The sequence below is a fragment of the Acidovorax sp. 62 genome (assembly GCF_002754495.1).
In the GTDB taxonomy this organism is placed as follows: domain Bacteria; phylum Pseudomonadota; class Gammaproteobacteria; order Burkholderiales; family Burkholderiaceae_C; genus Acidovorax.
Map to the genome: position 1 here is coordinate 1,985,533 of NZ_PEFJ01000001.1, position 458,545 is coordinate 2,444,077.

Sequence of the window (458,545 nt, forward strand, 5' to 3'; positions counted from 1 at the left end):
ATTGGCCGACAACTTGACGCGTGGCAGCTCGATGGGTGCAGCCAACAAGTTGGTGATGGCTTCGGCCACGGCCATGCGGCCCGATGCGGGGGCGTTGATGGCGGCCAGCGGCGTGCGCTCGCCCATGCTCATCGCCTCGCCCGCAAAGCCCTTGTAATCGGCCAGGGTCACAGCACAGTCGGCCACGGGCACCTGCCAGGGGCCGACCATCTGGTCGCGGTGGCTCAGGCCACCCACGGTGCGGTCGCCAATGGTGATGAGGAAGCGCTTGGACGCCACCGTGGGGTGGGCCAGCACGTCGATGACGGCCTTTTGCAAGGGCACGCCGGTCAAGTCCATCGGCGCAAATTCACGCACCACGGTCTTCACGTCACGGTGCATCTTGGGCGGCTTGCCCAGCAGCACGTTCATCGGCATGTCCACGGGCAGCTTCTGGTCTTCGGCCGTGGCAGCGGGGTCGTGCAACACCAGTTGGCGCTCCTCTGTAGCGGTGCCGATCACGGCAAACGGGCAGCGCTCGCGCTCGCAGAAAGCCTGGAACAGGGGCAGCGACTCGGGCGCAATAGCCAGCACGTAACGCTCTTGCGATTCGTTGGACCAGATTTCCTTGGGCGCCATGCCCGACTCTTCGAGCTGCACGGCACGCAGGTCAAAACGTGCGCCACGGCCTGCGTCGTTGGTCAGCTCGGGGAAGGCGTTGGACAAGCCGCCTGCACCCACGTCGTGGATCGCCAGGATGGGGTTGTCGCTGCCCTGCGCCCAGCAATGGTTGATGACCTCTTGCGCACGGCGCTCGATCTCGGGGTTGCCACGCTGCACCGAGTCAAAGTCCAGCTCGGCCGCGTTGGTGCCCGTGGCCATGGAACTGGCCGCGCTGCCGCCCATGCCGATGCGCATGCCGGGACCGCCCAGCTGGATCAGCAGCGAACCGGCGGGAAACTCAATCTTCTTCGTCAGCTCGGCATCGATCACGCCCACACCGCCCGCGATCATGATGGGCTTGTGGTAGCCGCGCTGCACGCCGCCCACGTTCTGCTCGTACTCGCGGAAGTAGCCGTTGAGGTTGGGCCGGCCGAATTCGTTGTTGAACGCCGCGCCGCCCAGGGGCCCTTCGACCATGATCTGCAGCGGGCTGGCAATGTGCTCAGGCTTGCCCACGGTGCTGCCCCAGAGCTTGGACACCGTGAAGCCCGTGAGGCCCGCCTTGGGCTTGGAGCCGCGGCCGGTGGCGCCCTCGTCACGGATCTCGCCGCCCGCGCCGGTGGACGCACCTGGGAATGGCGAGATCGCTGTGGGGTGGTTGTGGGTCTCCACCTTCATCAGCACATGCTGGGTGACGCTACTTTTTTGATAGCTGCTAGCGCTTGATGAATCAGCGCTAGAGGCCATTTTCGCTACAAACCGCTCGACCTGATGGCCTTCCATGACCGAGGCGTTATCCGAATACGCGATCACCGTGTGCTGGGGCGCCAGCTGGTGCGTGTTGCGGATCATGCCGAACAGGCTCTTGTCCTGCGCCACGCCGTCGATGGTGAACTCGGCGTTGAAGATTTTGTGGCGGCAGTGTTCGCTGTTGGCCTGCGCGAACATCATCAGTTCCACATCAGTGGGGTTGCGCGCGAGGCCCGTGAACGCGGTCACGAGGTAGTCGATTTCATCGTCGGCGAGGGCCAGGCCGAAGCGGGTATTGGCGGCCTCCAGGGCAGCACGGCCACCGGCCAGCACGTCCACATACTCCATGGGCGCGGGCTGCAGTTCGGTGAACAAGGCGGCAGCGGCGCTGCGGTCGGCCACCACCGATTCGGTCATGCGGTCGTGCAGCAAGGCGGCCACCTGGGCCCATTGCTCGGCCGTCAGCTCAGGCGTCTTGCCCAGCAGGCCGGTTTTGAGGCTGATGCGGTACTCGGTGATGCGCTCCACCCGGCGGATGACAATGCCGCAGTTGCGGGCAATGTCGGTGGCCTTGGAGGCCCAAGGCGACAACGTGCCCAGGCGCGGCGTGACGACCAGTGCAGCGCCTTCTTGTGGCCCCGTGTAAGGGTCGCCATACGTTAGCAACGCGGCCAGGCGCTCTTGCTCTGCGGCCGTGGGAGCCGCATCGGTGGCAACCAGGTGCACAAACCGTGCGGCAATGCCACTGATCTTGGGGTGGATGGCCTCGAGGGCGGGCTGAAGTTGCTGAGCGCGGAAGTTGCTGAGGGCGTTGCCGCCCGCCAGCGTGGTCATGTGCAAGGTCACGGTAGCGGCCTGTTGGGGTGTGAGGGGGGTCAAATGGATCACGGGCCTGCCGGGTGCAGCAGCCGTGAAGCCCGCCATTTTACCGGGCATGTGCCCCCACCCAGCGCCACGCGGGCCCCAATGGGATAATTGCCCCATGAGCATCACCATCAAAAGCGCCGAAGACATTGAGGGCATGCGGCTGGCTTGCCGCTTGGCTTCGGAAGTGCTGGACTACATCGCCCCCCACATCAAGCCCGGCATCACCACCAAAGAGATTGACCGCCTGGGCGCCGAATGCATGGCCCAGCAGGGCACCATCTCGGCCACTGTGGGCTACCAGCCCCCTGGCTACCCACCCTACCCCGCTTCGCTGTGCACCTCGGTCAACCACGTGGTGTGCCATGGCATTCCTAACGACAAGCCACTGAAAAAAGGCGACATCGTGAATGTGGACGTGACCGTGATCACCAAAGACGGCTGGTACGGCGACAACAGTCGCATGTACCTGATTGGCGAGTGCTCGATTGCCGCCAAACGCCTGTCGGCCATCACCTTTGACGCCATGTGGCACGGCATTTTGCAAGTCAAGCCCGGCGCACGTTTGGGCGACATTGGGCATGCCATCCAGAAATTTGCCGAAGGCCAGGGCTTCTCGATCGTCCGCGAGTTCTGCGGCCACGGCATTGGCCAAAAGTTCCACGAAGAACCCCAGGTGCTGCACTACGGAAAACCCGGCACATTGGAAGAACTGCAGCCCGGCATGGTCTTCACCATCGAGCCCATGATCAACGCGGGCAAGCGCGACGTTAAAAACCATGGCAACGACGGCTGGACCATTGTGACGAAAGACCACAGCCTGTCGGCCCAGTGGGAGCACACGGTGCTGGTCACCGAAACTGGTTATGAAGTCATGACGCTGTCGGCAGGCTCACCCACCCTGCCCGCGTTTGTGACGGCAACCCGCACCTGAGCACCCGGCCCAGTAGGGCCTGCATGACTCTTGCTTGGGGTGGGTGCCTGAAAATGGCTCAAGGTGCGCAACCCCTCGTTAGAACCTGTTCAAAGTCTTTTTGGAGTTGCACAAGTGCCTTGCCGGGATGGGCTGCTAGGCGCAGCGCGCGGCCAATAGCCCGTGCTATTGGCAAGCGGTGCAACAACGCAGACCGCCCGGCAAGCCACTTGCCCGAAGGGTTGGAGTGAAATCGGGCGATTGAACGCCCCGGCTGCTTGCATGGGCACAAGCCCATGCGGCGCATCCAAGGCATCCACTCATCCCGATTGCACTCCAATGCAATCTCCAAAAAGACTTTGAACAGGTTCTTAGGGTGGCGCACTAGACTCTACTGCCACCCCCTTCCAATTTTCATGACCGACATCCAGGCCCTGCGTGCCAACTACCGCAGCAACAAAGCCAGCGTCCTTGGCGCCATGGCGGCTACCGTAGCCTCCACACGAGGCATCCATGCGGCACTGCGCAAGCTATCTTCGTTCACGGATGATCTGCTGCAGTCGCTCTGGCTGCGTGCGGATTTTCCTGCAGGCTGTGCCCTCGTTGCGGTGGGGGGCTACGGGCGAGCACAGCTGTTTCCCTATTCCGACGTCGATGTTTTGCTGCTGCTGCCGGAGGGCGCTACCCCACAAGCCGACAGCCCGCTGAGCGCCCGCATTGAAGGGTTCATCGGCAGTTGCTGGGACGCAGGCCTGGAGATCGGATCGAGCGTTCGCACCATTGCCGAGTGCCTGGCAGAAAGCGCCGCCGATGTCACGGTGCAAACCTCTTTGCTGGAGTCTCGCCTGATTTGCGGAGACCGGGTCCTGTTTGCCCAGTTTCAGCAACAGTACCAAGCACAGATGGACCCACAGGCGTTTTTGGTGGCCAAAACCCTGGAGATGCGCCAGCGCCACACCAAGTACGAAAACACGCCCTACTCCCTGGAGCCAAACTGCAAAGAGTCCCCAGGGGGGCTGCGTGACCTGCAATTGATCTTGTGGGTGGCCAAGGCCGCAGGCCTGGGGGGCAGTTGGAAGGAGCTGGCCAAAAGCGGCATTGCCACAGCCTTCGAGGTGCGTCAGATCGAGCGCAATGAAGCCGTGCTGTGCCTGATTCGGGCCCGCCTGCACGCGGCCTCAGGGCGGCATGAAGACCGGTTGGTCTTCGATTTGCAGACCGCTGTGGCCGAGTCGTTTGGCTACCGCTCGCAAGCCCCCGATGGGTCACGCCTGCCCATGCGCGCCAGCGAAACCCTGATGCGCCGCTATTACTGGGCGGCCAAGGCGGTCTCCCAGTTGTGCCAGATTTTGCTGCTCAACATTGAAGAGCGACTGAACCCCACAGCGCATGAACCCCGCCCCATCAACGACCGCTTTTTTGAAAAAGCCGGGCTGATTGAAGTGGCCGGCGACGATCTCTACCAGCGCGACCCCCATGCGATCCTGGAGACCTTTCTGCTCTACCAAACCACGGTGGGGCTGAAGAATCTGTCTGCACGCACCCTGCGGGCGCTCTATAACGCACGCGGCGTAATGGACGCCGCGTTCAGGCGCGACCCGGCCAACCGCCAGGCCTTCATGCGCATCCTGCAGCAACCTGCAGGCATCACGCATGCCATGCGCCTGATGAACCAGACTTCGGTGCTAGGACGCTACCTCTGGGCATTTCGCGGCATCGTCGGGCAAATGCAGCATGACCTGTTCCATGTCTACACCGTGGACCAGCACATCCTGATGGTGCTGCGCAACATGCGCCGCTTCTTCATGGCTGAGCATGCCCACGAGTACCCCTTTTGCTCGCAGCTGGCGGGCGGCTGGGACAAACCGTGGATTCTTTATGTGGCCGCACTCTTCCACGATATCGGCAAGGGACGCGGTGGCGACCATTCCCAGATTGGTGCGCAGGAGGTCCGGCGCTTTTGCCGACAGCACGGCGTAGAGCAAGAAGATGCGCGCTTGATCGAGTTTCTGGTCAGTGAGCATTTGACGATGAGCCGCATCGCTCAAAAGCAGGACTTGAGCGACCCCGATGTGATTGCTGCCTTTGCCAAACGGGTGCACAACGAGCGCTATCTGACGGCAATGTACTTGTTGACCGTGGCCGACATCCGGGGCACCAGCCCCAAGGTCTGGAATGCGTGGAAGGGCAAGTTGCTGGAGGATTTGTACCGCGCCACTCTGAGGACACTGGGGGGTCGTGCGCCCGATGCGGCTGCAGAAATCGAGGCCCGCAAGCGGGAAGCGCTGGTGCAACTGGCCCTGAGCGCGCAGCCGTTTGAAGCGCACAAGGCGCTGTGGGCCACGCTGGACGTGAGCTACTTCATGCGCCATGAAGCCGCAGACATTGCATGGCACACCCGCCACCTGTCTCGCCACGTTGGTACAGCCAAGCCCGTTGTTCGGGCCCGCCAATCGCTGGCGGGCGAGGGCCTGCAGGTGCTGGTCTATGCGCCTGATCAAGCCGACTTGTTTGCCCGGATTTGCGGCTACTTTGACCGCGCAGGCTTCAGCATCCTGGATGCGAGGGTGCACACAGCCAACAACCATTACGCGCTGGACTCGTTTCAGGTCGTGGCGTCATCGCAGGCCGGTCATTACCGCGAGCTAACGCACATGGTGGAGAGTGACCTCGTGCGCACAATTGAGGCTGGAGGCCCACTGCCTGAGCCTGCGCGCAAACGGGTGTCCCGCAGGGTCAAGAGCTTTCCAATCGCCCCACGTGTCACCCTGCAGCCTGACGAGAAGGCCCAACGTTGGCTTTTGGGCATCTCTGCCAGCGACCGCGCTGGCTTGCTCTATTTGGTGGCCCGGATCCTGGCGCAACACCATCTCAGCGTACAACTGGCCAAGGTCAGCACGTTAGGCGAGCGGGTGGAAGATACCTTCTTGCTGCAAGGCTCTGAGCTGCAAAACAATGCACGGCAAATCCAGATTGAGACGGAGTTGCTGCAAGCACTGTCCGAGTGATGGACGAGCGCATTTGCGATGGCTATGCCTCAGTCATCAGCGTCTGCGGCCCCCAGTTCGGGAAAGAGCACCTCGGTGTAGCCAAACTGTGTGAAATCCCGCACCCGCATGGGGTAGAGCTTCCCCCACAAGTGATCGCACTCGTGTTGCACCACCCTGGCGTGAAATCCCTCCACCTCTCGATCAATCGGATCACCATAGGGATCAAAGCCTGTGTAGCGTACGCGCTGCCAACGCGGAACCTTGCCCCGCAAACCAGGCACCGATAGGCAGCCTTCCCAGTCTTCTTCCTCGGCGTCCCCAACAGGCGTGATCACCGGATTCACCAATACGGTGAGAGGAACCAATGGCCTGTCTGGATAACGGGGATTGCGTTGCTCAGAGCCAAAAACAACGACTTGAAGATCCACACCAATTTGAGGCGCAGCCAACCCAGCTCCATTCACGGAGCGCATCGTTTCCCATAAATCGCGTACCAGCAGGTGAAGCCCATCGGTATCGAATTGGGACACAGGGCTTGCGATCTTTAGAAGTCGCGGGTCTCCCATTTTGAGAATAGTGTGGATGCTCATAAAAACCTGATTTGGAGATAAAACGGCACGAGGGGAAGCAGGGTTGCAGCATGTCACAGGGCCAGCCCTAACCCAGGTGCATGCGGCTACCAGCCACGTGGAAAGCCACAGTCGGGGCCTTGGGGTCTGCAAATGAAACGCCGAGGGATATTTCGCCCGTGCCGTGCAAGATGCAAGCATCACGGCGAAGTCGCACATGCGAGTCACTGCCATCAAACCGCACCCAGGTACCAAAGCTGCTCAAATCCGTCAGCAAAAAGCCGCTGTTGCGCCAGTCAATGCGTGCATGCAACCTTGAAACCCGCAAATCATTGATGCACAACTGCGCATGAGTGGCTCGGCCGATATGCACAGGGGCTTCATTTGAAGCGAAAGTGGCATCCAAACCATGCCAGCTGAACTGTATGGACCCCAAAATGGAATCCACCGGGGACAGCTGACTGACCAGCCCAGCCTGCATGGTCAGCGAGTCTGGCTCCTGGTCTTGGCGCCACTCGACTTGGTAAAGCATGGCGGGTTCCGCTTTGCCGCGAATGTCCATCATGCCAAGTTTGCGAAACCAAACGGCAGGTGCGGCGCCAGCCAGCAACACAGCCATTTCTGTTGCCCAAATCTCCCCTGGTCCAGAGCGCTCGCACAGTCTGGCAGCCACATTGACCGCATCACCATAACAGTCGCCGTCGACCTCGACGATCTCACCCGTAGCCACCCCGACACGAATATCCATCCGCAGCGGATAAGGCCAACGTGCAAGCCTTTGGTCGTGGGCTTGGAGCATGTCTGCAGTCGCTGCAACAGCGCCTGCGGCATCCCCGAACACCCCCAGAACACCGTCACCCAGCTTTTTCACCACCCTGCCTGAATGAGATTGAATCGAAACACTGATCCACTGAGTCAACTGGGCAACCGCAGCGGCAGCGCGCTCGTTACCCAGTGTCTCGTACAGCGCCACACTGCCGGAGATATCGGCAAACACAACCGTTGTCAAAACGGTCATGGCCGCAGGTTCACACAAATCGTCATGCAGCCCAGTTTAGTACATGGACCGTAGACTGAAGTGGTCGCATCCGCGAGAAACGGCAAAGTCAGGGATTAGAAAACCACAAAACGGCTAAGCGTACTTCAGAAAAAGCCCAAGGGCCCGGGGCCCAAAACAAAGCAAGAGATCTTTGCAAGCAAAGATGAGATTGCAAACAATTGCAAAGCAATGGTCATCCTTAACTAGTGGGTGTGGCCCCAATACAAAAGGGCGTCACGCCCTTCAACGGACAAGGAAACCTTCGCGCCAACAGGTAAAAGCACTTTGGTTGGCACATGACCAAATGGCAAATTAGTCAGTACAGGCACAGAAACTTTGGTGCGCAGCCAGTCGACTACCGATTGAAATTTAAAGCCCTTATCATGAGGGGCAAGCTTGTATCCATTGAACTGCCCCAACACCAGTGCCTTTTGCTTTGCAAGCACGCCTGAATGCAGCAACTGGGTCAACATACGCTCAATCCGATAAGGATGCTCTCCAATATCTTCCATGAAAAGGATCCCGCCCTTTATGGATGGGAAATAAGGCGTTCCAATCAATCCAGTCAGCACCGCCAAGTTCCCACCCCAAAGGGTAGCTTTCTTGATATAAAAATCGCTTGATTCAACTTCAGCCAAAGATTTTTCACGAGGAAGACGCCACCCAGCCCCCTCGCCATGGCCAGTCAACAGATCATCAAAGCAAGCCTCCATGATGTCATCTGGAGTTCCTTCCACACCGAAATCGGTGATCAAAGACGGTCCAGCCCACGTCACATCACCTGTTTTCGTAAGCACCGCCGACTGAAAGGCAGTGAAATCACTGAGACCGACGAATTTTGTGCCTGTGCCGATAGCTTTACCCACTGCCTTGTAGTCAATCTCTGAAAGCAAACGAGTCAGCCCATAAGCGCCACGGGTAATCAGGGCTACGTCTGCGCCACTGGCTGCAGCTCTATGAATCGCAGCCAAGCGCGTCTGGTCATCTCCAGCAAAGCGGGTGTACACAGCACGCGCATCTTGATCAATCTCTACCTCGTGGCCCAAAGCTTCCAGACGAGCGACCCCCCTCTTAAAAGCCAACTTGTCACGAATGGCTCCAGCGGGGGAGTAGATATAAATATGCTTCGGCCCATGATCATGATGACAACACAGTTGATTATGGCTATTTTGCTTCACAAAATTTAGATCAAAAGATCTACTCCGTTTATTTTAATATACCGAATTATCAAGCTTAAAGTGAAACGAAATAATTCTTCACTTTAATTAAAAATTTACCAAAACTGGATTCATCTATTTTATCAAATGATTCGAAATCAATATTTTTTTGAAAGAAATTCAAATTCAAATCGGAATCATCGCCAACGCAAAAAAGCTTTTTTACATTAAAAAAATCAGGCCTTAACGGTTTAAAGAATGGCTGACTCTCAATTTCCTTCTGTATCTTAAAAAATACGCGAGGAGCAGCCCGATGCCCTCTATCGGGAAATGGGGCATCGTTTATAAGTATCGACTCTGGAGAGCGACCGTACTCAATTCCATCAGTAAAAACAAGGATGCCTTCAACATAAGAGGCAATTTCTGCACAGAGCAAGAGCCCTACCCCCTCATCCCAGCCATCCAAAACAAGGACCAAACGCTTTAGCTGCAATCGCTCCACGAAGTCTAGCAACACCTGCTGGTGGCGCTCAATCTGATGGAACGATTCTTTTTTAGGCTTGTCACTGCGCCCAAATCCTATCAAATCGGGGGCAACAACGTGGACCGAGGACGATAACTCGGATAGCAATCCATTGAAAACATAGCTCCAGCGCAGAGAGGAATGCAAACAAAGCCACGTGATTGGGGCGTCCGATGGCCCTTGGTCAACGTAGTGCATACGTAAACCAGATAAGCAGGGCAAATCGTTTAGATAAGCAGAGGCGTGCGGGGGATAGGAGGCAAACCCTGCAAATGCAGAATCCGGAGTTCGGAGGGCATCGTCTCGCAAAACGGGGCGCTGAGACTCTTTTGCGCGAGCCTGCTGGCGTCGCTTAGTGAAAAAATCAACAAGCAATGTGCTGCAGCGATCCGCCAGAACACCCCCACAGATTTTGGTTTGGTGATTCAGAGCAGACAGCGAAAAGAGATTAATCACAGAGCCCGCAGCACCAGTTTTCGGCTCCGTAGCACCAAAAACGACTCTACTGATCCGTCCATTGAAAATGGCGCCAGAGCACATGACACACGGCTCAAGCGTCACATACAAAGTACATCCCTCAAGACGGTAGTTACCTAAAATTTGTGCCGCAGCCCGCAATGCAAGCACTTCGGCATGCGCTGTTGGATCAGCTAGCGCAACAGGAGCATTACGTCCTTTGGCAATGAGTTGACCATCTTTGACCACAACTGCACCTACAGGAATCTCCCCATCCCTGGCGGCTAACTCTGCCTCCTGCAGCGCCATATTCATCCAAAACTCATCCGAATAATTTGGAGCAGTCATTTAGATAAATAGCAATAATTGCAAATTCAATACCCATAACGCAAAACCCCCCAATCCGTTGGGACTGGGGGGTATTGGGGCTATAAGAGCCTGACGATGACCTACTTTCACACGGGAACCCGCACTATCATCGGCGCAAAGTCGTTTCACTGTCCTGTTCGGGATGGGAAGGAGTGGTACCAACTTGCTATGGTCATCAGGCATAACTTGGTGCTGGGCTGTTCGTGGAACAGCCTGGCGAATTCATAGAGTTTGGAATCAGATTTTATGTGTTTTGACTGCGTCAACTTGGCATAACAATCTTTGAGCTTTTCACACAAGCATGACTGCTTGAGCGTTGGCTATCAAAGTTATAGGGTCAAGCCTCACGAGCAATTAGTATCAGTTAGCTTAACGCATTACTGCGCTTCCACACCTGACCTATCAACGTCCTGGTCTTGAACGACTCTTTAGGGGGCTCAAGGCCCCGGCAGATCTCATCTTGAAACGAGTTTCCCGCTTAGATGCTTTCAGCGGTTATCTCTTCCACACTTAGCTACTCGGCAATGCCACTGGCGTGACAACCGATACACCAGAGGTGTGTCCACTCCGGTCCTCTCGTACTAGGAGCAGGCTTCCTCAAATCTGCAGCGCCCACGGAAGATAGGGACCAAACTGTCTCACGACGTTTTAAACCCAGCTCACGTACCTCTTTAAATGGCGAACAGCCATACCCTTGGGACCGGCTACAGCCCCAGGATGAGATGAGCCGACATCGAGGTGCCAAACACCGCCGTCGATATGAACTCTTGGGCGGTATCAGCCTGTTATCCCCAGAGTACCTTTTATCCGTTGAGCGATGGCCCTTCCATACAGAACCACCGGATCACTATGTCCTGCTTTCGCATCTGCTCGACTTGTCAGTCTCGCAGTTAAGCACGCTTATGCCATTGCACTATCGTCACGATGTCCGACCGTAACTAGCGTACCTTCGAACTCCTCCGTTACGCTTTGGGAGGAGACCGCCCCAGTCAAACTGCCTACCATGCACTGTCCCCGATCCAGATAATGGACCTAGGTTAGAACCTCAAACACACCAGGGTGGTATTTCAACGTTGGCTCCATGAGAACTAGCGTCCTCACTTCAAAGCCTCCCACCTATCCTACACAGATCTGTTCAAAGTCCAATACAAAGCTACAGTAAAGGTTCATGGGGTCTTTCCGTCTTTCCGCGGGGAGATTGCATCATCACAAACATTTCAACTTCGCTGAGTCTCAGGAGGAGACAGTGTGGCCATCGTTACGCCATTCGTGCAGGTCGGAACTTACCCGACAAGGAATTTCGCTACCTTAGGACCGTTATAGTTACGGCCGCCGTTTACTGGGACTTCAATCAAGAGCTTGCACCCCATCATTTAATCTTCCAGCACCGGGCAGGCGTCACACCCTATACGTCCACTTTCGTGTTTGCAGAGTGCTGTGTTTTTATTAAACAGTCGCAGCCACCGATTTTTTGCAACCCCTTTGGGCTCCCTCTGTACGAGTTCACCTACTTGGGGCATACCTTCTCCCGAAGTTACGGTATCAATTTGCCGAGTTCCTTCTCCTGAGTTCTCTCAAGCGCCTTAGAATACTCATCTCGCGCACCAGTGTCGGTTTGCGGTACGGTCGTCAATAGCTGAAGCTTAGTGGCTTTTCCTGGAAGCAGGGTATCACTCACTTCGTCTGCAAGCAGACTCGTTATCACCCCTCATCTAAGCCCGGCGGATTTGCCTACCAGGCACGACTACAGGCTTGAACCAACATATCCAACAGTTGGCTGAGCTAACCTTCTCCGTCCCCACATCGCACTATTGATCGGTACAGGAATATTGACCTGTTTCCCATCAGCTACGCATCTCTGCCTCGCCTTAGGGGCCGACTCACTCTACGCCGATGAACGTTGCGTAGAAAACCTTGCGCTTACGGCGAGGGGGCTTTTCACCCCCTTTAACGCTACTCATGTCAGCATTCGCACTTCTGATACCTCCAGCATCCGTTACCAGACACCTTCACAGGCCTACAGAACGCTCTCCTACCACGTGCAATAAATTGCACATCCGCAGCTTCGGTAACTGGCTTAGCCCCGTTACATCTTCCGCGCAGGACGACTCGATCAGTGAGCTATTACGCTTTCTTTAAATGATGGCTGCTTCTAAGCCAACATCCTGACTGTTTTAGCCTTCCCACTTCGTTTCCCACTTAGCCAATTTTAGGGACCTTAGCTGGCGGTCTGGGTTGTTTCCCTCTTGAGTCCGGACGTTAGCACCCGGTGCTCTGTCTCCCAAGCTGTACTCGTCGGTATTCGGAGTTTGCATAGGTTTGGTAAGTCGCCATGACCCCCTAGCCTAAACAGTGCTCTACCCCCGACGGTAATACTTGAGGCACTACCTAAATAGTTTTCGGAGAGAACCAGCTATTTCCAAGTTTGTTTAGCCTTTCACCCCTATCCACAGCTCATCCCCTAGTTTTGCAACACTAGTGGGTTCGGACCTCCAGTACCTGTTACGGCACCTTCATCCTGGCCATGGATAGATCACTTGGTTTCGGGTCTACACCCAGCGACTGATTCGCCCTATTCGGACTCGATTTCTCTACGGCTTCCCTATTCGGTTAACCTTGCCACTGAATGTAAGTCGCTGACCCATTATACAAAAGGTACGCAGTCACCCTTGCGGGCTCCTACTTTTTGTAAGCATGCGGTTTCAGGATCTATTTCACTCCCCTCCCGGGGTTCTTTTCGCCTTTCCCTCACGGTACTGGTTCACTATCGGTCGATTACGAGTATTTAGCCTTGGAGGATGGTCCCCCCATATTCAGACAGGATTTCTCGTGTCCCGCCCTACTTTTCTCTAACTTAGTACCACACGTCTGTTTTCGCATACAGGGCTATCACCTGCTATGGCCGAACTTTCCATTTCGTTTTGCTAACAGTCGTGCTATCACTAGAAGGCTCTTCCGATTTCGCTCGCCACTACTTTCGGAATCTCGGTTGATGTCTTTTCCTCGAGCTACTGAGATGTTTCAGTTCACCCGGTTCGCTTCGCATACCTATGTATTCAGTATGCGATACCTCTTGCGAGGTGGGTTTCCCCATTCAGAAATCTCCGGATCAAAGCTTATTTGCCAGCTCCCCGAAGCTTATCGCAGGCTATCACGTCTTTCGTCGCCTGTAATCGCCAAGGCATCCACCACATGCTCTTAGTCACTTGACCCTATAACTTTGACATCTCTTTCAAGATATCGCCATTATTTTCAAGGACTTGCCAGGTCTTTCACCTGACGCGTTATGCCGTAATGTGAATAATTCCTCGACTCCAGGTATTTCTACCTTTCATCTGAGAACATTCGTCATTACTGAATTTCAATCAGCTTTCGCTTATTGAATATTCGTTTTGACGCAATCAAAAAATTGTCATCAGAGGCACGGTCTGCACTAAACCTTTACGAATGTGCAGTTTCCTCTGACAACTCTGATTCGACTCTATGAATTTTTAAAGAACAGCCGATTGATCAATCGATATTGATCAACAACAAAGTGGCCTTTTGCAAAGCCGCTTTGGTGTTGAAGTCCGATGCTTGTTGGTGGTGGAGGATGACGGGATCGAACCGACGACCCCCTGCTTGCAAAGCAGGTGCTCTCCCAGCTGAGCTAATCCCCCAGTTTCCTCTCACGTATCCGTCTATTGGAATATGGTGGGTCTAGTTGGGCTCGAACCAACGACCCCTGCGTTATCAACACAGTGCTCTAACCAGCTGAGCTACAGACCCATTCCGCCTTCTTGCGAATGACTTCGCAAGTCAGCAGCTTGTTCCAACAACCGATAAGTGTGGGCGTTCAATATTGAATGCAGTTTTCCAGAAAGGAGGTGATCCAGCCGCACCTTCCGATACGGCTACCTTGTTACGACTTCACCCCAGTCACGAACCCTGCCGTGGTAAGCGCCCTCCTTACGGTTAGGCTACCTACTTCTGGCAGAACCCGCTCCCATGGTGTGACGGGCGGTGTGTACAAGACCCGGGAACGTATTCACCGCGACATTCTGATCCGCGATTACTAGCGATTCCGACTTCACGCAGTCGAGTTGCAGACTGCGATCCGGACTACGACTGGCTTTATGGGATTAGCTCCCCCTCGCGGGTTGGCAACCCTCTGTACCAGCCATTGTATGACGTGTGTAGCCCCACCTATAAGGGCCATGAGGACTTGACGTCATCCCCACCTTCCTCCGGTTTGTCACCGGCAGTCCCATTAGAGTGCCCTTTCGTAGCAACTAATGGCAAGGGTTGCGCTCGTTGCGGGACTTAACCCAACATCTCACGACACGAGCTGACGACAGCCATGCAGCACCTGTGTTATGGCTCTCTTTCGAGCACTCCTCTATCTCTAAAGGATTCCATACATGTCAAAGGTGGGTAAGGTTTTTCGCGTTGCATCGAATTAAACCACATCATCCACCGCTTGTGCGGGTCCCCGTCAATTCCTTTGAGTTTCAACCTTGCGGCCGTACTCCCCAGGCGGTCAACTTCACGCGTTAGCTTCGTTACTGAGTCAGTGAAGACCCAACAACCAGTTGACATCGTTTAGGGCGTGGACTACCAGGGTATCTAATCCTGTTTGCTCCCCACGCTTTCGTGCATGAGCGTCAGTACAGGTCCAGGGGATTGCCTTCGCCATCGGTGTTCCTCCGCATATCTACGCATTTCACTGCTACACGCGGAATTCCATCCCCCTCTACCGTACTCTAGCTATACAGTCACAAATGCAGTTCCCAGGTTGAGCCCGGGGATTTCACATCTGTCTTATATAACCGCCTGCGCACGCTTTACGCCCAGTAATTCCGATTAACGCTTGCACCCTACGTATTACCGCGGCTGCTGGCACGTAGTTAGCCGGTGCTTATTCTTACGGTACCGTCATGGACCCCAGGTATTAACCAGAGTCTTTTCGTTCCGTACAAAAGCAGTTTACAACCCGAAGGCCTTCATCCTGCACGCGGCATGGCTGGATCAGGCTTTCGCCCATTGTCCAAAATTCCCCACTGCTGCCTCCCGTAGGAGTCTGGGCCGTGTCTCAGTCCCAGTGTGGCTGGTCGTCCTCTCAGACCAGCTACAGATCGTCGGCTTGGTAAGCTTTTATCCCACCAACTACCTAATCTGCCATCGGCCGCTCCGTTCGCGCAAGGCCTTGCGGTCCCCTGCTTTCATCCTTAGATCTTATGCGGTATTAGCAAAGCTTTCGCTTCGTTATCCCCCACGATCGGGCACGTTCCGATGTATTACTCACCCGTTCGCCACTCGTCAGCATCCGAAGACCTGTTACCGTTCGACTTGCATGTGTAAGGCATGCCGCCAGCGTTCAATCTGAGCCAGGATCAAACTCTACAGTTCGATCTTGATAAATTTAAAGTCTTTCGACTTAACTCATAAAAACGGAATTGAAGTGAACTTCACTTCTATTCTCATGAGCGTTTGTAGTGCTAAGCACTAGTTCCAAAGAACTTGGCACTCGCCATCAAACGCCCACGCTTATCGGCTGTATATTTTTAATGAACCGGATCACAAAGCAACCGAAGTTTTCTTTATTTTCCCGACTTAGCTGCAATCAGCTGAGCCTTGAATTCTAGCACAGGTTTTAAAGTCCTGTCAAACTTTAGGGTCTTTGCAGTTTGCAGCAATCACTCTTTTCAGAACAACCACCGCATTTAGCGCAGCCTTAGATTGTACAACAGCTTTTAACCCGCCGACAACAAAAACCTAACTTTCTGCAACCCCCTTCGCTACCTCAACAATCTAAACCGTCTCAGTAGCGAAGCCCTCTATCATAGCACCGTTTTAGAGCACAAATCAAGCAAACGAAGGTTTTTGGACAAAACATCAATCCTCTGCATCCCACATCTTCACTCAAACCGTTGCTCATCCGGCGGCAGCCACCGACTACAAGAAAACAAGCATCGCTTCAGGGACCTCCGCCAATAGTGACCAGAAACAGAAACGACCGCCGAGGCGGTCGTTCGTAGCGGAATGTACTTCAATCAGTTAAGAGCAACGCGACTTCCATCTTTGTATGTGTAAAGCGTCACAGCAGGGGTAGTCAACTCGCCCTTGGCTGTGAAAGCAATGTTCGCAGTGACGCCCTTGTACTCTGCCTTGGAAATCAGCGGGACAAACACTTTGGGGTCCACCGAGTTAGCGCGCTTCATGGCATCCGCCAACACCATGGCTGCGTCATACGCGTAAGGGCTGTATATCTGGAACTGGTCAGGGAACTTAGCGTCATAACGCTTCTTCCACTCGGCGCCACCCTGCATCTTTCCAATCGAAGCCCCACCCGTGGCGCAAGTCACGTTCTTGAGCGCAGGGGTCTTGCCCGACAACTCTGGCAGCTTTTCGGTGCACAGTGCGTCACCACCAAAGAACTTTACGTCCCCAAGACCCAACTGCTCCATCTGACGCAACATGGGCCCAGCTTGGGCATCCAGCCCTCCATAAAAAATGGCATCAGGCTTCTTGTTCTTAATGGACGTCAAGATGGCCATGAAATCCGTCGCCTTGTCGTTTGTGAACTCTTCGCTCACAACTTTCAGCCCCTTTTGCAGCGCCGTGGCCTTGAAAACCGAAGCGACACCTTGGCCATAGGCCGTGCGGTCATCAATGATCGCCACTGATTTGATTTTCAAATGGTCTGCACCAAACAATCCCAAGGCGGCACCCAGCGCATTGTCATTGGCAATCAGACGGAAGGTGGTCTTGTGCCCAGGCTTCGTCAGATCGGGGTTTGACGCAGAGGCCGTGATGTGGGGCAAGTCGCACTTGGCATAAATGGCCGAGGCTGGAATGGACGTTCCTGACTGCAGATGACCGACCACACCGGCTACACGCTGATCACACAGCTTTTGAGCCACGGCGGTAGCTTGACGCGGGTCCCCTGCATCGTCCTCGGCAGCAATCTCGAACTTGATCTTCTTGCCACCAATCACGAGGTTTTGGGCATTCAAATCATCAATCGCAAGACGAACACCGTTTTCTGTGTCTTTGCCAATGTGGGCAATGCCACCAGAGACGGGCCCCGCATGGGCAATCTTGACCACCTGCACATCCTGGGCCATAGCCCCCGCAGAAATCAACGAGCCCACAGCAACAGCAGCCAGGGCGGAGAGGGAGAAAAGAGGCAGAGAAGAGCGCGACACAGTGAGAATCTCCAGAGTCAGTGAAACAGCCGAACGCACTGGTTTGGGGCGCACAGCGCGCCGAGCATAACAGCCGCTGTATTCATACAGCCCAAGTTGAGGCCACGCTAACGCAGCATTCCTGCACCATTAAAGTGCCTGATAGTAGAGGCGACCCAAGGGCATGCAAAAGGGCATTGAGTCTCCTCAGACACTCCCTGGGATAATCGCTACCTATGTCCCTCCTGCCCCACCAGCTTGAACTGCTGTCGCCCGCGCGCGACGCCGACATCGGCATCGAAGCCATCAACCACGGCGCCGATGCCGTCTACATCGGCGGCCCCGCCTTCGGCGCACGGGCCGGCGCGGGCAACGACATCCGGGACATCGAGCGCCTCGTGAAGCACGCGCACCGGTTCAATAGCCGCATCTTCATCACCCTGAACACCATCTTGCGCGACGACGAACTCGAAGCCGCGCGCCGCATGGCCTGGCAGGTGTACGAGGCCGGAGCCGATGCGCTCATCATCCAGGACATGGGCCTGCTGGCGCTTGCCGACATGCCGCCCATCCAGCTGCACGCCAGCACCCAGACGGACATCCGCACGCCCGAGAAGGCGCGCTTCCTGCAGGACGCGGGCCTGTCGCAGATCGTGCTGGCGCGCGAGCTCACGGTGCAGCAGATCGCCGCGGTGCACAAGGCGCTGGGGCCGGTGGATGCGCCGGGGCGGGCCAACATCGAGTTCTTCATCCACGGCGCGCTGTGCGTAGCCTACAGCGGCCAATGCAACATCAGCCATGCGCAGACCGGCCGCAGCGCCAATCGGGGCGACTGCAGCCAGGCCTGCCGCCTGCCCTACCAGGTGACGGACGCGCAGGGCCGCTTCATCGCGCACGACAAGCACGTGCTCTCCATGAAGGACAACAACCAGAGCGACAACCTGCGCGCTCTCATCGACGCCGGGGTGCGCAGCTTCAAGATCGAAGGGCGCTACAAGGACATGGGCTACGTGAAGAACATCACCGCCCACTACCGCACGCTGATCGACGAGATTCTGGAAGAGCGCGAGAGTGCAGGCCGGCCGCTGTCGCGCTCGTCCAGCGGCGCCACCACCTTCACCTTCACGCCCGACCCGCTGCAGAACTTCAACCGCGAGTTCACCGACTACTTCGTGACCGGCCGCAAGGAAGACATCGGCGCGTTCGACACCCCCAAGAACCCGGGCCAGGCCATCGGCTGGGTGACCAAGGTGGGCCCGGACTTTGTCGAGCTGGAGGTGAGCGACCCCGCCACCGTGCTGCACAACGGCGACGGCCTGTGCTACTACGACCTGCACAAGGAACTGGTGGGCATGGCCATCAACGTGGCCGAGCCCGTGTTCGCGCGCAGCGTGGGCCAGTGGCGCGTGTACCCCAAGGACCCGATGGACGGCTTCAAAGACCTGCGCAAGGGCACTGAGGTCAACCGCAACCGCGACATGGACTGGGTGCGCACGCTGGAGAAAAAGTCCAGCGACCGCCGCATCGGCCTGTGGGCGCACCTGAGCGAGAGGGCTGCCGGCTTCAGCCTGATGCTGACGGACGAAGACGGCAACGTGGGCTGTGCCGACGTGCAACATGCTCACCAGAGCGCCACCGATGCAGCCAAAGCCGAAGCCAGCCTGCGCGAACAGCTGGGCCGCTTCGGCGCCACCATCTTTGCAGTGCACGACATCGTGCTGCAGCTGTCCGAGCCCTGGTTCGTACCCGCGTCGGTGCTCAACGCGCTGCGCCGCGACGCGCTGGCCGACCTTGAAGACTGCCGCGCGCGCAACTTTGCACGCCTGCAGCGCGCGGTGCCGGTGGAGCCGCCCGTGCCCTACCCCGAAGACACGCTCTCGTTCCTGGGCAACGTGTTCAACCAGAAGGCGCACGACTTCTATGTGCGCCACGGCGTGAAGGTGATAGCTGCGGCGTATGAAGCGCACGAGGAGGAAGGCGAAGTCAGCCTCATGATCACCAAGCACTGCGTGCGCTTTTCGATGAGCCTGTGCCCCAAGCAGGCCAAGGGCGTGACGGGCGTGCAGGGCACCATCAAGGCCGAGCCGCTGATGCTGATCAACGGCAAGGAAAAACTCACCCTGCGCTTTGACTGCAAGCCGTGCGAGATGCACGTGGTGGGCAAGATGAAGAAGTCGGTGCTCAACCAGCACGCCAAGGAGACAGAGGCGCTGGCCGTGCCGCTGCAGTTCTACCGCGCGCGGCCTACGGGCAATTCGCTATCGAAATAGTAGCTGCTGGCGCTTATCTATCAAACGGTACAGGCATTTTTTATTCAATATTCGCAGGCCGTAACGCGCCTGCGGTCAGCCTGCGCTGAGCGCATAAGCTCATAGCCAACGATTCGACCCATGCGCACCGTCCCGGTGCAAGAATGGCCGCTGCCGCCTGCGTGCACACCGTGCCGCAGGCGCCCGTGTCAGCTTTCTCATTCCACCCAACGGGAGACCCCTCCGCATGAAGATCGAAACCCTTGCCGTCCACGCAGGCTACTCGCCCGACCCCACCACCAAGGCCGTGGCCGTGCCCATCTACCAAACGGTGGCCTACGCCTTCGACAGCGCGCAGCACGGCGCGGACCTGTTCGATTTGAAGGTGCCGGGCAACATCTACACCCGCATCATGAACCCCACGACCGACGTGCTGGAAAAGCGCGTCGCGGCGCTCGAAGGCGGCATTGCGGCGCTGGCCGTGGCCTCTGGCATGGCGGCCATCACCTACGCCATCCAGACCATTGCCGAGGCGGGCGACAACATCGTGTCGGCCAGCACGCTCTACGGCGGCACCTACAACCTCTTTGCGCACACGCTGCCCCAGCAGGGCATCACCACGCGCTTTGCCGACCCACGCGACCCGGCCAGCTTTGCGCAGCACATCGACGCGCGCACCAAGGCGATCTTCATCGAGTCCATCGGCAACCCGCTGGGCAACGTGACCGACATCCGCGCGCTGGCCGATGTGGCCCATGCGCACGGCATCCCGCTGATCGTGGACAACACGGTGCCCAGCCCCTACCTGCTGCGCCCCATCGAGCACGGCGCCGACATCGTGGTGCACTCGCTCACCAAGTACCTGGGCGGCCATGGCAACAGCGTGGGCGGCGCCATCGTGGACAGCGGCAAGTTCCCATGGGCCGAACACAAGGCCCGCTTTCCGCGCCTGAACGAGCCCGACGTGAGCTACCACGGCGTGGTCTACACCGAAGCCCTGGGCCCCGCCGCCTTCATCGGCCGCGCGCGCGTGGTGCCGCTGCGCAATACCGGTGCGGCGCTGGCACCGCTCAATGCCTTCTTGATCCTGCAAGGCATCGAGACCCTGGCCCTGCGCATGGACCGCATCTGCGACAACACACTGGCGCTGGCCCAATACCTGCAAAGCCACCCCAAGGTGGAATGGGTGCGCTACGCGGGCCTGCCGGACCACCCGGACCACGCGTTGGTGCAGCGGCAATCCGGCGGCAAGGCATCCGGCATCCTGAGCTTCGGGCTCAGGAGCACCGACGCCGACCCACGGGCGGCCGGTGCGCGCTTCCTGGATGCGCTGCAACTCTTCACCCGCCTGGTGAACATCGGCGACGCGAAATCGCTGGCCACACACCCCGCATCGACCACGCACCGCCAGCTCAACCCCGAAGAGCTGGCCAAGGCGGGCGTGAGCGAGAGCATGGTGCGGCTGTCGGTGGGCATCGAGCACATCGACGACCTGCAGGCGGACTTGGTGCAGGCGCTGGACAAGGTTTAGCACCCTCACAGCGACTCAACTCGCACGAAAGCATCACAACCGCGGCCTGCGACCAAGGGCCTTGAGCAGGGGCTGTGTGTCAACGCAGCCCGTGCTGTGCAGGCATGCACAATGCGCCAATGGAGCCTCAAAGAAAAAGCGAAGCAGTTCCGGTCCAACCAAGGCCCTTGCCTCTCGTCGTCCGGTGGCTACTTCTGCTTTTTGCTTTGGCCAATTTGGGGCTGGGCATTCTGGGTATCTTTATTCCCGGCTTGCCCACGACGGTGTTCATTTTGATGGCGGCCTGGGCCGCAGGCAAAAGCTCGCCGCGCCTGTATCGGTGGCTGTGGAATCACCGCCTGTTTGGCCCCATGCTGCGCAACTGGGCCAATGGAGGTTGTGTCAGCCGCCACGCCAAATGGGCTGCGACCGCAGTGATGTCATCCAGCACCGTGATCCTGCTACTCAGCCACACAGCACGCTGGGCTGCGGCCACAGCCATCACATGCATGGTGGTGGTACTCGTTTGGCTGTGGAGAAGGCCTGAGCCCTGAGCCTGGCCTGCACCTTGTTTTTGCACAAAGTGCTCGACGTGTTGAAATAGCGATATTTTTATGTATATAATCTAAGTCTTGTTCCTCGATAGCTCAGTCGGTAGAGCGCCGGACTGTTAATCCGTAGGTCCCTGGTTCGAGCCCAGGTCGAGGAGCCAAGAATTCAAATGCTTTACACATCTAAGTAAAGCAATACATACCGATTATTCCTCGATAGCTCAGTCGGTAGAGCGCCGGACTGTTAATCCGTAGGTCCCTGGTTCGAGCCCAGGTCGAGGAGCCAATATAAACCCTGCACCCCACGGTGCAGGGTTTTTTTTTGCCCCATCGCTGCTGCACGCATTCCATTATTCTTCGATCATCCGGCAATACTTCCCGCATTCCCGCACAAACCCCCTTCGCCCGATGGAATCACACCTACCCTGGCTAGAACCCAATGATCCCATGCCCACTCCGGATTGCGCATGGGGAATGGGCACCCCAGCCCCCGGACTACTCGCTGCAGGTGGCGCACTGAACACATCCACCCTTCGCAAGGCCTATGCGCAAGGCACCTTCCCCTGGTTCAGCGAAGGGCAGCCGATTCTCTGGTGGGCTCCCGACCCACGCATGGTTTTGAATACAAGCGACTTCAAACTGCACCCCTCTCTGCGCAAGACATTGCGCAAATTTCGCGATGCCCCCCACTGCTCCATTCGAGTCGATAGCGCCTTCTCCTCCGTCATCCATGCCTGCGCCACCCGCGAACGCACCGGCCAAAGCGGCACATGGATCTTGCCATCCATGGTGCAAGCGTACGAACAACTCCACAACGAAGGCATCGCCCACAGTGTAGAAACCTGGATCGACGGAAAACTGGTGGGCGGCCTTTATTGCATCGCCTTGGGCAAGGCTGTGTTTGGAGAGTCAATGTTTGCCTATGCCACCGATGCCTCAAAAATTGCGCTGGCGGCACTGGTCTGCATTGCGCGCGAGCATGGAATTCCGTGGATTGACTGCCAGCAAAACACCCGCCACTTGGCATCGCTTGGTGCCAAGGAGATGCCCCGAGACCTGTTCCTTACGGGCATTCAAAAGCTGCACAGACAGCCAGAGATCCCATGGGAGTTCAAGTCCGTATACTGGTCACAGTTGTTGCCCAACTGACCATCCCGGCATGACGCACCTGAACGAACTCCCACTGCAAGCCCTGCAGTACTACGCGACAGCGCCCTACCCTTGCAGCTATCTCCCAGATCGACTGGCACGCTCTCAGGTCGCAACCCCCAGCCACCTGATTCAGAACACGCTGTACTCCGACTTGGTGGCCAAAGGGTTTCGGCGCAGCGGTATGTTCACCTATCGACCGTATTGCGATGGCTGCCATGCATGCAAGCCCCTGCGGGTTTTGGCAGCAGAGTTCAAGCCCGACAGAAGCCAAAAACGTGCTCACGCTCGCCACATAGCGCTTCAGGCCCAAGTGCTTCGGCTTTGCTTTGTGCCAGAGCACTACCAGCTGTACCAACGCTACCAAAAAGGAAGACATGCGGGTGGCGGCATGGACCAGGACAATATTGACCAATACACCCAATTCCTGCTGCAAAGCAGGGTGAACTCCCGCCTCGTAGAGTTCAGAGAACCCATGCCGGATGGCAATCCAGGGGCCCTCAAAATGGTGTCCATACTGGACGTGCTAGACGACGGAATCTCTGCCGTTTACACGTTTTATGAGCCAGAGCCCAACTGCAGCTATGGCACCTACAACGTCTTGTGGCAAATAGAGCAAGCCCGGGCACTCCACTTGCCCTACGTGTATCTCGGGTATTGGATCGAGCAAAGCCAAAAAATGAACTACAAGGCTCGCTTCATGCCCCACGAAACCCTGGAAGACCAAGGCTGGCAACGCACAGGCAGCCTCTGAAGCCTATGGGCGGCCTCGCAAGAGGACGCGCTGAAACGCAATCGGCAGGAATGGGTGAAATGCCTCTTTGAAGCGCCTGCCCGTTCAAGCCTTAGGAGCCCCCAGGTTTGAATCCCATGCACCATTTCAGCCCAAGCTATTCGCCGTGTATTCACTGCACATCGCACTTTGCCCCCGTACCGCAAAGACTGCAGCGCGCCCCTTGAGAAATTGCCAACAAATGCCCAGCCAAACAGGGCCTTCGCTTCGCATTTCACAAGGTAAGATGCCACGGCATATGCTGCATTACCGCCCATGAAAAAATCAGACCCCGACGTCCCAGCAAAGCCCAGCGTTCAGGTGCTCGAACGCATGTTCACGTTGATTGATGTCCTGGCCTCACGAGAGGACGCGATCTCTCTTAAAGAGATCAGCGAGAAGACAGGGTTGCACCCATCCACCACCCATCGCATCTTGAATGACCTGACCATCGGCAGGTTTGTAGACAGACCAGAGTCTGGCAGCTACCGGTTGGGCATGCGCCTGCTAGAGCTCGGTAACCTGGTCAAAGCCAGGTTGAGTGTGCGCGATGCGGCGCTGGCCCCTATGCGCAATTTGCACAAACTGATCCAGCAACCCGTGAACCTGAGCATGCGGCAGGGCGACGAGATTGTTTATATCGAGCGAGCCTACAGCGAGCGCTCAGGCATGCAGGTGGTCCGGGCCATTGGCGGCAGAGCCCCTCTGCATCTGACATCTACCGGCAAACTGTTCCTTGCGCTGGACGACCCACAGCGTGTACGAGCATACGCCACCCGCACAGGTCTGGCAGGCCACACCCGCAACAGCATTACCCAGTTGCCCATCCTTGAGAGAGAACTCGCGAAGGCGCGCCAATATGGGATTGCCCGGGACAATGAGGAGCTGGAACTGGGGGTGAGGTGCATGGCCGCTGGGGTCTACGATGACCAGGGCAAGCTGGTGGCAGGCCTCTCGATCTCCGCCCCCGCAGACCGACTGGATGAGGGCTGGCTTGCCAAACTTCAATCGACGGCCCAAGAAATCTCGTTGGCTCTGGGCTACTCACCAGAGCGCAACCAATCACTGGCAACACCACAACAGACCATCGTCCGCACCAAAGGCTGAGCGCGCGCCCCACATCCATGGGCATCATCAGTGCGCAGTGGCAAGGAATGCAAAGCAAAAATGGTCGATAACAAATGAATTGAGCCTGCCGCTCTCAGCGCACAGGCTCAACTCAATGAATCCCAAGTCGGGGAAGACTCCCCCTCGCAACGCTCAGCCGTGCTCACCCTTCGCCACGACTTTAGAGCCACTGCCACCAAACGATGAAGCGGACTCCACCCAGTGCCTCACACGCTCTGCGTCACCCAGGCGGCTGAACTTACCCGCAGAATCCAAAAACACCATGATCAACTTGCGACCTGCTATTTCGGCCTGCATGACCAGGCAGCGCCCAGCTTCAGAGATATAACCCGTCTTCTGCAGCCCGATATCCCATGTGGGATTTTTCACCAGACCATTGGTGTTGTTGTACTGAAGCGTCTTGCGCCCCACCGCCACTTCGTAGCTGGGTGATGTGGAAAGCTCGCGCAGCATAGGGTCGCCATGGGCCACATTGACCAAGGTGGCCAAATCACGGGCACTGGATTGGTTTTGGCTGGACAGCCCCGTAGGCTCAACGTAACGCGTATCGGCCATGCCAATAGCGCGCGCCTTGGCATTCATCAGGCCCACAAAGGCACTCAGCCCACCAGGGTAGGTACGCCCTAAGGCATGTGCAGCGCGGTTCTCGCTAGACATCAAGGCCAGATGCATCATCTCGCCACGGGTCAGCGTGGTGCCAACGCTCAGACGGGAGCGGCTGCCCTTTTCAGTGTCCACATCATCTTGCGTGATGGTGATGGGCTCATCCATGGGCAGGTGCGCCTGGCTGATGATCAAGCCAGTCATCAGCTTGGTCAGCGAGGCAATGGGCAACACGGCATGGTCATTTTTGCTGATCAGGACCTCATGGGTGTCCTGATCAATCACCAGAGCCACGCTGGACTTGAGGTCCAGAGGATCGGAGACCTCGTGCAGTCCGGCCATTTGGCCAAACGACAACTTGGCAGGCACGATAGCGGCGCGCGATGCGGCCTGCGCCTTGGAAGAACGCTCGGCAGCTAGCGCAGCAACGCGGGTTCGCCCCTTGGCGGGACGGTCGGCAGTGCGCGACACAGCCGCAACACGGCGAGTGTCTGCCGTCTTTTTGGTAGCAGCCGTCGCGGAAGGGGCCGCTTTTTTGACGGTCACACGCTTGCGCTCAGCGGCATCGGCTGCCGGAGCCACCAACGCAGAACTGATGACAACAAGGCTGATTACAGAGAGAGCCCGGCTCACTGCGGTGCGAAGGCGATGGTGCATCCAAGTGCTCCAAACGTTAGTAAATGTGTTGCAGTGTACAGAATCAAAAAAAGTCGCGCAAGATCAATACCTTGCACGACTTTTAATGAAATTGGTTGAATTATAAATTGCTTACTCAACCCTGCGCTGCCACCCTGTCCGCTTTACTTTGTAACTTGTTCAGAGCGCTCAGGTACGCCTTGGCGGAAGCCACCACGATGTCCGGGTCCGCCCCCACCCCATTCACAACCCGGCCGCTGTTCTGCAATCGCACCGTCACTTCGCCTTGGCTCTCTGTCGATCCACTGATAGCGTTGACCGAATACAGCACCATCTCTGCGCCACTCTTGACGTGGGACTCAATGGCTTTCAACGAGGCGTCCACAGGGCCATTGCCGACCGACTCGCCATGCACTTCGGTGCCGTCGACAGTGAAAACGACGCGCGCCCTGGGCTGTTCACCCGTCTCGCTTTGCTGGAACAGTGATACAAACCCGTACTGCTCGCGCTCGCTGGTCACGCTTTCATCGCTTACCAGGGCCAGAATGTCCTCGTCAAAAATCTCGCTCTTGCGATCGGCAAGCTCCTTGAAGCGCGTGAAGGCCGTGTTGATTTCTGTCTCACTGTCCAGACTCACGCCCAGCTCTTGAAGCCGCTGCTTGAATGCATTGCGGCCGCTGAGCTTGCCCAGCACAATCTTGTTGGCACTCCAGCCCACATCTTCCGCGCGCATGATTTCGTAGGTGTCACGGGCCTTGAGCACGCCATCCTGGTGAATGCCCGATGCGTGCGCAAAGGCATTCGCGCCCACCACAGCCTTGTTGGGCTGCACCACAAAACCCGTGGTTTGGCTCACCATGCGGCTGGCCGCCACAATGTGCTGGGTGTCGATGCCAAGATCCAGGTTGAAATAGTCGCGGCGCGTCTTGATCGCCATGACCACTTCTTCCAACGAGCAATTGCCTGCGCGCTCACCCAGGCCATTGATCGTGCACTCCACTTGGCGCGCACCGCCAATCTTCACACCGGCAAGCGAGTTGGCCACCGCCATGCCCAAGTCGTTGTGGCAATGCACCGACCAGACGGCTTTGTCGCTGTTCGGGATGCGTTCACGCAACGTCTTGATGAAGTTACCGTACAACTCTGGAATGGCATAACCCACGGTGTCCGGGACATTGATGGTGGTGGCGCCCTCGGCAATCACGGCCTCCAGCACACGGCACAAAAAGTCGGGTTCGCTGCGATAGCCGTCTTCGGGGCTGAATTCAATGTCGGCCACCAGGTTGCGTGCGAATCGCACAGACTGCTTGGCCTGTTCCAGCACTTGCTCGGGTGTCATGCGCAGCTTCTTCTCCATGTGCAATGGAGACGTTGCGATGAAGGTGTGAATGCGAGCGGAGTTGGCCCCTTTGAGCGCCTCTGCAGCGCGCGCGATGTCGCGGTCGTTGGCACGCGACAACGAGCAAATCGTGGAGTCCTTGATGGCATTGGCAATCGCCTGCACCGCCTCAAAGTCGCCGTTGGAGCTGGCAGCAAATCCGGCTTCGATCACATCCACCTTCAGGCGCTCCAGCTGGCGCGCAATGCGCAGCTTCTCGTCCTTGGTCATGGACGCGCCGGGGGATTGCTCGCCATCGCGCAAGGTGGTGTCAAAAATGATGAGTTTGTCTGCCATGTCGTTTCTCCTGGTACTGGTGGGGTTAGCCCGCAACGCTCAAAAACTGTCGCCCAATGAAAAAGGCCCGCTGCGGGTGCATACGGGCCTTTGTGGAAAAGTGTGCGCGTGCGCCTACTGTCTCCGCCCGTGGGGAGGTAGCAGTAGAGCCAGAGCGAACATATTCATGCGTTGCAATGTAGCACAAGTCCACAACCACGGGCACTTTCACTTGTGAAGTCCACGCTCGTCCGGCTCATCGGTAGAGGTGCTGATCACACTGCTGTGCTGCCCTTTGGCTTTGCGCCATGCGTAGACGCCATAGCCACTCACGCCGTACAACACAAACACGCCAAACAGCACAATCGGTGGGTGGATGTTGATGATGGCAATACCCAGCGCAATCAACACGATGGCGGCAAAGGGCACGCTCTTTTTCATCTGGATATCTTTGAAGCTGTAAAACGGCACATTGGTCACCATGGTGAGGCCTGAGTACAGGGTGAACGCAAACATCACCCAGGTGATCTGCGACCAACTCAGCCATGCATCTTCGCCTGGATGCACGCCCAACTCGGTCATCAGCCAGATAAAGCCAGCCACCAAGGCCGCCGCAGCGGGTGAAGGCAGCCCCTGAAAATAGCGCTTGTCCACCACGCCGGTGTTCACGTTGAAGCGCGCCAAGCGCAGCGCGGCGCAGGCGCAGTACACAAACGCTGCAATCCAACCCCAACGTCCCAGGCCTTGCAGCGACCACTCATAGGCAATCAAAGCCGGTGCGGCACCAAACGACACCATGTCAGACAGCGAGTCCATCTGCTCGCCAAACGCGCTCTGGGTGTTGGTCATCCGAGCGACCCGCCCATCCAGACTGTCCAGCACCATCGCACAAAAAACACCCACGGCAGCCATATCGAAGCGGCCATTCATTGCCATGACGATGGAATAAAAGCCACCGAACAACGCCGCCAGCGTGAACAGATTGGGCAGGATGTAAATGCCCTTGCGACGCTTGCGAACCATGACACCGGCGTTGTCGCTGGGCTTATTGCCATCATGCATCAAACAGACCTCCAGCGCTTTATAGGCAAGCGCAAACAGCTATTATATTTATAGCAAATCAATCCAAGGACGCGAAAGCGCCACACCTATCGCCAGACCACCTCCGCCAGCCAGACGAAAGAGGCAGTGTAGCCTCTGCCAACCCTGCCGACGGCGCCAATGAAAAAGGCCACCGAGGTGGCCTTTGGATGCTTCACACCGGAAGAATCAGTTGCGGGTCTGGTCGACCAGCTTGTTCTTGGCGATCCAGGGCATCATGGCGCGCAGTTGACCGCCCACCTTTTCGATGCTGTGCTCGGCCGTGTTGCGACGGCGGGCTGTCATCGATGGGTAGTTCAGGCGGCCTTCCTGGATGAACATCTTGGCGTAGTCGCCATTCTGGATGCGCTTGAGCGCATTGCGCATAGCGGCGCGCGATTGCTCGTTGATCACTTCAGGACCAGTCACGTACTCGCCGTATTCGGCGTTGTTCGAGATCGAGTAGTTCATGTTGGCAATGCCGCCTTCGTAGATCAGGTCCACGATCAGCTTGAGCTCGTGCAGGCACTCGAAGTAGGCCATTTCAGGAGCGTAGCCGGCTTCGACCAGGGTTTCGTAACCCATCTTGATCAGCTCCACCGCACCGCCGCACAGCACGGCTTGTTCGCCGAACAGGTCGGTCTCGGTTTCTTCCTTGAAGTTGGTCTCGATGATGCCAGCCTTGCCACCGCCGTTGGCAGCAGCGTAGCTCAAGGCCAGGTCACGGGCCTTGCCGGACTTGTCTTGGTGCACTGCGACCAGGTGGGGCACGCCGCCGCCTTGGGTGTAAGTGTTGCGCACAGTGTGGCCTGGGGCCTTGGGGGCGACCATCCACACGTCCAGGTCGGCACGGGGCACAACTTGGTTGTAGTGGACGTTGAAACCGTGGGCAAAGGCCAGCGAAGCGCCTTGCTTGATGTTGGGTTCGACGTTGTTCTTGTACACGGCTGCGATGTCTTCATCGGGCAGCAAGATCATGACCACGTCGGCCGCCTTCACCGCATCGTTGACTTCCAGCACGTTCAGGCCAGCCTTGCCAACCTTGTCCCACGAGGCACCGCCCTTGCGCAGGCCGACCACGACCTTCACGCCGCTGTCGTTCAGGTTTTGTGCATGGGCATGACCTTGCGAGCCGTAACCAATGATGGCCACGGTCTTGCCCTTGATCAGGCTCAGGTCGGTGTCTTTGTCGTAGAAAACTTTCATGGGTCGCTCCGGTTGAAATACGTTGTAGGGGTTGAAAACTAAACAGTCGATTGTCTTACATCGGATTTGAATTCGGCCGGCTGGCTAGGCGGGGAGTCGCAGACGGTGCTTTGGCACAGCACGCTACCCCACGATGCAAACCGGTCGAAGGCCAATCCGTCACACGCGCAGAATGCGCTCGCCGCGGCCAATGCCACTGGCACCAGTGCGGACAGTTTCGAGAATGGCGGTGCGGTCAATGGCCTGCAGGAACGCATCGTTCTTGGACTGGTCGCCCGTCAGCTCGATGGTGTAGCTTTTCTCGGTCACATCAATGATGCGGCCACGGAAAATGTCGGCCATGCGCTTCATCTCCTCGCGCTCCTTGCCCACCGCACGCACCTTCACCATCATGAGCTCGCGCTCGGTGTAGGCGCCTTCGGTGAGATCGACCACCTTGACCACTTCGATGAGGCGGTTCAGGTGCTTGGTGATCTGCTCGATCACGTCGTCGGAACCCGTGGTCTGGATCGTCATGCGCGAAAGCGATGGATCCTCTGTGGGGGCCACGGTGAGAGATTCAATGTTGTAGCCACGGGCAGAGAAAAGACCCACGACGCGCGACAGCGCACCGGGTTCGTTTTCCAGCAAAACGGCAATGATGTGTTTCATGGTGATGGATTCCTCTTTTCGCTGCCCTCCCCTGCGCACGGTAATGCGCAGACTTGGCAGGCAATAGATTCGTCAAGAAATGCTATCCATTAGATAGCTGCTAGCGCTTGTCAAATAAGCGCTGGAGGCCGATTTGGCTTAAAGGTCTTCCGACCCCAGCAACATTTCGGTAATGCCCTTACCGGCTTGCACCATGGGGAACACGTTCTCCGTGGGATCGGTACGGAAGTCCAGGAACACCGTGCGGTCCTTGAGCCTGCGGGCTTCGCGCAAGGCGGGCTCCACATCCTGAGGGCGCTCGATGAGCAAGCCCACGTGACCATAGGCCTCTGCCAGTTTCACAAAGTTAGGCAGCGCATCCATGTAGCTGTGGCTGTAGCGGCCCGAGTATTCGATCTCTTGCCACTGGCGCACCATGCCCAGGTACCGATTGTTCAACGCGCAGATCTTGATCGGCGTGTTGTACTGCAGGCAGGTAGACAACTCCTGGATATTCATCTGCACCGAGCCTTCACCCGTGATACAGAACACCTCAGAATCCGGCTTGGCCAGCTTGATGCCCATAGCGTAAGGAATGCCCACACCCATGGTGCCCAGGCCACCGGAGTTGATCCAACGGCGTGGCTCGTCAAACCGGTAGTACTGCGCCGCCCACATCTGGTGCTGCCCCACATCGGACGTGACGTAGGCATCCGCATCCTTGGTCATGTTCCAGAGCGTTTCCACCACGTACTGCGGCTTGATCACCTCGGGCGAGCCCATGTCGTACTTGAGGCAGTTGCGGCTGCGCCAGGCCTCGATCGTGTCCCACCATGCAGACAGGGCACCTGCGTCGGGACGCGTGCTGCTCTCGCGGATCATGGAGATCAACTCGGTCAGCACATCCTTCACATCGCCCACGATGGGCACATCCACTTTCACGCGCTTGGAGATGCTGGAGGGGTCGATATCGATGTGGATGATCTTGCGGTCGTTCTGGGCAAAGTGTTTGGGGTTGCCGATCACTCGGTCATCAAAGCGCGCCCCCACCGCCAGCAACACATCGCAGTTCTGCATGGCGTTGTTGGCTTCGATGGTGCCGTGCATGCCCAGCATGCCCAGGAATTTGCGGTCTGAAGCAGGATAGGCACCCAAGCCCATCAGCGTGTTGGTGACGGGGTAACCCAGCATGTCCACCAGCGTGCGCAACTCGTTGGTGGCGTTGCCCAAAAGCACACCGCCGCCTGTGTAGATGTAGGGGCGCTTGGCCGCCAGCAGCAGTTGCAAGGCTTTGCGGATCTGACCACTGTGGCCCTTGCGCACAGGGTTGTAAGAGCGCATTTCCACGCTCTGCGGGTAGCCCGTGTAAGGCACCTTCTTGAAGGAAACGTCCTTGGGGATGTCCACCACCACAGGCCCCGGACGGCCTGTGCGTGCGATGTGGAACGCTTTTTTGAGCGTCATGGCCAGATCGCGGGGATCTTTGACCAGAAAATTGTGTTTGACGATGGGGCGGGTAATACCCACCGTGTCGCATTCTTGGAAGGCATCCAGTCCGATCGCCGCTGTGGGCACCTGACCAGAGATGATGACCATGGGGATGCTGTCCATGTACGCCGTGGCAATGCCAGTCACGGCATTCGTCAAACCAGGACCCGAAGTCACCAGCGCCACGCCCACTTCCCCAGTGGCACGGGCGTAGCCATCAGCGGCATGCACAGCAGCCTGCTCATGGCGCACCAGAACGTGCTGAATGGTGTCTTGCTTGTAGAGGGCGTCGTAGATGTAGAGAACAGCACCACCGGGGTAGCCCCAGATGTATTGCACATTCTCTGCTTGCAGCGATTTGACGAGAATCTCGGAACCCATCAGCTCCAGCGAGCCAGCGGTGGAGGCTTGCGCGGCGGCAGCGGCCACGTTGAGTTCTGCTTTGGAAATTTCCATGATCAACCTTTGTGAATTTCTCTGACGAAAAACCTTGGGTGCTCCTTGCGAGTGCTCTTGTGAAGCCAGCTTGGAACTTGAGGCCAAGGACATGGGCGGGATGATTACCGCGCCGGACCGTGACCCGTTTGCCTTTTGAATTGCTTTCAGATTATCGCACTGCAACACACATACACACGATGCATTTCAAAAAAAACATCAAAAATGCGATAATCGAAAGCTGCGCAGCTTCGTAGACCCTCCTTTTGGTCGCAGATCGCGCACCATTCCCGGGCCCATTTGTCTTGGCAACTGAACAAGAACTCTCCGATTTCCTCAAAAGTGTAGAAAAGCGCGCTTTCAAGCGTTCGCTTTACCACGTTCGCAATGAGGAAGCGGCCCTGGACATCGTGCAGGACAGCATGCTCAAGCTGTCGGAGCACTATGGGGACAAGCCCGCCGCAGAGTTGCCCATGCTTTTTCAGCGCATCCTGTCCAATTGCACCCTGGACTGGTTCCGACGCCAAAAAACGCGCAACGCACTGTTTTCGAACATGAGCGACTTCGAAGGCCCCGGCGAAGATGGCATGGATTTTGATCTGCTAGAGGCATACTCAGGCCCCGACAACGGTGAGCGTGCCGCAAGTGCAGAAGACGAGACCACCAGAGCACAGACCTTTCGGGAAATTGAGGCAGAGATCCAAGAATTGCCAGCACGTCAACGGGAAGCATTCCTCATGCGTTACTGGGAAGAAATGGATGTTGCAGAAACAGCTGCCGCAATGGGTTGCTCAGAAGGCAGCGTGAAAACGCACTGCTTCAGAGCCATCCAGACCCTGAGCAAGGCACTGAAGGCCAAAGGAATCGAGTTATGAACACCGCACCAAACCACGCTACCGAAGCAGCTGCAGACCAATTTGCGCGCCGCATTGCGGCCAGAATGGCGCAGGGCACCGATGACTTGCCTTACGACATTACCGAACGCCTGCGCGCGGCACGCGTGCAAGCCCTGGCCAAGCGCAAGGTGGTTGCGCCTGTCCGCAAGGCAGCGCCTGCGCCGGTCGTTCTGCGATCTGGCTCTAGCGCGATTTTGGGTCGCGGCGGCGATGGCGGCTGGTGGAATGCCATGGTGTCGGCCATTCCCCTGATGGCACTGGTGATTGGACTTTTCGCTATCAACATCGCGCAAGATGAAAATGGCCTGAATGAAGTGGCCGAAGTGGATGCCGCCCTTTTGACGGATGACTTGCCGCCAGAGGCCTATACCGATCCTGGTTTCATGCAATTCCTCAAAACTTCGGCCACCGCGCGCAACTGACCCTGCCGGATACCCCACACTACGCGCCCTGCATGCACACAGACAAGACCGTTGCGCCCACCAACATGCCAGCCATCGTGCTGGCTTTGGTGCTTTTGGGCGCCGTGGCGGCAGGCAGCTTTCCAGTGGCGCAATATGTGCTGATGGCGCCCAGTACGCTGCTGCCCGCTCCCAATCCCAAGCCCATCAATGCACGCCCGGCGAACATGGCAAACGCGGACCGCACCCCGGACACGCTTTCTGAAATTGCCTCCGGACCCGGCTGGGAAACCCTGACCACACCGCAAAAATTGGCCCTCTACCCATTGGCAGAGCGCTGGGCGGTATTGAGCGAGAGCCAAAAACGCCGCTGGCTGGCTCTGTCCCAAACCTTTGCAGCCCTTCCGACCGAAGAGCAGGAAAAACTCCACAACCGGATGACCGAGTGGGCCAATTTGAGTGGACGCCAGCGCAGCCAGGCGCGATTGAACTACGCCGATGCGCAACGCCTGGACCCCAGCGAAAAACGGGCACAGTGGGAGGCCTACCAGGCCCTGAGCGAAGAAGAAAAACGACTCTTGGCGGCAGATGCGCCCGCCAAACCCGCAGGTGCGGCCACCGCCTTGCGGCCGGTGGCCCCGCAAAAGCTGGCCAAGGTTCCAGCCGCAACGCAGGCAGGCCCGGCACGCGCCAACCCGCCCAAAATCACGCCGGTGGACCCGCACACGCCCCGCCCCATGGTTACACCTGCAGCCGTGGCGACACCCTCGGATGCCGCCTCCAGCCCTTCAGCACCGGTGGTCGTTGAGACAAATCCCGTCACCATTCCTTCGGCAACGGGCTCGTCCCTGCCACCGCTGGCCCCCACATCCAGTGCACCAGAGCCTGCCACCGCGCCCGCTCGCCCCGAAGATCTGGGCTACCAACCGCAGTGATACGCTTGCGGCATGTCCGCCCGTCCTGATTTCACTGTGCCCCAGCCTTCGTCTCCGTTCGCCTCCGCCTCACAGCAAGCCCCCAGCCTGAAGCGGCGCATGGCCTGCTGGCTGTACGAGGGCATCTTGATGTTTGGTGTTGTATTCATTGCGTCGTATCTGTTTGATACGCTCAGCCAATCTCGCCATGCACTGGACAATCGCTACCTGCGCATGGGCTTTCTGTTCATCGTGTTTGGGATCTACTTCGCATGGTTCTGGGCCAAAGGGCAAACGCTGGCGCAAAAAACCTGGCACATCCGCGTGGTGAGCCCCTCTGGCCAAGCCATCACACAAACACGCGCCCTGCTGCGGTACGTGCTCTGTTGGGTGTGGTTTTTGCCTCCGTTGGCGGCTTACTCCACCGGCATTCCAGTGCTGGAAGTGCTGGTGCTGCTGGCAGGCTGGGTGGCCGTGTGGGCCATTTTGAGCCGATTCCACCCCACCCAGCAGTTCTGGCACGATGCATTGGCAGGCACCCGTCTGGTGCATTTTGTCCAAGCGAAAAAATAAAAACCCAGCTGCGCGCATCCATGCGCGCCTGGTTAACACATCCCTGCGCATGCCATCCACGCCACCCCACTCCTCCAACCCCGCCAACCTCCAAAAAAGCCGCACGGGCCTGAACCGGGTATGGCACGCCGCAGGCTATTCCATCGAAGGCCTGAAGGCCGGTTGGCAGGAAACCGCCTTCCGCCAAGAAGCCCTCGCGGCCATTGTGCTGCTGCCAGTGGCCTGCTGGCTGGGCAAGTCATGGGTAGAGGTAGCCCTGCTGGCGGGGTCGGTCATCATTGTGATGATCGTGGAGTTACTCAACACAGGCATTGAAACAGCCATCGACCGCATTGGCCCCGAGTGGCACGATTTGTCCAAACGCGCCAAGGACATGGGCAGCGCTGCGGTGCTGTTGGCGCTCTTGCTCTGTGGTGGCATCTGGGCCGCCGCCCTCTTTCAAAGGTTCTTCCATGGCTAGCCCCGCTTTTTCCATTTGTGTGTATTGCGGCTCCCGTCCCGGCGAGAACCCCGCATTTGCCCAAGCCGCCCAAGCAGTAGGGCAATGGATTGGCGAGCATGGAGGGCAGTTGGTTTATGGCGGCGGGCGCGGCGGACTCATGGGTGTGGTGGCCGAGGCCACACGCTTGGCAGGGGGCCGTGTGGTCGGGGTTATCCCGCAAGCCTTGGTGGACAAGGAACTGGCCAATCGCCAGTGCGATGAACTGCACATTGTGCAAACCATGCACGAGCGCAAGGCCATGATGGCCGAACGCAGTGATGCCTTTATTGCGCTGCCGGGTGGCATTGGCACGTTTGAAGAGCTGTTTGAGGTGTGGACTTGGCGCCAGCTTGGCTACCACGGCAAGCCCCTGGGCCTGCTCAACGTGGCGGGCTACTACGACGGTTTGCTGGCCTTTTTGCGCACCAGCGTGGCCAGTGGCTTTATGGGGGACTGGCAGATGGCACTGCTGCAGGCCGACACATCGGCAGAGCCCCTGCTGTGCAATCTCGTGCAGGCATCGGGACCCGACCAGGCCCCCACCCCGCTGCGCTCGGTCATCTGAGCTTGTTGAGCAGCGCCCTAGGGCAAAGCACGCCGCACGGAGGGCTCTGCCATTGAGCAGGCTCCGCTGAGCACCCCCTCTGCAGCAGCAGAGAGGGCCAGTGCATCAAATCGCGGAGTCGTCCAGATCCCCCGTGCGAATGCGCACCACGCGTTCCACGGGCGTGACGAAGATCTTGCCGTCACCGATCTTGCCTGTGCGGGCCACATTCACGATGGCGTCCACGCAGCGGTCCACATCTTCGGTCTTCACAGCCACTTCCACCTTCACCTTGGGCAAGAAGTCGACGACATACTCGGCACCGCGGTACAGCTCGGTGTGTCCTTTTTGACGGCCAAAACCTTTGACTTCGGTCACCGTCAAGCCCGTCACGCCGCATTCGGCCAGGGCCTCGCGGACTTCTTCCAGCTTGAACGGCTTGATAACTGCGGTGATCATTTTCATGGGTGGGTCTCCTGGGAATGTCAAAAAGGCTTTGGGCCTGGGGATTGAAAAACGAACCAGACAGAGCCCGTCAGGCCCTGAACTGGCTGGTGATAGGGTAACGCCAGTCTTTGCCAAAGCTGCGGCGCGTGACGCGAACCCCTACAGGGGCCTGGCGGCGTTTGTACTCGTTGAGCTTGATGAGGCGGGTGACGCGCTCGACATCGGCGCGGGCAAAGCCAGCGGCGATGATGGACTCGATGGGTTCGTCATTCTCCATGTACCGGGCCACGATGGAGTCCAGCACCTCGTAGGGCGGCAAGCTGTCCTGGTCTTTCTGGTCGGGACGCAGCTCGGCACTGGGCGGGCGGGTGATGATGCGATCAGGGATGGGGTTGGTGCCCGTTCCATACGGGTCGTTGGCATTGCGCCAGCGCGCCAGGTCAAACACCCGCGTCTTGGCCACATCCTTGATGACGGCAAAGCCCCCAGCCATGTCGCCGTACAGCGTGCAGTAGCCCGTGGCCATCTCGCTCTTGTTGCCCGTGGTCAGCACCACCGCACCAAACTTGTTGGACAGCGCCATGAGCAAAGTGCCGCGAATGCGCGCCTGCAGGTTCTCTTCGGTCGTGTCTTCAGGCAAGCCCGCAAACTCGGTGGCCAGGGCCGCCTTGAAGGCCTCAAACTGGGGCTTGATCGAAATTTCGTCGTAACGCACGTTCAACCGTTCGGCCATGTCGCGCGCGTCAATCCAGCTGATGTCGGCCGTGTAGGGCGACGGCATCATCACCGCACGCACCTTGTCAGCGCCCAGCGCGTCCACGGCAATGGCCAGCACCAGCGCGGAATCAATGCCACCCGACAAGCCGAGCAAAGCCCCCGGAAAGCGGTTTTTGCCCACATAGTCACGCACGCCCAAGACCAGGGCATCCCACAGATCGGCCTCAGCGCTGGGCACGGGGGCCACATCCGCTACCAATTCAATAGCGCCTTGCGCTGATTGGGCGCGCGCTACAAACAGATTTTCTTTAAAACCCTGGGCCCGGCCCGCCACCGCGCCGTTGGCGTTGAGGGCGAACGAGCGCCCCTCAAACACCACCTCATCTTGCCCACCCACCAGATGCGCGTAGATGAGGGGCAGGCCCGTTTCGGCCACGCGCTCGCGCATGGTCTGCTCGCGCTCGGCGCTTTTGCCCAGGTGAAAAGGCGATGCGTTGATCACCGCCAGCAGCTGCGCTCCGGCCGCTGCAGCATCGCGTGCCGCCGCAGGAAACCAAGCGTCCTCGCAGATCAGCACCCCTACGCGCACGCCGGCCACGTCCACCACGCAAGGCGTTTGCTCCGCCACAAAGTAGCGGCGCTCATCAAACACTTGGTAGTTGGGCAGCTCGCGCTTGAAATAGGTTTGCTCGACCTGCCCATGGCGCAGCACGCTGGCCGCGTTGTGGCAAGGGCTGAAGGCCGGGGCGCCCGCTGCCACGGCTTGCGGATGGCCCAGCACGATGACCAAGCCCTGTAACCCTGCGGTCTCGCGGGCAACGGTTTTCACGGCATCATCACAGGCTGCCAAAAAGGCGGGCCGCAGAAACAAGTCTTCTGCGGCATAGCCGCACACCGCCAGCTCGGGGGTCAACAACAACTGCGCCCCCTGGGCATGGGCCTCGCGCGCGGCGGCAATGATTTTTTGCGCATTGCCGGGCATATCGCCCACCACAAAATTGAGCTGTGCAGTGCAAATGGAGAGCGTCATGGAACTGAAGAAGGCCCCGCAGGCCTGGTTGGACAACGCCCACGCAGGCCCTGTAAAGCAGAGGCAAGCACCCTGTGTGGGTCCCTGCTCCCCCAAGGCACGCCGTGGCTGAGTCGCACATTATCGCCCGCGTACACCCCAGCGTGCTCGACCTGCCCGCAGAGCCCTGGAATGCGCTGCTGGCCCAGCAAACCCATGCCACGCCGTTCATGCGCTACGAATACCTTGCGGGCCTGGAGCGCAGCGGAAGCGCCACCCCGCGCACGGGCTGGACGCCGCGCTTCATCTCGCTGTGGGACAACGACGTGCTGATGGCCGCCTGCCCGCTGTACCTGAAAGACCACTCGTACGGCGAGTACGTGTTTGACTGGGCCTGGGCCAATGCCTACGAGCAGCACGGCGTGCCTTACTACCCCAAGGCCGTGGTGGCCGTGCCCTTCACCCCCGTACCCGGAAGCCGCTTGCTGGCGCGCGACGACGCCGCCCGGGCGCTGCTGGTGCAAGCAGCGCGGCAATGGTGCATGGACGAAGGCATCTCCTCGCTGCATGTGCTGTTCGCCAGCGAACAAGACACCGCAATCTGCGCTGAACAAGGCCTGATGCTGCGCCACACCGTGCAATTCCACTGGCAGAACGCACGCCCTGAGCCCGCCAATGCAGCAGGCCCCGGCACCCCCTTGCCACCCGCCCACAGCCCCTTCACCAGTTTTGATGACTTCCTGGCCCACCTCAGCCAAGACAAGCGCAAAAAGATCCGCCAGGAGCGCCGCCGTGTGGCCGATGCGGGCGTGCAGTTCCGCAGCTCGCAAGGCCGCGCCATCAGCCAGGCAGATTGGGATTTTTTCTACCGCTGCTACGAGCGCACCTACCTGGAGCATGGCAACCCGCCCTACCTCAGCCGCGCCTTCTTTGCCGAGATGGCGCAGCACCTGCCCGACGCCTGGCTGCTGTTCATCGCCGAGCGAGACGGCGCCCCCATTGCTAGCAGTTTGATAGCTATCAGCGCTTATGAATCAAGCGCCAGCGGCCAAAATGACCAAGAACTTGTGGCCTATGGCCGCTATTGGGGTGCACTGGAGCGCGTGGACTGCCTGCACTTTGAGGCCTGCTACTACCAGCCCTTGCAGTGGTGCATTGAGCAGGGCACGCACCGCTTTGAAGGCGGTGCCCAGGGCGAGCACAAAATGGCCCGGGCCTTGCTGCCGGTGCAAACCCACAGCGCCCACTGGTTGGCGCACCCCGCCTTTGCCGATGCAGTCGAGCGCTTTTTGGAGCGTGAGGGCGAAGGCATTGGCGAATACCTGGAGTCACTGCAAGAGCGAACGCCCTTTCGCCAAGCGACCGGACCGGCACCCGGGTAACGTCCCATTCAACCCATCGCACAGAAAAAAAGGCCGGGGCATCATGCACCGGCCTTACAACCTTCAACGCTGGCGAATACAGCCTCCAGCAAAACCCCAAGGGTCTGAGCCCTCAGGGCTAAGTGCTGTCAGAACGACTCCCAATCCCCATCGTCGCCCCCAGCCGCTTTGGGCTTGGCCGCACTGCTGAAGGGCACTTGGCGCACAGGCGCAGCCGCCTTGGGAGCGGACGCAGCAGCCATCTTGACCTTCAACTCCTTGGCCAGCTGGATCACGGCAGTACCCACTTTTTGCGACGCATTGGAAAAGCCTGTGTTGTTCTCCAACTGTTTTTCGGCTTCTTCGTAAGCCCCCTGATTGATCAGGCGCGCCACCTTGCCAGCTTCTTGGTGGAACTGGCGGTGCGACTCCAACAAATTCACAAACGAAGGCTTGCCGCCATATTGGGAGCCGCCAGCGCCATGCAGCCACTTGCCCAGCTCGCAGCAATCGTCGCGCGACACGGTGTCGGCGTCCAGGCTCTCGCGCTGCGTCACAGCCGTGCGCAGCTTGGCGCGCCAATTGGCATGGGCTTGAATGGCGTTGTCAAGATTCACGCCCAAAGAGGCGCCGCCATGCCCGCCACCACCTGTGCTGCGACCCAAGGCCTTGGCCACAGGTGCAGCCACCCGGGCCGGAGCAAAGTGCGCGCGTGGTGCCACAGCCTGCGCACGGTGGGCCTGGGCGCTTTGCTCATCGGCGGGCGAGAGCTTGAAAAACGCCACCGTGCTCACCAGGTCTTGCGCCTGGCTGTTCAGGCTGCTGGCCGCAGCGGCCATCTCTTCCACCAAGGCCGCATTCTGCTGCGTGACTTGGTCCATCTGCGTCACAGCTTCGCCCACCTGGCTCACGCCCTGGCTTTGTTCGTTGCTGGCCGCACTGATCTCGCCCATCAGGTCGGTCACGCGCTTGATGGCGCCCACCACCTCGGTCATGGTGTTGCCAGCCTGATCGACCAGTGAAGTGCCCTGCTCCACCCGCTCCACGCTGTCATTGATCAGTGTCTTGATCTGCTTGGCCGCCTCGGCCGAACGACCGGCCAGGCTGCGCACCTCGCTGGCCACCACGGCAAAGCCACGGCCTTGCTCACCCGCGCGGGCGGCTTCCACAGCGGCGTTCAGGGCCAGGATGTTGGTCTGGAAGGCGATGCCATCGATCACACCAATGATGTCGCTGATCTTGCGCGAGCTGTCGTTGATGCCCTTCATGGTCTCAACCACCTGACTAACCACATCGCCACCTTGCACAGCCACGGTGGACGCACTCATGGCCAACTGGTTGGCTTGGCGGGCGTTGTCCGCGTTCTGGCGCACGGTGGAATTGAGTTGCTCCATCGATGCGGCAGTCTGCTGCAAGGCACTGGCTTGCTGCTCGGTGCGCGCACTCAGGTCGTTGTTGCCCTGGGCAATTTCGGACGAGGCCGTCGCCACATTCTCAGACCCTTCACGCACATGGCCCACGATGCGCGAGAGGCTTTGCTGCATCTCCGCCAGGGCGTGCAGCAGGCGGGCAGGCTCGTCCTTGCCCTGGGCGTCGATGTCGATCGACAAATTGCCCCGGCTGATTTCCTCTGCGGCCTCTACCGCACGCTGCACCGGAGTGGTGATAGAACGCGTAGCCCACACGGCAAACAGCAGTCCAAGGAGCAGCGAAACACCCGCCGACACGCTAAGCACCCACTGGCTGGCGACAGCTGCGCTCAAGACAGATGCCTCAAACGCCCGCAGCTCATCATGGGTGTACTGTGTGACGTCTTCCAGCGATTTGATGTAGTTTTGCGCCAAAGGACGCAACTCACTGTCCACCAGCGCAAAAACCTCTTCTCCAGCCTTCTTGCGCTCCAGCAGCTTGGCCCGGGCATCCACATAGACCTTGCGTTCTGCAGCCACCTTGGCCAGCAACTCCTTGCTCTTGGCACTTTGCATCAGGGCCTCCAGCTTCTTTTGCCCTTCGGTCACTTCCTTGGTGGTGGCGGCCATTTCGGCGCCCAAGGAAGCGATGTAGCCCGCATCGGATGTCTTGAGCGCCGCAGAGGCACGCACCCAGTTCAGATCAATGGCTGCCTTCCAATCCATGGCCAGCTCATTGCGTTCAATCTCCACGGACGAAATACGCACGGTGGCTTCTTTGAGGGTCGAAAGACGCCAAACGCCGACAGTGGCAATCAAGGCCGTGATCAAGAGGATGAGGCCAAATGCCAATCCCAAGCGGGTACCGATTTTGAGGTGGTTCATAGTGGTGCTCCACAAAAGGCTTATCTACGTAGCTACGCGGCCTCCCTCACGGCACCGCAAGCATCTTTTTTGTTGTCTTCAATCGAGTGCGTCACACAGAGGCCACAGTGCACAGGCAGAGCACTATCACGGCACCGCATCAGCACAAGTTGACACATGCAATTGTGAATTATGCTCCAAATTTATATCATTTGCATCAAATTTACTGAATTAACTATTTTTTAACAATATTAATTCTCTAAAGAAGTGCAATGTCGCAGCCGCACGACGGATAAATTTGTTAAAAATAGCGATTCGCATTTATCAATATACGCTACCCATCGTACGCCCCAACCCGGTGCTTGGGTAGTGCTTCACCCAGAGCAACTCTCACCAAGTTGGGGCGCTAGCACCCCAATCCCTGGAGTCCTCAGGTTTCGCAAAACTGGCTGTCTAAAACAAAAAAGCACGCCCTCAGGCGTGCTTTGGTAGCGGCTGGCATGGTTGCGGTAGGAAGGCAATGCCCTCTCCCACGCCCTTTCACGTCCAACTCAGCTCAGCTTAGAAGCTCTCCCACTCATCGTCATTGCCCCCGGCCTTCGCAGCTTTGGGTGCTGGCGCTGCTGCCTGGGGCGCCGCCAGGCTCGCCGCTGGCTTGCTTTGGGCTGGTGCCTTGGCCGTTGTCGTCTTGGGCTTGCTCAGTGCAGGCCGGGCGCTGGGGCTTTTGCCCAGGCTGCTGGCACCGGGGCTGCTGGTTCGGGCGCTGTAGCTGCTGCTGGGGGCGCTGTAGCTTGTGCCGCTGGCATCGTGGGCCAGTTTGAACACTGCCACGGCGTTGACCAGCTCGCCCGCCTGGCTGTTGAGGCTGCTGGCCGCTGCCGCCATTTCTTCCACCAGCGCCGCGTTTTGCTGGGTCGCCTGGTCCATTTGCGTCACGGCTTCGCCCACTTGGCCTACCCCTGCGCTTTGTTCGCTGCTGGCCGCGCTGATCTCTCCCATGATGTCGGTCACGCGCCGGATGGCCGTCACGACTTCGGTCATGGTGCTGCCGGCTTTGTCTACCAGCAGGGTGCCTTGTTCTACCCGCTCTACGCTGGCCATGATCAGGCTCTTGATTTCTTTGGCCGCTTCTGCGCTGCGTCCTGCCAGGTTGCGTACTTCGGTGGCTACCACCGCAAAGCCCCGGCCTTGCTCGCCTGCCCGGGCGGCTTCCACGGCGGCGTTCAGCGCCAGGATGTTGGTCTGGAAGGCGATGCCGTCGATCACGCTGATGATGTCTGCAATCTTGTTGCTGCTGGCGTTGATGCCTTTCATGGTCTCCACCACTTCGGCAACCACTTCTCCGCCTTGCGTGGCAACGGTCGATGCGCTCATGGCCAGTTGGTTGGCGGTGCGGGCGTTGTCTGCGTTTTGGCGCACGGTGGAGCCGAGCTCTTCCATGGAGGCTGCGGTTTCTTCCAGGGCGCTGGCTTGTTGTTCGGTGCGGGCGCTCAGGTCGTTGTTGCCGGAGGCAATCTCGGCGCTGGCCGAGGCCACGCCTTCGGCATTGGTGCGCACACCCGTGACCACCTTGGCAAGGTTGGCCCGCATTGCCTCCAGGGCCTGCAAAAGCAAGCCCATTTCATCCTTGCCATGCGCAGGAATCTGCACCGCCAGGTCTCCCTGAGCAATCGCACTGGCCACGGCAACAGCCTGCGCAGCAGGCCGCGTGACAGCACGGGTGATGGCCGCGCCAAGGAAGACGGCCAAAGCCACAACGGCAGCCATGCTCAACAACACCGAGATACGCGCCCCTTGGAAAATGGATTTCGCGTCACTGTCCGCCTGAATGGCAGCCTGGGCGTTGAGCTTTTGCAATTCGCCCAGTGTCTCGACCACCGCAACGAACGATGCCTCGGACTCTCCTGCAAACATCAAGCTGAGCGCGTCGCCCGTGAGCTCCAGCGTCTCTGCCGTGCTGTAGTCCACACCTTTGGCAATCTCCATCAGGTTCGCCTGCAGCTTGACGTAGTCGGCCTTGCGCTGTTTGTAGCCTTGGTAAATCTTGCGCTCTTCGTCGCTGCTGAGCAGCGGCTCATAGATGGCCTCGACCGTGCCCAGGTCTTTGTGGCGCGCATCGACCTGCTGGGCAAACGCGGCCACCTCGGCAGTGCTGCGCGCTGTGACGATCCCTGCCTCTGAGCGGCGCATGCGGTTGAGCAGCACCCGCAATTCCCCAGTCTGCACCACACTGGGCAACAGATTGGTGGCAACGTCCTGGGCGTTGGCGTGGATGCGAGACATCTGCACCAACGCGACGACCCCGAGCACCGTGGTGAGCAAGACCACAGCCAAAAACCCCAGGGCCAGCTTGACGCCAATGCGCAGGTCAGAAATTTTCATCAACAACGTCCCCATGTTCAGCAACGCAGCCCAAGCAAGACACCAGAGCGCGACTTTGTAACAAAATGCTAAAAACCAGTCTAACAGCGCTCCTGAGAAAACACTGTGGCATTAGGGACGAAAAAAAGCGCCTTGGTGTTTTCACCAAGGCGCTTTTAAGGAAGAGAAATCTGCGCGGTGCAGATTCAATCGGTCAGGCTTGTGCCTTTTGGTAGTTGGCCACGCCATCGGTGATTTCCTTCTTGGCAGAGTCAATGCCTTCCCAGCCCAGCACCTTGACCCACTTGCCCTTTTCCAGGTCCTTGTAGTGCTCGAAGAAGTGGGCGATGGCGTTGCGGCGCATGGCGTTCACGTCGTCAATGGTCTTCCAGTGGTCGTACATGGGCAGGATCTTGGAGGTGGGCACAGCGATGACCTTGCCATCCACACCCGCCTCGTCTTCCATCATCAAGATGCCCAGGGGGCGGCAGGTCACCACCACGCCAGGGTGCAGGGGGTAAGGCGTGATCACCAGCACGTCCACGGGGTCGCCGTCGCCCGACAGGGTCTGGGGCACGTAGCCGTAGTTGGTGGGGTAGTGCATGGCCGTGGTCATGAAACGGTCCACAAAAATGGCGCCCGACTCCTTGTCCACTTCGTACTTGATCGGGTCTGCATTCATCGGGATTTCGATGACCACGTTGAATGCATCGGGGAGGTTCTTGCCAGGAGTGACGTTGTTGAGGGACATGTCTTTAAAAATAGTGGTTAGCAACGGTAACCCGCGAAGCATGGCATGCCAATTTGCGTCGGGATTAACCCTGATTTTAGGGGCAGGCCCCTTTCTACCGACTTGCATTTGGGGCTTTGGCTGTAAATTGGGCCCGTTGGCCAATCGGCCCTGCTGCGCGGGGCCCGAGGAAGCAACGCAGCGGAAGCACCACCGATGCGTCGTGTTTCCATCCGTGCAACTGCCTTCATAGGAGCACCGAATGGCTGAAAACACAGCAATGACCCCTCCCCTTCTTCTCGCCCTGGTCTGTGGACTGGTGGCCGTGGCCTATGGCATCTGGGCCAGGGGCTGGATCTTGGCCAAAGACCCTGGCAACGCCCGCATGCAAGAGATCGCCGCTGCCATCCAGGCGGGCGCTGCGGCCTACCTCGCACGCCAGTACAAGACCATTGCCATCGTGGGCGTGGTGTTGGCAGTTCTGATCGGCATCTTTCTGGATGCCACCACGGCCGTGGGCTTTGTGGTGGGCGCGGTGCTCTCGGGGGCCTGCGGGTTCATCGGCATGAACGTGTCAGTGCGCGCCAATGTGCGCACCGCACAGGCGGCCACACAGGGCATTGGCCCGGCGCTGGACGTGGCGTTTCGCGGCGGGGCCATCACCGGCATGTTGGTTGTGGGGCTGGGCCTCTTGGGAGTCACCGGTTTCTTCTGGTTCCTGGCGGGCAATGGCAACCTCACGCCCACCACCCATCTGGCCACGCTGCTCAACCCGCTGATCGGGTTTGCATTTGGCTCGTCGCTGATCTCGATCTTTGCGCGCCTGGGTGGCGGCATCTTCACTAAAGGCGCCGACGTGGGCGCCGACCTGGTGGGCAAGGTCGAAGCGGGCATCCCCGAAGACGATCCGCGCAACCCCGCCGTGATTGCCGACAACGTGGGCGACAACGTGGGCGACTGTGCCGGCATGGCGGCCGACCTGTTCGAGACATATGCCGTGACGCTGATCGCCACCATGGTGCTGGGCGCCCTGCTGGTGGGCTCTGCCGCCATGAGCGCCGTGGTCTACCCCCTGGCGCTGGGGGCCGTGTCAATCATTGCGTCCATCATTGGCTGCTTTTTTGTGAAGGCCACGCCGGGCATGAAGAACGTGATGCCCGCGCTGTACAAAGGGCTGGCGATTGCGGGGGTGCTGTCGCTCATTGCCTTCTACTTCGTCACGGTGTGGATCATTCCGGACAACGCCATCGCCGCCAACGGCAGCCAGATGAAGCTGTTCGGCGCCTGCGCCACCGGGCTGGTGCTGACGGCCGCGCTGGTGTGGATCACCGAGTTCTACACCGGCACGCAATATTCGCCCGTGCAGCACATCGCCCAGGCATCGACCACCGGGCACGGCACCAACATCATCGCGGGCCTGGGCGTGTCGATGCGGTCCACCGCCTGGCCGGTGATCTTTGTGTGTCTGGCAATCCTCTCGGCCTACCAGTTGGCTGGCCTGTACGGCATTGCGGTGGCCGCCATGTCCATGCTGAGCATGGCGGGCATCGTGGTGGCGCTGGATGCCTATGGCCCCATCACCGACAACGCGGGCGGCATTGCCGAGATGGCCGAGCTGCCCAGCAGCGTGCGCGACATCACCGACCCGCTGGACGCCGTGGGCAACACTACCAAGGCCGTGACCAAGGGCTACGCCATCGGCTCGGCCGGGCTGGCCGCGCTGGTGCTGTTTGCAGACTACACGCACAAGCTCGAAAGCTATGGCCGGGCCATCAAGTTTGATCTGTCAGACCCGCTGGTCATCATCGGCCTGTTCATCGGTGGCCTCATCCCCTACCTGTTTGGCGCCATGGCGATGGAGGCTGTGGGCCGCGCGGCCGGGGCCGTGGTGGTGGAGGTGCGCCGACAGTTCAGCACCATCCCCGGCATCATGGACGGCACTGGCAAGCCCGAGTACGGCAAAGCGGTGGACATGCTCACCACCGCCGCCATCAAGGAGATGGTGGTCCCCAGCCTGTTGCCTGTGGTGGTGCCCGTGGTGGTGGGCCTGCTGCTGGGACCCAAGGCGCTGGGCGGGCTGCTGATGGGCACCATCGTCACGGGGCTGTTTGTGGCCATCAGCATGTGCACGGGCGGCGGCGCCTGGGACAACGCCAAGAAGTACATCGAAGACGGCCACCACGGCGGCAAGGGGTCCGAAGCACACAAGGCCGCTGTGACGGGCGACACGGTGGGCGACCCCTACAAGGACACCGCAGGCCCGGCCATCAACCCACTGATCAAGATCATCAACATCGTGGCGCTGCTGATCGTGCCGCTGGTGGTCAAGTTCCACGGGGGGTGACGATTCACAGGGCCAAGAGCCAAGGTAATTGATTGATCCGCATCAAGCCGCGGCGGCAGGCGCTGCGGCTTACGCAAACAATGTTTGACGCCTGCGCCCTCCCTCTTCACCATGGGGGCCAATGCGTTTTTGTTTGAAGGAGACACCGCCATGACCGAACTGGTCGTTCGCCGCCTGTTGATTGACCTGGCCCAGCCCATGGCGCAGCACTGGTGCGGGGGCGATGCGTTTCGCACGGCGCTGTTCAACGCGTTGTCGATGAGCTTTCCGATGGGGGAGCAGTTCTTCATCGATTCCGTGCGAGATGGCCACAAATCCATGCCCCCCGAGCAGCACGCCCGCTATGCCAGCGAGGTGCGCGGCTTTATCGGGCAAGAGGCCACGCACCGGCGCATCCATGGCCTGTTCAACAGCCACCTGGAGCAGCGCGGGCTGCGCAACCTGTGGGCCCAGTCCATCGAAAAGCAGCGCAAACAATTTGAAGGCCTGGACCCGCGCCACGCCCTGGCCGTCACAGCGGCCAATGAGCACTTCACGGCCGTGCTGGCCGAATGGCTGCTGGGCCACCCCGACATGCTCGAAGGCAGCGAAGAGCGCCTGCAAACCCTGTGGCTGTGGCACAGCGCCGAAGAGGCCGAGCACAAGAACACCGCGTTTGACATCTACCAAGCGCTGGGCGGCGACCACCGCTGGCGCATCGTCTGGTTTCGGCGCACCACGCTCATGTTTGTGCTGGATGTGACGCGCCAAACCGTGCACAACCTGCACCGCGATGGCAGCCTGTACCGGCCCAGCACCTGGGCCAGCGCATGGCGCACGCTGATGGGCCCCGCCGGGCTGGTGCGCCACACCTGGCGCCCCTGGAAGGCCTACCTGCGCCGCGACTTTCACCCCAGCCAGCAGGCCAGCGCTTTGTCTGGCGAATGGCTGCAGCGCAACCGCAGCCACTTCACGCTGGTGGGCGAGCGGGGCTGACGCTGTCTGCATCCAGACGCATACCTACCGCTACCAAATTCATAGCTGCTAGCGCTTGACCATTGAGCGCTAGCGGGCATTTTCATCCACACTCCGTCTTCGAAGGGAGAAGGCTGCAGCCCATCAAGCCGCCCGGCCCAGGTCACGCAGGCGCACCGGGCCGCTGCGCTGTTCAATGGCTGCCTGCACCTCTTTGCGCAGGCCCAGTGCAAAGCCCCACTCGGCCACCACAAACAGCGGCCCCACCAGCAAGCCCATGATGTCGTCCACAAACGCGGGTTTGCGCCCTTCGTAGTAGTGCCCCACAAACTGGATCACCCAGCCCACGGCAAACAGGCCCACGCCCCACAGCAGCCACGCTGTAGTCGCCAGCGGCGCCATGGCCTGGGCCAGCGCCAGCATGGCGGCCAGCAGGGCCGCCATCACCAGCCCCAGGCGCAAGTCCAGCCGCAGGTAAAAGGCGCCCGCCGCCACCGCACACACCAGCGCAGGGCTGGCGGGCACTCCCGCCACCCACCACACGGGGCGCGAGAGCAGCAACACCACCGCAAACATGATCATGGGCACGCCCACAAAATGGGTATGGATGTTGCGGGGGTCGCGGTGGTAGGCGGCGTACTGGGCCAGGTGGTCGATCAGGGTTTTCATGGGTGTCTCCGTTCGTTGTTTTGCGCAGGATCGAATGTCTGGCGTGAAAGGCGCTAACGTCTGTCGTGCAGCCGACAAAAATCGGCGCCCGCCCTGCTCCTGACCTCCTCACCGCCATCACCTCTGCCCCCACGACACCACGGCCTTACCCGCCATTTTTAGCCTTAACGGCCTGAACGGCCTCATCGGCCCCGCCAAAGCCCGCTGCTTTTCTTGACCTGCATGACGACCGAAGTCTCCGACCACCTTTTGGCACTCCAATCGGGCCGCTGGTTTGCCCAGCTGCCCGCTGATTTTTCTGACGCCCTGATCCGCATGGGCCGCATCCGCCAGCTGGCCGTAGGCCAGGCGCTGTTTTTGCGGGGCGATGCGCCCTGTGGGCTGTATGCCGTGCTGCGCGGTGCGCTCAGCGTGTCAGGCACCGGCGGGCGGGCCGACGACGCGCGCTCGGCCCTGCTCACCCGGCTGGAGCCGCCCCAGTGGTTTGGCGAAATATCGGTGTTTGACGGCAACGCCCGCAGCCACGACGCCGTGGCGGCCGAGCCCTGCACCCTGCTGCACGTGCCCCACGACGCCCTGCAAGACTGGCTGCGCACCCACCCCGAGCACTGGCACGCCCTGGCCCTGCTGGTGACCGACAAGCTGCGCACCGCCTTCATCGCACTGGAAGACGCCGCCCTGCTGCCAGCACCGCAGCGCCTGGCCCGCAGGCTGGTGATGATGGCCGAGGGCTACGGCCAGTGGAACGCCGGGGGCCTGACCCGCCGGGTGATTGCGCTGTCGCAAGAGCAGCTGTCGCAAATGCTGTCGATCTCGCGCCAGACCACCAACCAGATCCTCAAAGACCTGGAAGCGCGCCAGCTGGTGCGCGTGCAGCGCGGCGAGGTGGAGATCATGGACCTGGCCGGGCTGCGGCGCATCTACGCCTGAGACCTCACCCACCCTCACTATCAAAACAATAGCTGCTGTCGCTTGCTTTACAAGCGCTAGCGGCCATTTTGTTTAATAGTAAGCACGCATTCGATTTCTATGCAGAATGGCACCATGCAACTGAACTACATCGCCAACGCCTCCGTTCCGTCTGCCTCCGGCCGCACGCTTGCGGTGGTGGATCCTTCTGACGGCCAGCCCTTTGACGACATTCAGCGCAGCAATGCCGCCGACATCGACACGGCCGTGCACGCTGCGCGCCAGTGCTACCACGCGGTGTGGCAACGCATGGCCCCGGCAGACCGGGGGCGGCTGCTGCAAAAGCTCTCGGCCAAGGTGCTGGAACATGCCGACGAGCTGACGGCGTTGGAGCAGCGCGACTGCGGTAAGCCCACCAAGCAGGCGCGGGCCGATGCCCTGGCGCTGGCGCGCTACTTTGAGTTCTACGCCGGTGCCTGCGACAAGCTGCATGGCGAAACCATTCCCTACCTGGACGGCTACAGCGTGCTCACCTGGCGCGAGCCGCATGGCGTCACCGGCCACATCATCCCGTGGAACTACCCCATGCAGATCTTTGGCCGCAGCGTGGGCGGCGCGCTGGCGGCGGGCAATGTGTGCGTGGTCAAACCTGCCGAAGACGCCTGCCTGTCGCTGATCCGCGTGGCGCAACTGGCGGCCGAGGTAGGCTTTCCGCCCGGCGCCATCAACATCGTCACCGGCTATGGGCACGAGGTGGGCGATGCGCTGGCACGCCACCCGGGCATCGACCACATCAGCTTCACCGGCAGCCCCAAGGTGGGCACGCTCATCCAGCAGGTGGCCGCCGAGCGCCACTGCCCCGTGACGCTGGAGCTGGGCGGCAAAAGCCCGCAAATCATCTTTGCCGATGCCGACCTCGACGCCGCTGTGCCGGTGGTGCTCAACGCCATCGTGCAAAACGCCGGGCAGACCTGCTCGGCCGGATCGCGCGTGCTGATCGACTCGCTCATCTACGAGCCCCTGCTGGAGCGCCTGGGCCACGCCTTTGAAAAGCTGCGCGTAGGCCCCGCCGCCATGGACCTGGACGTGGGCCCGCTCATCCGCCAAAGCCAGCAGCAGCGCGTGTGGGACTTTTTATCGGACGCACAAGTCGCAGGCATCCCCATGGTGGCGCAAGGCGTGGTGGTGGACGAGGCCCCTGAGGGCGGCTTCTACCAAGCCCCCACGCTGCTGCGCGATGTGCCCGTGGGCCACCGCTTGGCGCAGGAAGAAGTGTTTGGCCCCGTGCTCTGCGCCATGGCCTTTCAGGACGAAGACCACGCGGTGGAACTGGCCAACGCCACGCAGTTTGGGCTGGTGGCAGGCATCTGGACGCGCGACGGTGCCCGCCAGTTCCGCATGGCCAAGCGGGTGCACAGCGGGCAGGTGTTCATCAACAACTATGGCGCGGGCGGCGGTGTGGAGCTGCCGTTTGGCGGCGTCAAATCCAGCGGCTACGGGCGCGAGAAGGGGTTTGAGGCGCTGTATGGCTTCACCACCCTGAAGACCGTCGCCATCAAGCACGGCTGAGCCGAACTGCACTGCGCCAGAACCGACTGAACACGGCCTTGCCATGCCCCTGCCCTCCCCCGCCCCCCGCAAAGCCAGCCATATCCGCCGCGTGACCTACCAGGGCTACGAACGCGAAGACGGGCTATGGGACATCGAGGCCGAGCTGCACGACAGCAAGGCGCACGACATGCCCTCCTTCCGGCGCGAGGGCGTCCGCCTGGCGGGCGACCCCATCCATCACATGTGGCTGCGCGTCACCATTGACCGGCAACTGGTGGTGCACACCATCGAAGCCGCCATGGATGCCCACCCGCTGCAAGACTGCCCCCAGGCCCGCCCCGCACTGCAAGGCATGGTGGGCACCTGCATGGCGCGCGGCTGGCGGCAGGCCATTGCGCAGCACCTGGGCGGCGTGGCCAGCTGCACCCACCTGCGCGAGCTGCTGTTCAACATGGCCACCGCCGCCTTCCAGACCCTGCCCGCAGCCTTTGGCGGCGGTGACCCGGACACCCCGCCCCGCCATCTGGGCCAGTGCACAGGGTGGGACTTTGAGGGCAACGGGGTCAAAGAGTACTTCCCGCAGTTCTACGGGCGCGGGGCGGCCAATGTGCGGCCCTCCAGCCCATCGCACCCTTCAAGCAAAAAGAGCCTCTAGCGCTTACCAATCAAGCGCAAGAAGCTATCAAAAGCAGAGCAAACCACCCTTTACCAGGAGACCCCGCATGCGCGTGCAGAACAAATCCATCATCGTCACCGGCGCTGGCAATGGCATTGGCGAAGGCATTGCCAAGCGCCTAGCCGAAGAAGGCGCCAACGTGCTGGTCAACGACATCAACACCGCAGGCGGCCAACGTGTGGTGGCCGAGATCACGGCGGCAGGCGGCAAGGCTGCGTTCTTCCAGGCCGATGTCACGCAATCTTCCCAAGTCCAGGCCTTGGTGGCAGAGGCCGAGCGCCTGTTCGGCAAGCTGGATGCCATGGTGAACAACGCAGGCTGGACGCACCGCAACCGCCCCATGCTGGAGGTGAGCGAAGAAGAGTTCGACAAGGTCTTCGCCATCAATGTCAAAAGCATCTACCTCAGCGCCATCCACGCCGTGCCCGCACTGCGCCGCGCGGGCGGGGGCAGCCTCATCAACATTGCCTCCACCGCCGGGCTGCGCCCCCGCCCGGGGCTGACCTGGTACAACGGCTCCAAGGGCGCGGTCATCACCATCAGCAAATCGATGGCGGCCGAGCTGGGGCCCGACAACATCCGCGTCAACTGCCTGAACCCCGTCTTCAACCCCGACACCGGCCTGGCAGCAGAGTTTGCAGGCGGCCCGGTAGACGAAGCCCGCCGCGCAAAGTTCCTGGCCACCATCCCGCTGGGGCGTTTCTCCACCGCACAAGACGTGGCGAATGCAGCGCTGTACCTGGCCAGCGATGAGGCCGCCTTCATCAGCGGCGTATGCATTGAGGTGGACGGAGCGCGCTGCGTGTAACCCCCCAAATGACCATGCAGGACTACTACGCCGCCCGCGCCAAGGAATACGACCAGATCTACGCCAAGCCCACGCGGCAGGCCGATCTGCGCCAGATGGAAGCCTGGCTGCCCACCGTATTGGCCGGGCGCAACGTGTTGGAGATTGCCTGCGGCACCGGCTACTGGACGCAGTTTTCAGAACCTGTTCAAAGTCTTTTTGGAGATTGCATTGGAGTGCAATCGGGATGAGTGGATGCCTTGGATGCGCCGCATGGGCTCATGCCCATGCAAGCAGCCGGGGCGTCCAATCGCCCGATTTCACTCCAACCCTTCGGGCAAGTGGCTTGCCGGGCGGTCTGCGTTGTTGCACCGCTTGCCAATAGCACGGGCTATTGGCTGCGCGCTGCGCCTAGCAGCCCATCCCGGCATGACACTTGTGCAACTCCAAAAAGACTTTGAACAGGTTCTCAGACCCCCAGGTGCACGCCGTGCTGGCCATGGACGGGGCCCCGCAAACGCTGGAGATCGCCCGCACACGGGTGCCCGCCAATGTCACGCTGGTGCAGGGCGATGCCTACCAACTGGCCGCGCTGGAGCCGCGCCCCTGGGATGCGGCTTTTGCGGGGTTCTGGTGGTCTCACATTCCACGCCAGCGCATTGCGGCGTTTCTGCAGGGGCTGCACGGCGTGCTGCAGCCAGGGGCCAAGGTCGTTTTCATGGACAACCGGTATGTGCCGGGCAGCAGCACCCCGATTTCAGAGCGTGATGCCGATGGCGACACCTATCAGCAACGCCCGCTGCGCGATGGCTCTGCGCACCGGGTGCTGAAGAACTTCCCTGAGCGCGAAGAGCTTCTGGCTTGCGTGGCACATGGCACAGCCGACGCGCAGGTCCATGAATGGCAGCACTTCTGGGCGCTGGAATACACGCTGCTGCCGCGGTAAAACCACCAGGCGCCCCTCTCGGTCTCAGCCCAGCACTTCGCGCAGGGCCGCGTCGTACAACGAGGTCAGCCGGTCCGTCACCTCCAGCAAGCGCTCGCTGGTGGTGGCCACAGCAGACATGCCCTGGGCATCGGGGTTGCGGCGCATGGCGGTTTCAAAAAACAGCCACTGGGCCTGGCCCAGGTCCAGCTCGGTGCGGATGGCGGCGGTGGACACTGGCGCTGCCGCCAGGGCTTGCAGCGCCTGTTTGAACTCGGCGGCGTCGGCATTCATTTGGGTTTGCGATGCCTTGGGCTCCACGCCCGCAGCCATCAAGAAATAGTGCTTGGCCATGCGCTGCGACAGCATGCGCTGGCGCCCTGCCAAACCCACGAGCTTGGCGCTGGGTGCGCGGGCCAGCTTTTCCAGCGCCTCGGTGGCGGTCTGCGCCGCAGCCATCATGCGGTCGGCCTGCTCGGCCACCGCCACGGCCGATGCCTTGGAAGGCGCCACCGCCGTGAGCGTGTTCAAGATGTTGTACTGCTTTTGCACTTCTTCCAGCTGCCGGCTCAGCTCGGCAGGCCAGGCCCCCGCAGTAGACCCTTTGGCCAGGTCCGCAGCCCCGGCCTGCGCCTGCTTGCGCGCCTTGGCCAACGCTTCCAGGGCGACATCGGGCATCACGCCCAAATGCTGCTGGCAATAGGCCTTGGCCATGCGCTGCGACATCGCCCGGAACGAGCCCGACACGTTGATGGCCGCAGACAGCGCCATCTGCGCCTGCACGGTGGCCGCCCAGGTAGGCAACACCACGCCCGCCGTCACCCATTGCACAAGGCGCCGACGTTGGCGCGACCACGGAACCACGGTTGGATTGCTGCATGTCATGACGGAGCCTGCTTTCTGTCAAAGTAACTGGGGTAAACCCTTGAAGGTCATGAGATTGTCATGACAATGTCAACCCGCTCCGTTGCGCCAGATCAATATGCCGCCAGCAGCCCAAGGCGAAGATCCAGCCAAGTGCACAACCCACCCGCATCTTGACACGGATCAAGACAATGAAGGACTTGCCTGGTGTGGGAAACAGGCCTTCGGGCACAATTCGGCCATGGCTGAACGTGTCATTCCCCTGGTGGACCTGCGCCGCGCTGACTTGGCAGCCCTGGTTCCTTTGCACCCCTCGCAAGCCACTGGCTTGCTAGTGGACACCCTGGGGCGCCCGCTGCGCGACCTGCGCATCAGCGTGACGGACCGCTGCAACTTCCGCTGCAACTACTGCATGCCCAAGGAAGTGTTCGACAAGGACTACCCCTACCTGCCCCACAGCGCGCTGCTGAGCTTTGAAGAAATCACGCGGCTGGCGTCGCTGTTTCTGGCGCACGGGGTGCGCAAGATTCGCCTCACGGGCGGCGAGCCGCTGCTGCGCAAGAACATCGAAGACCTCATCGCCCAACTGGCGCAGCTGCGCACGGTGGACGGCAAGGCGCCGGACCTCACGCTCACCACCAACGGATCGCTGCTGGCACGCAAGGCCAAGGCGTTGAAGGAGGCGGGCTTGAACCGCGTGACGGTGAGCCTGGACGGGCTGGACGACGCAGTCTTCCGCCGCATGAACGATGTGGACTTTCCGGTGGCCGATGTGCTGGCAGGCATCGATGCCGCACAGGCGGCGGGGCTGTCGCAGATCAAGGTGAACATGGTGGTCAAGCGTGGCACCAATGACCACGAAATTTTGCCCATGGCCCGCCACTTTCGCGGCACGGGCACCACGCTGCGCTTCATCGAATACATGGACGTGGGCGCCACCAACGGCTGGCGCATGGACGAGGTGCTGCCTTCGGCCGAGCTGATCGCGCGCCTGCGCGCCGAGCTGCCGCTGGTGCCCCTGTCGCCCAGCAGCCCCGGCGAGACCGCCGAGCGCTGGGGCTATGCCGATGCCAGCGGGCAGTACGACCGCGCGCTGGGCGAGGTGGGCGTCATCAGCAGCGTGACGCAGGCGTTTTGCCACGACTGCAACCGCGCCCGCCTGTCCACCGAGGGCAAGCTGTACCTGTGCCTGTTTGCATCCCAAGGGCATGACCTGCGCAGCCTGCTGCGCAGCGGCGCCAGCGATGCCGACATTGCCGCTGCCATCGCCCCCATCTGGCAGCAGCGCAGCGACCGGTACTCCGAATTGCGCAGCAGCCTGCCCGCCGATGCCAGCACGGGCACGCGGCGGGTGGAGATGAGCTATATCGGGGGATGAGGTGAAGCACCCCCTGAGTCGCCTTCGGCGCCTTCCCCCTCTCTCGCTGCGCGGGAGGGGGACGCAGCCCTCGCTGCGGGGCGGCCCTTGCTTGGCGGCCCTGGCCTGCACAGTTCTGGCGCCAAGGCCACGGGAAGCAGCAGCCTGGGTCCTTTGAAGAACTAAAGAGCAATTCATGATTGACACCCAAAACATCACCGGCCTGGTTCTCGCCGGGGGCCGAGGCACCCGCATGGGCGGGGTGGACAAAGGCCTGCAGAACTTTCGCGGCCTGCCGCTGGCGTTGCACACCTTGATGCGGCTGCAGATGCAGGTGGGCGCCTCATTGGTCAATGCCAACCGCAATCTGGCGGCCTATGAGTCGTTTGGCGCCCCTGTGTGGCCCGATGCCAGCAACGACTACGCAGGCCCGCTGGCTGGTTTTTTGACCGGGCTGGAGCACTGCGAAACGCCCTGGCTGCTGACGGTGCCGTGCGATACCCCGCTGTTTCCGCTGGACTTGGCCGCCCGCATGGCGCAGGCGGCTGACGAGCAACAAGCAGACATCGCCATGGCGGCGGCCCCTGAGGACAACGGCACGGGCCACACCACCGTGCGCACGCAGCCGGTGTTTTGCCTGCTGCGGGTGGACCTGCTGGAAAGCCTGGTGCGCTTCACCCAGGCCGGGGGCCGCAAGATTGACGCCTGGACGGCCCTGCACCTCTGTGCCGTGGTGCCGTTTGACCAACCCGGTGACGACCCCAAGGCGTTCTTCAACGCCAACACGCTGGCCGAGCTGCAGGCGCTGGAACGCGCCAGCTGACCATGCCACACCCAGGTGCCACCTTGGAGCGCACTGCCGTGCAGATACGCCCCCTGCAGGCCAGCGATGCCGTGGCCTACAAGGCCTTGCGCGACGAAGCCCTGCGCAGCGCGCCCGATGCGTTCACCTCCGACTACGAATCCTCGGTGGGTCGGTCTGCCGAAAGCTATGTGGAGCGGTTTGGCAACCCCCCGTCGGGCCAGTTCTTTCTGGGTGCGTTTGACGACAGCGGCGCCCTGCTGGGCTGTGTGGGCTGCGAACGCGAGCAGCGCACCAAACAGCAGCACTGCGCCGTGGTGGTGGGCATGATGGTGTCGCCCCAGGCCCAGCGCCGTGGCATTGGGCAGCAACTGGTGGCAGCCTGCATCCAGTTGGCACGGCAAGTGCCGGGGCTGACGCAACTGGTGCTCACCGTCACGGCCAGCAACACCCATGTGGTGCGGCTGTACGAGCAGGCGGGCTTTCGCGCCTGGGGCCTGCTGCCGGGCGCGATCGTGGTGAACGGCGTGCCTTACGACAAACTGCACATGCTGCTTTTGCTACCCTCGGCGCCCACCCCATCGGTCACCATCGCCACCGCAACGCCCGCAACCTAGAGCACGGCCCGCACAAGGGGCAACGCGCCGTTTTGACTCCCCGACCCAACCACCGTTTTCGCATGAAATCCATCGCCCAGATTGCCGCCGAACTGGCAGGCTACGACCCCCAGGCCCTGCACGCAGACCAGGTCAACGCGTTTTTGCAGGCCCTGGTGCAGCCCGTGGAGGGCACGCAAGAAGTCGGCATCTTCGAGGCCCTGGGCCGCGTGCTGGCGTGCGATGTGATCTCGCCCATCAGCGTGCCGCCCCACGACAACTCGGCCATGGACGGCTATGCCTTTGCGGGCAACCAACTGGTGGCAGGCCAGCCGCTGACGCTGCGCAACGTGGGCACGGCCCTAGCGGGCAAGGCCTGGGCAGGCGCAGTGCAGCCGGGCGAATGCGTGAAGATCATGACCGGCGCCATCATGCCCGCCGGGCTGGACACGGTGGTGCCGCAAGAGTTCACCACCGCCCAGGGCGAGCAGATCACCATCGCAGCCGATGTGCTGCGCCTGGGCGATAACCGCCGCTTCAAGGGCGAGGACCTGATGGAAGGCGGCGTGGCCCTGGCGCGGGGCGAGCTGCTCACCCCCGCCGCACTGGGCCTGGTGGCCAGCCTGGGGCTGAAGACGGTGACCGTGTCGCGCCGCCTGCGGGTGGCTTACTTCTCGACCGGCGACGAAATCCTGAGCCTGGGCGAGCCCCCGCGCGAAGGCGCCGTGTACGACAGCAACCGCTACACGGTGTTTGGCCTGCTTTGCCGCCTGGGCGTCGAGGTGATCGACATGGGCGTGGTGCGCGACGACCCGGCCCTGCTCGAAGCCGCCTTCACCGAGGCGGCACAGCGCGCCGACGCCATCATCACCAGCGGCGGCGTGAGCGTGGGCGAGGCCGACCACACCCGCGCCATGATGAAAAAGCTGGGCGACGTGGCCTTCTGGCGCATCGCCATGCGCCCCGGCCGCCCCATGGCCGTGGGGCGCATTGCAGCACAAAATCTTGAGGCCAAATCAGCCTCTAGCGCACCATTGGCAAGCGCTGGCAGCTATCAAAATGATATCGACGCCAACCCTGGTGGCGCCATTCTGTTTGGCCTGCCGGGCAACCCGGTGGCGGTGATGGTGACCTTCTTGGCCTTTGTGCGCCCGGCCCTGCTGCGCATGATGGGCAGCACCCGCCCTGCCCCGCCCCTGCTGCGCGCCATCAGTACCGAAGCCATGCGCAAAAAGCCCGGCCGCACCGAATACCAGCGCGGCACCGTCACCACCGCCCCCGACGGCAGCCTGCAGGTGCGCACCACCGGCAACCAGGGCTCGGGCGTGCTCAGCTCCATGGTGCAGGCCAATGGGCTCATCGTGCTGCACCACCAGCAGGGCAATGTGGCGGTGGGGGATGCGGTGGATGTGATGGTGTTTGACGGCGTCATTTAACCGAGGACCCGCCATGCCCTATACCGCCCAACACTTGACCACCCCGCCCACCCGCGCAGAGGTGGACGCACTGCCGGGCACCACGGTGCTCGAATTCGGCACCCCCTGGTGCCCGCACTGCACCGGCGCCCAGTCGCTGATCGAACAGGCCCTGCAAGGCCTGCCCCAAGTGCAGCACATCAAGGTGGAAGACGGGCCCGGCCAGCGCCTGGGCCGCAGCTACAAGGTCAAGCTGTGGCCGACGCTCATCGTGTTGAAAGAGGGGCAAGAACGGGCCCGCGCCGTGCGCCCCACCACCCGGGCCGAGGTGGACGAGGCGCTGCGCGCAGCTTTGGACTGAGCCGCGCGGGCCAACGTCCCGGTCAGCGCATCTGCACCGTGCCCGACACGCTGATGCTGACCTGCTCGCGCCCTGGCTGCACGGGCACAGGGGCATCCGCAGAGAACGACGCCATTTTCTCGCGCGACAGTCGCATGCCCATCGGCGCCACGCTCATGCCTTGGCCCGACACGCTCACCTCGCGCAGCCCATAGCCCGCAAAGCCAAAGGCTTTCGACAACTCCCCTGCACGGCTCTTGAATTGCTCAATGGCCTGGGATTGGGCCTCGCTCTCGGCCTTGGCACGGGACTCCCGCGATAGGGTGAACATCACGTTGCTCACCGCCATGGTCTGGAGCTTGCCTGCAACGGTAGTGATGCGAGCGAAATCACGCCCCTGTAGCGTCAACTCGGCCTGCCCCTGCCAACCGACGATCTTCTGGTCCTTGCTATAGCGCGGCGACAGGCTGAACGAGCCCGTGGTCACGTCCATCTGCCCGGCCTGCGCGCTGGCCTTGGCTTCCGTCAGGGCCGCATCCAGCGCCTGCTTAAGCTGCGTCTGGGCCACAGCCAGCGTGGGGGCGTCCTTGCTGGCCGTGAGGGTGATCACCAGCACATCCTGCTGCACCTCCACCAGCCCTGCGGCAGACAACTGCACCACATTGCGCGGCTCAGCGGCAACTGCCACGGCCGCTCCATTTTGAGCAAAAACAGCCCCAGCGCTTGCCAGCAAAGCGCTGGCAGCTACCAAACGAATAGCATTTTTCATCGACCCATGACCTTTCAGGTGCGGTGAACAGCACGCTTGGGCACCATGCCCAAAACGCCTATCCGCACGCCAACCCCCAGTGTGTAGGCGCGCGCCGCAAAGCTGTGTCAGACAGGGTTGACGCTGGGGCAAAACTTGTAACAGTTGGTCAAACCCGGGGGTAAAAGCCGAACTTCGGCGCCCAACTTGGTCAGAATCGGCTCTGTTACAAATTGGACTTGAGAGCAATATGGCCACTACAACCAATCGCACCGACAAAGTTTTGGTGGTGGATGACGATGCACGCATCCGCGACCTGCTGCGCCGCTACCTGACGCAAGAAGGCTTTGAAGTCATGGTGGCAGAAGACGGCAAGGCGCTGAACCGCCTGCTGCTGCGCGAAACCGTAGACATCATCGTGCTGGACCTGATGATGCCTGGCGAAGACGGCCTGTCCATCTGCCGCCGCCTGCGCGCCGCCAACGACCGCACCCCCATCATCATGCTCACCGCCAAGGGCGAGGACGTGGACCGCATCGTGGGCCTGGAAGTGGGTGCCGACGACTACCTGGGCAAGCCCTTCAACCCCCGCGAGCTGCTGGCCCGCATCCACGCCGTGCTGCGCCGCCGCCCCGCGCAAGAAGCCCCCGGCGCCCCATCGGGCGACAACGAAGTGGTCACCTTCGGCCCCTTCACGTTTGACCTGGGCACCCGCGCCTTGCAGCGCAACGGCGAAGAGTTGCCGTTGACCACCGGTGAATTCGCTATGCTCAAGGCCCTGGTGCGCCACCCGCGCCAGCCGCTGTCGCGCGAAAAGCTGGCTTTGCTGGCACGCGGGCGCGAGTTTGAGCCCTTTGACCGCAGCCTGGACGTCCAGGTGTCGCGCCTGCGCAAGCTGGTGGAAGTGGACGCTGCGGCGCCCCGCTACATCCAGACCGTGTGGGGTGTGGGCTATGTTTTTGTACCGGACGGAACGAGCTAATTCACGATGAACAAGCCTGAAGGCAAGCCCAGGCCCCGCAGGCGCACACACGAAGGACCGCCCGCCGACGCCACCAGCCCTGCACCGCTGGAGTCGTCGCTGCGCATCGCACGCGAGCAACGCGCTCGCGTGGGTCTGAATCTGTTTTGGCGCACTTTCTTTTTGCTGGCGCTCTTGCTGGTGGGCAGCATCCTGGCATGGCTGCAAACCTTGCGTGCGCTGGAGTTTGAACCCCGCACCCTGCACACGGCCCAGCAAATCGCTTCGCTGGTCAACCTGAGCCGGGCCGCCCTGGTGCACTCGGACGCCATCGCGCGCGTCTCGCTCATCAAGACCATGGCCGACCAGGAAGGCGTGCGCATCCTGCCCCGCGAGCCGGGCGACAAATTCACGCTGCTCGATGGCAACGCCCTGGGCAACCGCCTGACCGAAGAACTCACCGCCCGCCTGGGCCCCGACACCATCGTGGCCCAGAACGTGAATGGCGAGAACGGCCTGTGGGTGGGCTTCAACATCAATGGCGACCCCAACTGGCTGCTGATGGACCGCTCGCGCTTCAGCCCTGCAGGCGGGCGCACCTGGCTCATCTGGCTCATCACCGCCGGAGCCCTGTCTCTGGCCGGGGCAGCTGCCATTGCGCGGCTGATCAACCGCCCGCTCAAGCAACTGTCGTATGCCGCCAACCGCGTGCGCGACGGCGACTTTGCCGCCAGCCACCTCGATGAGGAGGTGGTGACCAGCGAGATCCGCGAGGTGAACATCGGCTTTAACCGCATGGCGCAAAAGCTGGCCAAGCTGGAGCAAGACCGCGCCGTGATGCTGGCCGGCATCTCGCACGACCTGCGCACGCCCCTGGCCCGCCTGCGGCTGGAAACCGAGATGAGCGTGACGGACGACATTGCCCGCGAGCACATGGTGGCCGACATCGTTCAGCTCGACGCCACCATTGACAAGTTTCTGGACTACGCCCGCCCCGACCATGTGACGCTGACCCCGGTGAATCTGCACGCGGTGGTGTCATCGTGCGTCTATGCCGTACAAGACCACCGGGAGCTGCAAATCACCATGCAGGTGCCCGAAGACCTGAACGTGCTGGCCGACGAAGTGGAATTGGCACGGGTGATCTCGAACCTGCTAGAAAACGCCCGCCGCTACGGCAAAGCTGCCGACACCGGCGTGACCAGCGTGGACATTGCCGCCAAGGGCCGCGAGAGCTGGGTGCTGCTCAAGCTGCGCGACCACGGCGCGGGCGTGCCACCTGAGCAGTTGTCCAACCTCACCAAGCCGTTTTTCCGGGGCGACTCGGCCCGCACGGCGGCAGCAGGCGCGGGCTTGGGCTTGTCGATTGTGGACAAGACCGTGCAGCGCATGGGTGGCATTTTTGCGCTGGCCAACTCCAGCACCGGCGGGCTGGTAGCACACATCCAGCTGCAGCGGGCCACCGAGTTGCCCGCAGGCGTGGACCCCAAGCAGCGCCTGCAGCGCCCTGCCATCAAGCGCCAATTGCCCCGCAAACGGGCGCAAGACCAAGCCTGACCACGTCAACCACGGCAGCGCAGCGGGCGATCCTCATGAGGGATCGCCCAAGGGTTCACGGGCAATAGAGTCTGAGACACATGGCCCAGTGGTAGCGATCACTATGCAGCGGTTGCCGTCATCCACTAATCTACGGCGAATGCGTACTGTCGGCCAGAGGCAGACACTAAAGGAAGCAAATCAATGAGCCTGGATTTCATTCTCATCAAGACCCATGGCCGCCCTAGTTCCGTGGATGAAATTGAAGCAGACGAAGAGTTCGATGGAGCCGCCTATGCACGGCTTGCGGAACGACTTTTCGGTCCACTTGAATGGGCTGGGAGTAGTTCCATCGCGGCCCAAGAAGAGATGAGCTTTGAGCTGACTGCCAATGACACGTCACTCCCCGTGACTGCACGCGGACCAGGCGACACCGTGGCTTATATGGAAAACATTGCGACTCAGGCCCTCGATGAGAAGGTCGTGACTGTCGAACTCGTGGGCTCAGAAATCCTCGTGCCTTTAAGTATCCGTTAGATCTCACCCAACACCATGCACCGACTGCTTGCCCTCGCCCTTGGAATAGCAATGTCTTTGCCCGTATCCGCCGCTATCAATGATGGGATTGCCGCCTACAACTCCGGCAACTACGCAGTAGCTCTCAAAGAGTTCTCGGCTGCCGCCAACCAAGGAAACGCGGTCGGCAAGCACCTATTGGCAAGTCTTTATTACCAAGGCCACGGGGTGGAACGCGATCTGAAGAAGGCGGTCTCTCTCTTCAAGGAAGCAGCGGCAGCAAACTATCCGCCATCGCTGGCAAACCTAGCCCTCATGTATTCAGATGGGGATGGCGTTCCTGCAGATCAGAAGGTCGCATTCCAGTACGGCCAAAAGGCCGCAGAAGCGGGTGATGTTCAATCTCAGTTCAATCTTGCGCAGGCGTATCGAAAGGGCAGCGCTGTGCCGCAAGACTACGAGAAGGCCGCGTCCTGGTATCGAAGAGCTGCGGAGGCAGGCTTGCCGCAAGCACAGAACGAATACGGGCTACTTTTTGCTCAAGGCCAAGGCGTACCGTTGGACTATGTTCAGGCCTTTGCCTGGATCGACATGCCGGCTTCCGCTGGAAATCCTCAGTCCGTCAAGAACCGCGCTCAGCTGCTCACAATCCTCGACACGGCGCAACAAAAAAAAGCTCGTCAGCTGGCCGCTGAATACGCAAAACTATACGGACAGAAGCGGTGAGTCAGTGAGGTCAAACCTTCATCGAGGGGCTTTCTAGAGCTATCGCTCTTGGACGCCCATAATGTCAAACGTTATGCAAACGAGGCTGCCGTGATCCCCGTAAGTACAGCGAAACTAACGCCAGGTGATTTTTGCTTTATCCCGCGTAGCGACGGAAAGTTCGTGCCTTTTGCCTTTCTTTGCGGCGCACAAGGAAAGAGGAGCTACTTCTATGGCGGGCTTCTTGATGCAGTTGTGGAGCACGCAAGCACTGATGAGTTGCCGCCCTCGTTGGCCGTCAAGCAGTTCGCGTTGCTACACATTGGCTGCTTCAAAGAGAACAACACTCCAATTGTTGGTAATGTCGCCGCTCATATCGGCTCTTCCGCCTTGCAAGAACTCGAAAGTAAAACCAAAGACTTTAGTGTTGGTGCCATATCAAGTGTATGGGGCCACCGAACCATAGTTAAGTACGCAGAGGGCGTGGGCACATGAGGCACTTGCCTAACACTGCAGTCGCGCGGGATGGTCACAAGCTGCGCTTGTGATTCCCTTCGCTTCGCTCTGGCGCCCATCACCTCGACGTTGAACGTCCGCTTTCATTTGCAGTGACCGGCTGCTCCTGGCCGATAGTACTCACTCGCGGCCCCGTCGCTTATGAGCCTGAAACGGACCTTCGCGCTGTCTCAGACATAGATGCCGCGACTGCTTATAGGTGAGTCCCCAAGGAGCACCTGTTTCAGACGTTTGCAGCGAAAGATCGTCCTGCAACGCCTCACCGCGCCCGTATGACTGTCTCAGACTTTGTTGGCAAGGAGCACACCAAGCGCTCTCGCCCCATCTACTCAGCGGCGGTACACCAAGGTGGCCGCACGCGCCTCCATCGCCAGGCCCTGGCCCACCGGCCCCAGGCGCTCGGCCGTCTTGGCCTTCACGTTGACCTGATCGGGTGCCAGGCCCAGCGCCTGCGCAATACAGGCGCGCATGCCGGGGATATGGGCTGCCAGGCGTGGAGCCTGGGCCACCACGGTGCTGTCCACATTGGCAATCTCAAACCCTGCAGCCCGCACGCGGCGGCCTGCTTCGGCCAGCAGCACCGACGAGTCAGCCCCACGGAATGCAGGGTCGGTGTCTGGGAAGTGCGTGCCAATGTCGCCCAGCGCAGCGGCGCCCAAGATGGCGTCGGTGATGGCGTGCAGCAGCACATCGGCGTCCGAGTGGCCCAGCAAGCCCATGCTGTGCTCAATCGTCACCCCGCCAATGACCAAGGGGCGGCCAGGCACCAAGGCATGCACATCCCAACCCTCACCAATCCTGAAATTCATCACATCGCTCTCTGCCCGTTGCAGGGCCAATCAAAAGGAAAACAGCAACCTGCCGCCACAGCGCCGACAGCGCCCCTCAGGCCCCCGTGGGGGGCAACCCACGCAGGCCGCCAAAGCGCTCCAGCGTGGTGCCGTGGCCGCGCTGGGCCAAAACGGCACCTGCCAGTGCAAAGTCATCCGGGTAGGTCACCTTGAAGTTCTGCGCGCCACCAGGCACCAGCCGGGGGTGCAGGCCCATGGCCTCCATGGCGCTGGCCTCATCGGTCACGCTGGGGCCAATGCGCTCGATGGCGGCCATCAGCGGGCCGATGCGGAACATCTGCGGCGTTTGCGCCAGCCACTTGTCGCTGCGGTCCACCGTGGTGGCCACCCGCACGCCACCGGGGCCGTCGATGGAGGTCTTGAGGGTGTCGGCCAGCTTGTGCGCCAAAAGCCCTCCCACCCCATCGTTGGCACAGGTATCGATCAGGGTGTCGATCAGGGCGGTGGTGACGAGGCAGCGGGCTGCGTCGTGCACCAGCACCCAGTCTTCAGGCTGCGCGCCCCGCTCCCGCAATGCCCTGAGCCCGCCCAGCACCGTATCGGCCCGCGTGGGGCCCCCACACTCCACCTTAAAGAAAGAGGGGTGTGCATAAACGTCCAGAAAATGGTCGCCCGCCGCCACAGCCACCAGGGTGCCCAGCAGGCGCCCTACCCCGGCAAACGCGGCCAAGGTGTGCAGCACCATGGGCTGCCCTGCCACCAGGTGGTACTGCTTGGGCAGCGCCTGTGCTGCGGGCACTGCCCCTGCAGAGCCCCCTGCAGGCACCGCACGCAGCCCCATGCCCGCACAGGGCACCAGGCCCCAAAAGCGGCCGTGGGCAGACAAAGGAACAGGGGCTGTGGGCAGGAGCGGTGCAGTCATGAGGGGCTCATTCTAGAATCTCCACTCCCCGATCCACCCGGCCCGTGCGCGCACCGCGCCCCAGGGGGTGCCCCGGGGCTGCAGACACCGTCCCGCATGGAACTCCCCAAACTCACTCCCGGTAAACGTTTCTCCTTGCCCCGCCCCGTGGGCAGCGCCGACTCTCTGCTGCTGGCCCGCCTGGCCGAACGCGACAAGGCGGCAGGGCGCACCACCGCCATCGTGGCGGCCGATGCCACCGATGCGCAGCGCCTCATCGAGGAAATGGCGTTCTTCGCCCCCGGGCTGCGCTGCGCCCTGTTCCCCGACTGGGAGACGCTGCCCTACGACACCTTCTCGCCGCACCAGGACCTGATCAGCGAGCGCTTGGCCACGCTGTGGCGCATCAGCCAGAAGGACAAGGACACCGGGGCCGACGTGGTGCTGGTGCCCGCCACCACCGCGCTGTACCGGCTGGCGCCGCCGTCCTTTTTGGCGGGGTACACCTTCCACTTCAAAGTCAAGCAAAAGCTCGACGAGGCGAAGTTCAAAGCGCAGCTCACGCTGGCGGGCTACAGCCATGTCTCGCAGGTGGTGAGCCCGGGCGAATACGCGGTGCGCGGCGGGCTGATCGACCTGTTTCCCATGGGCTCGCTGGTTCCGTACCGGGTGGACCTGTTCGACAACGAGATCGACAGCATCCGCACCTTCGACCCCGACAGCCAGCGCAGCCTGTACCCCGTGCCCGAGGTGCGCCTGCTGCCCGGCCGCGAATTTCCCATGGACGACGAGGCGCGCGCCAAATTCCGCAGCCGCTGGCGCGAGATGCTGGAGGGCGACCCGACCAAGAGCCGCATTTACAAGGACATGGGCGCGGGCGTGGCCACGGCCGGCATTGAGTACTACCTGCCGCTGTTCTTCGACGAAACAGCGACGGTGTTCGACTACCTCGGGTCAGAAGCCACCGTGGTGCTGCACGGCGACCTGGAGCCGGCGTTCCAGCGCTTCTGGCAGGACACGAAAGACCGCTTCCGCCTGGTACAGGGCGACCCCGAGCGCCCGGCGCTGCCGCCTGAGGCGCTGTTTCTCTCGGCCGACCAGTTCTACACCCGCGCCAATGAGCACGCCCAACTGTCACTGCGCCCCGGCGTGCAGGACGTGGATGACAACCCGCACTTCCACAAGCTGGGCGACCTGTCGGTGGTGCGCGGCGCCGAAGACCCGCTGGCCCGCCTGCACGCCCACATCCGCAACACCCAGCACCGCGTGCTGCTGCTGGCCGAAAGCGATGGCCGGCGCGAGAGCCTGCTCGACTTTCTGCGCGCCAGCGGCGTGAACCCGCCGGCCTTCGACTCGCTGGCCGAGTTCCAGGGCACGGCCGACGAAAAGGTGGGCATCGCCACCGCCGGCCTCACGGTGGGCTTCAGCTGGGTCGAGGACGGCATCGACTTCGTCACTGAGACCGAGCTCTTCGCCGCCGGCCCCACCACGCGCCGGCGCAAGAAGCAGGAGCAGGTGAGTGACGTCGAGGCGCTGATCAAGGACTTGGCCGAGCTGAACGTGGGCGACCCCGTGGTGCACAGCGCCCACGGCATCGGCCGCTACCGGGGCCTGGTCAACATGGACGTGGGCAACAAGAACCCCGACGGCACGCTCGCCATGCAGGAGTTCTTGCACCTCGAATACGCCGACAAGGCCGTGCTCTATGTGCCTGTGAGCCAGCTGCAGCTGATCAGCCGCTACACCGGTGTCAGCGCTGACGAGGCGCCGCTGCACAAGCTGGGCAGCGGCCAGTGGGAAAAGGCCAAGCGCAAGGCAGCCGAGCAGGTGCGCGACAGCGCGGCCGAGCTGCTCAACATCTACGCCCGCCGCGCACTGCGCCAGGGCCATGCCTTCCGCTACAGCCCGCAAGACTACGAGACCTTTGCCAACGATTTCGGCTTTCAGGAGACCGCCGACCAGAACGCCGCCATCCATGCGGTGATCCAGGACATGATCAGCCCCCGCCCCATGGACCGCCTGGTCTGCGGCGATGTGGGCTTCGGCAAGACCGAGGTGGCGCTGCGCGCGGCCTTCGTGGCCGTCACGGGCGGCAAGCAGGTGGCCTTCCTCGCGCCCACCACGCTCTTGGCCGAGCAGCACTACCAGACGCTGGTGGACCGCTTCAGCAAATGGCCGGTGAAGGTGGCCGAGGTCTCGCGCTTTCGCTCGGGCAAGGAGATCACCGCCGCCATCAAGGGCATCGGCGACGGCACGGTGGACATCGTGGTGGGCACGCACAAGCTGCTCAGTGAATCCACCAAGTTCCACAACCTGGGTCTCTTGATCATCGACGAGGAGCACCGCTTTGGCGTGCGCCACAAGGAGCAGATGAAGGCCCTGCGCGCCGAGGTGGACGTGCTCACCCTCACTGCCACGCCCATCCCGCGCACGCTGGGCATGGCACTCGAAGGCCTGCGCGACCTGTCGGTCATCGCCACCGCGCCGCAGCGGCGCCTGGCGATCAAGACCTTTGTGCGCAACGAGGGCACGGGCGTGATCCGCGAGGCCGTGCTGCGCGAACTCAAGCGCGGCGGCCAGGTCTACTTCCTGCACAACGAGGTGGAGACCATCGAGAACCGCCGCCAGAAGCTCGAAGAGATACTGCCCGAGGCCCGCATCGCCGTGGCCCACGGCCAGATGCCCGAGCGCGAACTGGAGCGCGTGATGCGCGACTTCGTGGCCCAGCGCTACAACATCCTCCTGTGCTCGACCATCATCGAGACCGGGATCGACGTGCCCACGGCCAACACCATCATCATGAGCCGCGCCGACAAGTTCGGCCTGGCACAGCTGCACCAGCTGCGCGGCCGCGTGGGCCGCAGCCACCACCAGGCGTACGCCTACCTCATGGTGCCCGACACCGAGGGCCTGACCAAGCACGCCGCGCAGCGCCTCGATGCCATCCAGCAGATGGAGGAACTGGGCAGCGGCTTCTACCTGGCCATGCACGACCTGGAGATCCGCGGCGCCGGCGAGGTGCTGGGCGAGAACCAGAGCGGCAACATGCTGGAGGTGGGCTTTCAGCTGTACAACGAGATGCTCAATGAAGCCGTCAAGGCGCTCAAGGCCGGCAAGGAGCCGGACCTGCTCAGCCCTCTGTCCGTCACCACCGACATCAACCTGCACGCCCCCGCCCTGCTGCCCGACGACTACTGCGGCGACGTGCACCTGCGCCTGTCGTTCTACAAGAAGCTGGCCACGGCCAAGAACCCCGACCAGATCGACGGCCTGCTCGAAGAGATCGTGGACCGCTTCGGCAAGCTGCCGCCGCAGGCCCAGACCCTCATCGACGTGCACCGCCTGCGCGTGCTGAGCCAGCCCTACGGCGTGGTCAAGGTGGATGCGGCCCCTGGCGTCATCAACATCACCTTCAAGCCCCAGCCGCCCATCGACCCGATGCGCATCATCGAGCTGATCCAGAAAAACAAGCACATCAAGCTGGCGGGCAACGAAAAGCTGCGCATTGAGCGCGAGCTCAAAGACCCCAAGGACCGCGCGCAGATGGTGCGGGACATCCTGCGCTCGCTGGGGCAGCCGGTGGCGGCGTAGCGCCTCAAAAATATGAATAAAAATAGCCCCTAGCGCTTATCCATCAAGCGCTACAAGCTATCAAAATCATAGTACTCAAATGGAAGCTGCTCTGGCCCTGATCGCCCTGGCTGCCGCGCTGCTGGCCCGCCCCTGGCGGCTGCTGGTCAGCCGCCAACCCTTGGCGCACGAGGCGCAGGGCGTGCCTGCCACGCTGTGGACGCCGCTGCTCGCCACCCTTGTCTTGCTGCCCTGGGCCTGGGCCCTGCCCACGCTGCACCACATGCCGCTGCAACTGCAGTGGTCCGGCGCGTGCCTGGTGCTGCTCATGCTGGGCTGGCCGCTGGCGGTGCCTACGCTGCTCGCGGTGGGCGCCACCGCGGCGTTGCTTTCGCCCGGCTTGGCGTGGGACGACGCTCTGGGCATGGCCGTGTGGCAGGGCGTGGTGCCTGCCACGCTGGCGCTGCTGCTGGGCGTGGTGCTGCGCCGCTTGGCGGGGGCACGGCCGCTCGCGGGCGTGCGCGCCTTCGTGTATGTGCTGGGCCGGGGTTTTTTGGGCACGGCGCTGTGCCTGTTTGTGGCGGGAACCTTGTCGCAATGGGCAGGCCATACGCTGCCGGGTGTGGGCGATCAGCTCTCGCTGGTCGCCCGCTGGCTGATGGCCTGGGGGGATGCGGTGGTCACCGGCATGCTGTGTGCGGTGTTCGTGACCTTCAAGCCCGGGTGGTTGGCCACCTGGTCGGATGATCTCTACCTGCACGCAAAAAATGGCTGAAGCGCTTATTCAATAAGCGCTAGCAGCTATCAAAAGAGAAGCACGCAAAGACACGCCAAGGGCACCACCCAGCAGGCGAAACCTGTCTGGTGCAGGAATTGCTTGAGAGTGGAACACGCGGTTTCTCCGCGACGGGGGACGCCAGCCATCCCATCAGCGGGCGCACCCGGCTTGTGTGTTCGTCTACCTTTGGGAGTTGTTCCATGCCCTTTCTGCGTCTTATCCCGGCCCTGGCCTGCACCTTGGTGGCACTGTGCTCGGGAGCCACTGCCTCGGCCCAAGGCAACTACCCCGATCGCCCCGTCAAAGTCATCGTGGCCCTGCCAGCAGGCGGCAGTGCCGACATGATTGCGCGCGTGGTCACACAGAAGATGGCGGCCGAACTGGGCCAGGCCTTTGTGGTGGACAACAAGGCGGGGGCCTCAGGCCAGATCGGTACGCCGCTCGTATCGCGCGCGGCGCCGGACGGCTACACGCTCATGGTCTCGCCCGCGTCGTTCCTCACCACGAACAAGAGCATCTTCAAGACCCTGCCCTACGACCCCGAGGCCGACTTCGTGCCCATCACCAAGTTCGTGAACCAGCCCATGGTACTGGTGGTCAAGGACAAGCAGAAGTTTCCCACCGTGGCCGCCGTGATCGCCGCCGCCAAGGCGGCACCGGGCAAGCTGACCTATGCCTCATCAGGCGACGGCAGCCCGCAACACCTGGCGGGGCTGATGTTCACCACCCGCACCCAGACCGATCTGCTGCACGTGCCCTACAAGGGTGGCGCCCCGGCCATCAACGACGCCCTGGCGGGCACGGTGGACATGCTGTTTGCCGTGCTGCCCGAGGCGCTGCCGCACATCCAGTCGGGCAAGCTGCACGCGCTGGGGCTGATGGCCGCGCAACGCACCGGCACCCTGGCGCAAACGCCCACCATGGCCGAAGCGGGTGCGCCAGAGATGAACCTCTCCGCCTGGGTGGGCCTGCTCGCCCCGGCCAAGACGCCCCAGCCCATCATCGACAAGTTGCAGCGCGCAGCGCACGCCGCCCTGGCCGACCCGGACACCCGGGCGAAGCTCGCCGCCAGCGGCATGGAGGTGGCGCCAGGCACCAGCCAGCAGCTCAAGGACGCCATCGCGCAGGAGATCAAGGTCCACGCCGAGCTGGTGAAGGCGGCGGGGCTGGTGCCGCAGTAAAGCGCCCTTGCGTGGCAAGCGGGCAGGCCCGCATGGCTTCGGCGCAAGGGGCAAAGACTGGCGCAGCCTGCGCAGGGCGGCGCCCCCTACCCCTTCTGTGCCACAGCGATAGCCCGCCAACCCCCACTGACCTGGGAAAAGCGGCACCCCGCCCCATGGCGTCGCTGCCCCGGTTTGCCCTTGGGCTTGCAATGCGTTGACAGGCTGCGATGGGCCGAGGGGTCAGGGCTGGTGCGCTGATTTGGGTAAGGCGCTCAAAGAGCCTGTTCAAAGGGCTTGACTTAGAGTGCACTCCAACTTCGAGAATTCCTCCCATGGCATCCCTCCTCACCATTACCGACGTCGCTCAACGCACTGGCTTGTCCGTCCACACGCTGCGCTACTACGAGCGCGCGGGCTTGATTGCCCCCGTGGCACGTGCGCCCGGCGGCCAGCGGCGCTATGCGGCGTCGGACATGGAATGGATCGGATTCCTGCTGCGCCTGCGCGAGACCCGCATGCCCATCGGGCAGATGCAGGCCTTCGCACGGCTGCGCAGCGAGGGGAATGCAACCGCCTCGCAGCGGCGCGAACTGCTGGAGCAGCATCTTGCGCAGGTGCTGGCAACGATCACTGCGATGCAGCAAGCCGCGCAGGTGCTGCAAGACAAGATCGGGCACTACCAGGGCCTGGAAGCTTCCCTTCGCCACACACCATCGTCCACCCGCCAAGGAAGCCCCCATGTCTCCACACACCAACCCCCGCTACCTCCAGGGCCTCGCCAAGCTGCGCGAAATCGACGGCCAAGCCGGTGAGCACGTCGTGGCAAGCCTCGCCGACATTGCGCCAGACTTCGCCCGCTATCTGATCGAGTTCCCGTTTGGCGACATTTATTCGCGCCCCGGCCTGGACCTGCGCAGCCGCGAGATCGCCGTGGTGGCCGCGCTCACGGCACTAGGCAACGCCACACCCCAACTCAAAGTGCATTTGCAGGCAGCACTGAACGTCGGCGTCACCCGCGAAGAGATTGTCGAAGTCCTCATGCAGATGGCCGTCTACGCGGGCTTTCCGGCCGCGCTGAACGGGCTGGCCGCAGCGCGTGAAGTGTTTGCGGGGGCGGAGGCCAGCGCAGCTGCCGCATAAGAACCTGCTCAAAGGCGCAGACCGCTGCGGCCAGGGCGCATCAGCCGGGCGCCAGCGCGCCATAGTCGAGCGCTGGCGGGCGCAGCAGGTCCTCATCGATGCCCATCACCTTGCTGGCACGCTCGACGGCCTGCCACAGCGGGGCGGGCATCTGCAAAATCTCATCGGGTGAAGCAGCGCGTGCAATCCACGCGCTGATTTCAGCATGCTGCTCAGGGGTGAGCAGGTCCAGGTTCAACATCTCGTCAATGGTTTTCATCTAAGGGGCGGATCGGTAAAGGCTCTCGCGGGCTCTTGAGGATGGATGTGCGGATGGCCAAGGCTACCCCACAAACATGCCGCCAAATCGGTCAATATCAACCTGGACCGGGTCACGGCCGCCTTACTCCTTTGCACGCTGGGCTGTGAAGCCCGCCCGCACTCCACGGCCCACGCTCTGGCTTCCTCGCCGCAGCCCAGCCGCATTCCATGGGCGATACCATTACGGGTTCTGATTCCAGCATTTGCCTCAAGCGCCCTGCCATGAAAAACACCACCGAATTCGCCCCCGGCCTTGTTGTCCAGGGCATTGACCCGCTCCTGTCCCTGTCCAGCTACAAGCTGATCGCGTTCGACATGGACTCCACCCTCATCAACATCGAGTGCGTGGACGAGATCGCCGACGCAGCAGGCCGCAAGGCCGAAGTGGCGGCCATCACCGAAGCGGCCATGCAAGGCCTGATCACCGATTACAAGGAAAGCCTGCGCCAGCGCGTAGCCCTGCTCAAAGGCGTGACGGTGCAACACATGGAGCAGGTGTTCGCAGAGCGCCTGCGCTTTAACCCAGGCGCCCAAGAACTCATCACCGCCGCCAAGGCCGCTGGCCTGACCACGCTGCTGGTCTCGGGTGGTTTCACCTTCTTTGCCGACCGCGTGAAGGCGGGCCTTGGCATCGACTTTGCCCGCGCCAACATGCTGGAGGTGGACAACGGCTTGCTCACCGGCCGCATGGTGGACCAGCCCTGGGGCGACATCTGCGACGGTGCCGAAAAGCGCCGCACCTTGCTGGAGCTGGCCTCGCTCATGGGCATCTCGCCATCGCAGGCGATTGCGGTGGGCGATGGAGCCAACGACCTGCCCATGATGGGCGTTGCGGGCCTGTCTGTGGCCTACCACGCCAAGCCCGCCGTGCGCGCACAGGCCAAAGTGGCCATCAACCAAGGCGGCCTGGACAGGTTGCTGGAAGTCTTCAGCCGCTAAGGATGTCCTGCATCACCCTCGCGAGGCGGTGGTAGTGGGATCGGGAGGGGCCGCAAGGCGTCTTTTGGCAGCCAATAGCTGGGCTATTGGCAAGAAAAGCAACGCAGCGAACCGCCCGAGGCCGCGCTATCACAGACCGCAGGGAGTTATGCAGGACATCCCTCAGGCGGAGTACAGGGTGTGCCGCCTTAGCGCGGGCGTTTGAGGAAAAGTGCACAGCTTGTTGCACTTCAGAGGGAAGCAATGCCCTTGGCAAGGCAAAGGCGTCGGCACAATCCGCCCGCACGGGGCCACATCGCCCCACTTTGCCACCCTCATTTGCGCTTTTGCGCCCTGCCCTTATGACCTCTTTCGCTTGCGCCACCCGTGCGCTGTTGGCAGCACCGCTGCTGCTGGCTTTGCTTGCCTGTAACTCCAAATCTGAAGACACCGCCAAGGCCCCTGCGGCGCCCAGCATCTCCGTCAACGAAGCGCCAGCCAGCGGCAAACCCACCGCGGCAACACCCCCCGCCAAGGCCCCCGTGGAGGAACCCAGTGCCGCCGCCAAGCTGCAGGACTACATCGGCTGCTACAACAGGCTGGATGGCAGAGCCCACAAGTCCATCGAGCGCTACGCCACCTGGGTGAAAAACATGAAGACCGGCCCCACAGGCCGCGAAAGCGTGGTGTACGGCCTGTACGAAACCGACCCCGAAAGCACTGCAAAGTGCAAAACCAGCTTTGCAACGTCCGCCGCACAAAAGCCCGCCATGCCCGCGCTGGATGCAGCGGGCGCCGCCTACATTCAGGCGCTTGACGCCATGGACACCCAGGTGACCGAGGCCAACAACTACTACAGCCGCGACAACTACAAAGACGACAAGTTCGCCAAAGGCAAGGCCATGCATGCCCCGCTGGTGGCCAGCTTTGAGGCGTTCCAAAAAGCCAGCAGCGCTTTCTCTGACCAGTTGGATGTAGAAAACGACAAGGTGCTGGCAGCCAAACTGGCCGACGTGGAAAAGACCGAAGGCAAGCAGTACACCTACTACCGCATGGCCCTGATGGCGCGCGCCAAGGCCCTGGTCAACTTGCTGGGCGAAGAGAAGTTTGATGTGGCCATGGCCGAGACACGCCTGTCAGCCTATGAAGCCCTTGCCGACGAATCGTTGGCATATGCCAAAGCGCACAAAGACGGCCGCGATATCCACTGGAGCTTTTTCGAGAGCAGCACCGAGCAGTTCCGCCAGACAGCCAAAGAGCGCTTTCGCCGCGTGCGCGACAAAGTGCCCTACAACGAGGGGGACCGCATGATCATGCAAACAGGCTCTGGCTGGATGGTGGAAGGCAGCCCCCAAAAGTTGCTGAAGACCTACAACGAGCTGGTCGACAAAAGCAACGATTTCTGACGGGAGCGAGGGCGCCTGGGCAGGCCCCTCACAGCCCCCTCACACGCGACCGGCCTTGAGCCTACAGGCAGCGTGCCTGCAGGCATCCTCAGTCCTTGAGCGGCAGACCCGTCACCGGTTTCGCATCCCGCATGCTGCGCCGAATCAAGGGCTGCGCCAGCATCTTGGGGTTGGGTGCATCCACCAAGTCGGCCAACGTGACGCCATCGAGCACCGCCAAATAGGCATTGATGGCGCTGCCCAGCACCCCTTTGAGCCTGCAGTTGCCGCTCAGCCGGCACTGGTTCACATTGGGGTCAAAACACTCCACAAGGTGAAAGTCCGTCTCCGTCTGGCGCACGACGGCGCCCAGGTTGATCTCGGCAGGGGCTTTCATCAGGCGCATGCCGCCCCCACGCCCGCGCGTGGTCTCCAGCAGGCCTTGTGCTGCCAGCTCTTGCACGATCTTCATCAAATGGCTGCGCGATATGCCGTAGCCCTCGGCCACCTCGGTGATGGTCACGGGCTGCTCGCGGCCCTGGGTGGCCGCGCAATACATCAGCACACGCAGGGTGTAGTCCGTCCATTGGGTAAGGCGCATGGAATTTGTCCTGGCTCAATTTAAAAGATGCTTGTTATCTGAATTTTATTGAATAAAATATTCACATCAAATGAATCTTTAAAGGAATCCCCCATGAATGCTCGACTTCAAGAAACCCAACCTGCCCTGAACGCAGAGCAAGCCATTGGCCAGATCGCCGTGCAACTGCCGGGATCGACCGCGATTTTTCGCCGCTTGAAGTTGGACTTTTGCTGCGGCGGCCAGGTCAGCCTGCGCGAAGCGGCCACCCAAAAGTCGCTGGATGTGGATGCCGTGCTGGCAGAGTTGTCGCAACTGCAGCGCAGCAGCAGCCTGCCTGGGGTGACATCGCCCACAGAGCTGATCGACCACATTCTGGAGCGCTACCACGAAGTGCATCGCGTGCAACTGCCCGAGCTGATTCGCATGGCACGCCGCGTGGAAGCCGTGCACCGCGACCACCCGCTGGTGCCTGCAGGCCTGGCCGACACCCTGGAGGCCATGCACGAAGAACTGCTCTCGCACATGCAAAAGGAAGAGGTCGTGTTGTTCCCCATGCTCAAGGCGGGCGGCAATCCGTTTGTGGGCCAGCCCATTGGCATGATGCGCGCCGAGCATGTGGACCACGGGGCATCGCTGGACAAGCTCAATGCCCTGACCAACGACGCCACCCCACCCCAAGGCGCCTGCAACACCTGGCGCGCCCTGTATGCGGGCATTGCCCAGTTGGGAGAAGACCTGATCAACCACATTCACCTGGAGAACAACGTTTTGTTCCCACAGTTTGAAGCAGCGGCCACCACGCAAGGTTGCGGTACATCAGCTTGTAGCTGCAACTGATCGTGCACACTGCGCCCATGCCAGTCACTACCGCACACCGCACCCCCGACAAGGAAAGCATCACCGAGCTGGTGCATGCGTTTTATGCGGATGTGCGCAAGGACGACTTGCTGGGCCCGGTGTTTGACAAGGCGCTGCATGGGCAGTGGGATGCCCACTTGCACCGCTTGGTCGATTTTTGGAGCACCGTGCTGTTGGGCACCCGCAGCTTCAAAGGCAATGTGCTGGACAAGCACCTGTCGCTGCAGGACGTGACCCCCGCCCATTTTGCAGCGTGGGTGCATCTGTGGAACGGGCACACCGCGCGCTTGTTTGCCCCCGAGGTGGCCCACGGCTTGCAAGCGGCAGCCCATGGTGTGGCCCGCAATTTGTTCAGAGGGTATTTTGGGAGCCTGCCTGCGTTTGCCGCGTCAGAGCCACAGGAGCCCCACGCGCAAGGCTAAGAAGCTGTTCACAGGGCCGCTTGCCACTGAGGGGGCTTCGTGGCGGTCAGCGCTCCCACATGCCCAGCACTGCGTGCAATGGCCTTGGATCAAGGCCTCTGCTCAGGTTTATCGGCCTTTGCCGCCAGGGGTAAAGAACAGTGCCAAGCCCACCGCGATGAGCGCCACCGGCCACCACACGCGCAACAACTCACGCAGGCTGATGCTGATCAGCCCCAGGTTGGTCAGCAAGAAAAACACGCCCAAAACGACCAGCACAATCGCTGCGATGTTGCCTTTCATTGGCACTCCCTCAAGTTGATAAACAGATGCCGAATAGATGCTGCCGCGATTATGGCGCTGGCCAACGCATAAGGCCTGACTGACCGCAAACCCTATCGCAATGGCGCCAGCAGGTCGGTCAGCCCGTTGTGGTCGATTTCGTGCATCAGGGCCAACAGGCGCCCCAGGTCGTTGTGGGGGAAGCCTTCCCTCGCAAACCAGTTCAGGTAATTGCCAGGCAAATCGGCAATCACACAACCCTTGTGCTTGCCATACGGCATTTGCACAGTCACCAGCCGCTGCAGTGTGGCGGGGTCCATGCCCGCAATGTCCATGGATCAGCCCCCCGCGCGCTTGACCTTGTGGCCCAGCTTTTGCAGCGCAGCCATCACGCGGTCAATGTGGTCGCCCTGTACCTCAATCACCCCGTCCTTGACGGTACCGCCCGTGCCACACGCGGTTTTGAGCTGTTTGCCCAACTGCTCCAACGCCGTGGCATCCAGCAACACGCCTTTGACCAGGGTAACGGCCTTGCCTCCCCGGCCTTTGGTTTCTCGCGATACCCGCACGATGCCATCCCCCGTGGGCAAGGGCTTGTTTTGCTTGCACACACACTGTGCCTGGGGCTGGCTGCAGTCCGGGCACATGCGGCCGTGGTCGGTGGAATAGACCAGGCCGCCCAGGCTTTTGAGATCACGCAACGAGGCCATGGTCACTTCCCCTGCGCACTCAGCAGTTGAAAGTTCAGCAGGCGCGTGGCCATCACTGTCTCGGTGAAAAACAGCACCAGCGCCATCAAAAACGAAATCACCCCGCTCAAGAAGCTCGCCACAGCCCAGCTGTGCCCCCGGAAATCCATGGTTTCCCCCAAAAACAGCAAGACGATGGTGACCCCGATCAGGAAGCCGCACAGCGTCAGCAGCCCAATGCAGGCATTGGCCAGGCGCCCCCGGGTGCGCAGGTAGCCTAGCTCCAGCATGGCACGGTCGTGGTGCTCTGTGTCGCTGGAGTTGCGCGCGCGGTCCTCGACCACCCGGGCCCGGTCAATGATGCGCGCCAGGCGCCCCGCCACGGCACCAATCATGCCGGCCACGGCGGTCAGCAAAAACACCGGGGCTACGGCCAGCTGGATGCCGTGGGTGATGGTGCCGGGTTCTATGGCGAAGCTCATTTTGTGTGTGCGTATGCGGTGGGGAAGCGATTATCGGTGTGATCCCGCACCGCAGGCCCGGGCACAGGACCCAATGCGTGAAAACCCCGAGGGCATGGCGCGACCCGTTACCCTGTGCCTCACAATCGGGGGATCAGCGCCTACTCCGCGCCCCGCCGCAGTCTCCCGACAACCCAGCCGCACGGCATGGTGGGAGCCTGCGTCGCCCAGCCCTTGATGGGTGGTGCCAACCACCCCAGTGCTTCTTTTGTCCTATCGCGCATTGCGCGCCACCTTGCTGCCGCCCCAGCGCTACACGCCATGCCTTTTGCTTCTCTCGGTCTCTCCCCTGCCCTCGTCGACGCGGCAGCAGCCAGCGGCTTCACGGCCCCCACGCCGGTACAGGTGGCGGCCATTCCCGTCGTTTTGAAGGGGCAAGACCTGCTGGCATGCGCCCAGACAGGTTCTGGCAAGACCGCCGCTTTTGCCCTGCCCCTGCTGCAGATGCTGCAAACCGAAGCGCAGCAACGCAACACCCAGGTGCTGGTACTGGTGCCCACGCGCGAGTTGGCCTCGCAGGTCGGTGAAGTGATCATCCTGCTGGCGCAACGCATGGCCCATCCCATCAAGGTGGCCGTGGTGTACGGCGGCGTTTCCATCAACCCGCAGATGATGCGCCTGCGCGGCGGGGCTGATGTGGTGGTGGCCACGCCGGGGCGCCTGCTGGACCTGGTGCAGCACAACGCACTGCGGCTGGGCCAGGTGCAGCATCTGGTTCTGGACGAAGCAGACCGCCTGCTGGACCTGGGCTTTGCCGAGGAGCTGCAAGCGGTGCTGGACTTGCTGCCCGAGCGCAGGCAAAACCTGTTCTTCTCAGCCACCTTCGCCCCGCCGGTGCAGGCACTGGCCCACAGCCTGCTGCGCGAGCCCGTGCGCGTGGACATTGCCCCCACCGAGCAAACACAGCCAGACATCGCCCAGCGTGCGATTGCTGTGGATGCGCCCCGGCGCACCCAGTTGCTCAAGCACCTGGTCGAACAACACCAATGGTCGCGCGTGCTGGTGTTTGTGGCCACCCAATATGCGGCAGAGCACATTGCCGAAAAGCTCTACAAAGCGGGCATCTACGCATCACCGTTCCATGGCGGATTGAGCCAAGGCGCGCGCACCCAGGTGCTGCAGGAGTTCAAGGATGAACGCTGGCAGGTGGTGGTCACCACCGACCTCGCCGCCCGGGGCATTGACATTGCGCAACTGCCTGCCGTGGTGAACTACGACCTGCCCCGCTCGACCGACGACTACACCCACCGCATTGGCCGCACCGGTCGCGCAGGCGAAAGCGGCGTGGCCGTGAGCTTTGTCACCGCAGAGTCAGAGGCCCATTTCCGGTTGATTGAAAAGCGGCAAAACCTGAGCCTGCCGCGCGAAACGGTGGCGGGCTTCGAGCCGACCGAGCCCCCCGTACAAGACAAGGGTGAGGGCAACGGCGGCATCAAGGGCAAACGGCCCAGCAAAAAAGACAAACTGCGCGCCGCTGCCGCCCTGGCAGCAGGCACAACGGGTACGGCAGGTACACCAAAAGACTGACCGCCGCCCAGGCTGCTTCCTGCTTTCGCAGAAAAAACGGCCAAACACCAAATGCAATCAGGGGGCCTTCGGCCCCCTGGTACTCACTCAGCGTCGAAATCGTCTGGCTCGGCGTCACCTGTTTCGCCAGGCGCACGCGGTTTGCGCACTCCGGGCTTGGCCAGGATTTCCACGTAAAACTGCGCCCCACCCTCTGCCGCCACAGCGTTGATGCGCTCCGTCAGCGCCGACAGGTGCACTGCTTCAGCAGCGTCCTTGCTCAGCCCAAAGCGGCAATCAAAGTCCCAAAAATGGGCGCCCTCGGGCACATCACGGCGGCGCTCACGCTTGATGTATTTGCGGATTTCATGCTTGACGGCGTCCAGAACGCGGTCGCGGTTCTTGCCTTCAACGTGGAGTTGGAAAGTTTTTCTCATGGGCGATGGTACCGCTTGTGGTCACCCTGGGCGCCTCAGTTTGACCATTTCATGCACCCAAGCGGGATAAGCCGAGTGACGCGCACAGGACTTGCACCGGGCCTGAATGCACCAAAATGAATTCCATCCGGGCAATTCGGGTGCCAAAATGTTGCAACACTTTGGATTGTTCCAAACCAATGTCGCACAACGTCGATCTGTTGCAGGTGCTACCCGGGGCCGTGATCATCACGCAGGAGGGCAAAATCTGCTTTGCCAATGCCGCCGCCGTGGCGTTGCTACAGGCGGGCAGCGCAGCAGATCTTGTGGGCCGCCAGTCCGGCGAATTTGTGCACCCCATGGACCAGGTGCGCTCCACCAACCGCATCCAGCAAGTGGCCGAGCCCGACCAGGAGGGCCGCCCCAACAAATCCTCCGAATTCCGCATCCGCACTGCCAAAGGCCAGCTGCGGATGGTGCTGATCTCCAGCGTGGCCATTGAGTGGCAAGGAGCCCCCGCCGTGTTGATGTGCGGACTGGACATGACCCACCAAAGCGAGATCCAGGCGCAACTGCGCGAGAGCGAGCAAAACTTCCGTCGCCTGTTTGAGAACATGCAGGACGTCTACTACCGCACCGACAGCCAGGGTGTGGTGCTGCATGTAGGCCCGGGGGTGCGGCGGGTGCTGGGCTACGAGCCCCACGAGATCGAGGGACGCACGGCAGAGTCGTACTACCCCCAAAGCTCCGACCGAGACGCCTTCAAGGCCGCCATCATGGAAAAGGGTGAGGTCTCAGACTTCCCGGGGCAGATGGTGCGGCGCGACGGCTCCATCATCGACATTTCCATCAGCAGCCACCTGCTGTACGACCACGCTGGCAATTTTGCGGGGGTGGAAGGGATCTACCGCGACGTCACCCAGCGCAAAAACCTGGAGCGCGAATTGCACCGCCTGGCCACCACCGACATGCTGACCGGCATGGCCAATCGGCGGGCTTTTTTGGAGACCGCCACGGCCATCTACGAGCGCGCCCGCACGCATGCCGAGCCGCTCACCCTGCTGATGCTGGACCTGGACCACTTCAAGGCCATCAACGACCGCCTGGGCCACCTCGAGGGCGACAGGGCCTTGGTGGAGTTCGCCCACGCCGTCAGGGCGCACCTGCGCACTTCGGACATCGTGGGGCGGCTGGGCGGCGAGGAATTTGGCGTGCTGTTGCCGCTGACCTCCGCGACCGAGGCCGCGGAAGTTGCCACCCGCATTCTGCAAGGGGTAGCAGACCTGCAGTTGCAAGATGAAACCGGCCACCCGTACCACATCACCGCCAGCCTGGGGATGGGCGCCATCCGCGCCACAGACCGCAGCCTGCGCGACATGCTGGACCGCGCCGACCAGGCGCTGTACCTGGCCAAGAACCGGGGACGCAACCAGATTGCGTCGGCTGAGCACGAAGTGGGCTGAGGCTACGGCCCCCTCCCTCTGAGAATCAGCCCAGCATCCCGCGACCAACCAGGCAACCTGCCAGCGTGAATCCACCCAGCGCGCCCAAGGGCACGCGGTGGATGCCTTCATCGCGCTTCAGTAATGCGGCGGCAGCTCGTCGCGCAGATTGCGAACGCTGCCACTTCCCCCATCAGGCACCTGCTGGCGCAGGGTTTTGATCTCCTCCACCAGCCGCTCTATCAACTGCTGCTGTTGGTAGATCGTCATGTTGAGCTGGTCCAGCAAGTCCTCGGTGTAGCTGGCCTTGATCTCCAGGCTCTCCAGGCGCTGGTGCACCTGCTCCAGGTCGTTGGCGTGCGGCATGCTTTAAATGGCCTGGCCCAGGCGCGCCACGCCTTCGCGGATCTTGTCCACATCGGCCGTGGCGAACGACAGGCGGAAGGTGGCGTGGTCCGGGTTGGCGCAGAAGAACGGCGTGCCAGGCACAAAGGCCACACCCTTTTCAATCGCACGCTTGGCCAGCACGTTGCCGTCGGCCACCTTGCCGCCTGCCCCCGTGAGGCGCGCCCACACGAACAGGCCGCCCTGGGGCTGCACAAACTCGATGGCGTCACCCAGCTCCTTGCGCAGCGCATCGCCCATGGCCTGGGCGCGCTCGGCATACACCTTGCGCACGTTGGCCAGCGTGGCGGGCATGCGGCCAGCCTTGAGGTACTGCGCGGCCGTGGCCTGCGCAAAGGTGCTGGTGTGCGCGTCGCTGAACTGCTTGCACATGGTGGCCTTGCCCAGCAGCTCGGCCGGGGCAATCATCCAGCCCACGCGCAGGCCGGGCGACAGCACCTTGCTCAAGCTGCCACAGTGCACCAGCAGCTCGCGGCTGCCGGGCACGGTGGCCGACAGGTTGAGCAGGCTGGGCGGTGGGGCTTCGCCGAAGTACAGATCGCCGTAGGGGTCGTCTTCGACGATCAGCGTGTTGTGCTTCACCGCCATCTCCAGCACGGCCTTGCGGCGCTCCAGGCTCAGCATGGCGCCGCTGGGGTTGCCAAAGGTGGGGATCAGGTAGACGAACTTGGGCTTGTGTTCGGCAATGAGCTTTTCCAGCTCGTCGGTCTTCACGCCGTTGCCATCGATGGGCGCACTGATGAGTTCAGCGCCGTACAGGCGGAAGCACTGGATGGTGGCCAAAAAGGTGGGGCCTTCCACAATCACCTTGTCGCCGGGACTGATCAGCGTCTTGCCCAGCAGGTCCAGCGCCTGCTGGCTGCCGGTGGTGACGATGAGGTTATCGGCCGCCACCTCCTTGGCGCCCTTGCTGGCCATGAAGGCGGCCAGCTGTTCGCGCAGCGGGTTGTAGCCTTCGGTCGCACCGTACTGCAGCGCGGCGCCAGGTTCTTCGGCCAGGGCGGCGTTGCTCGCGGCCCGAATGCCTTCCACGTCAAACATCGCGCTGTCCGGGAAGCCGCCCGCAAAGCTGATGATGCCGGGCTTGCCCAGCAGCTTGAAAAGTTCGCGGATGGCGGAGGTTTCTACGTTGTTCAGGCGGTCGGCAAATTGCATGGCGTGTGCTGAAGAAAAATGGCTATGGACCCTGCATTGTCGCCAATTGGCACGCAGGTTTCCTGCTTGGCAGCGCCCTGCACGCAAACAGGCGCTAGCCCCTACACTGCGCGGCATGAAAACCACGATGATCGAACCGTTTTTTGCCACGCTGAAGGCGGCCAACCCCATGCCCAACACGGAGCTGGAATACACCACCGTGTTCGAGCTGCTGGCCGCCGTGCTGCTGTCGGCCCAGGCCACCGATGTGGGCGTGAACAAGGCCACGCGCAAGCTGTTTCCGGTGGCGGGCACGCCGCAGGCCATTCTGGACTTGGGGCTGGAAGGGCTGGAGGGCTATATCAAGACCATTGGCCTGTACAAAAGCAAGGCCAAGCACCTGATGGAAACCTGCCGCATCCTGGTAGAGCGCCACGGCAGCGTCGTGCCACGCACCCGCGAAGAGCTGGAGGCCCTGCCTGGCGTGGGCCGCAAGACGGCCAATGTGGTGCTGAACGTGGCCTTTGGCCAGCCCACGATGGCGGTGGACACGCATATCTTTCGGGTGAGCAACCGCACAGGCCTCGCGCCGGGTAAAAACCCGCTGGCGGTGGAGCTGCAGCTGATGAAGCGCGTGCCCGCCGCCTATGCGGTGGACTCGCACCACTGGCTCATCTTGCATGGCCGCTATGTGTGCCAGGCACGCAAGCCGCGGTGTTGGGAGTGTGCGGTGAGCCAGTATTGCGACTACCAGCCGAAGACGCTGGCTGCTTAGTGAGAAGACAGGAAGCGGGAGAATTGCTTCTATTTTTATAGCTGCTAGCGCTTACTAAATAAGCGCCAGAACCTAAAAACACTTCAAATTTGCATCAACGAGCGACGGTGTGGTCCCGCAGCCATGCAGCGAAGGCCTCTTCGGTGATGTCGCCTGCGGCGACAGCGAGCATGGTCAACGTGGCGTCCGTCTGGTTGGCCTGCAAACGCAAGCCATTGAGGTAAAGGAACAGGCCTACTGCCAAAAAGGCTGCCCGCTTGTTGCCATCCACGAAGGGATGGTTCTTGGCCAAGCCCACGCCATAGCTCGCTGCCAAGGCGGCCACGTCTGGGGGATTGTCGGCATCCGCATAAGCCACGATGTTCTGCGGCCGCATCAGGGCGGACTCCAGCAAACCTTCATCCCGCATGCCTTCGCGCCCACCATGAGTGGCTAGGCTCTCGCCGTGAAGCAGAACCAGCGCCTGCTTGCTAACCCAGCGCCAGCTCATTTGGCCAACTGATGAAAGGTGTCCCGAAAGTCGTGCATGAACTCACGGCCAGCCTTGATCTCTTCCTCAAGGGTGGGGTCGTACGGCGTCAGGGCATAGCCATCGGGCGTTTCCGTGAGAAAGATCGATTCACCTTTGCTTAGCTTCAGGCGCGCCAGGGCTTCTTTGGGCAGGACAACACCCACAGAATTTCCGATCTGGGTCAGTTTGAGCATGTGCATGGGAAATCTCCAAGTAATTACAAACGTAATACTAGGCTTTCCTCTCGGCAACGTCAAACCACTCCAGCCACACCCAGCGCAGCCATCTCCCCCGAAACCCCCGCCCAAGCCACATCAAACCCCGCCGCCTTGCGCTCAGGCGGCACAGGATGGGCACGCAGCGCCCAGGTAGCCCCGGCCACCACGCTGTCGATCACTGGCACTGACACCTGCTGCTGCACGGCGGCGGCCATGCCGGCGAGCCCTGCCCCGCCCAATATCACGGCCTGCACGCCCATCTGGCGCACCACGTCGCGGCAGGCCTGGGCCAGCAAGGCGCGGGCGGCCACGGGGTCGGCAGCCAGTTGGGCGCCGGTGGGGGCCACGGTGTGGATGCCTGCCAGCCCATGCGCATGGCCCAGCGCTTGCGCCAGGCGCTGCAGCATGGGGCCCCAGCGCTCGCCGCCCGTCACGATGGCAAAGCGGCCATGGCGCGCGGCTTCGATGAACGACGCTTCGGCCAGGCCAGTGACGGGCACCGGGCTGCTTTCGCGCAGCGCCATCAGGCCGGGGTCACCAAAGCAGCCGATCAGCACCGCGTCGGGCGCGATCTGGGGCTGTGCGATCTCATGCGCCCACACGTCGAGCGCGGCGTGGGCCGCCACGGCGTAGCTGGCTTCACACGCGATGTAAGGGGCGCCAAAGCGCGCAGTGGCCGTGCGCACTGCCACGTGCGAACCCGCAGCGGCCTGCACATGCTGCTGCAGCAGCGCACTGACATGGGCCGAGGTGTTGGGGTTGATGACGAGCAGTTGGCGCATGGAACACAGGGCGTAAAAATCAGACCCCGCCCAGCAGCTGGGTCAGGTCGGGGGCATCCGCCGCTGGGGGCGTGAATTCAAGCTGCGACTCAATGCGCACCAAATGGTCCAGCATGCGCCGGGCCGCCTCCTTGGCGTCGCGCAGGCGAATAGCGTCGATCAGCGCCCGGTGTTCGCGGCAGCCGCAGGCCGTGGCCTCTTCGCGGGTTTGGGCGTGGCTGGGGCTGTAGGTCATCAGGATGAGCGAGGTGCGCGAGACCAGCTCGCGCAGGATGCGCCCCAGCGTCTGGTGCCCGGCCGCCTGCGCGATGTGCAGGTGAAAGTCGCCCGAGAGGCGGATGGCGCGGCGCATGTCGCCACTGGCGCGGGCCGCCTCTTCGTCGTCGATGCAGGTGCGCAGCGCGGCGATGTCAGCATCGGTGGCGTTGGCGATGAAAAGCTCGACCAGGCGCGGCTCCAGCAGGCGGCGGGCCTCGAACACTTCCAGCGCCTCTTGCGGCGTGGGCTGGGCAATGGATGCGCCCCGGTTGGGTGTGAGCGTGACGACCTGCTCGTTGGCCAGCCGCACCAGCACAGGCCGCACCCGTGTGCGGGAGACCCCGAAGGCAGCCGCCAACTTATCCTCTACCAGCTTGGTGCCGGGGGGCAGGCGGTGGTCGAGGATGGCTGACACCATGCGGTCGTACATGTCGTTGTCGCTGAGCTGGCCTGGGGCCTCAGGCTGAGCGGTCGGTTCGGCGGCTGCAGCGCGTGCGCGCCGGGGCCTGGGAATAGTGGTCGTCATAAAGGTGCCGTTTTTAACCCGGGCGGCCCTGGCCCCGGCGCCCCAAGGCCCACACCAGCGCCAGCGTGATACCCATGACGACGAACGACACCACCGTGGTCAGCGTGCCCAACGCGTAGATCGATGGCGTGGTCACCGTGCTGGTCAGGCCCTGCAGCTCCAGCGGCAGCGTGTTCACGTCGCCGATGGCCTGCGAGGTGCGGGCGATCTCGTCCCAACTCAACGTGAAGCCGAACATGCCAATGCCCACGACCGAGGGCGCAATCAGCGGCAGCACCACATGCGCAAAGCCCTGCCAGGGCGTGGCCCCCAGGTCGCGTGCGGCTTCTTCGTACGCAGGGTTGAAACGGTTGAACACCGCAAACATGATGAGCAGGCCGAACGGCAGCGTCCAGGTCAGGTGGGCGCCCAGGGCCGAGGTGAAAAGGCCCAGCGACGTGCCATAGCCCTCCAGCGCACTCTCCATGCCCAGCCATTCCAGCGCGGCCTTGATGCCGTTGTCGATGAGCCGGAACTCCAGCCCGATGCCCAACGACACGATGATGGACGGCATGATGAGGCTGGCCACGACGATGAAGAACAGCGTGTTGCCGCCCGCCAGCCGCTTGCGAAACGCCAGGCCCGCCAGCACCGACAGCACCACCGTGCACAGCATCACCGCCACCCCCAGGCCCAGCGAGCGCCACAGCGCCGCGCCAATGTCCACCACGCCCAGGCCTTCCGCCAGTTTGGCGAACCAGTGCAACGACACGCCGCGCATGGGAAAGGTGAGCCCACCCTCGGGGCCCTGGAAGCTCAGGATGAAGATGACGAACATGGGCCCGTACATGAACAGCACGAACAGCGCAAAGAAGATGGCCAGGGGCCAGAAGCTGGCGGGACGAGATTCACGGACTTTCATCTCACAGCTCCTTGCGAATGTCGACGAGGCGTGTGAGGCCCCAGATGATCATCAGCACCACGGCCAGCAGGATCACGGCATTGGCCGCCGCCAGCGGGAACTGCAGGTAGGACGTCTGCACCTGGATGATCTTGCCAATCGATGCGATCTGCTGCCCGCCCATCACGCCGATGGTCACGAAGTCGCCCATGACGATGGTGATCACAAAGATCGAGCCGATGATGATGCCGGTGCGCGACAGCGGCACTATCACGTTCCACAGCGTCTGCCAGCCACTGGCACCGCTGTCGCTGGCCGCCTCGATGAGGCTGCGGTCGATGCGCATCATGCTGTTGAAGATGGGCACGATCATGAACATGGTGTACAGGTGCACAAAGGCCAGCACCACCGAGAAGTCAGAGAACAGCAGCCACTCCACAGGCGTCTCGATCAGGTTCATGCCCATCAGCGTCTGGTTGACCAGCCCATTGCGCCCCAGCAGCGGCACCCACGAGATCATGCGGATCACGTTCGACGTCCAGAACGGGATGGTGCACAGCACGAACAGCAGGGTCTGCATGCCCGATGAGCGCACATGGAAGGCCAGGAAATAGGCCACGGTGAAGCCGATCACCAGCGTGATCAGCCACACCAAAAAACTGAACTTGAGCGTGGAGTAATACGTCTTGAGCGTGACACACAGGCCCTCCGACGCATCGCCACAGCCCGCAAAGATCGAGATGTAGTTCTTGAACGTGAAGCCTGGCAGCAGCTCGTACTCGTTGAAGTCCCAGAAGCTGACCATCACGATCAGCGCCAGCGGAATCAGAAAAAACAGCGCGAACACCAGCGTGAACGGCGCAGCCTGCCACCAGGCGGCAATGCTGCGGCCGGGGACAGCTGCAGCGGGCAAGGTCGGTGTGTTGGTCGTGCTCATGGTGTTTGCATTCAGATATCAGCAGCGCTGCACGCTGCCCTTGAAACCGGCGCGGCCAGAGGCCAGTGCTCCCGCGCAAGGGCCGCCCCGCAGCGCTGGGAGCGTCCCCCTCCCGAACCGCGCAGCGGGTCGAGAGAGGGGTGAAGGCGCGCAGCGCCTCAGGGGGTGCCTACCTCATGCCGCCACGAATTCATTCCATTTTTGGACCATGTAGTTGTTCTCATCCATCAGCGCATTCCAGCAAGCGATGCCGCCCATGCGCGACTCATAACTGCCGCCGTCGCGCACCGCACCGGCCTTGGCCAGCACGTCGCCATTGGGGCTCTTGATGTCTTGCGTGGCAGGCTTGCCTTCCATCCAGTAGGCCCACTCGTAGGCTTCCATCTTGGACTTGGCGGTCTCCAGCACAGCGCTGTAGTAGCCCTGGCGGTTCAGGTAGGCACCGGCCCAGCCGTCGAGGAACCAGTTGATGAACTCGTAGGCGCCATCGAGCTTGCGGCCGCTCAGCGTGGCGGGCAGGCCAAAGCCGGCGGCCCAGGCGCGGTAGCCTTCCTTCAGGGGCTGGAAGTTGCAGGCGATGCCCTTGGTGCGCACGGCCGTCACAGCCGGGCTCCACATCGACTGGATCACCACCTCGCCCGACGCCATCAGGTTCACCGACTCGTTGAAGTCCTTCCACAGCGCGCGGAACTGGCCCTGCTTCTTGGCTTCGATCAGGGTCTTGATCGTGAGATCAATCTCCTTCTTGGTCATGTTGCCCTTGTCGGGGTACTTGTAGAGGCCCATGGCCTCGACCACCATGGCGGCGTCCATGATGCCGATGGAGGGGATGTTCAGGATCGCGGTCTTGCCCTTGAACTCGGGGTTGAGCAGCTCGGCCCAGGAGTTGATGGGGCGCTTGATCAGGTCGGGGCGGATGCCCAGCGTGTCGGCGTTGTACACGGTGGGGATCAGGCTCATGAACTGCGTGGGCGCGGTCGCAAACTTCTTGGACTTTTCGCCTTCCAGGTAGATCACCTTCTTGGGCGCCGTGCCCTGGTCGCCCACAGCCTTGCCGGCCACCTGGCCGGTGGTGAACAGCGTGGTGATCTTGTCGGCGTTCTTGATGCGCTTGGTGTCGATGCCCTTGAGGTTGCCCGTGGGCACGATCTTCTTGAGCGAGAAGTATTCGGTGTCGATCAGGTCAAAGCTGTTGGGTGCAGTAACGGCGCGCTTGGTGACGTCGTCCGTGGTCACGGCCACGTACTGGATCTCGATGCCGGTGTCGGCCTTGAACTTCTCGGCAATCGCCTTGTCCTGGTTCACCGCCGTGCCCAGGTAGCGCAGCACGATCTTTTCCTGCGAATGCACGGCCGGGAACATGCCAGCGGCCAGGATGCCCGCCGTGCCCTTGAGCAACGAGCGGCGCGCCACTCCAGTGGCATCGGAGACAACAACAGGGGAATCAGCACGGGAAGCATCGGACATGGGAAAACTCCTTGGGTTGCGGAAGGGGACGGGTGAAAAATGAGGGGACGTGGCGACGCGGTCAGGCGGCGACGGCCATTGCGGGAGCAGGCACAGACAGCGGGTGCGCCTGGTCGGGCGTCCAGTGCAGTTGCACGCCCTGCCCCACCTGGTAGGGCTGCGCAGCAAAGGCGGCTTCAGACACCATCACCGAATAGGCCGCCGTGGCGTTGGCCGACAAGGCCACGCCCTGCTTTTGCAGGCCGAGCAGCACGTAAGTGCCCTGGTACTCCACATCGGTCACCACGGCCTGCATGCGCTGGGCACCCCAGGGCAATTCGGCACTGGCGGGGGCAATCTGCAAGTGGTCGGTGCGCACGCCCACCTTGCCTTCGGGCGTGTCGATCACGTTGTGCCCGCCCATGAAGCGCGCCACGAATTCGCTGGCGGGCCGGTTGTAAACCTCGTGCGGGCTGCCCACCTGCTCGATCACGCCATGGTTCATCACCACCATGGTGTCGGCCAGGGCCATGGCTTCTTCCTGGCTGTGGGTCACATGGATGAAGGTCAGGCCCAGCTCTTTTTGCCAGCGGCGCAGCTCGGCACGCATCTGGATGCGCAGGAAGGGGTCGAGGGCAGACAGCGGCTCGTCGAGCAGCAGCACGCGCGGCTGGGTGATGAGGGCCCGCGCCAGTGCCACACGCTGCTGCTGCCCACCCGAGAGTTCTGCGGGCTTGCGCTCGGCCAGGTGCCCCAGGGCCACACGCTCTAGCAGGTCGCGCGCCTTGGCCTGGCGTTCGGCCTTGGCCACGCCTTTCATCTTCAGGCTGAAGGCCACGTTATCGAGCGCCGAGAGGTGCGGGAACAGCGCAAAGCTCTGAAACATCATGGCCGTGCCGCGTGCAGCGGCGGGCAAGTCGGTGATGTTGCGGTTCTCCAGCAGGATGTCGCCGCTGGTCACCGACTCGTGCCCGGCAATCATGCGCAGCGTGGTGCTCTTGCCGCAGCCCGAAGGCCCCAGCAGGCAGCAGTAGCTGCCGCTGGCAATGCGCAGGTTGATGGCATCCACGGCGGGCTTGCCGCTGGCGTAGCGCTTGGTCAGCGCGACGACTTCAATGGCGGCAGGAGCAGCAGCGGAAGTGGCCGAGGATGGTGCGGGTGCAGAGGTGTGGGCTTGCATGCCAACGCAGTACGCAAGCGCCATGCCAGCTTTGCACACAATGTTTGCACCATTTTGTATACAAAATGCACCTCAACGGGGAGTGCTGTTCTGGCACCCATTGGCCCCCATTTGGCCCGCACCGACAGCAAGCCTGCGGGAGCGGCCTGATACCGCAATGCGTTCAAAAAATAGAAAACCGTTCACGCTGAGCCTGTCGAAGCGCCGCACAAGGCTTCGACAGGCCTGTCCTGAGCATGTCGAAGGGCTCCGCCCGAACGGTTTAGGTTGTGATGAAAAGAAAGCGAATCCGTCTAAGAACCTGTTCAAAGGAAGCGCTACGGCGGCCCCTGCTCAGGGCCCAGGCGGTGCCCCACGCAAGTGCACGGCCAAAAACGCCAGCACCCGCTGTTGGTACTGTGTGGGCGCAAAGGCATGCAAATCCACATGCGCAGCGCCCTCCACCTTCCACAGCGCCTTGGGCGCCTGCGCGGCAGCAAACAGGTGCTCGGTCTCATGCCAGGGCGTGTGGCGGTCTTCGGAGCCCGAAGCGATGAGCACGGGTGCATGCCATTGCGCCAGCCGCTCCACGGGGCGCAGATCAGTGGTGTGCACACCCAGGCGCAACGGCAATTGCCACAGCAGCAACGGGGCAAGGTAGCGCCCCGCAGGCCCCAGCCTGCCCACCAGCCGGTTGCCAACCGCATCGTCAATGGTGGAGAACATCGACTCCAGCACCAGCGCATCCGGCTCGGGCTGGGGCAGCGCGAGCACGGTGGACGCGGCCCCCAGCGATGCCCCGATGACCGCAACCCGCTCACTCGGTAGCTCGGTTCGCAAAAACGCCAGCGCGGCTTTCACCCCCTCGCCCTCGCGGGCGCCAAAGGTGATGTGGTCGCCACTGCTCTCGCCATGGGCGGGCAAGTCAATCAGCAGCGTGGTGTAGCCCGCAGCGGCCAGAAACCGCGCCCGCGCCAGCATCTGGGTGCGGTCTGCGCGCACACCGTGCAGCAGCAGCACAGCGCCCCCATGGGGCTGCCCGGGCTTGAACCACCCCGCCAAAAACTGGCCTGCAGACGCGGGGATGGGGATGCGCACCGCCTGCGCCGCAAAGTCTGCGGGGGCCGCGCCAATAGGCCGGGCGGCGGGCTGGCTCAGCCATTCGCCCGCGCCCCACAGCACGCCAGCTGCGCCGATGCACGCGGCCAAAGCGATGGCGGCACAACGGCGAATGTTCATGGCCCGCCCCACGCAGCATCGGCGCGGCACAGCGGGCGGCACGCACCGCCCTGGCTGCGCCCAACCGCCTTGCCAATCTTCTCTTTTACTATCATTTCAATAGCTTCCAGCGCTTATTAGATAAGCGCTACAGGCCAAAATCATCAAAATCCAGCACCACACGCCACTCACGTCACCTGCCCATCCACCCCGGCAGATTCAAAGCTCGCCATCTCGCGAAGCACCGCGCAGGCCGATTGCAGCAGGGGCCAGGCCAGGGCGGCGCCCGAGCCTTCGCCCAGGCGCAGGCCCAGCTCCAGCAAGGGCTCGGCCTGCATCTGCGCCAGCATCAAGCTGTGGCCGCGCTCGCCCGAACGGTGGGCAAACACGCAGCGCTGCAGCACCGCTGGCGCGATACGGCTGGCCACCAGCACGGCAGCGCTGGTGATGAAGCCATCGACCACGATGACGCGGCGCTCGGCAGCGGCCTGCAGCACCGCGCCGGTGAGGGTGGCCACTTCAAACCCGCCCAGCGCGGCCAAGGCGGCCAGAGGTGTGGTGGCTTGCGCATTCACATCCAGTGCCTGCTGCAGCACGGCGCGCTTGCGCTCGATGCCAGCGGCGTCCAGCCCCGTGCCCGCGCCTACACATTCAGCCAGCGGCAGGCCACCCAAACGGGCCAGCAGCAGCGATGCGACCGAGGTGTTGCCAATGCCCATTTCACCCAGCAGCAGCGCATTGCCGGGCAGGCTGCGCACCACCTCGGCCCCATTCGCCAGGGCCTGTTGGCACTGGGCTTCGGTCATGGCGGGGCCTGCCGATGCGTCTTGCGTGCCGGGGGCCACCTTGCGCAGCAGCAGGCGGGGCTGGCCGGGGGCAGATTCACGCGGGGCAATGTCTTTGGCCACGCCACAGTCCACCACCGTGAGGCCCAGGCCGTGCTGGCGGGCCAGCACGCTCACGGCGGCGCCACCGGCCAGAAAGTTCTCGACCATCTGCCAGGTCACGTCGCTGGGGAAGGCCGAGACGCCTTTGGCCGCAAAGCCGTGGTCACCCGCGCACACCAGCATCTGCGGCTGCTGCAGCACAGGCGCCTCTGTGCCCAGTACCTGGCCGATGCGCAGGGCCAGTGCTTCTAGCTGGCCCAGCGAGCCCAGCGGCTTGGTCTTGTGGTCCAGCACATGCTGCAGGCGGGCTGTGAGGGCGGTGTCGTGAAGGTCAGAGATGGTGGGTAGGGTGAAGCTCGTCATGGTGTGCGGCAATGCTGTCAGTTCAAAAACAAGGGGCCGATGCTGCGCTGGGCAGCGCCCCCACGCAAGCACGGATGTCAACAAATGCGGGGATCAGTCGGGCTGCGCAACGAGGCCTTGCAAGAAGCCCGGGGCAAAGTGCGCCTCGGCCATGGCGGCCAGGCCGTCAAACACGGCGTCCAGCGTGGGCACGGGGGCTGCGCCCTCGCGGCCAAACAGGGCTTGCAAGGCGGCAGGGTCTTCCAGCAGGCCGTGCAGGTACAGGCCCAGCACGTTGCCCTGCGCGTTTTGCCAGCACATGCCAGGGATCACCTCGCGGGCCACGTCGCCTTTGGCCGCCATGGCGGGGTGCTGGGCCGTCTGGCCGTGGTGGATCTCGTAACCCTGCACAGCCACACCAGCCAGCGGCGACCAAGGCCCCTGCACCGCACCAAATTGCGCCCGGGTGCGCTGCACGGTTTTGGCCACTTCAAAGGTGGTGACCAAAGGCAGCAGGCCCAGGCCAGGCGCGTTGCCGTCAATGCCTGCGGTGTCGATCAATGCCTCGCCCAGCATCTGCAGGCCACCGCACACGCCTAGCACCGTACCGCCCTGCCCTGCATGCTGGGCAATGGCCTGGTCCAGCCCCTGCGCGCGCAGCCAGGCCAGATCGGCCGCCGTGGCCTTGGAGCCGGGCAACACCACCCAGTCGGTGGGCTTCAAGCCGCCCAGGTCTGCGGGGCTGCGCGCCCACAGCAGGCGCACGCCGGGCACGTTTTTCAGGGGCTGGAACTCGTCCAGGTTGCTGATGCGCGGGTAGGCCACCACGGCCACGGTGGTGTGCACCGTGCCTGCAGCCAGGGTGCGGTCGTCAAACACGCCGTCTTCCTCGGGCAGGCCGTGGCGCCAGTTCATGGGGATGGTGGCCACGGTGGGCACGCCGGTCAGCTCTTGCAGCATTTGCGGGGCTGGGGCCAGCAGGCTGGCGTCGCCGCGAAACTTGTTGAGCACAAAGCCGTGGATCAGTGCGCGCTCGTCCTCGGGCAGCAGCGCCCAGGTGCCGTACAGGTGGGCAAAGGCGCCGCCCCGGTCAATGTCGGTCACCAGCAGGCAGGCGGCACCCACATGCCGCGCCACGCGCATGTTGACGATGTCGTTGGCGTGCAGGTTGATCTCGGCGGGCGAGCCAGCGCCTTCGATGACGACCACATCGTTCTCGGCCCGCAGCGCATCGAGCGCGGCCGCAATGTGCGGCCACACCAGGGCGCTGCGGCCGCGCCAGGGCAAGGCCGTGAGCTCGGCGCTCACCTGCCCCATCAGCACGACCTGGCTGTGGGTGTCGGCCTCGGGCTTGAGCAGCAGCGGGTTCATGCGCACCTCGGGCTCGGCGCGGGCAGCCAGGGCCTGGAAGTATTGGGCAGAGCCGATTTCTCCTTGCCCGGTGGCGCTGCTCACCACACGTGCGTTGTTGCTCATGTTCTGCGCCTTAAAGGGCGCGACCTTGAGGCCCAGGTTGCTGTAGTAGCGGCACAGCGCGGTGGTGAGCCAGCTTTTGCCGGCGCCGCTGGTGGTGCCCAGCACCATCACGCAGCGGGCCAGTTTGGAAGAAGTGGTGGAAGTCAAGGCAGTGGGCGGACCATGCGGTCCATGATGTGATCGAGTGCAGCCGCTGCATCCGTGCAGCGGCCGGTGTGCACGGGCGAGGTCTGGATGATGGCGCTGCGTTTGGCGGTGAGCCAGTGAAAGCGCTGGCGGTACGGCAGGCGGGCAATGGGGCCGCAGCCTTCGTCGCCCGCGCAGATGGCCACGATGGCGGACAGGTGGCGGCGCACAGTGTCGATGTCGGCGTGCGGGTCCATGGCCAACAGGCGGGCCTCATCGAGCGCAATGGCGGCCTGCAGAAAGCCGGTGCGCTGGCACGACAGGATCGCGCCCGCGTTGATAAATTCCTCGCGCTCCACGCGCGGCACCACGCGCACGATGGCGTAGTCATACACCTCAGGCGCGTGCATCAATGGCCTCCTTCAATGCATTCACCCAAGTGGCGCGCCCGGCCAGGCGAGCGCAGAAGTAGTCCACATAGGCCTGGCGGTGGGTGGCGGCAGCCGTCAGCAAGCCTTCTTCATGGTCGGCGCCGGCCAGCAACAGGAACTCGTCGGACACCTCGGCCAGGATGCCGACCACCACCGCAGGCGTGAGGCGGGCAGCCAGCTCGGCATCCACCTGCGCGAGCAGCGTGGCCCGGGCCAGCAGCACATGGTCGGCAATGGGCGCAAAGGGTTTGGCGGGCTGGGCTACCGTGCCGTTCCACGCATGGTGAAAGGTCAGCGCCGCACCGTGGTCGATGAGCCAGGGCTGGCGGTGCCACATCAGCAGATTGGTGTTGCGCGCGGTGCGGTCCACATTGCCGACCAGCGTGTCGAACCACACGAGGCGCGAGGCAAAGTCGTCCGACACCGCATCCACCGCCGGGTCGAAATTGAGCGCGCCCGACAGGTAGTCCAGCCCCACGTTCAGGCCGCCGCTGGCGCGCACCAGGTCCTGGATCTCGGGGTCGGGCTCGGTCTGCGCCAGGGCGGGGTCGAGCTGGGCCAGCACGATCTCTGGCACGGGCAGGCCCAGCGCACGGGCGATGCCGCCCGCGATCATCTCGGCCAGCAGTGCGCGCACGCCCTGCCCTGCGCCGCGAAACTTGAGCACGTAGGTGCCCAGGTCATCGCCCTCGACAATGGCGGGCATGGAGCCACCTTCGCGCAGTGGCGTGACGTAGCGGTTGACGGTGATGGTTCTCAAAAGGTCTCCCTGGAACCGGTTGAATGCGGGATGGTACGGCCCGCAGGGCCCAAGATGGCCTGCCATGCGGCCCGCAGCGCATCTTGCGCGGCGGGCGCCAACACCCCCAGGCGCACCATGCCCGGCAGGCCGAACGATGTGGCGTCGCGCAGCTTGATGCCGCTGGCACGCAGCATCGCCAGGTCGCGTTGCAACGCAGCAGTGTGCGGTAGCGCGCAGAAGTAGTTGGCCAAACTGCCCGGTACCACGGCCCAGCCCAGCGCAGAGCACAGGGCCTGCTGGCGCGCCTTCCATTCGCGCAAGGTGGACAGGCAGGCTGCCACCCATTGCTGCACGGCGGGCGTGGCCCAGGCGTGAAGCAATGCCACGCCATGTGCGCCCACGGGCCAGGACGAAGCCAGGCCTTGCAGCGCCAGCACCGTGCCCTCGGCCCCCGCTGGGGCCACGGCGTAGGCGGCGCGCACGCCCGTCAGGCCCAGGGCTTTGTTGGGTGACCACAGCTGCCAGGCCGATGCGGGGAGTGCGGGGGCGGGGTCTGCAGGCTCCAGCACCAAAGGGCGGTAGGCGCAGTCCAGCACGCGCAGGCTGCCGGGAGTTTCCAGTGTCGGGTCGGCATGCCACGCGGCCAGTACGGCATCGACCGTGCCCAGCGGGCTGGCGGGTTCGCAGGCCCAGTGCAAGGTGGTGAACGCATCATGAGCATCATGAGCGCCATCCACGCCCCCTGCCCCGCGCCGCCGCACGGCCAACCCATGGGCCTGGGCGGCCTGGGCATAGTCGCCATAGCTGTGCGGGGGCAGCAGCACCTGCGCCGCGCCTTGCAGCCGCGCCCAGGTGGTGATGCGGTGAATGAATTCAGACGCGCTGCCCGCCACCACGATGCGCCCAGGTGCCACGCCGTGCAGCGCCGCCAGCGCGGCGCGCAGCGCGGTGTAGGCCGGGTCGGGGTAGCGGGTGGGGTCGGCCTGCTGCACACAAGCCAGCGCCTCAGGGCATGGGCCGCAGGCGTTGCTGTTGGTCGAGAAGTCGTGCACGGGCACGCCCTGCGCATCGGGGCCGCCATGCACGCCGACCAGGCGGTGGGAGCCATCGGCTGCGTTGTCGCCCGGCAGGGGCTGCGGGATTGGCAAGGGTTGCTGCATGCTTCAGCCCCCGGCAATTGCTATAAAAAAGAGAGCTGCTACCGCTGTAGGGACAAGCGCTAGAACCACTTTTTGTGCATAACCCGCAGCCCGGTGCGTGTCCAGCGGGCCGGGCTCATGCCCGTCGGGGTGCAAGGTGTACACGCCGGGCTTGGCCAGCCGCACGCCCAGCGCCAGGGCCATGGCGGCCATGGGCCAGCCGCTGTTGGGCGATGGGGTTTTGCGGGCCTCTTGCGCCAGCAGGCGGGCGGGCAGGCCGCCGTGCAGCGCAGCCAGCAGCAGTGCAGTGATGCGCGCGGGCAGCCACGACAGCACATCGTCGGCCCGCGCGGCCCACTTGCCCGCCCATTGCCAGTAGCGGGCGCCCCGGCTGCCGGGGTAGCCCCACATGGCATCGGCCGTGTTGGCAAAGCGGTAGATGGCCGCGCCCGGCAGGCCCAGCAGCACAAACCAGAACACCGGCGCCACCACCGAATCGTTGAGGTTTTCGGCCAGCGATTCGATGGCCGATTCGCGCACCTCGCTGGGCGTGAGCTGGCTCACGTCGCGGCTGACCAGGCGGGCCAGTTGCTCACGCCCCTCGGGCAGCGAGCGGGCCAGTGCCCGCTCTACCGCCATGACTTCATCGCGCAGCATGCGCCACGCCAGCAGCGGCTTGAGCAGCACGGCCAGCACCGGCGCAGCCAGCCACCAAGGGCCTTGCTGCAAGTGGCTTTGCAGCCACCAGGCCAGCGCCCCTGCCCCGCCCGCCCCCACGCACCAGGCCAGCGCGCCCAGCCAGAAGGAGCGGCGCTTTTGCACATGGGGCGGTGGGTCTGCCGTGGTCAGCGGGGCGACGCGGCGCCCGGCCCAGCCCAGGTAGCGCCCCATCCACACCACGGGGTGCAGGGGCAAGGGTGGCTCGCCAAAGCGCCAGTCCAGCAGCAGCGCCAGCCCCAGGGCCAGCGCGCTGACGAGCGCCCACTCCGTCTCCGGCACACCGGCCCCGCCCAATAAGCTGTGCCAGGTGTGCACCAGGCTATCGGGCGCGCCTGCGGACGCACTCACACCGGCCTCGCTCATGCGTGTGGCCCCTGGGTGCCGCCGTGGGCTGCACCCGCATCGGTGTTCATGCGCCAGGCGGTGCGCGCGCAGGCCCCCACCGTGGCGCCCACCACCCAGAACACACCCGCCACGCCGATGACGGCCCCGGCCGTGCCAAACAGCATGGGCATGAGCACGCTGGAGGCGTTGATGGCCATGAGCCGCAGGCCCAGGGCCTCGCCATGGCGGTGCTCGGGCGTGATCTGGTGCAGCAGGCTCATCACCATGGGCTGCACCGACCCGAGGGTGAAGCCCAGCAGCACCGAGCACACACCCATGGCCAGGGCCGACGCCAGCAGCGGGTACACCCCAAACAGCACCGCCGTGATCACCATGGCACCGGCCACCACGGCATGCTCGCGCACATGCTTGGCCACCAGCGGCAGCAGCAGCCGCACCACGGCCGCAGCCACGGCAAATGCGCCCAGGATGGAGCCGATGACCGAGGCAGACAGCCCCCGCTCGTGCCCGATGAGTGGCACGACGAAGGTGTGCACGTCCCAGCACGACGAAAGCACCCAGTTCACGATGATGAGGCGGCGAAAGGCGGGTTCGTTGAGCAGATCCCACGAGCCCCGGGGCGGCCCCCCCTCAGCGGCGATCACGGGCGGCAGCTCTTCGGTGTGGCGCACCCAGAACCAGGTGGCAAGCGGCAACAGGGCCAGCAGCGCAAATGCGGCGCGGTAGCCCTCGGTGCTGCCCGCAGCACTGCCTGCGTGGTCAATCATCAGCCCCGCAAAAAACGGCCCGATGAAGTTGGACACCGCAGGCCCGATGGCCAGCCAGCTGAACACCTGGCGCAGCTGGGTGGTGTCATGCGCAGCGCGGCCCACATGGCGCTGCAGCGCAATGATGGCCAGGCCCGTGGCCCCGCCCGTGAGCAGGGCCGAAAAGCACATCACCGCAAACACCGGGTAGACCAGCGACGCCCCGGCCCCCACACAGGCCATGGCCACCGCAATGCCCACGGGGCGCTTGAGGCCGTGCCGGTCAGCGTAGCGCCCTGCGGGCAGCGCCAGAAACACCTGCGTGAGCGCGAACAGCGCCAGCAGCACCCCCACGGCGGCGGCGCTGTAGCCCTCGCGCAGTGCCAGCAGCGGCGTGGCCATGCGCATGCCGGTCATGCAGGCGTGCAAAAAGATTTGCCCGGCAATCAGCCGGGCCAGCGCCATGTTCATGGGGTGTCGTCCTCCAGGCCCAGCAGCGATGCATTGGCGCCGGGCAAGGCGCCATCGCCCCCGCCGGGCAAGACGCCATCGCCCCCGCCGGGCAAGACGCCATCGCCCCCGCCGGGCAAGACGCCATCGCCCCCGCCGAGCAAGGCGCCATCGTCCTCTGGCGCAGGCAGGTCCTGCACATCGCGCAGCTTGCGCTGGATGGCGCGGGTGCGCACGCCCACCTCGTCAAACTTTTTGGCGGCGGCGTCGATGGATTTTTTGGTGGCTTCCACCACATCGCCAAACTTGGCGAACTCGGTCTTGACCATGCCCAACAGGCTCCACACCTCGGACGAGCGCTTTTCAATCGCCAGCGTCTTGAAGCCCATTTGCAGGCTGTTGAGCATGGCGGCCAGGTTGGCCGGGCCGGTGATCATCACGCGGCACTCGTTCTGCACCGCTTCGACCAGGCCGGGGCGGCGCATCACCTCAGCAAACAGGCCCTCGGTGGGCAGGTAGAGCACGGCAAAGTCGGTGGTGTGCGGGGGCGAGACGTACTTGGCGAAGATCTTCTTGGCTTCGAGCCGGATGGACGTTTCAAACGCATTGCCTGCCGACAGTGTGGCGACCTTGTCGGCAGCGTCCTGCGCGTCCATCAGGCGCTGGTATTGCTCGACCGGGTATTTGGAGTCGATGGGCAGCCACACCGGGTGCTCATCGCTCTTGCCCGGCAGGCGGATGGCAAATTCCACCAGCTCGTCGCTGCCCGGCACGGTCTTGACGTTGCGCGCGAACTGCTCGGGCGTGAGCACGTTGTCGATGATGGCGCCCAGCTGCATTTCGCCCCAGGTGCCGCGCGACTTCACGTTGGTCATCACACGCTTCAAGTCGCCCACGCTGCCCGCCAGGGTCTGCATCTCGCCCAGGCCCTTGTGCACTTGCTCGAGCCTGTCACTCACCAGCTTGAAGGATTCGCCCAGGCGCTGCTCCAGCGTGGCGTGGAGCTTTTCGTCCACCGTGCGGCGCATTTCTTCGAGCTTGGTGGCGTTGTCGGCCTGGATGGCAGCCAGGCGTTCATTGAGCGCGGTGCGCAGTTGCTCGGCGTTGTGCTGGCTGCCCTGCACCAGCCCGGTGAGCTGCTGCGACACCGCGTCTTGCAGCACCGCAAACTGGTTCTTGATCTGAAAGCTGTTGGCTTCGAGCTGGTCTTTGAGCGCCTGCGACATCACCCCCAGCTGCAACTGGGTGTCGCCCTTGAGCGCATCGAGCGTGAGGCGCGTGGCCGCGTCCAGGGCCATGAGGCGCTGCTCCAGCCGCGCCTCAAACACGCCAAAGGCGGCCAGCAGCTCGGCACGGCCGTTGCGCGATTCAGCCACCGCTTGCGTCAAGCGCTCATCGACCGCGTGGCGCAGCCCCTCCAGCGTGGTCTGCGTGGTTTGGGTGAAGCCGCGCAGCTGCTGGCCCATGCCGTCCAGCGCCCCATCGTTCTTGGCCACGGCCAGTTGGGTGGCCTGGGTGGTGCGCTCCAGCGTCTGCAGGCGGGCCAGCCATTCGGGCGGCAAATCCACACGGGGGCGGCGCAGCGCCAGCAGCGCGAGCGCGATGAACACCAGGGCCAGTGCGGCCAGCAGAACGAGGGTATCGGTAGTCAAGGCAGGTTTACTATTATTTTGATAGCTGCTAGCGCTTATCCATAAAGCGCTAGAGGCCTATTTCACTTGAAGGAGCGGTGTTACTGCGCCCGCAGGCCAGGCACGGGCTGGTTCACCGGGGTGAGGGGGCCACGCCCGCCTAAAAAGGCGATCAGGTTGTCTGCCGCCAGATTGGCCATGGCCCGGCGCGTGGGCACCGTGGCGCTGGCGATGTGGGGCGTGAGCACCACGTTGGGCACGGTGAGCAGATCGGGGTGCACGCTGGGCTCGCCCTCAAACACATCCAGCCCCGCTGCGGCAATGCGCCCTTCGCGCAGCGCCACGGCCAGCGCCGCATCATCCACAATGCCGCCGCGCGCAATGTTGATGAGCGTGGCCGTGGGCTTCATCAGCGCCAGCTCGGCAGCGCCAATGGTGTGGTGCGATGCCGCGCTGTACGGCACCACCAGCACCACATGGTCGGCTGTGCGCAGCAACTCTTCCTTGCCCACATAGGTGGCCTTGCATTCGGCCTCCAGCTCGGCGGGCAGCCGCGAGCGGTTGTGGTAGACCACCTTCATGCCAAAGCCGTGCGCGCCGCGCTTGGCAATGCCCTGCCCGATGCGGCCCATGCCGATGATGCCCAGCGTGCTGCCGTGGATGTCACTGCCCGCAAACATGTCGTAGCTCCACTTGGTCCACTTCCCGGCGCGCAGGTAATGCTCGCTCTCGGTCATGCGGCGGGCGGTGGCCATCAGCAAGGCAAAGCCAAAGTCGGCCGTGGTCTCGGTCAGCACATCGGGCGTGTTGGTGCCCTGCACGCCCGCGGCGGTCATGGCGTCCACGTCAAAGTTGTTGTAGCCCACAGCCATGTTGGCGCAGATTTTGAGGCGCGGCGCGGCGGCCAGCAGCGCGGCATCCACGCGCTGGCTGCCCGTGGTCAGCACGCCGTCCTTGTCGGCCAGGCGCTCGGCCAGTTCTTGCTGCGTCCAGATCACGTCATCTGGGTTGTCCTGCACGTCGAAATGCGCGCGCAGGCGGTCCACGATGTCGGGGAAGATCGCACGGGCGACCAGGATGCGGGGTTTGCTCATGGGGTTACCTAAACCAGATGAAAGTCATGACGATAAAGAGCGGCACCAGGATGCCGCCCGACCACAGCATGTAGCCAAAGAAGCTGGGCATCTTCACGCCACGGTCTTCGGCAATGGCCTTGACCATCATGTTGGGGGCGTTGCCGATGTAGCTGTTGGCCCCCATGAAGACCGAGCCCGCCGAGATGGCTGCCAGCGTGGGGGCCAGGGTGGTCATCAGCACGGCAGGGTCGCCACCGGCGGTGTTAAAGAAAACCAGATAGGTCGGCGCGTTGTCGAGGAAGGAGCTGAGCGCGCCGGAGGCCCAGAAGTACATGGCCGGGTCGGGCGTGCCATCAGGCCGGGTGACGGCGGCCACCACAGCGCCAAACGGGCCGTTGACACCGGCCTTGAGCATGGCGATGACGGGGATGATGGTGAGGAAGATGCCTGCGAACAGCTTGGCCACCTCTTGCATGGGCCCCCAGCTGAACTGGTTGTCCTCGTGCACCTGCTTGGGGGTGACATACAAAGATGCCAGAGTGACCAAGATCAGCCCCACATCGCGCACGAGGCCAGGCAGGCCCACGTCGGCCCCGGCCAGGGCGAACGATATGGGGGACTTCCACAGCCCGCTCATCAGCACCAGCGCCACCACCACGCCCAGCAGGGCAAAGTTGGCCTTGCCGTCAAAGCCGATGGCCTGGGTGTCAGGGGTCGGATCGGTCTTGAGCACTTCTTCGCGGCGGTGGTAGTACCAGGAGTCCATCGCAAAAAAGAGGGCCAGCAGCGCGCCGACCAGGAACAGGGTCTCCGGAAAGATATGGCCCACGGTCCAGAAAAAGTCCACGCCCTTCAAGAAGCCCAGGAACAGCGGCGGGTCGCCCAGCGGGGTGAGCGAGCCCCCGGCGTTGGAGACGATGAAGATGAAGAACACCACCACATGCGCCGTGTGCTTGCGGTTGTCGTTGGCGCGGATCAGCGGGCGGATCATGAGCATGGACGCGCCCGTGGTGCCCATGACGCTGGCCAGCACCGCACCAATGGCCAGGATGGCGGTGTTGAGCGCCGGGCTGCCGTGCAGGTTGCCCCGGATGTAGATGCCCCCCGCCACGGTAAACAGCGCGGTGAGCAGGATGACGAAGGGAATGTATTCGGCCACCAGCGCGTGCACAAAACTCGCGCCCGCTGCACCCGGGCCAAAGGCCACCGCAAACGGCAGCAAGAACGCCAGCGCCCAGCCCGCCGCCACCTTGCCAAAGTGGTGGTGCCAGAAGATGGGCGCCAGCAGGGGCATGAGCGCAATCGACAGCAGCAGGCCCGCAAACGGCACACCCCACAGCGCGGACAGCGCACTGCCGTCCAGTTCAGCCGCCTGGCTCAGGCTGGGCAACAGGGCTGCAGCCGCCGCCATCCACGGGGCCGCTCGGCGAGAAAGGGTCATTGTTCTTGTCTCCATCATTGCGGTTCTTTTTGAAAAATAGACGGGTGCGGTGGTTGGCTCAGTCAATGCATTCACAGCGCTGACTGCGCTGGCTGCGGTGCAGGGATCTCAAACACCTGCCGCAGGTAGGCCAGGTAGGCCTCGTCATCGCACATGCCCTTGCCGGGCGTGTCCGACAGTTTGGCCACGGGCTGGCCGTTGCAGCGGGTCATCTTGATGACGACCTGCAGCGGCTCGTGCGCGGGCGCGTCGCCCAGGTCGTTGGTGAGGTTGGTGCCAATGCCAAAGGCCAGCTGGCAGCGCCCCCGGAACTGCTGGTACAGCTCGATGGTGCGCGGAATGGTGAGGCCGTCGCTGAAGATCAGCGTCTTGGTCAATGGGTCGACGCGGTTCTTGCGGTAATGCTCGAGCAGGCGCTCGCCCCAGGCAAAGGGGTCGCCGCTGTCGTGCCGCGCACCGTCAAACAGCTTGCAAAAGTACAGGTCGAAGTCGCGCAGGAAGGCGCTCATGCCGTACACATCCGACAGCGCAATGCCCAGGTCGCCCCGGTATTCCTTGGCCCACATTTCAAAGCCAAACACCTGGCTGTCGCGCAGGCGCGGGCCCAGGGCCTGGCAGGCCTGCAGGTATTCGTGTGCCATGGTGCCCAGTGGGGTCAGGCCCAGCTTCATGGCAAACAGCACGTTGCTGGTGCCTGCAAACTGGCCCGGCCCCGTGGGTGCGCCGGGGCGGCGGTCGCCCGTGCCTAGGCGGGCCACCAGCACGCGCAGCACTTCTTCGTGCCAGGCGCGGCTAAAGCGCCGGCGCGTGCCGTAGTCGGCAATCTTGAGGTCGCCCAGCCCATCGGCCTGCAGCGCTGCGATCTTGGCGTCCAGGCGGCGGCGGCCTTCGGGGAAGTCGGGCACCTTTTGCGTGTTGCGAAAGTACACCTCGTTGACGATGGCCAGCACCGGGATCTCAAACAAGATGGTGTGCAGCCAGGGGCCTCGGATGGTGATCTCGATCTCGCCCGTGGGCAGGGGCGTGATGGTGATGTACTTCTCGTTCAGGCGGAACAGCCCGAGAAAATCCACAAAATCGCTCTTGATGAAGCGCATCGACCGCAGGTAGGCCAGCTCGGCATCCTGAAACTGCAGGCCGCACAGCGAACGAATCTCGTCACGGATCTCGTTGGCAAAGGGCGCCAGTTGCACGCCGGGGTTGCGGCACTTGAAGCGGTATTCGACCTGGGCACTGGGAAACTGGTGCAGCACCACCTGCATCATGGTGAACTTGTACAGGTCGGTGTCGAGCAAGCTGGTGATGATCATGGACTGGGCGACGCCCTCGCAAAAGACCGGGAAGGCTCGGGGAGGCCATAGGGTCAGGGATCTGGTTTCACAACACGCCGTGCGCGCCAAGGGCTGCCGACACCCCACAAAGCGGCCCGGGCCGGGGGCCCTGCCGCAGGCGATGCAGGCAGTGCGACACGGCGGAACCAAGGTGCCAGGGGATGGTTTGAGCGCTCTCAGGAGCAAGGCGCCAAAGTGTAGCCCTTGCAGGGTGCCCAGCGCTGCAGCAGGGCCACGGCCTACGGGGGCCGCCCCCGCGCCGGGATTGAAGAAAAATCAGCCTCTATCGCCTACCAACAAAGCGCGAGCAGCTATATTTTTAATAGCAAACCAATCGCACGCACATTGCACGGAGATCGCACTTCAATCGCGATGGGGCACCAGCTTTTCCAGCACGGCGCGCAGCGGGGCTGGCACAGGCACGGGGCGGCGGGTTTCGCGGTCGACGTAGACATGCACAAAGTGGCCTGCGGCGGCGGTCAGGGGCTCGCCCTGGGCGAACAACCCCACCTCGTAGCGCACGCTGGAGCCGCCCAGACGCGCCACCCGGATGCCCGCCTCCACCGTCTGCGGAAAGGCCAGCGGCGCAAAGTAGTTGCACTGGGTCTCGATGACCAGCCCGATGGTGGTGCCCGCGTGGATGTCGAGCACGCCCTGCTCGATCAGGTGCGCGTTCACCGCAGTGTCAAACCAGCTGTAGTAAACGACGTTGTTCACGTGGCCATACACATCGTTGTCGGCCCAGCGGGTGCTGATGGAGCGAAACGCCTGGTACGCACTGCGGGGCTGCGGCGCGGGGCGGGCGGGTGTCTGCACGGTGGGTGCAGCGGCTGCGGTGGGTGCGGAGGTGGGCGTGCTCATGCAGCCGCATTTTGCCAGCGGGCGTGGTACTGCAGTGCCACCTGCCAGGTGTTGAGCTGGGCCTGCACGGTGCTGGCAATGTCGCGCCCATAACCCCCGGCCATGGAGAAAGCCAGCGGCACGCGGCGCTGCCAGGCCCAGTCGAACACGGCGTGGTCGCGGGCCTGCAGCCCGTCGTAGCTCAGCGCCAGGCGGCCCAGCCGGTCGCCCTCGTGCGGATCAGCCCCTGCCAGGTACAACACCAGGTCGGGGCGAAAGCGCTGCGCCAGCACCTCCAGCGCTTGGTCCAGTGCCTGCAAATAATCCGCGTCGCCGCAACCATCGGGCAGCGGCACATCCAGGTCACTGGCCTCTTTGCGGAACGGAAAGTTGCGCTCGCCGTGCAGCGACAGCGTGAACACGCTGGCATCGCCTTGAAAGATGTGGGCCGTGCCGTTGCCCTGGTGCACGTCCAGATCAATCACGGCCACCTGCAGGGACTTGAGGGGTTCAAGGCCAGCCTCCGGGGCTGCGTCTTGGGCCATCGGGTGCTGGCTTTGCATCAGGCGTGCGGCAACGGCCACATCGTTGAAAACACAAAAGCCACTGCCCTTGTCGGCATAGGCGTGGTGCGTGCCACCTGCCAGGTTGCCTGCAATCCCGTCGCGCAGCGCTGCGCGGCAAGCCCCCAGCGTGGCTCCCACGGAGCGACGCGCCCGCTCGGCCATGGCCTCGCTCCAGGGAAAGCCAATCTCCCGCTGCTCGGCGGGCGTGAGCGTGCCCGTGGCCACCGCCTGCACGTAGGCGGGTGCGTGGGCCAGCACCAGCTCGGCATCCGTCGCAGTGGGGGCCACATGCAAGGCCACGCCGGGCAGCTCCTGCGCAATGCGGTCGCGCAGCATGCGGTACTTGGCCATGGGAAAGCGGTGCCCCTCGGGCAAAGGCAAAACGAACTGGTCGGCGTAATAAGCGTGCATGACGCCATTGTGGCAAGCCACCCCATTCCTGGAGCCTTGCCTCTAATTTGCTGCACTGCAACAAAAAACACTTGCAATAGCCGAGCAGCGGCCTAAAATTCAACCCATGCTGCACTGCAACATGATTCATCCGAATCACAACGTCAGAGCAGATGTCTGTAAGTACCCGGCCACCTTCGGCCCCCTTTTTTAGGAGATATGACATGACGTTGACCGCAGAACAAATCCTGGCCTCCCACAAAGCCAACATCGAAACCCTGTTTGGCCTGACCACCAAAGCCTTTGAAGGCGTGGAAAAGCTGGTCGAGCTGAACGTGACGGCCTCGCGCGCTGCCCTGTCGGAAGCCGCAACCCACACCCAAGCCGTGCTGGGCGTGAAGGACGCGCAAGAGCTGCTGGCCCTGCAAGCTGGCCTGTTCCAGCCCCTGGCTGAAAAGACCGCTGCCTACAGCCGCCACCTGTACGACATCGCCTCGGGCACCGGCGCTGAATTTGGCAAGGCTTTTGAAAGCCAAGCCACCGACGCACAGAAGGCCTTCACCAACTTGGTGGACAGCGCTGCAAAGAACGCCCCTGCTGGCTCTGAAACCGCAGTGGCCGTGATGAAGAGCGCTGTGTCTGCCGCCAACAATGCTTTTGAATCGGTGCAAAAGGCCGTGAAGCAAGCCAGCGACGTGGCCGAAGCCAACTTCAACGCCGTGGCCAACACTGCCGCCACCGCTGCCAAGACGGCCGCCCCACGCAAGCGCTAAGCGCTGCGCACACACCGGTTGCAAGGAACGCTGTTCCTGACTCCAGTTGTCTCCTTGGATCCTCTCGAAACCTGGGTTTCAGGGATCCATTTCAAGCCCGGCACCTGCCGGGCTTTTTTTTGCCTATTGGCCTCACCTGATAGATACCTCGTCGTTGCCCTGGCTTTGCGGACTAGCTATCCGCAGCGCCGCCTGGCACGATCACCCACACACAGGTGCCCCCACCCTGGCGCGGCAGAAAGCTGAACTGCCCCCCAGCCAGTTCCGCCCGCCTGCGCATGCCTGCAATGCCTGATCCGGCGTGCACCTGGGCGCCGTCATGTTGTGTATCCATGCCAATGCCGTTATCGCTGACCTCGGCGTACCAAGAGCCCGACGCAGCAAGGTAGTGCACGCTGACAGCCACTTCGGTAGCCCTGGCATGCTGCAGCACATTGCTCAATGCCTCCTGGACAATTGCCACCAAGTGGGTAGCACAGTGCCCATGCAACTGCATGGCTCCATCAAAGACTTGCACGTCCCAGGTCATCTGGATGTCGCGGCGCTCCAGCACGGGCTGCATGCGGTGGCGCAGCCGTGCCAGACGCTCGGTCACCGACTCGCCCTCCCCGCCCATGGAGTCCACGATCAAGCGCAGATCGAGCATGCAGCGCTCCAGAACATTGAGCACCTCGCTGTCGCTGGAAGGTTTGGAGTCAAGAAGCGCCATGGCACACACGAGCTGAGAGCCCAGGCTGTCGTGCAGGTCACGGGCAATGCGCCGCCGTTCGGCATGCAGTTCCGGGCTCGGTCGTGGACTCAGGCGGGGTCGCCACTGTAAGGCCCTGGGCAACTGAATGAGCAGCAGCCCCCCCAACGCCAAGCAGACGAGCAGCGTCACACCTCGCAGCCAAAGTTGCACACCACCACCGACACCCCCAAGCCAGCCAAACGCCAGCACCGTCAACACCAACTGCAGCAACCAAAAGGAAATGCAGGTGATCGCAAACCAGGCAGGACGGGTGCGAAACATAGCGCGGGCAGCAAGCCTTCGGTGATGGCAACCCTGGCTAGAACAATCCCCTCAAGGAGGCGAATCGCACGGCTTGTGCACGGGTCCTGACCTGTAGCTTGCGGTATATGTTCCGCAGATGGGTGTTGACCGTCATGCTGCTGATGAACAGGCGCGACCCGACTTCCACGCTGGTGTACCCACTGGCGACCAGGCGCAAAATCTCTTTCTCACGGGCTGAAAGGCGATCAGCATCATCGGGCTGGCGCCGCTTAGATTCTGCTGCGTTAGTGCGGTCAAACCGCTGTAGCAGGCGCCGCGCTAGGTTGGGGGTGATAGACGCGCCACCATTGGCCACCTGCAGCACCGATTGCGCATAGTTGCCAAACCAGGAATTCTTGCCCACAAAGCCCGCAGCCCCCAACTCAAAGGCTCGCATCACCTGCTCGTCGTTTTCCATCACGGAAATGACGACCGCCTGTGCCGAGGGGCGAAAAGACCTGAAAAACTCCAGCAGCTCAAAGGCCTCGCCATCGCCCAAGTTCAGGTCTACCAGCAGCACATCAAACTCATGCTGCTTGATGGCCTTGCGCCCCTCCCTGACGCTGGCGGCCTGGCCTACCAGCAAAGTGCGCGGATCTGACATCAACTCCTGCGCAATCACCATCCGAATGTGCGCATCGTCATCCACGAGCAGCACCCTGATGGGGCTGGACTCTTGACCGACCAGGAAAGCGGGCCACACCGATGGTGGATTGGAGTAGGTGGAAAACTGGCCTGAAGGCACAGAGGGATGCACGCTTGGCGCAGCTGAAGATTCGACTTGCCCATGATTGCTCACGATAAACACTCCTAGGGAACTTGAATTGCATTGAAAGCCGCGCAGAACCCTGGATGCTGCAGTGAGAGGCAAAGCCACCGTGCAGCCGGCTTAGATGAAGGCAGTCGGCAACCACACCGCTGGTGCTTCGTGCGGTCACTGCGCATCCCTTACGTTTGCGCACAGGTTTTGAGCTGACTGCATCGTGACCGCAGCGTGCTCTCCACTCCGTTCGGTAGCGAACACAATGCAACAAAATTTCCTCACGTTGTTTGGAATTGCTAAATGATTGCAAATTTCACAAACAGTTACTACCTAGGTTTTCACTGGCCATCAGGCCAAGGGGCTGATTCATCCCCGCGACGCACTAGGCTTCCAAGCGTTTTGCGTGAGAGCGCGCTCCACCGTATGGGGTAGCCAGTCCACCGTATTTGTATCAGCGAGGGGGCCGCAGACACTGACTCCAGGCAGCGAGGAAGCGCCATCACTCCTCAAAGGAAGTGAGCGCCAGACCGAGCTGTCCATTCCACTGCACCGCAGATTCGCTGCGATGCAGACAGTGTCGACACCCATCATCGAAGGATCTGTCATGAAAACCCTTGCTTTCATTGCTTTGAGCGCCATTGCCTCCTCTGCCATGGCCACAGGCCCCGTGTCTTCCAGTCCCGATATTTCGATCACTGGCACTTCGGTGCAATTCGCTTCGCTGGCCAATGTTTCTGCCAGCAATAACTCCACAGGCTCCAAGAGCGAGGCGTTCCAAAACCTGGCCTCCAACACAGGCAATGTCACTGTGGGCGGCAACTCCATCCAGGGGGTGCTGGGGGTTGGCGGCAGTGTGACCAACACCGCCAGCGGCAGCGACGCTTACGCCAGCCAGAACCTGTCCTCCAACGTTGGCGAAGTGACCATTTCGGGCAACTCGCTCCAGTTCACCGCTCTGACTGGCGCCACCATCGCCAACCTGTCCAGCGGCAGCAACAGCAAAGCGGTGCAAAACATCGCCACCAACAACGCCTGCTTCACCTGCCAGCCCACCAAGACCAGCAACTGGCCTAACTAAGGCCCCTGGCCACTGTGCTGCCTGACGGCGGCCATCACCACCTGAAGGCCTGCGGAAACAGTGCGGGGTAGCCCGTAGTGTTTCCGCAGGCCGATGACTCGGATCGCACACCCTTGAAGGCTGCTCCTTCATTCAAATCTGGAGGTGTTCCATGGGCACTCGTTACACCTGGCCCAGGCTCGCAGCCTGGAGTCTTTGTCTCAATCTCTGCGGTGTCGCCTGGGCACAGGCGCCTGGCGAAGACCCGGTCATCCTGACCAAAAAGCTCACCGTGCAAATGCAGCCCACCGGCGCTGCAACACCCTCCTCCAACCTGGATGGCAACACCAGCATGCCCGCATGGCTGCGCGCCCGCATCGCACGCTATGAGGCCAAGGCGTTTTCGGAAGACACCTCTGGTGTGCTGACCAACAACGATGTGGTCACAACGGCCAATGCACAGGGCATGCAAAAAACCTGCGTGCAGGAGGTGGGTAGCAATACGGTTTCCAGCGGTACAGCCAACACCGCCAGGTACGGCACCACGGCCGCCCCGCAAGTGGTGGTGCTGCGCGGCGATCTGGTCAACATCTGCAAGTAGCCAGGCAGCCCATTGGGCGCGGCACCCGAGGTAGGAGCACACACATGCCATCCCCCCACCTGGCCCCGGCCGGGCCCTTGCACCGCCCTTTGCGTTGGGGCATCTTGGTGGCTATCTTTGGCAGCCTGTGGCTGAGTGGCTGCACCATCCCCATGGACCCCAGGAAGGATCAGCCCTTTCAGGAGCGCGCCTCCATCACCGATCGCCCCGCCACCCGCCCCACCCGCTCGATCTCCAGCTTCTCTGATTCGCTGGTGTGCATGGACCACATGCTGCGCGACGCCCAGCAGCCCACCACACTCATCACCAGCAAACAGATTCCGGATTACTCTGGCCGCGTGGCAGTGGCCAGCAAAGACATGGTGATCACGGCACTGTCGCAAATGTCGCGCTTGAGCAATGCCTTCCGGTTTGTGGACTACGAGGTGGACATTGCACGGCAAGACACGGTGCAGAACCTGACCACCATCTTGCTGAACAACAACCAGATCCAGCTGCAAAGGCCTGCGTTGTATATCTCTGGCGCCGTATCGTTTGCGGACCAAAACGTCATCAACAACCGCTTTGACACGGGGCTGTCTGGCCCCCGCATCGATCTCGGCTACAGCCAAAGCCGCAACGCCACCATCATCGGGCTGGAAATGCACCTGGGCGACTTCCGCACCCGCACATTGATACCCGGACTGGATTCGGCCAACGAGGTCATTGTGGGCAGCGGCGGCCAGGGCGTGGACTTGGCGGGCCGCATTGGCACCTATGGGGTGCAATTCAATGTCGGGCGCGACTACACCCAAGGCGCTGGCAGCGCCATGCGGACGCTGGTCGATTTGGCCACGATTGAGCTGGTCGGCAAATGGGCACGCGTGCCCTATTGGCAATGCCTCACTTTGGAGCAAAACCACCCCGACTTTCAGCGACAGTTGCGCGACTGGTATGACGAGGGCTCGGCATCGGTGCGCATCCAGCTGGTCACGCGCTCATTGATCAGCCGGGGGTACCTCGCGGCAGGTGCTAGCCCAGCCAGCCCTCCCAGCAGCAGTTCGCTGTCAGAACCCAACCCCCAGCTTCGGGCCGCATTGGCGCGCTTTCAGGCCGACAACGGGATGGTGGTGACCGGCGTGGTGGACTTCCCGACCTACGAACGGGCTTTGCGCCACTTTGTGGACTTGGCTGCGGACGGCACATTGGCGCGCATCGGTTGGAGTTCTACCCATGCCGAGCCGGTGCAGCCCAAGCCAGAGGCCACAGACCAGCCCACAAAGCCCGTGGCGACCAGTGCGCTGATGTATGGAGCGCCCGCCGCCGAGCGCACCTTGAACATGCAAATTGAGAACGTGCTGCTGGACCGCACAGCCTTTGAAGTCGGCGAACAGATATTCTTGTCTGCCACGGTGTCACGCGCATCTTTTCTGCAGTGTTATCTGGCCGATGCCACCGGCACCGTCATGCGCTTGTTGCCCAACCAGGCCAATACGGTGGGCTGGGTGTCTGCCAACCAGGCTGTCCGCATCCCGGACTGGATGAGCCCCAACCCGGGGTTTGTGATGGACGCCGCCAGCCCGGGCCGCGAGGGAGTTGCCTGCTTTGCCACAGACGAAGACAGCACCGCCAAGCTGCCCGACGATTTGCGTGGCCCGGCCCTTAAGGCCATCCAGGGTATCCGCACGTTGGAGAAGATCAACGAAGCCTTTGCCAAGGCATGGGGCAGCACCGGCTACACAGGCAACGCGGTGTACTGGAATGTGGTGCCCCGGCGAACCCCTACCGCCACCTCTGCAGCACCAGCTCCCCGCAAATAAGACCATTGCGGCAGCTCCATGTCCAAGCCACATCGCCTGTCATTGGCCTCACCCACGAAGCTGCTGTGGATAGCGGCACTTGGACTGGGTTTGTGCTACCCCGTTGTGGCCCTGGCTGCAGCCAGGGGCTTGTCCGAATCCGCGGACCAAGGCGTGGATCCTGAAGCGCTCCATGCGCCTTCACCATCTGCGGCAACAAATAGACCCCTCCGCACTGAACAAGCAGTGCAGGCGCTGCGCGCAGCAGCGCTGGGCGGCGCGCCTGCGCCCGCTGCATCAAAGCGCCCATCCACAAACTCGTCCCCCAAACCAACCACGAGCCCAGCCGAAGCCGCTTGGCTGCTGGGTCTGCTAAGCCTGCATGGTGTGGGCACGCCCACAGACACAGCCCAAGCACAACATTGGTTTGAACAAGCCCAAGCACTGCGACACCCTCTGGCACCCGCAGGTTTGGCATGGTGTCAAATCATGGGGTGCCTGAGCCCCCCGAATCCTGCAGCAGCCATCCCCTGGATCCAGCAGTTGACCAAAGGCACGCCAGGTCTGGCCAAATATCTCGAATGGCTGGTCAGCCAGGCGATCGCTCCCATACCATCGCCCACGTCAGAGCCAGCCCAAGCCCCACACCCACTTTTGCTGGCCGCGGCCAATGCAGGCAATGCCCAGGCGACGAATGAACTAGGGCTGGAATACCTGGCGACCGGCCAACTCGAAAAAGCACTCGCGCAATTCCAGTCCGCAGCCACCAGGTCTGCCGCCGCAGCAGCCAACGCCCATCTGCTTCGCAAGCGCATTCAGCCAGGCCCATCCAAGCAGCCCCACCAACCCATCCGCAACAACGCACAGGCTTGGTATACCGAAGCGCAACGCTACCACCGTGGCGACGGTGTGCCAGCCAACTACGCAGAGGCAGTGCGCCTGTACCAAATTGCAGCCAGCAGCGGCGATGAGAAGGCTCGCAGAATGCTGGAGTTGATCTTCTCGCGCCCCACGCCCACTGGGACGGTGGACTTGGCATGGATGCAGCAGCTTGCGGCGCTGAATCCCGACTCCAACGGTTCCACGCAAAATGCCACGACCCCGCTGTCTCCCCACTCATGGCAAAGAGATCCAAGCCCCCTGTATGGACTGATCCCAGCGCAGTGGCTTGCCACGAGAACCACATCCACGCCCTGATGAATTGACGGGGGACAATGATCGCGTCGGCGACGACGCCAAACCCTTGTGACGACTGAATCAAAGACCACACCGGTGGCCCTGGGGCTCAAATGGAGAATCGGCTACCAGTGTGCGCTGGCTGCCATCGAAATCTACGCGGCCATCCCTCGACTCTGTAGGCTCTACCTCGCAGGTAGCATCGCTGTTCTGGCGGCACTGGCGGTGGGTAGAAATTAGCCACTCCGGCGAAGACGGGAATCAGGCATTGCTGTTGATGCAGCGCATGGCTTTGTTTTCTGAATCGCCGCCGTTGCACCCCTCGCGAAATGGCTTCCATACGGCGTCAATCACTCCAACGCTTCGCAGACAACAAACTGCGCAATCCCTGAAAACACAACCAAGTACCGTTGTCATCTATGAAAAACCTGCACAGATCTTTGGCCAAGGCGGCACTGGTGGCCGCTTTGCTCGGCACCGCATCCATCGCGTCGCATGCTGAAATGTCGTTCATCGCACCTGATCAGCAATCCTCTCGGCTGGGCAGCAACGACGCTGCCTTGGCCGCCAACAAGCGGCTGGTGTTTGATTTCTGGCGGGAAGTGTTTGAGGGTGGGCACATGGAGCTTGCCGACAAGTACCTGTCAGACGAATACGTGCAGCACAACCCCAATGTGCAAAGCGGCCGCGCAGCCTTTGTTGATTTCTTCTCCAAAATCAAAAAGCCCCAAACCATCGCCCCACACATCCAAGCCCCGCTGGTCTCCATCGTTGCAGAACGTGATTTGGTCATCCTGAGCTTTGGCCGCGAGTACACCGACCCCAAGGACCCGACCAAACGCTACGTTACTACGTGGTTTGACATGTTCCGGATAGCGAATGGGAAGATTGTGGAACACTGGGACCCTGCGCTCCGCCGCTGAGTCGCAGGAGTGCGCTGATGCGCGCGAATCCGCGCCTGCAACGACAGCAACCAAACTAGCGCGTGTGCCTCCTGAGATTTTCAGAGCACTCAAAATGCATTAACCTGGGGGTACAAAACACCGATCACACCAAATTGGGATGGTTGTACCCCCGGCTGTACCCCCAATTTCTCCAGGCTGGATGGGAGCCTGTATACATGCCATAGGCCATCAGTCGTTGATTTACCAAAGAAAAAGGGCGTTCGCCGAATTTCGGCGAACGCCCTTGGACGTTATGGTGGTGGAGCTGGCGGGAATTGAACCCGCGTCCGCAAGCCTTCATCGAGCAGATCTACATGTTTAGCGGTCTGTTTTGAATCTCGCCACGGTCATCGCGCAGTCGCACGCTATAACAGCAGCCAGCACCCTATTTTCTTACCCCAATCCAAGGTACCCGGATCAGGGCCAGCCCATGTAATTATCCTTGCAGCCGGGAGGCCCTGATTGCTCAGAACCCCCTTGCCCAGCCCATCGGCCAACTGTTGCAAGGCTCACTGGCAATTAAGCAGCGAGTGCGAAACGTTCGTCGTTTGCAGTTAGTTTTTTAAATCGAGATTTACGAGCGTGACTCAAGCTCGACATGCACCACACCGATTCCGAACCCACGTCGAAACCAGGACAGCCCCAGGCTTTCTATTTTAGGCCACTGCGATCCGTTGCAAGAGCTCCAGCGGAGAATTAATTGAGGCGTGGGCATTCCAACGCGTGATGTCGGTTTGCGCACCAAGATAGCCATAGGTTGCAGCCACCGTCGCCATACCAGCGGCATGTCCGGCAACGATATCCCTCTCGTCATCGCCCACATAGATGCAGCGACCAGGGTCCACCCCTAAACGCCTAGCGGCCTCCAGCAAAGGAGCGGGATGGGGCTTGGCATGGGGTGTGGTGTCACCACTGATAACGACCTCAGCGGCCGCCAGCAAAGGCATGGAGCGCGTCAAAGGGTCTGTAAAGCGCATCGATTTGTTTGTCACGATGCCCCAGCGCAGCTGGCGCAACTGCAAGGCTTCCAGCATCTCTGCAACTCCATCAAAGATGGACGTGGACACCGTCATGCGAAGTTCATAGTTCACGAAGAACTCCTCCCGCATCGCCGGAAAGTCGGGGTGTTCGGGAGTCATCCCAAACGCTTGCGCCAACATGCCACGCGCGCCAGCGCCAGCCATTGGGCGGTACAGGTCGAGAGAATAGGAGGAGAGGCCACGGTCTGTGCGCATCTGGTCGGCAGCCGCACCGAGGTCTGGGGCACTGTCAATCAAGGTGCCATCCAGGTCAAACAGCACAGCCTCAATGTTGTTGAACATACGGGGCAATCAAGAAAACTTTTGGGTTGCCAGCATGTAATTGACACTGGTGTTCGAGCTGAGCCAGTACCGGCGCGTGACCGGGTTGTATTCAAGCCCCTTGGTGTGAAGCACATCCAGGCCTGCCGCTCTGCAACTGGATGCCAGTTCGCTGGGCCTGATCATCTTGGCGTACTCGTGCGTACCTCGGGGCAACATATTCAGCAGGTACTCCGCACCCACAATGGCCAGCATGAAAGCCTTGGCGCTGCGGTGCAAGGTGGAGAAAAAAACCCACCCACCGGGCTTCACCAGTTGGGCGCAGGCTTGCACCACAGAGTGAGGATCCGGCACATGCTCCAGCATTTCCATGCAGGTCACCACATCAAAACTGGAGGGTTGTTCTTCAGCCAGAGCCTCTACGCTGATTTCTCGGTATTGAATGTGGGGGGTGCCAGTTTCCAATGCATGCAGTTGGGCTGCACGCAACGATTTGGTGGCCAGGTCGATCCCTGTCACATCGGCCCCTTTGCGGGCCATGGAGTCGGCCAAAATCCCTCCTCCACAACCAACATCCAAAACCCTGCACCGGTCCAAACCTGCGTGGGAGTTGATCCAGTCCAAACGAAGCGGGTTGATTTGGTGTAGCGGACGGAACTCGCTTTCTGGATCCCACCAACGGTGCGCTAAATCAGAGAATTTCGCCAGCTCAGCAGGGTCTGCGTTGATTGATTCGATCATTTCGCCATTTTCCTCTATTCCATAACCTAAATGGTTTTTGGCGATTGCCATGGGCCAGTCATTACCTCGCCATCAAAATTGAAAAAGCCCGAGATTCGCCACAATGATGCAAATCGCTCAGGCATAAAAAAAGCCCCTGACGGGGCTTTTTTTAGAGTAATCGAAGATTACTTGGTAGCACGGGTGCCAACCACTTCGATTTCCACGCGGCGGTTCTTTGCGCGGCCTTCGGCAGTCTTGTTGTCGGCCACAGGTTGCTTTTCGCCCTTGCCTTCAGTGTAGACGCGGTTCTTTTCGATGCCCTTGGACACCAAGTAAGCCTTCACGGCTTCGGAACGACGCACAGACAGCTTTTGGTTGTAAGCATCGGAGCCCACGGAGTCAGTGTGACCCACGGCGATGATGACTTCCAGGTTGATGTCCTTGACCTTGGAGACCAGGTCGTCGAGCTTTGCCTTGCCTTCAGCCTTCAGAACCGACTTGTCGAAGTCGAAGAAAGCGTCAGCAGCGTAGGTCACCTTTTGGGCGGCCACGACTGGAGCTGCAGCAGCTGGAGCGGCGGCAGCTGGAGCAGCTGGAGCGGCAGAAGCTGGGGCAGCAGCAGCTGGAGCAGCTGCGGCGATAGCGCCGTCGCAACCGGCGGCTGCAGTAGCAGGCGTCCAGTTGGCATCGCGCCAGCAGTATTCATTGGTGCCGTTCTTCCAGACCAGGTCGCCGGAACCGTTCTTCCAGTTGTCCACGGATTGTGCGCCAGCGGCGGTTGCGAGCGCTGCAGAGGCAAACAACATCGCCACTTTGTTCAGTTTCTTCATGGTTCTCCTCTTGGGGAAAAAGCCGCAGCCTCGCTGCGAATCAGGACGTTTAGGGTGACCACCACCAAAAACGTTAAAACGATTGTGCCATACGTAACAGGCTAAAAGCGGCTCTAGCGCATAAGGCACCGTAGGACAAAACCGCAATAGCCCGCATATGTTGCATAGGCGCTACAAGCATCTCAGCCTAAAATGGCTCTCCTTTGCTGCCACCGCCGTCCAAATGACCCAGTTTGCCAAAGAAACCCTGCCGATCAGTCTTGAAGAAGAAATGCGGCGCAGTTACCTAGATTACGCAATGAGCGTGATCGTGGGCCGGGCCTTGCCTGACGCTCGTGACGGCCTCAAGCCGGTCCATCGCCGCGTGCTGTTTGCCATGCACGAACTCAACAACGACTGGAATCGACCCTACAAAAAGTCGGCCCGTATTGTGGGCGATGTGATCGGTAAGTACCACCCCCACGGCGACTCGGCGGTGTATGACACGATCGTTCGCATGGCGCAGGATTTTTCGCTGCGCCACATGCTGGTGGACGGACAAGGTAACTTCGGATCGGTAGACGGCGACAACGCTGCGGCGATGCGTTACACCGAAATCCGTTTGGCAAAAATCGCCCACGAAATGTTGGGCGATATCGACAAAGAAACTGTCGATTTCGGCCCCAACTATGACGGCAGTGAAAAAGAGCCGCTGGTCCTGCCCAGCAAGCTCCCCAACCTGCTGGTCAACGGCTCGGCAGGTATTGCGGTGGGTATGGCAACCAACATCCCGCCGCACAACCTCAATGAGGTGGTGGATGCGTGCTTGCACATGCTGCGCAACCCCGAGACCACCATCGATGAACTGATGGAGATCATTCCGGCCCCTGACTTCCCAACGGCCGGGATCATCTACGGCATCAATGGCGTCAAAGACGGCTACCGCACGGGCCGTGGCAAGGTCGTCATGCGCGCCCGCTGCCACTTCGAGGACATCGACCGAGGTCAGCGCCAGGCCATCATCGTGGACGAGCTGCCCTACCAGGTCAACAAGAAGACGCTGCAGGAGCGCATGGCCGAACTGGTGCATGAGAAGAAGATCGAAGGCATCAGCCACATCCAGGACGAGTCGGACAAGTCCGGCATGCGCCTGGTGATCGAGCTCAAGCGTGGCGAAGTGCCCGAAGTGGTGCTGAACAACCTGTACAAGCAAACGCAGTTGCAAGACACGTTTGGCATGAACATGGTGGCGCTGATCGATGGTCAGCCGCGCCTGTGCAATCTCAAGGACCTGATCAGCGTCTTCCTGCAACACCGCCGCGAAGTGGTGACACGCCGCACGGTGTTCGAGCTGCGCAAAGCCCGCGATCGCGGGCACGTGCTCGAAGGCTTGGCCGTTGCACTGGCCAACATCGATGATTTCATCGCCATCATCCGCAACGCCCCCACCCCACCGGTGGCCAAAGCCGAGCTGATGACCCGCTCATGGGACAGCAAGCTCGTGCGCGAAATGCTGACGCGCACCCGCGCCGATGGCGGCGTGATCAATGCCGACGACTACCGCCCCGAAGGCCTGGAAAAGGAATTCGGCATGGGCCAGGATGGCCTTTACCGTTTGTCTGAAACCCAGGCCCAGGAAATCCTGCAGATGCGCCTGCAGCGCCTGACAGGCCTGGAGCAAGACAAGATCGTGGCCGAGTACAAGGAAGTCATGGCGGTCATTGAAGACCTGCTGGACATCCTGGCCAAGCCAGAGCGGGTATCCACCATCATTGGCGACGAACTCACATCCATCAAGACAGAGTTTGGCCAGCACAAGCTGGGCGCACGCCGCTCGGTGGTCGAATACAGCGCCCAAGACCTCTCGACCGAAGACCTGATCACCCCAACCGACATGGTGGTGACGCTCAGCCACACCGGCTACATCAAGAGCCAGCCACTATCCGAATACCGCGCCCAAAAGCGCGGCGGGCGTGGAAAGCAGGCCACGGCGACCAAGGAAGACGACTGGATCGACCAGCTCTTCATTGCCAACACGCACGACTACATCCTGTGCTTCTCCAACCGTGGCCGCCTGTACTGGCTCAAGGTGTGGGAGGTGCCTGCAGGTTCGCGCGGTTCACGTGGCCGCCCCATCGTCAACATGTTCCCGCTGCAGGAAGGCGAGAAGATCAACGTGGTGCTAGCCCTCACCGGCGACATGCGCACCTTCCCGGCCGATCGTTATGTGTTCATGGCTACCAGCATGGGCACCGTCAAGAAGACCGCGCTGGACGAGTTCAGCAATCCCCGCAAGGGCGGCATCATCGCCGTCAACCTGGACGATGGCGACTACCTGATCGGCGCGGCACTGACTGATGGAAAGCACGACGTGATGCTGTTCAGCGATGGCGGCAAGGCGGTGCGCTTTGATGAAAACGATGTGCGCCCACTGGGCCGTGCAGCGCGCGGCGTGCGCGGCATGATGCTGGAGGAAAGCCAGAGCGTGATCGCCATGCTGGTGGCCGAAGACGAGACCCAAAGCGTACTCACCGCCACCGAAAACGGCTACGGCAAGCGCACCAGCATCGTCGAGTACACACGCCACGGCCGAGGCACTAAGGGGATGATCGCCATCCAGCAAAGCGAGCGCAACGGCAAGGTGGTTGCCGCCACGCTGGTGCACGCTGACGACGAGATCATGCTGATCACCGACAAGGGCGTTCTGGTGCGCACCCGGGTCTCCGAGATTCGCGAACTGGGCCGTGCCACGCAGGGCGTGACGCTGATTGCCCTGGACGAAGGCTCCAAGCTCAGCGGGCTGCAACGCATTGTGGAAAACGACGCCAATGTGGCGGACCCTGCGGCCGAAGGTGGCGATAACGCCGAAGGCAACTCCACCCCCGAGGGCGGTGAAGCACCAGAGGCTTAAACACCACAAGGCCGCAGCCACGCCACAAGGCCCAAGCTGCAATTGCTATCAAAATCAGAGCTTCTACCGCTTACTCAGCAAGCGCTGGAAGCTCTTTTTATCACTATCAGATGAACCGCCCATACAACTTCTCCGCCGGCCCGGCCGCGATTCCCGCCGAAGTCCTTGAACAAGCCGCCAGCGAAATGCTCGACTGGCACGGTAGTGGCATGGGCGTGATGGAGATGAGCCACCGGGGCAAAGAATTCATCTCGATTTACGAGCAAGCCGAAGCAGACCTGCGCGAGCTGCTGGCAGTGCCCGCCCAATTCAAGATCCTGTTCATGCAAGGCGGCGGCTTGGCAGAGAACGCCATCGTTCCCATGAACCTGTCGCGCGCTGGCACGGTGGACTTTGTGGTGACTGGCAGCTGGAGCCAAAAGTCGCAAAAAGAGGCGCTCAAATACGCCGCCGAATCGCGTGTGGTGGCATCAGGGCAAGAGTCCAACTTCACCACCCTGCCCGCCCCAGCCACATGGCAGCTCAGCAAGGGCGCCAGCTACGTGCACTTGTGCAGCAACGAAACCATCCATGGCGTCGAATTTCAAGAGCTGCCCGATTTGCAAGCCCTGGGCAGCGATGCACCTTTGGTGATTGATTTCTCCTCCCATGTCGCTTCGCGCAGCGTGGACTGGTCACGCGTGGGCGTGGCCTTTGGCGGCGCGCAAAAGAACCTGGGGCCTGCAGGCCTGACGCTGGTGGTGGTGCGCGAAGACCTGCTGGGCCACGCACTGCCCATTTGCCCTAGCGCATTCGACTACAAAGTGGTGGCCGAAAACCAGTCGATGTACAACACCCCGCCAACCTGGGGCATCTACATGGCTGGCCTGACCTTCCAATGGCTCAAGCGCCAGACAGAAGGTGGACTGAGCGGCATTGCTGCCATGGAGCAACGCAACACCGCCAAAGCCGAGTTGTTGTACAGCGCCATCGACAACTCCCAGTTCTACGTGAACAAGGTGGCAGCCAACTGCCGCTCGCGCATGAACATCCCCTTCTTCCTTCGTGACGAAAGCCGCAACGAGGCCTTCCTGACCGGCGCCCGTGAGCGCGGTCTGCTGCAACTCAAGGGCCACAAGTCCGTGGGCGGCATGCGTGCCAGCATCTACAACGCCATGCCCATCGAGGGCGTACAGGCGCTGGTGACCTACCTGCGAGAATTTGAACAAAAGCACGCCTGAGTGCACGCCACCGACGCCCACCCATGAATACTCCGCAAGCATCCCCCGATCTCGCCAGTCTGCGCGTTCAGATCGACAACATCGACCAGCAACTGCTCACGCTGCTGAACCAGCGTGCGCTGGTGGCCGAGCGGGTGGGCGAAGTCAAAAAGCGCGAAGGCACGCCCTTTTTCCGGCCAGACCGCGTAGCGCAGGTCATTGACAAGATCCAGACCGCCAACCCCGGCCCCCTCAAAGGCGCGCATGTGGCCGCCATCTGGCGCGAAATCATGTCGGCCTGCCTGGCGCTCGAATCGCCCCAGCGGGTGGCCGTGCTCGGCCCTGAAGGCACGTTCTGCGAGCAAGCGGCCATCGAGTTTTTCGGCGGTGCCGCCGACTTGATGTACTGCGCCAACTTCGACGAAGTCTTCCACGCCACGGCCGCTGGCAGCGCGCAATATGGCGTGGTGGGGGTAGAAAATTCCACCGAAGGCGTGGTCACCCGTTCGCTCGACCTGTTCCTGCACACCCCCACGCATGTGGTGGGCGAAGTGAGCCTGCTGGTGCGGCACAACCTGCTGCGCACCAGCAATTCGCTGGACGACATTGAAGTGGTGCTGGCCCACCCCCAGGCGCTGGCGCAATGCCAGTCGTGGCTGACCAAGCACCTGCCGCACGCCGAGCGCCGCCCGGTGTCCAGCAACGCCGAAGGCGCGCGCCTGGCGACGACCAACCCCGCATGGGCAGCCCTGTCAAGCGAGCGGGCGGCCACACAGTTTGGCCTGCACATCGTGGCCCACGCCATCCAGGACGATGCGTACAACCGCACGCGTTTCGCCATCATCTGCCTGCCCCACACCCTGCAGACGCCACCGCCCTCGAGCAAGGACTGCACCAGCCTGATCGTCTCGGTGCCCAACCAGCCCGGTGCAGTGCATGACCTGTTGGTGCCGCTCAAAAAGCACGGCGTGTCCATGACCCGCTTCGAGTCCCGCCCCGCACGCACAGGCCAGTGGGAATACTATTTCTACATTGACCTGGACGGCCACCCAGCCCAGCCCCATGTGGCACGGGCGCTGGAAGAGCTGCGAGGCCTCTGCGCGTTCTACAAAGTGCTGGGGACCTACCCCGTGGCCTCGTGAAGGGCGCTCGCGATGTTTGAACAACTTGGACTGATTGGCTGTGGCCTCATGGGCGGGTCCTTTGCGCTGGCGCTGAAAAAGGCGGGTCTGGTCAAAAGGGTCGTGGGCTACAGCAAGTCCCCCTCCACCACCGATCGCGCACGCCAGATGGGCGTTATCGATGTCGAAGCGCCCTCGGCCTTGCTGGCAGTGGCCGGGGCAGACATTGTTTTGGTGGCGGTTCCCGTGTCTGCCACCGAAGCCACCCTCAAGGCCATCAAGCACTTGGTCACCCCCCAAATGCTGGTGATGGATGTGGGCTCCACCAAGGCCGATGTGGTGCAGGCCGCGCGCCGTGCGCTGCGTGACCAGGTGGGCTCTTTCGTGCCCGCGCACCCCATCACCGGGCGCGAAGTGGCCGGCGTAGAGCATGCAGATGCAGAGCTGTACTACGGCCGCCAGGTCATTTTGACCCCCACGGAGCGCACCCTCACAGCGCAACTGCTGCAAGCGCAAGAGGTATGGCAAGCCATTGGCTGCCGCGTGAGCAGCATGTCGCCCGAATCGCATGACACCGCCTTCGCCGCCGTCAGCCATCTGCCCCATCTACTGGCGTTTGCCATGATGAACAGCCTGACCGGGCAGCCCGAAGGCGACGAGTTTTTGTCACTGGCAGGCCCTGGGTTCCGCGACTTCACCCGCATCGCCGCTGGCGAGCCCAAGATGTGGCGCGACATCATGCTGGCCAATCGTGAAGAGTTGCTGGCGCAATCCAAGGTCTTTCAACAAGCCCTGGCGCAGCTTGAGCAAGCCATTGCCAACGGCAACTCGCAGGCCCTGGAAGACATGCTGACCCTTGCCAGCGAAACCCGCGCCCACTGGCGCATGGGCGCCCAACGCACCTCCAAACCACGCTAAATGTTCACTACCGCCTTCCTGGACCTCCCCGCTCTCGACGCTGCTGGGGGTGAAGTTCTCTTGCCGGGCTCCAAAAGCATCTCCAACCGGGTGCTGCTGCTGGCGGCCTTGAGCCTGGGCACCACCACCGTGCATGACCTGCTGGCGTCAGACGACACACGCGTGATGCTCGACGGCCTGCGCAAGATTGGCTGCGAGGTGGTGGAAGCAGGAAGCACCGTGCACATCACGGGCTTGGGCGGCCGCAAGCCAGTTTCGCCCACAGCCCTGTTCATGGGCAATGCAGGCACGGCCATGCGCCCGCTCACCGCAGCCTTGGCCCTGCTGGGCGGCGAGTTTGAACTCTCGGGCGTGCCCCGCATGCACGAGCGCCCCATTGGCGACCTGGTGGACGCCTTGCGCCAGCTCGGCTGCCAGATCGATTACCTCGGCAACCCGGGCTACCCTCCGCTGCGCATCGCCCACGCCCAAGGGGTGCCAGCCCTGGCGCTGCACCACCCCATCCAGGTGCGCGGCGATGTCTCCAGCCAGTTCCTCACGGCGCTGCTCATGGCACTGCCCCTGGTGGCCACCACCCAGGCGGTGCACATCGAGGTTGTGGGGGAGCTGATCTCCAAGCCCTACATCGCCATCACCCTGCAGTTGCTGGCGCAGTTTGGCATCCACGTCAGCCACGACAACTGGCAGCGTTTCACCATTCCAGCGGGTAGCCAATACCAATCGCCCGGCAGCATCCACGTCGAGGCGGACGCATCTTCCGCTAGCTATTTCATAGCACTTGGCGCTATTGCATCCAGCGCTGAAGCCGGAAACAGCATCAAGATCATGGGCGTGGGCCTGCACTCCATCCAGGGCGACATCCGCTTTGTGGAAGCGGCCCAGGCCATGGGTGCACAGGTCACCGGCGGCCCCAACTGGCTGCAAGTGCAGCGCGGCACCTGGCCCCTCAAAGCCATTGACCTGGACTGCAACCACATCCCCGACGCGGCCATGACACTGGCCGTGATGGCCCTCTATGCCGAAGGCACCACCACCCTGCGCAACATTGCCAGCTGGCGCGTGAAGGAAACCGACCGCATCGCCGCCATGGCCAAAGAGCTGCGCAAGCTCGGCGCCACGGTAGAGGAAGGGGCGGACTACATTCAGGTCACCCCGCCCGCCCGCGTGCAAGACTGGAAGGCCGCCAACATCCACACCTACGACGACCACCGCGTAGCCATGTGCTTCTCGCTGGCCGCCTTCAATCCAGCCAAGTTGCCAGTGCGCATTGAAGACCCCAAGTGCGTGGCCAAGACCTTCCCGGAGTATTTCGAGGCCTTCCTGGGCACCACCGCGCTGCCCACGGCGCGCATCCCGGTCATTTGCATCGACGGCCCCACGGCCTCTGGCAAAGGCACCGTGGCCGCCGAACTGGCCCGCCGCCTGGGCTACGGCTTCCTCGACTCCGGCGCCATGTACCGCATCACGGCCTATGCCGCGTTGAAAGCGGGCCTGCACATTGATGCTGTGCATGAAGCGCAGATTGCCCAACTGGCCCAAACCCTGCCAGTGCGCTTTGACAACGGCCATGTGCTGCTGGGCACCGAAGATGTCACCGAAGCCATTCGCACCGAAGAAGCGGGCATGAACGCATCCCGCGTGTCCGCCTTGCCTGCGGTGCGCGCAGCCTTGGTTGACCTGCAGCACAGTTTTCAGCGCCTGCCCGGCCTGGTGGCCGATGGGCGCGACATGGGCACCGTGATCTTCCCAGGCGCCCCTTTGAAGGTGTTTTTGACGGCCAGCGCGGCCTGCCGCGCAGAGCGCCGCCATAAACAGTTGATTTCAAAGGGTTTTCAGGCTAATATCGACGACCTCCGTGCAGATTTGGAAGCGCGCGACGCCCGGGACAGCTCCCGCAGCGTGGCGCCTCTCAAGCCCGCACAGGATGCTCTGGTGCTGGACAACTCCTCTTTGACGATTGAACAAGCCGTCGAACAGGTACTTGCCTGGTGGCTAGAGCGTCAACCTTTTGCAGCCTCTGCACAGGGTTGATTCGGCAAAGCCGCAAGGCGTTGCCACAGGCCCATGCCGCCCCTCTCGCGCGCCAGCGCACCGGTGGCCTGGATCTTTAACCTAACCGCGGTCACACCGCAAAAAACCACCGCAAGCAGCTATAAAAACAGTAGCAATGGTGCTACTGGAATCCTGTTTGTGGCAAGGAAACACATGTCCGAATCTTTTGCCGCCCTTTTTGAAGAATCCTTGCAGCGTACGGAAATGCGCCCAGGCGAAGTCATCACCGCTGAAGTCGTGCGCGTTGAGCACAACTTTGTGGTCGTGAACGCTGGCCTCAAGTCCGAAGCCTACGTGCCGCTGGAAGAGTTCAAGAACGACAAGGGCGAAGTTGAAGTCCAAGTCGGTGACTTCGTTTCGGTGGCCATCGGCTCCATCGAAAACGGTTACGGCGACACCATCCTGTCGCGTGACACCGCCAAGCGTCTGGCTTCCTGGATGAGCCTGGAAAAGGCCCTGGAATCCGGCGAATTCGTCACTGGCACGACCAGCGGCAAGGTCAAGGGCGGCCTGACTGTCCTGGTCAACGGCATCCGCGCATTCCTGCCCGGTTCGCTGATCGATACACGTCCGATCAAGGATCTGACGCCGTACGAAAACAAGACCATGGAATTCAAGGTCATCAAGCTGGACCGCAAGCGCAACAACGTGGTGCTGAGCCGCCGCGCTGTGGTGGAAGCCTCCATGGGCGAAGAGCGCGCCAAGCTGATGGAAACCCTGAAGGAAGGCTCCATCGTTCAAGGCGTGGTCAAGAACATCACCGAATACGGTGCGTTCGTGGACCTGGGCGGTATCGACGGCCTGCTGCACATCACCGACATGGCATGGCGCCGTGTGCGTCACCCATCCGAAGTGGTGACCGCTGGCCAAGAAATCACCGCCAAGATCCTGAAGTTCGACACCGAAAAGAACCGTGTCTCGCTGGGTCTGAAGCAAATGGGCGACGACCCATGGATGGGCGTGAACCGCCGCTACCCACAATCGACCCGCCTGTTCGGCAAGATCACGAACATTGCCGACTACGGCGCGTTCGTCGAACTCGAACCCGGCATCGAAGGCCTGGTGCACGTGTCTGAAATGGACTGGACCAACAAGAACATCGCTCCCGCCAAGCTGGTTTCGCTGGGCGACGAAGTCGAAGTCATGGTTCTGGAAATCGACGAAGACAAGCGCCGTATCAGCCTGGGCATGAAGCAATGCAAGGCCAACCCATGGCAAGAATTCGCCCAGGACACCAAGCGCGGCGACCGCGTCAAGGGTCCTATCAAGTCGATCACCGACTTCGGCGTGTTCGTGGGCCTGGCTGCCGGCATCGACGGCCTGGTGCACCTGTCCGACCTGTCGTGGAACGAAACCGGCGAAGCCGCTGTTCGCAACTACAAGAAGGGCCAAGAAGTCGAAGCCATCGTGTTGGCTGTGGACGTGGACCGCGAACGCATCTCCCTGGGCATCAAGCAGCTCGACGGCGACCCATTCACGACCTTCGTGACCGTGAACGACAAGGGCCAGACCGTGACCGGCAAGGTCAAGACCGTGGACGCCCGTGGCGCTGAAATCGACCTCGGCGAAGACATCGTGGGCTACCTGCGCGCTTCGGAAATCTCCCGCGACCGCGTGGAAGATGCCCGCAACGTGCTCAAGGAAGGCGACGAAGTCACCGCTGTGGTGGTCAATGTGGATCGCAAGACCCGCAACATCCAGCTGTCGATCAAGCAAAAGGACATGGTTGACCAACAAGAAGCCATGCAAAGCCTGTCGCAGCAATCGGCCCGCGAAAGCGCCGGCACGACCAGCCTGGGCGCCCTGCTGCGCGCCAAGCTGGACAACTCGGAAAAGTAAAACTGCGCTGACCGGGTAACCGGTCGGATGGCACCGGGCGCATGAGCGCCCGTTGCACAGGAGATTGTTGAATGTCTCTGTGCAGCGGGTCACTTATGCGCCCGTTCTTATTCCACCAGCACTTGTTTCACACGCACTTGCACTACGCACATGCCACAAGACTCCATGACCCGATCTGACCTTGTTGAAGAACTGGCCGCCCGCTTTGGCCAGCTCACCCACAAGGACGCCGAATACGCCGTCAAAACCATTCTGGACGCGGTGGGCGATGCCTTGGTCAAAGGACACCGCATTGAGATTCGGGGTTTTGGCAGTTTCTCGGTCAACCACCGCCCCCCGCGCATGGGCCGCAACCCGCGCAGCGGCGAAGCCGTTCACATTCCTGAAAAGCGCGTGCCCCATTTCAAGCCGGGCAAGGCACTGAGAGAAGCGGTAGACCAACGCACAGAGGCCGCAGAAGCATTGCCCGAAGCACCTGTACGCCGAGTCGGCTAAGCCCGAACGGCACACCGTGCCCACACCCGGCACAGGCTACAGCGCCTCAGGTACATCAAAATTAATAGCTGCTTGCGCTTATATATCAAGCGCTAGAGCCTATTTTTTCTGAATATTCAGCGCCCAACGTGCCCGACTGCGCACCGTTGCCCAAACAGACACACCACAGAGCACCCGGCGAAAACCCCTCGGGCAAGCTCTTAGAATCGCCCCACCACCGGGGACACCATGAAATACCTCCTGTGGCTGCTCAAGGCAGCCATTTTCTTTACCCTGTTTGCGTTTGCGCTGAACAACCAGCAAGACGCCACGGTCCATTTCTTTTTTGGCACGCAGTGGCGTGCCCCACTGGTGCTGGTGGTGCTCACGGCCTTTGCCGCAGGCTTGGCGACCGGCGTGCTGGGCATGGTGCCGCGCTGGTGGCGGCACCGCAACATCGCCTTGAAGGCCCAGGCCCAGCAGGCAGCGGCAACCCCGTCACCCACACAAGCCACGGCCCCTGCGGCCACTGCACCCGCCTCCACCCCTAACGACTACCCGCCTGTCCATGGAATTTGATGTCACCTGGATGCTGCTGGGCCTGCCAGTGGCCTTTGTCTTGGGCTGGCTGGCATCGCGCTTTGACTTGCGCCAGCTGCGCGCCGAAAACCGCCGCGCCCCCAAGGCTTACTTCAAGGGACTGAACTTTCTGCTCAACGAGCAGCAAGACCAGGCCATCGACGCCTTCATCGAGGCCGTGCAGAACGACCCCGACACCTCGGAGCTGCACTTTGCCCTGGGCAACCTGTTTCGCCGCCGGGGCGAGTACGACCGCGCCGTGCGCGTGCACGAGCACCTGCTCTCGCGCGGCGACTTGATTGCCGCCGACCGTGAACGGGCCCAACACGCCCTGGCGCTCGACTTTTTGAAAGCCGGGCTACTGGACCGCGCCGAAGACGCACTGAACCGGCTGGAAGGCACACCGTTTGAAGCCCAGGCCCGTCTGGCGCTGCTGGCCATTTACGAGCGCTCACGCGACTGGCCACATGCCGCCAGCATTGCCCGCAAGATGCACGAAGCCGACCAGGGCGACTTCAGCACGCGCCAAGCCCACTACCTGTGCGAACAGGCCTTGGCCCTGAGTGCCCAAGGTGACCGCCCCGGCGCCCAGGCGCTGCTGGAGCAAGCCATTGCCGCTGCCCCCGATGCCGCCCGCCCCCGCGTGGAAATGGCCCGCCTGTTGCAGCTCATGGGCCAGCCCCATGCCGTGCTCGACACCTTGCAAACGCTGGGCGAGCGCACACCGGCCGCCCTGCCCCTGGCCGCCCCGCTGATGGTGGAAGCAGGCAACGCCACCGAACGCCAGGCCGAGGTGCACCAGCGCCTGCTGGCGCACTACGCGCAAGCCCCCAGCCTGGACGTGCTCGAAAGCATCGTGGCCATGGAAACGGCCGACGAGGCCACCCAAAGCACGGCACGCCAACGCTACGTGCAGCACCTGGACAAAGAGCGATCGCTGGTGGCTGCCGCCAAGTGGCTGGCCGGTGAAAAGCTGGAGCATGACGAGTTCCACCCCCAGATCCAGCGTGCGCTGGACCACGCAGTGAAGCCCCTCACGCGCTACCGCTGCGCGGCCTGTGGCTTTGAAGCGCGCCAGCATTTTTGGCAATGCCCCGGCTGCCAGACCTGGGACAGTTACCCAGCGCGGCGCGTGGAAGAACTCTGAACGCCCAGCAACCTGCCCTCAAGCTGAGCCAAGCCATCCAGGAGCCACCATGCTGAAGAAATTGCTGATCTCCATCGCCCTGCTTTTTGCATCGGCAGCGTTTGCGGCGGTCGATGTGAACCAGGCCTCCGAGGCCGAGCTCAACGGCATCCACGGCATTGGCCCCGGGTTGTCAGAGCGCATCCTGGCAGAGCGCGACAAGGGCGAGTTCAAAGACTGGGCCGATCTGATTGAGCGTGTGAAAGGCATTGGAGAGAAAACCGCCACCAAGTTCTCTTCGGGCGGCATGACGGTGCAGGGCAAGCGATTCAATGCCGCAGCGTGGGCCAGAGCACAGGCCAAGGCAAAAGCCAAAGCAGACGGCAGCAGCCATGGTGCCGCCCGTTCCAAACAGGCAGAAGGCACCCCTCCCAGCCAGCCACCAAGCCCCAGCGTGCCGCCCAAGCCTTGACCCAGGCGGCGGCCCGCACGCCGAGAAGGCAGAGTGGGGCTCGCCCCATATTCGCCCATGGATGGGCGCTGGCAGGTGTGCCAGGCGCTGTTCCGCCTCCCCAAAAAGCCCAAGCCCACACCGCCCTTTTGCGCAGGTGCGCCCATGCACCTCCTAGAATGGGCCGGGCATGCCCCTGATCACACTCTTACTCCTTCCCTTTCTGGGTAGCCTGCTGGCGGCAGTGCTGCCCACCAACGCACGCAACACCGAATCCACCCTGGCAGGCCTGATCGCCGTGTTTTGCACCGTGCAGGCCGCACTGTATTTCCCGGACATCGCCCATGGCGGCGTGCTGCACCAAAGCATCGAATGGATACCGCAGCTGGGGCTGAACCTGGTGCTGCGCATGGACGGCTTTGCGTGGATGTTCTGCATGCTGGTGCTGGGCGTGGGCAGCCTGGTGGTGCTGTATGCGCGCTACTACATGTCAGCGGCCGACCCGGTACCACGCTTCTTCTCGTTCTTTCTCGCCTTCATGGGGGCCATGGTGGGCGTGGTGCTGTCGGGCAACCTCGTCCAGATCGCCCTGTTCTGGGAGCTGACCAGCCTGTTCTCGTTTTTGCTGATTGGCTACTGGCACCACCGCAAAGATGCGCGGCGCGGAGCGCGCATGGCGCTCACGGTGACGGGCACCGGCGGGCTGTGCATGCTGGCAGGCATGCTGGTGCTGGGGCACATCGTGGGCAGCTACGAGCTGGACCAGGTGCTGGCCTCGGCCGCTCAAGTCCAGGCGCACCCGCTGTACCTCACGGCGCTGGTGCTGATTCTCTTGGGCGCCCTCACCAAGAGTGCGCAGTTCCCCTTTCACTTCTGGCTGCCGCACGCCATGGCGGCCCCCACGCCGGTGTCGGCCTACCTGCACTCGGCCACCATGGTGAAGGCCGGGGTGTTCCTGCTGGCCCGGCTGTGGCCCGTGCTCAGCGGCACCGAGCCCTGGTTCTGGCTGGTGGGCGGGGCCGGGCTGTGCACGCTGCTGGTGGGGGGCTATGCCGCCATGTTCCAGCACGATCTCAAGGGGCTGCTGGCTTACTCGACCATCTCGCACCTGGGCCTCATCACGCTGTTGCTGGGCCTCAACAGCCCGCTGGCCGCCGTGGCCGCCGTGTTCCACATCATGAACCACGCCACCTTCAAGGCATCGCTCTTCATGGCGGCCGGCATTGTGGACCATGAAAGCGGCACGCGCGACATCCGCCGCCTGTCGGGCCTGCGGCGCATGATGCCCATCACCGCCACGCTGGCCATGGTGGCCAGTGCGGCCATGGCCGGTGTGCCGCTGCTCAATGGTTTCCTGTCCAAGGAAATGTTCTTTGCCGAAGCCGTGCTGGTCGACGCCACCCCCTGGCTGCAGTGGCTGCTGCCCATCGCTGCCACCGTGGCGGGCATGTTCAGCGTGGCGTACTCCCTGCGCTTCACGGTGGATGTGTTCTGGGGTCCTCGCGCCACCGACCTGCCCCTGGCCCCGCACGAGCCTCCGCACTGGATGCGCGTGCCGGTGGAGCTGCTGGTGCTGGCCTGCGTGTTGGTGGGCACCCTCCCCGCCTGGTCGGTGGGCGCCTATCTGGCGGCTGCAGCCCGGCCCGTGGTGGGCGGTGAGCTGCCCGAGTACAGCCTGGCCATCTGGCACGGGATCAACATGCCGCTCATCATGAGCCTGGTGGCCCTGGGCGGGGGCATCGCGCTGTACCTGCTGCTGCGCCAGCAGCGCACGCGCGGCACCATCGACGCGCCACCGCTGATGCACCGACTGAACGGCCAACGCCTGTTTGAAGCCGCCCTGGCCCGCGCCAGCATGGCGGGCCGCGCAGGCAAGCGCCTGCTGGGCACGCGCAGGCTGCAATGGCAAATGCTGTGGCTGGTGTTGGCCGCCCTGGTGGCCAGCACCTGGCCCCTGTGGCTGCGCGGCTTGCACATTGGCGAACGTGCGGGCCTGCCCCTGTCGCCCATTTTTGCCCTGCTGTGGGCCATCGGCGGAGTGTGCGCCCTGGCGGCCGCCTGGCAGGCCAAATACCACCGCCTGGCCGCACTCACGCTGCTGGGCGCTGCAGGGCTGTGCGTGTGCATCACCTTCCTGTGGTTCTCTGCGCCCGACCTCGCCCTCACCCAGATCGTGGTGGAGGTGGTGACCACCATCCTCATCCTGCTGGGCCTGCGCTGGCTGCCCAAGCGGGACGAGAGCCTGCGCGTGCCCACCCTGGCGCAAGAGCGCCGCACCCAGCTGCGCCGCTGGCGCGACCTGAGCGTGGCACTGATCGCCGGGGGCGGCATGGCCGTGCTGTCTCTGGCCATGATGAGCCGCCCCTTCCCCGAAAGTACCTCGACCTTCTTCCTGGAACGCGCACTGACCGAAGGCGGCGGCACCAACGTGGTCAACGTGATGCTGGTGGACTTCCGAGGCTTTGACACCTTTGGCGAAATTGTGGTGCTGGGCATCGTGGCCCTCACGGTGTATGCGCTGCTGCGGCGCTTTCGCCCTGCGCGCGAGGTGATGGACCTGCCCCCGCAGCAACGCGCGCTGCCCCCCGACGTGGCCACCGACCTGGCCAACCCACGCCAGACGGTGGACACCGCCATCGGCTACCTCACCGTGCCCGCCGTGCTGGTGCGGCTGCTGCTGCCATTTGCCACCATGGTGGCCGTGTACCTCTTCATGCGTGGGCACAACGAGCCCGGCGGCGGCTTTGTGGCGGGGCTGGTGTTCTCGGTGGCACTGCTGCTGCAGTACATCGTCTCGGGCACCACCTGGGTCGAGGCGCACTTGCCCCTGTACCCGCGCCGCTGGATCGGCCTGGGCATGCTGGCCGCGCTGGCCACCGGCCTGGGTTCGCTGTGGCTTGGCTACCCCTTCCTCACCAGCCACACAGCGCATTTGCACCTGCCGGTGGTGGGTGAGCTGCACATCGCCAGCGCCCTGTTTTTCGACATCGGCGTATTCACCCTGGTCGTCGGCTCCACCTTGCTGATCCTCACGGCCATTGCCCACCAGTCGGTGCGCAGCCACCGCTTTCATGCCCGCGCAGCCGACGACGATGCTGCGCAGCCCCCCACCCCATCCCCCACAACCCACCAAGGAGACCGCTGATGGAAATGGTTCTGGCCTTGGCCATCGGCGTGCTCACCGGCTCAGGCGTGTGGCTGCTGCTGCGCCCGCGCACCTTCCAGGTCATCATGGGCCTGTCGCTGCTGTCGTACGCCGTCAATCTGTTCATCTTCAGCATGGGCCGCCTGGGCCTGTCGATCGACAAGGAACCCGTGCTGCAACCCGGCCTGCCACAAGACCTGGCCCACTATGCCGACCCCATGCCCCAGGCGCTCACCCTCACGGCGATTGTCATCGGCTTTGCCATGACGGCGCTGTTCCTGGTGGTGCTACTGGCATCGCGCGGCATGGCGGGCACCGACCATGTGGACGGCGCCCACGCCAAGGACGCGCCTGACTGGCAAGACTCGCACCAGGAGCTGCCATGAACGCCATCACCACCTGGGTGGCGGCGCAGTGGATGCCGCACCTCATCCTCGCCCCCATCGTGCTGCCCCTGCTCACCGCCGGGCTCATGCTGCTGCTGCGCGAAGAGCAGCAGCGCACCAAGATTCTGCTGAACGTGGGCTCCACCCTGCTGGGCCTGGTCATTGCCATCTTGCTGCTGTCACAAGCCAAGCAGCCCGGCATGCCAGGCACCCTGGGCATCTACCTGCCCGGCAACTGGCCCGCGCCCTTTGGCATCGTGCTGGCGCTCGACAGGCTCTCGGCCATGATGCTGGTGCTGTGCAGCACCGTGGGCCTGGCTGCGGCGCTGTACGCCAGTGCCCGCTGGCACCGGGCCGGGGTGCACTTTCACCCGCTGTTTCAGTTCCAGCTCATGGGGCTGGCCGGGGCCTTCCTCACGGCCGATCTGTTCAACCTGTTTGTGTTCTTCGAGATCATGCTGGCCGCCTCCTACGGGCTGCTGCTGCACGGCTCGGGGCGCCCGCGCGTGGCCTCCGGTCTGCACTACATCGCCATCAACCTGGCCGCGTCGTCGCTGTTCCTGATTGGCGTGTCCATGCTCTACGGCATCACCGGCACGCTCAACATGGCCGACCTGGCGCGCAGCATGGCCGGTGTGGCCGACAGCGACCGCGGTCTGCTGCACGCGGCCTGCGCTATCCTGGGCGTGGCCTTCCTTATCAAGGCCGCCGTGTGGCCGCTCAATTTCTGGCTGGTGCCCGCCTACAGTGCCGCCACGGCCCCGGTGGGCGCTCTGTTTGCGCTCATGACCAAAGTGGGGGTGTACGTGATCTTGCGGCTGTGGACCCTGCTGTTCAGCCCGGACGCAGGGGCCTCGGCCCAGTTTGGCAGCGCCTGGCTGGTGGGCGGCGGCATGGTCACGCTGGTGTTTGGCGCCATCGGCATGCTGGGCTCACAGCGCCTTGGGCACCTGGCGGGCTTCAGCGCCATCGTGTCATCGGGCACGCTGCTGGCGGCGGTGGGCCTGGGCCAAAGCCCCCTCACCGGCGGCTTGCTGTATTACCTGCTCAGCTCCACCCTGGCCGTGAGTGCCCTGTTCTTGCTGACCGACCTGATCGACCGCTGGCGCAACGACGGCTACAGCCTCGCCCCCTACGAGCGCACGGACGATGCCCCCTTCCTCTCGGCCGACCTTGTGCCCAGTGAGGGGCTGAACCTGGACGACAAGGAGGAAGCCCTGATCGGCGAGGTGATTCCCGCAGCGGCCGCGTTCTTGGGGCTGGCGTTCATCGCCTGCACCCTGGTCATTGCGGGCCTGCCCCCCCTGCCCGGGTTTGTGGGCAAATTCGCCATGATCCATGCGCTGCTGAACCCCCTGGGGCTGGGGGCAGGCTTACCCACATCGGCGGGGGCGCTCACCTGGGTCATCGTGGCGTTGATGGTGGGCTCGGGCCTGCTGGCGCTGGTGGCGCTGACGCGGGTCGGCATCTTGCATTTCTGGGCCGCCCATGACCGCGCCGCCCCCAAGCTGCTGGTGCTAGAGGGCCTGCCCGTGGCCGCGCTGCTGGTGGTGTGCGGTGCACTGGCCTGGCAGGCGGGTGCCGTGCTGCGCTACACCCAGGCCACGGCCGACGCCCTGCACACCCCTGCGGGCTACATCCAGGCTGTCATGTCGGCCCAACCCAAGCCCAACCCGGCCCCTGCCCAAAAAGCCGCACCGGCCAGCGCTGGGCGCCAAGGTTCAGTGCCAGGGGGCCAGCCATGAAGCACTGGCTCCACAAACTGCTCCCCGCCCCGCTGCTGTCCCTGGCGCTGCTGGGCATGTGGTTGCTGCTCAACCGCTCGCTCAGCGCCGGGCACGTGTTGCTGGGCGGCCTGCTGGCGCTGGCCATCCCGGTGCTCACCGCAGGCCTGCGGCCCACCCCCGTGCGCATTCGCCGCCCTGGGGCCGTGCTGCGGCTCATGCTCACGGTGATGGCCGACACCGTGCAATCCAACCTGGCCGTCGCCCGGCTGCTGCTGGCGCCCGGGCGGCGTCGCCACCCGGCCGGGTTTGTGCGCATTCCACTGGAGCTGCACGACCCCAACGCCCTGGCCGCCCTGGCCATGATCGTGTGCATCACCCCTGGCACTGCCTGGGCCGAGCTGGCGCTGGACCGCAGCGCCCTGCTGCTGCATGTGCTGGAGCTGGACGACGCCGCTGCCATCACCGCCCACATCCAACAGCGCTACGAACGCCCCCTGATGGAGATTTTTGAATGAACCCCGTGCTGCAATGGGCCCTGCCAGTGGCCCTCATCATGCTGGTGCTGGCCATGGGCTGCGCACTGGCCCGCGTGCTCAAAGGCCCCTCGGCGCAGGACCGGGTGCTGGCGCTCGATTGCATGGCGCTGAACGGCATGCTGCTGATGCTGGTGCTGGGCCTGCACTACAGCAGCAAAAACTACTTTGAAGCCGCCCTGCTGCTGGCGGTGTTGAGCTTTGTGGGCGCCATGGCCATGGCCAAGTTTCTGCTGCGCGGCGAGGTGATCGAATGAACGCCCACGCCCTGCCACTGTGGCTGGAGGTGCTGGTGGCCGCGCTGGTGCTGCTGGGCGCGGGGCTGGCCTTGCTGGGCTCGCTGGGGCTGCTGCGGCTGCCCACGTTTTTTGAGCGCGTGCACACGCCCTCCATCATTGCCACCATGGGCTGCTGGTGCATCGTGCACGGCACGGTGCTGTACTTCTCGGTGGACGATGGCGAGCTGGCCCTGCACGCCATCCTGATCGCCGTGTTTGTGGCCATCACCGTGCCGGTGACCACCATCTTCCTGATGCGCGCGGCCCTGTTCAGGGCGCGCCAGGCTGGCAAGAACGTGCCCCCCAGCCTGAGCGCCCCGCCTGGCAGCCCCAAGAAAAGCGCTTGAGGCCGAGGCCCTCTGGCAATTGCTATCAATTCAATAGCTGCTAGCGCTTTATTGGCAAGCGCTAGCAGCCATTTTCATCAAGAGCGGCTAACACAACTCAGCGAAGCGGCCCTGGCTAGGCGTTCCGTCGCAGGCAGTACAAGGGTACGACCAGACGGGACAACGACGCCAGGGGCGTTGTGTGAGCCGCTCCAAAATCACCGAGGCGTGCCAAAGCCGCCGCCACCCGGCGTGTGGACTTCAAACACATCGCCCGGCTGCATCTGCACCTGGCCAATGTGGTCGAGCAGCTCCACCCGGCCATCGCTGCGCACCACCTTGTTGATGCCCACCGCCCCCGGCTGGCCGCCCGCCATCCCAAACGCGCCATGGTGGCGGCCGTTGGACAGAATGCTGGCTGTCATCGGTTCCAGAAAGCGCACGCGGCGGATGCCGCCATCGCCGCCCTTGTACTGCCCGGCGCCGCCCGATCCCTTGCGGATTTCGTAGCCTTCCAGCCGCACGGGGAAGCGGAACTCCAGCACCTCGGGGTCCGTCAGGCGCGAGTTGGTCATGTGGCATTGCACGACGCTGGTGCCTGCAAAGCCACCGGTGAGCTGCCCGTTGGTATCCCACACGCCGCCCGCGCCGCTGCCCCCCGAGATGGTTTCGTAGTACTGGTAGCGCGTGCTGCCAAACGTGAAGTTGTTCATCGTGCACTGCCCCGCCGCCATCAGGCCCAAAGCGCCATACAGCGCATTGGTGATGCAGGTGGACGTTTCCACATTGCCCGCCACCACCGAGGCCGGCGGGTTGGGGTTGAGCATGCTGCCAGACGGGATGATCACGTTGAGCGGCTTGAGGCACCCGGCGTTGAGCGGAATGTCATCATCCACCAGCGTGCGGAACACATACAGCACCGCCGCCATGCACACCGCCGTGGGCGCGTTGAAGTTGTTCGTCTGCTGCGCGCTGGTGCCGGTGAAATCGATGGTGGCGCTGCGGCTCTTGGCATCCACCTTCACCGCCACGCTGATCTGCGCGCCGTTGTCCAGCGGCAGCGTGAACGCGCCATCCTTCAGGCGCGTGATAACACGGCGCACGGACTCTTCGGCGTTGTCCTGCACATGGCGCATGTAGGCCTGCACGACATCGAGGCCAAACTCGGCCACCATGCGGCGCAGCTCCTGCTGGCCTTTTTCGTTGGCGGCGATCTGCGCCCGCAGGTCGGCCATGTTCTGCTGGGGGTTGCGGCTCGGGTACTCGCCGCTTTGCAGCAGCGCAATCATCTCCGTCTCGCGCAGCACGCCGCGCTCGACCAGCTTCACGTTGTTGATCTGCACGCCCTCTTCCTCGATGCGCGTGGAGAACGGAGGCATGGATCCCGGCGTAACTCCCCCCACATCCGCATGGTGCCCTCGGCTGCCCACATAGAACGTGGGCGCGGCCTCGTCGGCAAGGTAGACCGGCGTGATCACCGTGATGTCTGGCAGGTGCGTGCCACCGTGGTACGGATCGTTGAGCACGTACACATCACCCGGCTGCATCTTGCCGGTGTTCTCGCGGATCACGGTCTTGATGCTCTCGCCCATGCTGCCCAGGTGCACGGGCATGTGGGGCGCGTTGGCGATCAGGTTGCCCGCGGTGTCAAACAGCGCGCAGCTGAAGTCCAGCCGCTCCTTGATGTTCACCGAGTACGCCGTGTTCTGCAGCTGCAGCCCCATCTGCTCGGCAATGTTCATGAACAGGTTGTTGAACACCTCCAGCAGCACCGGGTCCACCGTGGTGCCCACGGCATGCTGCACAGCGCGCGCCACACGGCGGTTGAGCAGCAGGTGGTCCAGGTCTGTCAACGCGGCCTCCCAGCCAGGCTCGACGATGGTGGTGGCGTTCTTCTCGGCAATGATGGCCGGGCCGGGGATCACATCGCCGGGGCGCAAATCCTCGCGCACCACCAGGGCGGCGTCGTGCCACGCGGGCACGCCGTCCACACCGCCGGTGTACATGCGCACGGTGCTGCGGCGCGGTACGTCGCGTGCAGGCTGCAGCGCGTGGCGCGGCTCCACGGGCGCATCGCCGGGCACTACGGCCTCGACCGATACGGCCTCCACCACCAGACCCTTGCCCTGCATGAGGAACGCAAAACGCTGGCGGTAGGCGTTCTCGAACCCTGCGGTGATCTCGGCCAGCGAGCCAAACGGCACGATGAGCGCCGAGTCGCTGCCCTCGTAGCGCACATGCACGCGGCGGTGCACCACGGCTGTGCCCGCACCCACCTGCTGGCGCTCCAGCTCGGTGCGTGCGGTGGTGGCCAGTTGGTCCAGCGTGGCTTCGATGCCGGCGAGCGCGTTTGGCACGAGCCTGGTTTCCACCGCCTGTTCGCGGATCACATTCTGGTCGGCCAGGCCCATGCCGTAAGCACTGAGCACGCCCGCCAGCGGATGCACGAACACGCGCGTCATGCCCAGTGCATCGGCCACCAGGCACGCATGCTGGCCGCCCGCGCCGCCAAAGCACTGCAGCGTGTAGCGCGTCACGTCATAGCCGCGCGCCACGCTGATCTTCTTGATCGCATTGGCCATCTGCTGCACGGCGATCTGGATAAAGCCGTGGGCCACGTCCTCGGCGCTGCGCCCGGTTTGGGTAGCGAGATCGCCAAACTTCTGCGCCACCGCGTCACCGTCCAACGCCTCGTTGGCGGCGTGGCCAAACCCCTTGGGGAAGTGCGCGGGCTGGATCTTGCCCACCATCACGTTCGCATCCGTCACAGCCAGCGGGCCGCCGCGGCGGTAGCTGGCGGGGCCGGGGTTGGCGCCCGCGCTTTCGGGGCCGACGCGGAAGCGTGCGCCGTCAAAACCCAAGATAGAGCCGCCACCAGCCGCGACGGTGTGGATGCTCATCATCGGCGCACGCATGCGCACGCCCGCCACCTGGGTCTCGAACTCGCGCTCAAACTCGCCCGCGTAGTGGCTCACATCAGTGCTGGTGCCGCCCATGTCAAAGCCGATGACCTTGTCGTGGCCCGCAAGGCCCGCAGTGCGCGCCATACCGACGATGCCGCCTGCGGGGCCGCTCAAGATCGCGTCCTTGCCCTGGAATACCTGGGCGTCCGTGAGGCCGCCCGAAGACTGCATGAAGAACAGCTTCACACCCGGCATTTCGCTCGCCACCTGATCCACATAGCGGCGCAGGATGGGCGACAGGTACGCATCCACCACCGTGGTGTCGCCCCGGCTCACCAGCTTCATCATGGGGCTGGTGGCGTGCGATGCGCTCACCTGCGTGAAGCCCGCTGCGCGCGCAAGGCGGGCCGCAGCCTCTTCGTGTGCGGTGTAGCGATAACCGTGCATGAACACGATGGCCGCACTGCGCAGGCCCGCGTCGTAGGCGGCCCACAGGCGTTCCTTGAGGTGGTCTTCATCCAGCGGCTCGATCACCTCGCCCTGCGCGCCCACACGCTCCTGCGCCTCGATCACGCGCTCGTACAACAGCTCGGGCAGCACGATGCGCCGGTCAAACAAACGCGGGCGGTTCTGGTAGGCAATGCGCAGCGCATCCTTGAATCCCTTGGTGGTGATGAGCAGCGTGGGCTCGCCCTTGCGCTCCAGCAGCGCGTTGGTGGCCACCGTGGTGCCCATCTTCACGCACTCCACCAGCTCGGGGGTTACCGCCTCGCCGGGCTTCAAACCCAGCAGGTGGCGAATGCCCGCCACAGCGGCGTCCCTGTACTGCTCAGGGTTCTCGGACAGCAGCTTGTGCGTGACCAGCGTGAACGATCCATCCGGGTTGGGGCGTCGGCCCACCACGTCGGTGAAGGTGCCGCCACGGTCGATCCAGAACTGCCAGCGCAAAGGCATCAAGGGTGCAGAAGACGACATGCTCAGGGTGCCTGTGTGTAGAAGGGAACAAACAAGCGCGTGGCGTCGTTGCCCACGGTGCGCACCCACTCACGCGAAAACTTTTCACCAAAGCGGTTGATGTCTTTGCTCAGCTCGGGCGAGATGCGGTCAATCGTCATGCCATGGCTGCGCAACTCGTTCACCGACGCCCGCAACGCCGCCTCGCTCAAACCCCAGCCTCGCTCTTCAGCGGCCTTGGCGGCCTGCAGCACGGCCTTGCGCGTGGCGGGCGACAGGGCGTCCAGCGCCTTCTTCTGTACAAACACCAAGTTCTTAGGAATCCAGGCGTTGAGCTCGTAGTAGTACTTGGTGTGCGTCCAGATCTGGCTTTCCACGCCCGTGAGCGACGAGGTGATCATGGAATCAATCTGCCCGGACGCCAGGGCCTTGGGGATGTCTGCCGTGGGCACATCCACAGCTTGCGCCCCCAGCAACTCGGCAATGCGCACCGTGGTGGCGTTGTAGGTGCGCATTTTCAGGCCCTGAAAATCTGCCTTGGTGCGCACGGGCTTCACGGTAAAAAGGCCCTGTGGAGGCCAAGGCACGGCATACAGCGGCACCACGCCCTTTTCATCGATCAGGTGCTTTTCAAGCAAGGGCGACTGGTACTGCCACAGGCGATGGGCGTCTTTGTAGGAAGACACGATGAAAGGCACCGAGTCAGCCCCCGCCAACGGCACATCCTTGACCATGGCCGACATCAGCATCTCACCCGCCTCGGCCTTGCCCGACTGCACCGCACCCAGGATTTCCGGCAGCTTGACCAAACTGTTGTTGGGATGCACTGTGATCTTCAGGTCACCCGCCGTTGCCTTCTCGACCTCTCGCGCAAACTGCTCAATGTTCTGCGTGTGCAGCGTCTCTGGCTTGTAGCCCGTGGCCAGCTTCCACTGGGTCGCAGCCCTCGCATCCCCCACACCCGCGCCCATCACACCCACGGCCCCCAGGGCGCCCATCACCGTACCCAGCATCTCACGTCGTTGCATCCCATAGCTCCCAATTAACGAATCAAAATCGAACCTGCCTCGCTTCGGCCCCATCTCACAAAGACGCGGCCGAGCGTGCGGCCTGGTCGTACATGCCCGAGAGCACACGCAGCAATCGGGCCAGCTCCCCAATGTCTTTGTTCAGTGCGTCGTCGGCCTTGAGCGCATCGATCAAGCACGACTCGCGGATATCACGGTAGCGCTGCACATGCGAGCGCCCCAGGTCGGTGGCAGCATAGGTCACTTCTTTGCCGCTTTTGTGCGAGGCCACCACGCCCAGTCCTTGCAGTTTTTTGAGGGCGTAATTCACCAAGTGCGTGTCTTCCACATTCATGATGAAACAGATGTCTGCCAGACGCTTGTCGCGCGCGCGGTGCGTCACGTGGTGCAGCACCAACACATCCAGAGGTGTCAGGTCCTTGAGACCAGCGGCCGCCATGCAATGCACCACCCAGCGGTGAAAGGCATTGCCCGAAACAATCAGCCCGAACTCAAACTCGCTCATCTCTGCGCTGCGGGCCGACACCAGGTGGGCCGAAGAGACGATGGGGCCAGACTCGGCCCGGCGTTGGGTCTTGAGGGCTTGCTGCGTCTTGGATTTGGCAACGGCGGCTGGCTTGGCTGGCATGAAAACCCTCTCAAACTTCATCTGGCACAAGATGTGCATGCCGTTTCATTGTAGGCACGTTGACAATAATTTGATGCCATTTTGTTGACGTTCAGGCAAACACCTAGCACGCCACCACAGGCATCCGATACAGTGGCACGTCACTTTTCCTTGACCTCAACCTCGCGGAGATCTCCCATGAAGCGTCGAACCTTTTCTGTCACCACCGTGGGCCTGGCCCTGGCTTGCGGCATGTCGGCCACCTCGGCCTTTGCCCAGACCAAGTGGGATCTCGCGACGGCTTACCCCGCCACCAATTTCCACACAGAAAACCTAGCCCAGCTGGTCAGCGATGTCGACAAGGCAACCGGGGGCAAGTTCAAGATCACGCTGCATGCCAACGCAGCACTGTTCAAGGCCCCTGAAATCAAGCGTGCCGTGCAAGGCGGACAAGCGCAGATGGGCGAAATACTGCTGGCCAACTTCCAGAACGAATGGCAACTTTTTGGCGCCGATGGCCTGCCCTTCCTGGCCGACAGCTACGACGCCTCCAAGAAGCTCTACAACGCGCAAAAGCCCTTCCTCGACAAGAAGCTGGGTGAGCAAGGCATGAAGCTGCTGTACTCGGTGCCATGGCCACCCCAGGGCATCTTCACCAAGAAGCCGCTGGCCAGCGCGGCAGACCTCAAGGGCATCAAGTGGCGTGCCTACAGCCCTGCCACAGCGCGCATTGCTGAGCTGGTGGGCGCTCAACCCGTCACGGTGCAGCAAGCCGAGCTGTCGCAAGCCCTGGCCACCGGCGTGGTGGAAGCCACCATGACCTCTGGTGCCACTGGCGTGGACAGCAAGCTGTACGAAAGCCTCAAGTACTACTACGACACGCAGGCCTGGCTCCCCAAGAACGCGGTGATGGTGAACAAGAAGGCCTTTGATGCGCTGGACAAGGCATCGCAGGATGCATTGCTCAAGGCCGCAGCGGACGCCGAAACCCGTGGCTGGGCCCAAAGCGCCAAAGTCAACACCGACACCATTGCCAAGCTCAAGGCCAACGGCATGAGCATTGAAGCGCCCCCCGCCGCGCTGAAAGCCGACATGGCCAAGGTGGGCGATGCCATGCTCAAGGAATGGCTGGAAAAAGCCGGGCCGGATGGCAAGGCCCTGGTGGACGCGTACCGCAAATAAGTCTGCACCATGCGCCGCTTACTGGATTTCATCTACAACAGCGCCGCCGCCCTGGCGGCGCTTTTCATGGTGGGCTTGCTGGGCATGGTCTTGCTGTCCATCATCAGCCGGCAAATGCACTTCCATGTGCCAGGCACCGACGCCTATGCGGGCTACCTGATGGCCGCCACAGGCTTTCTGGCCCTGGCGCACACACTCAAGCGCGGCGAACACATCCGCGTCACGCTGCTGCTCAATGCCCTCAAGGGCAAGGCCAAGAAGGCGTTTGAGGTCTGGGCTTTGGCCATTGCCACGCTGCTGGCCATGCTGTTTGCGGTGTACAGCTGCAAGCTCGCCTGGCAGTCGTATGAGTTCAACGACATCTCCACCGGCAGCGATGCCACGCCACTGTGGATTCCGCAGATCGCCATGGGCCTGGGCACCGTGGTACTGGCCATCGCCTTCCTGGACGAGCTGGTGCTGGAAATTTTGGGCCGACGCGCAGACACCTCGTCTGGCGAAGCCCTGCGCAACGAATAACCCCGGGACACACCATGAGTGATATCGCCATTACCGGCCTGCTGGTGCTCTCGTTGTTTCTGATTTTGGGCAGCGGTGTCTGGATCGGGCTGACCTTGTCAGGCGTTGCCTGGATTGGCATGCAGCTCTTCTCCGCCCGCCCTGCGGGCGATGCCATGGCCGTCACCATTTGGGGCAGCGCCTCCAGCTGGACGCTCACAGCCCTGCCCTTGTTCATCTGGATGGGGGAAATTCTGTTTCGCACCCGCCTGTCGCAAGACATGTTCAAGGGCCTGGCCCCCTGGGTGCAGGCCCTGCCGGGCCGCCTGCTGCACACCAACGTGGTGGGCTGCACCATCTTTGCGGCCGTGTCAGGCTCTAGCGCCGCCACCTGCGCCACCATCGGCAAGATGACGCTGCCCGAGCTGACACGCCGTGGCTACCCCGAGCACATGGTGGTGGGCACACTGGCGGGGGCCAGCACGCTGGGGCTGTTGATACCTCCCTCCATCATCATGATCGTGTACGGCGTATCGGCCGAGGTGTCGATCTCACAGTTGTTCATCGCAGGCGTGCTGCCGGGCATCCTGCTGGCGGCGCTGTTCTCAGGCTACATCATCGTGTGGGCGCTGCGCCACCCCGAGCAGGTACCCGCTGCCGATGTGCGCATGACCTTCATGCAAAAGCTCTCTGAGTCGCGCAGCCTGATCCCGGTGGTGCTGCTGATTGCCGCTGTGCTGGGCAGCATCTACACCGGCTTTGCCACGGCCACCGAGGCGGCCGCCGTAGGGGTGGTCGGCTCGCTGGTGCTGTCTGCGGTGCAGGGCTCGATGAGCTGGGGCACGTTCAAGGAATCGCTGATGGGCGCCACGCGCCTGTACTGCATGATCGCGCTCATCCTGGCGGGGGCCGCCTTCCTGACCCTGGCCATGGGCTACATCGGACTGCCCCGCCACTTGGCCGAGTGGATTGCATCGCTGGGGCTGAACCAAGCCCAGCTCATCGTGGCTCTGGCCATTTTCTACATCATCCTGGGGTGCTTCCTGGACGGTATCTCGATGGTCGTGCTGACCATGGGCGTGCTGATGCCCACGGTACAAGCGGCGGGCATCGACACCATCTGGTTCGGCATCTTCATCGTGTTGGTGGTCGAAATGGCACAGATCACACCGCCCGTTGGCTTCAACCTGTTTGTGCTGCAAGGCATGACGGGCCGCCAGCTGCCGTGGATCGCCAAGGTAGCACTGCCCATGTTCTTGCTCATGTGCGGCGCTGTGACCTTGATCTACGTTTTCCCCGGCATCGTGACCTGGCTTCCGCAGCAGATGTCCGTGCGCTGAGGCAGTACGCAAGAACGCTTCTGGCGCATGCAATGGGTGACATGCCGCGCTGCTACAGTCGCGGCATGTTGCAAGTTTTCTCGATCTGCGTGGGTGCCTGCCTGGGGGCCCTGGCCCGTTGGGGCCTGGGGTTGTGGCTGAACCCGGGGGGGTTGATTCCCTGGGGCACGCTGGCCGCCAACCTGGTCGGCGGCTACCTCATCGGTGTGTGCGTGGCGGTGTTCCAGGCCCTGCCCCAACTGGACCCAGCCTGGCGCCTGGCCTTGGTCACTGGCTTTTTAGGGGCGCTCACCACTTTTTCCAGCTTCTCTGCTGAGGTGGTCGGCATGCTGCAACAACAGCGCTACCTGCTGGCCCTGGGCACCACTACAGTGCACCTGCTGGGCTCACTGTTGCTCACAGTGCTGGGCATGCAAAGCGCTACATTTTTTATAGCTTCTCGCGCTTGATATTTGTGCGCTAGAGCCCCATTTAACTGAAACCTTCTCATACTCCCTACTGCATGCGGCCGCGCCCGCAAGACCGATCACCTTGACGACACAGACCATGGAAGCCAACACCCAACTCAACGAACGCCGCCTGGCTGATGCCTGGGCTGAACTGCACACGCACGCCACCAACGGCAACCCTCTGCACTCTGACGCGTACCGCATGGCTTTTGCCGATCCTGAGTTCCTCTTCCGCCGCGAAACGCGCGGCATCCGCTTTCAGCTTGAAATGCTCAAGCCCGACCTGGGCCAGGCCGACCAGGGCATTGAAAACACTGTGGTGGTGTTTGGCAGCGCCCGCTTTGTCGACCCCGAAGCCGCGCAAAAACAACTGGCCGATGCCCAGGCCAATGGCGACACCGCGCTGATTGCCCGCGCCAAGCAGGCCGTGCGCAACGCCCAGCACTACGACCTGGCCCGCCAGTTCTCGCGCCTGGTCGCGCAGTACAGCAATGGCAAGCCCGAGTCCGAGCGCCTGTACATCTGCACCGGCGGCGGCCCCGGCATCATGGAAGCCGCCAACCGTGGCGCGCACGACGAAGGCGCGCTGAACGTAGGCCTGAACATTGCCCTGCCCCACGAGCAAAGCGGCAACCCCTACATCACGCCCTCGCTGTGCTTCAAGTTCCACTACTTCGCGCTGCGCAAGATGCACTTCATGATGCGCGCCAAGGCCCTGGTGGCCTTCCCCGGCGGCTTTGGCACGCTGGACGAGTTGTTTGAAGTGATGACGCTGGTGCAAACCGGCAAGGCCAAGCCTGTGCCCATCGTGCTGTGCGGCACCGCGTTCTGGAAGAAGCTCATCAACTTCGAGGCGCTGGTCGAAGAAGGCACCATCTCGGCGCAAGACCTCAAGCTCTTCCACTACACCGACGACCCGCAGGAAGCGTGGGACTACATCAAGGCGTTCTACCAGCTCTGAGCTCCACCGCTGCCCAGCCCCGAGACAGGGCGGGGCTCCAAGGGCCCGTCCTATTCTGGCGAAACCACGGACGACGCAACGCCCCACGCATCGTCAAACACCACGCTGGCCAGTGGTGCACGCTGGGCCCAGCGCTCTTGCTGCAGCATGGGCTCTTCGTAAAAGCCATGCACCGGCCCCAGGCACAGCAGCGCAATGGGCTCGGCCCCTGCTGGCATGCCCACCAGGGCGGCCACGGCAGCAGGGTCAAAAATCGACACCCAGCCCATGCCCAACCCTTCGGCGCGGGCGGCGAGCCACAGGTTCTGGATGGCGCAGGCAGCAGACGCCAAGTCCATGCGCGGCAGCGTGCGACGGCCAAAGATGTGGGCCTCGCGCCCATCGGCCAAAGCCACTACCAGCAGCTCGGCAGCGTCGAGCACCCCTTGTACTTTGAGCCGCATGAACTCCTCGCGCCGCACACCCAGCGCATCGGCGGTGAGCAGGCGTTCGGCCTCTACCACCTCGTGCAATTGCTGGCGCAACGCAGGGCGTGTGATGCGGATGAAGCGCCACGGCTGCATGAAGCCCACGCTGGGCGCGTGGTGTGCCGCCCGCAGCAGCCGTTGCAGCACCTCAGGCGCCACCGTACCGCCCGCAAAGTGACGCATATCGCGCCGCTCGTCAATGGCGCGGTACACCGCCCGGCGCTCGGCCTCGGTGTAGGGCTGGGCGGGAACAGTGGGTGTGGTGGGCTCGGTCGCTGACATGGATTGAGCCAGGGCGTTCAATCCTCAATGCCACGCTGCGCAGGCACCCCGGCCTGGAAGGCATGCTTGATGAGCTTCATCTCGGTCACCGTGTCGGCCAGCTCGATGATCTCTTCAGGGCAGCGACGGCCCGTGAGCACCACGTGCACGTCCTTGGGCCGGTCGCGCAGGGTTTGCAGCACGCCTTCCAGCGGCAGCCAGCCGTAAATCAGCGGGTAGGTGATCTCATCGAGCACCACCAGAAAATGCTCGCCCGCCATGATGGTGGCGCGGGCTTTTTCCCAGCCATCGCGGGCCAGTTGGGCGGAATGTTCCAGGTCCTGGCTCTTCCAGCTGAAGCCGTCGCCCAGGCCTTCGATGGGGATGCCGATCTGCTCGAACATGCGGTGCTCGCCAAAGCGGGCCGTGGGCACTTTCATGAACTGGTAGATCTTTACGGCCTTGCCCCGGCCATGGGCGCGCAGGGCCAGGCCAAAGGCGGCCGTGCTTTTGCCCTTGCCGTCGCCGGTGTTGACGATGATGAGGCCACGGCGCTCGCCCTCGGGTTTTTCGTAACGCTTTTCGGTGGGGGCAGCTTCAATTTGCATGGGGTAGGTTCTCGTTCAAATCATTGGAAGGTGGCGCCGCCGTAGCGTGCAACTGCGGCAGCGCCATCCATTGCCCGGCCACGCTGTGGATGGCAATGCGGCGGTCAAACACGCGCTCTACGGCGCGGTGGGTGGCAGGGTCGGCCGCTGCGCCGTGGTGCACCACACGGCCACGCGCCAGCACAGCCACGTGGTCGGCCTGCAGCGCCATCGATACCTCGTGCAGCACGCTGACCACGGTCTTGCCTTGGGCCACCAGCGCTCGCACCAGCAGCAGCCAGTCGGCCTGGTGCGGGGGGTCGAGGTTGGCCAGGGGTTCGTCCATCAGCAGCACCTGAGCCTGCACAGCCAAGGCACGGGCCAGCAGCACGCGCTGGCGCTCGCCGCCCGACAAGCCCCCCAGCGTGCGCTGGCGCCAGTCCCACGCGTGGGTGGCGCGCAGGGCTTGCTCTACCGCTGCGTGGTCGGCCACGCTGGGCGGGGCCAGCCAGGGCTGGTGCGGCAGGCGGCCCAGCATGGCCACGTCGTACACCGTGAGGTCGTCGGCTGCGGCTTCGTTCTGCCCCAGCCACGACAGCGCCCGCGCCTTGTCGCGCCGAGGCCAGTCGGCCAGCGCGCGGCCCAGCAGGTGCACCGTGCCGGTGTGCGGCATCAGTCCCGCCAGTGCGCGCAGCAAGGTGGATTTGCCTGCGCCGTTGGGGCCGACGATGCTCGTCCAGCACCCGGCCAGCAGCGGCAGGTGAATGTCTTGCAATATGGGGCATTTACCCACGCTAGCGCCCATCTGGTGAGCGTGGATAGCTATTATTTCAGGAGCATGCAATGTGGTCACAGCACGCCCCCTTGTCCGGTACGCCGGTGCATCAGCCACAGCAGGTAGCCACCGCCAAGCACGGCCGTGAGCACGCCCACCGGCAGCTCTTGCGGGGCAATCACCCAGCGGGCCAGCACATCGGCGCCCATCAGCAGCACGCCGCCCATCAGGCTGGCCAGCAGCACTAGCCAGGCGTGGGTGACCTTGGCCATGGAGCGCACCAGGTGCGGCGCAGCCAGCCCCACAAAGGCGATGAGCCCCGTCTGCGCCACGGCGGTGCCGGTGGCCAGGGCCAGCACTGCCACCAGCGCCAGGCGCATGGGGGCCAGCGGCAGGCCCAGGCTGGTGGCCGTGGCCTCGCCCAGGCTCAACCCATCGAGTGCGCGGCTGAACACCCAGGCCGCTGCGGCGCACACGCACCAAGCCGCGGCCATCAGCACGCAAGACGCCCAGCCGATGAAGCCCGCACTGCCCAGGTTAAAGCCCTGCATGGACGGAATGATGTCGGGCGCGGCCAGCGTGATGAGGTCTTTGACAGCACCCAGCACCACGCCCACGATCACCCCGGCCAGCAGCAGGCGCAGGGTGTGCTGCACGCCACGCGCCAGCTGCAGCGTGAGCAGCACGGCCAGCACAGCGCCCACAAAGGCCGCCCCCGTGAGGCCCAGCTTGGCCAGCCACACGGTGGCAGGCGCCACGCCAAACAGCGCCATGGCCAATGCCACGCCCAGCGATGCGCCCGAGGCACTGCCCAGCAAGAACGGGTCGGCCAATGGGTTGCGAAACAGCCCCTGCGCCACGGCGCCCGCCAGGCCCAGCAGCGCACCTGCCAGCCACGCGCCCAGGCTGCGCGGCAGGCGAATGTCCCACACGATGCGGGCAGCCAGGGGGTCGTCGGCCAGGCGCAGCACGCTGTCAAACCCGGTGCTGCCCACGCTGGCCCCCAGGCCGGTGAGCAGCACCGACAGCGCGGCCAGCGCCAGCAGCAGCCACACAGCCCGTTGGCGCGATGGGGTCACGCCCGCATGGGGCGCAGTGCTGCGGACAGCGGCGGGAGGCAGAGTGGAATCGCTCATGGCCGGGTGGCTGGGGAGTTGGCCGCCTGGGGTTTGCGGGCCATTTTGTCGTTGATGCACTGGGCCATCAGCCGGGCGGCCTCGGCCATGCGGGGGCCGGGGCGCACCACGGTGTCCGAATCGTCGGGCCCATACACGCACAGGCGCTGCTCGCGCACGGCCTTGATGGTGTCCCACCCTGGGTACGGCACCATGTTTTGCATGCTGCGGTTGCCCATCATGATGAGGTCGGGGTTGGCGCGCACCACAAACTCGGGGTTCAGGCGCGGAAAGGGCCCCAGCGAGGCGGGCACGATGTTCTTCACGCCCAGGCGCGTGAGCGTCTCGCCAATGAACGACGACTCGCCCGCGCCGTAGGGGCCGCGGCTCACTTCAAAGTACACGCGGGTGTTGCGGGCCTCGGGCGCCAGGCTCTGGGCGGCGGCAGACACAGCGGCATCAATCACGCGCCATACCTTGCGCGCGGCATCGTCGGGTTGGCCCAGCAGGCGGGCCATGGTGCCCAGCACGCGCTGCACGTCGGCATGGGTTTTGGGCTCCAGCGTGACGACCTTGACGCCCAGCGCCTCCAGCCGCTCGCCCGCGCGGGATGAGACGGACATCACCACCACATCGGGGCGCAGGGCCACGATGGCCTCGATGTTGGGGTCCAGCCCACCGCCCACCTTGGGCAGCTTTTGCACGCTGGCGGGGTAGTTGGAATAGCGGTCCACGCCCACCAGGCGGTGGCATTGGTCGAGCGCGCAGATGGTTTCGGTGAGCGAAGGCAGCAGGCTCACGATGCGCTGGGGCGGGCGCGGCAGCGTCACCGCACGACCCCGGTCGTCGGTGACCTGCACGGGCTGCGCCCGCGCCAGTCCGGCCATGAGCAGGCCCAGAACGATGAGAATGGCGATCACCCAGAGGATGCGGCGCACGGGGGTGGGTTTCATAGTTCTATCTCAGTGAATTCGTTGCTGTACAAAGCAACCCACCGCGCTCGAAACTGGCGCGATCCAGACCAGGGCCGTCGTGCAAGGGCCGCCAAGCCGCAGATGCGGCGCTTCGCTTGTGTGCACGGACGGCGTTCCCCTCCCGCGAAGCGAGAGAGGGGGAAGGCGCGACGCGACTCAGGGGGTGATTCATTTCAGTTTCAGCGGCAAGCCTGCCGCCATCAGCGTGACGCGTTCGCACACCTGCGCTACTTGCTGGTTGAGCACGCCCAGCGCATCCACAAAGGCCCGCACTTCGCGGCCCATGGGGATCACGCCCAGGCCGATCTCATTGCCCACCAGCACCACGGGGCCGGGGGCTTTTTCAATTGCTATCAAAAAATGAGCTGCTTGCGCTTTCCAGTCAAGCGCCAGAGCCTGTTTTTGTTTCAAATCCAGAGCTTCGTCCCCAGCGGGCATGAGCCAGTTGGTCAGCCACAGCGTGAGGCAGTCCACCACCACCAGCGTGTGCGCGGTGCTGTGCGTTGCCAGGGCAGCCGCCAGGTCGCGGGGTTCTTCCAGCGTTTGCAGGCCGGGCACGCGCTCGGCCCGGTCGCGCTGGTGGCGGGCAATGCGCTCGCGCATCTCACCGTCCCACGGCTGGGCGGTGGCGATCAGCACGGCGTTGTGCGCGGGCGACTGGGCCAGCCAGTCGCCCGCCAGCAGCTCGGCACGGCGGGACTTGCCGCTTTTCTGGCCGCCGAGGATCAGCTCGGAGCGGCTGTTTAGCATGGCTTGGCTCACGCAGTCACTCCACCCAGCAGGTGCGCCACGGCCACAGGGCTGGACGGGAACCACGCGTGGAAGTAGCTGGCGTGGATGCTGCCCAGGCGGTACAGCGCCTCGCCCGCATCGGCCGCCACCGGCTCATCGGGCCGCGAGGTGCGCGACACCACCGGTGCATCGCTTTGCGCGGTGGAGTAGTGGAAGGTGTGCCCACGCAGCGTGTGCCCATCCACCACCAGTTGCTGCGGGCCCAGCGCAGCCAGGCGCTTTTGCATGCGGACATGTCCGGGCAGCAGGCCCCAAGCGGGGTGCGTGATTCCGTCGGTGTGGGTGATGGATTCAAACAGCGCCATCATGCCGCCGCACTCGGCCCACAGGGGCTTGCGCTGCAGCACATGGGCCATCAGGCTGGCCTTCATGCCAGTGTTGGCGGCGATGCGGTCGGTGTGCAGCTCGGGGTAGCCACCGGGCAGCCATACAGCGTCGCATTCGGGCAAAGCGGCGTCGTCCAGCGGCGAGAAGCACACCACGCGCGCGCCCAGTTGCTCCAGCGTTTGCAGGTTGGCGGCATAGGTAAAGCAAAACGCCGCATCGCGCCCCACGGCCACGGTGCGGCCCGCCAGCAAGGGCGGCACAGGCCGGAGATCGTCCGGTGCGGGGAAATCCACCGCCCAGCGCTGCAGGTCTTGCGGGCCCATCTGGCCCAGCGGGGTGGCGGCCAGTGCGTCGGCCGCAGCGTCCAGGCGCTGGGCGCTGTCGGCCAGCTCGTGCGCAGCCACCAGGCCCAGGTGGCGCTCAGGCAGCAAGGCCGCGCCTTTTTTGCTGGCGCCAGCTGGCTCTTCGCCATGGCTCACGCGCATCAGCGCGCCCATCCAATCGGCGCTGTCACGCAGGCCGTCGCGCAGCATCTGCGCGTGCCGCTCACTGCCCACACGGTTGGCCAGCACGCCGGCCCAGGGCATGTCTGCGCGGTAATGTTGCAGGCCAAAGGCCAGCGCGCCAAAGGTGCCCGCCATGGCCGATGCATCGACCACGGCCAGCACGGGCACGCCAAAGTGCTGGGCCAGATCGGCCGCGCTGGGCATGCCGTCGAACAGGCCCATCACGCCCTCGACGAGGATGAGGTCGTTGCTTTGCGCCGCTGCATGCAGGCGCTGGCGGCAGTCCGCCTCGCCGTTCATCCACAGGTCCAGCTGGTGCACCGGCTGGCCGCTGGCGAGCTGGTGCCAGTGCGGGTCCAGAAAATCCGGCCCGCACTTGAACACCTGCACGCGCAAGCCCCGGCGCGTGTGCAGCCGCGCCAGCGCCGCCACCGTCGTGGTCTTGCCCTGCCCCGAGGCCGGGGCGGCAATCAACAAGGCGGGGCAGCGGGCAGCGGCTTGCGCCATGGCCTGCAAGGGGGCCGATGGGGTCACTGCGGAGCCCACTTCAGGCCCACAAACAGCGTGCGGCCTGGGGTGGCATAGGTGCGGGCCAACTGGTAGTCCTTGTCGGCCACGTTGTCCACGCGGGCCAGCAAGGTGTAGTCACGCGCAATGCGGGTGCTGGCGTACAGGTTGACGAGGGTGTAGCCGCCCAGCACGTTGGTGTTGGCAATGGTGTCGTAGCGGCGGCCCGAGGCCTGCACTTCTGCCCCCAGCGTCCATCCAGCCACCACGGTATCGGCCCCGAAGGTGCCGTGGTGCTTGGCGCGGCGGGCCAGTTGCTTGCCGGTGTCCAGGTCACGCGGGCGCTGCAGGTCGAGCGAGCCGCGCAATTGCACGGGGCCCACGCGGTGCGATGCGGCCAGCGTCACGCCCTTGTATTCGGCACGGGCGGTGTTGGCGTAGCAGCCCTGGGTTTGCAGCGGCGAGCATGCCGATGCGCCCACAAAGCTGATCAGGTTGGTAACGCGGTTGCGGTAGGCCACGGCCGAGAAGCTGCTGCCCCCCTGCGCGTAACGCAAGCCCAGTTCCGCATTGCGCGCCGATTCAGGCCGCAAGGTGGCCACGCCGTACTGGCTAAAGCGCTGGTACAGCGTGGGCGCACGGAAAGCGGTGCCCACCGATACCGTGGCGCGCCACTGCGGCGTGAGGGCGTAACCATAGGCCACGCTGCCCGTGCCCTTGCCACCAAACTCGCTGTCCTCGTCGTGGCGCACGTTGACCTGCACCGTGTGCCCGCCCGCGTTGTAGCCATAGCCCAGTGCCACCCCGTTTTGCGAGCGATCGCGGTCGATGGGGTTGTTCTCCAGGTGGTCTTCACGGCGCTCCAGCGCGGCCGTGAGCAGGTGGGCGCCCTGGCGCCATTCGTTCTGGAACAGGTAGCCGCGCAGGCGCGTGTCCGACAGGTACACCGAGGGCTTGGTTTCGTATTCGTCGCGCGAATCGGTCACGCTGAACTTGGTCTTGTAGGCGCTGCTCCACTGCGCCTGCCAGTTCAGCCCCAGCGCGTGCATGGTGTGCAGGTTGCGGTCGTCCTTGCCCAGGCCGCTGTCGTAGCCGCTGTTGGTGTCGCCCACCATCAGCGTGCCTTCCAGGCGGTGCACTGCATTGAGCTGCACGCCCACGCGGGCATTGCCAGCGGTATTGCGGTAGCCATCCTTGTCAGGGTTCTGGCCGGCGACGGGGCGGGCGTTGAAACCGTCGCTCTCATCGCGCAGCAGGCCCAGGGCGTAATCGACCGTGCCACTGGCGCCGCTCACACCGGCTTCGAGCTTGGTGGTGCCCCGGTTGCCCACTCCCACAGAAACGAACGGCGCGAAGCCCTTTTCACCGCGCTTGGTAAAGATCTGGATCACACCGCCCAGGGCGTCAGAGCCGTACACCGCGCCCGCAGGGCCACGCAGCACTTCGATGCGGTCAATGAGCCCGAGCGGAATGGCCTCCCACGCGGCGCCGCCGGTGGATTGCGAGTCCATGCGCACCCCGTCGATGTACACGGCGGTAAAACGTGATTCGGCACCGCGCAGAAACAGGCCGGTCTGCGTGCCCGGGCCGCCATTGCGCGACATTTCCACCCCTGGTAGGCGGGCCAGCAAATCGCCCAGGCCGGTGGCGCCACTGCGCTCAATGCTGTCGCGGTCCACGATGGAGACATCGGCCACCAAATCGGACAGTGGCTGCTCAGTGCGCGTGGCGGCCACCACGGTTTCAGACAAAGAAGGTGCGCGCAGGTTTTGCGCCAGCACCGTGGTACCTGTGGTTTGGGCATGGGCAGGCACCGACAAGGCGCAAAGCCCAGTGGCGGCCAGGGCCATCAGGCCAGGGCGCAGCGACAACAGCGCCTGCTTGCGGGCGTGGGGGGTGGGGTACTTCATCGTGGGGGAACTCAATCAACAAACAACCCGTGCCGGCCTCCCCGCCAGCGTGTGGGTGATACGGCTGCGCAGCGACACCATGGGTCGCGCACAACCACCGTGTTGGCCGGTATCCGGGCTGGCGGAACACTCTCCAAGGCCTTCCCAGGGGCTTGTTCAAGGCCCCCAGTGGCGTGTGTGAATGGAGAGAGGATCGAGTGATCCGTCCGCTGACCGTTGCGGGGGCAGCGCAGGCCGGGCATGCCACCGTGGTGGTCGCCTTCCTGCTTCCCGTTGAACTGCAGCCTGTGAACCAAGCAGCGAGCACCAACTCGCGGATTTTAGGGCCTCTGCATGCCCCGCCTGGAACAGACGACCCTACAATCGAGGGCTGTATGGCAGAACCCTCCACCACCGATCAGATCGCCGAGCGTGTTGAGCGCCTTTTGGTACGCCACGCCGAGTTGCAACGCACCAATGCCTTGCTGGCCGATCAAGTCAGCGCCCTGACCCAGGAGCGCGATTCACTCAAATCCCGCCTGAACGCAGCGCGCGGCAGAATCGATGCCTTGCTGGAGCGCCTGCCCGCCAATACCGCGCCCGTCGCGCCCGCCCCCACCAAGGAAATCGAATGAAGCAAATCGAGGTGCAGATCCTGCAGCAAAGTTACCTGCTGGCCTGCCCCGAGGGGCAAGAATCGCGCCTGTTGGATGCCGTGGAGCGGGTCGACACCGCCATGACCCGCATCCGCGATGCCGGCAAAGTCCGCGCCCGCGAGCGCATCGCCGTGCTGGCTGCGCTGAACCTCGCTTTTGAAATCGCCGACCGCGATGCAGCGGCGGCCAAAGCAGCAGCAATGCCAGTGCACACCCCTGCCCCCACCCTGGCGACCTCAGTCCCCAGCGACGAAGAAAACCAGCGCCTGCAAAGCTTGCTGGGCCGCCTGGACCAGGCGCTGGAGCAAGACGGCCAGCTGCTTTGACGGTGCTGGCTTCAACCACCCTGGGCAGGCTGCCCATGGTGTATTTCGGCTTCTAGGCATATCTTCACGGGCCAGATGGCGGGCCCCGTAGCCGCCAGCCCAGAGCGCGCGCGCATCGGCCACCGCGTTTGACCCAAGCGTGGCAACCCCTCCCCAAATACATCACCGCTTTGCCTGCAACCTCCAGGCCAAAGGCCTACAATGGCGAGGTCTGCGGTGCTGTCGGGCTTTATATTTCCTTGAACCAATGCTCCCTGAGCTCGGGCTTGGTAATTGCCTGGTGAGCGTGATCGTCTCGCGTCAGATGAACCCAACGTCAGGCTGCCCTCGCCCCCCTGAACCCCCGGTTCAGGATGCCGGTCCGGTGGCATTCGCAGACACCTTCTTCTTACGCTTGGCCCTCTCTGTGCGAAGCGCTGCCGAGCAGCAGCTCGGGCCCCACTCCAACACCTACGGTACCCCTCCCTTATGCTGGATCCTCTGCTGATTGTTGAGTTGGGCGTTCTGGGTTTGTGCACCGGCTTTCTGGCCGGGCTGCTGGGCATTGGCGGCGGCATGCTGCTGGTGCCATTTCTGACCTACATCCTGGGCACCAAGCAGGTGGGCCCAGATTTGGCAGTGAAGATGGCCATTGCCACATCGATGGCCACCATTGTGTTCACCTCCATTTCCAGCGTGCGCGCGCACCACAAGCGCGCAGCCGTGCGCTGGGACATCGTGACCAAGCTGGCCCCTGGCATTGTGCTGGGCAGTTTGGTCGCCAGCCTGGGGGTCTTTGCGCTGCTCAAAGGCTCTTTTCTGGCCATCTTCTTTGGCCTGTTCGTCAGCTTTTCTGCCACGCAGATGTTTCTGGACAAGAAACCTGCCCCCACACGGCAAATGCCTGGCACGGCGGGCCAGATGGGTGCAGGCGGGGTGATTGGATTTTTGTCAGGCTTGGTTGGCGCGGGCGGCGGCTTTGTCAGTGTGCCGTTCATGACCTGGTGCAACGTGCCCATCCACAATGCGGTGGCCACCAGCGCTGCGCTGGGCTTTCCGATTGCCTTGGCCAACGTGATTGGCTATGTGCTGGGCGGCCAGTCGGTGGCCGATTTACCTGCAGGCTCGCTGGGCTATGTGTGGCTGCCAGCACTGGGCGTGATTGCCACCTGCAGCGTGCTGACCGCCCCATTGGGCGCGAAAGCAGCCCACAACTTGCCCGTGAAAAAGCTCAAGCGCGTGTTTGCCAGTCTGCTTTTTGCACTGGCGGCCTACATGTTCTGGAAAGGTGTGCTGGCGTCTTGAACCGCGCCAGGGCACTGCAACTGCAACGCCGCCCAAAAAGCATCAGGCCGCTGCCGCAACGCCCTGCTCTTGCATGCGCTGCGCCACCTTGCTGGGGTCGGCCAGCAACAGCCGAAAGTCTTGTGCAGGCAGCCCTGGCGCGCACAGGAATCCCTGGAAGTGGTCACACTGCATTTGCTGCAGCATGGCTTTCTGGGCCACGGTCTCAACACCTTCGGCCACCACAGCGATGCGCAGCGCGTGTCCCATGCTGATCACGGCACTCACGATGGCATGGTCACCATCATCGTCGGGCAAGCCGCGCACAAAAGACTGGTCCACCTTGAGCTTGTGGATGGGGAGTTTCTTCAGATAGCCCAGGCTGGAGTAGCCCGTCCCAAAGTCATCGATGGCCAGGCTGACCCCTAGCTTGGCAAGCACCCCCAGGCGCTGCGCCATCTCCTGCGCGTCCTGCAGCAAAATGCTCTCCGTCAGCTCCAGCTCCAGCAAGGTCGGTGGCAATCCGTGGGCGGCCAGCAAAGAGACCAGTCGGCTCACGAAATCGGGCTGCAGAAACTCCAATGCCGACACATTCACCGAGACAACAATGGGGTTTCCGGACTGCATCCAGCCCGCAGCCTCCCGTATCGCCTGCTCCATCACCCAGGCCCCCAGCGTGACGATGTAGCCAGATTCTTCGGCCAGCGGAATGAACGCCCCCGGTGACACAGGGCCCATTTCTGGATCCGTCCAACGGATCAGCGCCTCGGCTCCCGTGATGGCCCCCGTGGTCAGGCTGACCTGCGGCTGGTAGTGCACCGACATGTGGTTCAGGCCCAAGGCCTGGCGCATGGCATGCTCCAGCTTCATGCGGGAGAGCAGGTTGGCATTCATCTGCGGCTGGTAAAAGCCGTAGCTGCCCCGGCCACGTTCCTTGACGCGGTACATCGCCGTGTCGGCCTGCTTGATGAGGTCGTCCAGCGAAAGCCCATCGTGCGGGAACAACGCAATGCCAATGCTGCACTGGATAGAAAACCCCATGCCATCCAGCCCAAAGGGGCGCAGCATCTCGTCCAGAATGCGGCGCGACACCGCTTCTGCAACGGTGGCATCGCCGCTATGCAGGTAGATGACAAACTCGTCCCCCCCCAGTCGGCACAGCATGTCTGTTTGCCGAAGGCAGGTTTGCAAACGTTCGGCCACCAACTGCAGGACCCGATCGCCAAACGGGTGCCCCAGCGAGTCATTGATGATCTTGAAGCGGTCCAGGTCCAAAAACAAGATGGCAAAACTGCCGCCTTGTTGCTGTGCCGCGGCAATGGCCGCATCCGCGCGCTGCGCCAGCAACAAGCGGTTGGGCAACCCCGTCAACACATCGCTGTAGGCAAGTTCCTCAATGCGTTTCTGTGCGGCGTGCTGCACCGTGAGATCCCGCATGAAGCCAATGCTCTGCATGACTTGCCCGCTCTCGTCGTGCAAGGCCACCCAGGACAACTGCACAGCGCAGTCGCTCCCCATCTGGCGCGGCAGCCACAGCTCCCCCTCCCAAAACCCCGACGTCTTCCAGCCCTCGCCCACCCGCTCCATCAGCAGTGCATCCTCCAGAGGCCTGAACAGCGAGGCGGCCAACTGCCCCTCATGAAAGGGGGCGGCAGAGCCCATGAGTTTTTCGCAACCCGGGTTCATCCGCAAGATCCGATGCTGGCGATCGGCAATGAAGATAGCGTCCAGACTCGACTCGAACACCCTGGCTGCCAACCGAAGACTGGCTTGGGCTTCTGTCTGGCGCGTGATGTCACGGAATGAATAGACCCGCCCAACAGGCAAGCCACGGCTGAGCTGCGGGACAGACCGGCGCTCCAGTACCGTGCCAGCGCTCAGCTCCAAAATATCGGTGCTTTCTTGCATCGGGTCGGCCATGATGGCCGCCATCCGCTCAGAGTAGCCCTGCAGGTCGCGCACCTGATCTGCCATGTGGGCAAAAACGGCCGGGTCATCACGGCGGGTCAACATGTCTGGCGAGATGTGCCACAGCTTGACCAAACGCTGGTTGAAAGCCCGAATGCTGCCATCCATGGCACATACCAGCATCCCGTCTGCCGCAGAGTCCAGCGTCGCCCTCAACTCCGACAGCAAAGTCTCTAGCTCCAACTCGGTCGCTTGCTGTTGGCTGCGGTCCATCATCGCCAGCAAGAATGCCGTGCCGCCCCCCGGCAATGGCACGCGGCGCAACTGCCGCTCCACCGCAATCAGCGCGCCATTGGCATGCAGCACACTGGTTTCAGAGTGGATGCCGTCCGCGATGGCATCCACAGGCTGTGCCCAAAACACATGGTCTTGCGGGGTGGCAACGAAACCCAGCACAGATTGCCCCACCAGCTCCTGAACGGTACGCCCCAACAGCTTGGCTGCGGCCCCATTGGCTGCCAGAACTGCCAGAGACTTCTCATCCACCAGGCAGACAGCCTCCAGCATCGCATCCAGCCAAGGCTGCGGCAGTGGGTATGTCACAACGCCTGAACCTCTGCTTCGACGGAGTCTGGGCTGACTGCACGCTCAAAAAAGTAGCAGATGCGCTTGCGCGGGGAGAGGTAGTCCAGCGCATCGCGAGGCAACTGCGAAGGTTTCAGGCTGCGCCGGATGCCCAGCTCTGGCACCGTCTCCAAATCCAGGATCGGGGCTTCGTCCCTGGGAATGCGCGAGTCGTGCACAATCACCCGAGGACGCAGGGGCCGCGAAGAGTTGACCGATGCCACGATGGCATAACGGTCATTGACCAACTGGACGATGGAGCCTGGGGGGTACACCCCCATCATGCGGATGAAAGCACCCAGCACCACCGAATCAAAACGCGCCTTGTGCTGTGCAAAGATCACAGACAAGGTCTCATGGGGCGTAAGGCCCCCTCCTCCGATCGGGCTGCACATGCGGTCATAGTGATTGACCAGCGCCACAACTTGGCTGGATCGACTCAACTCTGCCGCGCCACGACGCAAAGGAAAACCCGAGCCATCGACCATTTCATGGTGCTGCGCGATGGTGGCCAGCACCGATTTGCCCCAACCCATGCGCGTGGCCAACGCCACCGAGGCGGCCACATGGCCCTCGTAGCGCGAGCGTTCAGCGAGGGTCATGGAAGAAGAGACATGGGCCAGCTGCAGCGGCATGCCCATTTTTCCGATGTCGTGCAGCAACGCTGCGACACCCAGGTCATGCAACTCGGCGCTTTTCATGCCCAGCGCTTTGCCCAGCAAAAGGCTCAGCACCATGACATTCACGGGATGCAGTGCACCGGGCTCGCCAACGCCTTCTGAAAGCAGGCGAATGACCGAGTCGCTGCTTTCGAGCAACTCATCCACACACTCTGAAACCAGCGATGCCCCCTCAGCTTGCGCAGCCTGGGGCTGGTCACTGACCAGTTTCTCCATCGACATGTACTGGCGAGTGGCCAAGCGAAAGCGCTGATCGCAGGCCAACAAAGAAGCATTTTGGGCTGCCAGCAGCAGCCTGCGCCGCAATGCCAGGGCATTCTCAGCCCCGGCGGCCAATGAGGCAGAGGGGTGATCGGCAACAACAGGCTCCGGCGATGCGGGCTCTGGGCATGCTGGCGGAGTTTCGGGTTCTGGCGGAATCACGCCATGGCGAAACTCTGGATCGCTTTTCTTGGGCAGCACCTTGATTTGGGTGAGTCCCAACTCGCGCAGGGTTGCGATCTGCTCCGCGGAACCCACCCTGAAATTGCTGACGGGAAACGGATGCTGCATCCAACTCAAATCCAGCTGGATATACATGCCAATTCGCAACTGGCTGATATCGATAAGAACTGAGGTATTCACAGCGCAATAGGTGACAGTGGGAAAATGTAACAATGCCGCGACAATTGTTAAGCCCATTATCACCAGTTCTGATGGCCGCCTGAGCAAGGCGTTTACCCCCTATTTCCAGCAGTGCTTTTCTGGAAAAGAGGTCGAAATCAGACGCAAAAGCCGCAAAACCATGTGCCCAGCGGGAGCCCTCTCAGCGCACCGTTCGCCAGACGCAGAAAAATGGCTGCCCAGCAAAGGTGGATCGGCTGCTCCAGCAAGATGTAAAAGCTGGCAGAGTGTGGTGAAATTGTCAAAAAACGACCGCCTGATCCGTGGCCATGCAAGCCAAAGCAGTCGGCCGACTCTTTGAACAGGTTCTTAGCAAGCAAGGCCAAGCGCCTGGCTCAACGGCACCACAGTGAAGGCTTGTACACCAAGTCCATCCACAGCGCCCACACCGCAACGCCGCACAATAGGGCGCCACTGATACGAGCCCCCCAATCACCCTGCAACGCTTGGAGGTGCTTGCGCCCCCAATGCCATGCCAGCGGGCCACCGACCAACCACAGGCCGCTGCCCACGGCGAAGAGCGCCATCGACAATGCCCCTTGCACAGGGCCGCCACTGAGTGCTGCCACCAACAGCGCAGAGTAAAGCAGCCCACAGGGCATCAGAGCCCACAACACCCCAGCCGACGCCACCCCGGCAGGGGTGCCCACCAAGGGACTGACACGCGCCCACACCGAGCGACCGGCCTGCTCCACCCAGGCAGGCTGGCGCAGCTGAACCATCATCATCAGCCCCCAACCCAGCACAGCAACGTGCATGAGCGTCCACACGGGCCGCAGCGCCATGGATTGCTGGGTGACCCAGGCCAGGCTCTCCATCGCCCAGGCCGACAAGGCCCCCAGCAGCGAATAGCCCAGCACACGGCCACTGTGAAAGGCCAACTGGCGCAGAAAAGAAGGTGCTGCGCTGCGCGGCATCCAGTGCACAGGCTGCTCTGCAGGACGAGTTTCTGCCGCTGAAGCGCCCGCCCCCACCACCGCACCGCAAGGCGCCGAACACATGGCAACGCAGTGGGTCCCACCCAGGAGCCCCATCACCAACGCCGTCCAGGCCACAGCACCAGTCATATAGAGGGTCAGATGATGCGAGAGAACTTGGCCCGCGTGCGATCAGCTTGCAGGTAGCGATCAAACACCATGGCAATGCCACGCACAAAGAACCACCCCATGGCCGTCACACGCACCCCCTCATCACCGATCTCTACCAGGCCTTGGGTCTGCATGTCCTGGAGCTGATCCAACTCAGCAGCAAAGTAGCGGCGGAAGTCAATCAGCCAAGCTTGCTCCATGGGCTCAATAAGCAACTCGCCTTGGCACATCAAGGCCATGATGGCAGCACGGCGCACCAGATCGTCCCGATTCAGTGCCAAGCCACGGACCACGGGCAGACGCCCCTGGTCGAGGTGGTCGTAGTACTCATCCAGAGTTTTGGCATTTTGGCTATAGGTGGCGCCAATGCGCCCAATGGCCGATACGCCCAAGCCAATCAGGTCGCAGTCAGGCTGCGTGCTGTACCCCTGGAAATTGCGATGCAAGCGCCCTTGCCGCTTGGCGATGGCCAGGGCATCGGTGGGCAGCGCAAAATGGTCCATGCCAACGTACACGTAGCCCGCCTCCAAAAAGGCATCGAGCGAACGCGACAACATGGCCACCTTCGCGCCCCCTGTGGGCAGTTCAGCGGAGATGATGCGGCGCTGGGGCTTGAAGCGGTCTGGCAAATGGGCATAAGCGTACAGCGCAATCCGATCCGGGCGGAGTTGAGCGATCTGGGAGAGCGTACGGTCAAATGACTCAGGGGTCTGGCGTGGCAAGCCGTAAATCAAATCCACATTGATGGAATCAAACCCAATGGACCGGGCGGACTCCACCAAAGCAAAGACCTGCTCGGCGGGCTGGACCCGGTGCACGGCTTTTTGTACCTCAGTGTCAAAGTCTTGCACACCAAAGCTCAGCCGGTTAAAGCCCAACTCGGCCAGCAAGGCCAAGCGCTCGGCATCCACGGTCCGCGGGTCCACCTCGATCGAATACTCCCCTCCAGGCGCCAGCGTGAAACTGCGCTTGAGCATAGACATGAGTTCGCGCAAGCCCTCATCCGAGAGAAACGTCGGAGTCCCCCCCCCCAAATGCAGCTGACTGACCACCTGCCCTGCACCGCACTGGGCCGTGTGCAGATCAATCTCACGGCTCAGGTAGCGCAAATAGACATCGGCGCGGTCATGGTGTTTGGTGATGATCTTGTTGCAAGCGCAGTAGTAGCATAGCGACTCGCAAAATGGAATGTGCACGTACAGTGACAATGGCATTGCCTTGGCACCTGTCCCCAGATGCCTCTGCGCCAATGCCAAGGAATATTCCTCTTGGCCAAATGCCTCCACGAAACGGTCTGCCGTGGGGTAGGAGGTGTATCGAGGACCTGGCACGTCAAAGCGGGTCAGGAGTTCTGGGGTAACTGCGGTCATGGGGATATCCTTGCGTACTAGCTTACTGTGCCGCACCCCTCCTCTTGCGTCCTTGACCTGCATCAAGTGAAGTCATCTCCACAAGAGCGACAATTTGATGCATATCATCTGCTACTACTCGCAGACCGAGGCATACCGGCCTCCCTCGTCGTGCACGATATGCCCGAACATCAACCAGGTTTCTGTGCCATGAATCCGCTCACCATCAAAGTCGCTTGCTCCAACTGCAACCTCCGCGAGCTTTGCATGCCCGTTGGCCTCAATGACGAACAGCTGCAGCGCATCGACGAGGTGGTGGCCGTGCGCCGCAAAGTCAAGCGCGGTGGCACACTCTTTCGCAATGGCGAAGCCTTCACCTCGCTGTACGCCATTCGCACGGGTTTCTTCAAGACCTGTGTAGCCACTGAAGACGGTCGCGATCAAGTCACGGGCTTTCAAATGGCCGGTGAGATCATCGGCCTCGATGGCATTGTGAATGATCACCATACCTGCGACGCCGTGGCATTGGAAGACGCCGAAGTCTGTGTGATGCCGTTTGATCGCATTGAAGAGCTCTCACGCGAAGTAACTGCACTGCAGCACCATGTGCACAAAATCATGAGCCGCGAAATCGTGCGCGAACACGGCGTGATGCTCCTTTTGGGCAGCATGCGGGCTGAAGAGCGTTTGGCGGCATTCCTGCTCAATCTGGTACAGCGCCTGCATGCCCGCGGCTTCTCTCAATCGGAGTTAGTGCTGCGCATGACCCGGGAAGAAATTGGCAGCTACCTGGGCCTCAAATTGGAAACCGTGAGCCGCACCTTCTCCAAATTCGTAGAGGATGGGACCGTCGAAGTTCGACAACGCCACGTGCGAATTTTGGACACCGACGCACTGCGCCGCATCGTGAACAACCAACAAGCCTGCCACTGATTGGTTGGGTCTTGAGGCATGCCAACTAACGGTGGCATGCTATCCGGCGTCATGGGCAAGATGGTGTCTTGCGGCAATCGTCAGGTCGATCTTGGTCAGGCACAGGACAGCGGTTGAGTTCAAACGGTGACATGGCCAGCAGCGTGGTCAAAGCGCCAGAGGCCATGGTCAGCACCCAGAAGGCAAAGAAGGCCAGCGTGTACACCCCCAGCCGAGACAATGCCAGCGGCTGTCCAAACCAGTGTAGGTCTTGGGGGTCCACCATGGCAAATACCAACACCTCCAAAGCCCCGGCGACCAAAAAGGCCGGCCAAGCAATCCACATCAAACGCTGTGTCCACATCGTGGTGTCTCCGTATGGTTTTGAGAAGGCATCGATGCCTGGGCCTACCACACCGCCATGGAGGCCCTGGCTCCGCAACTAGCGGGGCTGGTCTTTGAGCGGTGTCACGGCATGGTTGCGGCCCTTGAGCGCAGGTGCCATACCAGGCTGCGGGTTCTCTAGCCTCTTGTTGATGTCAATGCCTTGCTGGTAGTAGTCTTCAGCCACCACGGGGTCAGGGCTGGAGACGGCAATCCACAAGGTGACGAAGCCTGCTACCACGACGATAGCGGGGCCAGAGAGCACCAGCCAAACATGGCCAAACTTCCACCAAGGAGCCGCCTGAACGGGTGCGGGTGCTGAAGAAGAAATCGAAGACATAGCAAACTCCATCAAAACGGGTAAGACAACGAGACCACAGGCTGCTTACCGAGGAACCAAAAAGACCGTTTTTTCCGATACATGGGCGCCACCACCTTCCGCCCCAATCTCAAACGTCACAGGATGCGAACCCGGCGTTGCGGACCCATAGGGCACTTGCAAGCGCACCGCCACCCAGCGTGACTGCGCAGGCTCAATGTCCACAGCAGCCTCCGATACGACCTCCAAGCCCTCCAGCCCCTTGGCCGCTACATGGTAGCGCTGAGGCGATTCCGTCGCATTCATGATCTGGATACGGTAGATGTTCTCCAGCTTACCGCCCGCAACGATGCGAGACAAGGCGGCGCGATCCCGCACAACGTCGACCTTCAAAGGCGTTCTGGTCATCAGGCTGACAAGCATGGTCACACACAAGGTCACCAGCACGGCGCTGTAAATCAACACACGGGGCCGCAACACACGCCGCAGGATCTGGGACTGCGACCAGCGCTTCACGACGCCGTTCTGGGTAGTGAACCGAATCAAGCCACGGGGGTACTTCACCTTGTCCATGACGGTGTTGCACGCATCCACGCACAACCCGCACCCAATGCATTCGTACTGCAGCCCTTTGCGAATATCAATACCCACAGGGCACACCTGTACACACAGCGTGCAGTCGATGCAATCCCCAAGGCCCTTGGCCTTGTGATCCACGGTCTTGCTGCGGGGCCCACGCGGCTCACCACGCGCCACGTCGTAGCTGACGATGAGCGTGTCCTTGTCAAACATGGCGCTCTGAAAGCGTGCATACGGACACATGTACTTGCACACTTGCTCACGCATGAAGCCCGCATTGCCATAGGTGGCAAAACCGTAAAACAGCACCCAGAAAATCTGCCAGCTACCCTGCAACGCGATCAGCTCAGCGCCCAGCTCGCGGATCGGCACAAAGTAGCCAACGAAAGTGAACCCCGTCCACAGGGCTACTGCAATCCAAACGGCTTGCTTCAAAAACTTTTTGCGAACCTTCTCAAAGGTCCATGGACCGCCATCCAGGCGCAATCGGGCACTGCGATCACCTTCGATCTTGTGCTCAATCCACATGAAGATCTCGGTGTACACCGTTTGCGGACACGCAAACCCACACCACAAGCGCCCTGCCACGGCAGTGAACAAGAACAGAGACAGTGCTGAGATGATCAGCAGCCCCGTGAGGTAGATGAAATCCTGCGGATACAGGACCAGACCAAAAATGTAAAAGCGGCGCGCACCCAGATCGAACAGCACCATTTGGCGCTGCCCCCACTCCAGCCAGGGCAGGCCATAAAACACCAACTGGGTCAGGAACACCATGGCCCAGCGCCACCGGGCAAACAAGCCGCTGATCGAGCGCGGGTAAATCTTCTTCTGCGCCTCATACAGGGAGACGATCTCAACCTGGCTGCTGGAGGCATCGGAAGCATCAGCCGCAACGGGAGCGATGGGAATGACCTTGCGAGGAGACTCGCTGGGTTGCTTCATGGTGGCGCTCTTTAATTCTTCAAAACTTCTCAACCCAAACAACAAAGGGCGGTATCACCCGATACCGCCCCTTACCCAGCTTACTGAGCCTTGTTGTTTGACAAACCCCAGACATACGAGGCAAGAACCTTGATCTGGGCTTCTGTCAACTTTTCTGCCTGCGCAGGCATTTGGTTGACCTTGCCGTTGTTGATCATGGCAGTGATGGCCGCCTCACCCCAGCCATGCAGCCAGATGTCGTCGGTCAGGTTGGGGGCACCCAGGGCCTGGTTGCCTTTGCCGTCCATGCCGTGGCAGGCGGCACATGCCGTGAACTTGGACTTGCCCAAAGAGGCGCGCAAGGAATCATGGGGGCTGCCCGACAGGCTCAACACGTAGTGCGACAGGTTGCGCACATCTTCAGGCGTGCCCACTGCTGCAGCCATGGGAGGCATGTTGCCAATACGGCCCTTTTGCAAGGTTTCCAGAATCTTGTCTGGGGTGCCGCCGTGCAGCCAGTCACCATCCGCCAGATTCGGGAAACCCTTGCTACCGCGGGCATCCGAGCCGTGGCATTGCGCACAGTTGTTCATGAACAAGCGCTCACCAATCGCCTTGGCTTGCGGGTCAACCGCAATGCTTTCAGGTGTCATGGCGGCAAAGCGTGCATACAAAGGCTCCAACTCCTTGTTGGCCTTTGCCACTTCAGCCTCGTACTCGCCCTTCTGGGTCCAGCCCAGCTTGCCAGCCGAGGTGCCCAGGCCTGGGTAAGCCGCCAGGTAGCCCAAGCCAAAGATGATGGTGATCACGAACATCCACACCCACCAGCGTGGCAGGGGGTTGTTCATTTCAACCAGGTCTTCGTCCCAGACATGGCCTGTGGTGTTGTCGGCCGTTGCCACGACCTTCTTGCGGCCTGCCATCCAAAGCAGCAAGGCGCAGCCGATGATGCCGATCAGAGTCAGCGCGGTCACAAAGACCGACCAGAAATTGCTGGTGAAGTCACTCATGGGTTTTTCTCATTCTGGTGGAGTTCATTCTTGCTCAAAAGGCAAGCGAGCGGCCTCGTCGAACTGGGCGCGATTGCGGCCCATGTAGGCCCACACCCAGATGCCGATGAAGCAGACCATCGAGGCCAGTGTGGCCACGATGCGCATGGTGGTGATGTCCATTGCTGCTCTCCTTTACTTGAGCGCGCGGCCCATGACTTGCAGGTAGGCAATCAGCGCATCCAGCTCGGTCTTGCCCTTGACCTCATCCGCTGCGGCAGTGATCTGCGCGTCGGTGTAAGGCACACCCACCGTGCGCAAAGCCTTCATGCGGGGTGCGACATCCTTGGGATCAATGGTGGTCTTCTCCAGCCAAGGGTAGGCAGGCATGTTCGACTCGGGCACCACATCACGCGGGTTGTTCAAGTGGATGCGATGCCATTCATCGCTGTACTTGCCGCCCACACGGTGCAGATCAGGGCCTGTGCGCTTGCTACCCCACTGGAAGGGGTGGTCGTACACAAACTCGCCAGCTACCGAGTAGTGGCCATAGCGCAGAGTTTCTGCCCGGAAGGGACGGATCATCTGCGAGTGGCAGTTGTAGCAACCTTCGCGGATGTACACATCGCGGCCCATGAGCTGCACAGCGGTGTAGGGCTCTACACCCTTGACAGCCTCAGTGGTGGACTTCTGGAAGAACAGGGGCACGATTTCCACCAGACCGCCAATGGCGATCACCAGCAGAATCAACACGATCATCAGGAAGTTATTGGTTTCAATCTTCTCGTGGCTGAAACCGGCAGAAGCTTGCTTATTGTTTTGAGACATATTGGCTCCTTAAGGCTCAAGCGTGGGCTGCGTTCACGGCGGGAATCGCCACCTTGACCGAACGGCCAGAGATTGCAGTGGCCCACACGTTCCAGGCCATCACCAGCATGCCGCCCAGGTACAGCAGACCACCGGCTACACGGATCACATAGAAGGGGTAAGTGGCCTTCACGCTTTCAACGAAGGTGTAGGTCAGCGTGCCATCGGGGTTCACGGCGCGCCACATCAGGCCCTGCATCACACCGGCAATCCACATCGCAGCGATGTACAACACGATGCCAATGGTGGCCATCCAGAAGTGCAGCTCAATGGCCTTGATGGAGTGCATCTTGTCACGGCCAAACAGACGGGGCACCAGGTAGTACAGCGAGCCCATGGAGATCAAACCCACCCAGCCCAAGGCACCCGAGTGCACGTGGCCCACAGTCCAGTCGGTGTAGTGGCTCAGGGCGTTGACGGTCTTGATGGACATCATCGGGCCTTCGAATGTGGACATGCCGTAGAACGACAAGGACACGATCAGGAAGCGCAAGATAGGATCGTCGCGCAGCTTGTGCCATGCGCCAGACAGCGTCATCACACCGTTGATCATGCCGCCCCAGCTGGGGGCCAGCAGGATCAGGGAGAACACCATACCGACGGATTGCGTCCAGTCAGGCAGCGCGGTGTAGTGCAAGTGGTGAGGACCCGCCCACATGTAAGTGAAGATCAGAGCCCAGAAGTGCACGATCGACAGGCGATACGAGTACACGGGGCGACCCGCTTGCTTGGGGATGAAGTAGTACATCATGCCCAGGAAGCCTGCCGTCAGGAAGAAGCCCACCGCATTGTGGCCGTACCACCATTGCACCATGGCATCTTGCACGCCAGCATAGGCCGAGTAGCTCTTCATGAAGCCTGCAGGCACCGCGGCACTGTTCACCAGGTGCAGCAAGGCCACAGCCAGAATGAAAGCACCAAAGAACCAGTTGGCCACATAGATGTGCTTGACCTTGCGGGTGCCCACCGTGCCGAAGAACACGATGGCGTAGGACACCCAGACCAGCGTGATCAGGATGTCAATGGGCCATTCCAGTTCTGCATATTCCTTGCCGGACGTGTAACCCAACGGCAGGCTGATCGCCGCCGCCAGGATGACCAGTTGCCAGCCCCAGAACGTGAACGAGGCCAGAGCGGGGGCAAACAACCGAACCTGGCTGGTGCGCTGCACCACGTAGTAGCTGGTGGCAAACAGCGCGCAGCCGCCAAACGCGAAGATCACTGCATTGGTGTGCAGCGGACGCAAGCGACCGTAGCTGAGCCACGGAATACCGAGGTTGAGTTCAGGCCAAGCCAGCTGGGCGGCGATGATGACGCCCACCAGCATGCCGACCACCCCCCAGACCACGGCCATGATAGAGAACTGCCGCACGACAGTGTCGTTGTAGTGCGCAGCATTTGTTTTTGGAAAATCCATCGGACACCTCTTTGTATTGCGATACAAGTTTTAACCAGACTGGCATTGCGGTTATTGACGAAAGTCAACCGTCCCGGAGAATGCGCTCCCCCTCTTGCTCCACGCTCTCAAACTGCCCCCGGTACACCGCCCACCACAGGCCCGCCAGGATCATGAGCACAAGCACCACAGACAAAGGAATCAGCAAATAAAGGATGTCCATCAGGCGGGCTCCACAGCATTGAATGAAGAGGCTGCTGGCAAAACACCCGCAACCGTAAAAGAAGAAGGGCCGCCCTGCTCTGCCGACAGAACGGCGGGCAAGCCTCTGGACAAGCGGGCCGCGTTCAGCACCACCAACAGCGAGCTGAGCGCCATGCCCAGCCCCGCCAGCCACGCAGGCATCCAGCCCACCACAGCCAAAGGCACGCACAGCGCGTTGTAGCCAGCCGCCCACCACAGGTTTTGGCGCACGATAGAAAGCGTCTTGCGCGCCAACAGCACCGCCTGTGGCACCAGCGCCAAGCTGTCGCCCAGCACCACAAAATCCGCCCGCGAACGCGCCAGCGGCACCGATCGGCCAAAGGCAAACGACACATGGGCGCCCGCCATCACCGGGCCGTCATTGAGCCCATCGCCCACCATGGCCACATGGTGGCCTTGGGCTTGCAGCGCTTGCAGCGCTTGCAATTTGTCTTGGGGGGTGCACGCACCACGGGCGTGCTCAATACCCGCCTGTGCTGCCACGCGCTGCACCGCCCCAGGGCGGTCGCCAGACAGCATCTGCACCGCCAAGCCCGCCTTGGCCAGCGCCTGCACCACGGCAGCCGCCTCGCCGCGCACATCCTCGACCAACCCAAAGCGGGCCAGTTCCAGAGGCGATTCCTGGCCAGACTGTGCGCCTTCCTGCGCCAGCACCACCCACAAAGCCGTTGAATCCAGGGGCCTGGCAAGCGCTGCCCCCACAGCATCGGCCGCCCCATCAGCCACCCCGGCATGCACAGCCGACCCCAGGCGCACACGCCCCAGCGGCTGCTGCGCAGTGCGGTCAAACACATCGGCACTCAAGCCCAAGCCTGCCTGCTCCTGCAAGTCAGTGACCCGCCAGCGCCCATCGTCAGCAGCGGCCGCCGCCACCAGCGCACGCGATGCGGGGTGCAGCGATTGCCGCGCCAACGCTGCGGCCAGCGACAGAGCTGCCACCTTGTCCAGCGCCGAAGCCGCCAAGCGCACCTCTTGCAGCGCCATCGCATCGCGCGTCAGGGTGCCTGTCTTGTCAAACACCACGGTATCGATCTGCGCCAGCGCCTCCAGCCCTTGCAGGTTGCGCACCAACACCCCTTGCCGCGCCAGCGTGCCAGCTGCCGTCAGCATGGCCACAGGGGTGGCGAGCGACAGCGCACAAGGGCAAGTCACGATGAGCACCGCCACGGCCACCATCAATGCATGGCCTGGGTCTTTGGGCCACCACCAGGCCGCCGCCAAAAAGGCCGCCAGCAGCACTGCCACCAAAAAGGGCCGGGCAATGCGATCTGCAAGCTGGGCCAGGCGGGGCTTTTGCAGCGATGCGCTTTCCATCAGCGCCACAATTTGTGCAAACCGGGTTTGAGCCCCCACGCACTCCACGCGCACCTCCACAGGCGCCTGCAGGTTGTAGCTGCCGGCCGTCACCGTGCTGCCCAAGGGCCGATCCACCGGGGTCGATTCCCCCGTCAGCAGCGCCTCATCGGCCTGCGTGCTGCCCAGCGTGATGGCGCCATCGGCCGGAAACGCCTCGCCCGGCAGCACCCGCACCGTGTCGCCCACCACCAGGCGGCGCACCGCCACGCGAGTGAATGCGCCATCAGCGCCCAGCCGCTCCACGCTGTCTGGCAGGCGGTTGAACACCGCCTCCAAGGCTCCCGCCGTGCGATCGCGCAGCCGCAGCTCCAGCCAGCGCCCCGTCAGCAGGAAGAAGACAAACATGGTGAGCGAGTCAAAGTACACCTCGCGCCCAAAAATGCCGCTGGGGTCAAACGTGCCCGCCGTGCTCACCGCAAAGGTGATGCCCATGCCCAGGGCCACTGGCAAATCCATGCTCACCCGCCGCTGGCGCACATCGCGCAACGCACTGGTAAAGAAAGGCCCGCAGGCAAAAAAGATGACGGGCAGCGAAATCACCCACGATGCCCAGCGCAGCAGCGTCTCCATCTCTTGCGACAGATCACCCGGCTGCGCCACGTACGCAGGCCACGCATACATCATCACCTGCATCATGCAAAAGCCAGCCACCAGCCAGCGCCACAGTGCGCGGCGGTTTTCCACCTGGCGCTGCCCACGCACAAACGCATCCATGGCAGGCATGGCCCTGTAGCCTGCGGCTTGCACCGCGTCCATCCACTGCGATGGCAGCACCCTGCCCGGCTGCCACACCACCCGGGCACGACGGGTAGCCGCACTCACGTCCGCCTGCAACACACCGGGCACAGACTTCAATGCATCTTCAATCGTGAGGGCGCACGCTGCGCAGTGCATGCCGTCCAGCACCACATGCGAATCCCACGGCGTGCTGGCAGGGTCACTGCCCGCAGGCACGTCCAGTGCGGCACCGGCCGCCGTGCAGGGGCGGCCAAAGCCCGCCCACTCCTGCGGATCGTCGAGCAGGGACGGCGAAGCCGGTGGTGTAGTAGGCGCGACCGCAGCCTCCGCAAGAGGCACAGCGGCAGCAGGCATCACCGGTGATTCGGACGCACCAGAGCGAAACATTGACATGGTTCAAGCCTATCCGGGCAACGTGACATGTCTATTGACCTGGATCAAGTCACAAAAGATGATGCATCCTAAGCTTGTTCCATCACTTTGAGGAGCCCATCATGTACAAACGCATCCTGATCGCAACTGACGGTTCGCCCTTGTCCGACAAGGCCGTGGAAAGCGGCCTGTCCCTCGCCGCACTGACAGGCGCCTCCGTGGTGGCCCTCAAGGTCGTCCCACGTTACCCACGCAGTTACTTTGAAGGCGGCATGCCGGTGGATGCGGGCGACGTCAAGCGCATCGAAGGCCAGTGGGGTGACGCCGCCCAGGCCATGGTGGACGCCGTCAAAACCCAAGGCGAAGCCCAAGGCGTGACCGTGAAAGCCGTGACCGCCAAGTCCGACCTGGTGGCCGAGGCCGTGATTGCTGCCGCCAAAAAACACAAGTGCGACCTGATCGTCATGGCATCGCACGGCCGCAAGGGCCTCAAGCGCCTGCTGCTGGGCAGCGAAACGCAGCATGTGCTGACACACTCGCACATCCCTGTGCTGGTGCTGCGTTAAGTATCAAAACAGGTTCTAGCGCTTATCCATCAAGCGCTATAAGCTATAAAATAGATAGCAAACCCTACTAAGGCGCAACGCCTTAGGGAAGCTCTTCACGAATCGGTTCTGGCTGTGCCGTAGCGACGCCCGAACTCAAACAGCACCCGCTTTGGGTAATTGGGCACGCCCAGCAGGCGCTGCGCGAGGGCAATTGCCCGGCTTCGCGGGGGCATTACGCCCCTTGCAGACGCACCTGCCCCATACAAGCCATCAACTTGTGCCTTGCCATCCACAGGTTTGACAGCGCAAACAGCGTAACGATCTGCGCCGTGTTCTTCTTGAGTCCCCGGTAGCGCACCTTCACATACCCAAACTGCTGCTTGAGCACTCGAAACGGGTGCTCCACCTTGGCCCGAATGCTGGCCTTGATGCGCTCCAGTTGATCGATCAGCGCCTCAAGAGGCTTGTCCTTGTCCAACTCCCGGCGCAATCCTGGACGCATGGCTACGTGCCAGCGCACGGTTGGCTTGGCATCAGGCCGTTTGTGCACGCCTTGGTAGCCCGCATCTCCAAATGCGTCTGTCTCCTGCCCGTGCAATAGGCTGTTGACTTCGATCACGTCACCCACGTGGCCGCTAGTGCCTCGCACCGTGTGCACCAGGCCCGAGTCCGCATCCACGCCAATGTGGGCTTTCATACCGAAGTACCACTGGTTGCCCTTCTTGCTTTGGTGCATCTCGGGGTCGCGCTCGCCGCTTTGGTTCTTGGTGGAAGTGGGTGCGGCAATCAGCGTGGCATCCACCACCGTGCCTGCTTTGAGCTGCAGCCCTTTGGCCTGCAGCAGCGCATTGACCGTGGCCAGGATCTGATCGGCCAGCTTGTGGCGTTCCAGAATGTGCCTAAACCGCAGGATGCTCGATTCACTGGGAATCTGTTCGTCCCAGTGGGTCAGGCCCGCAAAGTCCCGAAAGGCTGGCACGTCGTGCAGCGCTTCTTCCATGGCGGGATCGCTGAGCTTGAACCATTGCTGCATAAAGTGGATGCGCAGCAGGGTCTGCACTGCAAAGGGCTGCTGACCCCGGCGTCCGGCTTCGGGCGCGTACGGCTCTATGAGCGAGACCAGTTCAGTCCAGGGCACCACCATTTCCATGGCGTCCAGGAACTCGCGCTTGCGGGTGCGCTTGACTGTGTTGCTCAGGCCCAGGCTGCTTTGCTTCATGCGACTATTGTCTGGGCTTCAGCCCTCCGCGCAATCACATCGCTTGGGGATTCGTGCAGAGAATCCCTAGCGGGGTTTTTTCATGGCCGACTGGATGCGAGCGGCTCAGTGATTGCCCAGATACAACTGCGCCATGCGCTCATCGGCCAGCAGCCCGTGTGCGGGGCCCTGCAGCACGCACCGCCCCTGGTCCAGGATGTAGCCCTGCTGGCTGATCTGCAGCGCCTGGCGCGCGCGCTGCTCCACCATCAGCACCGCCACGCCTGCGGCGGGCAGCTTCTGCACCATGTCAAACACCTTGCCCACCAGCGAGGGCGCCAGCGCTGCCGTGGGCTCGTCCAGCACCATGATGCGGGGCGACGGCATGAGGGCCCGCGCAAAGGCGAGCTGCTGGCGCTCGCCGCCCGAGAGGTTGCTGGCGGGCTGAGGCAACCGTTCCACCAGCGCCGGAAAGTCGGCCAGCACCTCGTCCATGCGGCGCTTGATGTTTGCCACGCCGCGCACCACCAACAGGTTCTCGCGCACGGTGAGCGACGGGAACACATTGGCCACCTGCGGCACGTAGGCCAGCCCGGCGTCAAAGCGGTCTTCGGCCGACAAGGCCGTGATGTCGCGCCCACCCAGGTGGATGGTGCCCGCCACCCGTGGCAACAGGCCCAGCAGCGCCTTCACCAGGGTGGATTTGCCTGCGCCATTGGTACCTGCAATGGTCACAATCTCGCCCGGCGCCACGGCCAGGTCAATGCCGTGGATGATGTCCACCTCCGAATACCCGCCGCGCAATTGCGCGATCTGCAGCAAGTTGTCTGCGCCGCTCATACCACCCCTCCCATATAGGCTTCCTGCACACGCGGGTCGTCCAGCACCGTGTGCGGGTCGCCCTCTGCCAGGATGGAGCCCCGGTCCATCACGATCATGCGGTTGGACAGCGACTTGAGCGCCTGCAGGTGGTGCTCGATCACGATGAACGCAATGCCCTGCCCGTTCAGCTCACGCACGCGGTCGCAAATTTCTTCGATCAGCACCGGGTTGACCCCGGCAAAAGGCTCGTCCAGCAAGATGCAGCGCGGGTCCAGCATCAGTACCCGGCCCAGCTCTACCAGCTTCTTTTGCCCGCCCGAGAGGCCCCCCGCCTTCACATCGCGCACCCGCGCCAGGTTCAAAAACTGCAGGATGCGGTCGGCCTTGATGGAGAGCTGCGCCTCGTGCTCGCGCAGGCTGCGCGTCTGGAAGAAGGCATTCACCAGCCGCTCCCCTTGCGGGTTGGCGGCAGCCGCCATCAGGTTCTCGTGCACCGTGAGGCTCTTGAACTCGCGCGGAATCTGGAACGTGCGCACCAGCCCCAGCCGCGCGCGGCGGTAGGGGGGCATGCGGGTAATGTCCTGCCCTTCAAACTGGATCTGCCCCGCATCCGCTGGCTGCTGCCCGGCAATGGCCGCAAACAATGTGCTTTTGCCCGCACCGTTGGTGCCTGCAATGCCCAGAATCTCGCCCCCCCCCAGTTGCAGCGACACACCGTCCACCGCCTTGAAGCCCCCGAACTGCCGCGTGACGGCCTCCACCTTCAGCATCGTTGTTGCTGTCATTGGGTTTTGCCTCCAAACAGGCCGTTGGGCTTGTACAGCGTGACCAGAATCAGCGCCAGGCCCACCGCAGCCAAACGCAGGCTGGCCATGCCAACTTCTGACACGCCCGGCACCCAGTCCTTGGCAAAGCGCGAGCCCTCCAGAAACACCATGAGCAGCAGCGAGCCAAACACCGCGCCGCGCACCGTGCCCGAGCCGCCCATCACCAGTCCCATCCACACATAAAACGTGATGAGCGGGATGAACTGCTCTGGCGTGATGAAGGTGATGAAGTGCGCATAGAACGCCCCCGCCACGCCAGCCAGCGCCGCCCCCAGCATGAACACCTGCACCTTGAACCAGGCCGGGTCCTTGCCAAGGGCCGACAACGCGGGCTCATCGTCGCCAATGGCCTTGAGCAGCCGCCCAAACGGGCTGGCCGCCAGGCGCACCGTGCCCCAGGCCACCACAGCAACCACCGCCAGCAGCGTGGCAAAAATCGCCATGTCCGACACACCACTGCCCCAGGACGCAAACAGCTTGGGCAAGCCGGGCAAGCCCTGCACGCCCTTGGTCAGCCAGCTTTCTTGCTGGATGGAGATGCGCACCGCCTCCGAAAAACCCAGCGTCACGATGGCCAGGTAGTCATCGCGCAGTCGCAGCGACAGCAGGCCAATGGGCAGCGCCAGCAAGCCCGAGAGCACAGCCGCCGCCACAAAACACAGCACCAGCGGCACGCCTTGCAGCGCCAGCAGGCCCGAGGTGTAGGCGCCCACGGCAAAGAACGCCACCACGCCAAAGTTGACCAGCCGGGTCAGGCCGAACTGCAGGTTCAGGCCCAGCGCCAGCAGACAGTAGATAAGGGCCACGATGCCAATGGCACACAGGTAAGCAATCATCGGTCGAACTCCTTACCGCACCAGTTGCACGCGGCCCATGATGCCCGCCGGGCGCACCAGCAGCACCAGGGCCAAGACCACAAACGACAGCACCAGCTTGTACGACGGCCCCATCAGTGGCACCGCCAGCTCTTGCGCCACACACAGCAGCAGCGCACCCAGCACCGCGCCCATCGGGCTACCGATGCCGCCCAGCACCATGGCCGCGAAGGCGGGGATCAGGCTCTCCCACCCCATCTCGGGGCTGACCACGGCCTTCATGCCCAGCAATACGCCGCCCAGCGAGGACAAGGCACCCACCAGCAACCAAAGGCTCAGCATCAACCCATTGGCACGGATGCCGCTGGCCCGCGCCAGGTCCGCACTGTCAGCCACGGCACGCAGCTGTCGGCCAAAGCTGGTGCGATAGATCAGCACAAACACCACCAGCAGGCAAACGGCGGCCACCGCCGCAATGGCCAGGTCGGTGGGCAACACGCGAATGCCACCAAAGTTCCAGGCGCGCACCAGGGGCAGGTCAAACGTGCGCTGGTCATGCCCGGCAAAAAAGCCGATCAGGCTGCGCAGCAAAAACCCGAGGCCAATGGCCGCGAGCATGGACGACACCATGGGCCGCCCGGCCAGCTTGCGAAAGATCAGCGTGTACGAGCCCGCCGACACCACGGCCGTGGCCGCCATGCTGATGAGCGCCGCCGCCCACAACGGCCAGCCCCCCAACAGCTGCACCGCCACGGCAGCGTAGGCGCCGGTGGTGAGCATGTCGCCCGTGGCTGCGTTGGGAAAGCGGTTGACGCCCATCACCAGGGTCATGGCCAGGGCAGGCAGTGCCACCACCAGGCCTTCGATCAATCCGTTGATCAGCAGGTTTACAAAGTCGATCCAGGTCATTGCGTCATTCCGTCATCCCGTGCACATCAGCGCTGTGCGCCGCAAAAAAATGCCCGGGGCCTGCACCTGGCAGGCGCACCGGGCGCGGTCCATCACATCGTGATGGACACCACGTCGCGCCGCACCAGCTGGCCCTTTTCGATGATGAACACGCCAAAGTCCGGCGTCACATCGCCCGCCTTGTCAAAGTCCAGCTTGCTCGATGCGCCTTCGTAGTTCACCTTGGCCTTCTTAGCCAGTTGCGCCTTGCCTTCGGCAAAGGTGAACACGGCCGTGCCGGGGGCGTTGGAGACATCGCGCATCTTGGCGTTGATCTGCTCTACCGTGGCCTTGGGGCCTGCAGCCTCCATGGCAAGCGCCAGCGAGATCACCATGTCGTACGCCATGGCGGCGTAGATGTTGGTGGAGGCCGCCTTGCCCGTGGCCTTGGTGAAGGCGGCATCAAATTGGGCGTAGGAGGCGCTCTTTTCGTTGGACACCGTGTCCACCGAAATGATGCCTTCACACACCTCTGCGCCCAGGGCCTTCACCAGATCGGGGTTGGCCGCCCAGCCGGGGATGATCCACTTGGTATCGGCACCGGACTGGAACCACTCGCGCAGGATGATGGTGGTGTCGGGCAGGTACGAGCCCATCACGATCACATCGGGCTTGGCCGCCAGAATCTTCTGCAGCTCGCTGCGGTAGCTGGGGCGGCTGGGTTCGTAGGTGACATGGGCCGCCACCTTGCCGCCGCGTTTCTCCCAGGCCTTGGTGAAGCCTTCCACGTTGCCCAGGCCGGACGCGTTGTTGAACGCCATCGTGGCCGGGCGCTTGAAGCCGCGCTTGGTGCAGATCTCGGCAAAGGCCGCGCCAAAGCGGTCGTTGGTGGCCTGAAAGCGCCACACCAGGTCCTTGGTGTCCAGCGTGGAAATGGCGGGCGCGCCCGACACGTTCATCTGGATGATGCCTGCCGCATCCGTCAGCGGCATCACTGCCAGCGTCACGCCCGAGGCCCAGGTGCCCAGCACCGCCTGCACCTTGTTCACCTCGATCAGCTTTTTGGCGGCCAGCACGGCCGCGTCGGGCTTGGTCTGGTCATCTTCGGTGAAGAGTTCGAGCTTGCGTCCACCGGCACCGCCCGCGGCATTGACCTCATCCACGGCCAGGCGGATGGCCTGCTGCATGCCCGGGCCGTAGGGGCTGCCTGCGCCGGTGATGGGCGTGAGCGAGCCAATCCGAAACACCTCACCTTGCTGGCTGAAACCGATGGAGGGAAGGAACTGCAGAGCCGCTGCGGCGCCGCCGAGCTTGACGAAATTTCTACGTTGCATGGTGATCTCCGGTAGGGGGATGGGATGGGGGTGAGGGGGTGAAAGGGACTCAAAGGGTGTTCTTGACCCACACGCCGTCCTTGGCGATGGCGCGAATGCGCTCGCCCTGGTTCAGCAGGCAGGTGATGTCGGTGAGCGGGTTGCCATCGACCAGCAAGATGTCGGCAATGGCACCGGCCGTGACTTCGCCCAGCTGGCCTTGCTGGCCCAGAATCTCCGCGCCAATCAGCGTGGCCTGTTGCAGCACCGGGCCATTGCCCAGAATCTCCGCGCGCAAGCGCAACTCGTCCGACTGCAGGTAATGCGTCTCGGCCAGCAAGTCGCTGCCCAGGCCCATCTTCACGCCCGCCTTGGCCAGGATCTCAATGGCCTGCTTGCCCTGGCCGCGCACCGAATCGATCTTGGCAATCGACACCGCAGGCAGGCCATAACGCTCGCCCTCGTTGGCCAGTCCCTCGTAGGTGATGAGCGTGGGCACCATGAAAGCCCCCATCTCGGCCATGAACTCTGCCGTGGGCGCATCCACCAGATTGCCGTGCTCGATGGTGCGCACGCCGCAGCGCACGGCGCGGGCGATGGCGCGGGGCGTGTAGGCGTGGGCCATGACATAGGTGTTGGCATTGGATGCCTCTTCCACAATGGCGTGCAGCTCGGCCTCGGAGTAGCCCAGGTTGCCAATCGGGTCGTTGGGCGACGCCACGCCGCCCGATGCCATCACCTTGATCTGCGTGGCACCCTTCAAGATTTCCTCACGCACCGCCAGGCGGCAGGCGTCCACACCATCGACCACGCGGCCAATGTTGCCCAGCTTGTAGGCGCACGAGCACACATCCAGGTCATCGTTGCGCTGGCGGAAGTCCGCATGCCCGCCGGTTTGCGACAGCGCCTTGCCCGCAGGGAAGATGCGAGGCCCCTGCACCAGCCCCGTGCGCACCGCCTCGGCCAGCGACCAATCCGCCCCGCCCGCATCGCGCACGGTGGTAAAGCCCCGCTCCAGCATGCCCTTCATGATGGGCAGCGAGCGCATCATGGTGAACACATTGGGCATCTTGGCCACGGCGCCAAGGTTGAACGACGACGCCACCACGTGCACGTGGCAGTCGATCAGGCCGGGCATGAGCGTCATGCCGCGGGCGTCCAGCACCGTGGCGCCTTCGGGGGCCACCAAGTCAGCCCCCACGGCGGCAATGCGCCCGTCCTGCACCAGAACGGACAGGCCGGTGCGCAAAGTCAGGGCATGCACATCCAGAACGCGGCTGTTTTCAATCAACAAAGTGGTCATGAGCAAGGTCAAGAAGGTGTCAGAAGCGTGATGGAGGACTTCCGGAATACTCATGGCCTGCAAAGTGCAGGCCACGGGCGTCAGGGATGAATGTCATGGCCTCAAGTTGGTGCAGCGCACCATCTCTCAGAGGTAAATCCATGACATCGATATGTCACAAGATGCATTTATCAGGCCAATTGCCCTTGGCCGCAACGCCTAAAATCTCACCCACCCATGAGCAGCACTCATACCAAGGGATAACCCTATGCGCCGCCTCTGCCCCACGATTTCAGAGCTGAACGCCTTTCACTCTGCCGCCAAGCACCAAGCCTTCACCATGGCCGCGCGCGAGCTGTGCGTAACGCAAAGCGCCATCAGCCGCCACATTGCGGCGCTGGAGGACTACCTGGGCCAGAAGCTGTTCATCCGCAAGGCCACCGGGCTGGAGCTGACCGAGGCGGGCGCCACCTACCTCAACGCCACCCGCCCCGCCATGGCCGCGCTGGAATCGGCCACGGCACAGCTCATGTCGTACGGGGGCGATGGCGGCTCGCTCAACCTGTCCGTGCCGCCCACGTTTGCGGCGCAGTGGCTGTTTCCGCGCCTGGGGCACTTCAAGCGCACACTGCCGCAGGTGTCGCTGAACTTTGTGCGCTACCAGCACGCGCACGACTTTGCGACCCCGCACGAATTCGACGCCGCCATCCAGTACGGCTACGGCAACTGGCCCAGCGCCAATGCGCGCTACCTGATTGGCAAGGAAACCAGCATCGTCTGCAGCCCCCAACTGCGCGACACCCTGCCCTTGCACACCCCGCAAGACCTGATGCGAGCCACGCTGCTGCAACACATCGAAGTGCCCCTGGCCTGGCAAGACTGGATGGAGGCCAACGGCCTGGACACCAGCGCCAGCCGCTTTGGGCCAGGTTTCAATCTCTACTCGCTCATCATCCGCGCCGCCGTCTCAGGCTTTGGCGTGGGCATAGTGCCCACCTGCCTGGTGGAAGACGAGCTGCAGGCAGGCACTCTGGTAGAGCCCTTGAAAAACCGTTTTGACAGCCCGCTCGGCTACTACCTGTGCGCGCCCACAGCCCGAACCAATTTGTCGGTGTACCGGCTGGTGGCCGGGTGGCTGGAGCATTGCTGCAACCATGGGGAAGGGGCTGCTGCGCCTGCGACTGCAGAGGCTGGGGCGGGCTGCATTTTTTGCGCGCCACAGCAAGGTGCTAACGGCGCCAACGCATTCACCACTGCTGCAGCCATGGCGGGTTGACTAGGCCAGCGCGATGGCGGCGCCGGGCATCGCGTGAACAGTCATTAATAAAAATGCCTCTAGCGCTTATAGATAAAGCGCAAACAGCTATCAATTAGATAGCAAACACCTCTTGCGTCCACCAGCCAAGAGAGGCCTCACTTGGCTCGGCATTGAGAAGAAGTGTGCGACACCAAGGAGTAATCGAACTCCGCATCGATGGAGATGCACGCCGCCTCAGGTAATGAGGGTGCAAACCACGCCACCACTTCGGCACCGTTTTCAGCATCGCGAAAGAAACGGTCGACCTTGGACCATTCCACCTTGAAGCTCTCGCTGTCTCTGCAAAACATTCGGGTGCTGATGTAGCTCTTGCTGGAAACGACGTAGCTGTATTCCACCACTGGGAACTGGCCAGTGAACTGCCGAGTGCCTCTACCTACTTGCACTGGGCGGCTGTCAATTTTGAGGAACCGCACCGGTGTGCTGAGGTAGGCGCATGGGGTAACTGGTGGGGTCAGAAAGACGGGGGCAAGGGATGCGCCGATGACCGCGACCAAGGCGATTGCGAGGGGGATGGCGAGGATGCGGCGATTCATTGGTAAGGCCTGACGAGGCTGCAGAAATGGATTTCACACGACCACTGACGACACGTGGCACACCACATTTGACGATGCCGATAGCAATTGCGGTCCTTCGATAACCGCTGTCGCAGATGAGGTGGTAAGGGTAACTACATCACTAAACAATGTAGGGAGAAGGCTTACCCGTTGGAGTCATTCACACTTGATCTAGATAGCAAAAGCAAAACCTGAGCCCATTCAGCTAGGACACCCTAAAGACTCGGTTCATCATTAGTTAGGAAAAATCCATCTCGAAACACTCTTCTAAGTTCAGCACGCCGCTGTGAAAAAAACGGAAAATTATCCACAACATCCTGAATACTACTGGTAACTCTCACCAAGTAGCCATCGCCCATTTTTTCAATTGAGAAACCCGATGCAGATATTGCATCAGCATGGACTTCATCAGAAAACTCATTCCCATAAAACATTCCCCAACCAATGTTAGGCACATCTGGCTTCAACGCCGAATTGAAAGAGCCTATCTGAAAACTATTATTCATTTCATGAACACCAAGCTCAGGTGGCGTAAAAATATGCAGCATTCCGATTTGCGGCGGAAAAATATCGCACCACTCTCTAAACAAAGAGAGCCAATCAACCTTCTCACTATATACGGAGCTCAAAGAAATTGAGCCAGGAACGATTTGCCCTCTCATATTTCGAGTTGTATGAACAACGCTGCCCATAGATTTTAGCGATCTACTTCTTTTCCAGGCAAAGTCTAGGTAAAAATCAGTTGAAACCCCGTTATATTTAACGGAAGCACGAGAGGCCCAATATTTCTCGCAAGACACCTTCCCCAAGAAAGGCTCAGTGAATCTATCAACGTTATTTGATATTCTCCCTGGAAGCAACCACTCTCCATTCAAACCAAGAGACTCAAGAAGTCGTTCTCCATTTTTCCAATCGATCGTTTCTGTCTTTGTTCGAATAGCCAACTCTACATATGAGTTCATAAAATCAAAATTCTATTAAATTATCGCCAATTGCACCCAAAACAACTGCAACTACCACCCACCATTTCACGGGTCCGTCCGGAGTCAGGTCTTCTCTTTTGCTTCCAAATTTTTCTACGCTACATTCTGATTCAGGCGTTAAATATTCGGTACTGGCAGCTATCGAAAAATAGCATCTATCGCCTTCCGTCCACCAGCTACCGACACCCCAAAAAATCAGGCCCGCGATGGCGGGCCTGCGAAGGTGAATGCAGTTGATATCCGCTTTAGTGCGTCAAACAAACAACCCCTTGTACTGATCCCGCAGCAGATTCTTCTGCACCTTCCCCATCGTATTGCGCGGCAGCTCCGCCACCACAAAACACTTCTTCGGAATCTTGAAGTTGGCCAGCTGCGACTTGAGCTGGGCCACGATGGCATCGGCATCCAGCTTGGCGCCGGGCTTGGCAATCACAACAGCCACGCCCACCTCGCCAAAGTCAGGGTGAGGCACGCCGACCAAGGCGCTTTCGGCCACGCCAGGCATGTCGTTGATGTAGCCCTCGATCTCTGCGGGGTAGACGTTGTAGCCGCCGCTGATGATGAGGTCTTTGCTGCGCCCAACGATATGGGCATAGCCGCGCTCATCGACTTTGCCCACATCGCCGGTCTTGAAGTAGCCGTCCTTGGTGAACTCTTCCGCCGTCTTTTCGGGCATGCGCCAGTAGCCCTTGAACACGTTGGGGCCCTTGACCTGGATGCCGCCGATCTCGCCCACGGGCAGGTCTTTGCCGTCGTCGCCCTGCACGCGCAGGCTGACGCCCGGCAAGGGGAAACCCACGGTGCCGCCACGGCGTTCATCCTGGCCTTGGTAGCGCTTGTCAGCGGCGTAGGGGTTGCTGGTGAGCATGATGGTTTCGCTCATGCCGTAGCGCTCCAGAATGGTGTGGCCGGTGCGTTGCTGCCATTCCTTGAAGGTTTCGATGAGCAGCGGTGCAGAGCCTGCGATGAACAGGCGCATGTTCTTCACGGCGTCTTTGTTCAAGCCCGCCTCTGCCAGCATGCGCACGTACAGCGTGGGCACGCCCATGAACACTGTTGCGCGGGGCATGGCGGCGATGACGGCCTTGGGGTCGAACTTGGCCATCCAGATCATCTTGCTGCCGTTGATGAGCGCGCCGTGGATGGCGACGAACAGGCCGTGCACGTGGAAGATGGGCAGCGCGTGAATCAACACATCCCCCTTCTTCCAGCCCCAGTAGTCCTTGAGCATGACAGCGTTGCTGAGCATGTTGCCGTGCGTGAGCATGGCGCCCTTGCTGCGGCCCGTGGTGCCGCTGGTGTAGAGGATGGCGGCCAGGTCGTCGGCGCTGCGGGCCACGGCCTGGTGCTCGTCGCTGTGGTGGGTGGCGCGCTCGAGCAGGCTGCCGGTGCGGTCGTCGCCCAGGGTGAACACATGCTGCGTGCCCAGGGTGAAGGCAATCTTGCTGACCCAGCCGAAGTTGCCGGGGCTGCACACCACCACGGCGGGCTCGGCGTTGCCGATGAAGTATTCGATCTCGGCGCTTTGGTAGGCGGTGTTGAGCGGCAAGAAGACGTAGCCCGCACGCAGCGTGGCCAGGTACAGCGCCATGGCTTCGACCGACTTTTCGACCTGCACGGCCACGCGGCTGCCCTCGGGCAGCTTGAGCGATGCGAGCAGGTTGGCGATGCGGGCGCTGGCGCGGTCCAGGTCGCGCCAGGTGTAGAACAGCGGGGAGCCGTCTGCGGCCGTGGTTTCGACGGCGGTGCTGTCCAGGTCAGACGGGAAGGCGGCGCGCAAGGCGCTGAAGAGGTTGTGTTGGCTCATGGCAATTCAGGAGTAACGGAGGTGAGCGGTTGAGGAAATGGTGAGCTTTGAATGAAGCGGTTGATGGATTCGGCGCAAACTGGGTGGAAGCGTTCGAACAGATTCTTTCGACGGGCTCAGGACAAGGGGCGGCGACAAGCCTGTGCAAACCTCGCGCCAGGTTTCGACAAGCTCAACCCGAACGGATATTTGAGGTTCACAGAGGCGCGTGTTCGCCATCCCACCCTCATTGCGGGCTCCGCCCGATCAGATATTTCAAGTTCACAAAGGCACTCTCAATCAAACTGGGGCGAACGCTTTTCTAGAAAGGCGGTGATGCCTTCGCGGTGCTCGGGGCTGTCGGCATAGGCGTAGGGGTCTTGCGGGCCGTTTACTATCATTTCAATAGCTGCTTGCGCTTTACCAGCCTGCGCTAGCGGCATTTTTAATGCCCTAAGCACCTGCTTGTTCATGCGGGCGGCACCGGGGGCCAGGGCGGCGATGCGGCGGGCGCTGCCCAGGGCTTCGGTGGCGACCATGTCGTCGGCCACCACACGGCTCAAAAAGCCGCGCGCCTGCATGTCTGCGGCGTTGAAGGTGGCGGCCTCCAGCAACATTTGGCGGGCCGTGACATCGCCCACAGCGCCTGCCACCAATTGCGCCTCGCGCGGGGCCATGGGAAAGCCGAGCTTGGCAATGGGGGCGCCAAAGCGGGCCGATGCACCAGCCACGCGCACGTCACAGCAGCTGGCAATCTCTACCCCCGCGCCCATGCAGGCGCCGCTGATGCTGGCCACGATGGGCACATCGCACTGGAGCATGGCATTCAACCCGCCCCACACGTCGTTTTCATGAAAGTCGCGCAGCGCTGCGGCATCGAAGCGAAAGCCGGGGTATTCCGAAATATCGCCCCCCGCGCAAAACGCCCCGCCCTCGCCCGCGATGAGCGCACAGCGCGCATCGGTGCGGCGCTGCACGTCTTCAAACACCGCACGCAGTTGCCGCCACATCGGGCGCGACATGGCGTTCAGCCGCCCGGTGTGGCGCAGCGTGACATGCACCACACCGCCCTCACCGACTTCCATCAATACTTCACCCGACATGTTGGCAACCCATCCACTTGTGCAAGCTACTCATATCCGTAGGCATTCAAAAATACAAATCCGTTCACTGAGCGCAGTCAAAGCGCCGCGCAAGGCTTCGACAAGCCTGTGCTGAGCCTGTCGAAGAGCTCAGCCCGAACGGTTTGGGTTCTGATGAACTGAACACAAATCCGTATCAGCCTTCAGAGCCCGCGCGGCCCCATCACCAGTGCCACCGTGGAGCTGGCTCTGCCAGGCCACCGGTGGCGTCCCCCTTTGAGGGGGATGGCGCAAAGCGCCTCAGGGGGCTAATCCAGTTTCGCGCCAGAGGCCTTGACCACCTCCGCCCAGCGCTTAACCTCGCTGCTCACAAACGAACCAAACTGCTGCTGCGTCATGCCGCCGTAGTCAGCGCCGTTGGCGGCCCAGATGGTCTTGAGTTCATCGAAGGTGCCCAGGCGCTTGGCTTCTTCCACGATGCGCGCTTGCACATCGGCGGGCGTGCCCTTGGGGGCCCACAGGCCGTACCAAGTGGTCACGGTGTAGTCGGGCAGGCCCACTTCGGCGGCGCAGGGCACGTCGGGGAAGGCCGGGTTGCGCTTGGCACCCGACACCATCAGCGCCTTGATGCGCCCACCCTTGATGTGCGCGGCCGACGAGCCCAGGCCGTCAAACATCATGTCCACATTGCCGCCAATCAAGTCTTGCAGCGCCGGGCCTGCGCCACGGTAGGGAATGTGCGTGATGAAGGTGCCTGTTTGCTGCTTGAACAACTCGCCCGCTAGGTGGTGCGATGTGCCCGCACCGGCCGAGCCGTAGTTGAGCTTGGCGGGGTTTTTCTTGACGTGGTCGAGGAACTGCTTGAAGTTGGTCGAGGGTATCTTGGGGTTCACCACCAGCACCTGGGGCACGCGGGCCAGCAAGGCCAGCGGGATGAAGTCTTTCTCGATGTCGTAGTCGAGCTTGGGGTACATGGCGGGTGCGATGGAGTGGTGCACGCCGCCCATGAACAGCGTGTAGCCATCGGCCGCCGCACGGGCTGCAAAGCTGGCCCCCACGGTGCCACCTGCGCCACCCCGGTTGTCAATCACCAGCATCTTGCCGGTGGACTTGGAAAACTGCGCCGCCAGCGGCCTGGCAAAGGCGTCGGTGCCGCCCCCGGCCGGAAATGGCACCACCAGGTTCACTGGCTTGGAGGGCCAGGCCGATGCCTGCGCCCACAGGCTGCCCGTGCCCAGCAAACCCAGGCCCGTGCCAGCGGCTGCGCGCAGCAGTTGGCGCCGCTGCAGGTGTTGGCGCTGCAGGTTGTTGTCTCTCGTCATTCCTTGTCTCCTGTCGTCGTTATAAAAATAGGAAAGTCCGTCCCTTGCCATCTGCCGCAGCAAGCCCAGGCGGCGTGGCAATCAGTTGCGGCAAAGGCTGTCGATGTCTCCCGACACTGGCACTTTGCCCTGCGCCAGCAAGCCGCGGTGCTTGTCTATGCGCTTCAAGTCGTACAGGTAATTCACCATCACCCCATACGATTGTTTCAGCCCCTTGGCAGAGGGGTCGCCCGCCCAGTTCAGGCGCTCCACGCGGGCCCCGTTGCCCAGGTGAAAGCGCGCCACGGCGTCCACCGGCTTGCCCTCTTGCATCTCGCGGCCCAGATAGTACGCCGCGCACTCCAGCAGCATCTGGCGCACGGGGGATTTGGCATCCAGCTCCAGTGGCTTGTCCAGCGCTGCCAGAAAGTGCGTGGGCTGTGGCGGCTCAAACCCCACCGCACGGCCCAGCTCGCTGCGGCGCTTGTCGTCCAGGCGCTCGAGCATCGCACCGGCATGCTTGCCCAGCCAGGCGCGAAAACCCGGAATGGGCGACAGCGTGGCAAAGGTGCGCAGCCGCGGAAACTCCTGCGTCAGCGTCTCCACCACATGCTTGATGAGCGAATCGCCAAAGCTCACGCCGCGCAGCCCCGTCTGCGTGTTGCTGATGGAATAAAAGATGGCCGTGGTGGCCTTGGCCAGGTCGGCCGGGGCAGCAGCCTCGTCCAATAGCGGCGTGATGCTGGACGAGATTTTGTCGACCAGCGCCACCTCCACAAAAATCAGCGGCTCGTTGGGCAGCCGGGGGTGGAAGAAGCCGTAGCAGCGGCGGTCGCTGTCCAGCCGGTTTTTCAGGTCGGCCCAGCTGCGAATGTCGTGCACCGCCTCGTACTTGATGAGCTTTTCAATCAGCGAAGCGGGCGAGTCCCACGACAGGCGGCGCAGCTCCAAAAATGCCACGTCAAACCAGGTCGAGAACAGGTGCTCCAGCTCGGCATCGAGCGCCAGCAAGCGCTTGTCGCTTTTGAGCAGCGGCAGCAGCTCAGCGCGCATGTCCACCAAAAAGCGCATGCCTTCGGGGAACACCGCAAACCGCTGCAGCAGCCGGGTGCGCGGCGACACCAGCGCGCGGCGCAGCGAGATTTCGGCCTGCCCCTCTTCGGCCGTGCCTGCGGCTGCCTCGTAGCGCTGGCGGGCCGATTTGAACTGCGTGGCATCGGGCGCAAACTGCTCGCACAGCAGCAGCCACATGTCGCGCCGCTCTTCGGCCTCGGCCGTGGCATACCACTCGGCCACGGCCTGGGCGCGGCGGCCACCTTCGAGCTCGCTCACCTGCGGGGCCACCACTTCCTGCAAGTCGGTCAGCAAGCGGCGCAGCGCACGGGGCGACAAGGCCTCTTGCCCCCGGCGCAGCGTGGCCTGCAGCCGCTCGTGGGTAGAGCGCGGCACCGCCACCTTGGCTACCACGTCGGTCACGCCGGATTTGTCGGTACTGGTGCGGACCTGCTTTTCAGGGCCTTTGCCGCCCTCTTTGGCTGCTGCAGGGGCGGCAGCGCGCAGACGGGAGACACTGCGGGAGATCCATTCGGCGGTGCTGTTCATGGTGTCAACCTCGATTGCTGGTTACGGGCCACATCGCGCAGCGCATCACGCTGGCGCAACAAATGGGAGCGCATGGCGTCTTCAGCAGCGGCACTGTTGCCCGCCTTGAGGGCGGCAAACACGGCCAGGTGCTCGGACAGGCTTTGTTGCAAGCGTCCTGGCGCATGCAACTGCTGCAGACGGGCCAGACGCAAAATCTTGCGCAAATCACCAATCACCTGAGCCAGCCAGCGGTTGTCCGCCAGGGTGATGAAGGCCTCATGGATGGCGTGATTGGTGACGTAGTAGTCGGTGATGCGGCCTTCGCTGGCGCACTGTTGCAGGCGCTGGTGCAAGGTCTCCAGCGCCGCCACATCGGCACTGCTGGCCTTTTGCGTGGCCTCGTGGGCGGCACGCCCTTCCAGCAAGGCGATCACGGGGAAGATCTCGTCCAGGTCGCGGTCCGTGACCTCGGCCACAAAACAGCCCCGGCGCGGCTCATGGCGCAGCAGCCCCTCGGCCACCAGAACCTTCAGGGCCTCGCGCAGCGGCGTGCGCGAAATCTCCAGCCGCTCGCACAGCGCAGCCTCGTCCAGAAAGCTGCCTGGCGGCAGTGCGCCACCAAAAATCTGCTCGCGCAGCCGCGAGGCGACTTCATCGTGCAGTGAATTGGGAACCGGGCGCATGGTGTGAAACCGCTCCTGAAAATGTGCGAAACCGCCTTGCCTGCGGAGTGCTGTTGCAGCCAGGACCACCGCCCTTTTCGCTGCCTACCACTCACTGCTCTACAAGCTTTTATCGCGTTGCAGGTGACTGTAATTTCTCATAATTACGCAAAATAACAAGGGGGAAACCCTGAGTTTTGGGGGCTGGGGATACACAAATTTAAGGGGTGCGGCCTGGGGGCAACACCTGGGCGGCGGGGCTGGGTGGTGGGGGCAGAGCGATGCCGGCTTGGCGGTGGGCGCTGCTGTGGCCCACGGGGTATTGGAATACCAACCAAAACAGTGCCTAGCGCTTTTGGAATAAGCGCTAGCAGCTATTAAATAGATAGCTAACTACAAATAGCGCTACAGCGGGCGATGTCCAAGGGGCAAGAGCCATGCACCCAGGAGTGAGGTACGGCAACGATCATGGGCGCGAGGGATACACCGCTTGGAATCTGAGCCAACACTTATCATCAGGCTCGCCGACTGCGCACCAACCCGACGTGTGCGCCTCAGCTCAAACATTAAATTGCAGAGATGTCTCGCCCCCCACCTCAAGTATCTTCCGCGCAGAAGCAAAATCTAGCCGTTCTTTCGCGGGCGCAATCACATGATGAAACCGCAAGACGCAAACTTGAAGCAATGGGTCAAGAGTTGGACCGGAGCTTCGCTGAAGCCAGGCAAGAATTCGATGGGCCCAAACGATACGGGCACTGGCTCGCCCGACTGGCCCTCATTCCAATTCTTGCCTTGGCAATTGGAATGGTCGTTGTTGTGGTGCTTGGCCTTTGGAATGGCGAAATCAAGGAACTTCAGAAACACAGCAAACTTTCTGTGACCCGGACTGACAATCCCATTGCGTACTGGGCGTCCGTGACTTATCACAGCGCCCTTGCATCGTTTATTACCTGGATTTCCGTAGTTGTGTTTCGAGCGTCGCGAATAGGACGGAAAAATGCCACTTAGCAGCTTGGGTTACGTGATCGGTGCCGCAGCCTACGGTGCCCTCGGCTTCGCGCTGACCAAGGGCTGGGCTGACTGGCTTCAGTAAACGGCAGCAGCACCCTGCTCGGTCAAAGAGTCGCCCCCGAAACGCCCCTGCAGCGATTTGCCGAGCCACACCTCCAAATACTCAACGCGCCTTGGGCGCGGGGCTGCCCCACCCGCGCCAAGTCAGCATCACCGCGCGACTCAGAACGAATACCGCTGAGTCACCCAGTTCTTCTTGCTGTTCTTGAAAGCGGAAAACACAAACAACGCGGTGACCAAGCCACCTGCCACCAAGGTCCCCGTGGGCCCCAGGGTGTGGGCGATGGTGTACAAGAACTCTTCCTTGCCCGCGTTTTTGCCGGTGCGCTGCACCGAGTCGCTGTGCAGAGACGAGACGATGTAATAAAACGCCGCCGTCAGCACCAGGCTGCAGACCGCCAGCACGATGGATTTGCCCGAGCGCTGGAAGAGGCCCGCTTGCACTTGCGCTTGCTGGCCCTTGCGGCCTAGCAGGGCTTGCACGCTGGCAACGATGCGCTGTTGTGCGGCCTCACTCAGGGCGTGCACCCCGATGTCGTCGCCCATGCCCTTGGCAGAGATGACGGTGGTGAACTTGGCGTCCTTGACGGCGTGCACCGAAGCGACCTTGTCCTTCTCGATCACGATGCCGTGCTCTCCCAGCTTGGCTTTGTCACCCTTGCCCAAGGTGGCCACGGCGTCTGGCGCCAGGGTTTTGAGGGTGCTGAAAAACACCGCTTTGTCTGACACGCCCACGACCCCACCATTCACTTCAATCATGCTGACTCCCTCGTTGTTAACTGTTTGATTTTTTTGGCCCCTGCATTGCGAGGCGGACACTGGCACGCCGTGGCGGCCCAGATTTCGATGGCGCAAGCAGCAGCAAAGACCGTGCCGACGGCGCCAGGATGCCTGGGCCGCTCAGCTGCGGTTGGGCCGATCAGCGCCGCATGCAACTCACTTGCGCCCCACCACCGGCTGGCGCTGCGCCCACACCCACAGCGCCACACCTGCGGCCACCATGGGCACGCACAGCCACTGGCCCATGCTCATGCCCAGTGACAACAGGCCCAGGAAGGCGTCGGGCTCGCGGAAATACTCGGCGATGAAGCGGAAGCTGCCGTAGCCCACCAAGAAGGCGGCGGCCACTTGGCCCTGTTTGCGCTCGCGCCGGGCATACAGCCACAGCAGCACAAAGAGCAGCAAGCCTTCCAGCAAGAATTGGTACACCTGCGAAGGGTGGCGGGGCTGCATGGAGCCGCTGTGCGCAAACACCATGCCCCAGGGCAGATCGGGGCTGGCAAAGCGGCCCCACAACTCGCCGTTGATGAAGTTACCCACACGCCCGGCGGCCAGCCCGGTGGGTACGCAAGGCGCTACAAAGTCGGCCACCTGCAGCCAGGGGCGTTTGCGGGAATGGGCAAACCACAGCATGGCTGCAATCACCCCCAGCAAGCCGCCGTGAAACGCCATGCCGCCCTGCCACACCGCAAAAATCTCTAGCGGGTGGGTGAGGTAGTAGCCAGGCTTGTAGAACAGGCAGTACCCCAGGCGCCCGCCGATGACGACACCGGCCACACCAAGGAAAAGGATGTCCTCGACATCCCGGCGCGTCCAGGCGCTGGGGCCGGTGATGGAGGCAAAGGGCTCGTGCCGCAGGCGGCGCGTGCCCAGAAACATGAACAGCCCAAACGCCACCAGGTAGGTGATGCCGTACCAGTGAATGGCGAGAGGGCCCAACTGCAGGGCAACGGGGTCGATGTGGGGGTAAGTCAGCATGGTGGGCGGTATTGTGCCCGCAACCCATGACGGGCTTGGCGTGGGGCCAAAGTGCCCTGCGCACCAAAACCCAGGGCGGCCCTGGGCACCCCAATGAGCGGGTTACATGCCAACTTTGGCATAATTGATAAGCATTCCTATTTGCATTCACACACCCGCTTCCGCCCATTTGCCAGTTTGCCCGTTTGTTGCCGTGCAAGAGCTTTACCTAGACCACCACCCCTGGCTGCAAAGCCTGCTGCGCAAGCGCCTGGGCAACCGGGAGGACGCGGCGGACCTGGCGCACGACACCTTTGTGCGAGTGATGCGCTCAGAGCTATCGCCCGCAGACCTGCGCGAGCCGCAGCGCTTTTTGGCGACGGTGGCGCGCGGGCTGGTGGCTGACCTGTTCCGGCGCCGCACGCTGGAGCAGGCCTACCTGGACTACCTGGCCGCCTTGCCCGAAGAGCAAGCCCCCTCCCCCGAGGACCAGGCGCAAGCCCAGCAGGCCCTGCTGGAGGTAGACACCCTGCTGCGCGCCCTGCCCACCAAGGTGCGGCAAGCGTTTTTGCTGGCGCAACTGGAAGAGTTGCCCTATGCCGAAATCGCCCAGCGCCTGGGCATATCGCACCGCACGGTGAGCAACTACCTGACCCGCGCCATGGAGCACTGCTGCCTGGCCCTGGCCTGACCCTGCCTGCCCGCATGAAATCCACCGCCACCCGCACCCCAGCCGAGCGCCAGGCCCTGCACGAGGCCGCCCGCTGGCACACCCGCCTGCACGACGAAGCCTCCACGCCCGAGGACCAGCAGGCCTGGCAGCACTGGCACAGCGCCCACGCCAGCCACCAGCAAGCCTGGCAAACGGTCCAAGCCGTGAGCCAGCGGCTGGCACGCATCCCCGCCCCGGTGGCCCTGCAGGCCCTGGCCCAGCCCCCACTGGCACGGCGCGCGGCGCTGCGGGGCGTGGCGCTGGGCCTGGGCGGGTGCGCGGCAACGTGGCTGGCGTGGCAAGCCAGCCCCTGGCAGGCACTGGGCGCCACGTACCACACCGCCACGGGCGAGCGCCAGCACCTGGGCCTGCCCGATGGCTCTGAGCTGGCGCTGGACACCGCCACGGCGGTGGACGAGCAGTTTGACGCACACGAGCGCAGGCTGCAGCTGCGCTCTGGCCGCATCCAGATCAGCACCCGGCCGGACTTGCACCAGCGCCCCTTCAGCGTGCAAACCCCGCAGGGCACCGTGCTGGCGCTGGGCACACAGTTCACCGTGCAGGTGCTGGACGCGGGGCACACCCGCGTGGCGGTGCAAGAAAAATCGGTACGCGTGCAGCCCACCCATGGCGAGGCGCGCCTGCTGGTGGCCGGGCAGCAGCTGGATTTTTCGTCTACCGAAGCCCTGCCACCCCAACCGGCCAACCTAGCGCAGGCCAGCTGGCGCAACGGCGGGATCATCGCCCTGGACATGCCCCTGGGCGAGCTGGTGCAGGAGCTGGCCCGCTACCGCCCCGGCTACCTGGGCTGCGCACCCGAGGTGGCGCACCTGCAAGTGTCTGGCGCGTTTGCGCTGGACCACACCGACCAGGCCCTGGCCGCACTGGCCGCCAGCTTTGCCGTGCAGGTGCACTACCGCACCCGGTACTGGGTGCGGGTAGAGGCAGCGTGAGCGGCTGATGCCCCTCGCCCACCACACACCAGCACGCTCCGCACCAAATTTGCTATTAATAACATAGCTTCCAGCGCTTGATATATAAGCGCTAGCTGCCTAAAACACCCATGATCTATGGAGCGATCCGCCTGACTTTTTGCCTTTAATTTGTAACAGCCTTTGCATGATCGGCGCCTCTCGTTCGGCATACCAGTGAAGCGAATTTTTTCCATCCCACCGAACCGAGGAAGCTCCATGTCCCGCACCCGAATGAACGGCGGCCACACCGCCCACCCCCACTTTGCACTGCACCCTATGGCCCGGGCGGCTCGCATTGCGGCGCTGAGCGCTGCTGCGTTGCTCACGCCCCTGGCCTACGCGCAGGGCAATGCCGCCACGGCAGAAGCCACGGGCACATCGGCCGCTGCCAAGTCCTTTGCGATTGAAGCGGGCCCCCTGGCCCAGGTGCTGGCGCAATACGCCCACGCCGCAGGCGTGACCCTGGCCTTTGACGCTGCGCAACTGGGCGGCGCCCGCTCTGGCGGCTTGCAAGGCAGCTATGGTGTGGACGCAGGCTTTGCAAAAGCGCTGGAAGGCACCGGCTGGCGCGCCGTGCGCGAGGGCAATGGCGCCTACGTGCTGCGCGGCACCGCAGCCCCCACCCAAAAGGCGGCGCTGGCAGAGGTGGTGGTGTCCGAAGAAGCCGAGGCCATTGGCGGCCTGCAAAAGACCTACTCGGGCGGCCAGTTTGCACGCGGGGGCGATCTGGGCATTTTGGGCAAAACCGATTTGATGAACGTGCCCTTCAGCACCACCAACTACACGGCCGAGCTGATTGAAAACCAGCAGGGCCTGACGGTGTCGGACGTGGTGATGAGCGATGCCTCGGTACGCACACTGCAGGCCCGGGGCGGCTTTGGTGACGACTTTCAGATTCGCGGCTTTGCCGTGTCGCCGCGCGACGTCAGCATGAACGGCCTGTTTGGCCTGACACCGTCCACCCGCATCCCGCTGGAGATGATCGAGCGCGTGGAGGTGCTCAAGGGCCCCGGCTCGCTCACCAACGGCATTGGCCCCAGCGGCAGCGTGGGCGGCAGCATCAACGTGGTGACCAAGCGCGCGAGCGATGTGCCGCTGACGCGCCTGACCACCACCTACATGGGCAAGGCCCAGCTGGGCACCCACCTGGATGTGGGCCGCCGCTTTGGCGAAGACAACCAGTGGGGCGTGCGCGCCAATGGCGTGTGGCGCAATGGCGAGGGCAACATCGACGGCGGCCGCCAGCGCCTGGGGCTGGGCTCGCTGGGGGTGGACTACGCCGGTGCCGGCCTGCGCTGGTCGATGGACGCGCTGACCAGCAGCGGCAAGACGACCGAGTTCCGCGCACAAAGCGCCTTCCTGGCAGGCATCACCCAAGTGCCTGCGGTGCCCGATAACCGCACCACGCTATACCCCGGCACTGAGCTGACGGACAAGGCCAAGACCGTGATCTCGCGCCTGGAATACGACATCAACGACCGCACCACGGCCTATGGCGCCGTGGGCTACAGCGACGTGACGAGCAACCAGAACTTCCCCACTGCCATGCGCCGCATCGATGCGCTGGGCAACTTCACCGTGGCCAACGGCTATTACGACGAATACAACAAGACGACCTCCGCCGACGTGGGCCTGCGCACAAAGTTCAAGACAGGCGATGTGGGCCACACGCTGGTGCTGTCGGCCAACAGCATGGCGCGCGAAAGCGGCTACTTCTACCAGCTGACCTCGGCAACGGTAGCCTCCAACATCTACCGCCCCGCGGCCCTGCCCGCCATTGACTTTGTGCGTGGTGCGCCCAGCAAGACGGCAGACCTGTCGCAGTCCAGCATTGCGGTGGCTGACACCCTCGCGTTCTTCAACAACCGCTTTTTGGCCACGCTGGGCCTGCGTGACCAGACCATTCACCAAAAGAGCGTGAATGGCTCCACGCCCTACAAGGCCAGCACCGTGACGCCACTGGTGGGGTTGGTGCTCAAGCCGCAAAAGAACATCTCGGTGTATGGCAACTACACGGCAGGCTTGGCTGCTGGGGGCATTGCGGGCGCCAGCACCGCCAACCAGGGCGAGGTGTTTGCACCGCAAAAGACCAAGCAATACGAAGTGGGCGTGAAGGCCGACTGGGGCAGCCTGACCACCCAGGCGGCCTTGTACCAAATCACCAAGCCCAATGCGTTGACCGACCCCATCACCAACATCTACAGCTACGGCGGCGAGCAGCGCAACCGGGGCCTGGAGCTGACGGCGTATGGCGAAATCCAGCGCGGCCTGCGGGCCATGGCCAGCGCCGCGTTCAACGATGCCAAGATGGCCAAAACCCAGGGCGGCGTGAACCAAGGCAAGGATGCCACCGGCGTGCCCGACCACACCTTCAACCTGGGCCTGGACTGGGACACCCCCTGGGTGCAGGGCCTGAGCCTGAACGGCCGCGTGATCAATACCTCGGCCATGTACTACGACGCCGCCAACACCTTGCGCATGCCCGCATGGACGCGGGTGGACATTGGCGCGCGCTACGCCACCAAGGTGGCAGGCAAGGCCGTGGTGTTCCGCGCCAATCTGGAGAACGTGGCCGACAAGGCCTACTGGGTGACGGCATCGGGCTACGTGACGGTGGGCGCGCCGCGCACGCTGATGCTGTCGGCCGCCATCGACTTCTAAGCCTGTAACGCAGGTCTGCGCGAGCGGCCTCCGCCCATCCACCAGAAACAGCCGGTGGATGGGCAAAGGGCTTAACGCAAGCGCTAATGATGACGGTTCGCATGCAGAGTGACATACGGGGTTATGACCCGGAACCCGTTCCAGGCGCGCGATACTCGCCGCCTCAGAAGAACGGAATGCACCATGCAGGGAAACCCACAAGTCATCGAATATTTCAAAAACCTGCTGCGCGGCGAGCTGGCTGCGCGTGACCAGTATTTCATCCACTCGCGTATTTACGAAGACCAAGGCCTGGTGAAGATGTACACCCGCCTGGACCATGAAATGCAGGAAGAAACCCAGCACGCCGACGCGCTGCTGCGCCGCATCCTCTTTTTGGGCGGCATGCCTGACATGCGCCCCAACCCCTTCACCCCCGGCACCACGGTGGTGGAGATGCTGCAAAAAGACCTGGCCGTGGAATACGAAGTGCGCGATGCCCTGCAAAAAGGCATGCAACTGTGCGAGAGCGTGCGCGACTACGTGAGCCGCGACCTGCTGCTGGCCCAACTGCGCGACACCGAGGAAGACCACGCCTACTGGCTGGAAAAGCAACTGGGCCTGATCGAGAAAATGGGCTTGCCGAACTACCTGCAAAGCCAGTCGCAGCCTGCCGCCTGAATGGCCTGAGCAAAGGGGGCACCCAGCCCCATTCGCAGGTTTTACTCAAATCAGGCTCTAGCGCAATCCAATCAAGCGCAACCAGCTATCAAATCAATAGCAAAACCATAAAAAAAGCCGCCATGCATTGCTGCCTGGCGGCTTTTTTGTTCTGGGCTACTCGTTCAACCAAAGCGCCACCTGGATGCCGCAGCACGGGTGGCGATGGCCAGTGCGGATCGACTTTTCAGTCGCCCCAATCAATCGTCGAGCAAAGACAGATCGCGCACCGCGCCCTTGTCGGCCGACATGACCAGCTTGGCATAGGCCTTGAGCGCCGCAGACACCTTGCGGGGGCGTGGCTGCGCGGGCTTCCAGCCCTTGGCGTCCTGCTCCACGCGGCGCTGGGCCAGTTCTTCGTCAGACACCAGCACGTTGATGCTGCGGTTGGGAATGTCGATGCGGATGCGGTCGCCGTTCTTCACCAAGCCAATGGCGCCACCAGCGGCCGCTTCGGGCGAGGCGTGGCCAATGGACAGGCCCGAGGTGCCGCCCGAGAAGCGGCCGTCGGTCAGCAGCGCACAGGCTTTGCCCAGGCCCTTGGACTTGATGTACGAAGTGGGGTACAGCATCTCTTGCATGCCAGGGCCGCCCTTGGGGCCTTCGTAGCGCACGATGACGACATCGCCCGCCTTGACCTTGTCGGCCAGGATGTTGGCCACGGCTTCGTCCTGCGACTCCACCACATGGGCGGGGCCTTCAAACACCAGCAGGCTGTCGTCCACGCCTGCGGTCTTGACCACGCAGCCGTTCAGGGCAATGTTGCCGACCAGCACGGCCAAACCGCCTTCTTTGCTGAAGGCATGCTCGATCGAGCGGATGCAGCCCTCAGAGCGGTCTGTGTCCAGGCTGGGCCAGCGTGCGGCTTGGCTGAATGCGACTTGCGTAGGGATGCCGCCAGGGCCGGCCATGTAGAAGGTCTTGACCGTGTCGGACGGGTTGCGGGCAATGTCCCACTGGTCCAGCGCGTCTTTCATGGTCTTGCTGTGCACGGTGGGCACGTCGGTGTGTAAACGGCCTGCGCGGTCCAGCTCGCCCAAAATACCCATGATGCCGCCCGCACGGTGGACGTCTTCAATGTGGTACTTGTTGGTGTTGGGCGCGACCTTGCACAGCTGCGGCACGATCTTGGACATGCGGTCAATGTCGGCCATCGTGAAGTCGATTTCGGCCTCTTGCGCAATGGCGAGAATGTGCAGGATGGTGTTGGTGGAGCCGCCCATGGCGATATCCAATGCAATCGCATTCTCAAACGCCTTGAAGCCCATGGAGCGCGGCAGGATGCTGCTGTCGTCTTCTTCGTAGTAGCGCTTGCACAGCTCTACCACCAGGTGCCCAGCGCGCTTGAACAGTTGCTCGCGGTCGGCATGCGTGGCCACCACAGTGCCATTGCCGGGCAGGGACAAGCCCAAGGCTTCGGTCAGGCAGTTCATGGAGTTGGCGGTGAACATGCCAGAGCAGGAACCGCAGGTGGGGCACGCAGAGCGCTCTACCTCGGCCACATCGGCGTCGCTGACCTTGTCGTCGGCGGCCATCACCATGGCGTCGATCAAATCGAGCTTCTTGAACTCAATCTTCTGGGTCGTGGGGTTGAGCAACTTGACCTTGCCAGCCTCCATCGGGCCGCCCGAGACGAACACCACCGGAATATTCAACCGCATGGCGGCCATCAGCATGCCGGGGGTGATCTTGTCGCAGTTGGAGATGCACACCATGGCATCGGCGCAGTGCGCGTTGACCATGTATTCCACCGAATCCGCAATGATGTCGCGGCTGGGCAGCGAGTACAGCATGCCGTCGTGGCCCATCGCAATGCCATCGTCCACGGCGATGGTGTTGAACTCTTTGGCCACACCGCCCGCCGCCTCGATCTCACGCGCCACCAGCTGGCCCAGGTCCTTGAGGTGGACATGGCCGGGCACAAACTGTGTGAACGAGTTGACCACCGCAATGATCGGCTTGCTGAAGTCGTCGTCCTTCATGCCGGTGGCACGCCACAGCGAGCGGGCACCAGCCATGTTGCGACCAGCGGTGGAGGTTTTGGAGCGGTAAGCGGGCATCGTGATGTCGGTTGAAGTGTTGGTAGAGGGAAGCCGAAGCCAGGAGGCGGCGGGCGAATTATCCTCCAGCACAACCAACAGCACCGGCGGCAGGGGCGATCGCTAACCCTGAGCCTTTGGGTGTTTCAGGCGCAGGGGCTGAGCGAGCCAGCCCCTGCCCTTGTCGAATTACCTGGGCTTGCGCGGACGCATGCCCAAGGCTTCTTTGTTTTTATTGATGCGCTCTTTCTTGCGCTCGTCCATTTTTTCCATGGCTTTGCGCTTGGTGTAGCCTGTGGCATCGGCCCACCACCACCACGCCGCAGTAGCGCCGAAAGAACCCACAATCACCCACCAGGACCAGGTGGCCACGGGCCCGATCTCCAGATACTTGAGTAACAGCAACAGCAGCGAAACGCCTAAAAGATACATAGCAAGCTCCCCCAAAAGATGCGATTTGCGTTCCTTGACCGAGGACAAATTTTGGTCAACCCACGTCACTACAATCGCGTTGAAAGAACTGTAACCCAACCACAGGAAAACCCACCATGAAACGTGCCCTGATCACCATCGCCATGACGCTTGCCGTTGCAGCCCCCGCCATGGCCGACCAAGCCCTGGCCACTTCCAAGAACTGCATGGCCTGCCACGCTGTCGACAAGAAGCTGGTGGGTCCTTCCTACAAAGATGTCGCTGCCAAGTACGCTGGCCAGAAAGACGCTGTAGACAAGCTGGCCGCCAAGATCATCAAGGGTGGCTCTGGCGTGTGGGGCCCCGTGCCCATGCCCGCCAACGCCCAAGTCAATGAAGCAGAAGCCAAGAAGCTGGCTGCCTGGGTTCTGACGCTGAAGTAAGCCCCGTGGTCCTGCCGTGGGGCTTATCCCACGCAGCAAAAAGCCGCACACCGTCAAGGTTGTGCGGCTTTTTGCTTTGCAGGCCGTGCGCTTTGGCCTGCGCCCGCTTACTCCGTCGCGCCTGGCCCGCCAACCAAGCGCTGCTCCAGTTGTCCCACGTAGGCCGCAGTGGTGTTGTCCGACTCTTGCGCACGCGCAGCCAGGCGGGTTTCCAGGCTGTCGAGCCGTGCCATCACAGTGGTGTGCCCTTGTGCGTGCTGGTTTTCTAAAAACGCACGCAACTCGGTAAACCGAGAGGCTTCCGCCTTGTCTGCCAGTTCGCGCTGCGCTTGCATCTCTTTGGTGTGGCGGCGGGTCTCCAGCAATACCGAGCCCTGAAGCGACAGCACGTACGCCACCAGCAGCACACCCAGCAACGAGGTCAGCCCCAGCATGAGCAAACCCAGCGGGGCATCGAAAGTGGCCAACCCCACAGACACGGCAGAAACGACCGAAAGAGCCTCCCAGTTGAGCGCAGCCAGACTGGTAATGGCCACGATGATGAAGAGCAGCACGGTAGAAAGCATTTTCACGGTAAGTCCTTTCAATGCGAGAAGTGTGCCTGCCGCCCCCGGCGGCGGGCATGACAAGCCATGGCGCATGGTTGCACGCCGCCCGGCACAGAGGGGCAAAGCGCTTTCGCATGATTTTTGCCAATGCGAAGACTGGGTTTGCTACCACTTGCGCGGATGACTCCACGCTGGCGGGCGGGCTCTATCGCGGCATCCTACCGTGCCTGCGGGCAAGGCTTGGCAAAGCAATGTATCTGCCAAGGGCATAAAAAAAGCGCCTGATGCGCAGGCGCTTTTGAAGGGTGTGCCCCAAAGGTCAGTTGGTCTGCGACCGTTGGTCCAGGATGGCCGGGTTCTGAGGCCACGTCACATCGCTGCGCGATATGAGTGTCCCCAAACCCCGCAAGCGCTCCGCGCTGGCGCCGCTCCACGGCGCCTTCTCGATCAATTGGCCTTGGCCAATTGATCGAGGATTGCGGGGTTTTCCAGCGTGCTGGTGTCCTGGGTGATGGCCTCGCCCTTGGCGATGCTGCGCAGCAAGCGGCGCATGATCTTGCCGCTGCGGGTCTTGGGCAGGTTGTCGCCAAAGCGGATGTCCTTGGGCTTGGCAATGGGGCCGATTTCCTTGGCCACCCAGTTGCGCAGCTCGTTGGCGATCTGCTTGGCTTCTTCGCCAGTGGGGCGCGAGCGCTTGAGCACCACGAAGGCGCAGATGGCCTCACCGGTCACATCGTCGGGGCGGCCCACCACGGCGGCTTCGGCCACCAAGTCGGTCTTTGCCACCAAGGCGGATTCGATCTCCATCGTGCCCATGCGGTGGCCCGACACGTTCAGCACATCATCGATGCGGCCGGTGATGCGGAAGTAGCCGCGGTCAGCACTGCGCACCGCGCCATCGCCCGCCAGGTAGTAGCCCTTGAGTTCTTCGGGGAAGTAGCTCTTCTTGAAGCGCTCGGGGTCGTTCCAGATGGTGCGGATCATGCTGGGCCAGGGGCGCTTGATCACCAGGATGCCACCCGCGCCGTTGGGTACGTCGTTGCCCATTTCGTCCACGATGGCTGCGGTGATGCCGGGCAAAGGCAGCGTGCAGCTACCAGGCACCAGTGGCGTGGCGCCAGGCAGCGGGGTGATGACGTGGCCACCCGTTTCGGTCTGCCAGAAGGTGTCCACGATGGGGCAACGCTCGCCGCCCACGTTCTTGTGGTACCACATCCAGGCTTCGGGGTTGATGGGCTCGCCCACGCTGCCCAAGATGCGCAGGCTCGACAGGTCGGAGCGCGCGGGGTGCACAGCCTCATCGGCCTCAGCCGCCTTGATGAGCGAGCGGATGGCGGTGGGGGCGGTGTAGAAGATCGTGCACTTGTGGCGCTCGATCATCTGCCAGAAGCGACCCGCGTTCGGGAAGGTGGGGATGCCTTCGAAGATGATCTGTGTGGCGCCTGCGGCCAGCGGGCCGTAGGCGACGTAGGTGTGGCCCGTGATCCAGCCGATGTCGGCCGTGCACCAGAACACGTCGTCTGCGCGCAGGTCAAACGTCCAGTCCATGGTCATCTTGGCCCACAGCAGGTAGCCGCCGGTGCTGTGCTGCACGCCCTTGGGCTTGCCGGTGGAGCCACTGGTGTAGAGGATGAACAGCGGGTGCTCGGCCCCCACGGCCACGGGCGCGCATTCGGTGCTTTGGCCCGCCAGTGCTTCAGCAAAGGTCTTGTCACGGCCTGCCACCATGTTGCACGCCGTGGCGGTGCGCTGGTACACGAACACGTTGCGGATGGTGTCGCAGCCGCCCATGGCCAGAGCTTCGTCAATGATGGACTTGAGCGGCAGCTCCTTGCCACCACGCATCTGGTAGTTGGCAGTGATGACGGCCACGGCACCGGCATCGATGATGCGCTCGTGCACGGCCTTGGCGCTGAAGCCGCCAAACACCACGCTGTGCGTAGCGCCGATGCGGGCACAGGCCTGCATGGCGATCACGCCCTCAATGGTCATGGGCATGTAGATCAGCACGCGGTCGCCCTTGGCCACGCCGTGGGCCTTGAGCGCGTTGGCGAACTGGCTCACGCGGGCCAGCAGCTCTTTGTAGGTGATCTTGGTGACGGTGCCGTCATCGGCTTCGAAGACGATGGCCGTCTTGTTTTCCGTGGGCGTGCCGATGTGCTTGTCTAGGCAGTTGACGCTGGCGTTCAGCTCGCCGTCGTCAAACCAGCGGAAAAACGGGGCGTTGGACTCGTCCAGCGTGCGGGTGAAGGGCTTTGACCATTGCACGTTGGCACGTGCCTGCTTGGCCCAGAAGCCTTCGAAATCGGTTTCGGCCTCTTTGCACAGTGCCTCATACCCGGCCATGCCGGAAATGCGCGCCGCCTTGACGATGACGTCGGATGGTGGAAACACGCGGTTTTCAACCAACACAGACTCGATCGCGGATGTTGTTGCACTCATGGTGTTGTCTCCTGGGTCATTGGAATAGGAATTGGCAGCTACTGTCTTCTGCCGCACTTACATGCTACTGACTCGCCGGGGCCTATCCGGCTTGGGGTTAGCCCTTGGTTGTGAAGGCTGTCACGGCTCGCCCCTAGAATCGCGCGTTTTCCCGTCGCCCCTTTTTCTATTACCTATCGCAGGCACGCATGTCCCATCCCAAGCCCAAAACCAGCGCTCCGCTGCGCCCCCTGCCCTCGCTCATTTTCGCCAGCCGCTGGCTGCAGCTGCCGCTGTACCTGGGGTTGATTCTGGCGCAGGCGGTGTACGTCTTTCACTTCTGGGTGGAGCTGGTCCATCTGGTGGAAGCCGCCTTCGGCAACAAAGCAGCCCTGCAGCAGCTGGTCACCAGCATTGGCTACAAGAGTGACTTTGAGGTCATGGCACTCAACGAGACCATCATCATGCTGGTGGTACTGGCATTGATTGACGTGGTGATGATCTCCAACCTGCTCATCATGGTGATTGTGGGTGGCTACGAGACTTTTGTATCCCGCTTGCACCTGGAAGAGCACCCAGACCAGCCTGAATGGCTGAGCCACGTGAACGCCTCCGTGCTCAAAGTGAAGCTGGCCACTGCGATCATCGGCATCAGCTCCATTCACCTGCTCAAGACCTTCATCAATGCGGCCAACTACGACCTCAAGGTGCTGATGTGGCAGACCATCATCCACGTGGTCTTCTTGCTGAGCGCCCTGGCGATTGCGCTGACCGACCGGCTGATGTCCCACCCCAGCGACTCCCACTGAGCCGCCAGCACCCCGCCGCCGCGCAAGCCCAGCGCCCGGCGGGGCGATGGAGTGCACTGCGCACCGCATAGCGGCATCAGACCATGCTGCGCGGCACCACCCAGGCATCAAACTCCTCAGCCGTCACATGGCCAGAGGCCAGCGCGGCCTCTCGCAAACTGATCCCCTCTTTGTGTGCCGTCTTGGCAATGGCGGCAGCCTTGTCGTAACCGATGTGGGGGTTGAGCGCGGTCACCAGCATCAGCGACTGCTCGACCAGCGCTTCAATCCGGTCATGGTTGGGCTCAATGCCCGAGGCACAGTGCTTGTCAAAACTGACCATGCCGTCTGCCAGCAGGCGAACACTCTGCAAAAAGTTGTGGATCACCATGGGCCGGAACACGTTGAGCTCGAAATTGCCCGAGGCCCCGCCCACCCCAACCGCCACATCGTTGCCCATGACCTGGGCGCACAGCATGGTCATGGCTTCGCACTGGGTCGGGTTGACCTTGCCCGGCATGATGGACGAACCCGGCTCGTTTTCCGGGATAGTGATCTCGCCCAGCCCGCTGCGCGGACCACTGGCCAGCCAACGCACGTCGTTGGCAATCTTCATCAGGCTGGCCGCAAGCCCCTTGAGCGCACCATGGGCATGCACCAAGGCATCGCAGCTGGCCAGGGCTTCGAACTTGTTCGGGGCCGTCACCAGGTTCAACCCGGTCAGGTCGGCCAGCTCTTTGGCCACCGCCTGGGCATAGCCCGCAGGCGCATTCAAACCCGTGCCCACGGCCGTGCCGCCCAAGGCCAGCTCACACAAATGGGGCATGGCGGCGCGAACATGGTGCTCGGAATGCTCCAGCTGCGCCACCCAACCCGAGACTTCTTGCCCCAAAGTCAGCGGGGTTGCATCCTGCAAGTGCGTGCGGCCAATTTTCACGATGTCCGCAAACGCCTCGGCCTTGGCGGCCAACGTCATGCGCAACGCATGCAGGGCCGGCAGCAGTTTGTGGGTCAGTGCATCCACAGCCGCCAGGTGCATGGCGGTAGGAAAGACATCGTTGCTCGACTGGCTCTTGTTCACATCGTCGTTGGGGTGCACCAGCCGCCCCTCCCCACGCGGGCCGCTGAGCAACTCACTCGCCCGGTTGGCCAGCACCTCATTCATGTTCATGTTCGTCTGGGTGCCCGACCCGGTTTGCCACACCACAAGAGGAAACTCCTCTTCATGCGCACCGGCCATCACTTCATCGCACGCGGCCACGATGGCCGTGGTGCGGGTGGCATCCAGCAAACCCAGGCTGTGGTTCACATACGCACTGGCACGTTTGACCTGGGCCAGAGCCCGGATGAGCTCGGGGGCCATGCGCTCGCCCGAGATGGCAAAGTGCTGTAAAGAGCGTTGTGTTTGCGCCCCCCACAACCGCCGCGCAGGCACGTCGATGGGGCCAAATGTGTCGCGCTCTGTGCGGTAGGCCGATGCTTTGTCGTTTTGCAGTGTCATGTGCGTGATCCTGGCTTACAAGTAAAGGACGGCACCCAGCATAACCAGTCCATTGCATGGCGCACAAGCCCGTGCCTCAAAGCGGGCACGCAAGCCGCCAGATAACCCTGACAGAACCACGCAAGCCCGCAGAGGGATAATCGAAGGCTGTCGATTTCATCCCCACAAACTTCCCGCCATGACCACGACATCCATTCGCCAAGAAGACCTGATCGAATCCATTGCTGGCGCACTGCAGTACATCAGCTACTACCACCCCACCGACTACATCGCCCACCTGGCCCGCGCTTACGAGCGCGAGAAGAGCCCGGCGGCCAAGGATGCGATCGCCCAGATCCTCACCAACAGCAAGATGAGCGCCACTGGCCAGCGCCCTATCTGCCAGGACACGGGCATCGTCAACGTGTTCCTGAAAGTGGGCATGGACGTGCGCTGGGAAGGCTTCACCGGCAGCCTGGACGACGCCATCAACGAAGGCGTGCGCCGTGGCTACAACCACCCCGACAACACCCTGCGCGCCTCGGTCGTGGCCGATCCGCAGTTCGCCCGCAAGAACACCAAGGACAACACCCCCGCCGTGATCTTCACCGAGATCGTGCCCGGCAACACCGTGGACATCACCGTGGCGGCTAAGGGCGGCGGCTCGGAGAACAAGTCCAAGATGTACATGCTCAACCCCGGCGACAACGTGGTGGACTGGGTGCTCAAGACCGTGCCCACCATGGGCGCTGGCTGGTGCCCGCCCGGCATGCTGGGCATCGGCATTGGCGGTACGGCCGAAAAGGCCGTGCTCATGGCCAAGGAAAGCCTGATGGACGACCTGGACATGTACGAACTGCAAGCCAAGGCCGAAGCCGCCAAGACCGGCGGCCCCGCGCTCGACAAGGTTGAAGAGCTGCGCCTGGAGCTGTTTGAAAAGGTCAACGCCCTGGGCATTGGCGCGCAAGGCCTGGGCGGCCTGACCACGGTGCTGGACGTCAAGATCAAGATGTACCCCACGCACGCAGCCAGCAAGCCGATTGCGATGATCCCCAACTGCGCCGCCACACGCCACGCGCACTTCGTGATGGACGGCTCTGGCCCCGTGTACCTCACACCCCCCAGCCTGGACCTGTGGCCCAACGTGAACTGGGCGCCTGACTACAACAAGAGCAAGAAGGTCAACCTCGACACGCTGACCAAGGAAGAAGTGGCCAGCTGGAAGCCCGGCGACACGCTGCTGCTCAACGGCAAGATGCTCACGGGCCGCGATGCTGCACACAAGCGCATCCAGGACATGCTGGCCAAGGGCGAGAAGCTGCCCGTGGACTTCACCAACCGCATCATTTACTACGTGGGCCCCGTGGACCCGGTGAAGAACGAGGCCGTGGGCCCCGCAGGCCCCACCACCGCCACGCGCATGGATGGCTTCACCGAGATGATGCTGGCCCAGACCGGCCTGATCGCCATGGTGGGCAAGGCCGAGCGCGGCCCGGTCGCCATCGAGGCCATCAAGAAGCACCACAGCGCCTACCTCATGGCCGTGGGCGGCGCCGCCTACCTGGTCAGCAAGGCCATCAAGACCGCCAAGGTCGTGGGCTTTGCCGACCTGGGCATGGAAGCCATCTATGAATTTGACGTGGTGGACATGCCCGTGACCGTGGCCGTGGACGCCGGTGGCACCAGTGCCCACATCACGGGCCCAGCTGAATGGCAAAAGCGCATCGCCTCGGGCGAGTTCAAAGGCATTGAAGTAGCCGCCGCCTGATGCTTGGGGTCACCACCGGGGCACGGCTGTACTGCGAGCCCTGAGCACGCCCTCACAAAACCGCCTTCGGGCGGTTTTTTCACATCCCTTCGACGGACTCGTGGGCTGCAAGCGGCGCACCAGCGCAGCAGCCCCGTCTTTCCTACAATCCACGGCTTGTCTAACTGCCAGAGCTTGATTCCACGATGCCGCAGTCCTCTTCCCCCATCGGTGTATTTGACAGCGGCGTCGGCGGGCTGAGCGTGCTGCGCATGCTGTTGGCAGCCATGCCCAACGAGCGGTTCGTGTACCTGGCCGACAGCGCCAACGCCCCCTATGGCGAGCGAGGCGATGCGTTTGTGGCGGCACGCACCCATGCCATCACCCAATATTTGCGCGAAAAACACGATATCAAAGCACTGGTGGTAGCCTGCAATACCGCCACTGCAGCGGCCATTCATGAAGTGCGCAGCAGCCACCCTGACCTTCCCCTCGTCGGCCTGGAGCCCGCCATCAAGCCAGCACTGGCAGCCACCAAGACGGGGCATGTGGGAGTGATCGGCACGCGGGGTACGCTCAGCAGCGCCAAGTTCGGAAAGCTGATGGCCTCTCTGGCCGATCAGGCCCACTTTGTAGTGCAACCCTGCGACGGCTTAGCGCACGCTGTCGAGCGCAGTGTGACACTGCCACCGACCACGGCCAGCAATGCCGTCAACTGCACGGAAACTGGTGCACTTTGCGAGCGCTATGTGCATGCCATGGGCCCGTTTGGTACAGCAGCCGGGCAGATGGACACCCTGGTACTGGGCTGCACCCACTACATTTTTGTGGAGCACGAGTTGCGCGCACTAGTGGGGCCCGATGTCCGATTCATCGAGACCGGTGAGCCGGTGGCGCGCCAGACACGGCGCCTGCTAGAGGCAGCAGGCTTGCTACGCCAAACGCAACAGGACGGCGGTGGGGAACCACAAGCCCCCACAGATGCAGCCCCACCGGTACAACTACTGACCACAGGCCCCGTGAGCATGCTGGAAGCCGCCGCCCAGCGTTGGCTCCAACTCCCGGCACGTTGCTGTAGTACCGTATCAGTTCCCTGATTTGTGATCAAAAATGGGGGTAGCGCTTGAAATACAAGCGCAAGAAGCTATCAAATTAATAGCAAAACAACCGACCCCGAGCAGAATTCACGCGGACTCAGCACCCCACAACCGTGTGCCCGTGCTCTCCACGTGCGTGAGGTACAGGCGCAGATCAAACTCGTACTGGTGGTATTGCGGCTCCATGTGAGCGCACAGCTGGTAAAAAGCCTTGTCGTGCCCTTTTTCACGCAGGTGGGCCAGCTCATGGACCACGATCATGCGTAAAAACTCGTCCGGCGCCTGCTTGAACATCGACGCGATGCGGATCTCATGCTTGGCAGCCAGTTTGCTGCCCTGCACGCGCGACACCGCCGTGTGCAAGCCCAGGGCGTGACGCACGACGTGAATCTTGTTGTCAAAGAGAACTTTGTTGACCGTGCCTGCGTTGCGCAGATAGCGGGACTTGAGCTCTTGCACATAGTCGTACAAAGCCTTGTCACTGCGCACCGAGTGCGCCTGCGGGTACTTGCGCTGCAATACCGGCCCCAATTGCCCTTGGGCCAACAGCTCACGCGCCTGACCTTGGAGCGCAGCAGGATAAGACCGCAGGTAGGGCAAATCAGGGATCATTGGAAATATGGCGGCGACCACAGGGCCGTTGAAGGGCACATTGCAAGCCGACCACTTGTTCGCATGAAGCCATCGGCTGACAAAGGGCTGAGGGAGGAAACAGAACAGCCCCCACCGGGCAAGACTCAGTGCAAATGGCGTGGGCGACGGCCACCGCCGCCGCCGTGGCCGCTGCCAGAGCCGCCGGGGCCGCGCGGGGGCTTGCCAATTTCAAGCGAGTTGACCAGCGCATCGAAACGCTGGGTGAACAACTTATCGATCTCTGCCACCACGCCGCCAAGCTCAGCGCCGTCAAAGTGGCGCTCCATCATGTTCACCACATCTTGCACCAGCAGATCACGCTGCACCTGCATGATGGCTGCTGGGGTAGGCCCCACAAATAGCATCACGAAGTCATCGCGCGACTCGACACCGTCTTGGCCTTCGTCTTCTTCAAACTCAGCATCGTAGAAGGTCACCTCCAAGGCGGCCCCCATCTCGCAGAGCTCGTTCAGGCTCATGCACATCTCGTCCAAAGTCTGGCGAAAGTCGTCATCGCCCCGCACCGTCCAGCAGATTTGCAGAAGATGCTCCTGGGCATCGAATTTGATGCCAGGCTCCTCTTCGTAAGCACTTGCGGCACCGTCGGCCAAAGACCGAGCGCCGGCATATTTCCACAATGGTTTCAAGGCATCTTGGAGCTGGTCAAAACTGGCATCAGCACGCAACTGCACCTGCCCGTGGACATGGATTTCGAAGGGAGCGTTGTAACTTGACATGATTGAATCGTAATGGTGCCCCGAGCCGGGGTCGAACCGGCACGCCCCTTTTCAGGAAAGCGGCGGATTTTAAGTCCGCAGTGTCTACCAATTTCACCATCGGGGCGCCAGCTACCGTATGCGCGATTGCATGGCAGCGTAACCCGGACGTCACCGCTAAGCAACGCCCCATCGAACAAGAGCAACGCAGCGACTACAAAACCAGCGCTGCCACGCTGCACCAAGAAAAAAGGGAAGCCTAAGCTTCCCTTTTAAATTTGGAGCGGGAAAAGAGTCTCGAACTCTCGACCTCAACCTTGGCAAGGTTGCGCTCTACCAACTGAGCTATTCCCGCATTTTGCCTTCAACACAACAGTGCATCAGCAAGAGTAAAATTATAACACAAAATTTTTGATCAACACAAGAAAATCAAAAACTTTCCAACCGTCTAAAACAAGCTTTTGCTTATTTCAGCAAGTCAGCTGCATCCTGGAGGCGCGGTCCGGAGTCGAACCGGACTAACCGGATTTGCAATCCGGGGCATAACCGCTTTGCTACCGCGCCAGAAACTACTGCCTTGGCAAAAAAGGGAAGCTTTTGCTTCCCTTTTTTGGAAATTGGAGCGGGAAAAGAGTCTCGAACTCTCGACCTCAACCTTGGCAAGGTTGCGCTCTACCAACTGAGCTATTCCCGCATTTACCGAAGCCTTACATTCTACAACGTTTGCTGCGATGGAATGAATTGTAGCGCATTTTTTGGCTGTTTTTGAAAAAATGTTCAGTGCTTCAAAGAATCACTGCCAACCGCCGCAGTGCCCTTGTCTGCCGACACGGGGACCACAGCCGCCTCTTCATCCGTCAGCGGTACAGGCTTGCGCTCCAAGGCCACTTCAAGCACCTTGTCGATCCATTTAACCGGCACGATCTCCAGCCCGCTTTTCACGTTGTCTGGAATCTCCTGGAGATCTTTCACGTTTTCTTCAGGAATCAGCACGGTCTTGATGCCCCCGCGCAATGCCGCCAGCAACTTTTCCTTGAGTCCACCGATGGCCGTGACTTCACCGCGCAGCGTGATCTCACCGGTCATGGCGACATCTCCGCGCACGGGGATCCCGGTCAAGGCAGACACAAAAGCAGTGGTCATGGCAGCCCCCGCGCTAGGGCCATCCTTTGGCGTCGCACCGTCAGGCACGTGGATATGGATGTCGCGCTTGTCGAACATCTCGTCCTTAATGCCCAACAATTTGGCTCGGCTACGCACTACGGTGCGCGCAGCTTCCACGGACTCTTTCATCACGTCGCCCAGCGACCCAGTGCGTGTGATCACACCTTTGCCTGGCATCGTCGCCGCTTCAATGGTGAGCAAATCACCGCCGACCTCGGTCCACGCCAAACCAACGACCTGCCCCACCTGGTTTTGCAGCTCAGCACGCCCGTAGCTGTACTTGCGCACGCCCAGAAAATCCGGAAGGTTGTCCTCGCTCACCACCACCTGGGGCGTGAGCTTTTTGAGTTGCAGGCCTTTGACCACCTTGCGGCAAATCTTGGACAGCTCACGCTCCAAGGAGCGCACACCGGCCTCCCGGGTGTAGTAGCGCACCATGTCGCGCACAGCAGACTCGGTAATCAATAACTCTTCGTCCTTGACGCCGTTGTTCTTGAGCTGCTTGGGCAGCAGGTACTTCATTGCGATGTTGGTCTTTTCATCCTCGGTGTACCCCGACAAACGGATGACCTCCATGCGATCGAGCAACGCTGGCGGGATGTTCATCGAGTTGGACGTAGCGACAAACATGACGTCGCTCAGATCGAAATCGACCTCCACATAGTGATCGCCAAAGGTGTGGTTTTGCTCAGGGTCCAGCACCTCCAACAGCGCACTGGAGGGATCGCCACGGAAGTCGGTCCCCAGCTTGTCGATTTCGTCCAGCAGGAACAATGGGTTGCGCGTTCCCACCTTCGAAAGGCTCTGAAGCACCTTGCCGGGCAGCGCGCCGATGTACGTGCGGCGGTGCCCACGAATTTCGGCCTCGTCACGCATGCCGCCCAGGGCCATGCGGACGTATTTGCGCCCCGTGGCCTTGGCAATCGACTGGCCCAACGAGGTCTTGCCCACACCCGGTGGCCCCACCAGGCAAAGGATGGGGGCCTTCACCTTGTCCACACGCTGCTGCACTGCAAGATATTCAAGAATGCGGTCCTTGACCTTGTCCAGGCCAAAGTGGTCTTCGTTCAAAACACCTTCGGCATTGAGCAGATCGTGCTTGATCTTGGTCTTTTTGGCCCATGGCAGCGCAGTCAACACATCAATGTAATTGCGCACCACCGTCGCCTCAGCCGACATGGGCGACATCAGTTTGAGCTTCTTGAGTTCCGCATCGGCTTTTTTGCGAGCCTCGGCAGACATCTTGGCGAGCTTGATCTTCTTCTCAATCTCTTCAATGTCGGCGCCATCATCACCCTCGCCCAGTTCTTTCTGGATGGCTTTGACTTGCTCGTTGAGATAAAAATCGCGCTGGTTCTTTTCCATCTGGCGCTTCACGCGCCCACGGATTTTTTTGTCGACATTCAGGATGTCGACTTCGCGGTCCAGCTGCTCAAACAGGTTTTCCAGCCGTGACTTCACATCCGACAAGTCCAGGACTACCTGCTTGTTTTCCAACTTCAGCGGCAAGTGCGCAGCGATGGTGTCTGCCAGACGACCTGGGTCATCGATGCTGGCAATGGAGGTGAGGATTTCCGGAGGAATCTTCTTGTTCAGTTTGACGTACTGGTCAAACTGCTGCATCACCGCACGGCGCAAAGCCTCGATTTCACTGGGCTTGCTCGCCTCGGCAACGGCTTCGACCGGGGTCACGGTGGCAGTGAAGTGGGTGTCCGCGTCTTCAATCGAAGCGACCAAAGCACGCTGCTGGCCTTCCACCAGCACCTTGACCGTGCCATCGGGCAATTTGAGCATCTGCAAGATCGTTGAGACACAGCCGACATCAAACATGTCAGAAGCGGAAGGCTCATCTTTGGCTGCCGCTTTTTGCGCGACCAGCATGATGCGGCGCTCGGCCTCCATGGCCAGCTCCAACGCCTTGATGCTCTTGGGGCGCCCCACAAACAAGGGGATCACCATGTGAGGGAAGACCACCACGTCGCGCAACGGCAACAGCGGCAGTTCAATGGGTGTGGCGGGAAGGGGGGTATGTCCGGACATGGAAATCCTCAGTTAACTCTGTGGAAGATGATCCACATTTGGGGATTTTCAACCCTTGTGCGCAGCCGCGCTGGCACAAGGGTTGTGATCGTTGAAGGGGCGACCAATGGGCGACCCGTACCGGGCATTTCAGGCCTTCTTGGCCGCTTCGCGGTAAACGAGCAGCGGTGGCTTGTTTTCTTCAATCGTGGATTCGTCCACGACCACCTTTTCAACATTGCTCGCATTGGGCAAATCGAACATGGTGCCAATCAGCGACTGCTCCAGGATGGAGCGCAGGCCACGAGCACCGGTCTTGCGTGCCAATGCCTTGCGGGCAATCGCCTTGAGCGCTGCAGGGCGAATCTCCAGATCAACGCCCTCCATGCCCAGCAGCTTGCTGTATTGCTTGACCAACGCATTCTTGGGTTCGGTCAGGATCTGAACCAGCGCATCTTCGCTGAGCTCAGCCAGCGCAGTGACCACGGGCATACGCCCCACCAGCTCAGGGATGATCCCGAACTTGATCAAATCTTCGGGCTCGATCTCTTGGAAGACATCGGTGAGCGAGCGCTGTTTTTTGCTGCGCACGGCCGCACCAAAACCGATACCCGAAGCCTCGGTGCGATTTTCAATGACCTTTTCAAGACCAGCGAACGCACCGCCACAGATGAACAAGATGTTGGTGGTGTCGATTTGCAGGAAATCCTGGTTCGGATGCTTGCGCCCCCCCTGCGGAGGCACACTGGCCATCGTGCCTTCGATCAACTTGAGAAGCGCCTGTTGAACACCCTCACCCGACACGTCACGGGTGATCGAAGGGTTGTCAGACTTGCGGGAGATCTTGTCAATTTCGTCGATGTACACGATGCCGCGCTGGGCACGCTCTACGTCGTAGTTACAGCTCTGCAGCAGCTTTTGGACAATGTTCTCAACGTCTTCGCCCACATAGCCAGCCTCGGTCAACGTGGTGGCATCGGCCATCACAAAAGGCACGTCCAGCATGCGTGCAAGGGTTTGGGCCAGTAAAGTCTTGCCAGAGCCGGTGGGGCCAATCAACAAGATGTTGCTCTTGGACAGCTCCACATCGTCTTTGAGTGCCTTGTCCTTGTGACGCAAGCGCTTGTAGTGGTTATAGACCGCCACCGCCAAGGTGCGTTTGGCAAAGTCCTGACCAATCACGTAGTTGTCCAGATTGGTCTTGATCTCGATGGGCGTCGGCAGATCGCTGCGAGCCTCTTTGGACAGCTCGCCCACAGGCAGCTCATCACGAATGATCTCATTGCACAGGTCAATGCACTCGTCACAGATAAAGACCGACGGACCAGCGATCAGCTTTTTGACTTCGTGCTGGCTTTTACCGCAAAAGGAGCAGTAAAGGGTTTTTTCGCTGGAAGAGCCTTTTTTCTCGGCCATGGGGCAACGCCTTGTTACGGAAAGTTGTCAGGATGATAACCAAATAAAAACGGCGTCTTCCCCGAGGGAAAACGCCGCCCAGTGTCCTACCGGGTTCAGGCGCGCTTGCTGATCACCTGATCGACCAGACCGTATTCCTTGGCCTCATCGGCCGACAGGAAATAGTCGCGCTCTGTATCGCGCTGAATCTTCTCAAGCGACTGGCCCGTGCGCTCTGCCAGGATGCTGTTGAGTTGCTCGCGGGTCTTGAGAATCTCACGGGCGTGGATTTCAATTTCTGTTGCCTGCCCTTGCATGCCACCCAGCGGCTGGTGGATCATGACCTTGGAATTGGGCAACGCAAAACGCTTGCCCTTGGCGCCAGCAGCCAGCAAGAAGGCCCCCATACTGGCCGCCATGCCCGTGCACAGGGTCGACACATCGGGCTTGATGAAGTTCATGGTGTCAAAAATCGCCATACCTGCGCTCACCGAGCCGCCTGGCGAGTTGATGTAGAACGAGATGTCCTTGTCAGGATTTTCGCTCTCAAGGAACAGCAACTGGGCCACCACCAAATTGGCGGTCTGGTCATTCACCGGCCCCACCAGAAAGATCACGCGCTCCTTGAGCAGGCGAGAGTAAATGTCATAGGACCGCTCACCGCGGCCAGACTGCTCGATGACCATAGGGACCATACCCAGGCCTTGTGTTTCCAATGCGCTCATGTTTTCTCCAGTCAAGCAGGTACTGTACCCAGAAATGAATTGGGGCCTGTGCACGAAAGCACAAGCCCCTTGGTTCGCATTACCGCCGCCTCACCCACAGGGCAAATGGCGGTATGGGCTTTAGCCCTGGCCCATCAGTTCATCGAACGATACGGCCTTGTCCACAACCTTGGCCTTGCCCAGAACGAAATCGGTCACGTTGTTTTCGATGACAACAGCTTCGACTTCTGCCAGGCGCTGACGGTCACCGAAGTACCAGCGCACCACATCTTCGGGCTTCTCGTAGCTGGCAGCCAGCTCGTCAATGTGGGCCTTCAGTTGCTCGGGCTTGGCATGCAGTTCGTTGGCACGCACCAGCTCGGCCACCACCAGACCCAGGCGCACGCGGCGCTCGGCTTGGGGGCGGAACACGTCTTCAGGGATTTCAGCCTTGTCAGCGTCCTTGATGCCACGTTGCTTCAGCTCAGCGCGGGCGCCTTCCAGCAGGCGGCCGATTTCGGCTTGCACGCTGGCGTTGGGCAGATCCAGTTCGGCCTTTGCCACCAGAGCATCCATCACGGCTTGCTTGTTGCGAGCCAGCAGACGGAACTTGACTTCACGCTCCAGGTTCTTCTTGATGTCGGCGCGCAGACCGTCCACAGAGCCGTCAGCGATACCCAGGGACTTGGCCAGGGCGTCGTTCACTTCGGGCAGGTGGGCGGCTTCGATCTTCTTGACGGTGACGAGGAAGTCTGCAGTCTTGCCTGCGACATCCTTGCCGTGGTAGTCGGCGGGGAATGCCAGGGGGAAAGTCTTGCTTTCGCCAGACTTCATGCCGCGCACTGCGTCTTCGAACTCCTTGAGCATCTGGCCTTCGCCGACCAGGAACTGGAAGTCTTCGGCCTTGCCGCCGTCAAAGGGCTCGCCGTCGATCTTGCCTTCGAAGTCCACAGTCACGCGGTCGCTGTCTTGGGCAGCTGCGTCCAGGGCGCGCTGTGCGAAGCTGCGACGCTGCTTGCGCAGGATGTCGATGGTCTTGTCGATGGCTGCATCGGTCACTTCGGCCGACAGCTTTTCGACTTCAGCGTCCGAAAGGTCTGCAATCTTGACTTCTGGGAACACTTCGAAGATGGCGTCAAAAGTGACCTGGCCTTCAGGGGCGCCTTCTTTTTCAGTGATGCGGGGCTGGCCAGCCACACGCAGGTTGGCTTCGTTGGCTGCCACGGCAAAAGCCTCACCCACCTTGTCGTTGAGCACTTCGTACTGAACGGAGTAGCCATAACGCTGAGCGACCACATTCATGGGCACCTTGCCGGGACGGAAGCCGTCCATCTTCACAGTGCGGGCCAGACGCTTCAGGCGCGTGTCGACTTCGGACTGGATCAGGGTGACGGGCACGCTCAGCGTGATCTTGCGCTCGAGCTTTTCAAGGGTTTCAACAGTAACGGCCATGGCTATTCCTCTTATGAATGTGGATCGTGCTGGCTGCAGCGCAGCAGCGCCGTGTTCCGCAAAGTCTCACATGGATGGTGCGCGGGGGGGGACTCGAACCCCCACACCATTGCTGGCGTCAGGACCTAAACCTGGTGCGTCTACCAATTTCGCCACCCGCGCGGTTTAACAAACAAACAGGCGGCAAGCACAGCTCGCCGCCTGTGTGAAATCGGTCAACCTTCTATTTTACCCTGATGTACGGGGCAATTAAAACGAAGACCTGTTTCAAAGCACTTCCGCCGTCGGTCGACGCACCCGGAACCAGGCGGCATACATGGCGGGCAAAGCCAGCAGCGTCAGCACCGTGGCCACCACCAGACCACCCATGATGGCCACGGCCATCGGCCCCCAGAAGACACTGCGCGACAGCGGGATCATCGCCAGCACGGCGGCGGCGGCCGTGAGCACGATGGGGCGCAAACGCCGCACGGCCGACTCCACAATCGCATCCCAGGCAGGCACACCCCGCGCACGGTCTTGCTCGATCTGGTCGATCAGGATCACCGAGTTGCGCTGAATCATCCCCATCAGCGCGATCACGCCCAGCAACGCCACAAAGCCAAACGGACGGTTGAGCAACAACAACGCCCCCGCCACGCCCGCCAGCCCCAGAGGGCCGGTCAAGAAGACCAGCATGGCACGGCTGAAGCTGTGCAGTTGCAGCATCAACAGCGTGAAGGTGATGAACAGCATGATGGGGATGCCCGCGGCAATCGAGGCCGACCCCTTGGAACTCTCTTCCACAGCACCCGCCACTTCAATGCGATAAGCCCCCTGCCCTGCGGCATGCCATTGGGCCTCGATCTCGCGCAGGCCAGGCAGCAGGGCACCGGTCACCGTCGCACCCTGGATGCCCTCTGTCACATCGCCTTGCACAGTGATGGCGTAGTCACGGTTTTCGCGCCACATCACACCAGGCTCCCAGGTGAACACTGGCTTGGCAATCTGGGTCAGCGGAATGGCCTTGCCCGATGCCGTGGGCAGGTACGCACTGCCGATGTCAGTGATGGCGTTGCGCTCGTCCAGCGGCTGACGCAGCATGATGTCGATGAGCTTGTCACCCTCGCGGAACTGCCCGATTTGTGAGCCCGCCAGAATGATCTTGGCAGCCTGCGCAATCGACTGGCTGGTCACCCCCAGGGCCCGTGCCTTGTCCTGGTCCACCTCCAGGCGCAGCACCTTCACCGACTCGTTCCAGTTGTCGTTCACGCCGCGCATGTCGGCGTTCTTGCGCAGGGCGGCCTTCACTTCATCGGCGCGCTCACGCAACACCAATGGGTCAGGCCCCATCACGCGGAACTGCACTGGGTAGGCCACAGGCGGGCCGTTGGGCAGCAGCTTCACCCGCCCGCGCACCTCCGGAAACTCCTGCGCCAGCAGCGCAGGCAGCTTGATGCGCAGCGACTCCCGTACCTTCAGGTCGGTGGGCAACACGATGAGCTGGGACACGTTGGTTTGCGGAAGCACCTGGTCCAGCGGCAAATAAAAACGTGGCACACCGGAGCCAACCCAGGTGGTGACCGAATTCACCCCCGCTTCGGTCAGCAGGCGTTGCTCCACGCGCTTGGTCACCTCTTCATTGCCCTCAAACGAGGTGCCCTCCGGGAACCAGACCTCCACCATGATTTCCGGGCGGCTGGAGTCCGGGAAAAACTGCTGTTGCACCTTGCCCATGCCCACAATGCCCAGCGCAAAGGTCAGCACCGTCAGGCCAATGGTGATCCAGCGGTACTGCACACACCAGTTCACCAGACGCCGGAAGGCCGTGTAGAACGGGCTGTCAAACACTTCATGTGGGTCGTCAGTGATGCCTTTTTGCGCCTGCGCAGCTTGCACATGCGGTGGCACCTTCAAGATCAGTGTGCCCAAGTACGGCACAAAGTACACCGACACCACCCACGACAGCACCAGCGAGATCACCGTCACGGCAAAAATCGCAAAGGTGTACTCGCCCGTCATCGACTTGGCGATGCCGATGGGCAGAAAACCTGCCGCAGTGATCAGCGTGCCGGTGAGCATGGGCATGGCCGTCAGCTCATAGGCAAAGGTGGCCGCGCGCACCTTGTCGTAGCCCTCCTCCAACTTCAGCACCATCATCTCCACGGCAATGATGGCGTCATCCACCAGCAGACCCAGCGCGATGATGAGTGAGCCCAGCGAAATCTTGTGCAGACCAATGTTCCAGTACCACATGGCCAGGAACGTGACGGCCAGCACCATGGGGATGGTGATGCCCACCACCAGCCCGGGGCGGGGGTCGATGTACCAGCGCTTCCACAGCGGCTGGTTGCCGGGGCGCTTGTGCAGGCCCAGGCTGATGAAGCTCACGGCCAGCACGATGACCACGGCCTCGATCAGCACCTTCACAAACTCGTTGACCGAGGTCGACACCGCCTTGGGCTGGTCTTGCACGTTCACCAGCTTCACACCCGCAGGCAGTGACGTGCTGATGCTGTGGGTGACCTTCTCCAAAGCCTTGCCCAGGGCAATGATGTCGCCGCCCTTGGCCATGGAAATGCCCAACGCCACCACTTCGCGCCCCTGGTGGCGCACCTTCACCGTGGCCGGGTCCACATAGCCGCGCTTGACCTCGGCAATATCACCCAGGCGGAACTGCGCCCCGGACGGGCCGCGAATGGGCATGGCCTGCAGGTCTTCAATGGCGTTGAACTGACCGCCCACACGCACCTGCACCTGGTCCAGCGGCGTTTGCACCGCTCCGGCAGGCTCCACCGCGTTTTGCTGGCCAAGCTGCGACAGCACCTGGTTGAAGTCGAGCCCCAATTGCGACAAGCGCTTTTGCGAGACTTCGACAAACAGCTTTTCGTCCTGCACGCCAAACTGCTCGACCTTGGCCACATCGGGCACGCGCAGCAGCTGCTGGCGCACATCGTCGGCAAAGGTCTTGAGTTCAGCGTAGCTGAAGCCTTCGGATTCCAGCGCGTAGATCACGCCGTACACATCGCCGAACTCGTCGTTGAAGAACGGGCCCTGCGTGCCCGTGGGCAAGGTGTAGCGCATGTCGCCCACCTTTTTGCGCACGGTGTACCAGACGTTAGCCACCTCTGCAGGGCGCGAGGAGTCCTTAATCTGAAAGATGATTTGCGACTCGCCGGGTTTGGAGTAGCTGCGGATCTTGTCCGCGTAAGGCACCTCCTGCAGCGTGCGCTCAATCTTGTCCGTCACCTGCTCGGCCACCTGCTGCGCCGTAGCGCCAGGCCAGTAGGTGCGCACCACCATCACCCGGAAGGTGAAAGGCGGGTCTTCGTCCTGCCCCAGCTGAAAGTAGGCCGCAAAGCCCAGCAGCATCAGCACGACCATCAGGTAGCGCGTGAGCGCTGGATGGTCGAGCGCCCACTTGGAGAGGTTGAACCCCTCTTTTGGTTGGTTCTGGCTCATGGTCTGCCTTATTTGGCGGCGGGCTGGGATGCTGCGGCAGCCGAAGCCGCGGCGGCCGATGCAGCCGCATCAGTCGCTACTGAATTGGTAGCTTCTTGCGCTTTACCAACGGGCGCTGGAGTCGATTTTTGTTGATAAACCATGACCTTTTGGCCCGGAGACAGCACATGCACGCCGGTGGACACCACCTGCATGCCCGGCGTCAGGCCTGACGACACCACGGCGTCGTTGCCATCGGCCGTCGCAATCTGGATGACCTGTGACTTCACGGTGCTGGTGGCAGGGTCGTACACCCAAACGGCTGTGGCCTGCCCCTCCTGGCGCAAGGCGCTGGTGGGCAGCTTGATGGCCGGCGCGCCCGCATGGCTCAAGGCCTTGGGCGTGACATACACCGTGGCGCCCAGCGCAGGCGATTCGGCCCGGTCAATCGCCACCTTGACCTGGAAGGTGCGGGTGCTGGCGTCGGCGCTGGCGGCCACCTCGCGCACCTTGCCTGCGATGGTGTTGCCACCCGCCCAGCCGCGCACTGACACCTCTTGCCCAGGAGCCATCAGGGCCACTTTGTCTTCCGGCACGGCAAACACCACGTCGCGCGCACCATCTTGCGCAATGCGCACCACTGGTGTGCCTGCGGTCACCACCTGGCCCGGCTCGGCGTCAATGCCGGTGATGACACCCGACACATCAGCCACCAGCCGCGTGTACGTGGTCTGGTTGCCCTGTGATGCCAATTGCGCGCGGGCCTGGTCCAGCGTGGCCTGCGCGGCCTTGAGCGTCGTGTCGCGGCGCTCCAGCTCGGCACCGCTGATGAAGTTCTGGTCTTTCAACGCAGCGTAGCGCTTGTAGTCTGCTGCGGCCAGGTCGCGCTGCGTGGTGGCTGCGGCCAGCTGGGCTCGGGCTGCATCGGCGGCCAATTGGTAGTCCTTGGGGTCCAGCTGCGCCAGCACATCGCCCGCTTTCACGCGCTGGCCCAGCTCGGCCTGGCGCTGCACGATCTTGCCCGCTACCCGAAAGCCCAGGCGCGACTCCACACGGGCGCGCACTTCACCGGCATATTCCAGCTGCGACTGCAGCGCGCCCAGGCCCACCGTCATCAGCTTGACGGAGCGCACCGGCTCTTGTGGTGGCTCGGGGCGCGAGCATGCCGCCAGCAGCGCCACTGCGCCCAAAAGCGGTAGATACCTGGTGAACCTGTGAACGGGCCGCGAAGCGGAAGGTGTACGCATGGGAAATCCGATGAAGATAAAAAGAGCGACCAGGGACGCCCACACTGCCAACGAGGCTTTGCAGAGACGCCACAGCCAAGGGCCCGCCAACGATTTCCATCCGCGCGCACAAACACGCGCGCACCGCTGCACCCACAAGGCCTGAAGGCTCAGACCCTAGAGCCCCTGTGCACGAATCACCGTGCCGTGCGCCTCTGCGGTCTCGGGCGGTCTGCTTTGTTGCAGCCCATCCCGACCCGCAGCGCACACTTGCCGCTCGATTCGCACAAAGGATCCCTGGCGCGCGTTGTCTGGAAAATGATGTGAACGGACCCCGAACAGCCAGCCGCCAAATCAGCTACTGACTGACTGGTTAGTAATCTATGGGATGCACATGACCTTGTCAAGCGACAATCCACGCCGCAATGAAGCCTGAACAACGCACCCCATCCGCCCCTGCTGCGGCGCCCCTGCCCAGCGCCGCAGCGCCGCAGCCCGCAGCCGTGACCCATTACGAGAACTTTCCGGTCGCCTCGCTGCTGTGCCCCGCCCCTCTGCGCCCCGTCATCCGGGCGATCTACGCCTTTGCACGCACCGCCGATGACATTGCCGACGAGGGCGATGCCCCGGCCACACAGCGCCTGCAGGACCTGGCCGCGTTTGAGGCCGATCTGCAGGCCATTGCCCAAGGCCAGCCCCCCAGCACGCGTTGGGCTTCGGTGTTCCTGCCGCTGCAGGGCATGCTCAAACGCCACCAGCTGCCGCTAGGGTTGCTGACAGACCTGCTCAGCGCCTTTGCCCAGGACGTGGAAAAAACCCGCGACGCAGAAGGCTACGCCGACCGCCAAGAGCTGCTGGACTACTGCCGCCGCTCGGCCAACCCCGTGGGGCGGCTGCTGCTGCACTTATATGGTGTGAACAGCGCACAGGCCCTGCAAGAAAGCGATGCCATCTGCACCGCACTGCAGTTGGCCAATTTCTGGCAAGACCTGAGCGTGGACATTCCACGCAATCGCCACTACCTGCCCCGCGCCGACTGCGCCGCGCATGGCGCCTGCCAGTCCGAATTGCTGGCGCGCCAGACCACCCCGGAAAACATGCGCCTGATCATGGAAAGCGCCGCCTGGGCCCGCGCCACCATGCTGCGGGGCGCCCCCCTGGTGCACCGCCTGCCTGGCCGCATGGGCTGGGAGCTGCGGCTGGTGGTGCAAGGCGGCTTGCGCATTCTGGACAAGGTCGAGGCCCTCAACGGCGCCAGCCTGCACACTCGCCCCCGCCTGCACGCGTGGGATTGGTGCGTGATGCTGGGGCGTGCCATCGCAATGTAAGAAACATTCATGGGCAGCAAGCGCCACTGAAGCGCCCACGCTACACCGGCCACTCACTTTAAGAAAAAATGCACTCTAGCGCTTATCCATCAAGCGCAAGCAGCTATTACTTCGATAGCAAATAAGTAAAGCGGTATGCAAGCCCACCACCCTGTCCACCTGCCAGGCCCCACGGCAAACGCAGGCTGGGCAGGGATTGTGCGCATGCCCCGGCTGCGGCGCAGCGGCTAGCCTAGAGGCCTCTCTGCAGCCACCCAACCTGCGGCCCCACAACGCCAGCGCAGCGCCAAAAGCACTGTGGCCCCACACCCCACCCCATGTCCGTCAGCGTCTTCGATCTTTTCAAAATCGGCATCGGCCCCTCCAGCTCCCACACCGTGGGGCCCATGATTGCGGCGCGGCAATTTGCCTGCCATCTGCGGGACAGCCACGGCCTGGCGGCCGTACACCACGTCACGGCAGAGCTGTACGGCTCGCTCGCCGCCACAGGCGTGGGCCACGGCACCGACACTGCGGTGCTGCTGGGCCTGGCCGGCCACGAGCCCGACACCATGAACCCCGACCAGATCGCCCCCGCTGTGGCCCAGATCCGCACCCAGCAAACGCTGGCACTGCTGGGCGAACATGCGGTGCCCTGGGTCGACAAAGAACACCTGCAGCTGCGCCGCAAAAGCCTGCCGCGCCACCCCAACGGGCTGTGCTTTCGCGCCTTCAATGCCCAAGGTGAAGAGATTGCCGTGTGCGAGTACTACTCTGTGGGCGGCGGCTTTGTGGTGGACGGGCAAGGCCAGCGCGTAACCAACCCTGGCCTGGCCGCAGGGCGTGACGTACAGGGCCATGGCCAAGGGCTGCCCCACCCCTTCAGCACCGGCGCAGAGCTGTTGGCGCAATGCCACGCCACGGGCCTGAGCATGGCCCAGATCACCGCCGCCAACGAACAGCATTGGCGCAGCCCGGCCGAAGTGCAGCGCAAGCTCCAGCACATCTGGCAAACCATGGCGGCGGCCGTACAGCGCGGCTGCGCAGCCACCGGCCAGTTGCCCGGCCCCATGCGCGTGCGCCGCCGCGCGGCCGAGCTGCACCGCAGCCTGAGCAGCCACCCCGAGGCCGCGCTGCGCGACCCGCTGTCGATGCTGGACTGGGTGAACCTGTACGCCATGGCGGTGAACGAGGAAAACGCGGCCGGTGGCCGCGTGGTCACGGCCCCCACCAATGGCGCCGCCGGGGTGGTTCCGGCCGTGCTGCATTACTACGTGCGCTTTTTGCCAGGCGCCAACGACGAGGGCATTGCCACTTTTTTACTCACCGCCGGGGCCATAGGCATCATCTACAAGATCAACGCATCCCTGTCCGGGGCCGAGGTGGGCTGCCAGGGCGAGGTGGGCGTGGCCTGCTCCATGGCCGCAGGCGCCCTCGCCGCCGTGATGGGCGGCACGCCTGAGCAGGTGGAAAACGCCGCAGAAATCGGCATGGAGCACAACCTGGGCATGACCTGTGACCCGGTAGGCGGGCAGGTGCAGATTCCCTGCATCGAGCGCAACGCCATGGGGGCCATCAAAGCCATCAACGCCGCGCGCATGGCACTGCGCGGCGATGGGCAGCATGTGGTCTCGCTCGACAAGGTCATCAAGACCATGATGCAGACCGGCGCCGACATGAAAAGCAAATACAAGGAGACTTCGCGCGGCGGTCTGGCCGTAAACGTTGTGGAATGCTGACGCGCCGCAACCAAGTATGCGCACATAGGGCACGGGTCGAATCACAATGGGGGGACAGGGTGTGACAGGGCACACCCACCGCACTATTCACCTCCATTCATCAAGATGCAACTCTCTTCCAAACTGCGTCCCTGGGCTCTGATGGCAGCCCTGGCTGTGGCCAGCGTCCCCGCACTCGCCCAAGACACGCTCTCGCGCATCGCCAGCTCTGGCGAATTGCGCCTGGGGCACCGCGAAAAGTCTCTGCCGTTTTCGTACAAGGACACAAGCTCCGGGAAGGTCCAGGGCTACACGGTCGATATCTGCCTGCAGATTTTTGAAGAGATCAAAAAAGAACTGAAACGCCCCGACCTGCGCGTGAACTACCTGCTGGTGGACGGCAAGAACCGCATCTCCGACGTGAAGGACAACGTCGTTGATCTCGAGTGCGGCGGCACCGCCAACACAGCGGCGCGGCAAAAAGAGATCTCCTTCAGCCACCACATCTTTGTGGCATCGTCGGCCTTCCTGGTGCGCAAGAACTCCAACATCAAGACGCTAGACGACCTGCAAGGCAAAAAGATCGCGGTGCAAGGCAAAACCACCAACGAAAACCTGCTGCGTGCCAACGAGCGCACCTTCACCCGCAAGTTCAACTACGTGTTGGTCGAAAGCACCCTGGACGCAGTGAACGCACTGGCCAAGGGGGAGGCCGATGCCGCCTTTGCCGACGATGCCGGCATCTGGATCCCGCTGACCCGCCTGGGCAAGTCCATGAACGACTACCAGTTCCTGGAAAAGCGCCTGTCGGTCGAGCCCTACAGCATCGGGCTGCGCAAGGGCGACCCCAAGTTCAAGGAGTTGGTGGACCGCGTCACGCGCCGCATGATCCAAAACGGCGAAATGACCGCGCTGTACAAAAAGTGGTTCAGCTCTGATCAAGGCACCCTGCCCATCAGCATGTTCATGAAGGAAGCCCTGCGCCGCCCCAGTGACATTGGCGTAGAGCAAATCGCTTTCTAAACAAGCCCCGGCTGCGCTGTGGCTGGCAATTGCCCCCAGGGGTGGGGCCTGCCAGCACAGCGCTAAATCTTGGATGCAGGCCCCGCAGCCCATGGGACAATCCCGCCCCATGACACCGGAACAGTACGTCCAACAAAAAGCCGCCGCCTCGGGCAGCAGCTTCTATTACGCCTTCTTGTTCCTGCCAGCGCCACGGCGCGCCGCCATCACGGCGTTCTACGCCTTTTGCCGCGAAGTCGATGACGTCGTTGACGAAGTCTCGGACCCGGGCGTTGCGCGCACCAAGCTCGCCTGGTGGCAAGCCGAAGTGGCCAAGGCCTTTGGTGGCCAGCCCACCCACCCGGTGATGCAGGCCCTGATGCCGCACACCCAAGATTACGGGATTGAGCAGCGGCACCTGCAAGCAGTCATCGACGGCTGCCAGATGGACCTGGAACAAACCCGCTACCTTGATTTTGCAGGCCTCAAGGGCTACTGCCACTTGGTGGCAGGCATTGTGGGCGAGGTTGCTGCGCGCATTTTTGGCCAGACCGACGAGCGCACCACGCAGTACGCCCACACCCTGGGCCTGGCGTTCCAGCTCACCAACATCATCCGCGACGTGGGCGAAGACGCCATGCTAGGCCGCATCTACCTGCCCGTGAGTGAGTTGCAGCAGTTTGATGTGAAAGCGCATGAAATCCTCAAGCGCCAGTACTCCGACAAGTTCACGGCCCTGATGCACTTTCAGGCCGAACGTGCACACAGCCTGTACGACGAAGCCCTGGCCATGCTGCCTGCGGCAGACCGGCGCACCCAAAAGCCCGGGCTGATGATGGCCAGCATTTACCGCACCTTGCTGCGGGAAATCGAGCACGAGAACTTCCAGGTGCTGCACCAGCGCATTCGCCTCACGCCGCTGCGCAAGTTCTGGCTGGCATGGAAGGTCCAGGCCCTGGGGCGCATGTGATGCGCGTGGCCGTGATCGGCGGTGGCTGGGCCGGCATGGCCGCCGCCGTGGCGCTGGCACAAGGCGGCAGCCAAGTCACCGTGCTGGAAGCCGCACGCACCCTGGGCGGGCGGGCCCGGCGCGTACCTGTGACCGGGGCCGATGGCGCCGAACTGTCGCTCGACAACGGCCAGCACATCCTGATCGGTGCCTACACCCACACCCTGGGCCTGATGCGCACGGTGGGCATTGATGTGCCGAGCGCCCTGCTGCGCACCCCGCTGGCCTTGAGCTACGCCGACCAGACCGGCCTGCAACTGCCTGACCTGCCCCCCCCATGGGACGCCCTGGTCGGCGTGGCCCGCGCCCGGGGCTGGCGCTGGACCGACAAGTTGGCCTTGCTGCGCGCCTGTGCGGGCTGGCAAATCCGAGGGTTTCAGTGCGACGCGCACTGGTCGGTAGCACAGCTGTGCCACGGCCTCACGCCACGCCTGCTGCAAGAGTTCATTGAGCCCTTGTGCGTATCGGCCCTGAACACCCCGGCCCACGAGGCCAGCGCACAGGTGTTTTTGCGCGTACTGCGCGACAGCCTATTCAGTGGCCGGGGGGGCTCCAACCTGCTACTGCCCCGCATGGACCTGGGCGCCTTGTTCCCCGAGGCTGCCGCCCGGTGGCTGGCAACGCAAGGCGCCACCGTGCACACCGGCCAGCGTGTGCAGCAACTCCAGCACACCCACACCGGCGCCACCGAAGGCTGGCTGGTGGATGGTGTGCCTTTTGACGCCGTGGTGCTGGCCACGCACAGCACCGAATCCGCCCGCCTGGTGCGCGCGGCCTTGCCCAGCATGCCTCAGGCAGCACAAGCCCCGATGACCCAGTGGGCAGACACCGCCCAAGCACTGCGCTTCACGGCCATCGGTACCGTGTATGCCCTGGCTCCACACGCGGCAGACACGACAGGCATGGGCCACACCTTGGCGCAGCCCATGCTGGCACTGCGCCCAACACCGCAGGAACCGGCACAGTTTGTGTTTGACCGCAGCCACCTGGGTGGCCCACCCGGCTTGCTGGCTTTTGTCGTGAGTGCCAGCGAGCAAGACCGCGCCACGCTGGAGCAGCAAGTGCTGCAACAGGCGCAGCGCCAACTGGGTCTGAGTGGACTCATCCCCCTGCAGACCGTGGTGGAAAAACGCGCCACCTTCGCCTGCACCCCTGCCCTGCAACGCCCTGCCGTGGCGCTGCTGCCCAGCTTGTGTGCAGCGGGTGACTACACGGAAGGCCCCTACCCGGCCACGCTGGAAGGCGCAACCATGAGCGGCCTGCAGGCGGCTCAACACCTGCTGTGCGGGCAGCAAGCAACGGCCGCAGCCCCATCAAATTGACCCGCATCAAACACTGCGCATTCAACCCAAGAATGCACAGCTGGCCGCGCCTTGACCTCAGGTCAACCGCCGTAACACGCTGATACGCAGCGATAAAATGGGTTCCATGCAGCCCCAAGACCGTCTACCGGTCCTCTCCAAGATAGCGGCGCGCATCGGCACACCGCCTTTCCCCAGACAGCCTGACACCGGCGTACTGGCCGAAACCCTGGGCTGCACAAAGGGCAAGCACGCTCTCTCCACTTTTCGGATGCCGCCCACCAGAGGTGCGCCATGAAAAAAAACCTTGTCCACTGGCGCACTCTGGGCGCCTTGATGTTGCTGGTGTTGGCCTGTGCGGCCTATTGGTGGCAGCTCCTGGGTCAGCAACGCGAGCAGATCGCCTTTACTCAAGAGCAGACCCAGCTGCGCGCTCAGCAAATATCGCGCACCCTGGCGGCGCAAATCGGTACGTTGATGGGCGGTATCGAATACCTGGCCCGCAACCTTGCCGTACTGTACGAAAGCGACCCCCAGCATGCCTTTCAGCTGGCGGCAGGCAACGCATTGGCCACCTTCCCAGCAGGCAGCATCTTGCAAATTGCGGTTGCTGCCGCCGACGGAAAAATCGTCTACTCCTCTCTGGCATCCAATGACGGGGCATCTGCCAGTGCCGTCTCTATTGAAGACAGAGCCCATTTTCAGGCCCACACACTGGACGCGGAAAAACGCCTCTACATCAGTCGCCCGACATTGGGACGCTTGTCAGGCCAATGGTCCGTGCAAATGTCCTACCCGCTGCAAAGCCAAGGTGCTTTTGGCGGCGTGGTGGTGCTGTCGGTCAACCCGGAGTACCTCTCACGCAATTTTCGGGAGGTCTTTGCCCAGGGCAAGGACGTGGCACTGCTAGTGCGTGCTGACGGCGCCTACCTCGCACGCTCGCACTTGCAAAGCGAAGTGCTGGACCAGAACATTCCCCCAGAGCGCGAATTCCTGACCCACCCGGAGCGCAGCAGTGGGCAGTACCAAATCCCAGCACCCATCGATGGCGTTGACCGGTTGTATGCCTGGCAGCGTTTGGCCAACTATCCACTGGTCGTGAGCGTGGGGCTAGGGCGCGACCAAGCCCTATCTGCCACGCAGCTTGCGGTGCGCGAAAGCCGCTGGCGCAACGCCCTGGGTACAGGCGTACTGCTGCTGGCGGCCACCTGGATTGCAGCGCTGTTTACCCGCCAAAAACAGGACCACGCACAACTGCAGCGCCACAAGCAGCGCTACAGCCTGGCGCTGGAGGGCGGCAAACTTGGCACCTGGTACTGGCCCCTGGGCGCTGACAGCGTGCAGTTTGATACGCGCTGGCCCAGCCTGCTCGGGCTTCCAGTACACGCCCAACAACTGAATCGACAACAGCTGGAGGCCTTCATGCACCCCAGCGACTGGCCCACCTGGCAAGAGGCATTGCAAGCCCATGCAAGGGGCGAGACGGATTACTTTGAAGCCGAACCCCGGCTGCGGCACCAAAGCGGCCAATGGATTTGGGTGCACCTGCGCGGAAAGCTGGTGGACCCAGATGCAATGGAGACGACGCCCCACATCGCTGGCACCTACCTGGATGTCACCCAACGGCATGAGGCGGAAGCCGCGCGCGCCGAGATGCAAATGCGCCTGTCCAAACTGCTGGCCCAGGTGCCAGGCACGGTGTACCAGTTCCGGCTGCGCACGGACGGCAGCGCCTGCTTTCCTTATGCCAGCCCAGGCATCATGGACATCTACGGCATCACGCCCGAACTGGCGCAAACCGATGCACACCAAGCATTTGCCAGTGTTCACCCAGAGGACATGGATCGGCTGGCGGCCAGCATCCGGCAGTCTGCAGACACGCTGGAGGCCTGGTCCTTTGAATGGCGCCAAATACGACCGGATGGCGAAGTCCGCTGGCTGGCGGGCAGAGCCAACCCCGAGCGTGAGCCCGATGGCAGCACCTTGTGGCACGGCTACATCCACGATGTGACCGAGCAACACGCCATGGTGGAGACGCTGCGCCGCAGCGAAGCCCGGCTGCGCCTGACCATGGCGGCCGTTCAAGACGGGCTGTGGGAGTGGGACACGCACTTCGACACCATCCTGATGGACACCCGTTGCCACGAAATCCTGGGCTATGCCACTCTGCCAGCGCCCCTGCATGTAAACACCTGGAAGCGCCTGGTACACCCTGACGACCGCCCGTCCGTGCTCACCACGCTGCAACGCCAAGTCGCTCTCGGACAGCCTTTTGACGTGGAGGCGCGCCTGCGCACCCAAGAAGGCACGTGGCGATGGGTGGAGATCAGAGGCCAGGTCGCCCCCGACGCCGCAGGGCGGTCGGCGCTGGTGATCGGTACACAGACAGACATCACCCAACGCATGCAGGAGGCTCACCTGCGCCGTGCGCTGCTCGACAACGCAGCGGCAGCCCTGCTCATCACCACCCCCGAGCGCACCATTGCGCTGGCCAATCAACGCGCAGTGGAAACCTTCTCGGAAGACGGCCTGCCCTTGCAAGGCCAAAGCACGCAGGCCCTGCACCGCCACGAAGCGTCTTACGCACAGTTTCGCCAATATGTGGACACCGTGCGCCTGCACGGCGCGGTGCAGGTGGAATACCTGCTGCGCACGGCCAGCGGCGCGCTGCGCTGGTTCTCGATGCGCGGCACGCCGCTGGACCCAGAACACCCCGAAGGTGACATTGTGTGGACGCTGGTGGACACCACCGAGCGGCGCGAAACGGAAGAGGCGCTGGCGACCGCCCAGGCCCATTTGCTGGAGGTGATTCAGCACTTCCCGGGTGGCGTGCTGGTGCAAAACCAGGCAGGCGACGCCGTGGTCATCAACCAGGCCATGTGCGATCTATTCAACGTGCCCGCGCGCTCCAAGGACCTGGTTGGCTACGATCGCGAGGCGCTGCTGGCACTGGTGCCCCCCGAAGCCAGGGCCGTGCTTCCCTCCCGCGAAAATCCGCACAACGAGGGCTCCAGTGCGAGCTATGAAGTCACCTTGCAAGACGGGCGCACCACACGCATCGACCTGATCCTGATGCGCACCGGACGGGGAGACGACCTGGGCAGGCTGTGGCTGGCACAAGACATCACCGAGCGCCGCCGCCACGAACGCACGCTGGAGCGGTTGGCCACCACAGACACACTCACCAGCTTGCCCAACCGGCGCGCCTTCATGGCCCGGCTGGAGGCAGAAATCACCCACATTGCCCATGGTGCCCCACCGGCCATGGTGCTGATGCTGGACCTGGACCACTTCAAACGGGTGAACGACACCTGGGGCCACGCCACGGGCGACCAGGTGCTCATGCACCTGGCCAAGCTGCTGCGCGGCAACCTGCTGCGCAAGGACGACATGGCCGGGCGCCTGGGTGGCGAAGAGTTTGCGGTACTGCTGCCCGACACCACCGTACCAGAGGGTCTGGGAATTGCGGAGCGCCTGCGCGCCGCGCTGGAGCAAAGCCAGATACTGAGCGACACGGGCCAGACCATTCGGGTCACCATGAGCGTGGGAGCCTGCACCGTGGGCACCCACTCGGGCAGCACCCTGGCCAGCGCCGATGCGGCGCTCTATGAAGCCAAGAACACCGGGCGCAACCGCGTCGTACAGGCACGAGCGGCCGGGACGGCTGCGCCTGACCAGCCCCACGGCGCCCCTGCAAAGTCGCCACACTGACAGCATTCCGAAAGCTAGCGCGCGGCAACATGCTCTGGATTTCAGGCGTTGCTGAACTCCGCCCATCATGGACGACCAAGGCAAGCCACGCCATCATTCACCACCACATCACAACAACACCAGGAGACAAGACCATGTTGGAAAACACCCCTTCCCTTCACCCCACAAGACGCCAGTGGCTGGGCACAGGCTCTGCCTTGGCCCTGGGCGGCCTGCTGCCGTCCCTGGCCTCTGCACAAGCAGCCTGGCCCAGCAAGTCGGTGCGCTTTGTCGTGCCCTTTGCCCCCGGCGGTAGCTCTGAAATCGTGGCGCGCTCCACGGCGGCCGAGCTGTCCAAAACCCTCGGTCAGAGCGTGTTCGTGGACAACAAGCCGGGCGCGGCAGGCAACATTGCCATGTCGGAAGTGGCACGCGCTGAAGACCAGCACACCCTCATCCTGGGCCACATCGGTACCCTGGCGGTCAACCCGTTCATCTTTGACAAGCTGCCCTACGACGCCAACAAGGACTTCAAGCCCGTGAGCCTGCTGGCCAAGGTGCCCAGCCTGTACGTGGTGCACCCCGATGTGCCGGTGAAAAATCTCAAGGAATTCATTGCTTACGCCAAGAAGAACCCCGGCAAGCTCAGCTACGGGTCTGCGGGCAATGGCAGTGCGGGCCACCTGGCGTTTGAATACCTGAAGATGACGGCCGATCTGTTCATGTTGCACGTGCCCTACCGCGGCACCGGCCCCATGATGACCGACCTGCTGTCGGGCCGCCTTGAGGCTTCGGCCGTGGGCGCAGCCGCCATGTTGCCGTTCATCAAATCCGGCAAAGTGCGCTGCATTGCCACAGGCTCAGCCAAGCGGTTGCCGCAGTTGCCCGATGTTCCAACCGTGGCAGAGCAAGGCTTTCCGGGGTTTGAGATGACACAGTGGTACGGCATGCTCGCGCCTGCCAACATGCCTGCCGCCAACCTCGACAAGCTCTCAGCAGAGACCATGAAAGCCGTCAAGGCCCCTGCATCGCTGGAGCGGCTCAACGCCGATGCGGCAGAGGCCATTGGCGGCACACCGGCACAATTTGCGCAGTTCATCGCCGCTGAGCAATTGCGCTGGAAGAAAGTGCTGCTGCGCGCCAAGGTCAAACCAGATTAACCCCCTGAGCCGCTTCGCGTTTTCCCCCTTTCTCTCGCCCCGCTGCGCGAGTCGGGAAGGGGGACGCAGCCAGTGCGGCGAGGCGGCCCTTGCACGGCTGCCTGGCCTGGACAGCGCCTGCTCGCAAGCTGACTGCTGGCGCTTGCGGGCCGGTCCGCGTTGAATGGTCCACTGCAGCATGCAAGCGCTACGCCATCCGCACAAACGGTAGCATCGCCCCATCATGCGCATCCTTTTGGCCGAAGACGAACACAGCCTGGGCACCTGGCTCAGCCGTGCGCTGGAGCACGCAGGTATTCAGGTCGAGTGGGTGACCGATGGGCGCATGGCCGACCGGGCACTGCAGCAATCAGACTACGACGCGCTGGTGCTGGACCTGGGGCTGCCAGGGCTGGACGGGCAGACCGTGTTGCAGCGCCTGCGCGAACGCGATCAGCGTTTGCCCGCACTGATCCTGACGGCCCGCAGCTCACTGGAAGAGCGCGTGCGCTCGCTCAACGCCGGTGCCGATGATTTTTTGGCCAAACCCTTCGAGCTGGCCGAGCTGGAGGCGCGACTGCATGCCCTGGTGCGCCGCGCGCGCGGCACCGAGCACCCGCGCCTGGCCTGCGGGTCGCTGGTGTACGACAGCGCCCGCAAGCAGTTCACACTGCAAGGCGCGCCCCTGCCCCTATCACCCCGCGAGCAGGCGGTGCTGCGGGTGCTGGTGCAGCGCAGTGGCGAGCCTTTTTCCAAACAACAGATTCTGGACCGCGTCTTCTCGGACGACGAGGACGTTCACCCCGAAGCCGTGGAGGTGTTTGTGCACCGACTGCGCAAACGCCTGGAGGGCAGCGGCGTGCGCATCACCACCCTGCGAGGGTTGGGCTACGCGCTGGAGTGCGACTGAATGCGGCCGATGCCACAGGCCACCGGGGTGCAGAAGGCACCGCCGCAGCCCCACAGGCAGCGCCCCCGCACCCGGCTGTGGCAACGCTTGGCACTGGTGCTGCTCCCTCTTTTGGCGCTGGTCACGGCGCTAGAGCTATGGATGACACGCCACGACGCCCTCGAAGCCGCCAATGCAGCCTATGACCGTTCGCTATTGGGGGCACTCAAGGCCATTGATGCAGGCATATCGACTGCGTCGGGCGGGCTGTCGGCCGAACTGCCTTACAGCATGCTCGAATTTTTTGAGCTGACCGCCAGCGGCTCGGTGTATTTCCGCGTGGCGTCCTCCGATGCGCTGGTTGAGCTGGGCAATGCCGATTTGCCCCTGCCACCGGACCCCTTGGCACCCGGCGTTCCGCGCTTTTACGACGCCAGCTATTTTGGCGAATCGCTGCGGCTGGTGGCCTACCAGCGCCCCACGCCGTCCACCGCCTTCGCCGCAGAGGCTGCGCCAGGGGTTTTGGTGCAGGTGGGGGAAAGCACGCAGTCGCGCCAGGATTTCACCCAGCGGTTTGTGCGCCGCGCAGCACTGCGCGACGGATTGATCCTGGCGCTGATGGTGCTGGGCTCTGCAGGCACGCTGGCCTTGGCGCTGCGCCCCTTGGCCCGTCTGGCGCAAGAAGTGCAAGACCGCAGCCCCGAAGACCTGGACCCGATCGCCCCCCAAGACTTGCCCGCCGACATCCTGCCGCTGGTCTCGGCAGTCAACCAACACATGGCGCGCAGCCAAGCGCTGATTGCGCAGCAGCGCCAGTTTTTGGACGATGCCTCGCACCAGTTGCGCACGCACCTGACCACTTTGCAAATGCAGATCGACTGCGCCCGGCGCGAGCCCGACACTGCAACCGTGCAGAGCACGCTGGAAGCCCTGGGCGCAGAAATATCCCGCGCCACGCGCAGCACGCAGCAGCTGCTGGCCCTGGGCCGCAGCGATACGGCGGCCCTTGACTGCACCCCCATGGATTTGGCCGCCCTGCTGCGCAGCGTGGCGCTGGAGCTGCTGCCTCAGGCCCGCGCCAAGCACATTGACTTTGGCATCCACCCTCCATCGCCATCGCGCAATATGGCGATGGCAGATGCCCAACTGATGCGCGAGGCCCTGACCAACCTGGCCGCAAATGCCATTGCCTACACACCGGCGGGCGGCACGGTCACACTGGCAGCCGCTGGCGATGATCTGGGCTGGAGCCTGAGCGTGGAAGACGACGGGCCTGGTTTGAGCGAGGAAGAACGCGCCACACTGGGCCAGCGCTTTCGGCGGGGAGCACAAGCCAAGGCGCCTGGATCAGGGCTGGGGCTGGCCATCGCACGCTCCATTGCGCAGCGGCACCAGGGCACACTGCGGTTGCAGGCGCGCGAGTATGGCCCAGGGCTGCGGGTATTGGTGTGGTGGCCCGCACCGGCCCCCAACGGGGCGTGACCATAATCAGGCTCCCAGCCCACCCGCCCCATGTTTGCGCCCACCCACCAGCCCCTCACTCCATCGCGCCGCCAAGCCCTGCAAGCCGCCGCTGCCGCGCTGCTGCCCTGCGGCAGTTGGGCCGCAGATGCCGTGGCCCCATTCGCAGGCGCTGAATGCATTGCCCCCTCCAAGCCCGGTGGCGGCTTTGATCTGACTTGTGCTGTGGCATCACAGGCCATCGCCAGGGTACGGCCCCAGGCCAACGCGCTGCACACCCGCTACCTGCCGGGGGGCATCGGGGCCGTGGCATTTGACCAGGCTGCCAGCGGGCGGCTGGGGGGACCGGGCACCCTGGTGGCGTTTTCCAGCGGGTCGCTGCTCAACATTGCGCAAGGCCGCTTTGGCCCCCACCCGGTGCAGGCCGTGCGCTGGATTGCCACCTTGGGCACCGACTACGGTGTGGTTGCCGTGCACCGCGACAGCCCCCACCAAAGCCTGCCGCAGCTGGTGCGAGCCCTGCGCGAAGCGCCCTCTAAGCTGGTGTTTGGCGCTGGTGGCACCCTGGGCAGCCAGGACTGGATGAAAGCCGCACTGCTGGTGCGGGCCGCAGATCAAGACCCGCGCAAGATGCGCTTTGTGTCATTTGAAGGTGGTGGCGAAGCCATCAAGGCGCTGGAAAGCGGCCACCTGGGCGTGTTCACCGGCGATGCAGCAGAAGCCATGAAGGCCCTGTCCAAAGGCGCCCAGTTCAAGCTGCTGGCGGTGCTCGCCCCGGCCCGGCTCCCGGGGCGGCTGCGCGATGTGCCCACGGCCACCGAGCAAGGCGTGGCGCTGGTGTGGCCCACCGTGCGGGGCGTTTATATGGCAGCAGGCACGCCTGATGCCGCTGTGGCCGCATGGACGGCTGCCTTTGAACAAGCCCACAGCGCCCCAGGTTACGCCGCGCTGTGCCAGGAGCATGGCCTGGCCCCCCACCGCCTGACGGGAGCGGCACTGGAGGCATTTGTGCAAAAAAGTGTAGAGGACTACCGAGCGCTGGCCAAGGAACTAGGGCTGCGGTTGTGGAAGGCCCCCGCGCCCTGACCCGTTCCACAGGGAACATTGGGCTTGAAAGACCTCAGGCCGCAGGCTCGGCGCTGTCTGCAGGAGCATCGTCCGTGGTTTGCATGCGGGTGGCCAGCACCTTGTCGATGGTCTTGCCATCCATGTCCACCACTTCAAGCTTCCAGTTTTCCCACTGCACGGTGTCTGTCACCTTGGGCAGGCGGCCCGTCAGCAGCATCACCATGCCACTGAGGGTGTGGTAGCGGCCGCGCTCTTCCTCAGGCACGGCGTCCAAGTTCAGGCGGTCCTTCAACTCAGGCACGGGAATGTGCCCGTCCAGCAGCCAACTGCCATCTTCGCGCTGCAGCGCCCACGAGGTCTCGGGGTCGCGTGGCTGAAACTCGCCGGTGATCGCTTCAATCAGATCTTGCAGCGTGACAATGCCCTGCACTTCGCCGTATTCGTCAATGACGAAAGCCATGTGCACATCCGACAGGCGGAAGTTGTCCAGCAACTCCATGCCCGTGATGGTCTCAGGCACATACAGCGCGGTCTGCAAGGGCTGGTCGGTCAGGGTGTGCTTGGGGTCGCGCAGCGCACGAGACAGCCACTGCCGCGCATTGATCACGCCCTGCAAGTGGTCCATGCCACCACGCACCACCGGAAAGCGGGCGTGGTCCGAGTCTTCAATGCGGCGCAGGTTTTCCTCAAACGGTGCGTCCAGGTCCAGGCAAACCACATCGCCGCGCGGCACCATGAGCGAGCCAATCTGGCGGTCATCCAGGCGAAACACGTTGCGCACCATGGTGTGCTCGTGCGATTCGATCACTCCGGCAGTGGTGCCCTCCACCAGCATGGCGTGGATCTCTTCTTCCGTCACGGGGCTGCCGCTGGTTTCCTTCACGCCCAGCAAGCGCAGCAGCATGCGGGTAGAGCCCGAGAGCAACAACACAAAAGGCTTGGTGGCCAACGCCAGCAGATGGATGGGGCGCGCCACCAAACGGGCAAAGGTTTCGGGGTAAGACTGCCCGATGCGCTTGGGCACCAACTCGCCCACCACGATGGAGAAATAGGTGATGAGCAACACCACCAGGCCCGTGGCCGCGTAGCCGCCATAAGGCGCAGGCACGCCCACAGAGGCCAACCAGATCGCCAAAGGCTCGGCCAAAGCGGCCTCACCGACGATACCGTTGAGCACGCCAATCGACGTGATACCGATCTGGATGGTGGAGAGAAAACGCGTGGGGTCTTCCCCCAGTTTGACGGCGGCGGCTGCGCCGTTGTCGCCCTCATCAATCAACTTTTGCAGCCGGGCCTTGCGCGCTGTAACAAGCGCAATCTCCGACATGGCAAAGACCCCATTGAGGCAGATGAGGGCGAACAGTATTGCTATTTCCATAAGAAGGGTGCCGAACGCACCCTGTGTACCAAGAAGCTATTGATTGTAAGAAACTCTGCAAAACGCTCATGAAAAGCACGCAGATACATGCACGTTGTGGCACGCAAGAAACATGCTTGGCTGGGCCTGCGACCGATATCGAGCCCCCTGAACAGAACTTACCGCTCAAGCCACCACTGGATGACCACCTTGGCCAAAAAACCGATGAACCCTACGCCCAAGCCTAGAAACAGCACAAAGGTGCCAAAGCGCCCCGCCTTGGACTCCCACGCCAGCTGGCCAATGATGAACAGCATGTACAGGATGAAAGCCCCCACCCCGTAGGTGAGGAAGAAGCCCGAAATTTGCGCTTCGGTAAAACCAAAAATCACGATGCCACTCCACTGCGTTGCCCTTGGGGTGCCGAGGTATCACGCAGCGGCAGGCTCGAAGCGTCCACCAGATCGCGATAGGCATGCCAGCTGGCATGGCCCAGCATGGGCATCACAAAAATCAGCCCCAGCAGCAAGGAGCCCAGCCCCAGCAGCGTAAAGCCCAAAATCAAAGCCGCCCAGAACGCCATGGGCAGCGGGTTGGCCACCACCACCTGCCAGCTGGTCAACACGGCCAGGCGCAGCGATGCCCGCCGGTCCAGCAGCAGCGGCATGGCCACCACGCTCGACGCAAAAATGGGCGCCGCCAGCAGGCTGCCCAGCGCCAACCACCACTCAAACAGCCAGCCATCGTTGGCCAGCACCACATGGCGCATGAAGTCCATGGGTGTGTTCACGGGCACCGGCGTCAGCAGCGTGATAAACGCCGCAGAGGTCAGCACCCAGCCCGTGGCCGCCAGCGCCAGCAACGAGCCGAACTGCACCATGCACCAGTAGTCGTTGCCCCATTTGTTGATGTGGCTGTTTTGCCAGTTGAACCAGGTCTTGAGCACCACAGCCATGCCTGCGGGCTGGCGCTGCTCCAGCGCCCGGCTCAGGGCATACAGGCTGGTGGCCAGCACCGGCGCCACCACCATGAAGCCCGACAAAGCCCCTGCCAGCAACCAAAAGCGGTTGTGCGCCAGGGCCAGGATCACGCCACCCAACGCCGTCAATGCCAAGCCGTGGGCAAAGCTGATCCAGCCAGCGCGGGCCATGTCACGCCAAGCCAGCACCAGCCACGTCATGGGCTGCATGAGGCCAATGGTGCGCACCTGCGGCAAGGGAAGGGGTGTTTTGGGCATGGCGGTTTCACCAATCGTCAAGCTAAACAGTCGAACAAATAGAGGAGCAAGGCAGGCTGCTGAACCGGGCCATTTCGGCCATCAACCCAGCAAACGGCACAGGTGGGTGAGGCTGCTCACGGTGGCGTGGGGCTGGGCGCCGTGCGGCCACGCCTGCCCGGCGGCGTTCAACCACACCGCTTGCATGCCCGCGCCAAGCGCGCCCAGGGCGTCGGCCGTGGCGTCGTCGCCCACGTGCAGCACCTCGTGCGGCTGCACCTGCACGGCACGGGCGGCTTCCTGAAAAATGCGCACATCCGGCTTGGGGGCGCCAAAGTCTTTGGCATTGATGCTGGCCTTGAAGTAATGCCCAATGCCTACGCGGTGCACATCGGCGTTGCCGTTGGACAAAGCCACCACCGGGTAGCGGGCTGACAAAAAGGCCAGCGTGTCGTGCGCGTCGTCAAACAACTCCACGCGCTGGCGCTGGTCAAAAAACACATCGAAGGCCGGCTCGGCCAGCGTGGGCTCGTCCCCCGCCTGCACCAGCGCCATTCGGATGGATTCACGGCGCAAGGCACTCAGGTCGTGCTCCAGATCAGGCCGCAGGTGCACCATCTGGTTGCGAATGGCGCGCAGCGCATCGGTGTTGGCAAACAACCTGGCCGTGGCCGGTGCATGTAACGCCAACCACTGCAGCAGCACCTCTTCGGCTTTGGCAATGGTGGGCCAGATGGGCCACAGGGTGTCGTCCAGGTCGATGGAGATGGCGCGCACGCGGCCTACGTCCAGCGCCGGGGCTGGGTGGGCGGTTTGATGCGCATCAAGAGGTGGGGCAAGCATAGGTGCCTGAGAATACTCCACCGCCGCGCCAGCCCCGGCGCATTTGCCACAATCGGCGCATGCGATCTCCCTTCCGACCAGAACCCCCCTACACCCATGGCCAACCCGAGCGCACCGCTGTGCTGCTGTGCAACCTGGGCACGCCCGATGAGCCCACCGCCCCGGCGCTGCGGCGCTACCTGGGCCAGTTCCTGTCGGACCACCGCGTGGTGGAGATTCCCAAACCCCTGTGGATGCTGATCCTGCACGGCATCATCCTGCGGGTGCGGCCCGCCAAGTCGGCCGCCAAATACGCCAGCGTGTGGACGCCCGAGGGCTCGCCCCTGGCGGTGTGGACGGCCAAGCAGGCCACGCTGCTGCGCGGCTGGCTGGGCGAAGCCGGGCACAACGTGCTGGTGCGCCACGCCATGCGCTACGGCAACCCCTCCATTGCCAGCCAGCTCGATGCCCTCAAGGCCGAGGGGGCCACACGCATCCTGATCCTGCCGCTGTACCCGCAATACTCCGGCACCACCACCGCCAGCGTGTTTGACGCGGTCTACACCTGGGCCGCCCGCACCCGCAACGTGCCTGAGCTGCGCTTTGTGAACCACTACCACGACGACACCGGCTACATCGACGCCCTGGCCCGCACCGTGGAAACCCACTGGCGGCACAACGGCCAGCCCGACCAGCTGGTGATGAGCTTTCACGGCGTGCCCGAGCGCACCCTGCACCTGGGCGACCCCTACCACTGCGAATCGCGCAAAACCGGCCGCCTGCTGGCCGAGCGCCTGGGCCTGCGCGAAGACCGCTACCAGATCACCTTCCAGTCGCGCTTTGGCAAGGCCAAGTGGCTGGAGCCCTACACCCAGCCCACGATCGAAGCCCTGGCCCAAAAAGGCACCCGCCGCGTGGACGTGATCTGCCCCGGCTTTACCAGCGACTGCCTGGAAACGCTGGAAGAAATCAACATGGAAGTGCGCGAGGCCTTTTTGCACCACGGGGGCAAGGAGTTCCACTACATCCCGTGCCTGAACGACAACAGCCACTGGATCACGGCCCTGAGCCGCGTGGCCCAGCAGCACCTGCAGGGCTGGCCCACCCAGGTGATGCCAGACGCTGCCCTGCAAGACCGGCGGCAGCACGCATTGGCTGGCGGTGCGCCCCAGGGCCGCTGCCCGGTGGCACACTGAGCCCCACTGCGGTAGCGCCCGGCCTTCCGGCCCCGGCTCTGTCGCTACAAAAACAATAGCTGCCTGCGCTTTTTTCATAAGCGCTAGCGGCCATTTTCATTATCAACCTGCCGCTGCGGGCTTGCACCAGCCCCGACAGCGGCCCCCACGCTGCCCATGCCCGCTCACGCCCTCTCTGCCCCGCAACTGCGCCTGACCATTGACCCCGTCACCCTGGGCTTTGCCAGCACGGCCGAGCTGCAAGACCTGCCCCTGCCCTGGATTGGGCAGGAGCGCGCCCAGGCCGCCGCACAGTTTGGCCTGCAGATGGCCCAGCCCGACTACCACCTGTTTGTGCTGGGCGAAGTGGGCAGTGGCCGCGCCTCGCTCATGCGGCAGGCCATGCACACCGCAGCCGCCTTGCGCCCCGTGCCGCCCGACCTGTGCTACCTGCACAACTTTGAATCGCCCGAGCACCCGCGCGCCCTGCGCCTGCCCGCAGGCCAGGGCCGCGTGTTGCGCCGCGCCATGGCCGAGCTGGCCAAAGCCCTGCAGACCGACATCCCCCGCCACCTGACAAGCCCCGACTTCCGCGCCCAGGCCCGCAGCATCGAGCAAGCCTACGAAGCGCAGGAGGCGCAGGCCTTTGCCACCCTGCAAGCCTTTGCGCAGGCGCGGCAGTTCCAGCTCTCGCGCACCGATGAAGACGGCGGGCACCTGGTCTTTACCCTCACCGGGGCCAACGGCGAGCCGCTGACAGAGAGCGAAGCCCGCGCACTGCCGCCCGAGCAGCGCGCCCGCATTGACGAAGCCGAGCAGGCACTTCGCAACGAAATCGTGGCCTTTGCGCAAACCCTGCGCCCCCTGGAGCGCACCCGCGACGACGCGCTGACCGACCTGCGCCGCCGCACCGTGCGCCCCGTGGTGCAACAGGCGCTGAACGCCGTGCGCGCCGCCGTGCCTGAGCAACCCGAGCCCCTGCCCGCCTGGCTGCAACAGGTAGAGCGCGAACTGCTCAACCACCTGCACTGGTTTGAACTGGCCGACCTGACCTCTTCCGGCAACCCAGGCAACACCAGCAGTTCCGGCAACTCTGGCAAAGACACACGTTCAGCCCCGGGCAACGAGCGCAGCGACCGTGATTACCGCGATCACCGCGACAACCGCGCCAATGACGAGGAAGACGACAACAACCGGAACAACCAGGATGACGACGCGCAAGACGCGCTGGACCACCTGCTGCACCTGTGCCAGGTCCATCTGGCGGTAGACCACCACGGCCAGGCCGGTGCGCCCGTCATCGTGGAAGACAACCCCCAGCACCGCACCCTGTTTGGCAGCATCGAATCGCGCCACGACGGCGACACACCCCAGGCCGACTACACCGGCATCCGCGCAGGCAGCCTGCTGCGCGCGCACGGCGGCTTCTTGCTGCTGCACCTGCACGACCTGACGCATGAAGAAGGCCTGTGGGCGCGCCTGCGGCGCTTTCTGCGCTGCAACCGCCTGCACATTGACGAGGCCACCAGCGGTGCCAGCGCAGGTGCGCCCGTGGCCCTGCAGCCCGAGGCGGTGCAGGTCGATGTGAAGATCGTGCTCATCGGCACCGTGGACGAGTACTACGCCCTGCAAGAGGCCGACCCCGACACCGCCCGCCGTTTTCGTGCCAAGGTGGACTTTGTGGAGCGCTTTACCGCCAGCCCCGCCACCCGCCTGGCCAGCGCCATCTTTGTGGCCCACAGCTGCAAACGCCGGGGCCTGCCCCACTTTGGCGCGCCCGCCGTAGCCCTGCTGCTGGAGCAAGCCCACCGCGAGGCCGACGACCAGGGCCGCCAAAGCGCCCAGTTCGGCCACATCGAAGCCCTGCTGATGGAAGCCGCCGCCCTGTGCCAGGCCCGTGGTGGCACGCTGGTAGAGCCCGCCGACGTGCACGCCGCCCAGCAGGCCCGCACCCTGCGCCACAACTACCCTGAAGAAGAACTACACGAATCCATCGTCGAAGGCGAGCGCCTCATCACCCTCACCGGCAGCGCCGTGGGGCAGATCAACGCCCTCACGCAAATTGACCTGGGCGACTACCGCTTTGGCTTCCCCGTGCGCATCACCGCCCGCACCTTTGCGGGGCAAGAAGGCCTGCTCAACATCGAGCGCGAGGTCGACATGTCCGGCCCCATCCACGACAAAGGCGTGCTCATCCTGCACAGCTACCTCACCGCGCTGTTCAGCCATGTGGCACCGCTGGCGCTCAACGCGTCTATCGTGTTTGAGCAGGAATACAGCGGCATCGAAGGTGATTCGGCCTCGTGCGCCGAGCTGTATGCGCTGCTGTCCAGCCTGTCAGGCCTGCCGCTGCGCCAGGGCATCGCCATCACCGGCGCACTCAACCAGCATGGCGAGGTGCTGCCCGTGGGCGGCATCAACGAAAAAATCGAAGGCTGGTTCCGCGCCTGCCACACCGCGGGGCTGGACGGCACGCAAGGCGTACTCATCCCCGCCCGCAACCAGCGCCACCTGATGCTCAGCCGCGCCGTGCTGGACGCCGTGGAACGCGGGCTGTTCCACGTCTACACCATGCAGCATGTGAGCGAAGGCATTGCGCTGCTGACGGGCGAGGCTTCGGGCATGAGCCCGGCGGAGCTGGTGCAGGCGCAGGCTGATGAGCTGGCCGGAGGCGCGGCTACGATGGAAGATACGGTGATGCAGCGGGCGGAGCAAACGCTGCGGGCGTATCGGAGGGCTTGTCAGGTGGCGGGGGGTGCGCGTAGGGGGCGTGGGGGGCGTGGGAGATAGGCGGGTCTGTGGCCCTGGGCTTTGGGTATGCCCGCATGAAAATGCGCTGATGTGAGGCATCGAGAGAAACAATGAAATACGAAGCAAAGCTCAGTTCTGATGTCCCAGTGACCAATCCTAAGCAGGATGCATACGGATTCACTGAATTTGCAAAGAACGTATCCAAGGCTATTCGAGTGACGCCCAGCCCTCAGGGGCTTGTGATGGCAATCAACGGCCCCTGGGGTTCCGGCAAATCCAGCCTACTCAACTTGATCAAGTTCGAACTGAGTACGGTGTACGAAAGCGACTGTCCGATCATCATTGACTTCAATCCCTGGTGGTTCAATGGACGAGATCAACTGGCTGCCCAATTCCTGTCGTTATTTGGAATCAAGCTTCGAAACGAATCGCCCGGACTGTTGAAGATCGGAGAACTGATGGCGGAGTACTCCGGGGCACTCTCCAAAGCCGTCGCGTTGTCGACGGGCATTCCGTGGATTGACTGTCCGGTAAATGCCCTGCTGAAGTTGCTCAAGCGCAGGCCCAAGGAAGTACCCCAGCTAAAGGAGGAAATTTCTAAGCTTTTGCGCGAGTCTCCTCGGCGCATCCTTTTTATCGTCGATGACCTTGATCGACTCACACCGGAAGAGATTCGAGAAGTCTTCAAGGTGGTCAAGGCCCTCGCCGACTTTCCGAACGTTATCTACCTCTTGTCGTTCGACAAGGTTGCGGTCGCTGATGCTTTGAGCAGATCGCTGGGCATCGATGGGAGCTCGTACCTGGAGAAGATCGTCCAAGCTTCATTTGCGCTCCCGGCCGTTGGCAGCAATCGGCTGCAAAACAAACTGTTCGGTGATTTAGACCGCATCGTAGAAGCTGTCCCTTCCGCTGAGTTCGACTCGACCTACTGGGGCAACGTCTACTTCGACGGGTTGGATCACTTCATTGCCAAGCCGCGCGACATAGTTCGCGTAGTCAACGCCTTGGCGGTGACCTATCCTCCCGTCGCGGGAGAAGTCAATCCAGTCGATTACATCGCACTGGAGTTTCTCCGCGTTTTTCAACCTACAGCATACAACTCTATTCGCGACAACAAGGATATGTTCGCAGGCGTACTGGCGCGGGAGGGAGGGCGTGACGACGTCAAGGCATTCCACCAAAGCTGGCTCGCATCTCTGAACGATCGCGATCGCGCCCCTGTCACAGCGTTGGTGGAGCGCATCTTCCCGAAAGTGGAGTCCGCTCTTGGACGGATGGGGTATGGAAGTGATTTCTTGCCCGTTTGGCGCAAGTCCCTTCGCGCCTGCTCGCCGGAACTCTTCGACATCTATTTTCAGTTCGGAGTACCTGATGAGCATCTAACGCAAGCCGAGCTAATGAAGCTTCTTGAGTTGTCCGGCGATCTTCCCGTTTTGGTCGAAACCCTCAAGGCTGCTGCGCGGGTAACGCGAACTGATGGTCGCTCGAAGGCCAGAGACTACGTCGTCCGTCTGACGCAGTTGACTGAAGATGAGATCACAGTCAATCAAGCGGAGCGTTTTTTGCAGGCAATCTTCGCCATAGACGAGGATCTTTTAACTCCGGGAGATGAGCGTGGCGGCATGATGTCGATCCCGAACGCTTGGCGCATGATGTGGCTGATGAAGCGCCTGCTTGAGCGGATTCCTGAGGGTAATCGGACTGCTCTACTTCAGCGCTGTATTCGCGAAGGCCACTCCTACTGGGCAATGGTCAACGTGGTCGGTCAGCTGGTCGACGCTCTGACCGATCCGTCCAAGAAGGATGACTGGATGGCAGGGCTTTCAGAAGATATGGTCGGTGCCATGAAGGCGAGCGTCGTAGAAAGAATCCATACGGCAAATCTGCACGCTTTGCTTGCAAGCGAAGATGCCAGCCTTATTCTTTTCAATTGGTACCGCTGGGACGAGCCAGCAGCTGTCCGCGCCAAGCTGCTGCCAGTGCTGGATGACGCATCTTTGCTGGAAAGACTTCTCCCGCGCTTCCTAGGCACGGGGAGCAGCTACGTCTGGGGAGATAGGGTATCCAAGACAACTTATCACCTCGATCCGAGAGACTTGGAGCAATACTTCAACCTTGACGAGTTGCTGGTTCGGGTTGAAGCCTTGCTGCCGACACTGAAGGCCGGTTCGCCGACCTGCATTGCCGCGCAGCGATTCATCCTGGGCATGGAGCGCGTGAAGGCGGGGTTGCCCACAGGTCGTAATGTGCCCGGCGGCGACTGAACGTGCGTGCGCCACGCTACTTGCGGTTTCAGCCACATCGCGTAGCACACGCGGCCCGCGAGCGAATCAAATGCCGCAAAGCCGCCCTTGGGGAGCTTTCTTTGTTAGCCCTAAAGTAGGCTTCGACTACGCCACCCTGACCCGCGCCAGCAACCACGCCACAACATCCCCCATCACCTCATCCCGATTCGTCTCATTCAAGATTTCATGCCGCGCTGCCGGATACAGCTTGACCGTCACATCGGCCACACCCGCATCCCGATACCGCTGCCCCAGTTGCTCCAACAAGACGCCGCCTGCGGCCAGCGGGTCTGCGTCGCCGGATGCGATGAGGATGGGCAAGTCGCTGCGGATGCGGGCAAGTTGCGCAGGGTCGGCCAGGCGCGGCGCAGGGGCGAAGAGTGAGGGGATGACGTCGGGTGGCACGTCCCAGCCGCACCATGGGTCGGCCACGTAGGCGTCTACCTCGGCGGCGTCGCGCGACAGCCATTCGTAGCCAGTGCGGTGTTCAAAGCCTGCGTTGAAGGCCGCAAGCCCGGCAGGGGCATCAGCAGGCGCATTGGCCATGGCGGCGGCAAACAGGTCAAGCGCGGTAGAGCCTGACAGGATGACGCCGGACCAGGTGGCGGAATGATCCAGGATGGCCGCCTGCGCTGCGAACGAGCCCATGGAGTGGCCGAACAGGAACACGGGCAGTTGCGGCCCGTGCTGGGCGCGCAGCAGTGCGCCAAACTGGGCCACATCGGCAATCAGGCCGACAAAGCCTGCGCTGCCAAAGTCACCCAAGCGGCCACCAGCGGTGCGCCCGTGGCCGCGATGGTCTACGGCGTGGACGATGAAGCCTGCGGCGTTGAGGGCGCGGGCAAAGCGGTCGTAGCGCTCGCCGTGCTCTGCCAAACCGTGAGAGATTTGCACGGCACCCACAGGCTGGCCCGGGGTTTGGGCCCAGGTGTAGGTGGTGATGCGGGTGCCGTCGGCGTTGGACTGGAATGAGGAGGTGGTGCTCATCATTTCATTCTGGCACGGTGATGGGGCCGCGCTGTCGCTTGCGCATCATCGCCGCCTGATGCGGGTGCGCGATGTGCAGCAGGCCGTGGCAGTGACGCTGGCCCACGCGCTGCAGCAATGTGGGCACGCCAACCGGGCCATGGCAGATTTGCGGCCGCCGTCACTGCAACTTTTTGGCCGTGCCACCCGTTGCTGGTTACCCCGTTACCACTTGGGCAGGATGCGCTCGCCCGGCAGCATGTCGTAGGGGCTGGCCCATCCGGGCAGTTGGCGCAGGCGCTGCAGCCACGCATGGATGTGGGGGTAGCTCGTAGCCACGTCGTAACCGCTTTCTTCCAGCGGGTAGAACATGTAGCCGCACAGCGAAAAGTCGGCAATGGTGGGCTGCTCGCCCACCATGTAGGCCCGGTTTGCCAGGTGCTTGTTGACGATGCCAAAGGCGTTGTCCATGCGCCCTTTCAGCCAGCCCATCACCGCTGCATCATGGGCTGTGGGGCCAAACGATTTCATGAAGCGATAGGGGGCAAAGTAGCCGGTGAATTTGTGGTTGTCGAACAGCACCCAGCGCAGCACTTCCAGCTTGTCGTCCTCGGTGTTGCCCAGATACGCGGGGGCGTGCTTTTGGGCCAGATAGGTGAGGATCACGCCAGACTGGGTGAGGCTGCGCTCTCCGTCCTCCAGCACAGGGGCTTCGCCCATGGGGTTGACCTGCTCTCGCCAGTCTGCCGTGCGGGTCACTCCGTTCATGAAGTCCACAAACACGGGCTCCCACTCCAGACCCAAGGTCTGCAGAAAGAACGCCACCTTGTATGCATTGCCAGACTGGCAAAAGCTGTGAAGACGGTACATCGCACACTCCTCCTTTGTTGTCCAAAGGGAGCAAGCCATTTACCCCCAGGGCTGAGCAGTGTCACAAAAAATCACCGCAGGCGCTGGGTACTGGGCATTCGCCCTCAACCCAGCGGCCGCAACCACATCCACAAAGCCGCCCCCAAGGCCAGCCACAGCGCCACCACCAACACCGCCCCTGCCATGCTGCGGGGCTTGGCGCCCTGCGTCTGCATCCAAGCATCGGCCTGGTCACGGCAATCGGTCAGCACATCGGAGGGTAGCAGCCGCAAGGTCAGCCAGATCAAACCCGGCAGCAGCAGCACATCGTCCACATAGCCCAGCACCGGAATGAAGTCAGGGATCAGGTCAATCGGGCTCAGCGCATAGGCCACCACAAACAGCCCCAGCGCCTTGGCATACCAAGGCGTCTTGGGGTGCTTGCCCGCAAACCACAGGGTGACTCCATCGCGCTTAACGCGCTTGGCCCAAATCTTCAGTGTGTCGCTGATGCCCATAAAACCCTCGAAGTGCCACCGGATGCAATGCCGATGATGCCCGTGACAACAGACGCACGATGCAGGGCATCAGCTCAGCGTTCGCAAATATACAAAACATATACAATTCAAATACGTTTTACATATTACTGAATCATGGGCATCGTCAAAATTTCCGATCAAATGCATGAAAACCTGCGTCTGGCCAGCACGGCGCTGAGCCGTTCCATCAACTCCCAGGCCGAGCACTGGATGCGCGTCGGCATGCTGGCCGAGCTGTACCCCGACCTGGACCACCGCGAGATTTGCCAGATGCTGGTGCGGGCCGAACTGGCGGGCGGGCTGGATGTGACGCTGGCCGCGCGGGGGGCGCTGGACAGCAAGCCTGCGACCTCTTCAGCAGACGTTGCCCCCGCCGCCCGCGTCAGAAAGCAGCCGCACTGATGGCCCGCGCTGACCGTGGGGTGCCGATTCGATCGGCAGAAGAACTGGTGATGGCGCGGCGGGCCGCGCAGCTGGCGGCCGAGGTGCTGGCGATGATCGAGCCGCATGTGGTGCCGGGCGTAACCACTGACACGCTGGATCGTCTGTGCCACGACCACATCGTGAACGTGCAGGGCGCGCGGCCTGCCAATGTGGGCTACCTGGGCTACCCCAAAACGGTGCTGACCTCGGTGAACCATGTCGTGTGCCACGGCATCCCGTCGCCCCAGCAGATACTGAAGAAGGGCGACATCGTCAACATCGACGTGGCCGTGGAAAAAGACGGCTGGTACGGCGACACCAGCCGCATGTTCTGCGTGGGCACGCCCAGCGTGCTGGCCCAGCGGCTGGTGCGCACCACGTACGAGGCGCTGTGCGCGGGCATCCGCACGGTGAAGCCCGGCGCCACACTGGGCGATGTGGGCCACGCGATTGCCACGGTGGCGCAGCGCGAGAACTTCAGCGTGGTGCGCGAGTACTGCGGCCACGGCATTGGTACCGTGTACCACGATGAGCCGCAGGTGCTGCACTACGGACGGCGCGGCCAGGGGCTGCGGCTGGAGGCAGGCATGGTCTTCACCATCGAGCCCATGCTGAACGCGGGCCAGCGCGAAACGAAAGAGCTGGCCGACGGGTGGACCGTAGTGACCAAAGACCGATCCCTGTCCGCCCAGTGGGAGCACATGGTGGCCGTGACGAACGATGGCTATGAAGTTCTGACGGCGTGGCCGGGGGGCACGGGGGCTTACCCCATCATTTGAGCCATTGCACCGCGGCCTTTTGATTGAATCCGAATGAACCGTTAGCGCTTGAAGGACGGCAGCATTCGGTATCAAAACCATAGCAAACTCCCTGCACGCATCAGAGCAGCTACCAAGGCAGCTTATCCCCGCTGTACGCATAGAACCCGCCCGTTTCTTCCACCGGCATCCCATCCAGCACCCGCAGCATGTCCCCCGCCGCATCAGCAGCCGGGCGGCCAATTTCTGCGCCGTTGAACGGGGCCGACAGGGCTGAATTGACGGTGCCCGGGTGCAGCGCCACCAGCACGGCCTGCGGGTGAGTGCGGGCCACTTCGATGGCAGCCGTTTTGACCAGCATGTTGAGCGCAGCCTTGCTGGCGCGGTAGCTGTACCAGCCGCCCAGGCGGTTGTCGCCAATGCTGCCCACCTTGGCCGAAAGCACGGCGAGCAGGCCACGCCCGTGCGTTGGCAGCAGCGGCGCAAAGTGGGCCAGCACCAGCGCGGGGCCGAAGGTGTTGGTGCGGAAGGTGGCTTCCATCTGCGCGTAGTTCAACTGGCCCAGGCGCTTTTCAGGCATGCCGTGGGGGCCATGCAGCAGACCTGTGGCGTGGATGATGCAGTGCCATGGCCCCTGGGCCTTGAGCTGCTGGGCGGCGTGGGCGATGGTGGCTTCATCGTCCAAATCGACCGCCGGGTGGGTGTGGCGGCCCAGGCCCAAGGCCAGAGCGCAGCGCGGATCGGCCTGCAAGTGGGCCAGAAAGGCGCTGCCAATGGCGCCGGTGGCACCGATGACGATGGCGCGGTAGCCGTGAGGAAGCGAGTTCATGGAGAAGACCAGTCACCAGGGTGTGTGGCCTGCGCATAGACCAGGGAGCCATCGCAGAGCACTTTAGTTTGGTAGTGCGGGAACACGTGATGACCACAGTGCTCAGTGAAAACCGCGATGGTGCGGCGTTCCTCACTCACCAGAGCGAACGCATACTTGAACTCCACTACAGATTCGTCCATGAGTTCGATACGAAGCGTTTGGGATGGGAAAAAGATGGTGTGATTGGGTTTGTCCAAAAACGCCTCTACCGTGCAGCCATATCGGACCGCAAGTTCAGGAGCCCACTCCTGAATGATCTGGGCAGATAGGCGCGGCACGGGGTATTCGTGCAATCTCATGGTGCGTGTGGAATGTGTAGTCAAAGCATATCGAGTCTAGTGCGCAGGCTGGCCGCATGCTCGCGCAGCGCATCGAGCTGCGGGCCCTGCATTTTTTGCAGCTGGCGGTACACCATGCCGAGGCGAAAGTTGTTGCCCAGCACTGCTTCGTTGCGCGCAAAGAAGTCCCAGTACAGAGCGTTGTACGGGCACGCACGCTCACCCACCTTCAGCTTCTTGTCGTAGTGGCACCCGGTGCAGTAGTCGCTCATGCGGTCGATGTAGGCGGCGCTGCTCACATAGGGTTTGGTGGCCAGCAGGCCGCCGTCGGCAAACTGGCTCATGCCCACGGTGTTGGGCACCTCCACCCATTCAAAGGCGTCGATGTACACGCCCAAATACCAGCGGTGCACGGCAGCGGGGTCAAGCCCCGCTAGCAGCGCAAAGTTGCCGATGACCATGAGGCGCTGGATGTGGTGAGCATATGCATGCTCCAGCGACTGGCCCACGGCGTGCTGCATGCAGCGCATGCGGGTGTTGCCCGTCCACAACCACTCTGGCAGCGGCGTGCTGTGGCCCAGGGCGTTGCGCTCGTCGTAGCCGGGCATGTGGGCCCAGTAGATGCCGCGCACGTATTCGCGCCAGCCAAGGATCTGGCGGACAAAGCCCTCCACCGCAGGCAGGGGCGCGGTGCCTGCGTGGTACGCGGCCTGGGCGCGTTGCACTACCTCGTGCGGGCGCAGCATTTTGGTGTTGAGCGCAAAGGATAACAGGGAGTGAAAGAGCCGCGCGCTCTTCGTACTCATGGCGTCCTCATAAGCACCAAAGTGCGGCAGCGTGGTGGTGATGAAGTGGTCGAGCCAGACCAGCGCCTCGACCCGATTCAGCGGCCAGCGCAGCGCATGGGCCTGCGGGTTGCCAAAGCTTTGCACGCCTGCGGCCTGGATGGTGGCCCACAGGACGCTGTGGTCGTGCGTGGGGCGGGCGTCGGGCGGCAGCGCGGGTGTGCCGGGCCAGGGCTTGCGGTTGTCGTGGTCGTAGTTCCACTGCCCGCCTTCGGGCTCGCCTGCCTCGTCGATCAGCACGCTGTGGCGCTGGCGCATGCGGCGGTAGAAGTGCTCCATGAGCCACTGCTTGCGGCCCTTGAACACCTCGGCCATTTCGGTGCGGGTGGTGTAGAAGTGCTCGCTGCTGACGGCCTGCACGGCAAAGGATTGCTCTGCACCCCAGGTGCGCAATTGCTCGTCCAGCCGCCATTCGTCGGGGAGCTGGTAGTGCAGCGTATGCGCGCCGTAATGGGCCATGAGGGCGGCCAGGTTGGCGGGGATGGACTGGCGGTTGCTGGCGTCGTCAATCGCCACGTAGCGCACGCGGTGCCCGGCTTCGCGCAAGTGGCGGGCCAGGTCGCGCATGGCGGCAAAGATGGCGAGGATTTTTTGCGCGTGGTGCAGCACGTAGTCGGTCTCTTGCCGCACTTCCATCAGCACGTAGACCACGCCCTCGTCTTGCGTTGCAAACCAGGAATGCTCGGGGTTGAGCTGGTCGCCCAGCAGCAGGCGCAGCGTATGTGCGCCCTGTGGGGTGCGGGGTTGTAGCGTGCTCATAGCGTGCCCCACATGCGGCGGTAGCTGCCGTCGGCATCGTGGTCTTGCGCCTGCTTGATGGGGTTGAAGCGGCGGCCCCCGCGCGGGTCGGTGCCGCGCCCGGCAATGTAGAGCCAGTTGGCCTGGTTGCTGTACACGTCGTAGTCCACCAGTTGCGATTCGAACCACGCGGCGCCAGCGCGCCAGTCGCTGTGCAGGTCGTAGATGAGGTAGCTGGCAACCACCTGGCGCAGGCGGTTGCTGAGGTAGCCGGTGGCAGCCAGCTCGCGCATGGCGGCATCGACCAGGGGCTGGCCCGTATCGCCCTGGCACCAGCGATCAAAACCGCGCGGGTTGTGTGGGGCGGGCGGCAGTTCTGACAGGCCACGCGCCCGGTACAGCGCTGCACCGTATTGCAGGTGCAGCAGCCGGAAGTAATCGCGCCACAGTAGCTCAAACCACAGCCAGTAGGTGCCGTCATTGGCGCCGTGGTCGCGCTCGAAATTTTTCAGATCGGCATAGATCTGGCGCGGAGACAGCGCGCCGGTAGCCAACCAGGGCGAGAACTTGCTGGAGTAGTCCAGCCCCGTGAGTCCATTGCGTGTGTCTTTGTAGCTGTGGGGCAGCTTGCGGGCCAGGTACTGCGCCAGGTGGGCCAGCGCTGCGGCCTCGCTGCCATCGCAAGCAGGCGTGCCGTAGGGGAAGGACGAGCGCGCATCGCTGCCCTGGGGCAGTGCGGGTGGCTGGATGCTGGCTGCGCCCTGCTCTGCGCCCACGGCCTGCAACACGGGCGCAGGCACTTGGGGCGGCGGCAGCAGTTTGGTGGGTGCGGGCAGTGGTGCAGCGGGGGTAATGCCTGCGCGCTCGACCTTCTGTCGGAAGCTGGTGAACACACCGGGCAGGTCAGAGGCAGGCCAGGGCATGTCGGCCGGGTGCAGCAGGCTGCTGTGCCAAACGGTACGCACCTGCAAGCCAGCGGCGCGCAATGCGGCCACCTCGGCCTGTTCGTAGGGGGCGGCAATGTCTTCGCACACCACGGTGATGGCACCCACGGCCTGGGCAAGTTGCGGCAAGGCGGTGGCGGGCGGGGCCTGGCAGATGAGCAGCGGGTTGCCCAGTGCGCTCATCTGCCCTTGCAGCCCGCGCAGCGCTGCGGCGGTGAAGGCCCGGCGGTGTGCGCCCACACGGGTAAAGCCCCAGGGTGTGGATTCATCCGGCGCGGGCAGGCACACCACAGGCAGGAGGTGGGTAGCACCGCTGGTGAGCGCTGCGCGCAGCGCGGGTTGGTCGTGCAGGCGCAGGTCGTTGCGGAACCAGAACAGCACGGTGCTCATAAGGTGCCCTCCCCTGCGGATTTGTCTCCGCGCTTGCGTTCGCTGCGGCAGCGGTCGGAGCAGTACTTCACCTCGTCCCACACCTTGTCCCACTTCTTGCGCCAAGTGAAGGGCAAGCCGCAGTGCAGGCAGGTCTTTTGCGGGAGGTCTGATTTTTTGCGCATGCGCATGGTTCAAAAGTCCAGGGTTTGCTGCTGGGGGTGCTGGGCGGCGTTGCGTGCGCGGGCCCGAGCGCGTGCCTGCGGGCTGCCGCCATCGCGAAACTGGCGGGAACCGTGTCTTTCGACAATCGCGGCCTGGGCGGCGCGCACGGCGGGTTGGGCGCGCAGGCCGTGCACGCGGGCCTTGGCGGTGCGGGTGGCGGTGTCCAGGTCTACCAGCGGCACGGCAATGTCGGGGCCCACACGCACGCCGCAGCAGGCCTGCACATCGGGCAGCATGCGCCAGGGCTCCAGCAGCCAGGCATCGGGCACGCGGCGCAGGGCGGGCAGCCACTGGCGCACAAAGTGGCCGTGCGGGTCGTGGTCTTGCGCCTGTTTGATGGGGTTGTAGACGCGGGTGGTGTTGATGCCGGTGGTGCCCGCCTGCATTTGCATCTGGCTCCAGTGGATGCCGGGTTCGTAGTCCAGAAACTGGCGTGCCAGCCATTCACCCACGGGCCGCCAATGCAGCCACAGCGGGTACGAGGCCACAGACACCAGCATGGCGCGCATTCGGAAGTTGATCCACCCCGTCTCGCGCAGCATGGCCACGCAGGCATCCACCATGGGCCAGCCGGTGCGCCCGGCGACCAGGGCCTCGAAGTGGGCGGGGTTCCATTCCCCTTCGCGCAGGCCGTTGTAGCCCCGGTGCAGGTTGTGGTATTCCAGCGCGGGCTCGGACTCCAGCTTTTGGATGAAATGGCAGTGCCAGTGCAGGCGGCTCATGAAAGCCGTTAGCCCCTTGCGCTGCCATGCGGCTCCAGGCTCGGTGCTGGTTTTGAGCTGTTGCTGGCGGCGCTGGGTGGCCTGCACCACCTCGCGCATGCCCAGGCAGCCCAGGGCCAAGTAGGGCGAGAGACGTGAGCAGGCGCTGGGCGCGGTCAGCGGCGATGAGATGCCGCCCCGGTAGCCCTGGCTGCGCTGCAGCAAAAAGTCTTGCAGCACGCGCAGCCCCTCTTTGCGGCCTCCGCGCTGGCGCTGGGGTGGGTCGTGCGCCGCCAAACCCAGCTCGGCCCCGATGGGCCAGGGCTGTGCGAGCCACGGCAGCATGCGGCTGTGCAGGGCCTCTGGTGCGGGGGCAGGCACTACGGAGGCGTGCATGAAAGCCTGCCAGTGCTGGTGCCACTCGTCGCGCGAGCGCAGGCGGCGCATCACGCCGTGCTGCGGCAATTCGCGCCAAGCCACGCCCTGCGTGCGACACCAGCGGCCCACGGCCAGGTCGCGGGCATAGGTGTGGGCGTTGCCCGTTTCTTCGTGCGCCACCAGGGTGTGAAAGGGGGCCAGCGCATGCAGGCGGGCCAGCACGTCCACCACCTCGCCCACGGTAACTTGCAGCGTGGCACCCCGCCGCTGCAGGGCCTGGGCCAGGTCGTGCAGGCTTTCTTGCACAAAGTGGTAGTGCTGCAGCGCGGCATCGGGCTGCGCCCACAGGCTGGGCTCGATGACATAGAGGCACAGCACCGGGCCCTGGGCGGCGGCGTGGTGCAGCGGGGCATGGTCGTGCACGCGCAGGTCGCGCTTGAACCAGACGACGGTGTAGCTCATGCCCTGCGCCGCTCTGGCCCCGTCAGTCCGCGATCAGCCCGCCACGGCGCGGGCCAGCGACCGGCCGCTGAGCCACGCGCCCTCGACCTTGCCGCCGCTGATCCAGTCGCCACACATGCCCAGGTGTACATCTGTGTCCCACCAGTAGCCCAGCGTGAGGGCGGGTTCGGTGTCGGCATAGCGCCAGCGGTGGGCGGTGGCTTGCACCTGCGCGGGTGCGGGGCCACCCAGTGCCTGGAAGGCGGCGAGCAAGGTGGCAGTCACGCTGTCGGCGGTGTCTTCGATGTGGGCATCGCTCCACTCTGGGCTGGCGTGCAGCAGCCAGGTCTCGGTGCCTGCGGGGGTGGTGCGGCCGGGCTTGCTGCTGTCGCGCGCCACCCAGCGCAGCGGGCCGGTGTTGATAAAGGCACCGTCCCACGGCAGGGCGACGGGCGCTGGGCAGCGCACCATCACCGCCCAGCTGCCGCGCATGCGTGCACTGGCGGCCACTGCAGCGCCCGTGGGGGCCACGGGGTGCAGCAGGGGCACGGCTTGCGGGGCGGGCACGGCCAGCAGCACGGCGCTGTAGCGCTGCGCGTGCGGGCCATGCTCGGCCGAGGTGATGGCCCAGCCATCGGCATGGCGCTCCAGCTTTTGCACGGTGGTTTGCCACTGCGCCAGGGCTCTATCGCCCGCCTGCTGCAAGCCCTGCACCAGCCAGCCTGCGGGCGATGTCATGCGCGGGGTGCCCACAAAGCGCTCCAGCGGAGTGGCGGGCGTGGTCCACGCGGAGCCATCAAAGCTAGACAGGCGTGCGTCCCACAACGCGGCTACCCCGGCCTGCTGCCAGCGGGCGACTTCAGCACGGAACTGCGGATCGCGTGCGGTGAAGTACTGCGCGCCGTGGTCGCATTGCCAGGGGCCTGCGGCGTCTTCAGCGCGGCGCGTGCTCATGCGGCCAGACGGGCCCCGGCTTTTATCGAACACATGCACGGTGTGCCCTGCCTGCAGCAGGGCCTGTGCGCAAGATAGGCCCGCAAGGCCCGCGCCGATCACGGCAATGGGCAATGGGGATACCGATGTACTCATGGCTGCGGATCGGTACGGTCGTGGGTCACCCAAATGAGGGCCTGCGTGTCGATGCCCAGTGCCTGGGCGCGGGCGATGAGCTGCTCGCGCACGGTGGGGGCCAGTTGCTTGCTGCGCGACAGAATCCAGCAGTAACTGCGGTCTGGCCCCACCACCAGCGCCCATTGGTAGTCGGCATCGAGCGCGGCCACGTGGTAGCCGCCGTAGAACGGGCCAAAGAACGAGACCTTGAGCGACGCCGTGTTGGCATCGCCCGTGAACTTCGCCTTGCCCTCGGCCTGACGCCAATCGTTCTTGGCCGTATCAAAGCCCCGGTTCAGCACGCGCACGCTGCCGTCGCTCTGGCGCTGGTAAGTGGCAGACACATCGGTCATGCCCCGCTCAAAAGAATGCTCGAGCCGCGCGGCTTCGTACCACTTGCCCTCGTAGCGGGCTAAGTCGAAAGGCGTGACCGGGGTGATGCCCTGGGGCGACTGGGTGGACGAGCAACCAGCCAGCAAGGCCGCAGCGCCCAACGCGGCAACCAGAACAAACCGGCGGTGTATGGGGTGGGATGAAGGCATAAAAACCAATCAGTCACAAAACAAACCGAATGGTAAACCCAAACTACCGCAGGTGCCCCAAAGGGCTAACAGGCGCCGCCAGCGCGCCAAGCACCCGCGCAGGCCAACGCCTAAAATCGAGCGTATGACCCTCAAGATCACCGTCTACTCCAAGTCCGCCTGCCCCCAGTGCGAATCGGCCAAGAGCCTGCTGAAAGCGCGCTCGCTGCCCTACGAAGAAATCAAGATCGATGACGAAGCCGAACGCCTGGCCTTTTATGCCAAGTGCGGCCCCGCCGTGCGGCAAATGCCGCAGGTCTTTATCAACGAACAGCGTGTGGGTGGGCTCACCGGCCTGCAAGCGGCACTCAAGCAACTGGGGCATTGACAGACAGCCTGGCACCTTGATGCCGCTAAAGACGCCGCAGAGCGTGCCGGGCTCTCCACCTTAAACGGCCTGGTGGCCCCCAGCATCGCCCTCAGCGCAGGCTGCGCGGCAAGATGCCGGGCAGCAACGGGCGACTCAGGCGCTGGCACCACCATTTGAAGGCCTCGCCGGGGGTGCCAGACTTCCAGGCCAACCAAAACGTTTCCTCGGCGCGGGGTTCTTCCACCGCCACCTCCACCAACCCCCCCTCTTCCAGCTCTGCCTGCACGCAAGCTTTGGGCACAAAGCCATGGCCCAACCCTGCGACCTGGCAGGCAATCTTGGCCTGCATAGATGGCACCGTGATTCGCCGCTGGCCTGAGAGCAGCCCCACCGTGCGGTCCGTGAGCGAGCGTGCCCCATCGCCCACCACCACGGCGGTGTGCTCCAGCAAGTCGCTGCGGCGCAACGGGCGGTCTGGTCGGCCCAGGCGGGCCAACGGGTGCGTGGGTGCCACACAAAAGACAAAGGCCAGCGTACCCACAGCCACGGCTTTGTAGCCACCGCCGGCAGGGCCTTCGCCGGCAGCCACGATGAGGTCAGCACGCCCATCTCTCAACGCCTCCCAGGTGCCAGTCATGGCCTCACAGCCAATGCGCAGGCGGGTGCCGCAGTTCAGGTCTTCAAAAGCGCAGATGTCCTGATTGAAGGCGCTGGTGGGGATGAGCGAGTCATGCACCAGGCGTACTTCCGATTCAAACCCCGTAGCGATCTGCCTCATGCGCGATTCCAGCTGCCGCGCCGACACCAGCAGCCAGCGCCCTTCTTTCAGCATCTCCTGCCCCGCTGCCGTGAGGGTGACGCGCGGGCCATTGCGCACAAACAGCGCCAGTCCTAACTGATCCTCAAGCTTGCTCACGCTGTAAGAAATGGTGGAGGGCACCTTGTGCAGGTGCTCTGAGGCCCCCGCAAACGAACCGTAGCGGGCGATGGCATCGACCAATTCGATGGCTTCCAGCGTCAGTTTCAACATGGAAATTTCCTTGATTTACATCATCGAAATTATCGATGATGAATACCCAAACGTTTCAACCTTGACCCGGATCAAAAGCCAGATACTTTCTCCATCGCAACACGAAATACACGCTGAAACGGCACAGAGCCAACTGGAACGCCAGTGTGAATTTCATCGAACCTAAAGAAAGGAATTGCACCATGCTCGACATCCGCAGATCCCACCAACGCGGCAACGCCAACCACGGCTGGCTCCGTTCACGCCACACGTTTTCGTTTGGCCACTACCACGATGCACAGCAACAGGGCTTTTCAGACCTGCTGGTGATCAACGATGACCGGGTGGCCCCAGGCCAGGGTTTTGGTACCCACCCCCACCGCGACATGGAAATCTTCTCGTATGTGCTGGAAGGGGCCCTGGAGCACAAGGACTCGATGGGCACAGGCTCGGTGATCCGCCCCGGCGACGTGCAAATGATGAGCGCAGGCACCGGGGTGCGCCACAGCGAGTTCAACCACTCCAAGCAAGACGGCGTGCACTTTCTGCAGATCTGGATCGTTCCCGGAACCACCGGGGTTGCACCGCGCTACCAGCAGGTGCACTTCAGTGAAGCAGAAAAGCGTGGCCAACTGCGCCTGATCATCTCGCCCGAAGGCGAACAGGGATCGCTGGCCGTGCACCAGGACGCCAGGGTGTACGCAGCGCTGCTCCATGGCGAAGAAGCCGCCAGCCTGGATGTGGGCCCTGACCGCAATGTGTATGTGCATGTGGCACGTGGCAGCCTGGAGGTGAACGGTGAGCGCCTGGAGGAAGGCGACGGGGCACGCATTCGCAATGCCCAGGCCTTGCACTTTGCCAACGGCCAGGATGCAGAAGTGCTTGTCTTTGACCTGCGCCCGCTGGAATTGCCCACCATGCCGCACTGACGCCACGCCGCGAGGCAAGCCTCGCAGCGCGACAAAACACCATTCGGCCCCTGGCACCGCATCAGCGAATGCCGGGGGCCCGATACGGCCGACAGTCCGGGCTCAGCCCGGTCTTGCCCAGGCCATTCTTTCTTCACGTTCCATTCATTTTTTACCAGGGAGTTTCACCATGACCATCACCGCCCAAGCCACCCCCGGCGCACGCTTGCTCAGCCCCAAGGACCACACGCTGATCCTGATCGACTTCCAGTCGCAAATGGCCTTCGCCACCCATTCGATTGACGCGGCAAACCTGCGCACCAATGCCTCGCTGGTCGCCCAGGCGGCCGCAGGCTTTGGGGTGTCCACCATCCTGACCACGGTGGCAGAAAAGAGTTTTTCGGGCCCCATGTTTGACGAGATCACAACACCCTTCCCCGGCCAGAAAATGCTGGACCGCACGTCCATGAACACCTGGGAAGATGCCGCTGTCATCGCCGAAGTCAACCGCATTGGCAAGCCACGCATCGTGCTGGCAGGCCTGTGGACCAGCGTGTGCATCGTGGGCCCGGCCCTCTCCGCGCTGGACCAGGGCTTTGAGGTGTATGTGATCACCGATGCTTGTGGCGACGTGTCTGTGGAAGCCCACAACCGCGCCGTGGAGCGGATGGTGCAAGCGGGTGCACAGCCCATGACATCGCTGCAATACCTGCTGGAGCTGCAGCGCGACTGGGCCCGTGGTGAAACATATGACCTGACGACTGGCATTGCGAAGAAGGTGGGCGGCGCCTACGGCATTGGCATCAACTACGCCAAGACCATGTTCAACGCCCACGAAGGCTGATAAGAGGGCCGGCCGTGAAGACATACCTCCTGTCTGCCGCTGCCGGCCTGCTGGTCGGCGTCATCTACAGCCTCTTGAACGTGCGCTCGCCTGCTCCACCGCTCATCGCCCTGCTGGGGCTGCTGGGAATGCTGGTGGGTGAGCAGGTGATTCCGGTGGGCAAGAAGTTGCTGGGCGGGAGCACCTTCAGCACCGCGTGCCATGAGACCAGGGCAACGGCTTCCGTGCTGGGCCACCTGCCAGGCCGACAAGCGCCAGCAACACCCACCGAGGACAAGCAGGCCTGACCGCCTGGTCATCCATACGCCATGCCTTGCGTGCGCTGCTGCAGCGGCAGCAGCGCACCGGCATTCCACGAAAGAAACCCATGACATCCCGTCGAAACATCCTGGGCGCCGCGACGACAGTGGCACTGGGTAGTCTATTGGGGCGCAACGCCTCTGCAGCCGAACACCAAGGAGCCACTGCCATGTCCGATTCTTATCCAGACGCCGTCTTCTTTAACGGCCAGATCACCACGCTGGACCGCAGCAAACCCACGGCCAGCGCCGTCGCAGTCAAGGCGGGCCGCTTCGTGGCCGTGGGCGATGACCAAGAAATTCTGGCGCTGGCCGGAGACCGCACCCGGCGCATCGACCTCCAGCGCAAAAGCGCGCTGCCGGGTCTGTTCGACAACCACACCCATGTGGTGCGCGGCGGGCTCAACTACAACACGGAGCTGCGCTGGGACGGCGTGCGCTCGCTGGCGGATGCGCTGGACATGCTCAAGCGCCAGGTGGCGGTCACCCCGGCGCCGCAGTGGGTGCGCGTGGTGGGCGGCTTTACCGAGCATCAGTTCGTTGAAAAGCGCCTGCCCACGCTGCAGGAGATCAACGCCATCGCACCCGACACGCCAGTGTTTCTGCTGCACCTGTACGACCGCGCACTGCTCAACGCCGCGGCACTGCGTGCCGTGGGCTACACCAAGGACACGCAGGCGCCTCCTGGCGGCGAGATCGTGCGCGACGCAAGCGGCAACCCCACCGGCCTGTTGCTGGCCAAGCCCAACGCCACCATCCTCTATGCCACCCTCGCCAAAGGCCCCAAGCTGCCACTCGACTACCAGGTCAATTCCACGCGCCACTTCATGCGCGAGCTCAACCGCCTGGGCGTGACCGGCGTGATCGACGCGGGTGGCGGCTTCCAGAACTACCCCGATGATTACGAGGTGATCCAGCAGCTGGCCGACGCCAACCAGATCACCGTGCGCTTGGCCTACAACCTGTTCACGCAAAAGCCCAAGCAGGAGAAAGAGGACTTCCTCAAATGGACGTCTTCAGTCAAGTACAAGCAGGGTGACGACTATTTCCGCCACAACGGCGCGGGCGAGATGCTGGTGTACTCGGCAGCCGACTTTGAGGACTTCCGCGTGGAACGCCCCGACATGCCGCCGCAGATGGAAGGCGAGCTGGAGGAGGTCGTGCGCGTGCTGGTGCAGAACAAATGGCCTTGGCGCCTGCATGCAACCTATGACGAGACTATCTCGCGGGCACTGGATGTGTTCGAGAAGGTGCACCGCGATACGCCAATCACAGGCATCAACTGGTTCTTCGACCATGCAGAGACCATCTCCGACAAGTCCATAGACCGCATTGCGGCGCTGGGAGGCGGCATAGCAGTGCAGCACCGCATGGCCTACCAGGGCGAGTACTTCATCGAGCGCTACGGCGCCCGGGCAGCAGAGGCCACGCCTCCGGTCAAGCGCATTCTGGAAAAAGGTGTCAAGGTTTCGGCCGGTACCGATGCCACGCGGGTGGCCTCTTACAACCCCTGGGTCTCGCTGTCATGGATGATCACCGGCAAGACACTGGGCGGCACACAGCTGTATCCACAGCGCAACCTGCTGGACCGCGAGACGGCCCTGCGCATGTGGACCGAAAACGTAGCCTGGTTCAGCAACGAAGAGGGCAAGCGTGGCCGCATTGCCGTGGACCAACTGGCCGACTTCATCGTGCCCAGCAAGGACTTCTTCAAGGTGCCGGAAGACGAGATCTCGTTCCTGACCTCACACCTCACAGTGGTCGGTGGCCGAGTGGTCTACGGCGAGGGCGAGTTTGCCCGGCATGACGACAACCCACTGCCCCCGGCCATGCCCGACTGGTCGCCGACCAGGCTGTTCGGCGGCTATGCCGGTTGGGGTGATCCGGAAGGGGCGGGCAAGAACTCGCTCAACCCGGTGCGCTATCGCAACATGGCAGCGGCTTGCGGCTGCAGCACCAGCTGCGGGATGCACGGCCACAACCATGCCGACGCGTGGGCATCCAACGTGCCGTCCTCTGATCCGAAGAGCTTCTTTGGGGCACTGGGCTGCTCTTGCTGGATGGCCTAAAACAAAAGGGCCTCCCTGAGCTACGGCGCGGCGTCCCCCTCACACTCTTTGAGCGGGGGACGCAGGACCGCGCATGACTGCACAAGACTCCAAGGAGAAATGCGATGACTACATCCTCATACGGCGTTCAGGAACGCCTGGCAACCGTGATGCGCCCTGTTTTCGGCAGCGCTGCCATGCGCTTTGTGGGCTATCTGGGCCTGTGCGCCGCTTATCTGCAGGGAGGCCTGACCAAGCTCACCTCCTTTTCCGGTGCCATGGCTGAGATGCAGCACTTCGGGCTGGTACCTGCGCCGCTGTTCGCGGTGCTGGTGATAGCACTGGAGCTGGGCGCCTCGGTGCTGATTCTGGTTGGCCGGTGGCGCTGGCTGGGTGCGCTGGCCCTGGGCTGCTTCACCTTGCTGGCCACGATGCTGGCACTGCGCTTTTGGGAACTGCCCCCAGGGCAGGAGCGCTTCATGGCGACCAATTCCTTTTTTGAGCACCTGGGCCTGGTCGGTGGCTTTGTGCTGGTGGCCTGGCAAGACCTGCGAGGTAACCATGTCACCCAATGATTCCCACAAGCCGCCGCCGCAGGCGGGAGCAACCTCTCAACAGCAACCCGGCACTGCCTTTGCGGCACTGCGCTTTCCGGTGTTTGCCGTGCTGTGGACTGCCACGGTGCTTGGCAACATTGGCAGCTTCATGCGCGATGTGGCCAGCGCGTGGATGGTGACGGAGCTGACGTCCAGCCCGGCAGCAGTGGCCTTGATTCAGACCGCCGCCACCTTACCCGTGTTTTTGCTGGCCATCCCTGCGGGGGTGTTGTCTGACATTCTGGACCGGCGGCGTTTTCTCATTGCGGTGCAGGTGTTGCTGGCATCGGTGAGCGGCACGCTGCTGATGCTGGCCTCCACCCACACGCTCACCGTGGAGTGGCTGGTGGCCTTGACGTTTGTGGGCGGCATGGGCGCGGCACTCATGGGGCCCAGCTGGCAGTCCATCGTGCCGGAGTTGGTACCGCGCAGCGAGCTCAAAGGCGCCGTGGCACTGAACTCGCTGGGTGTGAACATTGCACGCTCTATAGGCCCTGCCGCCGGCGGGTTGCTGCTGGCCAGCTTTGGGGCGGCCATGGCCTACGGGGTGGACTTGCTGAGCTATGTGTTTGTGATCGGTGCGCTGTGGTGGTGGAAGCGCACCCCCACCGCATCCAATGGGCTAGACGAGCATTTCTTCGGGGCCTTGCGTGCGGGGCTGCGCTTTGCCCGTGCCAGCCGCGATCTGCATGTGGTGCTGCTGCGTGCGGCCGTGTTCTTTGGCTTTGCCAGCGCAGTGTGGGCCCTGCTGCCCCTGGTGGCGCGGCGCATGCTGGGCGGCGGCGCCGGGTTTTATGGGGTGCTGCTGGGCGCGGTGGGTGCTGGTGCCATTGCAGGCGCCGTGCTGCTGCCCAGGTTGCGCCAGCGCTGGGATGCAGACCAACTGCTGCTGGGCGCATCGGCACTGACCGCCGCTGTGATGGCGGTGCTGGCCGTTGCGCCGCCCCAGTGGGCTGCCGTTGGGCTCATGCTGCTGCTGGGCGCAGGCTGGATCGTGGCGCTGACGACCCTCAATGGCGTGGCCCAGTCGGTGCTGCCCAACTGGGTGCGCGGGCGGGGGCTGGCCATCTACCTCATGGTGTTCAACGGTGCCATGGCAGCGGGCAGCCTGGTCTGGGGACTGATGGCAGGCCAGGCAGGACTGGCCCCCACCCTGTGGATGGGGGCTGCAGGGTTGGTGGTGGTGGCCTTTGCCGCACACCGCTTGCGCCTGCCCAGGGGGGAGGCCGATTTGCAGCCCTCCAACCACTGGCCGGAGCCTTTGGTGGCCGAACCTGTACCCCATGACCAGGGCCCGGTGATGGTGCAAATCGAGTACCGCATCGCGGCCCACGACAAGGCCGCCTTTGCACAGGCCATGCAGGCGGTGGGGGAAGAGCGCCGCCGCGACGGCGCCTATGCCTGGGGCATCGCGGAGCACACGGGAGAGCCAGGCCGGGTCATGGAATGGTTTCTGGTGGAGTCCTGGGCCGAGCACATGCGCCAGCACACCCGCGTTTCGCAGGCCGACGCAGACCTGCAGGCGGCAGCCCAACGCTTTCACCAGGGCCCCGGTGGGCCGGTGGTGCACCACTACCTGGCACTGCACGCAGCAAGTGCCGCAGGCACAGCAGGTGCCGCAACACCGTGACCGTCCTACACCACACGCGGCACGGCTGTGCTGCAATACCACCCTGCCCCACTGCACGCACGGGCAAGGTTTGCCGCAAGCCCGCCCGCAAGGCACAAGGAGCTTGTACCACCCCATTCACCTCTTTTCAAAGATTGCGAACTTCCATGGAAACCGGAATCCACACCATGTCCGACCTGTTTGACCAATTGGGCCTGCCGTCGGACGAGGCATCAATGACCACCTTCATCGCCACGCACCGCACCACGGCAGTCAACTTCACGTTGCCCGACGTCGCCGTGTGGACGCCCGCGCAAGCCAAGTTTCTGCGCGAGGCGATTGCGGCCGACGCCGACTGGGCCATTCCGGCCGAGCAGCTGAGCCAGGCTTTGGGCTGCGGGCTTGGCGTGACCAGGGGCTAAACAGGTTGATGAGGGCCCAGAAGGCGGGCTACGGCCGACCTTCTGCACGCGCCAAAAACCCATCGACCAGCGCGTAGTGCGCAGGCACATTCAACGCGGGTGCATGCCCACAGCCAGGCACCTCCACCACCTGCAGCAGGCCCTTGGCGCCGGGGCCGCGGTGCTGCATCTCTGCCACCGTATCGGGCAGCACCAGGTCTGAATCAGCACCGCGCAGGCACAGCACCGGAATGTCCAGCCGGTCGTAGTGGTCCCAGATCAGGTAGTCGTTCTCATGGCGGGTGAACTGCTGCACCATGGCCGGGTCGTAGTGCGGGGTCACGCGGCCATCGGGCAGGCGGCGGGTCGATGTTTCGGTCAACCGACGCCACTGCGCATCGCTGAGCCAGCCGTAGGGCTGGTACACCTGACGGAAAAAAGCCTCCAGCTCGGCCACGGTGTCAAACGCGGGGGGCTGGCCCGCATAGGCCTTGATGCGCTCGAGCGCTGCATCGGCCAGGCGGGGGGCGTTGTCGTTGAGCAGCAGGCTGGCAATGCGGCCCCGCAAGCTGGGCTCAAACACCCCCGCAGCGCACACGGTGCCAATGGCCCCGCCCATCGAGGTGCCTACCCAGTGCGCGCGCTCAATGCCCAGCTGGTCAAACAGGTCGGCAGCGATGCGGGCGTAAAACGCCAGGCGGTACTCCTGCAGCGGCTGGCGGCTCCACTGACTCAGGCCCCGGCCGATGGTGTCAGGGCAAATGACGCGGTAGCGGTCTGCCAGGTGCGCGGCCAGGTCGTCCATGTCGCGCCCGGTGCGCGCCAGGCCATGCCATGCGATCACCACCGGGGCGTCGGGCCTGCCCCATTCGGTGTAGTGGATTTCGTAGCCAGCGCAGGTGGCGTAGCGGGAGATGGGAGACATGGTGATGGCCTGTGAAACGGGACAAACTGCAGGGCACGGCCCTGCTGGGGCCGTGCCCTGCGTGGGCGCCTAGTCGGGGATGGCGATGGCCCCCGCCGTGATGGCAATGGCATCACCGGCGAGCGGTGTGGTCGCCATAGGAGGCAAGTTGGCAGTGGTGATGGCCGGGGCGCTGCCGGGCGTGCCGCCGCGTGGCACCGTGCGCACCACCTGGCTGGCGGGCAGTGTTTTGCCGCTGGCCAAGTGGTCGTACATGGCGTCCAGGGCGCGGTTCAAGTACACGTGCAGGGGCACATAGCGGGTGTCGTAGCCAGGCAGCACGGTGGGCAGGCCGATGAAGCTGTCGAAGTGCTGGGCGTTGGTCACCTCCACATAGCGCAGCTTGCTGGCACTGCCCTCCACCTTGCGGTTGAGGGCGGCGTAAGGCCGCGACGTGTGGCTGACGGGCAGCAGCGCATCGGCGCGGCCGTGCACGATGATGGCGGGCTTGCCGCGCAGGTTGCCGTTGCGGCGGGTTTCGTCCACCCCGGCTTGCAGTTTTTGCGCGGCGGCATCGGTGCCGGTGACCAGGTTGCGCAGGCACAGCGCACCGGCGGTGTTCCAGTCGGCCAAGCCGCTGGCAGACACCGACAAGAAGTCGCGCCCAGCCCCCAGCTTGCCGTTGTTGTTGATGAGCTGCACCCCACTGGAAGGCGGCACCCCATTGCCCGTGGCAAACATGCCCGCCAGCGCTGCGGGCGCCAGCGGCCCCACGGCGCCAGTGGATGTGGTGGCGGCATAGCTGTAGCCGCACAGGTGATCCTTGACGCTGGCGCGCGAGAGCGCGTTGGCAAAGGTGACCGCCACAGCCGGCGCCACTTCAAACGCAGCCAGGGATGCGTGCAAGTCGCTCGACTCGGCCTCCCACCCATAGTCGCGCAGCTTTTGCAGGGCCTGCTCTGCCTGCGCGGCAGGGGTGCTGCCCGTGAGCAAACCCGCTGCCACCAGGGCCGAGCAGCGGTTGGGCGCAATGGGCAGGGCGCTGGCCGCAAAGCCCGCGCCAAAGGCAACTGCATAGGGCGAGCTGCTGATGGAAGGCGCCAGCGCCGCGCAGGATTGATAGAGATTGGCATAGGTGGTGAAGTCCACCAGCGTCTTGCCAGTCACGGCCACGGCGCTGCTGCCGCGCTGCACCGTCACACCGGGGTTGGCGGGCAGCTCCACGGCGGGCTCAGACACCGCCACGCCGCTGATCAGGCCCTGGGTGTCTTGCTCTGCCGCCGCAATGGCCGCGCCGCCGCCGTTGGAGATGCTGGACGCGATGACGATGGTGTTGGCGGGGGTGAGCGTCTTGAGACGCTGGCCGTTGTCCAGCGCGCCAAAGCGCTCGTTGAGCACGTAGTAGGCAAACTCCACCGCCTGCAGCGTGCTGCGGCCCCAGTCTTTCTCGGGGTTTTGGCCCGAGTGGGCGTGCTTGAAGGCAAAGCGGTTGGGTGTGGCGGCGTTGAAGGCGGCCAGTTCGCTGGCCGAGAGGCCCGCGTTGAACGCGGCGTTCTTGCCCGCCGCTGTGGCCGTGGCGCGGGTGCCATCGATCAGCGGCACGGTGTCGTTTTGCAGGTCGTGCGGGGCCGCACCTGTGCCCTTGTCTGAGTAGGCTACGGCGCAGCCGCGCTTGAGGCCCCACTCGCCCGTGCTGATGCCGCCATACACCCCACGCGAGCCCGATGCCGTGGCCGTGATGACGCAGGGCTTTTGCGGGTTGAAGCTGGCGGGCACCTGCACCATGAGGGTGACGTTCTGCCGCCCGCTGCCATCGTCGGCAAAGGCGATGTATTCGGTGCCCGCCACCTTGCCCTCGCTGGCGGTGATGTTGCCCTGCGCATCGACGTTGGGGCCATACAGGCTGCCGTAGCCACCTGCCGCCGTCATGTCGAGCAAGGCGCGGTAGTTGGTGTGGATGGTGGTGCGGCGCAGCTCGGCCGCCGTGGGCTTGAGGGGGTCGGCATACGCCGGGGCGGCCGCTGCGGCCAGGCCGGCTTTACCCAGGCCGGCGGTGAGCAAGTCGTCGGTGGTGCCGTCGTAAGCCGTGGCCTGAATGGCCCCCAGGTACGTGGGCTTGGTGTTGGGGCTGGCGTTGCTGCCATCTCCCCCACCGCCGCCGCAGGCGGCCAACACAGCAGCGGCCACGGCCGCAGGCAGGAACGGGCGAACACAGGTTTTCATGCGCTTGTCTCCAGGGTTGGTTTTTGTTGCACGACCATCACACCGATTCAAGAAGTCATGGAGCTGCGAAGTCAGAAACTCCGCACCCTTATCCCGGCCTGTGCGCCGCCGCAGCGCGCAAGCGCCCCACCACGCCGGTGGGGAAGTAATAGACCGAAAGCACAAACAGCACGCCCAGCCACAGCAGCCAGCGGTCTGGCGAGAGCAAGGCGGCCAGCCAGGGCCAGCCCGCCGCAGCCTCGCTGCCTACGCGCAGCAGGTCTTGCAGATAGCTTTGCGCCACCAAAAACAATACGGCGCCAATGGCCGAGCCGTAGATGGTGCCCATGCCGCCGATGACGACGATGAGCAGGCAGTCCATCATGATTTCAAAGCTGAGCGAGGTGTCGGGCCCGTTGTAGCGCAGCCAGAGCGCCAGCATGCAGCCCGCCAGCGTGGCGAACAGGGCCGACAGCACGCTGGACGTGGTGCGGTAAACCACCACGCGGTAGCCAATGGCTTCGGCGCGAAACTCGTTCTCGCGGATGGCCTGCAGCACCCGCCCAAAGGGCGAGTTGACGATGCGCAGCAGCGCCAGCACCAACACCACGGCGGCCACAAACAGCAGGTAGTAGCAGATCAACCGGCCATCGATGGCCACGCCCAGAAACGGATCATCAAATGGCTCGAAGCTGGGCGACAGCACCTCGGGCACCTTGAAGGTCAGGCCATCTTCGCCCCCGGTGATGTCGGACAGCTGCGAGGCCAGCGTCTGGAAGGCCGCAGCCACGGCCAGCGTGATCATGGCGAAGAAGATGGCCCGCACCCGCAGCGAGAACAGCCCCACCGCCAGCGACAAGAGCAGCGACAGTAGCAGCGCCCCGCCCACGCCCACCAGCAGGGCCGACCAAGTAGGCCCCATGCGCGTGGTGGCCACGGCAATGCCATAGGCCCCAATGCCAAAGAACATGGTGTGCGCAAAGCTGACGATGCCGGTGTAGCCCAGCAGCAAGTCAAAGCTGGCCACCAGCACCACAAACACCAGCACCTTGGCCGCCACGTTCAGCGCCTTGACGCCCGGGAATAAAAACGGCGCCAACGCCAGACCCAACAGCACGGCCAGCAAGATGGCTGCCAGCACCTTGCTGCGGGGATAGTCGCCAGAGAGAAGTCGGTTCAACATGCTTGCGGCTCCTCAACGGTTCGTGACCGGGTACACGCCTTGGGGGCGCCACAGCAGGATGGCGACCATGAGCGCGATGTTGGAAAACAGCGCCACCTTGGGGGCCAGAAAGCCGGTGTAATTGGCCATGAGGCCCACCAGCAACGCGCCAATGAGCGCCCCGCCCGTGCTGCCCAAGCCGCCGATGATGATGACGATGAAGATCAGCACGTTGACCTGCGCGCCCATCTGCGGCACCACGCTTTGCTGGTACAGCCCCCACATCACGCCGCCCAGCCCCGCCAGGGCCGAGCCCACCACAAACACGGCCACAAACAGGCGGCGAATGCGGTAGCCCAGGCTTTCGACCATCTCGCGGTCTTGCACACCCGCGCGGATGAGCAGGCCGACCTTGGTGCGCGACAGCGTCCACGCCAGCACGCCAAACACCACCAAGCCCACGGCCACGGCGACGAGGCGGTATTTTTCGATGGCGGCATCGCCCAGCAGCAGCGAGCCGCGCATGCCGCCCGGCAGCGGCAGCGGGATTTGCTGCGGGCCCCAGATGACCTTGATGAGTTCCTCGCCAATGATCATGCCGCCCATGGTGATGAGGATTTGCTTAAGGTGCTGGCCATACACGGGCCGCACGATGAAGCGCTCAAACGCCAGGCCCAGCGCGCCCGCCACTGCCATGGCCACCAGCATGGCGGGCAGCACCGCCACCATGTTGCGCCACAGCTGGTCAGAGCCCGTCCAGTCGCCCATCGCGCCCAGCACGCTGGTGGCCACAAAAGCGCCCAGCGCAATGAACACGCCGTGGCCAAAGTTGAGCACGTCCATCAGGCCGAACACCAGCGTGAGACCCGAGGCGATGATGAAGATGATCATGCCCATGGCCAGCCCCGCCACCGTGAGCGTGAGCCAGGTGCTGGGCGATCCCACCAGCGGCAGCGTGATGAGCGCAAGCAGTGGCACCAGGGCCAGGGGCTTCCAGTCGAAATCGCTGGCAGTCATGCGGGCGGTCATTCGTGGCCTCCGGGTTGGGTTTGATTCACTATTCTTTTGATAGCTGCTTGCGCTTTATCCATAGGCGCTAGAGGCATATTTCGCTTGTAATTCATAGCGACAGCCCCAGCAGCGATTGCTGCAATGCCTCGTCCGCCGCCAGCGCGGCCATACTGCCCGCGTGCACCACGCGGCCGTTGTCCATCACCGCCACGGTGTCGCCCAGGCGTTTGGCAAAGTGGATGTTCTGCTCGACCAGCAGAATGGTGACGCCGCTCTTTTTGAGCTGGTCGAACGCCTCGATCATGTTGTTGATGATGGCGGGGGCCAGGCCCTTGCTGGGCTCGTCCACGATGAGCAGGTCGCGCGGCTCGATGATGGCGCGAGCCACGGCCACCATCTGCTTTTGTCCGCCGCTGAGCTTGCCAGCGGGGTGGTTCCAGAACTTCTCCACGGCCGGGAACAACCGGAAGATCCATTGCAGGCGGGCTGCATCCATCTGCGCTGCGTTGCTGGCCTTGCGTGCGGCCAGCAGCAGGTTTTCCTTCACCGTCAGGTCGGCAAAGATGCCCATGTTCTCGGGCACGTAGGCAATGTTGAGCCCCGCAATCTGCGGTGTGTGCAGGCGGGTGATGTCGCGCCCGTTGAAGTGGATGCTGCCCTGCGAGGCCTGCCACAGGCCCATGATGGTGCGCAGCGTGGTCGTCTTGCCCGCGCCGTTGCGGCCCAGCAGCATGGTGAGCTGGCCCTTGGGGATGGCCAGGTCCACGCCGTGCAGGATGTGGTACGCCCCGATGTGCGTGTGCACACCTTTCAACTCCAGGAGGTTGGCGGTGCTGCTCATGCGGCCTCCTTGTCGGCGTCCTTGCTGATGCCCAGGTACGCCTCCTGCACCACGGGCGAGGCGATCACCTCGGCCGGAGCGCCATCGGCCACCAGCGTGCCGTTGGTCAGCACAATGATGCGGTCGGCCAGCTCGCGCACCACGTCCATCTTGTGTTCCACCAGCAAGATGATCTTGGTCTTGTCTTTTTTGAGCTCGCGGATCAGGTTCAGGATCACCGGGGCCTCGTCGTGGCTCATGCCTGCGGTGGGCTCGTCGAACATGTAGACCTGCGGCTCCAGCGCCATCAGCAAGGCCACTTCCAGCTTGCGCTGGTCGCCGTGCGGCAGGCTGGCCACGGGGGTGTCGCGCCGCTCGAACAGGGCCACGCTGCGCAGGATGGATTCGGCCCGCTCGGTGAGCTGGCGGTGGTCGCTCCAGATGCTCCACAGGTTGAGCCCCCGGCGGTGCGAGCCGCCCTGCGTGGCCTGCACGGCCAGGCGCACGTTCTCCAGCACGCTCAGGCTGGGGAACAGGTTGGTGAGCTGGAATGCGCGCCCCAACCCAGCCCGGGTGCGAGCCGAGGGGCTGAGCGCCGTCAGGTCACGCCCGCCCAGTTGCACGCTGCCTGCACTGGCCTTGAGCTGGCCCGAGATGAGGTTGAAGTACGTGGTCTTGCCCGCGCCATTGGGGCCGACGATGGCGGTGAGCGTGCCCGGCGCAAAGGCACAGGTCACGCCATTGACCGCCACATGGCCGCCAAAGCGGATGGTCAGGTTGTGGGTTGCAAGCATGGAGGCAGCAGGTGGTGGAGTGGCAAACGACAGGCCAACACAAAAATCAGAGTCAAAACAGCCCCTGGCGCTTATTCGATAAGCGCAAGCAGCTATCAAAAAGTGAGCAGTAAACTGCGTACGGCGATCACCGCGCCCCACGCAGCCGCTGTTTCAGCGCAATCAGCGCTTGTTCCGGATGGGAACGTTCATCTCTTCGGGCTTGATCTCGCGCACCAGCTCGGGCACGCCCCAGGCAAAGGCCGGGTCCACCTTGATCTTGAAGTGGTACATGCTCTGCAGGGCTTGGTGGTCTTCCTTGCGGAAGGTCATCTTGCCCTTGGGCGTGTCAAAGCTCATGCCTTCCATGGTCTTGATCAGCTTGTTGGTGCTGGTCTCGCCGTTGGTGGCCTTGAGGGCGGTGACCAACGCCATGGCCGAGGTGAAGCCCCCGGCGGTGAAGAAGTCTGGCGGGGCCTTGAACTGCTTGTAGTGGGCCGAGACCAGCGCCTCGTTCACGGGGTTCTTGGGAATGCCGAAGTAGTAGTACGTGGCGCCTTCCATGCCCGGGAAAGCCTTGTAGCTGGCCATGGCGGGCAGGATGTTGCCGCCCGTGGCCACGTCAATGCCAAAGCGCTTGGACAGCTCTTGCGCAGCCAGCGCGGCATAGGGCGGCGTGCCCCCGGCCCAGATCACCATCACCACCTTGCGGCCGGGCTGGTCCTTGAGTTTGTCGACCACGCGCTGGATGCCGGCGGTGAAGTCGGTGGTGCTTTGCGGCAGGTATTCCTCGTGCACCAGCTTGGCGTTCTTGATGGCTTCCTTGAAGGCCTTCACGCCGTCGCGGCCAAAGGCATAGTCTTGCGCCAGCGTGACGATGGTGGTGCCCGCCTTGTCCACCGCCACAGCGTTGCTGATGGCGTCCTGGCTGCTGTTGCGGCCGGTGCGGAAGATGTACTTGTTCCACTTGTCGCCGGTGATGGCGTCGGCCACAGCGGGCTCCACCAGCAAGATCTTTTTGTATTCCTCAGCCACAGGCAGCAGCGCCAGCGCCACGCCGCTGGAGGTGGGGCCGACGGCAATGTCGGCCTTGTCGTCCGAGTAGGCCGAGGCCAGCAGACTCTTGCCCAGGTCGGGCTTGCCCTGGTCGTCTTTCTCGATCACCACAATCTTCTTGCCGCCCACCTGCATGGTGCCGCCGGTGGCGTAGTCCAGGCCCATCAGCAGGCCGGTCTGCGTCTGCTTGCCGTAGGCCTCCAGCGGGCCGGTTTTGCTGTAGATGTGGGCGATGCGGATTTCGCCCGACTGGGCCCAGGCGGGGGCGGCCAGGCTGGCCGCGAGAACGGTAACGGTAACGGTGGCAGCGGCAGCGGCAGTGACCAGGGTGCGGCGTTGCATGGCGGTTGTCTCCTGTGGTTATGCAGGCTGTAGTGCACATGGCGTGCCAGCGAGCGCGGCTTGCACAGGGGCGCGCAAGTGGTTGATTTGATTGGGCGCCGCACCAGAGCGGCCACAATCATTTCACCCATATGATCAATTTTCAGACAAATCAACGGCTGAAATTTAGTCAACTGTCTGTTTTTAGATCAGGGTTTTCCAGACGTTCATACAGCGTGGCCCGTGAGATGCCCAACTGCCGTGCGGTGGCCAGTTTGTTGCCGCCATTGGCCTTGAGCGTGACGGCAATGGCGCGGCGCTCCAGCTCTGCCACCTGCTCGGCCAGGGGGCGCAGGTAGCGGGCGTCGTCGTCGGACTCCAGCGCGGTGGCGCTGCTCAGCTCGGCCACGGGCGCCGGGGCGGCGGGCTCCACGCCCGCCTCACGCAGCACGCGGGCCAGTTGGGCGGCGTCGACGGTGCTGGAGTCGCTGCGCATCACCGCCTGCTCCAGCACGTTGCGCAGCTCGCGAATATTGCCGCGCCAGGGCTGGCCCGCCAGCAGGGCCAGGGCGTCGGGCTGCAGCTCGGGCGGCGGTGTGCCGTTGCGCAGGGCCAGGTCTTCGCCCAGGGATTCGACCAGCGCGGGGATGTCACTGCGCCGCACGCGCAGGGGCGGCACTCGCACCGGCAGCACATGCAGGCGGTAGAACAAGTCTTCTCGGAACTTGCCCTCGCGCACCAGCGCGGCCAGATCGCGCGAGGTGGCGGCGAGGATGCGCACATTGAAGGGCACGAGCTTGTTGCTGCCCAGCGGCTCGATCTCGCCCTCTTGCAGCGCCCGCAACAGCTTGGCCTGCAGGCTTTGCGGCATGTCGCCAATTTCGTCGAGGAACAGCGTGCCGCCATCGGCCAGCTTGAACTTGCCGTCGCGCCCCTTGCGGTCGGCACCGGTGTAGGCGCCGGGGGCCACGCCAAAGAATTCGGCTTCGAGCAGTGTGTCGGGCACGGCAGCGATGTTGACGCTGACAAAGGGGCCACTGGCGCGGCTCGATGCGGCATGGATGGCGTGGGCCAGCAGCTCCTTGCCCGTGCCCGTCTCGCCCAGCAGTAGCACCGGGCTGCTGGACTGCGCCGCGCGCCGTGCCTGGCGCTTGACCTCGGCCGCCGCAGGGCTCGAGCCAATGAAGCTGGCAAAGGTGTACTTGGCGCGGCGCTGCCCGTCGCCCAAGCCCGCCCCCACCAGCGTGCGGCTGCGCTGGCTGGCCAGCTCGCGCCGGGCGTCGTCCAGGTCGCGCTGCAGCAGCGCAAACTTGCTGATGAGGGGCTGCAGCGTGGTCTCGGGGTGGTCAAACAGCACGATGCCGATGGCACCGATCACGCGGTCGGCCTCGTCGCGCAGCGGAATGCGGCTGACCACGAAAGTGCCCGCATGGTTGGTGAGCAAATCCACCAGCACGGGCTGGCCGGTGGCCAGCACGCGGTGCATCTGGGTGTTGGGGATCACGTCCTCCACCATGCGGCCCACAAACTGGTCGACGGACGAAAACCCCAGGTCGGGCAGAAAGCGCAGGTAGCCCTCGTTGATCCACACAATGCGCCCGCTCAGGTCAATGAGCAGCATGCCCTGGCTGACGCTGGAAAACAGCTGGAACATGGAGCGCGCCGCCAGCTCCAGAATGCCTTGGGCATCGAGCGGCAGTGCGGGGGTGTCGTCTTTGAGCGGGGGCATGGGGCGATGGTAGCGCGGGGCCCGTGGGCCATTGCCATGCCGCGCATGGGATGGCCATGCGCTACCAAAAATATAGCTGCTAGCGCTTTATAGATAAGCGCCAGGGGCCTTTTTACTTATGAACCTGTTCCAAGACCTCGGCAGGGGTGGCCTTGGAATCGAGCGGGGTTTGCAGCGCTGCATGCGCCCCCGCGGGCAGGTCGCCGGGCTGCCCCCATCCCGGCACACCGCGCACGGCCCGCAGGCCCTGGGCCATGCGCAGCACCACCACGGGTTGCTGCAGCACATGCACACCAGGCGCCGGGCTGGCCTGGTCCACCAGAATGCAGGGCTTGCCCGTGCGACGGCAATGGTCTTGCACGCGCCAGTATTCGTCGTGGCTGATGCAGCCGGTCTGGCAGATCACCAGGTCTGCGGCGGCCAGGCTTTCGTCCAGATCAGGCTGCGCGGGCGCGGCGCTGTGGCTTGCTTGGGGCCGGCCTGCAAGGGTGGCTGCCGCTGCCGGGCTCGCCACGGGCGCATCGGCCAACAAGCCTGCCCCCTTCCCCCCGCCCGCCCCCACCACGGCTTGCAAACGCCAGCGCAAACATTCGCGTGAGAGCATGGCCACCCGCTCGGCCAGGGTGCGGATGTGCCGCGCCATCTCTTTGCGCCGGGGCAGGCCAGGTGGCTGGGCCTGCCGGGCCTCTTCCAGCGCTGCGCGGGCTTGCTCCAGCCGGGTGTCGCGCACGATGACGGCCGCGCGCAATCGCACCACTTCGCGCTGCAGCCGCTCCAGCTCGGCAGCCTGCGCGGCCATGGCGGCACTGCAACGGGTCTGCGCTTCGCCCAGTTGGCGGCACAGGGCCAGAAACTCTTGCGATAGTGAGTGCATGCGCCATCCTTGCAAATAAGAACGATTCGCATTTTAGGGTACAATCTGCGGCGTGAAAGCAAGTACCTGGTGGGAGGGCATCGGGGGACCACCCCCCGATGCCTGCTTGCGAAGCCAGCGTGATGGGGGTGGGTGGCCCGGTTCTCCTCCCACCCCGCAGCACCTTGGCTGTGCACTGCGGCTCAGCCCATAGGGCACATCCCCGCGCCTGCCCACTCGTACTGCATGTTTGCAAAGCGAATCGCGGGCCATTGCCCTGCTCTGCGCTGTACCCACGCGCACCCGCCCTATTCCCGTCCTTCTGCTACTTTGTCCGCGCCCATGAAAAAAGGGTGTGCAGACATCGCCGCACACCCTCAGGGGTCACTCGCCCGCTGCACCTGGGCAGCGGCAGTGAAAGGAAGGTCAGCCTGCGCTGGCCTCTACTGCCTGGATTTTTTTGGCCGCCCAGCGGCGCAGCAGGCGCGGCACGATCAGCACGGCCAGCACGATGACGATCAGCGTGACCGAGCCTGGGCGCTCCAGGAAAATCGTCCACTTGCCTTCGCCAATCGACACGGCGTTGCGCATTTGTGCCTCGGCCAAGGGGCCCAGGATCATGCCCACCACCACCGGCGCGGCCGGGAAGTCGTAGCGGCGCATCACCACGCCCAAGAGGCCAATCGCGTACAGCAGCACCAGGTCGAACGCGCTTTGGCGCATGCCGTACACACCCAGCGTGGAGAAGACCAAAATGCCCGCGTACAGGTACGACTTCGGGATGTTCAGCAGCTTGACCCACAGGCCCACCAGGGGCAGGTTCAGGATCAGCAGCATCACGTTGCCGATGTACATCGACGCGATCAGCGCCCATACCAGCGCACCGTTGGTGTCAAACAGCTGCGGGCCAGGCTGGATGCCGTAGTTCTGGAACGCGCCCAGCAAGATGGCCGTGGTGTTCGATGTGGGAATGCCCAGCGTGAGCAGCGGAATCAGCGTGGCCGTGATGGCCGCGTTGTTGGCAGCCTCGGGGCCTGCCACGCCTTCGATGGCGCCGGTGGTGCCAAACTCTTCCTTGTGCTTGCTCAGCTTCTTTTCTGCGGCGTAGCTCAGGAAGGTCGGGATCTCGCTGCCGCCCGCAGGCACGGTGCCAAAAGGAAAGCCAATGGCCGTGGCGCGCAGCCAGGCGGGCCAGGAGCGCTTCCACTCTTCCTTGGTCATGTGGGTGCTGGTCAGGCGGTTCTGGGTTTCGTCCGCCTTGCCTTCGTACATCACGTTGTACAGCGCCTCGCCCACGGCAAACAGGCCCACGGCAATCAGCACCACCTCGATGCCGTCCATCAGCTCAGGCACGCCACCGGTGTAGCGGGCCTGGCCTGTGATCTGGTCGATGCCGATGAGGCCCATGGCCAGGCCGACAAACAGTGCCACCATGCCGCGCAGCGTGCTCTTGCCCAGCACCGCGCTCACGGTGGTGAAGGCCAGCACCATCAGCATGAAGTATTCGGGGGGGCCCAGGCGGATGGCGTATTCGGCCACCAGGGGTGCGCAAAAGGTAACCAGGATGGTGGCGATGGTGCCCGCCACAAACGAGCCAATGGCTGCCGTGGCCAGCGCGGCGCCGGCGCGGCCATGCTTGGCCATCTTGTTGCCCTCCATGGCCGTGACCATGGAGCCCGCCTCACCCGGCGTGTTCAGCAGGATGGAGGTGGTGGAGCCGCCGTACATGGCGCCGTAGTAAATGCCGCCAAAGAAGATCATGGAGGCCGTGGCCTCGACCTTGACGGTGATGGGCAGCAGCATGGCCACGGCCACTGCGGGGCCAATGCCTGGCAACACCCCCACGGCGGTGCCGATGATGCAGCCCACAAAGGCCCACAGCAGGTTGATGGGAGTGGCAGCGGTGATGAACCCCTGCATCAAGAGATTGAGCGTATCCATAGCGTGCTGGCTTTACAGCCACCCCGTGTTTGTGAGGCCGGGCAGGTTGATGGCCAGCAATTGCGTAAACATCCAGTACACCGGCGCCGCTACGGCGATGCCAATGGCCGAGTCCTTGATCCAGGCCTGCAGGCGCAGGTCCAACTCGCCCTCCGAGCTTTTGAAGCCCCGCACCGACAGCACGAAGCACAAGGCGCAGCTCAGGATGAAGCCCAGGGTGGTGATGAGCAGTGCATTGAGCAGCAACCCGGCAGACACCCAGATGAAGCCCTTCCAGTGCGCCCGCTCGTCGCCCGAGCCGTCTTCCAGCTCGCGAAAGCCGCCGGTCTGCGCGTGCACCACGCACAGCACCCCGCAGATCAGCAGCACGATGGCCACCACCCAAGGAAAGAAGTTGGGCCCCACGCCACCGTAGCCCGCCTCTGAGCTGACAGAACTGGCCCCCCAGGCCAGCAACCCCGCCAACGCCACAATGCCTACGCCAATGAGGGTCTGCAACGGCTTGGAGCGCGATGAATGTTGTTGTGTCATGATTTTTTCCTTCGCACCAACTGGCACAGCGGCGCTGCGCCCGCCCCATCAGGACAGACGCAAAGCCGCTGCAGCCCTACCTCGCTTTAGATCATTCCGGACTTGGCCATCGTGGCGCGCAGGCTGGCAAACTCAGCGTCCACGAAGTTGGAGAACTCATCACCCGCCAGCCATGCCGGGGTCCAGCCGTTCTTGTCCATGGCGTCTTGCCAGGCCTTGTGCTTGAAGGTCTTGGCCAGGGCATCGATCAGGGCCTTGCGCTGCTCGGCCGTGATGCCAGGGGCGCCATACACGCCGCGCCAGTTGCCGATGTCCACGTTGATGCCTTGCTCCTTGAGCGTAGGCACATTGACGCCCTTGAGGCGGGTGGCCGATGTCACGCCCACAGCGCGCATCTTGCCCGCCGAGATGTACTCGGCAAACTCGCTGTAGCCGCTGCCGCCGACGGTGACGTTGCCACCCAGGATGGCGGCCGTTGCCTCGCCACCCCCACGGAAGGCCACGTAGTTGATCTTGGCGGGGTCCACGCCCACTTCACGCGCAATCATGGCGGCGGCGATGTGCTCGGTGGAGCCACGCGAGCCACCACCCCACTTCACGCTACCGGGATCTTTCTTGAGCTGCTCGACCACGTCCTTCATGGTCTTAAAGGGCGAGTTGGCAGGCAGCACGAACACGTTGTATTCACTGGTCAGGCGCGCCAGGGGGGTGACCTTGTCCAGGCCCACAGGTGGCTTGCCGGTGATGATGCCGCCCAGCATCACAGCGCCCATCACCATCAGGGCGTTCGGATCGCCCTTGCTGGAGTTGACGAACTGCGCCAGACCGATGGCGCCCGCAGCGCCGCCCTTGTTGTCATACGAGACCGAGGAGGCAGCGCCCGCCTCTTGCATGGACTTGCCCAGGGCACGGCCCGTGGTGTCCCAGCCGCCACCAGGGTTGGCGGGGATCATCATTTTCAAAGCGGCAGTCTGCGCCGACACTGGCAGGCTGCCAGCGGCGGCCAGGGCGGCCAAAGACTTGAGGAAAGTATCGCGACGCATCGGTGTCTCCTGGAACGGTTGGCGAATCTGTCGATGATGCGTGCTCTGCCTGTCAAAAGGCTGTCTGCGAACTCAGGGAAAACACCCATACGGCGATGGCCTGCCGCGCCCCAGCCTGGGTGTCGCAATCCGGCATGTCCCCTTGAAAACTCTGGAAACCACGGCCCAGTCGGTGCTATGGTGCCGCGCATGCAATTGCTCCTTGTAGAAGACGACCCCACCATGCAGACCACCTTGCAGCGGGCGCTGACGCGCCGTGGCATGGAGGTGGCAGCGGTGGGCGACGGCAAAGCCGCTCTCACGCAATGGGTAGGCCGGGTGCCGGACGCCGTGATCCTGGACCTGACGCTGCCCGGTCTGGATGGGCTGCAAGTGCTGCAACGCGCCCGCGCACTGGGCCTGCGCACACCGGTGCTGATCCTGACGGCTCGGGGCACCGTGGGCGACCGCGTCATGGGCCTCAATGCCGGGGCGGATGACTACCTGCCCAAACCCTTTGACCTGGATGAGCTGGAGGCCCGCCTGCGCGCCCTGGTGCGGCGCAGCGCCGACCCAGGCGCCACCCCAGTGGGCAGCAACACCACGCAAATCGGCGCCATACGCTATGACAAGGACAGCGGTGCGCTGTACCTGAATGGCGAGGTGATGGAGCTGACCCCGCGCGAGCTGGCCCTGATGCACGCACTGCTGGCCCAGCCCGGCCATGCCGTGACCAAGGAGCGGCTGTACGAGCTGGTGTTCCCGGGCCAGTTGGATGTGCAGTACGAAGCCATTGAAGTGGTGGTGTACCGGCTGCGCAAAAAGCTGGCGGGCACGGGGCTGACGCTGATGACGCTGCGCGGGCTGGGCTATTTGCTGCGCACCGATGCACAGGCCTGAGACGGCAAGAGAAGAAAGCGCCCTGCATGACCGAGCCGCTGCAAGCCACCCACTCGTTGCGCCGCAGGCTGCTGCTGGGCATTTTGCTGCCGGTGGTGGCGTTCATCAGCTTCAACACCTACAGCCTCTACCACCAGACGCTGGCCTCGCTGAACACCGCTTACGACCGCACGCTGCTGGCATCGGCCAAGAGCATCAGCGAGCAGCTGGATGTGGAGGGCTTTGACGACGACGCCCACATCCGGGCCATCGTGCCCTACTCTGCGCTGGAGGCGTTTGAGGCCGACAACCAGAGCCACATGTTCTATCGCGTCTCCACCCAAAGCGGCGAGGTGATCTCAGGCTTTGACGACCTGCCCGAGTGGCGCGGCAAGATCCCGCTGAAGCCGCCCTACGCCGCGCTGGTAGATTTTTACGACGATGTCTTTCGCGACCAGCCCGTGCGGGTGGCCGTGCTGCTGCAGCCTGTGGCCAGCGCCGAAGGGCGCGGCATGGCCGTGATCCAGGTGGCCGAGACGCTGGAGGTGCGCGAGACGTTGGCGCTGCAGATTCTGTGGAAGACCCTGTTGCGACAGGCCCTGCTGATTGCGGTGATCGCCTTCACCGTGCTGTGGGTCGTGCAACGCGCCACACGCCCCGTGCGGCACCTGAGCCTGCAACTGCAGGCCCGTGGCGAGGGCGACCTGAGCCCCATCGCCGCGCCCACAGCCCCGCGCGAACTGCAGCCCCTGATTGCCGCCACCAACCAGGTCATGCAGCGGCTGCGCCACCTGCTGCGCCACCAAAAGCGGTTTGTGCGCGATGCATCGCACCAGCTGCGCACCCCCTTGGCCGTGCTCAAAACCCAGGTGCAATCGGCCCTGCGAGGCGACATGCCTGCCGAGCAGGCCCTGCATGAAATCAGTGACACCGTGGACCGCGCCACCCAACTGGCCAACCAGATGCTGGCCCTGGCCAAGGTGGAGCAACTGCGCCAGCAAAGCGAGCCGCCCATCACCCGGCTGGACGAGGTGCTGCGCACCGTAGCGCTGGAGATCTCGCCCCTGATCGCACAACGCGACCTGGACTTTGGCATCCAAACCGAGGCGGCCCCCGTGCGCGCCCATGAGTGGATGCTGCGCGAGCTGACCCGCAACCTGCTGCACAACGCCGTGCGCCACGCGCCGCCCGGCAGCGAGTTGACGGTGGACCTGCGCAGCGACGCACACCACACCGCACTCACCATCAGCGACCACGGCCCAGGGATTGAGCCGGAGTTGGCATCACGGCTCTTTCAGCCATTTTCTGCCGGTGATGTGCGCAGCGGCAGTGGCCTGGGCCTGGCCATTTGCCAGGAGATCGTGCAGGCGCTGGAAGGCAGCATTGCGCTGACCAATCGCGAACAGGGAACCAGGGTGCTGGGGCTGGACGCCGTGGTGCGCCTGCCGCTGGCGCGGCCGCAGCCAGACGCGGGCCACCCCACCATCCCCCACGGCAGCGAATAAGGCAACGCGGCACAATCCACCCCCATGAATTTGACCGAAACGATGCGCCTGGACAAATGGCTTTGGTGCGCGCGCTTTTACAAAACCCGCAGCCTGGCGACCGAAGAAATCAGCAAAGGCCGCGTGACCGTGAACGGCCAGCAGGCCAAGCCCGCGCGCGACCTGCGCTGCGGCGACACCGTGGCTTTGCGTCAAGGCCCCGTGGCCCGCACGGTGCTGGTGCGGGCCCTCAGCGGTGCCCGGGGCCCTGCCCCTGTGGCCCAGCTGCTGTACGAAGAGACGGTGGAAAGCATCGCGGCCCGCGAGCAGGCGGCAGAACAAAGGCGCCTGGCGCCCGAGCCCGCCGCCACCCTGCAAGACGGGCGCCCCACCAAACGCGATCGGCGCAACATCGAGCGTGCCCAGGACTGGGGCAGCCGCTGGAGCGCATCCATCGACGAGTGAGCGCCCAGCCTCACGCAGATCAAAGCAGCTGCAGCGTCTAAGAACCTGTTCTAAGCAGCCTGACACCCTCGCGCCACACGGGTTTTATTAAGAATAATTCGCGTTTGTTTTATCATCCGGGGGTTACAACCCCGAAAGAAGCATTCCATGTCGAAGACCGTGAAAGCCTTGCTGACCGCCTGCGCACTGGCCGCCACTGCGGGCGCCGCATTGGCCCAAGAACAAGTGGTGAACCTCTACTCCGCACGCCACTACTCGACCGACGAGGCCCTGTACACCGGCTTCACCAAGGCCACTGGCATCAAAATCAACCGTGTGGATGCTGACGATGCAGGCATCCTGGCGCGCCTGAAAGCCGAAGGCACCGCCTCGCCAGCCGACGTCATCCTGCTGGTGGACGCTGCGCGCCTGTACAAGGGCGAAGTGGATGGCCTGTTCCAGCCCATCCAGTCCAAGCTGCTCAACGACGCGATTCCTGCCAACCTGCGCAGCACGCCCGCAGCCGACGGCGGCATTTCGTGGTTTGGCCTGTCCACCCGCGCACGCGTGATCGTCTACAACAAGGTCAAGGTGCAAAAGACCGATGTGGACACCTACGAGTCTCTGGGTGACCCCAAGAACAAGGGCAAGCTGTGCATTCGCTCGGGCTCGCACCCTTACAACCTGAGCCTGTTCGGCGCCGTGACCGAGCACATGGGCGAGCAAAAGGCAGAAGCCTGGCTCAAGGGCATGGTGGCCAACCTGGCACGCCCCCCCAAGGGTGGTGACACCGACCAGATCAAGGCCGTGGCCGCTGGTGAGTGCGATATCGGCGTGACCAACACCTACTACCTGGCCCGCATGATGCGATCCAACAAGCCCGAGGACGTGGCTGTGGTCAATAAGGTGGGGGTCGTGTTCCCCAACCAGTCCTCCTGGGGCACGCACATGAACATCGCTGGCGGCGCAGTGGCACGTTACTCCAAGAACCAGGCCAACGCCGTCAAGTTCCTGGAATACCTGGCCAGCCCAGAAGCCCAGAACTACTTTGCCAATGGCAACAACGAGTGGCCTACCGTCAAGGGCGTGACGCTGGACAACCCCGCCCTCAAGGCCATGACCGGTGGCGCGCCGTTCAAGAGCGAAACCATCCCGATCAGCGCCGTGGGTGCGAACGTGACCAAGGTTCAACAGATGCTGGACCGCGTCGGCTTCCAGTGATCTGAGGGCCTCCTCCCAGTCCTACCAGCCCGGCTCTGCCGGGCTTTTTTGTGCCCGCAAGCGCAATGCAAGCACCAAAGACAAAGAGTTTTGGGGTTTGAGAATGCGCCTGAAGGATAATTGACGTTTACGTTAACGTAATTCACAAAGGAGATGGCTCATGGAGATCAAAGGCAAAGTATTCATCGTGACCGGCGGCGCTTCGGGACTGGGTGAAGGCACGGCACGCATGCTGGCGCTGCGCGGCGGCACCGTGGTGATTGCGGACATGCAGGCGGACAAAGGCGAAGCCGTGGCGCGAGACATTGGCGGCACCTTCATGCGCTGCGATGTCAGCAGCGAAGCCGACGGCCAGGCCGTGGTGGACAAAGCCGTGTCCTTGGGCAAGCTGATGGGGCTGGTCAACTGCGCCGGCATTGCCCCTGCGGAAAAAACCGTGGGCAAAAATGGCGCGCACTCGCTGGCCTTGTTCAGCAAGACCATCACGGTGAATTTGCTGGGCAGCTTCAACATGATCCGGCTGGCCGCCCAGGCCATGTCCCAAAACACCCCCGAAGTGACTGGCGAGCGCGGCGCGATGATCTCCACGGCGAGCGTGGCAGCCTACGACGGCCAAATTGGCCAAGCCGCCTACTCCGCATCCAAAGGCGGCATCGTCGGCATGACCCTGCCCATCGCCCGCGACCTGGCGCGCAACGGCATACGCAACATGACCATCGCCCCCGGGATCTTTGGCACCCCCATGCTGTTCGGCATGCCCCAGGAAGTGCAGGATGCGCTGGCCGCGGGCGTCCCCTTCCCCAGCCGCCTGGGCACGCCGGAAGACTACGCCAAACTCGCTTTGCACATCTTTGAAAACGACATGCTCAACGGCGAAGTGATCCGCCTGGATGGTGCGATTCGCTTGGCCCCTCGTTGAGCCGGAGCAAGGAACCAGGGCATAGAAACGCTATATATTTAATAGCACCTCACGCTTATTCCTCGAGCGCAGGGGGCATATTTGGCATCAAACCCGCCAAAACGGTGCTTGGCGAGGCTTCGCGCCACGCTGAACACTCGGCAGGCACCAACACCTGCCCGCCGCGCTGACAACGCAGCGGTTCTGTTTTGGCCAGGAGCTTGCCCATGCCCCGCCCCCGCCTCTCACCCCGCGACTGAGTGGCCTCGCACCAAAAGCTGTTCCAAGGCGGCCGCTGGCACAGGGCGGCTGAAGTGGTAGCCCTGCCCCGTGTCGCAGCCCAAGCCCAAAAGCACGTCGCTCTGCGCGGCCGTTTCCACGCCCTCGGCAATGGTCTCGAGGCTCAGGCTTTGCGCCAGGCCAATGATGGCGCGCACGATGTGGGGCGCACTAGGGTCGTCGCCCAGGTGGCGCACAAATGACTGGTCGATCTTGAGCTTGTGCACCTTGAGGCGCTGGATGTAACTGAACGACGAGTACCCGGTCCCAAAGTCGTCGATGGACAGCTGCACGCCCAGGTCATACAGCTGCCGCACGATGGCAATCACCTGTTCTGGTGCATCCATGGCAATGCCCTCGGTCAGCTCCAGCTCCAGCATCTGCGGCGGCACCTCGCTGTCGGCCAATGCCCGGCCCACCATGTCCACCAGGCCCGGATGACGAAACTGCACCATCGACAGGTTCACCGCCACCACCAGCTCGGTGTGGCCCGCATCGCGCCATTGCCGCGCCTGGGCCAGCGCGGTGCGCAGTACCCATTCGCCCATGCCCAGAATCTGGCCGCTGCTTTCAGCCACCGGGATGAACTCGGCCGGGCCGACGGCACCCAGCTCAGGGTGGGTCCAGCGCAGCAAGGCCTCCACCCCCACCAGTTGACGGTCCTTCAGCCGGATTTGCGGCTGGTAGTGCAGCGTCAGCTGGCCCTGCACCAGGGCGCTGCGCAGAGCGTTCTCGATGTGCAACACCCTGAGCGAGCGTGCCTGCATGTCCGCCGAGAAGAACCGGTAGGTGTCGCGCCCCGACTCTTTGGCGCGGAACATGGCTGCGTCGGCGCGCTGCGCCAGGGTTTCAAAGTCACCACCATCTTCGGGGTACATCGCAATACCGATCGATGACGTGACCACCAGTTCGTGGTGCTCCAGCTTGCAGATGCGGCGCACCTGTGCCTGCAGCTCGTCGGCCACGTGGGCCGCCTGCTGGGCATCGGTGAGCGGCAGCACGATGACAAACTCGTCCCCGCCCTGCCGGGACACCGTGTCTTCGTCGCGCACCACCGACTGCAAGCGCTGCGCAATCTCGATCAGCAGCCCGTCGCCCACCTGGTGGCCCAGCGAGTCGTTCACGTTCTTGAAGTGGTCCAGGTCCAGGTACAACAAGGCCAGCTGATGGCCGCTGCGCTGCGTCAATGCAAGGGCCTGGCTGAAACGGGAGGCAAACATCGTGCGGTTGGGCAGGCCGGTCAGCGCATCAAAGTTGATCAGCTTGCGAATCCGCGCCTCGTCACGCCTACGTTCTGTCACGTCCTCCTGCACAGCTAGGTAGTGGGTGATGTGGCCCTGCTCGTCCAGCAGGGGCGAGATGATGGCGGACTCGTTGTACTCGCCGCCACCTTTGCGGCGGTTCACAAACTCACCGCGCCACGGACGGCCAGAGGTCAAATGGGCCCACAGGTCGGCATACACACCCGCGGGTGTGGCGCCCGCGCTCAGCAGACGTGGGTTGCGGCCAATCACCTCCTCGGGGCTGTAGCCCGTCGTGGCGGTGAACGCAGGGTTCACATATTCGATGTTGCCGTCGGCGCCTGCAATGAAGATGGAGTTGGGCGCCTGCTCCACGGCATGGCGCAACTTGCGCAAGGTGTCCAGCATCTGCACCCGCTGGGAGATGTTACGCGACAGCACCACAAAGTGATCGTCTGCGTCATCGTCCATCACCTTGCGCGCCACGGACAGCTCAAACCAGTGTGGGCCATCCGGCAAGTCCAGCACATACTGAAAATCACGGGCCAGGCCGTGCTCAGCCGCCGCATTGATCGCAGCCTGCGCCACGGCCGCCGCTGCTGGGGGCAGGATGTCGTGGATCGACCGACCCACCACCTCGCTGGCCGGCATCAGCAGCAACTCGGGCTGGCGCGTATGGATCTGTACGTAACGGCCATCACGGGTCACCTCAAACATCAGGTCGGGCACCGCATCCAGGACGGCGCGCATGGCCTTGTCGGACTGCTTGAGCACCCGGTATGGCGCCTCGATGGTGCCCACAAAGATGGCCCGATAGAGGTAGTAGTACCCCACCACCTTGTACAAATGGCCCAGCAGATTGAAGGGGTCGGTCGCGATGACGTAGAACGTGAAAAAGAACTCGCTCAGGGCCATCACCCACACGGCAGCGAAGAGCCTGGCCACATCAAAGGCGGCACGCTCCCGCGCCCAGCGAAGCAACAGCACCAGCGACGCTGCATACAAGGCGACCACACCGTATTCGGAGGCGATCTTGAACCGTGTCAGCCCTTGGGCATCGTAAGTCTGCGGGTACCACTGCGGAAACCAGAAAACGATGGCATGGACAACAGCCACCACGGCCAAGACCAAGACCACCACCGCAAACCTGCCGGGGCCTGGATCGGCAACATCACCCGGCTCACGCCAATGCAACGCCACTGCGCCCAGAAGCGTCAACGCCCCCAAATACCGGGCGGGCAACCAGAAATTGATCCCCTTGGCCACCGAATTGGGCGTGATGTAGTCCGGCATGCCGGCAAAGGACAGCATGTGCGAAAAATCCAGGACCGCCACCCCCAAAAAACCGCAGGCCAGAAGAAGGACGTTCCGCTGGGGATTTAAGCTGTGCGCCTTCCACCCCACCGCAAACACCAACGCCGACACGGCAATGGACAGCGTCTCCAGCACTTGGTGCAATGTGAGGTAATGGCCCACACGCTGTGGAGTTGCCACCGAAAAATAGGCCCAGGCTGCAATCACTCCACCCGTCAACAGGTAGAGCACCGGGGCTACCGCTTTGAAGCTGGCCAAGTGTTGTGGGTGAATCTGCAACCGAAGAAGGTTCATGGGCGCCTGATGGTCTCTGAGAGCCACCTGAGCGGTGCGGTGGCATGCAGACGATTCTTGCACAGGCCTCACCACTTGTAACAAACCTGGCCACAACCATACGGTTCAAGCGCGGCTTTCGTGGCCTGCGGGTCAGTTAAGTCATTCATCAAGGCATAAAAAAACCGCTGCAGCCTTTCGACTACAGCGGTTTATGCTTGGCGGAGTGGACGGGACTCGAACCCGCGACCCCCGGCGTGACAGGCCGGTATTCTAACCAACTGAACTACCACTCCTGGTAGATAGCTTTTGCTTGTATCTCTGACACAAGCCAAGCGCTACAACTTGGCGACCCCACGGGGATTCGAACCCCGGTACTCACCGTGAAAGGGTGATGTCCTAGGCCTCTAGACGATGGGGTCAAAACCTTGGAACTAACCGAACTGATACTGACAAATTTGGTGGAGGTAAACGGGATCGAACCGATGACCTCTTGCATGCCATGCAAGCGCTCTCCCAGCTGAGCTATACCCCCACGGAACTTCAATTGCTTGAAGACCCAGCCTGAATGACTTCAGGCCCTGGATTTGGCGGAGTGGACGGGACTCGAACCCGCGACCCCCGGCGTGACAGGCCGGTATTCTAACCAACTGAACTACCACTCCTGGTAGATAGCTTTTGCTTGTATCTCTGACACAAGCCAAGCGCTACAACTTGGCGACCCCACGGGGATTCGAACCCCGGTACTCACCGTGAAAGGGTGATGTCCTAGGCCTCTAGACGATGGGGTCAAAACCTTGGAACTAACCGAACTGATACTGACAAATTTGGTGGAGGTAAACGGGATCGAACCGATGACCTCTTGCATGCCATGCAAGCGCTCTCCCAGCTGAGCTATACCCCCTTAATGGCTTTGACTTAAATCTAAGTCATCGTCATCACAGCCTTGAATTATATACAGATATTTAGCGGTTTTGCAAACGTGCGAGAACTTTTTCGCGGCCAACCAGTTCAAGCACGGCGTCCACAGAAGGCGTATGGGCAGTACCCACGGTCAACACCCGCACTGGCATGGCCAGTTGAGGCATCTTGAGGCCCTGCTCTGCCAACGTGGCTTTGAACGCAGCACTGATGGAAGCCTTGTCCCATGCACAAGCAGCCAGGGCTGCAGCCAGGGAATCCAGGGCCGCAAAAATGGCGGGGGTCACATGCTGCTCCATTTCAGCAGCTTGCGGCTTGACATCGCCATAAAAGACAAAGGCCCAGTCCGCCAAAGCCACGGTGGTGTCGCAACGGTCCTTGAACAAACCACAAATGCGAGGCAAGCGACCGTCGTCCAGTGCCGACCGATCAATGCCGCGTTGAACCAACTGCTCTGCCACCAAAACGGCCAACGCCTCGTCTGCGGTTGTCTTGATGTGCTGCGCGTTCACCCAGCGCAGCTTGGCATCGTCAAACTGTGCTGCACTGCGGCCCAGATGGTCCAGGTTGAACCATTGCAAAAACTGCTCACGGCTGAAAATTTCATCGTCGCCATGGCTCCAGCCCAGGCGGGCCAGGTAATTGATCATGGCCTCGGGCAGATACCCTTCGTCGCGGTACTGCGTCACTGGCTTGGCGCCATTGCGCTTGCTCATCTTCTCGCCCTGCTCGTTGAGCACGGTAGGCAAATGCGCATACACCGGCGGCTCAGTCCCCAAAGCACGGAAGATATTGATCTGGCGCGGCGTGTTGTTCACGTGGTCATCGCCTCGGATCACGTGGGTAATTGCCATGTCGATATCGTCCACTACGACGCAAAAGTTGTAAGTGGGGGTGCCATCGGGGCGTGCAATCACCAAATCGTCGAGTTCGTCGTTGCGGATCTCGATGCGACCTTTGACCTTGTCATCCCAAGCAACCACGCCATCTTTGGGATTGCGAAACCGCAGCACAGGCAGAACACCTTCAGGGATCGCAGGCAGTGTTTTGCCTTCCTCAGGGCGCCACGTACCGTCGTAACGGGGTTTTTCCTTGGCAGCCATCTGGCCCTCACGCAGTGCATCCAGCTCGGCCACACTCATGTAGCAAGGGTATACATCCCCTTTCGCCAGCATTTGGGCCAGCACGGCCTTGTAACGGTCCATGCGCTGCATTTGATAGAACGGCCCCTCGTCGGGCTCCATACCCAGCCACTGCATGCCCTCCAGGATGACGTCCACCGCCGCTTGGCTGGAGCGCTCCACGTCCGTATCTTCGATGCGCAAAATGAAATCCCCACCAGTGGCGCGCGCAAACGCCCAGGGGTACAGCGCAGAGCGAATATTTCCCAAATGGATAAACCCAGTGGGAGAAGGAGCAAAGCGGGTGCGCACGCGTGCAACGTTGGTTTCTGTCATGGCAATAGGGGTGAGCCAACGCGAAGTGTGCCGCGCAGCTCAGGGGTAAATCAATAAATCAAAGGGCTCGGCCACCCAATAAAGGAAGGGCGGCCAAAGGGAGATCAGGCTTCCTGGGCGTTGGGCAAAGCAAGCCGAGAGGTGTCCTCCTCCCCCTCCTCAGCCCCCACGCGACCTTCATTGAGGCGCGCAATGTCTTCTGCAGTGATGTCGCCGGTGACGTATACGCCATCAAAGCAAGATGCATCAAAGCCAGAGATGGCGCTATTGAGCGACCCCACGGCCCGCTTCATAGCCTCCACATCCTGGTAAATCAGCGCATCACAGCCGATGGCCTGGCGAATCTCTTCGACCGTGCGACCGTGGGCCACCAACTCCTTGCTGGTGGGCATATCGATGCCGTACACGTTGGGATAACGCACCGGGGGGGCTGCACTGGCCAGATACACCTTGCGGGCGCCGGCATCGCGCGCCATTTGAACGATTTCGCGCGAGGTGGTACCACGAACGATGGAGTCATCTACCAACAGCACGTTGCGGCCCTTGAACTCGCTACCGATCACGTTGAGTTTTTGGCGCACTGACTTTTTGCGAATACCTTGCCCCGGCATGATGAAGGTACGTCCCACATAGCGATTTTTCACAAAACCTTCGCGGTACGGAATGCCCAGCAAATGGGCCAGTTGTGTGGCGCTGGGGCGGCTCGACTCAGGAATGGGAATGATCACGTCAATCTCATTGGGCGGCACGGTGGAGACCACCCGCTTGGCAAGAGCCTCACCCAAATTCAGGCGCGCTTGGTAGACGGAAATTCCATCCAGCACCGAGTCAGGCCGGGCCAAATAGACAAACTCAAAAATACAAGGATTCAACTGTGGTGCCTGAGCGCACTGACGCGAGTGCACCGTACCGTCCAGGGTGATGAAAACCGCCTCGCCAGGTTCAATGTTGCGTTCGAACACCTGCGAGGTGCCCTCCAGCGCCACAGACTCGCTGCCCACCATCACCGTTCCGTCCTGGCTTCGGCCCATCGCCAGGGGGCGAATGCCATGGGGATCGCGGAATGCCAACAATCCGTGACCCGCAATCAACGCGATCACAGCATACGAGCCCTTGATACGCTGGTGCACAGCGCGTACCGCGGTAAAAACATCCTCGGGTTGCAGTGGCACACCTCGGGTTGCGCGCTCCAGCTCATGGGCAAAAACATTGAGCAGAACCTCGGAGTCGCTCTCGGTGTTGGTGTGCCGATGGTCCGTCTGAAACAGCTCTGTGCGCAAGGTCTGCGCATTGGTCAGATTGCCGTTGTGCACCAACACAATGCCGAAAGGTGCATTGACGTAAAAGGGCTGTGCCTCTTCTTCACTGTAGGCATTGCCCGCTGTGGGATAGCGCACCTGACCCAAACCCACATTGCCAGGCAAGGCGCGCATGTTGCGAGTGCGGAATACGTCGCGCACCATGCCCTTGGCTTTGTGCATAAAAAATTTGCGGCCTTGCTGGGTCACGATGCCAGCAGCATCTTGCCCACGGTGCTGCAAAAGCAACAAAGCGTCATAGATCAGTTGATTGACCGGCGCAGTACTGACAACACCAACGATTCCACACATAGTTTTATTCCATCCGATTGCAGAGGGTTCTGCACAAAGCAATTTTCATGGGCGAGTTGCAGGCACGCACTCGCTCATTCCGACAAAGGAAGCAGGCTTCCAAATTTCTGCGGCAGCACAGGCTTTAAAACACCGAGCGCCTCACTCAACACAGGTGCCGACAAAGAAGCAGCCCACCAAGGTTCATCACGCAAAGGCGTCAAGCCCACCAACACAGCAACGGCCAGCAGCAGCACACCGCCGCGTGCCAAGCCGAATCCAGCCCCTAAAACCCTGTCTGCTGGGCGCAGTCCAATCGCCTCCACCAGCTTCTTGGCGAGCCACGCAATAAATCCACAAGCAAACACCGCAGCAATGAACACAACGGCAAACCCACTGGCATAGCTCAGGGCGCTATCGGCATCTGCAATAGGCAGCATGCGCCCCACATCCGCGGCAAACCACTGCGCCACAAAAAACGCTGCCACCCACCCTGCCAAGGAGAGCAACTCAAACACCAGACCACGCCACGCGCCGATCAGCAACGAGGCCGTCAATATGCCGACAAAAATCCAATCCAGAGCATGCATGAAGCAATCAGCGACCGAACAGACTTACAACGTCAGCACGGAGGCCGACAAATCCAGTCCCTTGATGCGCGCAGCAGCCTTTTCCGCCTCCGCACGGCTGGCGTATGGGCCTACACGGACACGGGTTCTTTTTCCATCTTTGGCATCGACGACCTGGGTGTATGTTTTGAGCCCCGCACGCTCCAGCTTGAGGCGCACCTCTTTCGCCTTATCGGCATCGGCAAAAGCGCCGACCTGCACAATGAAACGCTCATCATCCGTGCGATCGGGCGCTGCAGGCGGCCGCACCTCTGCTGCAGACTTGCTTCGCGCCCCATCTTCTGTCTTGGCTGGTTTGACCGCCGTAGCACCCGCGCTCTTCGCTTCAGGCTTCGGCGCAGGAGAGGCGGCAGAGCTAGCCTTGGGTGCACTACGGCTGCTGTGGCTGGAAACAACAATTTCCTCGCCATCGCCCAGTGTGGCACTCGCGGCCACCCGCTCCGCACCTGCTCGGCTTTGGGCACCACCAGACGCCGCAACATTGCTGGGCTTCGCCTGATCGGCATCGCTTTGCCGCACCGGCACCACCAAAGGCGCCACTTTGCCGCGATCAGGAATTTCTATGGGAACGTCTACAGGGATGGGCCTTGGCTGCGTGTCAAACAACAAGGGGAAACCCACAACCCCGAGTAACACCAGCACGGCCGCCCCCATCAAGCGATGCCGGGCGCGGCGCCGCATCACTTCGATGCTCTCGGCCTGGGGAGAACGGCTGCGTTTGGTCGGTTTGTCGGCTGGATCACTTTGACCGGGCCACCGAAACTTGAAAAATGCCATGGGGAAAAAGACTCGTGTGGACCTTATGCGCCCAGATGTTTGGCGTTCAGGCGAGGAGTTCCGTTCACAAGAACCCCGCCCACTGTGTAGAACGAGCCAAAGACCACAATTCTATCAGCCGGGTCTGCCGCATCGACAGCGGCCTGCAGGGCATGCAGCGGATCCGCGAACGCGCTAGATGACACATCCTTGCGACCACCCGCGACCATCTGCACGGCATTCCATTTTTGCAACAGCTCCGCCCCCGTCAATGCCCGGGGCGTTGGAAGACCTGTGAAATACCAGCGATCCACCAATGGCCCAATTTTGGCCAGCATCGGACCCAGGTCTTTGTCAGCCATGGCACCAAACACTGCGTGGGTCACAGGAAAGTAACCCATTGCATCCAAATTGGCCGTGAGCGCCGCCACAGAGTGCGGATTGTGAGCAACATCCAACACCAACGTGGGCTGACCAGGAACAATTTGAAAACGCCCCGGCAAATCAACCATCGCCATCCCATTGCGTACCGCTTGCGCAGTCACCGGGAGCCGATCCCTGAGAGCCTCATAGGCGGCCAACACCCCCGCTGCATTGACCAATTGATTGGCGCCTCTCAAGGCAGGATAGGCCAACCCAGCGTACCGACGCCCTCTTCCCGCCCAACTCCATTGCTGCTTGTCGCCGGCTACGTTGAAATCATGGCCGACGCGCCAAAGATCAGCCCCAATCTCCCTCGCATGATCGACAACACTCTGGGGAGCCATCGGGTCACTCACGATGGCAGGGCGACCGGTGCGCATGATTCCGGCTTTTTCACGACCAATCGTTTCCCTGTCCGGCCCCAGGTACTCGATGTGATCAATATCGATGCTGGTGATGATGGCGCAGTCGGCATCAATGATGTTGGTCGCATCCAGACGCCCGCCCAGACCTACCTCCAGAATGGCAACATCCAGCAAGGCTTGGCTCATCAACCGCAAAATCGCCAAGGTCGTGAATTCAAAGTAGGTGAGAGATATCTCACTTCCGCCCATCGTGCGAGCGGCTTCTACCGCTTCAAAATGGACCAGCAAATCGTTGGCGCCCACGATTTCCCCGTGGACACGACACCGCTCCTGGAAATGAACCAAGTGGGGTGAGGTGTAAACCCCCGTGCGGTAGCCTGCCTGGAGTGCAACCGCCTCCAGCATGGCGCAGGTGGAACCCTTGCCATTGGTGCCCGCCACGGTAATGACAGGACACTCAAATTTCAACGACATCCGGTGCGCAACCTCACGGACGCGCTCCAGGCCCATATCGATACCGACGGGGTGCAGCTGCTCGCAATGACGGAGCCAGCCTTCCAGTGTTTGGGGAATGGTGTGCATACGCAGCCAATTGTCGCCCAGCCTGTGCATGGGGCATGATTTGCCCATGAAACAACCTCAAATCACCCTGTACGGCATTCCAAACTGCGACACAGTCAAAAAAGCCAGGGCTTGGCTGACCACCCATGGCCTTGAGCACCAATTCCACGACTTCAAAAAAGAGGGAGTATCCGCAGAGCGACTTGCCACTTGGTGCAGCGCTGCTGGCCTGGACAAGGTACTCAACCGCAAGGGAACCACTTGGCGCGGACTCACTCCTACCCAACAGGAAAGTGCTGGCCAACTGGAGCATGCACTGGCCCTGATGCAAGCAAACACAAGCCTGATCAAACGCCCAATCGTCGAATGGGGTAGCGAAACCGAGGCGCAACTTACAGTCGGTTTTTCGCCAGAGACTTGGATGAAACACATTCAACCCGGCGCCAAGTGAAGTGGGGCCCGGCCATTTGCAAGCGCCGTGGCTGGTGGCTATTGCGCAGTGAAATGTGAAAAATCACATGGTTTTTACCTAACTTCACATTTCTAGCCCTCAAAACGACGGGGCGGCACTAAACTTTTTGAGCGCATCGTGCGTTGTATGTGCTCACAGACAGGAGCTTCCCATGAAAAAAACCGCCATCGTTACAGCACTTGTAATCTGCGCACTCCCTGCGTTCGCACAAGAGCAGGGACGCGTCCTCTCTTCCACCCCCATCGTTCAGCAAGTCGGCATACCACAACAGGTGTGCGGCAACGAGACCGTATACAGCGGCTCACGCAATACGGGCGCGGGTGCCGTTATGGGCGCTATCGCAGGCGGGGCTGCAGGCAATGCCATCGGCAAGGGCCATGGCAGAACGGCAGCCACCGCATTGGGCGTGATTGGCGGCGCAGTGCTTGGCAACCAGATTGAGGGAAGCGGCCAACCCCAATACCAAAATGTGCAGCGCTGCACCACTGAAACCTACTACGAGAACCGCACTGTGGGCTACAACGTGCTCTACGAGTACGCAGGCCGCCAGTACACCACCCGTACGCAAAATGACCCCGGCGCCTGGATTCCCTTGAGCGTGCAACCGCAAAACGGTCAAAGCTATTCCACACAGCCCAGCGGTTACAGCCAATATGGATCAGGCAACACCTATGTGCAGCCTGGTGTCGTCACTTCCACCTACCCCGCACCAGCAGCCTACGTAACGCCGCCCGTCACGGTTATCGAGTATGGCTACATCGATGGCCGCCGCCCTTACTACCCGCCGCATCATGGCAACCCTTATTGGAGATAACTCCGATTTGGGACAAACCAAAGAGCCCTGAGGGGCTCTTTTTTCATGGCCTCACGAGAGTTTGAGTTGGGTGGCACCTGAAACGAATCGCTCCATAGGCCCTCTGGCCTAAAATCAAAAGTTGAATTCTTTTTGCACACACGACCATGACCACCCAAACTATCGACGGTGTGACCGTCAACACCCAGGCCAATGTGTACTTTGACGGTAAGTGCGTGAGCCACGGCATCACCCTGGCAGATGGCACCAAAAAATCGGTGGGCGTGGTGCTGCCAGCCACGTTGACGTTCAATACCGGCGCACCAGAAATCATGGAATGCGTCGCTGGCTCCTGCGAATACAAGCTGGACGGGACGGACACTTGGATTCCATCCAATCCAGGCGAGAAATTCAGCATCCCTGGCAACTCGAAGTTTGACATCCGCGTCACCGAGTCGTACCACTACATCTGCCACTTCGGCTAATTCCTGCAACCGCAACCCCCCCAGCACATGGCCACCATTCTTCAAAATCTGCCGACAGGGCAAAAAGTCGGCATCGCCTTTTCAGGCGGCCTCGATACCAGTGCGGCCCTGCACTGGATGAAGCTCAAGGGCGCCGTCCCTTACGCCTACACCGCAAACCTCGGACAGCCCGATGAGCCGGACTACGACGCTATTCCTCGTAAAGCCATGGAATATGGCGCCGAAAAGGCCCGCTTGGTCGATTGCCGCTTGCAATTGGCCCATGAAGGGATTGCAGCCCTCCAGGCTGGCGCTTTCCACATCTCCACAGGCGGTCTGACTTACTTCAACACCACCCCCCTGGGCCGTGCCGTCACCGGCACCATGCTGGTGGCAGCCATGAAGGAAGACGATGTCAACATCTGGGGAGATGGCTCCACCTTCAAGGGCAATGACATTGAGCGCTTCTATCGCTATGGTCTGCTGACCAACCCGTCTCTGCGAATCTACAAGCCCTGGCTGGACCAACTGTTCATCGACGAACTGGGCGGTCGTGCTGAAATGTCCGCGTTCATGACCAAGGCTGGCTTTGGCTACAAGATGAGCGCGGAAAAGGCTTACAGCACCGACAGCAATATGCTGGGTGCCACGCATGAAGCCAAGGATCTGGAGTTCCTGAACAGCGGCATCCGCATCGTCAACCCGATCATGGGGGTTGCTTTCTGGAAAGACGAAGTCGAAGTCAAGCGCGAAGAGGTTTCGGTGCGCTTTGAAGAAGGCCAGCCCGTTGCTCTCAACGGCGTGGAATTCAGCGACCCTGTTGATCTGATTTTGGAAGCCAACCGCATCGGCGGGCGGCATGGTCTGGGCATGAGTGACCAGATCGAAAACCGCATCATTGAAGCCAAGAGCCGCGGTATCTACGAAGCCCCGGGCCTGGCACTGTTGCACATTGCCTATGAGCGCCTGGTCACAGGCATTCACAACGAAGACACCATTGAGCAATACCGCATGAACGGCCTCAAGCTAGGCCGACTGCTGTACCAAGGCCGCTGGTTTGACCCACAGGCCATCATGCTGCGTGAGACAGCCCAGCGCTGGGTGGCTCGCGCCGTCACCGGCACGGTGACGCTGGAACTGCGCCGTGGCAACGACTATTCGCTGCTCAACACCGAAAGCCCAAACCTCACCTACGCTCCAGAACGTTTGTCGATGGAAAAGGTGGAAGATGCGCCGTTCTCCCCACTCGACCGCATCGGTCAGTTGACTATGCGCAATCTGGACATTTCGGACACCCGCGACAAGCTGGGCGTTTACTCTCGAGCAGGGCTGCTGCTGCCAGGTTCGCAAAACGATCTGCTGACCCTGACTTCAGGACAAAAATAACGCGGTGATTGCACCTAAAAAAACGGCCCTCATTTTGAGGGCGTTTTTTTGCCCAAAATAATCATTTAAATCATTTTTGCCATAAAATATTGATCACATTTCATTCCACTCATTGGAGGTCAGCCATGCAGTCCATTTCTTTGCTGTCTAGATGGCTCATAAAAATTGCAGCGGCGTCATTCATTGCGATGCCTGTCTGGGCACTACAGCCCCCCTCCGGCGAAGTCATTCTGACCATTTCAGGAAAAATTGACGATGCCAACCGGGAGAACACAGCGGTATTTGACCTGGACATGCTGCAAAAACTGCCCCAGCAGACCTTTGTGACCAAGACGCCTTGGGACAAAAACCCCACCAAGTTCACAGGCCCCCTCCTCCGCGATGTACTGGGAGCCGTAAAGTCCAGCGGAAAAACGCTGACAGCCTTGGCCTTGAACGACTACAAAACGACCATCCCCGCTGAAGATGCGGCGTTGTTCGATGTCATCATCGCCCACCGCATCGACGACATGCCCATCTCTGTTCGTACCAAGGGGCCGCTGTTCATCATCTACCCGTTTGACTCCAAGCCAGAGCTGAAGTCATCCAAATACTACGGCCGCTCTGCCTGGCAGCTGAAATCCATCAAAGTCGACTGATCCCATCGATGCCAGCTCGCCGCACCAACCAGCGTTACCTGTTGTGGCTTGCGCTGGGCACCATATTGATGGCAGCAGCCATGGCTGTTTTGCTTGTGCTGCAGCTCACGCAACAGCAAGCCATTCGCAAAAGTGGGGATTTGCGTAGCGACTCGATCACTGCACTCACGTTCCAATTGGAACGCGAGTTTTTGCGCCTTCGGCAGTCGATGGAGCTGGCTTCACGGAGCAAACCACCTCTGGCCCTGGATGAGTTGCGGCTGCGCAGCGATATTTTTGCCAGTCGCTTTCAGCTGATGCACGACACACCAAGTACCACGGCCTTGCAAGAGAGGGAGGAGTACACCAAAGTCATGCCCCGGCTTGAGGCTTTGGTGACGCAAGTGGATCGTCTGCTACAGAACGGTCATAGCCCTCAACCGCACGAGCTGCGCCCACTGCTTGCCGAGCTCAATGAACTGGGGCCGGATGTGCAGGAATTGACGATGGCGGCCACGAGCCATATCGCAGGGCTACTGGAAGAGCAAGAGTCCACCATGCTCACCCAAGGTCAGCAAATCATGGCTCTGATCTTTGCCCAGTTGGTCCTTCTGCTACTCGCCGCAGGTGCCTTGGCGTGGCGCCAAACCAGGCAAGAGCAAGAACGCATTGCCCTGCAGACGCTGACAGATAACCTTCGGGCTGCGAACAATGCGGCAGAAGAAGCCAACCGAGGAAAAAGCCAGTTTTTGGCCAACATGAGCCATGAATTGCGCACCCCCTTCAATGGCGTTTTGGGCATGTTGACGCTGCTGGAACGCACCCGCCTGGACGGCAGCCAGCGAGAATATGTCTACACGGCCCGCAACTCAGCAGATCACCTGCTGTCCCTGTTGAATGACATTCTCGACGTCTCTGCCATGGAGTCCGGCAAGATGGGCATCCACCCCATCGCCATCCCACTGCAGCCCTTGGTAGACAGCATTGATCAACTCATGCGCCCACTGGCAAGCCAAAAAGGGCTGGGCTTTGCCATCCACACAGCGGCAGACCTTCCCGCATGGGTGGAAGCCGACGGCACCCGCCTCAAGCAGATTGTTCTCAACCTGGTGACCAACGCCATCAAGTTCAGTGACAGCGGCGCAGTGACGGTGAAAATAGGACGCGCTCCTCAAGCCACAACGGGCAACGAAGGTATTTACCTGTTGCAGCTGGAAGTAGCGGACCAAGGCATCGGTATGGATGCAGCGACCTTGTCCCGCTTATTCGAGCGGTTCACCCAAGGAGATGCAAGCACATCCCGGCGTTTCGGGGGAACAGGCCTGGGGCTGGAAATTTCTCGCAACCTGGCTCGGCGCATGGGGGGCGACATCACAGTCCAGAGCGCGGAGGGCCATGGCAGCACATTCACCGTCACACTCCCCTTGCTGGAGGCTGCCCCACCCAATGCAGCCACTCAGCCCAGCGAAATGCCAGCACCGTTCCAACCAGAGCTGACGGGGCTGGACGTCCTGGTGGCCGATGACCAGATGGTCAACAGAAAGTACATGGGAGCGCTGCTCATCAGCATGGGGCACCACCCAAGATTTGCAGAAAACGGAGAACAGGCCTGTCTTGAGATTCAGAAAAAGCCACCAGACTTGGTACTGATGGACTTGCACATGCCGATCATGGATGGATTCCAGGCCACTCAGCAAATTCGCCAGTGGCCCCAATTTACCAAGGTACCCATCGTCGCCTTGACCGCAGACGTGTTTGCAGAAACCCGCCAGCGGGCCAACGATGTGGGGATGAATGCGTTCATCAGCAAGCCCGTGAGCGTGGACACGATCCAGTCCCTGCTTGCAGACATGTTCTCTGCCAACGAGAAAAGCGCCCCTGCCACATCCTCTGTAGCGGACCTTCAGGAAGCGCCCTGCGCCCCCACAGCATCCGCAGAGCCCGAGGCACCAAAACCCGCCGCCCAACGAGCCCCACGCCGACGCTTTCGCTCCGGGGATGTCACGGCACATATCAACATGCCCATGGTGGGAGAGGTCTGCATCGGCGTGAACGTTCAAGGTTACCGATCTCTGCTGCAAGGCTATTTCAGCGATGAATCAGGCAGTCTCGACGCGTTGTTGCAAGCCTTGCAAGAGGGAAAACCGGAGAGCTTGCGCGCTGCCGCCCATGGGTTCAAAGGTGCCTCTGCCAACCTGGGGTTCCAGAAGCTGGCGGACTTGGCCTTTGAATTGGAAAAACACGAGGAAAACGGCAGAAGCCTTCGAGAGGCACACACGCAGTTGCTCGCGGCCTGGGAGATGACCCATGCGCTTTGCCTGCGCATGGGGCTGACCGATGTAGAGAATGTGCTCGACCGCCACCGCAACCCATCAGCCGTCACCGAAATAACCTCAGCCCCAGCCCCAGCCCCAGCCCCCGCCTGACGCCGGGCTACACGCGAAAGCGTCTGGGTCAAACCACAACAGGCTCAGGCTCCAGTCGAATGCCAAACCGCTCGTACACGCTGGTCTGTATGGCCTTGGCCAGCGTCATCACTTCGCCACCGGTGACGCTGTCTTGCTCCGTACCGCGGTTCACCAGCACCAGCGCCTGCTTCTCATAGACACCGGCTTTGCCAATCGATTTGCCACGCCAGCCACAGGCATCAATCAACCAGCCAGCGGCCAATTTCACGCTGCCGTCTGGCATGGGGTAGTGCACGATTTTGGGCTCTCTGGCGATGATGTCGGTGCATTGCTCTGGTGTCACCGTCGGGTTCTTAAAGAAGCTACCGGCATTGCCCACTACGGCGGGGTCAGGCAACTTGGCCCGGCGAATCTCGCAGATCCATTCAAAAATCTGCCACGCATCGGGGCTGTCCACGCCCGCTTGCTCCCTGCGGCGCTCCAGGTCCAGATAGCCCAACACGGGCTGCCAGGGGCGAGGCAAACGAAAACGCACGTGGGTGATCACCGCACGCCCAGCCAGCCCCATATTGCGCAAATCTGCACCCTGTGCAGCAGGGGTGGAAGCACCGTGCTTGAACACAGAATCACGGTATCCAAACGCACATTGCTCGGCCGTCAAGGTGAAGGACTGACCCGTGCGCATATCCACTGCGTCCAGCGACTCAAAGCGGTCTTGCAGCTCCACGCCATACGCACCAATGTTTTGTACCGGCGCGGCCCCTACCGTGCCTGGGATCAGCGCCATATTCTCAAGGCCTGGATAACCATTGCGCAGCGTCCACGCCACACAGTCGTGCCACAGCTCACCCGCCCCCGCTTCGACAATCCAGGCCTTTGGGGTCTCTTGCACCAGACGAAAACCCTTGATGTCCATCTTGAGCACCACCGGCTTGACGTCTCCCGTCAGCACGATGTTGCTACCGCCTCCAAGGACAAAGAAGGGGGCATCACACAGCTCAGGCGCTGCGCGCACTTGCAACAAATCAGCCGCGCTCTGGATGCGCACCAGCGACAACGCGCGAGCGGCAATACCGAAGGTGTTCCAGGGCTGTAAAGGGACGTTTTTCTCGACTACCATTGCCAGGATTGTCGCACCGGGGCAACCGTGCGCGACTGCCCCTTTTGTTTTGCCAAGCCAGTGAAAGCCGCTATGCCCTCCTTTGATACCGTTTGTGAAGCCAACCTCGTAGAAGTCAAAAATGCGGTGGAAAACACCGTCAAGGAGATCTCCACACGCTTTGACTTCAAAGGGACCTCCGCCAGCATTGAGATCAAGGACAAAGAGATCACCATGATTGGCGACGCTGAATTTCAGCTCACGCAGATCGAAGACGTTCTTCGCAACAAGCTGACCAAACGCAGCGTGGATGTCCGTTTCCTCGACAAGGGCGACGTGCAAAAAATGGGCGGAGACAAGGTCAAGCAAGTCATCAAGGTGCGCAACGGCATCGAGAGCGAACTGGCCAAGAAGATCCAGAAACTGCTCAAGGACAGCAAGCTCAAGGTGCAAGGCGCCATTCAGGAAGACAAAGTCCGTGTCTCAGGCGCCAAGCGCGATGACCTGCAAGCAGCCATGGCACTCATTCGCAAAGACGTCACAGACGTCCCGCTGTCTTTCGACAATTTCCGCGACTGACACCGCAGATGAAATACACACCGGCACTGGCCTTCTCCCTGGCGCTCGCTCTTCTGAGCCCCACGCTGGCGTCTGCCCAATCGGCGGTCGCCCTGGCAGGCATTTTGGGTGGCAAGGCCTTGCTGGTGGTCAATGGTGGCGCGCCACGCGGTGTAGGCACGGGTGAGAGCCACCAAGGCGTCAAAGTGCTGTCCGTTGGCAAAGAAGAGGCCGTGGTGGAGATCGATGGCACTCGGCGCTCACTGCGCCTGGGCGAGGCACCGGTGAGCGTGGGCAGTGCCTCCGCCGGCAAGCGTGTTGTGCTGGCCGCAGACAGCCGGGGCCATTTCATCAACACTGGCCAGATCAACGGCCAGCACATGCAGTATGTGGTGGACACGGGGGCATCGTCGGTTGCCATTGGCAAGACAGACGCTGACCGCATGGGATTGAAATACCTGCAAGGCCAGCCCATGCGCTTGAGCACCGCCAATGGGGTCGCGCAGGGCTGGCGTATCCGGCTCGATTCGGTGCGCATTGGCGATGTAGAAGTGTTTGGCATTGACGCCGTGGTCACCCCCCAACCCATGCCTTATGTGTTGTTGGGCAACAGCTTCCTGGGCCAATTTCAGATGACCCGCACCAACGATCAAATGGTGCTGGAAAAGCGCAACTGAGCCTCATCACCATGTCGGCTCCCCTGCCCTCAGGCAAACCACACCACGACGGTGAATACGAAGACCTGCTCAGCCTCTGGTCCGACCTGGAGTCAGCGCTCTCGCTACTGCTGTCCAAACCCCTGCTGGTGCAGGACTTTTCAGCAAAGATCCGGCAGCTGGATTTGTGGCTGCAGGACTTGGTGGCGCACGACAACGACGCAGCGCTGTACCTCATGTTTCAACTGGCGGCCACCTCCACCGCAGGCTACAGCGCATCGCACGCGCTGGTGTGCGCCACGCTGTGCGACATCATGGCCCGCGAGCTGAAGCTGCCTGCCAACGAGCGCGACAGCCTCGTGCGCGCAGCGCTCACCATGAACATCGGCATGACAGTCTTGCAGGACGAGCTGGCCGAGCAACGTGAAAAGCCGACGCCACCGCAAAAAGAAGCCATCCAGAGCCACCCGCTGGACAGCCAGGCCCTGCTGGAGCGCGTCTTCATCAACGATCCCTTGTGGCTGGATGTGGTGGGGCAGCACCATGCGCCGATTGCCGATCGGGTGCCACTGGCCACCCAGGCGCCGCAAGACCGCCTGACCCGCATCCTTGGGACGATTGACCGCTACGCGGCCATGATCAGCCCCCGCAAATCACGCGCTGGCCGCAGTGCCACCGACTCCGTCCGGGCCATTGTGGGCCAGGAGGTTGAACAGCACGATGAAGTGAGTTACGTCTTGGTACGTGCCATCGGCCTGTGCCCACCAGGCACTTTTGTCCGGCTCGACAACGGCGACACGGCCATTGTTCTGCGCCGCAGCGACAAGGCCAACCACCCGCTGGTCGCCAGCCTGCTAGACCGTGCAGGCCACCACAAACCCCAGCCCATCTTGCACTCCACCGCACTGGGCAAGCCCCGCATTCAGTCGGCGCTGGCGCGCTCCGCCGTGACCGTCGACCTGCACCACCAGACCATGGTGCGGCTGGGCCTCTATGCAGCCCAGCACCACACCGGTATCCACCACCTGGTCACCACACCCGCCACACTCGGATTGCAGTGAGCCCCGGGCATGCGTGCCCACCCAAGACGGGGTGGGTAAAGCTTATTTCTTGGATTTGCCCAGTTTCGACTCTTTACCAGCCAGCAGGCGCAAGACGTTCTCACGGTGCCGCCACACCAACAGCAAAGCCATGGCAGCAATAGCCACAGTAATGCTTTGCTCTGCATACCAGACCACGCCATCCAGCAACAGGTACAGCACGGGGGCCAGGATGGCCGCCACCAACGAGGCCAAGGACGAATAGCGGAAGGCCACCGCCACCAGCAGCCAAGTCAGCGCCGTAGCCAAGCCCAGCCAGCCACTGATGCCCACCAACACCCCCAGCGCCGTAGCCACCCCCTTGCCACCCTGAAAGCGGAAAAACACCGGCCACAGATGGCCGAGAAACGCGGCCAGGCCCACCAGCGCGATCGTGCCGTCTTCCAGCCCATAGGGTTTGCCAAACCAGCGCACCAGCACCACGGGCACCCAGCCCTTCACAGCATCAAGCAGCAGGGTCACGATGGCGGCCACCTTGCTGCCAGAGCGCAGCACATTGGTGGCGCCCGGGTTTTTGCTGCCGTAGGTGCGCGGGTCGCTCAACCCCATCACGCGGGTCACGATCACGGCAAAAGACAATGAGCCCAGCAAATAGGCAGCCAGGGTGGCAAACAAAGGGTACGCGGCGGTCAAAACAACTCCTTGGGTAGACGCTCCATGCGGGCAAACTCCGCAGGGGCGCAAAAGCAACGCTACACAGCGGCTACAAAAACGGTGGGCAAAAAAAGGCTGGTAAAAGCGGCTGGCTATTCTGCCAGCGCGCACTGCACTGTCTTGGCAGACAGCAATTGCACGCACACCTGCGGGTCGATCTGGACCAGAAAGCCCCGGCGCCCGCCGTTGATGGCAATGCGGGGCAAGCCGAGAATCGTCTCTTCGATATAAACCGGCATGGTGCGCCGCGTCCCAAAAGGTGACGTGCCGCCCACCAGATAACCGCTGTGGCGGTTGGCCACCTCAGGGGCACAGGGCTCCACCGACTTGGCCCCGATCTGGCGTGCCAGATTCTTGGTGGACACCTTGCGGTTGCCGTGCATCAAAACCACCAGCGGCTTCGCATCCTGGTCCTGCATGATCAAGGTCTTGACCACCGTGAACGGATCGAGCCCGAGCACAGCCGCACTGTGCTGGGCACCTCCGTGCTCCAGGTATTCATAAGGGTGCTCGGTAAAAGCCACTTTGTTGGCTTTGAGCAGTTGGGTCGCCGGGGTTTCTGAAACGTGATCTCTCTTGGCCATAGTGCAACGCAAGGTAACGCCCAATGGTAACCACCCTGCTTGCCCTGCACGGCGCCCCGCGCAGGGGCGCGTCCCGGCTCACCCCGCCTTCGCTGTGGCCTTGGCCACAGCGGCCTTCTTGCGACGCCCCACCTTGCGCGTTCCATATTCGCCAATGGCGGCCACCAAAGTCTCGGTGAACGCCCGTACCAAGGCCGACGGCTCACGTCCCTCGGGTGCCAGCACCTGCAGGCGGCGCTGCTGCAACTGGGCCTCCTCAAACGGCACGGCCACCAGGCGCCCGTCTTCTACCCAATGGGCGGCTGTCAGGTAGCCCGCCAGCACCACGTCCAGCCCCTCCAGCAGGGGCAGCAAGGCCGACGAGAAATTGCTCTCGACGGCGGGCGCATAGCGCAATCCCTGCACGGTGCAACTCAAATCAAACAACTGCCGCCCGGTGATGCTGGCACCGCCCATGAGCAGCGGGTAGGCCACCACATCGGCCACGCGCACGCTGCGCTGGCGGGCCAGCGGGTGGCCCGGCACCACCACGGCATACACCGGGGCCACGGCCGAGTGCAGCACCTGCAGCCCTTTGTCGGGCGCCAGGCTGTACTTGAGGGCCAGGTCCACCTCCCCCCGCAGCAGCAAGGCCGAGGCCTCCTGCGGCACCACCACCTGCAGCTGCATCTGTACCGAGGGGTGCTGCGCCCGGAAAGCAGACATCACGCGGGGCAAGAACCCCACCGCGAAGCCCTCGGTACACGCCACGCGCACCTGCTGTGCCTGCTGGGTGGCCAAATCCTGCAACTGCTGCACCAACCCGTGGGATTGCGCCTCTTGCGCATTGACATGCGCCAGCAGCCGCGCACCAGCGGCCGTAAGGGCCATGCCACGGGGCTGGCGCTCGAACAGCGGCACCCCCACCGAGTCTTCGAGCTTGGCCAACTGGCGACTCACCGCCGACGCTGCCACATGCAAGCGTTGCGCCGCCTGGTTGACCGAGCCTGTGCGCGCCACCTCAAAGAAATACCGCAAAGGCAAACTGAAGAGTGAGAACTGCATGACCATCCTTTGCCCAAAATCGGCGCCATATTGCGTTGCAATAAAGGCAACACTTTTTTGCCTATTCTCTATGAATCAGAACGAATAGCAGGCGCCCATCTTGCGTGTTTCAAGGCTCCAATCGACCCTATGGCATGAAGCACCAAGCAGCAAAAGCCCCAAGCCCGCTGCACAGCCCAAGCCACCACCCCAGGAGCCATTCCATGAAACGCCGCGCCTCACTCACCCTTTTGCTCGCCACCTGTGGCGCCCTGGCCGCTATGGCCAGCAGCGCGCAGCAGCCCAACAGTGCAGCCAGTGCATCCGCCGCCTGGCCGCAGCGCCCCATCCGCCTCGTGGTGCCGTTTCCGCCCGGCGGCGGCACCGATGCCGTGGCTCGGGCCCTGGCGCAAAAGCTGGCCACCCGCCTGGGCAGCCCCGTGGTGGTCGACAACAAACCCGGTGCCTCCACCATCATCGGCACCGAAAGCGTGGTCAAGGCCGAACCCGACGGCTACACCCTGCTGGTGTCTGGCTCCACCAGCTACACCGTCAACGCCGCCCTGCGGCCCAAGCTGCCGTACGACCCGCTCAAAGACCTGGCCCCCGTCGCCATCGTGGCCAAGGCACCGCTGGTGATCGTGGTCAATGCCAGCTCGCCACACAAAGACCTTGCCTCGCTGCTGGCAGCGGCCAAGGCGGCGCCCAAAACCATCAACTACGCCACGTTTGGCTCGGGCTCTGCGCCGCACCTGGTGGGCGCTCTGCTGGAGCAAGCCGCTGGCGTGCGCCTGCAAGACGTGCCCTACCGTGGCAGTGCCCAGGCCATGATGGGCCTGATTGGCGGCGAGATTCAGCTCGCCATCGACACCGTGGCCAGCGCTGCGCCGCATGTGCGATCGGGCAAGCTGCGCGCCCTGGCGATTGCGGGCAATGACCGCTCGCGGGCGCTGCCAACTGTGCCCACCGTGCAAGAGCTGAAGATGCCCGATGCTGCCTTTGACGGCTGGTACGCCATTGCAGCCCCGGCACGCACCCCGGCCGCCATCCTGGCCAAGCTGCAAAAAGAGGTGGACGCCAGCATGCGCGACGCGGGCTTGCAAGAGCAGGTGCGCAACCAGGGCATGGAGCCTGTGTTCATCGGCCCCAAGCCCATGGCAGCCGCCATGGAGGCCGAAATTGGCCGTTACCGCGCCCTGGCGCACCGCGCACAAATCGCAGTGGAGTAAACCCCCATGAGCAGAGAACAACTGATCCGCAGCGTGCAGCAGCACTTTGACGGCGGCGCCTTTGCCACCGACCTGGCCCGCCGCGTGGCCTGGCGCACCGAAAGCGACACCGGCACCGTGCCGCCAGAGCTGCACACCTACCTGACCGAAGAAATGGTGCCCAGCCTGCACGCCCTGGACTTTGACTGCCAGGTGATCGACAACCCGGACCCCAAGGGAGGTCCCCTGCTGTTGGCCCGCCGGGTGGAAGACCCTGCCCTGCCCACCGTGCTCACCTACGGCCACGGCGACGTAGTCAACGGCCAGGAAAGCGGGTGGCGCGAAGGCCTCTCGCCCTGGGCGCTGACGCAAGAGGGCGACCGCTGGTACGGCCGAGGCACCGCCGACAACAAGGGCCAGCACACCGTGGTGCTGACGGCCCTGGCGCACGCCCTGCAAGCCCGGGGCGGCCAACTGGGCTACAACATCACCGTGCTGCTGGAGATGGGCGAAGAAGCAGGCTCGCCCGGCCTGGCCCGCTTTTGCGCAGACCACCGCGAAGCCCTGCACGCCGACCTGTTCGTGGCCAGCGATGGCCCACGCATCAATGTGGAGCGGCCCACCCTGTTCCTGGGCTCGCGCGGGGCCCTCAATTTCTCGCTGACCGTGCGCAGCCGTGACAAGGCCTACCACTCAGGCAACTGGGGCGGCGTGCTGGCCAACCCGGCCACCGTGCTCAGCCATGCGCTGGCCAGCATGGTCGATGCGCACGGGCGCATTCTGGTGCCCGGCCTGCTGCCTGCTGGCGTGCCCGACAAGCTGCGCGCCGCACTCAAGGACGTGGCCATTGGCACAGGCGCGGACGACCCCACCCTCACCCCTGGCTGGGGCGAGCCGGGCCTGACGCCCGCCGAGCAACTGGTAGGCTGGAACACGCTGGAGGTGCTGGCCCTGGGCTCGGGCAATGCGCAGCGGCCCATCAACGCCATCCCTTCGCAAGCCGTGGCGCACTGCCAGCTGCGCTTTGTGGTGGGCACCGACTGGAAGAACGTGCAGGCCACGCTGCGCCAGCACCTGGACGCCCACGGTTTTGAGCAGGTCGAAATCGCCATGGGCATGGTGTGCGGTGCCACGCGGCTGGACCTGGACAACCCTTGGGTGGACTGGACCCTGGCCAGCATGGAACGCAGCGCAGGCCAAAGCGCCACACTGCTGCCCAACCTGGCAGGCTCACTGCCCAACGACATCTTTGCCGACCAACTGGGCCTGCCTACGCTGTGGATTCCCCACTCCTACCCCGCCTGCGCGCAGCATGCGCCCAACGAGCATTTGCTGGGCTCCGTCGCCCGCGAAGGGCTGGCCGTGATGGCCGGGCTGTTCTGGGATTTGGGGGAGACCGCAGGCGTGCCGTGGAAGGAAGGTGCGCTGGCTAACGCAGCCTGAAAGTTGCCCGTTGCCCTCCAAAACTGGCGCGCCCCGCGCCAGGGACACCGAGCAAGGGCCGCCCCGCAGTGAGGGTGTCGTCCCCCTCAGGGGGAAGGCGCCGCAGGCGACTCAGGGGGAGCCATCACAACGCCGGGTCGCGTACTTCCCAGCGAATGGCATCAATGGCCTGCAGCACCTCGGGCGACAGCGTGGTGCCCCAGGCGTTCAGGTCTTCGTCCAGCTGCGCCACAGACGTCACGCCGATGATGGTGCTGGCCACCTGCCACTTGGTGTAGCAAAACGCCAGCGCCAGCTGCGTGGGCGTGAGACCGTTGTCGCGCGCGAGCTGGTTGTAGCGGCGGGCGGCGGCCAGCGCCTCGGGGCGGCCCCAGCGCTGTTTGCGCACCGACTCGTAGCTGGCAATGCGCGCGCCCTGGGGGGCGTTGGGGCCGGTGATACCGCTCTCGTCGTACTTGCCCGTCAGCAGCCCAAAGCCCAGGGGCGAGTAGGCCAGCAGCGACACGTTCAGCCGATGGCAGGTTTCGTCGAGCGCGTTTTCCCAGGTGCGGTTGATGAGGCAGTACGGGTTCTGCACCGTGGCCACGCGCGGCAGACCGTGCTGCTCGGCCAGACGCACAAATTCGTGCACGCCGTAGGGGGTCTCGTTCGAGAGGCCGATGTACCGCACCTTACCCGCCTTCACCAGCCTGGAGAGCGTCTCCAGCTGCTCGTGGATGGGCGTTTGCGAGGTTTCCTTGGCCGGGTCGTAGTACACCGTGCCAAAGGCGGGCACATGGCGCTCGGGCCAGTGGATCTGGTAGAGGTCGATCACATCGGTCTGCAGGCGGCGCAGGCTGGCCTCGCACGACGCCACGATGTCAGCAGGCGTCATGCCCTTGCCCTCGCGCACCCAGGGCATGCCGCGCGAGGGGCCCGCCACCTTGGTGGCCAGCACCAGCTTTTGGCGGGCTCCGGGGTTTTTGGCAAACCAGTTGCCGATGATGGTTTCGGTGGCTCCAAAGGTCTCGGCCTTGGCAGGCACCGAGTACATCTCGGCCGTGTCGATGAAGTTGACGCCCCGTGCCAGCGAGTGGCTGAGGATGGCGTGGGAATCGGCTTCGCTGACCTGTTCACCAAAGGTCATGGTGCCCAGGCAGATGGGGGTGACTTGAAGATCGCTGTGTCCGAGCTGAATGGCTTTCATGGGGTCTCCGTTGGCAAGCCCGCCAGTTTACGGTGTGGCCATATTTGCTGCTGGCATCAGCTTATGCGCCGGGGCGCGGTGCGTGGGTTTGATATGGCGCACCTGGCATTTCAATAAAAAAACAGGCTCTAGCGCTTATCAATCAAGCGCAAGCAGCTATCAAATAAATAGCAAACACACCACAACAGGCCCTCGACATGGCCGCTGTGTGGGCAACGCAACCCTAGGCCTGGCACGCACGTTGGCCTTGCGGTCGTGTCACTACACCGTGAGGTAACGGGCCCACAGGCTGCGGTCTGCGTTCAGGGCATCAGAGTCGCCCTGCCACACCACACGCCCGCGCTCCAGGATCACATGGCGATCGGCCAGACCCATGAGGCGGTGCACGTACTTGTCCACCACCAAAATGGTCTGCCCCGCCGCCTTGAGCGTGCCCAGGCAGCGCCAGATTTCCTCGCGGATCACCGGGGCCAGGCCTTCGGTGGCTTCGTCCAGGATCAAGAGGCGCGGGTTGGTCGACAGTGCCCGGCCAATGGCCAGCATCTGCTGCTCGCCACCCGACAACTGGCTGCCCAGGTGGTGCTGCCGCTCTTTGAGGCGTGGAAACACGCCGTAGATGCGCTCGATGTCCCACGCATCGCGCAGGCCGTTGCGGTGGTCGGCAAAGGCCACCAAGTGCTCGCGCACACTGAGGTTGGGGAACACATGGCGCCCCTCGGGCACGATGGCCAAGCCCAGGCGGGCAATGGCATCGCTGGGCATGCGGGTGGTGGCCTGGCCCGCAAAGCGCACCTGGCCTGCCGTGGGGCGCAGCGCCCCCACCAGGGTCTTGATGGTGGTGCTTTTGCCCATGCCGTTGCGGCCCAGCAGCGATACCACCTCGCCCGCTGCAATCTGCAGGTCCACACCAAACAGCACCTGACTGGCGCCGTAACCCGCCTCCACGGCCTGGCAGTTCAACAAGGGCTCGGGGGTGCTCATGCAGCGGTCTCCAGCGTTTCGGTGCCCAGGTACACGGCCTGCACTTCGGGGTGGTTGCGAATCTCGTCGGGCGTGCCTGCCGTCAGCACCCGGCCATACACCAGCACCGAGATGCGGTCGGCCAGGCGGAACACGGCCTCCATATCGTGCTCGATCAGCAGCACGGCCATGCCCTCGCGCAGGGTCTCGATCAGCTGCACCATCTGCTGCGACTCGTCCGGCCCCATGCCCGCCATGGGCTCGTCCAGCAGCAACAGCTTGGGTGCCGAGGCCAGGGCCAGCGCCACATCCAGCGTGCGCTGCGCACCGTGGGGCAGCGCACCGGCGGTGGCATTCAGGCTGTGCTGCAGCCCCACGCGCTCGGCCAGTTGCTCAGCCTGGGCGTACAGGCCTCGCGCCTGGGCGCGTGGCTGCCAAAACCGAAAGCTGGAGCCGCTGTGCGCCTGCACCGCCAGCAGCAGGTTGTCACGCACACTCTGCTTGGGAAAGATGCGCGTGACCTGAAAGCAGCGCGACAGCCCATGCGCCACGCGCCGGTGCATGGGCAGTGCCGTGATGTCCACACCGCCCAGCACCACCAGGCCCTCGTCCGGCGTGAGCAGGCCCGAGATCTGGTTGACCAGCGTGGTCTTGCCCGCGCCGTTGGGACCAATGAGCGCATGGATTTCGCCGTGCTGCACCGACAGGCTCACATGGTCGGTGGCCAGCAGGCCACCAAAGCGCTTGACCAGGCCCTGTACTTGGAACAGGCTCATGGCTTGCTCCCCTCGCGCAGTTGGCGCAGGCCGCGCAGCCCACCCCATGCCGCCAGCCCCTGGGGCGCATACAGCGCGGTGGCAATCAGCAGCAGCCCCAGCGGCATGTGCCAGTAGTGGGTGTTGAGCTTGAGCACCTCCTCCAGCACCAGCCACACCGCAGCGCCCAGCGGCCCGCCCCAGCGGCGGCCCAGGCCGCCGATGACCACCATCACGATCAGCGTGGCCGATTGTGTCCAGTGCATCATCGACGGGCTCACAAAGCCATTGCCCGTGGCCAGCAGCGCCCCGGCCAAGCCCGCAATGGCCCCGGCCAGCACAAAAGCCGTGAGCTGCAATGCGTACACCGGGTAGCCCAGCGCCCGCATACGGATCTCGTTGTCGCGGATGCCCGCCAGCGCCACGCCAAAGCGCGACTTTGTGGCCCGGTCCATCCACCACAGCACCGCAGCCACCAGCGCCAGCACCACCCAGTACAGCGTGGACTCGTCGGCACTGTTCAGACCCCCGCCCAGCGCGGGCCGCGCCATCAGCGTGTAGCCATCGTCGCCGCCGTAGCTGCGCAGCGACACGAACACGTAGTACAGCATTTGCGCAAAGGCCAGCGTGATCATGATGAAGTAGACGCCCTTGGTGCGCAGCGATACCGCACCAATCACCAGGGCCGCCAGCGCAGCAACCCCCATGGCCGCCGCCCACATCCCCCAGGCCGAGCCCACCCCGGCATCGCTGAGCACCACCACGGCATAGGCCCCCACGCCCATGAACCCCGCATGGCCCAGCGCCACCATGCCGCCAAAGCCCATGATGAAGTTCAGGCTCGCGGCGGCCAGCGCCACCACCAGCACGCGGCGCACAAAGCCGATGTAGAAGTCCAGCCCCAGGGCAGATGCGATGGGCGGAAACACGGCCAGCGCTATCAACAGGGCCAGCGGCAATGCCACCCCCAGCCATCGCGGTGCGGCTGCGCCCGGGGCCGCTACGGCAGCAGAGTTCATCGGTACGTCCGACATGGTTCAGGCCCTTGCAGAGAAAAGCCCCGCAGGGCGAAAGGCCAGCACAGCGGCCATCAGGGCATACATGGCCACCTCGGCAAACAGCGGGCCCAGGTCTGCCGCCAGCGCGGGGGGCAAGGTGGCACGCAACAGCTGCGGCACAAACGCACGGCCCATGGTGTCCACCAGGCCCACCAGCAGCGCGGCCACAAAGGCGCCGCGCACCGAGCCAATGCCCCCAATGACAATAACCACCAGCGCCGGGATGAGGATGGATTCACCCATGCCCACCTGCACCGCCATGATGGGCCCCATAAGTGCGCCCGCCAGCGCCGCCAGCGCGGCACCCAGCACAAAAATGCCGCTGAACACGCGCTTGACGCGCACGCCCATCAGCTCGGCCATCCAGCGGTCTGAGGCACCCGCGCGCACCAGCATGCCCACGCGGCTGTGGTTGACCAGCAAGTACAGCAGCCCCGCCACCAGCACGCCCGCACCCAGCACCACCAGGCGGTACGAAGGGTATGGCAGCCCGGCGAACAGATCCACCGGGCCAGAGAGCGCAGCGGGCGTGGGCGCCATCACGGGCGAGGGGCCCCACACCATCTTCACCGCATCGTCGGCCACCAAAATCACGCCAAACGTGGCCAGCACCTGGGCCAGGTGGTCGCGCCCGTACAGGCGGCGCATCAGCGTCACCTCCAGCAGCACGGCCACCAGCATGGTGGCCGCCACGGCCACCGCCACCGCCCCGGCAAACGAGCCACTGTGCACATGCACCGTGGCCGCCACATAGGCGCCCACCATGAACAGCGAGCCGTGCGAGAGGTTCATCACGTCCATGATCCCGAAGACCAGCGTGAGCCCTGCCGCAATCAAAAACAGCATGAGCCCGTAGCCCGCGCCGTTGAGCAACTGCTCGAAAACAAGTATCGGATTCATCGTGTGGCGTGCATGTGCAAGGTGGATGGCTGGTTCAGATGGGTCACAGCGTATGGATTCGAACTGAATGCATAGGAGCCGTGCGCGCCGAGCTTGCCCAGGCGCCGCGCACGGCCCAAGCAGGCGCTGCCCAGCGGCGGCGGCCCCAGGACTGCGCGACCCCCAGCGGGAGGGCAGGCACGCAGCGGCTCAGGGGGTTGTCACTTCAGAGGACACTGGGCCGAGTAGGCATCGCCGTAGTTCTCCAGCACGGTGCGGATGGTTTTGTTGGTGACGCGGCCCTCAGCGTTCTTGCCCACGGTACGCAGGTAGAAGTTCTGCACGGGGTAGTGGTTGTTGGCGTAGCGGAAGTTGCCACGCACCGAGGGGTACTGCGCCTTGGCCAGGGCCTTGATCAAGGCGTCCTTGTCGCTGACCTTGCCACCTGCGGCCTTGACGGCGGCGTCCATGGCCATGATGGCGTCAAACGCCTGCGCGGCGTACAGCGATGGCGTGCGGCCCGCGTATTCCTTGCGGAAAGCCGACACGAACGCCTTGTTGGCGGCATTGTCCAGGTCGTGTGCCCAGTGGGTGGTGTTGAACAGGCCCAGCATGGGCTCGCCCACGGCGGTGATCACGTCTTCGTCGGCCGAGAAGCCGCTGGTGACCAGCGTGATGTCCTTGGACAGGCCCGCCCCCACAAACTGCTTGATGAAGTTGATGCCCATAGCACCGGGCAGGAAGAAGTACACCGCATCGGGCTTGGCGGCGCGCAGCTGTGCCAGTTCGGTGGCGTAGTCAATCTGCCCCACCTTGGTGAAGATCTCGTCGGCCACCTGGCCCTTGAACTTGCGCTTAAAGCCAGTCAGCGAATCCTTGCCCGCTGGGTAGTTGGGGGCGATCAGCACCATGCGGCCAAACTTCTGGTCGGCGGCAAATTGGCCTGCGGCCTCGTGGAACTGGTCGTTCTGGTAAGCCGTGCCAAAGAAGTACGCATTGCACTGCGCCCCCGCCAACTGGCTCGGCCCTGCATTGCTCGACAGGTACGGCACCTTGGCCGCAAACAAGGTGGGGGCAACGGCCAGGGCCACGTTGCTGGCAATGGGGCCAGTGAACAGGTCGATTTTTTCGCGCTGCACATAACGATCCACCAGTTGCTTAGCCTGGTCGGGGCTGCCCGCCATGTCGGTCTGGATGAACTGTGCGGGCTGCCCGCCCAGCTTGCTGCCTAGTTGCTTGATGGCCAGCGCAAACCCATCGCGCGCCTCGGCACCGGGGCCGGCAAAGGGGCCGGACACATCCAGCGCAATCCCGACCTTGATGGGCGCGGCGGCCGTGCCCTGGGCCTGGGCCGACAAGCAAGCGCTGGTGGCCAGCGCCGCCAGCAGGGTCAGTTGCGCAGCGCGGCGCAGGGCAGGTCCGGAGAAAGGGCGAAATGTGGGGGCCATCGTCTGTCCTGTGGAGTTGAATTTGAAAAAAAGCGATACGCAGTTGGCAACCGCGAATGCTACAGCCCTACTTCGACCCTGCCCGCCACCACGCGCACCGGGAAAGTACGCACCGCTTCGGTGACAGGGGCCTTGCAAGGGGCACCCGTGCGGATGTCAAAGGTGCCCTGATGCAAGGGGCATTCCACGCAGCCGTCTTCGACCCAGCCATCGGACAATTTGGCCGCGCCGTGGGTGCACAGGTCGTGCAGGGCGTACAGCCCCTCACCCTGCCGGAACACGGCCACCGGCAGGCCGCCCGCCACCACGGGCCAGACGGCGCCGTCCGGAAAGTCATCGGGCTCGCCCACGTCGTGCCAGCTTTGGGCAGCGGCGGCGGCTTGGGCCAGCAGGGTCAAAGAGCTCGGGGTTTCGGATTCTGTGTGCATGGATCGACTCGTCATCAAATAGGGGTGGCCAACAGGGTGGGAACGCGCAAGGTGTCGTAGATGACGCGCTTGCTGCGGTAACGCCACTCGCCCTCGTGCTGCACCACCTCGTCCAGGTAAGTGCCCGCCTGGTACACGCTCGAATCGCCCGCCTGGCCGGTGATGACGACGATGTAGCTGGACTGGGTGTGCACCACGCCCTCCTCCACCGCCGTAATGACCAGGCCCGAAGTAGCGTGGCGGTACACATGGTCTTCAAAGATGTTGGCGTTGCGCAGCGAGAGCACACGGTCGCGCAGCATGCCGGCGTTGCGGCAATACACAATGGGCGCGGGCAGGCCTGCGTCGAAGTTCTCTTTGGGGATGATTTCGTAGCGGCAGTCTTCGACAAAGAAGCCGGGCCAGTCTTCGAGCCGGTTGTTGTCCAGCGCGTGCACGTAGCGGTACTGCAGCTCCAGCAGCTCGGTCCACAGCGGCAGTCGTTGTTGTGGTTGTTGGTTCATGCGGTGTTTCCTCAATAGCCCATGAGCTTTTGGTAGCCCACCCAAAAGCGGCGGATCAGGTTTTCGGTGATCACGGTGTCTTGTTGCTCGGGGGCATCGCGCGCCATGGCGATGTAGGAGTGCTTGTCGCCATCGCGCGCAGTGCCGCGCTGCACCAGCTCGGTGGCCTCGGTGTCTTCCATCGAGATGTAGCCCGCGGGCCCCACCAGGTTGGCCTGCAACAGGCGCAGTTCGCGCAGCTCGGGCGTGTCGTCTTCGTAGCCGAAGAAATGGAACACCAGCTCAAAGTTGCTGGGCCCTTTGGCCAGCAGCTGGCGCGCCACCAGGGTGTTGTGGATCTGCTGCACCACCAGCTGCGGAAAGATGGGCTGGATGTGGTTGGTGGTCATCTCGTCAAACTCTTTGATTTGCCCGAGCAGGGCCGGTTCTTCGAGCGCAAAGCCTTCGTCCATCGAGCGGATGTTCTGCGCGCTGTAGGCCGCCGCCGTGTCGGTGTCCACCTCGGGCTTGGTCACGGTGATGATGCTGTGCAGGCCGTGCGTGGCATCGGGAATGGAGCGCGCCTTCATGCCCACGCGAAAGATGTTGAACGTGGTGTGGAACAGGTGCAGCAGGCTCGCGTGGTAGGGGTCCTTCACATTCTCGAAGTACAGCTTCCAGTTCGACTTGGAGTACTGCCGCGTGCAGCCCAGGTACACGATGGGCTTGTGGAAAATGCGGTCGATCCAGGGGCGCATCTGCTCGCCCAGGTAGTCAGGCAGCGGCGGGGTTTGGTCGCTGAAGGTGGCAAACAGCAGGCCCTTGTAGCTGTCCACGCGCAGCTTGTGCAGGTTGTGCTCTTCGGGTTTGAAGTCTTTGGGCATGCCGACCATGCCCTTTTGGCCCCGGCGAAACGGCACACCCTGCAAGTCGCCATTGGCCGCAAAGCTCCACTGGTGGTACACGCAGGTGTGGCTGGCCGCGTTGCCGCGCTTTTCGCGGCACACCATGGCGCCCCGGTGCGCGCAGCGGTTGACCCAGCAGGCCAGGCCCTCGGGGGTGCGGGTGACCACCACGGGCGTATCGCCGATGAAGGTGGACTTGAAGTCGCCCACGTTGGGGATCTCGGCCTCCAGGCCCAGAAAGCTCCACACCGGGCCGCGAAAGATGCGCTCTTGCTCGCGGTCGAATACTTCTTGCGAACTGAAGACGCTGTAGGGCACGCTGGAGCCGTCGGGCTGCGGGAAATGCACCTGCCGCTGTGCCTTGAGCGATGCGGGTGGCGCAATGGGAATCACAGGGACCACGGGGATGTCGGACATGGGCAAACCTCTTCGATGGGGATGCCTTCATGCTAGAAATCGCGGCGCCTGGGCGCTATCCACTATCGGCACGCAAGGCGCTGGGTCTGTCCGCTTCTTGCAAATCTGCGGAGGGGTGCCAATCACCTGCGCATGCGGCAGCCCCACCCCTGCGCAGAACCAAGCGGAAGAACCAATAGAGCAAAGGTGAGACATAGGCAGCTACCCGCCCGCCGTCTGGCTGGGCAGCTCGCCAAAGCGCTCGCGGTAGTAGCTGGAAAAGCGCCCCAGGTGGCCAAAGCCAAACTCCAGCGCTGCATCGGTCACGCACGGGCTGGGCTGCTGCAACAGCCGCGCACGCACGGCATCCAGGCGCCGATTGCGCAGCAGCGCCATGGGCGATGTGCCGTGGTGGCGCTGGCACAGCTGGTTCAGGCCCCGCACACTTACCCCGGCCGCACGGGCCAGGTCTTCCAGCGCCACGGGCGCGCCCAGGCGGTTGAGCAGGTAGGCGTCCAGCCGGTCCAGCCGCCCTGCATCGCTCAGGCTGCCGTGGCTGGCTGGCAGCCCCATCTGCGGTGCGGCGGGCTCGCCACAGTCCTCCTCACGACCCGGCTTAGGCACAGGGAGGGCCTGGGCGCACGATGCCAGGAACAGCGCCACATTGCTCTCCATGTGCTCCACCCAGCGGGCATGCGCGGTGCTTTCTACCGGCTGCTGGCTGACGTGCAGCAGCGACTGCATGAGAAAGTGCCACTGCTGCCCCTGCACGGCCGACAAGGGCACCAGCGGGTGCACAAAGCGCGTGTCATTGAGCAGCGACTCGGGCGCCCAGGCCCGCAGCAGTGGGCAAGGCACCTTCAGGATGAGCTGGCGCGCCCCCTGCTGCCAGCGCATGTGCAGGTTGCGCCGGGGCGCAATCAACGCGGCGGCACCGGCGGGCAGGCGAATGGGCACCCCGTCGGACACCATCTCGGCCACGCCCGAGAGCGACAGGTGCACCAGCACGAAGTCATCGAATGGGCGCGGGCGGATCTCGACCTCCGCACCGTATTGCAGCAGGAACACCTGCAACTGGCGGATGCGGACCTTGGACAGCGCGGTGTCCACCGCCCCGCTGCACCACTTCAGACCATGGTCTGAGAACTCGCGGGCGACCAGGTCATGCGAATCCACCCGCGCGCGCGACGTGAACACCGGCCGCCGCTGCAGGGCGGACAGGTCCAGAGACAGGGCGGGCTGAAGCAGCATGCGACAAGGCCTTTTCGCGGGGGGTGGGCGCAGCGCACTCAGGGGCACCGCTTTGATTTGCGTCAAAACAGCAATTTCCATACCCAATGCCATTGCGCTGGAGGGAAAGTCCACCTATGGATGTCCTGCACCAGCCACCTGCGCGACAGCCCAGCGCCTGCGAGACCGGGGTGCCCGACGTAACATCCCGCCACACCCTGGCTGCACAGCCTTCCCTTTTTTCCGCGATCGCCCCAGCAACGATGTACCAAGCCCTCAAACCCTCGCGCAGCAGCACACTGGCCCTGCGCCACCTGAACTATCACGTCCGCCACTGGGGGCCCGACACCAGTCCGCTGCCCACGCTGGTGCTGCTGCACGGGTGGATGGATGTGGGCGCGTCGTACCAGTTCACGGTGGACGCGCTGCAGCGCGAGCGCCGCATCATCGCGCCCGACTGGCGCGGCTTTGGCCTGACCACCGGCGCGCCGGTAGATCACTATGTGTTTGCCGACTACCTGGCCGACCTGGACCTGCTGCTTGACCATTACGCCCCCGGCGAAGCCGTGGACCTGGTGGGCCACAGCATGGGGGGTAACGTGGCCATGATGTATGCGGGTGTGCGGCCGCAGCGCATTCGCCGTCTCGTCAACCTGGAAGGCTTTGGCATGCCCGCCACGCGGCCCGAGCAGGCACCCAGGCGCTACGGGCAATGGATCGACGAGATCAAGCAACTGCACCAGGGCGATGTGGCCCTGAAAAGCTACGACAGCCAGGACGGCGTGGCCCGCCGCCTGATGAAAACCAACCCGCGCCTGTCCGAAGACAAGGCCCAATGGCTGGCGGGCCACTGGGCACGGCCCAATGCCCAGGGCCAGTGGGCCATCCTGGGCGACCCGGCCCACAAGATCTCCAGCGCCCAGCTGTACCGCCTAGACGAGGCGCTGGCCCTCTACCAACACATCACCGCCCCCGTGCTAGCCGTGGAGGCCAGCGACGACAGCCTGGGCCAGTGGTGGAAAGGCAAATACAGCCTGGCCGAATACCACCAGCGCCTGACCCATGTGCGCGACGCGCGCACCGCCGTCGTGCAGGACGCCGGGCACATGCTGCACCACGACCAGCCGCAGCAAGTGGCACAGCTCATAGAGCAGTTTCTGGACGCCGCCTGAACCACCAGTTAAACCACCAGCAAAGTCACCATGCATCAAAATAGCCTCTAGCGCTTATGCATCAAGCGCTAGCAGCTATCATTTTTGAAAAGGCATCCGAAACATCTGGCAGCCGCCTGCCCCGGCTGTGCAGGCGCAAAGCCCTCCTGGGGACATTGACGGGGCGGATTCACTTCCCATGAGAAAATCGCGGGTTATTCCACAGAACACGCAGGACAAGAACCATGGACGCAGAACGCACCAACCTCATCGGCACCACCCTCGAAGACCTGGCTCTGCGCACGCAAGAGTTACGGAGGTATCTTTGACTTCGATGCCAAATTTGAACGCCTGCGCACGGTAAACGCCTCGCTGGAAGACCCTTCGGTCTGGAACGACCCAAAGAAGGCCCAGGAGCTGGGCAAGGAACAAAAATCGCTCTCAAGCGTGGTCGTCACACTGGAAAAGCTCACCCGCGACTTGGCCGACAACGCCGAGCTGTACGAGATGAGCAAGGAAGAAGGCGATGAAGCCGGCCTGCTGACCATCGAGGCCGAAGTCGCCACGATGCGCACGGCCGTGGAAGAGCTGGAGTTCCGCCGCATGTTCAGCAACGAGGCCGATCCGCTCAACTGCTTCGTCGACATCCAGGCGGGCGCCGGGGGTACCGAGGCCTGCGACTGGGCCAGCATGCTGCTGCGCCAGTACCTCAAGTACGCCGAACGCAAGGGCTTCAAGGCCACCGTCGAAGACGAAACCCCGGGCGACGTGGCCGGTATCAAGAGCGCCACGATCAAGATCGAGGGCGAGTACGCCTTCGGCCTGCTGCGCACCGAAACCGGCGTGCACCGCCTGGTGCGCAAGAGCCCGTTCGACAGCTCAGGCGGCCGCCACACCTCGTTCGCGTCGCTGTTCGTGTACCCCGAAATCGATGACTCCATCGAGATCAACATCAACCCGGCCGACGTGCGCACCGACACCTTCCGCGCATCGGGCGCGGGCGGGCAGCACATCAACAAGACCGACTCTGCCGTGCGCCTGACGCACATCCCCACCGGCATCGTGGTGCAGTGCCAGGACGGGCGCAGCCAGCACAGCAACCGTGATGTGGCCTGGCAGCGCCTGCGCAGCCGCCTGTATGACTTTGAAATGCGCAAGCGCATGGAAGAGCAGCAGAAGCTGGAAGACACCAAGACCGATGTGGGCTGGGGCCACCAGATTCGCAGCTATGTGCTGGACAACAGCCGCATCAAGGACCTGCGCACCAACGTCGAAATCTCGGCCACACAAAAGGTGTTGGACGGCGACCTGGACGCGTTCATCGAAGCCTCGCTCAAGCAAGGGGTGTGATGGGCGCAGCGCACGGCGCCACCCCTGCCCACCGCCTGCGTGCGGTGGGCGCCGCGCCCTCTGGCCGCTGACCTGCCACCGAACCCCACACCCTGCACCCAACCCGCACCCGAAAGGCGGCATGACACCCACCCAAGCCATCATCTTCGACATGGACGGCACCATGATCGACTCCATGCCCTGGCACGCCAAGGCCTGGGTGGAGTTTGCCCGCCGCCGCGACATGGCCCTGGATGTGCCCGACCTCATGGCGCGCACCACCGGGCGCAACGGCACCGAATGCATCCGCGAACTGCTGGGCCGCGAGGTGTCTCAGGACGAGGCCGACGCGCTGACCCGCGAAAAAGAAGACATTTACCGCGCACTGTTTGGCCCGCAATTTGCCGAGGTAGCGGGCTTTCGCCAATTTGCCCAGCAGGTGGCGGGCCGTGGCCTGAAAGTGGCCGTGGGCACGGCGGGCGACATCCACAACGTGGAGTTCGCCATGTCGCGCCTGCAGATGCAGCCACAGCCCTTGGCGGTGGTGCGGGGCGATGAAGGCCTGCCTGGCAAGCCGGAGCCCTCGATCTTCCTGGAAGCCGCCCGCAGGCTGGCCGTGGCGCCAGAGCACTGCATCGTTTTTGAAGACGCCCCCTTTGGCATTGAAGCCGCCCGCCGCGCTGGCATGCGCGCCGTGGCGGTGTGCAGCACGCACAGCCCCGCGCAACTGGCGGGGCCCCATGTGCTGGCCGCCGTGCGCGATTACACCGAACTCATGAACACCGACTTTTTGGAGAGCATCCATGTTGCAACTGTCTAAAGAAGACGGACAGGCCGTGCCTGTAGCCATCCACCGCGAGAACTACACCGCCCCCGCCTACTGGATCGACAGCGTCGAGCTCACGTTCGACCTGGACCCTGCCAAGACCCGCGTGCTCAACCGCATGGTGCTGCGCCGCAACCCCGACGTGGCCGCGCAACCTCTGCGCCTGCACGGCGAAGACCTGAACCTGGCGCGCGTGCTCGTCAACGGCCAGGGCACCTCGTTCAAGATGGACGGCGGCCAGCTGGTGCTGGAGAACCTGCCCGAAGGCAGCGAGCCCTGCGCCATTGAGATTTTCACCACCTGCGCGCCCGCGAAGAACACCAAGCTCATGGGCCTGTACGTGAGCAACGAGTCGTTCTTCACGCAGTGCGAGGCCGAGGGCTTCCGCCGCATCACCTACTTCCTGGACCGCCCGGATGTGATGGCCAGCTACACCGTGACGCTGCGCGCCGACAAGACGCAATACCCCGTGCTGCTCTCCAACGGCAACCTGGTGGACAGCGGTGACCTGGAAGACGGCCGCCACTTTGCCAAGTGGGTGGACCCGCACAAGAAGCCCTGCTACCTGTTCGCCCTGGTGGCGGGCAAGCTGGTGGCGCGCGAGCAAAAGATCCGCACCCGCGCGGGCACAGACCACCTGCTGCAGGTGTATGTGCGCCCGGGCGACCTGGGCAAGACTGAGCACGCCATGAACTCGCTGATGGCCAGCATCGCCTGGGACGAAGCCCGCTTTGGCCTGCCGCTGGACCTGGAGCGCTTCATGATCGTCGCCACCAGCGACTTCAACATGGGCGCCATGGAGAACAAAGGCCTGAACATCTTCAACACGAAGTACGTTCTGGCCAGCGAAGCCACCGCCACCGACACCGACTTCGCCAACATCGAAAGCGTGGTCGGCCACGAATACTTTCACAACTGGACAGGCAACCGCGTGACCTGCCGTGACTGGTTCCAGTTGAGCCTGAAGGAAGGCCTCACCGTCTTCCGCGACCAGGAGTTCAGCATGGACCTGGCGGGCAGCCCCTCGGCCCGCGCCGTCAAGCGCATCGAAGACGTGCGCGTGCTGCGCACCGCCCAGTTCCCCGAAGACGCGGGCCCTATGGCCCACCCGGTGCGGCCCGACAGCTACGTCGAGATCAACAACTTCTACACCGTCACCATCTACGAAAAAGGCTCCGAAGTCGTGCGCATGCAGCACAACATGGTCGGCCGCGACGGTTTTGCCAAGGGCATGAAGCTGTACTTCGAGCGCCACGACGGCCAGGCCGTGACCTGCGACGACTTCGTGCAATCAATAGCCGATGCCAACCCCGCCAGCCCGCTGGCGCAGCACCTGCCGCAGTTCAAGCGCTGGTACAGCCAGGCGGGCACGCCCCGCGTGCGCGCGACCGGGGTGTATGACGCTGCCACGCGCTGCTACGCCCTCACCTTGTCGCAAAGCTGCCCCGCAACGCCCGGCCAGCCGACCAAGGAGCCATTCGTCATTCCGGTGGAGCTGGGCCTGCTAAGCACCTCAGGCGCCCCCCTGCCCTTGCAGCTGACGGGCGAGGCCGCCACTGGCGCCCTGTCGCAAGTGCTGGTGCTGACCGAGGCATCGCAAACCTTCACCTTCACCAACCTCGACAGCGCCCCGGTGCCTTCGCTGCTGCGCAATTTCAGCGCCCCGGTGGTGCTGGACATCGACTACACCGATGCCGAGCTGCTCACCCTGCTGGCGCACGACACCGATGCCTTCAACCGCTGGGAAGCAGGCCAGCGCCTGGCACTGCGCATCGCTATCAATAGCATAGCTTCTAGCGCTGATTTGGCGGACGCCACAGCCACTTCAGAGCCCAAAATCCTGGGCACGGCCTTCGTCGAGGCCATGCGTGCTGTGCTGCGCCATCCCGGCTTGGACGCCGCCTTCAAGGAGCTGGTGCTCACCCTGCCGTCGGAGACCTACATCGCCGAGCAGCTGGACGTGGTGGACCCGCAGCGCATCCACGCCGTGCGCGAAGCCATGCGCACCGAACTGGCGCTGGCCCTGCGCGCCGACTGGGAAGCCGCCTGGGAGCAGCACCAGAACACCGGCGGCTACCAGCCTGACAGCGTCTCCAGCGGTCGCCGCGCCTTGAGCGGCATGGCCCTGCACATGCTGTGCATCGCAGCGCAGATCACGGGCGATGCCGTGTGGCCCGGCAAGGCCTACCAGCGCTTCAAGGACGCGGGCAACATGACCGACCGCTTCAACGCCCTCACGGCCCTGGTGGCCAGCGGCCACGAACTGGCAGCCCCTGCCCTGGCGCGCTTTCATGCGCTGTTCAAGAACGAGCCGCTGGTCATCGACAAGTGGTTTGCCCTGCAGGCGGGCGCGCCCGACCGGGGCGGCAACGTGCTGCCCGCCGTGCGCCAGCTGATGCAGCACCCCGACTTCAGTCTCAAGAACCCCAACCGCGCGCGCAGCGTGATCTTCAGCTACTGCAGTGCCAACCCCGGCGCCTTCCACCGCCTGGATGCGGGTGGCTATGTGTTCTGGAGCGACCGCGTGATTGAGCTGGACGCAATCAATCCGCAAGTGGCCGCCCGCCTGGCCCGCGCACTGGACCGCTGGAAGAAGCTGGCCGAGCCCTGGCGCACCGCCGCCCGCGAAGCCATCGCCCGCGTGGCCGCCCGCGAGGGCCTGAGCAACGACGTGCGCGAAGTCGTCAACCGCGCACTGGCCGAATAAACAAGGAGTCTCCCCATGGCAAAACCCATCAGCCTCACCCGCTACCTGGTCGAACAACAGCGCGTTGACGGCCATATTCCCTCTCAACTGCGCCTGCTGCTGGAAGTGGTGGCACGCGCCTGCAAAGGCATCAGCCAAGCCGTCAACAAGGGCGCGCTGGGCGGCGTGCTCGGCAGTGCCGAGAGCGAAAACGTGCAGGGCGAGGTCCAGAAGAAGCTGGACATCATCGCCAACGAAGTGCTCATTGAAGCCAATGAATGGGGCGGCCACCTGGCGGCCATGGCATCTGAAGAAATGGACGGCATCTACCTGGTGCCCAACCGCTACCCGCAAGGCGAATACCTGCTGCTGTTCGACCCCCTGGATGGCTCCAGCAACATCGACGTGAACGTGAGCATCGGCACCATCTTCAGCGTGCTCAAGAAGCCCGATGACGACCGTGGCGTGGAGGAAGGCGACTTCCTGCAGGCAGGCAACCGCCAAGTGGCCGCGGGCTACTGCATCTACGGCCCGCAAACCACCCTGGTGCTCACGGTGGGCGACGGCGTGGCCATGTTCACCCTGGACCGCGAGCAAGGCTCCTTCGTGCTAACGCAAGAGAACGTGCGCATCCCCGAGGACACCAAGGAATTCGCGATCAACATGAGCAACATGCGCCACTGGGATGAGCCGGTCAAGCGCTACATCGACGAATGCCTGCAAGGCAAGGAAGGCCCGCGCGGCAAAGACTTCAACATGCGCTGGATTGCCTCGATGGTGGCCGACGTGCACCGCATCCTGACCCGTGGCGGCGTCTTCATGTACCCCTGGGACAAGCGCGAACCCAACAAGCCCGGCAAGCTGCGCCTGATGTACGAAGCCAACCCCATGGGCTGGCTGGTAGAGCAAGCCGGCGGTGCCGCCACCAACGGCAAAGGCCGCATCCTGGACATCCAGCCCCAGCAACTGCACGAGCGCGTCAGCGTCATCCTCGGCTCCAAGAACGAGGTGGAGCGGGTCACCAGCTACCATTCGACGCTATAATTTGAGGCTAACGCCGGTGTAGCTCAGTCGGTAGAGCAGCTCATTCGTAATGAGAAGGTCGGGTGTTCGATTCATCTCTCCGGCACCAAATGAAAAGCCCTGATTCGCAAGAGTCAGGGCTTTTTTCATGAGTTTGGGCTGTGCCGACAGGCCACTCGGCCGGTTCTGAAATTCAGTGGGTTGGCGCAAACTTTGTTTGCGAATGGCGGCAAATTGTGGACACTTGGAACGCCCGCTAGGTTGCCACGTGCAGGCGGGCTGCCCACAATTTTCGGGACTCTGCGCACAGCTGGAAAGGCCATCACACCATGCAAAACAGAACCCCCACCGACCGCAGAAGCGGCATCGACCGCCGACAAACGCAAAATGAGCCACCCGCCAGCTATGAGCGGCGCAGAACCATTGAGCCCCGGCAGCCGGAGGTCGTAGAGATCGAGCTGTCGCCCGAAGAGCTCATCGCACTCGGCTTTGACACGGCACCAAAGCCAAACAAACCCTGATTGCCCCCATAGGCTTGCACTGTCGCTGAAAGGCTAGAGACATCGCTGCCTGAAAAATCCCGTAGCTTTTGCCGTACTGACTTAGCAGGCGCTCACTGAAACCCTGTGCTCGCTTTGGGCATGCAGCACCTCCAGTCAGTCTGGACGCACCATCAAGACGCGGTGCACCACCATGTCCAGTGCGGGCTTGGTGTTGCCTTGCTTATCGGTCCAGACCTTGGGGGTCAAAGCACCCGATACGGACACGGCCTCGCCCTCTTGGGCATCGTGCAAAAGCTCGCACACCCTAGGATCAAAGGCGATGAGATTGACGAGCACGCCATCGACATCCACGCCCGTCACACGCAAGCGCGCCACCGTATAGGACTTGCCCGCCTTGTCCACCCGACGCTCGGCAGCGCTCCACAGCCTGCCTGCCACCAAACCATCAATCATCTGATCCTCAACTTCCAGACTGGCTCTGGCCCAAAGCAAAAAAGCCCGGCTCCTTTCGGAACCGGGCTTTTGCTATCAATGGTCGGCGTGGCGGGATTCGAACTCGCGACCCCTTGCACCCCATGCAAGTGCGCTACCAGGCTGCGCTACACGCCGACAAGACTTAGATTATATACACAAAAACAGGGGCTTTAAGAAAGCAGCGCCTTTATCTCCAACAATTCTTGGCGGACAGCGGCGAAGTCCAGAATCTGCTCTTCTCGCAGCGCCGCAGCAGATGGGTCAGCAGGTTCGGCATGCAACGCATCTGGACCATCCTCATCTGCAACAGCACCGCTGTCACGCTCTAGGTGCGTCAGCTCTTGCAACCGGTTGCGTGCGCCGCTGATGGTGAAGCCCTGGTCGTACAGCAGATCCCGTATCCGCCGGATCATCAACACTTCATGGTGCTGGTAATAGCGGCGGTTGCCGCGCCGCTTCATGGGACGCAGTTGCGTGAACTCCTGCTCCCAGTAGCGCAGCACGTGAGGCTTTACGCCGCAGAGTTCAGCGACTTCACCAATGGTGAAGTAACGCTTGGCTGGAATATGAGGAAGCGTTGTGCCCATGAAGGGAAGACCGGTGTACTCGAAAACCGCTTAGCGTACTGCAGAGGCCGCATGGCCGCCAGCGCGAATCCACGGATTCCCATTCAAAACAGGAAAAGGTTCACACGGGCTCTGTCGCGCTGCCCTGAATCTGCTCTTTGAGCTTGCTGCTGGCGTGGAAGGTGACAACCCGCCGTGCCTGGATGGGAATGGCCTCACCCGTGCGCGGATTGCGCCCGGGCCGGGGGGCTTTGGTTCGGATCTGAAAGTTGCCAAACCCCGACAGCTTCACATCCTTGCCCTCGATCAGGCTCTGCACGATGAGGTCAAAGAATGCGTCGATCATGTCTTTGGACTCGCGCTTGTTCAGCCCGATCTGGTCAAACAAAAGGTCTGCCAGCTGAGCCTTGGTCAGCGCGTTGGTCTCTAGGCTGTCGACTGCGAATTCAATCACTTGGGCCATCTCCACGCCAGTATCAAACGCGCAGGCGGCCGCCCGTGCGCGCCACCAGTTGGGCCATGACGGCCTGCACCGCCGCTTCAATCTCGGCTTCAGTCAGCGAAGCCTCGCCACTGCCCAAGGTCAGGCGCACCGCCAAACTCTTTTCACCGGCCGCCACGCCTGCAGTGGTGGATGGCTCTTCGCCGGGCTTCAGCGCCTTGGGACGGTACACGTCAAACAACACGGCAGAGCGCAGCAAGGTGCTTGGCACGGCAGACTCAACCGCCGCCATGACTTCGCTGTGCGTCACACGCTCTGCCACGACGATGGCCAGATCACGCTCCACGGCCTGGTGTTTGGCCACGGCGGTGAAACGGGGCACCGTGCGCAGCAGCACGGCATCCAGCTCCAGCTCGAACATCACGGGCGCCTGGGGCAACTCCCAGGACTGGCGCCATTGCGGATGCAACTCGCCCACAAAGCCCACGGCACGGCCTTGCACCAGCACGCGGGCGCAACGGCCGGGGTGCATGGCAGGGTGCGTTGCGGGCTCAAAGGTGGCGCGCAGCGGCGCCAACAAGGCCTCGACATCGCCCTTGACGTCGAAGAAATCAATACCTTGCTCTTTGCGGCCCCACTGAAGGATGTCACTGGCACCATAGGCCACGCCTGCCACCCGCATGGGCTGGTGAAAGCCCTCGACCGTAGTGTCGGTGTTGGCCACAGAGGCATCGCGCAAAAACACGCGGCCCAGTTCAAACACGCGCACCCGCTCGGCCTTGCGGTCCAGGTTGAACTTGAGCACTTGCAGCAACGAGCCCAGCAAGGTGGAGCGCATCACGCTCATCTGGCTGGCAATCGGGTTCAGGAGCTTGATAGGGTTGGCATTGGCCGCCAACTGCTGCTCCCAGCGCTCTTCCACAAAGCTGAAATTGATGGTCTCTTGGTACCCCAACCCCGCCAGCACGCGACGCACGGCGAACGGGCTGCGCTGGGCCTCGGCACGCAGCTTGGGGGTGATAGGCGCCAAGGGCGGTGTGGTGGGCAGGTTGTTGTAACCCACCATGCGGGCCACTTCCTCGATCAGGTCTTCCTCGATGGCAATGTCAAAGCGGTAGCTGGGCGGGGTTACCGTCACCACACCGTCAGATTCAGACACCGGCAGCCCCAGGCGCTGGAGCGCGTCCACGCACTGTGCCTGGGTCAGTGGCATACCGATGACCTTGGCCGCACGTGCCACGCGCAATGCGACAGGCTGTGCCGTGGGCAGATTGACCGTGTGGTCATCGATGGGGCCGCAAGCCGTATCGGCAGTACCGCAGATATCGAGAACGAGTTGAGTGATGCGCTCGATGTGCTCGACGGTCAGGCTAGGGTCTACACCCCGCTCAAAGCGATGGCCTGCGTCGGTCGAGAAGTTGAAACGGCGCGAACGCCCCGCCACGGCCTTGGGCCACCAGAAGGCGGCTTCGATGTAGATGTGGCGGGTGTCGTCAGACACCGCCGTGGCATCGCCACCCATAATGCCAGCCAGCGATTCGACCTGGCTGTCATCGGCGATCACACCCACCTTGTCATCGACGGTGATCGTGTTGCCATTGAGCAGCTTGAGCTGCTCACCGGCCTTGCCCCAGCGGACTTGCAGGCCACCGTGGATTTTGTCGAGGTCAAAAATATGCGAGGGGCGGCCCAGCTCAAACATCACGTAGTTCGAGATGTCCACCAGTGGCGACACACCGCGCTGACCGCAGCGGGCCAAGCGGTCCAGCATCCATTGGGGAGTGGCAGCGCGCGTGTTCACGTTGCGCACGATGCGACCCGAGAAACGGCCACACAGATCGGGCGCACTCACCTTCACGGGCAGCTTGTCTGCCAGCTGGGCTGGCACGGCCTGGAACGACGGTTGCTGCAATGGCGCACCGGTCAATGCAGACACTTCACGGGCAATGCCGTAGACGCTCAGGCAATGCGCAAGGTTAGGCGTGAGCTTGAGGGTAAAGAGCGTGTCATCCAGATTCAAATGCGCGCGGATGTCCTGACCCACAGGGGCCGATGCGTCCAGCTCCAGCAAGCCGCCGTGGTCTTCCGACAGCTTGAGCTCACGGGCCGAGCACAGCATGCCCTGGCTTTCCACTCCACGCAGCTTGCCCACCTTGATCAGGAAAGGTTTGCCATCGTCGCCCGGGGGCAACTCAGCGCCCACCAAGGCACAAGGCACCTTGATGCCCACACGGGCATTGGGCGCACCGCAGACGATGTTGAGCAAGGCGCCCTGCCCCACATCGACCTGGCACACGCGCAGGCGGTCGGCATCAGGGTGCTGCACAGCCTCCTTGATCTCGCCGACCACGATCTTGGTGAAGGGCGGAGCGACGGGGCGCAGTTCCTCAACCTCCAGCCCCGCCATGGTCAGGGTGTCGGCCAGCTCTTGGGTGGTCAGTGGTGGATTGCAGAATTCGCGCAACCAGGACTCGGGAAATTGCATAGTGAGATTCTTTGGCGTTTGCTCTTAAAAAAGGAGCTGCTGGCGCTTTTCAATCAAGGGTTTCAGAACGAAATGATGTTGAAACCCAATAAATACGTACGCAGCCAGCTCACTTTTTGGCGTTATTGGAACTGCGACAGGAAACGGATGTCACCGTCGAAGAACAGGCGCAGGTCGTTGACGCCATAGCGCAGCATGGTCAGGCGGTCAGGCCCCATGCCGAAGGCGAAGCCGATGTACTTCTCAGGATCGAGCCCCATGTTGCGCACCACGTTGGGGTGCACCTGGCCCGACCCCGCCACTTCCAGCCAACGGCCGGCCAAGGGGCCCGTCTGGAACTGGATATCGATCTCGGCGCTCGGCTCGGTGAAGGGGAAAAAGCTGGGGCGAAAGCGCAGCACCAAGTCATCGCTTTCGAAGAAGGTGCGGCAAAAGTCCGTGAAGATGACCTTCAAATCCTTGAAGCTCACGTTCTCGCCAATCCACAGGCCTTCGCACTGGTGGAACATGGGCGAGTGCGTGGCATCGCTGTCCACACGGTAGGTGCGGCCAGGGGCGATGACACGGATTTCAGGCATGGACTGGCCTGCATCCAGTGCAGCGCGGTGCTTTTTCACATGCTGCACGGCATGGCGAATCTGCATTGGGCTGGTGTGCGTGCGCAGCAGGTTGGGGGCGGTGGCAGTGCCGCCCTCCACGTAGAAGGTGTCGTGCATGGAACGCGCGGGATGGTCTTCCGGCGTGTTCAGTGCGGTGAAATTGAACCAGTCGGTCTCGATCTCGGGGCCTTCGGCCACATCAAAACCCATGGAGCCAAAAATGCCCTCAATGCGCTCCAGCGTGAGCGACACAGGGTGCAAGCCGCCTTGGCCGCGCTGACGACCTGGCAGACTCACATCCAAGGCCTCAGCCTTGAGTTGGGCTTGCAGTTCCGCATCCGCCAGAGCCTGCCGGCGCGCAGTCAGCGCAGCCTCAATCGCTTGCTTGGTCAGGTTGATTGCGGCGCCACGGGACTTCTTCTCTTCGACGGACAGCTGCGCCATCCCCTTCATGAGCTCCGTCACACGGCCTGATTTGCCCAGAAACTGCGCCTTGGCGTTTTCCAGCTCGGCAGGGGTAGCGCTCTGCGCAAACAGCTGCGTTGCGCTTTCGACCAGAGAATCCAACTCGTTCATATCGACTCTTGAAAATAAACAAGGGCTAGTGCCTTTTCAAGCTCTAGCCCTTGCTGTTATTGCGCAAGAAGCTATCAAAATGATAGCCCCTTATCGTGATCTCAAGCAGCCAGCTTGGCCTTGACTTGGTTCACGATGCTGCCGAAAGCAGCCTTGTCGTGCACGGCGAGGTCGGCCAGCATCTTGCGGTCGATCTCGATGGATGCCTTCTTCAGGCCGTTGGCGAACTGGCTGTAAGTCAGGCCCAGTTCACGGGCAGCGGCGTTGATACGGGCGATCCACAACTGGCGGAACACGCGCTTCTTGGTGCGGCGGTCACGGTAGGCATATTGCCCAGCCTTCATTACCGCCTGTTTGGCGATACGGAAGACGTTACCGCGGCGACCACGGAAACCCTTAGCAAGGGCGAGAACTTTCTTGTGACGGGCACGGGCCGTTACACCACGTTTGACGCGAGGCATGTATGTACTCCTTGTTCGTCAGTAAATTAAACGCCCATGCCGGGCAGCATCTGTGAAATCGAGCCCATATTGGTCTCGTGCACAGCAACCGCACCACGCAGATGGCGCTTGTTCTTGGTGGTCTTCTTGGTCAAGATGTGACGCTTGAAGGCTTGACCGCGCTTGACGGTGCCACCTGGACGAACGCGGAAACGTTTTTTCGCGCTGCTCTTGGTTTTCATTTTGGGCATTTGAATGCTCCTTTTAGTTGTGCTCGTGAGGCGTTTGCAAACCGATCTGCAAACTTGTTGGCCCCGAGCCACTTCTACCCTGAGGGTCGCCCCTCAGGGTTTGGCGGTGCAAGCACCGCCTTTGCCAGGCGCCCCATCCTTTGACAGATGGCACACCCACAAACCTATCGAATCCGAATCACGCCAGGACGATCCCTGCTCAAGCAGGAGTACCGCCAGCGGCATTCTCCGCCGCAGGCTTTGCTGCAGCAGGCTTTTTCTTACCAGGGGCAATCATCATGATCATCTGGCGGCCTTCCAGCTTGGGAAACTGCTCGACGAGGATGGAGTCTGCCAACTCATCACGGATACGGTTGAGCAGAGCCAAACCGAGTTCCTGATGGGTGATTTCACGCCCGCGAAAACGCAAGGTGATTTTGCACTTGTCACCATCCGCCAAAAAGCGGCGAATGTTGCGCATCTTGATGTTGTAGTCGCCATCGTCCGTACCTGGACGGAACTTGACTTCTTTGATCTCGATGACCGTCTGCTTGGCCTTGGCTTCGGCAGCGCGTTTTTGTTCCTGGTACTTGAACTTACCGTAGTCCATCAGGCGGCACACTGGGGGATTGGCTGTAGCAGCAATCTCCACCAGATCCACATCCAGTTCGCCCGCCATGCGCAAGGCTTCCATCAAACTCACCACACCCAAAGGCTCGTTCTCAGGCCCAGAGAGACGAACTTCTGGGGCCATGATTTCACGGTTCAGGCGGTGTTTGCGCTCTTCACGGTGGCGACGATCACGAAATTCAGTAGCGATGGCTATCTTCCTTGAATCAAAATGCTACGAAAATTGTAGCTACACCCGCGCAACTGGCGTGCCCCAGAGCTAGATTTATTCAAAATCAGGCTTTGTCAGCAATGTCTTTGGCGATGAGTTCGATGAACGCATCCACGGACATTACACCGAGGTCACGATTGCCTCGGGCGCGCACTGCGACGGCTCCTGCCGCCTTTTCCTTGTCACCCGCGACGAGGATATAGGGCAGCTTCTGCAACGAATGCTCACGTATTTTATACGTAATCTTCTCGTTGCGCAGGTCCACGGCCACCCTAAGGCCTTGATTGGGCAGCGCTTTTTGCAGTTTTGCTGCAATTTCACGACAGTAATCGGCTTGCGAGTCGGTGATATTGAGCACCGAAACCTGCACTGGCGCGAGCCAAGTGGGCAGCGCACCAGAGTGCTGCTCGATCAAGATGCCAATAAAGCGCTCCAGACTGCCCACGATGGCGCGGTGCAGCATGATGGGCCGGTGGCGTGCGCCGTCCTCACCCACAAACTCCGCATCCAGGCGCTCTGGCAGGTTGGGGTCCACCTGGATCGTGCCGCATTGCCACGGGCGACCCAACGCATCTTTCAGCGTGTATTCGATTTTGGGACCGTAGAACGCGCCTTCGCCCGGCAGGTATTCAAAATCGCAGCCTGACGCGCGCAAGCCATCGGCCAGCGCCTGCTCGGCACGATCCCAGCTTTCTTCGGAGCCAATGCGCTTTTCTGGGCGGGTAGACAGCTTGTAAATGATGTCCGAAAAGCCAAAGTCCTTGTAGACCTTTTGCAGCAACCGGGTGAACGCCACCACTTCAGACTGGATTTGGTCTTCGGTACAGAAAATGTGGCCATCGTCTTGCGTGAAAGCGCGCACGCGCATGATGCCATGCAACCCCCCCGTGGGTTCGTTGCGGTGGCATTGGCCAAACTCACCAAACCGCAGCGGCAAGTCGCGGTAGCTCTTGATGCCCTGCTTGAAAATGATGATGTGCCCAGGGCAGTTCATCGGCTTGAGCGCGTAATCGCGCTTTTCCGACTCTGTCACGAACATGTTTTCGCGGTACTTGTCCCAGTGCCCTGTTTTCTCCCACAGGCTCTGGTCCAGAATCTGCGGCGCCTTGACTTCTTGGTAGCCGTTGTCACGGTACACGCGGCGCATGTACTGCTCCACTTCTTGCCACACCGTCCAGCCCTTGGGGTGCCAAAACACCGTACCGGGCGAGTGCTCGTCGATGTGGAACAAATCCAGCTCACGCCCCAGCTTGCGGTGATCGCGCTTTTCAGCCTCTTCCAGCATCGTGAGGTACTGCTGCAAATCGTCCTTGGACGCCCAGGCGGTGCCATACACGCGCTGCAGCATTTCGTTGCGATGATCGCCGCGCCAATAGGCGCCCGCCACCTTCATGAGCTTGAAGAACTTCAGTTTGCCGGTGCTGGGCACGTGAGGGCCACGGCACAGGTCTTCAAAGTCACCTTCGCGGTACAGGCTCACATCTTCATTACTAGGGATGCTGGCAATGATCTCTGCCTTGTAGTGCTCACCCAGGCCCTTGAAATAAGCCACAGCCTCGTCGCGCGGCAGCACCCGACGCACCACCGGCTCGTCTTTGGCGACCAATTCGGCCATGCGCTTTTCGATCGCCACCAAGTCCTCAGGCGTGAAGGGGCGCTTGTAAGCAAAGTCGTAATAAAAGCCGTTTTCGATCACCGGACCAATCGTCACCTGCGCATCAGGAAACAACTGCTTGACCGCATAAGCCAGCAAGTGAGCGGTCGAATGGCGAATGACCTCCAGGCCATCGGCATCCTTGGCGGTCACGATGGACAAGGGGCTGTCTGCCGTGATCTGGTAGCTGGTGTCCACTACCTTCTCGCCAATCTTGCCCGCCAGTGCCGCTTTGGCCAAGCCAGTGCCGATCGATGCAGCAACTTCAGCCACCGTGACCGGGCCAGGAAATTCGCGCTGCGAGCCATCAGGGAGCGTAATGTGAATCATGGGGATGTCCGTAAAGATAAGAGGCAGCGGGCAGCAAAGGCCCACAAAAAATTCAAAACAAAAAAGCGCGGAACCGGCCGCGCTTTTTGGAAGGGAGAGTGCATCTCGTACAGGCGCGAACGGCCAGCCACTAGTGGCCGGTAAGGATCTCCGTCGTAGTTCGCGGTGTCATAACCAGGATGCCTTTCTCGCTCTTGTGAATCAATCTTGCTGATATTTTAACCATCCCTTGCCAGCAGCCAGAAAAAAGCCCGGGCATGCCCGGGCTCAGATAGCGCGACCAGCCGCGCAGATCAGTGGAACTGCTCTTCTTCGGTCGAACCCGACAGGGCCTTCACGGAGGACGAGCCGCCTTGGATCACCGTGGTCACGTCGTCGAAGTAGCCTGCGCCCACTTCTTGCTGGTGCGACACGAAGGTGTAGCCCTTTTCGCGTGCTGCAAACTCTGGCTCTTGCACCATCTCGGTGTAGTGCTTCATGCCTTCGCCGTTGGCGTATGCATGGGCGAACTGGAAAGTGTTGTACCAGTTGATGTGGATGCCAGCCAACGTGATGAACTGGTACTTGTAGCCCAAAGCCGACAGGTCTTCCTGGAAGGAAGCGATCTGCTTGTCGTTGAGGTTCTTCTTCCAGTTGAACGAAGGCGAGCAGTTGTACGACAGCAGCTTGCCAGGGCAGGCAGCGTGCACAGCTTGCGCAAATTCGCGGGCGAAGCCGATGTCTGGCACGCCGGTTTCGCACCACACCAGGTCGGCGTAGGGGGCGTAGGCGACGCCACGGCTGATGGCTTGTTCCAGGCCGTTCTTCACGCGGTAGAAGCCTTCTTGCGTGCGCTCGCCGGTCAAGAAAGGCTTGTCGTTGGCATCGTGGTCGGACGTGATCAGGTTGGCGGCTTCTGCATCGGTGCGGGCCAGCACGATGGTGGACACACCCATCACATCAGCGGCAAAACGTGCGGCAATCAGCTTCTCGCAGGCTTCTTGGGTGGGCACCAGCACCTTGCCGCCCATGTGGCCACACTTCTTCACCGCAGCCAGTTGGTCTTCAAAGTGCACGCCAGCAGCGCCCGACTGGATCATGTTCTTCATCAACTCGAAGGCGTTCAGAACACCGCCGAAACCAGCTTCTGCATCGGCCACGATGGGCAGGAAATAGTCGATGAATTCCTTGTCGCCGGGATTGATGCCACGGCCCCACTGGATTTCATCAGCGCGCTTGAAGGTGTTGTTGATGCGGCGAACCATGGTGGGCACCGAGTCGTAGGCGTACAGCGACTGGTCGGGGTACATGGTCTCAGACGTGTTGCCGTCGGCAGCCACTTGCCAGCCCGACAGGTACACGGCTTCAAGGCCGGCCTTGGCTTGTTGCATGGCCTGGCCGGCGGAGATGGCGCCGAACGCGTTCACATAGCCCTTCTTGGCGCCGCCGTTGATCTTGTCCCACAGTTTTTCAGCACCACGCTTGGCCAGGGTGTGCTCGATGGGCAGCGAGCCGCGCAGACGCACCACGTCGGCTGCGGAGTAGCCGCGCTTCACACCCTTCCAGCGGGGGTTCTGGGCCCAGTCTTTTTCCAGGGCAGCAATTTGCTGTTCGCGGCTCAGTTGTTCGTTGAGGGATTGAGGCATGTGGACACTCCTGAGGTTGGTTGAAAACACCGGGCGGCTTCGCTGCTGCCCATGGAGATAACTCTAAGTCTTCTATAAGAGTTGAGCAAGCTCTTATGTCTTATAGAAGATATAAATTTTCTTGTTTTAAAACAATCACTTAGAGTACAAATATCTCAATACGAGAGTTGTTTTCTCATATTGAGAAAATTTGCGGCGTCGCACCAAACTCTTTATTTCATATTGCAAAAACATGTTTCCGCAATACAAAAAAATAGGGATCCCAAAGAGTCAGGCCTTCATCCAGTCCCCATGCACGATGCATGCCGCATTGGCAACATACCTAGGGTTGATTTCATACACAAGACAGCGCACCACCGCCCCATTGCAGGGCACGGCTACCTCGCGCTTCACATATTCATCTGTCGCGCACGGCCCCAACAAGCCTTCGATCGCATCCAGCACGGGCTCCAGTGCCGGATCCATCTGATACACCTCGCCCACTACGGGCGGGCCGCCTGCGCGCAGCAGCAGCCCCGGGTAGGCACCAAGGTGGTACAGGTCGCCGGACACATGGGCTGCGCCCACCCATTGCGGTGCAGGGTGCAGCCGCCGGATGTCATTGGCCCCACCCGCGCGCAATGTGCCATAGACAAAAACACAGCGCGCCTGCCGTGGCGGCAATGGCTCATCGGGCATGATGCGGGCTCCTTGATTTGGTGATCCGATGAGTCTAGTGCCCCACCCCAACCGCACCGTTTCCTACTTTTGCCTGGCACTCAGCATGGCCCTGGTGGGCAGCTACGTGGCACTGTCCAAGCCTCTGGCGGCCGCCATTCCGGTGTTTTTGCTGGCGTGGTTGCGCTTTGGCATCGGCGGGCTGGCCATGCTGAGCTGGTTACGCAAACCGGCGCAAGAGCCCCCGCTGAGCCCCCAAACCAAAAGACTGCTCTTTCTGGAGTCATTGCTGGGCAACTTCCTGTTCACCCTGTGCATGCTATTTGGCGTCAGCCTGACGAATGCACTCTCCGCCGGGGTGACCATGGCGGCCATTCCTGCGGCAGTGGCCGTGATGAGCTGGGCCTTTCTGCGCGAACGGATTGCCCCCCGCACCTGGGCCGCCGTGGCACTGGCTGTGCTGGGCATCGCCCTGCTTTCGCTATCAAAAACAGAGCATTCAGCGCACAGTGCCATTACCCTAGAAGGCAAAAACTCATCCGACCTGGTCTGGCTGGGCCAGTTGCTGCTGATTGGAGCGGTGCTGTGCGAGGCCGCTTACTCGGTCATTGGAAAAAAGCTCACCGGCAGCCTGGGGCCCAAGCGCATCACCTCCCTCATCAACCTGTGGGGCTTTGTGCTGGCCACTCCCCTGGGCCTGTACACCGCCTGGAGCTTCAATTTTGCACAGGTCAGCACGGGCAACTGGGTGCTGCTGGTGTTTTATGCGCTGGCCGCCAGCATGTGGACGGTGTGGCTTTGGATGACCGGGCTCAAATCGGTGCCTGCAGCGCAAGGCGGCATCTTCACCGTCATGCTGCCGGTCAGCGCGGCGCTGGTGGGGGTGCTGGTGCTGGGCGAACAACTGACGGGCATCCAGATGCTGGCGCTGGGTATTGCACTGGCCAGCGTGCTGCTGGCCACTGTTCCATCGCGCGCAGCCGCCCGGGTGGGCCGTGGGCCGCAATGACACCCTGACAGCTGGGCAGTCGCTCAAAAACAGCGCTTTGTCAAAAATTTGTCAAGCACAGGACCCCCCATCGGTGACACCGGGTAGCCCTTGCTACAAATCGAGGCAAAAAAAGCCTTTTCTCCCTTGGAAACCCGTTTTTTTCAAAGTAGCATCAGGCGGCCAGTGGGAACGCAGCTTTTCTCTGGTGAAGATTGATGTCCAAAAAGGAAAAACCCAACATGGCAACTGCAAAAAAAGCCCCGGCAAAGACAGCCGCCGCCGACAAGGCTGCAGCACCGGCAAAAAAGCGCACCCCTAACGCGGCCTTCATGAAGGCCCTCACCCCCAGCCCAGCTCTGGCTGCGGTGGTCGGTGCCGCACCGCTGCCACGCACGGAGATCATCAGCAAGCTGTGGGTCTACATCAAGGCCAACAACCTGCAAGACGCCACCAACAAGCGCAACATCAACGCCGATGCCAAGCTCAAGGAACTGTTTGGCAAGCCCCAGGTTTCCATGTTTGAACTGGCTGGCCTGATTGGCAAGCACGTCAGCTGATCGGACTCCCGATCGGTCATGCAAAAAGCCGGCTTTGCCGGCTTTTTGCTTTTAGGGCGCACAAACCCCTTCCTGGCGAACCCAGGAACCCGTTCCAAGACCTGTGTAAAGCTGTTGTTTGCAAACATCAATACAAATGAGAATGACCCTCATTTGATAGAATGTGTGACAGCCGACAATGCACAGCCATGTACAACACAGCGTAGCGCTGTGGTTCTAGCCACTGCCTCTGGTCTGCTTTGGTACGCCCACCGTTCGCTCTCCGTGCAACTGCCGTTGCAGCGCTTCGGGCCTGGGTCACACCACCCGCACCACACCATCCACGGAGGCCATCTTGGCAACAACAAGCGCACCGCGCGGCAGCAGCATGCTGCAATCCACACCATCCATCGCCCCCCAGTCCGACAAAGCCCTGCTGCCTCTGGGCGCCATGATGCTGGCCGCCTCCATGGGCAGCTGGGCACAATCCAGCGCCACCCCTGAGGTTGCCTTGCCCACCGTGACGGTGAAAGAGCAAGCCGCCCCCCAAGGCAAGGACACCCTGCTGCTCAAGCAAACCACCGTAGGCAAGGGCAAGCAAGACATCAAGGACATCCCCCAGTCCGTCACGGTGTTCACCGAAAAGCTGATGAACGACCGCAACCAGGACGACTTCCGCGAAGTGCTGCGCACCACGGCGGGCGTGACCTTCCTGGCGGGCGAAACGGGCGAGGAAGACGTGCGTCTGCGCGGCTTCTCGCTGGGCCAGGCCGGTGACATCTACAACGATGGCATGAAAGACGCCCCCCTGCTGGAGCGCGACACGTTCAACAACGACCGTGTTGAAGTGCTCAAGGGTTCGGCCTCCATGCTGTTTGGCAAGGGCTCGACCGGCGGCGTGGTCAACCAGGTGAGCAAGGCCCCCTTGCTGATCAACCAACACGAAGCCTCGTACACCTACGGCACGGGCAACACCCACCGCGCCACAGGCGACTTCAACTTCATCACCGGCGAAAACGCGGCCTTCCGCCTGAACGCCATGGTGCAGGAATCCGACAACTTCGGCGCCAAGCAAGACAAGCGCGGCATTGCGCCCACCTTTGCCTGGGGCATTGGCACGCGCGACGAATTCTCGATCGGCGCCTACTACCTGACCACCGAAGGCCGCCCAATCTACAACCACCCCTGGCGCCTGTCGGCCGACGGCAAGATCAACACCACCTTGCCTGCCCGCAACTTCTACGGGCTGCAAAGCGACTACAACAACACCGAGTCGAAGTACGTCACGCTGGGGCACATCCACCGTTTTAACGACGGCGGCGAGCTGAACACCCGCCTGCGCTGGGGCAACTACAAGCGCGACATGCTGGCCAGCACGATTGGCTTCCAGAACAGCGCCATCACGCTGGACCAGATCAACGACAGCACCGTGCTGACCCGTGGCTCCAAGGGCCGCATTGGCGAGAGCGATGTGCTGCAAGCGCAAAGCGACTACAGCAACACCTTCAACTGGGGTGGCAAGAAGCACGCCGTGCTGGCTGGCGTCGACTATTACGACGACGACGCCAAGCGCAACCAGAACTACGCCAACACCACGGCCCGCCCCACCACCATCGTGGGCGCACCCGATAACGGCGCTGCCGTGGTCGATGGCCGCACGCCCGTGCAGTGGAACACCTTCAAGTCGCGCAACCTGGGCCTGTACGCACAAGACACGATGTCGTTGACCGACACGCTGAAGCTGGTGGGCGGCCTGCGCTATGACGACTTCAAGAACTCCTACCGCAATGCGGCAGGCTCCGTGACCAACGAAGTCTCCGACAGCCTGGTCAGCCCCCGCGTCGGCCTGATCTTCCAGCCCAACGAACTGTCTTCGTACTACGTGTCGTACGGCACTTCGTACAACACCTCGGGCGACACGTACCAGTACGGCATCAACCTGAGCAGCGCCACCAACCGCACAGCCGCCACGCCGCCCGAGAAGAGCCGCAACATCGAAATCGGCAGCAAGTTCGAGCTGTTTGAACGCCGTGCCCTGCTGGGTGTGGCCATGTTCTACAGCGAGAAATACAACGAGCGCAACACCGACCCTGACACCGCCGCTGCGCAAGAGCTGCTGTCGGGCAAGCGCCACGCCACGGGCATGGAGTTCAACCTGGCTGGCCGCATCTCGCCCCAGTGGGAAGTGTTCTGGAACCACACCTGGATTCCTGAAGCCAAGATCGACCGCAGCAATGTGGCCCTGGCCGCCAACGGTGGTGGTGCACAAGTGCAAGGCGACCGCCCTGGCCTCACCCCCAAGCACAGCGGCAGCGTGTGGAGCACCTACGCCATCACCTCCAAGATCCGTGCGGGCGCTGGCGTGACCTACCGTGGCAAGCAAAACCCCGAAGGCTCGCGTGCGGTGTACGCCAGCGGCTTCGGCGTGATCGATGCCATGGTCGAGTACGCTATCGACGACAAGACCTCCGTCAAACTCAACGTGAACAACCTGTTTGACAAGGTCTATGCCGACTCGCTGTACCGCGGCTTCTACGTCCCTGGCGCCGCCCGCTCGGTCCAGCTCACCCTGAAGACCCGCTTCTGATCCGCAGTCCAACCCGCTGCCTGTAAAGCCTGCAACCACCTGCACACCATGTTCCTGCACATCCAGAACGTTCTGACCCCTGAGGAAATCGCCTTTTTCAGGCAATCGCTCGGCGCAGACGCCCCCTGGGTGGACGGGGCACGCAGTGCGGGTGGGCAGGCCTTGCACCAGAAGAACAACCTGCAGCTGTCGCAAGCCAGCGAGCTGTCTGCCCAGCTGCAGGCCAAGGTCAAGGCGGCCGTGCACCGCAGCGCCCTGTTTTTTTCAGCGGCATTGCCACGGCGCATCTTCAACCCGCTGTTCAACAACTACGGCGACGGCGCCAACTATTACGGCAACCATGTGGACAGCGCCGTCATGCACTCCAAGGCCGATGGCTGCTGGGTGCGCAGCGACCTGTCTTGCACCCTGTTTTTGACCGCGCCCGAAGACTACGACGGTGGCGAGCTGGTCATTGCCCAGGCCCTGGGCGAAAAGCGCATCAAGCTGCCCGCAGGCGACCTGATTCTTTACCCCAGCAGCACCGTGCACCAGGTCTCGCCCGTCACACGCGGGCACCGCATCTGCAGCTTCTTCTGGGTGGAGAGCATGGTGCGCGGACTGGAGCAACGCCAGTTGCTGTTTGACATGGACATGGCCTTGCTCAAGCTGCGCCAAAGCGTGGGCGAGACCGACCCTGCAGTGATTGCGCTCTCCGGCACGTACCACAACCTGCTGCGCATGTGGGCCGATGTGTGAGGGCCATGGCACCATCCCCGAATGGCATCTGCCCCGAATCACTCCTTATTTGATAGCACCTTGCGCTTACAGAACAAGCGCCAGGTGCTTTTTTCATTGCAATGACCCACTCCCCCGCACTGCAAAAGGTTCCACCCACCGTGGTGTCCCTGGCCGACCACGAACAGCACGCCCGTCAGCACCTGGACGACAACGCCTGGGCCTACTTCAGTGGCGGCGCGGCCGATGAGATCACCCTGCGCGCCAACCGCAGCGCGTGGGACGCCCTGACCCTGTGGCCGCGCGTGCTGCGTCCCCTGGCGGGCGGACACACCCGCGTCAGCCTGCTGGGCCGCACGCTGGCGCACCCCATCTTGCTGGCCCCCATTGCGTTCCAGCGCATGGCCCACCCCGACGGCGAACTGGCCACCGCCTACGCCGCCGCCGCGCTGGGCGCGGGGCTGGTGCTCAGCACCCAGGCCAGCCTGCCGCTGGAGCCCATCGCGCAAGCCGTGCTCAGCGACCCAGGGCGTGGGCCGCTGTGGTTTCAGCTGTATCTGCAGCACGACCGGGGCTTTACCCAGGCCCTGGTGCAACGCGCCGAAGCCGCAGGCTACGAGGCCCTGGTGCTGACCGTGGACGCCCCCACCAGCGGCATCCGCGACCGGGAGCGCCGTGCCCACTTCCACCTGCCGCCCGGCATCGGCCCGGTGAACCTGGCCGGCCTGCAGCCCCCGCCCACCCTGGCCCTGCAGCCCGGGCAAAGCGCGCTGTTCGATGGCCTGCTGCACCAAGCCCCCACCTGGGACGACATCGCCTGGCTCAAATCCATCACCCGCCTGCCCGTGCTGCTCAAAGGCGTGCTGCACCCGGCCGACGCTGTCCAGGCGATGGCGGTGGGGGCCGACGGGATCATCGTCTCCAACCACGGTGGCCGCACGCTCGATACCGCACCGCCCACCGCCCTGGCCCTGCCCCGCATTGCACAGGCCGTGGCGGGCGCGGTGCCGGTGCTGGTGGATGGCGGCATACGCCGGGGCACCGATGTGCTCAAAGCCATGGCGCTGGGTGCCAGCGCGGTGCTGGTGGGCAGGCCCGCCGTGCACGGGCTGGCCCATGCAGGCGCAGCGGGGGTCGCCCATGTGCTGCGCCTGCTGCGCGATGAGCTGGAGGTGGCCATGGCTCTTACAGGCTGCAAAACCCTGGCAGATGCACCGGCAGCCCTGTCGGCAGACTGATGGGCAGACTGCTGGGCCGCCATTGAACAGGCGCAAGACCCTGTTGCAAAGCGGCTTGCGCATTGTCAACCCCACAGGCGCAAGGGAATGCATTGCAAATGCGATGGATTCGTATTTATAATTCGGTCATTACCAACAGCCAGCTACTCTGCTTGCCGCCATGATCGTCTGCGTATGCCGCCGAGTTTCGGACCGAGAAATTGCCCGCCACGCCCGGGCGGGTCTGAGCTTTGACGAAATCCAGTTCGAGCTGGGCGTTGCCACCCAATGCGGTCGCTGCGAAAGCTGCGCCCGCGATGTGGTGGCGCAATGCAGTGCTACCCATCCGATTGCTGCGGTGCACAATGAATCCGTGCCGCAGACGATCCAGCTTGCCAGCTCCATCACGGAAAGCAAGGCATGGACCTCCTCTCTACACTCGCAGGCAGCCTGATCCTGGTGGCGGGCTCCGCCTGGTGGATCTTTCGCAAATAAAATCAAAGGTCATTTAGGCCTCTAGCGCTTATTCTGTAAGCGCTAGCAGCTATCATTTTTATGTCGCAGCCTGATCGTTTTGCCCCTGCCGGGGGCTTGAGTCGCAACACCGTCATCGTCAGCAGCGTCGTGCTCTTTCACGTGGCTGCCATCTGGGCCCTGCAGTCGGGCTTGGTGCGCAAGGCGGCAGAGATCATTGTTCCTGCCGAACTGCTCAGCGAGTTCATCAACCCGCCGGCCCCCAAAGTAGCGCCGCCACCGCCCAAGCCCGCGCCGACCCCGCCTGCACCCAAAACAGCCCCCAAAGTGCAAGCCCCCAAGCCAGCGCCCATGCCGCTGGCCATCAACGACCCCACCCCAGCGCCTAATGCGCCCACCGGGGCCACCACGCCGCAGCCCCCCGCGCCCCCCATTACCGAGCCCGTGGCCGCCGCGCCTGCAGCGCCGCCCGCACCACCGGCCCCGCCCAAGATCGAGCTGCCGTCGAGCGATGCCGCTTACCTCAACAACCCTAAGCCCAGCTACCCCGCCATTAGCAAGCGCATGGGTGAGCAAGGCAAGGTGGTGCTGCGCGTGCTGATCGGCACCGACGGCACGCCCCAGAAGGTGGAAATCAACAAGTCCAGCGGCTACGAACGCCTGGACCGCCAGGCCCAGGAAGCCGTGATGCGCTGGCGCTTTGTGCCCGGCAAACGCAACGGTGTTCCCGAAACCATGTGGAACCTGGTCCCCGTCAATTTTGTTCTCGAATAATCATCAGGAGTTTTCATGGAATCGCAATTCGGTATCGCCAATGTCTGGATTCAAGGCGACTTTGTTACCCGTGCCGTGGCCATTCTGCTGCTGGGCATGTCCCTGGCCTCGTGGATCGTCATCCTGATCAAGGCCATCGACATCATCAAGTTCAAGAAGCACGCCCGCGCTGCGCAAGATTTCTGGCACAGCGAAGACTTTGCCGCCGGCATGAGCAAGCTGGGCGCCGACCCCACCAACCCCTTCCGCCACCTGGCACTGGAAGGCCGCGAAGCCACCGCCCACCACCGCAACACCAAGGCGCACCTGCACGATGCGCTGGACGTGAGCGACTGGGTGACGCGCTGCCTGCGCAACACCATTGACGAATTCACCGCCCGCCTGCAATCGGGCCTGGCCATCCTGGCCTCGGTGGGCTCCACGGCTCCGTTCATCGGCCTGTTCGGCACGGTGTGGGGCATCTACCACGCCCTGCTGGCCATCGGCACCTCGGGCCAATCCACCATCGACAAGGTGGCTGGCCCCATCGGCGAAGCGCTGATCATGACCGCCCTGGGCCTGGCCGTGGCCATCCCTGCGGTGCTGGGCTACAACGCCCTGGTGCGCGGCAACAAGTCCATCCTGGGCGGCCTCAACAGCTTTGCCCATGACCTGCACGCCTACTTCGTGACCGGTGCCCGCGTGAACGCCGGTGGCGAACAAGGCAAGGTGCTGCCCATGAAGAAAGGCGGCTAAGCCATGTCGTTTGGAACCCAGGACAGCTCCGATGAGGTGATGAACGAGATCAACATGACGCCCCTGGTGGACGTGATGTTGGTGCTGCTCATCATCTTCATCATCACCGTGCCGGTGATGAAGCACTCGGTCAATGTCGACCTGCCACGGGCCACCAACCAGCCCGAGGACGTCAAGCCCGAGACCGTGCGCCTGAGCGTGTCGTCCGAAGGCAAGTACTACTGGAACGAGTCGGAAGTGACGGAGGAAGAACTCTTCCCCCGCCTGCAGGCCGAAGCCGCCAAAGAGCCCCAGCCCGACCTGCACATCCGTGGTGACAAGGCCGTGCGCTACGAAAAGGTAGCCACCGCCATGGCGGCCGCCCAACGTGCGGGTGTGCGCAAGATCGGGTTTGTGACGGACCCGCAGCAGTAACCCAGCAGGCGCTGTGGACCGCTCCACACACCCCCAGGCTCCGCAAGGAGCCCCTCTCAAAGCCCCGGGCCCTGTGCACGGGGCTTTTTGCGTTGGGAGGCCTATGGCCGCAGGTGCGGCCTTGGACAAGGGCACGGCATCCCCCGCCGCCAGAATACGCACACACCCGATGTCGCAGCCTTGCCACCATGGGCGGGCCAGGCACCAACCTTCAGGAGACGCTGATGAAACTCCACCCCGCCATCCACATGGTCTGCGCTGCCATCTGCCTGGGCCTGCTGCTCGCCGGGCAAGGCAGGCTGGCAGGCGTTCTGTACGTGGTGTTTTTAGCGGTCGAGATTTTTGTCTCCGCCGTCACTGGCAAGCAGGGGAACGATACCGAAAGGTGATGGGCGCTCAGCCCCACGGATCGAGAACGCCCTTCGTGGCGCAGCACCTGCACGGTCATGCGCGCCGCCCTGCAAAGGCGCCGTCAAACCTGCGAACACATCTGGGCACACAAATCTCCGAAATATTTTCAGAAATCGCTTGCCAAGTAATTGCGAATCGTTATCATTAGCACATCGATCAGCATCACACCGCTTCAGGAACACAGACATGCAAGCCACATTGACCACCGCCTCGTTCTTGCGTTCTTCCATGGCCTCGGCCAACGCCGCTGCCGTGCCATCGGCCGCCTCGGAAGGCCCGGTGCTGGCCGTGGACAGCAGCACCTTGCTGCAGGGTCAAAAGGCCGTGGCCATCAGCCACAACGGCTCGTTGTACCGCCTGCAAGCCACCAAACTGGGCAAGCTAATCCTGACCAAATGAGTTTCATCGTGGGGCGACTCCCGGGCTCAACAGCAGTCCGCAAGGGTCGTTTTTGCCAGCCAACGGTTTATCCCGCGTAGCCAGGCTTTTTTTCTCCACGGTATGGTTTCCCCCATCAAAAAACCGGTCGCTGACCGGTTTTTTTGTGCCCGCCTGGTTGGCGGGCGGTGCACCCCAGCGGGGTGCTAGGGATGTCCTGCATCACCCTCGCGAGTCGGTGGTAGTGCGGATCGGGAGAGGCCGCAAGGCGTCTTTTAGCAGCCAATAGCCCGGCTATTGGCAAGAAAAGCAACGCAGCGGACTGCCCGAGGCCGCGCTATCACCGACCGCAGGGAGTGATGAAGGTCATCCCTAGGCCATCACAAGCCCAGGGCGGCAATCCCAGCGCGGGCAATCTGCGCGTCTTCCGTCGACTTCACACCGCTCACGCCCACGGCGCCCAGGCATTGGCCGTCTTTCATGATCGGCACGCCGCCTTCGAGCATGCCTTCCAGCGTGGGGACGCTCAGGAACGAGGTGCGGCCACCGTTGATGACGTCCTCATAGCCCTTGCTTTCGCGACGGCCCAGTGCGGCCGTACGGGCCTTGGCGGGGGCAATGTGCGAGGACACAGCGGCAGCACCGTCCAGGCGCTGCAGCCACAGCAGGTGGCCGCCGTCGTCCACGATGGCGATGGTGACTGCCCATTGGTGCTTCAGCGCTTCGGCTTCAGCGGCGGCGGCAACGCGCTTGATGTCTGCCAGTTCGAGTTCGTGTTTGGTCTTCATAAAGGTATGTACCGGTTTGGATGAATAAGGCCATTGAATGGCAGGGCAAGCCCGCCACGCAGGCAAAAAGCACGCCAAGCATAGCGGCCCGCCGCACGCCGGGCTGAAGGCCAGCAGCTTGAGCCCCTGGTGCGCCATGGCTTTGCCTCGCTTTAGTTGACATCGCTCACCCGAAAAGATCGCAAACAGGTTCTCAATAAGCGCGTGCCGATGCCGATAATGGTGGTACATGCGATCCAGACACCCCCACCCTGCCCTGCTCAAAGCGTTTGCCGTTTCTGCGGTGCTGCTGCTGGCTGGCTGCGAGATTCCAGGCATCTGGCCCGACCCGCGCATTGCCCAGCGCGAGGAAGAATCCAAAGCCATCGGCGGCGCCTGCCGCCATGCCCTGCGCGGACTGGAAGACTGCTACACCCTGAACCCCAAGGCGTCCAAGGCGTCGGTGTTTGCAGGTTGGAAGGAGATGGATGCCTACATGCGCGAGAACAAGCTCGAAGGCAGTCCGTCGGTCATCGAAAAGACCGATAAACCGGAGAAGAAGGCTGCGGCTTCCGCGTCTGTGTCTGCATCTGCCGACAGCAAAAGCGCCAGCGCAAAGCACTGAGGGCTCGGCCGGTGCGGACAAGCCCCCGCATTTAAAGCCCCAAATCGATACAGCCTTTAAGAGATACCCCCAACCCAGCAGTTGGGCATGTGGCTGGGTGGTTGACAGCAGGACCAGGGCGTCGAAAGCACTGGCCCTGCCCCCTCAAGCTCGCTGCATCAGGCGCGCTCAAACACCGCCATGCTCTCGACGTGCGCGGTGTGCGGGAACATGTTGACCATGCCCGCAGCCACGCAGCGGTAGCCTGCCAGGTGCACCAGCAAACCGGCATCACGCGCCAGGGTGGCGGGGTTGCAGCTCACGTACACGATGCGTTTGGGCGGGCTCCAGTGCTCCGCGCCCTCGGGCAAGGGCGGCGCATCTTCAGCACCTTGGCGGGCCTGCTCGATGTCTGCCAGGGCCTTGGCCAGCGCAAAGGCGCCTTCGCGTGGGGGGTCCACCAGCCACTTGTCGGCCACTCCATCGGCGATCAGCATGGCGGGCGTCATTTCAAACAGGTTACGCGCTACGAAATCAGTAGCTGCTAGCGCTTGATTCTCTTGCCTTAGAGCCTGATTTGACTGGTAATTCTCGCGCGAACGGGCCACCAGCGCCTCACTGCCTTCAATGCCCAGCACCTCACGCCCTTGGGTGGCCAGCGGCAGCGTGAAGTTGCCCAGACCACAGAACCAGTCAATCACCCGCTCGTGCTTTTGCACATTCAGCAGCCGCAGGGCACGCGACACCAGCACGCGGTTGATGTGCGGATTCACCTGCGTGAAGTCGGTGGGCTTGAACGGCATGGTGATGCCGAAGTCGGGCAGCGCGTACGACAGCGGCTCACTGTCCTCGTCCAGCAGCTTGACGGTGTCAGGCCCCTTGGCTTGCAGCCACCACTGCACCTGGTGCTGGGCGGCAAAGGCGCGCAGGCGGGCGATGTCGTCGGCAGACAAAGGCTCCAGGTGGCGCAGCACCAGGGCCGTGACATGGTCACCGCAGGCCAGCTCAATCTGCGGGCAGGTGTCCCGCGCGTCCATGTCGGCAATCAGGCCGCGCAGGGGCATCAGCATGGCGCTGACATGGGGCGGTAGCACGGGGCAGACCTCCATGTCGGCCACGTAGCGGCTCTTGCGCTCATGAAAGCCCACCAGCACCGTGCCCTTTTTGATGACATGGCGCACGGCCAGGCGAGCGCGGTAGCGGTAGCCCCAGGCCGGGCCCTCGATGGGGCGCAGGATGGTTTCGGCCTTCACCTTGCCCAGGTGCCAGAGGTTGTCCTCCAGCGCCCGCTGCTTGACGGCCACCTGGGCGCGCGTGTCCAGGTGCTGCATCTTGCAGCCGCCGCAGGAGCCGCCGTGCAGACCAAAATGCGGGCAGCCTGGGCGCACGCGCTGCGAGGACTCGCGGTGGATGTCCGTCAGGCTGGCCTGTTCCCAGTTGTTCTTTTTGCGATGGGTGTTGGCGCTGACCCACTCGAACGGCAGGGCGCCATCAATGAAGACAACCTTGCCATCGGGCTTGCGGGCAACACCCTGGGCGTCCAGGTCCATGGACTGCACCGCAAGCCAGCCCTCGGGAAGATCCGGAAGGTCTGGCAGGTTTGCGGTGTCTTGAATTTCTTGTGGGGAGAGTGGTTCTGTCTGTTCGCTCATCCCCCGATTGTCTCAGGCTCGGGACCCCTGGGCCGCCCGATGGGTGGCCAGCCGGTGTTTGAGGGCTGGCCTGATGGGGTTTAGCCCCGGTCAGCGCGCCGTGCGCGGGGGGCTGCGCTGGCTGCCGAAGGCTTGGTGCGGCTGGGCAGCTTGTTGATGACGACTTCGCAACCTTGTGTGTCCAAGGTGAACACCATCTTGCCGCCCGGCGCCACCGAAGACAAGGTTTGGTGCAGCGGGAAGGACAGGTCCACCGGGGCTTCGTACGAGCGGTAGATCAGCTCGGAATCTGCGGCATAGATGTAATAGCAGGCGGCCGATGCAGCGGGGCTGAACAACGTGGCGGCCAATGCTGCGGCAGCGGCTGCGTAAGGCAATGCGGGCATCTTCTTCTCCTCGGTATAGACTGAAATTGGTTGCATTATGCGGCGCCACCCCCTCGCAGCCCAAGCGCAAGCGTTGCATCCGCAGCCACTGCCAGCCGCTCGAAACAGTTGGATACAGCTGCTTGGCACACCCCAGGCCGTCACCCGCCGTCAAATGTGCAGGTGCAAATGGTTGGTGTGCTTGACTTCCTCCATCACCGCATAGGTCCGCGTCTCGCGCACGCCGGGCAGTTGCCACAGCACATTGCCCGCGAACACACGGTAGGCGTTCATGTCAGCAGATCGCGTCTTGAGCAGGTAGTCAAACCCGCCCGCCACCATGTGGCATTCCATGATCTCGGGGTGCACCTGCACGGCAGCCTTGAACTGGTCGAACACATTGGGCGTGGTGCGGTCCAGCAGCACCTCCACAAACACCAGCATGCCCGCGCCCAGCTTCAGGGGGTTCAGGCGCGCCTCGTAGCCCAGGATGAAGCCATCGCGCGTGAGGCGCTGCACGCGCGCCAGCACCGCCGTGGGCGACAGGGCCACCGCCTCGGCCAGCTTGAGGTTAGCAATGCGGCCGTCTTCCTGCAGGATTGACAGTATCTTGCGGTCAATCCGGTCGAGATCGGGTTCTGTTTGCATGTCGATTAGAGTTTTATTCGGCTTCAGCGCCAATTTTCGACCATTTATTCATCGCCAACCCAAGGATCATCGCCAATAACGCGCCCAACCAACACTTCCCACCGTGTTGGGCCCCGCCAAATCCCTGAAAGACACCGCCATGACGCAGCCCTCCGCCCCGTTTGCAGACTTCGCGCCCCGCGCGCCGCTGAACAACCCGCTGCGCGCCGCCATCACCGCTGCCACCCGCCGCTCCGAGCCCGAGGCCCTGGCCCCGCTGCTGGCCCAGGCCCGCCTGCCTGCCGATCAAGCGGCGTCCGCCGAGCAATTGGCGCTGCGCATTGCCAAGGCGCTGCGCGAACGCAAGGCCAGCGCCGGGCGCGCGGGCATCGTGCAGGGGCTGCTGCAGGAGTTTTCGCTGTCGTCGCAAGAAGGCGTAGCGCTGATGTGCCTGGCCGAGGCCCTGCTGCGCATCCCCGACAAGGCCACACGCGATGCGCTGATCCGCGACAAGATCAGCCACGGCCAGTGGGATGCCCACCTGGGCAAGAGCCCGTCGCTGTTCGTCAACGCCGCCACCTGGGGCCTGCTCATCACCGGCAAGCTGGTGGCCACGCACAGCGAAGGCAGCCTGGGCAACTCGCTCAGCCGCCTGATCGGCAAGGGCGGCGAGCCCCTGATCCGCAAGGGCGTGGACATGGCGATGCGCATGATGGGCGAGCAGTTTGTGACCGGCGAGACCATTGACGAAGCGCTGCGCAACGCCCGCACGATGGAAGCCGAGGGCTTTCGCTATTCGTACGACATGCTGGGCGAGGCCGCGCTGACCAGCGAAGACGCCAAGCACTACTACGCCTCTTACGAGCAGGCAATCCACGCGATTGGCAAGGCCTCTGCCGGGCGCGGCATCTACGAAGGCCCGGGCATCTCCATCAAGCTCTCGGCCCTGCACCCGCGCTACAGCCGCGCACAGTTTGGCCGTGTGATGGACGAGCTGTACCCGCTGGTGTTGCGCCTCACGGCCCTGGCCAAGCAGTACGACATTGGCCTGAACATCGACGCCGAAGAAACCGACCGCCTGGAGCTGTCGCTGGACCTGCTGGAGCGCCTGTGCCACGAGCCCACCCTGGCGGGCTGGAACGGCATTGGCTTTGTCATCCAGGCCTATCAAAAGCGCTGCCCGTTCGTCATCGACTACGTGGTTCAACTCGCCCGCAGCACCCAGCGCCGGCTGATGGTGCGCCTGGTCAAGGGCGCGTACTGGGACAGCGAAATCAAGCGCGCCCAGGTCGATGGCCTCACGGACTACCCCGTCTACACCCGCAAGGTGCACACCGACATTTCGTACATCGCCTGCGCCAAGAAGCTGCTGGCCGCGCCCGAAGCCGTGTACCCCCAGTTCGCCACGCACAACGCCGAGACGGTGGCCACCATCTACCAACTGGCAGGCAGCAACTACTACGCAGGGCAATACGAATTTCAGTGCCTACACGGCATGGGCGAGCCGCTGTATGAGCAGGTGGTGGGTGCCATCACTGCGGGCAAGCTCGGCCGCCCCTGCCGCATCTACGCCCCCGTGGGCACGCACGAAACGCTGCTGGCCTACCTGGTGCGCCGCCTATTGGAGAACGGCGCCAACACCTCGTTTGTGAACCGCATTGCCGACGAAACCATTGCACTGGACGAGCTGGTGAAGAGCCCCGTGGAAGTGATGGACCAGCAAGCTGCCGTGGAAGGCGCCGCTGGCCTGCCCCACCCCCGCATTGCCACGCCCCAGGGCCTGTATGGCGCGCACCGCACCAACTCGCGCGGGCTGGACCTGTCCAACGAAAACACGCTGACCGAACTGGCCGCCGCCCTGCAAGCCACGGCAAGCCACGCCTGCACGGCAGCGCCCCTGCTGGCTACTGACTTGCCCGCAGGTACCACCCAGCCCGTGCGCAATCCTGCTGACCACCGCGACGTGGTGGGCCAGGTGCAAGAGGCCACCACCGCCGACGTAGACCAGGCCCTGGCCCACGCCCAGGCCGCAGCAGCCCCTTGGGCCGCCACCCTGCCCGCCGAGCGCGCAGCGGCCCTGCTGCGTACCGCCGACCTGCTGGAGGCCCGCATGTTGCCCCTGCTGGGCCTGCTGATGCGCGAAGCGGGCAAGAGCGCCAGCAACGCCATCGCCGAGGTGCGCGAGGCCGTGGACTTCCTGCGCTACTACGCCGCCCAGGTGCAAAGCACCTTCGACAACGCCACCCACCTCCCGCTCGGCCCGGTGGCCTGTATCAGCCCCTGGAACTTCCCGCTCGCCATCTTCATGGGGCAAGTTGCCGCCGCATTGGCCGCAGGCAACCCGGTGCTGGCCAAGCCCGCCGAGCAAACTCCACTGATCGCCGCCGAGGCCGTGCGCCTGCTGTGGCAGGCCGGTGTGCCGCGCGCCGCCGTGCAACTGCTGCCGGGCCAGGGCGAGACCGTGGGCGCGCGTTTGATTGGCGATGCCCGCGTGATGGGCGTGATGTTCACCGGCTCCACCGAGGTGGCGCGCATCCTGCAACGCACCGTGGCAGGTCGCCTGGACGCCGCAGGCCGCCCCATCCCGCTGATTGCCGAAACCGGGGGGCAGAACGCGATGATCGTGGACTCGTCCGCGCTGGTGGAGCAGGTGGTGGGCGACGCCGTGTCTTCCGCCTTTGACAGCGCAGGCCAGCGCTGCTCCGCCCTGCGCGTGCTGTGCGTGCAAGACGAAGCTGCCGACCGCGTGGTCGAGATGCTGCAAGGCGCCATGGGCGAGCTGCGCGTGGGCAACCCCGGCGCGCTGCGCGTGGATGTGGGCCCGGTGATCGATGCCGAAGCGCAGGCAGGCATCGCCCAGCACATCGAAAAATTCAAGGCCCAAGGCCATCGGGTGTTCCAGCACACCAGCCATCTGGTGGCGACCAGCGCACCAGGCACCTTCGTGCCCCCAACACTCATCGAACTGAACCACATCGGCGAGCTGCAACGCGAAGTCTTCGGCCCCGTGCTGCACCTGGTGCGCTACGCGCGCAACGACCTGGATCGCCTGCTCGACCAGATCAACGCCACCGGCTACGGCCTGACCCAGGGCGTGCATACCCGCATCGACGAAACCATTGCCCGCGTGGTGAACCGGGCCCATGCAGGCAACGTGTACGTCAACCGCAACATGGTGGGCGCCGTGGTGGGCGTGCAGCCCTTTGGCGGCGAAGGCCTGTCGGGCACGGGCCCCAAGGCAGGCGGGCCGCTGTATCTGCTGCGCCTGCTGTCGCAGCGCCCGGCGGATGCACTGGCCCGCACCTTTGCCGAAGCCGACCGCACCAGCCCCCCCGACACAGAGCGGCGCGAGCGCCAACTGGCGCCCCTGGCCGCCTTGCAGCAATGGGCGCACAACCAGGGCAACCTGGCCCTGGCGGGCCACTGCCAGCGTTTTGCGCAAGAGACCCAAAGCGGCACCGCCCGCACCCTGCCCGGACCCACCGGCGAGCGCAATGTCTACACCCTGGCGCCCCGTGCCCGCGTGCTGTGTCTGGCGCAAAGCACGGACGACCTGCTGGTACAGACGGCCGCCGTGCTCGCCAGCGGCGGCACCGCCCTGTGGCCCAACGCGCAGGCCAGCCTGCATGCCAAACTCCCCACGCAGGTGCAGGCCCAGGTCATGCTGCAAGACAATGCGCTCAGCAGCGCCGCCGTAGCGCTGGACGCCGTGCTGCACCACGGCGAAGCCTCGGCCTTGCAGGCCGTGTGCACCGCCCTTGCACAGCGCCCCGGCCCCATCGTGGGCGTTACAGCACTGCAACCCGGCACGGCAGACATTCCGCTGGAACGCCTGCTCATCGAACGGGCCCTGAGCGTGAACACGGCCGCCGCCGGGGGCAATGCAAGCCTGATGACGATCGGCTGAGGGTTCTGCACAGGGCCACCGCCCTGCAACTAAAAATTTGAATCAAATCAGCCGCTAGCGCTTGCAGATAAAGCGCTAGAAGCTATTAATTCAATAGCATTCAAGATGCGGATGCCAACGGCAGATTGAGCAACAGGTTCTGCGGTTTGATGCGCACCACACCCTCGGCGTTGGTCGCCAAACCCAGATACACCGGCTTGCCCGCCACATCGGCGCGCATCTCGGCCGGGTTGGCAAAGGTCAGCGTGAACAAGCTCACCAGCCGCGCCATGCGCTCAGACTCCACGGGCCGGTCCTGATACAGGTCGTTGAGGATGGCGGTGGACTCCACATCCAGCCCCACATGCCAGCGCCAGGCGCTGTCGGTGACCTCGTGCACAGGCTCGATCAACACCTGCACACCCAGCAGGTGGGCGACCCAGTGCTCCAGCACGCGGGCCAAGGCCTTCAAGCCTGACCGGGCGCGGGTCATCTTGAACGTCAGGCCATGGCTCAGGTCCTGTGTCAGCTCGTGGGTCAGGTCGAGCAGGAAGTGGTGGCGCTCGCTCGCCTGCCAGTAATCCACGGCATTGTCCGCGGTCAACACCTGCACCTGCGCTGTGGGCTGCAAGGCCCCGCTTTGCCGCAGCAGACGCCCCACCTCGCCCAAGCCGGCCGTCTCGTTCAGCATGTCGAGCGTGGCGCGGTCGCCTGCCAGCATCTGGCCTTCGTACTGCGTGATGCGCTGGGGGCGGAACAGCATCTCTGCGGCGCGGGCCTCCAGGGCGTCGTTGCAGTCGGCCAGCAGGTGGCGCAGCAGCGCCTGCACCACCGCGTCAATGAACACCACAGGCACATCCACCACCCCGCTGCGCATCAGTTGCAGGTAATACGCCTGCAGCGTGCCCGCTGCCAGCAAGCCATCGCGAAACCGCAGGAACACGGCGTAGTTCTCGCGGGCGTCGTCGTCCTGCACGGCGGCCAGCTCGGCCGCCGCCACGGGCTTGAGCGGTGCAGCCTGCAAGCCCTCGTGCAGGGCCACTTCTGCGGCGCAAGACTCGGGCACCAACGCCAGCTCAGGCCGCGCGAGAAACGTGCGCACATAGGCCTGCGTGGGCACCAACCAGCCGCGCGCATTCTGCTGCAGGTGGGCGTACCCACTGCGGGGCCAAAAGTCATGGAGGGGTGGCGTCACGGCGGCGGTTCCTGAAAATCAAAACACCCAAGGCTACACCGGCCTCTCCGTGCTTTCCCGAGCTTTCCCACACGGGCCTGCGTTTTTGCAGAGCCGACGGCACAATGGGCACGATGAACGCGCTGCCCACCACGTTCCCCATCCGCACTGAATGCCCGCCCGGCGCCTGTGTGTGCGACCGCGATGCCTTGCTGCAAAACCCGCAAGGCGACACGCGCGTGCTGCTGCTAACCCGCGAGGAAGAAAAACGCCTGCTGCAGCGACTGGAGCAACTGACCAGCCTGGCCGACCTGCGGCGCATGCAAGCGCGTATGGAGCAACAACTGGGCATCCGCATCACCATCACCCCCAGCCCCAACGAAGTGCGCACCCTGCGCGGCATCACCATTCTGGTCCACGAACAACCCGGCCTGTGCCGCAAAACCCGCCAAGCCATTCCCGCCGCCATCAAGCAAAGCCTGGAACAGCGGCCAGAGATCAGCTACGAACTGCTGGACGAAGGGGGGTTGTTTGGTGGGCAATAGCCCACAGTAGTCCACTGAATCCTCCGAAACAAAAAAGGCCTTGAATGACTTCAAGGCCTTTTTCGTTCGTGCATCGAAGCTCAGTCGATAGACCTGAGCCGTGTGCCGATCACTCCCACTCGATCGTCGCTGGCGGCTTGCTGCTCACGTCGTACGTCACACGGTTGATGCCGCGCACTTCGTTGATGATGCGGCCCGACACCTTCTTGAGCAACGCATAAGGCAGTTCAGCCCAGTCGGCGGTCATGAAGTCGCTGGTCTGCACGGCGCGCAGGGCCACCACGTAGTCATACGTGCGGCCGTCGCCCATCACGCCCACGCTCTTGACGGGCAGGAACACGGTGAAGGCCTGGCTGGTGAGGTCGTACCAGCTCTTGCCGGTGGCGTCGTCCTTGAAGTTGCGCAGCTCTTCGATGAAGATCGCATCGGCACGGCGCAGCAGGTCGGCGTATTCCTTCTTCACCTCGCCCAGGATGCGCACGCCCAGGCCGGGGCCGGGGAAGGGGTGGCGGTAGACCATCTCGGGCGGCAGGCCCAGGGCCACGCCCAGTTCGCGCACTTCGTCCTTGAACAAATCGCGCAGAGGCTCCAGCAGCTTCAGACCCAGCTGTTCGGGCAGCCCGCCCACGTTGTGATGGCTCTTGATGGTGACGGCCTTCTTGCTCTTGGCGCCGCCGGATTCGATCACGTCGGGGTAGATGGTGCCCTGAGCCAGGAACGTCGCGCCTTTGACGGTGCGACCAACATCCTCGCCCTTGTGGCCGCCCGTGCCCGCCTTGAGCTTGGCAGCCTCGGCCTTGAACACGTCCACAAACAGGCCGCCGATGATCTTGCGTTTTTGCTCGGGCTCGCTCACCCCGGCCAGCTTGCCCAGGAACAGGTCACTGGCGTCCACGCGGATGACCTTGGCGTGCAGCTTGCCCTCGAACATGTCCATGACCATGTCGCCTTCGTTCAGGCGCAGCAGGCCGTGGTCCACAAACACGCAGGTGAGCTGGTCGCCAATAGCGCGGTGGATGAGCGCGGCAGCCACGGACGAATCCACACCGCCCGACAGGCCCAGGATCACTTCTTCGTCACCGACCTGCTCGCGGATTTTCTGGACGGCTTCTTCGATGTAGTCGCCCATGATCCAGTCAGCACGCGTGCCGCAGATGCCCAGCACAAAGCGCTCCAGCAGCGCCTTGCCCTGCACGGTGTGCGTGACTTCGGGGTGGAACTGCACGGCGTAGTAGCGGCGGCTTTCGTCGGCCATGCCAGCGATGGGGCACGAAGGTGTGGAGCACATCACCTTGAAGCCCGGGGGCAAGGCTGTGACCTTGTCGCCGTGGCTCATCCACACCTTGAGCATGCCGTGGCCTTCGGGCGTGGCGAAGTCTTCGATGCCCTTGAGCAGTTCGGTGTGGCCATGGGCGCGCACTTCGGCGTAGCCAAATTCGCGGGTGTTGGAACCCTCGACCTTGCCGCCCAACTGCTGGGCCATGGTCTGCATGCCGTAGCAGATGCCCAGCACGGGGATGCCGAGTTCAAACACCGCATCTGGCGCCTTGTCATCCACCTCGTACACGCTGGCGTGGCTGCCCGACAGGATCACGCCCTTGAGCGAGCCATCCTTGGCGTAGTCGCGCACCCATTCGTCCGTCACATCGCAGGGGTGCACTTCGCAGTAGACATTGGCTTCGCGCACGCGGCGGGCAATGAGCTGGGTGACTTGCGAGCCGAAATCGAGGATGAGGATTTTCTGGTGTTGCATGGTGGGGTTCCGTCAGAGGCGGGAGAGGTCAAGAAGGGGGACACCGCTGCGCTGAGCGGCAGCGATCTGTTGGGGATCGAAAGTGGCCAAGGGCAGGCGCAACGAGCGGGCCAGCCACAGGTATGCCGCATCGAAAGTGGGCAGGCTGGTCTCCAGCGCCACATCCAGCACGGCCTTGTGCTGCGCGGGGGCCAGCTCGTGCAACTCCACCCGGTGGCGGATGGCTTCGAGCACGCTCCACAGGCCTTCAACCGATGCGGCGGGGATGCGCCCACTGTTCACACCGCTGGCGAGGATGTTGTGGCACTCCCAGTGCCAGAGGTTGGGCGCCTGGGGCTCGACCTCATCGCGGCGGATCAGGGTGTAGAGGCGGCGCGTGTGGTCGCTGGCGGCATCGGGCAGCAGCCAGGCGGCGGTGACAGATGCATCGAGCACGAAAGCGGTCATGCAGCGCTCCGCCCTGTGTGGCGCAGAGCCTCCACCATCGACGGCTCGGCAGGCTGGATGCTGGCATGCAGTGCGTCCATCTGGCCCAACTCGCGGGCAATCTGCTCGTCCGAGATGACGGGACGGCGGCGCACGGGCAGCATGCGCACCACCTCTTTGCCGTGGCGGGTGATGCGCACCTCCTCGCCCTGCTCGACCAACTCGATCAAGGCAGAGAACCGGGTTTTTGCTTCGTAGATGCCGACGGACTGCATAAGTAAAAAAGTCTGGCCTGAATGGTTAATTCAGACCAGACTATATCAGTCTGACTAGATTTTTTCAATCTAGCCAGATTAGAAGCACCAAAGATCAATCCGCCCGGTAGTTGGGGGCTTCCTTGGTGATCTGCACATCGTGCACATGGCTTTCGCGGATACCAGCGGTGGTGATCTCGACGAACTCTGCCTTGTTGTTCATGTCTTCAATAGTGGCGCAACCGCAGTAGCCCATGGAGGCGCGCACGCCGCCAGCCATCTGGAACACGATGGAGACCATCGATCCCTTGTAGGGCACGCGGCCTTCAATGCCCTCAGGCACCAGCTTGTCGGCATTGGGATTGCCGGTGGTCGATTCCTGGAAGTAGCGGTCGGCGCTGCCCTGCTGCATGGCGCCGATGGAGCCCATGCCACGGTAGCTCTTGTAGCTGCGACCCTGGAACAGAATCACTTCGCCAGGCGCTTCTTCGGTGCCCGCAAACATGCCGCCCATCATGATGGTGCTGGCACCAGCGGCCAAAGCCTTGGCGATGTCACCGCTGTAGCGAATGCCGCCGTCGGCGATCAGTGGCACCCCGGTGCCCTTGAGTGCCGTGGCCACGTTGTCGATGGCCATGATCTGGGGCACACCCACGCCAGCCACGATGCGGGTGGTGCAGATGGAGCCAGGGCCAATACCGACCTTGACCGCATCGGCACCGGCTTCGACCAGCGCCAGCGCTGCAGCGCCCGTGGCGATATTGCCGCCAATCACATCCACCTGCGGGTAGTTTTGCTTGACCCAGCGCACACGGTCGATCACGCCCTTGCTGTGGCCGTGGGCGGTGTCCACCACGATGGCATCGACACCGGCGCGCACCAGCGCTTCAACGCGCTCTTCAGTGCCCTCGCCCACGCCTACCGCCGCGCCCACGCGCAGGCGGCCCGAGGGGTCGCGCGCTGCATTGGGGAAGCTGGTTTGCTTGGTGATGTCCTTCACCGTGATCAGACCCTTGAGTTCGAAGGCATCGTTGATCACCAGGATCCGTTCGAGCTTGTGCTTGTTCAGCAACGCCTTGGCTTGCTCGGGCGTCGTGCCGTCTTTTTCATTGACGGTGATGAGCTTCTCGCGCGGCGTCATGATCTGGTGGACCTTGACGTCGTATCGGGTTTCAAAGCGCAGATCGCGGCCCGTGACGATGCCGACCACCTTGCCACCATCGCACACCGGGAAGCCAGAAATACCCAGTTGCTCTGACAACTGCAGCACTTGCAGCACCGTGTGCTCGGGGGTGATGACCACAGGGTCACGCAGCACGCCGGACTCATAGCGCTTGACCTTGGCAACATGCGCTGCCTGCTCTTGCGGGGTGAGGTTTTTGTGAACGATACCGATACCGCCCTCTTGGGCGATGGCAATGGCCAAGCGCGCTTCGGTCACGGTGTCCATTGCGGCGGACACGAGCGGCAGATTCAGCTGGATATTGCGGGAGAGTTTCGTCGCGAGGGACGTGTCCTTGGGCAGGACCTGGGAGTACGCTGGCACCAGCAACACATCGTCGAAGGTGAGCGCTTTTCCAAGTAGGCGCATGAGAAGGCTCCAAAAGACGGATTGTACCCGCACTGCTTCGTGACACGCTGGCCAGAGCCCTACCATCCGTTGCATCAAGGAGTCCGTCCATCTGTAACCATGTGCTATTGCTGTGACAACAAACAGCGTGCACGGCTAAACTCATCGCCATGAAAATGCACAAGCTTCTCCTGCTGGCCGTGGCCTGCACTTGGGCACTGGGCGCCGCCGCTCAGTGGCAGTGGATCGACAAGGACGGCCGCAAGGTGTTCAGCGACCGTCCACCTCCGTCCGACATCCCCGCCAAGAGCATCCTGAAGCAGCCCGGTGGGTCCGCTGCAGTGCGCATTGCGCCAGATGCTGGCGCCGCAGCGTCCGGTGCCGACGATGCCGCACCGGCCACGGCAGCCAAAGCACCCACCAAACCCGCCAGTGCAGGCAAGGACAAAGAGCTGGAAGAGAGAAAAGCCCAGGCAGAGGCCGCAGAAGCCGCCAAGAAAAAGGCCGAGGAAGAGAAGCTGGCACGCGCCAAGGCAGAAAACTGCGCACGCGCCCGCCGCGCCAAGGCCGACTTGGAGATGGGCCGCCCCACCATGCAGGTCAACGCCCAAGGCGAGCGCGTTTTTATGGATGAAGCCAGTCGCAACGCTGAAATCAAGCGTGCCAGCGAGATTATGGCAACGGATTGCGCACGCTGATTCGCTGCTGATCCAGCGCCGCGCAGCCAGACAAGGCTGCGGCTCTGTTCAATACCCTGCCTTGGCACCTGGGCGTTTGCTGGCAAAGAGCCCGGTGCTGCGGGCACCCTGTTTGGCAAAACGCTCGCGCCTGGCGACCTTGGGGTCCACTTTCAGGGGGCGGTACAACTCCACCCGGTCCAGGTCTTGCAGCACCGTCTCTGGGGCCGCAGACCGCCCCCATACACCGATCAGCCCCCTGCCCTCTTCGCATCCTATAGACAGTGCGGACAGTGCAGCACCCTGTCCGCAGGCCTTGAGGGCATCGGCCACGGTAGCCCCCTGGGGCAAACTCAATTGCCATTGCTGCGTCTGACGGGGTGCCGTGCACGCCACCAGCACAACCCTCAGCGGCTGCATTGCGCCGCCACTCTTGGTGGGCGGCTCACCCATACACCTGCTCCGCACGCTTGACGAAGGCATCCACCATGGTGGCGGCAATGCGGTCAAACACCGGGCCCACCAGCGCGGCCAGTGCCATGCTGCTAAAGCCATAGTTCAATTGCAACTCCACTTTGCACGCCCGCTGGCTGCCATCGCCCACGGGCAAAAAGCGCCAGTCTCCCTCCAATTGCGAGAACGGGCCTTTCACCAAATGCATCTGTACCCTCTGGCCAGGGACATGGGTATTGCGGGTCACAAAGGTCTGGCGAATCCCGCCCAGGGCGATGCCCACTTCGGCTGTCATTCCGCCCTCCACATGCTCCAGCACCCGGGCCCGGTCGCACCAAGGGAGAAATTCTGGGTACTGCTCCACGCCAGTGACCAAGGCAAACATTTCTTCGGGGGAATACCAGATGAGGACAGACTTTTGAACGGTTTTCATGCAAACAGGACCGCTACACACAGCATGATGGCTGGCGGGTGCAAGGGGTCAGAGGAAATTAGAATCGCAGCTGCGAGACAGCGACAATTGTAGGGAGGCCTTTTATCTTCCGGTTTGCGTCTTATCTAATTCCTCATGGCCAAAAAACCCGATCCATCGTCCCGCATCGCTGACAACAAGAAAGCGGCTTTCAACTACTTCTTTGAAGAACGCCACGAGGCAGGCATGGTGCTGCACGGCTGGGAGGTCAAGGCGCTGCGCGAGGGCAAAGTGCAACTGACCGATGGCTACGTGCTCATCCGCGAAGGCGAGCTGTACCTGCTGGGCTGCCTGATCCAGGCGCTGAAGACGGCCTCCACCCATGTGAACCCAGAGTCGGCACGCACCAAAAAGCTGCTGCTCAAAAAAGACGATATCAAACGCTTGATCAGCAAGGTCGAGCAAAAGGGCTACACCCTCGTCCCCCTGAACCTGCACTGGAAGAACGGGTTTGTGAAATGCGAAATTGCCTTGGCCAAGGGCAAGGCCGAACATGACAAGCGCGACACCATCAAGGACCGCGAGGGCAAACGAGAGGTGGAGCGGGCCATGAAAAGCCGCAACCGCTGAGACGAACGCAGCCACTACTCTGCACAGCACGAACAGTCGAGACTGGGACTACAGGGATGCCATCGGGGAAACGAGAAAGATAACCTCAGCCTCATTGCAGCCTCTGGGTTGAACCACTGGACTGGCTCTGTGAATCAGCTAGCGCAAAACGCAAACGCCCGATGCAACCCATCGGGCGTTTGCGTTTTCAATCACTTACGTCCCGTTGTTGGATCCGACATTGCGCCAAACACAATGCCATGCGCTGAACCTGCAGCAGCACAAAGCGCTTCAGCAAGACACCTGAATCAAGATTGCAAACACATTGTATAAAGCACTTAAGAGTGGCTAACACGACCGGTCCACGAACCGAGAACAGATGATGGCTGCGGCCAGCGTAAGCAAGGCTTGATGAATGTCGAGTCGCCTCTCGAATCGGATCCGCAGTTTTCCAAACCCAGCAAACCACGCGTGCGTGCGCTCTACAACCCAACGGTGTTTGCCCAGCCGTTGACTGCTTTCAACGCCTCGTCTTGCAATCCTGCTCAAGATGCCTTTGGCCCTCAAATAGGCCCGGCAACGGCGGTAGTCGTAACCCTTGTCTGCATGTAATTTCCTGGGGCGTTGGCGAGGTCGGCCCGCCAAACCTCTCAGCGCTGGAATGGCGTCAATGCACTGCTCGAAAAGCATGGAGTCATGCCGGTTGGCGCCACTGACCAATACTGCCAAAGGGATGCCTCTTGCATCTACGACGATGTGCCTCTTGGAGCCTAGTTTGCCCCTGTCGGTTGGGTTGGGGCCGGTTTGCGCCCCCCCCGGGGGCTTGGAACTGTCGAGCCGTCAATGCTGGCTCGTTCCCAATCGATTTGGTCATGCTGACGAAGGCGAATCAGCATCGCATGGTGCAATTGCTCCCACACCCCAGCGGCTTGCCAATCGCGCAGTCGACGCCAACACGTCATGCCACTGCCTAAGCCCATGGATTGGGGCAAGTCTTCCCAGGGGATACCTGTTTGAAGCACAAACAGAATTCCATTGAGAGCAGCCTCATAGCTGACAGTGCGCTTGCGCGGGCCTCCCTTGTTGGATGGAACAAAGGCGGGGATCAGGGGCTGTAGCTGCTGCCACAGTTCTTTGCTAACGGGACGTCGGGCCATGGGGGCGCAGAGCATAACTGCTCCGCAGGCCGTCAGAAGCGAGTCGCGTTAGCCACTCTAAATCCGCTTGCAATGACTCACGCATTCAGATGGCTCGATACAGATGAAATCAAGCCAGTTCAGACTGAAGCACCAACCCATAAAGGCAATGACCCCCATGCCAAAACTCTTGGCGCAGCGACTCAAGTCCATTCCCCATTCGGCAGCTCGTTCGGTAAAGACTTTCGCGCCCGATCTCGCAAAATTTATCACTGCGACCTCCTATGAGCTGATGGGGGTGAAGAGCTTGCCTGCCCAAGCGAGGGGTGGAGAAAGTCTGATTCTCCCGAAGATGTCCGTGGGTGCTGACGATGCTTTGCTGGAAGTCACGTTGCAGCTGGACGGGACACGTGCCGAGTTTGGGCGTTACTTGTATAGCAAGCTTTACTACACCACCCACCCACAGGCGCAATTCAGTGAAGATGCGGTTGTGTGTTTCGAGGTGCGCGAACGATTCAGTCCGCAGCGTTTGCAAATCGCGTTGCCCGATGCGGCCCTACGGGCAGCGAGAGCCAGTGGCTGCCTGCGGGTCCGAATTGATGGACTGCCCTATTCGCAAGGCACATGGCAATTGATTGAAATGCGGCTAGGGGCTGTTGAGAATCAAGCACAACGGCTCGGAGGGCTGTGATGCAATAGGCGCATGAGCATTCGATGGGTACTGACAGACGAGCAATGGGCCAAAATGGAGCATCAATGCCTTGGCAAGCCAAGTGATCCTGGACGCAGCGGCACAGACAACCGCCGCTTCGTTGAGGCAGTGCTGTGGATTGCCCGCACAGGTAGCCCCTGGCGAGACCTGCCGTCAGAGTTCGGCAAGTGGAACACGGTGTTCAAACGCTTTAGAGACTGGGTTAAGGCCGATGTGTTCCAACGCCTGTTCGATGCAGTGAGCGAGCAGCCGGACATGGAATACGCGATGGTGGATGCCACGATTGTGAAAGTGCATCGGCACGGCCAGGGGGCAAAAGGGGGACTTCGGGCCAGGCCATAGGCCACTCGAGGGGTGGCATGAGCACGAAGATACTGGCGCTGACGGATGCGTTGGGCAATCTGGTGAATTTCGTCTTGATGCCAGGGCAGCGCCATGACACCAAAGGAGTCAAAGAGCTGATCGCTGATGTGCGCTTTGAAGCCTTGCTCGCCGACAAGGCCTTCGATGTGAACTGGCTGATCCAGGAGTTGGACAAGCGCGGGGCGCAGGTGGTGATCTCACAGATGCCGCGAAGGAGAGCGCCACTGGAGATTGACCGGGAGGTCTACAAATGGCGTCACTTGATCGAGAACTTCTTTTGCAAGCTCAAGGAGTTCAACCGTATCGCAATGCGCAGCGACAAGACGGATAGCAGCTTCGCAGCGATGATCTATCTCGCAGCTGGGGTTATTAACTCCCGTTGATTCTCAACACGCCCTAGTCAGTGAAGCACATAACACCACGCTCACTCAACATGCCAAGCGCGTAGCCCACCGGCAATGGGTGCGCGAACAAGTCAGGGTCAGCGAGTCGAGCCGCCGGGTCGATTTGCCGCACTACCCAGAGTCAGTCTCCATCGAGTTGACGCCTGTGTGCAATCTGCGCTGCCCACACTGCAGCTCTCATGGGATGCCACATCTGCACAAACACCACAACTGCAGCCCAGAAATGCCCGTTGAGAACTTCATGCAACTGGCCCAGGAGACTTTTCCACACGTTTCGGTGGTCAGCTTGGTGGGCCGAGGCGAGCCCACCCTGGCAAGCGATGAACTATGGAATGCTGTCACTCAACAACTACGTGAACACGACGTGCGCATGAGTTGCGTGACCAACGGTACGCGCGTGCGGCAACGTTTTAACGCGGGCTTGATGCCATGGGTACACGAGTTGATTTTTTCATTCGACGGCAACACTGCTGCAACGTTTGAAACGAACCGCGCTGGAGCCAAGTTTGAGACCGTGCTGGACAATCTGCGTTACTACCATGAGTTGAGGAACACGGCCCCTTTGTCACGGCGCCCACAACTCACCATCTCCTGGACACTCAAACGCAACAATGTGGCAGAAGTGCCTGATTTCGTCAGACGAATTGCCGAATTCGAACCCGACCTCATCTCGCTCAGACATCTGGTGGTATTCCAAGACAAGGAACGATCCGAAAGCCTGCTGGACTACCCAGAAGAAGCCAATGCAGCACTGAGTGAAGCCTATGCGGAAATGGATCGCCTTGGCATACGGCATGAGAGCCCACCGCTAATGATGGCATCCGAGTCCAAATCAATAGCTGTAATCCCCATCCGACTGGTATCACCGAATGACCTGAAACATACCGCCAGCGACGCCAAAGGCATGGCGCCAAACACAACGACACAGCAAGCATCCAAGGCAGCAGAATCCACGGCCCATAGGGATGAAAGCCCTGCAGGCTCAGCGCAAATCAAGGCATCTACGCCCCCTGCTCAACACGATTCAGCCCACGCCATGCCGCCCCATACATGGGACAGAGAGACCTCCATTGCTTTGCGAGAACCAGAGTGCAACTGGATGCATCGCACTGCGATCATCATGGCGGATGGGGAGGTGATCACCTGTGGGAAGCACTATGGAGAACAAGTGGGCCACCTGACCCAGAAAAACTCTCTATGGGATCTTTGGAACGGCCCGCGCATGCATTCATTGCGGGCAGGATTTGGCACTCCATGCATGTGGGATCAATGCAAAGACTGCTGGTTGCGAGAACTCAAATGGCACTCGCAACGGCAGGCAAAGGACCTCATTGCCCCCTACAGCCTGGCCAACAGCATGGACTACTCTGAAGCCGCTTGGGACTATCGCAAATACTCCGAGCTTTGAGCAGATTCCTGCTGTAGAAAACTGTGCGAGCTGCCAGGCAGCATCCAGCCATCCTGAACACCGCATCGGCTCGATTCAAGCCGATGCCATCAAATCACGCTACGCTAGTGCCGCCAGGGGGTGCGCATGCGCCGGCCAGGGACTTGCAAAGAACGGCGCCACCATTTCAGGCGTCACATCTTCAATTCGGCCGGGGTTCCACTGCGGGGCGTGGTCCTTGTCTACCGCCAGGGCGCGGATGCCTTCCACGGTTTCACTCTGCCCAGGGCGCAGATAGAAGCAGTGGCGCACCATGTCGCGCTCCATGCGCAAATCATCGGCCAGGCCCATGCCGCGTGCCCGGCGGATCTGCTCCAGTACCACGTGCAGCATGAGCGGCGAGCGCTTGCGCAGCGTGGCCGCCGCAGTGCGCGCCCAATCGGTGTCCGCCGCTTCCAGCGCCGTGACAATCGCCCCGACGGTGGAGAGCGAAAAATACTGATCAATTTGGGCCCTAGCGCTTGTGTGATAAGCGCTAGCAGCTAAAAATTTTGAAGCAACAAACGACCGGACCGCCTGCCCGTCGGCAAACGGCTGGCTGCCCAGCGCCTCCCACACGGCAGCTTGCTGGTCTGACGGCAGGCAGCCATCGGCCAACTGGTTCTCGATAGCGTCGCCCGCGCCAATGGTGTCGCCCGTCAGGGCCAACCACTCACCCACGCTGCCAGGGCAGCGACTCAGGAAGTAGCCACCGCCCACATCGGGGAACAGGCCAATCGCCGTCTCAGGCATGGCCATCTTGGTGCGTTCGGTCACCACGCGCAGCGCTGCGCCCTGGCTGATGCCCATGCCGCCACCCATCACGATGCCATCCATGAAGGCGATGTAGGGCTTGGCGTAGTTGTGGATCAGGTGGTTGAGCGCGTATTCTTCAGTGAAAAAATCTTCGAGCTGTGGATTGCCCTGGCTGCCTGCCTGGTGCAAAAAGCGAATATCGCCACCCGCACAGAAGGCGCCAAAGGGGCCTTCCTTGTTGCTGCCCCGGATGGCCACGGCCAGCACCCGCTGGTCTGCCTGCCAGGCCAGCAACGTGCCCATCAGCTCGCGCACCATGCCCAGCGACAGCGCATTCAGCGCCCGGGGCCGGTTCAAGGTAATGAACCCGACCTGACCGCGCAATTCGCTCACAACGTCACTCACCACGTCTTTCGATACTTCCGTCATCACTGTCTCCATCATTTTTGTTCCTTCCAACCCAGCATTTCATTCAACACCAAGGCACCAATCACCAGGGCGCCACCAGCCAACACGGCGGGTGCCGGGCGCTCACCCGCGCCCAGCCAGGCCAAGAGGATGCCAAAGATTACCTCCAGCAGGCCAAGCAAAGCCATCTCAGGTGCCTTCAGCACGCGGCCACAGCGCACCGCCAACACGCAGGGGATGGCCAGTTGAAACACCCCCAGCAAAGCCAGCAAGAATAAATCATGCGGCGTGGCCTGAAATGGCAGAGCTAACGGCAAAGTGACCAGCACCGACAGCACTGCCCCCACCAACACCGCAGGCACCAGATCGACGGCGTGACCGTGTCGTTGGGAGTGTTGCACCACTGTCCAGTTGGCAGCGGCTGCCACCGGCACACACAGCGCCACCAGGGTGCCCGACAGCGGCAACCCCGCCATCTGCGAGCCATACATCCAGCCAATGCCCAGCCCGGCCAAGCCAATGGCTGCCCAGGTGCGTGGCGCAATGCGATGGCGAATGAACATGCGCGCAAACAGCGCAGTGAGCAGCGGGCCTGCCGCCATGGTCACCAGCACATTGGCCACAGGCATCAGCATCATGGCCACCATGAAGGCGGTGAACATCACCGCCCAGCACAGCCCAGACAGCCACAGGGCCGCCCCACCCCTGCGCATCGCCCCAAACACCTCTCGCCCCTGCACAGCGGGCAACAGGATCAGCAGACTGAGCAGGGTGAAAAGGCTGCGCCAGAAAGTCACCTCAAAGCTGCGTGCCTGCTCCAGGTGGCGGGTCACCACGCCGGCGATGGACCACAGCAGGGTCACAACCACCATGAGGAGCACCGCGCGGGAATGTGTGAGTTTCAACATGGATCGGTTGTGTCAAACCATCAAATCAAATGAAAAAAAGGGCCTCAGCATGGCTGGGCCCTTTTTCTGCGAGAGCAACGCACACCCGCCAAAAGCTCAGTGCGCGTGCTTCACCGGTCCGCTCAGGAACGGCCAGCGCGCTTGCGCTCGTTTTCGGTCAGGTGGCGCTTGCGCAGGCGCACGCTCTTGGGCGTGATTTCGACCAGTTCGTCGTCCTCAATGAATTCCACGCCGTATTCCAGCGTGAGGTCGATCGGGGGCGTGATCTTGATCGCGTCTTCCTTGCCGGAGACGCGGAAGTTGGTCAGCTGCTTGGTGCGCGTGGCGTTCACGATCAGGTCGTTGTCGCGGCTGTGGATGCCGACGATCATGCCTTCGTACACGGGGTCGTTCGCCTTCACGAACATGCGGCCACGGTCGTCCAGCTTGCCCAGAGCGTAGGTGAAGATTTCACCATCGTCCATGGAGATCAGCACGCCGTTCTTGCGGCCACCGATGTCGCCCTTGTGCGGCTCGTAGCTGTCGAAGATGTTGGAGATCAGGCCGGAACCGCGCGTCAGGTTCAGGAATTCGTTGGTGAAACCGATCAGGCCACGGGCCGGAATGCGGTATTCCAGGCGCACGCGGCCACGGCCGTCGGACTCCATGTTCACCAGCTCGCCCTTGCGCTCGCCCAGGGCTTGCATCACGCCGCCTTGGTGGCCTTCTTCAATGTCGGCAGTCACCAGCTCGATAGGCTCGCACTTCTCGCCATTGATTTCCTTGAACACCACGCGGGGCTTGGACACAGCCAGCTCGTAACCTTCGCGGCGCATGTTTTCCAGCAGGATGGTCAGGTGCAGTTCACCACGGCCCATCACTTCAAAAATACCTTCTTCGTCGGTTTCCTTCACGCGCAGGGCCACGTTGTGCTGCAGTTCCTTTTGCAGACGGTCCCAGATCTGGCGGCTCGTCACGAACTTGCCTTCGCGACCTGCCAGGGGCGAGGTGTTCACGCAGAAGTTCATGGTCAGCGTGGGCTCATCCACCTTCAGCATGGGCAGCGGTGCGGGGTTGGCCGGGTCGGTCACGGTCACGCCGATACCGATGTCTTCGATGCCGTTGATCAGCACGATGTCGCCAGGGCCAGCCATCGGCGTCTGCATACGGTCCAGACCCTGGAAGGTCAGCACCTGGTTCACACGGCCCTTGACGGCCTTGCCATCGGGGCCTTCCATGACGACCACATCCATCATGGGCTTCAGCGTACCCTGGCTGATACGGCCCACGCCGATGCGGCCCACGAAGGTGGAGAAGTCCAGCGCCGAGATTTGCAGTTGCAGTGGCGCGCTCGCGTCACCCGTATTCGGGGGCACGTGCTTGAGGATGGTGTCGAACAGGGCCGACATGTCGGGGCCCCACTGCTCACCAGGAGCGCCTTCTTCCAGCGACGACCAGCCGTTGATGCCCGAGGCGTACACCACGGGGAAGTCGAGTTGTTCGTCGGTCGCGCCCAGCTTGTCGAACAGGTCGAACGCAGCGTTCACCACCTTGTCGGGGTTGGCACCGGGCTTGTCCACCTTGTTCACCACCAGGATGGGGCGCAAGCCCAGGGCCAGGGCCTTCTTGGTCACGAAACGCGTTTGGGGCATGGGGCCTTCTTGCGCGTCGATCAGCAACACCACGCTGTCCACCATGGACAAAGCGCGTTCCACTTCACCGCCGAAGTCCGCGTGACCAGGGGTGTCCACGATGTTGATGTGCGTGCCCTTCCAGCTCACGGCGCAGTTCTTGGCCAGGATGGTGATGCCACGCTCTTTTTCAATCGCGTTGTTGTCCATCACCGTATCGACGACCTTTTCGTGGTCGGCAAAGGTGCCGGACTGGCGCAACAGCTGGTCAACCATGGTGGTTTTGCCATGGTCAACGTGGGCAATGATCGCGATATTGCGGATTTGTTTAGTCATAGTTTTTCCAATGTGCCGCTGGCCTGTGGTTGCGGCGTGCTTTCCAAAATTTGTTGAATTTCCAGCGGACTCAGGAGCCTGCCCGGCACCAGCTCCCCGCCAACGATATGGCCCACCCCCAGCAATGCCGAAGGCTTGTCGCCAAAAACCGCCACGGCACTGGCGTCAGGCCAAGCTCCACGGCGGCGCACGCCCGACAGGAACCGGGCCGCATTGTCGCCGTCCAACGTGACACGCGTGTGCCCCACCAGCAGCGACTCAGGGGGCTCCAGGCAGGCCAGACGCCCTGCCTCGTCCATGGCCTCCAGCTGCGCCAGTGTGACGCAGCGCTCAATGCCAAGGCCCCCCGTATCAATGCGGCGCAAAAAGGTCAGGTGAGCCCCGACCCCCAGCGCAGCACCAATGTCTTCCCCCAGGGTACGGATGTACGTCCCCTTGCTGCAAGTCACTATCATTTTGATAGCTACCTGCGCTTGATCTGTATGCACCAGGGTCAATTTCAATGCATGAATGACCACATTGCGCGCTTCGCGCTCTACGGCAATGCCTGCACGGGCATATTCGTACAGCGCCTTGCCGTCCTTCTTCAGCGCACTGTGCATGGGTGGCACCTGGCTGATGGGCCCCGTGAACTGTTGCTGCACGGCAGCGATGCGCTCTGGCGTCACCTGCTCGGGCAGCACCTCACGGCGCTCCAGCACATCCCCCTCGGCATCGCCGGTGGTGGTGGTGGTGCCCAGCAGCGCAATGGCTTCGTAGGTTTTCGCCGCCTCTAACTGCAACTGGCTGAACTTTGTGGCAGCACCAAAGCACAGCGGTAGCACGCCGGAAGCCAGCGGGTCCAGCGTGCCGGTATGGCCCGCTTTTTCGGCGCGCAGCAGCCACTTCGCCTTTTGCAAGGCGTCGTTACTGGACAGGCCCAGGGGTTTATCGAGCAACAGCACTCCGTGCACCGGGCGCCGCTGCACCCGGATGCGGGGAGCGCGCTCGGTCATGCTTCCTCGTCGTCTTTGGCGCGAGAAGCCACGGCGCGCGCAATCAGCGCATTCATATCGGCCGCCCGCTCAGAGGTGCGATCGAACATGAAGTGCAGCGTAGGCACCGTATGGATGTGCAAGCGCTTGAACAAACCATTGCGCAAAAAGCCTGCGGCCTGGTTCAGCGCCACCTGTGTCTCCACAGGGTCGCCCGTGAGCAGGCTGAAGAACACCTTGGCGTGGGCGTAATCAGGAGTCACCTCCACACCCTGCAGCGTCACCATGCCCACGCGCGGGTCTTTCAACTCGCGCGCGATCAATTCCGTCAGATCGCGTTGGATCTGATCGGCTACCTTGAAGGCCCGGTTGGGAGTGGAGGATTTCTTCGCTGCCATATCGTCGTCGCTCTTGCTCGAGTCGCCTTACAGCGTCCGGGCAATTTCCTTGATGTCAAAGAATTCGAGGTGATCGCCTTCCTTGATGTCGTTGTAGTTCTTGAGTTTGATACCGCACTCAAAACCTTCCTTGACATCACGGACGTCGTCCTTGAGGCGCTTGATCGAATCGACCTCGCCGGTGTAGACCACCACGTTGTCGCGCAGCAGACGGAAGCGAGCATTGCGGTGCACCATACCGGACGTGATGTACGAACCGGCAATCGTGCCGATCTTCGTTGCCACGAACACAGTGCGGATTTCGGCCGTACCAATGATCTCCTCGCGTTGCTCTGGGGCCAGCATGCCCGACATAGCGACCTTGAGCTCGTCCACAGCGTCGTAAATGATGCTGTAGTAATGCAGGTCCACGCCATTGCCTTCGGCGGTCTTGCGAGCGCCGGCATCGGCACGCACATTGAAGCCAATCACGATGGCCTTGGAGGCGATCGCCAGGTTGATGTCGGACTCGCTGATGCCGCCCACGCCGGCGTACACCAGTTGCACCTTGATTTCGTCGGTCGAGAGCTTGAGCAACGATTGCGACAGCGCTTCCTGCGAACCCTGCACGTCGGCCTTGACGATGATGGGCAGGGTCTTGACCTCGCCCGCCGTCATGTCGGCAAACATGTTTTCCAGCTTGGCGGCTTGCTGCTTGGCCAGCTTGGTGTTGCGGAACTTGCCTGCACGGTAGGTGGCGATTTCGCGCGCACGGCGCTCGTCGGTCATCACCATGAAGTCGTCGCCTGCCTGCGGCACTTCCGTCAGACCCTGGATTTCCACCGGGATCGAAGGACCTGCGGTCTTGGCGACCTTGCCGTTTTCGTCCAGCATGGCACGCACGCGGCCATAGGTCTGGCCAGCCAGCACGATATCGCCCACTTTGAGCGTACCGGATTGCACCAGCACCGTGGCCACAGGGCCGCGGCCCTTGTCCAGCTGGGCTTCAATCACCAGGCCCTTGGCCAGCGATTCCACCGGGGCCTTCAGCTCCAGCACTTCAGCTTGCAACAGCACTTGCTCCAGCAGTGCGTCAATGCCCATACCCGTCTTGGAAGACACAGGCACGAACGGCGAATCACCACCGTATTCTTCCGGCACCACCTCTTCCACCACCAGCTCTTGCTTGACGCGGTCGGGGTTGGCATCGGGCTTGTCGGCCTTGGTGATGGCCACCACGATAGGAACACCAGCCGCCTTGGCGTGCTTGATGGCTTCCTTGGTCTGGGGCATGACACCGTCGTCCGCTGCCACCACCAGAATCACAATGTCGGTGGCCTGGGCACCGCGGGCACGCATGGCCGTGAAGGCCTCGTGACCAGGGGTATCCAGGAACGACACCATGCCGCGTGGCGTTTCGACGTGGTAGGCACCAATGTGCTGCGTAATGCCACCGGCTTCGCCCGCAGCCACCTTGGCGCGGCGGATGTAGTCCAGCAAAGAAGTCTTGCCGTGGTCCACGTGGCCCATGACGGTCACCACAGGGGCACGAGGCAGCAGCTCTGCGTTTTGCTGGCCTGCATCTTCGTCGGTGAAGGCTTCTGGATCGTCCAGTGCCGCCACCACAGCCTTGTGGCCCAACTCTTCCACCACGATCATGGCAGTGTCCTGGTCCAGCGGCTGGTTGATGGTGACCATCTGGCCCATCTTCATCAAAGCCTTGATGACTTCAGAGGCCTTGATCGACATCTTGTGCGCCAGCTCTGCCACCGTGATGGTTTCAGGCACATGCACTTCAATGATGCGGGCTTCCACCGGCGCAGATTGCTGGTGGTCATCACGCTGATCGCGGTTATCGCCACGGCGGCCACGAGGACCACCACGCCAGTTGTTGCGCCCCACACCACCGCTGCTGTCGCCGCGGGTCTTGATTTCTTTCTTCTTGGCCGTGTCATTGGCCCAGCTGGAGGACAGCTTGGCCGATTTGACTTCCTTGCCAGCCCCTGCGCCAGGCGCAGCAGGTGCAGCAGCACCCGCATTGCGCGGCCCTGTGCCGGTACCAACGGCAGGCTTGTGCAAGGTGCCCTTCTTGGCGTCGCCCACAGCAGCGGGCTTGGCCACTGGCTTGGGTTCTTCGGGCTTCTTGGCCACCATGACCGCCTTCTTGGGCGTTGCCATCATGGAGCGGATCGCTGCAGCTTCGGCCTCGGCCTTGCGGCGGCGGGCGTCCAGATCGGCAGCGCGCGCGGTTTCTTCGTCGGCACGCGCCTTGGATTCGGCAGCGGCCTTTTCGCGGGCTTCGGTCTGAGCGGCATTGCGCGCAGCAGCTTCAGCAGCCTGTTCGCGGGTGGCTTCCTGCTTGACAGCAGACGCCTGCGCCTTCTTTTCGGCTTCCTGGGCTGCGTAGGCGGCGGCACGCTCTTCGGCTTCGCGCTCACGCTTTTCGCGGGCTTCGCGCTCGGCACGCTTTTCAGCGAGCTCTGTCTCCTGGCGGCGAATCAGCTCGGCCTGGCGGCGGGCTTCTTCCTCGCGGCGAGCCAATTCGATGTCCTCGCTGGAAACAGCGGCTTCTTCGGCGGCAGGCGCTGCAGATTCAGCAGCGGACTCGACGCCTTCATCGCGCTGGATGAAGGTGCGCTTCTTGCGCACTTCCACCTGGATCGTGCGGGCCTTGCCAGTGGCATCGGCCTGCTTGATTTCGCTGGTGGACTTCTTGACCATGGTGATCTTCTTGCGATCACCCGAAGCGGTGCCGTGGCTGGCCTGCAGGTAAGCCAACAGCTTTTGCTTGTCGGGCTCGGTCAGGGCATCCGAAGGGGCAGCCTTGCTCACACCCGCAGCCTTGAGCTGGTCGAGCAGAGTTTCAGGCGATTTTTTGAGTTCGTTTGCGAACTCGGCGACAGTATTACTGGACATATTTGGTTCGTGCCTCCCTGACCTTTACTCTTGCCCCGCCGCGAACCAATGTTCGCGGGCCTTCATGATCAAGGCCTTGGCATCTTCTGCAGACTGCCCGGTCAGGTCGGTCAGCTCATCAATGGCCAGATCGGCCAGGTCGTCACGTGTGTGCACACCGCCTTCAGCCAGCTTGGCAATCAGGTCGGGGGTGATGCCGTCGAGGTCGCGCAGGTCTTGAGAGACCTCATCCACGCTTTCCTCACGGGCGATTTCCATGGTCAGCAGCGCATCCTTGGCACGGGCACGCAGCTCGTTCACGGTGTCTTCGTCAAACGATTCGATCTCCAGCATTTCCTGCAGCGGCACATAGGCCACTTCTTCCAGGGTGGCAAAGCCTTCGGAGATCAGGATGTCGGCGATTTCCTCGTCCACATCCAGCTTTTCCATGAACAGACGGCGCGAGGCATCGGACTCGTTGGCCTGCTTTTGGGCAGACTCGGCAGCGTCCATGATGTTGATCTTCCAGCCCGTCAGGTCGGAAGCCAGGCGCACATTCTGGCCACCACGGCCGATGGCGATGGCAAGGTTTTCCTCGTCCACCACCACATCCATGGCGTGTTTTTCTTCGTCCACCACGATGGAGGACACATTGGCAGGCGCCAGCGCACCAATCACAAACTGGGCGGGATCTTCAGACCACAGCACGATGTCCACACGCTCGCCAGCCAACTCGTTGGTCACGGCGTTCACGCGGGTGCCACGCACACCAACGCAGGTGCCGATGGGGTCCACGCGCTTGTCGTGGCTCAGCACGGCGATCTTGGCGCGCGAGCCGGGGTCACGGGCGCAGTTCTTGATCTCCAGCAGGCCTTGCTCGATTTCGGGCACTTCCTGGCGGAAGAGTTCGACCATGAATTCAGGGGCCGAACGCGACAGGATGATGGGAGCGCCACGCAGCGTCAGGTCCACTTCCATGATCATGGCGCGCACACGGTCGCCGCTGCGCAGATTTTCCTTGGGGATCATCTCGCTGCGACGCAGGCGGCCTTCCACACGGCCAGACTCGACAATGATGTCGCCCTTGTCCATGCGTTTGACGGTGCCGGTAAAGATCTTTTCGCCGCGCGACATGAAGTCGTTGAGCAGCATTTCGCGCTCAGCGTCGCGGATCTTTTGCAGGATGACCTGCTTGGCCGCCATGGCGCCAATGCGGCCAATGGGCACGGATTCCACGCCCTCTTCAATGTACTCACCCACCTCGATATCGGCCACGCGTTCGCGGGCATCCATCAGCAGCTCTTCGGCTTCGGGGTTTTGCAGACCGGCGTCATCGGGCACCACCAGCCAGCGGCGGAAAGTCTCGTAGTTGCCGCTGTCGCGATCGATGGACACACGGATGTCCACCTCGCCTTGGTACAGCTTTTTGGTAGCCTGGGCCAGGGCCGATTCCACCGCACCCAAGACCACATCACGCTCCACGTTCTTCTCGCGCGAAATGGCCTCAACCAACATCAACAATTCGCGATTCATGCGACGACTCTCCTATTTCAATCACCCGAAGACGCAGGCCCCAGCGGGCGGCCTGCCATCCCAATTGTTCTGAACAGCTCAGGCAGCGCCCTGCTCTGCCTTGCCGGCACGCCCCTTGAAGTCCACGATGGGCGCCAGGCGCGCATCACGCAACTCATCCAGGGCAAAGCCTAGTGCCTGCAATGGTGCTGGCACCCGTTTTTTGCTGACTTTCTGGCCGGGCTTGACCGCAGGCTCGTCTCTCCAGACGATCTGCCAGCCCCCGGACTCGGCGCGCTCGAGCGTGCCGCGAAATTTCTTGCGGTTGGCACTGACCTGGCCCGCCGCTGCTGCGCCCATGGGCGCCTTCAAGGTGATGTCGATGACCGAGCCTTCAAAGCGCACGAAGTCCTGCTCGTGGCGAAGGGGGCGGTCAATGCCTGGGGATGACACTTCCAGGCGCTTGTATTCGACGCCATCCACTTCCAGCGCAAATTGCAGCTGGCGGGTGACTTTTTCGCAGTCTTCCACCGTGACAAACTGATCCAGCACAGGCTGGGGAGCATCCACAACAGGCGCCACCCAGGGCAAATCAATGGTGATGCGCAGCAGGCCACCGGCAGAGCGCTCAATCTCTACCAGGTCATAGCCCAGACCGATCACAATTTGTTCGACGATTTGCTGCAGTGCCACGTGTTCAGTTCAATCCCGGGAAAAACAAAAAACCCGATAACCCCCAGAAGACTCCCCCTTCTGACAGCTTCGAGCTCCAAAACCAAACGGCCAAAAAAAACGGGCGGTTGGTACCCGCCCGCTTGGTCGTGAGAAACGTATTGTAGCCTGTAACGCCTTGATTTGCAAAGCCAGCCTGTTGCCAAACGGCCATTTCCGTGCCATGGCACGTGGCATGCCCCACCCAGGCGCATGGCACTCACAGCGCCGACAGGGGCTGTAGCAGTTCGTGCAAGTCGGCCTCGGTGAACAGCGGCTCCTTGCGCGCGGCATCGCCGCCATAAATGGCCTGCGCCAGCTGTGCCTTGCGCTCTTGCAGCGCCAGGATGCGCTCTTCGATGGTGCCCTGGGCCACCATTTTCACCACCCACAGGCGCTGCGTCTGGCCGATGCGGTGGGCCCGGTCGGTGGCCTGGGCCTCGGCAGCGGGGTTCCACCAGGGGTCGTAGTGGATGACGGTATCGGCCTGGGGCAGGTTCAGCCCCACACCGCCCGCCTTCAGGCTGATGAGGAACAACGGCACCTCGCCGCTGGTAAAGCGCTGGATGATCTCGTCGCGCTTTTGGCTTTGGCCAGTGAGCTTGACCCAGGGCAAGCCCCGGGCCTTGAGCTCGGTCTCGATCAAGCCCAGCATGCTGGTGAACTGCGAGAACAGCAGCACCCGCCGCCCCTCGGCCAGCATCTCGGGCAGCAGCTCCATCAACTGCGCCATCTTGGCCGACTCGCGCACCTGGCGGGCGGACTCCAGCGGCACCAGGTGCGGGTCGCAGCACACCTGGCGCAGCTTGAGCAGCGCATCTAGGATGGTGATCTGCGACTTGGCCAGCCCCTTGGAATGCAGAGCTTCGCGCACGGTCTTTTCCATGCCCAGGCGGATGGTTTCGTACAAATCGGCCTGCGCGCCCGTCAGCTCCACGCGCATCACGGTCTCCACCTTGGGTGGCAGCTCAGACGCCACCAGTGCCTTGGTACGGCGCAGCATGAACGGCGCCACCCGGGCGCGCAGTTGCGCCAAGCGCCCGCTGTCGCCCTGCTTTTCCACCGGGTTGCGAAACAGCTCCCTAAACCGCTGCTGGCTGCCCAAAAAGCCGGGCATGAGGAAGTGGAACAGGCTCCAGATCTCGCCCAGGTGGTTTTCCATGGGCGTGCCCGAAAGGCACAGCCGATGGCGCGCCTGCAACGCAGACACCACCTGTGCCGCGTTGGTGCTGGCATTTTTGATGTTCTGCGCCTCGTCCAGCACCACCAAATGCCACTGCACTTGCAGCCAGCGCTCGCGGTCGCGTTGCAACAGTGAATAGGGGGCGATGACCAGGTCGTGCTCGGCCACCGAATCGGCCAGCTCATGGCGGCCAGCGCCGTGCAGCACCAGGGTGCGCAGGCCGGGACAAAAGCGCGCGGCCTCGCTGTGCCAGTTGCCCATCAGGCTCACTGGGGCAATCACCAGCGCGGGGGTTGTGAGGCGGCCCGCGTCTTTTTCAACCTGGATGTGGGCCAGGGTCTGCAGCGTTTTGCCCAGGCCCATGTCGTCGGCCAGGATGCCGCCCAGGCCCTGAGCGCGCAGAAACTGCAGCCAGTTCAGCCCCTGCTGCTGGTACGGGCGTAGGCTGGCGTTCACGCTGGCGGGCACGGGCACCTCGGCGATGGGGCTGGAGCCCTGCAGTTGCCGCACCAGGGCCTGCAGCGCAGCCGCGCCCTGCCACACCGCGCCTTCGCCCAGGGCGGCGCTGGCGCGCAAGGCCTCCAGGCGCGACAGGCGCAGACTGGGCTGGGCAAAATCCGGCCCCCGCTCGCCCACCAGTTCGAGCAAGGCGGCCAGCCAGGGGCGGAGTGGCTCGGTGGGCAGGCGCACAAAGCCACCCTGCGCGTCGCCACGCGGCACATACACAAACGGCGGCAGCTGCGGCTGCCCGGTGGCAGCATCGGGCGGGTGCTGCGCCGCCTGGGCGATCAGGTCCGGCAGCCAGGGCAGCACGTTGTGGCGCTGGCCATCCAGCTCCACACCCAGCGACAGCGAGAACCAGGGCGAAGTGTCTGCCACTTCGTCAAGAAGGGCATCGGGCACTCCATCGCCCCCTGCCTCGCGCTCGCTCCGGGCAACCTGTGCAAACGGGCTGAGCGGCTCGCCTCTATCGCCACTCCCCGCCAGCACCACCGGCGGCGCAACGGCCACCGGCTGCGGTGCCAGCGCCACCGTCAGGTTTTGCGCATGGCTCACCCAGCCCTGCAAGGCCAGGTCCTGGGTCACCTCAAACCCTGCCTCGCTGAACACCACAAAGCCCGCATCGGCCCAGGGCATCCAGGCCTGCTGCGAACGCTCGCCGGGCAGGCCAAACACGCCATCATCGGTGGCCAGCAGGCCCAGGGCCATCAGTTTCTGGATGGCTTCCAGCTCCGCCTGCGGGTGGCGCTGCAGCAGCACCCTGGGGCCATCGCCCCCGTCCAGCGGCGCCACCATCACCTGCGCGCCCTGCCCCGGCCACCAGCCCCGGTGGCCTGCGTAGTCAAAACTGAGCCGCGCCATCACCAAACCCAGCGTGGGCCGCTGGGCCAGCGGCGTGGGGGCCAGGTGCAGGCAAGGCCGGGGCACCACGCCTTGCACCCGCTGCACGCCCTGCACCACCGGGGGCAGGGGCACATGGGGCAGGCTGCGGGCCATTTCGTCCTGGTACTTTTCGATGGCCGACACCCGCAGCGCGGGGGCCTTGAGCAGCACATCCAGCTGCGCCGCAGTGACCGTGCCCAGGTCCACCGGCCCGCATTCGCCCCGCTCGGCGTCGATGAACAAGGGCGGGCTGTTGTGGCACAGCGTGCCGCCATCGCCTGCCAGGGCGGCGCGCAGTTGCCAGGCGGGCTCGGCCGACAAGGCTCCGGGCTGCGCGGGCACTTCGCGCCACAGCCACTGCAGCGCGCGCGCAGGGGCAAAGCGCAGCGGCTCGCCCACGGTGGAGCCACCGGCATCGGCAAACAGCCGCCCGGTGCTGGCCGCCTGCTGCAGCGCCAGCAAGCCCACCTGCCCCTCCAGCACCGCGCAGGGCGCGCCGCTGTAGGCCGAGTAATACCCTTGGCTGCGTGGCATGGCGCGCAGCAGTTGCAGCACCTGGCGATCGGTCTCGCTGGCTTGGTCGTACACCGCCTGGCCCTTGGCGGGCTGGGTGCGCACCTGCTTGGGCTTGGCCCAGCCGCCGGTCAGCTTGGGGTAGGACACCACCGCTTCGAGCTGCAACTGGGTGGACTGGCGCGCGCCACCCACCACCGACGCCAAATACAAATACTGCTCAGGCCGCGCGCTGCGGTCGGTGGGGCTGAGCACCACATCGCCCCCCGCGGCGCGGTCCAGCGCGGCCAGCCAGTTCACCAGCTGGGCCTGAGCCTCGGCCTGCTGCACGGCGGCCATGCGTTCGCGGGCCGATAAGGACGCTGCCGCCGCGCTCACATCCTTGCGCGGGGCCGCTGCCGCGCGGGCTTCATCGCTCAGCGGCAGGCGGGCCGCCTTGAGCATCAACGCCACGGCATGCTTGCACTGGCGGCCCACGGGGCAGTCGCACACGCTGCGCCAGTAGTCCACCTGGCCATCGGGCATCACCGCCAGGGTCACAGCCACCTCGTACGGTATGTGCTGGGTGCCCTGCACCAGGGCCTGTATCCGCCAGCCTTCGTCCAGTGGCTCAATGTCCGGCTCGCCCACCACACCTTGCGCCAGCAAGGCCTTGCCGCGCATCCAGGGGCCGTCCTCGCACAGGGCGCGCAAAGAGTCGGGGTCGAACCAGAAGGTGTCAGACATTACAGATAAAAATGGCCTCTGGCGCTTGATAAATAAGCGCTAGCAGCTATATATTTAGTAGCATCAAGCACCCGCCACAGCGCGGTCTGCACGCACGCGGTCAAACACCTCTTGCGCCATGGGGTCGGTGGCGGCGCCCGAAGGGGCACCGCTGCGCAGGGTGGCCAGCAATCGATCGAGCACAGCCGCCTGGGGCAGCAAGGGGCCCAAAAAATGCGCCTTGCGCCCATCGGCAATCAACAGCGTGGGGAAGGTCTCCACATCCAGGTCGCCTGCCAGCTCCGATTCGTCCTCAATGTCCACCCATTCAAAGCGCACATCGGGGTGGGCCTGGGCCAGGGTGTCAAACAGCACCCGGTAATCGCGGCAGGTGCCGCACCAGCCCGCGCACAGGCACACAGCCCACCAGCCGCTGGGCTGGGCGGTGGTGGCGGAATCAACAGGCAAGGCGGCAGGGCTGGGCATCGGTTCAACTCCTCAAGCCCGCAAGGCAAGGGCCAGGGCTACAACGGGATCACGGGCCGCGCCGTTCTCAGAATCTGTTCTCAGGCGCGGTAAGCCCCGATGGTACCCACTGCCCGCTAAGAACCTGTTCAAAGGCGTTTGACGGCGCGAGGCTGGTGATGCACAGCAGCTCGTTCAGCAAAAGCCTGGCGCCCGGCTAGCGCGTGGGCTGGGTGGCGGCGGGCCGCTTTGCCACGGCGGTACAGCGGCTCAAACTCATGACCACACTCTCGGCCGCCACGCCATCGCAGCAGGCGCTGTCCGAATACCTGGCCCAGGGCGGCTACGACCGGCATCTGCGCCAGCTGCGCCGCAGCCTGGCCCAGCAGCAGGCCATCGCGCTGGCGGCGGTGGCCGCGCGCTTTCCGCTTGGCACGAGGGTGTCGCGGCCCGAGGGCGGGTACTTTTTGTGGGTGGAGCTGCCGCCCCCGGTCAATGCACTGGATTTGCACCGCCTGGCACTGCAGCAGGGTATCAGCCTGGCGCCGGGGCAGATCTTCTCCGCCGACCGGCGGTTTGCGCACTGCGTACGCATCAACTACGGCCACCCCGCCCAGCAAAGGCCGCAGGCTGCACTGGCCACCGTGGGCCAACTGGCCACGGACTTGGCGAAATCCACGGTATGACGCAAGCGAGGCCAAAATGCTACAAAAAATATAGCTAAAAAAGCATACTGATCGAGCGCAGTGGTCAATTTTTCCATCAAAAACCTGACACTTGAACCCTGCGCGCGTCCCTTTTCTCCTTCGCCAGCTTTGCACAAAGCCGACACCCGTCCCTACGTTGGAAAGGCCCAACCCCGGGTTCTCCCGAATCAGGCGCCGCGCTTGCAACGGCATACTTGCGCCCGCCCGCATCCCGGGCAACACAGTCCCTGCGCGAACCGTCCTTACCAAACATCCAACACCAACGCCCAGCACCATGGCCGCACCCCAGCATGTTCCGTTTGTGACGGTGGAAGACGAAGACGACTGGGTGGTCTCGTTCGCGCTGGCCCCCCGGGGCACCGACCGCCTCACCCTGGTGCGTACCCCCCACCTTGAATTCATGCTGCGCACCGAACAGCGCGGCGTATCAGTAGGAGTAGGCGCCCAGGCAGGCCAGCGCCCAGCACAGCTCGTGGCTGTGCAATGGGGCCACAAATGTGTGGACGTAGTCTCCACCGCCAAACACTACAGCCTGGACATCAGCAAGGTCGACAACGCCACCCGCAATGCGGCGTTGCGTGTGCTGGGCAAGATGAATTTCGATCAGCGGTTTCAGCTGGCAGGCGTGTAGCCCGCTGCTCCAGGCCTGCCCAGGCCGGTAAAAAAGCGCCATTGCAAGCGCTATGGCGGACGCTATGCACAAATTAACGCATCATCTTGAACAAGGCAGTGGTGACGGCTACTTGCGACTCATCCCGTGAAGTGGGCGCCGTACTGCCGAACGCCATACGGTCGTCGATGGGCCAGACAATCCCGGGGGTATTGGCCGTGGTGTCGTTCGCCAACGAAACTTCGCGAAGTCGGCCAAACCTTGCATCGCTGTTGCCATCGATCTGCTGGTCCAATGCGGCGGCCAGCGAGAACGTGGTGCCACGAATCACCATGACGTTGCGAAACCGCGTCTCGTAAGCACCCACGCTGGCGCCAGGCTCCGCCCACTCCCGGCTTTGGAAACACACGCGAACCTCTTGAGGGTTCCCGTTGCTGTCTAGATAAACGTAGCGATCCTGCTGCCCTTCTGTACGCCCCGCAGGCAACCGGATCCCCGCCGCCAAAAACGCATTGATCATCGGGTCGCCGCACAACTCCGAACCGGGGGTGGCACTGTTGCCGTTGACCCGGCCAGTAGGGTTGGTGGGATTGTCACCCGGGGGGTAGCCAACGCCGTTGAAAAATGCCTCGTAGGCCAGTTGCCACCCCTGTATGAAATCAGTGGAGAGGCGCTGATTGGCTGCAGATCGCTGCAGGTCCCGTCCCACGGCCACTGCACCAAGCACCAAACCAATCACCACCAGGGCGATACTCAGTTCCAGAAGCGAGAACCCGCGCTGCCGCCTCGCGGGTGTGGCCCAATAGTTCGTTCGTTTCGTTGTCATGGTGTACAGCTCTTTGAGCACAAGTTCTCAATAGCCAATGGCATCAGCCTTCAGCGTGTTGTTGTTGATGGAAATGGCAAGTTCCGTCATGGCGGTGGTTCGCGTGGCGAAGTCCGAGTGCGTTTTTTTGGCCTCAGTCACTGCATCGCCCGCCAATCCCAGGATCCCTATAGACGCGTACGTACTCAAGCCGGCTGCCACGATAGCTGCAGCGGCGAATCCGATCTGCGCAGACCGGGCGCCCGCACTCATTGTCGTGTCCGCTGCGGCTGAAACCCCCTCCTTGATCCCAGCCAAAACACCCGCCGCTGCACCGGCAACCCCCGCAGCTGCGGCTGCCGCGTTGGCTTCTGCCAGTTTGACGGCTACGAACAACTGGTCTCGGTAGTCGTACAGAGCCCGCTCCATCACAAAGGCGCCGGTGGCGGCATTAAAGTGCGCATGCGATATGGCCGACAAGGCCGCGCCACAATGTAGTTCGCCAAACAATTCCGCATGGCTGGGCGCCACAACGGAGTCGTCATAAGCGCTGGTCGCAGCGGTACCGGGTGCCTCAAAGGTCGGGTCTGCCGAAGTGGCAGACGCATTCGCACCGTCAAAAGCCTTTCCGTCCCCATCTGCATCCAACATGCCAGGGGCAACAAGAACGAAGGCCACCGAGCGACGGGTGCCGAGCATTTTCGCCGCCAACCTGCCCGTGGGCGCCACCAGATTGTCATTGGCGGTATTCAGCGCCAGGCAAACATCCACTAGGTTGACCGCCTTGGCCACCCCCAGGGGGCAAGGCGGGCTGTCCGACGCGTTGCAGGCGGTATTCAAAGGGGCGACATCGTTGCCAGACTGGGTCATCCCCAGCTGAACCGTGGACACCGAAGGGATCGGGGACGCTTTGTCGTTGGGCGCGTCCTTGTTCTGTGGCTTGGGGTTGGGTGTGCGCACGCGCAACGGATTCATGCGATCGACAGCACTGGCCAGATCCCGGTCCTCATGCGCAGTGGCTGATGGCCCACGATACACACCATAGCGCAATCCACCCGCCTCAGGGCGGGGAAGTCCCAGCGTGCGCCACGGGACAAACCCCACGTGGCGCAAGTCGCCGCCATCCGTGCAGGACTCCACGCCAGCAGTATCCGCAGCAGGACAAGGAAGTCGATAGTTAGAGTGCAGATACCCCACCAGAGCATCGCGTGTTTGCTGCTGCACATCTACCTGTACGGTCGTAACACGTTGACGCTCGGAAAGCTGCCAAAGAACAATGGCGCCTGGCAGTATCAACCCCAGTGCGAGCAAGATGACCGATATTTCGACCAGGGTGAACCCCTGCATGCTGCGCTTCATGGGTTGAGCCCCTTCACATCCAGTTTGGTAGCGTTGGTCAGTGCTTGCGTGAACGTGTCATACACCTTTGCAGCGTAGGCATCGGTGGCAGCCTGCTTCTCCTTGGCGACCTTCAGCGCTTCCTTCGCGTCATCCAGCGCCAGGCCCGCTAACACAGTTTGGGCAATCGCCACTATGACGTTGGCTGCGGCAACTCCCACCGTAAAAGTAGTGAGCCCCTCCGAGTTGGCTGCCGACGCAATACTGATGTTTCCGCTGGCGATTGCCAGCGCCAGGCCCAGGGCCGCCGTGGCAACACCAGCCTCAGCCGATTGCACGGCAGACTCCGCCGACGTAATGTCATACACACGCAACGACCAGTACTCTTGCATGACGCGCGCACTGTCATACGCAGCGTAGGCACCTTGCGCCGTGGCCTGCATTTCGCTCAACCGTCCCACACATCCAATCCGTGCATCCAGATCCGAAGGCCCCACTGCGAGAGTCAAATCGTCGTAATTCGTATCTTGCAGTCGCCCGGGAAAGTCGAACCGCCACGTGGCGCTGGCACCCACTGCGTTATTGCCATCAAACTGATTGTTTTCGCCCGGGTGAATAAGGACATAAGCGACTGGCATGCTATCGGACACATTGCCAGCGCTGAGTATGCCGGCCGCTGCCGAGTTGGAAGCAAATCGACGCAGCACGTGGCACCAATCCAGACCATTCGCCACGGCACGGCGAGCGCCGGCTGCCGTGATGGCTGCCGTGGCGCGAGCGGCAGCTGCGGTGACAGTCGCTGACGCCGAGATCGGTGGAGAGAAAGAGGGGTACGTCGGTATGACCGGCATGCCCGTGAAATCAACATTCAGGTCTGGGGACACGGACGCCGCCGGAGCGACGGCCAAATCCACGCCGCCCCCCCGATTGACACCATAGTGAAGTTGCCCAAAAGTGCTGCTCAGGCCCAAGCTTTTCCAAGGCAGTAGCACGGCGGTGGCATCGCTGCAGGCTTCGCTGCCACCCGAGTTGGTTGCCGGGCAAGGCAGTCGGTGGTTGGCAAGCACAAAGCCCTCCACAGCAGCTTGTGCCTCACTCAACTGCCGCAGCATCGCAGGCCTCTGCAAAGGCTCACGGGTAGACACCACCCATCGCCAAACAAAAATACCAATGATTCCAACGATCGCAAGAACCACGGCCAGCTCCACCAGGGAGAAACCACTGTCTTGACGCAGGGAGCGCTTCATCGCGTTCCCCCTTTCTGGTCCACCTTGATGAGGATATCCATCGCTGTACTCGGGGGCATGGGTGTCACGCCCTTTCCAGTGATGTTGCAAGGTGGAGGATTGTCAGCCTGGGTCTTGACTTGGTTGTACATGTTTTGGGCATTAGTCACTCGTTTGTTGGCCTCACCAACAATGCTCTGAAGGGCGTTGAGCTCCCGTTGCAGTTTGATGGGCTTCAGGTACTTTGCGTTCGGGTCCGGACTGACCGATGAACCACCGAAGAGGTCCACCAACGCCGACTGGATGCCTCCAGATGTCACGATGTCACCCGACTTGCACACGCCAGCGGCCGTCGTGGTGCATCCGGTTGCTGCCGCCACTGCTCCCACAAAAATGGTGTAGCGACCTGCATTGCGCAAGTTGGAATAAGCTCCCTGGAAGCTCGTTTGCGCAGATCCGGCGCTTGCCTGGGCAGCCGACAGATCGGACTGGGCAGCATCCAGGTTGCTTTGCGCGTTGTTCCTTTCAGTCACTGCCTTGTCGTACTCAGCATGCAGAGCCACGGGGTCGTTCAGAAGCGTCAGTTGCGAAGTTTTTTCTAGCCTCTGCTTGCTCAAAGCCGCCTTCACCGCGGGATCTGTGGTGGCGGCAATTTGTGCGTCCAGCGCCTTAATATCGGTATCGAGCTGGGCGATCATTGCGGTCCGATTGGCCAACATGTCGGCATAAGTCGCCACTTGGTTGGTCCACTGCGTCACCGCTGTCTGGTAGTTGTCGCGGCGGTCTGTGGCTGCTTTCAAGGAGAACGAGCTGGACTCCCAGTTGGTTGCAGCATCCAGAACTGGCTGTATGCGCGAGTCAATGCTAGTGCTGGTTCCAACGACGCGCACCTGTGCCACCAAGTTGTTGATGGCGTTCGTGCGCGCGGTGTTGGCCGCGCTCAGTTCATCAGACTTGTCGTTGATCTTCTTGATGAGACTGCTGCGATCCGCGATGGCGTCATCCCACTCCTTCTTTGCAGCAGCGAGTGTCTGCGTGTAGTCGGTGGACGGACATGTGAGCGTGGAAGAGTCCACCGAGCTGTCTGCCAGCGCCAACGCATTGCCAGCCATGGCGGCTGCCGCAACGTTCAGCACCACGGAGGCACCATTGGCATACAACACGCCACCAGCCAGGCCCACTGCCACCGTGTGTTGTGGCGCAGCAGCACAAGCGTTTACCGCCAGCCCCAGTGAGGCCGCACAAACCGCCCAATCCACTGCCGCATTCGCAGCGTCCATGACCTCTCCCAAAATCGTGCCCGCCATATCGTTTGCCGTTATGGCAGCCCCCAGAGCGGCGAAAATGATGGCTTGCTTGGCCGCGGCAATATTCCCGGTTTTCAGGTCGTCCACCTGGGATACCACATCGTGCGCCAATGCCACGGTGTTGATGGAATCAATAAGGGGAGCACAGTGCAGCCCAGCGAGCAGGCTCGCGTAGGAATGCTCCAGCACGATATCGTTGTAACGCGCAAGCAAAGGCCTATGGATCGGATCTTCCACGACACTATCGGCAGAAGCGTTCGCTCCGTCAAAAGGCGATCCATCACCGTCCGCATCATCATTGCCCGGGTGAACGAGCGCGTAGGCTGTCGTGCGCACGGGCGAAGAACGAACCTCAGCCATGCCAACTGCGTAAGGAGTTTCACGTCCATCATCCAAGCGCTTACAAAGGTCCGTCAACGTCAGGATATCCGCTTGATAGTCTCCACCCGTCGCGGTGGTCGCACGCATAGAGCTATAAGTTTTTCCTGTGGTGTCGTACTCCAATGGCCGCCAAGCATCATCCAGTACCGTCAGGTCATTGGCTCCCCCGCCTCGTTGAACGAGGTAGCGCAACTGACCCACATTGACGCCAGGGTCAGCACCTGCCATTCGCAAGGACACGGAAGGCAACCAGCCTTTTTGGTCACCAGCGCTGCAGTCCTCGATACCGTCGCGATTGATATCGGGACAAGGCAAGCGCCTCATGACGGTTGCAAAGGTCACGATGGCGCGGTCGGCTTGCGCCAACGCCTGCCGCTCTTGGCGCGAAGAATCTACGGCAGAGCGCTCACGCCATTGCAAGTAACCCATGCTCGCAAGGCCCGCCAAAACAGCGATAAGGAGCAGCACCTGCACCATTCCAAAGCCGCGAGAGCGAGATGCGTACACGCCCGCGCAGCCGCGCCCAATGGCGACCTGAGGGCAATGGCTGCGCACTGCATGCCGCCCCAGTGGTCCAAGAACGCTTGAACGTGGGCCAGAAGCCCCCCAGAAGGAGTTTGCCGCGATATGTGCAATGGCAACTATCAACATGAACATGAACATGAGCTATCAGTCCCGAATGCGGCTACGGCAAATTTGAGCGCAGCCAGCCAGCCAACTGAGCGGGTGACTCGGCCACGACCACGTCATCAGAGGCAAACCTCAACGGGGCTGATGGGCTCGCCGCACACAGGCTGGTCATCGTGTGAGGTGGATCCATGCGGCTGCCATCGTTGTCCCTGTCTTGCAGTGGCACAACCACCCAATAGGCCGCTGGCATAACAGCGTTGGCACCACAATTGATGACCCCAGCCGGGCCTGCATCTCCGGTAAGGTAAGCACGTGCTGTCGACAAAGGGACGACAGAAGCATTCTTAAGCGCAGCAATCAAGTCGGTGACATCAAGATAGTTGGCTTCACCGGCGGAGTCGCCTGTACGCTCCTTGGAGACAGCAAGATCGGCGTCCAGCGAGACATCGGCGTTGGCTGCACGAAAAACGGCGTAGCGTGCTCGAAGCTCCTGAGTAGGAATCTCGAGCCCCAGGCTCACGTAAGGAAACCACCCCAACTGACTGCCACTCGAACACTCACCCGCAGTCAGTGACTCATACCCGTTTGCCACTGCGCTCACATCCGGACATGGCAGGCGCCCGTTGCGTAGCGCGAAGGCGCGCAATATCGACTGCAGCTGTTGCGCCTGCGCTCGCCCTTTTTCGATCTGCTGCTGTGCGGAGACAGTCTCGTAAGCGCTGAACGAAGCCCAGGACAAAAGCCCCGCCACTACCAGCGCCACAGACAGTTCGATCAGCGAAAGGCCAGCCTGCGACCTACGCGCACACCTTCCAACCAACGACAAACTAGCACGTACCATCACGACTTCCCCGCTTTGGGCGGCTGTCGCACGCTGGATTGGAGATCAGCAGCCTCCGCACTGATGCGCGTGCTGAGTTGCTTCAACTGGCTTATTACCTCTTTGCGACGAACAACATCCTCGGGCTTGGAACTTCCCGAGATCTTCTGGAGCTCCGCACTGAGCGCCTGGACCTTGGCTGTGCTCTCCAGCATATTCCGAAGCGTCTGGAAGTAGCGTGGGTCGGTGCTCCCTTGCGACAGCTGCTCCAGTTCGTTGATAAGGGGCAAAGCCTTCTCGGGCGATCCGAGCGCACCGCTGGCCATCATTGCCGAAATATCGGATTGCACCTGGGCCACCCGCTTGCGACGTTCCTCAGGCGTGAGTGGCGATGTAGATGCGGGCGCTGAAGCCCCAGTCGCAAGGGGCGGCATGGACGAAGCCCCCGCATCCAGCGGACGAGACAACGCACCAGCCGATCCACTTTGCTGAGGCAGAGACGGCAACACCGTTGACGATTGCCTCGCCGGGTCCACTGCCGCGGAACCACCCCGCCCCCCTGCAGCCCACCCCGCGAAGAAAACCACGACCAAAATCAGTGCAGCCAAACCGCCGCCAATCCATATGGGTCTTTTCATTGCACTCCCCCCGATATCAACAGGCCGCCGTTGTTGAGGGTTGAGCCAGCCCCTGCCGACGGGAGCCGACACGAAATCACTCCTCGGTGGCCACACTGGGCGGTGAATTTCACAACGCTGCGCATCATCAACCTCCCATGCTTTGAGTGACCGATTGCCGCACCAAATCGTAGACAGGCAACAGCAACGCAACTATCAGAAACAGGAAAAGCCCCCCCGCTGCCAGAATGATCAGAGGCTTGAGGATTTCCGCCAGCGACTTCACCAGCACCTCCAAGCGCTTGCGGTAGTCCGCCGCAAGATGAGAGAGTTGCTGATCCAGACTGCCGGACTCTTCGCCCACGGAGATCATGCGTACAGCCATGGCTGGAAACCCACCTACGCGCCGCATAGAGGAAGACACCGACTCACCACGCGATACGGACTCCGCCACATGGATGAGGCGCGTTCGGTAGTACCGGTTCTTGGTGGCGCGGCCCAACACACGCAGGCTGGACACCATGTCCACCCCCGCACGCACCAGAATCGAGAGGTGTTCGGTGATATGCGCCATGCCAGACGAAACCAGCAGCGTACGCACGATCGGCAGACGATGCATGAGGGTATAGGTGGCCAGCTGGAATCGCTCGGAACGCTTGAAGGCAATGACACCAATCGACACTACGATGGCCGTGACCAGCAGAACCCAGGGTAGATGGGTGGAAAGCAAGTCCGCGAACGCAACCAGCCCTTCCGTAATGGGCGGCAATTTCGCCTGCAGCTGTTTGAACAGCCGCGCCATGGAGGGCACGACGTAGTAGATCCAGAAGATTGCAACACCAATGATGGAGGCAAAAACAAACGCCGGATAGATCAGCGCAGTCTTGATGTCCCGCCGGATATTGATCATGCGCTCCACGTGCTCAGCAGCTTCGCCAAGCATGTGGTCCAGCGTACCTGTCTGGTCCCCAATGGAGACCAGGTTGCGAACCGTCTCCGGGAATACGTTGGGGTGCCGATTGAAGGCCTCGGTCATGCCCACACCGGCGTTCAGATCGTCCAGCATGTTGCGGGCAACGGCCGCCATGGCAGGGTTGCCCACGCTGTGGCTTTCTTCCACCAGGGTGGCCAGCGCATCGAGAGCGGGGACGCCAGCGCGCATCATGAGACCTAGGTCACGAAGGAAACCTGCGAGGTCTTCACTGCGCACTTGCTTGCTGAACAAGTGCAGCAATGCATCGGCCACCACCGCCAGCCAGGCGGGGAAACGCCAGAGGTTGATCACCGTGCCATCGGTGTCCGCTTCCAGCCGCATGCGCGCTGACAAGTCACGCTTGACCGCCAGGCGCAACAGACCTGAGCGCACACCACCATGGGGCAGTAGTACGCGGTAGTAATAAGTGTTGAGATTGGCCATGCATTACTTCCGCCAAAGCGGCTCAGTCCTCGCCCACCGTACGGAGGATTTCCTCCATAGTTGTCTCGCCCGCCAATACCCTGTGCCTGGCCAAGGTCAGAATGGGACGCATGCCCGAAGCCAGAGCGCGTTGCCGCATTTCGGCGCGCGTAGCGTCCGAAGCAATGGCGTCGGCCAGGTCGCGGTTGACCACCAGCATTTCGTACACCGGCAGACGGCCCAGATAACCCGTGTCTCGGCAGTGATGGCAGCCTGCACCGTGGAACACCTGCAGCATTTCACCCGCAGCACCCTGCCCCAGCCAGTGGCGCTCATCATCGGTTGCAAGGCGCGGTTTGGCGCAATGCGGGCAGATGCGGCGCACAAGTCGCTGGTTGATCACCGCCACAAGGTTTTCTGCAATCGTTTCGGTGTCCACACCCAGCAGTTTGAGGCGAGGCATCACACCGAAAATGCTGCCCACGTGCAGTGTGGACAGCACCAGGTGACCTGTGGACGATGCGTCGAGCGCAGCGCGTGCTGTTTCAGAGTCCCGGATCTCTCCGACCAAGATGATGTCGGGATCGTGGCGCAGAAAGTGCCGCATGGCATTGGCAAACTCATAGCCGGCACGGCGGTTCACTTCGGTCTGGCAGGCGACAGGAACACGGTACTCCACCGGGTCTTCCACAGTCAGCACGTTGCGCTCGATCAGGGGCTGCATTCGCAGTGCCGCGTGCAGCGTCGTGCTCTTGCCAGAGCCTGTCGGCCCCGTAATGAGTATGAGGCCATGCGGACGCGAGAACGCTTTGGCCATGATGGCGACGTCCTCTTCGAGAAATCCCAGATCCGCCAACTTGTCCAGATTGCTGCGTTCGGGCAGCAATCGAAGCACCATACGTTCGCCAAACTCGGATATCAGCGTTGAAACACGGATGGTGAAGTTGTGCTCCATCACCTGGGCTGTGAAGCTTCCGTCCTGTGGCAGGCGCTGCTCGCTGGCGTCCATGTCTGCCTGCAGCTTGACGTAAACCACCAAGCGGTCAAGGGCGGGCGAGAGTGCGAAGACGGGACGCAAAACTCCGTCCACACGGAGCAACACAGAACGGCTGCGCGCCGTGGGTGCCAAGTGGATATCCGTCGCCCGTTCGCGTACCGCCAAGTGCAGCATGTGCTCCAGCAAACGCGCAGGACTGTAGGCACGATCCACGTCGGCTTCGAGCTTGCGGACCTCGCTCTCGATCAGTCGTGCTGGCGGGTGCTCGGCAAAGTAATAGTGCTGCTGGATGGCCTGGGCAACGCTGTCGAACTCTCCCTGGAAGAAATGGCAACCTTTGCCCAGCTTGCGCTGAACAAGCTCGGTCACAGTGTCTGGCTGCGCGTCGCCCAGCACCACCTCGATCAGACCTTCGTCGTTTTCTCGCACTGGCAGGAAACCGTACGTCAGGCACAGCGATCGGTTGAAGATGCCTGCTACCGCTGTATCGGGCTCTGGCATTTCGCCGGCGTTGACAAAGCGCAGCCCGCGCTGGCCAGCGAGTTGACGCGCGACCTCATTGGCACTTGCGAAACCCAGCTCCACCAGAAGGTTGCCCATGGGCACCTTCTCGATCTTCTGCTTTTGCAACACGTAGTCGATGGCGACTGCCGACACAAGGCCAGCGTTGACCAATGCAGCGCCCAAGGAAGGACTCTTGTCACGCAGCACCGCCAGGCGATCCTCGGCCGTAGGGTCTGCGGGCTGCAACTGGCCCGAGGCCTCTAGCAATGATTCAGCGGGGGGATGCATCCTGATGCTCCAGAATTAAGAAGGTCAGTTCGTCGGGTTTGCCAGTTGGCGGCAGACCCTGCTGCAGTTGAAAGCGGGCAAACGCCTCTCCAGTCTTCGAACCAAAAAAACCGTCGTCCGGCTCACGCTTGTCCAGAAGGCCCATGCTCTTGAGCTTGGCCTGTACCTTGCGCGTGACCTGTTCAGCGGCCTCGATGTCGCGCGTGTTGTTGCGCCCCAGCCATGCGACCCAGGACTCCTTGTCCACGTTGAAGCGGCACATGCGCGTCGATGGTTTCAGGCTGTCCACCATGCCATCGGGCAGGCGGTAAACGTGCACGACCTCGTCAGCAGCAGCCGCCGCCTTGAGCTGGTTTTCGCAAGCTTCACGCCTAGATCCCCCCGCCGAAGGCCGCGGCTTGGGTGCAGGTGCAGCAGCTACTAGGGCGGCCGCAGAGCTGCCATTGAGCGGAACCGCCGACGCAGCGCCCGACACCGTCGGCCGGATTACCTCAGGGGTGGGGGCTGCCACCACTGCGGCGGCTGGCGACACATGCTCGCCGGGTTGGGCGGCCAACCCCCAGCTGGCCAAGGCGACGGTTGCTGTGGTGCCCGCCAGCAAGCCAGCAAGCACCCAGGCTTTGCGGCCACGAGTGCCGCCAGTTACCTTGGCAATCGCTGCAGCTTCATCCCCCAGCGCGGGCAGATCGGCCACCGCACGCTGAACCAGGGATTCCGTCACCACAGATGCCCTGGTACTCGCCAAACCGTACAGACAACGGTCCAGCACCAAGTGAATGCGTCGCAGGTTTCCCTGCGTGGCGCGGTGCAAAACGTCTGCTGCGGCAGGTTCGATGGAGAGGCGCCCCTCTGCGCCCGCAGCGTTCACGCGAAAGTCGAAATAACGGGTGACTTCATCCTTTTGCAGACCCGACAGGCGAGCGTGTTTGATGATGCGACTCTTGAGCTGACGCAACTCTGGCATCGCCAGGGTCTCTTCCAGCTCAGGCTGTCCGACCAGCAGGATCTGCAACAGCTTCTCCTGGCCGGTCTCCAGATTGCACAACAAGCGCACCAGCTCCAGCGATTCCACACTGAGGTTCTGCGCATCATCGATCACCAGCAAGCTGATCTCGCATGCCTGGTGTCCTGCAATCAGGAACTGTGTGAGTCGCGCCAGCCCCTGCTCTACGGAGTCCGAAGGCGGCAAACCGAAGTCTGACTGTATGGCGGACAACAGGGCGCTGTCTTGCAAAAAGGTGTTCAGGATCAGCGCTGAGTGGCAGCTCTTGCCACTGAGGGTGTCCAGCAGGCGCCGCACCAGAGTGCTCTTGCCCAGCCCCACTTCTCCGGTGAGAAGAACAAAGCCCTTGCGCGCTTCGATGCAATGCACGATCTCCGCGAAATCCTCCTCCAGCCGCGGCGTGAAGAAGTACGAACCCGCATCCGGTGTCGGCGGAAACGGATTGCGCGACAACCCCAGCGTGGCATAGATGGAATTGGCCGTCATTGGCGTGCAGCGGGTGTGAACTGGGCCAATGCAGCCCGCAGCGCAGCCGAATCTGGTTGCAGTCGCGATGCAGCATCAAGGGTTGCGCGCGCTTCCTCCGTCTTTTGCTGGCGCGACTGGATGCTGGCCAAGTTGATGGCAGCCTCTTCGTCACCAGGCAGGCGCTCAAGGATGGTGCGATAACCATCAGCGGCGGCTGCATCGCGGCCAGCACGCAGGTCAAACCAGGCTTGGGCGCGCACGAGTCCCAGGGACCCCGCGGGCAGACGCTCCTTCAATGCGGCCAATTCACGTTCAGCATCGGCTGTCCGCGACTCTTTCATGGCGGCGACGAAACGGGCGAAGCGCAGCTCTACGGGAGCATCATCCACAGCAGGGGCTGGCGCCACAGCAGGCGCAGCCGCCGTGGTGGACCGATTGACACCACGCACCTGTCGCGTCGTACTGCTGCGATTCACAGCAGCCGCTGCAGGCGTAACGGTCTCACCGCGCGGGTCGGCCGCAAAAACCGTCTTGGGTGCGGCAGGCTCCACGGCAACTGCCGGAGCGGGAGTCGGTGACTGCACTGGTGCAGCCGCAGGAGCCGCCGCAGCAACAGCGGGAGCTGGCACGACTGCAGGCGCAGGGACTGCTGGTGCGGTCGCAGCAACAGGCGCAGCCGTTTCAGCAACCGGCGAAGTGACCGCCACCGGCGCCGGCGCTGGAGCAGGAACCGGGTTTGGCGCAGCAGCCATTGGCGGCGGCAGAGCCTTGGGCTTCATCTGGGTTTGCCAGACAAACCACCCCAAAATCCCCGCCCCTAATACGACGGCAAAAGCCAGCATGGCATCCAGCCATGCAGGACGGCCACGCACCGCCGCCTTGGAAGCCCTTGCCATGGCAGGCTTGGAATCTTGAGGCGCATCCATGGATTTCAGCGCGTCGTGGATGAGGCTCATAGCACGCGCACCCGCAAGACGATCACCAGTTCACGGCTTCCGTGCACCTTGTTTTCGTTGCCAAACAACTTGCCCAGCAACGGCACGTCGGAGACACCGGGTGCGCCGCGATCATTGTTAGAACTGCGCTGGTCGATCAACCCCCCGACCACCACCACGTCGCCATCACCCACGTTCAAGGTCGTGGTCAGCCCCTTGTAGCTCACCTTGGGCAGGGAGACCAGGTTATCGCCCCCTACCGAGACCAGCTGCAGGCTTGCAGGGTCCACATCGCTCTGCATGGGGTTCAGTAGTAGCTCAATGCGACCATCATCACGCACCATGGGCAGCACGCCTACCATGACGCCGGAGAACACCGTGTCGGTCTGTACGCTGGAAGATGTGGTGGAAGCTCCACCGCCCGGCACAGTCTGCGTCGATGCGGACTGAGATACATATCGCGAACTGGTGCCCACCGACAGCAACGCAGGGGTGCCATTGCGTACCTGCACATTGGGGTTGGACAAGACCTTGAGATTGCCAAACGAACGCAGCGCGTTGATCACGATGCCGTAGTTGCTGCCCTGGTAGGAAACGCCCAGCGCAGGCCCGGCCACGCTCCCGATCAGCGCAGCAGGGATGGAAATGGTCCGCGAAGGGTAGCCAGTGGCGGCATTCGGCAGCGTGCCCGAACTGCCACCCAACTGCATGGGCGACGAGCCAAAACCGGCAGCCAGACGGCTGCGCAAAGACGTCCAGTCCACTCCAAACTCGAAGTTGTCAGACAGTTGTACGTCGATCAGCTGCGCCTCGACATACACCTGCTTGCCCAGCACCTTGTGCACCTGGGCCAGCATCTTTTCGACCGCCCGCATCTTGGAGGGCCGGGCCTTCACATACAGCGTGCCCGTCATCTTGTTCAGCGTGAAGCCACTGTCCTCGGTCATGGTGGCCAGAGGTGCCTGTGGCAACTGGGCTGGACGTGTGGGGTTGGCACCGCTTCCAATCCAGGGAGAAGAAGAACCCGGCGTCGTCATGGTCAGGTTCTGCTGCTGCATTTGCTGCTGGGCCAAACGGTCCTGATTGGCGTCGCCCAGTACCGACTTCAGCGCTGTCTCGATCTCCTGGTACGGGTCCGTGCTGCCGCCACCAGAGCCCGACATGGTCAAGTTGCCCTGCTGCGCACCCGATCCACCGCCACCGCCACCGCCGCCGCTACTACCGCCGCCCGAGCTGGTACTGCCGAACACATTACCGCCAGAACCCATCTGGATGCTGGTCTTGGTATTGAGAAAGTTCAGTGAGAAGAACTTTTCCTCGGTCAGGTTCACACGCAGCGTATTGCCCCGGAACTCGCCAGCCACGTCGTAGGTGCGAAGCACCTCATTGAAGCCTTCACGCAGTGTCACCTGGCGCAAGTGCATGTCCGCAAGCTGGCCACCCTTCAACACATTGGGATCTACGATCAGATTCAGGTTTCCTGCGTCTGCGAATGCGCTCAGGATCTGGCTGATGCTGGCTCTGGACATCGCCACATTGATGAGCTTGCCTTCCAGGGGATCGAACACCGGTGCCACCGGAGCAATGACCGGCGCCGCAGCGGTCTTGTTGATATCGGCCAGCAACATCTGCTGGTGCACCAACAAGCGCTGCGCTTCTTGCGCAGCATGTTCGCGGATCTGGTCTGCCGCCGAGGTGTCTGGCGGTGGCAGGCTGGCGGCGCTGCGGGGCGAAGGGCTGGCGCAACCAGCCACCACGAAGGCGGCACATACCAGCGCCAATGGCTTGAAAAACGGAGGATTGTTCATGTCGCTGTCCTTGGCGCTACTTGCGTGTTTTCTTGAATTGGTCATGAGGAGAAGCCGGCGGGAGCACGCAACGCAAGGTGCCTATCGAACCGTGCGTCAACGCCGCCTGCCTGCTGCCAGCGGGCCTTCGTGGTCATGGCAAGCTCTTGATGGGCGTGGGTTGCCCGCCTAGCAGACCGGAGCGAAACTCTTGGGTATTGATGCTCGCCAGCGAGCCATCCGGCCAGCGCAACGTACCCACCCGCAGATCGCCTTCAGGCAATGTCAGCGTCTGACGACCCAAACGTTCCGTGACCACCGCCTCACTCGGGCGAACCTGCACCACGCGCCCGCCCCCATCCAGCCGAGCGCCCTGGCGAGCCAACTGCCCGTCAATCACTACCGACTGCCGCTCAGATGCCAGATCATCCAAATGCAGCGACAACGACCGGCGCGGCATCTGCACACTGCCGGCTACATCGGAGCCCGGTACAGGAAGAGCAATCAGACGCTGCGGATCAGTGCCAGCCGTCGTCGTCTGCGCCTGGATGCGGGACATTGCGCCAAAAGCTTCAGTAACGCGCTCCTGATCCGTCCGCAAAGCAGTTGGCAAGGGCGCCAGCTCCACGGTCATGGGACGCATCGACGGAGTGCGAGCCTGAGTGAGCTGAAAAACGCCATACAGCCCCCAGCCGAGCAAAAGAATGGCAAGCCCATTGAGAAGTAAAGCTGCGTATTTCATGGTTTCACATTTCCTGGTGCTGCGGCATTAGCCACCAGCTCATACGAGAACGAACCTGGCAGTGTGAAGGTGGGATCCACGGCCTTGAGCGTCCAGCCGGCCTCGGCCATCTGCGAAACCCAGCGCGTGACCGCAGCAGAAGCTCCGGGCGCGACCGCTCCGTCCACACGAAAGGCTTTTCTGCTCGGTTGTGCACTGCCCAACGAGTTCGTCGTTTCCAAGCGCACCCGCTGAATCCGAATGTCTTTGCTGGATGCGGCCTTCAACACGGCCATGAATGCCACTGGATCATGGCGCGCCCCTTCGTCCAGCGTGCGGGAGAACTCGGCCACTGGCAACAGCTTCTGTGGGGCGTCGACCGACGACACCGCCTGGATTCGGCTTTGCAGCGTCTCCAGCTCGGCGCGCTGACTTAAGCCTGCGTCGCGTTGTTGGTCAGCCAGTTGACCCAGCAGCACACCTGCAATTGCCAGGACTACACCGACCAGCGCCGTCACCACAGTAATCGGAGCGACCCAACGCTCGGCACGCCATGCAACCCGTTCCAGACCCGGATTCAGCGCATGACGGCCAGCCGCCTTGCGCGCCATCGTTGGCATGACCGTATGCACCCGCTCAGCCGCCAGTACCATCTCTTGCGCATTCAACACCATAGGCGCGCCGCCTGCCACACTGCGCACAGCCGCCAAGCAAGTCTCTACGTCTGCCGGTTGCGCGGACCACAAAGTGCCCCACTCGATCGCATCGGCACCCAGGCGCGTCAGCAAGGCACTGTGATTGCTGGTCAACACCTGGGCTGCACTGGCCATGGCCGAAGGCCCAGATCCCAACGCCTGGGTAGAGCCGAACACCATGCCCTCTTCGGACTGCGCAAAGCACATCAGCCGCCGCTGTGTCAGCACGATACGCGCACTGCCAGAGCCCACACCGTCGCACAGCAGGCCGCCCGCCATCATCACCAGACAATGGTCGTCCTGCTCCTTGGCCCACTGCGTGCAGCGTTGCCACAGATCCAGGGAGATGGCCGAGAAGAACACCTGAAAGCCCCCAGGCAACTTGAGCAGACGATGCACCACCACATGGGCGGCGCCTTCAACGAGGCCTTGCGTGCGCACCCGTTTCTCCACCAGCGCGGCGGCGTACTCGGTCTTGCCTTCAAAACGCCAGACATCGGTATAGACATCGTCCATGTCCAACACCACCAGCGCGCTGTGCGCCACGCGCGGCCATGCGGGAACCTCTTCTACCTGATGTCCGCGGCAGTGCAGCCAACCCGAGCTGGCAATGCGATACACATGTTCTGCACTCATGGTGTCACCTTCGGCGATGGCGAAACTGCCGCCGTCTGAGTCTGAAAGTGCAGCGTGCCCGAGACGCCAAGCAAAAGCCCTTGGTCACCAGGCAGCGGCGGCTGAAACAGGCTGGCCTCAGGCGACACGGCTCCGATCTCGAACACATCAGCCACAAAAATCTGCCCCGCGCCGCCACGGCCCAGCTCACCCAGAAACTGGGCAGCCTCAACCCGCGTGGCCGGAGCCACGGCCCGGCGCAACCGGCGCTCGCCCCATTGGGATGGGTCAAAGCCCATACGCTCCACCTGCTGCGACACATCTTTGATGGAACGCACCAGTTGCTCGCGCCGCTGCACTTCAGGCACAAGACTGCGGGCGCTTTCGAGCCCCTGCTGCAACTGAGCGAATTGCTGACGCTCCCACGCCAGTTGCTTGAGACCGCGTTGCGCCAACCAGGCCCCACCGCCGAGAACGGCAGTGGCCAGGGCCAGGCAGGCCAGCTTGAGCGTACGGGTGCCGTTCAATTACTGCTCCATGATCCAGTGGGCGGTCAGCAAGATGACCTGGTCCTCATCAAAGGTACGGCCGGCTGTAGTGCCCCCCGCATTGCCCGCTGTGTTGACCACGGCCGAGCGCGCGTCGCTGTTGTTCATTTGCGTGCTGTTGCCGCTACCGACATTGATGGCAACGCCTTGCGTGTTGTTGGCCTCCCACTGGGTGCCGGGTGCATTGGCTTCGGTGGATGCCGTCTGCTGGGGGCGGCCCTGGATGCGGAAGCGGCCTTCGCGGGAATCCGGCTTACCATCGATCACCTGGTCCATGAACCGTGCCAGGTCTGGCGTCAGGCCACGGATCACCATCACGTTGCCTGCACCACTTGCAACGCCTGCGTCATTGAACTGGAAGCAAACCTGCAGCTCGGCCGGGTTGCCGTTGGAGTCGATGTAGAGGAAACGGTCTTCGTGACCTTCGCCACGGCCAGGGGGCATGCGCACACCGGCACGGGTCATCAGTTCGCGTAGATTCGCTGTTGTGGCCAGCGTGGCATCGCCTGCACCCACGGTGTTCGCCGCATAACCTTGGCCAGCGCAGATCTTTCGGCCACGGTCAGTGAAACTGGCGGGGATACCGGGTACGGCCATGGAACCAGCACGGGTGCAGGCATTGCCGCCATTGATCGAAGTTTCTGAGCCATCCACCATGTAAGTCGGCGCTTGCTGGCAATCACCCACCACCACGCCGGTGCGCTGGTAGTACTGGTCGTACGCCATCTTCCACTGATAGGCAAACTTGTTGACCGCCTTCTGGTACTCAGCATTTCGCTGAACATCCTTTGCAATGGCCACGGCACCGATGATCAGGCCGATGACGGCCAGCACAATGGCCAGCTCGACCAGTGTGAAACCTTGCTGAACCTTGCGGCCCAACCTGCGAAATGAGTGCATCTTTGTCATTGAAACCTCCGACGAGGGGAATAAGTTGTGTAAAGAGTCAATGGTTGAAGGGCTCGCGCCACATCACTGATTCATGCGATAGATGGCCGTGACGATGGCGATCTGGTCTTCGTCAAAAGCACGGTTGTTGGTGGTACCGATCTGGTCACGGTTGGTGGCTTGCCACTCCTGCCCCGGCTCATTGGCATTGGTGCCGCCAGCGTTGTTCAACACGCCCTGGCGACGGAAACGGCCTTCACGTTCGTCAGGCTTACCGTCGATCATTTGGTCCAGTGCGCGTGCCAGGTCGGGCGTCAGGCCAGTGATGACCATCACGTTGCCCATGCCGTCACCCACTGCATTCGCAGCAGATCCGTTGCCCAGAGGCACATTCCACTGGAAGCACACCTGGACTTCTTGCGGGTTGCCATTGGTGTCCAGGTAGACATAGCGGTCTTCCAGACCTTCCGCACGGCCGGGGGGCATGCGAATACCAGCACGCGTCATCAAAGCGCGTAGATCAGGGTCCGTGCCAACGGTGAATCCTCGGGCCATGCCCTGCCCTACAGCCGCGCGGCAAATGGCATTGGGTGGCGTCACACCGGTCATATCGCGACCAGAGCGCGTACCTGCGGCCAAAAAGCGCTCGCCATTGACCATGTTCTGGGGCGCAGTCTGGCTGTCTCCCAACACCACACCATTGCGCTGGTAGTACTGGTTGTAGGCCTGCTCCCACTGGTCGATGAACTTGTTCTTGATCTTGGTGTACTCGGCATTACGCTGCACATCCTTGCCGATGGCCACGGCGCCGATGATGAGACCGATGACTGCCAGCACAACAGCCAGTTCGACCAGCGTAAAACCCTGCTGGCGCACAGAGCGCGGGCGACGGGTCAAGTTCTTGAATACTTGGTTCATGATGTTGTTTCCCTCGCGCTGATTACTGATTCATCTTGTAGATGGCGGTCAGGGTGATGACCTGCTCTTCGTCACGGGTGTTACCCGCGCCAGTGGCTGTAGTTGCTGCAGCGCCGCGGCCAAAAGAGTTGTTGGCCGACCACTCAACACCGGGCCCATTCGGGGTCCCGTTGGCCACGTTCCGCAGACGGAAGCGCCCCTCTTGCGCATCGGGTTTGCCGTCGATCATCTGATCCAGCATGCGAGCCAAGTCAGGGGTCAAGCCAGCGATGACCATGACGTTGCCTGCGCCTTCAGGCGTCGTTGGCCGATTCCACTGGAAGCACACCTGAATTTCCTGCGGAGAGCCGTTGGTATCGGTATAGACGTAGAGGTCTTCCTGACCCTCGGCACGGCCCGGTGGCATGCGGATACCCGCGCGTGTCATGTGGGCACGAAGGTCATTGACGTTCACGGTGAAGGGGCTGTCAGAGCGCATGACTCCCGCCTCAGGATTGCGAGCGCAAACGGGGAGCGGCTCGGAGCCGGCCGCTACCAGCGTTGCCATGTCGCCCCCCGACGTGGGCGCTCCGGTCGCAGCCACGTACCCAGTCCCGTTCACCATGATGCGCGGAGCCGTCTGGCTGTCACCCACCACCACGCCGGTGCGCTGGTAGTACTGGTTGTACGCCTGCTCCCACTGGTCGATGAACTTGTTTTTGATCTTGGTGTATTCGGCGTTCCGCTGCACGTCTTTGCCGATGGCAACCGCGCCGATGATCAGGCCGATGACTGCCAGCACAACGGCCAATTCCACCAGGGTAAAACCACCCTGCATCACTCGGGAACCAGGAGAACGGTGTGCACGCCGAGCAGGCAGGACGGAGAGAAGTGATCGCATGATTTCCTCAAGCGTTGAAAGAAGAGTGGGCGCGGAGACTAACAAACGTAACAAAAACTGACAAATCAAAAATGGGCTCGGCGAACGGACTGTTCAACCCCCAGTAACCATGCTTGATCGCTCACTAAGGCACCGAAAAACGGCAATCCCGCGAAACAAAAAACCATTGATTTAGTGATTAAAATCAATGACTTAACGAACAATTTGACTTAGCAAATATCTGAATAGGCGGGATCATCGCGCATGGAGACTTTCGTGGCCATAGTGCGTATGTACTAGTGACACCACAACAACAATAATAAAAATAAACAATCACAAATAAATATCGATAATTTTTATCTATCGATTTTGTAAGGACTTCCAAGAAGTTGCCAGCGCCAGCCCTTTGCCTTGAAAACCAAGGTGCAGAACTGCGGCAAGCGTGCTCGTCGAGATAGTGCAGGCAAGCGTTGGGATGGGACTCGGATTGAAGTGCTTGACAGTGCGCGCACAGAACAGCCCCAATAGCGCAGGCCCTGTGGTTCAAACGGGCCGGCTGGTGTGCTCTGAAGAAGGTCACGGTACCGCGCCACGCAGTCCTCAGACACGCCAGAGCTCTGCAGCCGCTGCGCCGCCCAATTCGACATCTGCCGACTCAGGCCCACGCCGTCGAAGCGCCTGCCGGGGATCGCCTGCGCCATGCCTTCTAGCCTTCAATGCCCTGCGGACCAGGATTCGCCGACCACCACTTGACCGCAGTGGTCCATTTTTCAGTGTCTTTATTACACCGTGGCTGGGCTATCGCGATGGGGATACAGCAAGAACGACCATCGCTGGGGCCCATTCTTAGGAAACCTTCGGTTTGTGCTGCCGACGCTCCAAACGCGACAGACTCCTACCCGCCGCCCGCGCCCACCATCAGCACGCAGCCGTGTGCGGGCACGCGTTCGGCCAACAAGATGCGGACCATGGGCAGCAGGCCGCGGTAGCAGGGCACGTTGCGGCGGGGGCCGCCCCAGAGGCCTCTTCAACCGCGGTGGCTGGAAAAATCCTGCATCAAATTGGCCATCTCCGCGCTTCCCGAAAGCGCTAGAAGCTATTGATTACATAGCACCAATGCCCAGCATTGGGTGGCTTTTTGCTGCACCCAGATGGCTGGGCTGAGGTATGCAGATTTGCTGATCGGTGAAGCCCTTGCGCGCAAGCTGCGGCCCACTCGGCAGGCAAAGCCTCCGTGGTTCAAAACCGCGCCAGCACATCACCATGACCTTTTCATCGCTGCATCGCTTGCGCGTTCGTACGCGTTTTACTTCATGCTCCGGCCTGGGTATTCGTTTGCTGCTGGCCGCAGCGCTAGGGTGCGCCGCCACCTTGGCCCAGGCGGCTGGCTTTGCATTCATTGAGGTACCTGCGGACAAAGAGGGGCCTGCGCTGCGCGACGCCATGTGGTCGCCGCCTTGCAGCACACAGCCGGGCCGCATCGACCTGGCGCCGCTGGTGCTGCAGGGCACGCGCGACTGCGCAGTAGCTGGCCAGGGCTTGCCGCTGGTGGTGGTGTCGCATGGCGCGGGCGGATCGGCCCTGGGGCACCACGGCACGGCGGCTGCGCTGGCCGATGCGGGCTATGTGGTGGCGCCCATCCACCACCCGGGCGACAACTTTCAGGACCTGAGCCGCCAGGGCCACCTGTCGGCCTTTGCCACGCAGCCGGTGGACATGCGGCGGCTGACGGACTACATGCTGGGCGTATGGCACCTGCACGCACAACTGGATGCGGGCAAGGTGGGCTTTTTTGGCTATTCGCGCGGCGGCTACACAGGGCTGATGGCCATGGGCGCCAAGCCAGACTGGATGCTGCGCCCAGACCTGTTCCCGCCGCTGTCCATGCGGCCCCTGTGTGGCGAGATCCGGCGCAATGAAATCCCCGCCACTCCCGCACCGGATGCGCGCATCAAGGCGGAGGTCATCGTGGACCCGCTGAGCGTGTTCGACGCCAAAGGGCTGGGGCAGGTGATCACGCCCGTGCAGTTATGGGCCTCGGCACTGGGGGGCAGTGGCGTGACGCTGCAGAGTGCGGAAGCAATGCGCCAGGGCCTGCCCCGCGCGCCTGACTGGCATGTGGCGGCCGATGCGGAGCGCTATGCTTTTCTGCCACCCTGCCCGCCCGCGCTGGCCCAGGCCGCGCCAGAGATTTGCCGCGACGCGCCGGGATTCGACCGGGTGGCGTTTCACCAGATTTTCAACGCGCAGGTAGCGGCGTTTTTTCAGCGGCACATCGCGACCACCAGAACACCCTGAGACACACTGAGCGCAGTGCGGGTGGCTGAAAAGCTGTTGGCAGAGCCACGCCGCCCCAATCACAAAAACTGCGCGCGCAGCCCCGCCAGGGCAGCGCGCAACTGCCAAGCGGGCTCGGCCGACAAGGCGCCGGGCTGGGCGGTAGTGGTGGACGCAACGGATGAAGTGAAGGGCAAGGCGGCAGGACTGGGCATCGGTTCAACTCCTCAAGCCCGCAAGGCAAGGGCCAGGGCTACAACGGGATCACGGACTGCGCCGTTCGCGGGCGCGGTAAACCTCGATGGTACCCACACCGGCGGCCTGGTTGCCCCAGCTGCTCCTGACAAAGGTGGCCACAGCGGCCACATCCTCATCGCCCAGCAGGTGCTGAAAGGGCGGCATGCCATGCGGGCGCGGGTTGCCCGCCGTGGCGGGCAGGTAGCCGCCCTGCAGCACCACGCGCACCAGGTTGGTCGGGTCGGCCAGCACCACGGCGCGGTTGCCCGCCAGGGGCGGGAAGGCGGGTTGCCCCGCCTCGTCCTTGGCGCCCTGCCCTTGCGCGCCGTGGCACTGGGCGCACTGGGCTTCGTACACCTTGGCCCCACGCGCCATGGCCGATGCGGCGGGTGGCGCTGGCGGCGCGGATGGCACCTTGGCCTGCTGCGGCAAAGCCTTGAGGTACACGGCCATGGCACGGGCGTCGGCATCGCTCAGATACTGGGTGCTGCGGTACACCACCTCGGCCATGGGGCCGATGACCGAGCCGTGCGGGGCCACACCGGTTTGGAGCAAGGCCATCACATCGGCCTCGCTCCACGCCTGCACGCCCGCCTGGGCGGGGTCGGTGAGCGCCGGGGCCAGCCAGTTCTGCACAGGGATCAGCCCCCCTGCCAAAGCCTGCCCGTCCCTGGTGGCGCCCATGGCATTGCGCGGCGTATGGCAAGCCGCACAGTGGCCCAGGCCGTTGACGAGGTAGGCGCCGCGCTGGTAGTCGGGGGTGGAGGAGGATGAGGTGGTGATTGCAAAGGCCGCCTGCGCCGCCGGGGCACCGGGCGCGAAGAACAGCGCCCGCCACACCCCCAGCGCCGCCTGGGTGCTGTACGGAAAGCGCAGCGCGTGCGCCTGGTTGGCCTGCGCCACGGGCTTCAGGCTTTGCAGATAGGCGTAGAGGGCGTCCGAGTCTTCGCGCGTGACGTGCGTGTAGCTGGGGTACGGAAACGCCGGATAAAGCAGGCGTCCATCCTTGCTGCGCCCATGGTGCAGGGCGCGCCAAAACTCGGCCGATGTCCACGCGCCCAGGCCCGTGGCTGGGTCGGGCGTGAGGTTGGGGCTGTAGACCACGCCAAACGGCGTCTCAATGCCCCGGCCACCGGCCCACGGTGCGCCCCCCTGGGCGGTGTGGCAGGCCATGCAGTTGCCCACGCGGGCCAGGTACGCGCCCTGCGCCACCAGCGCGGGGGTGGTCTGCAGGGTTTCGGCCGTGGGCAAAGGGGCTTCGCCGCGCAGGTTCAGCGCCACGATGGCGGCAGCCGCCACGCCCACCGTGGCCAGGGTGCCGGACACCCATCGCAAAAGTCGCCGCAGGTTCATCCGTTTCATGGGCGGCCTCCTTCGGCCACACCGCCACAGCGCGCAGGCATGGCTGCGGGCAGGCTGCTGGCAGGCTTGCCATGGCCGGGCACCGGCTGCGCGGCCAGCCAGGCAGACACCGCACTCACATCCTCGGGCGTGAGCTGGCGGGCCACATCGGCCATGCAGTCGGGCGTATGGGCCTTGCGCTGGCCAGTCTTCCAGGCGCCGAGCTGGCTGTTGAGGTAGTCACGCGGCAGGCCCAGCAGGCCGGGGATGGACGGGGTCACCCCCGTCAGGGCCGCACCGTGGCACTGCACGCAGGCCGGAATCTTGCGCGCCGCATCGCCCTGCTGCACCAACGCCTGGCCTTGGGCCCGTTGCGCAGGCGTGCCCTGGGGCGCGGGGGCCGGGGGGTACGGCACGTCCAGCGCCGCAAAGTGGGCGGCCATCTCCCGCAGGTAGTCGTCGCTCAGGTGCTCCAGCAGGTAAGCCATCTGCGGGTAGCTGCGCCGCCCATCGCGGAAGTTGAGCAACTGGTTGGCCAGGTAGCCCGCAGGCTTGCCCGCGATGCGCGGGAAGTAGCCCTCGGGCGTGGCGCGGCCTTCTTTGCCATGGCAGGCGGCGCAGGCCAGCACGCGCGACGCCATGCCTGAGGGCGCAGCAGTTGACGCAGCGGCAGCGGGCACGGGCTGGACGCCAGCGGCATCCGCAGCGCCGGGCGCAGCCCCTGCAGCACTGCAGGCCAGGGCGGCGCCCCACAGCGCCAAGGCGCGCAGCCGGGTGCGAACAAATTCGGTCATGGGGTCGTTGTGTGGAGGCTTGTAGGGGACGGCACAAACACAGAGCAAGGCCTGCGGCCGCCTGCCACTTTACGCGCCCGGCGCACCACCGAACAGGCGCAGTGGTGGCGCAAACAGGCAGAGCAGATGCGTTCCACCCGCCTGCGCGGCAGGGGCGCGGGGCTAGGCCGCGGCTGTGGCCATCTGCCAAGTCACTATCAAATCAATAGCTGCTTGCGCTTATTCTGCAAGCGCTAGCGGTCATTTTTGCCTGATTGGCGACCCGCCTCAGACGCCTTCTCGTCCCCACCCGTTCGGGCTGAGCCTGTCGAAGCCTTGCACGCACGCGGCAAGCCCTGGCTTCGACGGGCTCAGCCCGAACGGATGGAGTGGTATCTGAGGCAAGTAGCTAATCAGGCATTTTTGCTGATGAGGCACCGATCACCGATGGCCCTCACTCCCTCTCCCCTGGTGGGAGAGGGGGTGAAACAGGCGCAGCGCTTGTGCAGCCCCCCTCTCCCCAACCCTCTCCCGCGAGGGGAGAGGGGGCAATCCCCGAGCGCCGCGGCTGGTGCACAGGCTGATGCGCCTCTCTGAGACATCCACCCAATCCAGCATCTCCATGAAAGACGGCCCCTTGCTGCGGCCAGCAAGGCACTGCCGTCCCCACCCTCCCCCAAACCCTCAGCGGCCCGCGTCTGCGTGCTGCGCCTGCTCTTGCGCAGCCATGCGCACGGCGGCGTTCACGGCACCATAGCCGTCGTAGCCGCCTTCGCGCTGCACCACTTCAAAGAAGAAGCGGTCGGCAAAGGGCTCGGTGTAGGCGTGCAAAAAGCGCCCGCCGCCCGGCGACACATCGGCCACGATGTTCAGCGCCTGCATGCGGCGCACCAAGTCCTCGCCCAGGTCCAGGCGGGCCAGCAGGTCGTCGTAGTAATTGGGGCTGATGGGCACCCACTTCACGCCCTGGGCCGTGAGGCGCTGCACGGTGGCAAAGATGTCGTTCGTGGCCAGCGCGATGTGGTGCACGCCGCCGCCCGATCGGCCCGTGGCCCGCACCTGCTGCGCCGTGCGCGTGCGCTGGCTTTTGGAGACATTGAGCACCAGGCGCAGATTGCGCTCGGCATTGGTGAGCGCGCAGCTGCGGATCAGCCCGAACGGGTCGGCCAGCTCCAGGCTCTCGCCCGCACTCAGGCCCAGGATGGACTGGGCAAACAGCGTCCAGGTGTCGAGCTGGTCGTTGGCCAACGCCAGGGCCATGTGGTCCACATGCGTGAGGCCGCACTGCGCAGGCACCGGCGCGCGCGGCACGGGGGCGACGAAGTCGACATCGAGCGTGGAGCCCGCGTGCACAAAGTGCACCACCGCCCCGCCGGGCGAGATGATGGCGGGCAGTTGCAGCTCATTCGGCCCCAGCGGGCTCACGTGCCGGGCCGACAGCAGGGCGGCTGCGCGGTTGGCGGCCTGCACCGGGTCGGGCGCGACCAGGCCCATGGCGCACACCGAGGGGCCCAGCTCGTCAAAGCGCTGGCGCGCCTCCGAGCCCGGCTGGGTGTTGATGACGAACTGGATATCGCCCTGGCAGTACAAATCCACCGCCTTGCTGCGGTGGCGGCCCGTGTGCTCAAAGCCCAGCGCGGTGAAGGTGCTGGCCAGCGCCTGGCCCGTGGGCTCGTCCACACCAAACTCGATGAAGCTGAAGCCGCCCACGGGCTGCACGGCAGGCGGTGCGGCCAGGTCCAGCCGCTGCAGGGCGCGGGTGGCGGCGGGGGCGCGGGCCTCGCTCGATGCGGCCTGCGTACGGGCCGTCAGCCGGTTCTTGCATTCGCTCTCTAAGAACAGCAGCGAGCGCATGGCGTCCAGCGCCGTGCGACGGTTCGGCGTTTCGCGGAACACATCGTTGAAGATTTCGAGCGACAGGTTGCCGGTGTAGCCCGCCAGCAGCGCCTGTTCAAAAAACGTCACCACATCCAGCTGCCCCTGGCCGGGAAAGTTGCGGTGGTGGCGCGCCCACTGGATCACGTCCATGGCCAGCAGCGGTGCGTCAGCCATCTGCACAAAGAAGATGCGCTCACCCGGAATATCGGCAATGCCCATCGGGTCGTCGCGCAGCGACAGGGTGTGGAAGCTGTCCAGAATCAGCCCCAGGTGCGGGTGGTCGGCCTTCTCAACGATGTTCCACGCCTGTTGGTACAGGTTGACCCACTTGCCCCAGGCCAGGGCCTCGTAGCCAATGCGCAGGTTGCGGCGGCTGGCGCGCTCGGCCAGCTCGTGCAGTTGCGCCGCAGCGCGCTCGGCATCGCCCAGCGATGCGGGTGAGGTGTTGGAGCACACCAGCATCAGCGGGCAGCCCAGCTCTTGCATCACGTCGAACTTGCGCTCGGCACGGTCCAGGCTGCGGCGAAACAGGTCGTCGGGCATGCCTTCAAAGTCGCGAAACGGCTGGTACAGGTCAATGCCCAGGCCCAGGTCGGCCGCCTGCTGGCGCAGCTCGCGCGCGCTGCCGGTGAAGCTGATGAAGTCGGGCTCAAACAGCTCAATGCCATCAAACCGCGCAGCGGCAATGGCTTCGAGCTTCTGGCGCAGGGTTCCGCTCAGGGAAACGGTGGCAATGGATCGGCGCATAGGTAAAGCTCTATTCAGCAACAAAGTCTTCAAGCAAAAAGGCGGGTCTCGTGCTAAGCAGTGAGTAGCGCGCTACCTCGGCAACTGGCGCGCCACCCAGCGCAGGACGGCCAGCAAGGGCCGCCCCGCAGCAAAGGCCGTCGTCCCCCGAGGGGGAAGGCGCGAAGCGACTCAGGGGGCATATCAATACTTCAATACTTGATGCGCGCCACGGCGCGCAGCTCATCGGCCGTGGCGGTGCCATAGCCAAAGAATTCCAGGTAGGCCGGAATCATCTCGAACAGCATGTCGGTGCCCACCTGCACACCGCAGCCCTTGGCCAGCGCGGCTTGCAGCAGCGGCGTGTATTCGGTCTTCATCACCACCTCGCCCACCATGGCACCAGCGTCGATGCGCGCCACATCAAAGGGCAGCGGGTCGCCCTCCTTCATGCCCAGCGGCGTGGCGTTCACCACCACGTCAAAACCCGCCGGGTCGTTCGATCCCGTCTGCACCACCAGCTGCGGGTAGTGGGCGCGCAGGCGCTCGGCCAGGCCTTCGGCGCTGGCGGCATAGGTGTCATACAGGCTGATGTGGGCCACGCCTTCGGCCGCCAAAGAGGCCGCGATGGCCGAGCCCACGCCGCCCGCGCCCGACACGATCACACGCGCCCCGCGCAGCGTGCGCCCCTTGCGCAGCAGCCCCCGCACAAAGCCCGCGCCATCAAACTGGTCGCCCAGCCAGGTGCCATCGGGCCGCAGCAGCAGCGCGTTGCAGGCACCGGCAATGCGGGCCGTGGGCGTGACTTCGTCGGCCAGCGACAAGGTGGTGACCTTGTGCGGCATGGTCACCAAGGCGCCCTTGAGGTTGGTAAAGCGCGAGAGCGCGGCCAGCGTGGCGGTGTAGTCATCGGGCTTGACGCCCATGGGCACCACCACCGCATCAATACCCTGCTTTTCAAACCAGGGGTTGTAGATCATCGGGGCCTTGAACGACTCCGTGGGGTAGCCCAGGTGGGCGATGAGTGCGGTTTTGCCGGAGATCATGCGGTTTGTGCCCCACGTTGCGAAGATTTGGTTGGGGCAGCCGATGCGGCGCCGTACTTGCCCAGCTGTGCCATGGGCACACGATAGGTTTCACGCGCGGTGAAGGCCGAGATGGCCGACACCACCGCAGCGCCCGTGGTGAACGCCGCCACCGGAATCCAGCCCGTGGGGCCGGTGCCCAAAATGGCCGCGCTGATGGTGGGCGCAAAGCCACCCAAGGCAAAGCCCAGCTGCGTGCCAATGGCCATGCCGGACAGGCGCACGCGGGTGTCAAACATCTCGCCATACAGGGCGGGCCACACACCGTTGGCGGCGCTGTACACCACGCCCGACAGCAAAATGCCCAGCGCAAAAATCAGCGGAATATTGGCCGTGCTCAGCGCCCACATGTAGGGCCAGATCAGCGCGGCAGAGCCCAGGGCACCCAGGATGAACACCGGGCGGCGGCCAATGCGGTCTGACAGCGTGGCCCACAGCGGGATGGCGCCCAGCGCCACCAGGTTGGCCAGCACCAGCACCGTGAGCATGGTGGCGCGCGGGATGTGGATGGTGTTGACCGCATACGACAGCGTGAACACGCTGAAGATGGTGCTGACCACCGACACCAGCGCGGCAAACACCACACGCAGCACCTGGGCCTTGTGCTGGGTGAACAGCTCTACCACCGGCAACTTGGCCTTGCCCTTGGCTTGGGCGTCTTCTTCAAAAGCGGGCGTCTCAGGCAAGGTGCGGCGCACCCAAAAGCCCACCGCCACCACCACTGCACTCAGCAAAAACGGAATGCGCCAGCCCCAGGCCAGCAACTGGTCCTCAGGCAAAGCCGAGATGGGAATAAACACCAACGTGGCCAAGATGAGCCCCGCCTGCGTGCCCGACAGCGTGAAGCTGGTGAAGAAGGCGCGGCGGTGGTCGGGCGCATGCTCCAGCGTCATCGAATTGGCACCGGCCTGCTCGCCCGCCGCCGAGACACCTTGCAGCAAGCGCATCACCACCAGCAGCGCAGGCGCGGCAAAACCAATCTGGTCATACGTGGGCAGCACGCCAATCATGAAGGTCGAAAAGCCCATGAGCAGCAGCGTGAGCGTGAGCACCTTCTTGCGCCCAAACTTGTCGCCAATGTGCCCCAGCAGCACCGCCCCCAGGGGCCGGGTGATGTAGGCCACGCCAAACGTGGCAAACGCCGCCACGTTGGCCAGTTGCGGGTCAATCGACGGAAAGAACAGCTTGCCGAACACCAGCGCAGCGGCCGTGCCGTAGATGAAGAAGTCGTAGTACTCGACAGCACTGCCAATCCAGCTGGCGAGGGCCGCCTTGCGTGGGTTGTGGCTGGCGGTGCCAGCCGCTGAGGCTGACCTGGAAACATTGGAAGTCATGCACATCCGGCGCAGAAAAGCGCCCTGTTTTGTCAAAGTGCATGCAATGTACTAACTAGTACGTTATTCAATGACTAGGATAAACCCTAGGTGATTTGCACCGTGTCTGACGAAGGTCATTGCACCAAGCCACCGGCTGATGGCATGCGCCCGGTGGCATCTACAACGGCGCTCACAGCCAGGGCGGGTGCAGCGCAGAAGCACTCGCCCGCCCCAGCTCAAACTCAGTGGGCCTGGATGTTGTGCTCCTTCACCAGCTTGCCCCAGCGCTGGGTCTCGGTCTGCATCCAGTCGGTGATCTGCTGGCGGCGCACACACGAACTGGTGGGCCTGCTGGGCACGCCCGGCTACGAAGCACGCGCCCGACTGCCTGGCGAAACCGTCTTGTCCCAGCGCCTGGGCGTGTCGCGCCCGGTGCTGCGCCAGGCGCTGGCCCGGCTGCGGGATGAGGGGCGCATTCACACGCGCAAAGGCTCAGGCAACTTTGTGGCCGACGTCATGCCCCAGGGCGAACGGCTGTCGTTTGGCACGCTCAGCAACATCCCCGACATCCGGGCGTTTTTGGAATTTCGCTGCGGCATGGAGGGCGAAACCGCCGCCCGGGCCGCCCAGGTGCGCACCGATGCGCAAATGGCCCACATCCACCACTGCCGCGAGCGCTTTGAGGCCGCACTGCACGCGGGGCAAGACGCCATGGAGGAAGACATCGCCTTCCACGAAGCCATTGCCTTGGCCTGCGGCAACCGCTTCTTCAGCATGACCATGGCCGCCCTGGCGCCGCAAATCCGCTTTAGCATCGGCCTGGTGCGCAGCCTGGCCGGTCGCCCCAAGGGCGAACGCCTGGCCGATGTGTGTCGGGAGCATGCGGCCATCGAGCAGGCCATTGCGCAGCAAGATGCGGCAGCAGCCAGACAGGCGGCGGAGTCGCATTTGCAGGGGGGGATTGCGCGGTTGTTTGGGGGGGTGAAGTGGTGAGGCAGACTCCCGCGCTCGAACTTAGACTGCAGACCTTCTCCAAGAAGGATCCGCGTCAAGCACTTCCCGCAGTTTTTGCGAGATGCATCGCGTTGACGCATCACTCAGATGAATCGACCATTCGACTTTGAAGGGCTGTTTACGCTCTGTACTTCACACGGTGCCGTGACCTCGGGCTATCGACCCCAGCACGCTCTGCACGAAAACTATCAAAGTAGCGGGATGCACACGTATCCGTCACAGGGCTTCGTTCATCCAGGGGAGACAGCGGCGGTTGAAGTGCACTTGATCTCGCCCGAGACTTACCCCCATTGTCTTTGGGAAGGCCGAACCTTGCAGGTATTGGAGGGTTCTTGCATCGTTGGAACTCTGGAAGTCACTCGTATCGTTACCGAAAGTCTTCGCGTTGACTCAGAGAAATATCAATCCCGCTGGGCCGAGCCCGTGGAGTTGCGGGGGCGCCCGTGAGCTTCAACCTATCATTGCGGCGAACCAGTGCCAGCCAAGCAGGCTGGGTTGCTGAATTTCTACGCTAGATTGCATGCGTCGCCTCAGTAAGCTCTTCATTTCGTCATCTGTCGCATTGGCCGCGATGCTTCCTGGTGCTTCGTCTTCAGAGTCGAAGATCATCACAATGGAGCTTCTCCAGTTGAGCGATGTGCATACCACCATCCAGCTCTACAAACACGACTTCAAGGGGTTGCCAAGCGATCTTGATCAGCTCTACGAACGAGGCCAGATCCTAGTCCCTCCCAGAGACCATTGGGGGCATCCTTACGTGTACAGCCGGATTGAAGGTCTCCCCGGCTATGTGCTGTATTCGAAGGGAAAAGACGGCATCGACCAGAGGGGCGGCGGCGATGACATAGTTGGCACGGAGAAGCAATACACCTGCGAGGACTATGGCGTCAACTGCTTCTGGTCAGCACCACTGGTTAATGGAGCCGTCATGCTGCTTCTCCTAGCCGCATTGACTTGGGTCATATGCCGCGGGTGGCATCTTCTGCAGCGAGGGCGATGGAAACGAGATGCAATCTAGCGGGCAGATGCCTTCGGCGTCCACTGACATTGCTGGGTCCTAGCGCAAGGCAACGATTGGCTCTATGTTGAACGTTCGCTTGGAAGAGCTGCCACCGAGTGCTCTTGGCCGAACTCAGTTTCTCATCCTGATCATGCACACCCCACCCACCCCCTGAACGCAAACCCCATATAAAACATCCGCACGTCACTGAACCCCGCCTCGCGCAAAAACGCCTCGTCCTGCTGCGGTGTCAGCACCTCCAACTCCGCAGCCACCTTGTCTCGCGCTCTGGCAGCATGCTCTGGCGGCACGCCAGACGCCACCTGAAACGCGGCATAGCGCGACAGCCACAGATCGCGCTCCCCTGCCCCGCCCTCGCCGTCAGCGCCCTCCCCGTCAGGCACGCTCAAATGCGCCACCACCAACGGTGCACCGGGTTTTAGGCGCTGGCGGATTTCTTTCAGCATCGGCACACGCTCCTCGCGCGACACGAAGTGGCACGTCAGCAGGCAGGTTGCGCCGTCGAACGGCCCGGCGGGCGCGCTGTCCACATAGCCGTGGTGCAACGCCACGCGGTCGCCGGGCACGCCCGCGCTCTGCAGCCGCTGCGCCGCCAAGTCCAGCATGGGCTGGCTGGGGTCCACGCCGTCGAAGCGCCAGCCGGGTTGCGCCAGCGCCATGTCTTCCAGCTCCAGCCCGCCGCCCGCGCCCACCACCAGCACGCGGCCGTCTGCCGGCACGCACTCGGCCAGCAGGATGCGCGACATGCGCAGCAGGCTGTCGTAGCCGGGCACGTTGCGGCGGGGGCCTTCGGCGTAGCGGGCGACGGCGGCGGGGTCGGTGAAGGGGGATGCCGTGGTTTGGGTCATGGTGTGCGGTGGGTTGTGGCGGGTATGGCGCTTGGGCTGCGCTTGGCCTGCGGGTTTGACCGGCGGTGCATGGCTTCGACGGGCTCAGCCCGAACGGGCGGGGTGCGCGGGGTATGCGGCGCGTGGCATGAGAATTTGAGCCAAATTGGCCTCTAGCGCTTATGCGATAAGCGCTGGCAGCTATCAATTCAGTAGTTCACTGTCCGTCTGCCAGCGCAGTTTCCAGACCCATGCTAGCATCACGCAACTTTTAATGTTGCATGAAACGAGATAGCCGACTTTCCAACGTTCTCCACGCGCTGCTGCACATGGCAGAGATGGAGGGGCCCGCCACTTCAGAGGCGATGGCGAAGGCAATGCAGACCAACCCGGTGGTGGCGCGCCGCCTGATGGCGGGGCTGCGGTACGCGGGGTTTGTGTCGTCGGCCAAGGGGCATGGCGGCGGGTGGGTGCTGTCGTGCCCGCTGGCAGACATCACGCTGCGCGACATCTACGAGGCGCTGGGCGCGCCCACGCTGCTGGCGGTGGGCAACCGGGTCGAGAGCCCCGGCTGCATCGTCGAACAGGCGGTAAACCGCGCGCTGACCGATGCCTACCAAGCCGCAGAAGAAGCGCTGCTGGCGCGGCTGGGCGCGGTGACGCTGGCGCAACTGTCGGCCGAGTTTCATGAACGCATGGTGGCTGGGTGCCACGGCCACAAGGAGATTGCCCATGGCAACGACAACAACGACCCCAACAACGTATGACGTGATCGTGGTGGGCGGCAGCTTTGCGGGCCTGTCGGCCGCGATGCAGCTAGCACGTGCACGGCGGCGGGTGTGCGTGGTGGACGCGGGCCAGCCGCGCAACCGGTTTGCGGCGGCGTCGCATGGCTTTTTTGGGCAAGACGGCGAGCCGCCGCTGGCGATGATTGCGCAGGCGCGGCGCAAGCTGGCAGCCTACCCCTCGGTAACGTTTGTGCAGGGCACGGTGGTGTCGGCCACCGCTGCAGCCCACAGCGGCCAGGACTTTGCCGTGGCGCTGCAAGGTGGCGAACAACTGGCTGCGCGCAAGCTGGTGTTGGCCTTTGGTGTGCAGGATGGTTTGCCCGAGATTGCGGGCCTGCGCGAGCGCTGGGGTGCCACGGTTTTGCACTGCCCCTATTGCCACGGCTACGAGTTTGCGGGCCAGCGGCTGGGCGTGCTGTACCACTCGCCGCAGTCGGGCATGCACGCGCAGCTGATTGCCGACTGGGGGCCGACCACCCTCTTCCTGAACGGCGAGACGACGCTGGACAGCGCCGAGCACGAGCGACTGCTGGCGCTGGGCATTGCCATTGAGCCTGCGCACATGGCGGCACTGGAGGGCCCAGACCAAGCGCTGACGGGCGTGCGCCTGCAAGCGACCGAGGGCGAAGATGCGCGTGTGGTGCCACTGGCTGCGCTGTACGTGGCCAGCGCCACCCGCCCCGCCAGCCCGCTGGCCGAGCAGTTGGGCTGCGCATTCGACGAAGGCCCCATGGGCCCGTATGTGCGCACCGATGCCAACAAGATGACCACCGTGCCCGGCGTGTACGCCGCTGGCGACCTGACGCTGATGCGCCACAACGCCACGCTGGCGTCGGCTGAGGGTGTGCTGGCAGGCACAGGGGCGCACCAGGCGCTGGTGTTTGGGGTGTGACTGCCGCGTCACAGGCCATGAGGCGCGCGCCCACCTGACGCGGCTCGCGCTGAGCCTGTTGACTCGCCATGCAAGGCTTCGACAGGCTGCGCCCGAACGGGTGTGGAGAGTCAAGAAGGCTGACTCGCGCACCGCAGCGGCCTTGCCCGGCTGCCGCAGCGGCACCACAGTGAGCCTTGTGCGGCAAGGCACTTGCGCGACCGTGCTTGCGGCGCAGCCAAGTTGTAATGCGCAGTACCCAGCCGCGCCGTTGAACGAATGGCGCCCCGTCTTTTCACCGAAAGCGAGCCATGACCACCACCACTGCCATTCCCACCACCGCCCTGCAACTGCGCTCCCTCGTCCAGCCCGATGGCACGCTGCAGATCAGCCTGGAGCCCACGCCCGTGCCCACACCAGGGCCGGACGAGGTGCTGATCCAGGTGCAGGCCACGCCCATCAACCCGTCGGACATTGGCCTGCTGCTGGGCCCGGCCGATTTGTCTACCGTGCAGGTCACCGGCACGGCAGAGCGGCCTGTGGCCACGGCCCGCATCCCTGAGCGCGCCATGCCCAACATGGCGGCGCGCCTGGGCCAGAGCATGCCGGTGGGCAACGAGGGCGCAGGGCTGGTGGTGGCGGCGGGTGCATCGCCCGCCGCGCAGGCGCTGCTGGGGCGCACGGTGGCGGTGATTGGCGGGGCCATGTATTCGCAATACCGTGCCATGCCCGCAGCGCAGTGCCTGGTGCTGCCGCACGGCACCACGGCGGCAGAAGGCGCATCGTGCTTTGTGAACCCGCTCACGGCCCTGGGCATGGTGGAGACGATGAAGCGCGAAGGCCACACGGCGCTGGTGCACACCGCTGCGGCCAGCAACCTGGGGCAGATGCTGAACAAGGTGTGCCAGAAGGACGGCATTGGCCTGGTGAACATTGTGCGCAAGCCCGAGCAGGCTGCGCTGCTGCGCGGCATAGGTGCCCAGCATGTGTGCGACAGCAGTGCGCCCACCTTCATAGCCGACCTGACGGATGCACTGGCCGCCACGGGCGCCACCATTGCGTTTGATGCCACGGGCGGCGGCACGCTGGCCGGGCAGATCCTGCAGTGCATGGAGGCGGCCATCAACCGCACGGCCAAGGAATACAGCCGCTACGGATCGGCGGTGCACAAGCAGGTGTACCTGTATGGCCACCTGGACACGCGGCCCACCGAAGTGCACCGCACCTTTGGCATGGCCTGGGGCATGGGCGGGTGGCTGCTGTTTCCGTTTTTGCACAAGATGGGCGAAGAGGCTGCCCAGGCGCTGCGTGCGCGTGTGGCAGCGGAGCTGAAGACCACGTTTGCCAGCCACTACGCACGCACGGTGTCGCTGGCGGGTGCACTGAGCGCCGAGGCGATTGCCTTTTATGGCCCGCGCAACACGGGGGCCAAGGTGTTGATTGATCCGTCGATGGGGTGAGCCAGCGCGAAGGCCATCCTGCAGACTCGCGTTGAACCATTCCCTCCCGTTCGGACTGAGCCTGTCGATGCCTCGCGCCGCGCTTCGACAAGCTCAGCGTGAACGGGCTTTGATGAACCCACTTTGGCAATCATTCAACACCGTTCGGGGTGAGCTTGTCGACGCCCTGCGCGGCGCGTCGACAGGGTCAGCGTGAATGGGTTTGATGAACCCACTTTCGCGATCACTCAACACCGTTCGGGCTGAGCTTGTCGAAGCCCTGCGCGGCGCTTCGGCAGGCTCAGCGTGAACGGTTCTTGGTGTTTAAAAGTGGCGCGCTGCGCTGCCTTCAAGCCGCAGCCGCACGCACCAGCGCCACCAACTGCTCGCGCGCCCCTAGCAGCGCATCGCCGCCCAGCAGCTGCAGCGCCCCGCCCTTCCCTGCAACCACCAACTGCGGCACGCCGCGCGCACCCACGGCGCGCAGCATGGCCTGGGCGGTGGCCGTGCGTTCGGCGGTGGCGCGCTGCAATGCGGTGTCTGGGGCAAGGGCCAAATCAGCCGCTTCTTGCAGTCCAGTGGCTCGCAACACGTCAGCGATCACTGCGGGGTCGGTGTTGTCGCGGCCATCCACATAGCGGGCGTGCTGCAGGGCATGCAGCGCATCCAGCTCGCGCTCGGGCGCGGTCTGGGCCACAGCGGTCAGGGCCAGCGTGGCGGGGCCGGAGTCAAAACGGCCATTCGCAGCACCCAGGATGCGATCGCGGTAGGCCTGCGTAAAGGGCTGGCCCGTGAGCTGCTGGATGCGTTGGTCGTTGGCCCAGGCGTAGGCGGCAAATTGCGCGTCCATGGGCCGGGCGCCCGCGCCTGCAAACAGGCCGGTGGGTGCGAGTGCCACATCGATACCCTCCACGCCCTGCAGGTACTGGAGCGCAGGTGCAGCGGCATAGCACCAGCCGCACAGGGGGTCGAACAGGTAGGTCACCGTGACGGTGGGCATGGAAGTCATGGATGAAAGTCTCTCTTTAAATGTGAGGCGGCGTGGAGGCAGACGGCGCCGCTGCTGGTGCGGAGGATGCGGCCAGCGCGGCCTCCAACGCCGCAATTTCTTCGGCCAGCGTGCCCCGGCTGCGGAAGTGGCGGGCGGCGCGGTCGTACCAGTTTTCGGCGTCTTCTAAGTCACCCTCTTGCAGGTGCAGGATGCCGTGCAACCACGCGCCCAGCATGGAGCCGTCGTGCTGCACCAGATCGTGCGCCGCGTTCCAGCGCCCGGCGTGCAAGTGCTGCAGGACTTGCTGGAGGGGGTGCGTTGCGGTCACGGTCTGGTTCCTTTCAAACGGTGGGCTGGGGCAGCATTGGCCTCGCGCTTACCACTTCATCTCACCCTTGTTCACCTTGGCGCCAATGTCCAGCGACAGGCCCATGGGGGCGGCGGGGTAGGCCTTTTTCATCGCGTCGATGAGTTCGACGCTGGTCTTGGTGGCGGCGGCATTCTTCTCAAACGTTTGCAGGTAGCCCTTGGTGTAGGTCACGTTGCTCACGTCCAGCGCTGTGCCTGCGGGCATGTGGCCTGGCACCACCACGGTGGGCTGCAGGGCGGCCATTTCGTCCAGCTGGGCCACCCAGGCGCTGCGTTCGGCCACGGTCTGGGTGTCGGCTGTCCACACATGCATGTTGGTGCCGAACACGCCGATGTTGCCCACCACGGCCTTGATCGATGGAATCCAGGCGTAGGGGCGGTGCGCCAGTGCGCCTGTGGTGCCACGAATCTCCACCGTCTGGCCGTCCACCGTGAGGGTGTTACCGCTCAGGGCCTTGGGCAGCACGGGCGTGCGTGGTGCATTGGCGCCCATCTTGGGGCCCCAGAAGCCGAGCTTGCCTGCCAGCTTGGCGTTGATCTTCTCCAGCACGGCGGGGGTGGTCACCACCTCGGCTTTGGGGAAGATTTCCTTGATGGTCTCCACGCCAAAGTAGTAGTCAGGGTCGGCCTGGCTCACGTAGATGGTCTTGAGTTCCTTGCCGCTGTCGAGCACGTTGGCAGCAATGCGCAGCGCGTCGGCACGGGTAAAGCCTGCGTCAATGACCATGGCTTCCTTCTCGCCATAGACCAGGGTCGAGTTCACGTTGAAGCTGTTGCCGTCGGCGTTGTAGACCTTGACTTGCAGGGGCTGGGCGGCCTGGGCGCCGGCAAAAGCCAGGGACAGGGTGGCGGCGATGAGGGTGGTGCGGAACATGGCGGTTTCTCCAGAATTTGAGGGGGTTGCGTCGATCACAGGATGCAGTTTATTTGCACCAATCGATCTAATAAACACCATAAAATGCGCAAACTTGTTTCACAAATCGATCAAATAAACACCCTATGGACCGCCTGACCGCCATGCGCGTGTTTGCTGAAGTGGCCACCAGTGGCAGCTTCAGCGCCACGGCCAACAAGCTCGATATGTCGCGCGCCATGGTCACGCGCTATGTGAGCGAGATGGAGCAGTGGCTGCAGGCCCGCCTGCTGCAGCGCACCACCCGCAGCGTGACGCTGACCGATGCGGGCGAGCTGGCCCTGCGCCGCTGCCAGCAGATGCTGGCACTGAGCGAAGACCTGGAAGAAGAAACCGCCACCACCGCCGAGGGCGAGCTGCGCGGCCAGCTGCGGCTGACCTGCAGCGTGTCGTTTGCGTTTGCGCAGATGGGTGCGGCGATTGCCGATTTTCTGGCCCAGCACCCGCAGCTCAAGATTGATCTGGATGCCAGCGAAGGCTCGCTGAACCTAGTGGAGCGGCGCATCGACCTGGCCATCCGCATCAGCGCCGAGCCCGATCCACTCCTCATCGGTCGACCGCTGGCGCAGTGCACATCGGCCCTGGTCGCATCGCCCACCTACCTGGCCGCGCACGGCACGCCGCAGCAGCCCGCCGACTTGGCCCAGCACCGCTGCCTGAGCTATGCCAACTTTGGCAAAAGCGTGTGGCAGCTTACGCAGGGTGATGTGGTGGAGCGGGTAGGCGTGTCAGGCCACTTCAGCGCCAACGAGGCCACCACGCTGATGCGTGCGGCGCTGGCGGGCGGCGGCATTGCGCTGCAGCCAACCTACCTCGTCAACCCGCACCTGCACAGCGGCGAGCTGCAGGCCGTGTTGCCGGGCTGGGATTTGCCGGTGATGACGATTTATGCGCTGTACCCCTCGCGCAGGCACCTGTCGCCCGCCGTGCGGGCGCTGCTGGACTTTTTGGTGCAGCGGTTTGCCCAGGTGCCGTGGTAGCGCACCGGCGCCCCCCCAATAGCAGCCACTAACACACGGGCGGGCTTCAGCCTTTGGCGCCTACTTCGCAAGACTCGCGCACCCAGGCACGGGCCTGGTCGCTTAGCGAGATGCCCAGGCCCGGGCGCTGGGGCACCAGCATGCGGCCATTGGCGATCTCGATGCGCTCGTTGAACAGCGGCTCAAGCCACTCAAAGTGCTCTACCCAGGGCTCTTTGGGGTAGGCCGCCGCCAGGTGCACGTGCAGCTCCATCGCAAAGTGGGGGGCCAGCATCAGGCCAGCGTCTTCGGCCTTGGCAGCGATCTTGAGAAAGGGCGTGATGCCGCCTACGCGCGGGCCATCGGGCATCAGGTAGTCGGCCGCCTTGTGGCGGATCAGGTCGCCATGCTCGGCCGCGCTGGTCAGCATCTCGCCGGTGGCAATGGGGGTGTCGAACTGCAGTGCCAGCGCGGCGTGGCCTTCGTGGTCGTAGGCGTCCAGCGGCTCTTCGATCCAGACCAGATTGAACTGCTCGAAGGTGCGGCACATGCGCTGGGCGGTGGGCCGGTCCCATTGCTGGTTGGCATCGACCATGATGGGCACCGCATCGCCCAGGTGCTTACGCACGGCCTCCACCCGGTGCACATCCAGCGCGCCGTCGGGCTGGCCCACCTTGAGCTTGATGCCGCCAATGCCCCGGCCGATGGAGTGCGATGCGTTGACCAGCAACTCCTCCAGCGGCGTGTGCAAAAAGCCGCCCGAGGTGTTGTAGCAGCGGACCGAGTCGCGGTGCGAACCCAGCAGCTTGGCCAGCGACAGGCCCGCACGCTTGGCCTTCAGGTCCCACAGCGCCACATCAAAGGCACCAATGGCCTGCGTGGACAGGCCACTGCGCCCCACCGAGGCACCGGCCCAGCACAGCTTGTCCCACAGCTTGGCGATGTCGCTGGGGTCTTCGCCGATCAGCACCGGGGCGATCTCGCGCGCATGCGCAAACTGCCCGGGCCCGCCCGCGCGCTTGGAATAGCTGAACCCCAGGCCCTGGTGGCCCTGCGCGGTTTGCACCTCCACAAACAGCATGGCGATTTCGGTCATGGGCTTTTGGCGGCCCGTCAGCACCTTGGCATCGCTGATGGGCTGGGCCAGCGGCAGGTAGCACGACGACACGCGCAGCCAAGTGATACGGTCGCCCGGGGCAGCGGCGGCAGAAGCGAGAGGGGAAGAAGCAGTCGTCACGGCGAGTCTTTCAAAACAACAATAAGGAACAGGAAGCAGAACGGGGCTGGCGGGAAGCGGAGCGCACGGGGAATACAGCGGCGGGCCAAATCGCCCACAGGCCTGCCCGCCGCCCTGCCCCACGGCGTGCCTCAGTCGAGCGAAATCTTTCCGGCCTCGATCACCCGCTTCCAACGCGCAGACTCGGCTTGCTGGAAGGCCGCGAACTGCGCCGGGGTGTTGACCACCATCTCAAAACCGATGGAGACAAACTGCTCGCGCACGGCGGGGTGGTTCAGCGCCTCGGCCACGGCGGCATAGGCGCTATCGCGGATGGCCGGGGGCAAGCCCTTGGGCGCCACCACGGCTTGCCAGGAGGTGACTTCGACGTTCTTCACGCCCGCCTCGGCCAGCGTCGGCACATCGGGCAGCACGGGCGAGCGCTGGGCGCTGGTGATGGCCAGCGCACGCATGCGGCCGTTCTTCACGTACTGCACGACGGCGTTGATGTTCTGGAACGACGCATCCACCTGCCCGCCGATCAAATCGGTGTGTGCGGGGGCGCCGCCTTTGTAGGGAATGTGCACCCCGCTCGTTCCCGTCTGCTGCCAGAACAGCTCTGCCGTCAGGTGGTCGCTACTGCCGCTGCCCGCCGAGGCAAAGCTCATCTTCCCGGGATGGGCCTTGGCAAAGGCGATGACATCGGCCACGGACTTGTGGGGCGAGTTGGCGGGCACCACCAGCACGTTGGGCGATTGCACCGCCACGGTGATGAGGTCAAAGTCCTTGAGCGGGTCGTACTGCAAACCCTTGAGCAAATGCGGCGTGATCGCCAGTGGGCCGAGGGAGCTGACCAGAAAGGTGTAGCCATCGGGCGCCGCCCGCTTCACAAACGTGGCGCCAATCGTGCCCGTGGCCCCGGCCCGGTTGTCCACCACCACCGATTGTTTCCACCGCTCGCTCAGCCGCGTGCTCAGGGCCCGGGCCACCTGGTCGGTAGAACCCCCGGGCGGGAACGGCACCACCAGCGTCACCGGCTTGTCGGGCCACGCCTGCGCATGGCACGCCATCGCGCTGCAGGCCAGGGCGGTCACCGCCAAAACGTTTTTCATCCATTGCATTGCTTGTCTCCTGATTGAAGGCTGTGCCGGCGGCGGGATGGGTCTCGGTGCGAGGCGGGCGACCGGGTTCATTTCTTTGAAAATGACAACGTTGTCATTTTTAAACGAAGAATAAAACCCATCACACAGCTCCCAAAACGCTCCGCTTCTACCCACATTTCAGCCCATTGAGTGATTGCACTGACTCGGTTGAAACCAGTCAGCCGCAGCAATGATAACGTTGTCATTTTTAAAATGTCAACCCTGCAAGACGGCGTGACAAGTGCCGGGCATGACCGACAATCCCACCCGGGCAGCGTGCAGCACGCCGCCCTCCCACACTTTGCCTACCCTACGTTGCCCACCCTGTTAGAGCCGTTCACTGCTGAGCCATCGCGCCCCATGTCCTCGCCCACTCCCTTCAAAGCCGCCACGCTCCACGACGTTGCCCGCGTGGCCGGGGTGTCGCTCATCACCGCATCGCGTGCGCTGGGCAACCCCTCGCTGGTGTCTGAAAAAACCATCGCCCGCGTGCAGCAGGCGGTGCGCGAGACGGGCTACATCCCCAACCTGCTGGCGGGCGGGCTCAAGTCGCGGCGCAGCAAAACCGTGGCAGCGCTGGTGCCCGCCATCTCGGTGCAGCAGTTTTTGCCCACGGTTGAAGCGCTGACCGAGGCCCTGGCCGCGCAGGGCTACCAGCTCATCCTGGGCCAAAGCGGCTACGACTACGCCCGCGAGGAAGACTTGCTCAACACCCTGATTGCGCGCCAGCCCGACGGCATCGTGGTGACAGGCCTGGTGCACTCGCCCAAGGCGCGCGAACGGCTGGGGCAGCTGCGCATTCCGGTGGTGGAGACCTGGGACCTGAGCGAGCGCCCGGTGGACATGGTGGTGGGCTTCTCGCACACCAAAGTGGGCGCGGCCATTGCCGGGTTCTTTTTGACCCAAGGCTGGAGCCGCGTGGGCATTGCCACCGGCAACGACCACCGCGCCGCCTTGCGCCGCGACGGCTTTGTGGCCGCCATGGGCCGCGACGTGCCCACGGCCATGGTGCCCGCCCCCAGCAGCCTGGCCCTGGGCCGCCGCGCCCTGGCCGAACTGCTGGCCCAAGACCCCACCCTGCAGGCCGTGTATTGCAGCTCCGACGCCATGGCCCAGGGCGTCATCGTCGAAGCCCAGGCCCGGGGCCTGCGTGTGCCCGAGGACCTGGCCGTGTGCGGATTCGGCGACGCAGACTTTGCCCAGCACATGCACCCCTCCCTCACCACCGTGCACATCGACGGCGCACGCATCGGCCAACTGGCCGCGCAGATGATCACCCAGCGCTGCCGGGGCGAGGCCATAGAGCAGCCCATCGTGGATGTGGGCTTCTGGATTGCCGAGCGGGAATCGACCGGCGGCCCGGGCCACACAGACCGGCAGATGCCAGAGTGAAGGCAGCGGGCATCCTCTGTCATCAACAAACGCTATCTATTTGATAGCTGCTAGCGCTTATTTTTTCAAGCGCTGCAGCCCTTTTTTACTCAAAACCTGCCTGGAGCCACGTCCAGAGCAACGTCCAGGCAGGTCATCGCACTGGCGATCAGGGCAGCACCACCGTCGCCTTGGCCCGCGCAATCTGCAAGTCCGCATCGCGTTGCAGCAGCAGGCGCTGGGCCACCAGCGCGTTGGCGGCGGCGGTCACGGCCGTCACGTAGCCGTCTTGCGTGCCATACAGCTCTTCCAGCGAGGGCCGTGCATCGCCCGCCGCCAGCCGCGCGGCGCGCGTCTTGTGGAAGGGGATGAAGCTGCCCGTGAGGTTGGCCAGGTCGGTGATGCCGGGCGTGGCCACGTAGTTGAACTCGATGCTGGTGCCCAGCGGCGCACGCGCCTCCACGCTGCGGATGCCTGCACGGGTCAAGCCTGTGGACGCATCGACCTGCGGCACGAGGATGGCGTAGTCGCGGCCCAGGTTGCGCGGGGGCAGCACGGTGGCAATGCCGGCTTCGTCCTGCGGGACGTATTGCGGGCCAAAGTCGAACAGCGGGAAGTTGTTGTACAGGCCCCGGTAGCTGAAGTCGGGGATCGCCGTCTGCACGCCGCCCACCGCCCAGGTCAGGCCCTTCATGGCCGGGAAGGCCAGTGCCTCGGGCCGCACCAGCGTGCCATCGGCCAGCTTGGGCACCTGGCTGGCGGGTGGCTGCGTGCCGCGCACCACCCAGTCTTCCAGGTTCAAGAACAGCGCACGGAAGGTGTCGTTGAAGTGCACCACGGTGCCCGTGGGGTAGGTGGCGCGGGTGGGCGCATAGGCAATGCTGGCCGTGCCCCCTGCCCCGCCGTGCTGCGTGCTGGCGTAGTAGTAGATGCGGGCGTTGTCGGGCTGCGCCAGGTCCTTGGTGCCGTTGGCGTCGGTCAGCACGGGCGAGCCCTGCAGTTGCCAGAACTCGGTGCCCGACAGGCCCAGGAAGAACTTGGGGCAGGTGTTGGTGGCAGCGCAGCGCTTCATCACGCCGCCCTGACGGCCGCTGATGTCGTCTGCGTAGTCCTTGTCCAGCCCGCGCGGTGCCGTCTGGCCGAAGGCCGTGTGGTCGGTGCGCAGGCCACCACCGCCGCCGGGCACGGCAAAGCGGGTGTTGATGTTGGTCTGCCGCGCGGCGACGTGGGCGTACATGCCGTCGAACACCTTGCCACCATCGAGCGCCTGGTTGAAGCCCAGGTGCAGGAAGGTCTTCATCGCGTTGCCCGACTGCGAGGTGCCCTGCCCCAGCGTGTACTGGATGCGGCCTGCCAGCGGGTTGGGAGTGCCGGTGGAATCGGCCGCCTTGCTGCGGAAGAAGCTCACCGTATCGCGCAGCGCGGCCAGGCCCACGCCCATGACTTTGGGGTCTTTGGCGACGTAAACCAGCTCGTACAGATACGCCGGGTCAAACCCGCCTTTGAGGCACACGCTGGTGGGGCTGGCCGTGCCGGGGAAGGCGTTGGTGCCCGTGTCACAGGTGGCGAACTTCCAGTCGGCAGCCGCAATGATGACGCGCGCATCCGTCTCGTTGGCGCGGCGGGTGAGCGAGTAGCCGCTCTGCGTGTTGTCCAGGCTGGCGGGCTCGTACGGGATCATGGTGCCGTTGAACACGCCGCCGGGCAATGTCATCGCGGGGGTGGCGGCGGTGGGCACCAGCTCAGCACGGTAAGGGCCGGTGATGCTGCTGCCGTCCTTGTTCTTGGCCACGGGCACAGTCACAGTCAGGCGCGCAGCGCTGCTCTTGGGCACATCGCCCTGCCAGGCCGAGTACAGCATCACGTAGCCGCGCTCCAGGTACACCGCATCGCTGGGCGTGGCCGTGGGGTTGAGCAGGGTGAGGATATTGCCGCGATTAGGCGCGTCGTAGCGCAGCACGCCACTCGCCTTGGCCATGTTCTTGGGCTTGAGCATGACGAAGTCGGCCTTGTACTCGACCATGCCATTGGCGTTGGTGGGGGCCAGGGCCAGGTCTTGAATCACGGCGTTCTTGGGGTCGGCCGGGTCCACCTCGCCGCTGAGCGTGCCTTTGACGGTTTCGTACTCGCCCACATCGCCGTAGGTGCCGGGGAAGGCCTCGGTGGATGTGACCTCCAGCTTGAACGCTGGGGCTTTGGTGGGGGTGGAATCGCTGCCGCCGCACGCAGCCAGGGCGGCTGCAGCAGCGGCCGTGAGGGCCAGTTTGCCGAATGCATGAAGTTGCTTCATGTTGTCTCCTAGGGTTGGATGGATATCGCCGCAAGGGCGAGTTCTCTCTACGCAAAAGCGGCAGCGTCTGTTGCGCTGCTCATCGCTCACGTTGGGGTTGCGCAGGGCGCGGTAATGGCCTGCGGGCAAAGCTCCGCCCACACCGGCGGGCGGGCCGGTGGTGTAGCGCAGCTGTAGAAAAAAAAGGCCTGAGGAGGTTGCCTCAGGCCTTGGACTTATTCCGCCTCGATCCCGGCGGCTTTGATCACCTTGCCCCACTTGAGGGTCTCGGCGGCCTGGAACTTGGCCAGGTCGGCGGGGGTGGTGGTCCAGGCCTCTGAGCCAGACATGTCGAAGAACGACTTGGCCGTGGCGCTCTTGGTGGCGTTCTGCATCAGCTCATTGAGGCGGGTGACCACAGCAGCGGGCGTGCCTGCGGGGGCGTAGGCGGCAAACCAGTAGCCCATGTCGTAGCCCTTGACGCCTGCTTCGTCGATGGTGGGCACCTCAGGCAGTTGGGGGCTGCGCTTTTGGGTGGAGTAGCCCAGCGCCCGCAGCTTGCCCGCGCTGATTTGCGGCATGCCGGTGGAGGTGTCGGTGATCATCAAGTCGATCTGCCCGGCCAGCAGGTCGGTGATGGCAAAGGGGTTGCTCTTGTACGGCACGTGCAGGATGTCCACGCCCGCAAGCTGCTTGAACATTTCGCCCGCCACGCGGCTCGATGCACTGCCGCTGCCAAAGGTGAGCTTGCCGGGGTTCTTCTTGGCAAAGGCGACCAGCTCGCCCACGCTCTTGTGCGGGGATGCGGGGTTGACCACCAGCACCTGCCCGCCCTTGCCCAGGCCGGAGATGGGGGCGAAGTCTTTCACCGGGTCGTACGAGAGCTTTTTGTACAGGTGCTCGTTGGCGGCGTGCGTGGTGTTGGTGGTGATGAGGATGGTGTAGCCATCGGGCGCGGCCTTGGCCACCGCGGCGGCGGCAATCATGCCGCTGGCACCGGCCTTGTTGTCCACCACCACGGCCTGCTTGGTGTCGTTGGTGATGGACTGGCCCACGGCACGGGCCAGCTGGTCGGTGGCGCTGCCCGCAGCAAAGGGCACCACGAAGGTGATGGTCTTGGCCGGAAAGGTTTGCGCGGCAGCGGGTGCGGCGATGGACAAGGCCATCAGGGCACCGGCGGCGGCTGTCAGCGCGTGGCGTCGATTCAAGGCAAAGCGGTTAGCGGGCATGTTGTCTCCTTCTTTTCTACGGGCAAATAAGTTGATTCAGCGCAGTTGAACCGACACCGTCCGTTCGGGCTGAGCCTGCCCGAGCCTTGCGCAGCGCTTCGACAGGCTCAGCGTGAACGGTTCCAGTGGATTCATGGCCAATCAACGACAAAAACAGGGGCGATCACAGAGCAATCACAGGTCTGGGCCAGCTAGGTGCCGGGCCAGCGCGGCGGGCACCTGCACAGGCAACGACAGCAGCCAATAGCTCAGCGTCTTGCCGTGGCTGTCGAGGTTGAGGGCGTCGTTCACGCCGCCGTCCAGCACGTCGTCCAGCACCAGGTTCATGGCGTGCAGCTGGGGCAGCAGGTAGCGGGCCACGCGGCTGGGCTGGCGGGCGGCAAAGTGGCGGGCCACGGCCTCTTCCGTCACTTGCTGCACCAGCACATCCCACAGCGCGGGGTGCCAGGCGATGACGCTGAGGTTGGAACGGTTGCCCTTGTCGCCGGTGCGGCTGTGGGCCAGGCGGTAGAGGGGCACGGTGAGCATGGGGGCGGCCTCGGCAGTGCGCGTTTCGGTCATTGCAGGCCTCCTTCATTCCACATCTGGTAGCCGGTAACCACGGCACTGCGCGGCACCAGGCACGACACGGTGCCCAGGCGCGGGCGCATGGCGGTGCGCACGCCGCCGCCGCCCGCAGGGCCGCAGGTGTACAGCGCCGTCACCTCGCGCACCAGGCGCTGGGCGCTGGCGTGGTCGCGGTGCTGCAAGGCTACGCGCAGGCGCACATCGCGGGCTTCGTCCAGGCCCGCAGCAGGCGCATCCAGCCAGGTGCTGGCGTCGTCGCCCAGCACGCTGGTCACGCCAATCAGGTCCACACGCACCGGGCCCAGGCCCTGCAGCCGCTCGCGCAGCACCTGGCCTGCCAGGCGGGCGCGGGCTTCGGCGCGCGGGCCTGCATAAGAGATTTCGCCTTCGGCAAACCAGCCGGTTTCAAAGCACACATTCACTTTGAGCGTGGGCGGCTGCGGGTGGCCGCGCACACCTTCCAGCCGCACCGCGTCAGGCCCCACGGGCAGCACCTGCGCGGCGGTGATGTCGGCCACCACATCGGGCGTGAGGTAGGCGGCGGGGTCGTGCAGCTCGTACAGCAGCTGCTCCTTCACCGTGCGCTCGTTGATGCAGCCGCCCGTGCCTGTGGGCTTGGTGATGGTGCAGTGGCCGTCGGGGTCGATCTCGGCAATCGGGTAGCCCAGCGTGGCCAGGCCGGGCACGTCTTTGTAGCCAGGGTCGGCAAAGTAGCCGCCGGTGACTTGCGCGCCGCATTCCAGCAGATGGCCCGCCATGGTGGCGCGGGCCAGGCGGTCCCAGTCGTCTGCCGCCCAGCCGTAGTGCGCCATGGCCGGGCCCAGCACCAGCGATGGGTCGGCCACGCGGCCGCACACCACGATGTCAGCCCCGGCGCGCAGCGCATCGGCAATGGCCTGTGCGCCGATGTAGGCGTTGGCGCTGACGATGGGCTCGGTGGGCATCGCAGAGCCCAGGGCACGTTCGAGCAAGGCACGGTGGTGGGGGCCGCTCAGGTCGTCGCCCTGCACCACAGCAATGCGCGGGGCGCGCAGGCCCAACTCGGCCGCCAGCTGGTGGATGCGGCGGGCGGCCCCGGCTGGGTTGGCAGCGCCAAAGTTGCTGACGATGCGCACGCCGTGCGCCAGGCAATCGGCCAGCACGGGCTGCAGCAAGTCCACCAGCAGGGGTTCGTAGCCCGCATCGGGCTGGGTGCGGCGTGCCAGTTGGGCCAGCGCCAGGGTGCGCTCGGCCAGGGTTTCAAAAATCAGCACAGCGGGTTGGCCGCTGGCGATGAGGGCCTGCACCACGGGCGCAGCGGCATCGGTGCGGTCACCCGAAAAGCCGGCCGCGCAGCCAATGCGCAGGTGGGGGATGTGTTGTGACATCGTTTGCTGTCTCCTGCGACGCAATGTACGCAGGCTGCGCTATTCTGTGAAATCGATTGTTGCAATCAATCCATCTGCAAAGCAAATGAATGAGAACCCCGCCCTCTCCACCCGCCAGCTCGATGCCTTTGTGGCGCTGGCCGAGCACCGCAGCTTTACCCGCGCTGCCGCGCAGTGCCACCTGTCACAACCCGCATTCAGTGCGCTGATCAAAGCGCTGGAGGACGAGCTGGGCGCGCGCCTGTTTGACCGCAGCACCCGGCATGTGGACCTGACGCCTGAGGGGGTGAACTTTCTCGAATCAGCCCACCGCATTCGCGCCGAGATGCGCGCCGCCGTGGCGGCCCTGCGCGATGCCGTCACGCTGCAACGCGGCCGCGTGGCCGTGGCGCTGCTGCCTTCGCTGGCGGCGGGCTGGCTGCCGCAGGTGCTGGCCAGCTACCAGCAGGCCCACCCCGGCATTGCGGTGGACATTGCCGATGTGTTGTCTGAGCCCTGCATTGACCGCGTGGCCAGTGGCGCGGCCGACTTTGCCCTGGCCGCCATCCGCGCCGATACGCCCGCACTGCAGGCCGAGCCGTTTTGCAGCGATGCCTTTTACCTGGTGTGCCCCGACGCCCACCCGCTGGCACGGCGCAAAAAGCCGCTGGCCGTGGCCGACCTGGCCACCTACCCCTTCATCCACCTGGCGCGCAACAGCAGCGTGCGCCAGTACCTGGAGGCCGCCTTTCACCCCCAGGGCATGCACACCTTGATGGAGGTGGAGCAACTGGCCACCGTCACCGGCATGGTGCGGGCGGGCCTGGGCATCAGCGTGGTGCCCGCGCTCACGCTGTTTCACTTCCAGCAGCCGGGGGTGGTCACGCGCCCTTTGCCGTTGCCCGGTCTGCAGCGGCAGATATACCTGGTGCGGCGGCGTGACCAAAGCCTGTCGGCCGCCGCCCAGTCGCTGTACGAGTGGGTGGTGGCGCGCAAGCCCCGGCTGGCTTGAATCAGGGAACGCAACGGAAAAAGCTATTAAATCAATAGCTGCCAGCGCTTATCCATCAAGCGCTGCAAGCCATTTTGATTCAAAAACAAGCGACACAGACAGCCCGTGCGACCCACCTCGCACCCACCCAAAGGCCGGAAACCCCGCAGACTGGCAAGGCAAGCCCCGCACACCGGCCCGCAAATCCGCGAAAATCTCGCCCCTTAGCATTTCTCTCCATCCCGCCCCCATGACCGAAGCGACCGCCGCCCCCGCCCTGCCCGACCACCTCTCGTCCGACCCGCGCAGCCCCCACCACAACGCCGCCGTGTTCGAACACGACATCGGCATCCGCTTCAATGGCAAAGAGCGCTTTGATGTGCAGGAATACTGCATCAGCGAAGGCTGGGTCAAAGTGCCTTCAGGCAAGACGGTGGACCGCAAGGGCCAGCCCGTGATGATCAAGCTCAAGGGCACGGTCGAAGCGTTTTACCGCTGACCCGGCCCGGCGCAATCGCCTTCACGCCTGCATGGCCCAGCACCCCACTTTGCCCGTGGCGCAGCCTGCGCCGCCAGGGCTCTGGGTCATTCACTGCGATGGCAGCGCCATTCCCAACCCCGGCCGCATGGGGCTGGGGGCCACCCTGCTGGCCCCCGATGGGCAGCAGCACAGCCTGTCGCTCACCAGCAGCCTGGTGGGCTGCAACAACGAGGCCGAGCTGCGCGCCCTGATGGCCGCACTGCAGCACGCCCACGCCCTGGGTGCGCGGGCCGTGGCGGTGTACAGCGACAGCACCCTCCTCATCGAACAATTGCAGCCGCCGCAAGCCAACCAGCGCACGCCCGCGCCCATTGCCCGGCTGGCCGAACTGTTTGACAGCGCACGCGCCTGGCTGGCACGCTTTGACAGCGTGCAGCTGCAGTGGATTCCGCGCCACCGCAACAGCGCCGCCGACACCCTGGCGCGTGCCGCCCTGGGCGCCCCCGCCAAGGTGGCAAAGCACCCGAGCCACAAGAAAAAGAAGCGCTGAAGCACCGCCGGACGGCCCCAGTACAGGCCCAGTACAGGCCCAGTACAGGTCTGTTGCAGGCCTGCACCGGCCCAGCTGTGTCGCAGTACCGTCACACAAAAGTCACAAAATTTACGTTTAGGCAACAATCCTCCTGCATACTTTGCCGGCTTGGCACCATCCGTCCAAGCCGCAAAAACTCATGGAGGAAAAACCAATGCGACGTGATGCACGCTGGGTGGTGCTTTTGGCAGGCGCGACTGCGGTGCTCGGCACTGCCACAGCACAGAACAACAACGCAGCAGCCCAGGCCCGCGCCGCTGCCGCCAGCCCGGCCCCCAACTTTGCCAGCAGCCCCCGCGAAAAGCTGGTGGTGGCCATGCCCAAGACCTACGCCAAGGCCGAAACCATGCTGCTGTGGGGCGACTACTTCAACCACCTGGCACGCTGCGGCAACCTGGATTTGCAGAACCAGCAAGGCGAGTCGCTGGAGCGCAGCTCCAACATCGACCTGCTAGGCGAAAAAGAGCTGATCGAAGGCATCACGTCAGGCAAGGTGCAACTGGCCCAGGTCAACCCCGGCCTGGTGCCGCAACTGGTGGCCGCAGGCCAGCCCACGCCGTTTGCCGTGCCGGGCAACAAGGCATCGGGCAAGCGCAACTCGTACCACCTGATCCTGATTGCGCGGGTGGACAGCCCCTTCAAGGAGCCCAAGGACCTGATCGGCAAGAAGATTGCCCACTCCACGCCCACCTCCAATTCGGGCAACTTGGCACCGCGCGCGCTGTTCCCGGCCATTGGGCTGGTGCCGGACAAGAACTACGAAGTGGTGTTCTCCAACGGGCACGAGCGGTCGGTGACGGGCGTGATGCACGGCTTTTACCCCGCAGCCGCCGTGGCCAGCGACCTGTACCAGCGCATGGTCCTCAAGGGCGATGTGAAGGGATCGAGCATTCGCACCCTGTGGGAAAGCGCGCCCTTCATGACCGAGACCTGGACACTGGGCAAGAACGCCTCGCCCGATGTGCAAAACCGCGTGCAGAAATGCTCGTACGCCTACAGCTTCTCGCCCAAGCTCAAGCAGCTGCTGCCGGGCAACGACACCATGCTGCCCATCAACTTCGAGCGTGACTTTGCCACGGTGATGGAGGTCCACAAAAAGACCCAGGCCGCCCTGGCAGAAGCCAAGCCTGCAGCGGCCAAGTAAGGCGCGGCACAGAACCTGTTTACGATCTTTTCGGTGGCGGGCCTATCCCGCCAGCCGATCCCGGGTGCGCCGGGCCACATCGCGCACCCAGGGTTGGGCGGCCCAGTGCCGGTCTGCAAATGCACGGATGTGTTCGGCGTAAGTCAGCGAGGCGCCGATCACATCGAGCCCCTGCACAAACATGCGCTGGTGCCGGTCAGACAGCACAAAGCCGGCGCTGTGCCCCGGGCTGCGCACCACGCGCTGCGCCACGTCGATGGTGAGCGGCAGCGGGCCAGGCTGCGCAGCGGCCTCTGCCATGAAGGCCTGCACATCGGCCTCGTCCACCATGGCCAGCAGCAGCCGGTTGTTGAGGGCGTTGGAGTAAAAAATCTCGCCAAAGCTGGACGCCACCACCGCCTTGAACCCGTATTGCTGCATGCCCCACACGGCGTGCTCGCGGCTGGAGCCGCAGCCGTAGTTGGAGCCCGCAATGAGCACATCCACGCCAGCAAAGGCGGGTTGGTTCAGCACAAAGTCTGCGCGGGGCTGCCCGCCCTCATCAAAGCGCAGGTCGTACAGCAGGCCGGGCGCCAGGCCCGCCTTGTCGATGCCCCGCAGAAACTGCTTGGGCATGATCTGGTCGGTGTCGAGGTTGGGCGTGGCCAGCACGGCGGCTTGGCCGTGAATCACGCGGTGGTCGGCAGTGTTTTTGTCGGTGGTCATGCGGCGGTCTCCAGGCTGCGGACGTCGGTGATGCAGCCGGTGACGGCGGCTGCGGCGGCCATGGCCGGGCTCATCAGGTGGGTGATGGCGCCGCGGCCCTGGCGGCCTTCAAAGTTGCGGTTGGTGGTGGATGCGCAGCGCTGGCCGGGGGCCAGCACATCGTCGTTCATGGCCAGGCACATGGAGCAGCCGGGCTGGCGCCATTCAAAGCCCGCAGCCACCAGGCGCGCGGCGATGCCCTCGGCCTCGGCCTGGGCCTTCACTGCGCCCGAGCCGGGCACGACCATGGCGCGCACGCCGTGCGCCACGCGGCGACTGCCAACGATACGGTCTACCTCACGCAGATCCTCGATGCGCGCGTTGGTGCACGAGCCGATGAACACATGCTGCACCGGCACGCCCACCAGCGGCTGGCCTGCCGCCAGCGCGGTGTAGCGCAGGGCCTGCTCGGCGCTGCTGCGCTGCACGGCATCGGCCATGTCGTCGGGCCGGGGCACCGTGGCGTGGATGGCCATGGCCTGGTCGGGGCTGGTGCCCCAGGTGACGAAGGGAGCCACCTTGGTCGCGTCGAACACATGCTCCACGTCAAACACTGCGCCGTCGTCGCTGCGCAGCGTGGCCCAGTGGGCCAGGGCCTGCGTGCGCACGTCGCCGGTGATGTCGGGGGCCTTGGCCAACACGTAGTCGATGGCGGTGGCGTCGGGTGCAATCAAGGCGCCACGCGCACCGGCTTCCACGGCCATGTTGCACAGCGTGAAGCGCGCCTCGACCGACAGGGCGCTGATGGCGCTGCCGCAGAACTCGACGACGAAGCCGCGCGCGCCCTGCGCGCCGATGCGGCTGATGATGAGAAGGATCAGGTCCTTGGCGGTGGTGCCCAGGGGCAACGCACCGTCCACACGGATGCGCATGTCCAGGGCCCGGCGGTAGACCAGGGTCTGCGTGGCCAGCACATGCTCCACCTCGGACGTGCCAATGCCGAAGCCCAGCGCGCCCAGGGCGCCATAGGTGGTGGTGTGGCTGTCGCCGCAGATGATGACCATGCCCGGGCGCACCATGCCGTGCTCGGGCGCGATCACGTGCTCGATGCCCTGCAGCGGGTCGTTGGTGTCGAACAGCGGGATGCCGTGGCGGTCGCAGTTGGCCTTGAGGTTGCGGGCCTGCAGGGCCGAAGGCGGGTCTTGAATGACCCGGTGGCGCCCCGGGTGCGTGGGGATGATGTGGCTCACCACCGCCACGTTCTGCCCCGGCACGGGCACGCCGCGCCCCGCCTCGTGCAGGCCAGCGAAGGCCTGGGGGCTGGTGTATTCGTTCATCAGGTGCAGGTCACAAAACAGCAGCACGTTCTGTTCGTCCAGAACGGCCACGGTGTGCGATGCCACCAGCTTCTGGTAAAGCGTTGCGGGCGTGGTCATGGTCATCGTGGTGGGTGTGGGGGAATGGGTTATTGGCCTGCGAGCAGGAAAGGCAGCGCCGCGTCGAGCAGCGCATCGGGCGCTTCTTCGGCGATGTAGTGGCCGCAGGGCAGCGCATGGCCGCGCACGTCGGCCGCCACGCGCTGCCACTCCTTGAGCGGCTCAAAGCACTGGTGCACCACGCCCTGCTCGCCCCACAAAGCCAGCAGCGGCATGGCCAGCTGGCGGCCCGCATCGCGGTCGGTGCGGTCGTGCACCAGGTCGATGCCTGCGGCGGCGCGGTAGTCCTCGCAGACGCCGTGGGCCGTGCCAGGCAAGGTCAGGCAGCGCACGTACTCGGCCAGGGCCCGGGGGTCGAACGGTGCCAGACCTGCGCTGCGCCGACCCATCACGTCGCGCACATAAGCAGCGGGGTCTGCCTCGATCAGGCGTTCAGGCAGCGGGGCGGGCTGGATCAAAAAGAACCAGTGCCAGTAGGCTCGGGCGAAGGCATTGCTGGTTTGCTCGTACATGGCGAGCGTGGGGGCTATGTCCAGCAGCACCATGCGCTGCACGGCATCCGGGTGGTCGGCCGCCAGGCGGTGGGCCACGCGGGCGCCCCGGTCGTGGGCCAGCACGGCAAAGCGCGGGTGGCCCAGGTACTGCATCACAGCCAGCATGTCGGCGGCCATGGTGCGCTTGCTGTAGAGCAGGTGCTCCGCGTCGCCCTCGGGCTTCGCCGAATCGCCATACCCGCGCAGGTCCGCCAGCACCAGCGTGAAATACTGCGCCAGCACGGGTGCCACCTTGTGCCAGATGGCCGAAGTCTGCGGGTGCCCGTGCAGCAGCAGCAAGGGCGGGCCTGAGCCACCGACAAGTGCATGGATGTGTTGGCCATCGGGCGTGGGCACGCGATGGGGAGTGAAGCCGGGGAAAAGCGGAGTGGTGGTCATGGTTGTGAGGCAATGTGGAACGCGAGCCCGCTCACTCGGCGGTGATACCGCGCTCTTTGATCAGTTTGGCCCACTGGGGCATTTCCTGCTCCAGCCGGGCGCGGGCCTGCTCGGGGGTTGAGGGGATGGGATCGAACCCATCTTTGGCCATGCGCTCCTTCAAGGCGGGGGTGCCCAGCGCCTGGTTGAGTGTGGTGTTGAGCTTGTCGATGATGGGCCGGGGCGTGCCAGCGGGTACGAAGACGATGAACCAGGTTTCGAAGGCGTAGCCCGGCAGGCCTGCCTCCGCGATGGTGGGCACTTCAGGCATCAGGGGCGAGCGCTTCGTGCCCGTGACGCCCAAGGCGCGCAGCTTGCCCGCCTGCACATGCGGTTGCGCGGCCGACAGTACAGGAAAGCTCATCGCCACCTGGCCTGACATGGTGTCGATCATGGCCGGGCCGCCGCCACGATAGGGGATGTGCACGATGGGCGTGCCCGCCACGGCCTTGAACAGCTCGGCCGACATATGAAAGGTGCTGCCCGCCCCGGCCGAGCCATAGGAATATTGCCCCGGCTTGGCCTTGAGCAGTGCGATGAGCTCCTTGAGATTTTTCGCTGGCAAGGCGTTGTGAACCACCAGCACATGCTGCGAGCTGGCCACCATGCCAATGGGCGCCAGGTCCTTCAGGGTGTCGTAGGGCATCTTGGCGGTGAGGCTGGGGTTGATGGCCAACGACACCGTTTGCAAGCCGATGGTGTAGCCGTCTGGCGGCGCCTTGGCCACCATGTCCACACCAATGTTGCCGCCCGCGCCGCCCTTGTTCTCGATGAACAGCGAGGCGCCCAGGGCCTTGCCCCATTCGTCCGTCACCAGCCGCGCTGCAATGTCGGCACTGCCACCGGGCGCGTAAGGCACCACGAGCTTGACGGCGCGGGCGGGGTAGGCCTGTGCCCAGGCGCCCGCAACGGCCCCCAAAGCCAAGGCGGCGGTCACCAGGGTGCGGCGCGCCAGCCCAGGTACAGGGCAGCGGCGGAAGGATGCGTTCATGGGTTTGTCTCCTGCAGGTCTTTTTGTTGGGTCTGGGCATCTTATGAGTGCATTGCATCGGCATAAAGTCATTCAAAATCACTTCATTCGTAAATTAAAAGCATTAATCACCCCACCCCATGGACGCGTTTTCAGACCTGCGCTTTTTTGCCTTGCTGATGAAGGAAGGCAGCCTCGCTGCCGCCGCGCAGCAAATGGGCATCACCCCGCCTGCGGCCAGCCGGCGCCTGGCGCAGCTGGAGCACCGGTTGGGCGTGCGCCTGCTGCACCGCACCACGCGGCGCATGGCGCTCACGCCAGAGGGCGAGAGTTACCTGCTCGAAGGCACCCGCATCCTGGCCGACCTTGATGCGCTGGAGCGCACCGTGGCAGGCGCCCGCAGCACGCCACGGGGCCTCATCAAACTGGCTGCCACGCTGGGCTTTGGCCGTGTGCACCTGGCCCCTGCCCTGTCGGCCTTTGCCCAGGCCTACCCTGAGGTGGAGGTGCAACTGCACCTGACCGACCGCCCCATCAACCTGGTGGAGCAAGGCTTTGACGCGGCCGTGCGCTTTGGCGATTTGCCCGATTCGCGCCTGACCGCACGCCGCCTGCGGGCCAACCGGCGTGTGCTGTGCGCTGCCCCCAGCTACCTGGCCCGCGCCGGCACACCGCAGCAACCCGCCGACCTACTGGGTCACCAGTGCATCGTGATCCGCGAAAGCGACGAGACCTACGGCACCTGGCACCTGAGCCAGGGCCCACGGCAAGAAACGGTGAAGGTGCGCGGCATGCTCAGCACCAACGATGGTGGCGCCGCCACCACCTGGGCGCTGGATGGCCGGGGGGTGTTGCTGCGCTCAGAATGGGACGTGGCCCCGCACTTGACCACAGGACAGCTCATCGCCGTGCTGCCCGCCTGGCAGTTGCCACCGGCCGATGTAATGCTGGTGTACCCCACGCGCAGCGACCTGTCGGCCAAGACGCGGGCGCTGGTGGATTTTTTGGGCACCTGGTTTGCCCGCAACACCCTCCCCCGCCCCCAAGAGGCAGGTACACCGCCGTCAGCGTGATGGCGTGGGGTGCCCTGCCACATGCAGCGTGTGAAACGGCATGTGGTGCATCAGCTCGCGCAGCAGCAACAAGGCGGCGAAAAACGATGCTCGCTCGGGCAGGCCTTCGCTGGCGGCAGGCCGACCCTGGGCAACGTAGGTGAGGCGCTGGAACAACCGCTCCATGGCGTCCAGTGCCAGCACCTGGTCGGCAGCGGCGGGCACACCAGCAAGCCCAGCCAGTTCGGCCAAAGCCTCGTCGGCACTCCACCACGCCACAGGCCCACCAACCGCCTGGGCCGCCTCGGCCCAAGGCAGGTACTGCTGGTGCGCAAGGTACACCTCGTCTTCCACATGGGCGATGGCTGTCTCCAGATCCAGCGGCGAAGGAATGGCAGCGCGAAAAAAGCGCTGCGCCGTGGCCTCCATCCCCAAGGGCAACACCAACAGGTGCGCTGGGCGTACCTCAGCAGGGCTCCACAGGCACACCTGCGTGGTGTGTGCCCCCAGGTGCAGCAGCGCGAGGGGCTGTGCGGGCGCGGTGGGCGTGCCCTCCATCCTCATGCGCTCGATGAGCTTCGCAGCCCACGGCGGCAAATCGGCCACCACGCTGGGGCTTTGGAGCGGTTCGTGAGAGTGTGTGGGCATGGCGTGTCGGGACGTATCCAAGAACCTGTTCAAAGCACTTTACGGCGGTGTCTGGGCGCGAGCTTGCGCGCTGGTGCCCGGCTGCAGCGCCTCTGACGAAGGCAGGCCGTGGCGAATGCGCTCGTGCATCTCGACGGTAAGTGCCTCAATGCGTTCCGTCAGCTGCTTGGTCAGCTCGGTCAGGCGGGTGTTTTGCTCCAGCAGCTCCAGCATCTGGGTGGCGTTTTGCGCAGCGATCAACTGGCGCTGTTCGTTGGCCACGGCCAGGGCCTCGCGGTGCTGGGCGTCGGCCTCGGCGTGCATTTTGTCGCGGGCGGCCTGCCGGGTTTGGGCCAGCAAGATCAAGGGCGCAGCATAGGCCGCCTGCAGGCTGAAGGCCAGGTTCAGCAAAATGAAGGGGTACACATCAAAGTGCAGCCACCCCGCAGAGTTGACGATGATCCACACGGCCACCACCACGGTCTGCGCGCCCAGGAACAACGGGGTTCCAAAAAATCGGGCAAAAGCCTCGGCCCGCAGGGCAAACTGGTCGGCCCCAAACGTAGGGGCCAGATGCGCATGCTGCGAGTGGTAACGCCGGTGCTCGGCCCCGGCCGCTGCAATGGCCCGCGCACCCGTTTGCGTGGCTGTGGCGGGGGCGCTGTCTGGCCCCTGGCCGGGCTTACTTGACGGGCCTGCAGGATGGTTCATGCCGATACCTTTCGCACTATGGAGTGATCACCCACGCACGGCCGCGGCTGGCAATGCGCGTTGAGCGGGGTTTGAGAACCAGTTCAAAGAACGTCTGGGCCTAGTGTCCTGCATGGCCCTCGCGAGGCGGTGGTAGTGCGGATCGGGATGGGTCGCAAGGCGCTTTTTGGCAGCCAATAGCCGGGCCATTGGCAAGAAAAGCAATGCAGCGAACCGATCGAGGCAGCACGACCACAGACCGCAGGGAGTTATGCAGGACATCCCTATGGCTTGAGCGTGTGGTCCAGATCGGGTTTGCGCCAAGGGTCCACATGTGTCATGAGGTTGAGCACCCGGTGGCGCTGCATGACGCGCTGGCGCGCCAGCACGGCAATGTCGTGCCCGGCTTCCACGGTGATGCGGGCGTCTACCTCCAGGTGGGCGTCCACCACCACCATGTCGCCCATTTTGCGCGTGCGCACATCGTGCACGCCTGCCACGCCGGGGGTGTCCAGCAGGGTCTGGCGAATGGCCTGCACCTCTTGCTCGTCCACCGCGCGGTCCATCAGGTCGTGCATGGCGTCCCAGCCAAACTCCCAGCCCATCTTGCCCACCATGAAGCCCACGATCAAGGCCGCAATCGGGTCGAGGATGGGGTAGCCCGCCAGGTTGCCCGCAATGCCCACGCCCACCACGAGCGATGAGGCGGCATCCGACCGCGCATGCCACGCGTTGGCCACCAGCATGCTGGACTTGACCCGCTTGGCCACGGCCAGCATGTAGCGAAACAGCAGCTCCTTGCCCAGCAAAGCGCCGCCCGCCACCCACAGGGCCACGGCGTGCACCTGGGGCACGGTGTCGGGGTTCTCCAGCTTCAGCACGGCCGACCACACCATGCCCACACCCACGGCCAGCAGCAGCAAGCCCAGCACCAACGAGGCTGCGGTCTCAAACCGCTGGTGGCCGTAGGGGTGGTCTTCGTCGGCGTCTTTTTGCGAGTGGTGGTTGGCAAACAGCACCACAAAATCAGCCACCAGATCGGACAACGAGTGGATACCGTCGGCAATCAAGCCCTGCGACTTGGACAGCACGCCCACCACGATCTGCACAGTGCTGAGCACCAGGTTGACCACCACGCTGACCCAGGTGCTGCGCGAGGCGGCAGCGGCGCGCTCTTGGGGCGTATGCTGGGTGTCTTCGCTGCCGTCAAGTTCGTTGAAGTTCATGGGCGGTGATTCAAATTCCGTGAAGCACCACAGGCTACACGCCCAGTCTTAAGAATGCATTGAGGCCCATTCAGTTTTGCGCAAATATGCCGATAACCCTACCATGCAAGTCTCTAGCGCCTCCTCCACCAGCAGGGCATCAGGCGCCCAGTCCTCCAGCGAAATCGCCAAGCTGCAAAAGCAGCTGCGCCAGTTGACCGACGAACTCAAAGGCGTGGCCACCTCTGACATGGACGCCAAAGCCAAAAAGCAAAAGGTAGAGGCCCTGCAAGCGCAGATCCAGATGGTGCAGGCACAAATTGCAGCCATTCAGCGCCAGAACCAGCAAGCGCAGATCGAAAAGCAAAAGCAGGCCGAGCTTGCCAAGGCACAAAAAGCCGCTGAAACCCAGGCCAAGCAAAACAACAGCGCCACGTCCGGCCGCCAACGCACACCCGGCCTGGGCGACAACGTAGACACCTTCGCCTGACCGCCGCCCGACAGCGTGCCGCGAACTACGTTTGCGAAGCGACCATCGTGGCTGCAGCCACGAGCTTTTGCGTGTAGGGGTGTTCCGGTTGGTTCAGCACGGCATCGACCGTCCCACACTCCACAATGGCGCCGTCCTTCATCACCAGCACATCGTGCGCCATGGCGCGGATCACCTCCACATCGTGCGTGATGAGCAGGTAGCTCAAGCCCTTTTCACGCTGCAGGCGCTGCAGCAAGGCCAGCACCTGCTGCTGGATGGTCACATCGAGCGCGCTGGTGGGCTCATCGAGCACCAGCACCTGGGGCTGCACGATTAGGGCTCGGGCCACCGCCAGCCGCTGGCGCTGGCCGCCTGAAAATTCGTGCGGGTAGCGCGCCAGCAAGCCGGGGAATTGCGCCTCGGTCAGGCCCACCTCGGCCAGGGCTGTTTCCACGCGGCGGCGGCGCTCAGCCACCTCCATCGCAGGCTCATGCACCCACAGGCCCTCGCCCACAATCTCTTCCACCGTCATGCGTGGCGAGAGCGACGAGAACGGGTCTTGAAACACCACCTGCACCCGCCTGCGCAAAGCCTGGTTGGCCGGGGTGTTGCGCGTGGCGGGCTGCTGCCACGCCTGGCTGTTGACCTGCAAATCGCCACCCGACGGCAGCAGCCCCAAAATGGCCTGCGCCAAGGTGGACTTGCCCGAGCCTGATTCGCCCACCACCCCCAGTGTTTGCCCCGGCAGCAGTTGCAAATCAGCCCCCTGCACGGCCACAAACTCGCCCTTTTTGAACCAGCCCCGCACGCCGGGCAGGGGCGTGGGGTAGGTCACGCGCAGCTGGCGCGCCTGCACCACGGGCGGCGTGCCTGCAGGCGGGTCCGCCTCGACCACGTCACGCCGTGGCTGGCTGGCCAGCAGGCGGCGGGTGTAAGCATGCTGCGGGTTGGCAAACACCTCGGCCACAGCGCCCTGCTCTACCAGCACGCCCTGCTCCATCACGGCAATGCGGTCGGCAAAGCGGCGCACCAGGTTCAGGTCGTGCGTGATGAGCAGCACGGCCATGCCGGTCTGGCGCTGCAGCTCAGAGAGCAGGTCCAGAATCTGGCCGCGCAGCGTCACGTCGAGCGCTGTGGTGGGCTCGTCGGCCAGCAACAGTTTGGGGCTGCTGGCCAGGGCCATGGCGATCATGGCGCGCTGGCGCTGGCCACCCGAGAGCTGGTGCGGAAAGCTGTTGGCGCGGCGCGCGGGCTCAGGGATGCCGGTTTTTGCTAGCAATTCAATAGCTGCTTGCGCACATTGCGCGCCCGTCAGGCCCTTTTTGAGCAACAAAATCTCGGCAATCTGCTGGCCGATGGTCATCAGCGGGTTGAGGGCCGTCATGGGCTCCTGAAAGACCATCGCCACATCACCCCCGCGCACGCCGCGCATCTCACGCTCGGTCAGGGCCAGCAAGTCACGCCCGGCAAACAATGCCTGGCCCGAGACTGCTGCATCGCCAGCCAAACGCAGCAAGCTCAAAGCGGTGATGGTCTTGCCCGAGCCAGACTCGCCCACCAGCGCGAGCTTTTCACCGGGGGCAATGTCAAAGCTCACGCCACGCACCACCTCTTTGGTGCCAAAGCGAACGCGCAGGTCTGCGACCTGCAGCAGGGGCTGGTTCATAGGCTGTGGCATCACTGGTCAGCCTTTCTGGGGTCGAGCGCATCGCGCAGGGCATCGCCCATGAATGTCAAAAGCAGCAGGGTCACCACCAGCACCGCAAAGGTGGACAGCGAAATCCACCACGCGTCGATGCTGTTCTTGCCCTGGCTCAGCAGCTCACCCAGGCTGGGGGTGCCGGGCGGCACGCCCAGGCCCAGAAAGTCAAGCGAGGTCAGCGCGAGGATGGCCCCGCTCATGCGAAACGGCAAAAAGGTGACCACGGGCGTGAGGCTGTTGGGCAGGATGTGGCGCCAGATGATTTGCATGTTGCTCACACCCAGGGCGCGTGCGGCCTTCACGTAGTCAAGCTGGCGATTGCGCAGGAACTCGGCACGCACATAGTCCGACAGGCCCATCCAGCCAAACAGGCTCAGCAAAATCAGCAGCAACGCAATGCTGGGGGCAAACACGGCGCTGAAGATGATGAGCAAATACAGCTCGGGCATGGACCCCCAGATCTCAATGAAGCGCTGAAAGGCCAGGTCCGTCTTGCCCCCAAAAAAGCCCTGGATAGCGCCCGTGACCATGCCCAGCACCACCCCGGTGGCTGTGAGCGCCAGGCCAAACAGCACACTCACCCGAAAGCCGTAGAGCAGCTGTGCCAGCAAGTCACGCCCCCGGTCGTCCGTGCCCAGCCAGTTGTCGGCCGTGGGGGCCGACGGGTTGGGCGACTTGGCAAAGTAGTTGAGCGTGTTGGGGCCGTAGGGGTTCAGGGTGTACAGCGCCCAGTTGCTACTTGCAGAGAGGCGCTCTTTGATAAAGGGGTCCAGGTAATCCGTGGGGGTCTCAAAGTCGCCGCCAAAGGTCTTCTCTGGGTAGTCCTTGAGCATGGGGAAGTAGGTCTGCCCCTCGTAACGCACGATGAGCGGCTTGTCGTTGCTGACCAACTCGGCACACAGGCTGACCAGCACCAGGGCACAAAACAACCACAGGCTCCAGTAGCCCTGCCGGTTGCGCTTGAAGCGCAGCCAGGCACGGCGGGAGGGGGACAGCGCAACGGAAACGGCGTTCATGTCTGGATGCCCAATAGTCGATGCAGTCATGCGGATACCAATTGCCATTTGCCAGCAGCGCTGAGCACAACATTGCTACGCCCCTGCCTTCTGAACGTCATGATTTCAACCTCTCCGGTGCTGCGCACGGCTGCTGAATAAACCCAACGCTTCTCGCCATGGGGGTCGATCAGGATGGAACCATGGCGCACGCAACCCAGCTGTGGAACCACTGCGCGCTGGGAACGTGTTGGGCAAGAAGGCATTTGCAACGACAGCCCCTCTACATCGCTCATGGATTGCTCAAGCCTCCGCAGCAGCGCAATAGTTTCTTCAGAGGTACGTCCGATCGTTAGCTGTTGCAACCATTCATCGGACCCACACTCAATCAACGGGCCATCAGGTAGCGTGAAGAAGTCAGTAACTAACAAGCTCAAGTAGTCGTCGTCTGAGAGCAGTCGATCAAACAGCGAAACATCACCCGTTCTCTCATACGACGCAGCCCAAATGACGCCAAGCACCATCTCGGAAAATCCAATCCACACACTCACATCCGGTTGGCATTCCGTTGCCAAACTCCATTGGCCACTGCGAACAGCGTCATAAAACTCCTGGCCTCTGAGAGTAACGGCGCAGCGCAGGTTGAGAAACTCCAGATCGTTGCTACACAATCTTTCCTGCAAGACGAATTTGGCAAACTCTGGGTGCTTCAATTGACTTAATGCAACCACCCAGCGTGCAATAGCGGCAGCAAATACCTGCTCATCCAAGGCCACAAGCTGCGGGGTCAGCTTCTTGCAGTTAACGCGGAATTTCTGACTGGAGTCGCACGACGGAAAAATCCTCCAAAAAACGTCGTTTTGCAGTGGTGAATGGTTAATGCAATCGTCTCGCATATTCAAATCCTCACGCCTCAAAATCGCAGTCAATCGAATTTGACGCGCGGGTCCACCCACACGTAGCACAGGTCGCTCACCAGCTTGGTCACCAGACCGATCAGCGTGAACAAATACAGCGTGCCCAGCACCACCGGGTAGTCGCGGCGGATCACGCTTTCGTAGCTGAGCAGGCCCAGGCCGTCGAGCGAGTACAAGGTTTCGATCAGCAGGGAGCCGGTGAAGAACGCACCGATGAACGCGGCCGGAAAGCCGGTGATGATGGGAATGAGCGCATTGCGAAACACATGCTTCCACAGCACCTGCCGGTCGCTCAGGCCCTTGGCGCGGGCGGTGAGCACGTATTGCTTGCGGATCTCTTCCAGAAATGCATTCTTGGTGAGCATGGTGGTGACGGCAAAGCTGCCCAACACCATGGACGTGATGGGCAGCGCAATGTGCCAGAGGTAGTCGGTCACCTTGCCCCACAGCGACAGCTCTTCCCAGTTGGCAGACGTGAGCCCCCGCAGTGGGAACCACTGCAGCTGCCCGCCAAACACCACCAGCAGCGCCACCCCCAGCACAAAGCCCGGAATGGCGTAGCCCACCAGCACGAGCAGCGTGGTGACCAGATCAAACCGCGAGCCCGCGCGCACCGCCTTGGCCACGCCCAGCGGCACTGCAACAAGGTAGCTGATAAAAAACGTCCACAGGCCCAGGCTGATGGAAACAGGCAGCTTTTCGCGAACGAGGTCCCAAACCGCCTTTCGCTGATAAAAACTCTGCCCCAGATCAAACCGGGCAAATGACCAAAGCATTTTTACGAAGCGCTCATGTGCAGGCTTATCAAATCCATAGAGTTCCTTAATTTCCTGAATCTGCTTCGGACTCAGCCCTTGCCTGCCACGGTAATCCCCCCCCGTCCCAGAACTCGGAGCAGCCCCCTCCCCACCGGAAGAACGGCCTTGCAACTGAGACACCAGTTGCTCAACCGGTCCGCCCGGCACGAACTGAATGACCACAAAGGTCAGAAGCAGCACCCCCAACAGCGTGGGCACCATCAACAAAATGCGTTTGAGTATGTAGCTGAGCATGCAATGTGGACCTAGCGGGTCGTTGGCGAAGCCCACCATGTGGCGGCAGCCCAGGAGTCTGGCTGGTAATAGGGCGGAATCGTCGCGGGCAAGACAAAACCAGCAGGCCGGTAGCCAACAAAAAACTCGTCGCTGTACCACTGGGGAATCGAGTAGTAGCCGTGCGACAACACCCGATCCAGTGCGCGCATCGCAGCAGACACATCCGCCTTGGACTTTGCAGAGAGCACCGAGCGAATCAGACTGTCCACGGCCGGATCGGTAATACCCCACATGTTTGCTGACCCCGGGGTGGTAGCGGCCTTGGAACCAAAGTATTCAAAGAGATCGCTACCAGGAGAAGTTCGCCCTGGAATGCGAAGGCTGCCCAGTTCGAATTCGAACTCATCCATTCGCTGCTGATAAAGGGCACCATCCACATTACGGATCTTCAGATCGATTCCCAGCTTTTTCAATGCAATCTGCATGGGACTGACCAATCTCACCGACGATGGCTGAGCATTCAGATATTCGATCTCGAACGCCTCACCTTTGGCGTTTCTCAGGGCTCCGTCGCGGTAGACCCACCCCGCCTCCGCAAGCAACTGTTTCGCCTGGCGCAGGTTGTCCCGCAAGCTGGATGGAGGTAGCGTGCTGGGTGATCGCAAAGCCGGTCCAAAAACATCGGGGTTCAGCTTGTCGCGCAGTGGCTCAAGCAAAGCCATTTCTGCAGGCCCTGGCAACCCAGACGCATGGAAATCACTATTTGGGAAATAGCCCTCCACCCGCTTGTACAAGCCATAGAACATCTGACGGTTGAGCCATTCAAAATCCATCGTCAGTGCAATGGCTTTGCGGACGCGAATGTCCTTGAACTTGGGATTACGCAAGTTGAATGTGTAGCCCTGAAAGTCTCCAGGGTTGCGATGCTCAAACACCTGCTTTTTGACTACTCCGGAATCAAACGCTTTGCCCGTGTACTGGCGCGCCCAGTTTTTTGAAATGAATTCCCGCTTCAAATCATATTCACCCGCTTTTAGCCCCTCAAAACGGCTGGTGTCGTCCAAATAGAGTTTGTAGGTGATTCGATCAAAGTTATACGTACCCTTGCGCACAGGTAAGGATGTGCCCCAGTAGTTCTTGTCACGAACGTAGGTAATGTCGCGACCCAACTGAGACCCGGACGGCCGGTAAGGCCCAGATGCAATTGGCAAATCAGTGACTACTTCGTCGAAAGGCTTGCCGGCACCCCATTTCCGACTGAAAACGGGAATGCTCCCAGCCACGAGCGGTAACTCTCGGTTAGAGCTGGCGAACTCAAATTTGACCAGTCGCTCGCCCAACACGCGAGCTGTCTTGATGTCAGCAAAAATCGTCCGAAACTGGGGAGATGCCTGCTTGCTCATCAGCGTGTTGAACGAATGAACCACATCAGCGGCCAACACCTCAGATCCATCACTGAAACGCGCCTCCTTACGAATCCGGAAGGTCACCGATAAACCATCAGGAGGCACGTCCACGTCTTCTGCAAGCAATCCATACCCCGTGGACGGCTCCTCTAAGTTACCTGTCAACAGTGACTCGAAAACCAACTCCTGCATCCCCGCAGGGGGAGTTCCTTTCAGCGTGAACGGATTAAATTTATCGAAATTAGTGACCGCAATGGGCGGGACCAAACGAATCTCACCGCCCTTCGGAGCGTTAGGGTTGACATAGTCAAAATGGGTAAAGCCCAGCGGGTACTTCACATCACCAAATTGTGAATAAGCATGCGCGGCCCAGGACGTCGATCCAATAACCATGCCACACACAGCACACAACACCGCGCGGACCCAACGAGAGCAGATTGCAACAAGGCACATGCGACAATTCTGCACTACGTTCATCGGCCACTGCAGCAGGCAGCGCATATCCACATGCACTGCGCCTGCAGGCCCCATCCCCATTCCACAAGGAGAACAAACATGGGTTTTCTGACCGGCAAGAAGCTGCTCATCACCGGCGTACTGTCCAACCGCTCCATCGCCTACGGCATCGCCAAGGCCTGCCACGAACAAGGCGCCGAGCTGGCTTTCAGCTACGTGGGCGAGCGCTTCAAGGACCGCATCACCGACTTTGCCGCCGAGTTCAACTCCAAGCTGATCTTTGATTGCGATGTGGGCAGCGATGAGCAGATCGAGCGCATGTTTGCCGACCTGGCCCAGGTGTGGCCTAAGTTTGACGGCTTTGTGCACAGCATTGGCTTTGCCCCCCGCGAGGCGATTGCCGGCAACTTCCTCGACGGCCTGAGCCGCGAAGGCTTTCGCATTGCGCACGACATCAGCGCCTACAGCTTCCCGGCCATGGCCAAGGCGGCCCTGCCTTACCTCAACGACAAGTCGTCGCTGATCACGCTGAGCTACCTGGGCGCGCTGCGCTCCATCCCCAACTACAACACCATGGGCCTGGCCAAGGCCAGCCTGGAAGCCTCGGTGCGCTACCTGGCCGAGGCCGTGGGCCGCACCGAAGACGGCCGCAGCATCCGCGCCAACGGCATCAGCGCGGGCCCCATCAAGACCCTGGCCGCCAGCGGCATCAAGGACTTCGGCAAGCTGCTGTCCCGCGTGGCCGATGCCTCGCCCCTGCGCCGCAATGTGACGATTGAAGACGTGGGCAATGTGGCCGCCTTCCTGCTGTCCGACCTGGCCAGCGGCATGACGGCCGAGATCACCTACGTGGACGGTGGCTTCAGCCAGACCGCAGGCCTGAGCGCTGACCAGGTCTAAAACCCTGCTGGGCTGAACAGGCTCCATAACAAATTGGCTTCTAGCGCTTACCCCATAAGCGCTAGAAGCTATTTTTTTGATAGCAACACCCATACACACACCACCCTATGCACCGCAGACGCTGCCTGACCTGGCTGGGCCTGGCGCCCCTGAGCCCTCTCCTCACGCTGGCCCTCCCCCAGGCCTGGGCCGCAGACGCACCCGCCCTGCTGCTCGCCAATGTGTACCGCCCTGGCATGCCGCTGGCCGACTACTGGGTGAGCGAGAAGTACGACGGCGTGCGCGGCTACTGGGATGGGCACACGCTGCGCACGCGGGGTGGCGAAACGGTGGCCGCGCCCGCGTGGTTTACCGCAGGCTGGCCCGCCACGCCCATGGATGGCGAGCTGTGGGCCGGGCGCGGGCGCTTTGGGCATGCCCAGTCCACCACGCGCCAGCAGCAGCCCGATGACGCCGCCTGGCGGCAGATGCGCTTCATGGTGTTTGACCTGCCCGCCCATGGTGGTGTTTTTGACGAACGGCTGGGGGCCTTGAAGACGCTGGTCGCATCCATTCAGCAAAACTGGGTGCAAGCCGTGCCACAGCAACGTGTGGCCACCGATGCCGCCTTGCAGGCCCTGCTGCAACGCACGGTGCGCGCCGGGGGTGAGGGGCTGATGCTGCACAAAGGCAGCTCGCTGTACCGGTCAGGCCGCAGCGACGATCTCATCAAGTTCAAGACCCACGAAGACACCGAGGCCCTGGTGGTGGGCCACCTGCCGGGCAAGGGCAAACATGCCGGGCGGCTGGGCGCGCTGCTGGTGGAGATGCCCACAGGCCAGCGCTTCAAGCTGGGCGCAGGCCTGACCGACGCCGACCGCGCCGATCCGCCGCCCGTTGGCAGCTGGGTGACCTACCGCTTTCGCGGCACACATGAGGGCGGCCTGCCGCGCTTTGCCAGCTTTGTGCGGGTGCGGCTGGACATGCCTGCCACCACGGCGCCCCCATCGATTCGGCAATAAGCTATCAAAAAAATAGCTGCTAGCGCTTGATGGATAAGCGCTAGCAGCCATTTTCACTCAAACCCTATCGGCAAGCAGGGCCTCGGATGGCCCTTCAGCGGCAATCAGGGCTTGTTGGCCACGCAGTCCGCATAGAAGCGGACTTGGCCGCTTTCGTCTTCCACCTCGACCAGGCCGTGGATGTCGGTCTCAAAGCCGGGGCACAGCTTGGCAAATTCGCGGGCGAACTTGAGGTAGTCCACGATCTTCTTGTTGAAGACTTCGCCGGGAATGAGCAGTGGAATGCCCGGTGGGTACGGTGTGACCAGGCCCACAGTGATGCGGCCTTCCAGGTGGTCAATCTCCACGCGCTCGGTCTTGCGCTGGGCAATGTGGGCGTACGCGTCCGAGGGCTTCATGGAAGGCGTCAGGTCCGACAGGTACATCTCGGTCGTCAGGCGCGCGATGTCGTACTTGGCGTACATCTCGTGCACGTGCTGGCACAGGTCCTTGAGGCCCATGCGCTCGTAGCGCTTGTGCTGCTGGCAGAACTCGGGAAGGATGCGCCACATCGGCTGGTTCTTCTCGTAGTCGTCCTTGAACTGCTGCAGCGCGGTGAGCAGCGTGTTCCAGCGGCCCTTGGTGATGCCGATGGTGAACATCACAAAGAAGCTGTACAGGCCCGTCTTCTCCACCACCACGCCGTGTTCGGCCAGGTACTTGGTGACGATGGATGCGGGGATGCCGGTCTTGTCGAACTTGCCATCCAGGCTCAGGCCGGGCGTGACGATGGTGGACTTGATCGGGTCCAGCATGTTGAAGCCGTCGGCCAACTGGCCAAAACCGTGCCACTTGCTGCCCTTCTTGCCCTTGGCGTCGCTGCGGATGATCCAGTCTTCGGCGCGGCCCATGCCCTCGTCCACGAGCTTTTCAGGACCCCAGACCTTGAACCACCAGTCGTTCTTGCCGAAATCGTCCTCGATCTGGCGCATGGCGCGGCGGAAGTCGAGCGCTTCCAGAATGCTCTCTTCCACCAGCGCGGTGCCGCCGGGCGGCTCCATCATGGCGGCAGCCACGTCGCAGCTGGCAATGATGCTGTACTGCGGGCTGGTCGAGGTGTGCATCAGGTAAGCCTCGTTGAACAAGGGCCGGTCGAGCTTCACCGTTTGCGAGTCCTGCACCAGCACGTGCGATGCCTGGCTGATACCGGCCAGCAGCTTGTGGATGGACTGCGTGGCATACACCACCGAGTGCTGGGGGCGCGCGCGCTTCTTGCCCATGGCGTGGTAGCTGCCATAGAACGGGTGGAAAGCTGCGTGGGGCAACCAGGCCTCGTCAAAGTGCAGGTTGTCCACGTAGCCGTCGAGCATGCCCTTGATGGTTTCGGTGTTGTAGAGCACGCCGTCGTAGGTGCTTTGCGTGAGCGTGAGCACGCGGGGCTTGACCTTTTTCGCATCCACACCCTTGAGCAGCGGGTTGGCCTTGATCTTGGCCTGGATGGCGGCGGGCTCGAACTCGCTTTGCGGGATGGGCCCGATGATGCCGAAGTGGTTGCGCGTGGGCTTCATGAACACGGGGATGGCTCCGGTCATGATGATGCTGTGCAGGATGGACTTGTGGCAGTTGCGGTCCACCACCACCACATCGCCGGGCGCCACGGTGTGGTGCCACACCATCTTGTTCGATGTGGACGTGCCGTTGGTCACGAAGAAGCAGTGGTCGGCATTGAAGATGCGCGCGGCGTTGCGCTCGCTCTCGCCGATGGCGCCGTTGTGGTCCAGCAGCTGGCCCAGTTCTTCCACCGCGTTGCACACGTCGGCGCGCAGCATGTTCTCGCCGTAGAACTGGTGGTACATCTGGCCCACCGGGCTCTTCAAAAACGCCACGCCACCCGAGTGCCCTGGGCAGTGCCAGCTGTAAGAGCCGTCTTCGGCGTAATCGAGCAACGCCTTGAAGAAGGGCGGCTGCACGCTTTCGAGGTAGCTCTTGGCCTCGCGGATGATGTGCTTGGCCACGAATTCGGGGGTGTCCTCGAACATGTGGATGAAGCCATGCAGCTCACGCAGGATGTCGTTGGGCAGGTGGCGGCTGGTCTTGGTTTCGCCGTGCACGTAGATCGGCACCTCAGTGTTCTTGCGGCGCACTTCGCCAATGAAATTGCGCAGGCTCAAAACGATGGGATCTAGCCCCTCGCCCACAGTGAATTCTTCATCGTCGATGGACAGAATAAAGGCACTGGCGCGGCTTTGCTGCTGGGCGAACTGCGACAGATCGCCGTAGCTGGTCACCCCCACCACCTCGAAGCCCTCGGCCTCTATGGCCTGCGCCAACGCGCGAATGCCGAGACCCGAAGTGTTCTCGGAACGATAGTCTTCATCGATGATGATGATGGGAAAGCGAAACTTCATGCGCAGCCTCCGTGAAACCGTGCCCTGCCCGGCCAAAAAACGAAATAGGCGCGAAGTGTAAGGAATAACCGTGTCACGCCTTTGAAGTCCAATCCTTTTGACCCAGAATGTGGTGCACTAAACACATCACACAGGCGCGTGCCCGCACGCAAGGAGGCTGTATGGCGGAATCCACCCTCTGGTGGTTATTGGCCGGGGGAATTGTGGCGGCAGAACTGCTCACCGGCACCTTCTATTTGCTCATGCTGGCCCTGGGCGTGGCCGCTGCAGCCATCGCAGCCCACCTGGGCATGTCCACCACACTGCAAATAGTGACGGCCGCCGTGGTGGGCGGAGGATCGGTCATCGGCTGGCATGCCGTGCGGCGCAAGCGCCCCGGAGATCCATCCGCCCGCGCCGACCGCAGTGTGAACCTGGATGTGGGCGAAACCATTCTGATCGACCACTGGAACCCCGACGGCACCAGCAGCGTGAAGTACCGCGGCGCCACCTGGACGGCCATCCACCGCTCGGGCGTGCAGCCGGCCACAGGCATGCACCGCGTGGCCGAGTTGGTCGGCAACCGCTTGCTGGTCGACCCGGTCTGAACGCCCTCTTTCTGGCGCACCTCGTTTTATTTGTTCACCTGCAAACCAAAGGCTTCTCATGGAAATTGCCATCGTCTTCCTGATCATTGCGGTGATCTTCATCGCCCGCTCCGTCAAGGTCGTGCCCCAGCAAAACGCCTGGGTCAAAGAGCGCCTGGGCAAGTACGCCGGCACCCTCACTCCGGGCCTGAATTTTTTGGTGCCGTTTGTGGACCGCGTCGCCTACAAACACAGCCTCAAGGAAATTCCCCTGGACGTGCCCAGCCAGGTCTGCATCACCCGCGACAACACGCAATTGCAAGTGGACGGCATCCTGTACTTCCAAGTCACCGACCCCATGCGCGCCAGCTATGGCTCCAGCAACTACATCATGGCCGTGACCCAGTTGGCGCAGACTTCGCTGCGCTCGGTCATCGGCAAGCTGGAACTGGACAAGACCTTTGAAGAGCGTGACATCATCAACGCGCAAATCGTGCAGGCCATTGACGAAGCGGCGCTCAATTGGGGCGTGAAAGTGCTGCGCTATGAAATCAAAGACCTGACCCCGCCGAAGGAAATCCTGCACGCGATGCAGGCCCAGATCACCGCCGAACGCGAAAAGCGCGCACTGATTGCGGCCTCCGAAGGCCGCCGCCAAGAACAGATCAACATCGCCACCGGCGAGCGCGAGGCTTTCATCGCCCGCTCCGAAGGCGAAAAGCAGGCAGCCATCAACAAGGCCCAGGGCGAAGCCGCCTCCATCACCGCCGTGGCCGAAGCCACCGCCCACGCCATTGAACGCGTGGCCGCCGCCATCCGCCAGCCAGGCGGCGAGCAGGCCGTGCAACTCAAGGTGGCGGAGAAAGCCGTCGAGGCCTACAGCCAAGTCGCATCGGACGCGACCACCACCCTCATCGTGCCCAGCAACATGACCGAGGTGTCTGCCTTGATCGGGTCTGCCATGAAGATGGTGCAGACCACGCAGCGCGGCCAGTAAACGACACGCCCGCCCGGGGCGCCCGAAAGAAATTCTCACAGTTCAAACGTAACCCGCAAAAGCAATGCTATAGTAGCGGGCTTCGGAGAGGTGGATGAGCGGTTTAAGTCGCACGCCTGGAAAGCGTGTGTGGGCTAATCCCCACCGCGGGTTCGAATCCCGCCCTCTCCGCCATATGCAAGCCCAAGTGGTTCTACCACTTGGGCTTTTTGCATTGGGCAGTCCGTTTGTTTGAAGCCGTCCAGGCCATACAGGGCAGGCCCGGCGATGCCAGTAACCCTCTGGCACAGACACAAATGCAGCTGTGGCCGAAGCCACTCGGCCCTGCCTTAAAATGCCCGGCTCACCCTCTTGTCTGTCGAGGCAGCCCCAGCGGCTGCCTCCTGCAACACCACACCATCCATGAGCACGCCCCTGCAACAACCCGGCCTCGAAAGCCTGTCCAAGTCCTTTGAACCCGCTGCGCTGGAAGCCCACTGGGGCCCTGAATGGGAAAAGCGCGGGTATGGCACCGCAGGCCACCGTGGCACGGGCGCGCCGCAGGCGGGCGAGCCAGCGTTTTCCATCCAGCTACCGCCCCCCAACGTGACGGGCACGCTGCACATGGGCCATGCGTTCAACCAGACGATCATGGACAGCCTCACGCGCTATCACCGCATGCGCGGCTTCAACACGGTGTGGGTGCCGGGCACCGACCACGCGGGCATCGCCACGCAGATCGTGGTGGAGCGCCAGTTGCAGGAACAAGGCATCAGCCGCTACGACATGGGCCCCACCCCGCCCGAGGCGCGCAAGAACTTTGTGAGCAAGGTGTGGGAGTGGAAGGAAAAGTCCGGCAACACCATCACCACGCAGATGCGCCGCATGGGCGACAGCGTGGACTGGAGCCGTGAATACTTCACCATGGACGACAAGCTCTCCAAGGTGGTCACAGACACCTTCGTGAAGCTGTACGAACAGGGCCTGATCTACCGCGGCAAACGCCTGGTGAACTGGGACCCGAAGCTGCAGTCCGCCGTGTCCGACCTGGAAGTCGAAAGTGAAGAAAAAGACGGCTCGCTGTGGCACATCGCCTACCCCCTGGCCGACGGCTCCGGCAGCCTGACGGTGGCCACCACCCGGCCTGAAACCATGCTGGGCGACGTGGCGCTGATGGTGCACCCCGAGGATGCACGCTATACGCACCTCATCGGCAAGATGGTCAACCTGCCGCTGTGCGACCGTCAGATCCCGGTGATCGCCGACGAGTACGTCGACAAGGAATTCGGCACGGGCGTGGTGAAGGTGACGCCAGCGCACGACCAAAACGACTACGCCGTGGGCCAGCGCCACAAGCTGCCCATGATCGTTGTGCTGACCCTGCAGGCCACCATCAACGAGAACGCCCCCGCCAAGTACCAGGGCATGGACCGCTTCGTGGCCCGCAAGGCCGTGGTGGCCGACCTCGAAGCCCTCGGCGCGCTGGTCGAGGTGAAGAAGCACAAGCTCATGGTGCCGATCTGCACCCGCACCGGCCAGGTGATCGAGCCCATGCTGACCGACCAGTGGTTCGTGGCCATGAGCAAGGTGAGCGACCAGGACCCCACGGGCAAGAGCATTGCGCAAAAGGCCATCGACGCGGTGGCCACCGGCGAGGTGACCTTTGTGCCCGAGAACTGGGTGAACACCTACAACCAGTGGATGAACAACATCCAGGACTGGTGCATCAGCCGCCAGCTGTGGTGGGGCCATCAGATCCCAGCCTGGTACGACGAGGACGGCAACGTGATCGTGGCCCGCACGGAAGCCGAGGCCCAGGCCAAGGCGCCCGGCAAAAAGCTGCGTCGCGACGAGGATGTGCTGGACACCTGGTACTCGTCGGCCCTCGTGCCCTTCAGCACCATGGGCTGGCCTGAACAAGGCGACGCGCCCACCGACGACTTCAACCTGTACCTGCCCAGCACCGTGCTGGTGACCGGCTACGACATCATCTTCTTCTGGGTTGCCCGGATGATCATGATGACCACGCACTTCACGGGCCGCGTGCCGTTCAAGCATGTGTACATCCACGGCCTGGTGCGCGACGCGCAGGGCAAGAAGATGTCCAAGTCCGAAGGCAACGTGCTCGACCCCGTGGACCTGATCGACGGCATCTCTCTGGAGCCGCTGCTGGACAAGCGCACCACCGGCCTGCGCAAGCCCGAGACCGCACCCACGGTGCGCAAGAACACGCAAAAGGAATTCCCCGAGGGCATTCCGGCCTACGGCGCCGATGCGCTGCGCTTTACCTTTGCGGCGCTGGCCAGCCTGGGCCGCAGCATCAACTTCGACAGCAAGCGCTGCGAGGGCTACCGCAACTTCTGCAACAAGCTCTGGAACGCCAGCCGCTTCGTGCTGATGAACTGCGAGGGCCAGGACTGCGGCCTAAAAGAGCACACCAAGGAAGAGTGCCAGCCCGGCGGCCCCGCCCACGGCTACATGCATTTCAGCCAGGCGGACCGCTGGATCACATCGCTGCTGCAAAAGACCGAGGCCGAGGTGGCCAAGGGCTTTGCCGAGTACCGCCTGGACAACGTGGCCAACACGATCTACGACTTTGTCTGGAACGAGTACTGCGACTGGTACCTGGAGATCGCCAAGGTGCAGATCCAGAACGGCACGGAGGCCGAGCAGCGCGCCACGCGCCGCACGCTGATCCGCACGCTGGAAGCCATCCTGCGCCTGGCCCACCCCATCATCCCGTTCATCACCGAAGCCCTGTGGCAAACGGTGGCGCCCGTGGCCGGGTTGCAGGGTGAGTCGGTCAGCATCGCTCGTTACCCCCAGGCCCAGCCCGAGAAGATCGATGAGGTTTCAATCGCCCACATGGGCCGAGTGAAGGGCTTGGTGGACGCCTGCCGTGCACTGCGCGGCGAGATGAATGTCTCGCCCTCCACCCGCCTGCCGATGTACGTGGTGGGTGACACCGACTTCATGCGCGGCGTAGCGCCCGTGCTGCAGGCGCTGGCCAAGCTCAGCGAAGTGAAGGTGTTTGACGACGAAGCCGCGTGGGCTGCCGCCGCACAGGCGGCACCCGTGGCCGTGGTGGGCGAAGCCCGCATGTGCCTGTACATGGAAATTGACGTGGCGGCCGAGAAAGCACGTTTGTCCAAGGAAATCGCACGCATTGACGGCGAAGTCACCAAGGCCAACAACAAGCTCTCGAACGAAGCGTTTGTGGCCAAGGCACCGCCCGCTGTGATCGACCAGGAGAAAAAGCGCATCGCCGACTTTGGCGCCACCTTGACCCGCTTGCGCGATCAACTGGCGCGGCTGGGCTAAGCCGCCCTCACCAGCGCTGCCGCCCTGTTATTTTTTGCACGCATTCCACTCTAGAAGGAGCTCCATGACTGCTGTATCCACCATCCGTAAAGCTGTTTTTCCCGTCGCTGGCCTGGGCACCCGCTTCTTGCCTGCCACCAAAGCCAGCCCCAAGGAGATGCTGCCCGTGGTGGACAAGCCGCTCATCCAATACGCGGTGGAAGAAGCCTATGCCGCCGGCATTCGCCACATGATCTTTGTGACGGGCCGCAGCAAGCGCGCCATCGAAGACCACTTCGACACCGCGTACGAGCTGGAGTCCGAGCTGGAGACCGCGGGCAAAAAAGAGCTGCTGGCTTTGGTGCGCTCCATTCAGCCGGACGACATGGACTGCGCCTTTGTGCGCCAGCCCCGCTCGCTGGGCCTGGGGCATGCCGTGCTGTGCGCTGAGCCACTGGTGGGCAATGAACCCTTTGCCGTGCTGCTGGCCGATGACCTGATGGTGGGCCCCGAGGGTGGCCAGCCGGTGCTGGCCCAGATGGCAGCCGCTTTCCGCCAGCAAGGCCGCTCGGTGATTGCAGTGCAGGAAGTGCCCGAAGACCAGGTCCACCGCTACGGCATCGTGGCGGGCGAGCCTGCCGGTGGCCCGCTGATTCGCATCAACCGCATTGTGGAGAAGCCCAAGGCCGACGTCGCCCCATCGCGCATGGGTGTGGCGGGGCGCTACATCCTCACGCCCGGTGTGTTTGATGAAATCCGCAACCAGCCACGCGGCGTAGGCGGAGAAATCCAGCTCACCGACGGCATCGCACGCTTGATGCAAAACGAGGCCGTGTACGCCTTTCAGTACGAAGGCAAGCGCTACGACTGCGGCAGCAAAGAAGGCTTTTTGGAGGCCACCGTGGAGCTGGCATTGCAACACCCCCAAGTGGGCGACGCCTTTCGCAACTATCTCAAAGGCTTGTCGCTGTAATCAGCGCCAAGGCGGGGTGCCCTGCCCCGCCCTCCATGGCATATGGCGACCGCACGGGCCTGTGCCGGGCCCAAAGGCTGGGCCGAAACGCAGGGCCCATCTGCAAGCCGCCCGTTCAGCGGCGGCGCAGGATGTGAATGAACTCCTCGCCCACGGTCTGCTGCTCCACCAGCTCATTGCCCGTTTGGCGGGCAAAGGCCTGAAAGTCGCGCAGCGAACCCACATCGGTGGCCAGCACCTTGAGCAACTGGCCGCTGGCCATGTCAGCCAGGGCCTTCTTGGCCTTCAGGATGGGAAGAGGGCAATTCAGGCCCCGGGTGTCGATTTCTTTGTGGGTTTCCATGGTCTTCAATCCTTAGGCGGCAGGCCCAGCCCGCGGCGTCGCTCTGCGTTCTCTTCTTCTGTAAAAAATACGGGCTCATGCCCCCGTGTGCGCAGCCAGTCGGCCAGCGCATAACCGGTGCCCGCAGGCCAGCATTTGAGGTCTGCCAGATCATAGAGCCGGTAGTCCACCAGCTCGGGCGACAAACGCACCTCGCCTTGCGCCACCACATGGTAGGCAATGATGATCTGGTTCATGCGCAAAAATTCATAGGCCCCCACCAGCGTGGCGGACTGCACGTCGAGATTGGTCTCTTCCTTCACCTCGCGCGCAATGCCTTCTTGCGGCGACTCACCCTCCTCCATGAAGCCGGTAATCAGCGCAAACATCTTTTCGGGCCAGGCCGCATTGCGGGCCAACAGCACCTGGCCGCCCACCTCCACAATGGCGGCCAGCACGGGCGTGGGGTTGTTCCAATGCGTCCAGCCGCAAGCGGGGCAACGCAGCCGCGCCTTGTCGCCGCCATCTTCCGCCTGTGTGATCCAGGCCAGCTGCGTGCCGCAGTGGGTGCAATGTCGAACTTCGTACTGCGTCATGAAATGCTTCCAAAACAATAGCTTCTCACGCTTATTTGGCAAGCGCTAGAGGCCAATTTCATTCAAAACAACCCCACTCAAGGGCTCTGCAATGCACTGCCCGGCAGACGCCAGCTCAGGCCGGAAACACGCCGGTAGACAGGTAGCGGTCACCCCGGTCGCACACCACAAACACCACCGTGGCGTTTTGTTCGCGCTGGGCAATCTGCTGGGCCACCCAGCAAGCGCCTGCCGCAGAGATGCCCGCAAAAATCCCCTCTTCGCGGGCCAGGCGGCGGCACATCTCTTCGGCGTCGTCCTGGCTCACAGACACCAGCTCGTCCACGATGCGCGGGTCGTAAATCTTGGGCATGTACTCTTGCGGCCACTTGCGAATGCCCGGGATGCGCGAACCTTCTTGCGGCTGCGCCCCCACGATCTGGATGCCAGGGTTCTTTTCTTTGAGAAAGCGCGAAACCCCCGTGATGGTGCCCGTGGTGCCCATCGCGCTCACAAAGTGCGTGATGCGCCCGCCCGTCTGCTCCCAAATCTCGGGGCCCGTGGTTTCGTAGTGCACCCGCGGGTTGTCGGCATTGCCAAACTGGTCCAGCACCTTGCCCTCGCCACGCTTTTGCATGGCCTCAGCCAGGTCACGTGCGTGCTCCATGCCACCACTCTTGGGCGT

At 62.8% G+C, this 458,545-nt stretch carries 413 protein-coding genes, 18 tRNA genes, 3 rRNA genes, 1 other RNA gene, 3 pseudogenes and 1 riboswitch (2 of these 439 running past the window's edge); of the genes and pseudogenes, 178 read left to right on the forward strand and 260 right to left on the reverse strand.

Features of this window, described 5'->3' with window-relative positions:
* Positions 1–2,238, reverse strand: the 5' portion of a protein-coding gene (purL, locus tag CLU86_RS08820; protein WP_099743460.1) for a phosphoribosylformylglycinamidine synthase. It extends 1,770 nt beyond the left edge of the window; the window shows 2,238 of its 4,008 coding nt (coding positions 1–2,238); it begins with the start codon at positions 2,236–2,238; its stop codon lies off the left edge, out of view.
* Between the two features lie 136 nt (positions 2,239–2,374).
* Between purL and map (CLU86_RS08825) the strand changes: the two genes are divergently transcribed.
* Positions 2,375–3,190, forward strand: a complete 816-nt coding sequence (map, locus tag CLU86_RS08825) for a type I methionyl aminopeptidase (RefSeq protein ID WP_099655729.1) — start codon at positions 2,375–2,377, stop codon at positions 3,188–3,190.
* A 395-nt stretch (positions 3,191–3,585) separates the two neighbouring features.
* Positions 3,586–6,177 carry a [protein-PII] uridylyltransferase gene (locus tag CLU86_RS08835; protein WP_099741363.1) on the forward strand — a complete coding sequence of 864 codons (2,592 nt, stop codon included), beginning with the start codon at positions 3,586–3,588 and terminating at the stop codon, positions 6,175–6,177.
* 29 nt (positions 6,178–6,206) lie between these two features.
* On the opposite strand, the gene def is transcribed toward CLU86_RS08835, so the two are convergent.
* The 10 genes from def to CLU86_RS08885 all read right to left on the reverse strand — a co-directional run bounded on the left by def (position 6,207) and on the right by CLU86_RS08885 (position 17,378).
* On the reverse strand, positions 6,207–6,749 hold the full coding sequence (gene def, locus CLU86_RS08840; protein WP_099741364.1) for a peptide deformylase: 543 nt from the start codon (positions 6,747–6,749) through the stop codon (positions 6,207–6,209).
* A 67-nt stretch (positions 6,750–6,816) separates the two neighbouring features.
* Positions 6,817–7,746 (reverse strand): adenylate/guanylate cyclase domain-containing protein, encoded by a 930-nt coding sequence (locus CLU86_RS08845; RefSeq protein WP_099741365.1) that lies wholly within the window; start codon positions 7,744–7,746, stop codon positions 6,817–6,819.
* Between the two features lie 224 nt (positions 7,747–7,970).
* On the reverse strand, positions 7,971–8,945 hold the full coding sequence (locus tag CLU86_RS08850) for an LD-carboxypeptidase (protein WP_099741366.1): 975 nt from the start codon (positions 8,943–8,945) through the stop codon (positions 7,971–7,973).
* A 55-nt stretch (positions 8,946–9,000) separates the two neighbouring features.
* On the reverse strand, positions 9,001–10,251 hold the full coding sequence (tadA, locus tag CLU86_RS08855; protein ID WP_099741367.1) for a tRNA adenosine(34) deaminase TadA: 1,251 nt from the start codon (positions 10,249–10,251) through the stop codon (positions 9,001–9,003).
* An 88-nt stretch (positions 10,252–10,339) separates the two neighbouring features.
* A 5S ribosomal RNA gene (rrf, locus tag CLU86_RS08860) occupies positions 10,340–10,452 on the reverse strand.
* A gap of 153 nt (positions 10,453–10,605) precedes the next feature.
* Positions 10,606–13,484: ribosomal RNA gene (locus CLU86_RS08865) — 23S ribosomal RNA — on the reverse strand.
* 371 nt (positions 13,485–13,855) lie between these two features.
* Positions 13,856–13,931: transfer RNA gene (locus tag CLU86_RS08870), tRNA-Ala, on the reverse strand.
* A 32-nt stretch (positions 13,932–13,963) separates the two neighbouring features.
* Positions 13,964–14,040, reverse strand: a tRNA-Ile gene (locus CLU86_RS08875).
* A gap of 91 nt (positions 14,041–14,131) precedes the next feature.
* A 16S ribosomal RNA gene (locus CLU86_RS08880) occupies positions 14,132–15,660 on the reverse strand.
* The 16S, 23S and 5S rRNA genes sit together here with 2 tRNA genes alongside, the layout of an rRNA operon.
* 644 nt (positions 15,661–16,304) lie before the next feature.
* Entirely contained in the window at positions 16,305–17,378 is a 1,074-nt protein-coding gene (locus CLU86_RS08885; protein ID WP_233195238.1) for a branched-chain amino acid ABC transporter substrate-binding protein, read from the reverse strand.
* A 296-nt stretch (positions 17,379–17,674) separates the two neighbouring features.
* Between CLU86_RS08885 and CLU86_RS08890 the strand changes: the two genes are divergently transcribed.
* The 8 genes from CLU86_RS08890 (at position 17,675) to CLU86_RS08925 (ending at position 24,776) form a co-directional block, all read left to right on the forward strand.
* The gene (locus CLU86_RS08890; RefSeq protein WP_099741368.1) at positions 17,675–19,708 is read left to right on the forward strand and encodes a U32 family peptidase; all 2,034 of its coding nucleotides are present in this window, start codon (positions 17,675–17,677) and stop codon (positions 19,706–19,708) included.
* A 226-nt stretch (positions 19,709–19,934) separates the two neighbouring features.
* On the forward strand, positions 19,935–21,218 hold the full coding sequence (locus CLU86_RS08895) for an O-acetylhomoserine aminocarboxypropyltransferase/cysteine synthase family protein (RefSeq protein ID WP_099741369.1): 1,284 nt from the start codon (positions 19,935–19,937) through the stop codon (positions 21,216–21,218).
* A gap of 119 nt (positions 21,219–21,337) precedes the next feature.
* Entirely contained in the window at positions 21,338–21,751 is a 414-nt protein-coding gene (locus CLU86_RS08900; protein ID WP_099741370.1) for a YbaN family protein, read from the forward strand.
* A gap of 82 nt (positions 21,752–21,833) precedes the next feature.
* Positions 21,834–21,909: transfer RNA gene (locus CLU86_RS08905), tRNA-Asn, on the forward strand.
* Positions 21,910–21,958: 49 nt separating this feature from the next.
* A tRNA-Asn gene (locus CLU86_RS08910) sits at positions 21,959–22,034 on the forward strand.
* Positions 22,035–22,156: 122 nt separating this feature from the next.
* The gene (aat, locus tag CLU86_RS08915; RefSeq protein ID WP_099655738.1) at positions 22,157–22,897 is read left to right on the forward strand and encodes a leucyl/phenylalanyl-tRNA--protein transferase; all 741 of its coding nucleotides are present in this window, start codon (positions 22,157–22,159) and stop codon (positions 22,895–22,897) included.
* A 10-nt stretch (positions 22,898–22,907) separates the two neighbouring features.
* On the forward strand, positions 22,908–23,651 hold the full coding sequence (locus CLU86_RS08920; protein WP_099655739.1) for an arginyltransferase: 744 nt from the start codon (positions 22,908–22,910) through the stop codon (positions 23,649–23,651).
* 294 nt (positions 23,652–23,945) lie between these two features.
* Positions 23,946–24,776 (forward strand): IclR family transcriptional regulator, encoded by an 831-nt coding sequence (locus CLU86_RS08925; RefSeq protein WP_099741371.1) that lies wholly within the window; start codon positions 23,946–23,948, stop codon positions 24,774–24,776.
* A 153-nt stretch (positions 24,777–24,929) separates the two neighbouring features.
* On the opposite strand, the gene CLU86_RS08930 is transcribed toward CLU86_RS08925, so the two are convergent.
* From CLU86_RS08930 to CLU86_RS08955, 6 genes are all read right to left on the reverse strand, one after another.
* The gene (locus tag CLU86_RS08930; RefSeq protein WP_099741372.1) at positions 24,930–26,057 is read right to left on the reverse strand and encodes a serine hydrolase; all 1,128 of its coding nucleotides are present in this window, start codon (positions 26,055–26,057) and stop codon (positions 24,930–24,932) included.
* A 115-nt stretch (positions 26,058–26,172) separates the two neighbouring features.
* Positions 26,173–27,711, reverse strand: coding sequence for a 2-isopropylmalate synthase (locus CLU86_RS08935; protein WP_099741373.1), 1,539 nt, complete (start codon positions 27,709–27,711; stop codon positions 26,173–26,175).
* Between the two features lie 207 nt (positions 27,712–27,918).
* Positions 27,919–28,752: a CDP-diacylglycerol--serine O-phosphatidyltransferase gene (gene pssA / locus CLU86_RS08940; RefSeq protein WP_099655743.1), complete on the reverse strand. Its 834-nt coding sequence runs from the start codon at positions 28,750–28,752 to the stop codon at positions 27,919–27,921.
* Between the two features lie 207 nt (positions 28,753–28,959).
* Complete coding sequence (gene ilvC / locus CLU86_RS08945) at positions 28,960–29,976, reverse strand: ketol-acid reductoisomerase (RefSeq protein ID WP_099741374.1); 1,017 nt, start codon at positions 29,974–29,976, stop codon at positions 28,960–28,962.
* Between the two features lie 159 nt (positions 29,977–30,135).
* Complete coding sequence (gene ilvN / locus CLU86_RS08950) at positions 30,136–30,627, reverse strand: acetolactate synthase small subunit (RefSeq protein ID WP_007857867.1); 492 nt, start codon at positions 30,625–30,627, stop codon at positions 30,136–30,138.
* Positions 30,628–30,765: 138 nt separating this feature from the next.
* Positions 30,766–32,550, reverse strand: coding sequence for an acetolactate synthase 3 catalytic subunit (locus tag CLU86_RS08955; RefSeq protein ID WP_099658673.1), 1,785 nt, complete (start codon positions 32,548–32,550; stop codon positions 30,766–30,768).
* A 284-nt stretch (positions 32,551–32,834) separates the two neighbouring features.
* Between CLU86_RS08955 and CLU86_RS08960 the strand changes: the two genes are divergently transcribed.
* The 6 genes from CLU86_RS08960 to CLU86_RS08985 are packed head-to-tail and all read left to right on the forward strand — an operon-like array spanning position 32,835 to position 36,359.
* Positions 32,835–33,404: an RNA polymerase sigma factor gene (locus CLU86_RS08960; RefSeq protein ID WP_099655744.1), complete on the forward strand. Its 570-nt coding sequence runs from the start codon at positions 32,835–32,837 to the stop codon at positions 33,402–33,404.
* Complete coding sequence (locus CLU86_RS08965; protein WP_099741375.1) at positions 33,401–33,847, forward strand: DUF3619 family protein; 447 nt, start codon at positions 33,401–33,403, stop codon at positions 33,845–33,847. Before CLU86_RS08960 ends, CLU86_RS08965 begins: the two co-directional genes overlap by 4 nt.
* A 32-nt stretch (positions 33,848–33,879) precedes the next feature.
* Positions 33,880–34,761, forward strand: coding sequence for a DUF3106 domain-containing protein (locus tag CLU86_RS08970; protein ID WP_099741376.1), 882 nt, complete (start codon positions 33,880–33,882; stop codon positions 34,759–34,761).
* A 12-nt stretch (positions 34,762–34,773) separates the two neighbouring features.
* The gene (locus tag CLU86_RS08975) at positions 34,774–35,313 is read left to right on the forward strand and encodes an RDD family protein (protein WP_099741377.1); all 540 of its coding nucleotides are present in this window, start codon (positions 34,774–34,776) and stop codon (positions 35,311–35,313) included.
* Positions 35,314–35,362: 49 nt separating this feature from the next.
* Positions 35,363–35,773, forward strand: coding sequence for a diacylglycerol kinase (locus CLU86_RS08980; RefSeq protein WP_099655748.1), 411 nt, complete (start codon positions 35,363–35,365; stop codon positions 35,771–35,773).
* Positions 35,766–36,359, forward strand: a complete 594-nt coding sequence (locus tag CLU86_RS08985; protein WP_099741378.1) for a TIGR00730 family Rossman fold protein — start codon at positions 35,766–35,768, stop codon at positions 36,357–36,359. The genes CLU86_RS08980 and CLU86_RS08985 overlap by 8 nt, the downstream gene beginning before the upstream one ends.
* Positions 36,360–36,464: 105 nt before the next feature.
* Here the strand turns inward: CLU86_RS08985 and CLU86_RS08990 are convergent, their stop codons facing one another.
* Together CLU86_RS08990 and CLU86_RS08995 are read right to left on the reverse strand one after the other, a co-directional pair.
* Positions 36,465–36,803, reverse strand: a complete 339-nt coding sequence (locus CLU86_RS08990) for a P-II family nitrogen regulator (protein ID WP_099655750.1) — start codon at positions 36,801–36,803, stop codon at positions 36,465–36,467.
* A gap of 70 nt (positions 36,804–36,873) precedes the next feature.
* Positions 36,874–38,532, reverse strand: a complete 1,659-nt coding sequence (locus CLU86_RS08995; protein WP_099741379.1) for an NAD+ synthase — start codon at positions 38,530–38,532, stop codon at positions 36,874–36,876.
* Positions 38,533–38,636: 104 nt separating this feature from the next.
* Here CLU86_RS08995 and CLU86_RS09000 point away from each other — a divergent pair, with 104 nt between their 5' ends.
* Positions 38,637–39,893, forward strand: coding sequence for a GNAT family N-acetyltransferase (locus CLU86_RS09000; RefSeq protein WP_099741380.1), 1,257 nt, complete (start codon positions 38,637–38,639; stop codon positions 39,891–39,893).
* 128 nt (positions 39,894–40,021) lie between these two features.
* Here the strand turns inward: CLU86_RS09000 and CLU86_RS09005 are convergent, their stop codons facing one another.
* The 3 genes from CLU86_RS09005 to ppa form a co-directional block, all read right to left on the reverse strand.
* Positions 40,022–42,166: a methyl-accepting chemotaxis protein gene (locus CLU86_RS09005; RefSeq protein ID WP_099741381.1), complete on the reverse strand. Its 2,145-nt coding sequence runs from the start codon at positions 42,164–42,166 to the stop codon at positions 40,022–40,024.
* A 540-nt stretch (positions 42,167–42,706) separates the two neighbouring features.
* On the reverse strand, positions 42,707–44,527 hold the full coding sequence (locus CLU86_RS09010; protein ID WP_099741382.1) for a methyl-accepting chemotaxis protein: 1,821 nt from the start codon (positions 44,525–44,527) through the stop codon (positions 42,707–42,709).
* Between the two features lie 193 nt (positions 44,528–44,720).
* On the reverse strand, positions 44,721–45,257 hold the full coding sequence (gene ppa, locus CLU86_RS09015) for an inorganic diphosphatase (protein ID WP_099741383.1): 537 nt from the start codon (positions 45,255–45,257) through the stop codon (positions 44,721–44,723).
* A gap of 241 nt (positions 45,258–45,498) precedes the next feature.
* Between ppa and CLU86_RS09020 the strand changes: the two genes are divergently transcribed.
* Together CLU86_RS09020 and CLU86_RS09025 are read left to right on the forward strand one after the other, a co-directional pair.
* On the forward strand, positions 45,499–47,580 hold the full coding sequence (locus CLU86_RS09020) for a sodium-translocating pyrophosphatase (protein WP_099741384.1): 2,082 nt from the start codon (positions 45,499–45,501) through the stop codon (positions 47,578–47,580).
* Positions 47,581–47,730: 150 nt separating this feature from the next.
* Entirely contained in the window at positions 47,731–48,555 is an 825-nt protein-coding gene (locus tag CLU86_RS09025; RefSeq protein ID WP_099743465.1) for a metal-dependent hydrolase, read from the forward strand.
* A 123-nt stretch (positions 48,556–48,678) separates the two neighbouring features.
* Here CLU86_RS09025 and CLU86_RS09030 read toward each other — a convergent pair whose 3' ends face one another.
* Positions 48,679–49,203: a DUF962 domain-containing protein gene (locus CLU86_RS09030; RefSeq protein ID WP_099741385.1), complete on the reverse strand. Its 525-nt coding sequence runs from the start codon at positions 49,201–49,203 to the stop codon at positions 48,679–48,681.
* Positions 49,204–49,425: 222 nt separating this feature from the next.
* On the opposite strand from CLU86_RS09030, the gene CLU86_RS09035 reads away from it, so the two are divergent.
* From CLU86_RS09035 to CLU86_RS09065, 6 genes are all read left to right on the forward strand, one after another.
* Positions 49,426–50,133, forward strand: coding sequence for a Crp/Fnr family transcriptional regulator (locus tag CLU86_RS09035; RefSeq protein ID WP_099655756.1), 708 nt, complete (start codon positions 49,426–49,428; stop codon positions 50,131–50,133).
* A 114-nt stretch (positions 50,134–50,247) separates the two neighbouring features.
* Positions 50,248–51,681 carry an aldehyde dehydrogenase family protein gene (locus tag CLU86_RS09040; RefSeq protein WP_099658677.1) on the forward strand — a complete coding sequence of 478 codons (1,434 nt, stop codon included), beginning with the start codon at positions 50,248–50,250 and terminating at the stop codon, positions 51,679–51,681.
* Positions 51,682–51,724: 43 nt separating this feature from the next.
* Entirely contained in the window at positions 51,725–52,318 is a 594-nt protein-coding gene (locus tag CLU86_RS09045; RefSeq protein WP_099741386.1) for a DUF2889 domain-containing protein, read from the forward strand.
* Positions 52,319–52,385: 67 nt separating this feature from the next.
* Entirely contained in the window at positions 52,386–53,147 is a 762-nt protein-coding gene (locus CLU86_RS09050; protein WP_099741387.1) for an SDR family oxidoreductase, read from the forward strand.
* Between the two features lie 8 nt (positions 53,148–53,155).
* Positions 53,156–53,377 carry a hypothetical protein gene (locus CLU86_RS09055; protein ID WP_099741388.1) on the forward strand — a complete coding sequence of 74 codons (222 nt, stop codon included), beginning with the start codon at positions 53,156–53,158 and terminating at the stop codon, positions 53,375–53,377.
* A gap of 206 nt (positions 53,378–53,583) precedes the next feature.
* Entirely contained in the window at positions 53,584–54,072 is a 489-nt protein-coding gene (locus tag CLU86_RS09065) for a class I SAM-dependent methyltransferase (protein WP_233194902.1), read from the forward strand.
* 24 nt (positions 54,073–54,096) lie between these two features.
* Here CLU86_RS09065 and CLU86_RS09070 read toward each other — a convergent pair whose 3' ends face one another.
* Complete coding sequence (locus tag CLU86_RS09070) at positions 54,097–54,936, reverse strand: type IV pili methyl-accepting chemotaxis transducer N-terminal domain-containing protein (RefSeq protein WP_099741389.1); 840 nt, start codon at positions 54,934–54,936, stop codon at positions 54,097–54,099.
* 220 nt (positions 54,937–55,156) lie between these two features.
* Here CLU86_RS09070 and moaA point away from each other — a divergent pair, with 220 nt between their 5' ends.
* From moaA to CLU86_RS09095, 5 genes are all read left to right on the forward strand, one after another.
* Positions 55,157–56,293: a GTP 3',8-cyclase MoaA gene (moaA, locus tag CLU86_RS09075; RefSeq protein WP_099741390.1), complete on the forward strand. Its 1,137-nt coding sequence runs from the start codon at positions 55,157–55,159 to the stop codon at positions 56,291–56,293.
* Between the two features lie 175 nt (positions 56,294–56,468).
* Complete coding sequence (gene mobA / locus CLU86_RS09080; RefSeq protein WP_099741391.1) at positions 56,469–57,095, forward strand: molybdenum cofactor guanylyltransferase MobA; 627 nt, start codon at positions 56,469–56,471, stop codon at positions 57,093–57,095.
* Between the two features lie 2 nt (positions 57,096–57,097).
* Positions 57,098–57,691: a GNAT family N-acetyltransferase gene (locus CLU86_RS09085; protein ID WP_099741392.1), complete on the forward strand. Its 594-nt coding sequence runs from the start codon at positions 57,098–57,100 to the stop codon at positions 57,689–57,691.
* Positions 57,692–57,753: 62 nt separating this feature from the next.
* Positions 57,754–59,106: a gephyrin-like molybdotransferase Glp gene (gene glp / locus CLU86_RS09090; protein WP_099741393.1), complete on the forward strand. Its 1,353-nt coding sequence runs from the start codon at positions 57,754–57,756 to the stop codon at positions 59,104–59,106.
* Between the two features lie 13 nt (positions 59,107–59,119).
* Positions 59,120–59,446: a thioredoxin family protein gene (locus tag CLU86_RS09095; protein ID WP_099741394.1), complete on the forward strand. Its 327-nt coding sequence runs from the start codon at positions 59,120–59,122 to the stop codon at positions 59,444–59,446.
* A gap of 22 nt (positions 59,447–59,468) precedes the next feature.
* Here CLU86_RS09095 and CLU86_RS09100 read toward each other — a convergent pair whose 3' ends face one another.
* Positions 59,469–60,194 carry an SIMPL domain-containing protein gene (locus tag CLU86_RS09100; RefSeq protein ID WP_099741395.1) on the reverse strand — a complete coding sequence of 242 codons (726 nt, stop codon included), beginning with the start codon at positions 60,192–60,194 and terminating at the stop codon, positions 59,469–59,471.
* A gap of 229 nt (positions 60,195–60,423) precedes the next feature.
* Between CLU86_RS09100 and ompR the strand changes: the two genes are divergently transcribed.
* The 5 genes from ompR (at position 60,424) to CLU86_RS22620 (ending at position 64,386) form a co-directional block, all read left to right on the forward strand.
* Positions 60,424–61,155, forward strand: a complete 732-nt coding sequence (gene ompR / locus CLU86_RS09105) for a two-component system response regulator OmpR (RefSeq protein WP_010460834.1) — start codon at positions 60,424–60,426, stop codon at positions 61,153–61,155.
* Between the two features lie 6 nt (positions 61,156–61,161).
* A complete protein-coding gene (locus CLU86_RS09110; RefSeq protein ID WP_099655766.1) occupies positions 61,162–62,691 on the forward strand; it encodes a sensor histidine kinase in 1,530 nt (509 codons plus the stop codon).
* Positions 62,692–62,874: 183 nt separating this feature from the next.
* The gene (locus CLU86_RS09115; protein WP_099741396.1) at positions 62,875–63,207 is read left to right on the forward strand and encodes a hypothetical protein; all 333 of its coding nucleotides are present in this window, start codon (positions 62,875–62,877) and stop codon (positions 63,205–63,207) included.
* Between the two features lie 15 nt (positions 63,208–63,222).
* Positions 63,223–63,912, forward strand: coding sequence for a tetratricopeptide repeat protein (locus CLU86_RS09120; protein WP_099741397.1), 690 nt, complete (start codon positions 63,223–63,225; stop codon positions 63,910–63,912).
* Positions 63,913–63,960: 48 nt separating this feature from the next.
* Positions 63,961–64,386, forward strand: a complete 426-nt coding sequence (locus CLU86_RS22620; protein WP_143226692.1) for a hypothetical protein — start codon at positions 63,961–63,963, stop codon at positions 64,384–64,386.
* A 350-nt stretch (positions 64,387–64,736) separates the two neighbouring features.
* Here the strand turns inward: CLU86_RS22620 and ispF are convergent, their stop codons facing one another.
* On the reverse strand, positions 64,737–65,216 hold the full coding sequence (ispF, locus tag CLU86_RS09125; RefSeq protein WP_099658678.1) for a 2-C-methyl-D-erythritol 2,4-cyclodiphosphate synthase: 480 nt from the start codon (positions 65,214–65,216) through the stop codon (positions 64,737–64,739).
* A gap of 76 nt (positions 65,217–65,292) precedes the next feature.
* The gene (locus tag CLU86_RS09130) at positions 65,293–66,120 is read right to left on the reverse strand and encodes a 2-C-methyl-D-erythritol 4-phosphate cytidylyltransferase (RefSeq protein ID WP_099741398.1); all 828 of its coding nucleotides are present in this window, start codon (positions 66,118–66,120) and stop codon (positions 65,293–65,295) included.
* 96 nt (positions 66,121–66,216) lie between these two features.
* Here CLU86_RS09130 and mfd point away from each other — a divergent pair, with 96 nt between their 5' ends.
* The 5 genes from mfd to CLU86_RS09155 all read left to right on the forward strand — a co-directional run bounded on the left by mfd (position 66,217) and on the right by CLU86_RS09155 (position 72,750).
* Entirely contained in the window at positions 66,217–69,690 is a 3,474-nt protein-coding gene (gene mfd, locus CLU86_RS09135) for a transcription-repair coupling factor (protein WP_099741399.1), read from the forward strand.
* A gap of 79 nt (positions 69,691–69,769) precedes the next feature.
* Positions 69,770–70,444 (forward strand): hypothetical protein, encoded by a 675-nt coding sequence (locus CLU86_RS09140; RefSeq protein ID WP_099741400.1) that lies wholly within the window; start codon positions 69,770–69,772, stop codon positions 70,442–70,444.
* A 203-nt stretch (positions 70,445–70,647) separates the two neighbouring features.
* Positions 70,648–71,628 (forward strand): tripartite tricarboxylate transporter substrate binding protein, encoded by a 981-nt coding sequence (locus CLU86_RS09145; protein ID WP_099741401.1) that lies wholly within the window; start codon positions 70,648–70,650, stop codon positions 71,626–71,628.
* Between the two features lie 314 nt (positions 71,629–71,942).
* The gene (locus CLU86_RS09150) at positions 71,943–72,422 is read left to right on the forward strand and encodes a MerR family transcriptional regulator (protein ID WP_099741402.1); all 480 of its coding nucleotides are present in this window, start codon (positions 71,943–71,945) and stop codon (positions 72,420–72,422) included.
* Positions 72,349–72,750 carry a carboxymuconolactone decarboxylase family protein gene (locus tag CLU86_RS09155; RefSeq protein WP_099655773.1) on the forward strand — a complete coding sequence of 134 codons (402 nt, stop codon included), beginning with the start codon at positions 72,349–72,351 and terminating at the stop codon, positions 72,748–72,750. Before CLU86_RS09150 ends, CLU86_RS09155 begins: the two co-directional genes overlap by 74 nt.
* A gap of 40 nt (positions 72,751–72,790) precedes the next feature.
* Here the strand turns inward: CLU86_RS09155 and CLU86_RS09160 are convergent, their stop codons facing one another.
* Complete coding sequence (locus tag CLU86_RS09160; RefSeq protein ID WP_099741403.1) at positions 72,791–73,009, reverse strand: hypothetical protein; 219 nt, start codon at positions 73,007–73,009, stop codon at positions 72,791–72,793.
* 263 nt (positions 73,010–73,272) lie between these two features.
* Between CLU86_RS09160 and serB the strand changes: the two genes are divergently transcribed.
* Both serB and CLU86_RS09170 read left to right on the forward strand, forming a co-directional pair.
* Positions 73,273–73,989 (forward strand): phosphoserine phosphatase SerB, encoded by a 717-nt coding sequence (gene serB, locus CLU86_RS09165; RefSeq protein ID WP_099655775.1) that lies wholly within the window; start codon positions 73,273–73,275, stop codon positions 73,987–73,989.
* A 341-nt stretch (positions 73,990–74,330) separates the two neighbouring features.
* Entirely contained in the window at positions 74,331–75,374 is a 1,044-nt protein-coding gene (locus CLU86_RS09170; RefSeq protein ID WP_099741404.1) for a YiiG family protein, read from the forward strand.
* A gap of 88 nt (positions 75,375–75,462) precedes the next feature.
* Here the strand turns inward: CLU86_RS09170 and CLU86_RS09175 are convergent, their stop codons facing one another.
* Positions 75,463–75,954: an Rrf2 family transcriptional regulator gene (locus CLU86_RS09175; protein ID WP_099741405.1), complete on the reverse strand. Its 492-nt coding sequence runs from the start codon at positions 75,952–75,954 to the stop codon at positions 75,463–75,465.
* A 93-nt stretch (positions 75,955–76,047) separates the two neighbouring features.
* On the opposite strand from CLU86_RS09175, the gene ytfE reads away from it, so the two are divergent.
* Both ytfE and CLU86_RS09185 read left to right on the forward strand, forming a co-directional pair.
* On the forward strand, positions 76,048–76,773 hold the full coding sequence (gene ytfE / locus CLU86_RS09180; protein WP_099741406.1) for an iron-sulfur cluster repair protein YtfE: 726 nt from the start codon (positions 76,048–76,050) through the stop codon (positions 76,771–76,773).
* A 17-nt stretch (positions 76,774–76,790) separates the two neighbouring features.
* On the forward strand, positions 76,791–77,216 hold the full coding sequence (locus CLU86_RS09185) for a group III truncated hemoglobin (RefSeq protein WP_099741407.1): 426 nt from the start codon (positions 76,791–76,793) through the stop codon (positions 77,214–77,216).
* 108 nt (positions 77,217–77,324) lie between these two features.
* On the opposite strand, the gene CLU86_RS22905 is transcribed toward CLU86_RS09185, so the two are convergent.
* From CLU86_RS22905 to CLU86_RS09200, 4 genes are all read right to left on the reverse strand, one after another.
* Positions 77,325–77,498 (reverse strand): LiaI-LiaF-like domain-containing protein, encoded by a 174-nt coding sequence (locus CLU86_RS22905; RefSeq protein WP_162995942.1) that lies wholly within the window; start codon positions 77,496–77,498, stop codon positions 77,325–77,327.
* Between the two features lie 92 nt (positions 77,499–77,590).
* Complete coding sequence (locus tag CLU86_RS09190; RefSeq protein WP_099655780.1) at positions 77,591–77,797, reverse strand: DUF3820 family protein; 207 nt, start codon at positions 77,795–77,797, stop codon at positions 77,591–77,593.
* An 18-nt stretch (positions 77,798–77,815) separates the two neighbouring features.
* The gene (locus CLU86_RS09195) at positions 77,816–78,187 is read right to left on the reverse strand and encodes a translation initiation factor Sui1 (RefSeq protein ID WP_199173426.1); all 372 of its coding nucleotides are present in this window, start codon (positions 78,185–78,187) and stop codon (positions 77,816–77,818) included.
* A 2-nt stretch (positions 78,188–78,189) separates the two neighbouring features.
* Positions 78,190–78,648, reverse strand: a complete 459-nt coding sequence (locus CLU86_RS09200; protein WP_099741408.1) for a DUF2721 domain-containing protein — start codon at positions 78,646–78,648, stop codon at positions 78,190–78,192.
* A gap of 300 nt (positions 78,649–78,948) precedes the next feature.
* Here CLU86_RS09200 and CLU86_RS09205 point away from each other — a divergent pair, with 300 nt between their 5' ends.
* Positions 78,949–80,214, forward strand: coding sequence for a DEAD/DEAH box helicase (locus tag CLU86_RS09205; protein ID WP_099743469.1), 1,266 nt, complete (start codon positions 78,949–78,951; stop codon positions 80,212–80,214).
* An 83-nt stretch (positions 80,215–80,297) separates the two neighbouring features.
* On the opposite strand, the gene CLU86_RS09210 is transcribed toward CLU86_RS09205, so the two are convergent.
* On the reverse strand, positions 80,298–80,630 hold the full coding sequence (locus CLU86_RS09210; RefSeq protein WP_099655783.1) for a DUF6172 family protein: 333 nt from the start codon (positions 80,628–80,630) through the stop codon (positions 80,298–80,300).
* Between the two features lie 179 nt (positions 80,631–80,809).
* Here CLU86_RS09210 and CLU86_RS09215 point away from each other — a divergent pair, with 179 nt between their 5' ends.
* Positions 80,810–82,072 (forward strand): sensor domain-containing diguanylate cyclase, encoded by a 1,263-nt coding sequence (locus CLU86_RS09215; protein ID WP_099741409.1) that lies wholly within the window; start codon positions 80,810–80,812, stop codon positions 82,070–82,072.
* 117 nt (positions 82,073–82,189) lie between these two features.
* On the opposite strand, the gene CLU86_RS09220 is transcribed toward CLU86_RS09215, so the two are convergent.
* Both CLU86_RS09220 and CLU86_RS09225 read right to left on the reverse strand, forming a co-directional pair.
* The gene (locus CLU86_RS09220) at positions 82,190–82,417 is read right to left on the reverse strand and encodes a SlyX family protein (protein WP_099741410.1); all 228 of its coding nucleotides are present in this window, start codon (positions 82,415–82,417) and stop codon (positions 82,190–82,192) included.
* 3 nt (positions 82,418–82,420) lie between these two features.
* Entirely contained in the window at positions 82,421–83,611 is a 1,191-nt protein-coding gene (locus tag CLU86_RS09225) for a PLP-dependent aminotransferase family protein (RefSeq protein ID WP_099741411.1), read from the reverse strand.
* Positions 83,612–83,726: 115 nt separating this feature from the next.
* Here CLU86_RS09225 and nth point away from each other — a divergent pair, with 115 nt between their 5' ends.
* Positions 83,727–84,365: an endonuclease III gene (gene nth, locus CLU86_RS09230; protein WP_099655787.1), complete on the forward strand. Its 639-nt coding sequence runs from the start codon at positions 83,727–83,729 to the stop codon at positions 84,363–84,365.
* Positions 84,366–84,459: 94 nt separating this feature from the next.
* Here nth and CLU86_RS09235 read toward each other — a convergent pair whose 3' ends face one another.
* From CLU86_RS09235 to CLU86_RS09340, 22 genes are all read right to left on the reverse strand, one after another.
* The gene (locus tag CLU86_RS09235; RefSeq protein ID WP_099655788.1) at positions 84,460–84,855 is read right to left on the reverse strand and encodes a type II toxin-antitoxin system death-on-curing family toxin; all 396 of its coding nucleotides are present in this window, start codon (positions 84,853–84,855) and stop codon (positions 84,460–84,462) included.
* The gene (locus CLU86_RS09240) at positions 84,852–85,076 is read right to left on the reverse strand and encodes an AbrB/MazE/SpoVT family DNA-binding domain-containing protein (protein WP_099655789.1); all 225 of its coding nucleotides are present in this window, start codon (positions 85,074–85,076) and stop codon (positions 84,852–84,854) included. The genes CLU86_RS09235 and CLU86_RS09240 overlap by 4 nt, the downstream gene beginning before the upstream one ends.
* Before the next feature lie 53 nt (positions 85,077–85,129).
* The gene (locus CLU86_RS09245; RefSeq protein WP_099741412.1) at positions 85,130–85,876 is read right to left on the reverse strand and encodes an aspartate/glutamate racemase family protein; all 747 of its coding nucleotides are present in this window, start codon (positions 85,874–85,876) and stop codon (positions 85,130–85,132) included.
* 19 nt (positions 85,877–85,895) lie between these two features.
* Positions 85,896–86,660, reverse strand: coding sequence for a GntR family transcriptional regulator (locus CLU86_RS09250; protein ID WP_099741413.1), 765 nt, complete (start codon positions 86,658–86,660; stop codon positions 85,896–85,898).
* Positions 86,661–86,673: 13 nt separating this feature from the next.
* Positions 86,674–87,561, reverse strand: coding sequence for an ABC transporter permease (locus CLU86_RS09255; protein WP_099741414.1), 888 nt, complete (start codon positions 87,559–87,561; stop codon positions 86,674–86,676).
* Position 87,562: 1 nt separating this feature from the next.
* Positions 87,563–88,477, reverse strand: coding sequence for an ABC transporter permease (locus tag CLU86_RS09260; protein WP_099741415.1), 915 nt, complete (start codon positions 88,475–88,477; stop codon positions 87,563–87,565).
* 174 nt (positions 88,478–88,651) lie between these two features.
* Complete coding sequence (locus CLU86_RS09265; protein WP_056747170.1) at positions 88,652–89,944, reverse strand: PotD/PotF family extracellular solute-binding protein; 1,293 nt, start codon at positions 89,942–89,944, stop codon at positions 88,652–88,654.
* 61 nt (positions 89,945–90,005) lie between these two features.
* Positions 90,006–91,103 (reverse strand): ABC transporter ATP-binding protein, encoded by a 1,098-nt coding sequence (locus CLU86_RS09270; RefSeq protein ID WP_099743470.1) that lies wholly within the window; start codon positions 91,101–91,103, stop codon positions 90,006–90,008.
* A gap of 333 nt (positions 91,104–91,436) precedes the next feature.
* Positions 91,437–92,321: an alpha/beta hydrolase gene (locus tag CLU86_RS09275; protein WP_099741416.1), complete on the reverse strand. Its 885-nt coding sequence runs from the start codon at positions 92,319–92,321 to the stop codon at positions 91,437–91,439.
* A gap of 167 nt (positions 92,322–92,488) precedes the next feature.
* Positions 92,489–93,550 (reverse strand): nicotinate-nucleotide--dimethylbenzimidazole phosphoribosyltransferase, encoded by a 1,062-nt coding sequence (cobT, locus tag CLU86_RS09280; RefSeq protein ID WP_099741417.1) that lies wholly within the window; start codon positions 93,548–93,550, stop codon positions 92,489–92,491.
* 93 nt (positions 93,551–93,643) lie between these two features.
* Positions 93,644–95,113 carry a cobyric acid synthase gene (locus CLU86_RS09285; RefSeq protein ID WP_099741418.1) on the reverse strand — a complete coding sequence of 490 codons (1,470 nt, stop codon included), beginning with the start codon at positions 95,111–95,113 and terminating at the stop codon, positions 93,644–93,646.
* Positions 95,114–95,148: 35 nt separating this feature from the next.
* A complete protein-coding gene (locus tag CLU86_RS09290) occupies positions 95,149–95,541 on the reverse strand; it encodes a DUF3037 domain-containing protein (RefSeq protein ID WP_099741419.1) in 393 nt (130 codons plus the stop codon).
* Positions 95,528–96,322 carry a HipA family kinase gene (locus CLU86_RS09295; RefSeq protein WP_099741420.1) on the reverse strand — a complete coding sequence of 265 codons (795 nt, stop codon included), beginning with the start codon at positions 96,320–96,322 and terminating at the stop codon, positions 95,528–95,530. The genes CLU86_RS09290 and CLU86_RS09295 overlap by 14 nt, the downstream gene beginning before the upstream one ends.
* On the reverse strand, positions 96,319–97,464 hold the full coding sequence (locus CLU86_RS09300) for an aminotransferase class I/II-fold pyridoxal phosphate-dependent enzyme (protein ID WP_099741421.1): 1,146 nt from the start codon (positions 97,462–97,464) through the stop codon (positions 96,319–96,321). The genes CLU86_RS09295 and CLU86_RS09300 overlap by 4 nt, the downstream gene beginning before the upstream one ends.
* Positions 97,465–97,467: 3 nt before the next feature.
* A complete protein-coding gene (cbiB, locus tag CLU86_RS09305) occupies positions 97,468–98,526 on the reverse strand; it encodes an adenosylcobinamide-phosphate synthase CbiB (protein ID WP_099741422.1) in 1,059 nt (352 codons plus the stop codon).
* Positions 98,523–99,725 carry an MFS transporter gene (locus CLU86_RS09310; protein WP_099741423.1) on the reverse strand — a complete coding sequence of 401 codons (1,203 nt, stop codon included), beginning with the start codon at positions 99,723–99,725 and terminating at the stop codon, positions 98,523–98,525. The genes cbiB and CLU86_RS09310 overlap by 4 nt, the downstream gene beginning before the upstream one ends.
* The gene (gene rmuC / locus CLU86_RS09315; protein ID WP_233194904.1) at positions 99,722–101,356 is read right to left on the reverse strand and encodes a DNA recombination protein RmuC; all 1,635 of its coding nucleotides are present in this window, start codon (positions 101,354–101,356) and stop codon (positions 99,722–99,724) included. Before rmuC ends, CLU86_RS09310 begins: the two co-directional genes overlap by 4 nt.
* Positions 101,357–101,436: 80 nt before the next feature.
* On the reverse strand, positions 101,437–102,429 hold the full coding sequence (locus CLU86_RS09320) for a D-glycerate dehydrogenase (protein ID WP_099741424.1): 993 nt from the start codon (positions 102,427–102,429) through the stop codon (positions 101,437–101,439).
* A 4-nt stretch (positions 102,430–102,433) separates the two neighbouring features.
* Positions 102,434–103,852 (reverse strand): sodium:proton antiporter, encoded by a 1,419-nt coding sequence (locus CLU86_RS09325; RefSeq protein ID WP_199175107.1) that lies wholly within the window; start codon positions 103,850–103,852, stop codon positions 102,434–102,436.
* A 71-nt stretch (positions 103,853–103,923) separates the two neighbouring features.
* Positions 103,924–105,162: a nicotinate phosphoribosyltransferase gene (gene pncB, locus CLU86_RS09330; protein WP_099741426.1), complete on the reverse strand. Its 1,239-nt coding sequence runs from the start codon at positions 105,160–105,162 to the stop codon at positions 103,924–103,926.
* 384 nt (positions 105,163–105,546) lie between these two features.
* A complete protein-coding gene (locus CLU86_RS09335; RefSeq protein ID WP_099655806.1) occupies positions 105,547–106,044 on the reverse strand; it encodes a thioesterase family protein in 498 nt (165 codons plus the stop codon).
* Positions 106,041–107,000 (reverse strand): histone deacetylase, encoded by a 960-nt coding sequence (locus CLU86_RS09340; protein WP_099741427.1) that lies wholly within the window; start codon positions 106,998–107,000, stop codon positions 106,041–106,043. Before CLU86_RS09340 ends, CLU86_RS09335 begins: the two co-directional genes overlap by 4 nt.
* Before the next feature lie 203 nt (positions 107,001–107,203).
* Between CLU86_RS09340 and CLU86_RS09345 the strand changes: the two genes are divergently transcribed.
* Positions 107,204–107,752 (forward strand): phasin family protein, encoded by a 549-nt coding sequence (locus CLU86_RS09345; protein ID WP_099741428.1) that lies wholly within the window; start codon positions 107,204–107,206, stop codon positions 107,750–107,752.
* 172 nt (positions 107,753–107,924) lie between these two features.
* On the opposite strand, the gene CLU86_RS23290 is transcribed toward CLU86_RS09345, so the two are convergent.
* Together CLU86_RS23290 and CLU86_RS09355 are read right to left on the reverse strand one after the other, a co-directional pair.
* Positions 107,925–108,764, reverse strand: a complete 840-nt coding sequence (locus tag CLU86_RS23290) for a sensor histidine kinase (RefSeq protein ID WP_099741429.1) — start codon at positions 108,762–108,764, stop codon at positions 107,925–107,927.
* A 37-nt stretch (positions 108,765–108,801) separates the two neighbouring features.
* Entirely contained in the window at positions 108,802–109,542 is a 741-nt protein-coding gene (locus CLU86_RS09355) for a response regulator transcription factor (RefSeq protein ID WP_099743472.1), read from the reverse strand.
* Between the two features lie 610 nt (positions 109,543–110,152).
* On the opposite strand from CLU86_RS09355, the gene CLU86_RS09360 reads away from it, so the two are divergent.
* From CLU86_RS09360 to CLU86_RS09380, 6 genes and pseudogenes are all read left to right on the forward strand, one after another.
* Positions 110,153–110,626, forward strand: coding sequence for a hypothetical protein (locus CLU86_RS09360; protein ID WP_143226693.1), 474 nt, complete (start codon positions 110,153–110,155; stop codon positions 110,624–110,626).
* A gap of 151 nt (positions 110,627–110,777) precedes the next feature.
* Positions 110,778–111,206 carry a hypothetical protein gene (locus CLU86_RS09365; RefSeq protein WP_099655812.1) on the forward strand — a complete coding sequence of 143 codons (429 nt, stop codon included), beginning with the start codon at positions 110,778–110,780 and terminating at the stop codon, positions 111,204–111,206.
* A 44-nt stretch (positions 111,207–111,250) separates the two neighbouring features.
* Positions 111,251–113,005, forward strand: a complete 1,755-nt coding sequence (locus CLU86_RS09370; protein WP_099741431.1) for a DUF4384 domain-containing protein — start codon at positions 111,251–111,253, stop codon at positions 113,003–113,005.
* Positions 113,006–113,023: 18 nt separating this feature from the next.
* Positions 113,024–113,410: pseudogene (locus tag CLU86_RS23295) on the forward strand (hypothetical protein); the annotation flags it as partial.
* 63 nt (positions 113,411–113,473) lie between these two features.
* The gene (locus CLU86_RS09375) at positions 113,474–114,181 is read left to right on the forward strand and encodes an SEL1-like repeat protein (RefSeq protein WP_233194910.1); all 708 of its coding nucleotides are present in this window, start codon (positions 113,474–113,476) and stop codon (positions 114,179–114,181) included.
* A 398-nt stretch (positions 114,182–114,579) separates the two neighbouring features.
* Positions 114,580–115,083 carry a nuclear transport factor 2 family protein gene (locus tag CLU86_RS09380; RefSeq protein ID WP_099741433.1) on the forward strand — a complete coding sequence of 168 codons (504 nt, stop codon included), beginning with the start codon at positions 114,580–114,582 and terminating at the stop codon, positions 115,081–115,083.
* A gap of 278 nt (positions 115,084–115,361) precedes the next feature.
* Here the strand turns inward: CLU86_RS09380 and ssrA are convergent.
* The 4 genes from ssrA to ompA all read right to left on the reverse strand — a co-directional run bounded on the left by ssrA (position 115,362) and on the right by ompA (position 117,958).
* Positions 115,362–115,748, reverse strand: a transfer-messenger RNA (tmRNA) gene (ssrA, locus tag CLU86_RS09385).
* Positions 115,749–115,760: 12 nt separating this feature from the next.
* Positions 115,761–116,426 carry an HAD-IA family hydrolase gene (locus CLU86_RS09390; protein ID WP_099741434.1) on the reverse strand — a complete coding sequence of 222 codons (666 nt, stop codon included), beginning with the start codon at positions 116,424–116,426 and terminating at the stop codon, positions 115,761–115,763.
* Positions 116,427–116,435: 9 nt separating this feature from the next.
* On the reverse strand, positions 116,436–117,146 hold the full coding sequence (ubiG, locus tag CLU86_RS09395) for a bifunctional 2-polyprenyl-6-hydroxyphenol methylase/3-demethylubiquinol 3-O-methyltransferase UbiG (protein WP_099741435.1): 711 nt from the start codon (positions 117,144–117,146) through the stop codon (positions 116,436–116,438).
* Positions 117,147–117,313: 167 nt separating this feature from the next.
* On the reverse strand, positions 117,314–117,958 hold the full coding sequence (ompA, locus tag CLU86_RS09400) for an outer membrane protein OmpA (RefSeq protein WP_099655817.1): 645 nt from the start codon (positions 117,956–117,958) through the stop codon (positions 117,314–117,316).
* Positions 117,959–118,181: 223 nt separating this feature from the next.
* Between ompA and gyrA the strand changes: the two genes are divergently transcribed.
* The 16 genes from gyrA to mnhG all read left to right on the forward strand — a co-directional run bounded on the left by gyrA (position 118,182) and on the right by mnhG (position 137,023).
* Positions 118,182–120,848 carry a DNA gyrase subunit A gene (gene gyrA / locus CLU86_RS09405; RefSeq protein WP_099741436.1) on the forward strand — a complete coding sequence of 889 codons (2,667 nt, stop codon included), beginning with the start codon at positions 118,182–118,184 and terminating at the stop codon, positions 120,846–120,848.
* Between the two features lie 110 nt (positions 120,849–120,958).
* Positions 120,959–122,068: a 3-phosphoserine/phosphohydroxythreonine transaminase gene (gene serC / locus CLU86_RS09410; protein WP_099741437.1), complete on the forward strand. Its 1,110-nt coding sequence runs from the start codon at positions 120,959–120,961 to the stop codon at positions 122,066–122,068.
* 23 nt (positions 122,069–122,091) lie between these two features.
* On the forward strand, positions 122,092–123,189 hold the full coding sequence (gene pheA, locus CLU86_RS09415) for a prephenate dehydratase (protein ID WP_099741438.1): 1,098 nt from the start codon (positions 122,092–122,094) through the stop codon (positions 123,187–123,189).
* A gap of 12 nt (positions 123,190–123,201) precedes the next feature.
* On the forward strand, positions 123,202–124,086 hold the full coding sequence (locus tag CLU86_RS09420) for a prephenate dehydrogenase/arogenate dehydrogenase family protein (protein WP_099655821.1): 885 nt from the start codon (positions 123,202–123,204) through the stop codon (positions 124,084–124,086).
* The gene (locus CLU86_RS09425) at positions 124,087–126,117 is read left to right on the forward strand and encodes a bifunctional 3-phosphoshikimate 1-carboxyvinyltransferase/cytidylate kinase (protein WP_099741439.1); all 2,031 of its coding nucleotides are present in this window, start codon (positions 124,087–124,089) and stop codon (positions 126,115–126,117) included. It begins immediately after the preceding gene.
* A gap of 33 nt (positions 126,118–126,150) precedes the next feature.
* Positions 126,151–127,977, forward strand: a complete 1,827-nt coding sequence (gene rpsA, locus CLU86_RS09430; RefSeq protein ID WP_255408839.1) for a 30S ribosomal protein S1 — start codon at positions 126,151–126,153, stop codon at positions 127,975–127,977.
* Positions 127,978–128,142: 165 nt separating this feature from the next.
* The gene (locus CLU86_RS09435) at positions 128,143–128,472 is read left to right on the forward strand and encodes an integration host factor subunit beta (RefSeq protein ID WP_099658683.1); all 330 of its coding nucleotides are present in this window, start codon (positions 128,143–128,145) and stop codon (positions 128,470–128,472) included.
* Positions 128,473–128,700: 228 nt separating this feature from the next.
* The gene (locus CLU86_RS09440; RefSeq protein ID WP_099741440.1) at positions 128,701–129,030 is read left to right on the forward strand and encodes a lipopolysaccharide assembly LapA domain-containing protein; all 330 of its coding nucleotides are present in this window, start codon (positions 128,701–128,703) and stop codon (positions 129,028–129,030) included.
* The gene (gene lapB, locus CLU86_RS09445; RefSeq protein ID WP_099741441.1) at positions 129,020–130,177 is read left to right on the forward strand and encodes a lipopolysaccharide assembly protein LapB; all 1,158 of its coding nucleotides are present in this window, start codon (positions 129,020–129,022) and stop codon (positions 130,175–130,177) included. The genes CLU86_RS09440 and lapB overlap by 11 nt, the downstream gene beginning before the upstream one ends.
* 49 nt (positions 130,178–130,226) lie before the next feature.
* The gene (locus CLU86_RS09450; protein ID WP_099741442.1) at positions 130,227–130,628 is read left to right on the forward strand and encodes a helix-hairpin-helix domain-containing protein; all 402 of its coding nucleotides are present in this window, start codon (positions 130,227–130,229) and stop codon (positions 130,626–130,628) included.
* A gap of 169 nt (positions 130,629–130,797) precedes the next feature.
* A complete protein-coding gene (locus CLU86_RS09455) occupies positions 130,798–133,752 on the forward strand; it encodes a monovalent cation/H+ antiporter subunit A (RefSeq protein WP_099741443.1) in 2,955 nt (984 codons plus the stop codon).
* Entirely contained in the window at positions 133,752–134,138 is a 387-nt protein-coding gene (locus tag CLU86_RS09460) for a Na+/H+ antiporter subunit C (RefSeq protein WP_099655828.1), read from the forward strand. The genes CLU86_RS09455 and CLU86_RS09460 overlap by 1 nt, the downstream gene beginning before the upstream one ends.
* Positions 134,135–135,883, forward strand: coding sequence for a monovalent cation/H+ antiporter subunit D (locus tag CLU86_RS09465; RefSeq protein ID WP_099741444.1), 1,749 nt, complete (start codon positions 134,135–134,137; stop codon positions 135,881–135,883). Before CLU86_RS09460 ends, CLU86_RS09465 begins: the two co-directional genes overlap by 4 nt.
* Complete coding sequence (locus CLU86_RS09470) at positions 135,880–136,380, forward strand: Na+/H+ antiporter subunit E (RefSeq protein WP_099741445.1); 501 nt, start codon at positions 135,880–135,882, stop codon at positions 136,378–136,380. The genes CLU86_RS09465 and CLU86_RS09470 overlap by 4 nt, the downstream gene beginning before the upstream one ends.
* The gene (locus tag CLU86_RS09475) at positions 136,377–136,655 is read left to right on the forward strand and encodes a K+/H+ antiporter subunit F (protein ID WP_099655831.1); all 279 of its coding nucleotides are present in this window, start codon (positions 136,377–136,379) and stop codon (positions 136,653–136,655) included. Before CLU86_RS09470 ends, CLU86_RS09475 begins: the two co-directional genes overlap by 4 nt.
* Entirely contained in the window at positions 136,652–137,023 is a 372-nt protein-coding gene (gene mnhG, locus CLU86_RS09480; RefSeq protein ID WP_099655832.1) for a monovalent cation/H(+) antiporter subunit G, read from the forward strand. The genes CLU86_RS09475 and mnhG overlap by 4 nt, the downstream gene beginning before the upstream one ends.
* 197 nt (positions 137,024–137,220) lie before the next feature.
* Here mnhG and CLU86_RS09485 read toward each other — a convergent pair whose 3' ends face one another.
* From CLU86_RS09485 to CLU86_RS09495, 3 genes are read right to left on the reverse strand one after another with little or no spacing between them, the layout of a single operon-like run.
* Positions 137,221–140,880 (reverse strand): hydantoinase B/oxoprolinase family protein, encoded by a 3,660-nt coding sequence (locus CLU86_RS09485; protein ID WP_099741446.1) that lies wholly within the window; start codon positions 140,878–140,880, stop codon positions 137,221–137,223.
* A 2-nt stretch (positions 140,881–140,882) separates the two neighbouring features.
* Complete coding sequence (locus tag CLU86_RS09490) at positions 140,883–141,887, reverse strand: TRAP transporter substrate-binding protein (RefSeq protein ID WP_233194912.1); 1,005 nt, start codon at positions 141,885–141,887, stop codon at positions 140,883–140,885.
* A gap of 55 nt (positions 141,888–141,942) precedes the next feature.
* Positions 141,943–142,515 carry a winged helix DNA-binding protein gene (locus tag CLU86_RS09495; RefSeq protein ID WP_099743475.1) on the reverse strand — a complete coding sequence of 191 codons (573 nt, stop codon included), beginning with the start codon at positions 142,513–142,515 and terminating at the stop codon, positions 141,943–141,945.
* Positions 142,516–142,692: 177 nt separating this feature from the next.
* On the opposite strand from CLU86_RS09495, the gene CLU86_RS09500 reads away from it, so the two are divergent.
* The 5 genes from CLU86_RS09500 to CLU86_RS09520 all read left to right on the forward strand — a co-directional run bounded on the left by CLU86_RS09500 (position 142,693) and on the right by CLU86_RS09520 (position 146,924).
* On the forward strand, positions 142,693–143,676 hold the full coding sequence (locus CLU86_RS09500; protein ID WP_099741447.1) for a TRAP transporter substrate-binding protein: 984 nt from the start codon (positions 142,693–142,695) through the stop codon (positions 143,674–143,676).
* Positions 143,677–143,685: 9 nt separating this feature from the next.
* A complete protein-coding gene (locus CLU86_RS09505) occupies positions 143,686–144,195 on the forward strand; it encodes a TRAP transporter small permease (protein WP_099741448.1) in 510 nt (169 codons plus the stop codon).
* A 14-nt stretch (positions 144,196–144,209) separates the two neighbouring features.
* Positions 144,210–145,514, forward strand: a complete 1,305-nt coding sequence (locus CLU86_RS09510) for a TRAP transporter large permease (protein ID WP_099655836.1) — start codon at positions 144,210–144,212, stop codon at positions 145,512–145,514.
* A 65-nt stretch (positions 145,515–145,579) separates the two neighbouring features.
* Positions 145,580–145,963, forward strand: a complete 384-nt coding sequence (gene crcB / locus CLU86_RS09515; RefSeq protein WP_099658686.1) for a fluoride efflux transporter CrcB — start codon at positions 145,580–145,582, stop codon at positions 145,961–145,963.
* Between the two features lie 97 nt (positions 145,964–146,060).
* Entirely contained in the window at positions 146,061–146,924 is an 864-nt protein-coding gene (locus CLU86_RS09520; protein WP_099741449.1) for a TIGR00730 family Rossman fold protein, read from the forward strand.
* A gap of 50 nt (positions 146,925–146,974) precedes the next feature.
* On the opposite strand, the gene bluB is transcribed toward CLU86_RS09520, so the two are convergent.
* From bluB to CLU86_RS09560, 8 genes are all read right to left on the reverse strand, one after another.
* Entirely contained in the window at positions 146,975–147,673 is a 699-nt protein-coding gene (gene bluB, locus CLU86_RS09525; RefSeq protein ID WP_099741450.1) for a 5,6-dimethylbenzimidazole synthase, read from the reverse strand.
* A gap of 17 nt (positions 147,674–147,690) precedes the next feature.
* A complete protein-coding gene (gene cobO / locus CLU86_RS09530) occupies positions 147,691–148,260 on the reverse strand; it encodes a cob(I)yrinic acid a,c-diamide adenosyltransferase (protein WP_099741451.1) in 570 nt (189 codons plus the stop codon).
* Positions 148,250–149,044, reverse strand: a complete 795-nt coding sequence (locus CLU86_RS09535) for an ABC transporter ATP-binding protein (protein WP_099741452.1) — start codon at positions 149,042–149,044, stop codon at positions 148,250–148,252. The genes cobO and CLU86_RS09535 overlap by 11 nt, the downstream gene beginning before the upstream one ends.
* 44 nt (positions 149,045–149,088) lie before the next feature.
* A complete protein-coding gene (locus tag CLU86_RS09540; RefSeq protein ID WP_099741453.1) occupies positions 149,089–150,150 on the reverse strand; it encodes an iron ABC transporter permease in 1,062 nt (353 codons plus the stop codon).
* A complete protein-coding gene (locus CLU86_RS09545; RefSeq protein WP_099741454.1) occupies positions 150,147–151,082 on the reverse strand; it encodes an ABC transporter substrate-binding protein in 936 nt (311 codons plus the stop codon). The genes CLU86_RS09540 and CLU86_RS09545 overlap by 4 nt, the downstream gene beginning before the upstream one ends.
* A 189-nt stretch (positions 151,083–151,271) precedes the next feature.
* A complete protein-coding gene (cobU, locus tag CLU86_RS09550) occupies positions 151,272–151,853 on the reverse strand; it encodes a bifunctional adenosylcobinamide kinase/adenosylcobinamide-phosphate guanylyltransferase (RefSeq protein ID WP_099743478.1) in 582 nt (193 codons plus the stop codon).
* 8 nt (positions 151,854–151,861) lie between these two features.
* The gene (locus CLU86_RS09555; RefSeq protein ID WP_099743477.1) at positions 151,862–153,235 is read right to left on the reverse strand and encodes a cobyrinate a,c-diamide synthase; all 1,374 of its coding nucleotides are present in this window, start codon (positions 153,233–153,235) and stop codon (positions 151,862–151,864) included.
* A 23-nt stretch (positions 153,236–153,258) separates the two neighbouring features.
* On the reverse strand, positions 153,259–155,145 hold the full coding sequence (locus CLU86_RS09560; RefSeq protein ID WP_099741455.1) for a TonB-dependent receptor domain-containing protein: 1,887 nt from the start codon (positions 155,143–155,145) through the stop codon (positions 153,259–153,261).
* Between the two features lie 86 nt (positions 155,146–155,231).
* Positions 155,232–155,471, reverse strand: a riboswitch (cobalamin riboswitch).
* 48 nt (positions 155,472–155,519) lie between these two features.
* Here CLU86_RS09560 and CLU86_RS09565 point away from each other — a divergent pair.
* The 3 genes from CLU86_RS09565 to CLU86_RS09575 all read left to right on the forward strand — a co-directional run bounded on the left by CLU86_RS09565 (position 155,520) and on the right by CLU86_RS09575 (position 157,390).
* A complete protein-coding gene (locus tag CLU86_RS09565) occupies positions 155,520–155,759 on the forward strand; it encodes a DUF904 domain-containing protein (protein WP_099655845.1) in 240 nt (79 codons plus the stop codon).
* On the forward strand, positions 155,756–156,106 hold the full coding sequence (locus tag CLU86_RS09570) for a cell division protein ZapA (protein ID WP_099741456.1): 351 nt from the start codon (positions 155,756–155,758) through the stop codon (positions 156,104–156,106). Before CLU86_RS09565 ends, CLU86_RS09570 begins: the two co-directional genes overlap by 4 nt.
* A gap of 468 nt (positions 156,107–156,574) precedes the next feature.
* Positions 156,575–157,390 (forward strand): sulfite exporter TauE/SafE family protein, encoded by an 816-nt coding sequence (locus CLU86_RS09575; RefSeq protein ID WP_099741457.1) that lies wholly within the window; start codon positions 156,575–156,577, stop codon positions 157,388–157,390.
* A gap of 42 nt (positions 157,391–157,432) precedes the next feature.
* On the opposite strand, the gene CLU86_RS09580 is transcribed toward CLU86_RS09575, so the two are convergent.
* The 4 genes from CLU86_RS09580 to hemN form a co-directional block, all read right to left on the reverse strand.
* Complete coding sequence (locus CLU86_RS09580; RefSeq protein WP_099741458.1) at positions 157,433–159,844, reverse strand: bifunctional diguanylate cyclase/phosphodiesterase; 2,412 nt, start codon at positions 159,842–159,844, stop codon at positions 157,433–157,435.
* Between the two features lie 32 nt (positions 159,845–159,876).
* Positions 159,877–161,160 (reverse strand): HD-GYP domain-containing protein, encoded by a 1,284-nt coding sequence (locus tag CLU86_RS09585; protein ID WP_233194914.1) that lies wholly within the window; start codon positions 161,158–161,160, stop codon positions 159,877–159,879.
* Between the two features lie 419 nt (positions 161,161–161,579).
* Complete coding sequence (locus CLU86_RS09590) at positions 161,580–162,311, reverse strand: sulfite exporter TauE/SafE family protein (protein WP_099741460.1); 732 nt, start codon at positions 162,309–162,311, stop codon at positions 161,580–161,582.
* A gap of 8 nt (positions 162,312–162,319) precedes the next feature.
* Positions 162,320–163,702: an oxygen-independent coproporphyrinogen III oxidase gene (gene hemN, locus CLU86_RS09595; protein ID WP_099655851.1), complete on the reverse strand. Its 1,383-nt coding sequence runs from the start codon at positions 163,700–163,702 to the stop codon at positions 162,320–162,322.
* Between the two features lie 189 nt (positions 163,703–163,891).
* Here hemN and fnr point away from each other — a divergent pair, with 189 nt between their 5' ends.
* Positions 163,892–164,614: a fumarate/nitrate reduction transcriptional regulator Fnr gene (gene fnr / locus CLU86_RS09600; RefSeq protein ID WP_099655852.1), complete on the forward strand. Its 723-nt coding sequence runs from the start codon at positions 163,892–163,894 to the stop codon at positions 164,612–164,614.
* 49 nt (positions 164,615–164,663) lie between these two features.
* Here fnr and CLU86_RS09605 read toward each other — a convergent pair whose 3' ends face one another.
* The 9 genes from CLU86_RS09605 to CLU86_RS09645 all read right to left on the reverse strand — a co-directional run bounded on the left by CLU86_RS09605 (position 164,664) and on the right by CLU86_RS09645 (position 172,763).
* A complete protein-coding gene (locus CLU86_RS09605) occupies positions 164,664–164,957 on the reverse strand; it encodes a hypothetical protein (RefSeq protein ID WP_099655853.1) in 294 nt (97 codons plus the stop codon).
* Between the two features lie 78 nt (positions 164,958–165,035).
* On the reverse strand, positions 165,036–165,317 hold the full coding sequence (locus CLU86_RS09610) for a FixH family protein (protein ID WP_099655854.1): 282 nt from the start codon (positions 165,315–165,317) through the stop codon (positions 165,036–165,038).
* A 45-nt stretch (positions 165,318–165,362) separates the two neighbouring features.
* The gene (gene ccoG / locus CLU86_RS09615; RefSeq protein ID WP_099741461.1) at positions 165,363–166,820 is read right to left on the reverse strand and encodes a cytochrome c oxidase accessory protein CcoG; all 1,458 of its coding nucleotides are present in this window, start codon (positions 166,818–166,820) and stop codon (positions 165,363–165,365) included.
* Positions 166,821–166,900: 80 nt separating this feature from the next.
* Complete coding sequence (ccoP, locus tag CLU86_RS09620; RefSeq protein ID WP_099741462.1) at positions 166,901–167,809, reverse strand: cytochrome-c oxidase, cbb3-type subunit III; 909 nt, start codon at positions 167,807–167,809, stop codon at positions 166,901–166,903.
* Positions 167,810–167,833: 24 nt separating this feature from the next.
* On the reverse strand, positions 167,834–167,971 hold the full coding sequence (locus CLU86_RS09625; protein ID WP_099655857.1) for a cbb3-type cytochrome c oxidase subunit 3: 138 nt from the start codon (positions 167,969–167,971) through the stop codon (positions 167,834–167,836).
* Between the two features lie 12 nt (positions 167,972–167,983).
* On the reverse strand, positions 167,984–168,616 hold the full coding sequence (ccoO, locus tag CLU86_RS09630; RefSeq protein WP_099741463.1) for a cytochrome-c oxidase, cbb3-type subunit II: 633 nt from the start codon (positions 168,614–168,616) through the stop codon (positions 167,984–167,986).
* Positions 168,617–168,632: 16 nt separating this feature from the next.
* Positions 168,633–170,072 carry a cytochrome-c oxidase, cbb3-type subunit I gene (ccoN, locus tag CLU86_RS09635; RefSeq protein ID WP_099741464.1) on the reverse strand — a complete coding sequence of 480 codons (1,440 nt, stop codon included), beginning with the start codon at positions 170,070–170,072 and terminating at the stop codon, positions 168,633–168,635.
* Between the two features lie 64 nt (positions 170,073–170,136).
* Complete coding sequence (gene ccoS, locus CLU86_RS09640) at positions 170,137–170,274, reverse strand: cbb3-type cytochrome oxidase assembly protein CcoS (protein WP_044398643.1); 138 nt, start codon at positions 170,272–170,274, stop codon at positions 170,137–170,139.
* The gene (locus CLU86_RS09645) at positions 170,274–172,763 is read right to left on the reverse strand and encodes a cation-translocating P-type ATPase (RefSeq protein WP_099743481.1); all 2,490 of its coding nucleotides are present in this window, start codon (positions 172,761–172,763) and stop codon (positions 170,274–170,276) included. The genes ccoS and CLU86_RS09645 overlap by 1 nt, the downstream gene beginning before the upstream one ends.
* A gap of 140 nt (positions 172,764–172,903) precedes the next feature.
* On the opposite strand from CLU86_RS09645, the gene CLU86_RS09650 reads away from it, so the two are divergent.
* Positions 172,904–173,347 (forward strand): universal stress protein, encoded by a 444-nt coding sequence (locus CLU86_RS09650; RefSeq protein ID WP_099655861.1) that lies wholly within the window; start codon positions 172,904–172,906, stop codon positions 173,345–173,347.
* Positions 173,348–173,561: 214 nt separating this feature from the next.
* Here CLU86_RS09650 and CLU86_RS09655 read toward each other — a convergent pair whose 3' ends face one another.
* From CLU86_RS09655 to CLU86_RS09685, 7 genes are all read right to left on the reverse strand, one after another.
* Positions 173,562–174,548 carry an IS5 family transposase gene (locus CLU86_RS09655; protein ID WP_099741465.1) on the reverse strand — a complete coding sequence of 329 codons (987 nt, stop codon included), beginning with the start codon at positions 174,546–174,548 and terminating at the stop codon, positions 173,562–173,564.
* Positions 174,549–174,653: 105 nt separating this feature from the next.
* Positions 174,654–175,367, reverse strand: a complete 714-nt coding sequence (locus tag CLU86_RS09660) for an ABC transporter ATP-binding protein (RefSeq protein ID WP_099741466.1) — start codon at positions 175,365–175,367, stop codon at positions 174,654–174,656.
* Positions 175,364–176,134 carry an ABC transporter ATP-binding protein gene (locus CLU86_RS09665; RefSeq protein WP_099741467.1) on the reverse strand — a complete coding sequence of 257 codons (771 nt, stop codon included), beginning with the start codon at positions 176,132–176,134 and terminating at the stop codon, positions 175,364–175,366. Before CLU86_RS09665 ends, CLU86_RS09660 begins: the two co-directional genes overlap by 4 nt.
* Positions 176,131–177,012: a branched-chain amino acid ABC transporter permease gene (locus CLU86_RS09670; protein WP_099741468.1), complete on the reverse strand. Its 882-nt coding sequence runs from the start codon at positions 177,010–177,012 to the stop codon at positions 176,131–176,133. Before CLU86_RS09670 ends, CLU86_RS09665 begins: the two co-directional genes overlap by 4 nt.
* 12 nt (positions 177,013–177,024) lie before the next feature.
* The gene (locus tag CLU86_RS09675) at positions 177,025–177,900 is read right to left on the reverse strand and encodes a branched-chain amino acid ABC transporter permease (RefSeq protein WP_099741469.1); all 876 of its coding nucleotides are present in this window, start codon (positions 177,898–177,900) and stop codon (positions 177,025–177,027) included.
* 92 nt (positions 177,901–177,992) lie between these two features.
* Positions 177,993–179,213 (reverse strand): ABC transporter substrate-binding protein, encoded by a 1,221-nt coding sequence (locus CLU86_RS09680; protein ID WP_099730657.1) that lies wholly within the window; start codon positions 179,211–179,213, stop codon positions 177,993–177,995.
* 49 nt (positions 179,214–179,262) lie between these two features.
* Positions 179,263–180,495: an amidohydrolase family protein gene (locus CLU86_RS09685; protein WP_099741470.1), complete on the reverse strand. Its 1,233-nt coding sequence runs from the start codon at positions 180,493–180,495 to the stop codon at positions 179,263–179,265.
* A gap of 247 nt (positions 180,496–180,742) precedes the next feature.
* Here CLU86_RS09685 and CLU86_RS09690 point away from each other — a divergent pair, with 247 nt between their 5' ends.
* Positions 180,743–181,750 carry a LysR substrate-binding domain-containing protein gene (locus CLU86_RS09690; protein WP_099741471.1) on the forward strand — a complete coding sequence of 336 codons (1,008 nt, stop codon included), beginning with the start codon at positions 180,743–180,745 and terminating at the stop codon, positions 181,748–181,750.
* Between the two features lie 137 nt (positions 181,751–181,887).
* Here the strand turns inward: CLU86_RS09690 and CLU86_RS09695 are convergent, their stop codons facing one another.
* The 7 genes from CLU86_RS09695 to CLU86_RS09730 all read right to left on the reverse strand — a co-directional run bounded on the left by CLU86_RS09695 (position 181,888) and on the right by CLU86_RS09730 (position 189,768).
* A complete protein-coding gene (locus tag CLU86_RS09695; RefSeq protein WP_099741472.1) occupies positions 181,888–182,328 on the reverse strand; it encodes a hypothetical protein in 441 nt (146 codons plus the stop codon).
* 236 nt (positions 182,329–182,564) lie between these two features.
* Complete coding sequence (locus CLU86_RS09700) at positions 182,565–183,311, reverse strand: hypothetical protein (protein WP_099741473.1); 747 nt, start codon at positions 183,309–183,311, stop codon at positions 182,565–182,567.
* Positions 183,312–183,585: 274 nt separating this feature from the next.
* Positions 183,586–185,139 (reverse strand): malonyl-CoA synthase, encoded by a 1,554-nt coding sequence (locus CLU86_RS09705; protein WP_099741474.1) that lies wholly within the window; start codon positions 185,137–185,139, stop codon positions 183,586–183,588.
* A gap of 275 nt (positions 185,140–185,414) precedes the next feature.
* Entirely contained in the window at positions 185,415–186,221 is an 807-nt protein-coding gene (locus tag CLU86_RS09710; RefSeq protein ID WP_099741475.1) for an enoyl-CoA hydratase/isomerase family protein, read from the reverse strand.
* A gap of 287 nt (positions 186,222–186,508) precedes the next feature.
* Entirely contained in the window at positions 186,509–187,522 is a 1,014-nt protein-coding gene (locus CLU86_RS09720; RefSeq protein ID WP_099741476.1) for a tripartite tricarboxylate transporter substrate binding protein, read from the reverse strand.
* Positions 187,523–187,603: 81 nt separating this feature from the next.
* Positions 187,604–189,103 carry a malonyl-CoA decarboxylase gene (locus CLU86_RS09725; RefSeq protein WP_099741477.1) on the reverse strand — a complete coding sequence of 500 codons (1,500 nt, stop codon included), beginning with the start codon at positions 189,101–189,103 and terminating at the stop codon, positions 187,604–187,606.
* Entirely contained in the window at positions 189,100–189,768 is a 669-nt protein-coding gene (locus CLU86_RS09730; RefSeq protein WP_099741478.1) for a GntR family transcriptional regulator, read from the reverse strand. The genes CLU86_RS09725 and CLU86_RS09730 overlap by 4 nt, the downstream gene beginning before the upstream one ends.
* Before the next feature lie 558 nt (positions 189,769–190,326).
* Here CLU86_RS09730 and CLU86_RS22625 point away from each other — a divergent pair.
* The gene (locus CLU86_RS22625) at positions 190,327–190,755 is read left to right on the forward strand and encodes a hypothetical protein (RefSeq protein ID WP_143226694.1); all 429 of its coding nucleotides are present in this window, start codon (positions 190,327–190,329) and stop codon (positions 190,753–190,755) included.
* 225 nt (positions 190,756–190,980) lie between these two features.
* Here the strand turns inward: CLU86_RS22625 and CLU86_RS09740 are convergent, their stop codons facing one another.
* Both CLU86_RS09740 and lgt read right to left on the reverse strand, forming a co-directional pair.
* Positions 190,981–191,577 (reverse strand): hypothetical protein, encoded by a 597-nt coding sequence (locus CLU86_RS09740; RefSeq protein WP_099741480.1) that lies wholly within the window; start codon positions 191,575–191,577, stop codon positions 190,981–190,983.
* 177 nt (positions 191,578–191,754) lie between these two features.
* Positions 191,755–192,576, reverse strand: coding sequence for a prolipoprotein diacylglyceryl transferase (gene lgt / locus CLU86_RS09745; RefSeq protein ID WP_099741481.1), 822 nt, complete (start codon positions 192,574–192,576; stop codon positions 191,755–191,757).
* A gap of 193 nt (positions 192,577–192,769) precedes the next feature.
* On the opposite strand from lgt, the gene CLU86_RS09750 reads away from it, so the two are divergent.
* The 4 genes from CLU86_RS09750 to bfr all read left to right on the forward strand — a co-directional run bounded on the left by CLU86_RS09750 (position 192,770) and on the right by bfr (position 197,562).
* Positions 192,770–193,246: a sigma-70 family RNA polymerase sigma factor gene (locus tag CLU86_RS09750; RefSeq protein ID WP_099741482.1), complete on the forward strand. Its 477-nt coding sequence runs from the start codon at positions 192,770–192,772 to the stop codon at positions 193,244–193,246.
* A gap of 14 nt (positions 193,247–193,260) precedes the next feature.
* Positions 193,261–194,220 (forward strand): FecR domain-containing protein, encoded by a 960-nt coding sequence (locus CLU86_RS09755; RefSeq protein ID WP_099741483.1) that lies wholly within the window; start codon positions 193,261–193,263, stop codon positions 194,218–194,220.
* 237 nt (positions 194,221–194,457) lie between these two features.
* Positions 194,458–196,902, forward strand: a complete 2,445-nt coding sequence (locus CLU86_RS09760; protein ID WP_233194916.1) for a TonB-dependent receptor — start codon at positions 194,458–194,460, stop codon at positions 196,900–196,902.
* A 183-nt stretch (positions 196,903–197,085) separates the two neighbouring features.
* The gene (bfr, locus tag CLU86_RS09765) at positions 197,086–197,562 is read left to right on the forward strand and encodes a bacterioferritin (RefSeq protein WP_099655877.1); all 477 of its coding nucleotides are present in this window, start codon (positions 197,086–197,088) and stop codon (positions 197,560–197,562) included.
* A 239-nt stretch (positions 197,563–197,801) separates the two neighbouring features.
* Here bfr and ilvD read toward each other — a convergent pair whose 3' ends face one another.
* Positions 197,802–199,661, reverse strand: a complete 1,860-nt coding sequence (ilvD, locus tag CLU86_RS09770) for a dihydroxy-acid dehydratase (protein WP_099655878.1) — start codon at positions 199,659–199,661, stop codon at positions 197,802–197,804.
* Positions 199,662–199,829: 168 nt separating this feature from the next.
* A complete protein-coding gene (locus CLU86_RS09775; RefSeq protein ID WP_099655879.1) occupies positions 199,830–200,072 on the reverse strand; it encodes a TIGR04438 family Trp-rich protein in 243 nt (80 codons plus the stop codon).
* A gap of 116 nt (positions 200,073–200,188) precedes the next feature.
* On the opposite strand from CLU86_RS09775, the gene CLU86_RS09780 reads away from it, so the two are divergent.
* Entirely contained in the window at positions 200,189–200,494 is a 306-nt protein-coding gene (locus CLU86_RS09780) for a c-type cytochrome (RefSeq protein ID WP_099655880.1), read from the forward strand.
* 107 nt (positions 200,495–200,601) lie between these two features.
* On the opposite strand, the gene CLU86_RS09785 is transcribed toward CLU86_RS09780, so the two are convergent.
* Complete coding sequence (locus tag CLU86_RS09785; protein WP_369803875.1) at positions 200,602–201,060, reverse strand: LapA family protein; 459 nt, start codon at positions 201,058–201,060, stop codon at positions 200,602–200,604.
* 429 nt (positions 201,061–201,489) lie between these two features.
* Positions 201,490–203,484 carry an acetate--CoA ligase gene (acs, locus tag CLU86_RS09790; RefSeq protein ID WP_099741484.1) on the reverse strand — a complete coding sequence of 665 codons (1,995 nt, stop codon included), beginning with the start codon at positions 203,482–203,484 and terminating at the stop codon, positions 201,490–201,492.
* A 188-nt stretch (positions 203,485–203,672) separates the two neighbouring features.
* Here acs and CLU86_RS09795 point away from each other — a divergent pair, with 188 nt between their 5' ends.
* Positions 203,673–204,272: a TIGR00645 family protein gene (locus tag CLU86_RS09795; protein WP_099655883.1), complete on the forward strand. Its 600-nt coding sequence runs from the start codon at positions 203,673–203,675 to the stop codon at positions 204,270–204,272.
* A 76-nt stretch (positions 204,273–204,348) separates the two neighbouring features.
* On the opposite strand, the gene fumC is transcribed toward CLU86_RS09795, so the two are convergent.
* Entirely contained in the window at positions 204,349–205,752 is a 1,404-nt protein-coding gene (gene fumC / locus CLU86_RS09800) for a class II fumarate hydratase (protein ID WP_099741485.1), read from the reverse strand.
* Between the two features lie 178 nt (positions 205,753–205,930).
* Between fumC and CLU86_RS09805 the strand changes: the two genes are divergently transcribed.
* Together CLU86_RS09805 and murI are read left to right on the forward strand one after the other, a co-directional pair.
* Positions 205,931–207,499 (forward strand): fumarate hydratase, encoded by a 1,569-nt coding sequence (locus CLU86_RS09805; RefSeq protein WP_099741486.1) that lies wholly within the window; start codon positions 205,931–205,933, stop codon positions 207,497–207,499.
* 185 nt (positions 207,500–207,684) lie between these two features.
* Positions 207,685–208,575, forward strand: coding sequence for a glutamate racemase (gene murI / locus CLU86_RS09810; protein WP_099741487.1), 891 nt, complete (start codon positions 207,685–207,687; stop codon positions 208,573–208,575).
* 87 nt (positions 208,576–208,662) lie between these two features.
* On the opposite strand, the gene CLU86_RS09815 is transcribed toward murI, so the two are convergent.
* The 13 genes from CLU86_RS09815 to CLU86_RS09875 all read right to left on the reverse strand — a co-directional run bounded on the left by CLU86_RS09815 (position 208,663) and on the right by CLU86_RS09875 (position 221,325).
* Positions 208,663–209,187: a M48 family metallopeptidase gene (locus CLU86_RS09815; protein ID WP_099655887.1), complete on the reverse strand. Its 525-nt coding sequence runs from the start codon at positions 209,185–209,187 to the stop codon at positions 208,663–208,665.
* 125 nt (positions 209,188–209,312) lie between these two features.
* Complete coding sequence (locus CLU86_RS09820; protein WP_099741488.1) at positions 209,313–209,945, reverse strand: DUF6806 family protein; 633 nt, start codon at positions 209,943–209,945, stop codon at positions 209,313–209,315.
* A 13-nt stretch (positions 209,946–209,958) separates the two neighbouring features.
* Positions 209,959–210,051 (reverse strand) — tRNA-Leu (locus tag CLU86_RS09825).
* Positions 210,052–210,203: 152 nt separating this feature from the next.
* Positions 210,204–210,279: transfer RNA gene (locus CLU86_RS09830), tRNA-Gly, on the reverse strand.
* Between the two features lie 135 nt (positions 210,280–210,414).
* Positions 210,415–210,488, reverse strand: a tRNA-Cys gene (locus CLU86_RS09835).
* Positions 210,489–210,542: 54 nt separating this feature from the next.
* Positions 210,543–210,618 (reverse strand) — tRNA-Gly (locus CLU86_RS09840).
* A gap of 83 nt (positions 210,619–210,701) precedes the next feature.
* Positions 210,702–213,128, reverse strand: a complete 2,427-nt coding sequence (gene lon / locus CLU86_RS09845; protein ID WP_099655889.1) for an endopeptidase La — start codon at positions 213,126–213,128, stop codon at positions 210,702–210,704.
* A 129-nt stretch (positions 213,129–213,257) separates the two neighbouring features.
* Positions 213,258–214,523: an ATP-dependent Clp protease ATP-binding subunit ClpX gene (clpX, locus tag CLU86_RS09850; protein ID WP_099655890.1), complete on the reverse strand. Its 1,266-nt coding sequence runs from the start codon at positions 214,521–214,523 to the stop codon at positions 213,258–213,260.
* A gap of 95 nt (positions 214,524–214,618) precedes the next feature.
* Positions 214,619–215,227, reverse strand: coding sequence for an ATP-dependent Clp endopeptidase proteolytic subunit ClpP (gene clpP, locus CLU86_RS09855; RefSeq protein ID WP_099655891.1), 609 nt, complete (start codon positions 215,225–215,227; stop codon positions 214,619–214,621).
* 120 nt (positions 215,228–215,347) lie between these two features.
* Positions 215,348–216,658: a trigger factor gene (gene tig, locus CLU86_RS09860; protein ID WP_099655892.1), complete on the reverse strand. Its 1,311-nt coding sequence runs from the start codon at positions 216,656–216,658 to the stop codon at positions 215,348–215,350.
* A 75-nt stretch (positions 216,659–216,733) separates the two neighbouring features.
* Positions 216,734–216,820: transfer RNA gene (locus tag CLU86_RS09865), tRNA-Leu, on the reverse strand.
* 105 nt (positions 216,821–216,925) lie between these two features.
* Complete coding sequence (locus CLU86_RS09870; RefSeq protein WP_099655893.1) at positions 216,926–220,099, reverse strand: efflux RND transporter permease subunit; 3,174 nt, start codon at positions 220,097–220,099, stop codon at positions 216,926–216,928.
* Between the two features lie 8 nt (positions 220,100–220,107).
* Positions 220,108–221,325, reverse strand: coding sequence for an efflux RND transporter periplasmic adaptor subunit (locus CLU86_RS09875; RefSeq protein WP_099741489.1), 1,218 nt, complete (start codon positions 221,323–221,325; stop codon positions 220,108–220,110).
* 404 nt (positions 221,326–221,729) lie between these two features.
* Between CLU86_RS09875 and hpnC the strand changes: the two genes are divergently transcribed.
* The 10 genes from hpnC to CLU86_RS09925 all read left to right on the forward strand — a co-directional run bounded on the left by hpnC (position 221,730) and on the right by CLU86_RS09925 (position 235,906).
* Positions 221,730–222,632 carry a squalene synthase HpnC gene (gene hpnC, locus CLU86_RS09880; RefSeq protein WP_099741490.1) on the forward strand — a complete coding sequence of 301 codons (903 nt, stop codon included), beginning with the start codon at positions 221,730–221,732 and terminating at the stop codon, positions 222,630–222,632.
* A 317-nt stretch (positions 222,633–222,949) separates the two neighbouring features.
* Positions 222,950–224,350 (forward strand): L-serine ammonia-lyase, encoded by a 1,401-nt coding sequence (locus CLU86_RS09885; RefSeq protein ID WP_099741491.1) that lies wholly within the window; start codon positions 222,950–222,952, stop codon positions 224,348–224,350.
* A gap of 105 nt (positions 224,351–224,455) precedes the next feature.
* Positions 224,456–225,352, forward strand: a complete 897-nt coding sequence (locus CLU86_RS09890) for an amino acid ABC transporter substrate-binding protein (protein ID WP_233194918.1) — start codon at positions 224,456–224,458, stop codon at positions 225,350–225,352.
* A 109-nt stretch (positions 225,353–225,461) separates the two neighbouring features.
* The gene (gene hpnD, locus CLU86_RS09895; protein WP_099743486.1) at positions 225,462–226,301 is read left to right on the forward strand and encodes a presqualene diphosphate synthase HpnD; all 840 of its coding nucleotides are present in this window, start codon (positions 225,462–225,464) and stop codon (positions 226,299–226,301) included.
* Entirely contained in the window at positions 226,301–227,662 is a 1,362-nt protein-coding gene (gene hpnE, locus CLU86_RS09900) for a hydroxysqualene dehydroxylase HpnE (RefSeq protein WP_099743488.1), read from the forward strand. Before hpnD ends, hpnE begins: the two co-directional genes overlap by 1 nt.
* A gap of 273 nt (positions 227,663–227,935) precedes the next feature.
* Complete coding sequence (locus CLU86_RS09905) at positions 227,936–231,352, forward strand: PAS domain-containing protein (protein WP_099741493.1); 3,417 nt, start codon at positions 227,936–227,938, stop codon at positions 231,350–231,352.
* A gap of 134 nt (positions 231,353–231,486) precedes the next feature.
* Positions 231,487–232,491, forward strand: a complete 1,005-nt coding sequence (locus tag CLU86_RS09910) for a tripartite tricarboxylate transporter substrate binding protein (protein WP_099741494.1) — start codon at positions 231,487–231,489, stop codon at positions 232,489–232,491.
* A gap of 223 nt (positions 232,492–232,714) precedes the next feature.
* Entirely contained in the window at positions 232,715–233,380 is a 666-nt protein-coding gene (locus CLU86_RS09915) for a response regulator (RefSeq protein ID WP_099741495.1), read from the forward strand.
* Positions 233,381–233,389: 9 nt separating this feature from the next.
* A complete protein-coding gene (locus CLU86_RS09920) occupies positions 233,390–234,841 on the forward strand; it encodes a sensor histidine kinase (RefSeq protein ID WP_099741496.1) in 1,452 nt (483 codons plus the stop codon).
* 30 nt (positions 234,842–234,871) lie between these two features.
* The gene (locus CLU86_RS09925) at positions 234,872–235,906 is read left to right on the forward strand and encodes a tripartite tricarboxylate transporter substrate-binding protein (RefSeq protein WP_099741497.1); all 1,035 of its coding nucleotides are present in this window, start codon (positions 234,872–234,874) and stop codon (positions 235,904–235,906) included.
* 34 nt (positions 235,907–235,940) lie between these two features.
* Here the strand turns inward: CLU86_RS09925 and CLU86_RS09930 are convergent, their stop codons facing one another.
* The 4 genes from CLU86_RS09930 to CLU86_RS09945 form a co-directional block, all read right to left on the reverse strand.
* The gene (locus CLU86_RS09930) at positions 235,941–237,266 is read right to left on the reverse strand and encodes a hemolysin family protein (RefSeq protein WP_099741498.1); all 1,326 of its coding nucleotides are present in this window, start codon (positions 237,264–237,266) and stop codon (positions 235,941–235,943) included.
* A 158-nt stretch (positions 237,267–237,424) separates the two neighbouring features.
* Entirely contained in the window at positions 237,425–237,637 is a 213-nt protein-coding gene (locus CLU86_RS09935) for a DUF2788 domain-containing protein (protein WP_099655904.1), read from the reverse strand.
* Entirely contained in the window at positions 237,634–238,482 is an 849-nt protein-coding gene (locus CLU86_RS09940) for a DUF2189 domain-containing protein (RefSeq protein WP_099658692.1), read from the reverse strand. The genes CLU86_RS09935 and CLU86_RS09940 overlap by 4 nt, the downstream gene beginning before the upstream one ends.
* An 81-nt stretch (positions 238,483–238,563) precedes the next feature.
* The gene (locus CLU86_RS09945) at positions 238,564–239,304 is read right to left on the reverse strand and encodes an HAD family hydrolase (RefSeq protein WP_099741499.1); all 741 of its coding nucleotides are present in this window, start codon (positions 239,302–239,304) and stop codon (positions 238,564–238,566) included.
* Positions 239,305–239,363: 59 nt separating this feature from the next.
* Here CLU86_RS09945 and hemH point away from each other — a divergent pair, with 59 nt between their 5' ends.
* The 3 genes from hemH (at position 239,364) to CLU86_RS09965 (ending at position 245,473) form a co-directional block, all read left to right on the forward strand.
* Positions 239,364–240,479, forward strand: a complete 1,116-nt coding sequence (gene hemH, locus CLU86_RS09950) for a ferrochelatase (RefSeq protein WP_099741500.1) — start codon at positions 239,364–239,366, stop codon at positions 240,477–240,479.
* Positions 240,480–240,635: 156 nt separating this feature from the next.
* On the forward strand, positions 240,636–243,248 hold the full coding sequence (locus tag CLU86_RS23040; protein WP_233194920.1) for a Lon protease family protein: 2,613 nt from the start codon (positions 240,636–240,638) through the stop codon (positions 243,246–243,248).
* 71 nt (positions 243,249–243,319) lie between these two features.
* On the forward strand, positions 243,320–245,473 hold the full coding sequence (locus CLU86_RS09965; RefSeq protein ID WP_099741501.1) for a P-loop NTPase fold protein: 2,154 nt from the start codon (positions 243,320–243,322) through the stop codon (positions 245,471–245,473).
* A 126-nt stretch (positions 245,474–245,599) separates the two neighbouring features.
* Here CLU86_RS09965 and CLU86_RS09970 read toward each other — a convergent pair whose 3' ends face one another.
* The 4 genes from CLU86_RS09970 to CLU86_RS09980 form a co-directional block, all read right to left on the reverse strand.
* On the reverse strand, positions 245,600–246,481 hold the full coding sequence (locus CLU86_RS09970; protein ID WP_233194922.1) for an alpha/beta hydrolase: 882 nt from the start codon (positions 246,479–246,481) through the stop codon (positions 245,600–245,602).
* A 4-nt stretch (positions 246,482–246,485) separates the two neighbouring features.
* Positions 246,486–246,608 (reverse strand): hypothetical protein, encoded by a 123-nt coding sequence (locus CLU86_RS23205; RefSeq protein ID WP_255408843.1) that lies wholly within the window; start codon positions 246,606–246,608, stop codon positions 246,486–246,488.
* Positions 246,609–246,685: 77 nt separating this feature from the next.
* A complete protein-coding gene (locus tag CLU86_RS09975; RefSeq protein ID WP_199175108.1) occupies positions 246,686–247,330 on the reverse strand; it encodes a glutathione S-transferase family protein in 645 nt (214 codons plus the stop codon).
* Positions 247,331–247,434: 104 nt separating this feature from the next.
* Positions 247,435–247,827, reverse strand: coding sequence for a YkvA family protein (locus CLU86_RS09980; RefSeq protein WP_099741504.1), 393 nt, complete (start codon positions 247,825–247,827; stop codon positions 247,435–247,437).
* A 135-nt stretch (positions 247,828–247,962) separates the two neighbouring features.
* Here CLU86_RS09980 and CLU86_RS09985 point away from each other — a divergent pair, with 135 nt between their 5' ends.
* Complete coding sequence (locus CLU86_RS09985) at positions 247,963–248,250, forward strand: ParD-like family protein (RefSeq protein ID WP_099741505.1); 288 nt, start codon at positions 247,963–247,965, stop codon at positions 248,248–248,250.
* On the forward strand, positions 248,250–249,050 hold the full coding sequence (gene map / locus CLU86_RS09990; RefSeq protein WP_099741506.1) for a type I methionyl aminopeptidase: 801 nt from the start codon (positions 248,250–248,252) through the stop codon (positions 249,048–249,050). Before CLU86_RS09985 ends, map (CLU86_RS09990) begins: the two co-directional genes overlap by 1 nt.
* Before the next feature lie 109 nt (positions 249,051–249,159).
* Here the strand turns inward: map (CLU86_RS09990) and CLU86_RS09995 are convergent, their stop codons facing one another.
* Genes CLU86_RS09995 through CLU86_RS10030 form a run of 8 tightly spaced genes read right to left on the reverse strand, consistent with a single transcriptional unit; the run spans position 249,160 to position 256,471 of the window.
* Entirely contained in the window at positions 249,160–249,858 is a 699-nt protein-coding gene (locus CLU86_RS09995; protein ID WP_099741507.1) for an SDR family NAD(P)-dependent oxidoreductase, read from the reverse strand.
* A complete protein-coding gene (locus tag CLU86_RS10000; protein WP_099741508.1) occupies positions 249,855–250,199 on the reverse strand; it encodes a hypothetical protein in 345 nt (114 codons plus the stop codon). Before CLU86_RS10000 ends, CLU86_RS09995 begins: the two co-directional genes overlap by 4 nt.
* A gap of 20 nt (positions 250,200–250,219) precedes the next feature.
* Positions 250,220–251,782 (reverse strand): cryptochrome/photolyase family protein, encoded by a 1,563-nt coding sequence (locus CLU86_RS10005; protein ID WP_099741509.1) that lies wholly within the window; start codon positions 251,780–251,782, stop codon positions 250,220–250,222.
* The gene (locus CLU86_RS10010) at positions 251,779–253,095 is read right to left on the reverse strand and encodes a DASH family cryptochrome (RefSeq protein ID WP_099741510.1); all 1,317 of its coding nucleotides are present in this window, start codon (positions 253,093–253,095) and stop codon (positions 251,779–251,781) included. The genes CLU86_RS10005 and CLU86_RS10010 overlap by 4 nt, the downstream gene beginning before the upstream one ends.
* Positions 253,092–253,265, reverse strand: coding sequence for a DUF2256 domain-containing protein (locus tag CLU86_RS23300; RefSeq protein ID WP_099741511.1), 174 nt, complete (start codon positions 253,263–253,265; stop codon positions 253,092–253,094). Before CLU86_RS23300 ends, CLU86_RS10010 begins: the two co-directional genes overlap by 4 nt.
* A gap of 3 nt (positions 253,266–253,268) precedes the next feature.
* Positions 253,269–254,840 (reverse strand): cryptochrome/deoxyribodipyrimidine photo-lyase family protein, encoded by a 1,572-nt coding sequence (locus tag CLU86_RS10020; protein ID WP_099741512.1) that lies wholly within the window; start codon positions 254,838–254,840, stop codon positions 253,269–253,271.
* A 33-nt stretch (positions 254,841–254,873) separates the two neighbouring features.
* Entirely contained in the window at positions 254,874–255,908 is a 1,035-nt protein-coding gene (locus tag CLU86_RS10025; protein WP_099741513.1) for an NAD(P)/FAD-dependent oxidoreductase, read from the reverse strand.
* Positions 255,905–256,471, reverse strand: coding sequence for a lipocalin family protein (locus tag CLU86_RS10030; protein ID WP_199175109.1), 567 nt, complete (start codon positions 256,469–256,471; stop codon positions 255,905–255,907). Before CLU86_RS10030 ends, CLU86_RS10025 begins: the two co-directional genes overlap by 4 nt.
* Positions 256,472–256,595: 124 nt before the next feature.
* Here CLU86_RS10030 and CLU86_RS10035 point away from each other — a divergent pair, with 124 nt between their 5' ends.
* Complete coding sequence (locus CLU86_RS10035; protein ID WP_099741514.1) at positions 256,596–256,838, forward strand: glutaredoxin; 243 nt, start codon at positions 256,596–256,598, stop codon at positions 256,836–256,838.
* Positions 256,839–256,929: 91 nt separating this feature from the next.
* Here CLU86_RS10035 and CLU86_RS10040 read toward each other — a convergent pair whose 3' ends face one another.
* Positions 256,930–257,850, reverse strand: coding sequence for a LysR family transcriptional regulator (locus tag CLU86_RS10040; RefSeq protein ID WP_099741515.1), 921 nt, complete (start codon positions 257,848–257,850; stop codon positions 256,930–256,932).
* A 182-nt stretch (positions 257,851–258,032) separates the two neighbouring features.
* On the opposite strand from CLU86_RS10040, the gene CLU86_RS10045 reads away from it, so the two are divergent.
* From CLU86_RS10045 to CLU86_RS10075, 7 genes are all read left to right on the forward strand, one after another.
* Positions 258,033–258,758, forward strand: a complete 726-nt coding sequence (locus tag CLU86_RS10045; RefSeq protein ID WP_099741516.1) for a pirin family protein — start codon at positions 258,033–258,035, stop codon at positions 258,756–258,758.
* A gap of 169 nt (positions 258,759–258,927) precedes the next feature.
* Complete coding sequence (locus CLU86_RS10050) at positions 258,928–259,581, forward strand: hydrolase (RefSeq protein ID WP_099741517.1); 654 nt, start codon at positions 258,928–258,930, stop codon at positions 259,579–259,581.
* A 14-nt stretch (positions 259,582–259,595) separates the two neighbouring features.
* On the forward strand, positions 259,596–259,868 hold the full coding sequence (locus tag CLU86_RS10055) for a DUF1427 family protein (RefSeq protein ID WP_099655924.1): 273 nt from the start codon (positions 259,596–259,598) through the stop codon (positions 259,866–259,868).
* A gap of 182 nt (positions 259,869–260,050) precedes the next feature.
* On the forward strand, positions 260,051–261,949 hold the full coding sequence (locus tag CLU86_RS10060; RefSeq protein ID WP_199175110.1) for an amidohydrolase: 1,899 nt from the start codon (positions 260,051–260,053) through the stop codon (positions 261,947–261,949).
* Positions 261,950–262,098: 149 nt separating this feature from the next.
* Positions 262,099–262,503 carry a DoxX family protein gene (locus CLU86_RS10065; protein ID WP_099741518.1) on the forward strand — a complete coding sequence of 135 codons (405 nt, stop codon included), beginning with the start codon at positions 262,099–262,101 and terminating at the stop codon, positions 262,501–262,503.
* The gene (locus tag CLU86_RS10070; RefSeq protein ID WP_099741519.1) at positions 262,490–264,154 is read left to right on the forward strand and encodes an MFS transporter; all 1,665 of its coding nucleotides are present in this window, start codon (positions 262,490–262,492) and stop codon (positions 264,152–264,154) included. The genes CLU86_RS10065 and CLU86_RS10070 overlap by 14 nt, the downstream gene beginning before the upstream one ends.
* Before the next feature lie 146 nt (positions 264,155–264,300).
* On the forward strand, positions 264,301–264,555 hold the full coding sequence (locus CLU86_RS10075; protein WP_099741520.1) for a DUF2789 family protein: 255 nt from the start codon (positions 264,301–264,303) through the stop codon (positions 264,553–264,555).
* Positions 264,556–264,583: 28 nt separating this feature from the next.
* On the opposite strand, the gene CLU86_RS10080 is transcribed toward CLU86_RS10075, so the two are convergent.
* The 12 genes from CLU86_RS10080 to CLU86_RS10135 form a co-directional block, all read right to left on the reverse strand.
* Positions 264,584–265,459 carry an alpha/beta fold hydrolase gene (locus CLU86_RS10080; protein ID WP_099741521.1) on the reverse strand — a complete coding sequence of 292 codons (876 nt, stop codon included), beginning with the start codon at positions 265,457–265,459 and terminating at the stop codon, positions 264,584–264,586.
* A 69-nt stretch (positions 265,460–265,528) separates the two neighbouring features.
* A complete protein-coding gene (locus CLU86_RS10085) occupies positions 265,529–267,661 on the reverse strand; it encodes a D-(-)-3-hydroxybutyrate oligomer hydrolase (protein WP_099741522.1) in 2,133 nt (710 codons plus the stop codon).
* A gap of 88 nt (positions 267,662–267,749) precedes the next feature.
* Positions 267,750–268,823, reverse strand: coding sequence for a branched-chain amino acid ABC transporter permease (locus tag CLU86_RS10090; protein ID WP_099741523.1), 1,074 nt, complete (start codon positions 268,821–268,823; stop codon positions 267,750–267,752).
* Positions 268,824–268,835: 12 nt separating this feature from the next.
* Positions 268,836–269,819, reverse strand: a complete 984-nt coding sequence (locus CLU86_RS10095; protein WP_099743494.1) for a branched-chain amino acid ABC transporter permease — start codon at positions 269,817–269,819, stop codon at positions 268,836–268,838.
* Positions 269,820–269,922: 103 nt separating this feature from the next.
* Positions 269,923–270,654 (reverse strand): ABC transporter ATP-binding protein, encoded by a 732-nt coding sequence (locus CLU86_RS10100; protein ID WP_099741524.1) that lies wholly within the window; start codon positions 270,652–270,654, stop codon positions 269,923–269,925.
* On the reverse strand, positions 270,651–271,427 hold the full coding sequence (locus tag CLU86_RS10105) for an ABC transporter ATP-binding protein (protein WP_099741525.1): 777 nt from the start codon (positions 271,425–271,427) through the stop codon (positions 270,651–270,653). Before CLU86_RS10105 ends, CLU86_RS10100 begins: the two co-directional genes overlap by 4 nt.
* A gap of 162 nt (positions 271,428–271,589) precedes the next feature.
* The gene (locus CLU86_RS10110; protein ID WP_099741526.1) at positions 271,590–272,804 is read right to left on the reverse strand and encodes a substrate-binding domain-containing protein; all 1,215 of its coding nucleotides are present in this window, start codon (positions 272,802–272,804) and stop codon (positions 271,590–271,592) included.
* A 169-nt stretch (positions 272,805–272,973) separates the two neighbouring features.
* Positions 272,974–274,512, reverse strand: coding sequence for a sigma-54-dependent Fis family transcriptional regulator (locus CLU86_RS10115; protein ID WP_099741527.1), 1,539 nt, complete (start codon positions 274,510–274,512; stop codon positions 272,974–272,976).
* 112 nt (positions 274,513–274,624) lie between these two features.
* A complete protein-coding gene (locus tag CLU86_RS10120) occupies positions 274,625–275,386 on the reverse strand; it encodes a DUF2325 domain-containing protein (RefSeq protein ID WP_099741528.1) in 762 nt (253 codons plus the stop codon).
* Positions 275,387–275,791: 405 nt separating this feature from the next.
* On the reverse strand, positions 275,792–277,306 hold the full coding sequence (locus CLU86_RS10125; RefSeq protein ID WP_099655936.1) for a tripartite tricarboxylate transporter permease: 1,515 nt from the start codon (positions 277,304–277,306) through the stop codon (positions 275,792–275,794).
* Between the two features lie 12 nt (positions 277,307–277,318).
* A complete protein-coding gene (locus CLU86_RS10130) occupies positions 277,319–277,837 on the reverse strand; it encodes a tripartite tricarboxylate transporter TctB family protein (protein WP_099658698.1) in 519 nt (172 codons plus the stop codon).
* An 86-nt stretch (positions 277,838–277,923) separates the two neighbouring features.
* Positions 277,924–278,880, reverse strand: coding sequence for a tripartite tricarboxylate transporter substrate binding protein (locus CLU86_RS10135; protein WP_099655937.1), 957 nt, complete (start codon positions 278,878–278,880; stop codon positions 277,924–277,926).
* A 189-nt stretch (positions 278,881–279,069) separates the two neighbouring features.
* Here CLU86_RS10135 and CLU86_RS10140 point away from each other — a divergent pair, with 189 nt between their 5' ends.
* The 5 genes from CLU86_RS10140 to CLU86_RS10160 all read left to right on the forward strand — a co-directional run bounded on the left by CLU86_RS10140 (position 279,070) and on the right by CLU86_RS10160 (position 283,806).
* Positions 279,070–279,759, forward strand: a complete 690-nt coding sequence (locus CLU86_RS10140; RefSeq protein WP_099743496.1) for a response regulator transcription factor — start codon at positions 279,070–279,072, stop codon at positions 279,757–279,759.
* A 26-nt stretch (positions 279,760–279,785) separates the two neighbouring features.
* Positions 279,786–281,243 (forward strand): sensor histidine kinase, encoded by a 1,458-nt coding sequence (locus tag CLU86_RS10145; RefSeq protein ID WP_099655938.1) that lies wholly within the window; start codon positions 279,786–279,788, stop codon positions 281,241–281,243.
* Positions 281,244–281,267: 24 nt separating this feature from the next.
* On the forward strand, positions 281,268–281,687 hold the full coding sequence (locus CLU86_RS10150; RefSeq protein WP_099741529.1) for an RNA-binding S4 domain-containing protein: 420 nt from the start codon (positions 281,268–281,270) through the stop codon (positions 281,685–281,687).
* A 147-nt stretch (positions 281,688–281,834) separates the two neighbouring features.
* A complete protein-coding gene (locus tag CLU86_RS10155) occupies positions 281,835–282,887 on the forward strand; it encodes an extracellular solute-binding protein (RefSeq protein ID WP_099741530.1) in 1,053 nt (350 codons plus the stop codon).
* 160 nt (positions 282,888–283,047) lie between these two features.
* Positions 283,048–283,806 (forward strand): 3-hydroxyacyl-CoA dehydrogenase, encoded by a 759-nt coding sequence (locus CLU86_RS10160; RefSeq protein WP_099655941.1) that lies wholly within the window; start codon positions 283,048–283,050, stop codon positions 283,804–283,806.
* Positions 283,807–284,030: 224 nt separating this feature from the next.
* Here the strand turns inward: CLU86_RS10160 and CLU86_RS10165 are convergent, their stop codons facing one another.
* The 12 genes from CLU86_RS10165 to folC form a co-directional block, all read right to left on the reverse strand.
* A complete protein-coding gene (locus tag CLU86_RS10165) occupies positions 284,031–286,913 on the reverse strand; it encodes an EAL domain-containing protein (RefSeq protein ID WP_099741531.1) in 2,883 nt (960 codons plus the stop codon).
* A 198-nt stretch (positions 286,914–287,111) separates the two neighbouring features.
* Positions 287,112–287,188, reverse strand: a tRNA-Asp gene (locus CLU86_RS10170).
* 50 nt (positions 287,189–287,238) lie between these two features.
* Positions 287,239–287,314: transfer RNA gene (locus CLU86_RS10175), tRNA-Glu, on the reverse strand.
* Positions 287,315–287,351: 37 nt separating this feature from the next.
* A tRNA-Ala gene (locus CLU86_RS10180) sits at positions 287,352–287,427 on the reverse strand.
* A 53-nt stretch (positions 287,428–287,480) separates the two neighbouring features.
* Positions 287,481–287,557, reverse strand: a tRNA-Asp gene (locus CLU86_RS10185).
* Positions 287,558–287,607: 50 nt separating this feature from the next.
* Positions 287,608–287,683, reverse strand: a tRNA-Glu gene (locus CLU86_RS10190).
* A gap of 37 nt (positions 287,684–287,720) precedes the next feature.
* Positions 287,721–287,796 (reverse strand) — tRNA-Ala (locus CLU86_RS10195).
* Positions 287,797–287,857: 61 nt separating this feature from the next.
* Entirely contained in the window at positions 287,858–289,270 is a 1,413-nt protein-coding gene (gltX, locus tag CLU86_RS10200; RefSeq protein WP_099741532.1) for a glutamate--tRNA ligase, read from the reverse strand.
* A gap of 104 nt (positions 289,271–289,374) precedes the next feature.
* A complete protein-coding gene (purF, locus tag CLU86_RS10205) occupies positions 289,375–290,880 on the reverse strand; it encodes an amidophosphoribosyltransferase (RefSeq protein ID WP_099655944.1) in 1,506 nt (501 codons plus the stop codon).
* A 74-nt stretch (positions 290,881–290,954) separates the two neighbouring features.
* Complete coding sequence (locus tag CLU86_RS10210) at positions 290,955–291,449, reverse strand: CvpA family protein (RefSeq protein WP_099655945.1); 495 nt, start codon at positions 291,447–291,449, stop codon at positions 290,955–290,957.
* Between the two features lie 24 nt (positions 291,450–291,473).
* A complete protein-coding gene (locus CLU86_RS10215) occupies positions 291,474–292,265 on the reverse strand; it encodes an SPOR domain-containing protein (RefSeq protein ID WP_099741533.1) in 792 nt (263 codons plus the stop codon).
* Positions 292,266–292,288: 23 nt separating this feature from the next.
* Positions 292,289–293,614, reverse strand: a complete 1,326-nt coding sequence (gene folC, locus CLU86_RS10220) for a bifunctional tetrahydrofolate synthase/dihydrofolate synthase (protein WP_099743497.1) — start codon at positions 293,612–293,614, stop codon at positions 292,289–292,291.
* 46 nt (positions 293,615–293,660) lie between these two features.
* Between folC and CLU86_RS10225 the strand changes: the two genes are divergently transcribed.
* From CLU86_RS10225 to CLU86_RS10250, 6 genes are all read left to right on the forward strand, one after another.
* The gene (locus CLU86_RS10225) at positions 293,661–294,044 is read left to right on the forward strand and encodes an arsenate reductase (RefSeq protein ID WP_099743499.1); all 384 of its coding nucleotides are present in this window, start codon (positions 293,661–293,663) and stop codon (positions 294,042–294,044) included.
* A 172-nt stretch (positions 294,045–294,216) separates the two neighbouring features.
* On the forward strand, positions 294,217–294,879 hold the full coding sequence (locus CLU86_RS10230; RefSeq protein WP_099655948.1) for a glycine zipper 2TM domain-containing protein: 663 nt from the start codon (positions 294,217–294,219) through the stop codon (positions 294,877–294,879).
* Between the two features lie 146 nt (positions 294,880–295,025).
* The gene (locus tag CLU86_RS10235) at positions 295,026–295,343 is read left to right on the forward strand and encodes a pyrimidine/purine nucleoside phosphorylase (protein ID WP_099655949.1); all 318 of its coding nucleotides are present in this window, start codon (positions 295,026–295,028) and stop codon (positions 295,341–295,343) included.
* 27 nt (positions 295,344–295,370) lie between these two features.
* On the forward strand, positions 295,371–296,708 hold the full coding sequence (gene argG / locus CLU86_RS10240) for an argininosuccinate synthase (protein ID WP_099741534.1): 1,338 nt from the start codon (positions 295,371–295,373) through the stop codon (positions 296,706–296,708).
* 125 nt (positions 296,709–296,833) lie between these two features.
* Complete coding sequence (locus tag CLU86_RS10245; RefSeq protein ID WP_233194923.1) at positions 296,834–297,346, forward strand: hypothetical protein; 513 nt, start codon at positions 296,834–296,836, stop codon at positions 297,344–297,346.
* Between the two features lie 95 nt (positions 297,347–297,441).
* A complete protein-coding gene (locus CLU86_RS10250; RefSeq protein ID WP_158236322.1) occupies positions 297,442–299,751 on the forward strand; it encodes an ATP-binding protein in 2,310 nt (769 codons plus the stop codon).
* A 28-nt stretch (positions 299,752–299,779) separates the two neighbouring features.
* Here CLU86_RS10250 and murB read toward each other — a convergent pair whose 3' ends face one another.
* Entirely contained in the window at positions 299,780–300,853 is a 1,074-nt protein-coding gene (murB, locus tag CLU86_RS10255) for a UDP-N-acetylmuramate dehydrogenase (protein ID WP_099741537.1), read from the reverse strand.
* Positions 300,854–300,925: 72 nt separating this feature from the next.
* On the opposite strand from murB, the gene CLU86_RS10260 reads away from it, so the two are divergent.
* The 3 genes from CLU86_RS10260 to CLU86_RS10270 are packed head-to-tail and all read left to right on the forward strand — an operon-like array spanning position 300,926 to position 303,107.
* Positions 300,926–301,411, forward strand: a complete 486-nt coding sequence (locus CLU86_RS10260) for a YajQ family cyclic di-GMP-binding protein (protein ID WP_099655954.1) — start codon at positions 300,926–300,928, stop codon at positions 301,409–301,411.
* Between the two features lie 8 nt (positions 301,412–301,419).
* Positions 301,420–302,067, forward strand: coding sequence for a TIGR02281 family clan AA aspartic protease (locus CLU86_RS10265; protein ID WP_099741538.1), 648 nt, complete (start codon positions 301,420–301,422; stop codon positions 302,065–302,067).
* A gap of 11 nt (positions 302,068–302,078) precedes the next feature.
* The gene (locus tag CLU86_RS10270) at positions 302,079–303,107 is read left to right on the forward strand and encodes an HD-GYP domain-containing protein (protein WP_099655956.1); all 1,029 of its coding nucleotides are present in this window, start codon (positions 302,079–302,081) and stop codon (positions 303,105–303,107) included.
* Positions 303,108–303,149: 42 nt separating this feature from the next.
* Here CLU86_RS10270 and plsY read toward each other — a convergent pair whose 3' ends face one another.
* From plsY to CLU86_RS10285, 3 genes are all read right to left on the reverse strand, one after another.
* Complete coding sequence (plsY, locus tag CLU86_RS10275) at positions 303,150–303,779, reverse strand: glycerol-3-phosphate 1-O-acyltransferase PlsY (protein WP_099655957.1); 630 nt, start codon at positions 303,777–303,779, stop codon at positions 303,150–303,152.
* Between the two features lie 113 nt (positions 303,780–303,892).
* On the reverse strand, positions 303,893–304,384 hold the full coding sequence (ybaK, locus tag CLU86_RS10280; protein WP_099655958.1) for a Cys-tRNA(Pro) deacylase: 492 nt from the start codon (positions 304,382–304,384) through the stop codon (positions 303,893–303,895).
* A 78-nt stretch (positions 304,385–304,462) separates the two neighbouring features.
* Positions 304,463–305,428: a LysR family transcriptional regulator gene (locus tag CLU86_RS10285; RefSeq protein WP_099743500.1), complete on the reverse strand. Its 966-nt coding sequence runs from the start codon at positions 305,426–305,428 to the stop codon at positions 304,463–304,465.
* 203 nt (positions 305,429–305,631) lie between these two features.
* Between CLU86_RS10285 and CLU86_RS10290 the strand changes: the two genes are divergently transcribed.
* Positions 305,632–306,636, forward strand: a complete 1,005-nt coding sequence (locus CLU86_RS10290; protein ID WP_099741539.1) for a tripartite tricarboxylate transporter substrate binding protein — start codon at positions 305,632–305,634, stop codon at positions 306,634–306,636.
* Between the two features lie 6 nt (positions 306,637–306,642).
* Positions 306,643–308,058: a M20 family metallopeptidase gene (locus CLU86_RS10295; protein ID WP_099741540.1), complete on the forward strand. Its 1,416-nt coding sequence runs from the start codon at positions 306,643–306,645 to the stop codon at positions 308,056–308,058.
* A gap of 124 nt (positions 308,059–308,182) precedes the next feature.
* Here the strand turns inward: CLU86_RS10295 and CLU86_RS10300 are convergent, their stop codons facing one another.
* The 10 genes from CLU86_RS10300 to CLU86_RS10345 form a co-directional block, all read right to left on the reverse strand.
* Positions 308,183–309,244: an aldo/keto reductase gene (locus CLU86_RS10300; RefSeq protein WP_099741541.1), complete on the reverse strand. Its 1,062-nt coding sequence runs from the start codon at positions 309,242–309,244 to the stop codon at positions 308,183–308,185.
* Between the two features lie 261 nt (positions 309,245–309,505).
* A complete protein-coding gene (locus CLU86_RS10305) occupies positions 309,506–310,225 on the reverse strand; it encodes an ABC transporter ATP-binding protein (protein ID WP_099741542.1) in 720 nt (239 codons plus the stop codon).
* Positions 310,222–310,980: an ABC transporter ATP-binding protein gene (locus CLU86_RS10310; protein ID WP_099741543.1), complete on the reverse strand. Its 759-nt coding sequence runs from the start codon at positions 310,978–310,980 to the stop codon at positions 310,222–310,224. The genes CLU86_RS10305 and CLU86_RS10310 overlap by 4 nt, the downstream gene beginning before the upstream one ends.
* The gene (locus CLU86_RS10315) at positions 310,977–311,993 is read right to left on the reverse strand and encodes a branched-chain amino acid ABC transporter permease (RefSeq protein ID WP_233194928.1); all 1,017 of its coding nucleotides are present in this window, start codon (positions 311,991–311,993) and stop codon (positions 310,977–310,979) included. The genes CLU86_RS10310 and CLU86_RS10315 overlap by 4 nt, the downstream gene beginning before the upstream one ends.
* Before the next feature lie 3 nt (positions 311,994–311,996).
* Positions 311,997–312,917, reverse strand: coding sequence for a branched-chain amino acid ABC transporter permease (locus CLU86_RS10320; RefSeq protein WP_099741545.1), 921 nt, complete (start codon positions 312,915–312,917; stop codon positions 311,997–311,999).
* Positions 312,918–313,117: 200 nt separating this feature from the next.
* Positions 313,118–314,344, reverse strand: a complete 1,227-nt coding sequence (locus CLU86_RS10325; RefSeq protein ID WP_099741546.1) for an ABC transporter substrate-binding protein — start codon at positions 314,342–314,344, stop codon at positions 313,118–313,120.
* A gap of 59 nt (positions 314,345–314,403) precedes the next feature.
* Positions 314,404–314,772, reverse strand: coding sequence for an anthranilate 1,2-dioxygenase ferredoxin subunit AndAb (gene andAb / locus CLU86_RS10330; protein ID WP_233194932.1), 369 nt, complete (start codon positions 314,770–314,772; stop codon positions 314,404–314,406).
* Positions 314,773–314,786: 14 nt separating this feature from the next.
* On the reverse strand, positions 314,787–315,275 hold the full coding sequence (andAd, locus tag CLU86_RS10335) for an anthranilate 1,2-dioxygenase small subunit AndAd (RefSeq protein ID WP_099741547.1): 489 nt from the start codon (positions 315,273–315,275) through the stop codon (positions 314,787–314,789).
* Between the two features lie 11 nt (positions 315,276–315,286).
* On the reverse strand, positions 315,287–316,576 hold the full coding sequence (gene andAc, locus CLU86_RS10340; protein ID WP_233194933.1) for an anthranilate 1,2-dioxygenase large subunit AndAc: 1,290 nt from the start codon (positions 316,574–316,576) through the stop codon (positions 315,287–315,289).
* 201 nt (positions 316,577–316,777) lie between these two features.
* On the reverse strand, positions 316,778–317,806 hold the full coding sequence (locus CLU86_RS10345) for an AraC family transcriptional regulator (protein ID WP_199175112.1): 1,029 nt from the start codon (positions 317,804–317,806) through the stop codon (positions 316,778–316,780).
* A 242-nt stretch (positions 317,807–318,048) separates the two neighbouring features.
* Here CLU86_RS10345 and CLU86_RS10350 point away from each other — a divergent pair, with 242 nt between their 5' ends.
* The 7 genes from CLU86_RS10350 (at position 318,049) to CLU86_RS10380 (ending at position 325,321) form a co-directional block, all read left to right on the forward strand.
* On the forward strand, positions 318,049–318,957 hold the full coding sequence (locus tag CLU86_RS10350) for an alpha/beta fold hydrolase (protein ID WP_099741548.1): 909 nt from the start codon (positions 318,049–318,051) through the stop codon (positions 318,955–318,957).
* Positions 318,958–319,181: 224 nt separating this feature from the next.
* Positions 319,182–320,286 (forward strand): peptide chain release factor 2 gene (gene prfB / locus CLU86_RS10355; RefSeq protein ID WP_099655969.1). Its coding sequence is split into 2 segments (ribosomal slippage): positions 319,182–319,262 and positions 319,264–320,286, totalling 1,104 coding nucleotides; the frame shifts between segments, so codons are not numbered across the junction.
* A gap of 121 nt (positions 320,287–320,407) precedes the next feature.
* Complete coding sequence (locus CLU86_RS10360) at positions 320,408–321,085, forward strand: HAD family phosphatase (protein WP_099741549.1); 678 nt, start codon at positions 320,408–320,410, stop codon at positions 321,083–321,085.
* Positions 321,069–323,798: an aminopeptidase N gene (gene pepN, locus CLU86_RS10365; protein ID WP_099741550.1), complete on the forward strand. Its 2,730-nt coding sequence runs from the start codon at positions 321,069–321,071 to the stop codon at positions 323,796–323,798. Before CLU86_RS10360 ends, pepN begins: the two co-directional genes overlap by 17 nt.
* 15 nt (positions 323,799–323,813) lie before the next feature.
* On the forward strand, positions 323,814–324,821 hold the full coding sequence (locus CLU86_RS10370) for a class 1 fructose-bisphosphatase (protein WP_099655972.1): 1,008 nt from the start codon (positions 323,814–323,816) through the stop codon (positions 324,819–324,821).
* Positions 324,822–324,833: 12 nt separating this feature from the next.
* Positions 324,834–324,909, forward strand: a tRNA-Thr gene (locus CLU86_RS10375).
* Positions 324,910–325,129: 220 nt separating this feature from the next.
* Positions 325,130–325,321, forward strand: a complete 192-nt coding sequence (locus CLU86_RS10380; RefSeq protein WP_099741551.1) for a hypothetical protein — start codon at positions 325,130–325,132, stop codon at positions 325,319–325,321.
* A 135-nt stretch (positions 325,322–325,456) separates the two neighbouring features.
* On the opposite strand, the gene CLU86_RS10385 is transcribed toward CLU86_RS10380, so the two are convergent.
* From CLU86_RS10385 to CLU86_RS10440, 12 genes are all read right to left on the reverse strand, one after another.
* The gene (locus tag CLU86_RS10385; protein ID WP_099741552.1) at positions 325,457–325,756 is read right to left on the reverse strand and encodes a single-stranded DNA-binding protein; all 300 of its coding nucleotides are present in this window, start codon (positions 325,754–325,756) and stop codon (positions 325,457–325,459) included.
* Between the two features lie 79 nt (positions 325,757–325,835).
* A tRNA-Pro gene (locus CLU86_RS10390) sits at positions 325,836–325,912 on the reverse strand.
* 35 nt (positions 325,913–325,947) lie between these two features.
* Positions 325,948–326,364: a MerR family transcriptional regulator gene (locus tag CLU86_RS10395; protein ID WP_099655975.1), complete on the reverse strand. Its 417-nt coding sequence runs from the start codon at positions 326,362–326,364 to the stop codon at positions 325,948–325,950.
* A gap of 100 nt (positions 326,365–326,464) precedes the next feature.
* Positions 326,465–326,806, reverse strand: coding sequence for an integration host factor subunit alpha (locus CLU86_RS10400; protein WP_099741553.1), 342 nt, complete (start codon positions 326,804–326,806; stop codon positions 326,465–326,467).
* Between the two features lie 13 nt (positions 326,807–326,819).
* Positions 326,820–329,270: a phenylalanine--tRNA ligase subunit beta gene (gene pheT, locus CLU86_RS10405; RefSeq protein ID WP_099741554.1), complete on the reverse strand. Its 2,451-nt coding sequence runs from the start codon at positions 329,268–329,270 to the stop codon at positions 326,820–326,822.
* 122 nt (positions 329,271–329,392) lie between these two features.
* Entirely contained in the window at positions 329,393–330,445 is a 1,053-nt protein-coding gene (pheS, locus tag CLU86_RS10410; protein WP_099655978.1) for a phenylalanine--tRNA ligase subunit alpha, read from the reverse strand.
* Between the two features lie 101 nt (positions 330,446–330,546).
* Positions 330,547–330,906: a 50S ribosomal protein L20 gene (rplT, locus tag CLU86_RS10415; RefSeq protein ID WP_027475500.1), complete on the reverse strand. Its 360-nt coding sequence runs from the start codon at positions 330,904–330,906 to the stop codon at positions 330,547–330,549.
* A 26-nt stretch (positions 330,907–330,932) separates the two neighbouring features.
* The gene (rpmI, locus tag CLU86_RS10420; RefSeq protein ID WP_008904041.1) at positions 330,933–331,136 is read right to left on the reverse strand and encodes a 50S ribosomal protein L35; all 204 of its coding nucleotides are present in this window, start codon (positions 331,134–331,136) and stop codon (positions 330,933–330,935) included.
* Between the two features lie 199 nt (positions 331,137–331,335).
* The gene (gene infC, locus CLU86_RS10425) at positions 331,336–331,941 is read right to left on the reverse strand and encodes a translation initiation factor IF-3 (RefSeq protein WP_099655979.1); all 606 of its coding nucleotides are present in this window, start codon (positions 331,939–331,941) and stop codon (positions 331,336–331,338) included.
* A gap of 79 nt (positions 331,942–332,020) precedes the next feature.
* Complete coding sequence (gene thrS, locus CLU86_RS10430; protein WP_099741555.1) at positions 332,021–333,940, reverse strand: threonine--tRNA ligase; 1,920 nt, start codon at positions 333,938–333,940, stop codon at positions 332,021–332,023.
* A gap of 293 nt (positions 333,941–334,233) precedes the next feature.
* Entirely contained in the window at positions 334,234–335,565 is a 1,332-nt protein-coding gene (gene aceA, locus CLU86_RS10435; protein ID WP_099655981.1) for an isocitrate lyase, read from the reverse strand.
* Between the two features lie 270 nt (positions 335,566–335,835).
* Positions 335,836–336,243, reverse strand: a complete 408-nt coding sequence (locus tag CLU86_RS10440; protein ID WP_099741556.1) for a gamma-glutamylcyclotransferase — start codon at positions 336,241–336,243, stop codon at positions 335,836–335,838.
* Between the two features lie 28 nt (positions 336,244–336,271).
* Between CLU86_RS10440 and CLU86_RS10445 the strand changes: the two genes are divergently transcribed.
* From CLU86_RS10445 to hemP, 11 genes are all read left to right on the forward strand, one after another.
* Positions 336,272–337,231 carry a DMT family transporter gene (locus CLU86_RS10445; RefSeq protein WP_099741557.1) on the forward strand — a complete coding sequence of 320 codons (960 nt, stop codon included), beginning with the start codon at positions 336,272–336,274 and terminating at the stop codon, positions 337,229–337,231.
* Between the two features lie 221 nt (positions 337,232–337,452).
* Complete coding sequence (locus CLU86_RS10450) at positions 337,453–337,770, forward strand: SWIB/MDM2 domain-containing protein (protein WP_099658705.1); 318 nt, start codon at positions 337,453–337,455, stop codon at positions 337,768–337,770.
* Between the two features lie 367 nt (positions 337,771–338,137).
* The gene (locus CLU86_RS10455; RefSeq protein ID WP_099655984.1) at positions 338,138–340,336 is read left to right on the forward strand and encodes a TonB-dependent siderophore receptor; all 2,199 of its coding nucleotides are present in this window, start codon (positions 338,138–338,140) and stop codon (positions 340,334–340,336) included.
* Between the two features lie 48 nt (positions 340,337–340,384).
* Complete coding sequence (locus CLU86_RS10460) at positions 340,385–341,074, forward strand: Fe2+-dependent dioxygenase (protein WP_099655985.1); 690 nt, start codon at positions 340,385–340,387, stop codon at positions 341,072–341,074.
* Positions 341,075–341,175: 101 nt separating this feature from the next.
* A complete protein-coding gene (locus CLU86_RS10465) occupies positions 341,176–342,291 on the forward strand; it encodes an alpha-hydroxy acid oxidase (protein WP_099741558.1) in 1,116 nt (371 codons plus the stop codon).
* A 160-nt stretch (positions 342,292–342,451) separates the two neighbouring features.
* Positions 342,452–342,724, forward strand: coding sequence for a bacterioferritin-associated ferredoxin (locus CLU86_RS10470; protein ID WP_099655987.1), 273 nt, complete (start codon positions 342,452–342,454; stop codon positions 342,722–342,724).
* Positions 342,725–342,825: 101 nt separating this feature from the next.
* Positions 342,826–343,518, forward strand: coding sequence for an energy transducer TonB (locus CLU86_RS10475; protein ID WP_099741559.1), 693 nt, complete (start codon positions 342,826–342,828; stop codon positions 343,516–343,518).
* Between the two features lie 15 nt (positions 343,519–343,533).
* Positions 343,534–344,253 carry a MotA/TolQ/ExbB proton channel family protein gene (locus CLU86_RS10480; protein WP_099741560.1) on the forward strand — a complete coding sequence of 240 codons (720 nt, stop codon included), beginning with the start codon at positions 343,534–343,536 and terminating at the stop codon, positions 344,251–344,253.
* Between the two features lie 3 nt (positions 344,254–344,256).
* On the forward strand, positions 344,257–344,667 hold the full coding sequence (locus CLU86_RS10485; protein ID WP_099741561.1) for a biopolymer transporter ExbD: 411 nt from the start codon (positions 344,257–344,259) through the stop codon (positions 344,665–344,667).
* Positions 344,668–344,891: 224 nt separating this feature from the next.
* Positions 344,892–345,056, forward strand: coding sequence for a hypothetical protein (locus CLU86_RS22815; RefSeq protein ID WP_158236323.1), 165 nt, complete (start codon positions 344,892–344,894; stop codon positions 345,054–345,056).
* A 208-nt stretch (positions 345,057–345,264) separates the two neighbouring features.
* On the forward strand, positions 345,265–345,477 hold the full coding sequence (gene hemP, locus CLU86_RS10495) for a hemin uptake protein HemP (RefSeq protein ID WP_099655992.1): 213 nt from the start codon (positions 345,265–345,267) through the stop codon (positions 345,475–345,477).
* Positions 345,478–345,836: 359 nt separating this feature from the next.
* On the opposite strand, the gene CLU86_RS10500 is transcribed toward hemP, so the two are convergent.
* Positions 345,837–346,244, reverse strand: coding sequence for a heme-binding protein (locus CLU86_RS10500; RefSeq protein ID WP_099741563.1), 408 nt, complete (start codon positions 346,242–346,244; stop codon positions 345,837–345,839).
* Between the two features lie 229 nt (positions 346,245–346,473).
* Here CLU86_RS10500 and CLU86_RS10505 point away from each other — a divergent pair, with 229 nt between their 5' ends.
* Positions 346,474–346,848, forward strand: a complete 375-nt coding sequence (locus tag CLU86_RS10505) for a hypothetical protein (protein ID WP_099741564.1) — start codon at positions 346,474–346,476, stop codon at positions 346,846–346,848.
* Positions 346,849–347,006: 158 nt separating this feature from the next.
* Here the strand turns inward: CLU86_RS10505 and rlmD are convergent, their stop codons facing one another.
* From rlmD to CLU86_RS10520, 3 genes are all read right to left on the reverse strand, one after another.
* Positions 347,007–348,479, reverse strand: a complete 1,473-nt coding sequence (gene rlmD, locus CLU86_RS10510; protein WP_099741565.1) for a 23S rRNA (uracil(1939)-C(5))-methyltransferase RlmD — start codon at positions 348,477–348,479, stop codon at positions 347,007–347,009.
* A gap of 80 nt (positions 348,480–348,559) precedes the next feature.
* Positions 348,560–348,865, reverse strand: coding sequence for a hypothetical protein (locus CLU86_RS10515; RefSeq protein ID WP_099655996.1), 306 nt, complete (start codon positions 348,863–348,865; stop codon positions 348,560–348,562).
* Positions 348,866–349,015: 150 nt separating this feature from the next.
* Complete coding sequence (locus CLU86_RS10520; protein ID WP_099655997.1) at positions 349,016–349,492, reverse strand: Lrp/AsnC ligand binding domain-containing protein; 477 nt, start codon at positions 349,490–349,492, stop codon at positions 349,016–349,018.
* Positions 349,493–349,631: 139 nt separating this feature from the next.
* Here CLU86_RS10520 and putA point away from each other — a divergent pair, with 139 nt between their 5' ends.
* A complete protein-coding gene (gene putA, locus CLU86_RS10525) occupies positions 349,632–353,378 on the forward strand; it encodes a trifunctional transcriptional regulator/proline dehydrogenase/L-glutamate gamma-semialdehyde dehydrogenase (protein WP_099743503.1) in 3,747 nt (1,248 codons plus the stop codon).
* 100 nt (positions 353,379–353,478) lie between these two features.
* On the opposite strand, the gene CLU86_RS10530 is transcribed toward putA, so the two are convergent.
* Positions 353,479–354,552: a DUF6352 family protein gene (locus CLU86_RS10530; RefSeq protein WP_199175113.1), complete on the reverse strand. Its 1,074-nt coding sequence runs from the start codon at positions 354,550–354,552 to the stop codon at positions 353,479–353,481.
* A 113-nt stretch (positions 354,553–354,665) separates the two neighbouring features.
* Here CLU86_RS10530 and CLU86_RS10535 point away from each other — a divergent pair, with 113 nt between their 5' ends.
* Entirely contained in the window at positions 354,666–355,076 is a 411-nt protein-coding gene (locus CLU86_RS10535; RefSeq protein ID WP_099743505.1) for a hypothetical protein, read from the forward strand.
* 109 nt (positions 355,077–355,185) lie between these two features.
* Here the strand turns inward: CLU86_RS10535 and guaA are convergent, their stop codons facing one another.
* The 4 genes from guaA to guaB all read right to left on the reverse strand — a co-directional run bounded on the left by guaA (position 355,186) and on the right by guaB (position 359,100).
* Positions 355,186–356,829 (reverse strand): glutamine-hydrolyzing GMP synthase, encoded by a 1,644-nt coding sequence (gene guaA / locus CLU86_RS10540; protein WP_099741566.1) that lies wholly within the window; start codon positions 356,827–356,829, stop codon positions 355,186–355,188.
* Between the two features lie 12 nt (positions 356,830–356,841).
* On the reverse strand, positions 356,842–357,276 hold the full coding sequence (locus tag CLU86_RS10545; RefSeq protein ID WP_099741567.1) for a type II toxin-antitoxin system VapC family toxin: 435 nt from the start codon (positions 357,274–357,276) through the stop codon (positions 356,842–356,844).
* Positions 357,273–357,530: a type II toxin-antitoxin system Phd/YefM family antitoxin gene (locus CLU86_RS10550; protein ID WP_099741568.1), complete on the reverse strand. Its 258-nt coding sequence runs from the start codon at positions 357,528–357,530 to the stop codon at positions 357,273–357,275. Before CLU86_RS10550 ends, CLU86_RS10545 begins: the two co-directional genes overlap by 4 nt.
* A 94-nt stretch (positions 357,531–357,624) precedes the next feature.
* Positions 357,625–359,100: an IMP dehydrogenase gene (gene guaB, locus CLU86_RS10555; RefSeq protein WP_099656002.1), complete on the reverse strand. Its 1,476-nt coding sequence runs from the start codon at positions 359,098–359,100 to the stop codon at positions 357,625–357,627.
* A gap of 149 nt (positions 359,101–359,249) precedes the next feature.
* Here guaB and CLU86_RS10560 point away from each other — a divergent pair, with 149 nt between their 5' ends.
* On the forward strand, positions 359,250–359,777 hold the full coding sequence (locus CLU86_RS10560; protein ID WP_099741569.1) for a DUF4124 domain-containing protein: 528 nt from the start codon (positions 359,250–359,252) through the stop codon (positions 359,775–359,777).
* Positions 359,778–359,825: 48 nt separating this feature from the next.
* On the opposite strand, the gene CLU86_RS10565 is transcribed toward CLU86_RS10560, so the two are convergent.
* Both CLU86_RS10565 and CLU86_RS10570 read right to left on the reverse strand, forming a co-directional pair.
* Positions 359,826–360,209: an RnfH family protein gene (locus CLU86_RS10565; RefSeq protein ID WP_099741570.1), complete on the reverse strand. Its 384-nt coding sequence runs from the start codon at positions 360,207–360,209 to the stop codon at positions 359,826–359,828.
* Positions 360,202–360,642 carry a type II toxin-antitoxin system RatA family toxin gene (locus tag CLU86_RS10570; RefSeq protein ID WP_099656004.1) on the reverse strand — a complete coding sequence of 147 codons (441 nt, stop codon included), beginning with the start codon at positions 360,640–360,642 and terminating at the stop codon, positions 360,202–360,204. Before CLU86_RS10570 ends, CLU86_RS10565 begins: the two co-directional genes overlap by 8 nt.
* A 135-nt stretch (positions 360,643–360,777) precedes the next feature.
* On the opposite strand from CLU86_RS10570, the gene smpB reads away from it, so the two are divergent.
* Complete coding sequence (gene smpB, locus CLU86_RS10575; RefSeq protein ID WP_099656005.1) at positions 360,778–361,251, forward strand: SsrA-binding protein SmpB; 474 nt, start codon at positions 360,778–360,780, stop codon at positions 361,249–361,251.
* Between the two features lie 327 nt (positions 361,252–361,578).
* On the opposite strand, the gene CLU86_RS10580 is transcribed toward smpB, so the two are convergent.
* A protein-coding gene (locus CLU86_RS10580; protein ID WP_099743506.1) for an IS5 family transposase occupies positions 361,579–362,387 on the reverse strand; the annotation gives its coding sequence in 2 pieces (ribosomal slippage) (positions 361,579–362,057 and positions 362,057–362,387; 810 coding nt in all).
* Positions 362,388–362,544: 157 nt separating this feature from the next.
* Between CLU86_RS10580 and CLU86_RS10585 the strand changes: the two genes are divergently transcribed.
* From CLU86_RS10585 to CLU86_RS10595, 3 genes and pseudogenes are all read left to right on the forward strand, one after another.
* The gene (locus tag CLU86_RS10585; protein WP_143226695.1) at positions 362,545–363,057 is read left to right on the forward strand and encodes a hypothetical protein; all 513 of its coding nucleotides are present in this window, start codon (positions 362,545–362,547) and stop codon (positions 363,055–363,057) included.
* Between the two features lie 54 nt (positions 363,058–363,111).
* Positions 363,112–363,824, forward strand: a pseudogene (locus CLU86_RS10590) (IS5 family transposase).
* 79 nt (positions 363,825–363,903) lie between these two features.
* A complete protein-coding gene (locus tag CLU86_RS10595) occupies positions 363,904–365,253 on the forward strand; it encodes a radical SAM protein (RefSeq protein WP_099741572.1) in 1,350 nt (449 codons plus the stop codon).
* Positions 365,254–365,352: 99 nt separating this feature from the next.
* On the opposite strand, the gene CLU86_RS10600 is transcribed toward CLU86_RS10595, so the two are convergent.
* The 10 genes from CLU86_RS10600 to CLU86_RS10645 all read right to left on the reverse strand — a co-directional run bounded on the left by CLU86_RS10600 (position 365,353) and on the right by CLU86_RS10645 (position 380,028).
* Complete coding sequence (locus CLU86_RS10600; RefSeq protein ID WP_099743507.1) at positions 365,353–366,456, reverse strand: enoyl-CoA hydratase/isomerase family protein; 1,104 nt, start codon at positions 366,454–366,456, stop codon at positions 365,353–365,355.
* 11 nt (positions 366,457–366,467) lie between these two features.
* A complete protein-coding gene (locus CLU86_RS10605; protein ID WP_099741573.1) occupies positions 366,468–367,343 on the reverse strand; it encodes a DMT family transporter in 876 nt (291 codons plus the stop codon).
* Positions 367,344–367,465: 122 nt separating this feature from the next.
* Positions 367,466–369,289 (reverse strand): translational GTPase TypA, encoded by a 1,824-nt coding sequence (typA, locus tag CLU86_RS10610; RefSeq protein ID WP_099656007.1) that lies wholly within the window; start codon positions 369,287–369,289, stop codon positions 367,466–367,468.
* Positions 369,286–370,284, reverse strand: coding sequence for a tRNA pseudouridine(55) synthase TruB (gene truB, locus CLU86_RS10615; RefSeq protein WP_099741574.1), 999 nt, complete (start codon positions 370,282–370,284; stop codon positions 369,286–369,288). Before truB ends, typA begins: the two co-directional genes overlap by 4 nt.
* On the reverse strand, positions 370,281–370,661 hold the full coding sequence (rbfA, locus tag CLU86_RS10620; RefSeq protein WP_099656009.1) for a 30S ribosome-binding factor RbfA: 381 nt from the start codon (positions 370,659–370,661) through the stop codon (positions 370,281–370,283). The genes truB and rbfA overlap by 4 nt, the downstream gene beginning before the upstream one ends.
* A 27-nt stretch (positions 370,662–370,688) precedes the next feature.
* The gene (gene infB, locus CLU86_RS10625) at positions 370,689–373,556 is read right to left on the reverse strand and encodes a translation initiation factor IF-2 (protein WP_099741575.1); all 2,868 of its coding nucleotides are present in this window, start codon (positions 373,554–373,556) and stop codon (positions 370,689–370,691) included.
* A 24-nt stretch (positions 373,557–373,580) separates the two neighbouring features.
* Entirely contained in the window at positions 373,581–375,068 is a 1,488-nt protein-coding gene (nusA, locus tag CLU86_RS10630) for a transcription termination factor NusA (RefSeq protein ID WP_099656011.1), read from the reverse strand.
* 78 nt (positions 375,069–375,146) lie between these two features.
* Positions 375,147–375,740: a ribosome maturation factor RimP gene (rimP, locus tag CLU86_RS10635; protein WP_099656012.1), complete on the reverse strand. Its 594-nt coding sequence runs from the start codon at positions 375,738–375,740 to the stop codon at positions 375,147–375,149.
* A 238-nt stretch (positions 375,741–375,978) separates the two neighbouring features.
* A complete protein-coding gene (locus tag CLU86_RS10640; RefSeq protein WP_099741576.1) occupies positions 375,979–379,563 on the reverse strand; it encodes a DEAD/DEAH box helicase in 3,585 nt (1,194 codons plus the stop codon).
* 63 nt (positions 379,564–379,626) lie between these two features.
* Positions 379,627–380,028, reverse strand: coding sequence for a thioredoxin family protein (locus CLU86_RS10645; RefSeq protein ID WP_099741577.1), 402 nt, complete (start codon positions 380,026–380,028; stop codon positions 379,627–379,629).
* Positions 380,029–380,156: 128 nt separating this feature from the next.
* Here CLU86_RS10645 and CLU86_RS10650 point away from each other — a divergent pair.
* Both CLU86_RS10650 and CLU86_RS10655 read left to right on the forward strand, forming a co-directional pair.
* Positions 380,157–380,693 (forward strand): annotated as a pseudogene (locus CLU86_RS10650) (aminotransferase class I/II-fold pyridoxal phosphate-dependent enzyme); the annotation flags it as partial.
* 295 nt (positions 380,694–380,988) lie between these two features.
* Positions 380,989–381,345, forward strand: coding sequence for a hypothetical protein (locus CLU86_RS10655; protein WP_099741578.1), 357 nt, complete (start codon positions 380,989–380,991; stop codon positions 381,343–381,345).
* A gap of 73 nt (positions 381,346–381,418) precedes the next feature.
* Here the strand turns inward: CLU86_RS10655 and CLU86_RS10660 are convergent, their stop codons facing one another.
* The 17 genes from CLU86_RS10660 to CLU86_RS10740 form a co-directional block, all read right to left on the reverse strand.
* Entirely contained in the window at positions 381,419–382,150 is a 732-nt protein-coding gene (locus CLU86_RS10660; RefSeq protein WP_099743508.1) for a type II secretion system protein, read from the reverse strand.
* A 27-nt stretch (positions 382,151–382,177) separates the two neighbouring features.
* Entirely contained in the window at positions 382,178–383,488 is a 1,311-nt protein-coding gene (locus tag CLU86_RS10665) for a type II secretion system protein (protein WP_099741579.1), read from the reverse strand.
* Entirely contained in the window at positions 383,485–384,714 is a 1,230-nt protein-coding gene (locus tag CLU86_RS10670; protein WP_099741580.1) for a type II secretion system protein, read from the reverse strand. Before CLU86_RS10670 ends, CLU86_RS10665 begins: the two co-directional genes overlap by 4 nt.
* Positions 384,711–387,044: a hypothetical protein gene (locus CLU86_RS10675; protein WP_233194938.1), complete on the reverse strand. Its 2,334-nt coding sequence runs from the start codon at positions 387,042–387,044 to the stop codon at positions 384,711–384,713. The genes CLU86_RS10670 and CLU86_RS10675 overlap by 4 nt, the downstream gene beginning before the upstream one ends.
* A gap of 22 nt (positions 387,045–387,066) precedes the next feature.
* Positions 387,067–387,852, reverse strand: a complete 786-nt coding sequence (locus CLU86_RS10680) for a prepilin-type N-terminal cleavage/methylation domain-containing protein (RefSeq protein ID WP_099741581.1) — start codon at positions 387,850–387,852, stop codon at positions 387,067–387,069.
* Entirely contained in the window at positions 387,852–388,181 is a 330-nt protein-coding gene (locus CLU86_RS10685; protein WP_143226697.1) for a hypothetical protein, read from the reverse strand. The genes CLU86_RS10680 and CLU86_RS10685 overlap by 1 nt, the downstream gene beginning before the upstream one ends.
* A gap of 415 nt (positions 388,182–388,596) precedes the next feature.
* On the reverse strand, positions 388,597–389,865 hold the full coding sequence (locus CLU86_RS10690) for a type II secretion system F family protein (RefSeq protein WP_099741583.1): 1,269 nt from the start codon (positions 389,863–389,865) through the stop codon (positions 388,597–388,599).
* 22 nt (positions 389,866–389,887) lie between these two features.
* Entirely contained in the window at positions 389,888–391,528 is a 1,641-nt protein-coding gene (locus CLU86_RS10695) for a GspE/PulE family protein (RefSeq protein ID WP_233194939.1), read from the reverse strand.
* Positions 391,529–391,616: 88 nt separating this feature from the next.
* Positions 391,617–393,122 carry an ExeA family protein gene (locus CLU86_RS10700; protein ID WP_099741585.1) on the reverse strand — a complete coding sequence of 502 codons (1,506 nt, stop codon included), beginning with the start codon at positions 393,120–393,122 and terminating at the stop codon, positions 391,617–391,619.
* On the reverse strand, positions 393,119–393,655 hold the full coding sequence (locus tag CLU86_RS10705) for a tetratricopeptide repeat protein (RefSeq protein WP_143226698.1): 537 nt from the start codon (positions 393,653–393,655) through the stop codon (positions 393,119–393,121). Before CLU86_RS10705 ends, CLU86_RS10700 begins: the two co-directional genes overlap by 4 nt.
* A gap of 401 nt (positions 393,656–394,056) precedes the next feature.
* Positions 394,057–395,847, reverse strand: a complete 1,791-nt coding sequence (mshL, locus tag CLU86_RS10710; RefSeq protein WP_099741587.1) for a pilus (MSHA type) biogenesis protein MshL — start codon at positions 395,845–395,847, stop codon at positions 394,057–394,059.
* Positions 395,848–395,980: 133 nt separating this feature from the next.
* Positions 395,981–396,568: a hypothetical protein gene (locus tag CLU86_RS10715; RefSeq protein ID WP_099741588.1), complete on the reverse strand. Its 588-nt coding sequence runs from the start codon at positions 396,566–396,568 to the stop codon at positions 395,981–395,983.
* Entirely contained in the window at positions 396,565–397,878 is a 1,314-nt protein-coding gene (locus CLU86_RS10720; RefSeq protein WP_099741589.1) for a hypothetical protein, read from the reverse strand. The genes CLU86_RS10715 and CLU86_RS10720 overlap by 4 nt, the downstream gene beginning before the upstream one ends.
* Positions 397,875–398,384: a hypothetical protein gene (locus CLU86_RS10725; protein WP_099741590.1), complete on the reverse strand. Its 510-nt coding sequence runs from the start codon at positions 398,382–398,384 to the stop codon at positions 397,875–397,877. Before CLU86_RS10725 ends, CLU86_RS10720 begins: the two co-directional genes overlap by 4 nt.
* The gene (locus CLU86_RS10730; protein ID WP_099741591.1) at positions 398,385–399,314 is read right to left on the reverse strand and encodes a type II secretion system protein; all 930 of its coding nucleotides are present in this window, start codon (positions 399,312–399,314) and stop codon (positions 398,385–398,387) included.
* A gap of 63 nt (positions 399,315–399,377) precedes the next feature.
* On the reverse strand, positions 399,378–400,211 hold the full coding sequence (locus tag CLU86_RS10735; protein ID WP_099741592.1) for a type II secretion system protein: 834 nt from the start codon (positions 400,209–400,211) through the stop codon (positions 399,378–399,380).
* A 22-nt stretch (positions 400,212–400,233) separates the two neighbouring features.
* Positions 400,234–401,091, reverse strand: coding sequence for a type II secretion system protein (locus CLU86_RS10740; protein WP_099743510.1), 858 nt, complete (start codon positions 401,089–401,091; stop codon positions 400,234–400,236).
* Between the two features lie 1,242 nt (positions 401,092–402,333).
* On the opposite strand from CLU86_RS10740, the gene CLU86_RS10750 reads away from it, so the two are divergent.
* Positions 402,334–403,368, forward strand: coding sequence for a dienelactone hydrolase (locus tag CLU86_RS10750; RefSeq protein ID WP_233194945.1), 1,035 nt, complete (start codon positions 402,334–402,336; stop codon positions 403,366–403,368).
* Between the two features lie 59 nt (positions 403,369–403,427).
* On the opposite strand, the gene CLU86_RS23210 is transcribed toward CLU86_RS10750, so the two are convergent.
* The 6 genes from CLU86_RS23210 to CLU86_RS10780 form a co-directional block, all read right to left on the reverse strand.
* Positions 403,428–403,562 carry a hypothetical protein gene (locus CLU86_RS23210; RefSeq protein ID WP_255408845.1) on the reverse strand — a complete coding sequence of 45 codons (135 nt, stop codon included), beginning with the start codon at positions 403,560–403,562 and terminating at the stop codon, positions 403,428–403,430.
* 49 nt (positions 403,563–403,611) lie between these two features.
* Entirely contained in the window at positions 403,612–404,937 is a 1,326-nt protein-coding gene (locus CLU86_RS10755; protein ID WP_199175190.1) for a cytochrome c, read from the reverse strand.
* Between the two features lie 5 nt (positions 404,938–404,942).
* Positions 404,943–405,719, reverse strand: coding sequence for a c-type cytochrome (locus CLU86_RS10760; protein WP_099741593.1), 777 nt, complete (start codon positions 405,717–405,719; stop codon positions 404,943–404,945).
* Positions 405,720–406,382: 663 nt separating this feature from the next.
* The gene (locus CLU86_RS10765) at positions 406,383–408,323 is read right to left on the reverse strand and encodes a bifunctional sugar phosphate isomerase/epimerase/4-hydroxyphenylpyruvate dioxygenase family protein (RefSeq protein WP_099741594.1); all 1,941 of its coding nucleotides are present in this window, start codon (positions 408,321–408,323) and stop codon (positions 406,383–406,385) included.
* Between the two features lie 191 nt (positions 408,324–408,514).
* Positions 408,515–409,348, reverse strand: a complete 834-nt coding sequence (locus CLU86_RS10775) for a shikimate dehydrogenase (RefSeq protein ID WP_099656018.1) — start codon at positions 409,346–409,348, stop codon at positions 408,515–408,517.
* Positions 409,345–410,721: an MFS transporter gene (locus CLU86_RS10780; RefSeq protein ID WP_199175114.1), complete on the reverse strand. Its 1,377-nt coding sequence runs from the start codon at positions 410,719–410,721 to the stop codon at positions 409,345–409,347. Before CLU86_RS10780 ends, CLU86_RS10775 begins: the two co-directional genes overlap by 4 nt.
* A 237-nt stretch (positions 410,722–410,958) precedes the next feature.
* Between CLU86_RS10780 and CLU86_RS10785 the strand changes: the two genes are divergently transcribed.
* Positions 410,959–411,696 carry a FadR/GntR family transcriptional regulator gene (locus tag CLU86_RS10785; protein ID WP_158236324.1) on the forward strand — a complete coding sequence of 246 codons (738 nt, stop codon included), beginning with the start codon at positions 410,959–410,961 and terminating at the stop codon, positions 411,694–411,696.
* A 541-nt stretch (positions 411,697–412,237) separates the two neighbouring features.
* Positions 412,238–412,735, forward strand: coding sequence for a hypothetical protein (locus tag CLU86_RS10790; protein WP_143226700.1), 498 nt, complete (start codon positions 412,238–412,240; stop codon positions 412,733–412,735).
* 131 nt (positions 412,736–412,866) lie between these two features.
* Here CLU86_RS10790 and CLU86_RS10795 read toward each other — a convergent pair whose 3' ends face one another.
* Positions 412,867–413,586 carry a class I SAM-dependent methyltransferase gene (locus CLU86_RS10795; protein WP_099741598.1) on the reverse strand — a complete coding sequence of 240 codons (720 nt, stop codon included), beginning with the start codon at positions 413,584–413,586 and terminating at the stop codon, positions 412,867–412,869.
* 260 nt (positions 413,587–413,846) lie between these two features.
* On the opposite strand from CLU86_RS10795, the gene CLU86_RS10800 reads away from it, so the two are divergent.
* The 3 genes from CLU86_RS10800 (at position 413,847) to CLU86_RS10810 (ending at position 416,684) form a co-directional block, all read left to right on the forward strand.
* Positions 413,847–414,332, forward strand: a complete 486-nt coding sequence (locus tag CLU86_RS10800) for an Rrf2 family transcriptional regulator (protein ID WP_099741599.1) — start codon at positions 413,847–413,849, stop codon at positions 414,330–414,332.
* Positions 414,298–415,245 carry an NAD(P)/FAD-dependent oxidoreductase gene (locus CLU86_RS10805; protein ID WP_099741600.1) on the forward strand — a complete coding sequence of 316 codons (948 nt, stop codon included), beginning with the start codon at positions 414,298–414,300 and terminating at the stop codon, positions 415,243–415,245. Before CLU86_RS10800 ends, CLU86_RS10805 begins: the two co-directional genes overlap by 35 nt.
* Before the next feature lie 290 nt (positions 415,246–415,535).
* Positions 415,536–416,684: a zinc-binding dehydrogenase gene (locus CLU86_RS10810; protein ID WP_099741601.1), complete on the forward strand. Its 1,149-nt coding sequence runs from the start codon at positions 415,536–415,538 to the stop codon at positions 416,682–416,684.
* 328 nt (positions 416,685–417,012) lie between these two features.
* Here the strand turns inward: CLU86_RS10810 and CLU86_RS10815 are convergent, their stop codons facing one another.
* The 3 genes from CLU86_RS10815 to CLU86_RS10825 are packed head-to-tail and all read right to left on the reverse strand — an operon-like array spanning position 417,013 to position 418,897.
* The gene (locus CLU86_RS10815; RefSeq protein ID WP_099741602.1) at positions 417,013–417,672 is read right to left on the reverse strand and encodes a DsbA family protein; all 660 of its coding nucleotides are present in this window, start codon (positions 417,670–417,672) and stop codon (positions 417,013–417,015) included.
* Positions 417,673–417,688: 16 nt separating this feature from the next.
* A complete protein-coding gene (locus CLU86_RS10820) occupies positions 417,689–417,982 on the reverse strand; it encodes a hypothetical protein (protein WP_099741603.1) in 294 nt (97 codons plus the stop codon).
* 48 nt (positions 417,983–418,030) lie between these two features.
* A complete protein-coding gene (locus CLU86_RS10825; RefSeq protein WP_099741604.1) occupies positions 418,031–418,897 on the reverse strand; it encodes an MBL fold metallo-hydrolase in 867 nt (288 codons plus the stop codon).
* 125 nt (positions 418,898–419,022) lie between these two features.
* Between CLU86_RS10825 and CLU86_RS10830 the strand changes: the two genes are divergently transcribed.
* The gene (locus CLU86_RS10830; protein WP_099741605.1) at positions 419,023–419,916 is read left to right on the forward strand and encodes a LysR family transcriptional regulator; all 894 of its coding nucleotides are present in this window, start codon (positions 419,023–419,025) and stop codon (positions 419,914–419,916) included.
* A 46-nt stretch (positions 419,917–419,962) separates the two neighbouring features.
* Here the strand turns inward: CLU86_RS10830 and CLU86_RS10835 are convergent, their stop codons facing one another.
* Together CLU86_RS10835 and CLU86_RS10840 are read right to left on the reverse strand one after the other, a co-directional pair.
* Entirely contained in the window at positions 419,963–421,132 is a 1,170-nt protein-coding gene (locus CLU86_RS10835; protein WP_099741606.1) for a mandelate racemase/muconate lactonizing enzyme family protein, read from the reverse strand.
* Positions 421,133–421,263: 131 nt separating this feature from the next.
* Positions 421,264–422,223 (reverse strand): tripartite tricarboxylate transporter substrate binding protein, encoded by a 960-nt coding sequence (locus CLU86_RS10840; RefSeq protein ID WP_099741607.1) that lies wholly within the window; start codon positions 422,221–422,223, stop codon positions 421,264–421,266.
* A gap of 390 nt (positions 422,224–422,613) precedes the next feature.
* Here CLU86_RS10840 and CLU86_RS10845 point away from each other — a divergent pair, with 390 nt between their 5' ends.
* Positions 422,614–423,645: a LacI family DNA-binding transcriptional regulator gene (locus CLU86_RS10845; protein ID WP_099741608.1), complete on the forward strand. Its 1,032-nt coding sequence runs from the start codon at positions 422,614–422,616 to the stop codon at positions 423,643–423,645.
* 148 nt (positions 423,646–423,793) lie between these two features.
* Here the strand turns inward: CLU86_RS10845 and CLU86_RS10850 are convergent, their stop codons facing one another.
* The 4 genes from CLU86_RS10850 to CLU86_RS10865 form a co-directional block, all read right to left on the reverse strand.
* Positions 423,794–425,914: an alpha/beta hydrolase domain-containing protein gene (locus CLU86_RS10850; protein WP_099741609.1), complete on the reverse strand. Its 2,121-nt coding sequence runs from the start codon at positions 425,912–425,914 to the stop codon at positions 423,794–423,796.
* A gap of 215 nt (positions 425,915–426,129) precedes the next feature.
* The gene (locus CLU86_RS10855) at positions 426,130–427,122 is read right to left on the reverse strand and encodes a tripartite tricarboxylate transporter substrate binding protein (protein WP_099741610.1); all 993 of its coding nucleotides are present in this window, start codon (positions 427,120–427,122) and stop codon (positions 426,130–426,132) included.
* Between the two features lie 174 nt (positions 427,123–427,296).
* The gene (locus tag CLU86_RS10860; RefSeq protein ID WP_233194949.1) at positions 427,297–427,683 is read right to left on the reverse strand and encodes a hypothetical protein; all 387 of its coding nucleotides are present in this window, start codon (positions 427,681–427,683) and stop codon (positions 427,297–427,299) included.
* Positions 427,680–429,056 (reverse strand): acyclic terpene utilization AtuA family protein, encoded by a 1,377-nt coding sequence (locus tag CLU86_RS10865; RefSeq protein ID WP_099741611.1) that lies wholly within the window; start codon positions 429,054–429,056, stop codon positions 427,680–427,682. Before CLU86_RS10865 ends, CLU86_RS10860 begins: the two co-directional genes overlap by 4 nt.
* A gap of 85 nt (positions 429,057–429,141) precedes the next feature.
* Here CLU86_RS10865 and CLU86_RS10870 point away from each other — a divergent pair, with 85 nt between their 5' ends.
* From CLU86_RS10870 to CLU86_RS10885, 4 genes are all read left to right on the forward strand, one after another.
* Positions 429,142–430,047: a LysR family transcriptional regulator gene (locus tag CLU86_RS10870; protein ID WP_099741612.1), complete on the forward strand. Its 906-nt coding sequence runs from the start codon at positions 429,142–429,144 to the stop codon at positions 430,045–430,047.
* A 229-nt stretch (positions 430,048–430,276) separates the two neighbouring features.
* On the forward strand, positions 430,277–430,525 hold the full coding sequence (locus tag CLU86_RS10875) for a DUF3297 family protein (RefSeq protein WP_099656036.1): 249 nt from the start codon (positions 430,277–430,279) through the stop codon (positions 430,523–430,525).
* A gap of 31 nt (positions 430,526–430,556) precedes the next feature.
* Complete coding sequence (locus CLU86_RS10880; RefSeq protein WP_099741613.1) at positions 430,557–431,057, forward strand: ribonuclease HI family protein; 501 nt, start codon at positions 430,557–430,559, stop codon at positions 431,055–431,057.
* Between the two features lie 196 nt (positions 431,058–431,253).
* Positions 431,254–432,243 carry a PhnD/SsuA/transferrin family substrate-binding protein gene (locus CLU86_RS10885; RefSeq protein ID WP_233194950.1) on the forward strand — a complete coding sequence of 330 codons (990 nt, stop codon included), beginning with the start codon at positions 431,254–431,256 and terminating at the stop codon, positions 432,241–432,243.
* A 42-nt stretch (positions 432,244–432,285) separates the two neighbouring features.
* Here CLU86_RS10885 and leuD read toward each other — a convergent pair whose 3' ends face one another.
* Genes leuD through CLU86_RS10905 form a run of 4 tightly spaced genes read right to left on the reverse strand, consistent with a single transcriptional unit; the run spans position 432,286 to position 436,325 of the window.
* Positions 432,286–432,948, reverse strand: a complete 663-nt coding sequence (gene leuD / locus CLU86_RS10890) for a 3-isopropylmalate dehydratase small subunit (protein WP_099741615.1) — start codon at positions 432,946–432,948, stop codon at positions 432,286–432,288.
* A complete protein-coding gene (gene leuC, locus CLU86_RS10895; RefSeq protein ID WP_099743514.1) occupies positions 432,945–434,363 on the reverse strand; it encodes a 3-isopropylmalate dehydratase large subunit in 1,419 nt (472 codons plus the stop codon). Before leuC ends, leuD begins: the two co-directional genes overlap by 4 nt.
* A gap of 29 nt (positions 434,364–434,392) precedes the next feature.
* Complete coding sequence (locus CLU86_RS10900) at positions 434,393–435,295, reverse strand: alpha/beta fold hydrolase (protein ID WP_099741616.1); 903 nt, start codon at positions 435,293–435,295, stop codon at positions 434,393–434,395.
* A 31-nt stretch (positions 435,296–435,326) separates the two neighbouring features.
* Complete coding sequence (locus CLU86_RS10905) at positions 435,327–436,325, reverse strand: tripartite tricarboxylate transporter substrate binding protein (protein ID WP_233194951.1); 999 nt, start codon at positions 436,323–436,325, stop codon at positions 435,327–435,329.
* A 119-nt stretch (positions 436,326–436,444) separates the two neighbouring features.
* Between CLU86_RS10905 and CLU86_RS10910 the strand changes: the two genes are divergently transcribed.
* On the forward strand, positions 436,445–437,377 hold the full coding sequence (locus tag CLU86_RS10910; protein ID WP_099741617.1) for a LysR family transcriptional regulator: 933 nt from the start codon (positions 436,445–436,447) through the stop codon (positions 437,375–437,377).
* Here the strand turns inward: CLU86_RS10910 and CLU86_RS10915 are convergent.
* The 3 genes from CLU86_RS10915 to CLU86_RS10925 form a co-directional block, all read right to left on the reverse strand.
* Positions 437,369–438,004 carry a hypothetical protein gene (locus tag CLU86_RS10915; protein WP_099741618.1) on the reverse strand — a complete coding sequence of 212 codons (636 nt, stop codon included), beginning with the start codon at positions 438,002–438,004 and terminating at the stop codon, positions 437,369–437,371. The genes CLU86_RS10910 and CLU86_RS10915 overlap by 9 nt on opposite strands.
* A gap of 39 nt (positions 438,005–438,043) precedes the next feature.
* Positions 438,044–438,694 carry a DUF1003 domain-containing protein gene (locus tag CLU86_RS10920; RefSeq protein WP_099741619.1) on the reverse strand — a complete coding sequence of 217 codons (651 nt, stop codon included), beginning with the start codon at positions 438,692–438,694 and terminating at the stop codon, positions 438,044–438,046.
* A 263-nt stretch (positions 438,695–438,957) separates the two neighbouring features.
* Entirely contained in the window at positions 438,958–439,899 is a 942-nt protein-coding gene (locus CLU86_RS10925) for a cation diffusion facilitator family transporter (RefSeq protein WP_099741620.1), read from the reverse strand.
* A gap of 103 nt (positions 439,900–440,002) precedes the next feature.
* Between CLU86_RS10925 and CLU86_RS10930 the strand changes: the two genes are divergently transcribed.
* Positions 440,003–440,368, forward strand: coding sequence for a FlxA-like family protein (locus tag CLU86_RS10930; protein WP_099743516.1), 366 nt, complete (start codon positions 440,003–440,005; stop codon positions 440,366–440,368).
* Positions 440,369–440,393: 25 nt separating this feature from the next.
* On the opposite strand, the gene CLU86_RS10935 is transcribed toward CLU86_RS10930, so the two are convergent.
* The 5 genes from CLU86_RS10935 to CLU86_RS10955 are packed head-to-tail and all read right to left on the reverse strand — an operon-like array spanning position 440,394 to position 446,881.
* Positions 440,394–442,016 (reverse strand): ABC transporter ATP-binding protein, encoded by a 1,623-nt coding sequence (locus CLU86_RS10935; protein ID WP_233194953.1) that lies wholly within the window; start codon positions 442,014–442,016, stop codon positions 440,394–440,396.
* 11 nt (positions 442,017–442,027) lie between these two features.
* Positions 442,028–443,068 carry an ABC transporter permease gene (locus CLU86_RS10940; RefSeq protein WP_099741622.1) on the reverse strand — a complete coding sequence of 347 codons (1,041 nt, stop codon included), beginning with the start codon at positions 443,066–443,068 and terminating at the stop codon, positions 442,028–442,030.
* A gap of 26 nt (positions 443,069–443,094) precedes the next feature.
* A complete protein-coding gene (locus tag CLU86_RS10945) occupies positions 443,095–443,976 on the reverse strand; it encodes a hypothetical protein (RefSeq protein WP_143226701.1) in 882 nt (293 codons plus the stop codon).
* A complete protein-coding gene (locus CLU86_RS10950; RefSeq protein ID WP_099741624.1) occupies positions 443,973–445,016 on the reverse strand; it encodes a microcin C ABC transporter permease YejB in 1,044 nt (347 codons plus the stop codon). Before CLU86_RS10950 ends, CLU86_RS10945 begins: the two co-directional genes overlap by 4 nt.
* 11 nt (positions 445,017–445,027) lie before the next feature.
* Positions 445,028–446,881 (reverse strand): extracellular solute-binding protein, encoded by a 1,854-nt coding sequence (locus CLU86_RS10955; RefSeq protein WP_233194955.1) that lies wholly within the window; start codon positions 446,879–446,881, stop codon positions 445,028–445,030.
* A gap of 78 nt (positions 446,882–446,959) precedes the next feature.
* Between CLU86_RS10955 and fabI the strand changes: the two genes are divergently transcribed.
* Together fabI and CLU86_RS10965 are read left to right on the forward strand one after the other, a co-directional pair.
* On the forward strand, positions 446,960–447,760 hold the full coding sequence (gene fabI, locus CLU86_RS10960; RefSeq protein ID WP_099741625.1) for an enoyl-ACP reductase FabI: 801 nt from the start codon (positions 446,960–446,962) through the stop codon (positions 447,758–447,760).
* A 107-nt stretch (positions 447,761–447,867) separates the two neighbouring features.
* Positions 447,868–448,761 (forward strand): DNA ligase, encoded by an 894-nt coding sequence (locus tag CLU86_RS10965; protein WP_099741626.1) that lies wholly within the window; start codon positions 447,868–447,870, stop codon positions 448,759–448,761.
* Positions 448,762–448,865: 104 nt separating this feature from the next.
* Here the strand turns inward: CLU86_RS10965 and CLU86_RS10970 are convergent, their stop codons facing one another.
* Positions 448,866–451,148 (reverse strand): arginine/lysine/ornithine decarboxylase, encoded by a 2,283-nt coding sequence (locus CLU86_RS10970; protein WP_099656053.1) that lies wholly within the window; start codon positions 451,146–451,148, stop codon positions 448,866–448,868.
* Positions 451,149–451,309: 161 nt separating this feature from the next.
* On the opposite strand from CLU86_RS10970, the gene CLU86_RS10975 reads away from it, so the two are divergent.
* The 5 genes from CLU86_RS10975 (at position 451,310) to galU (ending at position 456,963) form a co-directional block, all read left to right on the forward strand.
* Positions 451,310–451,735 (forward strand): NfeD family protein, encoded by a 426-nt coding sequence (locus CLU86_RS10975; RefSeq protein ID WP_099743517.1) that lies wholly within the window; start codon positions 451,310–451,312, stop codon positions 451,733–451,735.
* A 58-nt stretch (positions 451,736–451,793) separates the two neighbouring features.
* The gene (locus CLU86_RS10980; RefSeq protein ID WP_099656054.1) at positions 451,794–452,711 is read left to right on the forward strand and encodes an SPFH domain-containing protein; all 918 of its coding nucleotides are present in this window, start codon (positions 451,794–451,796) and stop codon (positions 452,709–452,711) included.
* A gap of 84 nt (positions 452,712–452,795) precedes the next feature.
* A tRNA-Ser gene (locus tag CLU86_RS10985) sits at positions 452,796–452,885 on the forward strand.
* A gap of 228 nt (positions 452,886–453,113) precedes the next feature.
* Positions 453,114–456,011, forward strand: a complete 2,898-nt coding sequence (locus tag CLU86_RS10990) for a valine--tRNA ligase (RefSeq protein WP_099741627.1) — start codon at positions 453,114–453,116, stop codon at positions 456,009–456,011.
* 64 nt (positions 456,012–456,075) lie between these two features.
* A complete protein-coding gene (gene galU / locus CLU86_RS10995) occupies positions 456,076–456,963 on the forward strand; it encodes a UTP--glucose-1-phosphate uridylyltransferase GalU (protein ID WP_099656113.1) in 888 nt (295 codons plus the stop codon).
* Positions 456,964–457,078: 115 nt separating this feature from the next.
* Here the strand turns inward: galU and CLU86_RS11000 are convergent, their stop codons facing one another.
* The 3 genes from CLU86_RS11000 to cysM all read right to left on the reverse strand — a co-directional run.
* Positions 457,079–457,306, reverse strand: coding sequence for a sulfurtransferase TusA family protein (locus tag CLU86_RS11000; protein ID WP_099656114.1), 228 nt, complete (start codon positions 457,304–457,306; stop codon positions 457,079–457,081).
* 5 nt (positions 457,307–457,311) lie between these two features.
* Positions 457,312–457,881, reverse strand: a complete 570-nt coding sequence (locus CLU86_RS11005) for an NUDIX domain-containing protein (protein WP_099741628.1) — start codon at positions 457,879–457,881, stop codon at positions 457,312–457,314.
* A gap of 115 nt (positions 457,882–457,996) precedes the next feature.
* Positions 457,997–458,545: the 3' portion of a cysteine synthase CysM gene (cysM, locus tag CLU86_RS11010; protein ID WP_099741629.1), read on the reverse strand. It continues 354 nt past the right edge of the window; 549 of the gene's 903 nt are visible here — the last part of the coding sequence; its start codon lies off the right edge, out of view; it ends in the stop codon at positions 457,997–457,999.

Coding starts and splice junctions, on each gene's coding strand:
- map (WP_099655729.1), top strand. CDS start 2,375: ATGAGCATCACCATCAAAAGCGCCGAAGACATTGAGGGCATGCGGCTG.
- CLU86_RS08835 (WP_099741363.1), top strand. CDS start 3,586: ATGACCGACATCCAGGCCCTGCGTGCCAACTACCGCAGCAACAAAGCC.
- def (WP_099741364.1), bottom strand. CDS start 6,749: ATGAGCATCCACACTATTCTCAAAATGGGAGACCCGCGACTTCTAAAG.
- CLU86_RS08845 (WP_099741365.1), bottom strand. CDS start 7,746: ATGACCGTTTTGACAACGGTTGTGTTTGCCGATATCTCCGGCAGTGTG.
- tadA (WP_099741367.1), bottom strand. CDS start 10,251: ATGACTGCTCCAAATTATTCGGATGAGTTTTGGATGAATATGGCGCTG.
- CLU86_RS08885 (WP_233195238.1), bottom strand. CDS start 17,378: ATGGCCCAGGATGTGCAGGTGGTCAAGATTGCCCATGCGGGGCCCGTC.
- CLU86_RS08890 (WP_099741368.1), top strand. CDS start 17,675: ATGTCCCTCCTGCCCCACCAGCTTGAACTGCTGTCGCCCGCGCGCGAC.
- CLU86_RS08895 (WP_099741369.1), top strand. CDS start 19,935: ATGAAGATCGAAACCCTTGCCGTCCACGCAGGCTACTCGCCCGACCCC.
- CLU86_RS08900 (WP_099741370.1), top strand. CDS start 21,338: ATGGAGCCTCAAAGAAAAAGCGAAGCAGTTCCGGTCCAACCAAGGCCC.
- aat (WP_099655738.1), top strand. CDS start 22,157: ATGGAATCACACCTACCCTGGCTAGAACCCAATGATCCCATGCCCACT.
- CLU86_RS08920 (WP_099655739.1), top strand. CDS start 22,908: ATGACGCACCTGAACGAACTCCCACTGCAAGCCCTGCAGTACTACGCG.
- CLU86_RS08925 (WP_099741371.1), top strand. CDS start 23,946: ATGAAAAAATCAGACCCCGACGTCCCAGCAAAGCCCAGCGTTCAGGTG.
- CLU86_RS08930 (WP_099741372.1), bottom strand. CDS start 26,057: ATGCACCATCGCCTTCGCACCGCAGTGAGCCGGGCTCTCTCTGTAATC.
- CLU86_RS08935 (WP_099741373.1), bottom strand. CDS start 27,711: ATGGCAGACAAACTCATCATTTTTGACACCACCTTGCGCGATGGCGAG.
- pssA (WP_099655743.1), bottom strand. CDS start 28,752: ATGCATGATGGCAATAAGCCCAGCGACAACGCCGGTGTCATGGTTCGC.
- ilvC (WP_099741374.1), bottom strand. CDS start 29,976: ATGAAAGTTTTCTACGACAAAGACACCGACCTGAGCCTGATCAAGGGC.
- ilvN (WP_007857867.1), bottom strand. CDS start 30,627: ATGAAACACATCATTGCCGTTTTGCTGGAAAACGAACCCGGTGCGCTG.
- CLU86_RS08955 (WP_099658673.1), bottom strand. CDS start 32,550: ATGGAAATTTCCAAAGCAGAACTCAACGTGGCCGCTGCCGCCGCGCAA.
- CLU86_RS08965 (WP_099741375.1), top strand. CDS start 33,401: ATGAACACCGCACCAAACCACGCTACCGAAGCAGCTGCAGACCAATTT.
- CLU86_RS08970 (WP_099741376.1), top strand. CDS start 33,880: ATGCACACAGACAAGACCGTTGCGCCCACCAACATGCCAGCCATCGTG.
- CLU86_RS08975 (WP_099741377.1), top strand. CDS start 34,774: ATGTCCGCCCGTCCTGATTTCACTGTGCCCCAGCCTTCGTCTCCGTTC.
- CLU86_RS08980 (WP_099655748.1), top strand. CDS start 35,363: ATGCCATCCACGCCACCCCACTCCTCCAACCCCGCCAACCTCCAAAAA.
- CLU86_RS08985 (WP_099741378.1), top strand. CDS start 35,766: ATGGCTAGCCCCGCTTTTTCCATTTGTGTGTATTGCGGCTCCCGTCCC.
- CLU86_RS08990 (WP_099655750.1), bottom strand. CDS start 36,803: ATGAAAATGATCACCGCAGTTATCAAGCCGTTCAAGCTGGAAGAAGTC.
- CLU86_RS08995 (WP_099741379.1), bottom strand. CDS start 38,532: ATGACGCTCTCCATTTGCACTGCACAGCTCAATTTTGTGGTGGGCGAT.
- CLU86_RS09005 (WP_099741381.1), bottom strand. CDS start 42,166: ATGAACCACCTCAAAATCGGTACCCGCTTGGGATTGGCATTTGGCCTC.
- CLU86_RS09010 (WP_099741382.1), bottom strand. CDS start 44,527: ATGAAAATTTCTGACCTGCGCATTGGCGTCAAGCTGGCCCTGGGGTTT.
- ppa (WP_099741383.1), bottom strand. CDS start 45,257: ATGTCCCTCAACAACGTCACTCCTGGCAAGAACCTCCCCGATGCATTC.
- CLU86_RS09020 (WP_099741384.1), top strand. CDS start 45,499: ATGGCTGAAAACACAGCAATGACCCCTCCCCTTCTTCTCGCCCTGGTC.
- CLU86_RS09025 (WP_099743465.1), top strand. CDS start 47,731: ATGACCGAACTGGTCGTTCGCCGCCTGTTGATTGACCTGGCCCAGCCC.
- CLU86_RS09030 (WP_099741385.1), bottom strand. CDS start 49,203: ATGAAAACCCTGATCGACCACCTGGCCCAGTACGCCGCCTACCACCGC.
- CLU86_RS09035 (WP_099655756.1), top strand. CDS start 49,426: ATGACGACCGAAGTCTCCGACCACCTTTTGGCACTCCAATCGGGCCGC.
- CLU86_RS09040 (WP_099658677.1), top strand. CDS start 50,248: ATGCAACTGAACTACATCGCCAACGCCTCCGTTCCGTCTGCCTCCGGC.
- CLU86_RS09045 (WP_099741386.1), top strand. CDS start 51,725: ATGCCCCTGCCCTCCCCCGCCCCCCGCAAAGCCAGCCATATCCGCCGC.
- CLU86_RS09050 (WP_099741387.1), top strand. CDS start 52,386: ATGCGCGTGCAGAACAAATCCATCATCGTCACCGGCGCTGGCAATGGC.
- CLU86_RS09055 (WP_099741388.1), top strand. CDS start 53,156: ATGACCATGCAGGACTACTACGCCGCCCGCGCCAAGGAATACGACCAG.
- CLU86_RS09070 (WP_099741389.1), bottom strand. CDS start 54,936: ATGACATGCAGCAATCCAACCGTGGTTCCGTGGTCGCGCCAACGTCGG.
- moaA (WP_099741390.1), top strand. CDS start 55,157: ATGGCTGAACGTGTCATTCCCCTGGTGGACCTGCGCCGCGCTGACTTG.
- mobA (WP_099741391.1), top strand. CDS start 56,469: ATGATTGACACCCAAAACATCACCGGCCTGGTTCTCGCCGGGGGCCGA.
- CLU86_RS09085 (WP_099741392.1), top strand. CDS start 57,098: ATGCCACACCCAGGTGCCACCTTGGAGCGCACTGCCGTGCAGATACGC.
- glp (WP_099741393.1), top strand. CDS start 57,754: ATGAAATCCATCGCCCAGATTGCCGCCGAACTGGCAGGCTACGACCCC.
- CLU86_RS09095 (WP_099741394.1), top strand. CDS start 59,120: ATGCCCTATACCGCCCAACACTTGACCACCCCGCCCACCCGCGCAGAG.
- CLU86_RS09100 (WP_099741395.1), bottom strand. CDS start 60,194: ATGAAAAATGCTATTCGTTTGGTAGCTGCCAGCGCTTTGCTGGCAAGC.
- ompR (WP_010460834.1), top strand. CDS start 60,424: ATGGCCACTACAACCAATCGCACCGACAAAGTTTTGGTGGTGGATGAC.
- CLU86_RS09110 (WP_099655766.1), top strand. CDS start 61,162: ATGAACAAGCCTGAAGGCAAGCCCAGGCCCCGCAGGCGCACACACGAA.
- CLU86_RS09115 (WP_099741396.1), top strand. CDS start 62,875: ATGAGCCTGGATTTCATTCTCATCAAGACCCATGGCCGCCCTAGTTCC.
- CLU86_RS09120 (WP_099741397.1), top strand. CDS start 63,223: ATGCACCGACTGCTTGCCCTCGCCCTTGGAATAGCAATGTCTTTGCCC.
- ispF (WP_099658678.1), bottom strand. CDS start 65,216: ATGAATTTCAGGATTGGTGAGGGTTGGGATGTGCATGCCTTGGTGCCT.
- CLU86_RS09130 (WP_099741398.1), bottom strand. CDS start 66,120: ATGACTGCACCGCTCCTGCCCACAGCCCCTGTTCCTTTGTCTGCCCAC.
- mfd (WP_099741399.1), top strand. CDS start 66,217: ATGGAACTCCCCAAACTCACTCCCGGTAAACGTTTCTCCTTGCCCCGC.
- CLU86_RS09140 (WP_099741400.1), top strand. CDS start 69,770: ATGGAAGCTGCTCTGGCCCTGATCGCCCTGGCTGCCGCGCTGCTGGCC.
- CLU86_RS09145 (WP_099741401.1), top strand. CDS start 70,648: ATGCCCTTTCTGCGTCTTATCCCGGCCCTGGCCTGCACCTTGGTGGCA.
- CLU86_RS09150 (WP_099741402.1), top strand. CDS start 71,943: ATGGCATCCCTCCTCACCATTACCGACGTCGCTCAACGCACTGGCTTG.
- CLU86_RS09155 (WP_099655773.1), top strand. CDS start 72,349: ATGTCTCCACACACCAACCCCCGCTACCTCCAGGGCCTCGCCAAGCTG.
- CLU86_RS09160 (WP_099741403.1), bottom strand. CDS start 73,009: ATGAAAACCATTGACGAGATGTTGAACCTGGACCTGCTCACCCCTGAG.
- serB (WP_099655775.1), top strand. CDS start 73,273: ATGAAAAACACCACCGAATTCGCCCCCGGCCTTGTTGTCCAGGGCATT.
- CLU86_RS09170 (WP_099741404.1), top strand. CDS start 74,331: ATGACCTCTTTCGCTTGCGCCACCCGTGCGCTGTTGGCAGCACCGCTG.
- CLU86_RS09175 (WP_099741405.1), bottom strand. CDS start 75,954: ATGCGCCTTACCCAATGGACGGACTACACCCTGCGTGTGCTGATGTAT.
- ytfE (WP_099741406.1), top strand. CDS start 76,048: ATGAATGCTCGACTTCAAGAAACCCAACCTGCCCTGAACGCAGAGCAA.
- CLU86_RS09185 (WP_099741407.1), top strand. CDS start 76,791: ATGCCAGTCACTACCGCACACCGCACCCCCGACAAGGAAAGCATCACC.
- CLU86_RS22905 (WP_162995942.1), bottom strand. CDS start 77,498: ATGAAAGGCAACATCGCAGCGATTGTGCTGGTCGTTTTGGGCGTGTTT.
- CLU86_RS09190 (WP_099655780.1), bottom strand. CDS start 77,797: ATGGACCCCGCCACACTGCAGCGGCTGGTGACTGTGCAAATGCCGTAT.
- CLU86_RS09195 (WP_199173426.1), bottom strand. CDS start 78,187: ATGGCCTCGTTGCGTGATCTCAAAAGCCTGGGCGGCCTGGTCTATTCC.
- CLU86_RS09200 (WP_099741408.1), bottom strand. CDS start 78,648: ATGAGCTTCGCCATAGAACCCGGCACCATCACCCACGGCATCCAGCTG.
- CLU86_RS09205 (WP_099743469.1), top strand. CDS start 78,949: ATGCCTTTTGCTTCTCTCGGTCTCTCCCCTGCCCTCGTCGACGCGGCA.
- CLU86_RS09210 (WP_099655783.1), bottom strand. CDS start 80,630: ATGAGAAAAACTTTCCAACTCCACGTTGAAGGCAAGAACCGCGACCGC.
- CLU86_RS09215 (WP_099741409.1), top strand. CDS start 80,810: ATGTCGCACAACGTCGATCTGTTGCAGGTGCTACCCGGGGCCGTGATC.
- CLU86_RS09220 (WP_099741410.1), bottom strand. CDS start 82,417: ATGCCGCACGCCAACGACCTGGAGCAGGTGCACCAGCGCCTGGAGAGC.
- CLU86_RS09225 (WP_099741411.1), bottom strand. CDS start 83,611: ATGCAATTTGCCGACCGCCTGAACAACGTAGAAACCTCCGCCATCCGC.
- nth (WP_099655787.1), top strand. CDS start 83,727: ATGAAAACCACGATGATCGAACCGTTTTTTGCCACGCTGAAGGCGGCC.
- CLU86_RS09235 (WP_099655788.1), bottom strand. CDS start 84,855: ATGAGCTGGCGCTGGGTTAGCAAGCAGGCGCTGGTTCTGCTTCACGGC.
- CLU86_RS09240 (WP_099655789.1), bottom strand. CDS start 85,076: ATGCACATGCTCAAACTGACCCAGATCGGAAATTCTGTGGGTGTTGTC.
- CLU86_RS09245 (WP_099741412.1), bottom strand. CDS start 85,876: ATGCGCCAACTGCTCGTCATCAACCCCAACACCTCGGCCCATGTCAGT.
- CLU86_RS09250 (WP_099741413.1), bottom strand. CDS start 86,660: ATGACGACCACTATTCCCAGGCCCCGGCGCGCACGCGCTGCAGCCGCC.
- CLU86_RS09255 (WP_099741414.1), bottom strand. CDS start 87,561: ATGAAAGTCCGTGAATCTCGTCCCGCCAGCTTCTGGCCCCTGGCCATC.
- CLU86_RS09260 (WP_099741415.1), bottom strand. CDS start 88,477: ATGAGCACGACCAACACACCGACCTTGCCCGCTGCAGCTGTCCCCGGC.
- CLU86_RS09265 (WP_056747170.1), bottom strand. CDS start 89,944: ATGTCCGATGCTTCCCGTGCTGATTCCCCTGTTGTTGTCTCCGATGCC.
- CLU86_RS09270 (WP_099743470.1), bottom strand. CDS start 91,103: ATGCAAGCCCACACCTCTGCACCCGCACCATCCTCGGCCACTTCCGCT.
- CLU86_RS09275 (WP_099741416.1), bottom strand. CDS start 92,321: ATGAACATTCGCCGTTGTGCCGCCATCGCTTTGGCCGCGTGCATCGGC.
- cobT (WP_099741417.1), bottom strand. CDS start 93,550: ATGACGAGCTTCACCCTACCCACCATCTCTGACCTTCACGACACCGCC.
- CLU86_RS09285 (WP_099741418.1), bottom strand. CDS start 95,113: ATGGTGCTGGGCACCACCAGCGGCGCCGGCAAAAGCTGGCTCACCACC.
- CLU86_RS09290 (WP_099741419.1), bottom strand. CDS start 95,541: ATGCACGCGCCTGAGGTGTATGACTACGCCATCGTGCGCGTGGTGCCG.
- CLU86_RS09300 (WP_099741421.1), bottom strand. CDS start 97,464: ATGCAGCAACCCTTGCCAATCCCGCAGCCCCTGCCGGGCGACAACGCA.
- cbiB (WP_099741422.1), bottom strand. CDS start 98,526: ATGAGCGAGGCCGGTGTGAGTGCGTCCGCAGGCGCGCCCGATAGCCTG.
- CLU86_RS09310 (WP_099741423.1), bottom strand. CDS start 99,725: ATGAACATGGCGCTGGCCCGGCTGATTGCCGGGCAAATCTTTTTGCAC.
- CLU86_RS09320 (WP_099741424.1), bottom strand. CDS start 102,429: ATGAGCAAACCCCGCATCCTGGTCGCCCGTGCGATCTTCCCCGACATC.
- CLU86_RS09325 (WP_199175107.1), bottom strand. CDS start 103,852: ATGACCCTTTCTCGCCGAGCGGCCCCGTGGATGGCGGCGGCTGCAGCC.
- pncB (WP_099741426.1), bottom strand. CDS start 105,162: ATGATCATCACCAGCTTGCTCGACACCGACCTGTACAAGTTCACCATG.
- CLU86_RS09335 (WP_099655806.1), bottom strand. CDS start 106,044: ATGAGCACGCCCACCTCCGCACCCACCGCAGCCGCTGCACCCACCGTG.
- CLU86_RS09340 (WP_099741427.1), bottom strand. CDS start 107,000: ATGCACGCTTATTACGCCGACCAGTTCGTTTTGCCTTTGCCCGAGGGG.
- CLU86_RS09345 (WP_099741428.1), top strand. CDS start 107,204: ATGACGTTGACCGCAGAACAAATCCTGGCCTCCCACAAAGCCAACATC.
- CLU86_RS23290 (WP_099741429.1), bottom strand. CDS start 108,764: ATGTTTCGCACCCGTCCTGCCTGGTTTGCGATCACCTGCATTTCCTTT.
- CLU86_RS09360 (WP_143226693.1), top strand. CDS start 110,153: ATGAAAACCCTTGCTTTCATTGCTTTGAGCGCCATTGCCTCCTCTGCC.
- CLU86_RS09365 (WP_099655812.1), top strand. CDS start 110,778: ATGGGCACTCGTTACACCTGGCCCAGGCTCGCAGCCTGGAGTCTTTGT.
- CLU86_RS09370 (WP_099741431.1), top strand. CDS start 111,251: ATGCCATCCCCCCACCTGGCCCCGGCCGGGCCCTTGCACCGCCCTTTG.
- CLU86_RS09375 (WP_233194910.1), top strand. CDS start 113,474: ATGGGGTGCCTGAGCCCCCCGAATCCTGCAGCAGCCATCCCCTGGATC.
- CLU86_RS09380 (WP_099741433.1), top strand. CDS start 114,580: ATGAAAAACCTGCACAGATCTTTGGCCAAGGCGGCACTGGTGGCCGCT.
- CLU86_RS09390 (WP_099741434.1), bottom strand. CDS start 116,426: ATGTTCAACAACATTGAGGCTGTGCTGTTTGACCTGGATGGCACCTTG.
- ubiG (WP_099741435.1), bottom strand. CDS start 117,146: ATGATCGAATCAATCAACGCAGACCCTGCTGAGCTGGCGAAATTCTCT.
- ompA (WP_099655817.1), bottom strand. CDS start 117,958: ATGAAGAAACTGAACAAAGTGGCGATGTTGTTTGCCTCTGCAGCGCTC.
- gyrA (WP_099741436.1), top strand. CDS start 118,182: ATGACCCAGTTTGCCAAAGAAACCCTGCCGATCAGTCTTGAAGAAGAA.
- serC (WP_099741437.1), top strand. CDS start 120,959: ATGAACCGCCCATACAACTTCTCCGCCGGCCCGGCCGCGATTCCCGCC.
- pheA (WP_099741438.1), top strand. CDS start 122,092: ATGAATACTCCGCAAGCATCCCCCGATCTCGCCAGTCTGCGCGTTCAG.
- CLU86_RS09420 (WP_099655821.1), top strand. CDS start 123,202: ATGTTTGAACAACTTGGACTGATTGGCTGTGGCCTCATGGGCGGGTCC.
- CLU86_RS09425 (WP_099741439.1), top strand. CDS start 124,087: ATGTTCACTACCGCCTTCCTGGACCTCCCCGCTCTCGACGCTGCTGGG.
- rpsA (WP_255408839.1), top strand. CDS start 126,151: ATGCCGCCCCTCTCGCGCGCCAGCGCACCGGTGGCCTGGATCTTTAAC.
- CLU86_RS09435 (WP_099658683.1), top strand. CDS start 128,143: ATGACCCGATCTGACCTTGTTGAAGAACTGGCCGCCCGCTTTGGCCAG.
- CLU86_RS09440 (WP_099741440.1), top strand. CDS start 128,701: ATGAAATACCTCCTGTGGCTGCTCAAGGCAGCCATTTTCTTTACCCTG.
- lapB (WP_099741441.1), top strand. CDS start 129,020: ATGGAATTTGATGTCACCTGGATGCTGCTGGGCCTGCCAGTGGCCTTT.
- CLU86_RS09450 (WP_099741442.1), top strand. CDS start 130,227: ATGCTGAAGAAATTGCTGATCTCCATCGCCCTGCTTTTTGCATCGGCA.
- CLU86_RS09455 (WP_099741443.1), top strand. CDS start 130,798: ATGCCCCTGATCACACTCTTACTCCTTCCCTTTCTGGGTAGCCTGCTG.
- CLU86_RS09460 (WP_099655828.1), top strand. CDS start 133,752: ATGGAAATGGTTCTGGCCTTGGCCATCGGCGTGCTCACCGGCTCAGGC.
- CLU86_RS09465 (WP_099741444.1), top strand. CDS start 134,135: ATGAACGCCATCACCACCTGGGTGGCGGCGCAGTGGATGCCGCACCTC.
- CLU86_RS09470 (WP_099741445.1), top strand. CDS start 135,880: ATGAAGCACTGGCTCCACAAACTGCTCCCCGCCCCGCTGCTGTCCCTG.
- CLU86_RS09475 (WP_099655831.1), top strand. CDS start 136,377: ATGAACCCCGTGCTGCAATGGGCCCTGCCAGTGGCCCTCATCATGCTG.
- mnhG (WP_099655832.1), top strand. CDS start 136,652: ATGAACGCCCACGCCCTGCCACTGTGGCTGGAGGTGCTGGTGGCCGCG.
- CLU86_RS09485 (WP_099741446.1), bottom strand. CDS start 140,880: ATGTCGTCTTCTGCACCCTTGATGCCTTTGCGCTGGCAGTTCTGGATC.
- CLU86_RS09490 (WP_233194912.1), bottom strand. CDS start 141,887: ATGCAACGACGTGAGATGCTGGGTACGGTGATGGGCGCCCTGGGGGCC.
- CLU86_RS09495 (WP_099743475.1), bottom strand. CDS start 142,515: ATGCCAGCCAAGCCAGCCGCCGTTGCCAAATCCAAGACGCAGCAAGCC.
- CLU86_RS09500 (WP_099741447.1), top strand. CDS start 142,693: ATGAAGCGTCGAACCTTTTCTGTCACCACCGTGGGCCTGGCCCTGGCT.
- CLU86_RS09505 (WP_099741448.1), top strand. CDS start 143,686: ATGCGCCGCTTACTGGATTTCATCTACAACAGCGCCGCCGCCCTGGCG.
- CLU86_RS09510 (WP_099655836.1), top strand. CDS start 144,210: ATGAGTGATATCGCCATTACCGGCCTGCTGGTGCTCTCGTTGTTTCTG.
- crcB (WP_099658686.1), top strand. CDS start 145,580: ATGTTGCAAGTTTTCTCGATCTGCGTGGGTGCCTGCCTGGGGGCCCTG.
- CLU86_RS09520 (WP_099741449.1), top strand. CDS start 146,061: ATGGAAGCCAACACCCAACTCAACGAACGCCGCCTGGCTGATGCCTGG.
- bluB (WP_099741450.1), bottom strand. CDS start 147,673: ATGTCAGCGACCGAGCCCACCACACCCACTGTTCCCGCCCAGCCCTAC.
- cobO (WP_099741451.1), bottom strand. CDS start 148,260: ATGCAAATTGAAGCTGCCCCCACCGAAAAGCGTTACGAAAAACCCGAG.
- CLU86_RS09535 (WP_099741452.1), bottom strand. CDS start 149,044: ATGGGCGCTAGCGTGGGTAAATGCCCCATATTGCAAGACATTCACCTG.
- CLU86_RS09540 (WP_099741453.1), bottom strand. CDS start 150,150: ATGAGCGATTCCACTCTGCCTCCCGCCGCTGTCCGCAGCACTGCGCCC.
- CLU86_RS09545 (WP_099741454.1), bottom strand. CDS start 151,082: ATGAAACCCACCCCCGTGCGCCGCATCCTCTGGGTGATCGCCATTCTC.
- cobU (WP_099743478.1), bottom strand. CDS start 151,853: ATGCTAAACAGCCGCTCCGAGCTGATCCTCGGCGGCCAGAAAAGCGGC.
- CLU86_RS09555 (WP_099743477.1), bottom strand. CDS start 153,235: ATGGCGCAAGCCGCTGCCCGCTGCCCCGCCTTGTTGATTGCCGCCCCG.
- CLU86_RS09560 (WP_099741455.1), bottom strand. CDS start 155,145: ATGAAGTACCCCACCCCCCACGCCCGCAAGCAGGCGCTGTTGTCGCTG.
- CLU86_RS09565 (WP_099655845.1), top strand. CDS start 155,520: ATGGCAGAACCCTCCACCACCGATCAGATCGCCGAGCGTGTTGAGCGC.
- CLU86_RS09570 (WP_099741456.1), top strand. CDS start 155,756: ATGAAGCAAATCGAGGTGCAGATCCTGCAGCAAAGTTACCTGCTGGCC.
- CLU86_RS09575 (WP_099741457.1), top strand. CDS start 156,575: ATGCTGGATCCTCTGCTGATTGTTGAGTTGGGCGTTCTGGGTTTGTGC.
- CLU86_RS09580 (WP_099741458.1), bottom strand. CDS start 159,844: ATGCTGGAGGCTGTCTGCCTGGTGGATGAGAAGTCTCTGGCAGTTCTG.
- CLU86_RS09585 (WP_233194914.1), bottom strand. CDS start 161,160: ATGTATATCCAGCTGGATTTGAGTTGGATGCAGCATCCGTTTCCCGTC.
- CLU86_RS09590 (WP_099741460.1), bottom strand. CDS start 162,311: ATGACTGGTGCTGTGGCCTGGACGGCGTTGGTGATGGGGCTCCTGGGT.
- hemN (WP_099655851.1), bottom strand. CDS start 163,702: ATGACCGCAGTTACCCCAGAACTCCTGACCCGCTTTGACGTGCCAGGT.
- fnr (WP_099655852.1), top strand. CDS start 163,892: ATGAATCCGCTCACCATCAAAGTCGCTTGCTCCAACTGCAACCTCCGC.
- CLU86_RS09605 (WP_099655853.1), bottom strand. CDS start 164,957: ATGTGGACACAGCGTTTGATGTGGATTGCTTGGCCGGCCTTTTTGGTC.
- CLU86_RS09610 (WP_099655854.1), bottom strand. CDS start 165,317: ATGTCTTCGATTTCTTCTTCAGCACCCGCACCCGTTCAGGCGGCTCCT.
- ccoG (WP_099741461.1), bottom strand. CDS start 166,820: ATGAAGCAACCCAGCGAGTCTCCTCGCAAGGTCATTCCCATCGCTCCC.
- ccoP (WP_099741462.1), bottom strand. CDS start 167,809: ATGAGTGACTTCACCAGCAATTTCTGGTCGGTCTTTGTGACCGCGCTG.
- CLU86_RS09625 (WP_099655857.1), bottom strand. CDS start 167,971: ATGGACATCACCACCATGCGCATCGTGGCCACACTGGCCTCGATGGTC.
- ccoO (WP_099741463.1), bottom strand. CDS start 168,616: ATGTCTCAAAACAATAAGCAAGCTTCTGCCGGTTTCAGCCACGAGAAG.
- ccoN (WP_099741464.1), bottom strand. CDS start 170,072: ATGGATTTTCCAAAAACAAATGCTGCGCACTACAACGACACTGTCGTG.
- ccoS (WP_044398643.1), bottom strand. CDS start 170,274: ATGGACATCCTTTATTTGCTGATTCCTTTGTCTGTGGTGCTTGTGCTC.
- CLU86_RS09645 (WP_099743481.1), bottom strand. CDS start 172,763: ATGCCTGCTGCCGCTGTGCCTCTTGCGGAGGCTGCGGTCGCGCCTACT.
- CLU86_RS09650 (WP_099655861.1), top strand. CDS start 172,904: ATGTACAAACGCATCCTGATCGCAACTGACGGTTCGCCCTTGTCCGAC.
- CLU86_RS09655 (WP_099741465.1), bottom strand. CDS start 174,548: ATGAAGCAAAGCAGCCTGGGCCTGAGCAACACAGTCAAGCGCACCCGC.
- CLU86_RS09660 (WP_099741466.1), bottom strand. CDS start 175,367: ATGAGCGGCGCAGACAACTTGCTGCAGATCGCGCAATTGCGCGGCGGG.
- CLU86_RS09665 (WP_099741467.1), bottom strand. CDS start 176,134: ATGACAGCAACAACGATGCTGAAGGTGGAGGCCGTCACGCGGCAGTTC.
- CLU86_RS09670 (WP_099741468.1), bottom strand. CDS start 177,012: ATGATTGCTTACCTGTGTGCCATTGGCATCGTGGCCCTTATCTACTGT.
- CLU86_RS09675 (WP_099741469.1), bottom strand. CDS start 177,900: ATGACCTGGATCGACTTTGTAAACCTGCTGATCAACGGATTGATCGAA.
- CLU86_RS09680 (WP_099730657.1), bottom strand. CDS start 179,213: ATGCAACGTAGAAATTTCGTCAAGCTCGGCGGCGCCGCAGCGGCTCTG.
- CLU86_RS09685 (WP_099741470.1), bottom strand. CDS start 180,495: ATGACCACTTTGTTGATTGAAAACAGCCGCGTTCTGGATGTGCATGCC.
- CLU86_RS09690 (WP_099741471.1), top strand. CDS start 180,743: ATGCGCCGCCTCTGCCCCACGATTTCAGAGCTGAACGCCTTTCACTCT.
- CLU86_RS09695 (WP_099741472.1), bottom strand. CDS start 182,328: ATGAATCGCCGCATCCTCGCCATCCCCCTCGCAATCGCCTTGGTCGCG.
- CLU86_RS09700 (WP_099741473.1), bottom strand. CDS start 183,311: ATGAACTCATATGTAGAGTTGGCTATTCGAACAAAGACAGAAACGATC.
- CLU86_RS09705 (WP_099741474.1), bottom strand. CDS start 185,139: ATGAGCCAACACAACCTCTTCAGCGCCTTGCGCGCCGCCTTCCCGTCT.
- CLU86_RS09710 (WP_099741475.1), bottom strand. CDS start 186,221: ATGTCGGGTGAAGTATTGATGGAAGTCGGTGAGGGCGGTGTGGTGCAT.
- CLU86_RS09720 (WP_099741476.1), bottom strand. CDS start 187,522: ATGACGAGAGACAACAACCTGCAGCGCCAACACCTGCAGCGGCGCCAA.
- CLU86_RS09725 (WP_099741477.1), bottom strand. CDS start 189,103: ATGAACAGCACCGCCGAATGGATCTCCCGCAGTGTCTCCCGTCTGCGC.
- CLU86_RS09730 (WP_099741478.1), bottom strand. CDS start 189,768: ATGCGCCCGGTTCCCAATTCACTGCACGATGAAGTCGCCTCGCGGCTG.
- CLU86_RS22625 (WP_143226694.1), top strand. CDS start 190,327: ATGTCTCGCCCCCCACCTCAAGTATCTTCCGCGCAGAAGCAAAATCTA.
- CLU86_RS09740 (WP_099741480.1), bottom strand. CDS start 191,577: ATGATTGAAGTGAATGGTGGGGTCGTGGGCGTGTCAGACAAAGCGGTG.
- lgt (WP_099741481.1), bottom strand. CDS start 192,576: ATGCTGACTTACCCCCACATCGACCCCGTTGCCCTGCAGTTGGGCCCT.
- CLU86_RS09755 (WP_099741483.1), top strand. CDS start 193,261: ATGAAATCCACCGCCACCCGCACCCCAGCCGAGCGCCAGGCCCTGCAC.
- CLU86_RS09760 (WP_233194916.1), top strand. CDS start 194,458: ATGTCCCGCACCCGAATGAACGGCGGCCACACCGCCCACCCCCACTTT.
- bfr (WP_099655877.1), top strand. CDS start 197,086: ATGCAGGGAAACCCACAAGTCATCGAATATTTCAAAAACCTGCTGCGC.
- ilvD (WP_099655878.1), bottom strand. CDS start 199,661: ATGCCCGCTTACCGCTCCAAAACCTCCACCGCTGGTCGCAACATGGCT.
- CLU86_RS09775 (WP_099655879.1), bottom strand. CDS start 200,072: ATGTATCTTTTAGGCGTTTCGCTGCTGTTGCTGTTACTCAAGTATCTG.
- CLU86_RS09780 (WP_099655880.1), top strand. CDS start 200,189: ATGAAACGTGCCCTGATCACCATCGCCATGACGCTTGCCGTTGCAGCC.
- CLU86_RS09785 (WP_369803875.1), bottom strand. CDS start 201,060: ATGCTTTCTACCGTGCTGCTCTTCATCATCGTGGCCATTACCAGTCTG.
- acs (WP_099741484.1), bottom strand. CDS start 203,484: ATGAGTGCAACAACATCCGCGATCGAGTCTGTGTTGGTTGAAAACCGC.
- CLU86_RS09795 (WP_099655883.1), top strand. CDS start 203,673: ATGTCCCATCCCAAGCCCAAAACCAGCGCTCCGCTGCGCCCCCTGCCC.
- fumC (WP_099741485.1), bottom strand. CDS start 205,752: ATGACACTGCAAAACGACAAAGCATCGGCCTACCGCACAGAGCGCGAC.
- CLU86_RS09805 (WP_099741486.1), top strand. CDS start 205,931: ATGACCACGACATCCATTCGCCAAGAAGACCTGATCGAATCCATTGCT.
- murI (WP_099741487.1), top strand. CDS start 207,685: ATGCCGCAGTCCTCTTCCCCCATCGGTGTATTTGACAGCGGCGTCGGC.
- CLU86_RS09815 (WP_099655887.1), bottom strand. CDS start 209,187: ATGATCCCTGATTTGCCCTACCTGCGGTCTTATCCTGCTGCGCTCCAA.
- CLU86_RS09820 (WP_099741488.1), bottom strand. CDS start 209,945: ATGTCAAGTTACAACGCTCCCTTCGAAATCCATGTCCACGGGCAGGTG.
- lon (WP_099655889.1), bottom strand. CDS start 213,128: ATGTCCGGACATACCCCCCTTCCCGCCACACCCATTGAACTGCCGCTG.
- clpX (WP_099655890.1), bottom strand. CDS start 214,523: ATGGCCGAGAAAAAAGGCTCTTCCAGCGAAAAAACCCTTTACTGCTCC.
- clpP (WP_099655891.1), bottom strand. CDS start 215,227: ATGAGCGCATTGGAAACACAAGGCCTGGGTATGGTCCCTATGGTCATC.
- tig (WP_099655892.1), bottom strand. CDS start 216,658: ATGGCCGTTACTGTTGAAACCCTTGAAAAGCTCGAGCGCAAGATCACG.
- CLU86_RS09870 (WP_099655893.1), bottom strand. CDS start 220,099: ATGAGCCAGAACCAACCAAAAGAGGGGTTCAACCTCTCCAAGTGGGCG.
- CLU86_RS09875 (WP_099741489.1), bottom strand. CDS start 221,325: ATGCGTACACCTTCCGCTTCGCGGCCCGTTCACAGGTTCACCAGGTAT.
- hpnC (WP_099741490.1), top strand. CDS start 221,730: ATGAAGCCTGAACAACGCACCCCATCCGCCCCTGCTGCGGCGCCCCTG.
- CLU86_RS09885 (WP_099741491.1), top strand. CDS start 222,950: ATGTCCGTCAGCGTCTTCGATCTTTTCAAAATCGGCATCGGCCCCTCC.
- CLU86_RS09890 (WP_233194918.1), top strand. CDS start 224,456: ATGCAACTCTCTTCCAAACTGCGTCCCTGGGCTCTGATGGCAGCCCTG.
- hpnD (WP_099743486.1), top strand. CDS start 225,462: ATGACACCGGAACAGTACGTCCAACAAAAAGCCGCCGCCTCGGGCAGC.
- hpnE (WP_099743488.1), top strand. CDS start 226,301: ATGCGCGTGGCCGTGATCGGCGGTGGCTGGGCCGGCATGGCCGCCGCC.
- CLU86_RS09905 (WP_099741493.1), top strand. CDS start 227,936: ATGAAAAAAAACCTTGTCCACTGGCGCACTCTGGGCGCCTTGATGTTG.
- CLU86_RS09910 (WP_099741494.1), top strand. CDS start 231,487: ATGTTGGAAAACACCCCTTCCCTTCACCCCACAAGACGCCAGTGGCTG.
- CLU86_RS09915 (WP_099741495.1), top strand. CDS start 232,715: ATGCGCATCCTTTTGGCCGAAGACGAACACAGCCTGGGCACCTGGCTC.
- CLU86_RS09920 (WP_099741496.1), top strand. CDS start 233,390: ATGCCACAGGCCACCGGGGTGCAGAAGGCACCGCCGCAGCCCCACAGG.
- CLU86_RS09925 (WP_099741497.1), top strand. CDS start 234,872: ATGTTTGCGCCCACCCACCAGCCCCTCACTCCATCGCGCCGCCAAGCC.
- CLU86_RS09930 (WP_099741498.1), bottom strand. CDS start 237,266: ATGGAAATAGCAATACTGTTCGCCCTCATCTGCCTCAATGGGGTCTTT.
- CLU86_RS09940 (WP_099658692.1), bottom strand. CDS start 238,482: ATGCCCAAAACACCCCTTCCCTTGCCGCAGGTGCGCACCATTGGCCTC.
- CLU86_RS09945 (WP_099741499.1), bottom strand. CDS start 239,304: ATGCTTGCCCCACCTCTTGATGCGCATCAAACCGCCCACCCAGCCCCG.
- hemH (WP_099741500.1), top strand. CDS start 239,364: ATGCGATCTCCCTTCCGACCAGAACCCCCCTACACCCATGGCCAACCC.
- CLU86_RS23040 (WP_233194920.1), top strand. CDS start 240,636: ATGCCCGCTCACGCCCTCTCTGCCCCGCAACTGCGCCTGACCATTGAC.
- CLU86_RS09965 (WP_099741501.1), top strand. CDS start 243,320: ATGAAATACGAAGCAAAGCTCAGTTCTGATGTCCCAGTGACCAATCCT.
- CLU86_RS09970 (WP_233194922.1), bottom strand. CDS start 246,481: ATGAGCACCACCTCCTCATTCCAGTCCAACGCCGACGGCACCCGCATC.
- CLU86_RS09975 (WP_199175108.1), bottom strand. CDS start 247,330: ATGTACCGTCTTCACAGCTTTTGCCAGTCTGGCAATGCATACAAGGTG.
- CLU86_RS09980 (WP_099741504.1), bottom strand. CDS start 247,827: ATGGGCATCAGCGACACACTGAAGATTTGGGCCAAGCGCGTTAAGCGC.
- CLU86_RS09985 (WP_099741505.1), top strand. CDS start 247,963: ATGGGCATCGTCAAAATTTCCGATCAAATGCATGAAAACCTGCGTCTG.
- map (WP_099741506.1), top strand. CDS start 248,250: ATGGCCCGCGCTGACCGTGGGGTGCCGATTCGATCGGCAGAAGAACTG.
- CLU86_RS09995 (WP_099741507.1), bottom strand. CDS start 249,858: ATGAACTCGCTTCCTCACGGCTACCGCGCCATCGTCATCGGTGCCACC.
- CLU86_RS10000 (WP_099741508.1), bottom strand. CDS start 250,199: ATGAGATTGCACGAATACCCCGTGCCGCGCCTATCTGCCCAGATCATT.
- CLU86_RS10005 (WP_099741509.1), bottom strand. CDS start 251,782: ATGAGCACGCTACAACCCCGCACCCCACAGGGCGCACATACGCTGCGC.
- CLU86_RS10010 (WP_099741510.1), bottom strand. CDS start 253,095: ATGAGCACCGTGCTGTTCTGGTTCCGCAACGACCTGCGCCTGCACGAC.
- CLU86_RS23300 (WP_099741511.1), bottom strand. CDS start 253,265: ATGCGCATGCGCAAAAAATCAGACCTCCCGCAAAAGACCTGCCTGCAC.
- CLU86_RS10020 (WP_099741512.1), bottom strand. CDS start 254,840: ATGAGCTACACCGTCGTCTGGTTCAAGCGCGACCTGCGCGTGCACGAC.
- CLU86_RS10025 (WP_099741513.1), bottom strand. CDS start 255,908: ATGAGTACATCGGTATCCCCATTGCCCATTGCCGTGATCGGCGCGGGC.
- CLU86_RS10030 (WP_199175109.1), bottom strand. CDS start 256,471: ATGCCTTCATCCCACCCCATACACCGCCGGTTTGTTCTGGTTGCCGCG.
- CLU86_RS10035 (WP_099741514.1), top strand. CDS start 256,596: ATGACCCTCAAGATCACCGTCTACTCCAAGTCCGCCTGCCCCCAGTGC.
- CLU86_RS10040 (WP_099741515.1), bottom strand. CDS start 257,850: ATGTTGAAACTGACGCTGGAAGCCATCGAATTGGTCGATGCCATCGCC.
- CLU86_RS10045 (WP_099741516.1), top strand. CDS start 258,033: ATGCTCGACATCCGCAGATCCCACCAACGCGGCAACGCCAACCACGGC.
- CLU86_RS10050 (WP_099741517.1), top strand. CDS start 258,928: ATGACCATCACCGCCCAAGCCACCCCCGGCGCACGCTTGCTCAGCCCC.
- CLU86_RS10060 (WP_199175110.1), top strand. CDS start 260,051: ATGTCCGATTCTTATCCAGACGCCGTCTTCTTTAACGGCCAGATCACC.
- CLU86_RS10065 (WP_099741518.1), top strand. CDS start 262,099: ATGCGCCCTGTTTTCGGCAGCGCTGCCATGCGCTTTGTGGGCTATCTG.
- CLU86_RS10070 (WP_099741519.1), top strand. CDS start 262,490: ATGTCACCCAATGATTCCCACAAGCCGCCGCCGCAGGCGGGAGCAACC.
- CLU86_RS10075 (WP_099741520.1), top strand. CDS start 264,301: ATGGAAACCGGAATCCACACCATGTCCGACCTGTTTGACCAATTGGGC.
- CLU86_RS10080 (WP_099741521.1), bottom strand. CDS start 265,459: ATGTCTCCCATCTCCCGCTACGCCACCTGCGCTGGCTACGAAATCCAC.
- CLU86_RS10085 (WP_099741522.1), bottom strand. CDS start 267,661: ATGAAAACCTGTGTTCGCCCGTTCCTGCCTGCGGCCGTGGCCGCTGCT.
- CLU86_RS10090 (WP_099741523.1), bottom strand. CDS start 268,823: ATGTTGAACCGACTTCTCTCTGGCGACTATCCCCGCAGCAAGGTGCTG.
- CLU86_RS10095 (WP_099743494.1), bottom strand. CDS start 269,819: ATGACTGCCAGCGATTTCGACTGGAAGCCCCTGGCCCTGGTGCCACTG.
- CLU86_RS10100 (WP_099741524.1), bottom strand. CDS start 270,654: ATGAGCAGCACCGCCAACCTCCTGGAGTTGAAAGGTGTGCACACGCAC.
- CLU86_RS10105 (WP_099741525.1), bottom strand. CDS start 271,427: ATGCTTGCAACCCACAACCTGACCATCCGCTTTGGCGGCCATGTGGCG.
- CLU86_RS10110 (WP_099741526.1), bottom strand. CDS start 272,804: ATGCAACGCCGCACCCTGGTCACTGCCGCTGCCGCTGCCACCGTTACC.
- CLU86_RS10115 (WP_099741527.1), bottom strand. CDS start 274,512: ATGCCCCCGCTCAAAGACGACACCCCCGCACTGCCGCTCGATGCCCAA.
- CLU86_RS10120 (WP_099741528.1), bottom strand. CDS start 275,386: ATGCACTCACTATCGCAAGAGTTTCTGGCCCTGTGCCGCCAACTGGGC.
- CLU86_RS10125 (WP_099655936.1), bottom strand. CDS start 277,306: ATGGATACGCTCAATCTCTTGATGCAGGGGTTCATCACCGCTGCCACT.
- CLU86_RS10130 (WP_099658698.1), bottom strand. CDS start 277,837: ATGACACAACAACATTCATCGCGCTCCAAGCCGTTGCAGACCCTCATT.
- CLU86_RS10135 (WP_099655937.1), bottom strand. CDS start 278,880: ATGCGTCGCGATACTTTCCTCAAGTCTTTGGCCGCCCTGGCCGCCGCT.
- CLU86_RS10140 (WP_099743496.1), top strand. CDS start 279,070: ATGCAATTGCTCCTTGTAGAAGACGACCCCACCATGCAGACCACCTTG.
- CLU86_RS10145 (WP_099655938.1), top strand. CDS start 279,786: ATGACCGAGCCGCTGCAAGCCACCCACTCGTTGCGCCGCAGGCTGCTG.
- CLU86_RS10150 (WP_099741529.1), top strand. CDS start 281,268: ATGAATTTGACCGAAACGATGCGCCTGGACAAATGGCTTTGGTGCGCG.
- CLU86_RS10155 (WP_099741530.1), top strand. CDS start 281,835: ATGTCGAAGACCGTGAAAGCCTTGCTGACCGCCTGCGCACTGGCCGCC.
- CLU86_RS10160 (WP_099655941.1), top strand. CDS start 283,048: ATGGAGATCAAAGGCAAAGTATTCATCGTGACCGGCGGCGCTTCGGGA.
- CLU86_RS10165 (WP_099741531.1), bottom strand. CDS start 286,913: ATGAACCTTCTTCGGTTGCAGATTCACCCACAACACTTGGCCAGCTTC.
- gltX (WP_099741532.1), bottom strand. CDS start 289,270: ATGACAGAAACCAACGTTGCACGCGTGCGCACCCGCTTTGCTCCTTCT.
- purF (WP_099655944.1), bottom strand. CDS start 290,880: ATGTGTGGAATCGTTGGTGTTGTCAGTACTGCGCCGGTCAATCAACTG.
- CLU86_RS10210 (WP_099655945.1), bottom strand. CDS start 291,449: ATGCATGCTCTGGATTGGATTTTTGTCGGCATATTGACGGCCTCGTTG.
- CLU86_RS10215 (WP_099741533.1), bottom strand. CDS start 292,265: ATGGCATTTTTCAAGTTTCGGTGGCCCGGTCAAAGTGATCCAGCCGAC.
- folC (WP_099743497.1), bottom strand. CDS start 293,614: ATGCACACCATTCCCCAAACACTGGAAGGCTGGCTCCGTCATTGCGAG.
- CLU86_RS10225 (WP_099743499.1), top strand. CDS start 293,661: ATGAAACAACCTCAAATCACCCTGTACGGCATTCCAAACTGCGACACA.
- CLU86_RS10230 (WP_099655948.1), top strand. CDS start 294,217: ATGAAAAAAACCGCCATCGTTACAGCACTTGTAATCTGCGCACTCCCT.
- CLU86_RS10235 (WP_099655949.1), top strand. CDS start 295,026: ATGACCACCCAAACTATCGACGGTGTGACCGTCAACACCCAGGCCAAT.
- argG (WP_099741534.1), top strand. CDS start 295,371: ATGGCCACCATTCTTCAAAATCTGCCGACAGGGCAAAAAGTCGGCATC.
- CLU86_RS10245 (WP_233194923.1), top strand. CDS start 296,834: ATGCAGTCCATTTCTTTGCTGTCTAGATGGCTCATAAAAATTGCAGCG.
- murB (WP_099741537.1), bottom strand. CDS start 300,853: ATGGTAGTCGAGAAAAACGTCCCTTTACAGCCCTGGAACACCTTCGGT.
- CLU86_RS10260 (WP_099655954.1), top strand. CDS start 300,926: ATGCCCTCCTTTGATACCGTTTGTGAAGCCAACCTCGTAGAAGTCAAA.
- CLU86_RS10265 (WP_099741538.1), top strand. CDS start 301,420: ATGAAATACACACCGGCACTGGCCTTCTCCCTGGCGCTCGCTCTTCTG.
- CLU86_RS10270 (WP_099655956.1), top strand. CDS start 302,079: ATGTCGGCTCCCCTGCCCTCAGGCAAACCACACCACGACGGTGAATAC.
- ybaK (WP_099655958.1), bottom strand. CDS start 304,384: ATGGCCAAGAGAGATCACGTTTCAGAAACCCCGGCGACCCAACTGCTC.
- CLU86_RS10285 (WP_099743500.1), bottom strand. CDS start 305,428: ATGCAGTTCTCACTCTTCAGTTTGCCTTTGCGGTATTTCTTTGAGGTG.
- CLU86_RS10290 (WP_099741539.1), top strand. CDS start 305,632: ATGAAACGCCGCGCCTCACTCACCCTTTTGCTCGCCACCTGTGGCGCC.
- CLU86_RS10295 (WP_099741540.1), top strand. CDS start 306,643: ATGAGCAGAGAACAACTGATCCGCAGCGTGCAGCAGCACTTTGACGGC.
- CLU86_RS10300 (WP_099741541.1), bottom strand. CDS start 309,244: ATGAAAGCCATTCAGCTCGGACACAGCGATCTTCAAGTCACCCCCATC.
- CLU86_RS10305 (WP_099741542.1), bottom strand. CDS start 310,225: ATGAGCACCCCCGAGCCCTTGTTGAACTGCCAGGCCGTGGAGGCGGGT.
- CLU86_RS10310 (WP_099741543.1), bottom strand. CDS start 310,980: ATGAGCCTGTTCCAAGTACAGGGCCTGGTCAAGCGCTTTGGTGGCCTG.
- CLU86_RS10315 (WP_233194928.1), bottom strand. CDS start 311,993: ATGTCGGACGTACCGATGAACTCTGCTGCCGTAGCGGCCCCGGGCGCA.
- CLU86_RS10320 (WP_099741545.1), bottom strand. CDS start 312,917: ATGAATCCGATACTTGTTTTCGAGCAGTTGCTCAACGGCGCGGGCTAC.
- CLU86_RS10325 (WP_099741546.1), bottom strand. CDS start 314,344: ATGGCCCCCACATTTCGCCCTTTCTCCGGACCTGCCCTGCGCCGCGCT.
- andAb (WP_233194932.1), bottom strand. CDS start 314,772: ATGCACACAGAATCCGAAACCCCGAGCTCTTTGACCCTGCTGGCCCAA.
- andAd (WP_099741547.1), bottom strand. CDS start 315,275: ATGAACCAACAACCACAACAACGACTGCCGCTGTGGACCGAGCTGCTG.
- andAc (WP_233194933.1), bottom strand. CDS start 316,576: ATGTCCGACATCCCCGTGGTCCCTGTGATTCCCATTGCGCCACCCGCA.
- CLU86_RS10345 (WP_199175112.1), bottom strand. CDS start 317,806: ATGCTGCTTCAGCCCGCCCTGTCTCTGGACCTGTCCGCCCTGCAGCGG.
- CLU86_RS10350 (WP_099741548.1), top strand. CDS start 318,049: ATGTACCAAGCCCTCAAACCCTCGCGCAGCAGCACACTGGCCCTGCGC.
- CLU86_RS10360 (WP_099741549.1), top strand. CDS start 320,408: ATGACACCCACCCAAGCCATCATCTTCGACATGGACGGCACCATGATC.
- pepN (WP_099741550.1), top strand. CDS start 321,069: ATGTTGCAACTGTCTAAAGAAGACGGACAGGCCGTGCCTGTAGCCATC.
- CLU86_RS10370 (WP_099655972.1), top strand. CDS start 323,814: ATGGCAAAACCCATCAGCCTCACCCGCTACCTGGTCGAACAACAGCGC.
- CLU86_RS10380 (WP_099741551.1), top strand. CDS start 325,130: ATGCAAAACAGAACCCCCACCGACCGCAGAAGCGGCATCGACCGCCGA.
- CLU86_RS10385 (WP_099741552.1), bottom strand. CDS start 325,756: ATGATTGATGGTTTGGTGGCAGGCAGGCTGTGGAGCGCTGCCGAGCGT.
- CLU86_RS10395 (WP_099655975.1), bottom strand. CDS start 326,364: ATGGGCACAACGCTTCCTCATATTCCAGCCAAGCGTTACTTCACCATT.
- CLU86_RS10400 (WP_099741553.1), bottom strand. CDS start 326,806: ATGGCCCAAGTGATTGAATTCGCAGTCGACAGCCTAGAGACCAACGCG.
- pheT (WP_099741554.1), bottom strand. CDS start 329,270: ATGCAATTTCCCGAGTCCTGGTTGCGCGAATTCTGCAATCCACCACTG.
- pheS (WP_099655978.1), bottom strand. CDS start 330,445: ATGAACGAGTTGGATTCTCTGGTCGAAAGCGCAACGCAGCTGTTTGCG.
- rplT (WP_027475500.1), bottom strand. CDS start 330,906: ATGCCTCGCGTCAAACGTGGTGTAACGGCCCGTGCCCGTCACAAGAAA.
- rpmI (WP_008904041.1), bottom strand. CDS start 331,136: ATGCCCAAAATGAAAACCAAGAGCAGCGCGAAAAAACGTTTCCGCGTT.
- thrS (WP_099741555.1), bottom strand. CDS start 333,940: ATGATTCACATTACGCTCCCTGATGGCTCGCAGCGCGAATTTCCTGGC.
- aceA (WP_099655981.1), bottom strand. CDS start 335,565: ATGCCTCAATCCCTCAACGAACAACTGAGCCGCGAACAGCAAATTGCT.
- CLU86_RS10440 (WP_099741556.1), bottom strand. CDS start 336,243: ATGCCCGATGAGCCATTGCCGCCACGGCAGGCGCGCTGTGTTTTTGTC.
- CLU86_RS10445 (WP_099741557.1), top strand. CDS start 336,272: ATGAGTCTAGTGCCCCACCCCAACCGCACCGTTTCCTACTTTTGCCTG.
- CLU86_RS10450 (WP_099658705.1), top strand. CDS start 337,453: ATGGCAACTGCAAAAAAAGCCCCGGCAAAGACAGCCGCCGCCGACAAG.
- CLU86_RS10455 (WP_099655984.1), top strand. CDS start 338,138: ATGCTGCAATCCACACCATCCATCGCCCCCCAGTCCGACAAAGCCCTG.
- CLU86_RS10460 (WP_099655985.1), top strand. CDS start 340,385: ATGTTCCTGCACATCCAGAACGTTCTGACCCCTGAGGAAATCGCCTTT.
- CLU86_RS10465 (WP_099741558.1), top strand. CDS start 341,176: ATGACCCACTCCCCCGCACTGCAAAAGGTTCCACCCACCGTGGTGTCC.
- CLU86_RS10470 (WP_099655987.1), top strand. CDS start 342,452: ATGATCGTCTGCGTATGCCGCCGAGTTTCGGACCGAGAAATTGCCCGC.
- CLU86_RS10475 (WP_099741559.1), top strand. CDS start 342,826: ATGTCGCAGCCTGATCGTTTTGCCCCTGCCGGGGGCTTGAGTCGCAAC.
- CLU86_RS10480 (WP_099741560.1), top strand. CDS start 343,534: ATGGAATCGCAATTCGGTATCGCCAATGTCTGGATTCAAGGCGACTTT.
- CLU86_RS10485 (WP_099741561.1), top strand. CDS start 344,257: ATGTCGTTTGGAACCCAGGACAGCTCCGATGAGGTGATGAACGAGATC.
- CLU86_RS22815 (WP_158236323.1), top strand. CDS start 344,892: ATGAAACTCCACCCCGCCATCCACATGGTCTGCGCTGCCATCTGCCTG.
- hemP (WP_099655992.1), top strand. CDS start 345,265: ATGCAAGCCACATTGACCACCGCCTCGTTCTTGCGTTCTTCCATGGCC.
- CLU86_RS10500 (WP_099741563.1), bottom strand. CDS start 346,244: ATGAAGACCAAACACGAACTCGAACTGGCAGACATCAAGCGCGTTGCC.
- CLU86_RS10505 (WP_099741564.1), top strand. CDS start 346,474: ATGCGATCCAGACACCCCCACCCTGCCCTGCTCAAAGCGTTTGCCGTT.
- rlmD (WP_099741565.1), bottom strand. CDS start 348,479: ATGAGCGAACAGACAGAACCACTCTCCCCACAAGAAATTCAAGACACC.
- CLU86_RS10515 (WP_099655996.1), bottom strand. CDS start 348,865: ATGCCCGCATTGCCTTACGCAGCCGCTGCCGCAGCATTGGCCGCCACG.
- CLU86_RS10520 (WP_099655997.1), bottom strand. CDS start 349,492: ATGCAAACAGAACCCGATCTCGACCGGATTGACCGCAAGATACTGTCA.
- putA (WP_099743503.1), top strand. CDS start 349,632: ATGACGCAGCCCTCCGCCCCGTTTGCAGACTTCGCGCCCCGCGCGCCG.
- CLU86_RS10535 (WP_099743505.1), top strand. CDS start 354,666: ATGAACGCGCTGCCCACCACGTTCCCCATCCGCACTGAATGCCCGCCC.
- guaA (WP_099741566.1), bottom strand. CDS start 356,829: ATGCAACACCAGAAAATCCTCATCCTCGATTTCGGCTCGCAAGTCACC.
- CLU86_RS10545 (WP_099741567.1), bottom strand. CDS start 357,276: ATGACCGCTTTCGTGCTCGATGCATCTGTCACCGCCGCCTGGCTGCTG.
- CLU86_RS10550 (WP_099741568.1), bottom strand. CDS start 357,530: ATGCAGTCCGTCGGCATCTACGAAGCAAAAACCCGGTTCTCTGCCTTG.
- guaB (WP_099656002.1), bottom strand. CDS start 359,100: ATGCGCCTACTTGGAAAAGCGCTCACCTTCGACGATGTGTTGCTGGTG.
- CLU86_RS10560 (WP_099741569.1), top strand. CDS start 359,250: ATGAAAATGCACAAGCTTCTCCTGCTGGCCGTGGCCTGCACTTGGGCA.
- CLU86_RS10565 (WP_099741570.1), bottom strand. CDS start 360,209: ATGGGTGAGCCGCCCACCAAGAGTGGCGGCGCAATGCAGCCGCTGAGG.
- CLU86_RS10570 (WP_099656004.1), bottom strand. CDS start 360,642: ATGAAAACCGTTCAAAAGTCTGTCCTCATCTGGTATTCCCCCGAAGAA.
- smpB (WP_099656005.1), top strand. CDS start 360,778: ATGGCCAAAAAACCCGATCCATCGTCCCGCATCGCTGACAACAAGAAA.
- CLU86_RS10585 (WP_143226695.1), top strand. CDS start 362,545: ATGCCAAAACTCTTGGCGCAGCGACTCAAGTCCATTCCCCATTCGGCA.
- CLU86_RS10600 (WP_099743507.1), bottom strand. CDS start 366,456: ATGACGGAAGTATCGAAAGACGTGGTGAGTGACGTTGTGAGCGAATTG.
- CLU86_RS10605 (WP_099741573.1), bottom strand. CDS start 367,343: ATGTTGAAACTCACACATTCCCGCGCGGTGCTCCTCATGGTGGTTGTG.
- typA (WP_099656007.1), bottom strand. CDS start 369,289: ATGACTAAACAAATCCGCAATATCGCGATCATTGCCCACGTTGACCAT.
- truB (WP_099741574.1), bottom strand. CDS start 370,284: ATGACCGAGCGCGCTCCCCGCATCCGGGTGCAGCGGCGCCCGGTGCAC.
- rbfA (WP_099656009.1), bottom strand. CDS start 370,661: ATGGCAGCGAAGAAATCCTCCACTCCCAACCGGGCCTTCAAGGTAGCC.
- infB (WP_099741575.1), bottom strand. CDS start 373,556: ATGTCCAGTAATACTGTCGCCGAGTTCGCAAACGAACTCAAAAAATCG.
- nusA (WP_099656011.1), bottom strand. CDS start 375,068: ATGAATCGCGAATTGTTGATGTTGGTTGAGGCCATTTCGCGCGAGAAG.
- CLU86_RS10640 (WP_099741576.1), bottom strand. CDS start 379,563: ATGTCTGACACCTTCTGGTTCGACCCCGACTCTTTGCGCGCCCTGTGC.
- CLU86_RS10645 (WP_099741577.1), bottom strand. CDS start 380,028: ATGCCCAGCCCTGCCGCCTTGCCTGTTGATTCCGCCACCACCGCCCAG.
- CLU86_RS10655 (WP_099741578.1), top strand. CDS start 380,989: ATGGCCGCACCCCAGCATGTTCCGTTTGTGACGGTGGAAGACGAAGAC.
- CLU86_RS10660 (WP_099743508.1), bottom strand. CDS start 382,150: ATGACAACGAAACGAACGAACTATTGGGCCACACCCGCGAGGCGGCAG.
- CLU86_RS10665 (WP_099741579.1), bottom strand. CDS start 383,488: ATGAAGCGCAGCATGCAGGGGTTCACCCTGGTCGAAATATCGGTCATC.
- CLU86_RS10670 (WP_099741580.1), bottom strand. CDS start 384,714: ATGAAGCGCTCCCTGCGTCAAGACAGTGGTTTCTCCCTGGTGGAGCTG.
- CLU86_RS10675 (WP_233194938.1), bottom strand. CDS start 387,044: ATGTTCATGTTCATGTTGATAGTTGCCATTGCACATATCGCGGCAAAC.
- CLU86_RS10680 (WP_099741581.1), bottom strand. CDS start 387,852: ATGGTACGTGCTAGTTTGTCGTTGGTTGGAAGGTGTGCGCGTAGGTCG.
- CLU86_RS10690 (WP_099741583.1), bottom strand. CDS start 389,865: ATGGCCAATCTCAACACTTATTACTACCGCGTACTACTGCCCCATGGT.
- CLU86_RS10700 (WP_099741585.1), bottom strand. CDS start 393,122: ATGACGGCCAATTCCATCTATGCCACGCTGGGGTTGTCGCGCAATCCG.
- mshL (WP_099741587.1), bottom strand. CDS start 395,847: ATGAACAATCCTCCGTTTTTCAAGCCATTGGCGCTGGTATGTGCCGCC.
- CLU86_RS10715 (WP_099741588.1), bottom strand. CDS start 396,568: ATGAAATACGCAGCTTTACTTCTCAATGGGCTTGCCATTCTTTTGCTC.
- CLU86_RS10720 (WP_099741589.1), bottom strand. CDS start 397,878: ATGAGTGCAGAACATGTGTATCGCATTGCCAGCTCGGGTTGGCTGCAC.
- CLU86_RS10730 (WP_099741591.1), bottom strand. CDS start 399,314: ATGACAAAGATGCACTCATTTCGCAGGTTGGGCCGCAAGGTTCAGCAA.
- CLU86_RS10735 (WP_099741592.1), bottom strand. CDS start 400,211: ATGAACCAAGTATTCAAGAACTTGACCCGTCGCCCGCGCTCTGTGCGC.
- CLU86_RS10740 (WP_099743510.1), bottom strand. CDS start 401,091: ATGCGATCACTTCTCTCCGTCCTGCCTGCTCGGCGTGCACACCGTTCT.
- CLU86_RS10750 (WP_233194945.1), top strand. CDS start 402,334: ATGACCTTTTCATCGCTGCATCGCTTGCGCGTTCGTACGCGTTTTACT.
- CLU86_RS23210 (WP_255408845.1), bottom strand. CDS start 403,562: ATGCCCAGTCCTGCCGCCTTGCCCTTCACTTCATCCGTTGCGTCCACC.
- CLU86_RS10755 (WP_199175190.1), bottom strand. CDS start 404,937: ATGAACCTGCGGCGACTTTTGCGATGGGTGTCCGGCACCCTGGCCACG.
- CLU86_RS10760 (WP_099741593.1), bottom strand. CDS start 405,719: ATGACCGAATTTGTTCGCACCCGGCTGCGCGCCTTGGCGCTGTGGGGC.
- CLU86_RS10765 (WP_099741594.1), bottom strand. CDS start 408,323: ATGCGCCGATCCATTGCCACCGTTTCCCTGAGCGGAACCCTGCGCCAG.
- CLU86_RS10775 (WP_099656018.1), bottom strand. CDS start 409,348: ATGATCTCCGGCAAAACCGCACTCATCGCCCACCTGGGCTACCCCACG.
- CLU86_RS10780 (WP_199175114.1), bottom strand. CDS start 410,721: ATGACTTCCAATGTTTCCAGGTCAGCCTCAGCGGCTGGCACCGCCAGC.
- CLU86_RS10785 (WP_158236324.1), top strand. CDS start 410,959: ATGTTGTGCTCCTTCACCAGCTTGCCCCAGCGCTGGGTCTCGGTCTGC.
- CLU86_RS10790 (WP_143226700.1), top strand. CDS start 412,238: ATGCGTCGCCTCAGTAAGCTCTTCATTTCGTCATCTGTCGCATTGGCC.
- CLU86_RS10795 (WP_099741598.1), bottom strand. CDS start 413,586: ATGACCCAAACCACGGCATCCCCCTTCACCGACCCCGCCGCCGTCGCC.
- CLU86_RS10800 (WP_099741599.1), top strand. CDS start 413,847: ATGAAACGAGATAGCCGACTTTCCAACGTTCTCCACGCGCTGCTGCAC.
- CLU86_RS10805 (WP_099741600.1), top strand. CDS start 414,298: ATGGCAACGACAACAACGACCCCAACAACGTATGACGTGATCGTGGTG.
- CLU86_RS10810 (WP_099741601.1), top strand. CDS start 415,536: ATGACCACCACCACTGCCATTCCCACCACCGCCCTGCAACTGCGCTCC.
- CLU86_RS10815 (WP_099741602.1), bottom strand. CDS start 417,672: ATGACTTCCATGCCCACCGTCACGGTGACCTACCTGTTCGACCCCCTG.
- CLU86_RS10825 (WP_099741604.1), bottom strand. CDS start 418,897: ATGTTCCGCACCACCCTCATCGCCGCCACCCTGTCCCTGGCTTTTGCC.
- CLU86_RS10830 (WP_099741605.1), top strand. CDS start 419,023: ATGGACCGCCTGACCGCCATGCGCGTGTTTGCTGAAGTGGCCACCAGT.
- CLU86_RS10840 (WP_099741607.1), bottom strand. CDS start 422,223: ATGAAAAACGTTTTGGCGGTGACCGCCCTGGCCTGCAGCGCGATGGCG.
- CLU86_RS10845 (WP_099741608.1), top strand. CDS start 422,614: ATGTCCTCGCCCACTCCCTTCAAAGCCGCCACGCTCCACGACGTTGCC.
- CLU86_RS10850 (WP_099741609.1), bottom strand. CDS start 425,914: ATGAAGCAACTTCATGCATTCGGCAAACTGGCCCTCACGGCCGCTGCT.
- CLU86_RS10855 (WP_099741610.1), bottom strand. CDS start 427,122: ATGCCCGCTAACCGCTTTGCCTTGAATCGACGCCACGCGCTGACAGCC.
- CLU86_RS10860 (WP_233194949.1), bottom strand. CDS start 427,683: ATGACCGAAACGCGCACTGCCGAGGCCGCCCCCATGCTCACCGTGCCC.
- CLU86_RS10865 (WP_099741611.1), bottom strand. CDS start 429,056: ATGTCACAACACATCCCCCACCTGCGCATTGGCTGCGCGGCCGGCTTT.
- CLU86_RS10870 (WP_099741612.1), top strand. CDS start 429,142: ATGAATGAGAACCCCGCCCTCTCCACCCGCCAGCTCGATGCCTTTGTG.
- CLU86_RS10875 (WP_099656036.1), top strand. CDS start 430,277: ATGACCGAAGCGACCGCCGCCCCCGCCCTGCCCGACCACCTCTCGTCC.
- CLU86_RS10880 (WP_099741613.1), top strand. CDS start 430,557: ATGGCCCAGCACCCCACTTTGCCCGTGGCGCAGCCTGCGCCGCCAGGG.
- CLU86_RS10885 (WP_233194950.1), top strand. CDS start 431,254: ATGCGACGTGATGCACGCTGGGTGGTGCTTTTGGCAGGCGCGACTGCG.
- leuD (WP_099741615.1), bottom strand. CDS start 432,948: ATGACCACCGACAAAAACACTGCCGACCACCGCGTGATTCACGGCCAA.
- leuC (WP_099743514.1), bottom strand. CDS start 434,363: ATGACCACGCCCGCAACGCTTTACCAGAAGCTGGTGGCATCGCACACC.
- CLU86_RS10900 (WP_099741616.1), bottom strand. CDS start 435,295: ATGACCACCACTCCGCTTTTCCCCGGCTTCACTCCCCATCGCGTGCCC.
- CLU86_RS10905 (WP_233194951.1), bottom strand. CDS start 436,325: ATGAACGCATCCTTCCGCCGCTGCCCTGTACCTGGGCTGGCGCGCCGC.
- CLU86_RS10910 (WP_099741617.1), top strand. CDS start 436,445: ATGGACGCGTTTTCAGACCTGCGCTTTTTTGCCTTGCTGATGAAGGAA.
- CLU86_RS10915 (WP_099741618.1), bottom strand. CDS start 438,004: ATGCCCACACACTCTCACGAACCGCTCCAAAGCCCCAGCGTGGTGGCC.
- CLU86_RS10920 (WP_099741619.1), bottom strand. CDS start 438,694: ATGAACCATCCTGCAGGCCCGTCAAGTAAGCCCGGCCAGGGGCCAGAC.
- CLU86_RS10925 (WP_099741620.1), bottom strand. CDS start 439,899: ATGAACTTCAACGAACTTGACGGCAGCGAAGACACCCAGCATACGCCC.
- CLU86_RS10930 (WP_099743516.1), top strand. CDS start 440,003: ATGCAAGTCTCTAGCGCCTCCTCCACCAGCAGGGCATCAGGCGCCCAG.
- CLU86_RS10935 (WP_233194953.1), bottom strand. CDS start 442,016: ATGAACCAGCCCCTGCTGCAGGTCGCAGACCTGCGCGTTCGCTTTGGC.
- CLU86_RS10940 (WP_099741622.1), bottom strand. CDS start 443,068: ATGAACGCCGTTTCCGTTGCGCTGTCCCCCTCCCGCCGTGCCTGGCTG.
- CLU86_RS10950 (WP_099741624.1), bottom strand. CDS start 445,016: ATGCTCAGCTACATACTCAAACGCATTTTGTTGATGGTGCCCACGCTG.
- CLU86_RS10955 (WP_233194955.1), bottom strand. CDS start 446,881: ATGAACGTAGTGCAGAATTGTCGCATGTGCCTTGTTGCAATCTGCTCT.
- fabI (WP_099741625.1), top strand. CDS start 446,960: ATGGGTTTTCTGACCGGCAAGAAGCTGCTCATCACCGGCGTACTGTCC.
- CLU86_RS10965 (WP_099741626.1), top strand. CDS start 447,868: ATGCACCGCAGACGCTGCCTGACCTGGCTGGGCCTGGCGCCCCTGAGC.
- CLU86_RS10970 (WP_099656053.1), bottom strand. CDS start 451,148: ATGAAGTTTCGCTTTCCCATCATCATCATCGATGAAGACTATCGTTCC.
- CLU86_RS10975 (WP_099743517.1), top strand. CDS start 451,310: ATGGCGGAATCCACCCTCTGGTGGTTATTGGCCGGGGGAATTGTGGCG.
- CLU86_RS10980 (WP_099656054.1), top strand. CDS start 451,794: ATGGAAATTGCCATCGTCTTCCTGATCATTGCGGTGATCTTCATCGCC.
- CLU86_RS10990 (WP_099741627.1), top strand. CDS start 453,114: ATGAGCACGCCCCTGCAACAACCCGGCCTCGAAAGCCTGTCCAAGTCC.
- galU (WP_099656113.1), top strand. CDS start 456,076: ATGACTGCTGTATCCACCATCCGTAAAGCTGTTTTTCCCGTCGCTGGC.
- CLU86_RS11000 (WP_099656114.1), bottom strand. CDS start 457,306: ATGGAAACCCACAAAGAAATCGACACCCGGGGCCTGAATTGCCCTCTT.
- CLU86_RS11005 (WP_099741628.1), bottom strand. CDS start 457,881: ATGACGCAGTACGAAGTTCGACATTGCACCCACTGCGGCACGCAGCTG.